This window comes from Microbacterium terricola, from assembly GCF_027943945.1.
Taxonomy (GTDB): Bacteria; Actinomycetota; Actinomycetes; order Actinomycetales; family Microbacteriaceae; genus Microbacterium; species Microbacterium terricola.
This window is the reverse complement of the sequence record NZ_AP027141.1, coordinates 1-457,380: the sequence shown is the minus strand read 5'-3', so window position 1 is coordinate 457,380 and position 457,380 is coordinate 1. Positions and strand designations below refer to the sequence as shown.

Here is a 457,380-nt window from a genome sequence, read left to right as displayed (position 1 = left end):
TGGCTGCCGGTCACACATACCGACTCACCCTCACGGGCGACTCCGGCGACTACGCCATCGGGGTGTTCCGGCTGTCGAGCACGGCCGGCTGCACGACTGCCCTTCCGACGGCGTGGGATGCTGCCGCCACCACGATCACGTTCGCCCAGCCCGCCACCGTCGCGTGCCGATCGATCCCGGCCGCCGCGAACAATGTCGTCCGCGTCACCGCCACCACTGAGGCGAGCGCGACGACCGCGCGAGTGGTCAACGGAAACGGCAATGCGCTGTGCAACACGCGTGCGACCCTCAGTTCCTCGCCGGCGCCCGTCGACTGCACGCTCAGCGGCGGGAGCCCGTGGCGCGTCCTCGTCTACAACGACCGCTACAGCAGCCCGGACGATCCGCTGACGGCAGACCTCTGGGCGGCGACGTACAACAGCACCGCGGGCTGCGTCGCCGGCGCCCTCGGCGCCTGGGGCGATCAGCTCCCGATCTCCGCCGAGCGGAACACCGCTCATGGCGCGGAGTGCTTCCTCGTGACCACTGCGCAGGCCGGCGCCTACGCCCTGCGCATCGTCGACCAGAGCGATCGGTGGACGGCATCGGTGCAGCTGTACGACGCGACCGGGGTTCCGGCCGCGACCGTTTCGGCCGACTTCTCCGGGGTGAGCACCGCCACCGACCTCAAGCCCAATCACGTCTACCGGCTGATCGTCACAGGCGACCCCGATGGTTGGGACGGCGCATACACGGCCGGGATGCTTCGCATCGCCGCCACGGCCGGCTGCACGACTCTGCCCTCCACGGCGTGGAATGCGGCTGCCGCCACGACGGACTTCACCACCGGCGACGAACTCAACTGCACCATGTTCACCGCGTCATCGTCGGCCGCCGTGCGGGTCACGCACGACGCGTCCGCCGATCACGTCATCGAAACGGTGCTGAACTCGTCCGGCGCGACCGTCTGCACCCTCAACGCGTGGTGGACGACGTCCGTCGCCCAGGACTGCACGCTGTCCGGAGCGAGCCCGTGGCGCCTGATCACCTCGCTGGGCCCCCAGGCGACCGAGCGGGCGAGCGTGACCGCAGACATCTGGGTGAGCGACTACGCGTCGACGACCGGCTGCACGGCCGGAAGCCTCGCCGCGTGGGGTGCTGACCTGCCCGTGGTCGGCTCGCGCTCGACCACGCGGCCAGCCGACTGCCACCTCCTCACGACGGCCCAGGCGGGCCCCTACCTCCTTCGCGCCGCGAACGATGCCAACGAGCAGTGGACGGCCGAGGCCGGCCTGTACGAGGCGAACGGCAACCTCGCCGTGCAGACCGTGTCGAGCAGCTGGGGCTCCTTCGCGACGGCGAACCTCAAGGCGAATACGACCTACCGGCTGATCGTCCGCGGCGACACCGACGGCTGGCCCGGCGACTATGCGGTCGGCCTCTACCGCCTCGCCGCGACGAGCGGCTGCGCGTCGAGCGTCGACGACACGGTCTCGCTCGTCTCACCGCGCGCCGCCCACCAGCGCACGTCCGAGGAGGCAGTGGACTGTCACGCGTCGAGTCTCGCCCGCAACAGTCACGTGCGGGTGGACGTGCTGCGCGCCACGAACGACCCGCTGGCGTGGCAGATCGTCGACGCCACCGGGGCCTACCAGTGCAGCGGCAGCGCGCCGACGCACGGTGCGGACTGCAACCTGACCGGCCCGACGCCGTACCGCGTGCTCGTGACGGGGCAGGGCACTGACCCGTACGAGATCGGGCTGCGCAGGGTGACCGACGGGGTCGGCTGCCCTCTCATCTCCAATGTGGCCTCCGGCATCCCTCCGCAGAGCGGAACCCTCACCCGCGCACTCGACGTGCGCTGCTACCGCTTCCCCGGCGGCGCCGGCGACGAGATCGGCCTGCAGGCGGTCAACCGCGACCTCGAGAACGTGGACTACCGCGTCGACCTCTACGACCCCGAGGGTGCGGCGCTCGGCCAGGCCCCGTGGGACGGCGCTCAGGGATTTGAGCTGCAGATGTCGGGCGAATACCTCGCCGTCGTCTCACTCGGCTCGCAGACACCCGGCGCGTTCCGATTCAGCACGACTTGCTTCAACCCCGCCTGCGGCACCGACGCGCTGACGGTCGTCTCGACCAGCCCGTCACGAGTAGGCGCGTCCGCGGAGGTCACGGTCAACGTGCGCGGCAAGGCACTGGGCGCCGACACCACCATTGAGCTCACGAGCGGGTCGCAGACGATCGTCGGCACCGTGATGTCGGTCAGCGACGACGGTCGCGAACTCGGGGTGCACTTCGATCTGACCGGACGAGCCGGCTCGTGGGGGCTGCGGGCGACCGCGCCGGACGGGCAGACGTCCTCGGTCGCCAACGCGGTCTCGATCGGCGCGGTTCAGTTGCCGAAGATCACCACCTCGGTGAACGCGCTGGGACGGTTCGTGGCCGGGCGTCCGCAGACGGTGTCGATCACGGTCGAGAACTCCGGCAACGTCGACGCCCTCGGCGTTCCGATCTTCATCGAAGGCCTACCGGCCGGCTCCACCATCAAGCCGCTGTTCGACATCTACGGGGCGGTCGCCCCGGACGCCCCGGTGACCGTGCGGGACTTCGTCGCGGAGAACATGGTCTACTCCGAAGAGGACGGCGTCGCGATGCCGCTCATGGTCTCGCGTCTGCCCGGTGGCGGGAAGGCTCAATTCGCGTTCGAGGTCACGATCGGTCAAGCCGTCGACTACGCGTTCGCCGTGCGAGCGGGCGAGTGCTTCTTCTTCGAGACCGCGACCGTTTCGACCACGAACCGCTCACTCAAGGGCGTCGACGCGTTCGGCATCAGCTTCGGTGGATGGGGTGCCGGCGGGTGCACGGATGCGCTCGTCGATCTCGCCACCGGATTCATTCCGGGCAGCGATTGCCAGGGTCTCGCCATCGACACCGGCCTCGCCATCTCGCGCAACATCGTGCAGGGAGCGCCGCCGTTCTCGGCCGCCTCCACCTCGGACATGTTCTGGTCGGCAGTCGGCACCGCCGCCTGCGTGGGCTCGTTCACCCCTGCGGCGCCGATCCTCAAGGGGATCATGGGGGTGAAGAATCTGTTCAACGCCGGCAAGCAGTGCTGGCCGAAGGACTCCGACAACCCCGTTCAGTCGGTCGCCTCACTCGACCCGAACGAGATCGCCGGCCCGGCCGGCGGTGGGGAGCAGCGCGCGATCCGCGGTGAGGGGACGTTCCGGTACGCGATCTTCTTCGAGAACTCGAAGGATGCGACCGCTCCGGCCCAAGAGGTGCGCATCACGAATCAGCTCGATCCCGCCGTGTTCGACCTGAGCACCGTGCGCTTCGCCGGCATCCACTTCGGCAGCCGCACCTACACGCCGCCGGCCGACTCCCCCGCGCTCGACGACACGATGGATCTCGAACGGGCGGATGGCCTGCAGCTCGATGTCACCGCGTCGGCGACAGCATCCGGTCTCCTCACCTGGCACCTCGCCTCGTCCGATCCCTTCACGGGCGTGCTGCCACAGGATCCCTTCGTCGGATTCCTCCCCCCGAACACGAACGGCACCGAGGGGCAGGGCGTCGTCTACTACGACGTCGCGCTGAAGAGCGCGGTCGGCAACGGCGCGACCGTCACGAACGTCGCCGACATCGTGTTCGACCTCAACGACGCGATACGCACCAACACGTGGTCGAACCTGATCGACCGCGACACCCCGACGGCATCGCTCACGGCGCCAGCCACCTCTTCGACGCCGGCATTCCCGGTCACGTGGACCGTCGCCGACGCGACGTCTGGCGTCGATCACGCCGACATCTACGTGTCGACCGACGGCGGCGCATACGAGTTGTGGAAGACGGCGACCGCGTCGGGATCCGACACCTTCGCCGGTTCGATCGGGCACGTCTACGGCTTCTCGGTGACGGCGCGGGACTTCGCCGGCAACACGAGCCTGCTGCCGCCCACACCGCACGCCACGACGTCTGTGCAGACCCTGAGCGGGCCGACCCCCACGGTCGCAGGCAGCGCTTCGGTGGGGTCGACCCTCACCGCGACAGCGGGCGTCTGGACGACGGGCGCGACGCTGGCCTATCAGTGGCTGCGCGACGGGGCCCCGATCGCGGGCGCGACAAAGGCGACCTACAAGGTGGCGAAGGCCGATCGCGGCACCAGGCTCGTCGTGCGCGTCACCGGCTCGAAGGGCGGCGAGACGCTCGTCAAGACGTCGGCGGCGACCACACGGATTCCGACCGTCGGCGCGGTGACTGTGAGCGGCACGGTGCGGTACGGCGCGACGCTGACGGCGAAGGCCGGCACCTGGACGGCCGGGACGACCTTCACCTACTCGTGGCTGCGCAACGGCAGCGCGATCAAGGGCGCCACGAAGGCGACCTACAAGCTCGGCTCGGCCGACCGCGGCAAGCAGATCTCGGTGAAGGTGACGGGCAAGAAATCGGGCTACACCACTGTCTCGGCCACCTCGGCCAAGACGGCGAAGGTCGCGACCGTCGGCACGGTGAAGATCGCCGGCACCGCCGTCGTCGGCCGGACCCTCGGCGTGTCGAAAGGCACGTGGACGTCGGGAACGACGTTCGCCTACTCCTGGCTGCGCAACGGCGTCGCGATCAAGGGCGCTACGAAGGCGACGTACAAGCTCGTCACCGCCGACCGTGGCAAGCAGATCACGGTCAAGGTGACCGGCAGGAAATCGGGCTACGCGACGGTGACGGTGACCTCGTCCAAGACCGCGAAGGTCCGGTGACGCGCGGCGACACGATGTTCGCCACGTGATGAAGAATCTCTCATCTTGAGTCGTACCTTTCTTCGATTGAATGTCGGTGGCCCCTCGTACATTTGAACTATGACCAATCCGCTCGATGCACTCGGCACGACGGTCGCCGCCGCGGCCGCCCTGTGGTCGGGCGAGCCGATCGAGGGCATGGCGGGTGGCCGGCTCGTGGCGCTCAATGAAGAGCTGGCCAGAGCGCGTCGCCTGCTCGACGGCGCGCACGCGCAGGTCGCGGCCGAGATCCAGCGGCAGTCCCGCCCCGAGCTCGGGCCCGAGGGCTTGGCGAAGATCCAGGGCTATCGCAACCCGACCGCGCTGATCGCCGCGACCAACGGCACGACGGCGGGCGAGGCAGCGCGGCTCGTGCAGGTGGGTGAAGCGACGGCGCCGCGCATGCTGCTCTCCGGCGAGTGCGCACCCGCTCGGCACCCTCACGTCGCCGCAGCGCTCGAGAAGGGCGAGATCAGCACACCCGCGTCTGCCGCGATCATCTCGATGCTCGACAAGGTCGCCATCCGCGCGGGCCGCGAGGCCATCGCACACGCAGAGCAGACGCTCGTCGCCCAGGCACCCGGACTCACGATGGACCAGCTGAGCAAGCTCATCCTCCGCGCCGAGGCTTGGCTCGACCCCGACGGAGTCCTCCCCCGCGAAGACGAACTGCGCGCCGACCGCTCCCTGCGAATCCGCGAAGACCGCAACGGCGCCGTGATCCTCACCGGCACGTTCGACCCCGAGCACGCCGCGCCGATCAAGACCGCTATCGAGGCGATCGTGACGGCTCAGCTGCGGGCCGCGCAGGAGCAGCCTGACGATCCGGATGCTGTGCGCCGCACCATTCCGCAGATGCAGGCCGATGCGCTCGCACTGCTCTGCTCTCACGCCCTCGACTGCGACCACACCGATCTTCCGCTCGGCGGGGCGACAGTGATCGTCCGTGTCTCCCTGGATGACCTGGAGAACGGGACGGGCCACGCCACGATCGACGGCCTGGCCGCCCCGGTAACGGTCTCGACCGCTCGTCGGATGGCCGCCTCGGGCGGCATCATCCCGTGCGTGCTCGGCTCGCAGAGCGAGATCCTCGACTGGGGCCGCGAGAAGCGGCTGTTCACCCGGGCTCAGCGTCTCGCCCTCGCCGAACGAGATGACGGATGCGCGATGTGCGGAGCCCCGCCGGGCCATACCAGGGCCCACCACGTGACGTGGTGGTCGAGAGGCGGCGGCACCGACCTCGACGAGGGCCTGCTCGTGTGCGACCCCTGTCACCATCGCATCCACGACAACGGGTGGGAGATCCGCATCGCGGGCAAGGGCGTGATGGCGACTGTCTGGTTCATCCCGCCGGCCTACGTCGACCCTGACCGCACCCCGCGCCGCGGTGTCCGCCGCCGCTTCGACCTCGCGGTCTGACCCGCCCCCGACTCGTTGAGCGACCCACCCCCGGCCCGTTGAGCGAGCGAAGCGAGACGAAACGGCACACCCCCGCCCGGCCCGTTGAGCGAGCGAAGCGAGACGAAACGACCCACCCCCGGCCCGTTGAGCGAGCGAAGCGAGACGAAACGACCCACCCCCCGGCTCGTTGAGCGAGCAACGCGAGACGAAACGACTCGCCCCCCGGCTCGTTGAGCGAGCGAAGCGAGACGAAACGGGTCGAGTGACTACCGTATGAACCGTGTCCGCCCCTCCCTCCACGCTGCGCCTCGACGAGGCCGACGCGCTCGCCTCGGCGTGGGTGCAGCATGTCGCCGATGCGCACGGCATCCGCACGCTGCTCATCAAGGGCGCCGCGCTCGCGCACTACGGGCTGCGCGAGCCCCGCACGTCGGCTGACGTCGACGTGCTGGTCGAGCCCGCGCGCTTCGAGGAGTTCTGCGAGGCGATCTCCGCGGCCGCATGGACTGAGCGCCCCGGCGGCCTCATCGGCGAGCTCACCACCCTGCACTCCCGCACGTTCCTCCGCGAGGGCTGGCCGTGCGACCTCGACGTGCACAGCTTCTTCCCCGGGTTCCTCAACGACCCGGCCGACGTGTTCGACGCGCTCTGGGCGACCCGACGGCGGCTCGACTTCGCGCACCGCCCCTGCAGCATCCCGAGCAAAGCGGGGTGCGCGCTCATCCTGGCGCTGCATTCGGTCCGCAGCACCACGACCCAGGTGCGCCATGCCGACGAGCTCGAGCGACTCCTGCTGACACCCTTCACCGACGAGGACCGAGCCGCCATCGCCCGCCTCGCTCACGACACCGGATGCGTCACCAGCCTCGCGTCCGTGCTACCCCGACTCCATATCGACGTCACGCCCGGTCCCGCCGAGCTGCAGTCCGTCCGCCGCCGCGAGTGGGACGACAAGCTCGCCGCTGCCGCGTCGCCGGCCAATGCCTGGGTGGTCGCACTCGGCCGCGTGCCGTGGCGCCGCAAGCCGCTCGTCGCCTGGCGCGCGATCTGGCCGACCAGCGAGGACCTTCTGATCGCCCACCCGGAGGTACCCGACCGCTTCTTCCCGAAGCTTCTTGCGCGAATCTTGCGCTGGGGTCGCGGGCTGCGATCGCTGCCTCGAGCGGCCGGCGCGATCTGGCACAATCGGTCTCACTGACGGGCCGGCTTGGGGCGGGCCCTCACCTCTCACAAAGGGTTTCCCATGTCGCAGGACACAGCCGCAGCACGCACCGCGGTCGTCATCGATGACGATCCAGACGTGCGGCACCTGCTCGTCGAGATCCTCACCAGCGCCGGCTTCACCGTCGTCGCGGCCGACAACGGCCTCGACGGCGTCGCAGCCGTCAACGAGCACCAGCCCGTGCTCACGACGATCGACGTCAACATGCCGGGCATCGACGGATACGAGGCCACCCGGCGCATCCGCGAGACGAGCGATGCGTACATCGTCATCATCACCGCGCTGAACGAAGAGGCCGACGCGGTCCTCGGCTTCGGCGTCGGCGCCGACGACGTCGTGGTCAAGCCCTTCCGCGCTCGCGAACTGCGCGCCCGTCTGCTCGCGATGCTGCGCCGGCCCCGCTTCCCGGTCCCGGTGCCTACCGAGCCCGCACCGGCCCCCGCGCCGCAGCCCGCAGCATCCGATGTCGACACCGCCGTCCGCCTGGCCGGTCTCACCCTCGACCGCGAGACCCGTGCGGTCACAGTCGACGACAGTGAGGTCGCGCTGACGCGCACCGAGTTCGACCTGCTCGCGACCATCCTCGAGTCGGGTCGCCGCGTGCGCAGCAAGGCCGACCTCGTGCTCACGCTGCACGACGAGACCTACCTCGACCCGGCCCGCGTGAGCGAGGCCGACGAGCGCGCCATCGAGGCCCACATGACCAACCTGCGCCGCAAGCTCGGCGAGAGCGCGGCCAGCCCGCGGTTCATCGAGACGGTGCGCGGCGTCGGCTACCGCACCATCGCGGCCGGAATCGCCCTCGCGGAGTCGTAGCTAAGCTTGCGGCATGGCGGTCGAACGGGTGACAGAGGCGTCACCTCGGGCCGACCAGCCGATGCGCCGCGCCGGCGACGCCCGCACCCGCTCGATCTGGCAGTGGCAGCTGATCCTCGCGGTCAGCGTCATCACGATCCTCGTCACGGTCACCCTGCTCACGCCTGAGTACTTCACACGCCCGCAGTTCATCGTCGGCGCGATCCTCCTCGTCCTCATCTCCTGCGCGACCCTCGCCGTTCCGTGGCACCTGTTCGACAGCCGCATCGTCGTCATCGTGCCCGCCCTCGACATCCTCGCCATCGGCCTGATGGCCTCGGGAAACGAGGGGCGGATGGCGCTGCTCTGGGTCTTCCCGATCGCCTGGCTGGCCACGTACTACTCGCTGCCCTGGCTGCTCGGCGGGCTCGGCGGCGTCGGCGTTGTGCTCGTGATCGACGCGCTCCTCGCCGGGCTCTCGCCGACCTACACGCTGCGGATCATGGTCGTCCTGCTGTCGCTGGGATTCCTCGGCGTCACCATCAACACCGGCTCGCGCCGCACCAGGGCCTTCAGCGGCCTGCTGCGCAGGCAGTACTCGCAGCTTGGCCGCACCCTCGCCCGCGCCGAACTGCAGGAGCGCCGCGCGGCGGTGCTCTTCAACTCGGTCGACACCGCGCTCGCACGCGTCGACCGCCGTGGCGTACTGCTGGGCGCCAACGAGGCGTACCGCCGTCTCTACGCGATCGACCGGCTCGGCTACGCGCGCCCCACCGGCGCCGTCGAGTACAACACCCACCGCGGCACGGCACTGCCGGCCCACGACACCACGATCGCCCGCGCCACGAGGGGCGAGGTGTTCGAGAACGTGCGCGTGTGGCTGTTCGACACCGGAGGCACATGGCATGCGCTCGACGTGTCGACCCGCATCGTGCCGGCGACCCTCGGCGAGTCCGAATCGACGCTGCTGACCCTCCGCGACGTCACGGCCGCGCTCGACGCCGAGGTCGAGAAGAAGACGATGACCAGCATCGTCTCGCACGAGATGCGCAACCCGCTCACCGCGATCGTCGGGCACGTCGACCTGCTCCTGGACCGCGAAGACCTGCCGGCCGATGTGCTCGACAAACTCGCCGTCATCGAGAACGCCGGCCAGCGAATGCAGCGCCTCATCACGACGGCGCTCGAGTCGGACAAGCCCGCGTCCGTCCCGCACCGGACCGTCGACCTGAGGCGGGTGGCGGCAGCATCCGTCGACGCGTTCCGTCCCTCCGCCCACGCGGCGCAGGTGGCGCTCACGGACGACGCCGACGAGCGACTCCTCGTCGAGGGCGACGCGTTCCGGCTGCGGCAGGTCCTCGACAACCTCGTCGGCAACGCGGTGAAGTACACCCCGCGCGGCGGACACGTCGAGGTCACCGGTCGCCGCGTCGGCGACGACGTCGAGCTGGCCATCACCGACAGCGGCATCGGGATGTCCGCCGAAGACCTCGGGCACCTGTTCGAGCCCTACTTCCGCAGCCAGACGGCGCAGGACAGCGGCATCCCCGGCACCGGGCTCGGCCTGGTCATCGCGCACGACATCCTCACGCAGCACGGCGGATCGCTCGAGATCACCAGCACGCTCGGCCGCGGCACCACCGCCACCCTGCGCCTCGCGGCGCGCGCAGAAGGGATCTCCGCATGATCAACTCAGGACTCGGAGTGGTGCTCGTCGCCCTGACGACCCTCTGCACCGCGGTCATCATCGGGCTCGGGTTCCTGCCGCGCCCGAGCCGCGCGAGCGCGATCTGGTCGCTGGCCTTCGCGATCGCGATGATCTCGTCGTACGCCTGGGTGGCCGCGAACGCCGCCGACTCGGCCGTGCTGCGCGCGGCGAGCGCCGGCACCGAGCTGGGCTCCACGGCCTTCGTGTGGGTCGGCCTGCGCGCGCGCCGCAACGCCTCGCGGCTGTACTGGCCCGTGGCGCTGACCTTCACGATCGGAGGCGCCACCCTTCTGGCCGCGACGGCCACCACCGACTACTACGCCTTCGTCTTCCGCGTGGTGTTCGCCCTCGGTGCGGTGTTCGCAGCGCTGATCGTCACCGAGCTCGTCGCCCTCGGCGCCACCCTGCGCGACGAGGCCCTGCCACTCGCCCTCGGCTCGGCCGCCTTCCTCATCTTCGCCGTCGTCGGCATCATCGACGGGGCCATCCAGCTCATCAACACCGGGACGCTCGCGGCGCGCGACGGCCTCACGCTGCTGCGCGACCTCAACCTGATGGGCTCGATCGTCTACCTCGTGGCGGCACTGATCACCCTCCTGCTCCTCACACGACTGGGCGCGGTCGACACCGCGATCCGCCACACCGAAGCCTCGTCGTTCCGTGCGGTGGCGAACGACCGACTGCAGCGCGCCGAGACGGCCGGCGACGAGTGGTGGTGCGTGCTCGACATCCGGCTCGACGACCCCGTCGACCTCCGCGAGGCGTCGAGCACCGCGGCGTTCCTGCGCATCGCCGAGAAGTTCCGCGCCGACGTGCGCTCCGCGCTGCCACCGGACGCCGACATCGAGGCCCGCGGCGACACCGGCTTCGTCGCGCTGCTGCCCCGGCCGGAGGGCGCCGTGCGCCAGTTGCTCTCGCAGCTGCTCGAGCAGGTCGCGAAGGGCGAGCCCGATCAGCCGATCGCCGTCCGGCTGTCGGCGAGCATCGGCTGGGCGGACGTCGACGCCGTCGGCTACGACCTCGACGCCCTGCTGGCCGCCGCCGAAGAGGCCAATACGGACGCGCAGCGTGCCGGCGGAGACCGCTGGGAACGCGCTTCCGTGACCGTGTGAGTCACTGAGGATTCGCGCGATTCACGCGCAAGTTCACCGCAAGACGCGCAAGCAACCGATATACCACACCTACTCTCGCAGTAAGCACCGCTCGACCTATCCGAGAGCGTCACCCGAAGACCTCAGGGACAGCGGTGCGAATGAAAGCGAGCTGGGGAGCACGCGTCAATTGGGGTGAGCCGGGGGGCATCAGGCTCGCTTTTGGGGACCATTGGGGACAACAGCGATGCCCGAGCAACGCGTGGAGCGATTCGTCGCGCCGACAGACGAACGCCGACCGGCGCTGAGTCGACGCCAGATTCTGCAGGCCGGCGTCTGGGCGGCACCCGTTCTGGTGCTGGCCACTGCCGCGCCCGCGGCCGCCGCCTCGCAGAGCATCCCGTGGGAGTTCGCTTCCAGCAGCCTGGCCTGGACCTTCGGCAGCAACGGCCTTCCGAACGGCGTCTCCTCGACCGCAGCGGTGCGGACGTCGCCCACGGCGACCGGGGCGCTGAGCGGCGTCACCCTCACCGCCGTGTTCCGGAAGTCGCAGATCGGCAGCACACCCCCCGACCCGACCTCGCTCACCGGCGCCGGCTGGACCTACGTGTCCAAGTCGGTGGGCACCGACACCGTCACCTACACATTCCTCTACGCGCCGAGCATCGGGAAGGGCGCGACCTCGAACGTGCTGGGCTACCAGCTCGCCGTCGGCTCGTCGATCGTGAGCCAGCCCATCGTCGAGGTCGCGTACACCGCGAACGCGTCGAAGGCGACGCCCGTGAGCGTCAGCACGCGCGCCGTGACTCCGGCCACAGCCTCGGGCGTCTCGTTCTGGTCGTTCAACACGGGGACGCTCGGCGGATCCAGCCGGCAGAACACGTACCTGGCTCTCCAGATGCAGGTCGGCACCCAGTACAGCAACCTCTGGCCCGTCACCCAGATGCCGGTGACGTTCACGACGGAGGTCATCCTCCCGGCCGCGTACATCGTCGACACGGATCCGACGGGCGTCACGCAGAACACGGACTGGAGGTACGTGTCGCGCCGCACCGAGGGCTCGAACATCATCCTCACGTTCGCGTTCGTCAAGTCCGACAAGACCACTCCGCGGCCGCTCCAGGCGACCAATGCCAACGGCGTCGCCCAGGTCGCCGACCGCGTGACCGACACCGGTTCGGTCAACTTCCACGTCCGCCTGAGCTCGGCCGCGAGCGGCAAGCCGGTCTCGGTGAACTTCGTCGCCACGCCGATCCAGCCCTTCCCCGCCGACGGCAAGTCCATCAGCGCCAGCAGGACCTTCAACTAGCGCAGAGCGCCGCTCACCGCGCCTCGACCAGATCCGCCGCGGCGAGCGCGGTCAGGAACGCGGCGACATCGCCCGCGATGCCTGCCACGCTGATCTCCGCGCGCCCGGCGATCCGGACGGCGACCTCATCGAGGCCCGCCTCTCCCTCGGCGAGCGCGAGCCAGATCTCCGCGGCCGAGCCCTCCATCGCCGCCGGCTGCGCGTCCGGCCGCGTGAGCGCGAGCGCCACGACCCGGTCCTCTTCCCCGGTCCACGCGACGTCCTCCCGGATGCGCCAGCGTGCCTCCCGGAATTCGAGGACGGATGCTGTCACCAGCTCGTCGACGGCGGCGGACACCGCCGCGGCGGCGTCCTTATCCTCAGGAGTCCCGTAGGCATCGACAGCCGCCGCCACGAGCTCGTCGAGGGAGGCACCCGTCGCAGCGCGCCACAGCTCCGGGGCGACCCCGGCGAGCACCCGCACCGTCCCGTCGCCGTCCTCGTCGACCTGCAGCACCGCGATGCGGTCGGGGTCGTCGAGCTCCACCCAGTCCCGCACGCGGCCGCGGTAGTAGCCCACCCCCACCCCCGCTGGTTGAGTAGGCCGCGAAGCGGCCGTATCGAAACCACTAGCGGGAACCCGCGCAGCGCCCGTATCGAAACCACCCGCACTCCCCACAACCGCGACGAGCCCCTCCGCCTCGCGATACGACACGCGCCGGACGCCCCCGACCGCGGCGACCACTCCCGCCATCGTCCGCAGCGGCGTCGCCATGTCCGCGAGGTAGCTCGACTGCTCGACGAGCTCAGCGAGCGCGTCGCCGAGGTCGACCTCCTCGATGAGCGGCTCGCCCTCGGCGTCGTCCCGGCGGTCCAGCAGCACGATCGCCGCGAGGCGCAGCTCTCCCGCCGGCAGCGCGCGCATCCCGGCCTCCGACGGCGCTCGCTGCACCTTCGGCTCCCCCGCACGCTCGATGACCGACAGCGGCTTGCGATAGGGCCACACCCGCCCGTCGGCGTCCACCGCCACTGTCTCGTCCGACACGTACCCGAAGCTGCGGCCGAGCATCCGCGCCGCGGTGGTCTTGCCCCGACCGGACGGCCCCACCAGCGCCACCACTGTGCCGTCGTCTCGCGCCAGGCCGGCGGCGTGCAGCATCCACAGCTCGCCGCGGCGCGCCTCGATCGCCGCGAGCGTCACCCGCTGCGAGAGGTCCTCCAGCATCCGCGCCTCGGACACATCCGGAAGCGGGGTGACGACAGCATCCTCCGAGCCCTCGTCGGCGACCGCCGCATCAGCCCATGCGGCCGCCACGAGAGCCCGCTGCGGCTCGGCGAGCGCGCCGATGTCGATCCGCACCGTGGCGCCCAGCGCGGCCACAGCAAGACTCAAGGACACAGGCGGTAGTGTACGGGGGTACTTGGGGAGAGGTTTGCCGTGGAACTGCGGGACTACCTGCGCATTCTGCGCGCGCACTGGCTGGGCATCGTGCTGCTCACCGTGCTGGGCGCGGCGATCGCCTACGGCTGGAGCTCGCTGCAGCCGCGGGTCTACACGGCGTCGGCCAGCGGCTACGTCGCCAGCACGACGGCGGGCACCGACACCGGCTCGTCCCTCGTCGGCGACCAGCTGGCACGCGCGAAGGTGACGTCGTACGTCGACATCGGCTCGTGGCGCTCGGTCGCGGAGTACGCGATCGACGACCTCGGCCTGGACACGACGCCGGAGGCGCTGGTCACCCGCGTCGACGTCAGCAACCCGCTCGACACCGTCATCATCCAGGTGAAGGCGTCCGCCGGCAGCCCGGAGGAGGCCCGTGACCTCGCCGAGTCGTGGACCCGCGGCATGCTCGCGGAGATCGACCAGATCGAGGGCGACGGCTCGGCCGGCTCCGCGGCGATCACGCTCATCCCCGGCGACTCCGCACGTCTGCCGTCGAGCCCCTCCTCGCCGAACACCCGCCTCGACATCGCGCTCGGCGCGCTCATCGGCCTCGCCCTCGGCATCGGCTACGCCGTCATCCGCCACGTGCTCGACCGCCGCGTGCGCAACCCGCGCGACATCGAGCGCGAGACCGGCACGGCCGTCGTCGGCAGCCTGCCCCTGGAGAAGGAGCTCAGCCAGGAGCGCCGGCTGCTCACCTTCGACGGTCCCGCGCAGAACCAGAACTCCTCCGCGGGCACCGAGGCCCTCCGCGAGCTGCGCACCAACCTGCAGTTCATGGACGTCGACAACCCGCCGCGCATCATCGTCGTCTCCAGCCCGCTCCCCGGCGACGGCAAGTCGACGACGTCGGCGAACCTGGCCCTCAGCCTCGCGGCCGCCGGCCAGCGCGTCGTGCTGGTCGACGCCGACCTGCGCCGCCCCGTCGTCTCGAGCCTGTTCGGCCTCCCCGAGGGCGCCGGACTCACGGACGTGCTCGCCGGCCGCGCCAAGCTGGCCGACGTGCTGCAGCCCGTCGGCGCCACCGGCAACCTGTCCGTGCTCAGCGCGGGCCGCATCCCGCCGAACCCGAGCGAGGTGCTCGGCTCGCAGCGCATGCGCGAGCTGCTGCGCACCTTCGGCGCCGGCGCGACCGTGATCATCGATTCGCCGCCCACGATCCCCGTGACGGATGCTGCGGTGCTCTCCACGTCGGCAGACGGCGTGCTGCTGGTGGTCTCGGCCGGACGCACCACCTACGAGATGCTGCAGAAGGCACTGGACAACATCGCCAAGGCCAACGGCCGGGTGCTCGGCGTCGTCCTGAACAAGGTGCCCAAGCGCGGCGCGGGCGCCGCGTACTACGGCTATCAGTACAACGGCCGGTACTACTCCGACCGGCAGCCGCTCACCCGCCGCGCCTGGCGCAAGGAGCAGGAGCGCGAGCAGGAGCGCGAACAGCAGGGCCAGCAGCAGCGCGAGACCGCCGGCTCCGCGCCGGGCGGCCGGTGAGAGAGCGCACAGCAGCCGCGCATAGGGTGGTTCGGTGAGCGAACCCGTCCTCCCGAAGCCGGTGCGCATCGCAGGAATCGTCTTCGCGAGCCTGCTCGGTGCCGCGATCATCGGCAGCATCGCGGCGCTCGCGTGGATCGGCACCCGCGGTGCCGCGGCCTACGGCCACCTCCGCGCCGCGGAGACGACCGTGCACGCCGTGATCGACGATCTCAGCGATCCGACGAGCGCCGCCGGCCTGATCGACGACCTCGCCGCCGACACGGGCGCTGCGCACGACCTGACCTCCGACCCGATCTGGGCTGCCGCCGAGCGCGTGCCGTGGCTGGGTCCGCAGCTCGAGGCCGTCTCGACGATCGCTGCGGCCGCCGACGACATCGCGACGACCGCGCTGCCGCCCCTGGCCGACGTGGCCTCCTCGTTCTCGCTCGACGACTTCCGCCCGGCGGGCGGCGCCATCGACACGGCGCTGTTCGAATCCATCGCGGAACCCGCCCGGATCGGGGCCGACAGCGTCGCGGCGGCGGCAGCATCCGTCGGGCATCTCGACGGCAACCTGCTGCTGGGTCCGGTGCGCGACGCCGTCGACGAGGTGTCCGGCCTCCTCGACTCGTCCGCGACGGCCACCGACGCCCTCGCCCGGGCCACCGAGCTGCTGCCGCCGATGCTCGGGGCCGACGGCCCCCGCGACTACCTGATCATCTTCCAGAACAACGCCGAGTGGCGCTCGCTCGGCGGGCTGGTTGGCGCGATGGCACTGATCCACACGTCCGACGGCACCATGGAGATGACGGCGCAGGCATCCGCGTCCGGCGACTTCCCCAAATACTCCGAGGCCGTCATCCCGCTCAGCGACGAGGTGACGAAGATCTACGGCACGCGCCCGGCACAGTGGATGCACAATGTGACCCAGCTGCCTGACTTCTCACTGTCGGGCCAGATCGCGCGCGAGATGTGGCTCCGCGAGATGGGCACCGAGGTGGACGGCGTCATTGCGATGGACCCGGTGGCGCTCTCCTATCTGCTCGAGGCCACGGGTCCGATCACCCTGACCTCCGGCGACGTACTCACCGCCGACAACGCGGTGCAGCTGCTGCTCAATGACGTGTACAAGCGCTACCCGGAGCCGGCCGACCAGGACGAGTTCTTCGCGCTCGCCGCCGCCAGCGTGTTCGACGCGCTCTCGACCGGGGCAGCCGATCCCGCGACACTCGTGCAGGCCCTCGGCCGTGCCGGCGACGAGCGGCGCCTGCTCATCTGGAGCGCGATCGCCGACGACCAGGACGTCCTCACCGGCACGACCCTCGCCGGCGGACTGCCGGAGACCACCCGCCAGACCGCGCGCATGGGCGTCTACCTCAACGACGGCACCGGCTCGAAGATGGACTACTACGTCACGGCCGACACGACCCTCGGCTGGGAGAGCTGCACGCTCGACGCGGACGGCCGCGCCACCGGCCAGACCACGCTCACCCTGACGCTGACGAACACGGCACCGGAGGATGCGGCGACCTCCCTGCCCGACTACATCACCGGCGCCGGTGCCTACGTGCAGCCGGAGGGCACCGCCCGCACCGTCGCGTACATCTACCTCCCTGAGGGATACGACCTGACCACCGCGACGGTCACCGGCTCGAACGGCTTCGGCGGCGGCTTCCACGACGGACGCCAGGTGCTGACCTTCAGCTCCGACCTCCCGCCCGGCGAATCCGTCACCGCCGTCATCGGGGTGCAGGCCCCCGAGCCCGCTGCGGCCGCCGTGATCGCCGAGATCACCCCCACGATCGACGCCGAGGTTCCCAGCACGGTGAAATCCTCGTGCGACCCGGGGTAAACTGGCGTGTTGCAGGCCTCCGCCCGGAGTCCGCGGGGGGTCACACCATGAATCGTCAGCTCGCCAGAGCCGTCGTCATCGGCACGGTCGTCGGCCTTGCCGCGGTGTCCGCACCCGCCGCCGCGAACGCCTCGCTGCGCTACCCGCCGTCGGGCTCCTGCTCGGTCGACACGACCACGACCACCGCCGGCGGCTCCGTCGAGTTCAGCTGCGTCGGCGACACGTTCGGCCCGGACGACACCGTCACCGTCACGCTGACGGGCGAGAACGGCGAGGACGCGAGCTTCGCCTTCGTGCACTTCGCCGTGTCCACCGGCAGCACCACGCGCACCGCCACCGCCGACGGCGCCCTCGAGCCGGTCACCGTGACGCTGCCCGCCGAGGCCAGCGGCGTCTACAACATCGAGGCCATCTCGTCGTCGTCCGCGGGCGGCACCGCCAGCGTCACCGTCGGCACGTCCGACGACCCCCTCGCCGGCACCGGCGGCGACAGCGCCGCCCTCCTCGGCGTCTGGATCGGCGGCGGAGCGCTCGTGCTGGCCGGCGTCGCCATCATCGCGCTGACGGCAGCACGCCGCGCGCGCCGCGATCGCAGCTGACCAGCCTGACCCACGCAGGACGACTCAGCCCACCGGGCGATAGAGTCCCCCTGTGTCCTCGTCGAGCGCGTCCGTCCCTCCCGGCCGGGGCGCTCCGCGCCGCAGACTCCCCCGGGGCGCCGTCATCGCTCTCGTCATCGTCGGAGTCGTCGTGGTCGTCGCCGGCCTCACCGTCGCGGCTGTGGCCGCGGTGAGCTCGTTCCACCGCCTCTTCGCGCAGGCGCCGGGAGTGGGCACGAAGATCGTCGTCGTCGAGGGCTCACGAGCGGCGATCGCCGCGGCCGACGAGTCCGCCACGGCGGAGGAGCGCGACGCCGCCGCCTACCTGGCGGCACAGCCGACCGCAGCCTGGCTCACCCCCGAGCGCGATCCGATCGGCGAGGTGGGCGACACCGTCGGCGACCTCGCCGCGCAGGCCCGCGCGCAGAACGCCGCGCTCGCGATCGTCATCTACGGCCTCCCCGGCCGCGACTGCGGCAACCACTCCGCCGGCGGCCTCGACGAGGACGACTACGGCACGTGGACCGCCGAGATCGGCGAGGCGCTCACCCTCGCCCGCGACCTGCAGCGCATCGTCGTGCTCGAGCCGGACAGCCTCGCGCTCGCACCCGAGTGCGGCAACCTCGACGACCGCACCCGCCAGCTCACCGCCGCCGTCGCCGCGCTCTCGCCCAGCGAGCCGTGGATCTACCTCGACGGGGGCCACTCCACCTGGCACAGCGCCGCCGACATGGCCGACATCATCGCCCAGACGGGCTTGATCGACCAGGTGCGCGGCTTCGCCACCAACGTCTCGAACTACAACAGCGCCGGCGACGAGTTCGTCTACGCGCACGCGCTCGCCGCGGCGCTCGGTGCGGGGCATGCGCTCATCGACACGTCACGCAGCGGCGCCGGCAGCGACGGAGAGTGGTGCAACCCGCCTGGACGCCTCGTCGGCGAGCCGGGCGGCACGTTCGGCGACGACGTCGTCGACACCAACCTGTGGATCAAGGCGCCGGGCGAGAGCGACGGCCCCTGCAACGGCGGCCCCGCCGCCGGCCGATGGTGGCCCGACGCGGCTGTGGACCTGACGCGTGACGCACGGTGACCGCACCATGCCCTGTGTAGCATGGGCACCGATATACCAGCCCCTTCGGAGACCCACCCTATGACTGACTTCACTGCGCAGCTCAGGACGGCGGTGATCGTCGAGGACGACCCCGACATCCGGCACCTGCTCGTGGAAGTGCTCGAGGCGATGGGGTTCTCCACGGTGTCCGTCGGCAACGGCATCGACGGCGTACGCGCCGTCGCGCAGTACCAGCCGCTGATCACGACCCTCGACGTCAACATGCCCGGCATCGACGGCTTCGAGGCGGCCCGCCGCATCCGTGCGCAGAGCGACACCTACATCATCATGCTCACCGGGCTCGAGGATGAGGCCGACGTCGTGCTGGGCCTCGGCGCCGGCGCCGACGAGTACATCAACAAGCCGTTCCGCCCGCGCGAGCTGCGCGCGCGGATCGACGCTCTGCTCCGGCGCCCCCGCCTCGGCGCGGCGGCTGCCCCCGCGGCACCCCGTCAGGACCAGGTCGGCCCGTCGTTCCCCGGCGTCCGCACCGCCACCGCCGGCATCCCGCTCGTGCGCGCCCCCGAGCCGCTCGCTCCGGAGCCGCTCCCGATGCCCGACGCGGCCGATGTCGCCGCGCCCGCCGCGGCGGGTACGACCGCACCGGATGCCGCCGCCGCCGGCGGCAACGGCTCGGCCATCACCCTCGGCCCGCACACGCTGACGCACCGCGACCTCGTGCTCGACCCCGAGAGCCGTGTCGTGCTCATGGCGCGCGCCGAGCTCGATCTCACCCGCACGGAGTTCGACCTGCTCGCGACGCTGATGGAGTCCAAGCGCCGGGTGCGCAGCAAGGCCGACCTCACGCTCGTGCTGCGGGGCGAGTCGTACGTGACCAGCTACTTCGTCGGCGAGGCCGACAAGCGCGCCATCGAGGCGCACATGACGAACCTGCGCCGCAAGCTCGGCGACAACCCGGCGAACCCGCGCTACATCGAGACCGTCCGCGGCGTCGGGTACCGGCTCACCTCGGAGTTCGTCCAGAGCGCCTGACGATCAGCATCCGTCCGTCTGCCTGCGCGCAGACAGACGAATGCCTCGGCCGTCCCCCAAGATACGGCCGAGGCATTCTCTGACGCGGTTCCCCCCGAGCGTCAGACCTTGTAGCCCTGGTAGCGGCGCAGCAGACGGAAGAGCATCGCGATCGTCTGCAGGATGGTGACCGCACCGACGATCGGCCAGCCGATCCACAGGATCGTCGACTGCACCACGGGGCCGAGCAGCGACCAGACGAACGCCACCGCGGCGATGACGACCGCGAGGATGACGAACGGCATCCAGTGCGCCGATCCGCCGCCCTTCTCCGCCTTCGCCTGCAGCGCCCAGTTGTCGACCTTCTTGCGCGAGAGGAATCGGGTCCACGAGCGCACGAAGTGGCTGAGCCGGATCCACATGAACACCTCGGCGGGCACGATGGTGGCCGCGAACAGCACGTCGCGCGTCTGGCGGTTCTTCATCGTGAACGCGATGCGCAGGTTCAGCAGCACGGCGGCGATCGACGGGATGAGCCACCACGGCGAGAACACGAACGCGTTGATCGACAGCGAGCCGGCGAGCAGGGTGATGAACGCGAACCGCACGAAGAGGTTGACGAGCATGTCGAGATTCTCGAGCCAGCGCAGCCGCAGGTTCGGGTGGAACGGCTGGCCCTTCGTGTCGCCGCGCTGGCCGGGCCACATCAGCTCGATGGCGCCGTAGGTCCACTTGACCTGCTGCGCGTCGTAGCCGCGGAAGGTCGTCATGCCGCCGACGTCGGCGCGGGCGAACGGGCTGATCTTCGTGAGATAGCCGGCGCTCTTGATCTGGAGCGACAGGAGGGAGTCCTCGACCTCGCTGTCCTTCACCCACGGCGTCGACTGGTGGTTCGCGGTCATGACCTCGCGCAGGGCGGTGGTCGAGAAGATCGAGAACTGCCCGCCGAGCACCGCCATGTTGCGGCCGCGGAGGAGGTTCTGCATGTTGAACGCCGCGAACTGCGTGCGCTGGCCGGCGATGAGGAACTTGCCGATGAAGCCCTTGATGGGGCGGTCATCGATCGAGTAGATCGCCGAGATGCCGCCGATGCGGGTGTCGGAGACCGCCTCGGACTCGAGGTACTCGACGGCCCGCGGGCCGGCGATGGTGTCGCCGTCGACGCCGAGCAGGTAGTCGTAGCCCTCGACGAGCGCGTAGCCGTAGTTGAGCGCGCCGACCTTCTTGTCGGGGTTCTTGCCGATGTCGTGGACGAACACCTCGGTGAACTGCTCGCCCAGCTCGGTGGAGATCTCGTGCGGGCCGCTGAAGTCCGAGGCGATCCGCACGGTGGCGTCGGAGGTGTTGTTGACGACGACGTGGATCACGTCGGGCACGCGGGTCTGGTCGAGCAGCGACTGGATGACCGCCGCGATCGACTCCTCCTCGTTGTAGGCCGGGATGACGCAGCCGATCGTGGAGCGGTGGCCTGTCGTGTTCTCGAGCACCGACGAGAAGTCGTCGGCGAAGCCGGGGACGGCCGGCTCGAGCTGGTCGGCCGATTCGGAGGCGGGAGGCGTTGACACGGGGAGGGATCCTGACTTCGGGTAGTGCTGCGGTGTGTTCCGCTGAGACCATCCTGCGACGCCGACCTGCGGGAAGGCTCCGGTTCGCGTCAGGGGAACCTCAAGGAACGGTGAAGGATCAGCCTTCGTTCTCGGGCGCGAAGATCGCGATCGGCAGGTCCTGGTAGATCGTGATCTGCTCGAAGGACGCGTCGTCGTCCGCCGCCTGCTCGACCCACACCGTCAGGGCGAACTGCAGGGTGATGCCGACGGTGTCGTCCGGCAGCTCGCGGATCGCGGTCTCAGGCACGAGGAGGCCGCCCTGGTAGCTGTTGAGGAGCAGGCCGCGCTTCGAGCGCAGCGTGTCGGTGGGGACCAGGGTGCGCGGGTCGGCCGTGAACCGGAACGGCGTGGACACCTGGCCTGAGGTCTGCGCGGTCTGCGACGTGATCGCGATCTGCGAGATGTAGACGCGGCGCTTCTGGGTGAGGACGGCCTTCTCGTCGACGCGGTGGTCGTAGACGTTGACCGCGAAGCCGAGCGTCTTCTCCGCGGTGGGAGTCCACTCGTGGGTCCGCTTCGGGTCGGCGGCCCACGCGTCCAGCCGCAGCTCGAGCCCGTCGGCGACGTCGGACGACAGCGCGACCGAGCCGTCATAGCTGAACTGCGAGTCGAAGGCGATCTCGTCGGACGCGGTGGACGTCGGGGTGGGCGCGGGTTCGGCCGCAGCGGCCTGCACGCCGTCGATGAACTCGCCGACCTGTGCGCAGCCGGCGGTCGGCAGCGCCATCGCCAGGACGAGGGCCGCACCGACGGCGGCGCGCGCACGGCGCGAGGAACGGGAGGAAGAGGATGCGGGGGTCACGGACGGCAGTGTAAGCAGGCCGTCGAAGGCGATTCGGGCCGATCCGGGATGCCTTGACGGTTTCTTCAGACGATCTTGAGACGACCCTGAGGTCAGCCGGCGGCGATCGCCACCGTGAGCGTGTCGGTCGCGGTCTGCTTGGCGTACTCCTTCGACTTCGGCGCGGTCTGCACCAGGAAGTCGTACGTGAACTGGACCGTCACGTAGGTCGCCTCGGCGGGCACCGTGCCGACGTTGAACGTCTGCGAGTAGCTGTACGGATCCAGCACGAGGTACCCGGGATTGACGGTGGCGGAATCCGTCTGGGGCGGCAGCGCGTCGAAGGTCTCGGTCGCGTTGGCCGGCACCGCGACCATGGTCGCCTTCTGCAGGTACACCTTCTGCCCGTCGTCCGGGGTCACGGTCGTGACGAGCGACAGACTGATCGGCTTCACCGCGTTGGCCGTCCACCGGTCCATGGACAGTTCCGACCAGTAGTTGACGGATGCGGCGACCGCTCCCGCGGTCAGCTCGCGCTCCGTGCTGCCGCCGGAGAGGTCGTTCGATACCGGGGGCGCGACGGTCTCGGTCGCACTGGGCGTCGGAGAGCCGGCCGGGTTCGTCCACGGCGCAGGACCGCACCCCGTGAGCGCCGCGGCGCCGACCGCGACGGCCGTCGCGAGCGCGAGAGTGCGGGCGTGACGCTGTCGCATGGTGCCTCCTGGATCCGCTCGCCAGTCTAGAGGGCGGGTCCTGGGAGGTCGCATGACGATCGTTTACAAGATCGCAACGCGCAAGATTTGCGCAACACGTCGCCGAACCCCGATACTGGCAGAGAAGCAGTGTCCCCCCGACGTCGGTTCCGGTCAATCCGGATGCGCCAGGCAGCGGCCGGGCCGCAGCCATGGACTCACCAACGAAAGCAGGATGCCATGAAGAACTCGCTCAAGGCCTTCGCGGCGGCGACTCTGCTCGCAGCCGCCCTCGTCGCCACGCCCATGGTCGCGAACGCCGCCACCGACGAGGGCTACCCGCCGTCCTCCACTGTCAACGGCAGTGTCACCGTCGCTCCCGGCGGAACCGTGACGGTTCCCTTCACCGGCTTCGAGCCGAACGAGGGCGTCTCCTTCACCCTGACCGGCGAGAACGCGTCCGGCGCAACCCTCGCGTTCGTCAAGTTCGCGGTCGTGACCGCCGACCTCGGCACCAAGGACGCAGACGCGAGCGGTGCGGTCAGCGCGACCGTCACGCTCCCCTCGAACGCCTCGGGCGACTACACGCTGCAGGCAACCGGCGAGGTCTCCGGTGCCGCTGACCCGGTCATCCTGAGCACGGGCGTCGCCACGGGCGAGCTCGGCGCAACCGGCGTCGACGGCAACGCGCTCCTCGGCCTGTGGATCGGCGGCGGCGCCCTGGTCCTCGCAGGTGCGAGCATCGCGGTCGCCGGCACGGTGCGCCGCCAGCGCCAGCGAGCCTCGATCTGATCTGATCTGAACTCACCGAAAAGCCCCGGTCGACGACCGGGGCTTTTCGCTGTCTGCGGGGCGCTCCTGGCGAACGCGGGCGTTCAGGCCGCCGGAGCGGCCGCATCCATCGACACGGACGCGCTGACCAGAATGGGCAGGTGATCGCTCAGGCCCTGCGGCAGCGTCGTGATGCCGTCGATCCGGAACCCGTACGAGGTCGCGAAGTCGTAGTGCCCGCGGAAGAAGCGGTAGCGCGTGTACGTGCGGGCGTCGCTGAGGCTCAGCTCGTAGCCGTGCGCGCGCACCTTCTCGCTGAGCTTCTCCTTGAAGACGGGGTAGTTGTAGTCGCCGACCATGAGGGCGGGCAGCCCGTCGCCGAGCGTCGCGAGCTCGTCGAGCGCCGCCCGGATCTGATGCCGGCGGAGTGAGTTGAGCGCGGTGAGCGGCGCCGCGTGGAACGACGCCACGATGACGTCGCGGTTCTCGTCGATGTCGTGCAGGCGCACGCCCAGCAGGCGCTCCTCCGCGGGCTTGAGCACCCGGTCGTGCAGCGACTTCTTCAGCGCGAGCGAACGCACCTCGACGGCGCGGTACAGGTTCTCGCGGTAGTAGACGGCGAGCCCGAGCCTGTTGCGCTGAGTGGCCTCGGCCAGCCGCAGGCCGCCGATGTGCTCGGGGATGTCCGACGTGTCGTACTCCTGCAGGCACAGCACGTCGGCCCCGTGGAGCTCGACGAGATGGGCGAGCTCGCCCGCGGCACGGTGCTTGCGGAGGTTGTAGGAGATGACCTTCATCGTGGCTCCAGCCTAGGACGACGAGCGTGGCCACTCGAGAACTCTCGCCGAATACATAGCGGGCAGGGGCGGATGCGGCGGCTACTCGTCGCCGGTCAGCGCGCGCCGTGCCCTCGTCTGCTCGGCGCGCCCGGCCAGCTGGTCGTCGGCCGGGTAGCCGACCTCGGTGAGGGTCAGTCCGCGCGCCGCGAGGACCTTGATCTCGGGCACCCGATCGAGTCCGTCACGGATGTCGGCGAGATCGTCGACGTCGAGCCTGCCCTCCCCGACCGCGACGCAGCCGCCGACCAGCGCCCTGACCATGCTGTGGCAGAACGCGTCGGCGCGCACGGCCGCGATCAGCACCCCGGTGCTCTCGTCGCGTCGCCACCCGAAATCGAGCAGCGTGCGGATCGTCGTCGCCTCCTCGCGCGGCTTGCAGTAGGCGGCGAAGTCGTGCAGCCCGATGAGGGAGCGGGCGGCAGCATCCATCGCCGTCACGTCGAGCTCGGCGCGCACGTTCGTGGTGCGATGCCGCTCGAGCGGGTCGTAGCCGGCGATGCGATCGGCGACCCGGTACTCGTAGCGGCGCCACACCGCCGAGAAGCGGGCGTCGAACCCCGCGGGCGCGATCGACGAGCGGTGGATCGCGACGTCGGAGTAGGCGCCGAGGACGCCGGTCGCCCGCCGGGCGAGGGCCGCGACCGGGTCGGGCTCAGCGCCGGGCCGGCCCGACCGCTGCATCACCCTGGCCGACTGCTCCTCGTCGAGATCGAGGTGCGCGGTCTGGCCGGCGGCGTGCACGCCCGCGTCGGTGCGCCCGGCGACCACGAGTCTCGGGTCGCCGCCGAGGACGCGGGCCAGCGCGTCCTCGAGGGTGCCCTGCACGGTGCGCAGTCCCGGCTGCCTGGCCCACCCGCGGAAGTGCGTGCCGTCGTAGGCGAGGTCGAGGCGGATGCGCACTCCCCCAGCGTACCCAGCCCCCTGGCGGCGATCAGCCCAGCACGGGCCGCCCGTACGGCAGCCGCGAGCCCACCGAGGTCATCGCGAGCCGCGCCTGCCGCACGCGGTTCTCGCTCTCGCGCACGATCTCGCGGGCGACGACCGGATGCTGACGCACCACGTCGTCGAGCAGCCGCACCGGCAGCGCGACCACGTCGACCTCGCTGGTGGCGACCGCCTGCGACACGGTCTGGGTGCGTGAGAGCGCCGTCAGCCCCACCGCGTCGTCGCGGCCGAGCGCGGCCACCTGGACGAAGCCGTTGTCGTCCGTCGGGATGCCGAGCACCACGGTCCCCTTCAGGATGAACCGGGTCTCGGTGGGCACGCTGCCCGGGAGCAGGAGGGACTCTCCCGAGCAGTACCGCTCGAGCCATGCGGCGCCGCTCAGCGCCTCCACCTCGTCCGGACGCAGGCTGAGCAGCGGGGCGATCTGGCGCAGTGCGGCGGCGAGGTGCTCGTCGGTGCGCCACTCGTCCGTCGCATCGGCATCGAGGTGCAGCTCCGCCCGCCGCGCGGCGTACCAGACGCGGGTGAGGAACGTGTCGACCACCACGTCGTGGTCGCCCGGGTTCGCCAGCGGCAGCGACACCGCGTAGCGGGAACCGGTCAGGCTCGACGCGGTCGGCGTGGCCTTCGGCGACAGCAGCGGGATGTCGCGCGCCACCTGCACGAGCAGCTCGCGCACCCGACCGGGCGGGTCGTCGGTGCCGAACAGCAGCTCGGCGGTCGCGGCGTACGGCTCGGGGCTGCGCGACAGGTTCGTGAACGACGCCCCGGCGAGCTCTGCGGTGGGCATGACCACGATGCCGTTGCCGGTCTCGAGGTGCACGGCGCGCCAGTTCACCTCCACGATCTGCCCGCGGGTGCCGTCGACCTCGAGCCAGTCGCCCAGCTCGAACGGCGCCTCGAAGACGAGGAACAGCCCGGACACGATGGAGCCGACCGCCGACTGCAGCGCGAAGCCGATGACGATCGAGGTCACCCCGAGCGCCGCGAAGACACCGGCGATGTCGGCGTCCCACACCCACCAGAACACCGCGGCGATGCCCACGATGATGAAGACGAACCGGATCAGGTCGCTGAAGATGGTCGGGAACCTGTCGCGCCACGACCCCTTCTCCGCCCGGTGGAAGACGAGGTGGTTGACGGCGTTGATCGTCACGACGATCACGAGGAGCCCGAAGATCGTCCAGATCACCCGGGGCCACGTGCCGGTGCCCTGCCAGGCGCCCGGCTGGCTGATCAGCACCAGGACGCCCGCGACCGGCACGAGGTAGTTGCGCACCGTGAGCACGATCGGGGCTGCTCGGCTGCCGCGGCGGACCATCGCGTTCGAGAGCTCGGTGAGCCCGATGAGCATGAGCGGCAGGCCGACCGACACGATCACGGCCGGCCAGAACCAGGGCTGCGAGACGATGTCGGCCATCACGCCTCCACGGTGGCCGGGGTCTCGACCCGCCAGACCCGCTGGGTGCCGGACTGGGTGTCGATCTCACCCGCCGGCGTCATCGACACCGACTCCGGCAGGCGGTCGGCGACGCGCTGCGTGAGGTAGATCCCCGGTTCATCCGAGTCGCCCTGCACCCGGAACGCGAGGTTCACCGCATCCCCCCACATGTCGTAGACGACCCTGGCGCGTCCGATCAGTCCGCTCGTGACCCGCCCGGAGTCGAGCCCCGCGCGCAGGCCCAGGTCGACCCCCTGCTGGGTCGAGTACCGCTCGAGGATGGTCGACAGCTCGATCGCGAAGTCCACCGCCCTCCGCGCGTTGTCGACCCGCGGAGTCGCGAGGCCGCAGCTGGCCAGGTAGCTCTGCCTGGTGGTGCGCACCCGCTCGACGCCGTGGCGCTCCGCGGCCTCATCGAAGGTGCGGATCAGATCGTTCAGCCGCGCCACCGCGTCTTCGGACGTCAGCGTCAGCGCCAGCTCCTCGAAGCCGACGATGTCCGCGAAGACCACCGTGACGTCCTCGCTGTCCTGCGTGATCGCGTCGTCGCCGTGCCGGTACCTGCTGGCCATCCCCTCCGGCATGAACGACAGGATGAGCTGCTCGTTCGCCTTCTCCTGCTCGAGGATGAGGTCGCTCTTGACCTGCAGACTCCGGCTCATGTCGTTGAACGCCTTGGCGACGTCGGCCAGCTCGTCGCTCGACCCTGCGTCGACCTGGACGCCCTCCTCCCCCGCGCCGATGCGCTGCGCGGCCGCCTTGAGCCGGCGCAGGGGCCGCACGAAGATCTGCGCCAGCACGAGCGAGAGCAGGCAGACGAAGATGATCATGCCGGCGGTCGAGAGGATCAGATTGCGGGTGAAGTCCTCGACCGGCACGAGCGCCTCGGCGCTGGTCTCCTGGGCGACGATCGCCCAGTCCAGCCCGTCCACGCCCAGGGGCGCGTACGCGGCGAGACTGTCGCGGCCGAGGTAGTCGCGGATGAGCACCGTGCCGCTCTTGCCCTTGAAGGCGCCGTCGACGGCCTCGCCGGTCACCGTCTGCTGCAGCAGGGTGCTGCCGTTGCGCACGCCGAGCGCCGCGGCGGCCGGGGCCAGGCCGGCGGCGACGGATGCGGTCGCGTACTGCTCGGGGTCGGCGACCAGCATCCGCGAGATCGAGCGCATGGTGGTGTCCCGGCCGACCAGGAAGGTCTCGCCGGTGGCGCCCAGCCCGTTCAGCTGCCAGTCGCCCCCGACGGTCATGACCTCGTTGATGCGGTCGATCGGGAGCTCGATCGCGAGCGCGCCCACCACCGTGTCGTCCACCGCGATCGGCGTCACCGCCCAGCCGGCGGGCGTGCCGAGGCTGGGGTTGTACGGCGCGAAGTCGGCGAGCACCACGTCGCCGACGATGTTCCGGCTCATCGTGTCGCGGTAGGCCGTCGCGAGGTTCGACATCCGGTACGGGCCGTCGAGCAGGTTGGTGCCCAGGTCGACGCCCTTGTATGCCGTGTAGATGACGTTGCCGTCGGTGTCGAGCATGAGGACGTCCTCGAAGTCCTGCAGCTCTGTCATCGCCCGGTAGTACGGGTGGTAGCGCTCGTGGGCCGCCGACCAGGCGCTGCCGTCGCCCGCGTCATCGGAGAGGATGGCGTCCTCCCACGTCTCATACGGGATGACGTAGTGCGACTGCAGGTACTCCGCCGCCGCGCCGCGCGGCGCGAACGTCCCGCCATCGATGGTCTCGCCGGTCGCCTCGGACAGCTCGCTGGCGAAGGTCTCGCGGTAGTACGCGGCGAGGGCCGACTGGTCGGCGGCGGACAGCGACGACTCGTCCAGGTCGCGGAAGGCCTCGGTGAAGGCGACGACGGCGTGCTGGCTGGTCTCGTTCAGCGCGCCGAGTCGCACGGCGTTCTCGATCGAGGCGAACAGCTGCGCGACCTCGCGGGTGCGGTTCTCGCGGATCTCGACGAGCCGCTCGTACGCGATCGCGCGCAGTGCCTGCGTGCCGTTCACGTAGCCGATGACGCCGACCACGATGCTCGACAGCACACTCACCGACAGCAGCATGATCAGCAGGATCGAGTAGATCGACAGCCCGGCGCGGCGGCGAGGGCGCACGGGACGCACCCCGATCGGCGTGCTCGACTCGGACATCGTCCGCCCCCCACATGCCGGCACCGCCTTCGGCACCGCCCCTGAACCCGGGTCCCCGCCCGAGTGCGCTCAGAATAGACCCGCGACCGGGCTCGCCGGTAGAGGGGCAGGGGCCGCCGGTGGGTCCGCCGGTGGGTCAGAGGTGGCGCACCAGCACCTGGGAGCGCTCGGTGGCGGTGAATCCGAGGCCCTCGTAGAGCGAGTTGGCACCGGTGGGGCTGGCGGTGTCGACGTCGAGCACCGCCCTCTCCAGGCCTGCGGCCGCGATGGCGCGCAGGCTGGCGGAGATGACTGCGGGCGCCCGCCGCAGCCCGCGGTGGTCGCGCACGACGCCGATGAGGTCGATGTACGCGTGCGACGCACCGAGAGCCGCCCAGTCGTCCTCGTTCACCGACGCGAGGCAGAATGCGACCACCCGCTCGCCGTCCAGCGCGAGCATCGACAGGTCAGGGCGCAGGAACGGTCCGTCGACGAACTTCGACCAGCGCTCGCGGTTGGCGTGCAGACTGCCCCAGTGGTCGCGGAAGGCGTCGTTGCGGGCCTCGCGGACGGCTTCCGACCGCTGCGGCGTGTACGCGATGATCGTGACCGACCCCGCATCCACCTCCGGCGCGGGAACGGCGCTGTCGCGCTCCATGCTCGTGAACCACCGTTCGCAGGCGAGGCCCCGGCTCTCCGCGAGCACGACGGCACCGGCATCCGCTTCCTCGACGTGCATGTGGATCTCGCCAGGCAGGTCCGTGGCGGCCTCGGCGTACTGCTGCCGCGCGCGGGCCTCCTCCCAGTCGAGGAGCACCGCGCCGATGCCGCGGCGCCGCCAGTCGGGATGCACGGTGCCCTCGAGGTGGATCTGGATGCGCGACTCGCGCGACGGGTGGGTGACCGCCGCGCCGACGGCGACGGCGCGGCCGTCCGCGGCGAACCCGATGAGGGTGTCGCGCGCCGGGTCGATGTGGCTGAGCTCGAACTGGTCGGCGATGTCCTCGCGGGGCGTCGTCCAGGTCGGGTGGTCGACCTTGTCAGCCGCGGATATGACGCTGAGCAGGGCGTCGATGTCATCTGGGGTGGCTGGCCGCCACAGGGCGACGTCGGGGTGCTCCGGCAGCGGCGGGATCTGGATGTCTGCGCTCACCCGCACCACCCTACCGACGCAGCGAGGCCCGCACCCCCGGAAGGGTGCGGGCCTCGCTGGCACAGAGGATCCGGTGTTACGCGGACTTCTCCTCGGCAGGGGTCTCGACGACTGCGTCCTCGGCAGCAGCCTCGGCCGCGGCGCCCTCCTCGGGCGACTCGGCGCCGGCGGCGCTCTCGTCAGCGGGTGCCTCCTCGACGGGGGCCTCCTCGACGGGGGCCTCCTCGGCCGGAGCGGCCTTCGCAGCGGCGGCCTTCTTGGCCGACGGCTTCTTGGTCACGGGCTCGAGGACGAGCTCGATGACCGCCATGGGGGCGTTGTCGCCCTTGCGGTTGCCGACCTTCGTGATGCGGGTGTAGCCGCCCTCACGGTCGGCGACCAGCGGCGCGATCTCGGTGAACAGAACGTGCACGACGTCCTTGTCACCGATGATCCCGAGCACGCGACGACGCGCGTGCAGGTCGCCGCGCTTGGCGAACGTGATGAGGCGCTCGGCGAGCGGACGCAGGCGCTTGGCCTTGGTCTCGGTCGTCTTGATCGACTTGTGGGTGAACAGCGCTGCGGCGAGGTTCGCAAGCAGCAGGCGCTCGTGGGCCGGGCCGCCTCCGAGGCGGGGACCCTTCGTGGGCTTAGGCATTCTCAGTTACTCCAGGTGGGGAAAGTCGATCGGGGATCAGACGGTCTCGTCGTCGTAGCCGCCGTAGAAGTGCGCGCCGTCGAACCCGGGGACCGAGTCCTTCAGCGACAGACCGAGCGAGACGAGCTTGTCGCGCACCTCGTCGACCGACTTCTGGCCGAAGTTGCGGATGTTCATCAGCTGGGTCTCCGACAGTGCGACGAGCTCGGACACCGTGTTGATGCCCTCGCGCTTGAGGCAGTTGTACGAGCGGACCGAGAGGTCGAGGTCCTCGATGGGCATCGACAGCTCGTTCGAGAGGACGGTCTCGACCGGCGCGGGGCCGATCTCGATGCCCTCGGCCTCGACGTTGAGCTCACGCGCCAGACCGAACAGCTCGGTCAGGGTGCGGCCGGCCGACGCGACGGCGTCGCGCGGGTCGATCGCGGGCTTGGTCTCGACGTCCAGCACCAGCTTGTCGAAGTCGGTGCGCTCACCGGCACGAGTCGCCTCGACGCGGTAGCTGACCTTGAGCACGGGCGAGTAGATCGAGTCGATCGGGATCTGACCGGCCTCGGCGTACTCGTTGCGGTTCTGGGTCGCCGACACGTAGCCGCGGCCGCGCTCGATGGTGAGCTCCAGCTCGAACTTCGCGGTGTCGTTGAGCGTCGCGATGACCAGCTCGGGGTTGTGCACCTCGACACCGGCGGGGGCCGAGATGTCGGCGGCGGTGACCTCACCGGAACCCGTCTTGCGCAGGTATGCGGTGATGGGCTCGTCGCGCTCGCTCGAGACGACGAGCTGCTTGACGTTCAGGATGATCTCGGTGACATCTTCCTTGACACCGGGGATGGTGCTGAACTCGTGCAGCACGCCATCGATGCGGATGCTGGTGACAGCAGCGCCGGGGATCGACGACAGGAGGCTGCGGCGAAGCGCGTTGCCGATCGTGTAACCGAAGCCGGGCTCCAGCGGCTCGATGATGAAACGGCTGCGGAACTCCCCGACCTTTTCCTCGGTCAGAGTGGGACGCTGTGCAATGAGCACTATGTGTTCCTTTCGATCACGTGCCCGCTATATGACACGTGCGGTGGGTGAGGTGTTGAGTTTTCAAAGATGCGGATGCGGGGAGCCCGGCGAAACGGCCGGGTCCCCCGCATCCCGGAAATCAGACGCGACGGCGCTTCGGCGGACGGCAGCCGTTGTGAGCCTGGGGCGTCACGTCGCTGATCGAGCCGACCTCGAGGCCGGCGGCCTGCAGCGAGCGGATCGCGGTCTCGCGACCCGAGCCCGGGCCCTTCACGAAGACGTCGACCTTCTTGACGCCGTGCTCCTGCGCCTGGCGGGCTGCCGACTCGGCGGCCATACCAGCGGCGTAGGGCGTCGACTTGCGCGAGCCCTTGAAGCCCACGCCACCCGACGAGGCCCAGCTGATGACAGCGCCCGTGGGGTCGGTGATCGAAACGATGGTGTTGTTGAACGTCGACTTGATGTGGGCGTGACCCAGCGCGATGTTCTTCTTCTCCTTGCGGCGCGGCTTGCGCGCGGCGGACTTGGCCTGTGCCATGAGTTCTCTCTCCTAAATCGGTGAGCGCAGGCGGCGGCCTAGCGCGCCTTCTTCTTGCCGGCGACGGTGCGCTTGGGACCCTTGCGGGTACGCGCGTTGGTCTTCGTGCGCTGACCGCGCACGGGCAGGCCGCGACGGTGGCGCAGACCCTCGTACGAGCCGATCTCGACCTTGCGGCGGATGTCGGCGGCGACCTCGCGGCGAAGGTCACCCTCCACCTTGTAGTTGCCCTCGATGTAGTCGCGGAGCGCGATGAGCTGGTCATCGGTGAGGTCCTTGACGCGGATGCTCTCGTCGATCTCCGTCGCGGTGAGGATCTCGGTCGAGCGGGTACGGCCAACGCCGTAGATGTAGGTCAGTGCGATCACCACGCGCTTATCGCGCGGGATGTCAACGCCGGCAAGACGTGCCATGCGACTCTCCTGGAGTGTTGTTGGAGGTGTGGTGCAGGATCGGTGCCCGGGCCTCCGCCCCGAGGTGTCCCCCTTGCGGGTTCTGATCCTGCAGTGGACCCGCCAGGTGGCGGGAAGTCTGGTGTCAGCCCTGGCGCTGCTTGTGGCGCGGGTTCGACTTGCAGATGACCATCACGCGGCCGTGGCGGCGGATGACCTTGCAGTGGTCGCAGATGGGCTTGACGGAGGGATTGACCTTCATGATTTTCCTGTTTCGCTGTCTTCGTTCCCGAGCGCGCGAACAGCGCGGGACGTTACTTCTCGACCGGGTGGAGAGAGGGTTAGCGGTAGCGGTAGACGATGCGCCCGCGCGTGAGGTCGTAGGGGCTGAGCTCCACGACGACACGGTCCTCGGGGATGATGCGGATGTAGTTCTGCCGCATCTTGCCCGAGATCGTGGCGAGCACCTTGTGTCCGTTGGTCAGCTCAACGCGGAACATCGCGTTGGGCAGAGCCTCGGCGATCACACCTTCGATCTCGATGACACCGTCTTTTTTCGCCATAGACTCGCTAACACTTCTGCAGATCCGGTCGGTCTGCGGTGGATGGTTTCTCGGTGCCAGACGACACGCCAATATAGGCGCAAGGCACCAAAGATCAATCATACGTGCTATATCGCACCCGGGCAACTCGGCGCCGGCTCGGCCCGCCTTTGAGCCGTGTCCCCAGCGCCGAGTCCATTCCTTTGCGGCCGAATCCACTCACGAGAGCGGCCGAATTCCCTGGGCTGGACCACGACGAGGTGGATTCGTGTGGAGTCGCGCGCACCTCGTCAGAGCGCTGGAGCACGTACTGGGGCGGGGAGCGATCGCTGCCGGATGGGTGGGCGGATTCCGTAGAGCGCGAGCTGCTGACCAAGTGCAGCGACCGAGCTGAGGTGCTTCATCCCCCACCGGGCGAGAATGCGGCCGGTCGCGGCACGGATGCTGTCTTCGCGCTGCTTCTCGGCTCGAAGGACGTCGAGCGCGTCCGCGCCGTGCGTCATCTCCCGATCGAAGTACTTGCCTTCGCCGTCGAATTCGCCCCATGCGCCGACATCGTCCAGGCCGAAGTCCAGGTAGTGCGTAGATGTTTCCAGCGCGATCCGAACCTGCAGCCGAGGCGCAGCGAACCCGAGGAGGTGCAGGTAGAGGCGGCTCACGCTCTCTCCTGGGCCCTGCGCTCGGCCATCCGCGAAGTCGAGCACCCAGCGCGCCTGCACGACCCCGCGTTGCCCTCGTTGGAGGGCCGGCGACGCGCGCACTTGCGCTGTGAAGGCCTGGGCGCCCGTGTCGTCGTACGACAGGCTCCCGTCGTCCCACGCCCATTTCCGAAGCGCGGCGTCAGCCAGCGCGACAGCCGTCTCGGGGCGCACCCGACCGATGAGGTCCCCCACAGTGCGTGGGAGATCGGTGACGGCCACGCCCGCGATGTGCACCACGTCGCCGGCGCCGAGCGCGACCGCGTGGCGCGCGACGAATGGCGTCGTTCGCAGGGGCGTCGACGGCCCGACGGTCGCCCCCGGCGTTGGCGGTGTGAGCGACGGCGGACGTACCCGCCCGTCCGATCGCGGATCGATCACGTGCACCTGGCGTGGAGCTAGACGGAACAGCGGCAGGCCGTGCGCGGCAGCGGCACACGTGTGCGAGAGCACAGCCCCGGAAGTGGCCCCGATGGCCTTCCATGCCGCAAGGGCCTGTGTCAGATGCCGCTGCTCCCGATGCCATGCTCGCCACACATCGCCGGAGACGTACCATCCACGGCGCACCGGAACGAGCAGTCCGGCGTCGACCGCCGATCGACGCCCCGCTCGAGTGAGTCCGCCCTGTTGCAGCGCCGCGACCGACACCACGTGTCCGCTGATCTCCTGGAGGTCCACTCCCCCGACGATGGCGCACTGCGCACGCCGCTGGAGCGACTCGCTCGACCGTCGTCGCATGCCCCCAAGAGCATCCGCCCTGGGGAGGAACGGCGCAGCATCCTCCGCTCCGTCATCCAGCAGCGCGAATCCAGCCGTTCGTCACCGAATCCGGGCCGAATGGACGCCCGAAGCCCTGGAGTCGACGAGTAGCCGATGGATTCGACAGAAGAACGGATGCCGGGGCAACGCCCCGCGGGCGGGCTACTTCAGCGCGTCGACCAGGTCGGCCTGCGGGTCGCCCGTGAGGGTGACGAACTCGCCGTTCAGGAGCACCGTGGGGGTGCCGATGCCCGAGGCGCCCGGCTTCACCGGGGTCTTCTCGGTCATCTCGGCGACGAAGTCCGCGTAGGTCTGGTCGTTGACGCAATCGTCGATGCCGGTGACTCCGGCCTGAGACGCGATGTCGAGGATCTGCTCGTCGGTGAGGCCCTCGGTGGACTCCTCCGGCTGGTTCTCGAACATCAGCTGCGTGAACGCCAGCGCCGACTCCGGCTTCGCCTCGGCCACGCAGTAGGCGGCGTTGGCCGCGCGCGTCGAGAACGCCGTGCCCATGGAGGCGCGGTCGAGGATCGAGATGGGGTGGATGTTCAGGGTGATCGAGCCGTCGTCGACGAGGCCCTCGATGGTCTCGCCGTAAAGGTCCTCGAACTGACCGCAGATCGGGCACATGAAGTCGATGTAGGTGTCGAGCTCGTTCGAGCCGCTGCCGACCGCGATGGCGCCGGTCTCCTGGTTGATGCCCGCGCTGTCCGGCACCTCGCCGGGCGCGGTCGCCTGGTTGTTCATCACGACGACGAGCGCGGCCACGCCCACCAGCACCACCACGACGGCGATGCTGATCCAGATCGCGAACCAGTTCGTCTTGCGCGCAGCCGTTGCCATCTTCATCCTCACGAGATCTGTCGGGGGGTCACACCGAAGGGGGCGAGGCCTGCGGCTCCGCCGTCGGGCGCGGTCAGCACCCAGATACCACCATCATGCACGGCGACACTGTGCTCCCAGTGGGAGCCTGCGGTGCCGTCGACCGTCGAGACGGTCCAGCCGTCGTCCTCGACGAAGGTCTCGTCCGAGCCGATGACGACCATCGGCTCGATCGCGACCGCGAGGCCCGGACGGACCTCGGGGCCCGGGTCGGACACCCGGTAGTTGAACACCGACGGCGACTCGTGCATCTTGCGGCCGATGCCGTGGCCGACGTACTCGCGCAGGATGCCGTAGGGCGCCCCGTCGGGCTGGTTCGCCTCGATGTGGCCCTGGATCGCCGCGCCGATCTCGGCGAGGTGACTGGCGGTCGCGAGCGCGGCGATGCCGGCCCACAGCGACCCCTCCGTCACCTGGGAGAGCCGCTCGCGCTCGGCGACGAGCTCCGGCCGGTCGGGGTCCGGCACGACGATGGTGATCGCCGAGTCGCCGTTCCAGCCGCGGAACTCCGCACCCGCGTCGATCGACACGATGTCGCCCGGCTGCAGCACCCGGTCGGTGGGGATGCCGTGCACGACCTCCTGGTTGACCGAGGTGCAGACCGTGTAGCGGTACCCGCGCACCATCTGGAAGTTCGAGACCGCTCCGCGACCGCGGATGACAGCGGATGCTGCCGCGTCGAGCTCGAGGGTCGTGACACCGGGTGCCACCAGCCCGCGGACCTCGGCGAGGGCCGCAGCCGTGATCAGGCCCGGCTCGACCATCGACCGCAGCTGGGCCGGAGTCTTGTAGATCGAACGGCGCAGCACGGGCTCAGGCGGCGGCCGTGCGGATCAGACCGCGCGCGCCGAGTGCGGCCACGATGCGCTCGGTGATCTCGTCGAGCGAGCCCACGCCGTCGATCACGTCGACGATGCCGCGCTCGCGGTAGACGTCGAGGATCGGGGCGGTCTCGCGCTCGTAGATGGCGAGGCGGTTGGCGATGACGTCCTCGGTGTCGTCGGTGCGACCCTGCTCGAATGCACGGCGGGTGAGCCGGTCGATCGACTCGCCGCGCGGCACCGACAGTTCGATGACCGCGTCGAGCTGCTCGCCCCGACCCGACAGGAATGCGTCGAGGTCGGAGACCTGGGCGAGGTTGCGCGGGTACCCGTCGAGGAGGAAGCCCTCGGCGGCGTCGTCCTGCGACAGGCGCTCGCTGACGACCTCGCTGGTGACGGCATCCGGCACCAGGTCACCGGCCTCGATGATGGCCTTGACCTTCTCGCCGAGCTCGGTGCCCCCGGAGATGGCGGCACGGAACATGTCGCCGGTCGAGATCGCCGGCACGCCGACGACCTCGGCGATGCGCACGCCCTGCGTCCCCTTGCCGGAGCCCTGCGGCCCGACGATCAGGAGACGCGCGCCGTCCTGAGCCTGGGCGCCGTCCTGAGCCTGGCTCATCGGAGCAGCCCCTCGTAGTGACGCTGCTGGAGCTGGGCGTCGATCTGCTTCACCGTCTCGAGGCCGACGCCGACGATGATGAGGATCGATGCGCCACCGAACGGGAAGTTCTGGTTGGCACCGACCGTCGCCAGCGCGATGAGCGGCAGCAGCGCGATCAGACCGAGGTAGAGCGAGCCGGGCAGCGTGATGCGGGTGAGCACGTAGTCGAGGTACTCAGCGGTGGGACGACCGGCGCGGATGCCGGGGATGAACCCGCCGTACTTCTTCATGTTGTCGGCGACCTCGACCGGGTTGAACGTGATCGCGACGTAGAAGTAGGTGAAGCCGACGATGAGCAGGAAGTACACCGCCATGTAGAGCGGGCTGTCGCCCGTCGTGAAGTACTGCGCGATCCACGCGACCCACGCCGAGGCCTCTTCACCGGCCTGCGGCTGGTTGAACTGCGCGATCAGCACCGGGATGTACAGCAGCGACGAGGCGAAGATGACGGGCACGACGCCGGCCATGTTGACCTTGATCGGGATGTACGTGTTGGTGCCGCCGTACGTGCGGCGTCCCACCATCCGCTTCGCGTACTGCACCGGGATGCGGCGCTGCGACTGTTCGACGAACACCACGAGCGCGACGACGATGATGCCGACGGCGAGCACCAGGAGGAAGACCTCGGGGCCCTTGGCGGTCCAGATCGCCCACATCGAGGCGGGGAAGGCCGCGGCGATGGAGGTGAAGATCAGCAGGGACATGCCGTTGCCGATGCCGCGCTCGGTGACGAGCTCGGCGAACCACATGATGAGGCCGGTGCCGGCGGTCATCGTGATGATCATCAGCAGCTGCGCCCACCACACGTCGTTGGTCAGCAGCGCCTCGCACTCGGCGATGCCGGTGGTGCCGAAGAGCTGACCGCTGCGGGCCACCGTCACCAGCGTCGTCGACTGCAGCAGTGCGAGCGCGATCGTCAGGTAGCGGGTGTACTGCGTGAGCCTGGCCTGGCCCGCCTGGCCCTCCTTGTAGAGGGTCTCGAAGTGCGGGATGACCACGCGCAGCAGCTGCACGATGATCGTCGCCGTGATGTACGGCATGACGCCGAGGGCGAAGATCGACAGCTGCAGGAGCGCGCCGCCCGAGAACAGGTTCACGAGCGACAGCAGGCCCTCTGTGCCTGAGCTCTGCCGCAGGCATTCCTGCACGTTGGGGAAGTTCACGAACGGCGCCGGGACGTGCGCGCCGAAGCGATAGATGGCGATGATCGCCAGGGTGAATGCGATCTTCCGACGCAGATCGGGTGTACGGAAGACCCGCGCGATGGCGCTGAACAAGAGGATGCCTCCAGAAGGGATGCCGGTCGCTCGGGGCGAACCAACCTCCAGGGTAGCCCAGTGGGGGCCGGAGCAATGCTCCGGCCCCCACTGATGCCTTTACTTGACGGAACCGCCCGCGGCGACGATCTTCTGCTCAGCAGAGCCGGAGACCTTGTCGACGGCCACGGTGAGCTTCACCGCGATGTCGCCGTTGCCGAGGACCTTGACCTTCTCGTTCTTGCGCACCGCACCCTTGGCGACCAGGTCGCTGACGGTGACGTCTCCACCCTTGGGGTAGAGCTCGGCGAGCTTCTCGAGGTTCACGACCTGGTACTCGACGCGGAACGGGTTCTTGAACCCGCGCAGCTTGGGGGTGCGCATGTGCAGCGGCATCTGCCCACCCTCGAAGCCGGCCTTGACCTGGTAGCGGGCCTTCTGGCCCTTGGTGCCACGGCCGGCCGTCTTGCCCTTCGAGCCCTCACCGCGACCGACACGGGTCTTCGCGGTGTTGGCGCCGGGGACCGGACGCAGGTGGTGGACCTTGAGCACGCCGGGGCGCGTGGCCGCGGCGTCCTTCTTCGGGGCAGCCTTCTTCGCCGGAGCCTTGGCAGCGGCCTTGGCCGGTGCCTTCTTCTCGGCGGCGGGCTTGGCGGCGGCCTTCGCAGGAGCCTTGGCGGCAGCCGGCTTCTTAGCCGGAGCCTTCTTCTCGACGACCTCTGCGGTCGCCTTCTCGGCCTTCTCAGCCATCAGTCGATCTCCTCAACCTTGACGAGGTGCGCGACGGTCTTGACGTAGCCGCGCGTCTGCGCGTCGTCCGGACGGACGACCGAGTCGCCGATCCGCTTCAGACCGAGCGAACGCAGCGTGTCACGCTGGTTCTGCTTCTCGCTCACCTTGGACTTGACCTGGGTCACCTTCAGACGGGCAGCCATCAGGCACCTACCTTCTGTGCACGAGCGGCCTCGGCAGCCTCTGCCTCAGCGCGGACGAGACGAGCAGGGGCGACCTGGTCGAACTCGAGGCCACGGCGCGCGGCGACCGCACGCGGCTCCTCGAGCTGCTTCAGGGCCTCCACCGTCGCGTGGACGATGTTGATCGTGTTCGACGAGCCGAGCGACTTCGACAGGACGTCGTGGATGCCGGCGCACTCGAGCACCGCACGCACCGGACCACCGGCGATGACACCGGTACCGGCTGCGGCGGGGCGCAGGAGCACCACACCGGCAGCGGCCTCACCCTGCACCGGGTGCGGGATGGTCGAGCCGACACGGGGCACGCGGAAGAAATTGCGCTTGGCCTCTTCGACACCCTTCGAGATGGCCAGGGGCACCTCACGGGCCTTGCCGTAGCCGACCCCGACCACACCGTTGCCGTCGCCGACGACGACGAGCGCGGTGAAGCTGAAGCGACGACCACCCTTGACGACCTTCGACACGCGGTTGATCGTCACGACGCGCTCGAGGAACTGGCTCTCGTTGCGGTCGCGCGAGTTGCGCTCGCGGTTCGGGTTGCGCTCGCGGCCACCGCGGCGGGGCTCGCGCTCACGCTCGGCAGGCGCCTCAGCGGCAGCGGCGGTCTGACCCTCGGGAGCGGTCTGCTCGGTGGTCACTTCGTTCTCCTTGATTTCACTCACAGGTTCAGGCCTCCCTCGCGAGCGCCGTCGGCGATCGCCGCGACACGGCCCGCGTAGCGGTTGCCACCGCGGTCGAACACGACGTCCGAGACGCCGGCTGCCTTGGCACGCTCGGCGACGAGCTCGCCGACCTTGCGGGCCTTGGCGGTCTTGTCACCGTCGAACGCACGCAGGTCGTTCTCGAGCGTCGAAGCGGAGGCGACCGTGTGACCCTTGGCGTCGTCGACGACCTGCACGAACACGTGACGTGCCGAGCGGGTGACGACGAGGCGCGGGCGCAGCTCGGTGCCGACGACCTTCTTGCGAAGGCGGGCGTGGCGACGCGAGCGCGCCTGAGACTTTGTCTTGACAGCCATGGTTACTTACCACTCTTTCCGGCCTTGCGACGCACGACCTCGCCGGCGTAACGCACACCCTTGCCCTTGTACGGCTCGGGCTTACGGATCTTGCGGATGTTCGCAGCCGCCTCGCCGACGGCCTGCTTGTCGATGCCGCTGACGGTGACCTTGTTGTTGCCCTCGACCGTGAACGTGATGCCGGCGGGCGGGTCGACCAGGACCGGGTGCGAGAAGCCGAGCGCGAACTCGATCGCGCTGCCCTTCTGCGCGACGCGGTAGCCCGTGCCGACGACCTCGAGGCCCTTGGTGTAGCCCTGGGTCACGCCGATGATGTTGTTGCTGATCAGGGTGCGGGTCAGACCGTGGAGCGAGCGCGACTCGCGCTCGTCGTCGGGACGGGTCACGACGACCTGGCCCTCTTCGATCTTGACCTCGATGGGGCTGGCGACGGTGAGCGCGAGCTCGCCCTTCGGGCCCTTGACGGCGACATCCTGGCCGTCGACCGAAACGGTCACGTCCGCGGGGATGCCGATGGGAAGACGTCCAATACGCGACATGTCAGATCACCACACGTAGGCGAGGACTTCCCCACCCACGCCCTTCGCGTCGGCCTGGCGGTCCGTGAGGAGACCAGACGAGGTGGACAGGATGGCGACGCCGAGGCCACCGAGGACGGTGGGGAGCTCGGTCGACTTGGCGTAGACACGCAGGCCGGGCTTGGAGACGCGCTTGATGCCGGCGATCGAACGCTCACGGTTGGGACCGTACTTGAGCGTCAGGGTGAGGGTCTGGCCGACACGGGCGTCGGAGACCTCCCACGCGGCGATGTAGCCCTCCTGCTTGAGGATCTCGGCGATGTGCGTCTTGAGCTTCGAGTTCGGCAGCGACACGGAGTCGTGGTGTGCCGAGTTCGCGTTGCGCAGACGGGTCAGCATGTCTGCGACCGGGTCTGTCATTGTCATGATCTGTTTCCTTTGTTCATGAGGTTTCGTCTGCCGTTACACGACAGACGACCTTCGATGATGGGTGTTAGGCCTGAGCGTCCGCGTTGCGGAACGGGAAGCCGAGGTGACGCAGCAGCGCACGACCCTCGTCGTCCGTCTTGGCCGTCGTCACCACGGTGATGTCGAAGCCGCGCACGCGATCGATCTTGTCCTGGTCGATCTCGTGGAACACCGACTGCTCCTGGAGACCGAAGGTGTAGTTGCCGTGGCCGTCGAACTGAGCGTCCGACAGACCGCGGAAGTCGCGGATGCGGGGCAGCGCGAGGTTCACGAGACGGTCGACGAACTCCCACGCGCGGTCACCACGGAGGGTGACGTGCGCGCCGATGGCCTGACCCTCGCGCAGCTTGAACTGCGCGATGGACTTGCGGGCCTTCGTGACGATCGGCTTCTGGCCGGTGATCTTGGTGAGGTCGTCGACCGCACCATCGATCACCTTGCTGTCGCGAGCTGCCTCACCGACACCGGTGTTGACGACGATCTTGACCAGTCCGGGGATCTGCATGACGTTCGGGTAGCCGAACTCCTCCTGCAGGGCCTTCTTGATCTCGTTGTTGTACTTCTGCTTGAGGCGGGGCTGGGTCTTGCCAGCCTCCACAGCAGTGGCGTTGCTCATGTTCAGAGGTCCTTGCCGCTCTTCTTCGCGTAGCGCACGCGGACCGTGCGCTTGACGCCGTCCTTCGTCTGCTCCTCGACGCGACGGCCGACACGGGTCGGCTTCTTGGTCGAGGGGTCGACGAGCGCGACGTTCGAGATGTGGATCGGGGCTTCCATCGTCTCGATGCCGCCCGTCTTGGTGCCGCGCTGGGACTGGCCGACGCGGTTGTGCTTGGTGACGTAGTTCACACCTTCGACGATGACGCGGTTCTGCTCGACGAGGACCTCGAGGACCTTGCCCTGCTTACCGCGGTCTCCGCCGCGCTCGGGCTTGGCGCCCGAGATGACCTGAACCAGGTCACCCTTCTTGATCTTCGCCATGATCAGATGACCTCCGGTGCCAGCGAGACGATCTTCATGAACTTCTTGTCGCGAAGCTCACGGCCGACCGGTCCGAAGATGCGGGTGCCGCGGGGCTCCCCGTCGTTCTTCAGGATCACGGCGGCGTTCTCGTCGAACTTGATGTACGAGCCGTCGGGACGACGGGTCTCCTTGACGGTGCGGACGATGACCGCCTTGACGACGTCGCCCTTCTTGACGTTGCCACCGGGGATCGCGTCCTTGACGGTCGCGACGATGACATCGCCCAGGCCGGCGTAACGCCGGTTGGAGCCGCCGAGCACACGGATCGTGAGCAGCTGCTTGGCGCCGGTGTTATCGGCGACCTTCACGCGGGATTCGGTCTGAATCACTTCTTACTCCTTGGGTTCCAAGCAGGCCGAGGCCTACTTGGCCTTCTCGAGGATCTCGACCAGGCGCCAGCGCTTCGTGGCGCTGAGCGGACGGGTCTCGTTGATGAGGACGAGGTCGCCGATGCCGGCAGTGTTGCCCTCGTCGTGCGCCTTGACCTTCGACGTGCGACGGATGACCTTGCCGTAGAGGGGGTGCTTAACGCGGTCCTCGACCTCGACGACGATCGTCTTGTCCATCTTGTCGCTGACCACGTAGCCACGACGGGCCTTGCGGTAGCCACGGGCGTCGGCGTCGCGCACGTCGTGCGCAGCCGACTCGTGACCGGCGGCCTGCGCCGGCGCCTCGACGACGGCCTCGGCCGCCTTCTTGGCGGGCGCCTTCTTGGCGGGCGCCTTCTTCTCAGTGGTCTCAGCCATTACTCGGCCTCTTCCTTCACGGCCTCGTCAGCGGCATCCGCCTTCTTGGCCTTCGTCTTCTTCGCCTTCGTCGCGGTCTCGACGGGCGCGGGCGTGGCACGGATGCCGAGCTCGCGCTCACGGATCACGGTGTAGAGCCGCGCGATGTCGCGCTTGACCGCACGGATGCGGCCGTGGCTCTCGAGCTGACCGGTGGCCGACTGGAAGCGCAGGTTGAACAGCTCTTCCTTGGCCTTGCGGAGCTCCTCGACGAGGCGCTGGTCTTCGAACGTGTCGAGCTCGCTCGGGGCGAGCTGCTTGGTGCCGATCGCCATTATGCGTCGCCCTCCTCGCGCTTGATGATGCGTGCCTTCAGGGGCAGCTTGTGGATGGCACGGGTCAGGGCCTCGCGAGCGAGCTCCTCGTTGACACCGGCGACCTCGAAGAGGACGCGACCCGGCTTGACGTTCGCAACCCACCACTCGGGCGAACCCTTACCGGAACCCATGCGGGTCTCGGCAGGCTTCTTGGTGAGCGGACGGTCGGGGTAGATGTTGATCCACACCTTGCCGCCACGCTTGATGTGACGCGTCATCGCGATACGAGCGGACTCGATCTGACGGTTGGTCACGTAAGCGGGCGTGAGCGCCTGGATGCCGAACTCGCCGAACGACACCTTGGTGCCGCCGGTGGCCTGACCCGAGCGACCGGGGTGGTGCTGCTTGCGGTACTTGACCTTACGGGGGATAAGCATTATGCCGATGCTCCTTCTGCGACGGGGGCCTCGTTGCGGGGGCCACGACGCGGACGGTCGTTGCGGGCGGGCTTCTGGTTGGCCTGCTCGCGAGCGAGCTCCTTGTTGGTCAGGTCGCCCTTGTAGATCCAGACCTTCACGCCGATGCGGCCGAAGGTGGTCTTCGCCTCGTAGAAGCCGTAGTCGATGTTCGCGCGCAGCGTGTGCAGCGGCACACGACCCTCGCGGTAGAACTCCGAGCGGCTCATCTCGGCGCCGCCGAGGCGGCCGGAGACCTGGATGCGGACACCCTTGGCGCCGGCGCGCTGCGCGCCCTGCAGACCCTTGCGCATCGCGCGGCGGAAAGCCACGCGGGCGGAGAGCTGCTCGGCGATGCCCTGGGCGACCAGCTGAGCGTCGGCCTCGGGGTTCTTGACCTCGAGGATGTTCAGCTGGATCTGCTTGCCGGTGAGCTTCTCGAGGTCGGCGCGGATGCGCTCGGCCTCGGCGCCGCGGCGGCCGATGACGATACCGGGGCGAGCAGTGTGGATGTCGACGCGGACGCGGTCACGCGTGCGCTCGATCTCGATGTTGCTCACACCGGCGCGGTCGAGGTTCGACTGCAGCAGCTTGCGGATCTTGATGTCCTCGGCGACGTAGTCGGCGTAACGCTGGCCCGGCTTCGTCGAGTCGGAGAACCAGCGCGACACGTGGTCCGTGGTGATGCCGAGGCGGAAGCCGTACGGGTTTACCTTCTGGCCCATTACTTGCTCGCCTTCTTGGTCTGGACGGGAGCCGCGTCAGCGGCCTCCGGGGTCGACAGCACGACCGTGATGTGGCTCGTGCGCTTCTTGATCTGGAAAGCGCGACCCTGGGCGCGGGGCTGGAAACGCTTGAGCGTCGTCCCCTCGTCCACGTACGCGTTCTTCACGTACAGGTCAGACTCGTCGAGGTACTCGCCGTCCTTGTCTGCAGCGACGCGAGCGTTCGCGATCGCCGAGTGGACGAGCTTGTAGATCGGCTCACTGGCCGACTGCTGCGCGAACTTCAGGATCGCGAGTGCCTCTTCGGCCTGCTTGCCCTTGATGAGCGCAACGACACGACGAGCCTTCTGAGGGGTCACGCGGATGTGTCGCACACGTGCGATGGACTCCACCATTTCTCTCTCCTCCTCAGTCGCCTTAGCGGCGACGGCCCTTCTTGTCGTCCTTCACGTGGCCGCGGAAGGTGCGGGTGGGCGCGAACTCGCCCAGCTTGTGGCCGACCATGGTCTCGGTCACGAACACAGGGATGTGCTTGCGACCGTCGTGCACGGCGATCGTGTGGCCCAGCATGGCCGGGATGATCATCGAGCGACGCGACCAGGTCTTGATGACGTTCTTGGTACCCGCCTCGTTCTGCGAAACAACCTTGCGAAGCAGGTGCTCGTCGACGAAGGGGCCCTTTTTGAGACTGCGTGGCATCTTCTGTTCCTACCTACTTGCGCTTCTTGCCGGCGTTGCGGCGACGGACGATGTACTTGTCACTTTCCTTGTTGGCGTGACGCGTACGGCCTTCCTTCTGGCCCCACGGGCTCACCGGGTGACGTCCACCGGACGTCTTGCCCTCACCACCACCGTGGGGGTGGTCGACCGGGTTCATCGCGACACCGCGGACGGTCGGGCGGATGCCCTTCCAGCGGTTGCGGCCGGCCTTGCCCCAGTTGATGTTGGACTGCTCGGCGTTGCCCACCTCGCCGATGGTCGCGCGGCAGCGCGCATCGACGTTGCGGATCTCGCCCGAAGGCAGACGCAGCTGGGCGTACGGGCCGTCCTTCGCGACCAGACGCACCGAGGCGCCGGCCGAGCGGGCGATCTTGGCGCCGCCACCGGGACGGAGCTCGATCGCGTGGATCACGGTACCGGTCGGGATGTTGCGCAGCGGCAGGTTGTTGCCCGGCTTGATGTCCGCGCCGGCACCCGACTCGACGATGTCACCCTGCGACAGCTTGTTCGGCGCGATGATGTAGCGCTTCTCGCCGTCCGCGTAGTGCAGCAGCGCGATGCGCGCGGTGCGGTTGGGGTCGTACTCGATGTGGGCGACCTTGGCGTTGACGCCGTCCTTGTCATGGCGACGGAAGTCGATGACGCGGTACTGACGCTTGTGGCCACCACCGATGTGGCGGGTGGTGATGCGGCCCTGGTTGTTGCGACCACCGGTCTTGGACAGCGGGCGGAGGAGCGACTTCTCTGGCGTCGATCGGGTGATCTCGGCGAAGTCGGCCACCGACGAGCCGCGGCGACCCGGGGTCGTGGGCTTGTACTTGCGAATAGCCATATCTCTAGTCCTCTATCCCGACCGTCAGCCGACTGCCGTGAAGATGTCGATGGTGCCCGACTTCAGGGTCACGATGGCGCGCTTGGTGTCCTTGCGCTTGCCGGTGCCGAAGCGGGTGCGGCGGGCCTTGCCGACGCGGTTGATCGTGTTGACCGCACCGACCTTGACGCCGAAGATCTTCTCGATGGCGAGCTTGATCTCGGTCTTGGTCGCGCGGGGGTCCACGAGGAACGTGTACTTGCCCTCGTCGATGAGCCCGTAGCTCTTCTCGGAGACGACCGGCTTGAGGATGATGTCGCGCGGGTCCTTGTTCACGGCGGTCATGCCGAGACCTCCTCGGTGGTGGCGGTCTTCGCTGCGACGAACGCGTCGAAGGCGGCCTTGGTGAAGACGATGTCGTCGGAGACGAGCACGTCGTAAGCGTTCAGCTGGCCGAAGGTGAGCACGTGGACGTACGCGAGGTTGCGGACGCTCTTGATCGTGATCTCGTCGTCGCGGTCGATAACGACCAGGACGTTCTTGACGGCGCCGAGGCCCGACAGCACAGCGGCAGCGGCCTTGGTCGAGGGAGCGCCCTCGATGCCGAAGGTCTCGACGACGTGCAGACGCTCGCCCCGAGCGCGGTCGCTGAGCGAGCCCAGGAGGGCCGCGGCGATCATCTTCTTGGGGGTGCGCTGCGCGTAGTCGCGCGGCTTCGGACCGTGGACGATGCCACCGCCGGTCATGTGCGGGGCGCGGATCGAGCCCTGACGGGCGTTACCGGTGCCCTTCTGCTTGAACGGCTTGCGGCCGGCGCCCGAGACCTCACCGCGACGCTTGGTCGAGTGGGTGCCCTGGCGAGCCGCCGCGCGCTGCGCGACGACGACCTGGTGGATCAGCGGGATGTTCGTCTTGACGTCGAACAGGGCGGCGGGCAGGTCGACCGAGCCGGCCTTCTTGCCACCTGCGCTGTGGACGTCGAGCGCGAGAGTCTGGTCAGCCATTGGGACTAGGCCCCCTTCACTGCGTTGCGGACGTAGACGATGCGGCCGCGCGCGCCGGGGACGGCGCCCTTGACGAGCAGCAGACCCTTCTCGGCGTCGACGGCGTGCACCGTGAGGTTGAGGACGGTCACGCGCTCGCCACCCATACGGCCGGCCATGCGCATGCCCTTGAAGACGCGGCTCGGGGTCGACGATGCGCCGATCGAACCGGGCTTGCGGTGGTTGCGGTGTGCACCGTGCGAAGCCGAGACGCCCTTGAAGTTGTGACGCTTCATGACACCGGCGAAGCCCTTGCCCTTGCTCGTGCCGACGACGTCGACGAGCTGGCCGGCCTCGAACGTGGCGTCGACCGTGAGCTCCTGACCGAGTGAGTAGTCAGCAGCATCCGCGGTGCGCACCTCGGTGAGGTGACGACGCGGGGTCACGCCGGCGGCCTCGAAGTGGGCCGTGAGGGGCTGGTTGACCTTGCGCGGGTCGATCTGGCCGTAGCCGATCTGGACGGCGTTGTAGCCGTCCTTCTCCGGCGTGCGCACCTGGGTGACGACGTTCGGAGCGATCTCGATGACGGTGACAGGAACGAGCTTGCCGTTCTCGTTCCACACCTGGGTCATGCCGAGCTTGGTGCCCAGCAGTCCCTTGGAAACCTTGGAGTTGATGTCAGCCATGTCGAACCTCAGAGCTTGATCTCGATGTTGACATCGGCCGGGAGGTCGAGACGCATCAGCGAGTCGACGGCCTTGGGCGTCGGGTCGATGATGTCGATCAGACGCTTGTGGGTGCGCATCTCGAAGTGCTCGCGGCTGTCCTTGTACTTGTGGGGCGACCGGATGACGCACACGACGTTCTTCTCGGTCGGAAGGGGCACGGGGCCCACCACGGTCGCGCCGGCACGGGTCACCGTGTCGACGATCTTGCGCGCCGACGAGTCGAGACCGGCGTGGTCGTACGACTTCAGTCGAATGCGGATCTTCTGTCCCGCCATTGCTCACTCTCTTTCCGCGTCATACCTCGCGGGCATTGGACGCATTCGGCGCTTGCGCGCCTGGGCACTTCTCCGCCAGGGGGCGGGATGCTGCACCACTGTTCTTGTGTCAAACCGGGCGCCTTGCAGCATCCGGCTCCGTCACCGGCCGCACGCGCACGTGCGATCCCTTGCGGGAGATGGTGTTGGAAGTGTGTGTTCTGCTGCCCGCGGCCTAGGTCGTCGCGCTGGTGCGCTGCCTATGCACTGCCCTGGCAGTGATCCGTGATCGGCCGCGTTCGCACGCGAAGCCGCCACAGAATGTGGAACCTGACTAGTCTACGTGTCGCCCGGGCGTGTCGCAAACTCGGGCGTGTCGCTCCCAGGCGGTTCGCAGGCCGCAAGGCGGTGTGAGGGCAGGAGCTTGGGGTCCCCCGCCCTCACCCGCGGTCAGTGGGCCGCCACGCCGTCGCGACGGCGACGGTGGACGGCGAGCACGGCGGCGATGCCGGCCAGCAGCGAGAGGATGCCGAGGGCGGTCGGCCAGGCGGGCGGTACGGCCCCTGTCGCCGACAGCTCGTCCAGCACGACGACCGCGTCGTCGGCGTCACGGCCTGGATCGTCGGGGTGGCCGAACGTGTGATAGTCGACGACGGCGATGTTCGTGATGACACCGGATGCTGCCGCAGGGTGCACCGTCACGCCCAGGGTGATCGTGGGGGCCGCGGACGCGCCGTCCTCCACCGTGGTCGGCTGCAGCGGCCCGGTGAGCACGCATCTGAGCGTGCCACCGTAGCCCGCACCGTCCTGGCCGGTGACCGCGCAGGTGTCCCACGAGGGGAACGTCTCGGGGTCCCCCTGGCCGGCCCACGTGACCGAGGTCACCCGCAGCTCGGCCGGGATGGCGTCGGTGACGACCACGCCCTCCGCGGCGCTGTCGTCACTGACGTTGCGCACGTCGATGTCGTAGGTGAAGCTGTCGCCCGCGCCCGTCTCAGGGACGCTCGCCGTCTTCTCGATCCGCACGTCGGTGTGCCGCGCCCCCGCGCAGTCGGGGGTCGCGTCCGGGTAGGTGACCGCGAAGCTGACCTCGGGGTTCACGGTGAAGGTGACCGTCGACGCGCTGCGCCAGGCGAAGTCGATCTCGCTCGGGTCGAGGATCAGCCCGTTGAAGACGAACAGGCTCTGCTCGGCCGGGGTCATCACCAGCCCGGTCGCCGGGTTGATGTAGCCGCCGCCGGGCGCGAGATCGCCCGCCCGGATCGCGCGCCATCCGGGGTAGTCGATGCTGATGCCCGACGGTGAGTACGCCGTGCCCGGCCACCGGATCTCGTGCGTCCAGGTCGCGGTGCCGCCTGGCTCCTGCTGCGCGACGGATGCGGGCACCGTCGCCGGGGAGGCGTCGTCCGGCGTCCACAGCATGTCGATCGGCTCGTCCACGAGCAGGGCGGACTTCGCGACCGTCCACCCGAGCAGCGGTGCGTCGTTGACGCAGCGGGTGTAGAGGACAGCGGTGATCTCCCTGGTGTCGATCTCGAGCTCGTCGCAGTCGTTGTCGGGGTTGCCATCGCTCGCAGCCGCGACGCAGGCCTCGTTGACGAGCGACTCGAGCGGCGCCGGCGGCGTCGGCGCCGGCTCGTCGCCGATCAGGGCGGGCGGCTCGTCCGCGGCGGCGCGGGGGAGGAACTCGACCGTGATGACGATCTCGACGCTCGCGCCCGCGGCGAGGATCGGGGTGCTCACGCGCACCGTGTTGTCGGCGTCGACCAACTCCGCGTTGTCGTTGACCCACCCGGGCGGAAGTGTCAGCGCGGTGACCTCCAGACGGTCGCTCACCGCGTCGGTGACGACGACATCCGCCACGGGACGAGGCCCGTCGTTGGTCACCGTGAGCACGTAGTCGAACGTGTCGCCCGGCTCGACCGACCCGGAGGCCGGCAGATTCGATGCGGTCTTCTCGATCCCGACGTCGTCCACCTCGACAGTCGTGCACGCGTCGTCGTCGTCGGTGGCGATGCCGTTCGTGACCACGGCCTCGTTGATGATCGCGATGCCGTCCGCTGTGCCCTCGCCGCACGCGTCGGGGGTGAGGACGGCGGTCTCCGTGAGCGTCACCACGGCGGTGACGCGGTAGGTGTGGGTGCGCCCGCTCGCGAGCGACCGCTCGGCGAGCACATCGTCGGCCGGCCACACCGCGCCGTCGATGCGCCAGTCGGTGATCGTGGTGCCGGCAGGGGCGGACGGCCGCGTGTCGGTCAGCGTGTAGAAGACGGTCACGCCGCTGTCGTTGGCCACGACGATGTCGTACGCGATGGTCGAGGTGCCGTCGGGGTTGGTGACGGTCGCGACGGGCGACTTCTGGATCGTCGGCGCACCGGGCTCCGCGCAGCCGGAGTCGTCGTCCTCGCCGCCCGGGAAGGTCACCGTCACGACGTTGTAGAACGCGCCGCCGTCGTCCTCGTCGCAGGTGAGCTCGGCGCCCTCGGTGGGCGCGAAGGCGGCGATGACCCGGTAGACGAACGCGTCGGAGCCGCCAGGCTCGATCGGCGTGTCGTCGACGGGCACCGGCAGCCCTGCCCAGTCCGCGTCGACCACGGTGAACCCGGTGCCGAGGTCGGGGACGTCCTCGAGCGTGTAGACCGTGCCGACCGTGCCGGGGTTGCTGACGGTGACGGTGTAATCGACCTGCCAGGTGCCGTCGGAGAGCTGGACGGCCGTCCCGTCGGTCTTCTCCACCGTGAGCTCGGGGGTGTCGATCTGGGCGCAGTCGTCATCGGTGTCGACGATCCGCCCGCTGGTCACGGTGGCGGCGTTCACCAGTCCGCCACCCTCGTCGCAGGCGCCGATCGGCACGGCGTCGGAGTCCGGCTGGAGCTCACCGGTCACCGTGTACGTGAACGTGGCGCCGGCTGGCAGCACCCCCGACCAGATCTCCCAGGGGGATGCGGTGGCCTCAGCATCCGTCGGATCCTCGGTGGCGTCGTCCGCGGCGGCCGCGGTCCACGATCCGACGAGGGTCCACCCATCGGGCAGCACGGGCAGGGTGTCGACGAGGTCGGCCTGGAGTGCGACCCCCGTCCCCTCGGGCGACGTGTTGGTCACGGCGATCTCGTACGACACCGTCCAGCTGCCGTCGTCCGCGTTCCACACCGGGACGCCCGCGGTCTTGGTCACCTCGGGGAACGCCGGCTCCTCGCACGCGTACACCGTGACGTCGTCGGCATCCGCCGTCGACAGGGTCACCGAGTTGAGGAACCCGCCGGCGGCGGGAGTCGTCGTGTCGCGCTCGCACTCCCACGTGTCACCGGTCTCCGTGCCGGCGAGGATGTCGGCGACCACCGTCACCGTGTAGACGTGCTCACCCTCCGCCGGCGTGACTCCGGCGTCCGTCGCCAGCGTCTCGGTGAGCGTGTCGAAGTCGTGCTCGATGCCGTCGGGGCCCGTCCAGGTAGAGGCGGTCAGGTCCGGGACGAGGCCGCCGCCGAAATCGAGGGTGTCGCTCAGGTCGTAGAAGAACGTCGATGCCGCGGAGCCGTTGGTCACCGTGATGTCGTAGACGATCGTCCACGTGCCGTCCGCGTTCTGGACGGGCTCGCGCGCCTCCTTGCTGATGCTGCCCTCGGCCGGCACGGCGCTGTTGAGGATCGTGCACACAGCGGTGTCCCCCGCCTGGAGGAGCAGGTCGCCCGAGCCCAGCACCACCGTCTGCGACGGGGCGCGGTCGACCGCGCACGAGAACGACGTGCCGTTCACGTAGCCGTCCGCGCCGCCGGTCTCGGACAGGGAGTAGTGGCCGGGCAGCACAGGCGTCGCGGCGAATCCCGCACCCCCGGAGACCGCCGTCTGGGTGCCCGGGTACGGGGTGATGCCGTCGGTCGTCCCGCCCGACTCGAGCGAGGTGAGGGCGGTCCACGAGGCGCCGAGCGTCCAGCGCGGGTCGCCGACGGGGACGGTCGTCGTGACACCGTCGACCAGGACCCGCTTCACGAGCTGCAGCGCGGGCTTCGGGTCGTTGATCGCCTCGCACTTGCTCCAGCCGCCCGTGGCGACGGTGACGCCGCCGTTGCGCCCGTCGTACTGGTTGCTCGCCCAGATCGGCTCGGTCCCGTCGAATCCGGTGGCCTGCACGCATGTCCAGGATCCCGTGGCTCCGGCCGCCTGGTTGGCCGCCCATTGCGCCTGCAGCGACGGCGTCCACCGCTGGACGTAGCCCTGCGCTGCGGCCGTGTCGGCGCTCTCGGCGAGGGGGTAGACGACGCCGGCGGTCACCGGGGCGGTGGCTCCTGTCGTGCCGGACGGCCCCGCCAGCGCCCCGCTCGGGGCGATCGCGTCGAGGGTCCAGTCCGTCGCGGGGGTGCCGCCGCCGGTGACCGACTTCACCAGCGTCAGACGGGTCTCGCAGGTGACGGTGTTCGTGATGGTGACCACGTTGATGCCCTGCTGCGTGGTCAGGGAGAGCGTGGTCCTGCCGTCGGTGAGGGCAGGCGAGTAGGCGGCCGTGTTCGTGCACAGCACGGGGAGCCCGCGCACGGACTCCGAGACGGTGACGGTCGAGCCGACCGCGAGCCCGGGGTAGATCTGCCCGAAGTTCCATGGGCCGATCGGCGAGATGCCCGCGTTTCCGCCGAGCTGCAGATCGGCGGCGACCTGAAGCGCGGTCGGTTCCACGTTCGGCTCGGTGACCTCTTCGAAGGCGCCGTCGCCGTTCGTGTCGATGCGCCAGACCTTGTCGACCTGCAGTCGAGCGGTCTGATCGAGCGCCTGGTTGATCACCGTGCACGAGACGGTGGCCGTGCTGATCGGGTCGACGACGAAGCCGGGGGCCGACCCGCTGACGACGTTGGTGATGTCCAGCGGTGTGTCCGGCGCGGAGCTGGCGGTGCAGCGCGCGTAGTCGCCCGCGGTGTGCGCACCCTCGGCGACGCTCCACGGTCGCAGTGTGTACAGGGGCGACGGGGTCTCCGTCACGCTCAGGCGCCGCTGCGCCTCGGTGGTGCCGGCGAACTGCGAGCGGAAGCCGAGGACGCCGGTCGGGCCGGTCTGCCCGGACGCGGTGGTCGCGAACTCGGTCCCCGCCTGATCGATCCGGACGGTCGCTCCCGGCGCGGTCGCGGTGAACGGCCAGTTGGCGCGCTCCGCCCGATCGGCGAACGTCCCGCCGGCCGGGATGCCCTGCTTGATCACGTTGACCGTGCCCTGGCAGTTCGCCTGGGCGAGTGCCTTCATCTGGGCCGCGAGCTCGGCCCAGCCCACCTGGTAGTAGTCGCTGCCTGCGGCGGGCCCCGAGATGGCCTGCAGGTTGAGGGCCGCGTCGCCGGCGGCGCCGTTGCCGACGCCCACGGTGATCACCTTGACGCTCTGCGCCTTGAGGGCGTTCGCCGAGGCGACGGCGTTCTCGACCTCGATGAAGCGGGTGAACGCCCCGCCGCCGACGGCGCCGCCCGGGGAGTACCGGGTGGGCATGCCGTCCGTGATGACGATCACGCCGTCGAGGTTCGGGGCGAGCCCGATGAGCTTGAACAGGCCGTCATCCCAGTTCGTGTACTGGGTGGAGGGCAGACCGGCGGTGGTGAGGTTCTGCGCCTTGGCGCGGATCAGCGCGGCCGCGTCGGCGGTCGCGACGCTCTGCAGGCCGAGATTGGCGTTCTTGCCGTATGCGGGGAACCCGGGGATCGTCGGGTTCGTGTTCGGGTTCGGCGCGGGCGAGAGCGTGCCGAAGGTGTGCAGCGCGACCTGCGAAGGTGTGCCGGTGAGGGCGTCGATGACCGCCGTCGCCGAGTCGCGGACAGCCTGCTGGCCGCCGGTGACGCCGTTCACCGAACCGGAGAGATCCACCAGCAGCGCGATGTTGAGCCCGCACTGCGGGGGGATGGCCGGGTTGGTGCGGGCATTGACCCATGTGCCGCCGGAGAACCGCAGGTTGTCGGCGCCGGGGGTGTACGTCGGGAAGTTGCCGTCGGGCAGAGCGAACGTGCGCTGCGCGGTCGTCCGGGTCGGCCCGACCTGGCCGGTGTAGAACGAGTACGGCTGGGTCGCACCGACCGTTGTGCCGTTGGTGGAGGTCGTGAACGTGGAGAGGATGCGGTAGCCGCTCGGCGCCGCGATCTCCCGCACGACGTACCCCGCAGTGGACGATCCCGCGCCCGATCCGCGGGTCGGCACCGTGACCCAGCAGCGGCCCTCCGCGTCGAGCGCCGTGTCGGTGGTGCATGTGGCGACGGGAGTGGCGTTCGTGACGTCCGTGAGGCTGGATGCTTCGTACACCCCGAACTGCGCGCCGCCCAGCGCTGCGATCGTGGTGCCCCCGTTGCGGTCGCCGCCCTTGCGGATGGTGATGGTGACCTGACCGGCAGCGGGCGCGGGCCCTGCGCCCGTTCCGTTGGCGCCGACGTCGTTCACAGCGAGCGGGGTGATCCCTCGCGCCCGCGGCGATCGTGGCGCGGTCGTCGGCGCCGGGTCACCGGCATCGGCGGACGGCGACGGCTCGGGCTCGGCGGTGGGCGTGTCGGACGGAAGGGCCGACGGTGCCGGTGAGGCCTCGTCGGCGATCGACGGCGTCGGTGAGGCCGCGGGGTCCTCGTCGGGTTCGGAGGCGGCAGACTCGTCGGAGTCCGCCGCCTCCTCCTCAGCCGATGATGAATCCGAGGTCGGCGCAGTCTCCTCTGCTCTCGCCGGCGAGATGCCGGTGAGGATCAGCGCGCCGCTGAGCAGCGCCACGAGACCGCCGGCGAACCGGCGTCGTGACGCGGCGCTGTGGGCGCGCTGCTGTCGCAGCGACCGACGCATCCCCACGCGCCGGTGACCCTGTGCATCCGAACCGTTCTGCATTCCGCCAACCTCGTCGACATCCGACGGAAGGCCCCCCAAGGGCTCCCCCAAAACGACACCCCTCCGGTACGTATGCCTCCCCAGGCTCCGGTGCGGGTCTCGCTGACTGGACGGTATTCCTCCGGCGGCCCCGGGTCAAGGGACACGGGGAAAAAACGAACGGGGCCGGGCCAGAAGGCCCGACCCCGTCCGGATCGCGTTGAAGCGGGTGTTACTTGAGGATCTTCGTGACCGTGCCGGCGCCGACGGTGCGGCCACCCTCACGGATCGCGTAGCCGAGGCCCTCTTCCATGGCGATGGGCTGGATCAGCTCGACCGTCATGTCGGTGGTGTCGCCGGGCATGACCATCTCGGTGCCCTCGGGCAGCGTGATGACGCCGGTGACGTCGGTGGTGCGGAAGTAGAACTGCGGGCGGTAGTTCGTGAAGAACGGGTTGTGGCGGCCGCCCTCCTCCTTGGACAGGATGTACGCCGTGCCCTCGAAGTTGGTGTGCGGGGTGACCGAACCGGGCTTCACGACGACCTGGCCGCGCTCGACGTCGTCACGCTTGGTGCCGCGCAGGAGCAGACCACAGTTCTCGCCGGCCCATGCCTCGTCGAGCTGCTTGTGGAACATCTCGATACCGGTGACGATCGTCTTCTGCGTCGGGCGCAGACCCACGATCTCGACCTCGGAGTTGATGGCCAGGGTGCCACGCTCGGCGCGGCCCGTGACGACGGTGCCACGACCGGTGATCGTGAAGACGTCCTCGATCGGCATGAGGAACGGCTTGTCCTTGTCACGCACGGGGTCGGGGATGTTCTCGTCCACGGCCTCCATGAGGTCGAGGATCGCCTGGGTCCACTGCGCGTCGCCCTCGAGAGCCTTGAGGCCCGAGACGCGGACGACGGGAGCGTTGTCGCCGTCGAAGTCCTGCGACGCGAGCAGCTCGCGGACCTCGAGCTCGACGAGCTCCAGGATCTCCTCGTCGTCGACCATGTCCGACTTGTTCAGCGCGACCAGCAGGTAGGGGACGCCGACCTGCTTGGCGAGCAGCACGTGCTCACGCGTCTGAGCCATCGGGCCGTCGGTGGCGGCGACCACGAGGATCGCGCCGTCCATCTGAGCGGCACCGGTGATCATGTTCTTGATGTAGTCGGCGTGACCGGGGGCGTCGACGTGCGCGTAGTGACGCTTCGGGGTCTCGTACTCGACGTGCGAGATGTTGATCGTGATGCCGCGCTGGCGCTCCTCGGGAGCGGAGTCGATCGACGCGAAGTCGCGCTGCACGTTGGTGGCCGACGGGTACTTGTCGGCGAGCACCTTCGAGATCGCTGCGGTGAGCGTGGTCTTGCCGTGGTCGACGTGACCGATCGTTCCGATGTTGACGTGCGGCTTGGTCCGCTCGAACTTGGCCTTGGCCACTGGGTCCTCCTCAGGACGAGATGCACCCGGTCGCTGGTTTGCGACCGGATTTCTACAGGGTTGTTTCTAGCTTAGATGTATGAAGTTGTGAGATTCGCGGGATGCCTCCCAGGGAGGCACCCCGCAGAGGGCTACTCGCCCTTGGTCTTCTGGACGATCTCGTCCATGACGTTGCGCGGGACCTCGGCGTAGCTGTCGAACTCCATGGAGTAGACGGCGCGGCCGGAGGTCTTCGAGCGGAGGTCGCCGATGTAGCCGAACATCTCGGACAGCGGCACGTTCGCCCGCACGACCTTGACGCCCGCAGCATCCTCCATGGACTGGATCTGGCCACGACGCGAGTTCAGGTCGCCGATGACGTCGCCCATGTACTCCTCGGGCGTACGCACCTCGACGGCCATGATCGGCTCGAGGATGACCGGGTTCGCGCGGCGGACGGCCTCCTTGAAGCCCATCGAGCCGGCGATCTTGAACGCCATCTCCGAGGAGTCGACGTCGTGCGATGCGCCATCGAGCAGGATCGCCTTGACGCCCACCATGGGGTAGCCGGCGAGCACGCCGACGTTCATGGCGTCCTGGAAGCCCTGGTCGGTCGGGCTGATGTACTCGCGCGGGATGCGGCCACCGGTGACCTTGTTCTCGAACTCGTACGTCTTGTCGGCCGTGACCTCGAGAGGCTCGATCGTGAACTGGATCTTGGCGAACTGACCCGATCCACCGGTCTGCTTCTTGTGCGTGTAGTCGTGCTTCTCGACCGACTTGCGGATCGTCTCGCGGTACGCGACCTGGGGCTTGCCCACGTTGGCCTCGACCTTGAACTCGCGCTTCATGCGGTCCACGAGGATGTCGAGGTGCAGCTCGCCCATGCCCTTGATGACGGTCTGACCGGTCTCGGAGTTCTGCTCGACGCGGAACGTCGGGTCCTCCTCGGCGAGCTTCTGGATCGCGAGACCCAGCTTCTCCTGGTCGGCCTTCGTCTTGGGCTCGATCGCGACCTCGATGACCGGCTCCGGGAACGTCATCGACTCGAGGACGACCTGGTTCTGGCTGTCGGAGAGGGTGTCACCGGTGGTGGTGTCCTTCAGGCCGATGACCGCGTAGATGTGACCGGCGGTGACCGAGTCGACCGGCATCTCCTTGTTGGCGTGCATCTGGAAGATCTTCCCGATGCGCTCCTTCTTGCCCTTGGTCGCGTTGACGACCTGGGCGCCCGAGTCGAGGTGACCCGAGTAGACGCGGATGTAGGTCAGGCGACCGAAGAAGGGGTGCGTGACGATCTTGAACGCGAGCGCCGCGAACGGCTCGTCGCGGTCGGCGTGACGCTCGATGATGGTCTCTTCGTTCTTCGGGTCGCGCGCCTCGATGGCGGGCACGTCGAGCGGCGACGGGAGGTAGTCCACGACCGCGTCGAGCATGGGCTGCACGCCGCGGTTCTTGAACGCCGAGCCGCACAGGACCGGGTAGAGCTCCGAGTTGATCGTGAGCTTGCGGATCGCGCCCTTGATCTCAGCGACTGTGAGGGGCTCGCCGCCGAAGTGCTTCTCGAGAAGCTCCTCGTCGGACTCGGCGACCGTCTCGAGGAGGATCTCGCGGTACTCCGCTGCCTTGTCGGCGAGCTCGGCCGGGATCTCCTGGATCTCGTACTTGGCGCCCATGGTCACGTCGCCCTTGGCGTCGCCGGGCCAGACCAGCGCGCGCATCTCGACGAGGTCGACGACGCCGACGAAGTCGCTCTCGGAGCCGATGGGCAGCTGCAGCACGAGCGGCTTGGCCTTCAGGCGGTTCACGATCGTGTCGACCGTGAAGTAGAAGTCGGCGCCCAGCTTGTCCATCTTGTTGACGAAGCAGATGCGGGGGACGTCGTACTTGTCGGCCTGACGCCACACGGTCTCGGACTGGGGCTCGACGCCCTCCTTGCCGTCGAAGACGGCGACGGCGCCGTCGAGGACGCGGAGCGAGCGCTCGACCTCGACCGTGAAGTCGACGTGACCGGGCGTGTCGATGATGTTGATCTGGTTCTTGTCCCAGAAGCACGTGACAGCGGCAGAGGTGATCGTGATGCCACGCTCCTGCTCCTGCTCCATCCAGTCGGTGGTGGCAGCGCCGTCGTGGGTCTCGCCGATCTTGTGGTTGACGCCCGTGTAGAACAGGATGCGCTCGGTCGTCGTCGTCTTGCCGGCATCGATGTGCGCCATGATGCCGATGTTGCGGACCTTGTTGAGGTCGGTGAGCACTTCTTGTGCCACGGGGTGTCCTTACTTGTGGTGGGGAATGTCGTGGGGTGTCCGGTTCCGGTCTGCGAGGAGACCGGAACCGGACGACCGGATGCTGGTTACCAGCGGTAGTGCGCGAAGGCGCGGTTCGACTCGGCCATCTTGTGGGTGTCTTCGCGGCGCTTCACCGCGGCACCCAGGCCGTTCGAGGCATCCAGGATCTCGTTCTGGAGGCGCTCGGTCATGGTCTTCTCACGACGGCCCTTGGCGTAGCTGACGAGCCAGCGCAGCGCGAGGGTGTTGGCGCGGTGAGGCTTGACCTCGACCGGCACCTGGTAGGTCGAGCCACCGACGCGACGGCTCTTGACCTCGAGGGTCGGACGCACGTTGTCGAGCGCCTTCTTGAGCGTGGCGACGGCGTCCTGGCCGTTCTTGGCCTCGACGCCCTGGAGGGCGGTGTACACGATCGACTCGGCGAGCGACTTCTTGCCGTCGACGAGGATCTTGTTCACGAGCTGGCTGACGATCGGTGCGCCGTAGACCGGGTCGTTGACGACGGGGCGCTTCGGGGCGGGTCCCTTACGAGGCATGGTCCTTAACCCTTCTTCGCGCCGTAGCGGCTGCGAGCCTGCTTGCGGTTCTTGACGGCCTGGGTGTCCAGGGCGCCGCGGACGATCTTGTAGCGGACACCCGGGAGGTCCTTCACACGACCGCCGCGCACGAGCACCAGCGAGTGCTCCTGGAGGTTGTGGCCCTCACCGGGGATGTACGCGGTGACCTCGGTGCCGTTGCGGAGCTTGACACGGGCGACCTTGCGCATCGCCGAGTTCGGCTTCTTGGGGGTGGTCGTGTAGACGCGGGTGCAGACGCCGGCCTGCTGCGGGTTCGCCTTCAGCGCGGGAGCCTTGGTCTTGGTGACCTTCGGCGCACGCCCCTTGCGAACCAACTGCTGAATGGTTGGCACGTTCTCTCCTTGTAGTGCTGCACGGTGACAGCGATGGTGTTTTCACCACAGACCCACCTGCGCGGCGAATGACCGCCGTGCTCGCGTGGTGGATATGCCGTGGGGGCGGCCTGTTCACAGGACCGATCCCTGAGATGTGGCGCGGCACCCCCTGAGCTCCGCCGAGGCACAGCACAGGGCGCGCGTGAGCGCACACCCGATCAATGATACGCGCGCGGGTGGGGGGTGGTCAAACGCGGGCCGTCAGCGCGCGGTCGCCGCCGCCTGCTGCCAGCGCATCGTGCTCATCACGAGGTCGCCGATGTCGAGCAGCTGGCGTGCCGCCTCATCCCCTTCGGCCGTCGGCGGGGTGAGCACGGTGTACTGGAACCTGAGCGCCCGGCGGGCGGGCGCGTCCTCGTGGACGGGCACGAAGTAGGTCGCCTCGCGCACCCTGACCTCGCGCTCGTCGCCGAACCAGTCCTCCCTGCGCCAGACCCACATCGGCGTCTCGGTGAAGTCCGCCTGTTCGACGGGGAGGCCGCGGCTCAGCCGCACGAGCGCGGCGTCCCAGTCCACCCCGACCGGCAGCACGACCGGCGAGATCATCAGCGCGGCGGGCAGCCGGACGCCGTCGGCGACGGGCGGCAGGTAGATCTCGAAGACCCGCAGCTCCCGGATCGCCCGACGGTACTGGGTGAGCAGCGCGCGCATCTGCAGCGCGATGTCCGCGCGGCCGGCGTCGCGGATGGCCCCGAAGACCGCCTGGGTCGCATCCTCCGCGAGCAGCGCCTCCGCCGGGATGCGCTGCCAGCCGGGAGGGCACAGGAGCGTGAACGGCGTCGGGCCAGGACGGACTCCCTCAGCAGCGCCCATCAGCGCGCCCACAGCGTCCACGGGGCGCTGCCGGCCGCGGACGCGGCCTGCTCCTCGGTGATCGCCCCGCGTGCGACCAGCGCGCGCAGGGCGAGCGGGAACGCGCTGCTCAGCCGGGTGCGCTCGTCGGCGCTGAGGCCGCGCTCGGCGGTGCTCCACCAGTCCTCGAGGGCCACGTCGACAGCGCGCTGATCGTCGGGGGCGAGCGAGCCCGCACCGGTCGCCGCGCGCTCGGACCGCCGGAGGCGCAGCCACAGCACCAGCGCGCCGATGCCGGATGCGGCGAGCAGGACGAGTCCGATGACGGGCGCGGCGGGCTCGTCGGCGTTGATCTCGTCGAGTCGGAAGATGAGGATCGAGGCCAGCACGACAAGCCACACGATCCCGATGAACGCGTACAGGCGCGACGTGACGTTGACGATGGAGGCCGGCTCGGTCGGCCGGTGGAACCGCGAGAGGTACCAGAGGATGCCGAGCGAGACCGCCGCGGTCAGGCCCGACAGCAGGGCTCCGTCCTGCACGTCGAAGGCCGCGCCGCGGATGCCGGGCAGCTCGAGCACGAGGGCGGGTGCGATGAAGGCGAGCACGAGCGCGACCACCATCGCCGCGCGGTGGACGCCGGTCGCGATCGGCGCGGGTCCTGCGGCCGTGTGTGCCCGGTCGCGGTGGAGTTCGCCGACGGCCTGGCGCTGCGCGATGGCGTGCGCCCGCTCGGCGTCGGGGACGACCGCCAGGAGGGTGGCGCGCGCCGCCGCGCGCACGGCAGTGCGGGCATCCGCGTATCCGCCCGCGGGCAGCCGGCTCTCGATGCGCGCTGCGGTGTCGTCCACGGTCATGAGATGCGCTCCGGGTCGAGGGTGCGGAAGAGTTCGTCGAGGTCGGCGAGCCGGCTGCTGAGCGCGTTCGCGTCGTGGTCGACGGAGACGAGATACCCGACCCATCCGTCGCGGATCCCCAGCCATTCCGCCTTCGGCAGGAGCGTCGGCTCGGCGTCCTCGTCCGGGAGCACGGCACTCAGCGTGAGCCGCCGGACCGCACGGTCGAAGGCGTCGGCGTGCGCCGGCTCGATGACGGGTTCGACGACGGTGAAGCCCAGCTCGGGGAGCAGCTCGGCCGGGTCGATCCCGTCGTCCGCGCGCGCCTCCACATAGGCATCCGCGAAGCCGGTCGGCACCCCGTCGGCCGGATAGTGCCAGAAGCGGGCGCCGACGTGCTCGGCGGGGAACAGCGCGATCGACCGCGCGTGCTCCTCGATCGCGGCCGCCAGCTCGGCTTCGCCCGGACGGCCTCGGGAGGCCTCGGCCGCGACCCACGACGCCCACTCCCCCGCGTCCGCCCAGTCGGTGCCGAGGTAGTCCAGCGGCACGGGGATCCAGGTGGCCGGGTCGTAGGGGATCCGGATGCGCGTCGCGGTCATCCGTCTAGTATCCGTGGATCTTGTCGGAGACGACGTCGATCCCGGCGTCCACCACGTCGGAGGGTCCTGGCACGCCGAACAGCCCCACCGTGTTGTCGTAGGTGGCCGACCCGAGCGCCCAGACGTTGACGCCCTGCATGAACCGGCCCGGCGCCACGTGCTCGGCGGCGAATCGCGCCGAGCGCTCGCCGATCGTGCCCGCACCCGGCCACACGGCACGCAGCCGCTCGGACATCGTGATGGCCATGCCGTCCATGCGGGAGCCGCCGGAGCGGATCGAGTTCCAGGCCGTCCGGCCCCAGCTGCGCTCCACCCCTGCGAGGAAGTCCGCGGCGAGTCCGGGCGCCGCCGCCTCGCGGGCGGCACGGTTGCCGGCGAAGCGGCCGGCTCCCGTGACGCTGCTCAGATCGCGCACGAGCAGGTTGCGACCGGCGTTGACGGTGCCGCGCGTGGCCGCTCCGGCACCTGCGCCGATGCGCAGCGACGCCCCGATGGTGGCGCCGCCCTTCATCGCCTTCGCGAACGAGCCGGCGAAGGGGATGAGTCCGATCGCATCGAAGGCGATGTCGCCCCAGCTCGCCCGCCGCGAGCCCGCGGCCATCATGGTCAGGTGCGCCACGAGCGCGACGACGGCGGCGACGGTCGCGATGACCAGGAGCACGGCGGCGATCGGGCCGGTGACGATGAGCGCGGCGATCACGACGATGGCGCCGACGATGCCGGCGACGGTGGCGATCGTGTCGAGCGCGTCCTCCCACCAGGAGTCGTTGATCCCCGACGCCGAGATGGCCGACTCGATGCCGTCGACCGCGTCGTCGTACGCGGCATCCCATGCGGCGTAGCCCGACTCGAATTCGTTCCAGAGCCCGTCGAGCTTCGTCTGGGCGCTGGACGCGGTCGACGATGCCGCGTGCAGGGCGCGGTCGGCCTGACGGCGGTCGGCCTCGGTGGGCTCGTCCTCCCAGATCCAGGTGGTGTCGAGGTCGTCGACGTCGCGTTCGGCCGCGCGCTCGGCGGCGCGCGCGTCTTCCAGCTCGTCGTGCGCGGCGTGGATGCGCGGCACGTAGGGGTCGACGGTGGAGGTCTGCGCGCGGCGGAGCGCCTGGGCGTACGCCACCAGGACAGGGCCGGTCCGCGTGTACCGCTTCGCGACCTTCTCGAGGTCGTCCTGCAGCTCGCCGGCCGACTCGCGGATCTTGTCGAGCGCCTGGGCCTTGTACTTCTCCGACCGGGACAGCTTGCCGAGCTCGACGGCCGTGTCGGTCATCTGCTCGCCGATGTCGGAGTAGTGGCGGCCGGCGGCCTCGATGCCCGCGGGGTCGCCGGCGATCGCGTCCAGCCGGTAGTGATCGTCGGGCGAGTACAGCACGCCGTAGGGATTGCTCATCCCTCGCCCCCCTGCGCCATCTCCTGGTCCTTTGCGGTGAACTCGTCGATCACCGAGGTGATGTGGTCGTGGATGTTGTGCAGCGACTCGACGATGACCTCGCGGTTGCCGTCCCAACCGGACTCGAACGAGCCGACCTTGTCGCGGAGTCCCGAACGGTCCATCGGGCGGCCGACGGCGCGCTGCACGTCGTCCGAGGTGTCGCCGAGCGACTCGAACTCGGTGATGAACGTGCCCAGGCTCGTGTTGGTGGTGCGAAGGTCGTCGAGGTCGAGGTCGACTCCGTCTCCTGCCATGTCCGCCTCCTTGAGATCGCGCGAGTCATCGCGGCGGCCTGAGGCCGCCACGGGGAGGAGATGGCGGCGCCGTCAGCGCCGCCACCTCCTCACAGACGTGCTGGTCAGCTGCCGGCGAGCGCCTGGTCGGTGTCCTTGATCGCCTGCATCATCTTGCGCAGCGACTCGCCCATGTCGGAGATGCCCTCGATGGCCTTCTCCAGTCCGGTCGTCAGCTCGTTGTAGCCCTCGCCGAACTTGCCCGACGCGTGCTGCGTCTTGAAGTCGTCACCCAGCAGACGGTCGACATCGCTCTTGAGGCGACGGAGCACATCGCCGATCTCCTCGCGACCGGAGTCGAGCTTGCCGGCCATGGCTTCCATCTCGCCGTAAGACGCCTTGAAATCCGCCATCGATCAGTCCTTTCGTCCGTGAGCCGGCCAGAACGCCGGGGTTCCCAGGCTAACCGGCGGTCCGAACGGCCTCCAACCACCTGGGGATAAATCAATTACCGATCCGTGCGCGGCAGCTGCACGGTGACGATCCGGCCGTTCTCGACGAACAGGCCGCGGCCGACAGGGAACTCGTGGCGCTGCACCTTGGGGAACGGCACCTTGAAGAGGGAGTCGCCGTCGTACGAGTCGGGGCGCAGCGCGATGCCGTGACGGCCCGCCTTCAGCTCGCCGACCAGACCGTAGCCGCCGCTGAGCTGCGACACGTCGCCGTCGGCGATCAGGAGGTGATCGCTGCGGTTGATCGCCTGGAAGAGCTCCTTGAGGGGGCGCTCCGCGTCGGTGTCGCCGAACTCCACGATGTTCTCCACCACGATGACGATCCGCTTGCCGCCCGCCTCGTCGGCGACGATGTCCTTGAGGCTCTTCGCGAGCGCCCGCACGTCCTCGATGCCGGAGGCGGCGACCTGCCACGGACGGAAGTCACGCAGCGCCGCACGCCTGCCGCCCACGTGGAACAGCTCGATCTCGGGATCGAAGCGCTCCATCGCCGCGACGATGCCGCGCAGTGCGGTCGTCTTCCCGCTCTGCGGCGGGCCCGCGACGACGAACGTGCCGATCGGCTCGAAGCCCTTCGGGCCCAGCGTGTCGTCACCGACGCCGAGCACCGGCAGATCGTCGACGCGGTCCGGCAGCTCCGCGGGCACCAGCTCGACGGGCAGCGAGCCGATCTCCCTGGCCTCCACGGCACCCGCGGCACGCAGCGCGGCGGCGAACTGCTCGGTCGCCAGCGTCTGCTCGGCCACGTTGGTCGTGCCGCCGATGACGGCGACCTGCGCCTCGAAGCCGTCGACGATCGCCCTGCCGGGCGCGCTGCGCTCGCTGAGCACATCCTTGGCGACGCCGAGGATCGAGTACGCACCTTCATCGGACATCCGAAGGACGATGCGCTTGGTCACGTTCGCGCTGACCGCGGTGGGCACGGCGCCGTAGCGATCGGCGGTCGCGACGACGTGCACGCCGAGTGGTCGCCCCTCGCCCAGCATCCGCATGAAGATCGCGTAGTACGCGGCCCGCGCGGACGTGGTCTCCCAGTCCTGCTTGAACACGCCGAAGCCGTCGATCAGCACGATGATCCTCGGCTCGGACAGCTCGCCGGTGATCTGCCGGTACTCGCCGAGGGTCGCGGCGCTGACCGCCGAGTAGCGCTTCGAGCGGTCGTCGAGGATGCCGCGGAGCGTGCGCAGGAGCCGCTGGACGCGCTCGACGTCGTCGCCCGAGACCACCGAGCCGACGTGGGGCAGCACTTCGAGCGAGCGCAGCGCGCCCGTGCCGAAGTCGATCGCGTAGACGACGGTGCGGCCGAGGTCGGGGCGTGCTCCCGCGCCGATCGCGATGGTGCGCAGCGCGGCGGACTTGCCCGCACCGCTCGTGCCGTAGACGAGCATGTGCCCGTCGGTGTCCGGCTCGAAGAAGACGGCGTCCTGCAGCTGGCGCTCGGGGATGTCGGCGAGCCCGATCGGGATGCGGCTGTCGCCGCCGTCCAGCGGGAGGGCGCGCAGATCGATCGTGCCGGCGAGGTCGTCGAGCCACGGACGACGCGGCGCGGGGATGCCGGCCTCCGCGGTCGCCCGGACCAGGGTGGCGACGAGCCGCTTCTGATCGTTGGGGCCGAGGTCGTCGTCGTGGGTGTCGGACTCGGACTCCTCCGCCGACTCCCACTGCACGAGCGAGCCGAAGCGCAGCTCGGCGACCCTGACCTGGGCGCGGTCGGGCTCGTCGGCGGTCCATCCGCCGGCATAGCCCGACTGGAAGGGCACCAGCCGGCCGGGTCCGGTCTTGGCGATGCCGCGGCCGGGCAGCGACGGGTCGAAGCCCGCGGCCAGCGGCTCGCCGACGACGTCGGTCGAGTCGGCCTCGTCGGCCATCCGCAGGGCCACCCGCAGGTTGGTGTTCGCGCGCAGGTTGTCCTTGATGACGCCGGCGGGCCGCTGCGTGGCCATGATCAGGTGGATGCCGAGTGAGCGACCGCGCTGGGCGATGTCGACGACACCGTCGACGAACTCGGGGACCTCGCCGACGAGCGCGGCGAACTCGTCGATCACGAGGACGAGCGCGGGCGGCGTCTCGGGATCCTGACGCTTCTCCAGCTCGAGCAGGTCCTTCGCCTTCTTGCGGTGGAACAGGTGCTCACGGTGATGCAGCTCGGCACGCAGGCTGGTCAGCGCGCGGCGCACCAGGTGCGGGCTCAGGTCGGTGACCAGCCCGACGCAGTGCGGCAGCTCGACGCAGTCGGCGAAGGCGGATCCGCCCTTGTAGTCCACGAACAGGAAGGTCACACGGTCCGGGCTGTACTCGGCGGCCATGCCCAGCACCCACGCCTGCAGGAACTCCGACTTGCCCGAGCCGGTGGTCCCGCCGACGAGGGCGTGCGGCCCCTGACCGCGGAGGTCGAGCGACATCGCGTCCGGGCTCCCCTGCCCGACGAATGCCTTGAGCGTGGAGGCGCGCTTCAGCCGGGGGCGGGGGCCGGGGGTGCGGTCGATCACCGAGTTCGTCTGCCGCCAGCGCTCGATCACCGCGCCGGGCTCCTCCGCCATGTCGGTGCCGACCAGGCGCAGCAGCGACACCGAACCAGGCAGATCGGACGAGTCGGCCGCGACCGAGCTGGAGTCCACCACCGGAGCCATCCGCTTCGCGAACAGGTCGGCGTACTCGCGCGAGACGCCCTCCACCACGACGCCCTCTGCGCGCTCGCCCGCGCGCACCCAGCCCACCGTCGCGTCGTCCAGCCCGCCGGTGACGTCGATGAACGTGCGGCAGGCGGCCGGGAGGGACTCGACCGTCGGCGCGACGAAGACCGTGTACACACCGGCATCCGGACCGCGCTCGATGACCTGCGTGAGCCGTGGCCGGTCGACCGGGGCGTCATTGCTGACGAACAGCACGAGCGACACGTCCTCGACGGCGCCCTTGTCGGACGACGCCATCTCGCCCACGCGACGGCCGAGGGCCATCGACGTGTCGCCCTCGCCGAGCGGCCCTCGGCGGGTCGCGGAGGCGGAGAGCCGCGCGAGGATCATCTCCTCGAGCGCGTTCAGCAGGGCCGTGCCGGCGGACTGACTGTCGGCGAGCGCCATCTCGGCGAAGGGCGAGCGGGGGCTGGTCGTGTGCGGCAGCCACTTCATCCACTCGATGTCGCCCGTCCAGCCGGGATCGATGATCGCGGCGGTGACCACCTCGTTGGGTGCGTGCAGGCCGAACAGCTGCACGCCGATGCCGCGGACGACGTCGGCGGCGAGGTCCTTGGGACCCGCGATGCCGATCGCCCCCGCCGAGGGCAGGAGCTCGACGAGGGGCACGCCCTCGATCGTGGCGAACCGGTCGCGCAGCGCGTTCACCCGGTGCGCGTACTCGGCGATGCCGCGCTGATCGGTGGCCTCCTGGATCGTGCCCCGACTCGCACTCGCGCCCACGCCGAGGCGGAGCCCCAGGAAGTTCCAGTGCTCGGGGCGGCGCGTCCACAGGAGCGGGCCGAGCGCCATGGCGTTCTCGTACACCGTCGCGGTCGCCGGCGCCTCTGCCCTGCGTCGGTCGCGCTCGAGGACCTCCTCGCTGAGCAGCCGGTCCTCCAGCTCGTCGATCTGCGTCTCGAAGGTCTCGATCTCGAGCTTGAGCTTCTTGCCCTGCTGCGTGCGCTGGCCGATGAAGTTGCCGAACATCATCAGCGGCGCCATCAGCACGATCAGCAGCGAGCTGGCCCGCTGCGTGAAGCCGAACATCGCGAACCCGAGCAGCACCGGAGCCATGATCATCGGCCACGGGAAGATGCGAGGATCCGCCTCGTTCGGGATGAGCGGATGCCGGTGCTCACGTCCGGGGTAGCGCACCTCGACGCGGGGGGAGCGGTTGAACATCAGCGCCCCGCCGCGCTCGAGCACCCGCGCATCGTCGCCCGCGACGCCGGCGACCATGGCGAACGAGACCTCGGTGGCGCCGATCGTGATGATCTGGCCAGGCAGCACGCGCACGCGCTGCACGAGCCCGCCGTCCACGAGCAGCCCGTTCGCGGAGTTCAGATCGACCAGCTCGATGCCGTTGTCGACGTCGATCCTGGCGTGACGCTTCGAGACCAGGGGGTCATCGAGGACCACGCTCGCCGGGGACACCCGGCCGATCACCGACGCGCCGTGCGGGAGCGGGATCGTGCGCCCGGCTTCAGGGCCGTTGTGGATGCGCAGGAGCGCGGCGGTGGCCGCGCTGCCGCTCTCCGGCGCGGCGACCGCGGGTACGACCGCCGCGTCGAATCCGGAGCCGATCGGCGCCTGGGCGATCAATGCCGTCGGATCCAGCTGCATCGACTGCCCGGTCGGGGTGGTCACCACGAGGGTCGGGACGCTCCCCCGGTCGATGTGCACGCCGTCCGCCAGCGCATGAGCGACGTCCTGCACGGTCGCGGTCGCATCGGCGGTCACGACGACGTCGACGACGGCGTCCGCGCCGCGGCGCAGTCCCAGCTTGAGCTTCACTCGCCGTCACCCTTCGCCGCCGTGAACGAGCGTCCACCCACCTGCACCACCCAGCCCTCCGGCACGCGCACCCGCTCGCCGGGCGTCGCCTCGACGACCTCGCCACCGGGGGACAGCAGCTGCGTGCCGTTGCGCGAGCCGCGATCGATCACCCAGAGCCCTTCCGCGTCCTGCCCGAACGCGAGATGAGTCTTCGACATCAGGCGCTGGGGATCGGCCAGCGGGATCGCGAGCGCGCCCTCTTCGCCGGCACCGGGCACGGGGTCGCGCCCGATCAGACCGAACGCGCCGATGCGGGCCGTCGTGCCGTCGTCGAACCGCAGGACGCCCTTCACCCTGCGGCGCGCGCGGACCGGAGGCACGTCCGCGTCGGGCACCGCGGTCGCGACGTCCGGCGCATCGGCGACAGAGCTCGCGGACCGCGCGACGCCCGGCGAGGACGGGATGGCCGACGTCGGCGCGGACGCGGGCGCCCCGATCAGGTCGGGCTCGGGCAGGTGGTCGATCGGGGGCGCGACGGCGAGCTCCGCCGCCAGGGCCCACTGCGCACCGGTCTCGCCCGCGCCCACCACGCCGGCCCGGGAGCGCTCCGCTGGTACCCGGAGCGACGCGTCGGCGGGAGCGCCCGAGGCCATCGACGCGAGCTGCTCGTCGAGGCCCTCTGGGCGATCGCGCAGGGCGCGCCTGGCGCGGCGGAGCGCGGTGGCGTCGAACGGATCGAGCCCCGCACGCGCGTCGATGAGCCAGCATCCGACCATCCGATCGAGGATGCTGCGACCGCGGCCCTGCGGATCCCACAGGCTCGACGACAGCAGCACCACGGGGCCGACGACGGGGACGAGCCCGCTGGCCGCCAGCGTCAGCGCACGCAGGCAGACCCGCCAGAAGCCAGGCCGTCCGTAGCTGAGGGCGCTCACCGACCGCAGCCGCAGCGCCGCCTTCCCCACCGTCACGCCACGACGACCGTGGGCGAGCAGCTGACCGACCGCGAAGAGCACGAGGGCTGCGGCGCCGCTCGCGACGAGGATCACCGTCAGTGCCGACGACTCCCCCTCGGCGGCGGCGAGCACCGCGCCGATGACGATGGGCGTCGCGAGCACCGCGGCGACGGTGAGGTCGATCGCGAAGGCAAGCGAGCGGATGCCAGGGGCGGCGGCGACGAGCCCGAGATGGCGCGCCTCGTCGACCTCGGTGGCTGGCTCGGTCATCGTCATCCTCAGGTCAGGGTCAGCAGCAGCACGAGCGCCGTCGCAGCGATCAGCGCCACGACCGCGACGGCCACGCCGATCGACACCGCGCGGCGGCGCGAACGGGCACGCCCGGCGCGCTCCACACTCTCATGGTCGGCGCGACCGGCGGAAACCGACGGCTCCGGACGCACCGGCGCCCGGCTCGCGATCACGGGCTCGGCCGTGCGGGGCGGCAGCGGGGCGCGCAGCGCCTCCGCATCGGGCACGTGGCCGGGGCGGGTGGGGGTGACCGCTCCGTCCGTCGCGGGGGCCGACGCGTCCGTCGTGCCGCGGCCCGTCGGCTGCGGCGTGATGGTGGTGACGGGGCTCTGCGACCGTGGCGGCGGCTCTCCGGTGCGGCGGAGCTCGGTCTCGTCGAGCGAGTCCGTCGTCCCCGGCACCCCCACGCCCGCGCGCTGGGCGGGGGCGGTGGTGGCGGCCGCGGGGGGTGCGATGCGGATGCCCTCGCGCAGCGCGGTCAGCTCGAAGTCCTCGTCGGGCGGCGCGGCCGGACCGCTCCGGCGCAGCGCGGTCTTCTCGAGGTCGTCGTCGTCCTCCTCGTCGACGGGCGGCGCAGCGCGACGCCGCGCCGCGTCGGCGGGCGGAGCCGGACGGCGGACCCTGACCGTCTCGTCGGCGGGCGGCGGTGCGCCGCGACGGACGCGGACCGTCTCGTCGTCGGGGTCGCCCTGGTCGCGGGTCATGCCTCGTTCTTGACCAGCTTGACCTCGGCGTCGCCGAGGAGGAACTTCTCCCCCGCCTCGGTCTCGACGCCCGGAGGGGCCTCGACGTCCGTGCCCATGAAGGTGGCGAACAGCACGCCGTTGGTGGAGTCGAGGTCGGTCACGTACCAGCGATCGCCGCGGAGGACGAGACGCGCATGCGTCTTCGAGACGGTGTCGTCGTCGATCGAGACGAGCTGCGCCTGCGGATGCTGGCGGTCGCGCAGGGGCCTGCGGCCCAGGATGACGACGTCGGCGGTGATCGCGATCGCCGGGCCGTTGGGCGGCACGAGGGACCAGGCCGCCGTGCGACGGCGCGCGACGATCGTCTCGTCGTCGTCGCCGTCCTCCGGGATGTGGGGATCGGCGTGCAGGGCGGAGACGGAGCTCTGCGCCGACCGCGGGGCACCGGCCACCGGCGCGCCGGCGATCGCCGAGACGGAGCCGGACGACTCGTCGAAGGCGTCGGGGTCGGCGCGACGCGACCGCGCGGGCGCCCAGGGTTCGACGACCTCGGGCTCGGCCTCCTCGGCTTCGGGGACGGCCGACACCGGCGGGGGCGCGTCAGCGGGCCGCGCGGTCGAGCGGCGCAGGATCGGCACCGCGGCGATCGGCTCCGGCGCGTCGGTCGGCGCGGCAGTGACATCAGAGGTCGCACCGGCGGCGCCCAGGTCGTAGCCCGCCCAGGTCTGCGCCGGGGCGGCCGCGGCGGGCGGCTCCGGTGCGGGGGGCTCCGGTGCCGGGGGCTCCGGTGCGGAAGGCGCCGGCGCGGCGTGCGGGGCGGGGGCGAACGGATCGGGGGCGAACGGATCGGGCCGGTCGGCCAGCTCGGTCGGGCCGTCGTCGGGGATGACCCGCGCGGCGCGGCGTCCGCCCGGGATCGGATCGTCGATCCCCTCGAGGTCGTCGTCCTCGTCGACCGCGCCCGCCGGATAGCCTGCGCGCGACGGAGCCGGCGCCCACACGTCCGCAGCGGGCTGCGGCATCGGCGGCCGCGGCGGGATCACGACGGGGAGGGTCGGGGGCGCTGACGCGGCCGGGGTGCGACTCGCGGACGCACCGGGCGCCGCGGCGCGGGGCACGCCGCGGCGGGGACCAGCTGCCGGCTCGGTGCCGATCCACACCGCGGGTCCGAAGCCGACCACGGAGGCCCAGATCGGGAACAGCAGCGCGGCGAGGACCGTCATGCCCGCGCCGAAGCCGAAGGACAGGTTGATGCGGTGGCACGCGACGATCAGCACGATCCACAGCGCGAGGGCGCCGGCGACGGGGATCAGCGCGAGGAGGACCAGCCAGCCCGAGAAGGCGCCGAGCTGGAGCAGGACGATCGTGTTGAGCACGGGCACCCACGCCTTCCAGCGCTCCTCTCCGGCCTTGGCGAACACGGCGGAGAGAGCCAGGGCTACCCACACGTAGAGGATCACGCCGATGACGATGCTCGTCAGCCACACGGCGACGATCGTCGAGGCGTCGATGGAGGTGCTCATGCGGTGCGCGCCGTCCGTGCGGGACGACGCTTCCCCCTCTCCGAGAGGCGTTTCCTCTGGCCGGACGGCCCGAGGTGTCGGACGAATGACCTCAACGATACGGCCGCCGCGAACCGGCGCCACGGATCGGACGCGCGTCGCAGTGCGCGTCGCTCCTCGTCGACGGTGCGCCAGAACGCGCGTGCCTCCTCCGCGCTGACGGCGTCGCGCGAGAAGACCGCCCGATCGGCGCCGGCGGCGAGCACGTCGCCCGCTGCGGTCGCGAAGGCCGCGGCGAGTTCGCTGCGCGTCGCGGACGGCGGTGCCTCGCGGCCCGCGTCGACGGCCGCATCCACGTACTCGTCCCAGCCGCCGGCGACCCGTGCGGCCGGTGCGGGCTGGCGGCGACGTGAGCGCCGGCGGCCGGCCTTCGCGCCGATGATGATGAGGAAGGGGCCGAACGCGAGCGCCAGCAGCGCGAGGGCGATGCCCGCGATGCGCAGGATCGGCCACAGCCAGGCCAGATCGAGCCCGGCGTCCGCGTCCTGCTCGTCGTTCGGCTGCGGGTCGTCCTGGAGCGGGGCGGGCGGGACGACCTCCTCGATCGCATCCGGCCGCACCTCCGTGGCGTTCTCCGGGTCGCGCTGCTCGGTGCGATCCAGGCTCGGCGACTGGGAGTACTGCGGCGTGACGTCGATCGGCACCCACGATCCGTCGGTGCCGCGCACCTCGGTCCAGGCGGCGAGGTCCTGCGCGCGGCAGACACCGCCCTCGCAGGTGCGCAGTCCGGGATCGTCCGCGCTGAGGCGCACCCCCACCACGACACGTGCGGGGAACCCGAGCGTGCGCGCGATCAGCGCGGTCGCGACGGCGAACTGCTCGTCGTCGCCGATCGCGGCCACGTAGTTGTCGGACGACTGGGCCCGCGGATCGGCCTCGCGGTCGAGGAGGCGCTCGAACATCCGGTCGATGCGTGCGAGCGAGTGACCTGATGCGCTGGGCTGGAATTCGTAGCCGCCGAGGGACTCGGCCCACACCGGCGCCTCCTCGCCCTCGGACAGCGAATGGCTGAGATACCCGCGGGAGCGCAGCAGCGCGACCAGTTCGGCGAGCGCGGCCCCGTCCGTGCCCGTGGCGTGGGCGGCGACCCAGGCGCGCAGGTTCTCCGGCAGCGTCACGTCGTCCGGGATCCCGCCGGGCGCCGTCAAGGACGCGAGGTCCTCCTGCGCGGGCTCGACTCCGGTCAGCCGGAAGGCGTCGCCGCTGCGCAGGCCGCCTGCAGCCGTCTGCACCCCGGCCTGCGCCGTCGCGCTGTAGTAGAAGTCGTCGCGCAGCGACGCGGCCCTGGGCCCGGTGAACGTCGCGGAGGAGAGCCGGCCGACCGACGGCATCCAGATCCCGTCGAGGGTGTCGACCGTGATCTGCACGTCGACCTGCTCGCCCGCGCCCGCGTCGAGCGACGAGGGCACGCGGACGAAGCGGGACTGCTCGATCGCGTCGCTGCCGCCGGCGCGGAAGATCTCCCCGTCGTAGCTGTCGAGGGTCGCCACGCGCACCCGCTCGGGCGGCGTCCCGTTCGCGACGACGGTGAAGAGGATCTCCCCCGCCCGCTCGTCGGTGAACATCCCGCGGTAGGCGCTGAGCGGGCTGACCTCGGCGGACAGATCGATCTCCGGGCCGACGCCGGAGCGCAGCACCTCCCGGTCGGCGCCGCGCGCGGCGTAGGGAACGACGATCGCGGCGATCGCCACCGCCAGCGCGATCATCCCCGCACCCAGGGCCCCGCGCCGGCGGTCGGTGCGCGACGGCCGCCGCGAGATGCGCACGCCGCTGGAGACCGCTGCGCGCTGCAGGGCGCGCACCCGTTCGTCCCGGCTGCGCCAGGCGAGCCAGAGCAGGCACGTGAGCAGCCCGACGATCGCGATCGCGGTCTCGACGGGTGCCCGCAGGGTGATCTGGCCGATCACGAGGGACGCACTCACGGTGGTCCGTCCGAAGAACAGGCCGAAGGCGATCATCGACAGGCCCACGGGGGCGGCGACGTATGCCCACCGGTCGCGGCGCCACGACAGGAGCAGGGCGGCGCACGTGCCGACGAGGAAGATCACCAGGGCGGGGACCAGCAGGTTGCGGTAACTGCCGACCGGCAGGTCGACGGTGAGCATGTCCTTCCAGGCCAGCACGGCGCCCGCGGCGACGTCGCCCAGGCCCTGTACGAGATCGGCCGGGCCGCCGAGCCGCGACGGCACCGCGAGCGGGATGCCGAGCACGAAGAAGGCCACGGTCACGACGAGCAGCACCCGCCAGATCGCCCAGCGGCGCCACCACGCGAAGGCGGCGATCGCGACGGCGACGATCGTCGCGACGCCGACCAGCAGCACGAACCACCACGACCGGTATATCGGCCAGGCGGCGACCGCCGCAGTCAGCACGGTCAGGGCGACGAACAGCGAGCCCGCGACGACGCGGGGCACGAGCAGGACGCGCTCGGGCTCGGGCGCGACGGGTGGCAGGGCGGCGCTCACGAGGTCGCTCCGCGCAGCAGGAGCCCGGCCAGGTCCTCGAGCACGCCGACCGTGAGCACGCTCATGCCCGAGATCGCCTGCATCCGGGGGTGGGCGCGCTCATCGCAGATCACGCCGACCACCGCGGTGTCGGCGGGGAACCCGAGCGCGGCCTGCCGCAGGCGGGTGAGCGTCACCGTCGAACCCACGACGACGAACGCGATGGACAGCCGCTCGTTGGCCTCGGCGGCGAGGCGGCAGATGTCCTCGATGGGCATGGTCGACTCGTACTGCTCGACGCCGCTGAACCCGTCGAGCATGGTCCGGGGGGATGCTGCCGGCACATGCTGGATCGCGCGGAGGCGGCCGCGGACCACACGGGGGATCTCGGAGCCCGTGACGATGTCGATGTCGCGCGCGTCGCGCACGGCCCGCAGCCCGAGCGAGGCGGCGCAGCTGACGGCGAGCTCGAACTCGTCGGCGTCGGCGTACTCGGACTGCGCGGAGCCCAGCACGATCGCCATCCGGGAACGGCGCGACTCCTCGTACTGCCGCACCATGAGCTGGCCGGTCTTGGCCGTGGACTTCCAGTGCACCTGGCGCTGGGAGTCGCCTGGCGCGTACTCGCGGATCGCGTGGAACGACATGTCGGCGTCGACCAGCCGCCTGGTCGGGTTGCCCTCCAGGTCGCGGATGAGCCCTGCGCTGGTGGTGGGCACCGCGACCGTGCGCGGGTGCACGTACAGCTGGTGCACGTCGTCGAAGGCGTGCTCGCGGCGCAGCAGCCCGATCGGGTCGCTGCGGACCGTCGTGGCCGGGCCGACGGTGATGACGCCGCGGCGGAGGTTCGGGATGTCGAGCGGCTGCGCGATGGTGTGGCCGGGGCGCAGCAGCGGCACGCCGAACTCGACCAGCCCCGCGCCCACCGGGATGTCGAGGCGGCCGGGGAGGGCGACCCGGTCGCCGTCGTTGCGGACCACGATCTCGCCGGTCACACCCTCGCCGGCGGTGATGCGCTCGTGCGCGACCGTGAGGTCCACCTCGTACGCGCGTGAGCCGAACAGGAACGGGATGCTCATCAGCAGGAGCAGCACTGCGATGGCACCGCCGACCATCCACTCCACCCAGCCGAACACGATGCCCGTCAGCAGGCCGGCCGTCGCGACGACCGCGATCAGCGCACCGGCCGGGCGCACGGTGTCCGACGCCCACTGCGCGGCCGCCGCGATGGCGGCCCGCACGGCGCGGGAGGCCTGCGTCCACCACACGACCGCACGCACCAGCCGGCGACCTCGCGTGGAGGTCACCTGGGTGCGGGTGGTCGCGCCCGCACCGCTCGAGCCGGCGGCGCCGGTCGATGCGGATGTGCGGGTGAGGCGGGACTCGGTCAGGCTCATTCGGCCTCGCGTCTGCTGGGCGGCGCGACGTCGAGCAGAACCTGGCCGACGACTGCCTCGGGGGTGACGCCGTCGAACTCGGCCTCCGGGTGCAGAATGAGCCGGTGCGAGAGCACGGGCACCGCGAGGGTCTTCACGTCGTCGGGTGTCGCATACGTGCGTCCCTGCGAGGCGGCGCGGGTGCGCGTCGCCCTGGTCAGGGCGAGCGCGCCGCGGATGCTGACGCCCAGCCGCACCTCGTCGGCCGACCGGGTGGCATCGACGAGCCGCGCGATGTAGTCGAGGACGAGCGCGTCGACGTAGACGCCGGCCGCGAGGTCCGCCATGCCGGCGAGCGCCTGGGGGGTGATGATCGGGACGAGATCGGCCGTCGCGACGGCGGCTCCGTCGAGGATGCGGACCGTCGCGGCGTGATCGGGGTACCCGATCGAGGTGCGCAGCATGAACCGGTCGAGCTGCGCCTCGGGCAGGCGGTACGTGCCGGCCTGCTCCACCGGGTTCTGGGTGGCGAGGACCAGGAACGGGTCGCCTGCGGGGCGGGTGACGCCGTCGATGGTGACGCGGCCCTCCTCCATCACCTCGAGCAGCGCGGACTGGGTCTTCGGGCTCGCCCGGTTGATCTCGTCCGCGAGGACGATGTTCGCGAAGATCGGCCCTGCGTGGAACTCGAACGTGCCCGTCTTCTGGTCGTACACGGTGATGCCCGTGATATCGCCGGGCAGCAGGTCGGGCGTGAACTGGATGCGCGTGTTCGTGCCCTGCACCGACTGCCCGAGCGCGCGGGCGAGCGAGGTCTTGCCCGTGCCGGGCACGTCCTCGAGCAGCACGTGCCCGTCGCTGAGCATCGCGGTCAGCACGAGGTCGACGACGTGACGCTTGCCGAGCACGGCGCGCTCGACGTTGTCGGCGATCTGGCCGAACGTCTGCGCGAACCAGGTGGCCTGCTCCTGGGTGATGGTCATGCGATGGTGTCCTCTGCGTGTCGGGGGGCGGTCACGGGGCGGGCTCTGCGGGCGCGGGGTTGTTGGGGTCGCAGTCCGCCGACAGGGTCTGGCGGTCGGTCGCGGCCAGGTTCCAGCCGGTGTTCGCCCAGCTGACCGTGACGCCGATGCCGGTCACGGTCACGGCGCCCACGGGCACGGTCCACGTGCCAGCCTCGTGCGGCACGACGGCACCGGCGGCATCGAGGTACTGGAGGGTCGAGGGGTCGAAGCTCACGGTCGCCTGGTTGCCCGTCGAACTCTGGATCAGCTCGAGCGCGTCGCCACCGCGGCACACTCCGGCCCGCCAGCTGGCCTGCACCTGATAGGGCGCGCTGCCTGCCGCCGGGACGACGGCCGCCCACGGGGTCGCGGTGCCCCAGACGCGGTGGACGTACCGCACGTCGATCCTGGGGTCGCTGCCGAAGACGTTCGACGGGATGCTGCCTTGGAACTCCACGCGGTTGTTGCGGGGCGGGCGCTCGGGCGAGGTGGGCTCGTCGGCGATGACCCACTCGGCCCGGCCGCTGTACACGTTCGGCGTGGGGCGCACCACGAACGTCCAGCCCTGCGGCGCGTCCCTGCTCTGCTCCGCGCGCTGCGAGTCGCGCACCTCGACGTGCCCGAAGGAGCGTCCGTCGACCCACGACTCCGCGCAGGCGACGAAGGCGTACTCCTCGCCGTCCGCGAGCGGCCCGAAGGTGACCGACCGCTCTCCTTCGGCGCCGACGACGCAGGCACGCCCGTCCTGGACGATGCCGAACCGGAGGGTCGACCCGTCTCCGTTGGGGGTGGCGCTCGCCGTCGCGGAGATGGTCGAGGTGCCGTCGCCGTTGGATGACGAGCTCAGCGCCAGTCGCAGGTCGAGCGGCGTGCCGACGCCGTTGCCCCACGCGATGGCCGTCTCGCCGGTCTGGCTGCCGGGCAGGCCGGGCGGGAATTCGAAGCGCGAGGCCGGCGTCACCGCGATGCGGGTCGAGGAGTTGCTGCCGACCCGGAACGACGGCACGTCCACCCTGGTCTGCCCGCGCGACACGGCGACCCGCACGGTCTCGCCGCTCTCGCTCGCGATCTCGAGGCTGCCGGTCTGGCCGGCGTCGACGCCGTCGATGGTCAGCGCGACGACGCCGCCTGCTCCGTCAGCGGTCACCACGGGCGTGACCGTGATCGGGCCGGGCTTGGCGGGCGGGTTGTACGCCCACGCCACGGTGCGGACGCTGCCCTTGGACTCGCCGACGTCGTTGACCGCCACCGCGGTGAACTCGCGCTGCTCGCCGTTGGGCGAGTCGATCGCCGGGCAGACCCCCGCGGCGGTGCATTCGGCGACGACCTCCGCCCCCTCGCGGACGATGAAGCCGGTCAGCCCGGGATAGGCCTGCGACGCCTGACCCGGTGCGACACGCAGGGTCAGCGATCCATCCGCGTAGGCCGTCTGGGCGATGCTCGCCGGAGCCTTCGGGTAGCCCTGCAGGTCGAGCAGGATGCGCCCGTTGCGCTCCGCGTTGGTGCTGCGCCCCTGCGCGTCGCGCACGGAGAAGGTCGCGGAGCAGGTCGCGCCCGGCGCCTCGCCCGTCCAGGATGCCGTCACGGCGGCCGCGGAGGCGACCTCGAAGCTCACCCCGACGCACGCGCCGGACGGCTCGACGCCCACGACCTCGAGCGGGGTGCGCGGCAGCGGATTTATCTCGCCCGATGCCCCGACGACGGTGATCGAGCACGACGAGCCAGACGCCTGCGAGCACTGCTCGGTCACGGAACCGCCCTTGGGGAGGGTCGACGGCGCCGCCCCGACCCGCAGGATGAGCCGCACCGGGCTGACCGCGGTGTGGCTCGTCACCGACACCATCGCGACGTCCTCCGCCCCCGGAACCGCGTCATCGTGCCCGGTGACCGTGAGGACCGAGCCGTCCAGCGTCGCGTCGAAGGACGACTCCCCGCCGTCGACGGCGTAGGCGATGTCATCCCAGTCCTCGCGTCCGAGCTGCCAGGACGTCATCGAGCGCAGGTCGAACGTGGTGGTCTCGCCGGGGCCGACTGTCAGCGACGCCGCTTTCAGCTCCGGCTGCGGGTCGAGGGCGACGACCTCGATCGGAACGGAGAGGTAGGTCCAGTCCTTCTCCCCCACGACCCGTACGGGGACCTGGCAGGCGTCCGCCCACGGCGCACCCTCACCGGCGTCGTAGCGCACGGTGGTGCCGCCGTCCGGCTTGCACACGGCGGCCTCGCGGGCGCCGGATGCGCGCACCGCCGAGCCGACCTGGATGTCGGCGCTGCTCGGGCGGGCGACCAGATCGGCCATGTCGAACGTGACCGACTCGAGCTCGGCGACCTCCACCGGGGTGGTCTGCCGGAGCGAGAGGGTGAGGTCGTCGTCGCCGGGCACCCGCAGGAACGCGTAGGTCGTGACGTCACCGGAGACTCCCGTTCCCGTGACGGCGAACGGGATGATGCGGGTCGTCTCGGGGAGCGCTCCGCTGATGTCCCACCCGGCGACATCGACGCCCGGCGGGTCTCCCCAGAGCGACACCTCGAGGCTGTCGGTCTCACCACCGGACCACGACACCTTGCCCTGGAGGACGTCGACTCCGGAGGGGAAGTCCTCGCGCGACTCGGAGGTCAGCAGCGTGTCGGCGACGATCGGGTAGTCGGGCACGCTCTCGCGCACCACCCGCACGACGATCAGGCCGCGACCGGTGTTGCCCGACCCGGATTCGACGTCGTACAGGAACGACATCGTGGTCGGCTCCGTGCCCGCCGCGATCACCACGGTGTCCTCGCTCGCGGAGACGATCCGGTCATCGAGCCGCTGGTACTCGGGATTGGGCTCGCCCTCGGCGAGCGTCGCGGGCGTGTCGGGGCGGACGCTGGTGAGTCTGAGCTTGTTCTCGGTCGGGTCGACGTCGTTGGCGAGCGGGCTCACCCGCACCTCGTTGTCCTGGCCGGCCTGCACCTGCACGTAGTCGGTGAAGGTCACGGGGCTGGGATTCGAGTCGGCGTCGAGGACGCCGATGCGCACCGTGCCGACGCCGGTCTTGCCGAACGCGTCGACGACCCGGTAGCGGAAGCTCACCTGGCCGCTCTGGCCCGGCACGCTCGTGTAGCTGATCGACTCGCCGTCCGCCGCGATCGTCGCCGCCCCCTGCTCGGGCTGCTTCTCGATGCGCGACAGGCTCACGACGTCGCCGTCCGGGTCCATGCCGAACCCGTCGAACTCGATGACGGTGGACTGGCCGCTGAGCACGCGCCCCTCGAGCGTCTCGGGCAGTGGCGCACGGTTGGCGTCGTCGGCGAGCACCTGCAGCCGTACCGTCGCGGTCGCCGCGAGGGTCGGAGCGCCGATCGTGTAGACCGAGTAGACGACGTCGTAGTCGCCCGGCTCGGTGGGCGCGAGGTACCGCACGACGTCGCCGGAGGCGAACGCCAGGGCATCGGGGCTGGAGGAGGTCACCGCGGCGGGGTTGAGCGCAGGCTTGCCCCCGGAGGGCGCGATGTCGTTGTCGAGCACCGGGATGTCGATCTGCGACCCGGCGCGCACGACGACCCGGTCGTCGACCGCGATCGGGGCGAGCTCCGGAGCCTCCGGCAGGAGGTAGACCGTGGCCTCTCCCGCGACCTGCGACCCCCGGTCGGAGGTGCCGTCGCTGACGGTGTAGCTCACGGTCCCGAGCCGGCCTGATGCACCGGTCTCGGTCGAGCCGGAGACGCGCAGATGGTTCTGGCCGACCGCATCCACCGACAGTGTGGCGCCGTCATCCGCGCGCGCGGTGACGTCGCTGAGCAGCAGCACGCGCCCGGTCGGATTGGACACCGCCGTGAACACGTCGAGGGTCGCGTCCTCCTGCGGGCGCACGAAGGCGATGACCGGCGAGGTGGCCAGCTGCGCCGAGGCGTCGCTCGGCAGCAGGGTGATGCGTGCGGTGCCGGTCTGCTCGTCTGCGACGCCGCGCACCGTGAAGCCGACCCGATACGTGCCGGGCGTCGTCGCACTGAAGTCGAACGAGGTCGTCCCGCTCACCACCGTCGCGGTCGCCTCGGCATCGTCGAGCACACGAGCGGCCTCGAGCGTGACCTGCCCCGCCGTGCCGGTGACATGGTCGGCGACGTCGACAGTGAGCTCCGAGTCGATCGAGTCCACGACGGCGAAGGACTGCACGGTGAGCTCCGGCTCGGCGCTCACGCGGATCGTCAGCATCTTCGTCGTCGTGTCGCCGGTCGTGTCGGCGATCGTGACCGCCAGCTCGATGAGCTCCTCGCCGCCGCTGCCGTCGTCGCTGTGCTGATACACGACCTCGCCGGTGGGCGTCGCGGCGGCCGTGCCGACGTCGGTGGTGTTCTGCACGGACAGGAGCAGCAGCGGGTCGCCGTCCGGGTCGACCCACCCGGGGAGCACGGGCACCGTGACGGTGCCGCCACGCTCGACCTCGGGCTTCGGCCACTCGAGCTGGCACGCTTCGACGCCGCACCACTCGGGGGCGCTGCCTGCCGCATCCGGCGAGACGGTCAGCGTCACCGTCGCCGGCTCGGACAGCAGGCCGTCCGCGGCGGTGCCGTCGGTGACCGTGTACGAGAACGTCGCCGAGCCGGTGGCGCCCGGCTCCACACGCACCGCGAGGCGCTGGCTGTCGTCTGTGAGCGTGACCGTGCCGAAGCCGGGGTCCAGACCGGTCACCGAGGTCGGATCGATGCTCAGCACATCGAGATTCGGATCGTGGTCGTTCATGAGCACCGGCAGGGTCACGAGGCTGCCCTCGCGGACGCCGAAGTCGTCGGCGACCGCGATCGGCGGCTTCGGGTCGATCTGCACGTCGAGCTGCTCCTCGCTCGGCTCCGTGTCGGGGTTCGTCTGGTCGTCCAGCGTCCAGTCCAGGCTGGATTCGACGAGCGCGCCGTCCGGCACGGTCCACACCCAGCCGCTGCGCGTCTCGTTGAGGATGATCGCATCGTCGCTGGCCACGAACGCGGGGCGGCGCTCGTCGCCGAGCGCGCGCCCGCCGTAGCCGAGGTCGATCTGGCCGCCGGACGCGCTCCAGAGCACGCCGTCGCCCTCGCCGGGCGGCAGCCAGGCGGCATAGGTCTCGCCGTCGAAGACGACCGGCTTGGCCGGCTCGCCGATGACCGTCGTCCCCGCCCCCACCACGGTCGTGATGTCCTCGCCGTCGGTGGAGATCCGCACCAGCCCGGTCTCGGTCGCGAAGTACACGACGTCGCCGTCCGGATCGGGCTCCCCCGCCACCACCGTGCCTGCCGTGCCCGCCGTGCCCGCGGCGGCGCCCGCGCCGTCCGATCCGCGCACCCAGACGTCGCCGTCCTCCGCGTCGACGAGCACCCAGTCGTCTCCGGCCGCGCTGATGACGGGCGTCGTCAGCTCGGCGTCGGCCAGCTCGTCACGACCCTTCACCTCACTGGCGGCGATGTCGTAGCGCAGCACCGAGCCGTCAGCGCTGGAGTAGGCGAACAGCATGCCGCGGCGGTCGACGGCGATGGCATCGGCGGTGTACTGAGGAGCATCCTCGCCGTCGGCGTCGGCGAACGGGTCGATCTGCGCGGGGCCAGGGCTCGACAGTCGCCCGACGTGCACGGCGCCGGTGTCGGTGCGGTAGGCGACGAAGTCACCGCTGGTGACCACCTCCGTCGTGCCGCCAGGCGTGCTCTCGGACGCTTTCAGCGCCTCCTGGTCGAGATCCACCGGCAGCGCCTGATCGATCGGGGTGAGCTTGCTGTAGCTGTCGGAGAGCAGGAAGGCGTCGTTCGCCGACTGCACGACACCGGAGGGGTTGCTGATGCTGCGGACGGTGTCGAGTTCGCCGACCGTCGTGTTCACCCGCGCGTAGCGGCTGCCCTCGCCGGTCTGCATCGCCCACACCGAGGTGTCGAGCTTCGGCGTCTCCTGAGCGTCGAGCCCCGGCCACACCACGCTGATGCCGACCACCAGCGCGATCGCCGCGACCCCCGCGCCGAGGCCGATCGCCGTGCGCCTGCGCACTACAGGACCCCCGTCAGCAGCAGCGTCACGACCGTGGCGACCGCGGCGACGGCGACCGCCACCACGGACCCCACGATCCAGGCGACCGTGCGGCTGCCGGTGGGCTCGGGGCCGGTGAGCTGACTGTCTTCGTCACGTGCGAGACCGGCGACGCCGCTGTCATGCGTCTTGCGGCGCGACACCCGGTCGAGCGTGCTGCGCGCCGGTCCGCGAAGGGTGCTGTCGCCGAACTCGACGGGACGGGATGCCGCCGACCACTCGTCCTCCGGCACCTCCAGCGTCGTCGGCGTGATGCCGAGCTCCGTCTGCACCTCGCGCAGCGCCTCGGCGAAGGCGCGCGCGCTCTCGTAGCGCCTCGTGGGGTCGCGGTTCATCGCACGGCCGAGCACGGCCTGCAGCGAGCCCGGCACGTCGGCCCGGGGGATCTCGGTGTAGCTCGCCCGCTCGATCCGCCGTCGCAGCTGCTCCCTGCTGTTCTGACTGCGGTCGCGCTTCTCGAACGGGCTGTGCCCGGCCAGGAGCGAGTAGACCGTCGCGCCGAGGCTCCACACCTCGCTGGCCACGGTGCCGGCGGTCTGCTCGGAGACGACCTCGGGCGCGCTCCACGGGATCGACATGGCGAGCACCCCGTCCGACCCCGCCTGCACGAGCGAGGACGAGATGCCGAAGTCGGCGAGCACCGGGGCGCCGAAGGTGGTGATGAGGATGTTGCTCGGCTTCACGTCGCGGTGCGCGAGTCCTGCGCGGTGCGCCGACTCGAGCGCGCCGGCCATCTTCACGCCGATGGTGAGCACCTCGGCGACGGGGATGCGTTCGATCCGGTAGCGCTGCGCCAGCGAACCGGGGCAGAACTCCATCACTATGTACGGCCGGCCCTCGGCGGAGATGCCGGCCTGGTAGACGGTCACGATCGAGGGGTGCGCGGACAGGTGCGCGAGCACATCGGCCTCGGCGTTGAACATGCGGCGGAGGTCGGGATCGCGCACGTCGCTCGGCAGCACCTTCACCGCGACATTGCGCCGCGGCATGTCCTGCTCATAGAGGAAGACGTCGGCGAAGCCGCCGGAGCCGAGCGGACGGATATAGGCGAGCCCGGGCAGGATGGGGGGAGCAGACGGCAGGCGTGTTGCCACCCGATACCTCCCCAGGAAGTCTCACCGCCGGGTGTCGGCGGGCCCCAGCGCCGTTGGACGGCCAGCCCGGCCATGCTAACAAACCTGTCAGGGATGCGGCGGCGCCGGCGGCTCGTTCGGGTCGAAGGGCGCATCGAGCGAGCGGGTGAGCTCCTCGAGCATCGCCGCGATCTGCGGCTCGACGTACTCGGTGATCGCCGCCTGGATGCGCAGGCGATGGTGCAGCAGGATGGTGCAGACCTCGCGGCCGACCATGTTGGCGTAGTCGTCGGCGAGGCCGACCTCCTGACGCAGGGCGGCCTTCGCGTCGTCGCTCAGCGGCGGCAGCGCGGGGACCGCGGCCTCCGCTTCCTCGGCCAGGCCGGAGATGGTGAACAGGAAGGGCGCTCCCGGCATCGGCTCAGGGTCGAGCGGCAGCCCCTCGAACTCCGGGTCCAGTCCCTCGGCCGGGCGGTAGCTCCTCGCGCGGTTGCGGGCGGACTGCTGGTCGAGCTCGGACTGCAGCATCGGGAGGTTCAGCGCGGTGTACTCGGCGACGGAGTGGTCGACGATCGTCTTGATGCGGGTGGAGAGCCCGTGCTGCACACCGTGCGGGATGTCGGACCCCAGGCCGGCGGCCGAGAGCACGGGCGAGCCGAAGCAGCGGCGGCAGGGGGCGACCCTACCGCGGTGCGTGGCGGGCTCCCAGCGGGGCAGCCAGCGCAGCCAGGCGTCCACCGCCTGGCTGACCTGCGTCTCGAGCGAGCGCTCCACGTGTCAACGGTAGCCGTATCCGCCGGGGAATCAGGGCTTTCGCGCCCTGCCGGGCGACCGAGTCGGTCCGGCCGGAGGGGCGACTCACTCCTCGTCGCGCTCCCAGGGCCAGCGCGGCCGGCGGGCGCGCGTGCGCACGAGAGCGATGCCCGCCCACGCGGCGACGAGAGCGGCACCGGCGATGATCGCGCCGAAACCGGTGGTGGCGATGCGACCGGCGGCAGCCGTCGCTGCGGCGGGATCGGCGCCGACGACCAGCGCCGTGACCCACAGCGCGCCCACGTAGCCGAGCGCGACGGCCAGCGCGACGACGGGCGCTGCCCAGAAGGACGGATGCGGCACCCGCACAGCGCTCCAGAGCCCGCCGGCGAAGACCAGCGCGGCCGTCGTCGTGGCGACGACGCCGGGCAGCTGCCCGAGCCCCGGCACGGAGATGACGTCCTCATCGAGCGCGAGCGACAGCATCCCCAGTCCGAAGATCACGAGCGCCACGAAACCGACCGTCGCGAATGCGACCGCGACGAGCGGGCGGACCCGGCCGCCTGCGGACTCGGGCGCCTCGGACACCTACTGCTGGACGAGCTGCGGGCCCGCCTCGAGCGTGCGCTCGTATTCGCGGCGCGCCTCGATGTTCAGCTCGGTCACGCGCTTGCCGCGTGCGGCGACCCACGCGCCGAACCAGATGGTCAGCTCGCGGCCGATCACGAGCGCAGCGATCGCGAGGGGCGCCAGCAGCTGCTCCTCGACGAGATCGGCGCCCTGCGCGGCGGTCAGCGTCCAGAACGGCGCCTGGAACAGCTGGCCGAGCAGGTGCCCGCCGTAGCTGGCGAACCCGACCAGCAGGCCGAAGATGACCCAAGCGCCCCAGCGACCGCGATTGATGATCGCGCCGAGCAGCCAGAACGCGAGGAAGAACACGACCACCGGCACCCAGAAGGCGGCTGTGCCGAGCACCTCGACGAGGGAGTCGACGGCGTTGGCCTGGTCGACCGAGCCGTCGATCGCGGCGAAGCCGAACCACGCGGCCAGGTACAGCACGCCGAACGCGATCGCGGCGAGCAGGCCGATCGCACCGGCCGCCGCACGGTTGCCGCGGGGACGGGGCGCCTCCGGCGCCTGGACGAAGATCGGCTGCGGGGCGGGTGCGGCATAGGCGGGCGCCTCTGCGTACGCCTCACCGGGCGTCGCGTAGGCGGCCGTGGCCGCGGCGTAGTCGCCCGCGGGGGTCGTCGCGCCGTACGCGACCGTGTCGTCGGCGGCGGGCTCGTAGGCGGGCTCCGTGTAGGCGGGCTCCGTGTAGGCGGGCTCGGCAGAGGCGGGCTCGGCAGCGACCGGCGCTGCGGCTGCCGTCTCGACGGGAGCGGCGGCGGCCGGCTCGTCTGCGACGGGTTCGACGGCGACCGGCTCAGCGGCCGAAGGCTCGGCGACGGCGGGCTCGGCGTCTGCGACGGCGGGCTCGACAGGGGCGTCCGGGGTTGCGGCCTCGTCGGCCGGGGTGTCCACAGCATCGCGACCGGCGGCCTCGGCGTCGGCCAGGCCCTCGTGGGCGCGCCCGACGACGTCGTCCACCTCGGTGGGCTCTTCGACGGGTTCGCCGTACCTCGATGTGGGATCACTCATCGGATGCACTCCTCACGCAGGGCTCGTCCCCGCCACAGCGAGAGTAACGCGAAGAGGGACGCGAACCGGGGAGGCATGCCGCGCTGTTTCGGCGCCGCCTTCCCCTCGCGGCACGGCGTCGCGGTTATCGTGGCGGCATGGCTCAGAGACGGCAGGTGGCGCGACTGATCACGATCGCCGGGGCGGCGGCATCCGCTCTCCTGGTGTTGACGACGCTGACGGCCTGCGCGACGGGAACGCCCACCCCGTCGTCGAGCAGCCCGGCGAGCGCCGCCGCACCGAGCGCCTCGCCGAGCGCCACCGCCGAGTCCCCTGCCCCGAGTGCGACCCCGACGCCGGAGGCGACGTCCGCCGCGCTGCCGACCGACTGCCGCGCGATCCTCAGCGCGGACGTGCTCGACCAGCTCGAGGACGTGCCGCTGAACGACCCCGCGTTCGCCCCGAACGGCGTGCAGCCCGATGGATCGCTGATCTGCGTGTGGGGCGAGCCCAGTGCCGACACGACCCGGATGGCGACCACCATCAGCCGCATGTGGCGCGGACCCGCGCTCGACCTCATGAACGAGCTCGCCGACGACGGCTTCACCTGCTACTCGCCCGATGAGGGCACCCGCTGCGAGAAGACCTGGATGAACGAGGTCTACCCGGTCACCGACGGCAGGACGGTCTACTGGCGCGACGACGTGATGATCGACACGCAGTACTCGAACATGGCGATCACCGGCTACACCGCGGCGATCGCGGAGAGCATCTTCGGCGATTGATGACCCGGGGTCAGCCCCACACGAACGCCGCGAGCCGCGAGCCGTAGTCCTCCGGATGCCACGACGTCTCGACGCTCGAGAGCCACAGGCCGGCGCGGATCGTGTGCTCCTCGATGACGTCGCCCTCGGTGCGTGAGCACTCGAGGCCGCCGTCGGCCTGCGTGCACGCGAAGCCCTGCCCCCGCAGGGCCGCATCCGCGACCGTGATCGCGTCGGCGCCCACCTGGGCGAGGGTGCTGGTGACGGTGCCCTTGTCCGCGTTCCACGTGCAGGTGCGCTCCACGACGGGTGCGAGCGCATCCGTGAGCGCGGCCACCCCGGTCGCCGGCGGGGCCGTGGTCTGCGCGAGCAGCGCCTGAGGGGTCCACACCAGCTCGACCCACAGGTCGTCCGGGTACAAGTCACGGCAGTCGAGGCCGCCGCCGGCGTCGACCACGCCACCCGTGGCCTCGGTCGCGGGCGACGCCTCCGCGCGGGCCGTCGCGCTGCGGAGGGAGTCGCCGACCCAGGCGACCGCGACGGGCATCATCGGCAGCGAGAGCCACAGCAGCGCCGCCACGATGGCAGCGCAGAGCAGGCTGGCGGGGAACGCCAGCCATGTGTTGCGACCGCCGATACGCGCCACGCGACCTCCTGCCATCCACGCTAGGCGCGGTGCGGGCTCCGCGCCGGATGGGCGGCGGGGTGAGTTGCACGACGAAGGGCCCCGGCGTGAACCGGGGCCCTTCATGCGAGCGGATGCGTCAGCATCCGCCTCGACTCAGTTGTAGGTGCTGAAGTCGTCCGTCGAGAAGCTGTCGAAATCGACGTAGCTCAGGTCGGCGTCGCTGTACGCGCCGTCCGAGGCGAAGATGCGGTTGGGGTACCGCTCGCTCTTGGCCTCCTCCGTCGCCTCGACGGCGACGTTGCGGTACTTCGCAAGTCCCGTTCCGGCGGGGATGAGCTTTCCGATGATGACGTTCTCCTTGAGGCCGACGAGCGGGTCGCTCTTGCCCTCCATGGCGGCCTGCGTGAGAACGCGGGTCGTCTCCTGGAACGATGCGGCCGACAGCCACGACTCCGTCGCGAGCGACGCCTTCGTGATACCCATGAGCTCCGGGCGACCCGACGCGGGGCGCTTGCCCTCTGCAACGGCCTCGCGGTTCATGTACTGGTAGCGCTTGAAGTCCACCAGCTCGCCCGGGAGCAGCGTCGTCTCACCGTGATCGACCACGGTGACCTTCCGCAGCATCTGGCGCACGATGACCTCGATGTGCTTGTCGTGGATCGGCACACCCTGCGAGCGGTACACGCCCTGGACGCCGTTCACGAGGTACTTCTGCACCTCGCGGGCACCCATGACACGCATGACCTCCTTGGGGTCGAGCGTGCCCACCAGGATCGGCTGGCCGACCGTGACGTGCTGGCCGTCCTCGACCAGCAGCGTCGCGCGCTTGAGCACGGGGTAGACGTGCGGCTCGTCGCCGTTGTCGGGCGTGAGGATGACCTTCTTCGCCTTGTCGGTCTCGTCGATCGTGATGCGACCGTCCGACTCGGCGATCGGCGACGCACCCTTGGGGGTGCGGGCCTCGAAGAGCTCCTGCACGCGGGGAAGACCCTGCGTGATGTCGTCCGCCGAAGCCGAACCACCGGTGTGGAAGGTGCGCATCGTCAGCTGCGTGCCGGGCTCACCGATCGACTGGGCCGCGATGATGCCGACGGCCTCGCCGATGTCGACGATCTTGCCGGTCGCGAGCGAACGGCCGTAGCACTGCGCGCAGACGCCAACCGCCGAGTCGCAGGTGAGCACGGAGCGCACCTTGATCGACTCGATGCCGTCCTCGACGAGCTTGTTGATGAGCACGTCGCCCACGTCGTCGCCGGCGGAGGCGAGAACCTCGCCCTTGGCGTCGACGACGTCGGCCGCGAGGGTACGGGCGAACACCGAGTTCTCGACGTTGGCGTCCTTGACCAGCACGCCGTCGGCGCCGGGCGCCGAGATCGTGAAGTCGAGGCCCTTGGTCGTGCCGCAGTCCTCCTCGCGGATGATGACATCCTGCGAGACGTCCACGAGACGACGGGTCAGGTAACCCGAGTCCGCGGTGCGGAGAGCGGTGTCGGCCAGACCCTTGCGGGCACCGTGCGTCGCGATGAAGTACTCCGCCACCGACAGACCCTCGCGGTACGAGGAGATGATCGGACGGGGGATGATCTCACCCTTGGGGTTGTTCACCAGGCCGCGCATACCGGCGATGTTGCGGATCTGCAGCCAGTTACCACGAGCACCCGACGACACCATCCGGTTGATGGTGTTGTCCTCGGGGAAGTTGTCGCGCATCGCCTTCTGGACGGCGTCGGTCGCCTCGGTCCAGATCTTGATGAGCTCCTGGCGACGCTCGGCGTCGGTCGTGAGGCCCTTCTCGAACTGGGCCTGGACCTTCGCGGCCTGCTTCTCGTAGCCCGCCACGATCTCGCCCTTGTTGGGGGGCGTGAGGATGTCGGACAGCGCGACGGTCACACCCGAGCGCGTGGCCCAGTAGAAGCCGGCGTCCTTGATGCGGTCCAGCGACGCGGCGACCTCGACCTTGGGGTACTCCTCGGCGAGCTTGTTGACGATCTGCGACAGCTTGCCCTTGTCTGCCTGCTCGCGCACGAACGGGTAGCCCTTGGGGAGCGTGTCGTTGAAGATCGCCTGGCCCAGCGACGAGTCCACGAGGCCGTGGCGCTCGTAGCCCTCGGGCGCTTCGCCCTCGAGGAACGTGAGGCCGGGCACGCGGATGCGGACCTTGGCCTGCAGGTCGAGGGTGCCCTCGTCCTTGGCCAGGATCGCCTCGCCCACCGAGCCGAACACGCGACCCTCACCGGCAGCGCCCACCTTGACCGTGGTCAGGTGGTGCAGGCCGATGATCATGTCCTGCGAGGGCAGGGTGACCGGGCGGCCGTCGGACGGCTTCAGGATGTTGTTCGACGCGAGCATCAGGATGCGGGCCTCGGCCTGAGCCTCGACCGACAGCGGCAGGTGCACGGCCATCTGGTCGCCGTCGAAGTCCGCGTTGAAGGCGGCGCAGACGAGCGGGTGCAGCTGGATGGCCTTGCCCTCGACGAGCTGAGGCTCGAAGGCCTGGATGCCGAGGCGGTGCAGCGTGGGCGCACGGTTGAGCAGCACGGGGCGCTCGCGGATGATCTCCTCGAGCACGTCCCAGACCTCGGGACGCGTGCGCTCGACGGCGCGCTTGGCGGCCTTGATGTTCTGCGAGTGACCGAGGTCGATCAGGCGCTTGATCACGAACGGCTTGAACAGCTCGAGCGCCATCTGCTTGGGCAGACCGCACTGGTGCAGCTTGAGCTGGGGTCCGACGATGATGACCGAACGGCCCGAGTAGTCCACGCGCTTGCCGAGCAGGTTCTGGCGGAACCGGCCCTGCTTGCCCTTGAGCATGTCGGAGAGCGACTTGAGCGCACGGTTGCCCGTGCCCGTGACGGGACGACCGCGGCGGCCGTTGTCGAACAGCGCGTCGACGGCCTCCTGCAGCATGCGCTTCTCGTTGTTGACGATGATCTCGGGGGCACCGAGGTCGATCAGGCGACGGAGGCGGTTGTTGCGGTTGATCACGCGGCGGTACAGGTCGTTCAGGTCGGAGGTCGCGAAGCGGCCACCGTCCAGCTGGACCATCGGACGCAGCTCCGGCGGGATCACCGGGACGACGTCGAGCACCATCGAGGCCGGGCTCATGCCGGTCTGCAGGAACGAGTTGACGACCTTGAGGCGCTTGATCGCGCGGATCTTGCGCTGGCCCTTGCCCTCCGAGATCTGCAGGTGCAGGCTCTCGGCCTCGGCGGCCAGGTCGAACGCCTCCAGGCGACGCTTGATCGACTCGGCGCCCATGTGGGCCTCGAAGTACTGACCGAAGCGGTCCTGCAGCTCGTGGAAGATCTCGTCCTCGCCCTTCAGCGAGCCGACCTCGAGCGTGCGGAACTCCTCCCACACGCGCTCGAGACGGGTGACCTGGTCGTCCGCGTTCTTGCGGATCGAGGCCATCTCCTTCTCGGCGGCGTCCTTGACCTTCTTCTTCTGGTCGGCCTTGGCGCCCTCTTCCTCCAGAGCGGCGAGCTCGTCCTCCAGCTTCTGCAGGCGGGCGGCGATCTTGGAGTCACGACGGTCCGCGAGCGTCTTCAGCTCGAGGCGGATGTTGTTCTCCTGCGTGGCCAGGTCGCGGTGACGCGCATCGTCGTCGACCGAGATGACCATGTAGGCGGCGAAGTAGATGACCTTCTCGAGGTCCTTCGGCGCCATGTCCAGCAGGTACCCGAGGCGCGAGGGCACGCCCTTGAAGTACCAGATGTGGGTGACCGGCGCGGCGAGCTCGATGTGGCCCATGCGCTCACGACGGACGGAGGACTTGGTGACCTCCACGCCGCAGCGCTCGCAGACGATGCCCTTGAAGCGGACGCGCTTGTACTTGCCGCAGGCGCACTCCCAGTCGCGGGAGGGTCCGAAGATCTGCTCGCCGAAGAGGCCGTCCTTCTCGGGCTTGAGCGTGCGGTAGTTGATCGTCTCGGGCTTCTTGACCTCACCGTACGACCAACGACGGATGTCGTCGGCAGTGGCCAGGCCGATGCGAAGCTGATCGAAAGTAGTTGATTCGAGCACTAGTTCTCCTGTGTCGGAATTCTGTTCGTTGCCTGGCGGCTTAGATCTCGTCGATCGACGAGGACTCGAAGCGGCTGGAGATGTTGATGCCCAGCTCTTCCGCAGCGCGGAAGGCGTCATCATCGGTGTCGCGGAGGTTGACCGGCGTGCCGTCTGCCGAGAGGACCTCGACGTTCAGGCAGAGCGACTGCATCTCCTTCATGAGCACCTTGAACGACTCGGGGATGCCCGGCTCCTGGATGTTCTCGCCCTTGACGATCGCCTCGTACACCTTGACGCGGCCGAGGATGTCGTCGGACTTGATCGTGAGGAGCTCCTGGAGCGCGTACGCGGCGCCATAGGCCTCGAGGGCCCACACCTCCATCTCACCGAAGCGCTGACCGCCGAACTGCGCCTTACCACCGAGCGGCTGCTGGGTGATCATCGAGTACGGACCCGTCGAGCGTGCGTGGATCTTGTCGTCCACGAGGTGGTGCAGCTTCAGGATGTACATGTAGCCGACCGAGATCGGGGCGGGGAACGGCTCGCCGGAGCGACCGTCGAACAGCAGCGTCTTGCCGGTGCTGTCGATGAGGCGCTCACCGTCGCGGGTCGGGAGCGTCGAGTCGAGCAGACCCGCGATCTCACTCTCGAACGCGCCGTCGAACACGGGGGTCGCGACCTTCGTGCCCGGGGCGGCCTCGCGGGCGGCGTCGGGCAGGCTCGCGGCCCACTCCGGCGTCCCTTCGACCTTCCAGCCCTGCTGGGCGATCCAGCCGAGGTGCAGCTCGAGCACCTGGCCGAAGTTCATTCGACCGGGGATGCCGAGCGGGTTCAGGATGACCTGGACCGGCGTGCCGTCGGCGAGGAAGGGCATGTCCTCGATCGGGAGGATCTTGGCGATGACACCCTTGTTGCCGTGGCGGCCGGCGAGCTTGTCGCCCTCGGTGATCTTGCGCTTCTGGGCGATGTAGACCACGACGCGGCGGTTGACGCCGGAGCCGAGCTCGTCGTCGCCGTCCTCGGCGTTGAACTCCTTGACCGCGATGATCGTGCCCTGCTCGCCGTGAGGAACCTTGAGCGAGGTGTCGCGGACTTCGCGGCTCTTCTCGTTGAAGATCGCGCGGAGCAGACGCTCCTCGGCCGACAGCTCGGTCTCGCCCTTCGGCGTGACCTTGCCGACCAGGATGTCGCCGGGACGCACCTCGGCGCCGATGCGGATGATGCCGCGCTCGTCGAGGTCCTTCAGCAGGTCGGGCGCGACGTTGGGGAGGTCACGGGTGATCTCCTCCTTGCCGAGCTTCGTGTCGCGGGCGTCGACCTCGTACTCCTCGATGTGGATCGACGAGAGGGTGTCGTCCTTCACCAGGTCCTGGCTCAGGATGATGGCGTCCTCGAAGTTGTGACCCTCCCAGGTCATGAAGGCGACCAGGAGGTTCTTGCCGAGGGCCAGCTCGCCGTTCTCGGTGGCGGGGCCGTCTGCGATGACCTCGCCGACCTCGACACGCTCGCCGGCGGAGACGACGACGCGCTGGTTGTAGCTCGTGCCCTGGTTGGAGCGGTCGAACTTGCGCAGGTAGTACTCCTGCGTGCCGCCCTCGTCGAGCTGCACGGTGACCACGTCTGCGGAGACCTCGGCGACCACACCGGCCTTGTCGGCGGTGACGACGTCACCGGCGTCGACGGCTGCGTAGCCCTCCATGCCGGTGCCGACGACGGGCGACTCGCTGCGCAGCAGCGGGACAGCCTGACGCTGCATGTTCGCACCCATGAGGGCGCGGTTCGCGTCGTCGTGCTCGAGGAACGGGATGAGCGAGGTCGCGACCGACACCATCTGGCGCGGCGAGACGTCCATGTAGCCGATCTCGTCAGCGTGGAAGAGGTCGACCTCGCCACCCTGACCGCGGCGGGCCAGCACGCGCTCCTGCGCGAAGTGGCCGTCGGCCTTCAGCTCGGCGCCGGCCTGGGCGACGATGTAGTCGCTCTCCTCGGATGCCGTGAGGTAGTCGATCTGGTCGGTGACCTTGCCCTTGACGACCTTGCGGTACGGCGTCTCGATGAAGCCGAACGCGTTGATGCGCGCGAACGACGCGAGCGAGCCGATCAGACCGATGTTCGGGCCTTCCGGCGTCTCGATCGGGCACATGCGGCCGTAGTGCGAGGGGTGGACGTCACGGACCTCGACGCCTGCGCGCTCACGCGACAGACCGCCGGGGCCGAGCGCCGACAGGCGGCGCTTGTGGGTCAGACCCGCGAGCGGGTTGTTCTGGTCCATGAACTGCGACAGCTGCGACGTTCCGAAGAACTCCTTGATCGCGGCGACGACGGGACGCACGTTGATCAGGGTCTGCGGCGTGATCGCCTCGATGTCCTGCGTGGTCATGCGCTCGCGGACGACGCGCTCCATGCGCGACAGACCGGTGCGGACCTGGTTCTGGATGAGCTCGCCGACCGCGCGGATGCGACGGTTGCCGAAGTTGTCGATGTCGTCGACGTCGAGACGGATCTCGGCGGGCTTGCCCGCGCGGAGGCCGTCGAACGAGACGTCGCCGCGGTGCAGGCGCACCAGGTACTTGATCGTCGCGACGACGTCCTCGACGGTGAGCACCGAGGCCGACAGCGGGGCGTCGAGGCCGAGCTTCTGGTTGATCTTGTAGCGACCGACCTTCGCCAGGTCGTAGCGCTTGGCGTTGAAGTAGAAGTTGTCCAGCAGCGCGCGGGCAGCCTCAGCGGCGACCTGCTCGCCCGGACGGAGCTTGCGGTAGATGTCGCGGAGCGCGTCCTCCTTGGTGAGGATCGTGTCCTTGGCCAGCGTCTCCTCGATCGAGTCGAAGCCGGCGAACTCGGCGAGGATGTCCTCGCTCGACAGGCCGAGGGCCTTCAGGAAGACCGTGACCGACTGCTTGCGCTTGCGGTCGATGCGCACGCCCACCTGGTCGCGCTTGTCGATCTCGAACTCGAGCCATGCACCACGGCTCGGGATGACGCGAGCGGAGACGATGTCCTTGTCGCTCGTCTTGTCGGGCGTCTTGTCGAAGTAGACGCCGGGCGAGCGGACGAGCTGCGAGACGACGACACGCTCGGTGCCGTTGATGATGAACGTGCCCTTGTCGGTCTGGAGCGGGAAGTCGCCCATGAAGACCGTCTGGGTCTTGATCTCACCGGTCTGGTGGTTCATGAACTCGGCCTCGACGTACAGCGGCGCGGCGTAGGTCTTGCCGCGCTCCTTGCACTCCTCGATCGAGTACTTCTCCGGCTCGAGGTACGGGTTCGTGAACGAGAGCTGCATCGTCTCGCTCAGGTCCTCGATCGGCGAGATCTCCTCGAAGATCTCCTCGAGGCCGCTGATCTCCGGGACGTCGTTGCGGCCGGCGGCCTTGGCGTCGGCGATGCGGGCCTTCCAGGCCTCGTTGCCGACGAGCCAGTCGAACGACTCCGTCTGCAGCGCCAGAAGGTCAGGGACCGTCAGCGTGTCGGAGATCTTGGCGAACGAGAGGCGGGAAGCTCCGCGTCCGTTCTTGGGGGTGGTGGTGGATGCGTTGCGCGCAGCAGCCAAGGGGATTACCTCCGTGGGCCCAGAAGGGCTCGTTTCCTTGTCGTCAGGGGTGGAGTGCTCTCGTCCCCGAAACCTGCAGGCCACACCCGTTCGCACGGGGGCACGCAGACACAGCCGACCACCATATGAGGGCAGGGGGAATCCAAGAGCGCAACCACCAACTATACGCGTCGCGACGCGCCTTGTCCAGCGGATCCTTGACGCTTTTCTGATGCTGCGGTATAACCACGCACATGGGTGGGGATTCTCGACCCGTGATCCGCACACCTGATCAGCGGCTCAGGGTCTTCGTCAGTTCGACCCTGCGCGAGCTCGCCGACGAGCGCAGCGCCGTCCGGCGCGCCATCGAGCGGATGCACCTCGCCCCCGTCATGTTCGAACTCGGCGCGCGACCCCACCCGCCGCGCGCGCTCTACCGCTCGTACCTCGACCAGAGCGACGTGTTCGTCGGCATCTACTGGGAGTCCTACGGGTGGGTCGCACCGGACGAGGAGATCTCGGGCCTCGAGGACGAGTACGACCTCGCGCCCGCGTCCATGCCGAAGCTCATCTACATCAAGCGGTCCCGCAACCGGGAGGAGCGCCTCACCGCGCTCATCGGCCGCATCCAGTCCGACGACACCGCCGCCTACCTCCCCTTCGACGACGCCGAGGAGCTCGAGAGCCGCGTCGCCGACGACCTCGCCAGCCTCCTCGCCGAGCGGTTCGACGAATCCCGTGCCGGCGAGGTGCCCTCCGTCGGGCCGGACGCGGCCGCAGCGCTCATCGCCAGAGTGCCCGCCCCGTACACGACGACGATCGGCCGGGAGGACGACCTGGCCAGGGTGCGGCAGCTGCTCGCCGAGGGGACGGACCGGGTGGTCAGCCTGATCGGCCCCGGCGGGATCGGCAAGAGCCGGCTCGCGATCGAGGTGGCGCACGCATCCGAGGATCTCTTCCCCGACGGCACGTACTTCGTCCTCCTCGAGGGCGTCCTCGAGCCGGGTCTCCTGCTCCCGACGATCGCCTACACGCTGGGCATCCGCGACAACGGCGAGGCGGGGCTCGAGGACCGCATCTCCGTCGCCCTGGCCGGACGGCGCGTGCTCATCGTCCTCGACAACTTCGAGCAGATCGTGGATGCGGCTCCCGTCCTCGTCCGGCTGTTCACCGTCGCGCCGCTCGCGAGCTTCCTGGTGACCAGTCGCGTCGTGCTGCGCATCCGCGGGGAGCGGGTCTACGAGGTCGAGACCCTCCCCGCTCCCGACGACCGCGGACCGGCGAGCGTCGACCTCGTGCGGCGCTCCGCCGCGGTGCGCCTGTTCGTCGATCGCGCGCAGGCGGCCAAGCCGGAGTTCGCCCTCACGGCGGAGAACGCCACGGTCATCGCAGACATCTGCCGGCGGCTCGACGGACTCCCCCTCGCGATCGAGCTCGCCGCAGCGAAGATGCGCCTGCTCACCCCGGCCGGCATCGCCGAGCGCCTCGAGCGCATCCTGCCGATGCTCACGGCATCCGCACGCGATCTGCCCGACCGGCATCGGACCATGCGGGCCACCATCGAGTGGAGCGTGGGCCTGCTCGAGCCGCAGCGTCGCGAGCAGCTCGAGGACCTCGGCGTGTTCGCGACCCGGTTCACGCTCGACGCGGTCGACGCCGTCGGTCGCGGCCGCTCCTGGGAGGGGCAGGGCCTCGACGGGCTCTCCGACCTCATCGACGCATCGCTCGTGCGGCAGGTCGAGGTCGCGGGCCGCCCCACCTTCTCGCTCCTCGCGATCATGCGCGAGTACGCGGTCGAGCGGCTGAAGGAGCGCGGCGAGGCCGACGTCATGCGCGGCGCGCACGCGGACTACTACGTCGAGCTCGTGCAGCGGGTCGCCCCGGCGCTCCGCGGACTCGGGCAGGTCGACGCGGTGTCGCAGCTGGGCCTCGAGCTCTCGAATCTCCGGGCGGCCGCCCGGCATCTCGTGTACACGGACCGGCTCGACGACGCCGGCGACTTCGCGTGGAGCCTGCTGGCCTACTGGTGGATCTCCGGCTTCTTCTCCGAGGTGCGGCTGTGGATGCTGGAGCTCCTCGAGAAGCAGCAGCCCATCTCGCAGCACACCAGGGCCGCGGCCTGGTTCCTCACCCTGTGGGGCGAGATGTGGCAGCGGCCGTCCGAGCAGGTCGTCGCGGGCCTCGGCGAGTGCGCGCGCCTGTTCACCGAGAGCGGCGATGCGCATGCGGCGGCCATGGCACTGGCCGCGCGCGGCTCGACCCGGATGCAGTTCCCCGACCTGGACGCCGCGAAGGCGGAGGCGGAGCTGAGCGAGGCCGCGGCGGTGCTGAAGGATCTCGGCGATGACTGGACGGAATGCATGACGGTGGTGGGTCTCGGCCTCCTGTCGGTGGTGAAGGGCGCCATCCCCGACGCGCTGGAGCGCTTCGCGGAGGCGGCCGCGATCGCGGAGGCGGGCCAGAACATGTTCACGCGGATCGTGGCGGGCAACAACCGGGCCAGGGTGCTGATCCTGCTCGGCGACGTGGACGGGGCCGAGGAGGAGTTCCTGCTGACGCTGGGGCTCTCCACCCGGCTGCACTACATCGAGGGGATCGCGTACAGCCTCGAAGGCATCTGCGGCGTCGCCTCGGCGCGGCAGGACCCCTGGCGGGCCGGCGCCCTGCTGACCGTGGCGGCCACGATCAGGCAGACGACCGGCATCTTCGACGTCTCCGGCTTCGACGTGCACCTCCCGCTGCTCGCGGCGCTGCGCGAGGCCGACCCGGATGGGGTCGCCGCGGGCGAGCTGGACGGCGCGCAGATGAGCGTCCCCGACGCCATCGCCCTCACCCTGCCCACCGTCGATGAAGCCGCGCGAACGGCGTTGGCCACATGGTGACGCCGGACACGCATCAGGTCATCCGCACGCCGGATCAGCGGCTCCGGGTCTTCGTCAGCTCGACCCTGAGGGAGCTCGCCGACGAGCGCGCCGCCGTCCGGCGGGCGGTCGAGCGGATGCATCTCGCACCGGTGATGTTCGAACTGGGCGCGCGTCCGCATCCTCCCCGCGCCCTCTACCGCTCGTACCTGGCGCAGAGCGACGTCTTCGTCGGCATCTACTGGAACAGCTACGGCTGGGTCGCCCCCGACGAGCAGATCTCGGGGCTCGAGGACGAGTACGACCTCGCCCCGGCGTCGATGCCCAAGCTCATCTACATCAAGCGCAGCGACGCCCGCGAGGAGAGGCTCGCCCAGCTGATCGGGCGCATCCAGTCGGACGACGTCGCCGCCTACCTCCCGTTCGACTCGGCGGAGGACCTCGAGGGCCGCATCGCGGACGACCTGGCGACTCTCCTCGCCGAGCGCTTCGACGACTCGCGGCGCAGCGCCGAGCCGGATGAGGCGTCGGGCTCCACCCTGGCCGCGCGGGTGCCCGTCCCGTACACGACCACGATCGGCCGTGAGCACGACATCGCGCGCGTGCGCCAGCTGCTCGCGGCGGGCGAGCACCGCGTGCTGAGCCTGATCGGACCCGGCGGCATCGGCAAGAGCCGGCTGGCCATCGAGGTCGCATACGCGAGCGCGGACCTCTTCCCCGACGGCGTCTACTTCGTGCCGCTGGAGGGGGTCCTCGAGTCCAGCCTGCTGCTGCCCACCGTGGCCTACAGCCTCGGCATCCGCGACAACGGCGAAGCCGCCCTCGAGGAGCGCATCTCGCGGGCACTCGCCGGCCGCCGCGTGCTGCTCGTGCTCGACAACTTCGAGCAGATCGTGGACGCCGCGCCCGTGCTCGTGCGGCTGTACACCGTCGCCCCCGACGCCGTGTTCCTCGTGACCAGCCGCATCGTGCTGCGCATCCGGGGCGAGCAGGTCTACGACGTCGCCGCGCTCACCACGCCCGCCGGCGACGGCCTCGCCGGAAGGGAGCGGGCGGCGCGCTCGTCGGCGGTGGCCCTGTTCGTCGACCGCGCGGAGGCGATCAAGCCAGGCTTCGCGCTCACCGACGACAACGCGGCGGACATCGTCGACATCTGCCGGCGGCTCGAGGGACTGCCGCTGGCGATCGAGCTGGCCGCGGCCAAGGTGCGGCTGCTCGGCACCCGGGGGATCGCGGAGCGCCTGCAGCGCACCCTGCCGCTGCTGACGGCGGCCGTCCGCGACCTGCCGGAGCGGCACCGCACCATGCGCGCGACCATCGAGTGGAGCCTCAGCCTGCTCAGCGCCGAGCATCGCGCCCTGCTGGAGGATCTGGGCGTGTTCGCGCGCCGGTTCACGATCGAGGCGGTCGAGGCCCTCGGCGCGGGCCGGGCCTGGGACGGCGACGCCATCGACGGGATCGCGGCGCTGGTCGACGGCTCCCTGGTCAAGCAGGAGGACATCGGCGGGCGCCCGGTGCTCTCGCTCCTCGCGATCGTCCGCGAGTACGCCGTCGGCCGGCTGAAGGAGGGCGGTGACGCCGACGTCATGCGCGCCGCGCACGCCGACCACTACCTCGCGCTGGTCACCCGGCTGGCTCCCGCCCTGCGCGGTCACGGGCAGGCCGAGGCGGTCGCCGAGCTCGGGCTCGAGCTGCCGAACCTGCGCGCCGCCGCCCGTCACCTCGTCTTCACCGATCGGCTCGACGACGCCGGCGACTTCGCGTGGAGCATGCTCATCTACTGGTGGATCGCCGGCTTCTTCGCCGAGGTGCGTGTGTGGATGCTGGAGCTCCTCGAGAAGGAGGGCCCCATCTCGCAGCACACCAGGGCGGTCGCCTGGTTCTTCACCCTCTGGGGCGAGCTGTGGCAGCATCCGTCGCAGCAGGTGATCGCGGGACTCGGCGAGTGCGTGCGGCTGTTCCGCGAGAGCGGCGACGACGACGCGTCGGCGATGGCGCTGGCGGCGCGGGCGACGGCCAGGGTGCAGTACCCCGACGGCGACGTCGGGCTCGCGGTCGACGAGCTGACCGAGGCGGTCGGGAAGCTGCACGACCTCGGCAACGGGTGGGGCGAGGCGATCACCGAGGTCTCGCGCGGGCGCCTGGCCTGGCTGCGCGGCGACACCGACCAGGCGCTCGCCCACTTCGACCACGCCACGGCGGTCGCCGAGGGCGGCGACGACCTGTTCACCCAGTCGATGGCGGGCAACCAGCGGGCGCGGCTGCAGCTCATGCGCGGAGAGACGGATGCGGCGGCCGACGGCTTCTCACGCACCCTGGTGCTGTCTGTGCGGCTGCATCACGACGAGGGCATCGCCTACGGACTCGAGGGGCTGTCCGCCGTGGCCGCGGCGCGTGCGGAGTCGTGGCGCGCCGGCGCCCTGTCGACGGCGGCCACCACCATCCGGCACCGGATCGGCTTCTTCGACGTCGAGGCCTTCACCGTGCACACCCCGCACCTCGAGACGCTGCGGGAGAGCGACCCGGAGGCGCTCGCCGCCGGCGAGCGCGCGGGAGAGGACATGACCGTGGCGGAGGCGATCGCCGTCGCCCTGCCGGAGGACCAGCTCGCCGGGATCGCCGACGCGCTCGCGCACTGGTGAGGTGGCGGCCCGCCGGTACGGTTCGTGGGGCAGTTCGTGCCGCTGCGCGAGCCGCGGGCGACCACGACTGACACCGGAACGGGGTCAGGAGGCTGCCCGGGCGTGCCGGAAGCGGATGCGGGTCCCCGGCCTGGCCTGCGCGATCAGGTCGAGGGCGGATGCGGTGGCCACGGCGATCACCGGGTAGCCGCCGGTGACCGGTCCATCGGCGAGCAGGATCGTCGGGCGCCCGCTCGGCGGCACCTGCAGCGCGCCGGGCACCATGCCCTCGCTGGGGAGCTCGCCGGTGCGGGCACGCGGCAGCTCCGGGCCGTCCAGCCGGACGCCGACTCGATCAGCCTGGGCCGAAACCTGCCAGGTGTGCTCGAACAGCATCCGGGTCGCATCGCCCGCGAACCAGTCCGCGCGGGGACCGGGCAGCAGGTCCAGCTCCAGCTCGTCGTCGTGCGGCGCCCCCCACGGCTCGACCTCGGGGGCGGGGATGGCGGCGACCGCGTCGGCGCGCAGGGTCTGCTCGTCGCCCGCCCTGAGCGGGGCGGGTCCCCGGCCGGCGAGCAGATCGGTGGCGCGCGAGCCGAGCACCGCGCCCGCGTCGAGCCCGCCGCGGACGGCGAGGTAGGCGCGGGCGCCGTGCGCGAACCAGTCCAGGTGCAGCTCGGATCCGGCGGGCCAGCGGTGGGCCGTGTACGGGTCGATCGGGCGACCGCCCAGGCGGATCGGGCCCCACGCGCCGGCGACCGCGATCCACAGGTCGCGGGCGGCGCGGGCGCGGAATCCGCCCAGGGTGACCTCGACCGCGGCGGCCCCCTCGGGGTTGCCGACCAGGCGGTTCGCCGCGCGCAGCGCACTGCGGTCGAGGGCCCCGGAGGGCGCCACGCCGAGCGAGGCCGCACCCGGTCGCCCGAGATCCTGGACCGTGGCGAGCAGCCCGGGCTCGACCACGGTGAACGCGCCCGCGGGTGCGGGGCCAGGGGTCGCGGCGACTGCCGGTGAGCCCGCGGCGGGCGCCGGGGCGGCCGTCCGCTCGACGAACCGCACCCGTGCGCCCGGCCGCAGCAGGGCGGGGGCGTCGGCCGCCGGATCGAACAGCGGCGCGGAGGTCGTGCCGATCAGCCGCCAGCCGCCGGGCGTCGCGCGCGGATACGCCCCGGTGAACGCGCCGGCGAGCCCGACGGCGCCGGCGGGGACCCGCGTCCGCGGGCTGTCGAGCCGGGGCACGTCGAACGCCCATTCCTCGCTCACGAGGTAGCCGAATCCGGGCGCGAACCCCGTGAAGGCGACCGTCCACTCCGCCTCGCGGTGCGCCCTGACGAGCGCTTCGGGCGACACTCCGAGCAGCTCGGCCGTCTCCGCGAGGTCGGGGCCGTCGTAGGTGATGTCGAGCGCGACCGGCTCGGGCTCCGCGTGGCGGGGGGCGGCAGCATCCCCGTCCGCCATCCGCTGCACCCAGGCCCTGGCGGCCGACAGCGGCAGGCGGCGTGGGTCGATGTGCACGAGCACCGTGCGCGCGGCGGGCACGAGGTCGACGACGCCGTCGGGGCGGCTGTCGTCGAGGCGCGTGTGCAGCGCGAGGACGTCGGGGAGTCCGTCGACCTCGGCGAGCAGCGCGCGCTCGCCCATCGGCAGGATGCGCGTCACCACGGCGCGGCGACCCCGATCCCGGCGGACTCGAGCGCGGCGCGCACGGCGCGGGCCATCGCGACGGCGGCGGGAGTGTCGCCGTGCAGGCACAGCGACGTCGCGCCCGCGGCGATCACGCTGCCGTCGGCGGCGGCGACCTCTCCGGTGCGCGCGAGCCGCACCGCGCGATCGGCGACCTCGGCGGGGTCGTGCAGCAGGGCACCCGGCTCGTCGCGGGGCACGAGGGAGCCGTCCGCACGGTAGCCGCGGTCGAGGAACGCCTCGCGGACGAACGGAAGCCCCGCCTGCGCGCAGATCCGGGCGATGGCGCCGTCCATCCCGAGCACCGGCACCGGACGCCCTACCCGGTCGGACAGGGCGACGACCGCGGCCGCCACGGCCCGCGCCGCCTGCGTGTCGGCGATCACCGCGTGGTACAGCGCGCCGTGGGGCTTGACGTAGCGGATGTCGGCGCCCGCGGCGGCGAGCGCCGTGAGCTGCTCGTCCACCTGGGCGCGCAGGGTCTCCGGCTCCACCGCGAGGGCGCGCCGCCCGAAGCCCGGTCGGTCGAGGTACGAGGGGTGCGCGCCGACCGCCACCCCGGACCGCTCGGCGAGGGCGACCGCTGCGCGCATCGCGGCGGCGTCGCCGGCATGCCCGCCGCAGGCGACCGACGCGCTCGAGATCAGCGCGAACATCGCGGCATCGTCGGCCGTCGCCACCCCGTCGACGGTCTCGCCGAGGTCGGCGTTGAGGTCGATGACGGCGGCCATGCCGCGAGGGTACCGCGGCGAACCGCACCGGATACCCTCGAGCCATGGCGCGCGCACGGTACGAGGACGTCCCCGCGCAGACCCGGCTCGGCGACGGGACCATCGCGCAGGTCGTGCGCAGCCAGTTCGCGAACGGCTGGGAGCTCGTCGTCGACGGCACCCCGCAGTCGCACGTCGACCTGGACGATCCGACCCACCTGCACTTCGAGTACGTCGCCCGGATGGGTGCGGTGATCGACCAGCTGCGCCTGCCGGGACAGCCGCTGACGGCCGTTCATCTGGGTGCGGGCGCGATGACGATCCCCCGGTACGTCGAGGCCACCCGGCCGGGCTCGCGCCAGCAGGTCATCGAGCTCGAGCAGCCGCTGGTCGACCTGGTCCGTGCGCACCTGCCGCTGCCGAGGGCGGCGGCGATCCGGGTCCGCAACGGCGACGCCCGCGCGGGTCTCGCACGCCTTCCCGCGGCCATGAGCGGCGCGGTCGACCTGCTCGTCAGCGACGTGTACTCCGGCGCGCAGACTCCCGCCCACCTGACCACCGTGGAGTTCTACCGCGAGGCCGCCGCCCTCCTCGCACCCGAGGGGGTGCTGCTGGTGAACGTCGCCGACGGTGCGGGGCTCGCCTTCGCCCGGCGCCAGGTGGCGACCCTGCAGCGGGTGCTCGCGCACGTGATCGTGCTCGCCGAGGTGCAGACCCTCAAGGGCCGCCGCTTCGGCAACCTCGTCGTGGCCGCGTCGGCCGCTCCGCTGCCGACGCAGTGGCTGCCGCGGCTGATGGCGGCGGGGCCCCACCCCGCGAAGGTCGCCCAGGGCGCCGAGATCGACGACTTCGTGCGGGGCGCGACGGTGGCGACGGATGCCGACGCCACCCCCTCGCCGAAGCCCTCGTCGTCGCTCTTCGAGCGCTGACCCGCGCCGTCCCGACCCGTCACGACCCGCCCCGACCCGTTTACGGACGGGACACGCCGCATCGCCGGGAGGGCACGCGGCGTGTTCCGTCCGTAAACGGATGGGGGCCGATGCACACTGGAAGGGCAGCACGCGGGGAGAGGAGTCGACGCCATGAGCTACATCCACGGGTATGACCCCGACACCCTTCACGAGCAGGTGGACACCCGCCAGTGCAAGGACCGCCTCGACGAGATCGGCGAGGAGCGCAGCCTGCCGGCCCTGCTCGAGCGGGTGTGGCTGCTGAAGGTGCTCGACCGCTCGGAGGACGCCCTGGTGCTGTCCGAGCAGTCGGTACGGGTGGCTCGCATGGCGGGCACGCGCAAGGACCTGCTCCGTGCGCGCATCCTGCACGCGTCGGTGCTGCAGGTGCGCGGAGCCTATGCGGCCGCGGACCAGGAGCTGACCACCTGCGCACTCGAGGCTGAGGGCCAGGGATGGAGCGCGATCGCCGCGTTCGCCTTCCAGCACCGCGGCAAGGTGCACTTCGCCGCGGGCGACTACGACCAGGCCCGCGCCGACTTCAAGCGGGCGCTGTTCCTGCGGCAGGAGGCCGGGGCCGACGACCGGGCGCTCACCGCCACCCTCGAAGCCATCGATGCCGCCGACCGCCGTCGGGCACGGGCCTCCGTCGCCAGCTGAGCGACTGTCGCAGGTTTGTTCTAACGTCGACCCATGTCGGAATTGCAACGGGTGCGCCGCTGGGCCGAGGCGCTGATCACCACCCATCTCGACGCGTCGTGGACCTTCGGGTTCGACAACGCCAAGCGGCGTGCCGGGCTGTGCGACTACACGCGCAAGCGCATCAGCGTCTCGCGCTATCTCGCCGCGCGCTACGACGATGACGCCAACCATCAGACGCTCCTGCACGAGGTCGCGCATGCCCTGGCCGGGGCGAACGCGGGGCACGGGCAGCGCTGGAAGGCGATCGCCCGCGACCTCGGCTACGTCGGCGGCACGACGCACCACGGCGAGACGGCGACCGAGCTGGCGCCATGGGTGGGGGTGTGCCCGGCCGGGCACGTCGCCTACCGCCACCGCAAGGTGTCGCGGCCGACCTCGTGCGCGAAGTGCGCCTCGCGGTTCGACCAGCGCTTCCTGTTCGCCTGGAGTCGCCGCGAGATCAGCACGGCGACCCGCCTCGCGGCGATGACTCCGCGGTAGGCGTCCTCAGCTCGCGACGAACACCCCGTCGCGGAGCACCGGCACGGTGTCGACCGCATCGACGGATGCTGCCGCCAGCACCTCGTCGCGCAGCCCGCGGCCGAGCAGCTCCTGTCCGGAGCCGCTCGCGGTGAGCAGGTGGCGCACCGCGCCGCGCAGCGCACGGAAGCTCTCCGCGGCGGCGGCGGCCTCCGGTGCGGTGTGGTCGATGCCGAGGGCGCCGAGCGCGTCGATGATCGCTCCGGCGCCGAGCTGGTCCTCCACCGCGAACCGCAGGGGCCCCGCGGGGCCGCGCGCCGCGAGCTCGCCGGCCGCGATGACGGCGATGCTGGTGCGCGCGCCGCGGCGCTCCTGCTCGGCCATCACGGCGCGGGCGACGGCGGCGGCATTGCGGAGGCACCCCAGCAGGACGGTCGCCCCGGGGTCGGCGGCCGCGGCGACCGCGGCCCCGTTGAGCGAGACCGCGTGAGCCGCCGCATCGAGGGGCACGTCGCCGCCGGCGGCGACGGCATCCGTCACGGTCGTGGAGAAGCGCAGCACATCGACCACGACCACCACGTCGGCCGGTGCGAGGCGGGCGAGGCCGTCGACGCCCCACTCGAGGCGCACCTGGTAGGTCGACTGGCTGAACGGCCGGCTGGACGGCGGGGCGGTGTCGGGCGACGAAGGCACCGAGCAAGCCTAAGCGCGACAGGGCGGCGCGCACACGCGGGTGCGACACTGGAGCATGCGGATCCTGCTGAAGCTCGTCATCGACTGCGATGCGGACGCCGCATGGCGCGCACTGCACTCCCCCCGCGCCCTCGCCGAGGTCTACGGGCCCCTGCTCGAACTGGCGCCGCTCGACCCGGACGGGCTGCCCACCGCGCTCGAGCCCGGCGCCGACGTGCCCGTGCAGCTCGCCGTCGGGGGGATGCGGGTGGGGCGCCAGCTGATCCACGTGAGCCACCGCTTCGCGGACGAGCAGCACGGCAAGGTGCGCATCCTGCGCGACAGTGGCATCCCGCTGACCGGGCCGCTCGCCGGCCTGGACGTGTGGGACCACCAGATGGCCGTCTCCCCCGCGCCGCGAGACCCGTCGAAGACGCTGTGGCGCGAGCGCCTCGTGATCGGCGGCACCGCCGCTCCCCTGCTCTGGCCGGGGCTCTGGGGTGTCTGGCAGTGGCGCGGCTCACGCATCGCGGCGCTCGCGCCGACCTGGGCGCACGACCCGGAGGCCGGCGCCGGCTCAGCCCCCGACAGCTGACCCGGCGCCGGCGGGCACTACTCGGCGAGCGCCTCCACCGGCGCCACCCGGGTCGCCAGCCTCGTCGGGACGACCGCGGCGACCAGCGTGAGCACGGCCGTCGCGGCGACGACGACGAGCACGGGGACCAGCGGGATCGCGGGGGCGACGAGCGTCGGCGCCATCCAGGCCGGCGGAATGGGCACAGACCCGAGCACGGACTGCGCGGCGATCCAGCCGTAGAGGACGCCGAGCACGAGCCCGAAGGCGAGCGCCGTGACCGTGAGGTGCGCAGCCTCGAGCAGCACCATCCGTCGCACCTGGGCGGACGACAGGCCGAGGGCCCGCAGCATCCCGAGCTCCCTGCGCCGCTGCACGACGCCGATGGTGAGGAGGTTCACCAGGCCCACCGCCGCGATCACCGCGCTCACGGCGACGAGGGCCATCATGACGGCGGAGAACGAGTCGAGCATCTGCGCGAAGGCGGGGTCCACCTCTCCCCCGCTGGACACGGCGGCGAGCGCCTTCACGGATTCCGACGCGACGGCGAACATCGTCACGAGGGCGACGCCCATCACCACGCCGATGGCCATGCGGCTGGAGCGCTCCGGGTACCGGAGGGCGTTCTCGGCGGCGAGCCGGGCGACCGTCGAGCGGCCGAACAGGCGACCCGTGAGCCGCAGCAGCGGGGGCATGACGACGGCGGCCGACATCGTGAGGGCCGTGAAGGAGAAGAGTCCGCCGAAGAACGCCACCACGACGCCGAGCGGGCTGACGAGGCCGAGGGCGAGCCCGCCGGCGAGCAGCGCGAGCCCGATCACCGCGAACACGATGGCGACGGTGTGGCGACCACGACGGCCGGCCACCTCGGTGCGGCTCGGTTCGACGGTGCCCCCGAGCGCCTGCAGCGGCGTCACGGTGAGGACGCGGCGCGAACCGGCCCACGCGGCGGCCCAGGTGGTGAGCACCACGGCGACGGCGGGGAACAGCAGCGCGGGCTGAGCGACCGTGTACGCCACGTCCTGCCCGACCATCCGGTCGACGACCGCCACGAGGGCCATGCCCGCGAGCGTGCCGACGACCAGGCCCGTGAAGGCGCCGATCGCGCCGACCACGAGTCCCTGCCTGGCCACCTCCGCGCGCTGCGACCGGGCCGAGGCGCCGATGAGCCGGAGGAGGGCGATGCGCCTGGTGCGCCCCGCGACGATGGTCGAGAACGTGTTGGCGGTCACGATCGCGGCGACGTAGACGGCGACCGCGAGCAGCAGCATCCCGAGGATCGCGACGATCGCCGCCAGCGTCTCGGACGTGCCGAAGACCGGGATGCCGCGCAGCATCGCGCCGATGTAGCCGGTGACGGTGATGAGGAGCACCCCGAACGCGGTGGAGATGGCGGCGACCAGGATGCTGGCGCCCATGCCGCGCTCGCGCAGCCAGGCGAGCGAGTCCCACGACCGCGTCCCGGATCGGTCGTCCGTGGATGCCCCCGCAGCGGGGAGCGAGACGGCGGTCACGACAGCACCTCGGCGGCGGGCTCGGCGGGCTCGGCGGCAGCCGTGCCCAGCTCGGACGCGAGCATGTACGCGGAGATCTCCTCGGCGCTCTGGCGCGGCTTGTCGGCCACCACCCGCCCGTCGCCCAGGAACACGACCCGGTCGGCGTGGCTGGCCGCGATCGGGTCGTGCGTGACCATCGCGATGGACTGCCCGTGCTCGCGGGTGGCCGCCTGGAGGAGGGCGAGCACCTCGCGGCCGCTGCGGGAGTCGAGGTTGCCCGTGGGCTCGTCGGCGAAGACCAGGTCGGGGCTCGTGGCCAGCGCCCGGGCGATCGCGACGCGCTGCTGCTGTCCGCCGCTGAGCTCGTGCGGGCGGTGCCGCAGCCGGTCGGCGAGGCCGAGCGTGGCGACGAGCCCGTCGATGCGGGCGCGCTCGAGCGCGGAGGGCCGGCGCCCGTCGAGGTCGAACGGCAGCAGGATGTTGCCGATCGCGTCGAGGGTGGGCACCAGGTTGAACGCCTGGAAGACGAAGCCGACGCGGCGGCGGCGCAGGATCGTGAGCTCGAGGTCGCTGAGGTCGGTGATGTCGGTGTCGCCGATCCACGCCCGGCCGGTGGTGGGCGCGTCGAGCCCGGCCATGATGTGCATGAGTGTGGACTTGCCCGAGCCGGACGGCCCCATGATGGCGGTGAACTCGCCGCGGCGGATGCCGACGGACACCTGGTCGAGGGCGCGCACGGCTCCCGTTCCGGTGCCGTAGGTCTTGGTGAGCTGCTGCACCCGGGCGGCGAGCCCCAGGTCTGTCGATGTGAGTTCCATGTCTTCGACGCTACGGACGCGGCGTGCGGCGGTCGTCGGCCGGGCGGACGATCCGCGTACATCGCAGGGATGACACTGCCCTGTCGGACGGGCGACCCCGAGGACTACGCTCGGCGCCAGCATCCCATCGTCGAAGGAGATCCGATGCCCGCGACTCCCCTGCCCGCCAGCGGCGACGCACCCACCGCGAAGACCTGCGACGCCAGCGGCATGGCCATGATCCACCGGGTCTTCCGCCGCGGCTTCGGCGAGGCGCCGGACCTCGTCCGCGGGGTGGCGCCGGGCGACACCGCGCACGCCGCGGTGGTGGCCGATCAGCTTCGGCTGCTGGCGACCGGGCTGCACGCCCATCACGAGGGCGAGGACGAGCGGCTCTGGGCCCCGCTCGAGGAGCGCGCCCCGGGGTGCGCCGCCCACGTCGAGCGCATGAAGGAGCAGCATCAGGCGATCCTCGCGCCGCTCAGCGACCTCGACGCGGCGATCGCCCCGTGGGCGGCGACGGCGACGGACGCCGCCGACGTGCTCGCCGCGCTGGCGGGCATCAACGCCGCGCTCGCCGTGCATCTGCCCGACGAGGAGCAGAACATCGTGCCCGTGATGGAGACGGTCATCACGCAGAAGGAGGCGGAATGGTTCGCCGAGCACGGCCGCAAGGCGACGCCGAAGGGACAGACCTGGAACAGCCTCGGCATGATCCTGGCCGCGCAGCCGGACGGCGGCGAGTCCTTCCTGCACGATGAGCTGCCGGCGCCGGTGCGGATGCTGTGGCGCTGGGTCGGCGCGCCGCGCTACGCCAAGCACCGCGCCGCCCTCGAAGGGCGCTGAGCCTCCCGTCGTCGCGTGCTCAGGCGAGGCCGTGCTCGAACGCGAACACGACCAGCTGCACGCGGTCGCGCAGGCCCAGCTTCGTGAGGATCCGGCTGATGTGCGTCTTCACGGTGGCCTCGGAGAGGAACTCGCGCGCCGCGATCTCGGCGTTGGACAGCCCGCGCGCCGCGAGCGCGAAGATCTCCCGCTCGCGCTCGGTGAGGTCGCCGTAGGCGGGGGGCACGGTGCGCGGCGTCGCCTCCGCGAAGTGGGCGAACAGCTCCCTGGTGGCGGAGGCGGCGATGACCGCGGAGCCGGCATGCACCGTGCGGATGGCCGCGAGGAGGAACTCCGGGTCGGCGTCCTTGAGCAGGAACCCGCTGGCCCCCTGCCGGATCGCCCGGGCGGCCGCTTCGTCGAGGTCGAAGGTCGTGAGCATGACCACGCGCGGCGGCTCGGGGTCGCCCAGGAGCTCGGCAGTCGCCGCCAGCCCGTCCATCACGGGCATGCGGATGTCCATCAGCACGACGTCGGGGCGGGTGGCGCGGATCACGGTGAGCGCCTCGGCGCCGTCCGAGGCCTCGGCCACCACCTCCAGGTCGGGCTGCGAGTCAACGAGCATCCGGATGCCTGCACGGAACAGGGCCTGGTCGTCAACCAGGGCGACCCGGATGGTGCCGCGTGCGGGCGCGCTGTGCGGGCTCGACGCGTCGGCGGCGCTCATCGGATCGCCCCGGCGATCGGGATGGTGGCGCGGACGACGAAGGCGTCGTCGTGGGCGCCGGCCTCCAGCGTCCCGCCGGCCAGCTGAGCGCGCTCGCGCATCCCGATGAGTCCATGACCGCCACGGGGTCCATCGGTCGCCGCGCGGTCCCCGATCCCGTTGCGCACCGACAGCTCGACCCGGTCGGGCAGCCACGACAGCGTCACGTCCACCGCGGCGCCGTCGCCGTGGCGCAGGGCGTTGGTGAGCGCCTCCTGCAGGATCCGGTACGCGGCCAGCTGCACCGCCGCAGGAGGATCGCCGGCGGGCGCCGGATCGACGTCGACGCGCAGGTCGACCCCGGCCGCCCGCACCTGCGCGTAGAGCGCCTCGAGGTCGGCGAGAGTGGGCTGGGGGCCCTCGGACTGCGCGTGGCGCAGCTGCGTGAGCAGCAGTCGCACGTCGGCGAGCGCCGCCCTGGCCGTGGTGGAGATCGTCGCCAGCGCGTCGGCGGCGACGGCGGGATCGGCTGCGGCGGCGTACCGCGCACCATCGGCCTGCGCGATCACCACCGCCAGCGAATGGGCGACGACGTCGTGCATGTCGCGGGCGATCCGCACGCGCTCCTGCTCGGCCACCGTCTCGGCCTCGGCCTGGACCTGCGCCGCGCGCGTCTCGCGGGTGCGCATCCCCGCCCGCACGAGCGCGCCGGCCGTCCACGACAGCAGGAGCGCGAAGAGCGCGGCGATGAGCGTCGCCGCGGCGGCGGGCACGGCGTCCCACGACAAGCCGGTCACCGACACGCGCCAGCGCAGCAGGTAGAGGGTGATCACGATCGCGCCGACGATCGCCGACGCGAAGCCCGCCCAGAACACCGTGCGCGTGCCGTACGCGGCGGTCGCGAACAGCACCGCGAAGATCGCGAGGTTGCTCGCGATCGGGTCGAGGCCGATCAGCATCTGCGCGATCGCCCCGGCCCAGGCGATCCCGAGCGAGAGCGGCGGCGACAGCCGGCGCACGGCGAGCGCCGCCGCCATCATGAGGGCGATCAGCAGGTCGGTCCGCGAGCCCGTGGCCGCGCCGGCGAGCAGCCCGGCCGCGCAGAAGAACACCACGGCCACCACGAGATCGATGACGAGCTGGTACGTCTTCAGGGGGCGGAACACTCCTTCACGCTACGCGGACGCCGCTGCCCACGGCATCCGCCGCGCGATGTATCTCAGCGGGGCGCGGCGCGGGACGCCCTCGCCAGCTCTCTGGCGACGTCCGCCGCGTCGGCGGCGACCATCCCCGAGGTGACCCGCACGTGCGGGGCGACGTGGTCGCCGACCACGAAGGGCGCACCGGCCGCCACGGCGATGCCCGCGGTGGCCAGGTGCACGGCTGCCGCTCGCTCGTCGGCGACCGGCAGCCAGAGGTTCAGTCCGTCAGGGTGGGGCACCTGCACGCCCTCGCGCCGCAGCGCGCTCACCAGCGCCTCCTCCCGATCGCGGTACGCGAGCCGCGCCACGCGGACGGCCGCGACCGCGCCACGGTCGGTGAGCATGTCCAGCAGCACCGTCTGCAGCAGCCGGGAAGTCCAGCCGGGCCCGAGCATCCGGCGCGCCACGATCCGCTCGACGATGCGGGCGGGCCCGCCGAGCGCCGCGATGCGCAGGTCCGGCCCGTGCGATTTCGAGAAGCTGCGCACGTGCACCACCTGGTCGGGCAGCCAGCGCCCCAGGGTGACATCGGGTGCCATCGAGATGAGGCCGGAATGGTCGTCTTCGATCACGACGACGCGGTCGCCGTCGCGCGCAGCCCCGATCACCCCCGCCAGGCGGCGGGCGCGCTCGGCCGACATGGACGCTCCGGTCGGGTTGTGGGCGCGCGGCTGCAGGATCACGGCGGTCGGGCGCTCGCTCAGGGCGTGCGCGAGGGAGCCGGGCAGCACCCCCTCGTCGTCGAGCCTGAGTGGAACGGCCTCGGCCCCGAGCGCATCGATCAGGTCGAAGAAGTAGGGGAAGCCGGGGGACTCCACGGCGACGCGGTCGCCGAAGCGCACCACCTGCTCGAGCGTGCGGGAGATGCCGTCCAGTGCGCCGTCCACCACGGTGATCGCCCCGGCGCGGGAGGGCCAGGTGCGCTCGAGCAGGGCCGCGAGCTCCGGCAGCACAGGGAGGTCGTGGTACCGGCCGGTGTCTGCCCGCAGCGACACGTGCGAGAAGGCCGTCTTCAGCGACGGCAGCAGGGCCGGGTCGGGCGTGCCGAGCGACAGATCGAGGCGCCACTCGCCCGCATGGGCCGACAGGCCGTTCACCCGCCGGGTGAGCCAGTCCCGCCGCATCCCGCGCACGAAGGTGCCCGCCCGCCCGCGCGAGACGATCATGCCGGTCCGAGCCAGCGCCTGCCAGGCGGCGCTCACCGTCGCGGGGCTCACCATCAGCTCCGCCGCCAGGTCGCGGACGGTCGGCAGGCGATCTCCCGAGACGAGCACGCCCTCGGTGATCAGCCGGGCGATGACGCCCGCGATGCCCTGCGGAGAGCGGTCGCGGATCTCGTCGCCGAGCCTCATGCCTCACACCTGCCATCTACCGCCGGGACGGCGAACCATTTACGCTCGCGTCACAGGACGAAACCGAAGAGAAATGTTCAACCCGAAAGATAACAGAACGGGGTCGACCTGCCGGCGCACCCGATGACGCCGGCGATCCCGCCCCGGACGGTTCCCACCAGGAGGCGACGATGACGACGGTACGCGCAGCGATCACGCAGACGACATGGACGGGCGACAAGGCGTCCATGCTCGACAAGCACGAGCAGTTCGCCCGGGATGCGGCGGCGCAGGGCGCGCAGGTGCTCTGCTTCCAGGAGCTGTTCTACGGCCCCTACTTCGGCATCACCCAGGACAAGAAGTACTACCGCTACGCCGAGCCCGCCGACGGCCCGATCGTGCAGCGCTTCGCCGCCCTCGCGAAGGAGCTCGGCACGGTCATGGTGCTGCCGATCTACGAGGAGCAGCAGACCGGCGTGTACTACAACACGTCCGTGCTGGTCGACGCCGACGGGTCCGTGAAGGGCGTGTACCGCAAGAACCACATCCCGCACGTGGAGAAGTTCTGGGAGAAGTTCTACTTCCGCCCGGGCAACCTCGGGTACCCGGTGTTCGAGACGGCGGTCGGCCGGATCGGCATGTACATCTGCTACGACCGCCACTTCCCCGAGGGATGGCGCGAGCTCGGCCTGAACGGCGCGCACATGGTCTTCAACCCCAACGCGACCAAGCCGGGGCTGTCGAACCGGCTGTGGGAGATCGAGCAGCCGGCGGCCGCCGTGGCGAACGGCTACTTCGTCCTCGCGCCCAACCGGGTCGGCCGCGAGGACAACGAGTACGGCGACGAGGCGGTCACCTTCTACGGCAAGAGCCAGGTCGTCGATCCCCGCGGCAACTACGTGGGGGCGCTCGGCTCTGGCGAGCACGAGGAGCTGCTGGTGCGCGACCTCGACATGGACCTGGTGCAGGCGATGCGGGACGACTGGCAGTTCTACCGCGATCGCCGGCCCGACTCGTACGGAGGGATCGTCGCACCATGAGCACCACCCTCATCACCGGCGGGACCGTCGTGTCGGCCACCGGCCGCTCGCTCGCCGACGTCCTCATCGACGGCGAGCGGATCGCCGCCGTGCTCACGCCCGGCTCCGAGCTGCTCGGCACCGATGTCGCGGCATCCGTCGACACCGTCATCGATGCGACGGGCAAGTACGTGATCCCCGGCGGCATCGACGCGCACACGCACATGGAGCTGCCCTTCGGCGGCACCGCCGCGATCGACACGTTCGAGACGGGCACCCGCGCGGCGGCGTGGGGCGGCACCACCTCGATCATCGACTTCGCCGTGCAGCGGTACGGCGAGCGCATCCAGGACGGACTCGCCGCCTGGCACGACAAGGCCGCGAGCAACTGCGCGATCGACTACGGCTTCCATCAGATCATCGGCGGCGTGGATGCCGACGCCCTCGCCGCGATGCCGGGGCTCATCGACGAGGGCATCACGAGCTTCAAGCTCTTCATGGCGTATCCGGGCGTCTTCTACTCCGATGACGCGCAGGTGCTCAAGGCGATGCAGGTGAGCCGGGACACCGGCCTGCTGACGATGATGCATGCCGAGAACGGTCCCGTCATCGACGTGCTCGCCGCGCAGCTGATCGAGGAGGGCAAGACCGACCCGTACTTCCACGGCATCGCCCGCGCCTGGCAGATGGAGGAGGAGGCGACGCACCGCGCGATCATGCTCGCCCATCTGACCGGGGCACCCCTGTACGTCGTGCACGTCAGCGCCAAGCAGGCCGTCGAGCAGCTCGCCTGGGCCCGCGACCGCGGCCAGAACGTGTTCGGCGAGACGTGCCCGCAGTATCTGTACCTCTCCCTGGAGGAGCAGCTGGGCGCGTCGAGCGAGGAGTGGGGAGCGTTCGAGGGCGCCAAGTGGGTCTGCTCGACGCCGCTGCGCTCCCGCGCGGAGGGGCACCAGGACCACATGTGGCAGGCGCTGCGCACCAACGACCTGCAGATGGTCTCGACCGACCACTGCCCCTTCTGCATGAAGGACCAGAAGGAGCTCGGCCGGGGCGACTTCCGGGCCATCCCGAACGGCATCGGCTCGATCGAGCACCGGATGGACCTCATGTACCAGGGTGTCGTGACCGGGAAGATCACGCTGGAGCGCTGGGTGGAGCTGACGTCGACGACCCCCGCGCGGATGTTCGGGCTCTACGGCCGCAAGGGCGTCATCCAGCCGGGCGCCGACGGCGACATCGTGATCTACGACCCGAACGGGCACACCTCGATCGGGTACGGCAAGACCCACCACATGAACATGGACCACTCCGCGTGGGAGGGCTTCGAGATCGACGGCCACGTCGACACGGTCCTGTCGCGCGGGAAGGTCATCGTCGACGACGGCCGGTACCTCGGCTCGAAGGGCGACGGCCGCTACCTCAAGCGCGGCCTGAGCCAGTACCTCGTGTGACCGCCATGGACCGTTTCGTCTCGCTTCGCTCGCTCAACGACCGGGCACTTCCGCTCGATGAGCGAGGAGCGAAGCGACGAGACGAAACGTCGTGAGCTAGGAGAATTATGGACTTCGGCGTCGTCCTGCAGACCAATCCGCCCGCAGCGCGCACGGTGCAGCTCGCCGTGCTCGCCGAGGCCCACGGGTTCAGTCACGTGTGGACCTTCGACTCGCACCTGCTGTGGCAGGAGCCGTACGTCATCCACTCGGCGATCCTGAACGCCACCAGGCGGGTCACGGTCGGCCCCTTCGTGACCAACCCGGCCACCCGCGACTGGACGGTCACGGCGTCGGTGTTCGCGACGCTCAACGAGATGTACGGCAACCGCACGATCTGCGGCATCGGGCGCGGCGACTCGGCGGTGCGCGTCACCAACGGGAAGCCCGTCTCGATGGCCGAGCTGCGTGAGTCGATCCACGTCATCCGCGAGCTCGCCAACTCGCGACCCGTCGACTACAAGGGGGCGACGCTGCAGTTCCCGTGGAGCCGCGGCTCGTCGCTCGACGTCTGGGTCGCCGCGTACGGCCCGCTCGCCCTGAAGCTCGCCGGAGAGGTCGGCGACGGGTTCATCCTGCAGCTGGCCGACGTCGACATCGCGGCCTGGATGATCCGAACCGTGAAGGATGCCGCTGCCGCCGTCGGCCGCGACCCCGAATCCCTGGCGTTCTGCGTGGCGGCGCCGATGTACATCGGCACGGATGTCGCGCACATGCGCGACCAGTGCCGCTGGTTCGGCGGGATGGTGGGCAACCACGTCGCCGACATCGTGGCGAAGTACGGCCCTTCGACGGACCCAGGGGGCGGCGCGGGCGTGCCGCAGGCGCTCACGGACTACATCGCGGGGCGCGAGGGGTACGACTACAACTCGCACGGGCGCGCCGAGAACGACCACGTCGACTTCGTGCCGGACGAGATCGTCGACCGCTTCTGCATCCTGGGCACCGGCGAGGAGCACATCGCCAAGCTCGAGCAGCTGCGCGCGATCGGCGTCACCCAGTTCGCGGGCTACCTCCAGCACGACAACAAGGAGGAGACGCTGCGCGTGTACGGCGAGACCGTCATCCCCGCGCTCTCCGAGCACATCACGGCCAAGTCATGACCCTTCCCCTGGCGCAGGCCGATGTCGCAGAGGCGCTGACACCGCCGCGCCGCCCTCGGCGCGGCGGTGCCGGCTGGATCTCGCTGGCGTGGGGCGTCGTCGGGGTGCTCACCGTCATCGCCCTCTGGGAGCTCTACAAGCTGGTGGGGCCCGCCGAGGGCCTCGTGATCGGCGGCACCGAGGGCGACACCGGCTCGGGCGTCATGATCCTCCCCCGCACCCATGAGCGGGCCATGCCGCACGTGTGGGACATGGGCGCCCGCCTGTTCGCCCCGACCAGCGGCGGCGACACCCCGCCGCTGTGGATGTCGGTCGCGTCGGCCGCCCTGGTCACCCTCGGCATCGCCGCCGTCGGCTGGATCATCGGCGTCGCGGTGGGCGCGGTGCTCGGCGCCGTCATGCAGCGCTGGCGACTGGTCGAGTGGGGGCTGCTCCCCTGGATCGTCGTCAGCCAGATCGTGCCGCTGATCGCCTTCGCGCCGGTGGTCAACGCGATCGGCAATCAGATCGACCGCGACGCCTTCCCGTGGCCGCAGTGGCTCTCGGTCGCCCTCATCGCGTCGTACCTCGCGTTCTTCCCCGTCGCCGTGGGCATGCTGCGCGGGCTCGGGTCGCCCGACAGCATCCATCTCGACCTCATGCGCACCTACGCCGCGGGGTACTGGACCACCCTGCTGCGTCTGCGGCTGCCCGCCGCGGTGCCGCATCTGCTGCCCGCGCTGCGCCTGGCGGCCGCGAACGCGGTCGTCGGGGCGGTCGTCGCTGAGGTGTCCATCGGCATGCGCGGCGGCATCGGACGGATGCTGATCCAGCTCGCCGGACAGGCCTCCAGCGATCCGGCGGCGCCGTGGGGACCGATGTTCGGCTCGATCGTGCTGGGCCTCATCGCCGCGGGCACCGTGGTGCTGCTCGGTGCAGGACTGAAGAACTACCGCAGAGGAGAGGCCACGTGACCCTTCGACAGGCTCAGGGAGCGGATGGCGACGAGCCCATCGGACCCGCGACCGCCGTGCGGGCGAGCGGAGTCGGCAAGGTCTTCGCTACGGAGAAGGGCGACGTCACCGCGCTGACCGAGGTGGACCTCGAGGTCGCCGCGGGTGAGTTCGTCTCCCTGATCGGACCGTCCGGATGCGGGAAGTCGACCCTCCTGCGTCTGATCGCCGATCTCGACACGGCCACGACCGGCGGCCTCGAGATCTTCGGCAAGCCCGCCCGCACCGCGCGGGTCGACCAGGACTACGGGATCGCGTTCCAGCAGGCGGGCCTGCTGCCGTGGCGCACCGTGGAGGCGAACATCGCGCTGCCGCTCGAGCTGCGCAAGACCACGAAGACCGAGCGCGACGCGCGCGTCGCCGAGCTCGTCGAGCTCGTCGGCCTCGCGGACTTCGCCGACCGGTACCCCGACCAGCTCTCCGGAGGGATGCAGCAGCGCGTCGCCATCGCGCGCGCCCTGGCGTCCCGCCCCCGTCTCCTGCTGATGGACGAGCCCTTCGGCGCCCTCGACGAGATGACGCGCGAGTACCTGCAGTCCGAGCTCGCCCGGATCGCCGCCGAGACGGGCGCGGCGGTCGTGTTCGTGACGCACTCGATCCCGGAGGCGGTGTTCCTGTCGGACCGCGTCGTGGTGATGAGCCCTCGTCCTGGCCGCATCACCCGGATCATCCCCACGGACCTCGGACCGGTGCGCGACGAGGCGCTCCGCGAGACGCCCGCATACTTCGAGCGCGTCACCGCGGTGCGCGAGGCGCTGCACGGTGCACCCGTGTCGAGGGCGAGCGAGCGATGAGCGCGGCGGTCGGGCAGACCAGGCGACCACCGGCCTGGCTGCAGGTCGGGGCGCCGGTCATCGTCGGCCTGCTCGGCCTGGTCATCTGGATCATCTACGTCGACGTGCTGGGCGCGGCACCGCGGATGCTCCCCAGCCCCATCGCGATCGCGCAGGAGTTCGTGCTGCGGTGGAACATCATCGCCGAGGACATGGGCGTCACCGCACTCAACGCCCTCATCGGGCTGGTGGTCGGGTCGGTCGCCGCCATCGCGCTGGCCGCACTCGCCGCATCCCTCCGTCCCATCGACGGGATGCTGGCGCCGCTCGTCGCCGCGGTCGCCGTCATCCCGATCGTCGCCGTCACGCCGATCCTCAACACGATGTTCGGCGCGTCGAGCCAGTTCGGCCGCCAGGCCGTCGCGGCGATCGCGGCCTTCATCCCGGTGTTCGTCAACGTGCTCAGGGGCCTCCGCCAGACCCGCGCCGTGCACCGCGACCTGTTCCGCGCATCTGCCGCCACCCGCGGGCAGACCTTCCGCTCGCTGACGCTGCCGACCGCGCTCCCGTACCTGATGACCGGTCTGCGCATCGCCGCGTCGCTCGCGGTCATCTCCGCCCTCGTCGCCGAGTACTTCGGGGGTCCTGCCGACGGCGTGGGGACCGCAATCGCGACCTACGCGAAGTCCGGGCGCGCCGCCCTCGCGTGGGCGTACGTCCTCGGCGGCATCCTCATCGGCCTCACCTTTTTCCTCGTCACCTCGCTCCTCGAGCGGATCGCGACGAGGCGCCACGCCGGCACCTGACCTCGTCGAGCACCGGCACCCTGCACCATCCGCACGACCCGAATGAAAGGAACAGCAATGAGACACAGCATCCGTCGCGGCGTTCTGGCCGCATCCACCGTCGCCATCGCCTCACTCGCCCTCGCGGGCTGCTCGGGTTCCACCCAGCAGGAGGAGCCGCCCTCCCAGGCCGAGTTCGACCCGATCACGTCGATCCGACTGCAGCTGCAGTGGCTGCCGCAGACCCAGTTCGCCGGGTACTACATCGCGCAGGAGAAGGGCTTCTTCGAGGAGGAGGGCTTCGACGATGTCGAGATCATCCCCTCCGGCGGCGACATCGTGCCGCAGGACGCCCTCGTCGCCGGCGATGCGGACTTCGCCGTCGCGTGGGTGCCGAAGGTGCTCGGCACGCTCGAAGGGGCGGGCGTCGAGCTCACCGACATCGCCCAGGTGTTCCAGAAGTCGGGCACCCTGCAGGTGTCGTGGGCCGGCGACGGCATCGAGTCGGTCGCCGACTTCGAGGGCAAGCGCATCGGCTCGTGGGGCTTCGGCAACGAGTGGGAGATCTTCGCCGCGATGGCGGCCGAGGGACTCGACTCGACGACCGTGTCGATCACGACGCAGGGCTTCGACATGAACGCCCTGCTCGACGGCGACGTCGACGCGGCGCAGGCGATGACCTACAACGAGTGGGCGCAGATCCTCGAGGTGGTCAACCCCGACACCGGCGAGCTGTACCAGCCGGACGACTTCGACGTCGTCTCGTACGAGGAGACCGACGGCGCCATGCTGCAGGACGCCATCTGGGCCGACACCGAGCGTCTCTCGGATCCCGCCTACGCCGACGCCGCGGTGCGCTTCCTGAAGGCGATCACCAAGGGCTGGCTGTTCGCCCGCGACAACCCGGAGGAGTCGGCCGAGATCGTCTACGACATCGCGTCCAACGCCGAGGCGGCCTTCCCGGTCGGGCCGACGCACCAGCTGTGGCAGATGAACGAGGTCAACAAGCTCATCTGGACCGGCGCCGACTTCGGCGTCGTCGACGCCGCGGCCTGGGACCAGACGGTCGCCGGGGCGCTGTCGGCGAAGAACCAGGACGGCCTCAACCTCATCACCACCGAGCCGGCCGAGTCCGCGTACTCCAACGCGTACATCCAGCAGGCGCTCACCGAGCTCGCGGACGAGGGCGTCGACGTCGCCGGCGACTACACGCCGATCGACGTGACGCTCACCGAGGGCGGCCAGTAGGCCACCGGTCGCCGGGCGGGCGGGGTCCGACTCGCCCGCCCGGGGACCCCTCACGCACCACCCACGAAAGGACGATGATGACCGACGACCTCGACGCCCGCGCCCGCGAGCTGGACCGCGCGCACGTCTTCCACTCCTGGTCCGCGCAGGCGCACCTCGACCTGCCGGTCATCGCCGGCGGCGAGGGCACCACGGTGTGGGATCACGCAGGCAACCGGATGCTGGACTTCTCCAGCCAGCTGGTCAACGTCAACATCGGGCACCAGCATCCCGCCGTCGTCGCCGCCATCCAGGCGCAGGCCGCCGAGCTCGCCACGATCGGCCCCGCGACGGCCAACCTGGTCCGCGGGGAGGCCGCCGCACGCATCGTGGCGAAGGCGCCGGACGGCTTCAGCCGCGTGTTCTTCACCAACGGCGGAGCCGACGCCAACGAGAACGCGATCCGGCTCGCGCGTCTGCACACCGGCCGCGACAAGATCCTCTCGCGCTACCGGTCGTACCACGGCAACACCGGCGCGGCGATCGTCGCGACCGGCGACTGGCGGCGCATCCCGAACGAGTACGCGCGCGGCCACGTGCACTTCTTCGGCCCGTACCTCTACCGCTCCGAGTTCTGGGCGACGACGCCCGAGGAGGAGTGCGCGCGGGCACTGCACCACCTGGAGCGCATGGTGCAGGCGGAGGGACCGAGCGGCATCGCGGCGATCCTGCTCGAGACGATCCCCGGCACCGCGGGCATCATGATCCCCCCGCCCGGCTACCTCGCCGGCGTGCGCGAGATCTGCGACAGATACGGGATGCTGCTGATCCTCGACGAGGTGATGTCCGGCTTCGGGCGCACCGGACGCTGGTTCGCGTTCGAGGGCCATGACGTGCGGCCCGACCTCATCACCTTCGCCAAGGGCGTCAACTCCGGCTACGTGCCGGTCGGCGGCGTCATCATCTCCGACGAGATCGCCGCGACCTTCGACGACCGGGTGTTCCCCGGTGGCCTGACCTACTCCGGGCACCCGCTTGCCGCCGCATCCATCGTCGCCTCGATCGATGCCATGGAGTCGGAGGGGATCGTCGAGAACGCCCGTCGCATCGGCGCCGAGGCGATCGGTCCGGGGCTCGCCGCGCTGGCCGAGAAGCACCCGCTGATCGGCGAGGTGCGCGGCGAGGGGGTGTTCTGGGCGCTCGAGCTGGTCGCCGATCGGACGACCCGCGAGCCGGTCGGCGCCGCCGTGATGGGGCGACTCAAGGCGGAACTGGTCTCGCGCGGCCTGCTGCCGTTCCTCGCCGACAACCGGCTGCACGTCGTGCCGCCGTGCGTGGTCACCGAAGGGGAGGTCGCACGCGCGATGGCGATCTACGATGAGGCTCTGACGAGCGTCGAAGGAGACGAACGATGACCACGATTCTCGACCACTGGGTCGGCGGCGCACCCTGGACGGGCGCGTCCGAGCGCACCAGCCCGGTCTACAACCCCGCCCTCGGCACCGTGCAGAAGGAGCTGCGGCTCGCCACGGCCGCGGACATCGACGAGGCTGTCGGCGTCGCCTCCGCGGCGTGGGCGCAGTGGCGCGACGCGTCGATCGCGAAGCGGCAGGGCGTGATGTTCGCGTTCCGCGAGCTGCTGAACGCGCGCAAGCAGGAGCTGGCCGAGATCCTGACGTCGGAGCACGGCAAGGTCCTCTCCGATGCGCTGGGCGAGATCGCCCGCGGCATGGAGGTCGTCGAGTTCGCCTGCGGCGTCGGGCATCTCACGAAGGGCGCCTACTCGGAGAACGTCTCCACCGACGTCGACGTGTACACGCTGCGGCAGCCGCTCGGGGTGGTGGGCATCATCAGCCCGTTCAACTTCCCGGCGATGGTGCCGCTGTGGTTCTTCTCCATCGCGCTGGCCGCCGGCAACGCCGTGATCCTCAAGCCCAGCGAGAAGGACCCGTCCGCCGCGAACTGGCTGGCGGCGCTGCTGACCGAAGCCGGGCTCCCCCACGGCGTCCTCAACGTCGTGCACGGCGACAAGGAGGCCGTGGACGCGCTGCTCCATCACCCGGATGTCGCCGCGATCTCGTTCGTCGGGTCCACCCCGATCGCCAAGTACGTCTACGAGACGGCGACGGGTGCCGGCAAGCGGGTGCAGGCGCTCGGCGGGGCGAAGAACCACATGCTGGTGCTGCCCGACGCCGACCTCGACCTCGCCGCCGACGCGGCGGTGAACGCGGGCTTCGGCTCGGCCGGCGAGCGGTGCATGGCGATCTCGGTCGTGCTCGCGGTCGACACCGTGGCCGACGAGCTGGTGGCGAAGATCTCCGAGCGGATGGCGACGCTGCGCACCGGCGACGGCACCCGCGGCTGCGACATGGGCCCGCTCATCACCCGGCAGCATCGCGACAAGGTCGCCTCGTACATCGATGTGGCCGCGGCGGACGGCGCCGCGGTGGTCGTGGACGGGCGCGGGGTCGAGGTCGATGGCGAGGCGGACGGCTTCTGGCTCGGCCCGACCCTCATCGACAAGGTTCCGACTTCGTCGTCGGTGTACCGTGACGAGATCTTCGGCCCTGTGCTGTCGGTCGTGCGGGTCGCCGGCTACGAGGAGGGGCTGGGCATCATCAACGGGAGCCCCTACGGCAACGGCACGGCGATCTTCACGAACGACGGCGGTGCCGCCCGGCGCTTCCAGCGCGAGGCGCGCGTCGGCATGATCGGCATCAACGTGCCGATCCCCGTGCCGGTGGCCTACCACTCGTTCGGCGGGTGGAAGGCGTCGCTGTTCGGCGACGCGAAGGCCTACGGCCCGCACGGGTTCGAGTTCTTCACCGCCGAGAAGGCGATCACCAGCCGCTGGCTCGACCCTTCGCACGGCGGCCTGAACCTGGGCTTCCCCCAGCACACTTGACGCGAGCCGGGTCAATGCGAGCGAAGCCCGCGTTGACGCGGCTCGGGTCAAGGTTGAGCGAGCGAAGCGAGTCGAAACCTGGCGCCCGCGCCACCATCGCGCGCAGTTCCCCGCATCCGACGCAGGTATGACCGCGGGGGATGCCGGGAAGTGCGTCGGAAAAGCGCGTGAGGACCGCGCCGCTGTCAGGCGGGGAGCGCGATCGGGCGGTTCTCGTAGAAGGTCTGCAGCACCACGGTCGTGCGGGTGTTGACCGATGCCGCATGACGGATGTCGCGGATCAGCGTCTCGAGGTGGCGCGGCGTCGCGACCCGCACGAACAGGATGTAACTCGCGTCGCCCGCGATCGAGTGGCACGCCTCGATCTCGGAGAGGTGCTCGAGCAGCTCGGGCGCGTTGTCGGGCTGGCCGGGGTCGAGGGGCGTGATCTCGACGAACGCCGACAGCGGCTTGCCGACGGCCTCCGCGTCGACCACCGCGCGGTATCCCGTGATCACCCCGCGGGTCTCGAGCCGGCGGAGCCGCGCCTGCGTGGCCGAGGTGCCGAGGCCCACCGCCTGCGAGATGTCGGCCAGCGTGGCCCGTCCGTCAGCCGACACGACCTGCACGATCCGTGCGTCGATGTCGTCGTCGATGTGGGCGCGCGGGTCAGTCATACGGCGATCCTATCGGAAACCGGAAACTTTCCGGCAGTACATCGGGAGCCCGTAGGGATTCCGTTAGAATCACGGAATGGCAATGACTCAGGACACCCGCGCCGAGGACGTCACGGTTGATGACACCGCGCTGGAACTCACCGCCGCCTGGCTCGCGCTGAAGGAAGCGACGATCGCCCTGCAGGGGCTGCAGGCCAAGGACGGCTCGGTCGCGGACGCCGCGGACCACGCCGCAGCGCACGAGCTCGTGGCGACGATCACCCGCTCGATCGACGAGCTGCGGCCGCGGTTCCCGCACGATGACGCGTACCTCGCCGCATCCGTCGTCGACTTCGAGCGCTGGGCGTCCGCCGACTTCGGCATCCCCGACTTCCTCGACTCGCTGCTCGCGTTCCAGCCGCAGCAGCACCGGGTCGACGGCATCCGCCACCTCGTGATCTTCCCGATGTACACCCAGAACGGCTCGTCGAACCGCTTCGTCGAGGCGCTGCTCGTGCAGGCGATCTGGCCGGAGTTCATCGCGAGGCTCGAGACCGAGTACACGAACCGCCTCTTCGTGTCGCTCCGCCTGATCGACTTCACGCCGGGCTACGACACCAACAGCGCCGTGCTCTTCCCCGAGACCGTCGCGATGCGTGAGATCCCGCCGTTCACCTGGGGCGCGATCTTCCAGGACCGCGAGGCGGCGCGCTACCGACGCGTGGTGCGGGCAGCATCCGAGATCACGAAGCTCGACCTGCCGGAGGCGGCGGCGCGGATGCTGGACGACCAGGCCCTCGCCGAGAAGACCTTCGTGATGTGGGATCTCATCCACGACCGCACCCACATGCGCGGCGATCTGCCGTTCGACCCCTTCATGATCAAGCAGCGGATGCCGTACTTCCTGTACTCGCTGGAGGAGCTGCGCTGCGACCTGACCGCGTTCCGCGAGTGCGTCGCCATCACCGCCCGTCTGCGGGCCCGGGCCGAGTCCGGACCGGAGCTCGACGCCGCCGAGGCCGAGATGCTCGAGCACGCCGTCCTCGTGCAGTACGCCGTGATCTTCGACCGGATCTTCCGCTTCGCCATCACCGGCTCGCGGGTGCGCAACTACGACGGACTCGGCGGCCAGCTGCTGTTCGCGTGGCTGCACCAGCGCGGCGTCCTGCACTGGACCGACACCGCGCTCGCGTTCGACTGGGAATCCGTCCCCGCCGCGGTCGTCGCGCTCGGCGACGCGATCGACGAGCTCTACTGGCGCTCGATCGACCGCCCCAAGACGGCGCACTGGCTCGCGGCGTACGACCTCGTGCGCGGCACCCTGACGCCGAACCCCGCCTCCCTCTGGGCGCGCGGGCTGCCCGACGACGTGCTCGCCGGCCTGCCCAAGGGCTACACGGATGCCGTCATGGACGACGAGTTCCCGCTGTCGATGTTCTTCGAGGCGCTGGAGAAGAAGATGCGTCCGGTGATCGAGTCGACCGTCGGCATCCGCGGGGACGATGACTGACCTCAGCGGGGCGACCGGGAAGCTGGTCGTCGTCGCGGGCGGCACGAGCGCGGCCGGCCAGGCGGTGACCAGGGCGCTGCTGTCGGCCGGCGCACGCGTCGTGGTCGTCGGCAGCGATGCGGGGCGCCTCGCGACCCTTCGACAGGATGCGGCTCCGGCAGCGGAGCTGCTGAGCACCGAGCTGTGCGATCTCACCGACGAAGCCGCCGTGGCGGAGCTGGCCGGGCGCATCCACGCCGTGCACGGATCCGTCGACGGACTCATCCACCTCGTCGGGGGCTGGCGCGGAGGCGGCGGACTCGCCGGGCAGACCGACGAGGACTTCCGCTTCCTGGAGCGGTCGCTGACCGCCCTCCGCCACGTCAGCCGCGCGTTCCTCGAGGACCTGTCCGCGTCGCCCGCGGGGCGGCTCGCGATCGTCTCGTCGACGGCCGTCGCCCGCCCGCTCGCCGGCGGCGCGAACTACGCCGCGGTGAAGGCGGCGAGCGAGGCGTGGGCGCGCGCGGTCGCCCAGGGCTTCGCCAAGGCGGCTCGTGACGCGGGGACCCCGCTCGCGGCGGCATCCGTGATCTTCCGCGTCACCACCCTCTCGGGCCTCGAGGACACCCTCGCGGGCGCGGTCGTCGACCTGTGGCGGGGCGACCCCGGCGCGCTCAACGACACGGTGATCGACCTCTCCGAGTCAGCTCGCGCTCAGCCCTGACGCTCGACGGATTCCGGCCTCGACCCGACCTCGGCCTCGTCTGCGGCCTCGCTCTCGCCTTCCGCCAGCGCGTCCGGGGCCTCCCGGTACTCGACGGTAAGCCTGCGGTAGCTGCGGGTCGTGAACGCGAGCGAGCCGATCAGGACCATCGCGATGCCGCTGAACAGGAAGATCAGGGCGATGCCGCGGGCCTCGCCCTCACCGAGCAGCCAGCCCCAGGTGTCCTGCCCCGCCGTCGAGTCCACGTACGGGATGATCCAGAACTCGGCCATCGGGGCGATCAGGAAGGCCGTGATGGGCGCGGCCGCCGACTCGAACGCCGCCGCGAAGCCGAATACGCGGCCCTGCGTGCGGAACGGCACGATCTTCTGGATCACCGTCTGCTCGGCCGCCTCGACCGCCGGGACGATGGCCATGTAGACCCAGATGCCGACCGCGTAGAGCCACCCCCACTCGCGGATCGTGAACAGGGCGCCGAGCACGCCCATCCCGATCACGAGGAGCAGCATCGTGCGGATCGGGTTCTTGCCGAGGCCGCGGGCCGAGATGACGATGCCGCCGACGATGAAGCCGGTCGACGTGATGCCGAGGATGATGCCCCACCACTGCACGGAGAACAGCGTCAGCCCGTACGGGTCCATCAGCGCCATGTAGACGCCGCCGATCAGGTTGTTGAAGGTCGAGAAGATGATGAGGGCGAACAGGCCGGGGGCGAGCCGGATCGCTCGGATGCTGCCACGGATGTCGACGACCGGCTGACGCCCGCCCTCGACCCGCGGCTTGTCTTCCGGAATGCGCAGGACGGTCAGGTGCAGGAGCGCCACGAGCGTGAAGGCGATCGCGATGACGAGGGTCCACCCCATCCCGAGGAAGCCGATCGCCAGGCCGCTGAAGACGCTCGTGACCATGAACGCGATGCCCTGCACGGTGCCGACCATGCCGTTCGCGTTGGCGTGCCGGTCGACCGGCACGAGGAGGGTCACCGTCGTCGAGAGGGCGATATTGCGCATGTTCTCGACGACCGCGCCGAACAGGATGATTCCCGCGAACAGCCAGAACCAGGGGCCGCGGATGTCGAGGAGATCGGACTCGGGCCTGGTGAGGTACAGCGCGCCGGCCGCCAGGAACGACACCAGCGTGACGACGCTGGACAGCACCATGACCCGATGCTTGCGGTGGCGGTCGACGAGCGTGCCGAACACCATCGAGAACAGCGCCACGAGCAGCATGTACGCGCCGCCGATGACCCCCGTCGCGAGCACCGACTCGGTCTCGATGTAGACCCAGAACGTCAGCGCGAACCACAGGAAGCTCGTGGTGACGTTCGCGATCATCGTGTTGACGAGGACCTGGACGAACGTGCGCATGCCTCCTGGGGGCGACTCCTGGATGACTGACGCCTCGGTCATCTGAGAACGGTAACCGGGGGCGCCGACATCCGGAAGGCACCCGGAGGGAAACTAGGCTGGAACATCGTGAGCACCCTCCACGACCGCGCCGTGCGCGGCTTCGCCTCAGACAACTACTCCGGCGTGCACCCCGAGGTGCTGGCCGCGATCGCCGCGGCCAACGACGGCCACCAGATCGCCTACGGCGAGGACGCGTACACCGCCCGCCTGCAGGAGGTCTTCGCCGGCCACTTCGGCGAGGGCGTGCAGGCGTTCCCCGTCTTCAACGGCACCGGCGCGAACGTCACGGGACTGCAGTCGATGCTTCCGCGCTGGGGTGCGGTGGTGGCGGCGTCCACGGCCCACATCAACGTGGACGAGGGCGGCGCCCCCGAGCGCGTCGCCGGGATCAAGATCCTGAACGTGCCGACCGACGACGGCAAGCTCACCCCCGAGCTGATCGACCGGGAGGCCTGGGGGTGGGGCGATGAGCACCGCGCGCAGCCGCTGGTCGTCTCGATCACCCAGTCCACCGAGCTCGGCACCCTGTACACGCCGGACGAGATCCGCGCGATCGCCGACCACATCCATCCGCTGGGCATGCGCCTGCACATGGACGGTGCGCGCATCTCCAACGCGGCAGCCGCGCTCGACCTGCCGCTGCGGGCCTTCACCCGGGATGCCGGCGTCGACGTGCTGAGCTTCGGCGGCACGAAGAACGGCGCGATGCTCGGCGAGGCCGTCGTCGTGCTCGACCCTGCCGCCTCCGACGGGCTGCTCTTCCTCCGCAAGCTGAACATGCAGCTGTCCTCGAAGATGCGGTTCGTCTCGGCGCAGCTGATCGCGCTGCTCGAGGGCGACCTGTACCTGCGCAACGCGCGGCACTCCAACGCGATGGCGCAGCGCCTCCGCGGCGAGGTCGAGGCAGGACTCGCCGACCGCAGCATCCGCGGCGTCGCATTCACCCAGCCGACCCAGGCGAACGGCGTGTTCGCGACCGTGCCGGACGGCGTGGCCGACGCGCTGCGCGAGTCGTTCCGCTTCTACGACTGGGATGCGGCGCGCAACGAGGTGCGGTGGATGTGCTCGTTCGACACGCAGCCCGCAGACGTGGACGCGTTCGTCGCCGAGCTGGCCAGGCTCACCACGGCCTGAGGGCACGAGGACCGGCGGCCGTAACCGGGGCCGGTGGTTCTCCCCCAAGAACCACCGGCCCCTCGGACGGGCGACGAACCCCCCGGGACGGCCGTCCTCGTGGAACGACGCGGTGCCGAGCCCCAGTGCGGCAGGCCGCCACGGCTCCGACCGGATGACTCCGGAGGTGTCGTTCCATGGATCAAGAGCAGCCACCGGGGCTCCAGATACATCGCGGGCGGAAAAACCTCAGAATCCGTCGCCGTGGCACTGGAAGGGCGCCAGGATGCCGGTGCGTCCGGCCGCCGCGGCGAGCGCCGTCGCGGGAGACAGGCCCGCGGAGAGCCCTCCGTGCAGCGCGCCGAGCAGCTCGCAGGCGTCGTCGTCCGCGACCACGACGGGGGCCGCGACGACGCAGCGCGCCCCGGCGTGCAGCCAGGCCCTCGTCATGCCCACCGCCTCCTCGCCCCAGCGCACCGCCGAGCGTCCGACCTCGCAGGCCGAGAGCACGACGACGTCCGGCACCCGCGGCATACGGTCGATGTCATAGCCGAACAGCACGCCGTCGGCGAGCTCCAGGCCCGAGAACAGCGGGTTGTCCACCGCATGCCTGCCGTGCGCGGCGACGTGCAGGACGCCGACCTCGCCCCCGAGCGCCGCGACGGCATCGACCGTGACATGCGCGCCGTCGAGGACGCGCGGCGATGTCCAGGCGGATGCTGCCGCCCCGACCTCCTCGTCACCGCGGGCGACCCGTGGCCCTGCCGCGAAGCCCGCGCTCGTCGGCGCCGCCTGCAGCATCGTCCGCCCGCCTGCCCACCGCGAGGCCGATCCCGCGAGCGTGAAGCCACGCCCGGCGAGGCCGGGGAGCATGCCCCACGGGAGCCCGGCGAGCACGCCGGGAACCGTCAGCACGACTCTGGTGGTACCGGATCGGGCGAGAGGCGCGTCGAGCAGCGCAGCCGACAGCCGCGCGAGCCGCGCCGCCAGCCCGCGCCGGACGACCTCGGCCATGGGCCCTGACCGCACGGACGCCGACACGTCGAGGTCGGAGCGCAGCCCCGCGAGGTCGGCACGCGCCGCGGCCCAGCCGGGCAGGTCGACGAGGGTCGCGCCTGCGCGGGTGACGACCAGGCAGCTGAGCCCTTCCGGGCTGAAGACGTACGCCAGCAGCGCGGTGTCCTCGTCGAGTCCGCCGCCGAAGGCCGCGAGGTCCACGCGCTCCGAGACGTCGGCCGTGCCGGTGGCGATCCACTGGCGGCGGCGGAGCCGGTCGCTCAGCTCGATCGCGCGCGGATCCGCCATCCAGTCGGCACCGGCCAGGTCGGCCCGGAGGATGCGCAGCTCGGCGAGGTCCGCCGCCGCCTCGGCGTCGGGCGGCGGGCGCAGGGGCACGACCTGCAGGCTGAGGTGCCTGGCGCGCTCCGACCACTCGAAGACCGCGTCAGGACGCCCCGACCGCACAGCGGCGCCGAGTCCGGCCAGGATGAGGCCGTTGCCGTGCATCGCGAGCGAGGTCTGCATGTCGAGGCTGCCGAACGACGAGCGCCAGTCGGCGAGCTCGTCCAGGCCGGCCGCGGCATGACGCCGGGCCTCCGCGTCCCGCCGGCGGGCGGCGGCGCGCGCCGCGCGCACCTCCTGCGCCAGCAGCCGCACCTCCAGCGACGCGGTCTCGGGGAGCCGCGGCAGCGGGCCGGATGCGACGGCGTGCGTCGCCCGCCACAGCTCGCGCGACAGTCGCAGCGCGACGGCGTCGTTGCGCAGCCCGCCGCGGTGCAGCGCGCGGGCGACGCGGTCGACGTCGGCATCGGCGGGTCGGCGCCGCGGGTCGACGACCTGACGCCCTGCCCGGTCGATCGACCCTCCGGCGAATCCCGCGCGCAGCGCGATCGCCTCCGCGCGCGCTGACCCGAGACGGTTGCCCGCCGCCGCGAACCGCCGCGCCGCCGACCGCGCGGTGCGACCGGACCGCGTGGTGTCGTGGCGCAGCAGCGAGCGCGCGAGCTGGAGTTCCGCCTCGGCGCGGGCGCCCGGCATCCGTGCACGTCCGAACACGAGCGCGGCACCCTGCAGGAGGCGCTCCGCATCGGTGACCAGCCCCGCATCGCGCAGCACCTCGGCCATGTCGACGTCGCCGATGGCGGCGTTCGCCGGGGACGCATGCGCGATCGCGGGGCGCGCCGCGGTCATCTCGCGCATCGCCCGCAGCAGGTCGCCGCCGAGCAGCGACACGTAGCCGAGGTTGTGCTGGGCCTCGGCCATTTCGACGTCGCTGCCTTCCGCGGCGTAGGCCGCCGCGGCGTGCTCGAGGTCGACCGCGCTGCCCGCGAGGTCGCCGCGCTGCATCAGTAGGACCGACCTGTTCATCCGCAGATTGGCGACCGCGACGGGGTCGTCGGGGATGGTGTCGATCGCCCGGCCGAACCACTCGAGCGCCTCGTCGAGCCGGCCGCGGTTCCACAGCAGGCTGCCCAGCTGGCCCGCGACGACGCCGAACGCGTGGGCGCCGAGCGCCGGCTCCTCGAGTGCCCGCCGCACCAGCCGCTCGCCCTCGGCCGCTTCGCCCATCTGGCCGAGCACGTACGCGAGGGTGCCGGCGATCCGGGCCGTGACATCGGGGCTCGCCGAGAGCGCGGCGGCCTGCTCGAGGACGCGGCGCGCCTCGGGGTACCGCCGCTGATTGGTCAGCCGCAGGCCGCGCTGTCGCAGCTCTTCCGCCGGGGAGGTCACCCTCACAGCATGCCGTGTCGTGAGCGCCGCCGCGCGCCGTCGCCCGAGCGGGCCGCCCGATCAGGCCTCGTCGTCGGCGAGGACGGCCGTCACCGCCTTCGCCGCGCGGGTCACCGCCTTCCCCGCCTCCTCCGTCGCCGGCAGCGCCTGCAGACGAGCCGCGACGAGCCCCGCGACGAGCGGTGCGGCGAACGAGGTGCCGCTCCACACGCCGAAGCCGCCGCGGAAGTCCTCCGGGCCGATCGTGAGCCGGTGCCGGTCGTACTCGTCGTCGCGCGCGGAGGCCTGGATGCCGCCGTCGAAGGCCGGCAGCGTGCTGACGATCGACGCGCCACGGGCGTAGCGGCGCACCCACGGACCGACGTTGGAGAACAGCGCGGTCGAGCGGCCGCTCGGATTCAGCGCGCCGACGGAGATGTGCTCGGCGAAGTCGTCGGGCTCGAGCCCGTTGTCCGAGCCCGGCCACGGCCACAGCGACGCCGGGAAGGTCGGGCGGTCGGTGGCGTCGTTGCCCGCGGAGACGACGACCACCGTGCCCTGCTCGCGGATGACCGACAGCAGCCGGTACAGGTCACGGGAGTACAGACCGTCCTCGGGCGTCTCGTGGTAATACCCGAGCGAGAGGTTCAGCACGTCGACGGGGCGCCCGCCCTCCGCTCCGGTGCGGTACCGGTGGACGAGGACGCCCACCTCCTCGACCACGCGGAGCAGATTCGACTCCTCGACGACGCCGAGGGCGTCGGCGACCCGGATGGCGAGGATGTCGGCATCCGGCGCCGCCTGGCGGACGATCCCCGCGATGAACGTGCCGTGACCGGCCACCGGGTCGAGCTCGCCGTCGAGCGGGCCGAACAGGTCGGGGAACACCTCGGGGTTCGCGTCGTCGTGGTGGCCGATCGGCTGGCCGTCGAGCTCGACGTGCCGATCGACGATGTCGTCGGGCAGCCACGTGTGCTCCCCGGCCCCGGTGTCGAGCACGGCCACGACCGCGCGGCGGGTGCGGCCCTCGTCGAGCGCCGCACGCGGCAGCGGGGGCCCGACCCAGGCGACGGGCTGGCGGCCGCCGAGGCCCGCCTCGCCGTACTCGCCGACGGGATTGGACCGGGTGTACGGGTTCGACCGGGTGTACGGGTTCGACCGCGTGTAGGGATTGGACCGCGTGTACGGGTTCGACCGCGTGTAGGGGTTGATGCCGATCGGGTCGACCGTGAGGACGTGGTCGAGCCCGATCCCGTCGACGCCGGCGACCCGCAGGGTGCGGCCCACGTCCACGGCGCCGTTCGCATCGCGCACCGGCTCGCGGACGGCCGCGAGGGCGTCACGACGCACCTGCTGCAGCACCCGCCACGCATCCGGCAGGGCGGGCGAGACGCCTTCGCGGTCGCCGTCCGTGGTCGTCAACTCGATCCGGATCACGACGGGAGCGCCTGGCAGCCGCGCACCGGGCACCTCATCGTCGTCGCCGATCTCAGTGCCGTCCAGGAGGACGCGCGTGACGCCCCAGCCGAACTGGTCGGCAGCCGCGCGGACGCGCCCGACGTTGTCGCCGATCAGCTCGCCCTTCTCGCCGCCGGAGACGAGCAGCCGATGCGGGACGTACACGGTCGGGAAGGCCTCGATCCCCTCGAGCGGCTCGGCTGCGGGGTCGAGCAGCGTGCCCTCCACGATCGATCCGCGCGCCCGGTCCCGCCACGACCAGCCCTTCGGCTGGGGGCTGCCGGGTTCGATTGCGTCCTGCGCCATGTGTGCTCTCCTCCGTCATCGTCGCGCGCGCGACTCTTCCATCCTGTGGTGCAGCGGCCTCGTGCCGTCAGACTTCGAAACGCGGTGTCACGAGCTCGATCGGCCCGTCACCGCCGGATGCCGGCGTCTCGAGGACGACCCGCAGCCGGGAGACGCCCGCAGGCACCTCGTCGAACGCGAACCGGCCGTCGATCGCCTGGACGGCCGACTCCCCGGCATCCTGGATCAGCTGGACGGACGTGGCGACCCCGTCGATCCAGCCGTCGATGCGCCGTGCCCCGGATTCGGCGGGGGTCACGTGGATGAGCACGCTCGTCGTGCCGTCGCTGAACTGCAGGGTCAGCATGTCGGCGTCGCCGCGCACCGCGCCGACGGCATCGCTCTCCACGAGCGTGAGCAGCGCATACTCCCTGGTCAGATCAGCGGTCGCGACCGCGGCGACCATGCGGTCGACGAGGTCGGCCGGCTCAGGGTCGACATTCCGCCAGGTGCGTCGCAGCGCCTGGAACAGGGCGGCATCCGCCGCGGGTTCGTCAGAGATCACGGGTCTCTCCTCTCCATCCGTCCGCCTCCAGGGCGGTGCGCAGCTTGCTGAGGCAGCGCTGTCGGGTCGGGCCGATCGATCCGACCGGCATGGCCAGATCGAGTGCGATGCGCGCGTAGTCGGGACGCTCTTCGAACGCCACGATCCGCAGCAGCCGGCGGCAGCGCTCGTCGAGGACGCCGACCGCGCCCCAGAGGCGCCGATCCCGGTCGCGATGCTGTGCGCGGTCCTCCGCCGAGTCCTCGACCGGCAGGTGCGGCTCGAGGTCGGGCGTCTCGGTGGGACGGACGCGCTGGTGCGCGCGTCCCACCCGCCAGGCCTCCCTGCGGGCGGTGGTCGTCAGCCACCCGGCGACAGCGCGCTCGTCGGCGATCGAGTCGTGCCTGCGCACGAGCGTCAGCCACGTCGACTGGACGACGTCCTCGGCGAGCATGGTGTCCAGGCCGTAGGCCCGCACGACGTGCCACAGCACGGGTGTCATCAGGCGCACCAGGTCGTCCATGGCCCGCGCATCGCCGCCCTGCCAGCGGTGGAAGTCCTCCGCGGCACGCTCCCAGATGCTCGGCGCAGCGTCAGCGACCCCGTCGTCCTCCGAGGGGTCGCGGAGGTGCGGGGAGTCGGGTTCGGTCATAGCGCCCATTCTGGCCACACTGACAGGAGACGGCGAGGGCGTCCCTGATACATCCGGGCCGGGGCCGATCCGAGCTCAGGAGCCGGCGAGCCAGTCGCGGTACGCGTCGAAGGCGTACGGACGCCCCAGGAACGCCTGCACGAGGTCGGCCGCGTCGCGCCGGCCACCCTGCTCGAGGATCTCCCGCCGGTACCGGCGGGCGACCTCGGGGTCCATCAGATCGCCCCCGAAGGCCGACAGCAGATCGCGGGCGATCACGAGGCTCCACTGGTACGTGTAGTAGCAGGCGCCGTAGCCGGTGAGGTGCCCGAACCCGGCGTAGGGATGCAGTCCCGGCAGCGGCCGCACGGGGCTCGACGCGGCATACAGGCGCTCGGTCGCCGCCTGCAGATCGGCGGGACGATCCACGTGCAGGTGGTAGCTGACGTTGGCGTGGCCGAGCTGCCTGCGCACCTCGAGCGCACGGCCGAACCCGTCGGCCACGCGCATGCGCGCGACCAGGTCGGCCGGGATGGGGTCGCCGTCCGCGTTGGCGGTGAACGAGGCGAGGACCCCCGCGTCCCACGCCCACTCCTCGAGCAGCTGGCTGGGCGCCTCGACGAAGTCCCACTCGGTCGCGACACCCGCGAAGCGGACGAAGCGCTGCGCGCCGCCGAGGATGTCGTGGACGAGGTGCCCGAACTCGTGGAAGAACGTGACGACCTCGTCGTGCGTCATGAGACCGCGCGCGAAGTTGCACAGCAGCACGGCCTCGGGGAGGCTCCGACCGACGATGCCGGGCGCGAGCGGGAAGCAGGCGGCGTGGGTGAACTTGCCCTCGCGCGGATGCATGTCGAGATGGATGCGGCCGAGCCGCTCCCCCGCGCGCACCACATCGTACGAGTGCACGTCCTCATGCCAGGTGGGCACCCCGACCGGCACGTACTCGACGTCGAGCAGCCGCCCGGTGGTCTCGAGCACGCCGGGCAGCACCCGGTCGAACGAGAAGTAGGAGCGCACCTCGAGGGCGTCGACATCGTGGTTCTCGGCCTTGAGGGCGCTGGCGAGGTACCAGAAGTCGGCGAGGGTCACCGCCTCCGCGTCGGGGTCGTCGACGCGCAGCCGCTCGAGCAGCAGCGGGTACTCGGCCGCGGCGGCGTCGCGCGAGGCCTCGTCGAGCCGGTCGAGGAACGCGGGGATGGCGGCGCCGGAGCCGATCATGCGCGGCTCGGTCTCGAAGTCGGCCCAGTCGGTGTAGCCGAGCAGGCGCGCCCGCTCCTCCCGGACGGCGAGGAGCTCGGCCAGCACCGGCTCGTTCTCCGGCCACGCGAGATCGTTGTAGGCGGCGACGAGCGCGGTGCGCGTGCCGCGATCGGTGGCGTACTCGCGCACCGGCATGAGGTCCGGGTAGTCGGTGGTCAGCACGACGAGGCCGTCGTCGCCGGCGGGATGCTCGGCGAGGAAGTCGTCGGGGAGCCCGGCGAGCGCGGCAGGCTCGACCCTGATCTCACGGCGTCCGTCGCGGATGCTGCGCGAGAACGCGAGACCGAGCTCCGTGTCGCGGTCGGTCAGCTCGCGCACGCGCTCGCGCGCGGCGTCGTCGAGAGCGACACCGCCCCGCCGGAAATCGCGCTGCACGAAGGCGAGCAGCCGCTGCTCCTCGGCGTCGAGATCGCCGGTGTCGGCGCCGTCGAAGGCCGCCCACAGCCCGCGGTCGAGCAGACGGGCGGCGGCGAGCGCCTCGAGCGCCTGCACCTGGGATTCCGCCGCGCCGCGGACGGACTCGTCGGGGTGCGACTCGCTGAGGACGTACGCCTCGCTGGTGGCCTCGTGCAGGGCGATCTCGGCGTCGTTCCAGAGCGCGAGGCGCTCACGGACGGGCAGCCCGGTCTCCGCGGCGAGCCGTTCGTCCACCCCCCGCACGCGTGCGATGCGCTCGGTCGCGCGGTCGGTGGCGAACGAGAGCCAGCCGTCGAGGTCGGTCGGGAAGGCGAGAGGTTCGAGCGCGGTCACGCCACGAGCATAGGGCTCGGGCCGCGCCGGCGCCTCAGTCCTGCGCGGCCGAATCCTCGGCGTCGTCGGACGGCGCGGTGTCGTCCGCGGCGTCGTCCGCCCCGGTCGCCTCGTCCTCGAGCGGAGCCTCCGGGCGGATCATCTCGCGCACCTCGGCCATGAAGCTCGTGAGCTGCTGCTGCTGCCAGCGGAGCTGGCGCGTGCGGTCCTCCGCGTCGCGCAGCACCGACTGCGAGTGGGCGGTGACGGTGTCGATGATCTTCTGCGCCTTCACGTGCGCACGGTCGAGGTGCTCGCGCGCACGGAGGTTCGCGTCGGCCTCGGTCTGCTGGGCCTGTGCCCGCATGAGCTTCTCGAAGTCCTCCGCCTTCGCCGCGACCCGCTGGGCGTGCTCGAGCGAGGCGGTGACCTGCTCGTTGGCGTCCTGCGTGATGCGCTCCGCGTGCGCGACGGCCTGGTTGTGCAGCACGAGGAACTCCTGCTGGGCGTCGTCCTGGCGGCGCGTCAGCGACTCCTCGAACTCGAGGGCGCGCACGCGCAGCTCGCGGACGGCATCCTCTGCCTCGGAGCGCGCGCGCTCGGTCTCGCGGGCCACCATCGAGCGCAGCGCGGCCGCACCCTTCTCGGCCTCGGTGCGGATGGCCGCCGCCTCCTGCTCGGCCTGCGACACCTTCTCGGCGGCGTGAGCCGCCTCCCGCTCGATCTGGGCCTGGTGCGCCGTCGTCTCGGTGTCGATGCGCAGGCGCGCCTGCTGGGCGTCGTTCTCCGCCTGCGCGATGATCGCCGCGGCCTCGGCCTGCGTCTCCTTGCGACGGTTGAGGATCTCTTCGCGGGCGGCGTCGAGCAGACGCTCGGCCTGAACGGTGGCGTTGCGGATGAGGAGGCTCGCCTGGTCCTCCGCGACGCGGAGGATCTCCTCGAACCGCTCCTTGTTCGCGGACTCGCCGGACGCGCCGACGAGCTCGTCGCTGAGCGCCTGCACCTTCTGGTCGGCGTCCGCGGCGCGCGCGACGGCGGCGGCGAGCTCGGCCTCGAGCCGCTCCACGTTCTCGTTGCCCGCCGATTCGGCCTGCCGGGTGCGCGCCTCCAGGCGCTCGGCCGCCTTGCGGCTGCGGGTGGCGGCCTCCGCGGCGCGGTGGTTCTCGTCCTGCAGCTCCGCGATGCGCTCGGCGTCGGCGCGCTGGCGCTGCTGCAGACCCGCGATCGCCGCGTCCACCTCGTCGCGGTCGTAGCCGCGGAAGGCGGTCGCGAACGAGGTCCCTGCGGCCGCGGCGACTCCCGCGCCGATGAGCTCGTCGAACGGCGAGCGGCCGTCGGATTCGGACGTGCGTGACGGCACCTGCTGATCAGTCATCTGATTCTCCGGAGGGGGATGCGGCGCGGGGGACGCCGAAGGGGATCGTCCTATTATCAGTCCCCGCGACGCCGGATCAAGACGCAGTCGGCGCCGTGATCGCCGGGCGGTCGGGCGCGCCTGTCAGCGCAGCGCTCCGACGCTGGCGAGCGCGAGACGGATGAGCGTGCCCCTGCCGCCTTCCATCTCAGCGGCGAGGGCGTCGGATGCTGCCTCCTCCGGCTTCAGCCAGGTCACCTCGAGCGCGTCCTGACGCGGCTCGCAGGTACCCGTGACGGGGACGACGAAGGCGAGCGAGACCGCGTGCTGACGGTCGTCGTGGAAGGCGCTCACCCCGGGGATCGGGAAGTACTCGGCGACCGTGAACGGCACGGGCGCGGACGGCAGCAGCGGGAACGCCATCGGCCCGAGGTCGTTCTCGAGGTGGCGGAACAGCGCGTCGCGGACGGTCTCGCCGTAGCGGACGCGTCCTGACACGATCGTGCGGCTGATCTCGCCGATGGGGGTGGCCCGCAGCAGGATCCCGACCTCGATCACCTGCCCCATGCCGTCGGTGCGCACCGGCACGGCCTCGACGTACAGGACAGGCAGACGGCGGCGCGCCTCGGCCAGCTCGATGTCGGTGAGCCACCCGGGGTTGGCGGCGTTGCCGGGCGCCGGATGCCCGAACGACCCGTCGCCGACCGGGTGCCCAGACCTGCCGCCGGTCGCGCCGATGCCGCCGAGCGGATCGCGAGGGGTTCCCTCGTCGTCGCGCTCGTTCGGATCGGGATCGGGGGTGCGAACCGGCATGCCTCCTGTATACCCCAGGCGACTTCGCGGGTGTCGGGGCCGCCTGAAAAGATGAACCCTATGACGGACGTCCCCGCCCTCGATCCCGACGCCGTGCTGTGGTCCGAGCCGCTCGACGCGCGCCGCGACGCGCCGCTCCTGGTGCTGCTGCACGGCTACGGCTCCCACGAGCACGACCTCGGCGGCCTCATCCCGCACCTGCCAGATGCGTTCGCGTTCGCCGCCGTGCGCGCGCCGCTCGCCCCGCGCTGGCCGACGCCCGGCTACGCCTGGTACGCCATCGAGAATCTCGACGCGCACGATCCCGACCTGGTCAGCTCGGCAGCATCCCGATTCGTCGAATGGGTGGATGCCGTGGCCCCGGGCCGCACGATCGGCCTGCTCGGCTTCTCGCAGGGCGCGGTCGTCGCCCTGCAGGCCCTGCGCCTGCGACCGGAGCGGTTCGCGTTCGTCGTCAATCTCGCGGGCTACGCCACGCCGGGCGAGCTGGCCGGCGACGAGCAGCTCGCCGTACTGAGGCCGCCGGTGTTCTGGGGGCGAGGGTCGCGCGACGAGGTCATCCCCGCGCAGCTCGTGGTGCACACGACGCACTGGCTGCCTGCGCACAGCGAGCTGAGCGGCCGCGTCTATCCCGAGCTGGCGCACAGCGTCTCCGAGCAGGAGCTCGCCGATGTGCGCACCTTCCTCGAGAAGCAGCTGGCCGCGCTCGGGCAGTGAGAGGCCCCGCTCAGGGTAGGGGTGTATCGTGGCGGGGTTCTCGTCCCCGAGTGTGAGGAATGAAATGACGGAGATCGTCGCGTCCGCGCTGTGACCCCGCGCTGATCCGTCCTTCGTCGCCCCCTCGGGCCGCGTGCGAACTGCGACGCGTCTGCGCATCCATTCCGCGCTGACCCGTCGCCCCCGCCGTCATCCCACCCGGATTCCGGCCTGCCCGGTGTCAGCGCATGCCTGACATCGGGAGGCCTCGTGCCCACGCAGAACCACACCTTCACCCTCGACCGGCTCAGCTTCGCCTGGCCGGACGGATCACCCGCCCTCTCCGACGTGTCCGGCTCGTTCGGCACCGGCAGCACGGGACTCGTCGGCCGCAACGGCTCCGGCAAGTCCACCCTGCTGCGGCTCGTCGCCGGAGAGCTCACCCCGGCATCCGGGCGCATCGATCGCGCAGCCGAGGCGGCGTACCTGCCGCAGCGGCTGACCCTCGACGTCGACCGCCCTGTCGCCGACCTGCTCGGCGTCGCGGGGGCGCTCGCGGCCGTGCGCGCCATCGCCGCCGGCGACGTCGCGGAGCGGCACTTCGACGCGGTCGGCGACGACTGGGACGTCGAGGCGCGCGCGCAGGCGGCCCTCGCCGAGGCCGGTCTCGCGCCCGAGATGCTCGACCGTCGCGTCGGCGAGCTCTCCGGCGGCGAAGCCGTCCTCACGGCGATCGCCGGCATCCGCCTGCGCCGGGCTCCGCTCACCCTGCTCGACGAGCCGACCAACAACCTCGACCGCCCGGCGCGTGCGCGGCTGTACGACATGGTCAGGGGGTGGCCGGGGACGCTCGTCGTCGTCAGCCACGACGTCACCCTGCTCGAGCTCATGGACGACACCGCCGAGCTGTACGCCGGCGGGCTGTCGGTCTTCCGCGGTCCGTACTCGGCGTGGCGCGCGTGGCTCGACGCCGAGCAGGACGCGGCACGGCAGGCCGAGCGCGCAGCCGCCCAGGTCGCGCGGCGCGAGAAGCGCGACCGGATCGCCGCGCAGACCACGCTGGCGCACCGAGCGGCGACGGGCCGCCGGGCGCAGGAGGAGAAGCGCGTGCCGGGGATCGTCGCCGGCAACCGGAAGAGCGCCGCGCAGGTCTCGGCGGGCAAGCTCCGCAGGGAGACCCTCGAGAAGGAGGCGGCGGCCCGAGCCGCCCTTGACGCCGCCGAACGCCGGGTGCGCGACGACGACCGCGTGCTGATCGATCTGCCCGACCCGGCGGTCGCCGCCGGGCGCCGGATCGCCACGATCGGCGACGGCGCCCGCGAGTGGATCGTGCGGGGTCCTGAGCGGGTCGCGCTCGTCGGGGCGAACGGCGTCGGCAAGACGACGCTGCTGCTCCGACTGCTCGGCACGGACCCGGGCACAGCTCTCGCCCGCACCACCTCCGCCCATGCCCACACCGACCAGATCGGCTACCTGTCCCAGCGGATCGACACCCTCGAGGACGGCCGCTCCGCGCTCGAGAACGTGCGAGCTGCCGCACCAGGGGTGGGTGACGTCGAGCTGCGCAACCGGCTCGCCCGGTTCCTCATCCGCGGTGACGCGGCGACCCGGCCGGTTGCCGCCCTCTCCGGCGGAGAGCGCTTCCGGGTCGCGCTCGCCCGGCTCCTGCTCACCGATCCGCCGCCGCAGCTGCTGCTCCTCGACGAGCCGACGAACAACCTCGACCTCGACACGATCGACCAGCTCGTCGATGCGCTGTGGGCCTACCGTGGCGCGGTGCTCGTGGTCAGCCACGACGATGCGTTCCTCGACCGGCTCGGGGTGGATCTCCGCCTCGAGCTGCACCGAGACGGCTCGCTCGCCGATGTTCCCGGCACGTGACCGCCCACGTGTCGGGGGCATCCGGGAGGATGGGGGGATGAGCAGTGTGCTCGATCGGTTCGGTCCCGCGACGCAGGACTGGTTCCGCGGCGCCTTCACCGCACCGACGAGCGCCCAGACCGGCGCCTGGGAGGCGATCTCCGCCGGCCGCCACGCGCTGGTGGTGGCGCCGACCGGGTCGGGCAAGACGCTGTCGGCGTTCCTCTGGGCGATCGACCGGGTCTTCCATGAGAAGGATGCCGCTGTTCCCGCGCTCCCCGCCCGGGGGCGCGGCCGCGCGCCGAAGGCCCCCGCATCCCTCACGCGCGTCCTCTACATCTCACCGCTGAAGGCGCTCGGCGTCGACGTGGAGCGCAACCTGCGCTCGCCCCTGGTCGGCATCGGGCAGTCGGCCAGGCGGCTCGGCGTCGCGCTGCCCGAGGTCACCGTCGGCGTCCGCTCGGGCGACACGACCTCGAGCGACCGGCGCAAGCTCGTGACGGCGCCGCCCGACATCCTCATCACGACGCCAGAGTCGCTGTACCTCATGCTCACCAGCCAGGCGGGCGAGACGCTCCGCGAGGTGAGCACCGTCATCATCGACGAGGTGCACGCCGTCGCCGCGACGAAGCGCGGCGCCCACCTGGCGGTGAGCCTGGAGCGTCTCGACGCCCTGCGACGGTCGCACGACCCCGACGTGGCCCCCGCCCAGCGGATCGGACTCTCGGCGACGGTGCGCCCGATCGACGAGGTCGCGCGGTTCCTGGGCGGTGCGGCCCCCGTCGAGATCGTGGCGCCCAAGGCGTCGAAGACGTTCGACCTGAGCGTCGTCGTCCCTGTCGACGACATGCTCAACCCGCCACCTCCGCCGAGCCCGTACACGAGCGACGCAGCCGACGAGCCGACGGCCGCAGCGGAGGACTGGTTCTCTCCGGACGGCTCGAGCGGGCGCGCGAACGGCATCGGCGAGACCGAGATGACCGGGTCCGTCTGGCCGCACGTCGAAGAGGCGATCGTCGACCGCATCCTGCAGCATCGGTCGACCATCGTGTTCTCGAACTCGCGGCGCCTCGCCGAGCGACTCACGGCGCGACTGAACGAGATCTACAGCGAGCGGCTGGGACTCGATCTGCCCGAGCCGTCGGTCCCGGCGGCGAAGATGGCGCAGGCGGGCGTGACCGCGGGCGCCGACGCCGTGCTCGCCAAGGCCCACCACGGGTCGGTGTCGAAGGAGCAGCGGGCGCAGGTCGAGGAAGAGCTCAAGTCGGGCGTGCTGCGCTGCGTGGTCGCCACCAGCAGTCTCGAGCTCGGCATCGACATGGGCGCGGTCGACCTGGTGATCCAGGTCGAGGCGCCCCCGAGCGCCGCGTCCGGTCTGCAGCGCATCGGCCGTGCGGGCCACCAGGTCGGCGAGGTGAGCAGGGCCGCCCTCTTCCCCAAGCACCGCAGCGACGTGCTGCACACCGCGATCGTGACCGAGCGGATGCTGGGCGGCAAGATCGAGGCGATCTCCGTGCCGCAGAATCCGCTCGACATCCTGGCGCAGCAGACCGTGGCGGCGGCCGCGCTCGCCCCGATCGATGTCGAGGGGTGGTTCGAGACGGTCAAGCGCTCCGCGCCGTTCCGCAGCCTCCCCCGATCGGCCTACGAGGCGACCCTCGATCTGCTCGCCGGCCGGTTCCCCTCCGACGAGTTCGCCGAGCTGCGTCCTCGGCTGGTGTGGGATCGCGATCACGGCACCCTCACCGGGCGTCCGGGCGCGCAGCGCATCGCCGTCACGAGCGGCGGCACGATCCCCGATCGGGGACTGTTCGGCGTCTTCGTCGCCGGCGAGAGCCAGAACGCGCGGGTGGGCGAGCTCGACGAGGAGATGGTCTACGAGTCGCGCGTGAACGACGTGTTCACCCTCGGCACCACCAGCTGGCGGATCGTCGAGATCACCCACGACCGCGTCAACGTGCTCCCGGCGTTCGGGCAGCCGGGCAAGGTGCCGTTCTGGCACGGCGACGGCATCGGCCGCCCGGCCGAGCTCGGTGAGGCACTCGGGCGGTTCTCGCGCGAAGTGTCAGCGGCCTCCGCCGACAAGGCCGAGGAGCGCCTCCGGGAGGCGGGCCTCGACGCGTACGCCAGAGCCAACCTGCTCGCGTACCTGGCCGAGCAGCGCGAGGCCACCGGCACCCTCCCGACCGACAAGACGCTCACCGTCGAGCGCGGTCGGGACGAGGTCGGCGACTGGCGCATCATCCTGCATTCCCCGTACGGCATGAAGGTGCACGGGCCCTGGGCGCTTGCGGTCAACGCGCGCATCAGGGAGCGGCTGGGCGTCGACGGGTCGGCCGTCGCGAGCGACGACGGCATCATCGCCCGCGTGCCGGACGCGACCGCCGAGCCGCCGGGGGCCGAGCTGTTCGTCTTCGATCCGGATGAGCTCGACACGATCGTGACCGCCGAGGTCGGGGGCTCCGCCCTGTTCGCCTCGCGCTTCCGGGAGTGCGCCGCCCGGGCCCTGCTCATGCCGCGCACCAATCCGCAGCGACGCACCCCGCTCTGGCAGCAGCGCCAGCGCTCGGCGCAGCTGCTCGAGGTCGCGCGCCGCTATCCGACGTTCCCGATCATCCTGGAGACCCTGCGCGAGGTGCTGCAGGACGTCTACGACGTGCCCGCCCTGCTGCGCATCGCCCGCGCGATCGGCGAGCGACGCATCCGGCTCGTCGAGACCGAGCCCGCGCAGCCGTCGCCGTACGCCCGCGACCTGCTGTTCGGCTACGTGGGCGCCTTCATGTACGAGGGCGACTCGCCGCTGGCCGAGCGCAGGGCGGCCGCCCTCTCCGTCGATCCCGCGCTGCTGAGCGAGCTGCTCGGCAAGATAGAGATGCGCGAGCTCCTCGACCCCGAGGTCATCGCCCAGTTCGAGCGCGAGGCGCAGCGCCTCGACCCCGACCGGCGTGCGCGCGGGCTCGAGGGCGTCGCCGATCTGCTGCGGATGCTCGGCCCGCTCGACGCCGACGAGGTCGCCGCGCGGCTGCAGCCCGAGGGCGACGCCGCAGGCGAGCTCCCCGCCCTCGGCGAGGCGGCCCGTGCGGCGGAGCTGCTCGACGCCCTGGTCGACGCCCGCCGGGCGATCCCGGTCACCGTCGCGGGCGTCCGCCGCATCGCCGCGATCGAGGACGCCGGGCGCCTGCGCGACGCGCTCGGCGTCGCCCTTCCCGTCGGCATCCCGCACGCGTTCCTCGAGCCGGTCGCCGATCCCCTCGGCGACCTCGTCGCGCGGCATGCCCGCACGCACGGGCCGTTCCGCACCGACGCCGTGGCCGCGCGCCTCGGCGTGGGCGTCGCGGTCGCGCGCCTCACCCTGCAGCGGCTCGAGGCCCAGGGCAGGCTCACGAGCGGCTTCTTCCTCCCGGATGCGGGGCTCGCCGCATCGCCCACCGCCGGGGATGAGCCCGAGTGGTGCGACACCGAGGTGCTGCGGCGGCTGCGGATGCGCTCGCTCGCGGCGATCCGCGGCAGCGTCGAGCCCGTCTCGCAGGAGGCGTTCGCCCGGTTCCTGCCCGCCTGGCAGCACCTCACCCGTCCGCTCGACGGGATCGACGGGGTGGCCGCCGTGATCGAGCAGCTCGCCGGCGTACCCATCCCCGCCAGCGCGTGGGAGTCGCTCGTGCTGCCGTCGCGCGTCCGCGACTACACGCCGGCGATGCTCGACGAGCTCACGGCGACCGGCGAGGTCATCTGGTCCGGCCACGGCACCCTGCCCGGTCGCGACGGCTGGATCGCCCTGCATCCCGCCGACGCCGCCCCCCTCACCCTCAATCCGCCCGACGACGCGCTCGGCCCTGGGTCGCTCGAGGCGCAGCTGCTCGCGGCCCTCGAGGGCGGGGGCGCGTACTTCGCCGCCCAGCTGCGTCAGGCGACCGGGGCCGAGAACGAGCAGTCGGTCATCGAGGCGCTGTGGAACCTCACCTGGGCGGGCCGGATCACGAACGACACGTTCGCGCCGGTGCGGATGCTGCTGGGCGGCGGGTCGCAGGCGCACCGGTCGGCACGCAAGACGCCGCGCGCCCGCATGTACCGTGGGGCGACGCTCCCCCGCACCACGGCGATCGCGCCGCCTCGCCCACCCGCGATCGGGGGTCGCTGGTCGCTGCTGCCCGCTCCGGAGGCCGATCCGGCAGTTCGGGCGACCGCATCCGCGAGCCTGCTGCTCGACCGCTACGGGGTGGTGACCCGCGGCTCGGTGCAGTCGGAGGGGATGCCCGGCGGCTTCGCCCAGGCGTACCGGGTGCTCGCGGGCTTCGAGGAGGCCGGCCATTGCCGCCGTGGCTACGTGATCGAGAAGCTCGGCGCCGCGCAGTTCGCCGCGTCGGCGACCGTCGACCGGCTGCGCGAGTACGCCGGGTCGGCCGACGGGCCGGCCCCGCTCAACGCGCTGACCCTGGCGGCGACCGACCCGGCGAACCCGTACGGCGCCGCCCTCGCCTGGCCGCCGCTCGAGGGCATCACGCACCGGCCGGGTCGCAAGGCCGGTGGGCTGGTGGTGCTGGTCGACGGCATCCTGACCCTCTATCTCGAGCGGGGCGGCAAGACGGTGCTCGCATTCACCGAGGAGGAGACGCGTCTCGCCGCGGCCGCGGCGAGCCTCGCGAGCACGGCGCGCGACCGTCGCCTCGACACCCTCACCATCGAGCAGGTGAACGGCGCGTTCGTCTACGGCACCGGGGTCGGTCGGGCGCTGCGCGACGCCGGCTTCGTGGAGTCTCCGCGCGGACTGACGCTGCGGAAGGCCACCGCGCGTGCCTGAGGGCGACACCGTCTACCGCACCGCCCGCCGGCTCGACGAGGCACTGACCGGTGCCGAGGTCACCCGGTTCGAACTGCGCGTGCCCCGAGCGGCGACGGCCGACCTCACCGGCGAGAGAGTCGGCGGCTCGGTCTCGCGCGGCAAGCACCTGCTGCTGCGCGTGGGCGAGTGGACGCTGCACTCGCACCTCAAGATGGAGGGCGAGTGGCGGGTGTTCGCCCGCGGCGCACGGTGGAGCAAGCCCGCATTCACGGCCAGGGCGATCGTCGGCACCGCGGCGCGCGAGGCCGTGGGGTTCGAGCTGGCCGAGGTGAAGCTCGTGCCCACGCGCGACGAGGAGGAGCTCGTCGGCTATCTCGGCCCAGACCCGCTGGCCGACGACTGGGATCCCGCGCTCGCCGCCGCCCGCCTGCAGGCGGATCCTCGGCCGGTGCATGTCGCGATCCAGGATCAGCGGAACATCGCCGGCTTCGGCAACGAGTACGCGAACGAGATCCTCTTCGTCCGGGGCGTGCTGCCGACGACGCCGGCGACGGAGGTGGATGCCGCGGCCCTCGTCGACCTCGGCGCCCGCATGATCAGGGCCAACCGCGACCGCACGCCGCGCACGTTCACGGGCGACGCGCGGCCCGGGCGCGCGACCTGGGTCTACGGGCGCGAGCACCGGCCCTGCCGTCGCTGCGGCACCCTCGTCCGCCGCAGCGAACTCGGCGCCGACCCGACGAAGCTGCGCAACGTCTTCTGGTGCCCCGCCTGCCAGCGCTGATCGGCCATCTCACCCACGACGGGGGATGCCGGTGCCGCGCCGCGCCTGCCACGATTCCGGTGGTTTCGCGAAAGGGCACCGATGTCACGCACGCGCTGGGTTCCGATCAGGGTGGCCGCGATCGTCCTCACCGGCATCGCGATGGTCTCGGCCGTCGCGGGGTGCAGCCTCATCGACGGAAGCCGCCTGCCGACGGCGTCGCCGACGGCCAGCCCGACGCGCACGTTCGCGTCACCGACGCCGACGCGCACGCTGCCGAGCCTGCCGACGCGGACTCCCCATCCCACGGAGGAGCCCACGGAGGAGCCGACGAGCGAGCCGACGGAGGAGCCCAGTGCAGCGCCCACGGCGGAGCCGACGAGCGGGCCCAGCGCGGAGCCCACAGAGGAGCCCTCGGCAGAGCCGACGCCTGAGCCCACCGAGAGCAGCTCGGCCACCGCCAGCCCGACGCCGACGCCGACTCCGACTCCGACCGCGAGCGCGACGCCGAGCCCCACGCCCACCGAGGCAGCCCCCGCGACGGAGACCGGCACGCCCGGCTGGCTGCCCTGGGTGGTGGGGCTCGGCCTCGCGGGGCTCGTCGCCGGAGTCATCTACCTGATCGCGCGACGCCCGCGCCGCTCCAACCCCCCGCCCGCCTGACCCCGCGCGCTGAACGGGTCAGTGCCCGATGTACCTGCCGGGGCGGTGGTTCATCGCGAGCACCAGGCTGAGCAGCACGGCGCCGGCGGCGCTCATCAGGACGTTGGGCCACGGCACCACGAACAGCGCGCCGGCGATGATCAGCACGTCGAAGACCAGCTGCGTCCACCCCGCCCGGAAGCCGGTGCGCTCCTGCACGACCAGCGCGATGATGTTGACGCCGCCGAGGCTCGCCCGGTGCCGGAAGAGGATGAGCAGCCCGACGCCGGCGAGCAGATTGCCGCCGAGCGTGCCGTAGATCGGGTCGATGGCCGCGATGTCGAAGAGGGCGTGGTTGACCACCGAGAAGCCCGACACCAGGGCGATCGAGATCGCCGTCCGGATCGTGAAGTCCCACCCCTTCTGCCAGATCGCGAGCGCGGCGAACGGCAGGTTCACCAGCGCGAAGATGAGCCAGAACGGCCACGTCGTCGCGTAGTCGACCAGCAGCGCGAGGCCCGCCGTGCCGCCCGTGACCGCCTGGCTCGCCTGCAGCAGATACAGGCCCAGCGAGGCCGCGAACGTGCCGGTCAGGATGCCGAGGATGTCCTCGGGGATGCTGTGCGCCATCGTCTGCGAATCGAACACGAGCGTCGGGCCCGAGGCGGTGTCATCGGGGTCGAAGCCGGGGTCGGGCGCGTGAGTCACATGCGGCACCCTACCTGCCGGTGCGACCGGGAATGAATCCGGCCGCGGCGAGGTTATTGATGTACTCGGCACGGAAAAGTGCCGTTGGAGGGATCCGTGGGCAAGAACTACATCGACATCGAGAACGACCGGGGCGAGACGCTGCGCTACCGCAAGCACGTCAACGGACGCGGTCTCGTCGCGCACGGCGCCAAGGTGCACCCGAGCGCGGTCGTCGAACTGGGCGCCTATGTCGAGCCGGGCGTGCACATCGCCGCCGGCGCACACGTCGGCCGCGGGGTCTGGGTCGAGTCCGATGCGGACATCGGCACCAACGCCGAGATCGCGCCGCACGCCCACATCGGCGCCGGCGCCGCGATCGGCGCGAGCGCGAAGATCGGCATCCGCACCCACGTCGGCAACGGCGCGCGGGTCGCCACCGGCTCCCTGATCGGCGACGACGAGACGATCGCCGACGGCGAGCGCGTCGCGACCGACCGCAGGGGCCTCCGCCTGGCCGCCTGACCGCCCGGGCATCCCCACCTCCTTCGGGCACGTGGCCCGAGCACAACGGCGGAGATCCTCGGCGACACGCCGGAGAGGGATGCAGCGGCACGGCGTGTCCGGCCGCATCCCCGCAGCTGTGCACGCTGGGCGCGGGCGCGCCCGACCTCGCACCGACCGCCGTCGGACCCCGCCGCTAGCCTCGGCGGATGGCGAGGGGCACCGGCGGTCCGAGAGCGGCCCTGGTGCTGCTCATCGTCGCCGCGGTCGCGCTCGGCGCGGGCTGGTGGTCCGGCACGCAGAGCCTGGCTGACCGAGCCACAGGAGCCCCGACGCGGCCGGCCGACGCGTTCGCGCTGACCGTGGCGTCGGTGTGGGACGGCGACACCCTGCGCGCCACGCTCGACCGGCCGAACGCCGTCGTCGAGTCCGCCGGCGAGCTGAAGGTGCGGCTGATCGGCATCGACACCCCCGAGCGCTCGCCCGTGGAGGAATGCGGGGCGCTCGACGCCCGAGACGCCCTCCTCGCCCTGGCGCCCGTGGGCAGTACCGTATGGGCGGCGCCCGACGCCGATCCGCGCGACCGCTACGACCGGTGGCTCTTCTACCTGTGGACCGACGACGGCCGCTTCATCAACGAGCGGCTCACCGCATCCGGTGACGCCGAGCCGCTGTCCTTCGAGCCGAACACCACCTACGCGGGCCTGCTCGCCGCGTCGGCTCGTGGCGCGCGGGAGGCCGGACTCGGCCAGTGGGGCGCGTGCGACTGACCGGGCTCAGGCGAACAGGAAGAGCACGAAGCCGATCAGCGGCAGCGTGCCCTGCACGAGCGCGGGGCGCAGGTAGCGGGTCCCGCCGGAGACCAGCACGAGCGCTGCGGCGGCCATCGAGCCCAGGCTGTAGAGCACGAGCGTGCGCCCCGCCACGTCGGCGATCGTCGACGGCTCCCCCGCCCAGAACAGCGCGATGCCGATGATCGCGCCGATCGCGAGGAAGAGGTTGTAGAACCCCTGGTTGTACGCCATCGGCTTGATCGTGTCGGCGGCAGCCTGATCGGCCACGCCGAAGCGCTTCCACACCCGGGGCTGCGTCCACTGGACGCTCTCCATCAGGAAGATGTACACGTGCAGCAGCGCCGCGAGGGCGCCGGAGACCGTTGCGATGATCGCGACCATGAGCGAACCCTAGCGCCCGGCTACGCTGGCGGCATGGCGAAGAGCGGCGGTTCACGCGGGCGCCCGGCGCGCCAGGCGAACGGGAAGGGGCGGGCGGCAGCATCCCGCACACCCAAGCCGGCGCCGCGCGCGAAGCCGAAGCCTCCGGCGCCGGAGCCCGTCGTCGAGCCGGCGGTCGGCCCGCTCGTCCTCGGCGCGATCCCCGGCGCCACCCCGGGCAAGTGGATCGACACCTGGAAGTCGCGCCACCCGGACGCGCCGCTCGAGCTGCATCCCCTCGAGGTCCAGGAGCAGCGGACCGCCCTCGCCGAGGGCATCGTCGACGCGGCGCTCGTCCGCCTCCCGATCGAGCGCGACGGCCTGCACGTCATCCCCCTCTACGACGAGCTGCCCGTCGTCGTCGTGGGGTCCGAGTCGCACCTGACCGCCGCCGACGAGCTCGATCTCGCCGACCTGGCCGGCGAGATCGTCGTCACGCCACGCGACGACGTGCTCGCCGTGACCGTGCCGGGCGCCCTCGCTCCCCGCTTCGCCGCACCCGCCGACACCGCCGAGGCGATCGCGACCGTCGCCGCCGGCGTGGGAGTGGTACTCGTGCCGATGTCGCTCGCGCGACTGCACCACCGCAAGGACGTCGCCGTGCGTCCGCTGCGCGACGGCCCGACCTCCACGGTCGCGCTGGCCTGGGTGTCCGAGCGCACCACACCCGCGGTCGACGCGTTCGTCGGCATCGTCCGTGGCCGCACCGCGAACTCCTCGCGCGGCTGATCGGCGGTCCGCGCATCGCGCGCGGGCCGGAGCGCCGCCTAGAATCTCGCCATGACGTCCGCACCGCTCCTCTATGTGTGCGTGCGGCCGCAGCAGGGGGCCGCCGCGGCGGAGTACGAGTCGTTCCGGGCGGCCACCCGCCTCGATCCGCAGCGACTGCATCAGCTCGACCTGGTGCGCGATCCGCTTCCCGACGACGTGTTCGACCGCTACGCCGGGTTCGTCGTCGGCGGCAGCCCGTTCAACGCCACGGACCCCGCGTCATCGAAGACCACGGCGCAGCTCGCCCTCGAAGCCGGGCTCGAGCGCATCGCGGCGGCTGCGGCCGGCGGCGAGGGACCCGCGGCGCTGTTCACCTGCTACGGCATCGGCGTCGTCGGACGGATGCTGGGCGGCGACGTGAGCCGCGCCTACCCCGAGGACACCGGGCCCGCCACGATCGAGGTCACGGCCGCGGGGCGCTCCGACCCCCTCTTCGGGGGGCTCGCCGACCGGTTCACCGCCCTGACCGCGCACAAGGAGGGCAGCGTCGCCGTGCCCCCTGGCGGCACGCTGCTCGCCACCAACGCGGACTGCCCCGTGCAGGCCTACCGTGTGGGCGACCGGCTGTACGCGACCCAGTTCCACCCTGAGCCGACGACGCAGGCCTTCACCGAGCGGATGGCGATCTACCGCAACGACGGGTACTTCGCCGCCGAGGACTACGAGGTGATCTCCCAGCGGGTGCTGGCGGCATCCGTCACCGAGCCGGTGCGCCTGCTCCGCGCGTTCGCCCGCCGGTTCGCCGACGCCTGACCCACCGGCGGCAGCGGGCCGCCGTCATTCGGTCGCCGGGCTCACCAGCCGCGCCGCGGCCAGCACGAGCGTCGGCAGCAGGATGATCGAGGCGGCCACGATGGCGGCGACGCCGATCGGGATGCTGGCGGGCTCACCGGTGAGCCGTCCCACCGCGATCCAGCTCAGCCCCCAGGCCATCGCCAGTGCGGGCGCGAGCCGCCAGTGACTGGCCCAGGCGAGGGCGAGCCCGATCAGGGCGACGACGGTCAGCACCAGGCACCCGATGAGGTCGGACTGCGCCCCCCACTCTTCGGGGGCGATCACGGTCAGCCAGGCGGTGGTGTTCGCGACGGTCGCCAGGGCCACCCAGCCCAGGTGGAGCCCGGTGACGCCGTCGATGAGGGCAGCGTCGATGATGCCCTCATCGCCGACGCGGCCGAGCACCACGATCCGGAAGAGGGTGCACAGCGCGACCAGCAGCAGCACGATGCCGACGACCGTCCACGGCAGCGTCGAGAACTGGGCGAGGAGCAGCCACAGCCCATTGAGCAGGCAGGTCACCGCCACCCACCAGCCGACCGCGCGCTGACGGGGACTCGTGCGCTGACCGGGCAGCGCCTGCCAGATCGCATACGCGATGAGGCCGAGGTAGATCACGGTCCAGATCGAGAACGCCGGGCGGGCGGGCGCGAGCACCGTGGCATCCGCGTCGAGCGCCCCGCCCTGCAGGTCCTGCACCGAGGTGCCGCCGAACAGACCGGCCCCGACCATGGCCGCGAGGATCATGGCGCAGGTGGCGACGATCACGGTGACCTGCCGGGCGATGTCGGAGGCTCTCATGCCGCCACCTTACGAAACCGGGGCCGTGCACGTCGGGGGGCTTGACAGCGCGGCTAGGCCCCCGCAGGCGGGTGCACGAGCAGCTCGATCCGCTCGTCCAGGTACGCTGCGAGCGGCACGTGGCCGCCGGCAGCGCTCCACCGCACGCTCGGCACACCGGAGACGACGCGCAGCGGATCGGATTCCCCGTCGACGGCGTCGAGCGACAGCATCCGCCATCCGATGTGCACGGGACGACCCTCCGGGAAGCCACCGCGATGCGCGGCGGCGGCGAGCTCCGCGCGACGCCGCTGCGACTCGGCCGCGAAGCCGCGGCGCACCTCCTCCCGCGCCACCACGATCTCGCCGGTGGCGAGCACGGCATCGTCGGTGAGCAGCAGCACGCCGAGGTGCCAGGCGGTGCCCCGTGGCACGATCCGCGGCGCCCGCGCGAGACCGAGCACCCGCCGCGGCGACACCAGCTCGCCGAGCGCCTCGCGGTGCGCGCCGTCGAGGCGCGCTCTGGCCCCGTCCAGCAGGGCGGCGAGGGGCTCGTTCACCCCGTCAGGCTACCGACCGCGCGCGAGGTATGTTGGTGCCCGTGGGGACCATCTACTACGGCGGCACGGCATCGCCCATCCATGTCGAAGACCGTGCCCTGGCGCACCTCAAGGTCGTCATCGCGACCAAGCTGCGCCGCAACGAGAGCTTCACCGTGTCGTGGCGGCACCTCGACGACGAGCCCCGCGGCCGCAGCACGATCTGGATCCACCCGTCGATCCCGCTGCGCTTCGTCTTCGACGACCCTGAGCCCGCGGATCTCAGCCGCGACTGGATCGAGGAACTGGCGAACTCGGCGAACTCGTCGGGCGGCATCCTTCTGGTCGACGAGCACATCGTGACCGGGCCGATCCCCGTCCTCGACGACGCCGACGCGTAACGCTCAGCCCTCTTCGGGCGCCTTGTCCTCGGCCGGTTCCGGCGTGATGGTCAGCCCGTTCGGACCGCTCGCGGCCTGCATCAGATCCTCGATCCAGGCGCGGTTGATCCACGCCTGACGGCTGCCGAAGAAGTGGAACTGGAGCGGCACCCCCGGGTGCATCCAGAAGCTGCGACGACCGCTGCCGTCGCCCATCTCGACGTCGAACATGAACGGCTCGGCACGGCGCAGCTTGTTCATCACGACGATGCGCAGATGCGCGAGGGTGCGGTCGTCGATGTCGACGGAATTCGACATGGTGTCGTAGATGAATCTCCCCATGGCGCAGATCCTAGTCGGCACCCTGAGGCCGGATGCGGCAGCGCGGCGCTCAGTCGAAGCCCGGGTCGGTGGTGAGCTCGATCGACGGCCACACCTCCAGTCCGAGCCCGTCCAGGCGGGTCAGGATGTCACGGCGGATCTCGTCCTGCTCATCGATCGACCAGCGCCCCGGCTCGACGTGGTAGATGACCTCGAGGTATAGGCGATGGCCGAGCTTGGCCGCCCGGACGACCGGTGCCGACAGGCCACGGGCATCCGTCACCGCGACGACAGCGGCGTCCACCTGCGCGGCGGTGCCTGCGGGCGGGGCGCCCTCCAGGAGCTCGCCGACCCCGTGTCGCACCAGCGAGATCGGCAGGGGCGCGACGAGCACGCACGACGCCAGCACGAGCACCGGGTCGACGTACGGGAGCAGCGAGGTGACCGACGCCGCCGACAGGATCGCCGCAACACCGGCGCCGGCGGCGACGACCGCCGCACGGATCGCGCTGCCGCGCCAGTCCAGCGCCTCCGCGTGCACGAGGTCGCTCGAGGTGCGCCCCAGCCACCACGCCACGATCCCCGAGCCGACGGCGAGCACGACGCCGTAGCCGGCGACGACGCCCACGGCGATGTCCTGGCCGCCGTCCGCGATGACGATCACCGCATCCCCTGCGGCGATCACCAGGGTCGCGAGTGCGGCGACGCCCTGCACCGCGACGACGAGGGGCACGAGCGCGGGCCATCCGAACGGGTTCCTGCGCGTCGGATCCTGAAGCGCTTTGCGCGACGCACCGAGCGCCATCCACGTCGTGACCATGCCGATGATCCCGAAAGCCCCGTCGAACACGAGCACCCGGATCCCCAGGACGAGTCCGAGTGCGAGCGCCCCCAGCGAGAGCACCGCATTCGCGATCAGGGAGACGCGCAGTGCGCGCGCTTCGTCCGCAACGGTCGCCATCGGTCAGCCCGCGAACGGCCAGATGAGCGGCACATACATGACGGCGACCGCGACGAACAGCACCGCGAGGGGAAGGCCGAGCTTCCAGTAGTCGCCGAAGCGGTAGCCGCCCGGCTCCATCACCATGAGGTTCGCGGGCGTCGCGATCGGGGTGAAGAACGCGGCGGCGCCGGCGACGGTCAGCGCCATCATGAACGGCTGGACGGACAGGTCCATGGTCGTGGCGACCGACACCGCGATGGGTGCGATCACCAGCACCGTGGCGGCGTTGCTGATCAGCTGGCCGAGCACGAGGGTGAGCAGCACCAGCACGAGCAGCACGGCGTACGGGTTCGCGTCGCCCATCAGGGCGAGCAGGCGTCCGGCGACAAGGTCGGCCGTGCCGGTCTGGGTGACGGCGGTCGACAGCGGGATCATCCCCGCGATGAGCACGATCGTGGTCCACGAGATCGAGTGGTACGCCTGCGTGGTGGTGACGGTGCGCGTGACGACGAGCGCGCCTGCCGCGAGCAGGGCCGCGACCGCGGGCGGCACCAGCCCGGTGGCGAGCAGGACCACCATCGCGAGGAGGATCCAGAGCGCCCGCCGCGCACCCTTCCCGAGGGGCACCGCGCGGCGCAGCTGCTCCGGCGCATCCACGGCCAGCACGCTGTCGCCCTGGGTGTGCCGCGACAGATCGTCCCACGTGCCCTGCAGCAGCAGCGCGTCGCCCGCCTGCACGACGATGCGCTGCCCCTTGAGCTGATCCTCGCCGCGGCGCGCGGCGAGGACGACGAGCTGGCCGTCCGGCGTGGCCATGCCAGGCGACACGATCGTGCCGATCAGTGGCGAACGAGGCGGGATCACGACCTCGGTGACCCCGTTCACCGGGCCCAGCAGCGTGCCGGTGTCCAGGCTCAGGTCGTATTGCCCTCGCAGCAGCCGGGCGTGACGGACGAGGTCGGTCGGCATGAGCGCGCCGTTGCGGCTCGGCAGCAGCCGCCGCCCGAACAGCACGATGATCAGCAGCGACCCGAGCACCAGGGGCACGCCGACCAGCGCGAACTCCGCGTAGCCGAACGCCCGACCGCCGCTCTGCTCGGCGAACTCCGACACGATGATGTTCACCGGCGTACCCGTCAGCAGCAGCATCGACCCGGCATGCCCGGCGAAGGCGAGCGGCATGAGCAGCTGGGATGTCGGGATCCCGGCGCGCGCGGCCACGACGACCACCAGCGGCAGCAGCGCCGCGACCGCGCCGTTGATGCTGATCACGGCGGTCACGACCGCCGACAGCAGGCAGATCACGATGAGCAGCACGACGCGCTTCGTCCCGGCGCGCGCGATCACCTTCTGCCCTGCCCAGGCCGTCACGCCGGTGGCATCGAGCGACTCGCTCACGACGAACAGCGCCGCGATGAACAGCACGGTCGGATCGCCGAAGCCCGCGAGGGCCTGCGGCAGCGTCAGCACGCCGGTGAAGAAGAGAGCGAGTGAGACGCCGAGCGCGACGATGCCGAGGGGCAGGCGGTTGCTCACGAACGCGATGATCGCCAGGGCGAGGATCGACAGCGTTGCGACGATGGGGTCCACAGGGGTCAGCGTACTCAGCGACGGTCGGTACCCTGGCTGGGGACATTCAGAGGGCAGGACATGGTCGATCGATACACCGTCGCCACCGACGGCGCATGCAAGGGCAACCCGGGTCCGACCGGATGGGCGTGGGTCGGCGAGGACGGCCATTGGGCGGCCGGCTCGCTCGTGCTCGGCACGAACAACATCGGCGAGCTGCTCGGCCTGCTCTACGCGATCCGCGACCACGCCGACGTCGAGCAGCTGCACGTGCAGGCCGACTCGAAGTACGCCATCGACACCTACGAGAAGTGGATGGACGGGCACCGCCGGCGCGGCTGGAAGACCGCCGCGAAGGCGCCGGTGAAGAACCAGGACATCCTCGAGCAGCTCATCGAGGTGCGCGATGCCCGGCGCGCGGCCGGCCTGCCGGACGTCGAGCTCGAGCACGTGCGGGGGCACCGCGGCCACCGGCTCAACGAGTGGGCCGACGAGCGAGCGGTGCGCGCAGCCGTTCATGCCGCCGGAGGGACCGAGAGCGCCTGGTCGTCCCTCGGGGCCCAGGACAAGATCGACGTCAGCGTCGATCCGGTCAAGAAGCGCTGACCACGACGGGCGCGGACGCGCGGGCGGGCATCGCGGCCAGGACGATCCCGGCGAGCGCGAGGGTGCCGCCGGCGACCTTGAGCGGCTCGAGCGGCTCTCCGAGCACGACGGCGAAGGCGTACCCGAGCACGGGAACAGCGGCGGCGGCCGTGCCGGAGAAGGCCGCAGGCACCCGCTCGGCGCCGTAGTTGTACAGCGCCATCGTGGGGCCGGTCACCACGAGGGCGAGGATGAGGATGCTGACCCACCCCGTCGTGCCCGTGGGCCACGCGGCCGTGCCGGCGACCAGCTCGACAGCCACCCAGGGCGTCAGCAGGAGGGCGCCCCAGATCGCCGTGGCGGTCGCGAGGACCAGGGGGTCCGGCGCCGCGCCGCCCGCAGTTCGCTGCGCGCCGCCCTGCGGCGGGGCAAGCCGCCGCAGCAGCACGGTGTACAGGGCGTACGAGGCGAGCCCGGCGACCAGGAGCACCGCGCCGAGCCCGAACTGCGCCGCGCGGGCGGAGGCCAGCACGATGCCGCAGGTGGTGAGCGCCAGCCCTGCCGCGACCCGTCCGGTGACCCTCTCCCGCAGCATCCCCCAGGCGAGCAGGGCCGTGAGCACGGGGAGCGAGGCCGACATCAGCGCCGCCGTGCCCGCGGATGACAGGGCGAGACCCAGGTTGCTGGGCAGGTAGAAGAGCGCGACGCCGGTCAGCGCGAGCAGCACCGTCCGGGGGCGGCGCAGCGCCGCACCGAGGGCACACAGCCCGCGGTCGGGGGCGCGGCGGACGATCACCATCGCCACCAGGAGCGGCACCGCGAGGAGCAGCCGCAGCTCGGAGAGGACCGCAGGAGATGCGGTTACCAGCACGAGCGCGCTCAGGCCGTACGCGGTCGACCACAGCACGACCGAGACCACCACCGCCGCCACCGGCGCACCCGCGCGAGATCGATCCACCTCACGAGTGTGGGGGTGCGGCTGATCGTGACCGGCAGCGGGCGCAACACCGCGCAATGCGACGCTCGCCACCTCGGTGAATTGCATCATTCAACCCAAAGTGCAATACTGCACTCCGTGTCAGATAGTGCATCTTCGTTGCGCGAGCGTCGGGTCGCCGAGACCGCGCAGTCGCTGCGCGCCGAGGCACGTCGCCTGACCGCCGAGCAGGGGTTCTCCGGCTTCACGATCGAGGAGCTCTGCGAGCACGTGGGCGTCTCCCGCCGCACGTTCTTCAACTACTACGCGAGCAAGGAGAACGCCGTCCTCGGGATCGCGGTGCGCACCGACACCGTCGAGCTCGACGAGGCGTTCGTCGCCGGCACGGGGCACCTGCTCGACGACCTGGCCGAGCTCCTGCTCGCCCGCTGGGATCTCTTCGCCCCCACGAGGGCCGAAGGGGCGGAGCTGGGCCGCGTGTTCGACCGCGAGCCCCGCCTGTTCGCCCATTTCGTGGCCCTGGCCGCCGAGAGCGAGCGCGACGACACCGCGCTCGCACTGCGTCGCCCCGACTGCGCAGGCGACGCCCTGCGCGCGGCGACCGCGGTGCACCTGCTCGGCGCACTGCTCCGCCCGACCGTCGCGCAGTACTTCGCCGACGGCGACACCGACATCCACGGCCTGCTGCGACAGCGCCTGACGGTCGCCCGCGACCTCCTCTCCTCCTGACTCTCTCCTCGGGGGACTCTCCCCTGATCTCCCAGCCCGACCCGAACGGACCCGCATGACCACGCTTTCCCCCGCGCCCCTGCTGCTGACCAAGCGGCGAATCTGGATCATCTTCAGCGCCCTCATCGCCGGGATGCTGCTGTCCAGCCTCGACCAGACGATCGTCTCGACCGCGATGCCGACGATCGTCGGCCAGCTCGGCGGCGTCGACCACCAGGTCTGGATCACCACCGCCTACCTCCTGGCCACCACGATCGTCATGCCCATCTACGGCAAGTTCGGCGACGTGCTCGGCCGCCGACGGCTGTTCCTCGTCGCGATCGCGCTGTTCACGCTCGCCTCGGTCGGCTGCGCGTTCGCCGGGGACTTCTGGATGTTCGTCGTGTTCCGCGCCGTCCAGGGCCTGGGCGCCGGTGGCCTGATGATCCTGTCGCAGGCGATCATCGCCGACATCGTGCCCGCGTCGGAGCGCGGCAAGTACCTCGGCCCGCTCGGCGCGATCTTCGGCCTGTCCGCGGTCGCCGGCCCCCTCCTGGGCGGCTTCTTCGTCGATCACCTCACCTGGCAGTGGGCGTTCTACATCAACATCCCCGTGGGCATCGCCGCATTCGTGATCGCCCTGTTCGCCCTGACGCTGCCCGACAAGAAGGCGACCAAGCGGATCGACATCCTCGGCGTCCTGTTCCTCTCGGCCGCGACGACCTGCCTCATCTTCTTCACCGACTTTGGCGGCGACTCCGAGTTCGGGTGGGACTCGCTCGCGACCTGGGCGTGGGGCATCGGCTTCCTCATCGCCGTGGCGGGCTTCATCTTCACCGAGGCGAAGGCGGAGGACCCGATCATCCCGCTGGGCCTGTTCCGCAACCCGGTGTTCGTCAATGCGACCGCCATCGGCCTCACGCTCGGCCTCGGCATGTTCGCCGCGATCGGGTTCGTCCCCACGTTCCTGCAGATGTCCTCCGGCACGTCGGCGGCAGCATCCGGCCTTCTGATGATCCCGATGATGGTGGGCCTGATGGGCACCTCGATCGCCTCGGGACTGCTCATCACCAAGACCGGCCGCTACAAGATCTTCCCGATCATCGGCACCCTCGTCACGGCGGTCGCGATGGTCGCGATGACGACGCTCACCGCGGCGACCCCGATCTGGCTGATCTGCGTGTTCCTGTTCGTGTTCGGCGCGGGCCTCGGCCTCATCATGCAGGTCGTCGTGCTCGTCGTGCAGAACGCGGTACCGGCGTCCGAGATCGGCACCGCCACCAGCACGAACAACTACTTCCGCGAGGTGGGGGCGGCGCTCGGCACCGCCGTATTCGGCACGATCTTCACCACGCGCCTGACGCAGAACCTGCAGGACGTGTTCCTCGGGGCGGGCATCCCGGCGGCGGATGCGGCGAACGCGACGTCGTCGCTGGACCCGCAGACGCTGAGCCAGCTGCCTGATTCGCTGCGCGACGGCGTCGTGAACGCCTACGCCGATGCCCTCGCTCCGGTGTTCTGGTACCTGCTGCCCTTCATCGGGCTCGCGTTCCTGCTCTCGCTCTTCCTCAAGCAGATCCCGCTGTCCGACGTCGCCGGTCTGGTGGCCCGTGGCGAGGCGATCGGCGGCGAGGAGGCGGAGCTGCTCGAGGCGCAGCAGCGCGACGAGGCCCGCACCCTGGCCACCCCACCCGTCCGCTGACCTCGGTTTGCGGCAGGCCCGCCCAGCCTGCTGCCAGTCTGGCCTCGCCGAGATCACGTGATCTCGGCGAGGCCACACGTTGTGGGCGTCAATGACGGGTGTTCTCACCGAGATCACGTGATCTCGGTGCCCGTCAGAGCTTGGCGTCCTGCTTGGGGACGACGACCTCGCGGATGATCAGCAGGATCGTCGCCATCACGGGGAGCGCGATGAGCACGCCGAGGACCCCGAGGAGAGTTCCGCCGACCAGCGCGCCGATCAGGACGAGCGCCGCGGGGATCGCGATGGCCTTGTTCATGACCCTGGGACTGACGACGTACGACTCCAGCTGGATGTACACGAGGTACCCGATGGCGAACCCGAGCGCCTGCGCGGGGCTCGACAGCAGCGCGACCAGGGAGCCGAGCACGAGGAAGATGACCGACCCGAACAGCGGGATGAGGGTGATGACGAACGCGATCGCCGCCATGAGCACCGGGTAAGGGAGCCCGATCAGCAGGTGCAGTCCGAGCACCACGCCGGCGTTGATCGACGACAGCACGACCGATCCGAGCAGTGAGCTGCCCACCGACGCCGTCACGCGCTCGGTCATGTCGGCCAGCCGGACCCGGGAGCGTGCGGGCGCCAGCGCGTAGAGAGCGAGCTTCATCGCCTCGAGCGACGCGAGGAAGTACAGCGTCAGGGCGACCACGACGAACCCGGCCGAGATGCCGCTGATGATGCCCACGCCGACGGCGAGCGCACCGCCGCCGATCGCCGCGATGGTCTCGGGGCGGGCCAGCGCGGCCGTCAGTTCGTCGAGACCGTGCGAGATCGCGGTCTGCGCATCAGCCGACATTGAGGTGAACCAGTCGGCCGACTCGATCCCGGCGATCGCCTCCGGCAGCGAGCCGATGAAGGCGGCGGTCTCGGCGATGACGCGGGGCAGGACGTAGACCGCGAGCAGGAGCACCACGACGGCGAACACGGCGAAGACGAGGCCGATCGCGCCGCCGCGCTTGAGTCCGCGGCGCTCGAGTCTGCGCACCACCGGATCCAGGCCGAGTGCGATGAACAGCGCCATGAAGATGTACGCCAGGATCGTCGTGATCGATGCGATGGCCGAGCCGAGCACGATGCCGCCGAGCACGCCCAGCGTCGCGATGAACGCGATGACGAGCGGGCGCTCGATCGCCGCGAGCACCCCGATCCGCCCGGGCACCGGCTTCCCCTCGGCCAGGCGCCGCAACGCGGCCGGCCGCGCCGGTCGCAGGCGTGCGCGCGGGTGACTCATGCGCCGAAGGTACCGGGGTCCGTCGTCTGCGGGGTCATCCTGCATGGGCGATATCGGCTTCCTTGAGCAGCCCGAGCTCCCGTGCCCGCGCGATCGCGGCGTCGCGGCCGGCGGCATCGAGCTTGCGGTAGATGTGCGCCATATGGGTCTTGACCGTGTTGACCGAGACGAAGCACCGGGCGGCGAGCTCGGCGTTCGTGAGCCGACTCGGCAGGAAGGCGAGCAGCTCGAGCTCGCGCGCCGTGAGCGGGTCGGGCAGGTCGCCGGCCGGCGCGCGCAGCGCACGGTAGCGCGCGACCACCTCGCGGCCGAACCCGGCGGGGTCTTCGGGCAGCCCCTCGACGAGCGCGATGACGGCACGGCCCGCGCGGAGGAACGGCTGCACGAGGTGCTCCGCCGCTGCATGCTCGAGGGCGGCGGCGAGCAGCGATCGCGCCGCGACACGGTCGCCGGCCACGGCGGCAGCCCACGCGCGGAGGACCTCGGTCTCGACCGCGTGGGCGGGTGAGAGCGGGACGGGCGCGGGCGCTGCGTCGAGCACCGCCTCAGCCGCGGCATGGTCGCCCTGCACGAGGAGCCACGCGACGTCCTCGAAGGCGGCGGCCGACCAGAAGGGGTGCGGTGCGGGCGGCGCGCTCCGGCCCGCCTCTCGCCGCCGCCGCTGCTCGACCGCCTGCAGGATGTCGCGGACGAGCGGCGACGGCGGCCCCGCAGGAGGGATCGCCGCGATGTCGGTGCCGTCGGCGTCGATCAGGCGTGACGCGGCGTGCGCGATCCAGAGGAGCTGGGTGCGGTTGTTCGCCGATGCGCGCAGCGCGCCCTCGTGCAGGGCCAGTGCGCCAGATTCGGGCAGCCCCCGTTGGATCGCGACGACCGCCTTGGCGAGAAAGGCGTCGGCCGGTGCGGGATGCGCCAGCAGTCCCGTCTCGCGGGCGAGATCGAGCGCCTCGTCGACGCTCGCTGTCGCGGCATTCAGTCGACCGGCCAGGGCATGGCAGATCGCCAGGCTGCCCAGACCATGGATGCGATACGGCGCGTAGCTCGCCCCCGCGCTGGCGAGTCCGTCGGAAAGCCATCGCTCCGCCTCGATGAGATCGCCGAGGAAGAGGTTCGCGCGGCCGATCGACAGGACTGCGACGGTGCGGATCTGGGCCGGTGATGTGATCTGCAGCAGGTCCGGGACATCGACGTCGCCCGCCGCGTCCGCCGCCGCGAGCATCGCGAGACCGTCGTCGCGGTAGCGCTCCGCGGGGACGTGGAACTGCACACCGGTGGCGCAGTACGCCCGCGCGACGAGCTGGGTGCCGATCGGAACGTCGGGGCGGCCGATGACGCTGCGCAGCAGAGCATCGGCGATCGAGTCGCGGCCGGACATCCCCTCGACCATGCCCCGCAGCACGACAGCATCGGGATGTTGCTCCAGCACGTCCGACGGCACGGTCCCCAGCCAGCGCGCCACCGTGGCGGTCTCGCCTCGTTCGTAGACGTCACGGCCGCGCGCGAGGATCGCGTCGATCGCCTCGGTCCACAGCCGTGCGGCGAGCAGGCACTCGATGGCGTCGCCGATCGCACCCTGATCGCGATGCCAGGCGGCGGCCGCCCGCAGCAGCGTGCCTTCGACCGCAGGTGCCGCCGCGCGCAGCCGGATGCGCAGGACATCGCGGAAGAGGTGGTGGAAGCGGAAGCGGCGCTCGACGCCGTGCACGGGCACGACGAACAGCGACTCGCACTCCAACTCCTCCAGGAAGGCGGCGCCGTCGTCGACCCCGGTCAGGTGCTCGACGAGCTCCGGCGACATCTCCTCCAGCACGGAGAGCTCGAGGAGCGCACGCCGCCGCGCCGGGTCCTCTGCTTCGAGAACCTCCTCACCGAGGTAGTCGATCGCGAGGCGTTCCCCCTCGGCGAGCGCCTCGCCGTCCTCGCCCGCCTGGGGGTGGACCCGGAGGCGGAGGCCGGCGAGCTGGAGACCCGCAGCCCACCCTTCGGTCCGCCGGACGGCGGCAGCCGCGGTCGACGGCTCCACCGCCCTGCGCGACACCCGCTCGAGGAAGTGCACAGCATCCGCATCGTCGAAGGCGAGCTGCGCGGCGCGGATCTCGACGAGGCCGTGCCGGAGGCGGTGCCGGCTCCAGCCGAGCCGCAGGTCGACCCGCGTCGAGAAGACGAAGTGCACGTTGGGCGGCAGCATGTCGACGAGGCGCCACAGGTCGGTGATGATGTCGCGGTTCGTGACCCGGTGGAGGTCATCGAAGATGACGACGATCCGCGACGGCACCTCGGCGAACGCGGCGGCGAGCGCCTCGATCATCGGGGCGCCGAGGCCCGCGCCGGGCGTACCGAGGGGGGCGTCCAGCGCGGCGAAGGCCCCGTCGAGCTCGCCCAGTTCGGAGACGAGCCGACGCGCGAGGTGGACGGCGTCGTTGTCCGCCGACGTGAGTTCGAGCCAGGCGAACTCGGTCGGCGCCAGGTGGGCTGCCCACTGCGCGAGCAGGACCGTCTTGCCCGAGCCGGCCGGGGCGACGACCAGGGTGAGGGGAGCTTCCGCGCCGATGTCCAGGAGCGCCCGCAGCGGGGGCCTGTCCACCGCGTGCGGCGGAATGGCGGGCGTCACCGTCATAGGTCCGGCTTTCTCCAGAAGGCATCCGAATCATCCCACAGGGATGACGGAAGATCGACGGTCGAGGTATTTGGATGACATAGACGCCGCGGTACGCCGCCCCGCGGCGGGGAGGTCGCCGCGTGAGTGCACACACGATCGAGATCATCGTGCGCGACCGTCTCGGGCCGACCATCGTCGCCGCACTGGACGGCTTCGAGGTGACAGGCAACGCCGGCGGCGGATCCCGCATCGTCGGCGTGGTGCCTGATCAGGCGAAGCTGCTGGGGATCCTCGACATGTTCGACGGGCTGCATGTCGAGGTGGTGTCGGTCAACCGCATCGACGAGGGGCAGGTGTCATCCGCAGGGGGTGACGCCACGCATCCGCTCCGCCCTTAGCGTCGTCTCACCGGCGCGGTCTGAGCGCCCTTGAAAGAATGGGAAACGACATGGATCTGTGGTCGTGGGTGGCGTGGTTCTTCTGGGTCTTCGTCTTCATCTCCTACCTGATGGTGCTCTTCTCGATCATCGGCGACATCTTCCGCGACACGTCGCTGAACGGGTGGCTGAAGGCGGTGTGGATCATCTTCCTGATCTTCGTTCCGTTCCTGACGGCGCTGGTCTACCTGATCGCGCGTGGCACGGGCATGTCGCAGCGCTCCGCCGCTCAGGCGCACGACGCACGGCGCGCGCAGGACGAGTACATCCGCGAGACCGCGGGCCGCTCGTCAAGCCCGGTCGACGACATCGCCAAGGCCAAGGCGCTCCTCGACAGCGGCGCCATCGCCCCTGCGGAGTACGAGGCGCTCAAGGCCAAGGCACTCGCCGGATAGGCTCCACCTCATGGAGCCCGTCCTCGGGGCCAACCTGATCTGGGCGGCCGCCTTCCTCGTCGACTTGACGATCAAGGTGGCCGCCCTCATCATCATCCCCCGCCATCGCAAGCCGACCGCGGCGATGTCGTGGCTGCTCGCGATCTTCCTGATCCCGTTCGTCGGCATCCTGCTGTTCCTGCTGATCGGCAACATCACGCTCCCGAAGCGGCGGATGCAGGAGCAGGCCCGCATCGACGGCATCATCAAGGGTCGCGCCGCCGCACTCCCTCCTGCGACGGATGCCGGCTGGCCGCGCTGGCTGGCGCGCACCGTCCAGCAGAACACGCTGCTGACCGGCCTGCCGGCCGCCGAGGGCAACACCGCGACGCTGATCGACGGCTACCAGGACTCGATCTCCGCGATGGCGGACGCGATCGACGGTGCAGCGCGCTTCGTGCACGTCGAGTTCTACATCGTGTCGTGGGACGCCACGACACGCGGCTTCTTCGAGGCGATGGAGCGTGCCGTCGCACGGGGAGTCAGTGTGCGCCTGCTCGCCGACCACATCGCCTCGCGCAAGGTGGCCCGTGCCGACGAGACATTCGCCGAGCTCGACCGCATCGGGGTGCAGTGGTCGTGGATGCTGCCGGTGATGCCGTTCAAGGGCAAGTACCAGCGCCCCGACCTGCGCAACCACCGCAAGATCGTCGTCGTCGACGGCCAGACGGCCTTCCTCGGCTCGCAGAACCTGATCGACCGCTCGTACAACTCGGAGAAGAACATCCGGCGCGGTCTGAAGTGGCAGGAGCTCGTGGCGCGCCTGGAGGGCCCCGTCGTGGCCTCCGTGAACGCGGTCTTCCTGTCGGACTGGCTCATCGAGACGGGCGATGACCTCACCGCCACGGCGCACGTGCCCGCGGCCGAGGTCGCCGTCCCCGCCTCCGGGGCGGATCTCGCCTGCCAGGTGGTGCCGTCGGGTCCGGGGTACACGACCGAGAACAACCTGCGGCTGTTCCTGTCGCTGATCTACGGCGCCACCGAGCGCGTGATCATCACGAGCCCGTACTTCGTCCCTGACGAGGCGATGGTCTACGCCATCACCTCCGCCTGCCAGCGGGGTCTGGAAGTCCAGTTGTTCGTCTCGGAGATCGGCGACCAGGGCCTGGTCTACCACGCCCAGCGCTCGTACTACGACGCGCTCCTCGCGGCGGGAGTGCGGATCTTCCTCTACCCGGCGCCGTTCATCCTGCACGCCAAGCACTTCTCGATCGACGACGACATCGCGGTGATCGGGTCCAGCAACATGGACATCCGCTCCTTCAGCCTCAACATGGAGGTGTCGCTGCTGGTCCGCGGACGCAGCTTCGTCGAGGCGATGCGTGCGGTCGAGCAGGATTACCGCGACGCCGGGCGCGAGCTCACCATCGAGGAATGGCGAAATGAGCCCCGCTCGGCCACCGTTCTCGACGGCCTCGCGAGGCTCACCTCCGCCCTCAATTGATGCGGCTCAGTCCGCGTCCTCGAACTCGGGGCCGTGCACGGTCAGCGCGTAGATCACGAGGATGTCGACGGCGAGGATCGCCAGCGACAGCCACGGCTGCACGGAGAGCAGCGACAGCTGCCCGAGTGCGTTGAGTCCGACGAGGATGATCGCCACGACCCGTGCCCAGGTCGCACCCGCGAAGACGGCGAAGGCCGTCAGCACGAGCAGCGTGCCCGAGATGATGTGCCACCATCCCCAGCCGGCCACGTCGATCCGGAACAGCGTGCCCGCATCCGAGAGCAGGTAGGCGTCGTTCGGTCCGATGACCGCGACGAGCCCGAAGACCAGGTCCAGGATTCCCGCGATCAGCAGCAGAACTCCAGCGAAAACGGCCCACCCGCTCCAACGTCTCCCAGTGGTGTCAGTCATTTAACAGTCCCTCCTCAGCGATGTGCACCGACCACCCGCTGCGCAGCGCGCCCGGGTCGGCGTCGATCTCGACGCTAGAGAGGCGCCGCGCCGAGGTAGTCACTCCACAGGGGTGATTCCGGTCTCCGCGCCGCGCGAGGCACGCCCCCGCCGCACGGCGAACGTGAGCAGCCGGATGCCCGCGCCGAGGAGCACGAGGTTGAGGATCATCTGCCAGGTCACGAACAGTCGCGCGGTCTCGGTGACCGCGCTGATGTCGCCGAATCCGACGGTCGCGAAAATCGTGACCGCGAAGTAGAGGGTGTCGATCCGCGACAGCGACGGCTCGGAGAAGCTCGCCGGAGCTGTCGTCGCCATCAGGAAGTAGCCTGCGGCGAACAGCAGGAGGTACAGCGGCGCGACGATCGCGAGCGCCTCGATCGCGCGCACGCCGGGATAGCGGGCGCGCACGATCGCGCTGATCTGCCAGGCGCTGACGGCGATCAGGATCAGCGGGACGGACACCGCCACGAGCAGCTCGGGGATGCGGAGTCCGTCGAGCGGGAGGAGGAAGTACAGCGCGACCAGCACAAAGGCCGACACGAGCGCCCTGATCAGTCCGCGGACGATGAGCGCGCGGGATGCGGTCGGCTCGGCCATTGCACTCCCTGGGGTCAAGTGATCGTCTCGCGACGCTTCTCACCCTAGATGTCGCCGCTCCCCGTGCGTCACCCATCCGGAGTGATGTCGAACCCGCACCCGGCAGAGCCCTCGCCGTCAACCCCCTGTCGACCCGATCCCCCGCGGGTAGATTCGCGACAGCAACGGCAGAAGAAGGAGAGACCACATGGCCGATCAGCCGCACGACCCCCGCTCGGCACATCCGGAGGGCGGTTTCCCCGATCAGTCGCAGGAGCAGCCGGGCATCACCGACGAGACCACCCCGCGGCCCGATCACGGCGAGGACAGCTATCGGGGCTCCGGGCGGCTGGAGGGCCGGCGCGCCCTCATCACGGGAGGCGACTCGGGCATCGGGCGCGCCGCGGCGATCGCCTTCGCCCGGGAGGGCGCGGACGTCGCGATCGCGCACCTGCCGGACGAGCAGGAGGATGCGGACTCCACCGTCGCGCTCATCGAGGCCGCTGGCCGGAAGGGCCTCCGCCTCCCCGGCGACGTGCGCGACGAGGACTTCGCGACTGGGATCGTCGATCGGACCCGCGCCGCCCTCGGCGGACTCGACATCCTCGTCCTCAACGCGGCCTATCAGAAGGACCGCGAGGGCATCGCGTCGATCTCCACGGAGGAGCTCGACCGGGTGTTCCGCACCAACCTGTACGGCCTCCTCTTCACCGCGCGCGCCGCCGTGCCGCACCTGCAGCCGGGCGCCGCGATCATCGTGACCTCGTCCATCCAGGCCTACAGCCCTTCGCCCGGACTGCTCGACTACGCGATGACGAAGGCCGCGCAGGTCGCCTTCGTGAAGGCGATGGCCGAAGAGCTCGGGCCGAAGGGCATCAGGGTCAACGCGGTGGCACCCGGGCCGATCTGGACCCCGCTCATCCCCGCGACCGGCTGGGATGCCGAGCGCCTCGCGACGTTCGGGACCGACACCCCCATCGGCCGCCCCGGTCAGCCGGCCGAGCTGGCCGGCGCCTACGTGTACCTGGCCTCGGCGGAGTCGTCGTACGTCTCGGGCACGGTGCTCGGAGTGACCGGCGGCAAACCCCTGTGATGCGACCGCCGCGAGCCCGCGCCGTCACCCGCACGACCGCTGCCGCGCTGACCATGCTGCTCGCGGCCGGTCTCACCGGATGCGGCCTGACGATCCCGACCGACCCCGACGGGACACTCGGCCGCATCACGGACGGGATGCTGCGCGCCGGCGCGTCGCCGAGCGCCGGCCTCGTGACGGTGGAGGGCGATGAGGTGTCGGGCCCGCTCGCCGACCTCGTCGAGGGCTTCGCCCGCGAGCACGGCGCCGAGGTGACCTGGATCGTGGACAGCGAGGAGGACCTCGTCGACGACCTCGCCGACGGAGAGCTCGACCTCGCGGTCGGCGGCATGACCGACGCCACCCCGTGGACCACCCTCGTGTCCGTCACGCGCGGATATCCCGGCATCCCCGGCGCGGACGGCGCGCCCGTTGTGATGCTGCTCCCCCTCGGCGAGAACGCGCTGCAGAGCGCACTGGAGACCTACCTCGACCAGGAGGTCGGCGGATGAAGACGCTGGGGCGCACTGATCTGCCGGTCGCGCAGCAGGAGGCTCTGCGCAAGGCCATCCGGTGGGAATGGTTCACGATCGGCTACACCTCCGTCACGATCGTCCTGATCGCGTTCGTGGTCGGCGGATCGCAGGCGATGAAGACCGCCTGGATCGAGGACATGCTCTCCCTCATCCCGCAGGTCGCGTTCCTGGTGTCGCTGCTGTTCATCCGCAAGCGGCCGACGCGCGCGTTCCCCTACGGGCTGCATCGGGCGATGGCCGTGGGTCATCTCGTCGCCGGGGTCGCGCTGCTCGCGGTCGGCGGCAACCTGGCGTTCGAGGCGGTGTCGGGGCTGCTCAGCGGGGATCACCCGGCGATCGGCACCGTGCGGATCTTCGGCCAGACGATCTGGCTCGGCTGGCTCATGGTCGCCGTGATGACCGTCGTCATCATCGGGCCGTTCTTCTACGGGCACGCGAAGGCGAAGCTCGCACCTGTCCTGCACAACAAGGTCCTGTACACCGACGCCGACATGGCGAAAGCCGACTGGACCACCACCGTCGCCTCGATCGTCGGGGTGCTCGGGATCGGCATCGGCTGGTGGTGGCTCGACGGCGCCGCCGCCCTGTTCATCTCGCTGGGGATCGTGTGGGACGGCATCCGCAACTCGGGCTCGGCCGTCCTCGACCTCATCGATCAGCGCGCGCGCACGCACGACGACAAGAAGGTGCAGCCGCTGATCTCCGACATCGTGCGGGCGCTCGAGCGTCAGCCGTGGGTGGCGGAAGCGGCGGTGCGGATGCGCGACATGGGACAGGTGTTCCACGTCGAGGCGTTCGTCGTTCCGCGCCGCCGCAAGGTCTCGGTCGCCCAGATCGAGACCGCACGCGAGGCCATCACCGAGATGGATTGGAAGATGCAGGACGTGGCGGTGATCGCCGTCTCGTCGCTGCCGGACGAGACGGAACGCGGGTGATCTATCGCACTCGCGTCCGGCTCAGGAAGGGTCGAGCTGGCGGGTGTGCAGGGCGGAGCTCAGGTTCACGCCGTTGAGCTCGAGGTAGAGCTGACCCTCGGTGATCGACAGCGTCATCGTGCTCCGCCGCTCCAGCGCGGACACCGCCGCGTCGACGAAGCCGGGGTCGAAGCTGCGGAGGGCGATGGTCTCGGACCGGTGGATGCGCTTGCCCGCCCAGGGAGCCATCACCTTCGCAGGATCCCGGTGCGTGTAGACCACGGTGCGATCGGCCAGCTTGCTGCCATGGTGCAGGCGTGCGGCATCGGGCGCGCCGACCTCGATCCAGGCGGTGAGGCGTCCGGTCAGGTCCCGCACAAGCACCGCGGGCTCGTCGGTCGCCGAGATGCCCTCGCTGAAGGCGATCCCCTCCTCGTACTCGAGGCAGTAGGCGAGGACCCGCGTCATCATGAAGGCGTCGGTCTCCGACGGATGGCGGGCCACGCGGAGCGAGAGCTCGTCGTAGACGCCCCGGTCGACATCGGCGAGCTGCACCGTGAACGTGTGGATCATCGCGCCGATAGCCATAACGTCCGAGCCTACGCCGCTGAAGCGCGCCGGGTAGCACCGCCCATCGAGCACCGTCAACCCCCTCGGGACGCCATGTCCCGGCGCATAGCGTCGGTCACAGCATCCGGTCGGATGCTGGAGAGAGGAACACGATGGCCGACACCACACGTCCGGGCAACAAGCGTCGCGCTGCCCGCGGAGGCAGCGGAGCGAAGCTCACTCAGGAGCAGAACAAGGAGAGCGGCTTCCGCGCCTCCCAGCAGCTCAGCGACAACCTGCAGAGCATCCTGGTCGACCTGCTCGAGCTGCAGCTGCAGGGGAAGCAGGCGCACTGGAACGTCGTCGGCACGAACTTCCGCGACACCCACCGACAGCTCGACGACATCATCGACGCCGCGCGAACCCTCAGCGACGTCATCGCCGAGCGGATGCGGGCGCTGCACGCCCTGCCCGACGGCCGCAGCGACACGATCGCCCAGACCACCACCCTCCCGGAGTTCCCGCAGGGCGAGATCGACACGACCGAGACGATCGACCTCGTCACCGAGCGCCTCGAATCGGTCATCGCGACCACGCGCGAGGTGCACGACGCGGTCGACGAGGAGGATCCGACCTCGGCGGACATCCTGCACGACGTTCTCGAGCAGCTCGAGCAGTTCGCCTGGATGGTGAGCGCGGAGAACCGCACCCCCGCGAAGAAGAAGTGACCGCCGCCGCCCCTGCCGACGTCCCGACCCTGCGTCTGCGTCTGCAGGGCGGCGTCGCCGCGACCACCGAGCACGCGGCCGCCACCGCCGCACAGGTCATCGGCTTCGGAACCCACGTGGACGCCACGATCGGGTGGGCCGTCAGCATCGGCCATCAGGTGCCGGTCCCCGGCAAGGGGAAGACCACGGCGCTCTGGGAGCTGCTGGCCACGACCGCGGCGCTCGACGTCGCGGCGGCGCGCATCCTGGAGCCCCACCTCGACGCCCTGGCGATCCTGGCGCAGGCCCGCGCGGAGGGTGATGACCCCCGCGACGCCCTGACCGCCATCGGCGCGGACGGGCATGCCTCGTGGGGCGTGTTCGCCGCCGAGGGTCCGGGCGGTCGGGTCGAGGCCGCCCGTGCCCCTGACGGCGGCTGGACGCTCACCGGCGTGAAGCCGTGGTGCTCGCTCGCGACCTACCTCAGCCACGCGCTCGTCACCGCCTGGGACGGCGACCGGCGCCGCCTGTTCGCGGTCGCCCTGCGCCAGCCGGCAGTGGTCGCCCGCAGCGGCCCGTGGCACGCGCGCGGGCTCTCGCACATCGTCAGCGCGCCGGTCGAGTTCGAGGGCGCGGCCGCGGTGCCGATCGGCGGGCCGGACTGGTATCTCACCCGGCCGGGCTTCGCGTGGGGCGGGATGGGCGTCGCGGCGGTCTGGTGGGGCGGCGCGATGCCCCTCGTCGACGCGCTCGCCGCCGCGACGGCGCGGGCCGAACCCGACCAGCTCTCGCTGGCGTTCCTGGGCGAGGCCGACACGCTGATGTGGGCGACGCGGGCGAGCCTCGCCGAGAGCGCCCACGCGGTCGACGGCGGGATGGATGCTGCCGCAGCCAAGGTGCTCGCCGAGCGCGTACGCGCCACGGCGGCCGCGGCGGCGGAGCGGGTGCTCACGATCGCGGAGCACGCCCTCGGCCCCGCTCCCCTGACCGCCGAGGAGAAGCACGCCCGCCGCGTCGCCGACCTGCGGCTGTACCTCCGCCAGCACCACGGCGAGCGCGACCTGGCCCGTCTCGGCCGGCTCCTGGGCAGCCGATGAGCATCGCCTTCGACCACCGTGACCCCGGCACCGACGAGCAGCGCTGGGCGGACGCCGCGCCATGGGCTGCCGCACCCGAGCTCACACTGACTGCCGACCGGCTGGTGGTGCTCGCCGCGCACCCCGACGACGAGACCCTGGGCGCGGGTGGACTCATCACCGTGGCGGCGCAGCGCGGCGTCCCGGTCGAGGTGGTCTGCGCGAGCGACGGCGAGGCGGCGGGAGCGGGCGGCACGAGGGATCCGCAGCTGGCCATGACGCGCCGCGCCGAGACCGCGCGGGCCGTCGCCCTGCTCGCCCCGGACGCACGGGTCACGTTCCTCGGGCTTCCCGACGGCGGGCTGCGGGAGAACGCCGACGCGCTGCGGCGCGCCGTCGCGGCGACGCTGCAGTCCGGCGCCGGCTCGACGCTGGTCGTGGCGCCGTGGGTGGGCGACGGTCATCGCGACCACCGTGTGCTCGGCGACATCGCCGCCGGGTTCCGCAGTGCGGCGGTCGAGGTGCTCGGGTACCCGGTCTGGCTGTGGCACTGGGGCGAGCCGGCCGAGGTCGACACCACCGGCTGGCGCGTCCTGCCGCTGAGCGCGGCCACGGCAGCCGTCAAGGCGAGGGCCATCGCCTGCCACGCCACCCAGCTGACCCCTCCCCCGGCGTCGCCGGGCGAACCGCCGATGCTGTCGTCGTCGATGCTGCGGCACTTCCAGCGGCCGCTCGAGGTGTTCGTGACCTCCGCCGACGAGCGAGCGGATGCTGTCGGCATCGCCTATTTCCACGATCTCTACGCCCGCCACGAAGACCCATGGGGCTACGACTCGCGGTGGTACGAGCAGCGCAAACGCGAGATCGTGATGGCGTCACTGCCGCGGCCGCGGTTCCGTCGCGCGCTCGACGTCGCATGCTCGACGGGTGCGCTGACCGCGGCGCTGCGGGACCGCGCGGATCGTGTCGTCGCGACCGACGCCGTGCCGACCGCGCTGGACCGGGCGCGCGCCCGTATCGGCGACGACCCGCGGGTGTCGTTCCAGAACCTCACCGTCCCCGCCGAGTGGCCCGACGGCTCGTTCGATCTCATCGTGCTCTCGGAGGTCGGCTACTACCTCTCGCGGCCCGAGCTCGAGCGCGTCATCGACCGGATCGACGGCGCTCTCACCGACGATGGCATGCTCGTCGCCTGCCACTGGCGGCACCCCATCTCCGGGGCGCCGCTGGGCGGCGACGAGGTGCACGACGCGATCAGGGCGCGCCGCACATGGGAGACCGCCGCCAGCCACCTCGAACCCGACTTCCGGCTCGACGTGCTCGCCCGCCCCGGGTCGCCGTCGGTCGCCGCGCGGGAGGGCCTCACGCCATGAGATCCGACCGCATCCTGGCCGCGGCCATCGTCATCCCCGCGCACGACGAGGAGGACCTCATCCACGCGTGCCTCACATCGGTGGAGCTCGCCGCGCTGGCGGCCCGTCACGTGACCGGACGCGTGACGACCGTGCTCGTCCTGGACTCCTGCTCCGACGCGACCGCCCAGCTGGCGGCCGACTTCCCGGTGGAGGTGGTCACGATCGACGCGGGCCGGGTCGGTGCAGCACGTGCCGCCGGGGTCGACGCCGCGCTGCGGGCCAATCGCGACGTTCCGCCCTCCCGGCTGTGGATCGCGCACACGGACGCCGACTCCGCGGTGCCGCCGCACTGGCTCACGCATCAGCTGCGACTCGCGAAACGCGGCGCCGACGTGGTGGTGGGGACGGTGCGACCCGACTTCCGCGACCTCGACGAGACCCAGACCGAGGCATGGTGGGCGACGCACACGCCCGGAGTCGCCAACGGGCACGTGCACGGGGCGAACCTCGGCACGCGCGCGAGCACGCTGATCGGCGCGGGCGGCTTCGAGGACGTGCGCGAGCACGAGGACGTCTGGCTCGTCGAGGAGATGCGCGCCCGCGGTGCGAGGCTCGTCGCCTCCGACGCTGCGTGGGTGCGCACCAGCGGTCGCCAGCAGGGCCGCACGGTCGGCGGCTATGCGCGCTATCTCCGCGAGGACCTCATCGCGGCTGCCGCCGCGGCGACTCAGCGCGCGACGGCTCCGGTGTCGGTCGCCTGACGCGTCCTGCGCCGTTCGCTCACGATCAGCACGATGAGCAGGACGGCGCCGGTCGCGATCACGAGGAAGGTGCTCAGCGCGGGGAGGAGGCCGAAGACCCCTCCGGTCGGGAACTCGGCGTGCAGGAACAGCGTCGGGTCGGTGCTCGCGTGCAGGAGGATCGGGCCCCACAGGGTGCCGGTGACGCGCAGCGCGAGGTACATGCACAGGCCGAAGCCGAAGGTGTACACGACTTGGAGCGCGGTGACGCCCTGTCCCTGGTCCGAGGTGAAGCGGTTGCCGGCGTGCAGCGCCGCGAAGATGCCGGCCGAGGCGAGCGCGACGGCGATCTCGCCGTGGCCGGCCTTGCGCATGAGGTTCACCACGAACCCGCGGGTGAGCACCTCCTCGGCGAAGCCGACGAACAGCCCGGTGAGCAGCCAGGTCGCGACCAGCACGAAACCCGCCTCGCCGTAGTCGATGCTCAGAAGGGACGAGACGTTGATCGCCAGCACGACGACGATGGCGATCCACATCCATCGACGCCCGCGCACCGGCTGCGGCCCGAAGAGCTCCTTGACCCAGCCGAGCGAGGCGGCGAACGCCACGAGCACGGCGCTGCCGAACACGATGGGCAGCATCGTGCCGATGAGCACATCCGCCGCGCTCCCCTCGTCGCCGCGCGCAGCACCTCCCTCGGGGAAGGCCAGCCCGAGCAGGAACCCGAACAGCTCATACAGGCCGTAGTAGACGACGGCGAGCAGCAGCGCCCGCCAGATGCCGCCGCGCTCCCAGAACCCCTGCCACCCCGACGCCTGCTCAGCCACGAATGCCCCGTCCGCGGGACGGTCCGAGCGACGTCCCCTCCTGACACGCTAGCGGTGGTGACGCTGCCGCCCGTAGCGACCGCATCCGTCCAGCGCAAGGCCATGGGCGGATCCCCGTAGGCGCGCGAAGATCGGATCATGAGGTCGATCTTCTACGCGGGCGCCGAATTCGTGACAGGTGATGAGATCGCCGCCGCTCTGATCGACTGCGGGAGAGCGCTCGCCGAAGCCCAGCTCGCCGCGAACGTCGAGATCCCTGTGCTCGAGGCCGACGGCAGCCGCAGCGCAGCGACCTTCCTGGTCGGTCCGTCCAGTCAGATCGCCGTCAAGGCGTACAGCCGCTCCTTGGACGAACTCGTCGACAGCGCGGCCGTCGAGCGGATGCGGCTCATCGTGCGCCGGGTCAGACCGACCGCGGCGGCACCGACCACCGAGCGCCTCGGCGAGGACGGCGACACCGACTGGTCATTTCTGTCCTGACTTCTTCGTGGTGGCGGGATCGAGGTGCTCGGGCACGAGCATGATCCCCCCGCTGGAGTTCGCGGAGTTGGCGAGCTCCTCGATCCACTCACGGCTGAGCTGCGGGGGCTCCGGCTCGTCGAAGACGAACCGGAGCGGAATCGACGGGTGCAGCCAGATGGTGCTGCGCCCCCGAGGCTGATCCTCAGGATGCCGCCATGACAGCGTGAACTTCTCCCCCCTGCGCAGCTTCGTCGCGATGACGACCTTGAGATGCGCAAGGGCGCGGTCTTCGATGTGGATCGGCGTGGCGTCGCCGCCGTAGTACATGATGCCCACGGGCGGGATCGTAGACAGATCCGGCGACGGATGTCCAGACCTCGGGTACCTTTCACGTAGCTAGCTCGCGTGTCCGGCGGCGTCAACCCCCATTCCTGTCCGCACCGGCCAGGCGCACCATGGAACGAGGCAGAGGCACTTCGACGTCGAGGAGCACCATGAGAGCGTCATCCGACACGGACGACACCGAGGTCGGCCCCGGCCACGCGCGCCGGGCCGGCAGGGGAACCCGCCCGATTCCGATCCCGCATCTTCCGCCCCCCGGTATCGGCGGACTTCGCTCGGCGTCAGCCAATGCTCCGTCGAGGATCCCGGGCGGCCCCGCGACGGGATCCGAGCGGAACTGAGGGCCGCGACGGCGGCGGCCCGCCGGGCGGGCGCCCCGTCGGCGGGTCATCGGTCGACGTCGACGATGGCACGAGTCAGCTCGGACGGGATGTCCCTGGCGAGGAAGCCGACCCCGACCCGGTCGGTCAGCCGATCGCCCGCGCGGGCGTGAGCCCAGCTTCCCCACACCGCCGCGCGGATCGGATCGAGCCCCCGGGCGAGAAAGCCGGTGATGGCACCCGCGAGCACGTCACCGCTTCCGGAGGTGCCGAGGCCCGCAGCACCCGGCGGCACCCGCCACGATCGGCCGTCGGCGGCGGCGACGATCCCGTAGCAGTGCACGACGGCGTCGTACTGCTGAGCGACCTCGACGAGGTCGTCAGGGGTGTTGGTCGACACGTCGCGGCCGAGCAGGATCGCGGCCTCCTCGAGGTTGGCGTTCAGCACGAGGTGCCGGGGAAGCAGCGCACGGTCGACCGTGGGCAGCACGCCGATGCCGAAGGCATCGAGCACGAGGGGCCCGCGCCGAGCCGCGGCGACCGAGAGCAGGGTGGCCCTGGTGCCGTAGGCATCGTCGAATCCGGGCCCCAACAGCACGGCGTCCGCCTCCGACAGCTCCTCCTCGACGTCGGCCTGCAGCGGTTCTCCCGCACGCGGGGGCAGCGACAGCAACGCGGCCTCGGGCAGCGCCGGTCCCAGCGGCCCGACGAGCGGGTCAGGCACGACGAGGGCGAGGCGGCCGGCGCCCACGCGCAATGTCGCCTCCCCGGCGAGCAGCGCGGCACCCGGCGAGCGCCGCGAGCCGCCGACGACGATCACCCGCCCGCGGGACTTCTTCGAGTCGCCGGGGTCGGGCAGCCCCCACGTCCGCAGCAGCCGGCGGTCGACCGCCTCACTCGGGCTGGACATCGGGGTGACCGGGGTGGACTGTCACGTCGGCGCCTTCCCGCACGAGATGGTCGACCACCGAGAAGTCGACCAGCTCCCAGCCGACACCGCGTCGCACGACGTGCGTGACGGAGGCGTTGAGGACCGTGTTCGCCGCGGCGAAGTCGAGCAGCTCGGCCTCCTCCATCGGCACCATCAGGTAGAGGAAGAGCATCACGATCGCATCATGGGCGACCACCATCGCGGTGCCCTCTGACACGTCCGCGGCGTCGCGCAGGAACGACCTCAGCCGCAGGGCGACGTCGGCCCATGACTCCCCGCCGGGGGGACGGTGGTAGAACTTGCCGAGCTGTCTGCGGCGCTCTGCTTCCTCGGGGTGGAGTCGCGCGACGCCATGGGCCGTCAGCAGATCGAGGATGCCGAGCTCACGGTCGCGCAGTCGCTCGTCCACGATGACGCGCGCGGATCCGGCGCCCTCGCCCAGCGCGCCGGCGAGTGTCTGCCGCGCCCGCAGGTAGGGAGACACCCAGAAGACGTCGATCGCGGAGCGGTGGCCGGCCAGCCACGTGCCGAGGGCTTGAGCCTGCTCGACGCCAGTCGGGGAGAGCTCCACGTCCGCGTCGCGGACATCCAGCGGGATGCGCTCGAGTCCTTCGTGTTCGGCGCGGGTGGCCGCCTCGTTGCCGAGGCTTTCGCCATGCCGCACGAGCCAGAGTTCGTTCACCGCCATGCGAGCAGGCTATGAGCCGCCGACCGCGGCGCGGTAGCGGCTTGACATCGGCCGGGCTCGTCGCGCGGTGCAGCGAAAGGCGCATCTGGTCTTGACACCACTGTCATGGTTATATCGGTGTCATGTCTCTCGAGATGGATGCTGCTCCCCCGTCGATCCGCCTGGTCGCCGCCTTCGTGAACAGTGTGGAGTGGCAGGAGGATGAGGACACCTGGCGCAGCCCCGCCGACCTCGGCCGCTGGTTCGTCGCGCACGCGCAGACGGATGCGGGTCAGCTGACAGCGGACGATCTCCGGCTGGCCCAGCAGATCCGCGAGGGCCTCCGCGAGGTGCTGCTCGCCCACGCCGGACACGAGCCGCTTGCTGCCGCGCTCGACGGCCTGAACGAGGGCCTGCGGTCGGTGCCGGTGCGGCTGTCCTTCGCTCCGGACGGCGCACCCGCGCTGACGGGCATGCCCGGTGCCGCAGCCGGCTTCGGTGTGATCGTCCAGGCCATCGAGACGGCGAGGGCCGACGGCAGCTGGTCGCGACTGAAGGCCTGCGCCCGCGACACCTGCCGCTGGGCGTACTGGGACGACTCGCGCAACGGCTCCGCGCGCTGGTGCTCGATGGCGGGGTGCGGCAACTACGTCAAGATGCGGCGACGCAACAGCCCCGGCTCGGCGCGGGACGAGGCGATCCCCGCGGCCGGTTCGGGAACGCGGGCTCCGCGGCTGCTCGACGTGGCTGCGCGATCCGGCGTGTCGATGAAGACGGTGTCCAACGTCGTCACAGGCAGGATCCGGGTCGCCGAAGCGACCCGGATCCGTGTGCAGGCGGCGATCGATGAGCTCGGCTACCGCCCGAATCAGGCTGCACGCGAGCTGCGCGCCGAGCGGGTCAGCTGATCTTCCGCCGGTAGATCGCCATCGCCCCGAAGTACGCAACAACGAGGATGCCGAGGCACCAGGCCAGTGCCACCCAGATGTCGTCTCCGACCGGCTGCCCTGAGAAGATGTCGCGGATCGAGTTGACGATCGAGGTCACCGGCTGGTTCTCAGCGAACCACTGCACCGGTGCGGGCATCGTCTCGGTCGGCACGAACGCGGAGCTGATGAACGGCAGGAAGATGAGCGGGTATGAGAACGCGCTCGCGCCGTCCACGGTCTTGGCCGACAGTCCGGCGATGACCGCGATCCAGGTCAGCGCCAGGGTGAACAGCACCAGCATGCCGGTGACGGCGAGCCAGCCCCACACGCCGGCTCCCGTGCGGAAACCCATCAGCAGAGCGACGCCCACGACGATCACGATCGAGGCCAGGTTGGCCACGAGCGAGGTCAGCACGTGCGCCCAGAGCGACGCCGACCGTGCGATCGGCATGGACTGGAAGCGCTCGAAGATGCCGCCCTGCAGATCGAGGAACAGCCGGTATGCGGTGTACGCGATGCCCGACGCGATCGTGATGAGCAGGATGCCCGGCAGCATGTAGTCGATGTACGACAGCGCGCCCGTGTCGATCGCGCCGCCGAAGACGAAGACGAACAGCAGCATGAGCGCGACCGGCGTGACGGCCGTCGTGATGATCGTGTCGGGGCTGCGCAGGATGTGACGCAGCGAGCGGCTGGTCAAGACGGCGGTGTCGCCGAAGAAGTGCGTGGTCATCGTCGTTCCTCACTGTCCGTGCCGGCTGGTGCCGCGCTGTCGCCGACGAGCGCGAGGAACACGTCCTCGAGGCTCGGCTGCTTCTCGATGTACTCGACCTTGGCGGCCGGCAGGAGCTTCTTGAGCTCTGCCAGGGTGCCGTTGACGAGGATGCGTCCCTCATGGAGGATCGCGATGCGGTCGGCGAGCTGTTCTGCCTCGTCGAGGTACTGCGTGGTGAGCAGCACGGTCGTGCCGGTCCTCGCGAGCTGCTTCACGGTCTGCCAGACCTCGATGCGCGCCTGCGGGTCGAGGCCCGTCGTCGGCTCGTCGAGGAAGATCACCGGCGGGTTGCCGATGAGGCTCATCGCGATGTCGAGCCGCCGGCGCATGCCACCGGAGTAGGTGGCGGCCTTCCGACCGCCGGCCTCGGTCAGGGCGAACCGCGCGAGCAGGTCGTCCGCGATCTGGCCGGGGTTCTTGAGGTGGCGCAGCTGCGCGACGAGGACCAGATTCTCCCGGCCGCTGAGCACCTCATCGACGGCGGCGAACTGTCCCGTGAGGCTGATCGCCTCCCGCACCTCCTGCGCGTGCGTGGCCACATCGTGGCCGTGCACGGTCGCCGCCCCTGCGTCAGCCTTGAGCAGCGTCGACAGGATCCGCACGACGGTCGTCTTGCCCGCACCGTTCGAGCCGAGCAGGGCGAAGATCGTGCCGGGGGCGACCTCGAAGTCGACCCCGCGCAGCACGTGCAGGTCCTTGAACGACTTCTCGAGTCCTGCCACGCGGATGGCAGCATCCGTGGTGGAAGTCATCGCTCCTCCTCGGTCTTGAGCCCCCGGATGGTGTCCGTGAGGCGCGTGCGCTCCTTGTCGATCCAGCGCTTGCCGGCGTACGCCGCGGCGAACGCCTCGGCGAAGTCGACCGGGTCGTCGCCGACGATCTCGTCGACCGGCGTCTTGTCGGCGGCGGCACGCTCCCACAGGTCGGCGAAGTCGTTCAGCATCGTGATCATGACGCCGGGGTCACCATCGGTGATGCCGCCGTTGTACATGAAGTACCGCTCGAAGGCCGACGCGGCGGTCTTGTACGGTTCGGGCAGCGCCGCGATGCGGGCCTTGTACTGCCGATACGCCTTCTTGTCGTCGAGTGATCCCGTGAGGAATTCGATCCACTTTGCGGCCATGGCTACTTCTCTCCTTCGTCGATGTGATCTGTGTGTTCGTGGTGGAGCTTCTCCATGCGCTCGGCGATGAAGCTCCACGTCTCCCAGAACTCGCCGAGCTGTTCCCGGCCCTGGGCGTTGAGCGAGTACACCTTGCGCGGCGGGCCCTTCTCCGACGGCACCTTCTCGACGTCGACGAACCCGCGCTGCTCGATGCGGACCAGCAGGGCGTAGACGGTGCCCTCGACGATCTCGGCGAAGCCCTCGTCTCGCAGCCGCGCCGTGATCTCGTATCCGTACGCCGGCTCGGCCGCCAGGATCGTGAGGACGATGCCTTCGAGCGTGCCCTTGAGCATCTCGGTCATCTGATTGCCCATGTCCACCTCCCATCTACTCTGTGTTGCTGACTACCAGTAGACGGTAACACTAAGTACCAGTACTTGGCAACACTGATTACCGGGACTTTCAACGAGTGACGAATCGGATGCTGTCAACCCCGGGAGAGATCTCGCCCCGGCCGGTGAGATGGAGGTAACGCATTTCCACCTACCCGAGGAGCAGCACATGGTGCAGATCATCGAGACCATCGACGTCGACGTCCCCGTCCGCGTCGCCTACAACCAGTGGACGCAGTTCGAGAGCTTCCCGAAGTTCCTGGACGAGGTCGAGTCGCTCACCCAGATCGACGACACGCACACCCACTGGAAGGTGAAGGTCGGCGGAGCGGAGCGCGAGTTCGACGCCGAGATCACCGAGCAGCACCCGGATGAGCGCGTCGCCTGGCGGAGCACGCAGGGCGAGGCGGCGCACGCAGGGGTCGTGACGTTCCACAAGCTCGACGAGGACTCGAGCCGCGTCACCGTCCAGCTCGACTGGGAGCCGGAGGGTCTGCTGGAGAAAGCGGGCGCCCTCGTCGGCGCCGGCTCGCACGCGGTCAAGAAGGACCTCAAGAACTTCAAGGAGTTCATCGAGAGCCGCGGCGCCGAGACCGGTGCGTGGCGAGGTGACGTCTCGGCCTGACCGCAAACACCGCACCCGCGCCGATCGGCGCGGGTGCGGTGTGGGGAACGAGACCTCAGGGCCGGAGCACCACCTTGATGCAGCCGTCCTCCTTCTTCTGGAACGTCTCGTAGAGGCCGGGGGCATCGGTGAGCGGTGCGTGATGCGTGACGAGGTCCATCACGCCGAGCGGATCGGCGGGCTCCTCCACGAGGGGCAGCAGGTCGTCGACCCACCGCTTGACGTTGCACTGTCCCATCCGCAGCGAGATCTGCTTGTCGAACATCGTCTTCATCGGGAGGATGTCGGCTTCGCCCGCGTAGACGCCACTCAGCGACACGGTGCCGCCTCGGCGGACGAGGTCGATGGAGGCGTACACGGCGGCGAGCCGGTCGACGCCGGCGGTGTCCATGAGCTTCTGCGCGATCGCATCGGGGAGCAGGCCGATCGCGTCCTGAGCGAGCTTGATGCCGGGGTTGCCGTGTGCCTCGAGGCCGACGGCGTCGATGACCGAGTCGGGTCCGCGACCCTCGGTGAGATCCCGCAGCTCCGCGACGACGGTGTCGGTGAGGTCGAAGGTCTCGATGCCGTGCCGTGCGGCCATCTCACGTCGCGGCGCCTCCGGATCCACCGCCAGCACCCGGTACCCGCGGTGGACGGCGGCGCGCGCCGCGAACTGGCCCACGGGGCCGAGCCCCATCACGGCCACCGTGCCGCCGTCGGGCACGTTCGCGTACTCCACGCCCTGCCACCCCGTCGGCAGGATGTCGCTGAGGAAGAGGTACCGGTCGTCGGGGAGGTCCGAGCCGACCTTGATGTGGTTGTGGTCGGCCAGCGGCACCCGGAGGTACTCGGCCTGACCGCCGGGCACCTGGCCGTACAGCTTGGTGTAGCCGAAGAGCGCCGCCCCACTGCCGTACTCGGTGACCTGCGTCGTCTCGCACTGCGACTGCAGACCGTGCCGGCACATGAAGCAGCTCCCGCACGCGATGTTGAACGGCACCACCACGCGGTCCCCCACTGCCAGCTGCGAAACCGCCGAACCGACCTCCACCACGACGCCCATCGGCTCGTGGCCGAGGATGTCGCCGGCATCGAGGTACGGGCCGAAGATCTCGTACAGATGCAGGTCGGATCCGCAGATCGCGGTCGAGGTGATCTTCACGATCGCGTCGGTCGGCGCCTGGATCACCGGATCCGGCACCTCCTCGACGGTGACCTTCCGCTTGCCCTGCCAGGTGAGGGCCTTCATCGGCTCGCCCCCTCGTCGTCCTGAGGTTCGGCGTACGGGTTACCCGGGCGCACCTCGGCGTCCGGGGCGATGTCGATGCGGGTGACGCCATCGTGCTCCGAGACCTCGATGCGCGGATCCGCATCGCTCTCCACCGCCCCGGGCGCAGCCAGCAGCTGGTCGCGCCGCTTCTCCTCGGGAGTCATCTGCTCAGGGCCGGTCGGATCCGTGGTGTTCTCATCCATGGCCTGAACGTATGCGCGGACGCGGCTCCCGTCGGCCCCGTGGCGTGCAGCCGCGGGATCTGCTAGCGGGCAGCCGTGCCGGGGCGTGCCATGTGGCGCAGGCAGCGACCCCGCCGCCGCGCCCGCGCGCACAATTACAGCCCACGCGAGGGCAATGTCAACCCCCCTGGGCAGACTGGGGGTCAGCTCGAATACGCGGCTATGGTTTCAGAGCCCCACACCCCAGGGGCACTCACCGACAGAAAGCGAGCTCGACATGGGCTTCCTCGGATTCCTTCTTCTCGGCCTGATCGCCGGCGCGATCGCCAAGCTCATCCTCCCCGGCAAGCAGGGCGGCGGCTGGCTGATCACGCTCCTCCTCGGCGTCGTCGGCGCGCTGCTCGGCGGATGGCTCGGCAGCGTCCTCTTCAACGCACCGCTCGAGGAGTTCTTCTCGATCCAGACGTGGCTGCTCGCCATCGGCGGTTCGATCATCGTGCTGCTGATCTACGGCTTCTTCGCCAACCGCAGCTCGCGCAAGGCCTGACCCGCATCATCCGGAATCCCCGCACGCCCTCGGGCGTGCGGGGATTCCGCGTTCTCCGGTTCAGGTCGCGCGATGCCCCGCCGTGCGAGGAAGGCGCCGGTCGATGGTCAGGAGGATGAGCACCACCCCCAGGGCGGCGATCACCCAGCCCTGCCTGTGCAGGCCTGCGTCGGTCGGCACCGCCCCGAAGGTGACCGAGATGACCCCGGCCGACAGCATCGCCCCGATGTAGCCGAAGCTGCGCAGCAGCCCCGCGGCGGTGCCGAGCTGCCCGGCCGGGGTGAGCACGTACGTCGCGACCTGGGTGGCCACGGCGGTCAGGCCCTGCGCCAGGCCGTAGACGACGGCGGTGAGCAGCAGCATCGGCACCAGCCAGGCGGTCGCCGACTGGAGGAGCAGCAGCATCCCTCCCGCCAGGACGACCGCGCAGGCTCCCCCGATGAGGGGGCCGCGCACCCAGCCGCGGACCGACACGAGCCGGGCGACGAGGATGCTGACGAGCGACAGCGGCAGCATGATCACGCCGACGGCTGCGGCATCGAGCCCGGCCGCGTCGCCCATCCACTGGCTCAATCCGTACAGCGCGGTGAACACGGCGACACCCGAGAGCAGCTGGCGTGCGAAGATCCGCGCCAGGGCGGGCTGCGCGGCGAGCAGTCGCACGTCGATGAACGGCGACGACACCCGCCGCTCCCACAGCACGAACAGCAGCCCGCCGAGCACGACCGCGCCGAGCAGCCACCAGCGCGGGTGGGCCAGGTCGCCGAGGAACACGAGCAGCCCGGCCATCACACCGGCGAACACGGCCATGCCGGCCGCATCGAGCGTCACCAGCATCCGCGCGGGGGAGCTGCGCTCGATCGGTCCGTCGCGCTCGATCCAGCGCCCCACCGCGACGAGGGTGACCAGCGCGAGCGGGACGTTCACAGCGAACAGCGACCGCCAGCCCAGCAGGCTGGTGAGCAGGCCGCCGAGAGGCAGCCCGATCACGAGCGACACCTGAGCGGCGATCGACAGCAGGCCGATCACGCGGGTCGGCGTGCCGCCTCCCGCCCTGTCGGCGCGGGCACGGACCAGCGCCATCGAGGTGGGGAAGGCGGCCGAGGTGCCGACGCCGATCAGCGCGCGAGCGAGCAGCAGCCACGCGAACGAGGGGGCGAGTGCGCCCGCGACGCCGCCGGCCACGACCAGCACCAGTCCGGCCGCGAACACCCTGCGCTGACCGAACACGAGTCCGAGGCGACCGACGGCCGGCTGGGCGATCGCGCTGCACAGGTACAGCACCGACACCAGCGTGGCCGCGGCCCCGGGGGAGACCGCGAACTCGCGCGCGATGCCGGTGAGGCCGGTCGCGAGCAGCGAGCTGTTGATCGGGTTGAGCGACGAGGCGAGGAGCAGCGGCGCGGTGAAGCGCCAGCCGAACGGGCCGCCGCCGTCCCCGCTGCGCGCCGTCATCGCCCGGCGGGATGGACCAGGTTGAGGGGGCGGGTCCCCGCGCGCAGGCGACGCACCTGCTCGATGATCACAGCATCCACGCGGTCGTCCATTGCGTCGGTGTCGCCGCCGACGTGCGGCGTGATCAGCACGCCCGGCAGCGTCCAGAGCGGATGCTGCGGCGGAAGCGGTTCGGGATCGGTGACGTCGAGGGCGGCGCGCAGCCGACCGGTCCGCAGCTGCGCGACGAGGGCGTCGGTGTCGACGACCTCTCCGCGGGAGACGTTGACGAGCAGCGCTTCGTCGCGCATCGCCGCGAGGAACGGAGCGTCGACGAGGCGCCGCGTCTCCTCGACGAGCGGCACGGCGACGACCACGATGTCGGCGCGGGGCAGCAGCTCGGGCAGGCTCTCCGTCCCGTGGACGCCGTGGCGCGCGGTGCGGGCCACGAGGTCGAGGTCGACGCCGAACGGCGCGACGCGGGCGATGATCTCGGTCCCCACACCGCCCACGCCGATCAGCAGCATCCGCTTGCCGGCGAGACCCGGGCGGCGTCGGTGGTCCCAGATCCCGCCCGCGGCATCGCGGACGGCATCGGGGATGCCGCGCTGCGCGGCCAGGATCAGGCCGAGCGCGAGCTCGGCGGTCGACCCCTCATGGACGTCGGTGGCGTTGCAGTAGGCGATGCCGGACGGGAGGTGCTCGCCGACGCCGTCGTGCCCGAGCGTCTGGCTCTGCACCACCGCGATCGGCAGGCCGTCGAGCTGCCGGAGCTGTACAGGGGGGATCATGTACGGCAGCACCAGCAGCTCGACGGGGTCCGTCGGCGCCCCTGGGTCGCCCGGCCGCCACACCGAGACGCTCGCATCGCCGAACCTGTCGGCGAGCCGATCGCGCATCTCCGCGGACGGCAGGACGACCGAGATCACTCGGCGCGCTCTGCGTCCACGAACCTCTCCTCGGCCACCTGCGACGGCGCATACTCGCGTCGGACGCCGAAGGTGAGCAGGAGTCCGACGAGCGCCATGGCGGCGAGGTAGAGCATCAGGAAGCTCCAGTCGCTGACGTCGACGAGCGCGCCCAGTGCCGCGGGGCCGATCGACGAGCCGACGGCCTGAGCGACGGCGAAGATCCCGGTGTAGACGCCGATCAGCCGCTGCGACGGGGCCAGGTTCCACAGCATGACCGTCGCGTTGACGGCGAAGCCGGTCCATCCGGCCGCGGCGATCAGCACGCCGACAAGCGTGGCCGTCGGGGAGGTGTTGAAGAAGAACGCGACGAGCGCCCCGAGCGCGAAGATCACGACCCCGATCCGCATCACGAGGCGGCGTCCGATGCGGTCGGACAGGATCGCCACCGGGATGACGAAGATGAGGAACGCGGCGCTCGCGGGCAGCGTGAGGCCGCCGGCGTCGCCGCGCGAGAGGCCGAGCTGCTCCACCCCGTACAGGGTGAGCAGCGCACGGATGGCCGCCCACGCGCCCCACGCCACGATGATCGCCACGATCATGAAGAGCCGGCTGCGGTCGCGGTCGGTGAAGATGTCCTTGAACACGGCGAAGAAGCCGGTGCGCTCGACTCCGAGCTCGGCGTCCTCATCGACGACGGCGCGGTACGCCGCGGTCCGCGGCTCGCGCAGCGAGATCAGCAGGATCGCGAAGCACGCGACCATGACGGCCGCGGCGATGACATAGGCGAGTTCGACGCTCTCGTCGACCACGAACAGGCTGAGCAGAGCCGAGACGACGATGGTCAGGCCGGACGCGAATCGGCCGAAGGCGTTGGCCTTGCTGCGGTGCTCGGGCACCTGCTGGTCGGCGAGGAGCGACTCGGTGATCGGCTTGAAGGAGTTGGCCGTGAGCGAGAAGAGCACGATGACCGCGATGAGGATGGGGAAGCTCGGCGCCAGCGGGATCAGCATGAACAGCGCCGCGGCGACGGGGACGCCGAGCACGATGAACGGCGTGCGGCGGCCCCAGCGGCTGCGGGTGCGGTCGCTGAGGAAGCCCATCAGCGGCTGCACGAAGATGCCGATGATGTTGTCGAGGCCCATGATGAGGCCGATGAGCGCGACACTCGTCGTGTAGCCGGCCAGCGTCACCGGCGTCTGCGAATCGTGGAAGTTCCAGACGGATTCCTGGGCGAACACGCCCAGCGCGACGAGCAGGGCGAGACGCAGCTGGAAGCGCCGGTTGGTGGGCCGTGCGGCACGGGGGGTATTCACATCGACTCCATTGTCGTCAGTGGTGCGCGGGGCGCGGGTGGTGAGTAGCGAGCACGTTACCATTTGATATTGCAAATAGTAAACGGGTGATTCGTCGCCCACCTCACAGAGAAGTGCAGGGACCGATGAGCGATACGCGCGACCTCACCCCATCCGACCTCTCCTACCTTCGCGGAATCGACAGCCCGACCGTCGCCAACGCGCTCGAGCGGCTGCAGCTGCGCGATCGCAGCGACGGGTACATCGGCGGGTCGGTGCAGTGCGCGTTCCCGGAGCTCGGCACCATGGTCGGCACGGCCCTCACCGTCACCGTCGACAACGCCGTGGGCCGGCCCGCGCGGCAGGACGGCTACTGGCAGCTCTGGGAGGCGCTCGAGCAGATCGAGGGACCCGTCGTCATCGTGATGAAGGATGCCAGCGGCACGCCGCATCGGGTCGCCTACGCGGGCGAGATCATGGTCACCCTCGCGAGCCGGCTCGGCGCGATCGGCATCGTCACCGACGGCGCCCTCCGCGACGTGGCGGAGGTGCGCGCGCGGGGCTTCCACTACTTCATGCGGTACCCGGTCGTCTCGCACGCGAACTTCGAGCTGTCCAAGGTGGGCGACCCCGTGCACCTCGACGGTCAGGTCGTGCACACCGGCGATATCCTCCACGGCGACGCGAACGGCATCGTCATCGTTCCGCGCGTGGGCCTGGCCGATCTCCCCGGCGCGGTCGCGGCGATCCAGGCGTCCGAACGACGCGACCTCGACTTCATCGACGGCCCCGACTTCACCCTCGAGGGCTATAAGCAGGTCCGCGGCTACGGCAGGTAGGACCGCTACAGGCTCTGGATCGCCGACCGCGCGTGCCCGCGCATGGTGCGCTCCGCAGCATCCTCGTCGCCGGCGGCGAGCGCGTCGAGGATCGCCCGGTGGTCCGCGATCCGCCGCTCGATCCAGCTCGGATCCTTCGCGTCTTCGGCGGCACGACTGAGCCGGTGATCGGCGCCGTAGATCGCGTAGCTGTCGATGAGGCTGCGCAGCGCGGTGTTCGCCGCCGCCTGCGCGATCTCGGCGTCGAAGCGCTGTGCCATCTCGAACTGCTCCGCCAGCGTGAGCGAGGCGCGCGCGGCCACGAGCTCGTCGATGTATCCGCGCATGCGCTCGATCGCCTCGGGCGTGATCTTGCGGGCGGCGAACCGCGCCTCCGCCCCGCGCAGCATGATCTCCACCTCCATCAGCTCGCGGAGGGTCTCGGTCGGGTGGTCGGCGATCCGCAGCCGGCGGGCACCGACGCGCTCGACGAGACCCTCGTGCTCGAGCTTGCCGAGCGCCTCCCGCACCGGGGTCGGGCTCACGTCCAGCGCCGCGGCCAACTGCCGCTCGGTGACGCGACTGCCCGGCTCCAGCCGCCCGTCGGCGATGCTGGCGCGCACGGACCGGTACACCTGCTCGGACAGCGACCCGGCCCGGGCGACCTGGGGCAGCGCCTCGTGGAGGCTCACGGTCGCTCGTTTCCGCTCAGCATGACCCCACGGTACCGGCCGGAGTGCGGGATCGGCTTCGGGGCGCGCTTGACACAATTTGCTATAGCAAATAGATTCCCGGCAGAGAGGAAGCACCTTTGATGACTTCACACGATGACGTGGCAGCGGATGCTGTGCGCCCGGCGGATCGATCGGTCCGGATCATCTTCCCCATCGGGATGCTGGGCGGCGGCGTGACCCCCGAGGGCGTGGCCCGCGGCATCGCCCTCGGCGCCGATGCGATCGCGGTCGACGGCGGCTCCACCGATTCCGGACCGCACTATCTCGGAGCGGGGATCGCGAAGACCTCGCGCGGCTCGCTGAAGAGCGACCTGCGCACGCTGCTGATCGCCGGCCGGGGTGCCGGCATCCCGGTGGTCGTGACGACATGCGGCACGTCGGGCACCGACGCGGGCGTCGACTGGGTGGCCGGCATCGCGGAGGAGATCGCCGCGGAGGAGCAGCTCTCCTTCCGGGTCGCGAAGATCTACAGCGAGCTGACCCGCGAGAGCGTGCTCGGCGCGCTGGCCGCCGGCCGGGTGTCGCCGCTCGAGCCGGCGGGCACGCTGACCGCGGAGACGGTCGCGCGCTGCGAGCACATCGTGGGCCTGATGGGCCACGAGCCGATCTCCGCAGCACTCGCCGCCGGCGCGGATCTCGTCCTCACCGGCCGCGCGTCCGACACGGCCTCCGTGGCCGGCATCGCGCTCGGCCGCGGCATCGCCGCCGGTCCGACGTGGCATGCCGCGAAGACCGTCGAATGCGGCAGCCAGTGCACCACCGACCCGCTCGGCGGCGGGGTGCTGGTCGAGATCGACGACGGCGGCTTCAGCATCCACCCCCTCGATGACACCTCCGCGGCCACGCCGATGACCGTCGCCGCGCACATGCTCTACGAGAACGCCGACCCGTACCGGCTGCGCGAGCCTGGGGGAACCCTCGACACCAGCACCGCCGTCTACACCGCGGTCGACGAGCGGGTCACCCGCGTCGAGGGCTCGGTCTTCGAGCACGCGGAGCAGACGACGATCAAGCTCGAGGGCGCAGCCATCGGGGGCTACGAGACCGTGTCGCTCGTCGGCATCCGCGACCCGCACGTCCTCGCGCACATGGACGCGTGGCTGCGGCGCTTCTCAGGCGAACTCGCCCGCCGCGTCGGCGCGCACCTCGGGCTCCAGGCGCACGAGTACGACGCTGAGCTGCGGGCCTTCGGCCACAACGCCGTGCTGGGCGCCCTCGAGCCGGGCGGCGAGCCGCCCCGCGAGGTGGGGGTGCTGTTCAAGGCCCGCGCCGCCGATCAGGCGACGGCGACCGCGATCGCGAAGATCGCCAACCCCCTCATGCTGCATCTGCCGCTCGAAGGCATGACGCACCTGCCGAGCTTCGCCTTCGCCACCTCCCCCGCGGAGATCGAGCGCGGCGCGAGCTACGAGTTCGTCCTGCAGCACACCGTCGACGTCGACGACGAGAGCGAACTGTTCCGCACCGAGTACCAGGAGGTGGGCAGCCGTGGCTGACCAGACCCTCGACGAGATCGCCGACCTCGTCCGCGCCAAGAACGCGGGCCCGTTCTGGATGACCCTCGACGTGTTCCTGCCCACGGACGCCGCCTTCGACCGGGTCTGCGCCTCGGACGTCGTCGACCCCGAGGTGGTCGCCGCGCTGTACCGGGCCAACGCGGCCGACGTGCGGGTGTTCCCGATGCGAGCGCTGCGAGCGATCAAGATCTCGTTCCCGCGTCCCGCGACCCAAGGCAGCTTCGCCGACCGCGACATGCACTCGGGCCAGCAGCACGTGCTGCTCGCCCGCATCGCCGTCCCCGGCGACGAGGCGTAGGGAACGGGGCAGCTGCGCGGTCGACGGAGACGGGCCAATGACGATGCACGCTCCCGCACCCGCGGCGTGCGAGGATGAGGAGGATCTGGAGGTCGCGTGGGCAAGCTCATCTATGGTGCACCGATGTGGTACGTCGAGTTCGACGATCGGGCGTTGGCGCATCTGCGCGTCGTGATGCTCGCGAAGCTCCGTCGCTCGGAGAGCTTCTCGTTCTCCTGGAAGTACGAGACGGGCCACGGCAGCGGGCGCAGCTCCTTCTGGGTGCACCCGTCGATTCCGATGCAGTTCGAGTTCTACGGCGGCCGCGAGCCCGTGCTCAACCGGCTGTGGGTCGACGCCCTCATGCTGACGGCGAACAGCCCCGGCGGCCTGGAGCTGGTCCCCGAGCCGACCAGCCGACCCGCGGCAGACGCCTGACCGCGGCCGATTCCCACACGACGAGCAAGGGCGAACGATGGCGAGTATCAACAGACTGACCGTTGACGGCAAGGACTACTTCCTGCCTGATCCCGTCGACGGGCTCCGCGAGCAGATCCTCGAGGCCATCCGCCTGAACGGCGGGTACGTCAACATCCCGCCGCTGCGCTCCGGCCCCGGTATCGACATCCTCTTCTCGCCCGGCACCGCCGTCACGTGGACGCGCATCGACATCGGCGGCGAAGAGCCGGAATCAGACGATGAGGAACCCCTGGGCGACCTCTGACCCTCGCTCCAGCAGACGGTCGATGTCGGCCTTCGGCCGCGGCCGGCAGATGAAGTAGCCCTGCGCCCTGTCGCAGCGGAGTTCCACGACCCGTGCGAGGTGTGCGGGTGTCTCGATGCCCTCGGCGACGATCCGGACACCGCGCTCGCGGGCGACGGTCATGACCTCGCGGACTGCCGCATCCGTATGGGCATCGCCGTCGCGGATGAGCGAGCCGTCCAGCTTCACCTCGCTGAGGGGCAGGCTCTCCAGCTGCTCCAGCGAGGCATGGCCGGTGCCGAAGTCGTCGAGCGACAGCCCGACGCCGTGCGTGCGGATGGCGCGGAGCAGGTCGATGACCGCACGCGAGCCGACCAGCGGCAGCGACTCCGTGATCTCCAGGATGAGCGCGCTCGAGTCCAGCTCGCGCCGGCGCAGCTCGCCCTCGAGGTGGGTCAGGAACGCCGGCTCGGCGATCTGCAGCGGCGAGACGTTGACGGCGACCTGGATGTCGCTGCCCGCGGCACGCCAGCCGGCCGCGGCATCCAGCGCCTCTCCGAGCATGAGGGCGCCGAGCGTGTGGATCTGACCGGTCTGCTCCGCGACGGAGATGAACGTCTCCGGGGAGATCGTGCCGATGACCGGATGCTGCCACCGGCACAGCACCTCGACAGCGACGGGGCGGCCGGTGTCGAGGGAGATCTGCGGCTGGTAGGCCGCGAAGACATCCCGCTCACGGATGGCGTCGGCGAGGTCGGCGGCAAGGTCATCGATGTCTATCACCCGGCCAGTCAGCCCGTTCCGCCTGCTCGACACAACCGTCAGCGGCGCATCCGCAAAAGGAGTAGTGTCCGCTCCCGCGGGAATGCCGCCCCGCGTCCTCTACTATCCAGAGGGGGGCGCCTACCGGGCGCGCATCCCCCACAGCGGCAGGAGCACCCGTGACATCTGTCGGCATACACCCGGCTCTTCAGCGCAACAATGTCACGGTGACCGGCGATGCAGCCGGCCCGACGATCGTGTTCGCCCACGGTTTCGGCTGCAGTCAGCTCTCCTGGCGTCACGTGGCGCCGGCCTTCGAGGCGGACCATCGGGTCGTGCTGTTCGACCACGTCGGCGCCGGAGAATCGGACCTGACCGCGTACGACCGTGGCAAGTACGACTCGCTGCACGGATACGCATCCGATGTCCTCGACATCCTCGACGCACTCGATGCGACGGACGTGATCTTCGTCGGCCACTCGGTCAGCGCGATGATCGGCGTCCTCGCGGCGAACCGTCGCCCCGACCTGTTCTCGCACCTCGTCCTGGTCGGCCCGTCGCCGCGCTACGTCGACGAGGGCGAGTACCGCGGCGGGTTCTCGAAGGCCGACATCGACGGACTCCTCGACGCGCTAGATGCGAATTACCTCGGCTGGTCGACGCAGATGGCGCCGGTCATCATGGGCAACCCGGAGCGGCCCGACCTGGGCGAGGACCTCACGCAGAGCTTCTGCCGCACCGACCCCACGATCGCGCGGCACTTCGCTCACGTCACGTTCCTGTCCGACAACCGCCGCGACCTCGCAGGCGTCTCGGTGCCGACCCATGTCATCCAGTGCACGGAGGACGTGATCGCACCCGACCAGGTGGGTGCATACGTGCACGGGGCCATCGCCGGCAGCACCCTCACCACCATCCCGACCCGCGGCCACATCCCGCTGCTCTCCGGCCCGGACATCCTCATCGAGGCGATCCGCCGTGGACTGCAGTGACCACTGATCCCTACGAGACCCGCTACCACCGGGCCCCGTGCGGACTGCTGACGACCACGACGGAGGGCATCGTGGTCGAGGCCAACGACACACTGCTGGCGTGGCTCGGGCGCACGAAGAGCGATGTGCGCGGGGTCAGCCTCGCCTCGCTGCTCGACCCGAGCAGCCGCATCTTCCTGGAGACCCGGCACAGCCAGGTCCTGCTCCTGCAGGGGCGCGCGGAGCAGGTCGCGCTGACGATGGTCGCCACGGACGGCACCGCCATCCCGATCCTGATGAACTCCGCCGTGGTCGACACCGGCGAGACCCCGCTCGTTCACAGCGCCGTCTTCAACGCGACGGAACGGTTGGCCTATGAGCAGGACCTGCTCAGGGCGCGACGATCGGCGGAGCTGTCCGGCCAGCGCCTGCAGATCATGCACGACATCTCGACGGCGTTCGGCGTGAGCACGAGCGACGTGGAGGTCGGCGACGCCGTCGTGCGCGTCGCCCGCGAGGCGTTCGCCGCCACCGCGGCATCCGTCCTGCTGATCGACGACGACGGGGTGCTCCAGCCCGTCTCCGGAACCAACCCGCTCTGGGGCGTGGTCGCCCCGATCCCGTCCATCCGCGCCACCGACCGCGAGATCGTCATCACCGCCGACGACGCCGACGTCACGTTCCCCGAGCTCGCCGCCGGGCTGCGCGACGCGCGCCTCGAGGCGATGTCGGTCACCCCCCTCTCCGCGGAGGACCGCACGATCGGCCTGCTGGTCTGCTTCTTCGGACGCACACGGGAGTTCGACCGCGGCTTCCTCGAGCTGCAGCAGGCACTCGGCCGGCAGGCGGCACAGACGCTGGTGCGTGTGCGCCTGCAGCGCGATCTCGAGCACATGGCCCGGTACGACCAGCTCACCGGAATCGCGAACCGCTCGTCCATCACCGAGACCTTGGAGGCGTCTCTGGATGCTGCGGCCCAGGCGGGCGAGCCGCTCACGGTCATCTTCGTCGACGTCGACGACTTCAAGAGCGTCAACGACGCCTTCGGTCACGCGACGGGCGACGAGGTGCTCCGCACCCTCGCCGAGCGCTTCCGTGACGGAGTCAGAACGGGCGACTCGGTCGGACGGATCGGCGGGGACGAGTTCGTCGCGATCTGCCCGGCCGCCGACACGGTCGCGGCCACGACGATCGCGCAGCGCATCCTGCAACTTGCCCGCGAGCCGATCGCGACCGCCCACGGTGCGCTCGAACTGTCGATCAGCGTCGGCGCGTCGGTGTACTCGCCCGACGCCGGATCGCCGCCGACGGCAGACGCCCTGCTCAACCGTGCCGACGACGCGATGTACTCGTCCAAAGCGGCCGGCAAGGACCAGGCGCTCGTCCGCTGACGACCCCGGATGCTCGGCCGCAGGGAGGCCTCAGTGCAGCTGGAGAGACCGCTCGGGCGACGCCTCGCGGTCTCGGGTGCACGCCGCCTCCACCGCCTGCAGGGCCTCCCGGAGGGTGTCGTGGACGCTGACGTCGCACCGGTCCCGGACCCACTGCACGCGGACGCGATGCTCCTTGCACTCGATGAACGCGATGACGCGTCGGGGATCGGTCTTGGCGAGGGCGGTGTCGCACGCCACCCAGCCGCCATCACCCACCCAGAGCAACTCGGTTGCCGGACGAAGGGGTCGATCTGCGATCAGGGACACCGGAATCTCCTCGGTCGGTGCTCCGCGCTCGCGGAGGTGCAGAGTCATCATGCGCGCCGACGGCACTCTCACGCATGGGCTTGACGAGACGACCCGAGGTCGCTACTCATCGAGCGCACGGCGCAGGTACTTCGGCGCCTGGACGCGCCAGGCTTCCGTCACGAGCTCGGCGAGGTGGTCGTCGTCGATGCCGGCCATGCGGAACGCGACCTTCGGCTCGTTCCACGCGGTCGTCGTGCGCAGGAACACGTCGGGCGCCATGTCGACCAGGGCGAGGGCGTCGATGCGCTCGGCGACCTTCACACCGACGACGAGTTCTGCGGCGACGATCGCACGGATGTCGGCAGGGATGCTGGGCCAGGGATGACACTCCCAGGCGTACAGCTTGCCGCGGACGAACCACGCGGCGCCGCCGGTGGTCGAGCGCTCCTCGCTACCGGGAAGCCCGGCCGCGATGCGGCGGAGGTCATCGAGAGTGGCCACGAGGCGAGGCTAATCCTCGCTCCCGACACCGGGTCCCGCGCACGGCACCCTGAGGTGGCAGTTGTGGTCGCTCACCGTGCGGGATGCGGCACGAACTGCCACCACATCCCACTCCGGCGGGCCTACCGTTCCCGGCGCTGGGCGCGCGCCCGTGCCGCGTCGTGGGCGGCGCGGAGGAGCTCGACGACCATGTCGGCCGTCCGGTGCCCCGGGTTGACGACGCAGACCCACCCCGCGGCGCCGTACGCCGGATGCGGGGCGAACGCATCCGCCTCCGCCGGATCGACCGGGGTGGCGGTCAGCTCCGCCGCGCGCCCGCGATCGACCTGGATGTTCACGCGGAAGCGGCCAGGGGGCTCGAGGTCCGAGCGCTCGTCGTCGGGGTAGTCCTTGGTGATGATCGTCCCGTACGGCTGGGTGCGCTCGGGCATCACCCCATCGGGGGCGAAGTAGAAGAAGGCGTCTCCCCACGCCAGCTCGGGGAACACGCTGCCCACCTCCGGAATGACGACCAGTGCCCCGTCGAAACCGCGGACGATCTCGACGATCTCATCCATCTCCATGGCTCGATCGTGGCACTGAAGCGTCGTGTGCGCCTCAGGTCAGGAGAAGAGGCGGGCGATCGCGGTCTGCCATCGGACGAGGACGCGCGGCTGCCCGTGCTCGTGGCCGCGGTGCGTGTGCGCGGCGCGCCGGGTACGACTCTGGAAGGAGCGGTTCGGGTGCCCCTGTCCGTCGTTGCGCTCCGCGGCTTCGCTGTGGTCCGGCATTCCCGGCAGCCGATGCATCCCGTCGTGCAGTCGATCCGCGATGGTGGGCTCGGTCATGGCGTCGTCCTTTCGTATGATGTATCTCTTTTTCGTACGCTGTACGAATAATATAATCGTACGAGATACGACATGGCAGCCCCCCACGAGAACTCGCTGATCTGGCTGCGCCCGGAACCCTCCGGTCGCAAGCCGCGGTACTCGCGCGAGCAGATCGCCCGGACGGCCCTGGCGATCGCCGATGCGGAGGGCTTCGAGGCCGCCACCATGAAGCGGATCGCCGCCGAGCTCGGGTCGGCGACGATGACGCTCTACTACTACGTGCGGACCAAGGGCGACATCATCGCGCTCATGCACGACGCCATCCTCGAGGAGGTCCTCGTGCCCGCCGGCGCGCTCCCCCACGACTGGCGGGAAGCGACGGCCGAGATCTCGCGGCGCAGCCGGAGAGCCCTCATCGCCCACCCGTGGGCGCTGGCATCGCTGAACGATGCGCAGTTCGGCCCGAACGCGATCCGGCACTATGAGCAGTCCCTCGCTGCCCTCCGGCAGACGAATCTCACCGCCCCGCAGAAGGTCACGCTCACGGCCATCGTCGACGACTACGTGGTCGGAAGCGCGCTGCACACCGTCGAGTCCCTGCACCGCGCCCGCGCGGCGCGGGACAACCCCGCGTCCGTCGCGGACGCCATCGCCTTCGGCGGCGCACTTCTGAGCAGCGGGGAGTTCCCCGAGATGGCGGCGCTCTCCGCGGGCATGAGCGCGCCGGCAGACGACGGGCCCGCGGACGATCGCCCCGCGGACGGCCCCGCGATGGATGCGGACTCGCTCAGCATCCAGTTCGAAGCCGGCCTCGCCGCCCTCCTGGACGGACTCAGCCGCAGCATGGAGGTGACGCAGCAGGGCGGGGCGGCCTGACGCCGCGCAGCGAGGGCGGCCTCGACGACGCCCGATAGGCCGACGCTCTCAGCGCCGACGACCGCTCCACCGCGCCGGCTCCGGCGCGGCTGCGGCTGTCCGCTCGTCGCGCTCGGTGATGAGGGCCGCCGCTCGCAGACGAGCGAGCACTTCCCGCCGCACCCTGCGTACGCGCGCGCCGTCCCGCCGCATCGCCTCCGGGCCCGCAGCCCACCACCACCGGTCGAGCTCGTCGAAGACCTCGGCCGCATCCTGCGGGTCCACGAGGTCGCCGGTGAGCCGGGCAAGGCCCGTCTGACGTCCTGAGCGGTCAGCGCGGAGGGCGTGGACCCACAGGATGATCGCTGCGACTCCGGCGCACACGAGCATCGTGAGGCCGGAGGTCGCCGGCAGCGCCCGGTACGGCTCGACCTCGCCCCACCGGAACGTCAGCGCGCCGGCCGCCGCCAGCAGCCACAGCATCCCGAAGATGAAGTGGATGACCGCAGGCACCCGCGACCCCCAGAGGGATCCGTTCGCGCGACGCGGCTCGAGCCACCACAGCAGCGACACCGAGATGACCGCGAGCAGTCCGGCAGGCAGCAGCGCATCCTGCAGGGTGACCGGACTGTTGCGCGGTGTGGCGATCAGCGCCACGGCGACGGCGCCCAGGAAGAGCGCCACACCGAGGAGCGCTCGATGCACCCCGGTCGACGTCTTCACGCTGGCCGCGGTCGGGTCCCGCCGTTCGTTCGCCGAACGCACGGCCGCCGCCCGCACCCGGTCGTGCTCGGCGCGCATCCGCGGATCGGTGGCGAACACAGCGACCCGCCAGGCGTCCTCGATCGCCGATCCGGCATCCCGGTAGTCGGCGTCGAAGAGGATGACGTCGATGCGGCCGAGCGTGCGCTCGTCCAGACCCGTCACCGACCCGTGTCCGGCTCCCGCCATCATGACCTCCGTCCGCACCGCTTCGGCACCGCGCTGTCCGCGCGCCTATGTCGGATCCGCGTTCATCTCCCAGTTCTTCGGCGAGCGCCACAGCGCGCTCGTCGTGAGGGACCGGATCATCTCCATCTCCTTCGGCAGCCGGGTGTACAGCTTCATGAAGAGCTCCTCCACATCCAGCAGCTCGGCCGTCCAGTCGCGGCGATTCACCGCCATGCACGCGAAGAACTCCTCTTCCGAGAAGTCGAGGCCGTCCCAGGTCAGATCCTCGTAGCGCGGCATCCACCCGAGGGGGCTCTCGATGGCGAGCGCGCGTCCGCGTGCACGCGCGACGATCCACTGGAGGATGCGCATGTTCTCGCCGAACCCCGGCCAGAGGAACTGTCCGTCCTCGTCGCGACGGAACCAGTTCACCTGGAAGATGCGCGGCGGGTTCCGCACCTTTCGACCCAGGGCGAGCCAGTGGTTGATGTAGTCGCCCAGGTGATACCCGGAGAACGGCAGCATCGCGAACGGATCGCGGCGCACGACGCCCTGCTTCCCGAAGGCCGCAGCGGTGGTCTCCGATCCCATGGTGGCCGCCATGTAGACGCCGAACGCCCAGTTGAAGCTCTGCGCAACGAGCGGGATGGTGCCGGCGCGGCGGCCTCCGAAGACGAACGCGCGGATGGGCACGCCCTCGGGGTCGTCCCACGCCTCGTCCAGAGCGGGGTTCAGGCGCGCGGGTGAGGTGAACCGCGAGTTGGGGTGCGCGGCCTTCGTCTCGGATTCGGGAGTCCAGTCGTTGCCCTGCCAGTCGACGGCGTGTGCGGGCTTGGGTCCGTCCATTCCCTCCCACCAGACATCGCCGTCATCGGTGAGCGCGACGTTCGTGAAGATCGTGTCGGAGCGGATCGACTCCATCGCGTTCGGGTTCGTCGCATATGACGTACCCGGCGCGACGCCGAAGTATCCCGCCTCCGGGTTGATCGCGTAGAGCGTGCCGTCCGCGCCCGGCTTGATCCAGGCGATGTCGTCGCCGACCGTCGTCACCTTCCAGCCCTCGTCCGCGAAGACCGGAGGCGGGACGAGCATCGCGAAGTTCGTCTTCCCGCAGGCGCTCGGGAAGGCCGCGGCCACGTACGTCTTCTCCCCTTCGGGGTCGGTCACCCCGAGGATGAGCATGTGCTCGGCGAGCCATCCGTCGTCACGGGCCATCGTGGAGGCGATGCGCAGCGCCAGACACTTCTTGCCGAGGAGGGCGTTGCCGCCGTAGCCCGACCCGTACGACCAGATCTCGAGCGTCTCGGGAAAGTGCACGATGTACTTCTCGTCCGGATTGCACGGCCACGCGACGTCCTGCTCCCCGTCGCCGAGAGGCGCCCCGACGCTGTGCATGCACGGCACGAACTCGCCGTCGGCGCCGAGCACGTCGGCGGCCGGTCGCCCCATCCGGGTCATGATCTTCATGCTCACGACGGCGTAGGGCGAATCCGTGATCTGCACGCCGATCTGGGCGATCGGAGAGCCGAGCGGCCCCATGCTGAACGGGACCACATACATCGTGCGGCCCGCCATCGACCCTGCGAACAGCCCGCGCAGCGTCCGCATCATCTCCCTCGGCTCCATCCAGTTGTTCGTCGGGCCGGCGTCCTCTTCGCTGCGCGCGCAGATGAAGGTGCGCTCCTCCACTCGGGCGACGTCGCTCGCGTCACTGCGCGCCAGGAAGCTGCGGGGACGCTTCTCCGGATCGAGCCGGATGAACGTGCCCGCCTCGACGAGCTGCTCGCACAGTGCGTCGTATTCCTCGTCCGAGCCATCGCACCAATGGACGTCGGTGGGAGTGCAGAGATCTGCCATTTCTGCCACCCAGGCGACGAGCCGTGGGTGGTGGATCCAGTCCGGAGTGCTCATGATCCGAGCATGCTCCGCGCGAGCGCCGGATACCACCGGTGTCCTCACGTGGCCGGGGGCCGACGACCTACTGGCCGCCTTCTGCGTCCGAGAGCGAAGTCGGAGACCCGGGAGTGGACGCCAGGCGGTTCGGCCCCGGCGGATCGACGATTCTCCTCACTCCGGCGAGGACCAGCGCCGCGAGCATCGACATGAAGCCCGCCGTCGAGATGATCCACCCCGCAGACAGTTGCGCGGCCCTCTTCGCGCTCTCGTCCCACGTGTCGTCGTAGCCAGGACTCAGATCGGCTGCGCCGATGAGCAGCAGCAGAAGTCCGAGCCCCAGCCCGAAGACGGCGAGCACCTTGAGGACGGTCAACTCGACGAGAGGCGAACCCTTGACGGAACCCACCGGTTCTGTATCCGACATGGGGTGAGCGTAGCGAACCCACGCGCTTCACCCTCGGATGCGGTCGCCCTCAGGCCCCGCATCGCCTATCACGCGTGCCAGCTGCGCGTCGAGCGCCCGCCATCCGCCGAGTTCGAACGAGAGGATGACGGACAACGGCGACGCCAGGACGACGATCAGGCATGCCCACAACGGGACGCCGGCGGCCGCGAGCGCGATCGCGAGCACCGGCAGCGCCGCCGCAGCGAGCTGCACGACACCGTCGCGCGGTGATCCGGACAGCAGCCATGCCTGCAGGCCGTAGCGGACGACCATGAAGATGACCACGGGAAGGGCGATGGATGCGGCCACGGTCGTGTCGTCGACGTCGTACTCCGGATCGTAGGCGTAGCCGACGAGGTGCAGGCCCGCTCCCACCGCGGCGATCGCGGCGAACAGCAGGATGTGCGCATACCCCCACGGGATGGCCTTCTCCCGCCGGGCGGCGAGGACGGATGCGTGGGGCAGGAGGAAGTACGTCCACCACAGAGCGAACGACATCGCGATCCCCACCCCGACCACCACGATGACGTCGACCGTCCACCCTTGGATGCGGGAGATCTCGGCGGACGACGAGAGGGTGCCGAAGACCGTCTCGCCCAGCGCGATGATCGTCAGCAGTGCGAACCGCTCGGCGAGGTGATGGGGATGCCACGGGGTGGAACCGCCGTCGCGCCCTGCCCGGTTGCGTTCGGCGACGATCGGCCCGAGCGCCTCGACTCCGAAGAGGACGACCGCCGCCGCCAGCCCCGCCGCGGCGGTCACGGGGAGCAGTGCGATCAGCACCCAGCCCGCCTGTGCGACGCCGACGAACACCGCGTACGTCACCGCCAGCGGCAGGTACTCGCGGTTGGCGCGTGCCGCCCGCATCCACTGCACGACGAGCGCACCGCGGATGATGACGTAGCCGGCGACCATCACGCCGTTGTCGAGAAGGGCGCCGGCTTCGATGGACGCGAACAGGGGCGGCAGCCCGATCGCGAGCACGATGACGCCGGTCATCTGCACCATGGTCAGCACGCGGAACAGCCAGTCGTCGTTGTCGAAGGCCGACGCGAACCAGCTCACGCTGATCCATGCCCACACCACCGCGAACATGGCGAAGAGGAACGCGACAGTCGCTGCTCCGGCGTGGCCGTCCGCGATTCCGTGGGCGAGCTCGGTCCCCGCCACAGCGAACGAGGCGACGAACGTCAGGTCGAAGAGAAGCTCGAGCGGCGTCGCCGCGCGGCCCCCTTCATCTGTCGGTCGCGGACGCAGCCGCCGCAGCCCGTGCCGGTACCCTCCGCCGACGATGCTCACGGCTCAGTCCCGTGCGAGCTTCACCGCACTGACGATGCGGGCGATCGCCCAGCCGATGGCGGACACGAGCGGCACGCTGGCGATGATCAGCGCAACCGGGTTGGGGCGGAACTTCAACCCGTCCGGCCCGCCCACGTACGCCCCGATCGGCAGGGCATAGCCACCTCCGCCCCCGCCGCTCCCTTCGCCTTCGCCTTCCGGGACGGGTCCGCGACCCGGCCACTTGCCCGAGCCGCCCCCGCCACCGAACCCGAAGATCACGAGAGCCGCCGGGATGACTTCCCGCCCGCCGATCGTGGTGCTCTCGCCGAACACGAGCTTCGCGCCCCAGGACGGCACGGACGTCGTCAGGTTCTCGAGTGGATTCGCCATCAGCTGATCGCGGCGACCGCCGCACGGATCGCGGCGAGCGTCGCCTCCGGCTGCGACACCATCGACACGTGGGAAGCGTCGACTTCGGTCACCGTCGCGTTCGCCCGCTCGGCCATGCGGCGCTGCGTGTCGATCGGGATGACCAGGTCGTCGGTGCCGAGCACCGCCCAGCTGGGGATCTTCTTCCACGCCGGCGCCCCCGACGGGGTGACGTTGGCGACGAACGACGCCGGCCGCTGCGTCGCGACGATCGTCCATCGGTCCGCTTCCGGCAGGTCCTGGGCGAACGCCGTGTGCACGGTGTCCGGCTTCAGGAAGGCCTCGGCCGCCCCTTCGGGGGCCCCCGGATATCCCGCGACATCGAGGACTGTCGTCGGGTCGGCGACCGCGAGTGCCGACCCCGAGCCCTCGAGGATCCCCACGACGGTCTCCCCCTCGTCGGGGATGAAGGCGTCGACGTAGACGAGCGCCTTGACGTCGCCGCCCTGAGCACCCGCGTTGGTGATCACGGCACCCCCGTACGAGTGCCCGACGAGCACGACGGGACCGCTGGTGCGCTGCGCGAGGAACGACGCGATGTAGGCCGAGTCCCCCGTCAGGCCGCGCAGCTCGTTCGGCGGCGCGAGCACCGTGTACCCCTCCGCCTGCAGCGGCACGCTGACAGCGTTCCAGCTGGACGCGTCCGCCCAGGCACCGTGGACGAGGACAATGGTCGGCTTGCTTTCTGGCATTCGACTTCCCTTCAAAATGGCGTCGCTGAAGGCGACGAGTTGTGGTGGGGTCGCGTCCTGTGGAGCGCCAGACGCTGACACACAAGATAGGGCGGTCGCGGGACCGACGCCAGAGTCATCGTGAGAGCGGTGCCACGGAAGGCTTGTCGGCCTTCCTGCTCATGCCCTCACGGGGTGCGGATGTCGTGGAGCACGACGGTGACGAAGCCGAGCTCACCGCGGTAGCCGTCGATCCACTGGCGCCGGTGCGACCGGGCGGCAGCGAGCGCCTGCTCGCGTTCGGCGTCGTTCGAGGCTTCGCGCTCGGCCCACGCGACGAGCGATCCTGTCCACGACCACTCGTAGTCGTCCCACTCCTGCGCGCTGCTCATGTGGGCATACCCCGCCTCGAAGCCGTGCTGCTCCAGGATCGGCAGCAGCTGCGAGAGCGTGGGGAGATCCTCCGGGCGCGCATCGAGAGCCTCCTGTGCGGCGCGCGACGGCTGGGGGTGCTCCCAGATCATCTCCCCGAGCAGGGCCCGCCCTCCCGGGCGCAGGTGGCGGCGGATCGCGACGAGCGTGCCGGACAGTCCGCCGAAGGCGTGGCTCGCACCGACGCACAGGACCGCGTCGTGGGGCACGCCGTCGGCGGGAGACCAGGCCGCCGCATCCGCCTCGATCCAGCTGAGGCGGTCGGCTACCCCGCGCCGGCGGGCACGCGCATCGCGGTCGGGGTGAAGTGCGGTGTCCACCCCGACCGCGGTCAGGTCGGGTCGGCTGTCGAGCAGTTCGAGGAGCCACGCGCCCGAGCCGCAGCCGAGGTCGACGACGCGACCGGATCCGGCGGGGTCGAGCCGCGCGAGCAGCCGACGAGCGCTGCTGACGTCGACCGGCGCGGCGATCGGGTGGTCGGTGTGTGCGATGCGGCTGATCTCGTCGCGGTTCATGTCTTCATTCTGGGCGGGGTATCGGCGATGCTGTCGAGCGTCACCCCAGAGCCAGCACGCTGCCGGCGGCGAGCACCACCCATGCGAGGTAGGCGAGGAGGCAGAACCGGTCCGGCCATCCGATCCGGATCGCAGGCGAGCCGCCCTGCCCGTGGGCGGGGGCAGCGGCGATGAGGAACCACACCAGTCCGGCAAACGGAACAGCGGATGCGATCGCCAGCGCCCACCCGAGCGTGGTCGCCACACCGAGACCCGCGAGCAGCGCCGCGGGCGGGAAGCCGGCGAGGCACAGACCACCCATGACCGTGTGGGCCCTTCCGACCGGTGTGGCTTGGGCGCGTGACGTCATGATCGGGTCGGCGTCGAGGAACGCGGCGCCGAGCGCACCCAGTGCCACGGCCGCGAGGCCGAGGGTCCACGCGCCGCCGAACGGCCACAGGGCGACGCACGTCGCGGCGGGGCTGATGGCCATCGTGACGAACGCGAGCCGCATGACCCACCCGTACCGCCCGAGGGAGTACTCGCTGATCATCCGCCAGGACGGGTCGAACTCGGGCTCGAGGACGTGAAGGAGCGCGACCAGCCCGATCGTGATCCCGCCGGCGACGAGCGCCACGACGGCGGCGATGGCTGCGACGCTCATCGTCCGCCAGCCGTACCCACATCGACCACGACGACCTCCTGTGTGGGGCAAATGGAAAAACCCCTGATCAACAGGGGTTTTTCTGGCGGTGACGGTGGGATTTGAACCCACGGTAGGGGGTTACCCTACACAACTTTTCGAGAGTTGCACCTTCGGCCGCTCGGACACGTCACCGCGGACGAGTTTACGTCACGCCACGCGAACCCGCCAATCGGCGCGGATCAGGGCCCACCGCATCCGGAATCAGACGACCGCGGGCCCGTACAGCCGGGCGATGTCCTTCGATCCCTCCCAGCCCTCGCCGGTGCCGCCCTGCGGCCACCCGGCGGGCGAATCCTGCCACTCCTCCTGTCGCCCCCACGGCAGCACGTCGATGAGCGAGAAGGTGTGCGTGAGCTGCTCGGTGCCCCGGCCGTTCGTGTGCCAGGTGCGGTAGACCTTGTCGCCGTCGCGGAGGAACACGTTCATCGCGAAGCCGCCTCCCGGTGGGGCGTCCATGTCCGTGCCGAACGGGCTGTCGGCGGTCGAGAACCACTCCATGCGGTTGCCGACCTTCTCCTTGTAGGCGAGGGCCTCGTCGATCGGACCCTGCGTCACGATGACGAATCGCGCGTCGTACGGCTCGAGGAACTCCAGCCTCGTGAACTGCGCGGTGAAGCCGGTGCACCCGGGGCAGTGCCATTCCTTGCCCTCGAACCACATGTGGTTGTAGACGATGAGCTGCGACCTGCCCTCGAAGATGTCAGCGAGGCGCACCGGTCCGTCCCTGCCGACGAGGGTGTACTCGGGCAGCTCGACCATCGGCAGCCGGCGTCGCTGAGCGGCGATCGCATCCAGCTCCCGCGTCGCCGCCTTCCCGCGGACGCGCAGGGCGGCGAGCTCGCGGCGCCAGGTCTCCTCGTCGACGACAGGCGGAAGTGCGGTGACCTCGGTCATGATTGCTCCTCACGGCGTGGTATGTTCACAGCGTACACATCGAGGAGTTCCCGTCAAGAGGATGCTGTGACGACCGAGCCCGGCAGGCCCTACCACCACGGCAATCTGCGCGAGGCGCTCATCGCCACGGGCCTCACCGCGACGCGCGAGAGCGGATCGCGCGCCATCGTGCTGCGCGACATCGCCCGCCGCGTCGGAGTCTCGCCGAACGCCGTCTACCGGCACTTCGCTGACCGCGACGCCCTGCTGGCCGCGGTCGCCCTCCGCATCCAGGAGGGCATGGTCGAGCGGATGCTGTCGCTCACCACCGCGCCCGCTCCTGGCATGACCACGGCACGCACGCGCCTCCACGCGGTCGGCGTCGGCTACATCTCATTCGCCCTCGCCGAGCCCGGCTGGTTCGAGGTGGCCTTCGCCGCGCCGGACGCGCTCATCGACGAGCTGCCCGCCCCCGGCGAGCTCCCGCCGCCACTCGCCTCCCTGTCATCCGCGCTCGACGCGCTGGTCGCCTCCGGAGAGCTCGCCCCCGCGGCACGCCCCGGCGCCGAGTGGCCGTGCTGGTCCGCCGTGCACGGGTTCGCTCTGCTCGCCCTGCACGGTCCCTTGCAGGGGCTGTCCGTCGAGGAGGTCCAGGCCGCAGCGGCACGCACCGTCGACACCGTCATCGCCGGGCTGCTCCGCGACGACCCCCGCCCCGCCGGCACGCCATAGGTTGAGAGCATGGGCACCCCGATGACCGGTCAGCAGCGGCTCGTCGTGGCGATCGCGGCGCTCGCGTCCGGGGTGGCGTTCCTCGACGGCTCGGTCGTCAACGTCGCGCTCCCCGCGATCACCGCCGAGATCGGCGGCGGGCTCATCGCGCAGCAGTGGACGGTCGACGGCTACCTGCTCACCCTCAGCGCGCTCATCCTGCTGGCGGGCTCCGTCAGCGACGCGTACGGCCGGCTCCTCGTGCTGCGGATCGGCCTGATCGGGTTCGGCGTCGCCTCCCTCGCCGTCGCCCTCGCGCCGACGCCCCTCATCCTCGTCATCGCCCGGCTCCTCCAGGGTGCGGCGGGCGCGTTCCTCGTGCCGAGCTCGCTCGCGCTCATCACCTCCGCGATCACCGGCGAGCGCCAGGCGCGGGCAATCGGCGCCTGGACCGCGCTCACGACCAGCGCGATGGTCGCAGGTCCCCTCCTCGGCGGCCTGTTCGTCGACTTCCTGTCGTGGCGCTTCGTCTTCCTCATCAACGTCGTGCCGATCGCGGTCGCGCTGTGGCTCATCACGCGGCTCGATCACCCCGACGAGCGCAGCCCGGACGCGCACATCGACATCCTCGGCGCGGCATTGTGCACGGTGGGCCTCGGCGGCGCGGTCTTCGCCCTCATCGAGCAGCCGAACTACGGGTGGTCGTCGCCGGTGATCTGGGTGCCGCTGCTCCTCGGGCTCGCGATGTTCGCCGCGTTCCTGTGGCGCCAGCGCACGGTCCGCACTCCGCTCCTGCCGCTGGACCTGTTCCGGGCCCGCAACTACGCGATGGGCAACCTCGCGACCCTCGCGATCTACGCCGCGCTGTCGCTGAACGGCTTCGTCGTCGCGATCTACCTGCAGGAGGAGGCGGGGCTCCCCGCCACCCTCGCGGGGCTCGCGAGCCTGCCGACAACGCTCCTTGTCATCGCGCTGAGCTCGCGCGCGGGTGCGCTCTCGTCGAGGTACGGCCCGCGCCTGTTCATGACGGTGGGCCCGCTGATCATGGCGATCGGCGCACTGCTGCTGCTGAGCGTGTCGGACGACTTCGACTACTGGACGCAGGTGCTCCCGAGCATGCTCGTGTTCGGCGTCGGTCTCGGTGCCACCGTCTCACCCCTCACCGCCGCCATCCTCGGCTCGGCCGATCCTGCCCACAGCGGCATCGCCTCCGCGGTGAACAACGCGGTCGCCCGCGTCGCCGGGCTGCTGGCGATCGCGATGCTCGCCCCGATCATCGGCGGGATGCTGGACCTCACCGGGTTCCACCGCGCCGCCGTGACGACGGCCGTCTTCCTGACGGCGGGAGCTGTCGTCTCCTTCCTCGGCATCCGCAACAGCCCGATCCCGAATCCCTCTGGTCGCGGCATCCGTCCCCTGCCAGACTGAGCGCATGAGCGTGATCGAGAACTCCAAAGTCACCATCGTCGGCGCCGGGAGCGTGGGGTCGAGCGCCGCGTACGCCGCCCTGATCAGGGGGTCGGCACGCCACGTCGCCCTCTACGACATCGCCACCGAGAAGGCCGAGGCCGAGGTGCTCGACCTCTCGCACGGCACCCAGTTCACCGGGTCGAGCGACATCATCGGCGGGAGCGACCTCTCGGTGGTCGAGGGCTCGCACGTCGTCGTCATCACGGCCGGCGCGAAGCAGAACCCCGGCCAGACGCGCATCGAGCTCGCCGGGGTCAACGCCCGCATCATGAAGTCGATGATGCCGCAGCTGCTCGAGGCGGCGCCGAACGCCATCTACGTCATCGTCACCAACCCGTGCGACGTGCTCACGGTGCTCGCTCAGGAGGCGACCGGCCTGCCGCCCGAGCGCATCTTCGCCTCCGGCACGGTGCTCGACACCTCCCGTCTGCGCTGGCTGCTCGGCAAGCGTGCCGGCGTCTCAACCTCGAGCGTGCACGCCTACATCGTCGGCGAGCACGGCGACACCGAGTTCCCGCTGTGGTCGAAGGCGTCGATCGGCACGGTCCCGATCCTCGACTGGGTGCCCTCAGACGGCTCGCCGAAGTTCACCGCCGACGAGCTCGACCAGGTCGCGGTCGACGTGCGCGACGCCGCCTACAAGGTCATCCAGGGCAAGGGCGCGACGAACTATGCGATCGGCCTGTCGAGCGCGCGCATCGTCGAGGCGATCCTCGGCGACGAGAACGCCGTCCTGCCCGTCGCACCGGTGCTGCAGGACTTCCACGGCATCTCCGGGGTCGCGCTCTCGGTGCCGTCGATCGTCAACGCCGCCGGCGCGACGCCGATCATGGAGACGACTTTCTCGGCGAACGAGCTGGGGCTGCTCCGCCGTTCGGCCGACGCGCTGCGCGACGTCGCCGCCTCGCTGCGCGACTGAACCTGACTTCCTCCGCCGCGGCGGAGGGTGGCGGACGCGTCGATGTCGGATGCGGCGGCTAGCCTGATTCCATGGCCACCCGTCGTCCTACTGCCGCGCCCTATCGGTGCACCGAATGCGGGTGGACGACCCTCAAGTGGGTCGGCCGCTGCGCCGAATGCCAGCAGTGGGGCACCGTCGTCGAAGCCGCCGAGCCGACCGGGCTCTCGCGCGCGGTGACGCCCGTGGCGCCGGGTGCAGGGCGCGCGGCCCGGCCGATCACCGCCGTCGACACGACCGACGCGCCGCGGCGCACCAGCGGCGTCGGCGAGTTCGACCGCGTGCTGGGCGGCGGCATCGTGCCGGGTGCGGCGATCCTCCTCAGCGGCGAGCCGGGCGTCGGCAAGTCGACGCTGCTGCTCGAAGTCGCCGCGCAGTCCGCCCGCGCTGGGCGCCGCGTGCTGTACGCGAGCGCCGAGGAGTCCACGGCCCAGGTGCGCCTGCGCGCCGAGCGCACCGGAGCCCTGCACGACGAGCTCTACATCGCCGCCGAGACCGACCTCGCCACGATCCTCGGCCATGTCGACGAGGTCCGGCCCGAGCTGCTCATCGTCGACTCGGTGCAGACGGTCTCCTCCGCGCTCTCCGACGGCGTCGCCGGCCACCCGAGCCAGGTGCGCGAAGTCGCGTCCACACTCGTCCGCGTCGCCAAAGAGCGCGGCCTGCCCGTGATCATCGTCGGCCACGTCACGAAAGACGGCTCGATCGCGGGCCCTCGCGTGCTCGAGCACCTGGTCGACGTGGTCTGCCACTTCGAGGGCGACCGGCAGACGTCGCTCCGTTTCGTGCGGGCGCTGAAGAACCGCTTCGGGCCGACCGACGAGGTGGGCTGCTTCGACATGACGGGTGCCGGCATCGCCGAAGTGCCCGATCCGAGCGCCCTGTTCCTCGGGCATGGCGCCCCCGAGCCCGGCACCTGCGTGGCGATCGCGCTCGAGGGCCGGCGCGCACTGCCGGTCGAGGTGCAGGCGCTGACCATCGCGACCGCCGCGCCGAATCCGCGACGGGTCGTGAACGGCGTCGACGGCGCCCGGGTGGCGATGGTGCTCGCGGTGCTCGAGAAGCGGGCGAACATCATCACCTCGAACCTCGACGTGTACGTGTCCACCGTCGGGGGCGTCCGCTTCACCGAACCCGCCGCCGACCTCGCGATCGCGATCGCGGTGGCCGGCTCTGTGCGCAACCAGGCGACCCCGAAGACGCTCGCCGCAGTCGGCGAGCTCAGCCTCGCCGGCGAGGTGCGGCCCGTGACGCAGGCGGCGCAGCGGCGCAGTGAGGCCGCCCGCCTCGGCTACTCCGACGTGATCGACAACCGCTCCGGCTCGCTGGGCGGCGCGCTCAACGACGTGCGACTGCGGGTGCGCGACCGTCCGGGCGACGCGGCGCCCGGCTTCTGACCGCGGTCAGGCGTCCAGCGCCGCGATGATGTCGGCCGGCGTCGCCTGCATGGGGTGCGGGCCAGCGATGTCGAAGAACACCGTGGTGATCTCCTCGCCGTGCACGCCGAGGAAGGCGCGCAGGGCCGCCGGCGGCTGCAGGGCGACCGCCTGCGGAAGCGTCGCGGGCTTGTGCGCCGCGTCGCTGAACAGCAGCAGGGCGACCTGGCCCTGCGCGTCGCGGTAGGTCCACACCTCGCCGACGTCGAGCGGGTTGTCGCGGTCGCCCGGGTTCATCAGCGGCACCACGGTCGGGCCGTGGCGCAGCGCGAACGCGACCGCCGCGATGTCCTGGGTCTGCAGGGCGTCGCTCAGTGCGGTGTTGCGGAACTCGGGCGGCTCCTTCTTGCTGCGCTTCTTTCCGGATGCCACCCGTCCAGCCTAGCCGCGGCCGGCCGGGCGCTGCTCAGCTCAGGAACCCGCGCAGCAGGGCCTCCGACCCCGCAAGATGCTCGCGGACGGCGGCCTCGGCAGCATCCCCCCGCCCGGCGAGGATCGCCGTCACCATCTGCTCGTGCTGGCCGTTCGAGTGCTCGATGTTGCCCGGCAGCAGCGGGAACGTATCGAGCCACAGGTTGACCTTCGCCCGGTTCTCGGCGACGAGGGTGACGAGCGAGGGGATGCCGGCGAGCTCCGCGATCGTCAGGTGCAGCAGCGTGTCGGCCCGGCGGTAGTCGGCCTCGCCCGCCGCGCAGGCTGCTTCGTGCCGCGCCCACAGCTCGGCGCGCGACGCGGCGTCGAGCGTGCGGGCGGCCGCCGCCCGCGCCGCCCCGGATTCCAGCACACGCCGGAGGCCGAGCACGTCCTCGATCTCGTCGGCCGGCACGGTGCCGGGGTCGGCGGGGCGCGGCAGCGGGTCGGCGACGAACGTGCCGCCGTAGCGCCCGCGGCGCCGCTCCAGATACCCCGCGACGGCGAGCTCGCGGATCGCTTCGCGCACCGTGTCGCGGCTCACCGCGTAGAGCGCGGCCAGCTCGCGCTCTGAAGGCAGCGACTCCCCCGGGGCGACGACGCCGAGCCGCACGGTCTGCACGAGCCGGGCGACGGTGTCCTCGAGCGCGTTGCCCTCGCGCACGGGTCGGTAGACCGACCGGTGCACTTCGCGCAGCGGGGCGTCGCTCATGGGGTCCTCTCCCGTCGCCGGTCTGTGTCTGTGACGTCCAACCGTGCACAACGCAGGCAGAATCGCGCTGGGCGGCCCGTTCCGACCCCCCAGCGCACCGATCTGCCTGAGTTACGAACCACGGCGGGCGCTCACAGGGGGGTCACATACGCGTTCGTGATGCCGCCGTCGACGACGAACGCGGTCGCGGTGATGAACGAGGCGTCGTCCGAGGCCAGGAACGCCACCGCGGCGGCCATCTCCTCCGGCTCCGCGAACCGCCCGACCGGCACGTGGACCAGGCGGCGCTGCGCGCGCTCGGGGTCCTTCGCGAACAGCTCCTGCAGCAGCGGCGTGTTGACCGGGCCGGGGCAGAGCGCGTTCACGCGGATGCCCTGACGTGCGAACTGCACGCCCAGCTCCCGCGTCATCGCCAGGACGCCGCCCTTGGAGGCGGTGTACGAGATCTGCGAAGTCGCCGAGCCGAGCAGCGCGACGAACGACGCGGTGTTGACGATCGAGCCGCGGCCGGCCGGGACCATGTGGCGCAGGGCTGCACGCGAGCAGAGGTAGACGCTCTTCAGGTTGACGTCCTGCACGCGGTCCCACGCGGGCAGCTCGGTGGTCTCGATCGAGTCGTCGTCGGCGGGCGAGATGCCGGCGTTGTTGAACGCGATGTCGAGGTGCCCGAACTGGTCGGCGACGCCGTCGAACAGCGCGTCGACGGAGCCCTCATCGGCGACGTCGACGTGCCGGTAGAGGCCGCCGACCTCGCTCGCCGCCGCCTCGCCCGAGGTCGGGTCGAGGTCGGCGATCACGACGATCGCCCCCTCCGCGGCGAACCGCTTGGCCGTGGCCAAGCCGATGCCGCTCGCGCCGCCCGTGATGATGGCCACCCGGTCCTTGAGTCGCTGGGTCAGATCCATCGCGTTCCTTTCATGTGGCTGGCTCCCCCCACCCGTTTACGGACGCGACACGCCGCGTCCCGCCGCGCCGAAGCGGCGTGTCGCGTCCGTAAACGGAATGGGATGTCATTGGGCGTCCGTCGCGTAGAAGACGTTCTTGGTCTCGGTGAAGTGCTCGGCAGCGTCCGGACCGAGCTCGCGGCCCAGGCCCGACGCCTTCATCCCGCCGAACGGGGTCGCGTACCGCACGGACGAGTGCGAGTTCACCGACAGCACGCCGCTGCGCACGCCGCGCGAGACGCGCACGGCGCGGCCCAGGTTCTCGGTCCACAGGGAGCCCGCGAGGCCGTAGGGGGTGTCGTTGGCCAGGCGCACCGCATCCGCCTCGTCATCGAACGGCAGCACGGCCACCACGGGGCCGAACACCTCGTCCTGCGCGATGCGGTCGCCCGGCTCGGCGAGCACCACCGCCGGCGCGAACCAGAAGCCCGCACCCTCGGGTGCCGCGCCACGGAACGCCACATCGGCGCCGTCGAGGAAGGACGACACCGTGTCGCGGTGAGCCGCCGAGATGAGCGGACCCATCTGCGTGGACGCGAGCGCCGGATCCCCCACCCGCCAGCCCGCCACCGCGGGCTCGAGAAGCTCGAGGAAGCGGTCGAAGACGCTCCGCTGCACGAGCAGTCGGCTGCGCGCGCAGCAGTCCTGCCCCGCGTTGTCGAACACCGAACCGGGAACGGCGGCAGCGGCCCGCTCGAGGTCCGCGTCGTCGAAGACGATGTTGGCGCTCTTGCCGCCGAGCTCGAGGGTGACGGGCTTCAGCATCCGAGCGCATCCGGCGGCGACGTCGACACCCACCTCGGTCGAGCCGGTGAAGACGACCTTGTGGACATCGGGATGCGTCACGAACCGCTGACCGACGACCGACCCGGAGCCGGTGACCACCGCGAACAGGCCATCGGGCAGCCCGGCTTCGAGCGCCAGCTCACCCAGCCGCACGGCGGTCAGCGGGGTGAGCTCCGCCGGCTTGAGCACGACGGCGTTTCCGGCGGCGAGCGCGGGCCCGAATGCCCACGACGCGATCGTCATCGGGAAGTTCCACGGCACGATGACCCCGACCACCCCGTAGGGCTCGTGGTACGTCACGTCGAGCCCGCCCGCGACCGGGATCTGACGCCCGCTCAGCCGCTCAGGGGCGCCCGCGGAGAAGTTCAGCACCTGCGCGACGTGGGCCGCCTCCCAGCGAGCCGACTCGATCGGGTGCCCGGAGTTCAGCACCTCGAGCTGGGCGAGCTCCTCCCCGTGCGCCTCCACGACGCGCGCGAACGCGCGCAGCGCGTCGGCCCGGGCGACCGGGGCGAGTTCCGCCCACGCCCGCTGGGCGACCACGGCTCGCGCGACCGTGTCGTCGACCTCCTCGACCGTCGCGCGCGGCACCTCGCGGAAGCCCTGGCCGGTCGACGGATTGATCAGCGTGAAGAGGCCGCCCGGCGCCGTCATGCGTGCACGCCCTGGGTGCGCTCGTGCGCGAACGCCGCCGCCTCCGCGACCAGGCCGGCGAACAGCCGGCGGTCGGCGGCGTTCTCCTCCGGGTGCCACTGCACGCCCACGAGGTAGCCCTCGCCGTCGGACTCGAATGCCTGCACCAGCCCGTCGTCGGTGCGCGCGGTCGCGACGAGCCCTTCGCCCAGCCGGTCGATGCCCTGATGGTGGTAGCTGTGCACGTCGAAGTCCCCCGGCCCGATCAGGCCGGCGAGCCGGGAGCCCTCGTCGATCTCGACGGTGTTGGTCGCGAACACGCCGCCGCCGATGCGGAACCGATCGGTGCCGAGCGCCTCGGGCAGATGCTGGTGCAGCGTGCCGCCCTTCGCCACGTTCACGAGCTGCAGGCCGCGGCAGATCGCGAGCACCGGCATCCTGCGCTCCTCCGCGCCCGCGAACAAGGCGAGCTCCCAGGCGTCGCGGTCGGGCCGGGCCGGGTCGGTGAGCGGGTGGCGCTCTGCACTGTAGAGCTCGGGCTGCACGTCGAGGCCGCCGGTGAGGATGAGGCCGTCGAGCCCGGCGAGCACCGCCGCCGCGGCGTCGTCGGGTGCCGGCTGCGGGGGCAGCAGGACGGCGATGCCACCCGATGCGGTCACCGCGTCGAAGTACTGCTGCGGCAGGAACGCGGCGCGCACGTCCCACACACCCTGCTTCGCCTGCTCCAGATAGGTGGTCAGGCCGATCACCGGTCGGCGGTCGGCGAACCGGCTCGTTGAGCGAGCGAAGCGAGACGAAACGTCGCCGCCGTCCTTCGTGTCAGAGCCGTTCAAAGCCGCGCACCCTCTCCCAGTCGGTGACGGCGGCGTCGTAGGCCTCGACCTCGATGCGCGCCTGGTTCAGATAGTGCTCGACCACGTCGTCGCCGAACGCGGCCCGCGCGATCGCCGACTGGGCGAACAGCTCGGCCGCCTCACGCAGGGTGGTCGGCAGGGTGTCGACCCCGGCGTCGTAGGCGTTGCCGGTGAGCGGCTCGGGCAGCGGCAGCTCGTTCTCGATGCCGTAGAGGCCGCCGGCGATGATCGCCGAGATGCCGAGGTACGGGTTGACGTCGCCGCCGGGCACCCGGTTCTCCACCCGCAGCCCCGCGCCGTGCCCGACGACGCGCAGCGCACACGTGCGGTTGTCGACGCCCCAGGCCACCCCGGTCGGCGCGAACGACCCCTTCGCATAGCGCTTGTAGGAGTTGATGGTCGGCGCGTACAGCAGCGTGAATTCGCGCAGGGTCGCCAGCACGCCTGCGATCCAGTGGCCCATCAGCGGGCTGAACCCGTGCTCGCCGTCACCGGCCATCACCGTGTCGCCGTCCTCCGAGCGCACCGAGAGGTGGATGTGGCAGCTGTTCCCCTCGCGCTCGTTGAACTTCGCCATGAACGTCAGCGCCTTGCCGTGCTGCTCGGCGATCTCCTTCGCACCGTTCTTGTAGATCGTGTGCTGGTCCGCGGTCGCGAGCACCTCGTCGTAGCGGAACGCGATCTCCTGCTGGCCGAGGTTGCACTCGCCCTTGACGCCCTCGCAGTAGAGCCCGGCGCCCTCCATGCCGAGCCGGATGTCGCGCAGCAGCGGCTCGAGCCGCGTGGTGGCGAGCAGGTTGTAGTCGACGTTGTAGTCGGTGGAGGGCGTGAGATCGCGGTACCCCTTGCGCCACGCATCCCGATAGGAGTCGTCGAAGACGATGAACTCCAGCTCGGTGCCCGAGTAGGCGACCAGTCCCCGCTCGGCGAGGCGCTCGCGCTGACGATTCAGGATGCTGCGCGGCGCCGGCACGACGGGCTCGCCGTCCTCCCACTGCAGGTCGGCCATCACCAGCGCGCTGCCGGGGATCCACGGCACGCGCCGCAGCGTCGAGAGGTCGGGGCGCAGCACCATGTCGCCGTAGCCCTTCGCCCAGCTCGACATCGCGTACCCGTCGACGGTGTTCATGTCGACGTCGACCGACAGGAGGTAGTCGCACGCTTCCGCGCCGTGCGGCAGCACCTCCTCCTGGAAGAGCCGGGCGGACACCCGCTTGCCCGACAGGCGCCCCTGCGCGTCGCCGAACGCGACGATCACCGTGTCGATCTCGCCGGCCGCGATGGCCGCGTCCAGCTCGGCCGTGCCGAGCGGCGCCGATGCCGTCATGTCTCCTCCTCAGGGGCCGGAACGAACCGTCGCAGTCGGATGCCGCCCGCCGTCCCGCCGCGCGCGTCACACAGATTTCACATCTAAAGGTAGACAACAAGTACCTTTCAACGCCATTCTCTATCCCAAGACGCGGCTGACCCCGCCGCAGCGACCTTTGCCCGACGAAGCGAGGATCTCTCATGTCCGAATCCAAGACCGTGAGCGGCGTGACGTACACGCATGCCGGGGCCGACTACTTCGAGAAACGTCAGCTCAAGCGCAGCGCGGGAGTATGGGGGCTGTGGGGCCTCGGCATCGCCGCCGTCGTCTCGGGCGACTTCTCCGGATGGAACGTGGGCCTCGGCACCACCGGCTGGGGTGCGATGCTCATCGGCACGCTGCTGATCACGGTGATGTTCTTCACCATGATCTTCTCGATCGGCGAGATGTCGGCGGCGATGCCCCATACCGGCGGCGCCTACTCCTTCTCGCGCGCGGCGCTGGGCCCCTGGGGCGGCTTCGTCACCGGATTCGCGGAGACGATCGAGTACGTCGTCACGACGGCCGTCATCGTGTGGTTCTCCGGCGTGTATGCGGATTCCGCGCTCTCGGCACTGACGGGCGTCTCGCTGCCGAACTGGCTGTGGTGGATCATCCTCTACGTCGTCTTCATCGGACTGAACTCGATGGGCGCCTCGATCGGATTCCGCTTCGCCCTGGTCGTCGCGCTCATCTCCATCGGCGTCATCCTCTTCTTCGCCATCTCCGCCCTCGTCACGGGTTCCGTCGACTTCTCGCGCCTGTTCGACATCGCCCCGACGGAGGGCAACACCGAGTTCCTGCCGTTCGGCGGCATCGGCATCCTGTTCGCCCTGCCCTTCGCCATCTGGTTCTTCCTCGGCATCGAGGAGCTGCCGCTCGCGGCGGAGGAGTCGCACACCCCGGCCAAGGACATCCCGAAGGCGGGTGTCTGGGGCGTCGTGACGCTGACGATCACCGGCCTGCTCGTGCTGTTCCTCAACCCCGCCGTCACCGGCACGGCCGCGATCACGGTGTCACCGGGAGACGGCGATGAGCCGCTCCTCGCCGGCTTCCGCGTCTTCATGCCCGAGAGCGCCGCAGCGGTCCTCGCCTTGTTCGCTCTCGTGGGCCTCCTCGCCTCGCTGCAGGGGATCATGTTCGCCTACGGGCGCAACATGTACTCGCTCTCCCGTGCGGGCTACTACCCGAAGTTCCTCTCGCTGACGAGCGCGCGGTACCAGACGCCGTGGGTGGCTCTCCTCGTCGGCGGTGTCATCGGCTACCTGATCCTGACGTTCGTGCTGATCGTGCTGCCGTCGCTGGACGCGGACGCCGCGGGCTCGGCGACGGGCGTCATCCTCTTCATCGCGGTCTTCGGCGCCGTCATCTCGTACATGATGCAGATGGTGTCGTTCATCGTCCTGCGCAGGAAGTTCCCGGACGCCCGCCGCCCGTACCGGTCGCCCACGGGGGTCTGGGGCGCTGCCGTCGCGTTCGTGCTCGCGTTCGGCGCGTTCCTCGGCATCGTGCTGAACAGCGTGTTCGCCACCGCGGTGATCACGTTCCTGGTGGTCTTCGTCCTCGGGATCCTGTTCTTCGCCCTCTGGGGACGCACCCGCCTCGTGCTCTCGCCGGAGGAGGAGTACGCGCTCTCGGGCGGCGCGCACGGCGACCCGCAGTCGGAGGGCTACGACGCCATGGAGGGCGAGGTGTTCGGCGACAAGCCCGCTCAGTAGAGCAGGAAGGTCGTCGCCTCCAGCGAGAGGATGCCGCCGATCTCGACCGACAGGTTGTAGGTGGCTCCTCCGCCGGAGGCGGTCGGCCTGCTGTCGCTGTCGCAGGTCGACACCGACGATCGGGTGCGGTCCCACTCCAGGGGGGTCGCGCTCTCGACGGTCTGATCGGCCTTCAGCAGCACGATCATGTCGCTGGGCTCGCCCTGGCAGTCGGTGGAGCGCCACCATGTGTCGTCGCCGCTCGTGATGGTGAACACCTGCGTGCTGGTGCCCACGTTCATCGTGCAGTCCTCACCCGTGTTGGTGAGCTTGATCGACAGCTTCGGGTGCTGTCCGCTCGCGTAGCTCTCCTTGTCGGTGACGGCCACGACGTCGATGTCGCTCGCCAGGCACGGCGCGGCGGATGCGGTGGCCCCCGGGGTCGCGGACGCCGACGCGCTCGCGCCGGCGTCGGGGGTGGCACCGGTGGCGGTCGTGGACTCGGGCACAGGCAGCTCATCGGCGCCCGCCTGCTCGGCGACGGTCTCGGAGGTGCTCGTGGTGTCGCTGCCCGCGTCGTCGGCGCTGCCCCGCCACGGCTGGGCGACCACGAGCCAGACGACCCCCGCGATCACGAGCAGCAGGGCGAGCAGCGTCACCAGACGCCGTCGTCGATAGACCGCGGGAGAGTGCCGCCTGCGGCCGGTGGTGCCCGTCATGCCCCCAGGGTAAGCACGCCTGGTCGATGCGCCCGGGCGGCGCGCGGCGTCAGAGCTGCTTGAGCATCCGCGTGTTGCCGAGGGTGTTCGGCTTCACGTGCGCGAGATCGAGGAACTCGGCGATGCCCTCGTCGGGGCTGCGCAGCAGCTGCGAGTACACGTCGGGGTCGACGACCTGCTCCCCGATCGGGTGGAAACCGCGCCGTGTGAAGAAGTCGACCTCGAAGGTCAGGCAGAACAGCCTGCGCAGACCGAGCACCCGCGCCTGCTCCTCCAGCCCGTCGACGATCGCGTGCCCGACACCCCTGTGCAGCCAGTCGTCCGCGACGATCAGCGTGCGCACCTCCCCGAGGTCCTCCCACATCACGTGGAGGGCCCCGCATCCGACGAGCACGCCGCCCTCGTCCTCCGCGACGAGGAACTGCTGCACCGCCTCGTAGAGCACGACGATGTCCTTGCCGAGCAGGATGCGGCGCTGCACGTAGGGCTCGAGCAGCGCGAGGATGCCGCGCACGTCGGCCGTGCGAGCGGGGCGGACGGTGAACGTGCTCATCGGCTCCAGCCTACGGCCCCGGCGACGGGCGGGTCGGTGAGCGAGCGCAGCGAGACGAAACGCGCCGGGGACGCAGAAGAGCGGATGCCGCCCCTCGCAAGGAGGTGCAGCATCCGCTCTTCGTGCGTGTGGCGTTACGCCGCCCCGGCAGCGAGGTCGGGCGTGGCGCTGATCTCGCCGCCGGCGACGACACCGACCGCGACCTTCTCGCCACGGGGGCCGTTCTCGAAGACGAACTCGCCGCCTTCGACGTCGACCTTCACGTGGTCGCCCGGGTTCAGCACGCCGTGGAGGATCTTCTCACTGAGCTGGTCCTCGACCTCGCGCTGCATGGCGCGGCGCAGCGGACGGGCACCGAGCGTCGGGTCGAAGCCGATCTCGATGAGCTTGTCCTTCGCGGCGTCGCTGAGCTCCACCGTCATGTCGCGGTCGAGCAGGCGCTCGCTGAGACGCTTGGTGAACAGGCCCACGATCTGGCGCAGCTCGTCCTTGTCCAGCTGCGGGAAGACGATGACGTCGTCGACGCGGTTGAGGAACTCGGGCTTGAAGTGCCGCTTGAGCTCCTCGTCGACCTTGCCCTTCATCCGGTCGTAGCTGGTCTGCGCGTTGCCCTCGACCTGGAACCCGACCGGGCCGCCGGCGATCGCCGAGGAGCCCAGGTTGGTCGTCATGATGATGACGGTGTTCTTGAAGTCGATGACGCGGCCCTGACCGTCGGTCAGGCGACCCTCTTCGAGGATCTGCAGCAGCGAGTTGAAGATGTCCGGGTGCGCCTTCTCGATCTCGTCGAACAGCACGACCGAGAACGGCTTGCGGCGCACCTTCTCGGTGAGCTGGCCGCCCTCTTCGAATCCGACGAATCCGGGAGGGGCGCCGAACAGGCGCGAGACCGTGTGCTTCTCGCCGAACTCCGACATGTCGAGGGAGATCAGCGCACCCTCGTCGTCGAACAGGAACTCGGCGAGCGCCTTGGCGAGCTCGGTCTTTCCGACGCCGGTGGGGCCGGCGAAGATGAACGAGCCGGACGGGCGCTTCGGGTCCTTCAGACCGGCACGCTGACGGCGGATCGTGCGCGAGAGCGCCGCGATCGCCTCCTCCTGGCCGACGACGCGCTGGTGCAGCGCCTTCTCCATGAAGACGAGGCGGCTGGACTCCTCCTCGGTGAGCTTGAACACCGGGATGCCGGTGGCCTGGGCGAGCACCTCGGCGATCAGGCCCTCGTCGACCACCGCGTGGGTGGCGACGTCGCCCGACTTCCACTGCTTCTCCAGGCGCAGGCGCTCGGCGAGCAGCGACTTCTCCTCGTCGCGCAGCGACGCGGCCTTCTCGAAGTCCTGCTCCTCGCTGGCGCGCTCCTTCTGCGTGCGCACGTCGGCGATCTTCTCGTCGAACTCGCGCAGCTCGGGCGGGCTCGACAGGATCGACAGGCGCAGGCGTGCGCCGGCCTCGTCGATCAGGTCGATCGCCTTGTCGGGCAGGAAGCGGTCGCTGATGTAGCGGTCGGCCAGGTTCGCCGCCGCGACGATCGCACCATCGGTGATCTGCACCTTGTGGTGCGCCTCGTAGCGGTCGCGGAGACCCTTGAGGATGTTGATGGCGTGGGGCAGGCTCGGCTCGGCGACCTGGATCGGCTGGAAGCGGCGCTCGAGCGCAGCATCCTTCTCGAAGTGCTTGCGGTACTCGTCGAGGGTCGTCGCGCCGATCGTCTGCAGCTCGCCGCGGGCGAGCAGCGGCTTCAGGATCGAGGCGGCGTCGATCGCGCCCTCCGCGGCACCGGCACCCACGAGGGTGTGGATCTCGTCGATGAAGACGATGATGTCGCCGCGGGTGCGGATCTCTTTGGTGACCTTCTTCAGGCGCTCCTCGAAGTCACCGCGGTAGCGGGATCCGGCGATGAGCGAGCCGAGGTCGAGCGAGTAGAGCTGCTTGTCCTTGAGCGTCTCGGGCACGTCGCCCTTGACGATGGCCTGGGCCAGTCCCTCGACGACGGCGGTCTTGCCGACGCCGGGCTCGCCGATCAGCACGGGGTTGTTCTTCGAGCGACGCGAGAGGATCTGCATGACCCGCTCGATCTCCTTCTCGCGCCCGATGACCGGGTCGAGCTTGTTGTCGCGCGCCGCCTGGGTGAGGTTGCGGCCGAACTGGTCGAGCACCTGCGAGCCGCCCTGCGCACCCGCGGGGGCCTCGTTGGCGGCGCCGGAGACGGCCGCGGGCTCCTTGCCCTGGTACCCGCTGAGCAGCTGGATGACCTGCTGGCGCACCTTGTTGAGGTCTGCGCCGAGCTTGACGAGCACCTGGGCGGCAACGCCCTCGCCCTCGCGGATGAGGCCGAGCAGGATGTGCTCCGTGCCGATGTAGTTGTGGCCGAGCTGCAGCGCCTCGCGCAGCGACAGCTCGAGCACCTTCTTGGCGCGCGGCGTGAACGGGATGTGCCCCGTCGGCTGCTGCTGGCCCTGGCCGATGATGTCCTGCACCTGCTCGCGCACGGCGTCGAGCGAGATGCCCAGGCTCTCGAGCGCCTTCGCGGCGACGCCCTCGCCCTCGTGGATCAGGCCGAGCAGGATGTGCTCGGTCCCGATGTAGTTGTGGTTGAGCATCTTCGCCTCTTCTTGGGCGAGCACAACCACACGACGGGCTCGGTCGGTGAATCTCTCGAACATCTTCACTCCTCGAGGCGCACCGGGGGCGCCTTACAAACGAGGGTAACGACCGGCCCGCGCCGGTATGCCCGTGTTCGCCAGGGGCATACGCAGGGGTTGACGGCGGAGCGCCGCATCCATATCGTTTGTCGATAATAACGATTACCGATATGGAGGATGCCGTGAGCATCGGATCTGCGAACCTCGGCGAGGCGCTGCTGTGGATCGGCGTGTACGTGGCCGGCTTCCTCCTGTTGACGGCTTTGGCCGTCTGGATCGCCCGACGGCGCGGCAGCCGGACGATCGTCATCGACGCGACGCTCGCGGTGGCGCAGGTCTGGCTCGCCCTCATGGGGCTCGCGCTGGTCTTCGTCGTGGTGCGGGGGGTCACCTCCGATGAGATCTGGTTCGCCGAGCTGCCGGCGACGTTGAACTGGCCGACGCAGCCGGCCTGCGGCGAAGCGCCGGCGGGTGGCGCACCCACCCTCCTCTGCGCATCCGTGGACTCGGTCGGCGCGACGATCGCCCACCTCGGCATCGGCACCCGGATCGTGCTCGCCCTGGGAGATCTGCTCGGCCTGGTCGTCGCGGCCGTCCCGGCGGTGCTCGTGATCATCGTCTGCCGCCAGATGCTGAAGGGCGCACCCTTCGCGCAGCTCGCCGCCCGCGCGTTCTTCGTCGCAGCGATCGTCGTCCTGGTCGCGGGCATCGGCGCGGAGCTGACCACCTCGATCGGGCGTTCCCTCGCCGCGTCCGCCGCGCTTCCGCCACCGGGCGGTGGCGAGCTGACCGCGACGGGGACCTTCCGGCTCACGGCGCCGCTCTGGCCGGTCGGCGCCGCACTCGTGCTCGGCGCGCTCGGGGCGATCTTCCGGCACGGCGCGGTGCTCCAGCGCGAGACGGAAGGACTCGTCTGATGAGCGGCTTCTCGTGGTTCCACCTCGCCATCGCGGCGGGCGTCGTCCTCCTCCTAGTCGGCGTGATCGTCCTGTTCGCGCGAGCGGGGCTCCGCCGCGGGCGTGCGGCGGGGTCCGACAGCTCTTCGCCGGTGGTCAGCGTCACGCTCAGCCTCGCGGCGATCTGGGCGGGGTTCGCCGTCATCGGCGCTGCCATCGCCGTGCTGACCACGCTGCTCCAGCCGCAGGTGCAGATCACGGTGCCCGTGCAGGAGTTCTGGCCCGCGCTGCCTGAGGGCACCGTGGTCGAAGGCACCCCGGCCACCCGGGTCGGCGGCGGCTTCACCTCGGCCGGTCTGCTCGTCGACGGGCTGAGCACCGGCGCCCGCGTGTGCTGGGCGATCTCGCAGGCGCTCGGCTGGCTCGTACCAGGCGCGATCGCGGGGCTGATCGCGGTGGCGTGCTTCCAGCTGCTCGCGGGGCGGGCGTTCGCGCCGGTCGTCGCGCGGATGGCGATGGTGACGGCCGTCGTGGTGATGGTGGGCGGCATCGCCGCCCAGGTGCTCGGCGACATCGCGGGGTCCATGGCCGCTGCGGAAGTCCTGCAGTGGACCAGTGCGGAGTACGAGGAGGTCGCCGGCATCGAGGACGTCCTGCAGGCGTGGTGGCCGCAGCCGGGCTTCGGCATCACCTTCCCGTTCTGGCCGATCGCCGCGGGCCTCGCATTCGCGGCGCTGGCAGCGGTCTTCCGCTACGGATCCGCTCTGCAGCGCGACACGGAGGGCCTCGTGTGACTCCCGCAGACGACGATGAGGCCACCGGCGTCCACTGCCGGCTCGACGAGCTGCTCGCCGAGCGCGGGATGACACTCGCCCACCTCTCGGAGCTGGTCGGGGTGTCCGTCGTGAACCTGTCGGTGCTCAAGAACGATCGCGCCCGCGCGATCCGGTACTCGACCCTCTCGGCGATCTGCCGCGCCCTCGACTGCGAGATCGGCGACCTGCTGGTCCGCGCCGACCGGTAGCCGCAGCATCCCGCCCCGGGTCAGCGCTCGCCGAGGATCGGCACGCGGACGTTGTCGAACTCGTCGCCGAGCATCACCAGGAACGCGTCGTCGTCCTCCTCGAGCTCGGGGGCATCGGAGACGAGCGCGCGCGGGCCGATGTCCATCGTGCAGACCTGATCGTCCGGCACCTCTGCGAACGTCGCCGTCAGCTCCGCGGCTCCGGTCGCCTCGATCTTCTCCAGCACAGGTACGCACGTCGACGAGCCCCAGCTGAGGATCACGATCAGGTCGTCCGCCCAGCCTGCGCTCGGGAGGTTGTCGGTCATCCCGCCTGGGCCGGCGAGCGCCGCGTCGCCCTCGAGCTCGTCGCTGGACTCGATGGCTCCGGATACGGCGATCGTGACGTCCTTCCCGACGTCGAGACTCTCGGGCGTCGTGATGAGCGTGACGCGCGCCGCCATGTCGGCCGTGCAGGCATCGGCCTCCGCGTCGATCAGGGCGACCCGCACGATCTGCCCCTCCGCCGAGACGCCGTCCACGGTGGGCACGCACGTCGACGAGCCCCACGTCACGAGGCCGATCATCCGGCCGTCGTCGAGCCAGGCGGCGTCCAGCTCGGCGCTCTCGCCGACGCCCTCGGACGGCGCGACGAGCCCGGTTCCCGATCCCGACCCCGGCACGCCGGTGGCGCACGCGCTCACCAGCGCGATGATCGAGAGGACGAGGGATGCTGCCGCCACACGCTTCATGACCACGATCCTGCCGGGTGCGCCCGCGAAGCGCCTCACAACCCGGTCACAACCCGATAACGGCGGGTACCCGCATCCGCGCTACTGGAGAGCAGAGGTGAGGCGGGCGAGATTGTCGAGCACCGTCGAGCGCAGCGGCTGCTTCTCCCACTCCTCCAGGGTCAGCTCGCGCGAGAGCGACCGGTAGGTGTCTTCGACCTCGCGCATCTCGGCGATGAACTCCCCGCCGCGCACGAGCATCGAGATCTCGAGGTTGAGGCCGAAAGAGCGCATGTCCATGTTGCTCGACCCGATGATCGCCACCTCATCGTCGATCGTCATCGACTTGGAGTGCAGGATGTACGGCCTGCGGTACATCCAGATCTTCACGCCCGCCCGCAGGAGCGCCTCGTAGTAGCTGCGCTGCGCGTGGTAGACGAGGGCCTGATCGCCCTCCTCGGAGACGAACAGCTCGACGGCGACCCCGCGCTGGCAGGCGGTGGTGACCGCAAGGAGCAGGGCCTCGTCCGGCACGAAGTAGGGGCTGACGATGTTGATCTTGTGCTGGGCGGCGTAGAGCAGGCCGGAGAAGAGCTTGAGGTTGTTCTGGAACTCGAACCCCGGGCCCGACGGCACGATCTGGCAGTCCAGGTCGCCCGGGCCGGGGTGCACCTCGCTCAGGTAGTCCTGATCGGTGAGCGCCTCGTTGGTCTCGCTGTACCAGTCGGAGAGGAACACGGCGTTGATGGACGAGACGACCGGTCCCTCGATCCGCGCCATCAGGTCGACCCAGTGCAGCCCGCGCTTGATGTTCTTGCGCAGGTTGTACGTGGAGTCGGTGACGTTCTGCGAGCCCGTGAACGCGACGCGCCCGTCGACGACGAGGAGCTTGCGGTGGTTGCGCAGGTCGGGGCGCTGGTACTTGCCCTTGAGGGGCTGCACCGGCAGCATCAGCTGCCACTGCGCGCCCATCGCGTCGAGCCGCGCCAGCGTCTTCTTGTAGAACGGCTTGTTGCGGTTCGCCCAGTGGTCGAGCAGCACGCGCACCGTCACGCCGCGGGCAGTGACCTCCTCCATCGCACGGAAGAAGTTGTCGGTCGATTCGTCGGACTGGAAGATGTAGAACTCGACGTGCACGTACTTCTGGGCGGCGCGGATCGCGTCGGCCATCGCGTCCAGGCTCTTCTGGTAGTCGGGGATGAGGTGCGCGGCGTTGTCACCGGCCAGCGGCATCGCTCCGAGATTCCGGTTGAGGGTCACCAGCGACGTGAACCAGCCGGGCGCGTGCGGGCGCAGGGTGCCGAAGTCGAGGTCGCGGCTCGCCGCACGGATGTAGCCGTTGATCTGCTCCTGCGTCTTGCGGCGCTTGCGCGGCAGCCGCGGGGTGCCGATGAGCAGGAAGAGCAGCACGCCGATGAGCGGGATGAAGTAGATCGCGAGCAGCCAGGCCATGGCCGCCGTCGGGCGCCGGTTGCGGGGGACGACGATGATCGCGGCGACGCGGATCACCAGGTCGACGACGAACACGGTGATCAGCCACCACGACGCGTCGAACGTGATGTTGATCACTCGCGCTCCCCTCTGCGCGCCCCGAAGGCGTGAGGCCAGCGTAGTGCCGTGCGCCGACGGCCCTGTCGGGGCGCGCCCCGCCTGGGCGGGCGGGGAGGACGCGTCAGTGGTCGGATGCGGCCGGCGCGGCGGGAGGGAGGCCGCGGCGGGCGCGCTCCTCGGCCTCGATCCGTGCGTATTCGCGGCGCTCGGTGCGGTCGGCGCGGACGATGCCGCGCAGCACGAAGAAGAAGATCGCGCTCACGACGAGAGTGGGGAGGAGCGACCAGGCGACCGCGGCCCAGTAGGTGTCCATGGCTCCATCCTACGTGGCGCTGGTTCCTCCCCAGCCAGCCGATCCCGACCGGCTCTGCACGGTGTGCGCTGCGCGGCCCCACGCGCTCGACGCCACCGGCATGGTCGGTGCATGACCCGCATCGTCACCGCCGCGAACCCCGCGCAGTTCCTCGCCCTCGTGCCGCATCTGCTCGGATGCATCCCCCGCCGGAGCCTCGTGCTGGTGCCGTTCAGCGGCAGTCGCACGCTCGGCGCCCTGAGACTCGACCTGCCCGAGACCGACGACCCTGGTGAGCTCGACAGCCTCTCGGCGACGTTCATCGGCATGGTGTGCCGCGTGGAGGGAGCGGATGCTGTCGCCGCCATCGTCTACACCGACGAGGTGTTCGCCCCTGACTCGTCGATGCCGCATGCCCGGCTGCTCGCGGCGCTCGAGCTGCGGGCAGACGAGTGCGGTGTCCGCGTGGTCGACCTGCTCTGCGTCGCGGCGGACGGCTGGGGGTCCCGCCGCGACCCGCAGTGCCCGGACGAGGGCCGGTCTCTCGACCTGATCGCGGTGGAGGGGGTCGACGACCGACCGCCCGCATCCGGCGATCAGGAGAGCGGGGCCACGCTGCCCGCCGGCGATGACGCGGCGTCAGCGCGCGTCGCCGCCGCGCTCGACGAGCTCGGCGCGGCAGTGACCCTGCTCTGCCGTCCGGCCGCTGCGGGCGAACGGGCGACGCGCGAGCCGACCGCCGGCGCCGCCGAGGAGTCGGGCGACCCCGCCGAGCCGGGCGATCCCGCCCGCGTGAATCCACAGGCGCTGGCCGCCGTGTGCGCGCTGGATGATGTGCCGACGCTCTTCGAGGACGCACTCCGGTGGGACGCCGACGATCTCGACGCGTTCCCTGCTGCGCTGCTCATCTGGTGCCTCGCGCGTCCCGCGCTGCGCGACATCGCGCTGTCGCAGTGGGCGGGCGGCTTCGACGCGGGCGAGGAGGCGCTCGCCGCGCAGCTGCGGTGGGAGTCCGGGGCCGAGTACCCCGAGCGACTCGCCATGCGCATGTGGGGCGAAGGCGAGCGGCCAGATGCGCAGCGCCTCCGCGGCGCGCTGACGCTCGCGCGCGCCCTCGCCGTCGCCGCTCCCCGCGAACTGCGCCCCGGTGCGCTCGCCACCTGTGCCTGGCTCGCGTGGGCGCTCGGACGCTCCAGTCACGCGGCGCGCTACGCCCAGTGGGCGGGCGAGATCGACCCCGCGCACGGTCTGGCCGAGATCGTGTCGTCGTTCGTGGCCGCCGGGCATCTGCCCGACTGGGCCTTCACTTCACGAGGGGGAAGAGGATCGTCTCGCGGATCCCGAGGCCGGTGATGGCCATGAGCAGGCGGTCGATCCCCATGCCCATGCCGCCGGTCGGGGGCATGCCGTGCTCGAGGGCGCGCAGGAACTCCTCGTCGATGCGCATGGCCTCGACGTCGCCGCGGGCGGCGAGCTTCGCCTGCTCGACGAACCGCTCGCGCTGGATCACCGGGTCGACGAGCTCCGAGTATCCGGTGGCGAGTTCGAATCCGCGGACGTACAGGTCCCACTTCTCCACAACCCCGGCGATCGAGCGGTGCTCGCGCACCAGCGGGCTGGTGTCCAGGGGGAAGTCCATGACGAAGGTCGGCCGGGTGAGGCCGGGCTTGACGAAGTGCTCCCAGAGCTCTTCGACGTACTTGCCGTGGGTCGCGTGCGGCGGCGCATCGACACCCACCTCGGCCGCGAACGCGGCGAGCTCGTCGAGCGACGTCTCGGGCGTGACCTCGCGGCCGGACGCCTCCGACAGCGACCCGTACATCGAGAGGCGGTCCCATTCGCCGCCCAGGTCGTAGACGGTGCCGTCGGCCCACGTCACGGTCGTGGAGCCCGTCACCGCGATCGCGGCCTTCTGGATGAGCTCCTGCGTGAGGTCGGCGATGCCGTTGTAGTCCGAATACGCCTGGTACGCCTCGAGCATCGCGAACTCGGGGCTGTGGGTCGAGTCCGCGCCCTCGTTGCGGAAGTTGCGGTTGATCTCGTACACCCGGTCGATGCCGCCGACGACGGCGCGCTTCAGGTACAGCTCGGGCGCGATGCGCAGGAACAGCTCGGCGTCGAACGCGTTCGAGTGCGTGACGAACGGACGGGCCGACGCTCCACCGTGCTGCACCTGCAGCATCGGGGTCTCGACCTCGAGGAAGCCGTGCTCGGTGAACGTGTCGCGCAGGCTCCGGTTGACGGCGGCGCGGGCGACCACGGTCTCCCTGGCGCGGTCGCGCACGATGAGATCGAGGAAGCGGCTGCGCACGCGGCTCTCCTCGCTCAGCTCGGCGTACACGTTCGGCAGCGGCAGCACGGCCTTCGCCGCGATCGCCCAGTCAGAGACCATGATCGACAGCTCGCCGCGACGACTGGAGATCACCTCGCCGCTCACGAACACGTGGTCGCCGAGGTCGACGAGCTCCTTCCACGCCTGCAGCGACTCGTCGCCGACGTTCGCGAGCGAGACCATCGCCTGGATGCGGCTGCCGTCTCCCGCCTGCAGCGACGCGAAGCAGAGCTTGCCGGTGTTGCGGCTGAACACGATCCGGCCCGCGACACCCGCGGTCACACCCGTCTCAGCGCCCGCCTCCAGCTCGCCGTACTCCGCGCGCAGCGCGGGGATGGTGGTCGTGATCGGCAGGCTGACCGGGTACGCGCCGCCGGCGGCATCCGCACGCTCGGCGATCAGCCGCTCGCGCTTGGCCAGACGCACGGCCTTCTGCTCGAAGACGTCGGCGAGCTCGGCGTCGCTCGGGTCGGTCGGGTCCGCGACGGCGGTCGGGTCGGTGGCGCCGGACGCGGGCGCGGTCGTATCGGTCATGCGGCGGGGCTCCTCGGAAGTCCCGTCAATCCTACCGGCGGCCGTCTGAGCGCCACCTGCCCGGTCAGCGCAGGTAGATCTCCGCGTTGTCGATGAAGCGGTGGCCGGCCACACTCGCCGCGATGAGGGCGACGGCCGGACCGCCGTGCCCCTCGTCGACGGGCAGGAACGTGACCGGATCGACGACGCTGAGGTACTCCAGCGTGATGCGCGGCTCGCCCATCAGCGAGGACTGGGCGGCGGCGATGCAGGCGTCTACGCCTCGGTCGGCGTTGGATGCTGCCGCCTCCAGCGCGGCGGGCAGCTTCGCCGCCGCGGCGAGGTCGCGGGGCTCCAGCATCCCGACCCTGGTCGAGACCGGCAGTCCGTCGTCGCCGCGCACCGTCTCGACCGTCTCGACGGCGACGTCGAAGAACAGGTCGCGGATCATGCGCTTCACCAGGAAGACCCGCTGCCGATCACGCAGCCCGTAGACGGCGACGTCGGGCGCGACCAGGTGCAGCAGCTTCGCCTCGACCGTGAGCAGACCGTCGAAGTAGAAGGGACGCATCCGGCCCTCGTAACGCAGGCCCAGATCGCCGGCCGTCACCTTCGTGGTCGCCGAGCCGTCGGGCAGGAGCTCGGCGGTGTCGGGCGCGAACACGATGTCGACGCCGAGCGAGTCCAGCAGCGCGAGGTCGTCGTCCGGCGTCCGCGGGTAGGCCTCGAACTCCGCGGGCGTGCGGAATCGCAGCGGGTTGACGAAGATCGACACCACGACGATGTCGGCGATCTCCCTGGCGGTGTGGATGAGGTCGATGTGCCCGTCGTGCAGCGAGCCGATCGTCGAGACGAGGGCGACGCGCGGGGCGGCTCCGTCGGCCTGGGCGTCGGCTCTGGCCTCGGCCAGTCGGGTGCGCAGCGCCTCCGTGGTGCGGATCATTCGTTGATCGTATCGGCGGGCGGAGGCTGTTCCGCGCCTCCTGCGGCGCTCAACGCGTGGTCGATGGTCGAGTGCACCAGCGACGAGAGGTACAGCCCGGGGTTCTCGACGCCCGCCGCCCGCAGCAGGTCGGCCGACTGCTGGACGATCGACCGAGAGAACTCCGTCGCGGTGGCGATGCCCTCCGCGTAGGCGGCCCGTTGCGTCTCGGCCACCACCACCGGCTCGCAGCCGAGCTCGACCGCCAGCGCCTGTGCGATGGGCAGCACGGGCGCGGGCGCGGTCACGGCGGCATACGAGTGCTCGAGGGAGCGCAGGTCCATCGACGTGCCCGTGAAGGCGATCGCCGGGTGGACGGCGAGCGGGATGGCGCCCTTGGCCACGGCGGGTGCCAGCACGCCCGCACCGTGCGCGGCGTCGGTGTGCAGCACGAGCTGGCCGGGCTGCCATGCGCCGACGTCGGCCAGGCCGGCGACCAGGCCGGCCAGCTCGTCGCGGGGCACGGCGACGACGACGAGCTCGGCGCGCCGGGCGACCTCGACGGCGTCCAGCAGCGGCACACCCGGCAGCAGCGCCTCGACGCGGGCGTCGTCCGAACCGTGGGTGATCCCGACGAGGGCGTGCCCCGCCCCGGCGAGCGCGAGCGCGATGACCGGTCCGACCCGGCCGGCGCCGATGACCCCCACTCCCAGCCGTCCGTCGCGGGTCATTCCTGCTCCCCCGCCCAGCGGTGGCTGCGGTCGCTGCGCGCCGCGGCGACCGCAGCGGCCTCGGCATCGGCGAAGAGATCGAGCGCCGCATCCCGGTCGATGATGCCGAGCGCACCGTCGACCGGTCCGAGCACCGTGTGCGCGCGGAGATTCCCGACGTTCAGCGCGCGGTCGATCGGACCCTGCGTCAACGCGAAGCTCTGCACGCGGGCGAGCGGGAGGATCGCCAGCCGTCGCCAGATGGCGCCGCGCCGCAGCAGCAGCGTGTCGCCGGCGAGCAGGAACCCGTTGCGCCGCCACGACAGCAGCCGCAGCAGCCGGGCACGCCGGGGGGTGTTGGTGTACGGGTCGTCCTCAGCGGGCCCGAGCAGTCCGTGTGCGAACACCGCCGGCCACTCGGTCTCGTGCAGGCCGGGCAGCAGCAGGCGCAGGACGCGCTCCGCATCGTCGCGCGTGCCCACCGGCAGGACCGTGGCGAACTGGTCGGCCTGCCCGTCGGTCGCGCTGCGACCCGAGAGGCGGTTCACATGCACCGACCACCAGCCCTTCGGACGCCACAGGATCGACTGTCGCACTTCGACACCGTGGACGCGCCCGGGCGGGAGGATCTCGGTGATGGTCGTGAACAGTCCGAAGGTGATGCGCACTCCGCTGGGAGTCGGCGCGATGGAGTAGCGCAGCGACCGCGTGATGCTGCGCACCCAGTAGAAGATGAAGCCGATCACGGTCGGCACCATGCCGAACAGCAGCCACGGAGTACCGACGATCGCGCCGACGACGATCGCGCCGATGCCGAACAGCAGTCCGATCGTCGCCCCGCTGAGCAGGTGCGAGCCGATCAGCCGGCCGACCGGGATGTGCACCACGGACTCGGGCTCGGCGACGGGTTCCTCGGCGCCCGCGATGATCCCCGTGAGCCCGGCCGTCACCACCGAGGCCGCGGCCTGTCCCCTGCTGACGGCCGCTGCGCGCTTCTCCTGCGCCTCGGCGAGCTGTCGCCCGGAGGCCAGGCGCAGGATGTCGGTGCGCACCTCTTCCGCGTTCGTGGTCGACAGGTACTCGAGCTTGACGTTCGCGTCGAGACCGGCGCCGACCACCTCGAGCTTCGCCATGCCGAACAGCCGCGCGACCATCGGCCGGGTGAGGTTCACGCCCTGCACGCGGTCCAGCGGTGCCCGGCGGTGGGTGCGGAACAGCACGCCGCTGCGCACCTCGACTTCGTCCCCGGTGATCCGGAAGGTGTGGAATCGCCACGACAGGTAGAAGATCCCGACCAGGATGAGCACGATCGCGAGCACCGCCAGCAGGGCGATCACGATCAGGTTGTTCGCGAGGATGAAGTCGATCGGGTCGCCCGAGTAGTCCTCGTACTCCTCGAGGCCCGCGCCGGGCGCGAGCGTCGGGATGAACCACTCGATCAGCCGGTCGCGGAGGTTCGAGATCACGACACCGGCCACGATCACGAGCGCGAGTCCGCCGCGGAACAGCGGCGTCAGCGGGTGGAGGCGGTGCCACTCGCCGTCACTGAGCGGCGAGCGCACGCTCGCCGCAGGCCCCGCCGGCGCGGCGTCCGAGACGCCGTGCGGCGGGGTGGGCTGGATGCTGCTCACAGCCCCGTCCGGCGGGTCTCGGCGACGGCGATGAGGGTGTCGCGCAGCTGCTCTGCCGCGTCCTGGGTGAGCCCGGGGATGACGACGCCCGTCGAGGCGGCGGCCGTCACGAGCTTCAGCTGTGCGATGCCGAACCCGCGGTCCAGCGGACCGTGCGTGATGTCGACCAGCTGCATGCGCCCGTACGGCACGGCGACGACGCGCTGCCAGAGGATCCCCCTGCGGAAGACGAGGTCGTCCTGGCGCAGGCGGTAGCCGATCGCCCGCACCTGGCGAGGCAGGATCGCGATGGTCCACAGCAGCACGACGGCGGCGATCCCGCCGGGGATCCACGCCCATGTCTGGTGCAGGAACAGCGTCAGCACCAGCACCACCACGGTCAGCAGGATGAACATCAGGCCCAGCGAGATCAGCTGCACCCACAGGTAGCTGCGCGAGATCTGGTGCCAGCTGCCGTCGAGCGCGAGACGATGCGGTGAACGAGGCTCGATGAGCCGGTCGTACGTGCCCGCGTCGAGTGTCGCGTCCGCCTCAGTGGTGGGAGGGGGTGACACCGGCGTCGGGAAGTCCGGGGTCGGAGCCTCCGGGCTGTTCGTCATCGTCGTCCTTCCGGATGGTGCACAGATGCTCGGCGAGGAGTCCCGCCGCCACCAGCACCGCGCCGCACACGACGGTCGCGATGAGGGGTCCCAACGAGCCTAGCGACGGCACGACGGGTCGGGTCAGCAGGAAGCCGAGGAGGCCGAGGCCGACTCCGCCGAGAGCGGCGCCGAGGATGCTGGAGGCCTTCGCCAGCATCGCCACCCGCACCGCGCGGAACGGGTTCACCCGCGCGGTCGAGGTGCCGCGCGTCGCCTGGCGGATCGGCCACGCCATCGCCACCACGAAGACGCCGAGCACGATCAGCAGGATGGGCAGGGTGACCGCCGGCGTGAAGGTCGCGCGGCCGCTCGCGGTCAGCGCGTAGTCGAGCAGGTAGCCGATCACGGCCCCCGCAGCGGCCGCGCTGAGCAGGACGACCGCGCCGGTGCGCTTCATCGGCGCTCCCCGAGGCGGGCCAGCAGGGCGTCGACACGACCCGCGCCCGGCAGGACCGCGTCCGGGTCGACGGTCAGCCACGGTGCCAGCACGAAGTCCCGCTCCGCCGCGCGCGGGTGGGGCAGTGCCAGCAGGGGGTCGGTGCTGCGCGCGTCGCCGTAGGCGATCAGGTCGAGGTCCAGGGTGCGATCCCCCCAGCGCTCCCGGCGGACCCGCCCGTGACGGTCCTCGATGGCGTGCAGGTACCCGAGCAGCACGCTCGGGGCGAGCCGCGTGGTGAGGATCGCGACGGCGTTCAGGTACGCGGGGGCGGCAGCATCCGGTCCCTCCAGCGTCACCGCGACCGACTCGACGGGCTCCGACGCGCGGACGCCGTCGACGAGCGGCAGCCGGGCGAGATCGGTGAGCGCATCGGCGAGCGTCTGCGCGCGATCGCCGAGGTTCGCGCCCAGCGCGACGACGGCCTCGACCGGCGGGCGGTCGGTCGTCGCGCGCTCCCCGTCGATGCCCTGCGCGAGCCTGCGGTTCATGCGCCGGCCCTCGGCCGCGTGATGGTCACCGCGACGTCGGCGAACTCGTGCGCGATGGGCGCCTGCGGCTTGTGCACGGTGACCTGCACGGCCCGCACGCCGGCGAAGGCGAGCACGGCGTCGGCGATGCGCGTCGCGAGCGTCTCGATGAGGTTGACCGGCTCGCCCTCGATGATCGCCGCCACCGCGTCGGCGACCTCCCCATAGTGGACGGTGTCGGCGACGTCGTCGCTGGATGCTGCCGGCGCGGCGTCGACGGAGAGGACCAGATCTACGGTGAATTGCTGGCCGTTCTCGCGCTCGTGCGCGAACACGCCGTGCCGGCCGAACGCGCGCAGCCCCGTGAGGCTGATCTCGTCGCCGGTCGCCCACGCCTGCTGAGCCGCTCCCGCTTCCTGAGCCGCTCCCGCTCCCTGAGCCGCTCCCGCTCCCTGAGCCTGTCGAAGGGTCACTGCGCTTCCTCCCATGCCGCGGAGACCCGCAGCGCGTCTCGCGTTCCCGCGACGTCGTGCACGCGCACCGCCCAGGCCCCGGCCTGCGCCGCCAGCACGCTCGTCACCGCGGTCGCGAGGTCGCGGCGATGCAGCGAGAGCGCGGGGTCGTCGAGCAGCTCGGCGATGAACCGCTTGCGGCTCGTGCCGACGAGCACGCGGTTGCCGAGCTCGACGATCCGCGGCAGCGCGCGAAGGACGGCCCAGTTCTGCGCGCCCCGCTTGCCGAAGCCGATGCCCGGGTCCACGATCACGCGGTCGACGGCGATGCCGGCGGATGCTGCCGCCTCCACCCGCGCGGACAGCTCCGCGATCACCTCGCCGGCGACGTCGCCGTACTCGGCGCGGGCGTACATGTCGCTCGACGGCCCCCGCCAGTGCTGCAGCACCATGTCGGCGTCGGTACCGGCGACGGCCGCCAGCATCTCGGGGTCGGCCATCCCGCCCGAGACGTCGTTGACGATGCGGGCGCCCGCGGCCACCGCGGCCACGGCGGTCGACGCGTTCATGGTGTCGACGCTGATGCGCGCCCCCGCCCCGGCGAGCGCGGCGATGACCGGAACGACCCGGTCCTGCTCGACGCCCGGAGGGACGCGTTCAGCGCCCGGCCTGGTCGACTCGCCACCGACGTCGAGGATGTCGGCGCCGGCCGCGCGCAGGGCGAGCCCGTGGGCGATCGCGTCGTCGACCGAGAGGAACCGACCGCCGTCGCTGAACGAGTCGGGCGTCACGTTCACGATGCCCATCACGAGGGCGCTCATCGGTTCGCGGTCCCCGGAGCGCTGCCGGAGCCCAGCAGCGCGATCAGCTCGGCGCGCGCCGCGACCTCCGCCAGCGCGCCGCGCGCGGCGATGGTCACGGTCGAGGAGTCGGACTGCTGCCCGCTGCGCATCGTGACGCATTCGTGGGTCGCGTCGAGCACCACGAGCACGCCCCGCGCGTCGAGGGCGCCCGCGATCACGTCGGCGATCTGCTCACCGAGGCGCTCCTGCACCTGCGGGCGGGCGGACAGGATGTCGACGACCTTCGGAAGTGCGCCGAGCCCGACGACCTGCTCGCCCGGCAGGTACGCGATGTGGGCGTGCCCGCGGAACGGCAGCAGGTGATGCTCGCAGACGGAGCGGAAGCGGATGCCCCGCAGCATCACCGCCCCCGACGGCAGGGTCTCGGGGGCCGGGCCGCGCGCGACCGAGATCGTGTGCGACAGGGGGGCAGCGGCATCCTCCCCCACGCCGGAGAAGAACTCGGCGTACGCGTCGGCGACCCGCTGCGGGGTCAGCCGCAGTCCTGGCCGATCGGGGTCCTCACCGATCGCCTCCAGCAGTTCGCGCACCAGTTCGGCGACGCGCTCACGATCGACGGCCACGGGCCGAGCCTACGCGGTCGCGGGGCGCGCCTGTCCGGACGGCCGGCGCGCGGGCGCCGTGGACGGCGCGGTCCGCTCCTCGGACTCGACAGTCACGGCGACGCCCGCGGGCTCCGGGCGACGCGGCACGTCCACGGGCGGCTGAGCCGACACCGGGCGCTGCTCGCTCGAGAGCCACTGGGGGCGGGGCGGGAGCTTCTTGACGTCCTTGAAGAGGTCGGCCAGCTCGACGTGGTCGAGGGTCTCCTTCTCGAGCAGCTCGAGCGCCAGCTTGTCGAGCACCTCGCGGTTGGCGTTGATGACCTCGTACGCCTCGTTGTGCGCCTGCTCGATGAGGGCGCGCACCTGCACGTCGACCCGCTCGGCGACGGTCTCGGAGTACTCCCGGCCGTGGCCCATGTCGCGGCCCATGAAGACCTCGCCGCTGGACTGGCCGAGCTTGACCGGACCGACGTCCATCGTCATGCCGTACTCGGTGACCATCTTGCGGGCGATGCTGGTCGCCTTCTCGATGTCGTTGCTCGCGCCCGTCGTCGGATCGTGGAAGACGATCTCCTCGGCGACGCGCCCGCCCATGGCGTAGGCGAGCTGATCCTGCAGCTCGTTGCGGGTGACGGAGTACTTGTCGTCGAGGGGGAGCACCATCGTGTAGCCGAGGGCGCGACCGCGCGGGAGGATCGTGACCTTGGTGACCGGGTCGGTGTGGTTCATCGCCGCCGCCGCGAGCGCGTGACCGCCCTCGTGGTACGCGGTGATGAGCTTCTCCTTGTCCTTCATCACCCTGGTGCGCCGCTGCGGACCGGCGATGACGCGGTCGATCGCCTCATCGAGCGCGCGGTTGTCGATCAGCTGCGCGTTCGAGCGCGCCGTCAGCAGCGCGGCCTCGTTCAGCACGTTGGCGAGGTCGGCACCGGTGAAGCCGGGCGTCTTGCGCGCGACGACCTCGAGGTCGACGCCGTCGGCGAGCGGCTTGCCGCGGCCGTGCACCTCGAGGATCCGCTGGCGGCCCTTCAGGTCGGGGGCGTCCACGCCGATCTGGCGGTCGAAGCGACCGGGGCGCAGCAGCGCGGGGTCGAGGATGTCGGGGCGGTTGGTGGCCGCGATGACGATGACGTTCGCCTTGGGGTCGAAGCCGTCCATCTCGACGAGCATCTGGTTGAGGGTCTGCTCGCGCTCGTCGTGACCGCCGCCCATGCCGGCGCCGCGGTGGCGGCCGACGGCGTCGATCTCGTCGATGAAGATGATGGCCGGGCTGGACTCCTTGGCCTGGTTGAAGAGGTCGCGCACGCGGCTGGCGCCGACGCCGACGAACATCTCCACGAAGTCAGAGCCCGAGATCGAGTAGAACGGCACGCCGGCCTCACCGGCGACGGCGCGGGCGAGGAGCGTCTTGCCCGTGCCGGGAGGGCCGTACAGCAGCACGCCCTTCGGGATGCGGGCGCCGACGGCCTGGAACTTGGCGGGGTCCTTGAGGAAGTCCTTGATCTCCTCGAGCTCCTCGATGGCCTCGTCGGAGCCGGCGACATCGCCGAACGTGACGGTCGGGGTCTCCTTCGTCACGAGCTTGGCGCGGGACTTGCCGAACTGCATCACCTTGCTGCCGCCGCCCTGGGCGGACGACATCAGGAACCAGAACAGCAGGCCGAGGAGCAGGATCGGCAGCAGGAGCGAGAAGATGCTGCCCAGCCAGCTGGGCTGCGGGACGGCGTCGTCGAAGCCGTCCTCGGGGTCGGAGGCGTTCACGGCCTCGACGACCTCTTCGCCGCGGGCCGCGACGTAGTAGAACTGCACCTTGGACGAGCCCTCGAACTCCTCCGACAGCGTCAGATCGACCCGCTGGTCGCCGTCGGTGATCGTCGCCTCGGTGACGGTGTCGCCGCTGAGCAGCTCGAGCCCCTGCTGGGTCGTGATCTGCTTCGTGCCGCCCAGTGTCGAGATCAGCGAGAAGCCCACAATGAGGAACAGTCCGATGATCAGGACATAGAAGAGCGGATTGCGGGTGATCTTCTTGAAGTCCATGGTGCGTTCAGGGTATCGCGCGGATCATATGGCGAATCTGGGGATTCGCCCATGGCGTACGCGCCGCCCTGCTCAGCCTCAGGAGTAGACGTGGGGGGCGAGGATCGCGACGTCGCGCAGGTTGCGGTACCGCTCGGCGTAGTCGAGGCCGTAGCCGACGACGAACTCGTTGGGGATGTCGAACCCGACGTAGCGGCAGTCGACCTCGACCTTGGCGGCGTCGGGCTTGCGCAGCAGCGCGAACACCTCGACCGAGGCTGCGCCGCGGGAGGCGAAGTTCTCCAGCAGCCAGCTCAGCGTGAGTCCGGAGTCGATGATGTCCTCGACGATGAGCACGTGCTTGTCGTGCAGGTCGGTGTCGAGGTCCTTGCGGATCTGGACGACACCGCTCGACTTCGTTCCCGCGCCGTACGAGGAGACCGCCATCCAGTCCATCGGCGCGGTCGTGGGCAGCGCCCGCGAGAAATCGGCCATCACCATGATCGCGCCCTTGAGCACGCCGACCAGCAGCAGATCCTTGCCCTCGTAGTCGGCGGCGACCTGCGCGGCGATCTCGTCGAGCCTGGCTCGGATCTCCTCCTCGGTGACCAGAACCTGCGTGATCTCAGTGAGGACGTCCGCCGCGCGCATGTGCCGAGTCTAGGTCCGTTCCACCCCTGCCGCCCCACCCCCACCGCCTCTAGGCTGAGCCGCGACGGGCGCCGCTGCCCGTCGCGAAGACGGAGGAGCCTCACCATGGCCGGAATCGACGACATCCTGGACTCGCTGCCGATCGACCAGATCGCCTCGAAGCTCGGGGTCGACCCGGCCGTCGCGAAGAAGGCGGTGCAGGAGGGCGGGGCGACCATCCTCGGCGGCCTGCAGCGCAATGCGGCCACGCCGGAGGGCGCGGCGGCGATCCGGAAGGCCGCGGGCGCCCATGCCGGTCAGGACGCCGCGGTGGATCTCGACGCGGTCGACACGGAGGACGGCGAGAAGATCCTCGGCCACGTCTTCGGAGACAAGCACAAGGAAGTCGCGCAGAAGCTCACCGACGAGCCGCAGACGGCGGGCGTCGACTTCGGCGCCCTGCTGCCGATGCTCGCACCCATCGTGATGGGGCTGATCGCGAAGAGGGGCGGCGCGGCGAGCGGGAGCGAGCACGGTGCGGAGAAGGATGCCGGCGGCATCGGCGACGTCATCGGCGGCCTCCTCGGCGGAGCCTCGGGTTCCGCCGGTGGGTTCGATGTCGGTGGGCTGCTGGGCGGGCTGTTCGGCGGGAAGAAGTAGTCGTCAGCCGGCGTCGCCGCGCACGGTCGGCGGGCTGACGATCGTGACCTCGATCGTCTCGGCCAGTTCGGGTGCGCTCTTCACCCACGTCAGCTCGAGGTACCACTCGCCGCCGTCGATGGTCGTGCGGAAGCCGTCGGCGATGCGCCGCCCGTCCTCGGTCTCGCGGACCCTGGACTCGGCCCAGCCGTCGTCGGCCAGCATCCGGGAGATCCGCGCTGCGGCGTCGGCGGACGCGCCGTCCTCGCTGACGAGGTTGATCGCACGGTAGACCTGCCAGTGGGCGGGGTCGCTCGGCAGCTCCTCGGCTGATTCGGTCTCGCCGTACCGCGCCTCCGACTCGGTGATGACGACCTCGTCGATCAGGTCGTCGGGGATCTCCTGCGTGACCTCTTCGACGAGGCGCTCTGCCTCGGCCTGGTACTCGTCGAGACGGCTGTCAGCCGACATGGTGCATCCTCCGAGGGTCAGAGCCAGCAGCGCCACCGCTGCGGCCGAGAGAAGTCTGTGCATGGAGTCAGTCGATCTGCCGGTAGTGCGGGACGTAGTCGTCGCGGTCGATTCCGTCGATGGTGACGGGTCCGGCCATGGTGACGATGGTCTCATCCTCGGCGAAGACTTCGGCCTCGCCACCCGTGATGACGGCCACCATGTTGTCGAATGCGGTGGACCCCGGCGTGTAGAGCGAGTTGTGCGCATCGATCGCGCTCGGCGTCCCGTTGCCCGGCACGTTGTAGTCCTCGATGTCGGTGCTGTCGAGGTCCGCCCCGTCGATGCGGCCCGTCTCCAGCCGCGTCACCCCGTCGGCGTGGAGGGTGGTCTGCCCGTGCAGGGCGTGGAAGTCGCCTTCGCGTCCCTGGATGAGGCCGACGACGAGGTCGTTGCGGCTCATCATCGCGTAGTGCGGCGCATCGGAGGTGTTCGGGAAGTCGGCGACCGAGTGCACTCCGTCTCCCATGCCGGCGGCGGCGACATAGAGCACGCGATCGGCGTCGAGGCCCGCTTTCTCCGCCAGACCGACCGTCGCGCCGCCGTAGCTGTGGCCGAGCACCGTCAGATCGGCCCCGGAGGAGGCGCGCACGCCCGCCGTGAACGCGGCCAGGCGAGGGGCGAGGTCGTGCGAGTACGAGGTGCTCATCGCAGACGGGATGTCCTGCGGGAACTCGCCCCCGGCCCACTGGAAGACCGCGGAGGACGGGCCCGCGGCCCGGTACAGGTCGGCGGCGTGGCCGTCGCTGAAGTCGGTGAGGTTCGCTCCGGTGCCGGGCACGGAGATCGCCACTGATGTCACCCAGCCCGGGATGTCGCCGGTCGCGGGATCGATCGGCCCGTGGTAGGTCGCGATGGCCCGCCTGGCCGGATCGAACACGACCACTCGCGCACCCGTGCCTGACCGCAGCGTGCCGTCCTGGTCGGTCCAGCTCACCCGCTGCGTGAGCAGGTCGCGATAGGCGTCGATGAGCTTCTGCTGCTCGGCGATGAGGCCGTCGTAGGCCGCGTCCACCCCGTGCTGGTCGTAGTACGCGTCGTCGTGAGCGGCGTCGCGGAGCTTCTCGAGCCGGGCGATCTCGGCCTGCCGCGCGAGGATCTCGCGCGCGATGCTGATCCGGTTCGCGGACACCCTGGCCATGATCGGGAGACCGTCGAGATTGCCGATCGTGTGCGGATCGGCGGCGATGAGCGCCTGCTGGTCGTCGCGGGAGAGGCTGTCCCAGACCTGACGCACGAGCAGCGGATCGCCGAGGCCCGCGATCTGAGCGGCGGTGAGATCGTCGGTGTCGCCCGCCCAGAGCGCGGCGGCTGCGTGGACGGCGCTCCGGCCCAGGCCGCCGTTCCGAGTGATCTCGGCGATGAGCGGGATCGCCGAGAGCCGGGCGGCCGTCCGTCGATCGAGGTCGTCGCGGTCGGTGGTCAGGCCGTTGTAGTGGGCGCGGGAGTCCCGGTAGTCCTCGATCGCGTCGCCCCACCTCCGCAGGTGGGACGGGTCGTCGAAGTAGGCCCAGGAGGGCAGCACGTCGTCCCACGACAGCGCCCACCCCACGAGCGCGTCCGACGCGGCGTTGAGCGCTTCTGCCCGGCGCGCCCAGATGTCGTCGTAGTCGGCCTGCGCGCGGGCGAGCGCGAGACGTGCGCGCTGCGCGAGGTCGTCGAGGCCGTCCGCGTACTCGTCGAGGATGCCCGCGGCGGCGGATGCCGCATCCGCCGCCCGTGTGAAGCGGTCGGACAGCAGGGTGATCCGCGGTCGCAGCGCCGCGACGCTCTGGGCCGTCACCGGCGACAGTGCCGTGAGCGCGCCGACAGCGGCCGCACTCCGGTCGCGCTCCGCGGCAGCCCTGGTGCGGAAGAAGGCGGCGAAGTCCCGCACCGCGTCGACGCTTCCGCGCGCGGGGTCTTCGCCGATCCCGGGCAGGCTCATCCCGTTCCTCCGGCGAGGGCGGCGTCGGTGCGGCGCAGCTCTTCGTGCACGGTCGTCGCATCGGCGGCGAGCTGCCGGCCGGCGCCGCCGAGCGAGGTCATCGTCGCTCGGACGACAGTGTCGACGCCGGCGAGCGCGGATTCCACGATCGAGGAGCCGAGCACCGAGAACGCGGGGCAGAAGCCGTCAGCCACCGCGTCGCCGGCCTGCGTGAGGCACGAGATCGCGGCGGTGAAGTCGGAGTCCGCGTATTCGATGTCTGCCATGACGCTCCCACCCTACGATGCCGTGCGACAGCGCAGAGAGGATCTGTCCACAGCTCAGCGGGCCGTGAACTCGATCCGTCCGCCGAGCCGCCGGGCGGCGCAGCCGGGCAGATCGATGGGCCCCTGGCCCGTCCAGTCGGTGACCAGCCGAGCCACCTCCAGCGTCTGCGCGCGCGTGAGGCTCTCGCCGAACTCCGCGTCGACGACGTGGCGGATGATCCGATGCCGGAGAGCCGCCGGGTTCGCGGCGAGCGCCGCCACCGAGACCGAGATGCCGGCCTCGGCGTGCTCCACGATGTCCTCGATCGTCTCGTCGATCATCTCGGCGAACGCCTCGGCGTCCTCGCGCAGCGACGCGGCCGTGCGGGCGAGCGCTTCGGCGATCCCCGGACCGAGCTCCGTCTCCAGCACCGGCATCACGGTGTCGCGCACACGCACGCGGGCGAAGCGCGGGTCGGCGTTGTGCGGGTCGTCCCATGGGTCGAGTCCCTCGGCGGCGCACGCGGCCCGTGTGGTGGCGCGGCGCACGTCGAGAAGCGGGCGCAGCAGCGCGATCCCCCGCAGCTCGGACTCGCGGGCCATGCCCTGCAGACTCGCGGCCCCCGAGCCCCTGGCGAGTCCGAGCAGCACCGTCTCCGCCTGATCGTCGAGGGTGTGTGCGAGCAGCACGGCGCGCGCACCCAGCTCACCCGCCGCATCCGTCAGCGCGCGATAGCGCGCCGCGCGCGCCGCGGCCTCCGGACCTCCTGCGTGCTCGACAGCCACGGAGACGATCCGCGCCTCCAGCCCGAGCGCCTCGGCGCACCTCGCGGCGCGGGCCGCGACCTCGCCGGACCCCTCCTGCAGGCCGTGGTCGACCGTGACCGCGACGACACGGCGCCCGCGCGCCTCGAACGCGACCGCGGCCGCGAGGGCGAGCGAGTCGGCACCGCCGGACAGGGCGACCACCACGGCGTCGCCGTCGGCGAGAGGCGCGAGCACGCGGCGCACGGCGAGGCGCACTTCGGCGACGGCGGGGTCGAGCCCTGGGCGATGGGTCACCGCTCCACGGTATCGGGCGCCGCGACTAGGCTTTGAAGCGGCAATCCACAGACTTCCGAAGGAGCACCACCATGGGCGCGTACGACGCCGTCATCGAGATCCCGCGCGGCAGCCGGGTCAAGTACGAGGTCGACCACGGCACCGGTCGCGTGTTCCTCGACCGCATCCTCTACACGGCCTTCGGCTACCCGACCAACTACGGGTTCTTCGAGAACACCCTCGGCGAGGACGGCGACCCGCTCGACGTGCTCGTGCTGCTCGACTTCGACCTGCACCCCGGCGTGCTCGCGAGCGTCCGTCCGGTCGGTGTGCTCAAGATGAGCGACGAGGCGGGCGGTGACGACAAGGTCGTCGCCGTGCTCGGCAAGGACCCGCGCTGGGCGCACATCCAGGACGTCGCCGACATCCCGGAGTTCACCCGCAAGGAGATCGAGCACTTCTTCGAGCACTACAAGGACCTCGAGCCGAACAAGTGGGTCAAGGTCGACGAGTGGGCGAATGCGGCAGAGGCCGAGCGCCTCGTCGCCGAGGCGTTCACCCGCTTCGAGGAGCACGAGGGCGAGACCCGCACGCAGGGTGAGGGCACCGCGCCGAACACTCTCTGATCCCCCACGACAGGCTCGGGGACCGGGTCATCGAAGGACGGATGCTGCGGCATCCGTCCTTCGTCGTTGCTAGACCGAGATGCCCCGCGCCGCCATGAACGGGACCGGGTTGACCGGATAGCCGTTGACGTAGGTCTCGAAGTGCACGTGGCAGCCGAACGAGTTGCCGGTGTTGCCTTCGGCGGCGATGAGCTGCCCCGCGCGCACCTGCTGGCCGTTGCGGACGTAGATGCCGCCGTTGCGGATGTGCCCGTAGCCGGTGCCGATGCCGTTGCCGTGGCTGATCTTGATGTAGTTGCCGTAGCCGCCGTTGTAGCCCGCGTAGACCACGGTGCCCGCGTGGGCGGCGTAGATGGCCGCGCCGCACCCGGCTGCGAGGTCGACGCCGTAGTGGAACCCGCTCGAGCAGTAGCTGTTGCCGCACTGCACGGTGCGCGCGCCGTAGCCCGATGTGCGCCAGCCCGACGAGGGCCGTGCCCAGCCGGAGCCGACAGTCGCGCCGCCGTTGCCGCCGCCGCCGCCACCACCACCGCCGCCGCCGCCGCCGGAGTTCTGCGCCTGCTCGGCGGCTTCGCGGGCCTTGCGCTCAGCCTCTTCCTTGGCCTTGCGGGCGGCCTCCTCGCGGGCCTTGCGCCGCGCGACGACGCCCGCCTTCCAGCGGGAGACCGTCTTGGTGGTGGTGTCCTGCAGCGCGGCGAGCTGCGCCTCGAGCACGATGAGATTGGACTGCTGGGCCTCGAGAGCGGCGGCGGCGGCGTCGGCGGCCCGCTGCGAGGCGACCATCTTGTCCTCGGCGACCTGCTGCAGGCGGTCACGCTCGTCGCGGGCGACGGCGGCCTGGTCGCTGAGGCTCTGCGCCGAGTCGCGCGCGGTCACGGCTTCCGCGTAGACCGCGCGGTTGCGGTCCATGAGCTTGTCCATCGTGCCGAGGCGTCCGAGCAGGTCGTCGGCGGATGCCGCGGAGCCGGCGAAGAACAGCTCGAGCGAGGTGTCGTCGCCGCCGTTGCGGTAGAGCTGCGAGGCGACCGCGCCGGCCTTGTTCGCCGAGTCCACGGCCTTCTCGGACTGCTCGTCCGCCTGCTTCTGGAGCTCTTCTGCGCGATGGGCGGCGTCGAAGTAGTCCTGCTGCGCCTGATAGAACTCGTCGGCTGCCTGCTGCGCCAGCGCGGCGGTGCGCTCGACCTCGCCCTGCAGGCTGGCGATGAGGCCCTGGATGCGCGAGACCTGACCGGCCTTCGACGCCTCGTTGGCCTTGGCCCGCTCGACGTCATCCCAGGTGGGATAGTCGGCGGCCGCAGCGGTGGAGACGATCGGGGCTGCCACGGTGCCGAGTGCGAGGATGCCGAGCGCGCCGATGCCGAGGGCACCGCGCCTGGTCACCGCGGGCCAGAGCAGGCGACGCTCCCGAGCCGTCGGCGCGCAGCCGCACTCGTCGACCGTCTGCTCTGACTCCACCGGGGTCTCCATCCCGTAGACAACATCAATCACATTAGCAACTTGAGTCACAGGCATGGGGGATGCTGTACGCCTATTTTGCGCTCATCGGGCACGATGCGCACCCGCCCATTCCATAACGGGATGCGCGCGAGCCTGGTCCGGCGCGCCCTCGATTCGCGATTCCGTGAGGGATTGCGTATGCTTGACCCTCGGTAAGCGTGAGCCCCTGGGTTCACCCGGCCCCATCGTTTAGCGGCCTAGGACGCCGCCCTTTCACGGCGGTAGCACGGGTTCGAATCCCGTTGGGGTCACTCCACACACAACTAAAAACGCATGGCCCTGTAGCGCAGTTGGTTAGCGTGCCGCCCTGTCACGGCGGAGGTCGCGGGTTCAAGTCCCGTCAGGGTCGCTCTGAGCGACGGGCCCTTTTTCGAGAGGGCCTTTCGTCTAGATCGCGGCATTGCGTCGGAGTTCTCCGAAACGGATGCTGCGGGGCTCTGTAGCTCAGTTGGTAGAGCGCACGACTGAAAATCGTGAGGTCACGGGATCGACGCCCGTCGGAGCCACTGAAACCCTCGTGTGGCTTCTACACACGGGGGTTTCTTCATTTCACGGAAGCAGACCGTCTTCCCGGCCGCCGTCGCCGACCGCGCTTCGCCGGGGTTTGACAAGCCCGCGCACGACAGGGATCATGCGGACATGGCCCGACATCCCCGCCCCCGCCGATCGTCCGACGCACCGTGCTGAATCTGCCGGGTTGCGGCCTGATCACGATCGACGGGCAGCAGGTGATCGTCGATGCGAACAGCCAGGTTCTCGAGTGGCTCAACAGCGTGCGCGCCGAGATCATCGGTCGCCCCTTCGATCGCTTCCTGACGCTGCGCATGCCGCTCGCGGACGCCGGGGACGTCCGCCCGACCGATGCGACGCTCCACGGCATCTCGGGTGTGGTCCGGCCCGTGGTCGTCGGACTCCTCGACGAGGACGAGTCGGGCACGCAGCGGATCGCGGTCTACGACGTCTCGACGCGATCCGCCTTCAACCTCGGTTTCCGTGGCGCGGAAGCCAAGACGGAGCGTGGTCGGCAGCGACTGCAGATCCTGCTGAATTCGGCTGTCGGCTTCGGCAATGTGCGCGCGGAGGTGGATGCGGCCGAGCTCCTCGTGGACGTCGCCCAGCGCGCGTTCGCCGCGACGTTCGTCAGCGTTCACCTGCAGCAGCCGGACGGAGTGGTGCAGGTCGCGGGGACGAATCCGCTCGCCGCTCACTGGCCTGCCGGCGTTCGCCCGGCGGGGGCCGTGACGCTGGTGGGCGGAAAGGTCCTGGTGGTGCGGGAGCCTCAGGACGCGGAGGCTTACGCGCCCGGCGTCGGGATGAGCGAGGTGTACCGGGCCGCGGGGATCCACGCGGCGATCGCCTCGCCGCTGCGCTCGCACGGCGAGTCCGTCGGCGCGATGATCTGCTACTTCGACCACCCGCGCGAGTTCGACGAAGAGGCCGTCCCGCTCGCGGAGGCGCTCACGAATCAGGCCGCGCAGGCCGTCGCCCGCATCCGCCTCGAGGAGACCCTGCGCCGCGCGGCGATGCACGATGAGGTCACGGGACTGCCCAACCGGCGCCTCGTCGAGGAGGACGTCACGCGGACGCTGCTCACCCACTACACGGCGTTGAGCGTGATCTTCATCGACCTGGACGGGTTCAAGCCCGTCAACGACATGCTCGGCCACGCCGCGGGCGACGCGCTGCTGCGGGACGTCGCGCACCGGATCCGCGGCGTCATCCGCGACACCGATGTGCTCGGCCGGTTCGGAGGAGACGAGTTCATCGCCGTGGCCGCGGTCGAGAGTCCGGGGGATGCCGCGGTGCTCGCCGACCGCATCCGGGTCGCGATCGCGGCGCCGTACGACGACCTCCCGCTCGGGCTGCCGATCACGGCCAGCGTGGGCGTCGTCACCGTCGGCAACGACGGGGCACCCGTGATGGATCAGCTGATCCGCGCGGCGGACCACGCCATGTACGAGGCGAAGATGGCCGGCGGCGACCGGGTCACCGTCGGCAGCACCGGAGCCGACTGACGCCGCGCCCGCACTTCACTCGCCGAGCGTCACCTCGACCTGGATCTCGCTCGCCAGCTGCTCGAGCGTCGTCTGCAGCCCGCCGAGATCGACGGAGGCCGGCACCCGCGCCACGACCGTCGCCTCGAAGAGGCGACCGCCCGACATCGCCGCATCCCTCGTCCTGGTCTCCATGTGGTCGATGCTGACGTCGTGCGACCGCAGGGCGGCCGAGATCTCGCGGACGATGCCCGGATGGTCGTTGCCGAGCACCGAGAGCGTCACCTGACGCCGCGGTTCGACGGCGCCGGCCGCAGCAGCCCGGACCGCCACGGTGAGCAGCCCGTCGAGGTCGGCGAGCGCAGCGCGCAGCTCGTCACTGCGGGCATCGGGCACCGCCACCTCGATGACGCCGGCGAAGGTGCCGGCGAGCTCGGCGAGCTGGCTCCGCTCCCAGTTGCCGCCGTGTGCGTCCACGATCTCTGCGACCGCGGCCACGAGGCCGGCGCGGTCGTCGCCGATGACGGTCAGGATGAGTGTGCTCACGAGGAAGAGCGTAGCGAGGTACCCGCGTGCAACAATGTGCCCGTGAAACCACGTATCACGTGGATGGACACGCTCCGGGGAAGCGCGATCCTGCTCCTCCTGCTCTGGCACGCATCCTCCATCCCCCGGCAGTTCGGCTTCACCCTGCCCGGATGGCTGTTCCTGCTGAACGAGATCTTCCTCCCCTGGCGGATGCCCACGCTGATGTTCCTGTCCGGTGTGCTGCTCGCGGGGTCGCTCAAGAAGCCCACGCGGGAGTACTACATCGGCAAGGCCCGCAACATCCTCTGGCCGTACCTCTTATGGGCGGCCGCCTTCCTGGCCTTCTATCCTGAGCCCGGCGGGGCGCTGTCGAACCCGGTCTCCTGGTTCGGCGCCGGCTACCTGTGGTTCCTCTGCTACCTGTTCATCTACTACGCCGTCGCGCCGCTCGTCGTGAGATTTCCCGGCTGGATCGTACTGCCCACGCTGGCGATCGCGGCGCTCCTGATGCCCTGGACCTCACCTCAGAAGGTCCTGTTCTTCGCTGTCTTCTACTTCGGCGGGCACTACCTCAAGGGCGCCATCGCCTGGGCCACGAACGCCCCTCGCCTCTGGCTCTGGCTGGGTCTGGGGATCTCCGTCGGCTTCACGATCGTGTCGCTGATCCTGTCGGCGCAGCACCTGACCCACTTCTTCCAGTTCGCGATCGTCGCGGTGCCTTTCGTGTTCGTCCAGATCCTGACGAGCGCTCGGATCGTGCACGACCTCGATGCCCGCTGGTCCGCGACCGGCGTCGTGCGCTTCGTCTCGTGGGTGGGCCGCAACTCGATCGTGTTCTATCTGAGCCACTGGCCGGCGATCCTCGGGGCGTGTGCGCTGTCGTCGCTGCTCACCGATGATCCCGGCCTGTGGATCGTCGCGGTCTGCTTCGCCGCCGCACTGGCCACGGGCTGCCTGCTCGCCCGCTTCAACACGACTCCGGCTCTGTCGTGGCTCTTCCGCGCGCCGCGTTTCGCCTCTCCCGCGCGTCCCGCAGCCACGGCTGGGTCCCCGGTCTAGTCCTCCCGCAGGGGGAGTCGTTCGTAACACGCAGTTTACGAACGACCGTCGCGCGCATCCCGAGAGCGCGCTACAGTGAACCCCAACGCAACGCGAAACGAGTGGGGTCGTCGCGTGGGCTAGGGATGTCCAGCGTTGAATTGGGGGGTAGGCGGATTCGTCCGTCTGCACATCGCATGTTGCTGGGGGGCACAGTGCGGATGCAAATGATTGTGCGTGGGGACGCACAATGAGCGCGGTCGAAGAGGTCGCGCCCACGCTGCAGTTGCCGGGGTTCAACCTGGCCGCGATTCGACGCGATGCGGCCAGCGCGCCGCGTGCGTCGGCAGCATTGGTGAGTCGCCAGCAGTGGGAGCGCCGATATCGCGCACTCCTGCGCGTGACCGACACAGCGATCGCGTTGACGTCCTGCGTCCTCGCGACGGTGCTCTCACTGCTGGCCACCGCACCGCATATCCTGACCGGCGACCCATGGCTGCTGGTGCGGGTCCCGCTGACCACTGCCGTGGTCTGGCTCATCGCACTGTCGCTGTTCAACACCCGCGAGCCGGCGATCATGGGCACCGGTGTCGCGGAGTACAAGCGGGTCGCCCATGCGACCGGACTCGCCTTCGGGTCGCTCGCGATCGTCTATGTGATCTTCCAGTGGGAAGGCATCCGCACGCAGCTCTTCTTCGCGCTGCCGGCGGGGATCGTGGCGCTCATCCTCTCGCGGTGGGCATGCCGCAAGTTCCTGATCTGGCAGCGCGAGTTCGGCCGCTACACCTCACGGACCGTGGTCGTCGGCTCCCGAGACGACGTCGAGTACGCGATCCGCACGCTCGGACCTGGTCAGCGGCTCGGCTACGACGTGGTCGGCGCGACCGTCCTGGACGACGAGAGCGCAAGCCTGACCGTGGACGCGCGCACCTACCCCGTCGTGCACGGCCCCGATGCCGCCGCGCGGGCTGCCTTCTCGCTGCACGCCGACACGATCCTCGTGGCGAGTCAGCCTGCGGCCGACCCCAACTACATCAAGCGGCTGGCATGGGAGCTGGAGGGCACCGCATCCGAGCTGGTCATCTGCAGCCGGATCGCGGACGTCGCCGGCCCGCGCATGTCGCTGCGACCGGTCGACGGCATGCCGCTCGTCCACGTGAAGATCCCCACGTTCGAGGGCGGCGCCCATGTCATCAAGCGCGGCCTCGACATCGTCACCGCGTTCGCGGCCCTCACACTGCTCACCCCGGTCGCCCTGGTGATCGCCGTCGCGATCCGTCTCGACAGCCCTGGCCGGGTCTTCTTCCAGCAGGCCCGCGTCGGCCGCGACGGTCGCGTCTTCAACATGCTGAAGTTCCGCTCCATGCGCCTGAACGCCGAAGCGGAGCTGGGCGACCTCGCCGACTCCAACGAGGGCTCGGGCCCCCTGTTCAAGCTGAAGGACGACCCGCGCGTGACCAAGGTCGGGCGGGTGCTGCGGCGCTTCTCGCTCGACGAGCTCCCGCAGTTCTGGAACGTGCTCCGCGGCGACATGAGTGTCGTCGGCCCGCGCCCGCCGCTGCCGTCCGAGGTGCAGTCGTACGACGGCACTGTCTACCGCCGGCTCTACATCAAGCCGGGCATCACCGGCCCGTGGCAGGTGGGTGGTCGCAGCGACCTCACCTGGGAGGAGAGCGTCCGGCTCGACCTCCGGTACGTGGAGAACTGGTCGGTGATGAGCGACCTCGTGCTGATGTGGCGCACCGCGAAGGCCATGGTCAAGCCCGCGGGGGCCTACTGATGGCTCTCGACCACCCCGTGCGGGCTGAGGTCCGCACGGCCGACTCGCGTCGGCCGCCTCGCGCGGTCGACGCGCAGCGGCGCCCGACCACCGCAGAGCTCGAGCAGATCCTCGCGCCCGCCGCGACGCTGAGCATCGCGATGATCGGCACCCGCGGCGTGCCCGCCGCATACGGCGGATTCGAGACGGCCGTGGAAGAGGTGGGTCGGCGGCTCGTCGAGCGAGGCCACCGGGTCACCGTGTACTCGCGAGGCGGCGAGAGCCGCGATCGCCAGTACCTCGGGATGGACATCGTCCACCTGCCCGCCCTGCCGCAAAAGCAGCTCGAGACCCTCTCGCACACGGGACTGTCGGCGGCCCACGCCGTGCTGCACCGCCGGCCGGACGCGGCGTTCGTCTTCAACGCCGCGAACGCACCGTTCCTCCCCCTGCTCCGCGCCCGCGGCATCCCCGTCGCGCTGCACATGGACGGGCTGGAGTGGAAGCGCGACAAGTGGGGCGCCCGAGGCAGGGCGTACTACCGCTGGGCGGAGGAGCACGGCGTCCGTCACGCCGATGCGCTGATCGCAGACGCCCCCGGCATCGCCGACTACTACACCGCCGAGTTCGGCGTGCCCACCGAGCTCATCCGCTACGGGGCGCCGATCCTGCAGGACACGCCGGCGGACGCGGTCCGCGCGCTCGACCTCGAGCCGGGCGGCTACCACCTCGTGGTCGCGCGCTTCGAGCCCGAGAACCACGTGCGGGAGATCGTCGAGGGCTACCGGGCGAGCCACGCGACCATGCCGCTCGTCGTCGTCGGGTCCGCCCCGTACGCGGCCGAGTACACACGTCGCATCCACGAACTCGGCGACGCCGACCCGCGGGTCCGCCTGCTCGGGGGCATCTACGATCAGGACGTGCTCGACGCGCTCTACTTCCACGCGCACACGTACGTGCACGGCCACTCGGTCGGCGGGACGAACCCGTCTCTGCTGCGCGCGATGGGCGCGGGCACCGCCGTCATCGCCTACGACGTCGACTTCAACCGAGAGACCCTGGACGAGCAGGGCTGGTTCTTCGGCGACGCGAGTGATGCGGAGCGCCACTTCAACTCGGTGGAGCAGGAGACGCCGTTGGTGGCCTCTCTCGGTGAGGCGTCGCGCCGTCGCGCGGCCAGCGTGTTCCGGTGGGAGCACGTCGCCGCGGACTACGAGGCGCTGGCCGTGCTGCTCGCGAGCGGGGAGCGCCGCAGGGACCGCGGGCGCGCCTCCACGCGCCGACGATCGGACACGGCGCGGTGACGCCCCGGGCGGCCGCCCGTGCACCGGGATCCCGCGGATGGCTGGTGGACAGGATGTACGTGCGGCTGAAGCGGTACGACCCTTCCAGGTATTGGGCGATGCGGGCGCATGTCATCGATCCCGACTCGCCGCTCCCCCGGATCGTCCGCCTGTTCTACCTCTACCGGATCAAGCGCTCGGATGCGTTCAATCTCGCGTCCATGGGCACGGACCTCGGGGTCGGCGCCGCGTTCGCCACCCCACCCCATCTCGTCCACGGACTCAACGGCATCGTCGTCACCCCGCGCGCACGGATCGGCGTGCACTGCACGATCAACCAGCAGGTGACGATCGGCGACGGTTTCGACGGAGGGGCGCCGACGATCGGCGACCACTGCTTCATCGGTGCCGGCGCCAAGATCATCGGCGGTGTGACGATCGGCGACCACGTGCGGATCGGGGCCAACGCGGTCGTCGTGCACGACATCCCGTCATGGTCGACCGCCGTCGGGGTTCCGGCTGTCGCGCGTCCGCGTCGAGAGCGTGCAGACTCCGGCTCCTCCTCCATCGATACGGTGGGCGGCGAGGCATGAGATCGATGGAGAGCACCTCCCCGCCTCGCGAGGAGCCGACGATGGACGACGAATCAGCCGTGACCGACGCCGGCGTCGCCCACAGGCTCAGCACGCGTCGCGGCATGCTCGCCTCGGTCGGGGGCAGCGCCATCGCCCGGCTCATGGTGATGCCGGTGAGCGCGCTGCTCGGCATCGTGGTCACCCGCCTCATCCTCGACCACTACGGCGAGGCCACCTACGCGCAGTACATGCTCCTCGTCGGCATCGCGGCGCTCCTGCCCTTCGCCGACCTGGGCCTGTCCGCCGCGATCCTCAACGCCGCGGCCGCGGCCGACGATCCCCGAACCGACCTCCATCTGCGCGGAGTGCTCGTCTCCTGCATGCGGCTGCTGGCATGCTGCGCATTGGTGCTCATCTCGGTCGGCGTCGCGATCTACGCGCTCGGCTACTGGGATGTGCTGCTCGGCGACGGGCTGAGCCTCGAGTCGGGTGCGCTCGCCGCAACGCTGTGTCTGACGGTGCTCGGGCTGAACCTCCTCGTCTCCTTCGGTCAGCGCATCCTCATCGCGCTCGGCCTGAACACGCTCGTCGTCCTGCTCAGCGGGCTCCAGACTCCCGTGGTGCTCCTGGTGCTGTGGCTGTCGATCTCCGCCGGCGCCGACGGCGGCTACATCGCGGTCGCCTCGTACACGGGGACGTTCTTCGTCAGCATCATCGCCCTGATCGTCGCCGCGCGACGGATCAAGCCGGCGATCGGGATCGCCTTCCGCCAGAGCATCACACCCGGCGTACGCGGCGAGCGCGTGTTCAACGTCGCGTGGCCGATGATGGTGCAGATGATCGCGCTGCCGCTCGCGATGTCGTCGGACCGTCTGGTGCTCAGCCACCTCGGCTCGCTGGAGGACCTGACCGAGTACAGCCTCGCCATGCAGATGTTCAGCCCTGCGCTGGGCGTCATCACGACGGCCGGGGTGGCGCTGTGGCCGGTGTTCGCCCGTGCGCGCGCCTCCGGCACGGCCACCCCGTACTCGCCGCACGCGATGGCCGCGGTGTTCGGCGGGCTCGCGATCGTCGGCAGCGCCCTCATCTTCGCGCTGTCCGGCTGGCTCGCCGAGCTCGCATCGGGCGGACGGATCACCCTCGGGTGGCAGGTGCTCGTCGCGGGCAGCGTGTTCATCGTGATCCAGGCGGTCAAGCAGCCGTACGGCATGTACCTGACCGACGCGAAGGGGCTCGTCTTCCAGGCGATCTGCGCCCTCGCCCTCCTTCCGCTGAACCTCGGCCTGACCATCGCGCTCACGCCCGCGCTCGGCGCGCCCGGACCGCTGGTCGGGTCGATCATCGCGGTGATCGCCTGCCAGCTCGTGCCCAACTTCCTCCTCGTCCGGCACCGTTCGCGGCGTGCGCCGTCGATCGCCGGCCCCCTCGAGTCAGGAGACGGCGATCAGTAGCGTCATCTCAGAAGCGACGCCGGTGCGCACCCAGTCCGTCAGACTCGCGCAGGTCGGCGACTACTCCGTGTCCAACTGGGGCGACCAGCTCTATCCGGGCGTCACCGGTCATCTCCTGCACCGCATCGGCCTCCAGGCGCACGTCGACCACTTCGCGCCCCTCACCGGCACCACGCTCGCCGGCGAGCCCATCCGGCCGCTGCGCGAGATCCGGCAGTCGGGGGCGGCCGCTGTGCTCGTCGGCGGAGGCGACCTGGTCCGCTTCGACACGACCACGGTCGCGCTCGATCACATGGCCGTCCCTCAGGAGCAGCGGCACGGCCGCCTGCTGCGGCTGCGTGCCGCCCTGTTCGCGCGGCGCCACTTCCTCGCCGGACCTGGCGTGTGGCTCCCCCGCGACGACTGGGTGCCCGGTGCGCCGACGGTCCTGGTGTCGGTGGGCGCTCGGCGGATGGCGCATGATGTGCAGGCGCGCGCGGCCGTGAGCAGAGCGGCTGCCGTGTGGGTGCGGACCTCGCACGCCGCCAGCCAGTTCGAGGCGGCCGGAGTCGATCCCGATCGCATCGTGCTCGCACCCGACATGATCTTCGCGCATCCCGCATTGTCCGACCCCGACGCCGCCGCCGAACGCGGGCGTCGGGTCGTGCATGATCGTCTCGGCGTCGACGAGCCGCTGGTGGTGTTCCATGCCGCGGCGTTCCACGGCTGGCCGGAAGCCCGCGTGGAGGCGGCGCTGCGGTCGCTCGCGGGCCTTCCCGTCGCTGTGCTGTCGCTCGGCGCCTACTCGGGAGAAGACCGCTCCCTGGCCGCGGCCGCCGAGCGCGCGGACGTCGGGGCGCTCATCGGGCTCGATGCGGACGAGATCATCTCCGTCCTCGCCGCGGCCGGTGTCGTCTTCACGACGAGCATGCATGCCGCGATCGTCGCGGGCTCGTTCGGCACTCCGGTCCTCACCCCCGGTGTGGCGAAGACGGCGGAGGCGTTCGCGGCCTGCCCTGTCCCTCCACGCATCGAGGGCGTCAGCGATGAAGGCCTCGCCGAGACCGTCCGTCGGCGACGAGGTCAGCGCGTCCCCCACGATCCCGCACCGAACGCCGCCGCGGCCGCTGCCGCTCTTAGCGCGACCCTGACCCTTGCCGGCGTGCTGTGAGCGTGTCGGAGTCGACGATCATGAGTGCGGCGGATGCGGTGCCGCACAGCTCGGGCGCGCAGTCGGGCTGGACGGTGCTCGCCGCGCACCCGGGGGCGGAGCTGTTCGGCTCCGACCGGATGCTGCGGGAATCGGTCGCCGGCCTGCGCGAGGCCGGGGCACGCGTGGTGGTCGCCGTCCCGAGCGCCGGGCCGCTCATCGACGAGCTGATCGCCCTCGGCGCCGAGGTGGTGATCGCACCGACGCTGGTCCTGCGCAAGGCGCTGCTGCGGCCGTCCGGCTGGCTGCGCCTCATCCGGGAGACCTTTCGGGGGCTGGGATCGGCATGGCGGATCGCCCGTCGGGTGCGGCCTGATGTGCTCTACGTGAGCACGATCACCATCCCGCTCTGGCCCGTGGTCGCCCGCCTGCGCGGCATCCCCGCCGTCAGCCACGTGCACGAGGCGGAGGCCTCGGCGAGCAGGATCGTGAATCGGCTGCTCTACCTGCCGCACCTCCTCTCCGACGGGGTCCTGGTCAACAGCCGGTTCAGCCAGGCGACCATCCGCCGCGCACTCCCGCGACTCGCGGCGCGCTCCGAGGTCGTGCTGAACGGCGTGGCGGGGCCCCACCGACCCGATCTGCCGCGGACGACGCCCGAGGGCGCGCTGCGTGTCCTCTACATGGGCCGCCTCTCGCCCCGCAAAGGTCCCGATCTCGTGATCTCGGCTGCCGCCCTGCTCGCCGGAGAGGGCATCGCGGTCGACGTCACCCTGGTGGGCGACGTGTTCCCGGGCTACGAGTGGTTCCGTGACGAGCTGCACGCGCAGGCATCGGCGACCCCCGACCAAGTCTCGGTGACCTTCGCCGGATTCCAGCCGGATGTGTGGAGCTATGTGGCGGCGACCGACGTGGTCGTCGTCCCCTCCCGGATCGACGAGCCGTTCGGCAACACCGCCGTCGAGGCGGTGCTCGGGCTGCGGCCGGTCGTCGTCGCAGACACCAGCGGCCTTCGCGAAGCCGCCGGCAGCTACCCGACCGCCTGGCTGGTGCCCGTCGACCAGCCGTCCGCCATCTCAGCGGAGCTCAAGGCCATCGCCGAATCCTGGGCGGACGTGCGCGCGGAGCTGGCCGGCAGCCGTGCCGAGGCGCTGCGCCGCCACGCACCCGAGTCGTATCGGGCGACCGTCCGGCATCACATCGAGCGTGCGGCGCCCTCGCGCTCCGAGGTCGGCGCGGCCGCGGTGCGGCGGGGGAGCAGGCGATAGGTGCGCAGGCCACGACCCTTGGCGACGTCGTTCGGCAGGTGCTCGACGCCGCGGAGGAAAGCCCGCCCCTCCTCCTGCGCAGCATCCCAGGAGTACGTGCTCGCCACCTTGCGACTCGCGTGGACGACCGCGGCGACGTCGACGACCCCCATGCGCAGGCCCGCGTGCTCCATCAGATAGGCCCACCGGAAGTCGAGCCCCCATCCCCAGCGCAGATCGGCGGGGAACGGCAGGAGGAGTCGCGCAGCGTCGGCACGCACGAGTGTGACGGGTCCGATCTCCACGAACCTGGTGGTCCGCGCGACGCTCAGCAGACGTCGCTTCGCGACGATCCAGTTGGCGTTGCTGAACCTCGTCTGCGCAGGCTGCGCGAGCGCCAGGTCCAGCCGTTCGCAGACCTCGATCGCCACATCGAGGAACCCACGGGGCAGGACGATGTCGTCGTCGATGATCACCAGCCAGTCCACGGCGGGCAGGTCATGGACGAGCACGTTGAGGTTCTGGAACTTCCCCGCGGTGAGATGATCGGCCCCGGTGTCGGCCCGCAGCTCATCGGGGATGTCGCCCATCGCGCCGAGGTTCACGATCACCTCATGGCCGGATGCGCGCAGCTCGGCGACCGCCGTGCCGATGGGCTCGGCGTCCCGGTAGATCCCGACGACGCCCACCCGCCGTCGTGGTCCCGTGCGGAGCATCCGGAAGCTCCGGGCGAACGCCCCGTCCACCGCTTCGGCCGCTCTCCGGCCCGCCCGCCTGAACCCGTAACCGCTCGTGCGCATGTGTCCCCCATCCACATAGCCCCGGTCCGAGGATATCGGTCGAGACCCCCGATCACCCAGCGCAGGGGGCACTCCGGCAGGCGACCCCCTAGAATGCGGGCAGGAGAATTGTTCTCCGGGGGCCGTCGAGGCGGACAGGATGCTTGGGGGTGTCTGTCATGGAGCATGACGTCGACCGTGCGTGGCGCTCGGGCGGACGCGGAGCCGGGGCGCACTGAGTGAGCCTCAACGACTACTTCCTCGCCCTGCGCAAGCAGTGGCTGGTCATCGTCGCGCTGACCATCCTCGGTGCGCTGCTCGGCTACGCGTACGCGCAGACGCAGCCTGAGGTCTACCGGGCGCAGGCGGCCGTCGTGGTCATCCCTGCCCGCGGAGACAGCACCGCGGAGCTCGTGCAGGGATCGAGCTACGTGCAGAGCCTGGTGCGCACCTACGCGCTCGTCGCGACCTCGCCCGTGGTGCTCGATCCGGTGATCGACAGGCTCGGCCTCTCGATCACTCCGCGCGCCCTCGCCAATCAGGTCGTCGTCGAGACGCCCCTCGACTCCGCCGTCCTGACCATCGCCGTCACGGGCGGGTCTCCCGCGGGGATCACCGCCATCGCGGACGAGATCGCGGTGGAGCTCGCGGATGCCGTGGAGGCGCTCTCGCCGCAGACGAGCGCATCCGGCCCCGCGGTGCGCATCGAGACCATCAGCCCGGCCACCCAGCCCCGGGTGGCCATCGCGCCGAACACCCGGCTCCTCATCGTCGCGGGGGCGCTCGGCGGTCTGGTGATCGGCCTCGTCTACGCATGGCTGCGGCGACTCCTCGCGACCCGCCTGCAGTCACGGGACGACGTCGCCTCGGTGACGGAGACGCCGGTGCTCGGCGAGGTCACCAGCGTCGCCCACGGATCGACGCTGCCCGATGCCGTCCGTCGCGCCGAGACCGGCCTGGCCGCGGAATCCGTCCGCGGCGTGGCGGCGGGCCTGCGGTTCGCGAACGTCGACGGTGACACCGGCGTCATCCTCGTCACCTCGGCCACCTCCGGTGAGGGCAAGTCGTCGGTAGCCCTCTCGACCGCCCTGATCCTCGCTGAGCAGGGTCAGCGGATCCTCCTCATCGACGCAGACCTCCGACGCGGCTCGATCGCCGAGATGACCGGGCTGGAAGGCGGTGTCGGGGTCACCACCATCCTGGTCGGCGACATCGAGCTGGCCGATGCGATCCAGCACTGGGGCACGAGCAACCTCAGCGTGCTGACCAGCGGGACCATCCCTCCCAACCCGGGGCAGCTGCTCACCTCCGACCATCTCCGACAGCTGGTCACGGCGGCTCGCGATCGATTCGACATCGTGGTCATCGACAGCCCGCCGGTGCTCGCCGTGAGCGACCCGCTCTGGCTCGCACCGGTGGCCGACGGCATCCTCGTCGTCGCGCGCTATCGCTTCACGAAGCGGCAATCGCTGCGCCGCACGCTCGACGAGCTGGAATCGACGCGCACCCGGATCCTCGGCATCGTGCTCAACGCCGTCAAGCGCATCGACTCGAGCCCCTACTACGACAAGGCGCACCAGCCGTCCACGTCGTGGCGCTGGAGCCGGAAGTCCAAGCGGCGCGAGTGATGCCGGGCCGCACCGACACTGCTGGTGACACAGGGTTCCTCACCAGGCAGTGGACCGCGGAACCGGTGCTGGCGGTGGCGCTGTGCGTGCTCGTCGGGATCAGGCTGACCCTGCCCTACAACGCGCCCCTCGGCGGGATGGCAGGGCTGCTGCTCCTGCCGCTCTGGCTGCCGCTGCTGCGTCGCTTCCGCCTGTTCGTGGCGCTCGCCGTCCTGCTCGTCGCGGCGACCGTCTCCGGCCTGCTCCTGACCTGGTGGCTGTCCGCCGAGCGCGTGGCCGCCCCCTCGAGCATGATCGAGCGGAGCGCGCTGGCCCTCTGCCTCCTGGGAGCGGTCGGCGCCCTCCTGTGGGCTCGCACGATCGTCGGCCTGTCCACGGTCGCGATCGCCTTCGGCGCCGGGATGACCCTGGGGATCGCCGGCGACCTCAGCGGCACCGTGAGCTGGCGATTCACGTTCTCCATCCCGCTGACCGTGCTGGCGCTGGCCATCGCCGCCCGGCGCGGCGGCTTCGTCCCCCAGTTCGTCGTCATCGTCGCGCTCGCGGTCATCGGGGCCGCGAACGGCGCGCGATCGAACACCGCGATGCTGTTCCTCGCGGCGGTCGTCCTGATCTGGCAGCGCCTCGGGCGTGCGGCCGGAACCTCGCGGCGGCGGGCAGGCAACATCATCGGCGTCCTCCTGTTCGGCCTCGCGGTCTTCTTCATCGCGCAGGCGGCGATCCTCGAGGGGTTCTTCGGTGAGGCGACCCGAGAGCGCACGCAGTCCCAGATCGACGAATCCGGCTCACTGCTCCTGGGCGGCAGACCCGAGATCGCCGCATCCGACGCCCTGATCCGCCTGCACCCGCTCGGGATGGGCTCGGGGATCATCGCGTCACCCGCGGACGTCACCGCGGCCAAGTCCGCCATGTCGTCGATCGGCTACGACCCCCACAACAACTACGTCGAGCGATTCATGTTCGGCGGCGGCGTGGAGGTCCACTCGATGCTCGGCGACTTCTGGCTGTGGTTCGGCGTCGCGGGGCTGGCGGTGTGCATCACGATCGCGGTGATCGCCGGCCTCGGACTGGAGCGGGCGCTGCGCGACGGCGTGTGCACGGCGCTGGCGGTGTACCTGGCCACCCGACTGGTGTGGGACCTGGCGTTCAGCCCTGCCGTGTCGGCGATGAAGACGCTTCCGCTCGCGCTCGTCGTGCTCGCCGTCCCTGTGGCGGCCGTCATCGCGCGGCGTTCGTCGCCTCCCCCGCCGTCCCCGCGACGAGCAGCCGCGGGGGAGGCTCGAAGAGGTATCTGAGCGGCGGGCGAGCCGACACGCGATACAGGCCGAGCGCGAGCACGATCGCGGCGAGGGCCACCGCCGGCGGCAGGGCAGGGGCCAGCACTCGTGCGACGTCGTTGACGGGGGGCCATGCGAGCCCGGCGCTGATCAGGATCACGATCGGCGTGTGCGCCAGGTAGACGGGCAGGGTGCGGGACCCCAGGCGGACGATCGCGGCGACCCGCTGCAGCACCTGGCTGAGGGCGACGCCGGCGAGGACGCCGAGACACGCCAGTGCGGGGTACACCCCGGGGATGCGACTCGCATCGAAGACCGTGACGACGAACGCCACCGCGAGCCAGCCGGTCACGACGAGACCGCGCAGGAGCCAGCCGCTCCGGGAGGCGTACTGGAAGAGGGCGCGCTTGAAGGTCATCCCGGCGAGGAAGAAGACGTAGTACTTGCAGACGCCGGTCCAGCTCGGCGACGGGAGGGGGATGACGTCCGTGAAGGCGACGACGGAGAGCACCGCGGCGACGGACATCGTGATCATCACGGGGACGGACCGCAACGCGCGATTGAGGAGGAAGAACACCGCAAGCGCCCAGATGAACCACAGCTCGAATCGCGGCACGAGGGGCGAGATCGCCGTCTCGAACAGCTCTCGGCGCAGGTTGATGCCGACGCCGTGCACCGCCAGCCCGATCAGGTACGGCCCGAGACCCAGGACCTCCCACAGCAGGAAGACCCACACGAAGAGCCGCAGCTTGGCGTTCCACAGCCGCGCCAGCGGCACGGCCGCCCATTTCGCGGCGAACAGCCCCGAGAGGGTGAAGAAGAGCGGCATCCGCATCGTGGCGAGGAAGTCGTTCAGCCACAGCCAGCCCGAGATGTCGCCGACGATTCCCGCGAGCCAGCGCGCGGAGTGGAAGAGCACGACGAGGGCGATCGCCAGCCCCTTGCCGGCATCGACCCAATCGATGCGTCCCTGATGGGGCGGCATTTCGGCCCGCCAGAACATTCCGGAGACGATGACCCCCCATCATCGGTGCGGCACCCCTGCTTCGCCGCGATTCCTGCCAATCCTGCCCAGATGAAAAGTGTCTCATACCACAGAGGAGCACGAGGGGCGTGTGTTTTGATGGGGCATTCCGCCGTGTTCCTCCCTACCCGAAGGCGAACGTCGACATGAAGCCCCCCCATGCCCATACGCGCACCCGCGCCCGCACCCGCCTCCTGGCCGCGCTCGTCGCGTCTGCGCTGATCGCCACAGGATCAGTCGTCACCGCGACGAGCGCATCGGCGGCCTCGCAGGCGGCCGACAGCTTCGCGCGCACCGTCTCGCAGGGATGGGGGTCCTCCACCTCCGGCCACCCGTGGACGACGACGTCGCCCACGGTCACGCGCGTGGACTCCGGGTCTGCGGCCGTCACCCAGAAGCCGGGAGCGGCCACCGTGCAGTCGCTGCGCACCGTCTCCGCGACGGACGCCACCGTCTCGGCGACCGTCTGGCCCGAGCAGGCGACGACGGCCGGCAACGGATCGACCGTGTCGCTAGGCCTGCGCTCGGACGGCAAGTACTCGTACCAGGCTCGCGTGCGCTTCGGGAAGACCGGAGTGAACCTCTGGCTCAGCCGCTATGACGGCGCGAGCAGCAAGGAAGTCGTCCTCCAGTCGATCAAGCCGATCAAGGATCTGCCCGCGGGCAAGCACGTGCGCGCGGAGTTCTCGCTCACGGGGACGTCGCCCGTTCAGCTGCGCGCGCGCATCTGGATCGAAGGGTCGGCTCAGCCCGCCCAGTGGCAGGCGTCGTACGACGACGCGAGCGCCCAGCGGATCACGCGGGCAGGCTACCCGTCGATCGCGACCTACCTCTCTGGCACGTCCCCCGCCAACACGGTCCGCGTCGACGACGTGAGCGTGGCAGATGCGGCGTCCACCCCGGCTCCGGCGCCGACGTCGACGCCGACCGCCTCTCCCACTCCGACGGCCTCGCCCACACCGACGAAGACCCCGACTCCCACGCCGACGACACCGGGCACGAGCTCCGCGGTCGGCAGCCTGCCGGTCGGCAAGGCCACCTATGCCGTGCCGGCGGGAGCGATCCACGTCGTGCCCAAGGGCACCGAGACCGGATCGGGCACCGCCGCGGATCCCTACGGCAGCGCCGCGTACGCGGTGTCGAAGGCGCCGTCCGGATCGACCATCGTCCTCCACGGCGGCACGTACCGGGAGTACGTGTACGTCGGATTCAACAAGGCCCTGACGATCCAGGCGTATCCGGGCGAAGCGGTCTGGTTCGACGGCAGTTCACCCGTCACCGGCTGGACGAAGTCGGGCAGCACCTGGGTCAAGACGGGCTGGACCCACCTCTTCGACCACAAGGTCTCGTTCACGGCCGGTCAGGACGACACCGACCGATTCGTCGACGACACCAACCCGCTGGCGGGCTATCCCGACCAGGTGTGGGTGAACGACACGGCGCTCCGCCAGGTCGCCTCCGCCGGCGCTGTCACGGCCGGGACCTTCTACGTCGATGAGGCCGGCAAGCGCCTCGTGATCGGCTCCGACCCCACGGGCAAGAGCGTGGAGGCGAGCACGACGGCGCGCGCGTTCAAGATCCAGGGCAAGCACACCACTCTCCGGGGATTCGGCGTCCAGCGGTACGCGACGACGGTCTCCATGATGGGCACGGTCACCGCCGAGGTCGATGACATCACCCTGGAGAACATGGTCGTGCGCGACAACGCGACGATCGGCGTGTTCGGATGGAACGACGACAAGAACTTCCGCCGCGTGACGCTGTCGGGCAACGGGCTCATGGGCCTCGGCGTGAACAACGCCGTCCGCGTCAACCTGACCGACTCGATCATCGCGGGGAACAACGAGCAGCAGTTCAAGCCGGCTCCGGCATCCGGGGGCGTGAAGATCACCAACGCCAACACCGCCCGCATCGAGGGCAACATCGTCACCGACAACATCGGCGCCGGTGTCTGGTTCGACGTGAGCTCCTACGACCTCCACGTGACAGGGAACACGGTCACCGGCAATACGACCACGGGCATCCAGGTCGAGATCAGCGAGAAGGCGATCATCGCCGACAACTACCTCTCGAAGAACGTCCTCGGCATGAAGATCATCAACAGCGGCAATGTCCAGATCTGGAACAACACGATCAACACGGGCATGCGTGCGCTCAGCTTCGCCCAGGACGAGCGGCGCCAGCCGACCTCGGCGCTGAAGGCGAGCATCCCGTGGGTGCTGGACACCGTCACCGTCCGCAACAACGTGATCTCCTATGGCACCGACTCCAGCACGTGCCCCATGCTCGCGCAGGACTCCGAGCTGAAGCTGAGCGGCGCGGGTCTCGGGGTGTCGATGGACAGCAACGTCTACTACCGACGCGACTCGTCCACTCCCGCCAACATGGCCTGCTGGGCGAACGGCGCGGCCGGCACCAAGAGCGTGAAGACACTCGCCGAGCTGGGTGACCTGACCGGCAACGACAAGAGCTCCGCGTTGTGGACGGGCGATCCGATCGTGTCGTCCTCGACCCTGGCGGTGCGCAGCGATGTCATCGCCGCGCCGCGCGCCGTCCTGGCTGCGCTGCCGTCCAGCGTGGCCACCTCCATCGGCGTCGCCACCGGCACCAAGCGGCTCGGTCCCTTCACGCAGCCGCTGAAATAAGGGACGCCCGCAGCAACGCGCATCGCCCCCCGCCGCCTACGATGAGATCGTGGCTTCGGGGGGCGATGCAGCGGCGGTGGTGTTCTATCCGGCCGAGCGCGACCTCGTCGCGTGGGGTGACCGGCACGCACGCGGAGCAGCCCCCGACCGCTGGCCGTACGGTCTGGATCGGCTCGGCACGCACTTCCCCGGGCTCACGGCGACGAACTTCTCGCCGGACTCATCGGTCGGGCTCGCCTCGCGCCGCCTGATCACCGCGATCTCGCCGACGCGTCGCCCGTCCGGCCCTATCGGGATCACCTGGGACGAGAACGCCGGCGCCCTGCTCGCGATCACCCCGGGCCTGCGTGCACGCTTCTCCGGCGTCGTGTGGCTCACCGACAGTGTCGCTCGAGCCGGCGAACGCCCCTTCCGAGCCATGCGCCGCGCCCTGCGGCGCATGGATGCAGTGTGGGTGCTGTCCACCGCCCAGGTCGAGCCGCTGTCCCGCTTCCTCGGCCCCGGCGCACCTCCGGTCCACTACGTGCGGTTCGGCGTCGACCCGGACTTCTTCGCGCACCAGTCCTATCCCGACCGCCCGCTCGTGGTCAGCGTCGGCGGCGATCGGGACCGCGACCCGCAGACACTGCTGGAGGCGCTGGCGATCGTGCGCGACGCGCGCCCGGATGTCGAGATCGTCGTCCAGAGCAAGAGCGGAGCGACGCCGCCGCCCGGGATCACCGTCGTCCCGTATCTCACGCATGCGGAACTGCGGGATCTCTACGCGCGGGCATCGGTGGCGGTAATCGCCACCCGACCCAACCTGCACGTGTCGGGAATGACCGTCGGCCTCGAGGTGATGGCGACGGGACGACCACTCGTGATCACCCGCACCCCGGGGATGGACGACTACTTCGGCGGCACACGTGCTGCCCGTCTCGTCGAGGTCGGCGACGCGACCGCTCTCGCAGGGGAGACTCTCGCTCTGCTGGCGGATCCGGAATCCGCCGCAGCGTCCGGTCGGGCCGCCCGCGAGCACGTCGAAGCGGGTTTCACGACCGAGCACCTCGCCAGGCGGATCGCCGACGTCATCGCGGCAGGATGACCTCGCCGCCGCCGTACATCCACTCCTGAGCCCGCAGCCGGCCGTCTGCGGCGGGCAGATCGGCCTGCACGTCGCCCGGTGTCCGCGAGCTGGTCAACGCCGCCAGGAGGGCATCCCCGAGGCCTGCCGGAAGGTCCTCTTCCGGCAGCACCCAGTGCCCGTGGGCGGAGAGCCAGTCGGCGATCCCCGTCTCGGAGCTCGTCACGACCAGACATCCGTTCGCCAGACCCTCGACGATGGGCAGACCCACCTGCTCGCGCCACAGCGGGCGTCGTCGCGACGGCAGCACCAGCACCTTCGCGGACCGCAGGTGTCCCAGGATCGCTGCGCGGGACGGCTCGATCACCGTCCGGACGCGCGGCTCGCCCTGCGCGAGCGACGAGGCGGTCGCTGAGCCGGCGCCGCGCCCGAGCACCAGCAGTCGCGCGTCGGGCAGGCGGTCGCGCACGTGCGGCCACGCCGACACGACGTCGGGGAAGCCCTTCCGCTCCGACAGGTCACCGAGGAAGAGGATGATCTGCTCGCGGGATCCGTCCGCGTCTGCGGCCGGCGACGGGAGCGCCTCGATCAGCGCGCTCGCGGGTCGACCCCGCGACCGGGCGAAAGCCCGTGCGTAAACGCGCTGCGCGTCCGATGTTCCATACGCGATCCGGTCGAGCGACCGCCACAGCAGCGGCGTGGTGAGGTGTCGCAGTCGGTGACGCCATCGCGCCTTGAGCGGCAGGTTGCGCAGCAGGGTCTCCGGCTCGAGGTTCTCGATGGCGTAGGTCACCACGAGGGGCCTCGGCCGCCGCCGGACCAGCGCCCGCAGGCGCGCCGCTCCCGCGAACGCCACTGCAGGCAGAGAGGAGTCCCCCGAGAGCGGCTCGTTCACCTCGATCACATCGATGTCCCGCCCGAGCGCGAACGCGATGGACGCGAGCAGGCTGCGGCGCCGGAGATCGACCGTGCGCGCCACCGCCTCGTCGAAGTCGTAGCGGGCGCGGCGATAGAGGATGACGGGCCGCGGCACCGTTGCCGCGGCCCGCTCGAGATGCGCCGTCCGGACTACTTCGTAGAGCTGAACGACCTGCATCTCCGCTGCGATCGGACTCATCCTCCGCGCGCGGGCCTTGTGATGGTGTTCACGGTGCGGTCACGATCTCCAGGTTGTCGAACGACAGGGCCGCCGGGACGTTGGCCGTGGCGCTCGGAAGGTAGCCGTACACACCTGCCGAACCCGCGACCTGCAGACCGGCGGTCGCGTCGGAGCGCTCGAGCTGCCACCCGGTCGGCTCCGTGTCGGACGTGTTCCAGAACCTCGCGGAGATCGTGGTCGTCGTCGTCGTCTTGGTGTCGATCCGGAACCGGTAGGTCTGGCCGGCCACCACCGTGAATCCGGGGTTGCTCACCGCCGCGCCCACTGACGTGCTGTCCCCGCGGATGAGGTTCAGCTTGACCGTCCCGTCGGCCGCGACGCGGACCCGCACGAGGTACTGCGTCGTCCCGACCCGCCGGGCGATGAGGCCGATGTACATGCCCTCGTTCACCTTGTCGACCGTGAAGGTGCCCCGCAGGGTCGTCGACGTGCTGTCGATGACGGGGGTGTCCGCGAACAGCGAGGTTCCCGCGCCCACGGAGAGCGTCCCGACGCCACCGGCGACGGCGAACCTGCTCGCCGCTCCGCGCACCGTCCAGGCCCCGCCGCTGTCCGACGTCCCCCAGGCACCGCTCGCGGTGCGTGCGAAGGTGTCGGCGAAGAGAGCACCCGTCGCAGGCGGAGCGACCGTCACGGAGTGCGTCGCGGTCGCGGTCGCCCCGTCATCATCCGTGACGGTGAGGGTGATCGTGTACGTGCCACCCGCCGCGTACGAGTAGGACGCCGTCTCACCGGTGGCCGTGCCGGCGGCCGGATCGCCGAACTGCCAGGCATACGAGGCGATCGTGCCGTCCGAGTCATCGGAATCGGCTGCGTCGACGGCCACGGTCAGCCCCGTCGGGGTTGCCGTGAACGCCGCCGTCGGCGACGCGTTGGTGGGAGTCGCCGCGACCGTCACGTCGTGCGTGATGGTGTCGGTCGCTCCGTCGTCATCCGTGACGGTGAGGCGCACGGTGTACGTCCCCGCCGCCGTGTACGTGTGCGAGGCGGTCGCGCCGGTGGCGGTGCTGCCGGCAGGATCTCCGAACTGCCACGCGTAGGACGCGATGCTTCCATCCGAGTCGGTCGAGGCCGACCCGTTCACGTCGACCTTCAGACCTGTGACCGTCGGCGTGAACGCCGCAGTCGGGTCCTCGTTGCCGGCCGGAGGGGCGACGCCATCCGGATCCATCGCGACGATGCGATCGAACGAGACCGTCACCGGGTCGTTCGTCGCCGCCGCCGGAAGGAAGCCGAAGACGCCGATGCGACCAGCCGCCTGAAGGACCGCGGTGGCATCCGTCGCCTCGCGCTGCCAGGTCGTCGGCTCGGTCGCGCTGGCTGCCCACACCTTCGCCTTGAGAGCGGTGGGCGACGTGCCCGCCACTTCGAACGCGACGTTGTACTTCTGACCGGTCTGCACGGTGAACGGCAGCAGCAGAGACGATCCGATGGCGACGGAGTTGTTGCGCAGCACGTACATGCGCGCGCTGCCGTCGGCGCCGATGCGGATACGGAGGACGTAGTAGTCCGCGCCGACCTGACGCCCGATGACGGCGACATATGTCCCCTCGGCGAGCTTGTCCACGGAGAACGTCGCGTCCACGCGCACCCGATCGGTGCTGACCGAAGTCGCGTCGGCGTAGATCGTCGCAGCCTTCGGGATGATCAGGTTGCCGCTGCCGTTGCTGACGCTGTACCGCGTCGCGGTCGTCCGCAGCCCCCACGCCCCGCCGATGTCGGCAGTGCCCCAGCCGGACGCAGCCGTGCGCGAGAACTCGTCGCGGAACAGCGGCGTCGAGGTCGAGGGCTCCTCGACGGTGACACTCGCCGTCTCGGTGTCGGTCGAACCGTCATCGTCGGTCACGGTCAGGGTGATCGTGTGCGCACCCGGCTCCGTGTACAGATGCGTCGCGGTCTTCCCTGTGGCCGTCCCGCCGTCGCCGAACGCCCACGCGTACGAGGCGATCGTGCCGTCGGAGTCTGTGGAGGCCGATGCGTCGACCGCCACCGACATGCCGGTCACCGTCGGAGTGAACGCGGCGACCGGCGGAGAGTTCGCGGGCTCGCTGACGACGACATCGAGCGTCGTCGACGCGGTCGCGCCGTCATCATCCGTCACGGTCAGGATCACCGAGTAGGGACCGGCCGCATCGTAGGTGTGGCTGGCCAGCTGCCCGGAACCCGTGTCGCCGTCGCCGAAGTCCCACGCGAACGAGGTGATGGAGCCGTCCGAGTCCGTCGAGCCGGATGCGGAGAACGTCGCTGCCAGGTTCACCGCGCTCCAGTTCGCCTGCGCCACCGGCGCCGCGTTCGCCACGACGGTGATCGGCACCTGCGAGGTGTTCGTCGCACCGTCGTCGTCGGTCACCGTCAGCGAGACGGTGTAGTCGCCGCCCGCGGTGTAGTGGTGCGTCGGGTTGGGCGCGGTCGAGGTGCCGCCGTCACCGAACTGCCACGAGTACGACGCGATCGTGCCGTCCGGATCCGAGGATCCCGCACTCTGGAACGAGGCGTCGAGGTGATCGAGCGAGTAGGTGAACTGCGCGGTGGGCGGGATGTTGGGCGTTGAGCCCGTCGTCCCAGCCCCGTAGTGCTGAGTCACCTCGGTCGAGGTGAGCACGCGACTGTAGACCGCGGTCTCGTCGTAGCGCCCGGTGAGGAACGGCGACGATGAGCCCCATGTCGTGTCGCCGCCGACCCGCCAGTAGCCGCTGTAGGGCTGGGCGGCAGTCTGCGGATGGGTGCCGACCAGCACGCCGTCGACGTACATCGACATGCCGTCAGGCCCCTGGGAGGCCACGAGGTAGTGCCACTGCCCGTTGTTGTAGGCGTTCGGCGAGGTGATGGTGTTGGTCTGGCCCGTCCAGGTTCCGAACACGAGCTGGCCGTTGTCCTGCATGTACACATGCCGGTCGTAGTTCGACGACGTGCCGGACTGGGCGTCGCCGAACCCGATGACCTTGCCGCCCTGCGTGGAGGTCGTCTGGAACCACGTCTCGAGGGTGAACGTGCCCGGCGTGCCGAACTGCGCCGTCGAGTACACGTTCGACGAGCCGCTCAGCGCGATGGCGCGGTTGGTGGTGCCCGCGATCGCACCGGTCACGTTGCGGGTGAAGCTGCCCGCGATCGCGCCGGCGTTGCCCGAGATGCTGCTGTCGGCCACGGCCGACCCCGAGGTCTCGCCGTACCGCCAGTAGAGGTCGGGCTGGGCGTTGTAGACCAGGGCGCCGTAGGCGTCGGCGGGAGCGACCGGCACGTCGAGCGTGCGGCCCGAGTCGCGGAAGTGCTTCTGCACTTCGGCGACCGTGAGGACGTCCCCGTAGACCGCGACGTCGTCGATCGCGCCGTTCAGGTAGTTCGTCGACGGCTGGTTCGGCCATCCGCCGAGGTTGTCGCCACCCACACGCCAGTAGCCGCTGTAACCCTGCGCCGATGTGACATCGGTGCGCTGTGCGACGCGCTTGCCGTCGAGGTACAGCTTCATGCCGCCGGAGCTCAGGCTCGCGACGATGTGGTGCCACTGGTTGTCGTTGTAGCCGGCGCTGGAGTTGACCGTGCGCACGTCGCCCGGGTAGACCCCGAACCAGATCCGGCCGGCGTTGTCCATGTAGACGTGACGGTCGTAACTGCCGGAGTTGCCGGTGGACGAGCCGCCGAATCCGACGATCTTGCCGCCCGATGTCGTGTTCGTCTTGACCCAGGCTTCGACGGTGAACGTGTTCGGCCCGGCGATGGCATCCGTCATCGAGCCGAATGCTCCGCCCGAGAACGACTTCGCGGTGTCGGCGTCCGGCAGGATCGCACCCGCCGTGGAGGCGACGGTGCCGTTGATGGTGAGGTCGGAGATGCCGGCCCAGTCGCCCGCCGTGGCGAGGTCGCTGTCGGAGAGGCGCCAGAAGTGCTCGGCGTCGTCGTTGAGGACGTCCGAGGCGTAGTCGCTGAGGACGGCGTTGGACACCGTCAGCGTCACCCAGCTCGACTTCGCGACGTTGCCGTACGGGTCGGAGGCCACGACGCGGTACCGGTGCGAGCTGCCTGGCGCGAGCCCGGTGTCGGTGACGGTCTCGGTCAGCGGCTTCCAGAACACCGTCGAGATGGTCTTCTGCGAGATCGGCGCGGACGCCTCGGAGTCGCGGTAGACGCGGTATGTCAGCGTCGTGTCGTCGCGGTCCCAGTTGGTCTGGTAGCGCACCCGCACCTGGCCGGCGGCGAAGGACTTCGCGGAGAAGTTCCACGCGTCGCCCGAGTCGCGCGGGCCCTGCAGGTTCGGGGCGATCGAGCGCACCGCGTAGCGGACCAGGCCCTGCTGGCGGGTGCCGTTCACGCTCGGGAACTCACCGCCGTAGATGACGTACTGTGAGTTTCCGGTGACGGTCCACACGGCCTGGCTGGTGCCGGTGAAGGTACCGGGGGTCGTCTGCGGGAACCAGTTCAGCAGTTCGGGCCGCGGCGTACCGGGGTGGTCCGGGTAGCCGTAGATGTCGCCGGTGTTCGTTCCGCGAACATCCGCCGTCCATGCGGTCGAGTGGTAGAAGCTCCAGGGGTCGGTCTGCGGGAATCCGCCGCTGTTGCCGCAGTAGTGCTTGTGGCTCGCCGAATAGGCGATGCCGTTGACGACCGCGATGTCGTACGTGTCGCCGTGGCAGTCCTCGATCCAGACGATCGAACCGCTCGTCCAGCTCACGGCGAACGATCCCTCGACGTTTCCGGTGCCGCCGTAGTGCCACCCGGAGCCGTAGAAGTTGGTGCCGTCGGTGGCGAGGCTCATGAAGCCCGCGGCGTCGCCGCCGTTGCGCACCTGGGTGTTGGCGGGCAGAGGCAGCCCGCTGCCCGACGTGGCATCGGCGAGGTACAGCCCGAAGCCGGGCGTATCGGCGCCGCCGACGGACGTGAAGTTGCCGGACAGGGCCACCCTGTCACCTGGCCCGTTGGCGACGATGCTCTGCACCTGGCCGTTGTCGACCGGCACCGCGAACGGGAGCAGGGCGGTGCCGGCGAGGTTCAGCTTGACGACGCGCTGCCGCGGGTTGCTCGACACGGAGGTGAAGTACCCGCCGACGAACACACCGCTGGAGGTCGCATAGACGGCCTTGCCGATGTTGTTGAGGGCGGCGGTGCCCGCGACGAGGTTGCCGCTGGGAATGTCGAGCACGGCGAAGCGAAGGCGGCTCTGGCCGTTCACCTGCGTGAAGGATCCGGTGACGTAGAGCTTGGTGCCGTCGGGTGAGGCAGCAAGCTCGTTGATCCGGTTGTTGAAGCTCGGCGCGAACGACGCGATGAGCGCGCCGGTCGTCAGGTTGTACGCGAGGATGTTGCCTCGCGCGCTCAGGCTGGTGCCCGGCGCGGCGCCTGCCGGCCTCGCATTCGAGAACTGGCCGGCCACGTAGACCGTGTTGCCGACGATCACCTGCGACCAGACGACACCGCTGTCGATCTGGACGGTCGGCAGCGAGTCAGCCGACACCGTCTCAGGCAGCGGTGCCGCGGCAGCCGCCACCGGCGGATCCTCCGCCGCGACGGCCGCAGTAGGCGGCACAACGAGCCACAGTCCGGCCGCTACGGCGCCCGCAACCAACATGGAAAGAGCCTTGCGGCTCGCAGAAATCGTCCCCACGACTGCATCCCCCAATATGCGTCCGCATTCCGCGACCGATCGCGTTGTGCAGACGTCCCCAGTAATCCCCCCCAAGGGATTGGGGCACATGCTACGGCATGACGGACGACGCGCGCGACTACTTTTCGGAAATGGGCGCCGCGGCGCTCACTCGATGTCGCCCTCGAAGGCGATCAGCGGATCGGAGACGGACAGGTCGACCTCGATCCGGACATCGGTGCGCTGGTCCTCCGGCAGCTCGAAGACGAAGACGCCCTTCGCCCTCTTGCCCGGCGCCACCTCGGACGGGAACGCCTGGCCCGCCGGCTTCGAGACGGGGCTCGCCTGCAGCCCCGACTCCCCCTGGTACAGGGTCACCACCGCGGTGGTGAGATCGATGGGCTCGTCCGTCCTGTTGCGCACGACGACGGTGACGCGGACGGCCGGCCCGCTCACCTCGCCGGGCAGCACGGCCTCGCCCATGACGCTCTCGATCGAGCTCACGGCGACCGTCGGCCCCTCGTCCACGCGGACCGGCGAGTCCAGGTCCGCCGGCGGCAGCGTCTCCCGCGCATCGGGCGAACCGGGCTCGGCAGTCTCGGACGGCTCGGGCTCCGCGGTGCCGGTCGACGGGCTCGGTGAGCTCGCCCCGGTCGGCGAGGCGCTCGGCTCCGCGTCTCCGGCGGAGGGCGACGCGCTGCCGCTGGGGCTGTCCGTGGGTGCGGCCGACACCTCGCCGCGACCGAATCCGATCGCGATGCCGACACCGATGACGAGGGCCACCGCCGCCGCGCCGGCGATGATCGCCCAGCGCGGCACGCGTCGAGGATTCTCGTTGAGCACCTTCTCCAGGTCGTCCCTGTCGCGGCCGAAAGCCTCGTCGTCCTTCGTCATGTGCTCGTCCCCCAAGAACGCCCCTGCGATGTGGGACAGATCCTAACGGCTCACCGCCGCATCGACCCCGTCCTTCGTCGATCCGCTTCCGTCCGCGATGCGGCGCGCATCGCGGGTTCCCCGGACGAACGCCCGCCACGGCGCCAGCGAGGTGAGCAGCTGGGCACGGCCTCCGCGCAGGATGATCTCGCGAGCGGATGCTGTCACGCCCGCGCGCCAGCGGCGGACGCCGTCGGCATCGAGGTGGCGGGTGGCGAACAGCATCCGATTCCGGATGTTGAAGTAGTAATAGGTCTCCGACTTGCTGCGGCCGCTCTGCCCGCGGGTGCGGTGCGTGGCGCCCTCGTCGTGCACGGCGAGGGCCTCGTCCACCATCACGAGCCGGCCGCCGGCGTGGACGACGCGTCGCGAGAAGTCGACGTCCTCCCAGTACAGGAAGTACTCCTCGTCGAAGCCCCCGGTGGCCCGCCACAGCTCGGCGGTGATCCACAGGCAGGCGCCGGTCAGCCACTCCCACGCGGCTTCGCCCGGATGCTGCGGCCGTTTGCCCCATCCGCGCGTGCGGCCGTCCTCGAGGTAGAGGTCGGAGCCGGCGAACCAGATCTGCCCTGACGGCGTCCGGATGCGCGGAGCGCACAGCGCCAGCGGGTCGGCGTCGGCTGCCGCGCGGAGCCTGCGCACCGCATCCGCGCCGATGCGGGCGTCGGGGTTGAGCACCAGGCACGCGGTGGCGCCCTGCGCGAGCGCGGCCTCGACCCCGCGGTTGACCCCGCCGCCGAATCCGGTATTGGTGTCGGGCTCGACGACCGTCCAGTGCTCGCGACCGGCCAGGGCACGCACACTGTCGCGTTCGGCCTCCGTGGTGGGGTTGTCGACGACCACGACGATGTCGGGTCCGGCGTCGGCTGCGGTTCCGGTGAGGTTCACGGCGAGCAGCGCGCTGGAGCCGTAGTTGACGACGACGACCGCCCAGGGGCCCCTCTCGCGGCCGGCGTCAGCCGACACGACGCATCTCTCGGAACCACTTGACCGACGCCGCGCACAGGAAGAGAGCGTTTGCGGCGAACAGGACCGAGTAGACGACGAGGAAGAGGGGTGACGCGCCCCACAGCAGGAACGCCAGGCACAGCACCCCGAAGTCGGTCGGCAGCAGCATCAGGGAGCGCCCGAGCGTCCCGCCCCCGCGCGCATGGGTCGACGCGACACCGCGCGCGCCCTTCAGAAGGTCGTTGAGGATCATCCCGAAGAACGTCACCGTCGCGACGATCGAATAGCCGATCGGGACGAGCAGCCAGAGCTCGTCGACGTCGCCCGCGAAGCGGTACAGCCCGATCAGCACCGCGAGATGGAGGGCGGCGATCTTGATGGCATCGACGAAGTGGTCGAGCCATTCGCCGGCCACGGAGCCCCCGCCGCGGAGCCGGGCGACCTGCCCGTCCGCGGAATCCCACGCGTAGCCCAGCACGAGCAGGGCGGCGATCACGATTCCCGACCACCAGCTCGGCGGCACGGTGGCGATCAGGGCGATCCCGGCGAACGTGTGCGCCGCGCTGACGAGCGTCACCTGGTTCGGTGTCAGACCGAACCGGTAGGCGACGGCGGCCAGCACGCGGCCGATGCGACGGTTGACGTACACCGAGTACGCGGGCGCGCCACGGGCATGCCCCTTCTGGGCAGCCCGCAGGCGGGTGAGGGTCTCGGCGAGCGAGGGCCGTGCTGAATCGACGGACGTCATCGTGGTGGTCCTTCCTGCAGGTCGCCGTACTGGATGCGCACGTGGCCGGCCGCGCCCTCGAGGCCCCCGATGCCGCGCATGATGTCGCGGCGACCGGTCGCGTCGAGGCGCACCGATCGCACGACCGCGCCGGCCGCGGTGCGCGCGGCACCGGCGCCGATCCGCGCGGTGCCGGCCAGAGTCGCTCGCGCACGGAAGGCCGCCCGCCGCGCACGCGTGGGGGCCATCACGATCCCGACGCGGACGCCGGCCGCCGCCATGCCGCGCATGCGCGCGAGCGCGTGCGCCCTGGTCTGGCGCGCGGCGGGCAGATGGTCGCGGACCAGCGCATCGGCGCACCACACCATGTGCGCTCCGGCGCGGTGGAGCTGACTGGTGAACAGCGAGTCCTCCCCGCCCGTGCGGCCGAACCGCGGGTCGAAGCGGATGCCGGCGGCCCGGACGAACGCGAGGTCGAGCAGGAGGTTGTTCGTCGCGGCCCGCTCGATGGGCGAACCGGTGGGCACGTCCGCCCTGTGGCGCCGCGCGAAGAAGCCCCCCGCCTCGATCCAGGGATCCAAGCCGCCGTCCACGACCGTCACGACCGGACCGGAGACGACGTGCGCGGAGAACGCCCCTCGCGTCTCGAGCAGCCGCGTCAGCCACGAGTCCGCGGCCGGCGACTCGTCGTCGTCGATGAAGACCAGCACGTCGCGACCGTCGCTCTCGGCGAGCACCCTGTTGCGGGCCGCGGCCACCCCTGGCTCCGGCTCGTGCACCCAGGCGAACGTCGGATCGACCTCGGCGACGACCGCGCGCGCGGACGCGTCGGGGTCGTTGTCGACGACCAGCACGTCGACGCGGGCGGCTGCGCCCGCATCCGTCGCATGTGCGATGACCGGGCCGAGGGCATGGAGGAGCCGCCGCAGGTCGGACGGACGCCGGTAGGTCGGCACCCCGATCACCACCGTGGGCGCCTGATCGTGCTCGGAGCGACTCATCGCCCGCGCGCCACTCGGAGCTTCATCAGCACCCACCGTGGATGCAGGACGCTGGCGGCGACGATGTTGCCCGCGAAGGCGACCGGCCGACGGTTCAGCCAGGCCAGTCCCGCCTGCCGGTAGCGCAGCGCGCCCGTGTCCTTGCGGTACCACCGCCACCGGGTGCGCCGATCCGGCTGGTTGGCCTCCTGCCATTCGGCGAACGAGACGAATGCCTCGCCGTCGAGCTGTGCGCGGTTGCGGTAGACGATGTACCGCGTCATCAGTCGCTGGCGGGAGATGTGCGAGAACGACATCGAGGAGTCGTGGATGCGGTACAGCACGTGCGGCTGAGCGATGGTCCGCACCTCCCAGCCCGCGGCGTAGACCAGCCGGTTGACGATCTCCAGATCCTGGGCGGCATCGAACGCCGCGTCGTAGAGTCCGGCGGCGATGACGGCGTCGCGCCGGTACATGATCGCGGGATGCGGGATCAGGATCTCGCGGCCGGCCGAGCGCAGCTCGTCGAACTCCGCCTTCGACCGGGGGCCGACCGACACGCGGCCCGCGATCCTCCCGCTCGGGCCCAGATACCGCCCCTCTCCCGACACGGCCCCCAGGGCCGGCTCGCCCCTCAGGGCGGCGAGCTGCGCCGAGAACCGGCCGGCCAGCACCAGGTCGTCGTGCTCGGCCACGGCGACGAACGCCGGGCAGTCGCCGTGGCGCACCGCGGTGTTCAGCGCGCGCGACACCCCGGTCGGCGTCTCGTTGCGGATCACCGTGATCCGGTCGTCGCGCTCCGCCGCAGCGCGCACGATGACCGCGCTGCCGTCCGTCGAGCCGTCATCGACGATGACCAGCTCCGCATCGTGCGGCATATCCGCCAGCACGCTGTCGATGGCCGCGCCGACATACCTCGCCGCGTTGTGCACCGGCATCACCACGCGCAGTTCCGATCCGTTCGGCTCGCCGTCGGATCGGTCTTCCCGTTGCGTCGTCAAACTCGCGCCACCCCCGTAGCTCGTTCGAGACCGGCGCACCCCCAGCGCGCCGCACCCTCTCAGTATGGCCTGCACGAACGGAAACTCGTGAGTAGGATGCAGAACACTGCCGGATGCTGGGGTGCGCCGGCGAGCACATCCACATCGATTCGGGGGATCAGTGGACCGTCCCGACCTGCCCGCGCCGCGCTCGCGGCGCCGCGTGCTGATCAGCGCCTACGCGTGCGGACCCGTGTCCGAGCCGGAGGCGAGCGCCGGCTGGCAGATCGCGGTCGCCGCGGCGGAGACCAGCGACGTATGGGTCATCACGCGACCGCGCTTCCGCTCGGCGATCGACGCCGCACTGGCCGAGCAGCCGGCGCTGCGCGAGCACCTGCACCCGCACTACCTCGACCTGGCGCCCCGTCTCGTGGCCCGCAAGCGCCGCGGGTGGGATCTGTACTGGTACTACGCCCTCTGGCAGCGCGCCCTCGGCCGCCGGGCGCGCGAACTGCACCGCCTGCACGGCTTCGACGTCGCGCATCACGCGACGTTCGCGAACGACTGGATGCCGTGCGGTCTCACCGCGCTCGACGACGTGCCGCTCGTGTGGGGCCCGGTGGGCGGATCCAGCCGCGTTCCGGTCGGGCGGCTCCGGCGCTGGCTGGGGACGCGGGGCACCGTCACGGAGCTGGTGCGCGGCCCGCTCACGGGTCTCGCACGACGCCTGTGGGGTCGCCCGGCGGCGCGGCGCGCGGCACTGATCGTGGCGCAGAACCCTGACGTGGCGGCGGCCTTCGCCCGCGACGCGGCCGCGGTCGTCGTCGAGCCGAATGCGTGCATCGACGACCTGCCGCAGCGCGACGCCTCAGCGGTGCGCGCCCAGCACGCGGTCTTCGCCGGGCGCCTGGTCGCCTGGAAGGGCGCGGCGGTCGCGATCGACGCCATCGCGACGCCCGCCGCCGCCGGCTGGACCCTGACGATCTACGGCGACGGCTACGAGCGGGCGCGTCTCGAGCGGCAGGCGCACCGCCTCGGACTGGGCGAGCGGGTGGAGTTCGCCGGGCATCGGCCCCGCGACGAGGTGCTGGAGGGCATCTCCCGCGCCGCCGTCTTCCTCTTCCCGTCGATGCATGACCAGGCAGGGTGGGTGGTCGCGGAGGCCAGCACGATGGGGTGCCCTGTGGTGTGCCTGCCGCTCGGCGGCCCGCCTGTGCTCGCCGAGCCGAACGGCTTCGTGCCCGCGCTCGGGCCCGACCTGCCGGCGCGGCTCGCGCGCGAGCTCAGCACGGCCGCGGCCGCGGGAGCGACGCCGACCGCGCGCTGGAGCGCAGCGCGCCTGCCCGGCCTGGTGGACGACTGGTACCGCCGGGCCGGCGCGAGTGCGGCGCCGACGCGCAGGGTGCGGGTCCTCGAGTCGTTCGGGACGCCCAAGCCGACGACCAACCCGTACATCACGCAGCTGCACCGCAGCCTCGTGGACGCGCCCGACGTCGAGGTGCAGACGTTCACCTACCGAGGCGCGCTGACCGGCCGGTACGACGTCGTGCACACGCACTGGCCCGAGCTGATGGGCGGCGGGCACCGCGGCGTCGGACGAGCAGCCCGGCGCACCCTGGCCCTGCTGACGATCGCGCGGTGGCGACTGCTCGCCACGCCGGTGGTGCGGACAAGGCACAACCTCGAGCGACCGTCGGACCTCTCCCGCACCGACCGGCGGATCCTCGACGGCGTGGATGCGGCGACCACCCTCGACATCGCGCTCAACGACCACACGCCGCCGCGCGATGGCATCGGCCAGGTCGTGATCCCGCACGGCCACTACCGGGAGTGGTTCGCGCCCCTCCCCGCACGCGCGCCGGTGCCCGGCCGGGTCGCCTACGTCGGGCTGATCCGCCGGTACAAGGGCGTCGAGGATCTGATCGGGGCCTTCGCCGGGTGGGAGAGGCCGGGCATCAGTCTGCACGTCGCCGGAAAGCCGTCCACGCCCGAGCTCATCGAGCAGCTGCGTGCGGACGCGCGCGGGGACGACCGCGTCACCTTCGATCCACGGTTCCTCGAGGAGCCGGACTTCGTCGCGGCCATCACCTCGGCCGAGCTGATCGTGCTGCCTTACCGGCACATGCACAACAGCGGGACGGCACTGGCGGCCCTGTCGCTCGACCGCCCGGTCCTCGTGCCGGACAATGACGTCAACCGCGCCCTCGCTGCGGAGTGCGGGCCCGGCTGGGTCCACCTCTTCTCGGGCGCGCTGTCCGCGGGGGATCTGGAGCGGGCCTGGGTCGCCGCGCGCGACCGGGATGAGCGGCCCGACCTCTCGCACCGGGAGTGGGGCGATGCGGGGGCGCTGCACGCCGCGGCATTCCGGGCCGCGCCCCGTCGCAGAAAAAGAGATGCACACTCGTGACCGTTCGCGAGTAGCATGGGCGCACCGCATCCCTGGGGAGGAATGCGGTGGGCAGCAGCTGGGGGGCTTGCGCTATGACCGTACGAATCGGCTACGCCGCGGGGGCGTTCGATCTGTTCCACGTGGGACACCTGAACATCCTTCGTCACGCCAAGGCGAACTGCGACATCCTCGTCGCCGGTGTCGTCAGCGACGAGATGCTCCGCGCGGTGAAGGGAGTCGATCCCTTCGTTCCGACCGCCGAGCGGGCGGAGATCGTCCGCGGCGTCCGGTACGTCGACCACGTCTACATCGAGACGGTGCCCGACAAGCTCGACGTCTGGCGGCAGGTGGGATTCACCCACTTCTTCAAGGGTGACGACTGGCGCGGGACCGATAAGGGCATCCACCTCGAGCAGGAGTTCGCCCAGGTCGGCGTGGAGGTCGTGTACTTCCCCTACACCGCGCACACGTCGAGCAGCCAGCTCCGGCGAGCGCTGGAGGTGGTGACGGCGGAGACGCTGCACGACTTCAGCGAGCGCACAGAGTCGGCCTGACCGGAACCGGCACGATCGTCGGCCCCGCGCCCGTGACCGCCGACTCGCCGACACCCGACCTGTTCGTGGGGCAGATGGTCGCCCTGATCCCGCGACAGGGAACGCAGGACGGCCGCGGCGGGGCGCCGGACGGTCCGCGCATCTTCCCGCGCAACATCGCGCTGCCGGCCGATGACGACGACGAGAGGACGGTGCGGCCGAAGACGTACTCGGTCATCACCGACGGCGCAGGACACGGGATCCTCACGGTCCGTCAGACCGAGATCGCGGTCGACATCCTGCCCCTCGATCTCGCCACGCCCCCGGAGGCGACGGTGTTCCGCGTCGTCGCCGTCGCCGGACGCGCGATCCGCGTGACCGGCGTCGTCGAGTAGTCGGCCTCGATCCGGCGGCGTCGAGACTGATCGGATCCACAGCCTCGGCCGGGTGCCGCCGGGTAGTCTGATCTCACTCCGCGCCCGCCGACGATACGCGAGCTCCACCCATGGATCTGTCCATCATCGTTCCGACCTTCAACGAAGGTCCGAACGTCGACGAGCTGCTCCGGCGCATCGGCGTCGCACTGGACGGCCGCTCGTTCGAGGTGATCTTCGTCGACGACTCGACCGACGACACCCCGGAGATCGTCGCTGCGGCGGCCGCGGCATCCGCCTTCCCGGTTCGGCTCATCCACCGTGACGACCCGGTGTCGGGGCTGGGCGGCGCCGTGGTCGCCGGCTTCCACGCCGCGCAGGCGCGCTGGTGCCTCGTGATGGACGGCGACCTGCAGCATCCACCCGAGGACATCCCCCGGCTGCTCACCCGCGCGGCAGCAGGCGACGTGGACGTGGTCATCGCGTCCCGGTATGCGGCAGGCGGCAACTCGAAGGGTCTCGCGAACGCGACGCGCACGAACGTGTCACGGGCGTCCACCCTGCTGACGAAGGCCATGTTCCCCCGCAAGCTCGCCGGCTGCTCCGACCCCATGACGGGTTTCTTCCTGATCGATCGGGATGCTGTCGACACGGCCACGCTGCGTCCGCGCGGGTTCAAGATCCTCCTCGAGATCCTCGCGCGCCGCCAGATGCGCACCGCCGAGGTGCCCTTCGAGTTCGCGCCACGGCACGCGGGCCGCTCGAAGGCGTCGCTGCGACAGGGCATCCGGTTCCTCACGCAGCTGACGATGCTGCGGTTCGGGCGCATGTCGGCTTTCGCGCTCGTCGGCGGTGCGGGCGCGGTCGTCAATCTGCTCATCCTGGGCGTGCTCACCAGCTGGGGGCTCGGCTACATCGCCGCGGCGATCATCGCCAGCGAAGTGACGATCGTGGGCAACTTCCTCCTGCTGGAGTACCTCGTCTTCGCCGACATGCGCGAGGAGTCCGGGCGCATGCGGACGCGCTTCGCGAAGTCGTTCGCCTTCAACAACGCCGAGGCGCTCATCCGCATCCCGGTCATGTCGGTGCTCGTCGAAGGCGGCCACCTGCCGGTCGTCCTGGCGGCCGCGCTGACGCTGATCGCCGCGTTCGTCGTCCGGTTCGTGTTCCACGCGATCGTCGTCTACGGGCCGAAGCGCCCCGCGCCGGAGGCCGAGGTGGTGCCCGCGACCGCACCGGGCGAGGCGACCAGGCACCCGCTCGCCGTGGCAGTGGAGGAATAGGCGCACAGCCTCCGCCCAATCTGCATGCGGGAGAATAGGAGGCATGACCTCCCCCTCCTCCCTCACGATGTTCGGCGCCGACTGGTGCCGCGACTGCATCCGCACCAAGCGCCAGCTCGACGACTTCGGTGTCACCTACACCTACGTCGACCTCGTCGCCGACCCCGCCGCGGCGGACGTCGCCCGAGAGATCAGCGGCCGCACGAACATCCCCGTCGTGGTGTACCCGGACTCCAGCCACCACGTCGAGCCGTCGAACGCGGACGTCGAGACCAAGCTGCGCGAGCTGTCGCTGATCTGAGGCACGGGCTGGCTACGCTGAGCGGATGACCTCGAACGCTGCCGTTCCCCCCGCGCCCGCAGCCTCCGCTTCGCCCACCCGCCTCCGCGCCCGCACCGTCTGGGGCTACGCCGCCGGATCGCTCGGCACGGGCGGGTTCGCGACCCTGCCCGGCCTCGTCCTGACCTACTACCTCACCGACTCGCTCGGGGTGGCCGCGCTGGCCGCCGGCATCGTCATCGCGGTGGCCAAGGTGTGGGACGTCATCATCGACCCGGTCATCGGCGCGCTCACCGACCGTGACCTCGCGCGGCACGGCAGCCGCCGTCGCCTCATGCTCATCGGCGCGCTGGCGCTGCCCGTGCTGTTCGCGCTGACCTTCGCGGTCCCGCCGTCGCTCGGTCCGGTCGTCGGTGCCATCTGGGTGCTGATCGCGTTCACGGCGACCGCCACCGCCTTCAGCCTGTTCCAGGTGCCCTACATCGCGCTGCCGGCGGAGCTCACCCCCGACTACGACGAGCGCACCCGGCTGCTCACCTGGCGCGTGGTCGTGCTGACCGTCGCGATCCTGCTGTTCGGCGCCGGCGGCCCCGCGCTGCGCCGGGTGACCGGCGACCCGGTGACCGGCTATCTCGTGATGGGCATCGTCGCTGGGCTGGTCATCGCGATCGGGATGCTGGTGGCCGTCGCCGTCGCGAAGCCCGCGACTCCGGCCGCCCAGGCGGACGCCGCCGAGCCGCGACCGTCCGCCGGCCTCAAGGAGCACTACACCGAAGGGCTCGCGGCGCTGCGCCGCAGCATCCCGTTCCGCGCCCTGCTCGGCACGTTCGTGCTCCAGGCGCTCGCGACCGGGCTGATGCTCGCCGGCGCGCAGTACGTCGCGACCTGGGTGCTGCACTCCGAAGCGGCGATCGAGCTGCTCTTCATCGCGCTGATCGCCCCCGCCCTCCTCGCCGCGCCCGCCTGGGGTGCGCTCGCGCGCCGCATCGGCAAGGAGCGGGCCTTCGCCATCGCGAGTGTCGTCTTCGCGCTCGCCTCCCTGTCGATCGCGGGTGCCCTCTGGGTGCCGGGCGAGTGGATCTACCTGCCGGTCGGCATCGCGGGCATCGCGTACGCCGGCATGCAGTCGCTGCCGATGGCGATGCTGCCCGACGTCATCTCGCACGACGAACGGGTCAGCGGCCCCGGCCGGGCCGGCGCGTTCAGCGGGGTGTGGACCGCGGGCGAGACCATCGGCTTCGCACTCGGCGCGACGGTGCTCTCGATCATCCTCGCCTCGACCGGATACATCTCCTCCACCGCGGCGGAGGAGGTCGTGCAGCCGGACGCGGCGGTCGCCGGCATCGTGATCAGCTTCAGCGTCGCTCCGGCCCTGCTCATCGCGGCGAGCCTCGCGACCCTGGCGCGCTACCGACTGCGTCGCGTCGACATCTCGGCCTGACACTTAGGCTTGTGCCACCCGCCCGAAGGAGAGCGTCGTGACCGACACCCCCACCATCGCGCCTGCGCCCGCCGCCGCGAACCCCCTCGACACCGAGGTGCGCGCCGCGCTCGACGCCGCGATCGCCGACCTCACCGCCGGCTCCCGCACCTGGACGCACCTGACCCTTGGTCAGCGTGCGCGGCTGCTCCAGCGCCTGCACCGCACCGTGTCGGCCGTCGCCGAGGAGTGGGCCGACACCGCCGCGACCTCGAAGGGCCTGCGGCCGGGGCACCCGCTGCGCGGCGAGGAGTGGCTCGCCGGGCCCTACGCGACGCTCGTCTCCCTCGACGCGTACCGCGACAGCCTGCGCGCGCTCGCCAAGGGCACGAGCCCGGCGGCGAAGGTGCGGACAGATGCGGCGCCCGGCGGCCGCACGCGACTCCACGTGTTCCCGCTGTCCCCCGTCGACGGGGTGCTGCTGTCCGGGTACACCGGCGAGATCTGGCTGGAGCCGGGCGTCACCGCCGAGGCCGCCCGCCGGGAGGCGGGGCTCGGCCAGCTCACCCCGGGTGACCCAGGGGGCGTCGGACTCGTGCTCGGCGCGGGCAACGTCACCTCCATCCCCGTGCTCGACGTCATGTACGAGCTGCTCGCCCACAACCGGGTCGCGCTGCTGAAGGTCAACCCCACGCAGGACGCACTGGTGCCGGTGTTCGAGCGCGCACTGGCGCCGCTCATCGAGCTCGGCCTGGTGCGCATCGTGACCGGCGGCGGCGACGTCGGCGCGTACCTCACGCAGCACCCGGGCATCGCGCACGTGCACATCACCGGCGCCGCCCCGACCTTCGACGCGATCGTCTGGGGCCCGTCGGGGCCGGCGGCCGGCGCGGAGGAGCGATCGACCCGGAAGCCGGTCCTCGACAAGCCCATCACCGCGGAGCTCGGCGGGGTCTCGCCGATCATCGTGGTGCCCGGTGTCTGGAGCGACGCCGATCTGCGGTTCCACGCGGAGCACATCGCGACGATGCGCCTGCAGAACAGCGGGCACAACTGCATCGCCGGGCAGGTCGTGCTGGTGAGCGCGGAGTGGCCGCAGCGCGCCGCCTTCCTCGCCGCACTGAAGACCGCTTACGCCGCCGTGCCGGAGCGGCCGGTCTGGTACCCCCGCAGCGCCGAGAAGCTCGCGGCCGCGACCGCGCAGCATCCCGACGCGACCTGGATCGCCGACGGCACCAGGGCGATCGTCGAGGTGGGCCTGGGCTCGGAGGGCGCCGCCGACCTGGAGCGCACCGAGTACTTCTCCCCCGTCCTCGGCGTGGTCGAGCTGCCGGGGCGCGGGCAGGCGTTCCTCGACACCGCCGTGGCGCACGCGAACGACCGGCTCGCCGGCACGCTCGGCGCGAACGTGCTGATCGACCCCGCGACGCAGAAGTCGCTCGGGGCGGGCTTCGAGCGCGCTCTGGCCGACCTCCGCTACGGCAACATCGCCGTCAACACCTGGACCGCCTTCGGCTTCCTCACCCCGACCATGACGTGGGGCGGGTTCCCCGGCGCCACGATCGACCGGGTCGAGAGCGGCATCGGCGTGGTCCACAACGCGCTGCTGATCGACCGCGTGGAGCGCTCGATCGCGCGGGGGCCGTTCCGCCCGTTCCCGCGCTCGGTCACGGTCCTCGGCCGTGGCCGGTTCTCGGTGCTGCCGAAGCCGCCGTGGTTCGCGACCTCGCGCACCGGCGCCGTCGTGAGCGAGGGCTTCACCCGCTTCCGCATGGACGGCAACTGGATCCGCCTCGCCGGCACGCTGCTGCAGGCCTTCCGGGCCTAGCCCGGCGCCGCCTCAGGCGCCTTGCGCCACGCAGCGGTCAGGCGTGCGCGAAGCGGTCGGCGGCGGCGCGGAGCGCGCGGGCGATGCCCGGCTCGGTGGCCGAGTGGCCGGCGTCATCCACCACGACGAACTCGGCCTCCGGCCATGCCCGGTGCAGGTCCCACGCGGTCATGATCGGCGTGCACAGGTCGTAGCGTCCCTGCACGATCACCCCCGGGATGTCGCGGAGCGCCCCGGCGTCGGCGATCAGCTGGTCCTCGCGGAACCACCCGCCGTGCACGAAGTAGTGGTTCTCGATACGGGCGAAGGCGGTGGCGGCAGCATCCTCCGTCATCGATTCCACCAGCGCGGGATCCGGACGGAGGGTGAGCGACGAGGCCTCCCACGTGGTCCAGGCGAGGGCGGCCGGCACGTGCACCGCGGGGTCGGGGTCGAACAGCCGGCGGTGGTACGCCTCGATCAGGTGCTGGCGCTCGAGCACCGGGATCGGCGCGATGAAGTCCTCCCACTGGTCGGGCAGCAGCGCCGACGCCCCACCCTCGTAGAACCACTCCAGCTCGTGCGCGCGCAGGGTGAAGACGCCGCGCACGATGAGCTCGGTGACGACCTCGGGGTGCGATTCGGCATAGGCGAGCGCGAGCGCGCTGCCCCACGATCCGCCGAACACCTGCCACCGCTCGATGCCGAGGTTGCGGCGCAGCAGCTCGATGTCGCCGACGAGGTGCCACGTCGTGTTGTGCCGGAGGTCGGCGTCCGGGTGGCTGGCATGCGGGGTGGAGCGTCCGCATCCGCGCTGGTCGAACAGCACGATCCGGTAGACGGCGGGATCGAAGAAGCGCCGCTGCCAGGGCGATGTGCCGCTGCCGGGTCCCCCGTGCAGGAACACCACCGGCTTGCCGTCGGGGTTGCCGCTCTGCTCCCAGTACAGGCGGTTGCCGTCGCCCGCGAGCAGCTCGCCGGTCTCGTACGGCTCGATCTCGGGGTAGAGGATCTCGTCGAGGTGCGCGGGGCCGTTCACAGATCGCTCCCCGACACGGAGAACGTGTCGCAGGCCTCCGGGCCGTTGTCGTAGCCCACGTCGAACCAGCGCTGCCGCTGCTCGCTCGAGCCGTGCGTCCAGCTCTCCGGGTTCACGACCCCGCCGGACTCCTCCTGGATGTGGTCGTCGCCCACCGTCGCCGCAGCGTTCAGCGCGTCCGCGACCTGCTGCGGCGTGGGCTCCTTCAGGAAGGCGACGCCATCCTCGTCCACCTGCTTCGACGAGTCGGCGACCCATGCGCCGGCGAAGCAGTCCGCCTGCAGCTCGGTGCGCACCCCGTCGCTGTCCGGTCCGGTGCCCCGGTCCTGGTGCTCGTCCATGATCCCGGTGATCTGCTGCACGTGGTGGCCGTATTCGTGCGCGAGCACGTACAGCTGGGCGAGTGGCCCTGCGGTGGCGTCGAACTGCTCGCGCAGCACGCCGAAGAAGGTCGGGTCGACGTAGACGGTCTCCTCGGGCGGGCAGTAGAACGGGCCGGTCGCGTTCGAGGCCGTGCCGCACTGCGTCGAGGTGGACCCGTCGACGATGATCAGCTGCGGCTCGCGATAGTCCTGGATCTGGCCCGCCCAGTACTGGTCGATATTGAGGGATGCTGCCGCCAGCCGGCAGTCGTCGCGCGCGTTCGCGTCGGCTCCGGTGTCGCACTGGGCGACCTCGGTCTCGCCGGAGGAGCCTTCGGTGCCGCCGCCGAGGCCGAGCAGTCCGGTGAAGTCCTGGCCGGTGACCAGGCTCAGCACCAGCACGGCGATCGCGCCGACGCCGGCCACACCGCCGCCGATCGCCACCCCCCGGCCGCGCCGCCGGGCCCTGTTGCCGCCGACGTTCGCGTTGTCATTGAACGTCATTCCGCCACGGTACCCTTCCCGGGCCTCGAGGACCGGGATATCGGGGATCGCACGGCATGCCCGCGCATCGTGGGCCGGGCCTAAACTCGTGCCATGTCGTCTCAGCCGATCACCGTGACCGTGACGGGGGCCGGTGGGCAGATCGGGTACGCACTGCTGTTCCGGATCGCCGCGGGCGACATGCTGGGTTCCGCGCAGCCCGTGCGGCTGCGACTCCTGGAGATCCCGCAGGGGGTGCGCGGCGCCGAGGGCGCCGCCCTCGAGCTGCAGGACTGCGCGTTCGACCTCTTGCACGACGTCGAGGTCACGGACGATCCGCACGTCGCGTTCGCGGGCGCGAGCATCGCCCTGCTCGTCGGCGCGCGGCCGCGCGGCCCCGGCATGGAGCGGGGCGACCTGCTGGCCGCGAACGCGGGGATCTTCGGCCCGCAGGGCGCGGCCATCGGCGAGGTCGCGGCATCCGACGTGCGTGCGGTCGTCGTGGGCAACCCCGCCAACACGAACGCGGCGATCGCGGCGGCATCCGCGGCCGGGGTTCCGGCCGAGCGCTTCAGCGCGCTCACCCGCCTCGATCACAATCGCGCGGTGGGCCAGCTCGCGAGCGTCCTCGACGTCTCTCCCGGCGAGGTCTCCGGGGTGACCGTCTGGGGCAACCACTCCGCCACCCAGTTCCCCGACATCGCCCATGCGCGCGTCGCGGGCCGGCCGGCGCTCGACGCGGTCGCGGATGCGGTGGGCGGCGCCGACGCCGCGCGCATCTGGCTGGACGAGGAGTTCGTCCCCCGGGTGGCACGGCGCGGCGCCGAGATCATCGAGGTGCGGGGCTCGTCGTCGGTCGCCTCCGCGGCGAATGCCGTCATCGAGCACGTCCGCGACGAGCGAGCCGGCACGGCCTGGACCTCCGCCGCCGTCGCCTCGCACGGCGAGTACGGCGTGCCCGAGGGCCTGGTGTGCTCCTTCCCGGTGCGCTCCGACGGTTCGGGCTATCGCGTGATCGAGGGCCTCGACCTCGACGATCGCGGACGCGCGCGGTTCACCGCATCCGTCGACGAGCTCGTCGCCGAGCGTGACGCCGTCCGGGCTATCGGGAAGCTCTGACGTGGACGTGCTCCTCGTGGTGGTGATCGGCGTGATCGCCGTCGCCGTCACCACCGCCCTCGCGCAGAAGCTCGGGGTGGCGGGGCCCCTCATGCTCATGGGGCTGGGCATCGCGGTGTCGGTGCTGCCGTTCGTCCCGCCGGTGGAGGTGGAGCCCGAGCTGATCCTGGTCGGCGTGCTCCCGCCCCTGCTCTACTCGGCCGCGGTGAACCTGCCCGCGATCGAGTTCCGCCGCGATTTCGGTCCGATCTCGGGTCTCGCCGTGGTCCTGGTGGTCGGCAGCTCCCTGCTCCTCGGCGTCTTCTTCTTCCTCGCGATCCCGGAGGTCGGGTTCCCCCTCGGCGTCGCCCTCGGCGCCATCCTCAGTCCGACGGATGCTGTCGCCACCTCCATCGTGCGACGCCTCGGCATCACGCCCCGCGTGGTCACGATGCTCGAGGGCGAGAGCCTGCTCAACGACGCCACCGCCCTCGTGCTGCTGCGCACGGCGATCGCCGCGATCGCCGGCGGCTTCTCCCTCTGGGGCGCGGTCGGCAGCTTCGCCGTCGGCATCGTCGTGGCGGTCGTCGTGGGCGCCGTGCTGGGCTGGATCACGCTGCGACTGCGCGCCTGGGTGCACAACTCCGCGGCGAACACCGCGATCGGGTTCACCGTTCCGTTCCTGGCCTACCTGCCCACCGAGCACCTGGGCGGGTCCGGGCTCGTCGCCGCGGTCGTCGCGGGGCTCGTCACCGGGCAGGGCGCCGCCCGATGGTTCACCCCTGAGCAGAGGCTGAGCGATCAGCTCAACTGGCGCACGATCGAGCTCGTGCTGGAAGGCGCCGTCTTCCTCATGATGGGGCTCGAGCTGAAGGAGCTGGTCAGGCAGAACGTGGACGACGGCTACAGCGTGTTCGATGCGAGCTGGCTCGCACTGGCCGCGCTGGCGATCATCCTGCTCATCCGCGCCGTGTACGTGTCGATCCTCATCTGGATCCAGACTCGGCGTGCCCGCGGCCGTCAGCGGGAGCGTCTCGACGCCCTCAGCGATCGCATCGACGAGTTCGAGGCGACGGCGATCCCCCCGCTCGAGTCGGCTCAGGGCGGCGGTCCGCGCCGGGGAGCGCGCGGCGGTCCGGGCGGGCCGACGGCCGAGCAGGCCAGGCGCAGGATGAGCAACCTGCGCGGCCGGGTCGCGCGCAGCATCGCCGATCTGGACTACTACCAGGCGGCGCCGCTCGGCTGGAAGCACGGCGCCGTGATCGTCTGGGCCGGCATGCGCGGCGTGGTCACCCTTGCCGCGGCGCAGACGCTCGACCGCGACATCGACGGGCGCGCGCTGCTCATCCTGATCGCGTTCTTCGTCGCGGCCGGCAGCCTGCTGCTGCAGGGGCTGACCCTCCCCTGGCTGGTCCGGCGGCTGCAGATTCCGCGCACCGATGCCGACAGGGCCAGCCACGACGAGCAGCAGCGACTCGCCGAAGAGCTGCGGGATGCGGCGACCGCCGTGCTCTCGGACCCCGATCTGCGCCGCGCGGACGGCGAGCCGTTCTCCGCCGACATGATGACCAAGATGGCGCAGCGTGCCGCCGCTCCGCCGAGCGACGACGCGAGCTCCCTCGCCGTCGAGATGATGGAGCTGCGCCTCGCGACGCTCGAGGCGATGCGCGGCCGGCTCAACGAGATCTCGTCCGGCGGGACCTACAGCACCGCCGCGCTGCGGCACGCCCTGGCCGACCTCGACGCCGACCAGCTCGCCCTCGAACGCCGACTGCACGAGGACGGTTGAAACCGGCTCCGGACTGCGACAATGTACGCATGACCGACGTGACGAGCCCCATCGATCTGCCGCACGCGGCCGCGGAGTGCCCGAAGTGCTTCACCGAGCTGCAGCGGGACCGCGACTGGTGGCAGGCTCGGCCGGCCGGCTCACGGTTGGTCGGGCTCGTGATCTCGCGCGACGACATGCCGTCGGTCGTGGAGCAGCGCCGCGACCTCGCCCGGTTCGGGGTGCCGATCGAAGGCTTCCGCCACCCCGCGCCCGAGACCCTCGAGTCGTGGGAGGAGCGCCTGGTGCGGCTGTTCGGCCGGCTCACGCTCGGTGACGTGCTGGTCGTCGCGACGGTGCACGCCCTCGGCCGCGACACCGACGAGGAGACGCGCACCCTCGCCGAGCTGCGCCGCCGCGGCGTCATGGTGAAGGTGCTCAACCACGGCGAGCGGCATCTGCACGACGCGACGGTCTAGGGCTCGATCGCGAAGTTGTCGGAGAAGCGGCCGGCGGGATCCACGCGGCGCTTGACCGCGCGCAGCCGTGCCAGGGTGTCCGGCGGGAAGGCCTCGCCGATCCGCTCGGGGCGATCGGAGCTCTCGAAGCTCAGATAGAGCCCGCGCGACTGGCCGGCGATCGGCTCCCAGGCAGCGGCGAGCCGATCGGCCCGCGCACCGATGGCGGCGATCGAGAAGTTCGCCGCGCGGTGCGCGTACGCGGTGGCATCCTCGGGGACATCGGCGACTGCTCCCCCGACCGACCGGATCTGGAAGAACGACGACGCGCCGGTCTCCAGCATCCGCTCCGCCGCCGCGGCGATCTCCGGAGTGATGTGGTCGACCAGCGCGGAGCGCGACGCGGGCTCGCCCGCTCCGTGCTGCGGCCCGATGTCGGCGTTGGCCATCAGACGGGGGTAGGTGGTCAGCTGCACCGACTGGTCGGCGAGCGGAGCGAGCTGCGCGAACGGCTGCAGGCGCTCGATGATCGCGTCGGGGTCGCCCGCGTCGACGACCGCCATCACGTGCGCGAGGCGGGGCTGGCCCGGCCGGCGGGCGCCGAGGATAAGGAAGCTCGTGAGGTCTCGCGGCGCGGCCTCCATCACGGCGCCCCAGCCGGTGAGGAAGCCGTCGAGGTCGCTCGCATCGAAGACCAGCTGCGCGAAGCCGATCTCGCCGACGTCGTCGACCTCGAAGTCGAAGCTCGTCACCACGCCCATGTTGGCGCCGGCGCCGCGCACGGCCCAGAACAGCTCGGGGTCGCTCGACGCATCGACCCTGGTCACGGTTCCGTCGGCGAGCACGATCTCGGCCCCCACGAGGTGGTCGATGGTGAGCCCGTGCTCGCGCGCGAGCCAGCCGATGCCGCCGGCCGTGGCCAGCCCGCCGACGCCGACCGCACCGTAGTCGCCCGAGCTCAGCGCCCAGCCGTGCTCGCCGAGCACCGCGGCGACCTCCATCCAGCGCGCCCCAGGGCCGACGCGGACCAGTCGGCGACCCTCGTCCCGCACCTCGATCGCGTTCAGGTGGCGCAGGTCGATCACGATGCCGCCGTCGTTCGTGCTGCGTCCGGAGATGCCGTGGCCGCCGCTGCGGACCGCGAGGGGCAGGTCGGGGTGCCGACCGGCGAACCGGATCGCCTCGGCCACCTGCGCGGTCGACTTCGGCTGCAGCACGATGCCCGGGGCGCCGCCGCGCATATAGGTCGAGCTGACGTCCGCGTAGTCGAAGTCGCCCGGTTCGACGACCCGCAGGCCGGCGGGCACGTCGTCATAGGCGATGCCCTCGCGCCGCCGCGCCAGGGCGATCGCAGAGCGGCCCGACGCCTCGACGATGCCGGTGGCCGCACGCTCGTGCGCGACCCGCTCGCGGACGGCGGGCGCGACCTCCTGGCCGAACTGCCCCAGCACCCGCGGGTCGTCGCTGGCGACGATGAAGGTGGACATGCCGTCCTCGAGCGCGAGGGCGGCGAGCTGCTCGGCCCACGCCTCCACATCGCCCTGCGCGGCGCCGACGTTGAGCAGGCGGCGCACCTCACGGGGATCGCGGCCGACCGAGGCGGCGGCGTCGTCGATCGCGGCATTGCCCCTGGCGAGGTCGCCGGGCTTCATGTACCCCAGCGACGGCAGCCACCCGTCGCCCTTCCGGCCGGTGAGCGCCAGCATCCGCGGCTTGTAGGCGCCGATCAGGATCGGGATGCTGTGCGCCGGCCTCGGGCCGCGCTTCGCGCCGTGCACGCGATGGTGGGTGCCGTCGGTGAACACGCCGCCGCGGGCACTGGTGTCCCACAGCTCACGGATGAGGTCGATCGCCTCCCCGAGCGCGGTGACCGCCTGCCCGGGGGTGAGCCGGGGCGCACCCATCGCCTCGATCGCATCCCAGAATCCGCCTGCGCCGAGGCCGAGCTCGAAGCGTCCATCCGAGAGCAGATCGAGGCTGGCCGCCGCGCGGGCGATCACTGCGGGCGGGCGCAGCGGCACATTGAGCACGTTCGGGGAGATCCGGATGCGCTCGGTGCGCGCCGCGACGTACGACATCAGCGTCCACGTGTCGAGGAACGCGGGCTGGTACGGGTGGTCCTGGAAGGTGACGAGGTCGAGACCGGCGTCCTCCGCCACTTGAGTGAGCACCACCGGGTTCTGCGGCTGGGCCGCCGCCGGGGTGATGAACGCGCCGAACTCGAGCCGGTGACCGTAATCCATGTGTGCGAACCTCCCTGTCGGGCAACCGCGGGCGGGCCGCGCTCATTCCACGGCGGAGCGGGTCAGCTGCGCCAGCACCCCACCAGGTGATCGTCGACCATGCCGGCCGACTGCATCAGCGCGTACATCGTGGTGGGCCCGACGAAACGGAACCCGCGGCGGCGGAGCGCCTTGCTCATCGCGGTGGACTCCGGCGTCACGGCGGGAACCTCGGCGAACGAGAGGGGGCGTGCGCGGCCGGGCGCCGGCGCGAACGACCAGAGCAGCTGATCGAGCTCGCCGTCCTCCGTCTCGAGCATCAGTCGCGCGTTCGAGATGGTCGCCTCGATCTTGGCGCGGTTGCGGATGATTCCGGCATCGCCCATCAGCCGCTCGACGTCGTCAGGCCCGAACGCCGCGATCACGGCAGGATCGAAGCCCGCGAAGACCTCACGGAAGTGCGGACGCTTGCGCAGGATGGTGATCCAGCTCAGACCGGCCTGGAACCCCTCCAGGCTGAGCTTCTCGAAGAGCGCCCGGTCGCCGTGGAGCGGGACGCCCCATTCTTCGTCGTGGTAGCGGATGTACTCCGGGTCCTCGCCCACCCAGCCGCAGCGCGCGCGACCGTCTGCTCCGGCTCGGGTATCCACACTTCACCCTAGGCCGTGGGCTACTTCTTCTTGAGCGCCTTCTCGGAAGTGGGCAGCTCGCCGGAGGCGGCCAGATCGGCGAAGTACGCACGGGCCTCGTCCTGGCGGGCGCGCTCGGCACCGGACGCGATCGGAGCGCGCACATGCTCGGGCGCGAAGCCGAACGCGTCGACGAGGTCCTGCGCGTGCGGGCGCAGCCGCGCGCACAGCCGGTCGATGTACCGCGAGACGGAGGCCGCCCGCTGCGTGGAGAGGCGCCCGTTGATGAGGTACCAGGCGAGGTGCTTCTCGATCAGCGAGAGCCCGAAGAGGTCGCGCAGCCAGGTGAGCACGTGTGCGGTGTCCTCATCCTCCAGCCGGTTGATGCCGTCGGTGAACGCCTCCCACTGCAGCAGCTCGGCGTGGGCGCGGGCCGCCTCGATCAGCTGGGTCTGGTTCTCGTTGAACACCGCGGCCGCCTCGGCGGGCGACATCCGCGCGGCGGGGCGCAGCGCGCCGGCCACGTCGGCGACCATCTGCTGCACGCGCCCCGACAGCAGCTCGTGCTGCTGCTCGGCGCGCAGGCCGAGCTCGACCGAGCGCGCGGTGGAGCCGAAGTCGGTCACCGTCTGGCCGAGCTGGCGGAGGCCGGCACCGTGGAAGAGCTTGCCCGCCGTCTGCCCGACCGCGTACTTGGCGAGGGCCGCAGCATCCGCTCCCTTGAACTGCCGCGCGAAGTCGCTGAGCAGGCGCTTGCCGACCAGCTGGAGCAGCACGTTGTTGTCGCCCTCGAAGGTCACGTACACATCGAGGTCCTGGTGCAGACCGACGAGGCGGTTCTCGGCGAGGAAGCCGGAGCCGCCGCATGCCTCGCGGGCCTCCTGGATCGTGTCGAGTGCGTTCCAGGTCGACAGCGGCTTGAGCGCCGCGGCGAGGGTCTCGAGGTCCTCGCGCTCCGCCGGGGTGTCGGCGGTGCCGCTGAACACGCCGTCGAACTTCTTCAGCAGCTCGTCGTGCGCGAAGAACTGTGCGTAGTCCTGTGCCAGGCGGGGCAGGAGCCGGCGCTGGTGCTTGCCGTAGTCCAGCAGCACGACCTCGTCGGTGCCGGCGCCGGAGTCGAACTGGCGGCGCTGGTTGGCGTAGGTGATCGCGATGTAGAGGGCGAGGGCGGTGCCCGTGGTGGCGGCACCGTCGAGCGACACGCGACCCTGCACGAGGGCGCCGAGCATCGTGAAGAAGCGGCGGCCCGGGCTGGCGATCTCGCTCGAATAGGTGCCGTCCGCGGCGACATCGCCGTAGCGGTTGAGCAGGTTCTCGCGCGGGATGCGCACGTGGTCGAAGTGCAGCCTGCCGTTGTCGATGCCGTTGAGACCGCCCTTGACGCCGTCGTCCTCGCCGCCGATACCAGGCAGGAACGCGCCCTCCTCGTCGCGCAGCGGCACGAAGAAGCAGTGCACCCCGTAGTTCACGCCGCCGGTGATCAGCTGGGCGAAGACGGTGGCGGCCTTGCCGTGCAGCGCCGCGTTGCCGAGGTAGTCCTTCCACGCGCCGCGGAACGGCGTGTGGATGACGAACTCCTCGGTCTCCGGGTCGTACGTGGCGGTGGTGCCGATGGCGGCGACGTCGGAGCCGTGGCCGGTCTCGGTCATCGCGAAGGCGCCGGGCAGCGCGAGCGAGATCACGTCGGGCAGCCACGCGTCGTGGTGCTTCTTGGTGCCGAGCTGGTAGATCGCGGAGCCGAACAGTCCCCACTGCACGCCCGACTTGATCTGCAGGCTGGGGTCGGCCAGGACGAGCTCCTGGAAGCCGGCGAGGTTGGCACCGTTGTTGTCGAGGCCGCCGTACTCCTTCGGGAAGGAGCGGCGTGAGCCCCCGGCCTCGACGAGCAGGTGCAGCTGCGTGAGGACCCGCTCCCGGTGCTCGGGCATCGGCATGCCGTCGACGCGCCAGAACGCGGGGTCCTTGATCATCTCGCGGGCCTCGAGCCGGGTGTCGGCCCAGGTGCCGAGGAGGGCGCGGGTGACGGCTGCGACATCGATGCGGGCCTCGGATGCCTCCTCCGCCGTGTGGGCGGCGGTCGGGGCGCCGCCGGCGGGGGTGCGCTTGCTGGTGGCGGGCTTGTTCGGACGGACGGCGGCGTCGGTCATGGACTCACCTTTCGGGCGATGAAGGGGGATAAGTCACTTCTGACGGTAGGACTCCTCCAACACAGGGCCAAGCCGGTTGAGGGTTGTCCACAAACGGCCGCGTTCACGTCGCCCGGGCGTGTTGTGCGGTCCCCACACCCGCGGGGTTGCGCGGCGACGGCCGGACATGCACACGATGGATCATGACGACGAGCGCGCGCGACCGGGTGAGACTCCGCCGGTGGGGCGAGGACGACTTCCCGCTGCTCGAGCGCGCCAACACGCCGCTGATGACGGCGCACCTGGGCGGGCCGGAGTCGACGGAGGAGCTGCACGAGCGCCAGGCGCGGTACCTGCGCCTGAACGCCTCGGGCGAGGCGCGCATGTTCCGCATCGAGATCGACGGAGTGCCGGCGGGCGGCATCGGCCGATGGCAGGTCGAGCACGACGGAGTCCCCGCCTGGGAGGCCGGCTGGCACGTCGAACCGGGGTGGCAGGGGCAGGGCATCGCGGCCGAGGCGCTGCGGCAGCTCATCGCGGACGCCGTCGCCGACGGCGGCCGCGGCCTTCTCGTCGCCTACCCGGGCGTGGACAATCCACCGTCGAACGCGCTGTGCCGCCGGGCCGGCTTCGAGCACCGCGGGTCGGGCACGGAGCCATGGCGCGGCGGCGAGCTCACCTTCAACATCTGGACCCTCGACCTGTCGCCCCTCGACCTGTCGGGGCGCGTTCCCGACGTCGACGAGCGCTTCCGCGGAGACCGCCTCGACGAGACGCGCTGGTGGCCGTTCTACACGCCGCACTGGTCGTCACAGGAGCGCACGGCCGCGCGATACGACGTCGACGGCGGCCTGACACTGCGCATCGACGACGGCACCGCGCCGTGGGCGCCGGAGTGGGACGGCGCGGTGCAAACTTCGCATCTGCAGACCGGGCAGTTCTCCGGCGGACTCGGCAGCGGCATCGGCCAGCACCGGTTCCGCGAGGGTCTCGTCGTGCGCGAGGAGCAGCCGGAGCGCCGGCTCTGGCTGCCGCACTTCGGCGTCATCGAGGTGCGCATGGCGGCGATCCGCCATCCCGACGCCATGGTCGCGTTCTGGCCCATCGGCTACGAGGACGCGCCGGATCGGTCGGGCGAGATCTGCATCGCCGAGATCTTCGGCGCGGAGATCGATGACGACGGCGCCGGCTGGGTGGGCGTCGGCGTGAAGCCCCAGAACGACCCGCGGCTGCAGATGGACTTCGAGAAGATCCGCGTCGACGCCGACCTGACGCAGCCGCACGACTACGCCGTCGAGTGGACCGCGGACCGGCTGCGCTTCTTCATCGACGGGCGCTGGGTCAAGACCGTCGTCCAGAGCATCGACTATCCGGTGCAGCTGATGCTCGACGTGTACGAGCTGCCGCGGTCGGACGGGGCACGCGACACCTCTGCCCTGCCGCACGAGTTCCGGGTCGAGCGGGTGCGCACCTTCCCGGCGTGAGGTTCGGCTGCGCCGGGAAGCGCGGCGCTACAGGGTCAGGCCGTGGCCGAACCGGAACAGCGGGTCGGTGGTGTCGAACGGCACGTCCGGACGGGATGCTTCGACCGCCGCCATCGAGCGCGGGAGGTCGAAGGGGAGTCGCCCGCGCGCCGGCGCCGCACCGCTGAGCACGTCGAGGAGCGCCGCGGGGTGGGCGCCCCAGGTGCCGACGACCGCGTCCGCGCTCGCGACGATCGGCGCGAGGATCGCGGGCCGATCGAGGAACACGTCGACCACCGTGGGCACGGCGGCGGCGATCTCGGCGACGTGGGCCAGGGTCTCGGCCGGGAAGTCCAGCGAGCCGGCGTGGAAGAAGTTCTCGAACATCGAGGCCCGCTGCTCGTACGGGGCCTGCAGCCGGACGATCGCGAGATCCGCCTCGGCCGGGGTCTCGACGACCTCGCCGTACGCCGCCGCGATCTCGGGGGCGATCCCCTCGACGTAGAGCTTGATGCCCGCGGCGAACGGCAGCGATCCGCCGTTGCTGAGCACGGCGACCGACGCGCGCTGCGCCTCGAGTCCGGCCGCGCGGAATTCGGCGGACCCGACGATGGCGTCCGCCGCCTCGGCGTCGACGAAGGGGTTCTCGAACAGGCCGAGCGCGAACTTCTCGCGGAGCAGGCGCCGTGCCGAGACGTCCAGTCGCTCCTGGTCGACCAGGCCCGACTCGACCAGCTCGATCAGCAGTGCGGGGTCGTCCTCGCCGCCGAACTGGTCGGCACCGGCATCCAGGATCTTCTGCATCCGCTCCGCCGGCGTCAGGTGCTCGACGCCCCAGGCCCGTGCCGCGAAGTCGGTGCCGAGGATCGGCTGGTCGGTGACGAGTCCCCAGTCGGTGCAGACGATGCCGTCGAAGCCGTAGCGCTCGCGCAGCAGGCCGGTGAGCACGCCCTTGTTGAAGCCGAACCCGACCTCTTCGTACTCGGTGCCGACCGGCATGCCGTAGTAGGGCATGATCTGCCGGCCACCGGCGGCGAACACGGCCTCGAAGGGCTTCAGATGCAGGTCGAACTGCCCGCCGGGGTAGACCTGCTCGCGGCCGTAGTCGAAGTGGGGGTCCTCGCCGTCCTTCTGCGGGCCGCCGCCCGGGAAGTGCTTGGTCATCGTCGAGACCGAACCGGGTCCGAAGGCCTCGCCCTGGAAGCCGCGGACGTAGGCGGCGCCGAGCTCGCCCGACAGGTCGGGGTCTTCGCCGAAGGTCTGCAGCTGCCGCGCCCAGCGCGGCTCGCTCGCGAGGTCGACCTGCGGGTGCAGCGCGACGCGGATGCCGACCGCCGTGTACTCGCGGCGGGCGATCTCGGCGAACCGCTCGACCAGGGCGGGGTCGTGGGTGGCGGCGAGCCCCAGCGGCTCCGGCCACTGCGAGAAGGGACCGGCCATGATCGACGCGCCGGGGTTCTCATTGAAGCCGTGGCGCGGGTCGGTCGAGATCGACACCGGGATCCCGAGGCGCGTGGACGCGGCAAGCTCCTGGAGCTTGTTGTGCCAGCGCGCGATGTCACCCGCGGTCGGAGCGACCCCGAGCAGGTTGAAGTGGGTCATGTGCCGCGCCTCGACGTACTCGCGGTTCGAGGCGATGCCGAAGAACGGGTCCCCGTCGCTGAGCTCGCCGCCCTCGCCCATGGCGATCATCGTCTGGAAGAAGAGACCGGCCTTCTCCTCGAGCGTCATCTGGCTCAGAAGGATCTCGACGCGTTCCTCGATCGGGAGGGAGGCGTCGCGGTAGCGGGTGTCGACGGCGGTGTCGGTGGCATCGTTGCTCATGCGCACAGCCTAAACCGAATGGCGCTAGGTTTTCAACCGGCCCGGACGACCGCGAGCACCGCCTCCCCGTAGGCCTCGCGCTTCTTGGCGCCGATGCCGGTGATGCCGTCGAGGTCGGCGAGGCTGGCCGGCCGGCGCTCCGCGAGGGCGCGCAGCGTCGCATCGCCGAAGACGATGTACGCGGGCATGCCCTGCTCCTTCGCCGTCTCGGCGCGCCACGTTCGGAGGGCCTCGAACAGCGGCTGGTCTGCCGCATCCATCGAGGCGGATGCGGTCGCCTTCCGCACGCGGGATCCTCCGCCGGAGCGCCCCAGCACGTCGCGGCGCAGCGGCACGGGCTCTTCGCCGCGGAGCACGCCGGCGCCCGCATCGCCGAGCGCGAGCGTGCCGTACTCGCCGCGGGCGACGAGGATGCCGCGGGCCAGCAGCTGCCGGACCACCGAGCGCCAGTCCTGGTCGGAGAGGTCGGAGCCGAGCCCGTAGGTGGCCAGCTTGTCGTGACCGAGCTGGCGGATGCGGTCGGTCGACGCGCCGCGCAGGATGTCGATGAGCTGCCCCGCGCCGTAGGCCTGGCCGCGCTCGCGCTGGAGGCGCACGATGGTGGAGAGCAGCTTCTGCGCGGGGACGAGGCCGTCCCACGTCTCGGGCGGCGTCAGGCACGTGTCGCAGTTGCCGCAGGGCTCGGCCGCCTGGCCGAAGTAGCCGAGCAGGTTCTGCCGGCGGCACGCCACCGTCTCGCACAGGGCGAGCATCGCGTCGAGGTGCTGGCCGAGCCGGGTCTTGTAGGTGCGGTCGCCGGGGCTCTGATCGATCATGCGGCGCTGCTGCACGACGTCGCCCAGCCCATAGACCATCCAGGCGATCGACGGCTCGCCGTCGCGACCCGCGCGGCCGGTCTCCTGGTAGTAGCCCTCGACCGACTTGGGCAGGTCGATGTGCGCGACGAAGCGCACGTCGGGCTTGTCGATGCCCATCCCGAACGCGATGGTGGCGACCATGATCACCCCGTCCTCGCGGAGGAAGCGGGCCTGGTTCCGCGAGCGGACCCCCGCGTCGAGGCCCGCGTGGTACGGCAGCGCGTCGAGCCCCTGCGCGCTCAGGTACTCGGCCATCTGCTCGACCGACTTGCGGCTGAGGGCGTACACGATGCCGGCGGAGCCCGCGGGCATCGTGCGGATGAAGCCCACCAGCTGACGGCGCGGGTCGACCTTGGGCTCGATGCGGTACTGGATGTTGGGACGGTCGAAGCTCGCCACGAAGTGCTGCGCGGCGGGCAGGTCGAGACGCTGGGTGATCTCGGTGTGGGTGGCGTGGGTGGCGGTGGCGGTGAGGGCCATGCGCGGCACACCAGAGAACCGCTCGGCCAGGTCGCCGAGCATGAGGTAGTCGGGACGGAAGTCGTGGCCCCACTGCGACACGCAGTGGGCCTCGTCGATCGCGATGACGCTGAGCCGGCCCCGCTGCAGGAGGGCGGTGGTCTGCGGGCTCGACAGCCGCTCGGGCGCGACGTAGATCAGATCGAGCCGGCCCGCCAAGTAGGCCTGCTCGACCGCCTGACGCTCGGCCGGCGCCTGGGTGGAGTTGAGGTACGCGGCGCGCACGCCGTTGGCGATGAGCGCATCGACCTGGTCGTGCATGAGGGCGATGAGCGGCGAGACGACGAGCCCGGTGCCGGGGCGCACGAGCGCGGGCACCTGGTAGGTGACGCTCTTGCCGCCGCCCGTGGGCATGAGCACGACCGCGTCGCCGCCGGCGACGACGTGCTCGACGATCGCGGCCTGATCGCCCCGGAACGCGTCGTAGCCGAACACCTCTTTGAGCACCGTACGCGGGTCGGTGCCGGTGAAGTCACGGCCCTCCGGCTCGGGGGCGGCGGCGCGCGCCTCGGCGACCTCGGGAGTCGCGCTGCGGGTGGCCCGCGCGATGGCGGCTCCGTACCCGTCGAACTCCGGCGGCGGGGGCGCGTCGAGGTCGTCCGGTGGCGCGATCTCGTCGGGATCCCAGACGAGATCGGCATACGGGTCGGAAGTCACCACCTCACGATAGCCGCGGCCGCTGACACCGGACTGCGGCGCCCGCTCACCCGCCGCCGAGGGCGGATGCGAGATCGGTGTGCGAGAAGTCCTCGCCCACGTAGAGCACCGGCTCACGACGTTCCTTGGCGAGCGCGTATGTGAAGCAGTCCCCGAGATTCAGCCGAGCCGGATGGCCGGACCCGCGTCCGAAGTCGCGGTAGGCCTGACGAGCCAGCGCGGCCTGCGTCGCCGTCAGCGGGACGACGTCGAAGCCCACCGCGGCGACGAGGTCGTCGAACCGCGCGATCTTGACCGGGTCTCGCGAACCATCCGCCACGATCGATGCCTCGGTGAGCGTGGCCGAAGAGATCGCCGGTGCCGTCGTGGCCTGGAGCGCCGCCAGGAGGTCGTGCGCACCGGGTTCACCCTGGATGATCGCGATGAGCGCGGAGCTGTCCACGATCACCGCGGCAGTCCCGTCGCACCGTCGTAGAGGGCCTCGACGGCTGCCCCCAGGTCGACGCCGCGGTAGGCCTCCTGAGCTGCGGCAGCGGCCGCGGCGATGCGGGCGGCGCGTGCCTCGTGAGCGGCGCTGGCGTCGAGCTCGGCCAACCGCGCCCGCACCGCTGCTTCGACGGCGGAGGTCTGACTCACGCCGAGTCGTTCGGCGAGTGCACGCACGGCCGCGTGCACCTCCTCGTTCTTGATATTGAGGCTCATGGCGCCATTCTACCTTCTCTTTCCACCCGTCTACCATTCGGTGTCCGTGGCCGCTCATAACCTGGGCGCACATTCCAGAAGGGGGATCCACATCGGCCTTCCGCTGCCGTCGATGTCGCTGGTCCTGAACGGCGCCGCACGGCTGGTCCTGCTGATCCCCGGTACGCAGGGTCGAGACGCGCGCAGCCCCGCCCCGGCGAGTGGGACGCGCGGAGGTGAGGCTCTACAGCCGGACCACCTCGGTGACCCGCACGACGGCGGCGCCCTCTTCCACGGAGGCGGCGAGGTCGACCTCGGCGCGGATGCGCCAGTCGTGGTCGCCGGCAGGGTCGTCGATCGTCTGCTCGACGCGCCAGATGCCGTCGGCGGCCGTCGAGTCGTCGATGACGCACAGCCGCGGCGAGCGGGCGGGGCCGCCGGTGAGGATCTCGTCGTGGTCGTCGTAGTAGCGGTCCATCGCCTCCGACCACTCGACGCCCGGGTCGAGCTCGGCGAGCGCGTCGTCGTCCTGCAGCGCGGCGAGCCGCACACGGCGGAACAGCTCGTTGCGCACGAGCACCGTGAACGCCCGCCGATTGGTCAGCACCGACGGGGGCGCGGGCGGGACGACCGGCGCCTCCGGATCGGCCACCGGGTTCACCAGTGTCGCCCACTCGTCGACCAGGCTCGAATCCACCTGGCGGACGAGCTCGCCGAGCCACTCGATCACGTCCATCAGCTCGTCGGTGCGGGCATCGGCCGGCACCGTCTGGCGGATCGCGCGGTACGCGTCGCTGAGGTAGCGCAGCACGAGCCCCTCGCTCCGGCCGAGCTGGTAGAGCGCGACGAACTCACCGAACGACAGTGCGCGCTCGAACATGTCGCGCACCACCGACTTGGGCGACAGCTCGAAGTCGCGCACCCACGGCTGGCTCGACGCGAACACCTCGAACGACTGGACCAGCAGCTCGGCCAGCGGCTTGGGGTAGCTGACCTCCTCGAGCAGCGCCATCCGCTCGTCGTACTCGATGCCGTCGCGCTTCATCGCCCCGACCGCCTCGCCGCGAGCGCGGTACTCCTGCTGCGAGAGGATCGCACGCGGGTCGTCCAGGGTCGCCTCGATGATGCTCACGACATCGAGCGCGTAATGGCCGGAGCCGATCGATCCGCCTGGTGCTTCCGCGCCAGGGCCCCGCCCGAGTTCGACGTCGCGGTCGAGCAGCTCGATGGCGGCGAGCGCGAACGGCGACAGCGGCTGGTTCAGCGCGAAGTTCGGCTGCAGGTCGACGGTGAGACGGATGCTGCCGCCCTCGCTCGTCACGATGCCCGCGTCGCGCAGCGTGCGGAAGATCGCGATGGCCCGGCGGGCGAGCGCGTAGCGGCGGGCGCGCGGCTCGTGGTTGTCGAACACGAGCGACCGCACGTTGGCGAGCACGTCACCGCCGCGTCCGATCACGTTGATCAGCATGGCGGCGCTCAGCTGCAGCTGGGGCGTGAGGGGCTCCGGCACGGCGTCGATGAGGCGCTCGTACGAGCCCTCGCCCCAGTTCACGACGCCGGTCGGCGCCTTCTTGCGGACGATCTTCTTGCGCTTCGCGGGGTCATCGCCGGCCTTGGCGAGCGCGGCGGTGTTCTCGATCTCCCACTCCGGCGCCATCACCACGACGGTGCCGGCGGTGTCGTAGCCGGCCCGTCCCGCCCTGCCCGCCACCTGGTGGAACTCCCGGGCACTGAGCTGCCGCATCCGCGTGCCGTCGTACTTCGACAGCGCCGTGATGACGACGGTGCGGATGGGGACGTTGATGCCGACGCCGAGGGTGTCCGTCCCGCAGATGACGCGCAGGAGCCCGCGCTGTGCGAGCGTCTCGACCAGGCGGCGGTAGCGAGGCAGCATGCCGGCGTGATGCACGCCGATGCCGGCGCGGACGAGACGCGAGAGCGTCTTGCCGAAGCTCGTGGTGAACCGGAACCCGCCGATCGCCTCGGCGATCTCGTCGCGCTGCTCGCGCGTGGTGATCTTGACGCTCGCGAGCGCCTGGGCGCGCTCGAGCGCCGCAGCCTGCGCGAAGTGCACCAGGTAGACCGGTGCCTGCCGCTCGTCGAGCAGCATGGTCAGCACCTCATGCACCGGGCGCCGCTCGTAGGAGAAGTGCAGCGGCACGGGTCGCTCGACTCCGGTGACCAGCGCCGTCTCGCGACCCGTGCGCCGGCGCAGGTCGGCCGCGATGTCGCTCACGTCCCCGAGCGTCGCCGACATGAGCAGGAACTGCGCCCGCGGGAGCAGCAGCAGCGGGACCTGCCACGCCCAGCCTCGGTCCGGATCGCCGTAGAAGTGGAACTCGTCCATCACGACCTGGTCGACATCCGCGTCCACCCCCTGGCGCAGCGCGACGTTCGCGAGGATCTCGGCGGTGCAGCAGATGATCGGCGCGTCGGGGTTGACCGACGAGTCGCCGGTGACCATCCCGACGCTCTCCGCGCCGAAGATCTCGACCAGCGCGAAGAACTTCTCGCTCACCAGCGCCTTGATCGGGGCGGTGTAATAGGTGCGACCGCCGCGGGCGAGGGATGCCGCGTGCGCCGCGATCGCGACGAGCGACTTGCCGGTGCCGGTCGGGGTGGACAGGATCACGTTCGCACCGGAGACCAGCTCGATCGCCGCCTCGTCCTGGGCAGGGTAGAGGCTCAGTCCGCGGCTCTCCGCCCAGGCGACGAAGGCGTCGTAGACGTCGTCCGGTGCGGAGGCGGCGCGTACGGCGGTCAGGAGGTCCACCTGTCGAGTCTGCCCGACCGGGGCTGCGGGCACTTACTCCTCGGCCTCGTCGGCCGCGATGAGCTGCTTCGCCTCCACGACGCGGCGGGCGGCAGCATCCACCTTCTCCGCGAAGCCAGGGTCGTCCTCCGCCCGCGCGAGCACCGCGTCGTACATCTCGGGGAAGACCTTCGGGTCGGCCGACACGAGCACCAGATCCACGCCCGCACCGATCGCGGCGACGGCGCGGACCGCCGGCTTCCACTTCTGCACCTGCGCGGTCGCCGAGAGATCGTCGGTGGTCACCACCCCGTCGAAGCCGACCTCGCCCCGCAGGAGGTCGGTGACGACCGTGTGTGAGAAGACGGCGGGACGCTCGGGGTCGATCTTCTCGTAGACGGCGGTGCCGACCATCACCACCGATGGCCCCGCGGAGATGAGGCTGCGGTAGACCCCCACGTCCGCGGAGCCCGCGGTCACCACGTGATCGACGACGTTCGCGGTGTAGTCGGTGTTGCCCTCGACGCGGCCGAGGCCGGGGAAGTGCTTGAACGTGGGCAGGATGCCGGCCTCGCGCATCCCCTCGGCGAATGCGCCGGCCTTCGCGGCGACCGCCGTGCCGTCGTATCCGTACTCACGCCACAGCGCGCCGATCGGCGCGTTCTGCCCGGCCTCCTCGGGCGAGCTGACGATGTCGGCGACCGGGGCGAGGTTCATGGTGACACCGGCTTTGCGCAGCTGCGCACCCCAGCGCGCGGCGTCGGATCGCAGGCGCGCGACACCCGACTCCGCCTGGGTGCGGGCGGCGGGGATGCCGTCGAACCCGGCACCGGAGAGCACCTGCACGGCGCCGCCCTCCTGATCAGTGGCGATCCAGAGCGGCAGCTCGGACGCCGCGGCGGCCTTCATGAAGCGGGCGGTGACCCGCGCCGTGGCGGCTGTGCCCTTGGACGAGCGGCCGTGCAGGAACACCGCGCCGGCGTGACGCTCGCTCACGGCGTGCAGTGTGGTCGCCGCGGCCTTGCCGACGGGCGAGCCGACCATGAACAGCTGCCCGACCCGCTCTTCGAGCGAGAGCGTCGCGATCGGATCGACCGGCGTCGGGGTGGGAGTCGGCGTCACAGTCGGGACAGGCGAGGCGGGGGCGTCGGCCGGCCGAGGGGCGTCGGCGACGGACGGGGCGAGACCAGGCGACGCCGACGCCGCGATGCCGATCAGGACCATCGCCGCCAGGGCGGTGAGCAGGATCGGACGCGAACGCATCCTTCCATTGTCGTGGCGGAACACTGGCAGCCCGCCGTACGTTGGAGACAGCGAGCAGAGGAGCGACCGTGAGCGACAGCATCCCGTCGGAGATCACCGAAGAGCCCGTGGTGGTGCGCGCGGACGAACGGTACGAACTGCGCCTGGGCGAGCTGCTGGCCGGCTTCAGCGAGTTCTCGATCGACGCGCGTGGTCGCCTCGTGTTCATCCACACCGAGATCGACCCGGCCTTCGAAGGCCGCGGGTACGGATCGAAGCTCGTGTCCGCGGCGATGGCCGACGTCGCCGCGCGGGGTGAGACGGTCGTGCCGCGCTGCCCCTTCGTGTCGCGGTACCTGTCACGGCACGACGTGGACGGTCTGCAGGTGGACTGGCCGATCAGGCGGGCTGCCGGGGAATGACACGACTGGATGCGGAGGCCGACACCGCGGTCGAGTCTGCGGCCGAGTGCGACGGTCCGCGCGCCCTGCTGCTCGCCTCGCGCGAGGTGCCGCTCGGCGGCGTCCGCGCGATGGAGGTGCACCGCGCGCTGCCGCAGCGCGACCTGCCGCTCGTCGGGGCGTGGTGCTTCCTGGACCGGTTCGGGCCGCAGGTGACCACGATGCGGGTCGAACCGCATCCGCACATCGGCCTGCAGACGGTGACCTGGCCGCTGGTCGGAGAGGTGCGCCACCGCGACACCATCGGCAGCGACGTGATGGTGCGGCGCGGCACCCTGAACCTGATGACCAGCGGCGCCGGCATCGCGCACTCCGAGTACTCGGTCGGCGAGGGGCCGGTCGCCATCGACGCGCTGCAGCTGTGGGTGGCCCTGCCCGAGACGCGGCGGCACGGGGCGCCCGACTTCGAGCAGCACGCGGACCTGCCGACGCTGGCCCTCGCTCCGATCGACGGTGCGGCTGCCGAGGCCACCGTCGTGCTCGGGGAGCTGGGCGGGGTCGCCTCGCCCGCGACCGTGCACACGCCGATCGTGGGCGCCGAGGTGCGGCTGGAAGCCGGCTCACGCGTGCGCGTGCCGCTGCATCCGGAATGGGAGTACGCGGTCGTGGGCGTCGAGGGCGTCGTGCACGTGCAGGTGGAGCCGGATGCCGCCACCGCGGTCACCCGCAACGCGCTCCTGTACCTCGGCGTCCGGCGTGAGGTCATCGAACTGACCGCGGACGAGTCCGCGACGGTGTTCCTGCTGGGCGGCGAGCCGTTCGAGGACGACATCGTCATGTGGTGGAACTTCGTCGGACGCTCCCACGAGGAGATCGTCCAGGCGCGCGAGGCGTGGGAGGCGGACCCGTCGACGGACTCAGCGACCGCGCGCTTCGGGCATGTGGTCGGCCACGGCGCGGAGCGCATCCCCGCGCCGCCCCTGCCCGGGGTGCGCCTGACCCGTCGGCGCCGTCGCGTCTGAGCCTCCCGCGGACGGCGACCCACGGCGGCGCCGGTACGCTGGGCGCGTGTCCCCCCGATTCCGTCTGTCGACCCGCGAGCTCCTCGTGTGCGCCGCGATCGGGGTCGCCACGGGCCTTCTCGGCGGCATCGCCGGCGCCTCGACCACGTGGGTGCTCGCCGTCGCTCCGGTGGTCTACGGGCTCGTGCTGGGTGTGCATGTCCTGCCGGGCATCATCGCTCAGGAGACGCTGCGACTGCCGTTCGTGGCCATCACCACCCACGTGATCGCGGCCCTCGTCTCCAGCGCCGTCACCCTGGGCGCCTTCACCTGGCAGTTCCTCGGCACGGCGCTGCTCTTCGGCGGCATCCAGGAGGCCGTGGCCGCCGTCACGCGGTATCGCTCGTGGGCGGCGGGGCGCTACTTCATCTCCGGCGCGATCATCGGCCTGGTCGTCGCGGCAGCAGTGTACTTCGCTGCGCACCTGAAGACCTTCCCGCTCTGGGCCCAGATCGTGTACCTCGCGCTGTCGATGCTGGGCCCGCTCGCGTGGACGGCGGTCGCACTGTGGGTGGGTGCGGGCCTGCGTCGCGCGGGCGTCGCGCGGCCGCGCCTGCGGCGCTGATCTCGGCCGGGCGGGCATCTCCCGCGTTTCGCGGTCCGACGCGCGACGGGTAGGTTAGGTGTGCCTTAGTTCACTTGTCCGGAGAATCCCCATGGCCGCCATCGAGCGCGAACCGTCTGCTGCGCTCGCGGCGCCGGCCGCCGACCCGCTCGCACGCGCGACGGATCTGTCGATCACGCACGAGGGCGCGGTGGCGGCCGCCCCCTCCTCCCTCTCGTTTGACATCACGGCCGGCGAGGTCGTGCTGCTGCTCGGCCCCAGCGGCTCGGGCAAGTCGACGCTCACACTCGCCATGAACGGCCTCATCCCGCACGACCTGCCCGCCGACATCACCGGGTCGGTCCGGATCGACGGCCTCGACACCGCGACCACCTCGGTCGCGGAGCTCAGCACGCGGGTGGCGATGGTGTTCCAGGACCCCGACGCGCAGCTGGTCACGGGCACGCTCCTCGACGAGGTGGCCTTCGGCCCCGAGAACCTGCGCATGCCGGTGGACGAGGTGCTCGCCCGCGCCGAGTCCGCGCTGCGGCGGGTGGGGCTGTGGGACCGCCGTGCCGAGAACCCCGACCGTCTCTCCGGCGGCGGCCGCCAGCGGCTCGCGATCGCGTGCGCCCTCGCGATGGGCTCCCCGCTCCTCGTGCTCGACGAGCCGACGGCGAACCTCGACCCGCAGGGGATCGAGGAGGTCTATGCCGCGCTCGCCGACCTCATCGCGGCAGGCGACCACGCCATCCTGCTCGTCGAGCACAACCTCGACGCCGCGATCGGCTTCGTGGATCGCGTGATCGTCCTCGACCACGAGGGGCGGCTCGCCGCAGACGGGTCGGTCGACGCGGTGCTGCGGCAGCGCGCAGACGAGCTGCACGCGATCGGCGTGTGGCTGCCGGTGTCGACCCTGGCGGCCCTCCGGCTGCGTGCCGCGGGATACGCGCTCGACCCCCTCCCCCTGACTCCCGCCGAGCTGCACGCCGCCCTCGAGGCGGCCCCGGCCCCGGCCCCTGCCCCGGGTCCTGCCCCTGCCCCTGCCCCGGCCCCTGCCCCTGCCCCTGCCCCTGCCTCTGGTCGCGAGACAAGGAGAAGTGCGCACGAGGAGGACGGGGCGACAGCATCCGATCCTCCGCACGCTCCATCTCCTTATCTCGCGATGGTGGAGGGAGGGGATGCTGCGGCCACCCCTGCCGTCGGAGGCGCCGCGATCGCTCCGCTCATCGAGGTGCGAGGGCTGACCCTGCGGCGCGGGCGCGCCGAGGTGCTGCACGACATCGACCTCGACGTGCATCGCGGCGAGTTCGTCGCGGTGGTCGGCGCCAACGGGGCAGGCAAGACAAGCCTCATCCACGCGATCGCGGGCGTCGTCACTCCGCCGCGCGGCACCGTGCGCATCGACACGGGCTCTGGTCACGGAATCGATGTCGCCCGCGCCGATGCGCGCACCCTCACCGCTCGCATCGGGTTCGTCTTCCAGAATCCCGAGCACCAGTTCATCGCCCACACGGTGTTCGACGAGGTCGCGCACGGCCTGCGCCGCCGCCACCTGTCGGAGGACGAGGTGCGGGAGCGCACCACGGCCCTGCTCGAGCGCTTCGGTCTCGCCGACAAGGCAGGCAGCCACCCGTTCCTGCTCTCGGGCGGCCAGAAGCGCCGCCTGTCGGTCGGAACCGCCCTCGTGACCGGCGCACCGATCCTCGTGCTCGACGAGCCCACGTTCGGGCAGGACAGGGCGCGCGCCGACGAGCTGCTCGGGCTCCTGCGCGAACTGAACGACGACGGCACGACCATCGTCGTCGTGACGCACGACATGCAGCTCGTCACCGAGTACTCCGACCGCACCGTGGTGCTGTCGGACGGCCGCGTCGTCGCTGCCGGAGAGACCGCGGAGATCTTCGCCGACACCGCCCTCATCGAGCGCGCGGGGCTCCGGCTTCCGCCGCTGCGCCAGGCCCTGCAGGGTCTGGCCGGCCACCCCGACCTGGCCGGTATCGTCCGGCTCGCCGACCTGCCGGGCGGTGGTCGCGCGTGACGGCCATCCACGCACCCGCCACGACGTTCGACCCGTACGCGGCGCGCGGCGCGGCCTCGCCGGTCCGGTTCCTCTACCGGCTCAATCCCCTGGCCAAGCTCGGCGCGCCGCTGCCGGCGATGGTGCTCCTGATCTTCGTCAGGGATGCCGCCACCCCTGCGATCTTCCTGCTCGCCAGCTGCCTTCTCCTGCTCGTGGGCGTCTCGCTCACCCGGCGGGTCGCCGGCATCCTCCTCGCCCTCCCGGTCGGGATCCTGGCGATCGGCACCGGCTTCGCGGTCTGGACGGATGCGGCACTCGTGGATGACACCCCCGTCGTCCTCCAGCTCGGCGGGTGGACCCTCTACGCCGGAGCCGTGGCGATCGGCTTCGCGACCGCGCTGCGACTCGCCGCGATCCTCGCGCTCACGCTGATCGCGGGCCTGTCCACGACCGGCCCCGATCTCGTGCGCTCGACCGTCCAGCAGCTGCGCGTGCCATACCGCATCGGCTACACCGCGCTCGCGGCGTTCCGGTTCGTGCCGCGGTTCGGCCACGAGCTCGACGTCATCCGCCAGGCGCACCGCGTGCGCGGCGCTCACGGCGGCCGCGGCCCGTTCTCGGCGGTGGCCCGCTGGTCGGGGTACATCGTGCCGCTGCTGGCCGGTGCCATCCGTCACGCCGAGCGGGTCGCGCTCGCGATGGATGCGCGTGCGTTCGGCGCGTACCCCGATCGCACCGAGCGGCACCTCGTCCCGTGGCGCGTCCGCGACACGGTCTTCGCGGTCGCGTTCGTCGCCGCATCCGCCCTCGTCTTCTGGCTCACATTCCCGTGGGGAATCGCCTGACCCGTCCCCTCCGAAGGAGAACCCCGTGGCCCAGAACAGCCGCATGATCAAGCCAGAGACTCAGGGCCTGGTGCATCTCACCGTGCTGCGCACGGCGCAGATCTCGCCGCACTTCATGCGCGTGACGCTCGGCGGCGCGGAGGTCGAGCGGTTCCGCCCGATGGGCTGGGACCAGTGGTTCCGGATCTTCCTGCCGCTCGGCGGCGATGCGGGCCTCGAGCGGATCCCCGCGAAGGCGAACAAGATCTTCGGCTATCTCAAGTACCTGCGCATCCCGGAGGGCATGCGCCCGGTGATGCGGAACTACTCCGTGCGCGCCTACCGCGCCGCGTCGGGCGATCAGGGTGCCGAGATCGACGTGGACTTCGTCATCCACGGAACGGTCGAAGGGGGAGACGCCGGCCCGGCCTCGCGCTGGGCGCAGACCTGCCGGGCGGGCGAGAGCGTCGTCATCATCGACGAGGGGCTGATGTTCAACCCCGAGCGCGGCACCGATCAGGTGCTGCTCGTGACGGACGAGTCCGGCCTCCCGGCCGTCGCCAACGTGTGCGCGTCCCTGCCGGGGAACGCCCGGGGCATCGCGCTGGTCGAGGTTCCGTCGGCCGACGACATCCTCGAGTTCACGCATCCCGTGGGCATCGACGTGCGCTGGCTCGTCCGCGACCACGAAGCGAAGGCGGGCGCCCTCGCACTGGACGCGCTCGTCTCCCTCCGGGCGGACGAGCTGCCCGCCCAGCCGTTCCACGCGTTCATCGTCGGCGAGCAGTCGCTTCCCGCCGAGGCGCGTCGCCACCTCGCGAACGAGCGTGGCATCGACAAGAACCGGATCAGCTTCTCGGGCTACTGGCGCACCGGTGCGGCGTCGCCGACGCCGAAGTCGCAGATCGCGAACAGCGAGGCCCGCGCATGAACCGCATCGCCACGTCGTACCTCCTCACCTGCGCCGCGATCGGCGTGGCGGGAGGCGCGCTGCTCTGGGGCGCCACGGCCCTGTCGTCGGTGCTGTTCGCCGTCGTGCCGTTCTTCTCGGTCGCCCTCGCGGGTCTGTGGCTGCTGCCGGCGACGGTCGCTCTTCGGCTGCTCGAGCGCCCGCTGGCCGGCATCCTGGTCGGCGTGATCTCGGGGCTCATCGCGTTCCCGTCGCTCGCGGCCGCCGTCTGGTGGGCGTTCTTCGCCGAACTCGCGTTCCTCGTCGTGCTCTACCGGTCGTGGCGGACCTGGCAGTACTACGCGGGCGCCGTCTTCGTCGGCGTCCTCTATCCGATCCTGGCCGCGACCTCGTTCAACCTCTGGACCATGCCGGTCTGGGCGCAGATCGCCTTCTTCGCGCTCACGATCGTCGGCTGCATCTTCGGCGTCTGGCTCGGCATCGTCATCGCCGATCGCCTCCGCGCTGCCGGGGTGGCCCGCCTCGCCCGTCGCCGCGGGCTGGCGAGCCGGGGACTCGGACGCGGCGACGGGCCAGCCGGCCAGCACTGACCCGCTCCCTGGCTCGCTCGCCGAAACACCTGTTCTGGCGAGCACAGGGCCCCGCGCGCCCCCGCCGAAACACCTGTTCTGGCGAGCACAGGACGTTCCGGGGTCAAAACAGCCTGCCTCCGCCGGAACAGGTGTTCTGGCGGAGGCAGGCTGGCAGTGACCGAGGGCGAACGGCGACCTATCGCTTGCCGGCGATCTGGCGTCCGACGATCTCGCGCATGATCTCGTTCGTGCCGCCGTAGATGCGGTGCACACGCGCGTCGAGGAACGCACGCGCGATCGGGTACTCGGTGATGTAGCCGTAGCCGCCGTGCAGTTGCACGCAGGTGTCGAGGATCTCCCACTCGCGGTCGGTGGTCCAGAACTTCACCTTCGCGGCCTCTTCGGCGGTGAGCTTGCCGTCCTTGTACGCGAGCAGAGCCCGGTCGAGGTACGCCCACATCACGTCGACGGTCGTCGCGACGTCGGCGAGCTTGAAGCGGGTGTTCTGGAAGTCGATGACCCGCTCGCCGAACGCCTCACGGCTCTTGGTGTAGTCGACCGTCCAGGCGAGGGCGGCCTGCGACGCGGATGCGGCGGCGATGCCGATCGACAGACGCTCCAGCGGCAGGTTCATCATGAGCTGGATGAAGCCCTGACCCTCCTTGCCGCTGATGAGGTTCTCCTCGGGCACGAACACGTCGCTGAACGACAGCTCGGCGGTGTCGTGGCCGTGCGAGCCCATCTTGTGCAGCTTCTTGCCGTGGTCGAAGCCCTCCATGCCGTTCTCGAGGATGAGGAGGCTGAAGGCGTCGGGGCGGTTGCCCTCGCCGGTCTTGACGAAGGTCACCACGATGTCCGCGGTCTTGCCGCTGGAGATGAACGTCTTCGCCCCGTTGACGAGGTAGCCGCCGTCGACCTTCTTGGCGGTGGTCTTGATGCCGCGCAGGTCGCTGCCGGCACCCGGCTCGGTCATCGCGAGCGCCCCGAGGATCTCACCGGTGGCCATGCCGGGCAGCCACTTCTCCTTCTGCGCCTGCGTGCCCATGTGGACGATGTACGGCACGGCCAGGTCATCCTGGATGCCGAATGCGCCGGCGAGCGATCCCGCTCCTGCGCCGATGACCTCTTCGTTCACGATCGTGCGGAAGCGGTAGTCCTGCAGCATGCCGGCGCCGCCGAACTCCTCCGGGACGGACAGGCCGATCAGACCGGACTCGCCGGCGGCGAGCATCGTCTCGCGGTCGATCTCGCCGTCCGCGTCCCACTGCTCGCGCTTCTCATTCGTCGCGTAGCGCTTGATGAACTCCTTGACGACCTCGCGGAAAGCCTCGTGGTCCTCGTCGTAGATGTCGCGTTCCATCGCGGCTCCCTCTCCTCGTCGAGTGCAGATGTTGGGATTGCATCCCACGTCTTATGGTACTCAGTTTCAGGATGCGGGGCAGTGCTCAACCGAGATAGTCGGGGGCGGCCGGGAGCCCGAAGAACTCCTCGAGCGTGTGCCATCCACCCTCGTGGTACTCGGCGGCGAGGTCGGTGCCGATGTAGCGGAGATGCCACGGCTCCGGCAGATACCCGGTGATGCCGGTGCGATCGGCCTCGTAGCGCACGATCCAGCCGTATTCCCAGGCGTGCGCCGCGACCCACTCCCCCTGGGGCGTGCCCGCGAGGTCGTCGAGCGTTCCGCACCCGCCGTTGCACGCGACGACGTCGAGAGTCAGGCCGGACTGATGCTCGCTGTAGCCGGGTCGGGCGCTGACGAGGTCGGCGTGCTCCGCACCCCGGGCGGAGACCTGGCCGGCGTACGTTGCGGTCTGGGTGGCGAAAGAGCGGTAGCCGCTCTCCATCGCCAGCTCGCCCACGCTCCGCGCGGCCGTCACCATCGCGGTGAGGGCGGTGCCCGCATCCGCCCGCAGGAATCCGCCGGCGAGGTTGCGCACGCCGCTGACCGCGGTGAGATCGGCCGGCCGGTGGTCGAGCGGGTCGTAGGGACGTGTCTTGTTGACGACCAGCCAGATGCGCTCAGGGTCGCCCAGCGAGATGCAGTCGGCCTTGCCGCCGGCGACCGCGTCGCGGAACGCTGCGGCCCCGCCCGCGGCTTCGATCACTGCCGCATCGTCGCCTGCGTCGAGCGCGTCCCGCACACCCGGCTGCTCGCAGATGTCGGCCCCCGGCTCGGCCTGCCCTGACTGCGGAGCCGCCTCGATACGCGGCGCGGGCAGCACCCGCACCGTCGCCGGCTGGGCGAGATCCGGCCCCACCGGCGCAGCAGTCGAGGTGGTCCACGGAGTGAGCTGCAGGCCGGCCTCCACAGGTCCGCCGGTGAGTGCCATCGTGACGGCGGCCGAGCCGCCGACCAGCAGGATGCCGACGACCATCAGTCCGGCAGCGCGCGCGGCACGCACCCCGCGACGCATCCGCCGATGCCGCGGGGCGACGCTTCGTCGGGCCGACTCCGTCACCGGGCCATTCTCGCGCCGGGCGGGCGCCATGTCGCCCGGCTCGCCGCATCCGACCGCCGGTTTCGAATGAGGCAGCCATCATCTTGACTCATCCTCGTATCTTTGTTCTACTGTGTGTCATGAGGTGGCAGGGACAGCAGCTGGATGCGACGGATGCTGCCGCCCTGCCCGGCCTGGAGAGCTACGGCGGATTCGTGCGGTCGGTCACGACCCCTGAGTTCGCGGGGATGACCTTCCACGAGGTGATGGCCAAGAGTGCGCTCAACCATGTGCCCTCGGTCTCGGCGATGCCGTTCGACTGGACGGTGAACCCCTACCGAGGCTGCTCTCATGCGTGCTCGTACTGCCTGGCGCCCGACACTCTCGTCCTGAAGTCCGACGGGCGACAGGTGCCGATCTCGTCCCTCACCCCTGGCGACCAGATCATCGGAACACAGGAGAGCGGGGCGTACCGGCGCTATGTGCCGACGACGGTGAGGGCCGCCTGGCGAACACGCAAACGCGCGTACCGCGTCACGCTTGCCGACGGGACCGAACTCGTCGCGAGCGGTGACCACCGGTTCCTCACGGAGCGCGGCTGGAAGTACGTCATCGGCGCATCGGGCGGGGTTCCTCAGCGCCCCCACCTGACACTGAACAACCGGCTGCTCGGGTTCGGTGCCGGGAGTGCGGTCAGTGTCGCGTCCGAGACCACGGACTATCAGTCCGGCTACCTGTCGGGGATGATCCGCGGCGACAGGATGATCCTCCACAAGGCCTACGCCGACGGCCGTCGCACGCGACGGATCCACCGCTTCCGGCTCGCACTCGCAGACGAGGAGGCGCTCGACCGGACCCGTCAGTATCTGGCATCCTCCGGTGTCGTCACCCACACCCGCCCCTTCAGCGCTGCGACGCCGCATCGACGCGAGATGACCGCGATCCACACAGCGCGCGCCAGCGACGTCACCACGATCGAGGCGATCATCGCCGAACCGGTTGCCCGGACGACCGACTGGCACGCAGGATTCCTGGGCGGAATCTTCGACGCGGAAGGGTCCTGCTCCCGCGGCATCCTGCGCATCTCGAACAAGGACGAGGACATCATCAGACTCACCTGCGAGGCGCTCGACGCGTGCGGTGTCACGTATGTGGTCGAGCCCCCGCGTCCGAACGGCGTGCGGGCGATCCGCGTCACCGGCGGGCTCCCGGCGCGCCAGCGGGTCTTCACGTTCGGCGACCCGGCGATCACCCGGAAACGCCTGATCGCGGGCACCGCCGTCAAGACGGCGGTCGACCTCCGTATCGTCACGATCGAGGATCTCGGCGTCGAGATCGACATGGTCGACATCACAACCGGTACGGGCGACTTCATCGCGAACGGGGTGATCAGCCACAACTGCTTCGCCCGCGGCACGCACGAGTACCTCGAGCTCGACGCGGGGCACGACTTCGACTCGCAGATCGTCGTGAAGGTCAACGTCGCAGACGTGCTGCGGCGCGAACTCGCCAAGCCGGCGTGGCGCAGGGAGACCGTCGCGCTCGGCACGAACACCGACCCCTACCAGCGCGCGGAGGGCCGTTATCGGCTCATGCCGGAGATCATCGGCGCACTCACCGACTCGGGCACGCCGTTCTCGCTGCTGACGAAGGGCACTCTGCTGCGGCGCGATCTGCCGCTGCTGCAGGAGGCGTCAGCATCCGTCGAGGTGTCGCTCGCGATGTCGATCGCGGTCTTCGATGACACCCTGCAGAAGCTCGTGGAGCCGGGCACGCCGAGCGCGGCGGCACGACTCGAGACGGTGCGGGCCGCCACGGCGGCGGGGTTCCGCGTGACGGTCTTCCTGATGCCGATCCTGCCGCACCTGACCGATTCGATCGCGGCGCTCGACCACGCACTGTCACGGATCAAGGATGCCGGCGCCGCACGCGTCGTGTTCGGCGCCCTGCATCTGCGCCCGGGAGCGAAGCAGTGGTTCCTGCAGTGGCTCGAGCGAGAGCATCCCGAACTGGTGTCGAGCTACCGCGGCCTGTACCCCGGCGTCACCGCGACCGCACCCAAGGCGTACCGGGTGTGGCTCGCGAAGCGGGTGCGACCGCTGCTGCGGGTCTACCGCCTCAACGGCGAGGCGGAGGACGACGCTCCCCCACGCGCGACGGCAGCGGGGGCCGCGGCGCGCGCGGCCGTCGTCACGACCACGAGGGGGCGGCGCGCGGGTGTCGCCTTCGCGGCCGATCCGGGCCGACTGTTCTGACGCGGCGCCCTGACGGGTTCCGCCGGCGACCGATCTCGGCCACCATGACGGGATGGCGAAGATCATGCTCGCGGCGATGCCCTTCACCGGCCACGTGACACCGCTGCTCGCGGTCGCGCAGGGCCTCGTCGCCCGCGGGCACGACGTGCGGTTCTACACCGGCGGGGCATTCCGCACCCGGGTGGAGGCCACCGGCGCCCGATTCGTCGGCTGGCGCGCTGCGCCGGACTTCGACGAGGGCGACCTGGCGGCGACGTTCCCGCGACTGGTCGGCAAGCGAGGACTCGGCCAGGTCTTCATCAACATCCAGGACTGCATGATCGGCACGGCGCCTGCGCAGGTCGACGACCTCGCCGCCGCGTGGGAGGACGAACCCTGGGACGTCATCGCCGGAGACGAGCTGTCGATCGGCACCGCCTTCTTCGCAGAGCGCAGCGGCTGCCCGTGGGCCACCGTCGCGGTGCTGCCGCTCCATCTCCCCGGCCCGCAGGGGCCGCCGGGTGGGATGGGCCTCGCCCCTGGTCGCAATCCGGTCACGCGGGCGCGCGACGCGATGCTGCGCGCGGCGATGCCGCTCCTGTCGCGGCCGCTGATGAAACCGCTGGTCCGCGCGCGCGAGTCCGCAGGACTGCCCTCGGCCACCCGGTCGTTCGATGCCGCGATCCTCTCGCCGCAGCTCGTCGTCGCGAGCGGCGCGCCCCTGCTCGACTTCGCGCGCAGCGACCGGCCCGCGCACCTGCAGTTCGTGGGCGAGCTGCACGCCCGCATCACCGCAGAGGACGACCTGCCGCCCTGGTGGGACGACCTCGACGATCGCACGGTGGTCCATGTGACCCAGGGCACGCTGAACACCACCCCGTCCGACCTGATCCGACCTGCCCTCGAGGCGCTCGCGCACCGTGATCTGCTCGTCGTCGTGTCGACGGGTGCTCGCGGGCGCGACGAGCTGCCGTTCCCCGTGCCGGCGAATGCCAGGGTCGCGGGCTTCCTGCCCTACGCGGCCCTGCTGCCGCGGGTGGACCTGATGATCAGCAACGGCGGCTGGGGCGGCACACTCGCGGCGCTGGCCCACAGCATCCCGCTCGTCATCGCCGGCGGCGATCTCGACAAGCCGGAGATCGCCGCGCGGGTGGCCTGGGCGGGCGCGGGGGTCAATCTGCGCACCGGAACACCGACCGTCGCCAAGATCGCAGCGGGGTTCGACCGCGTCACGGACGGAGCCGGGTACCGTGAATCGGCCGCGCGCGTGGGCGCTCAGCTGAGATCGCTGGGCGGCGCCACGCGCGCGGCCGAACTCGTCGAGACGCTCCTGTGAGCGCCTCTCGGACTACTGGGGCTGACGGATCGCCTCGATGAGGTCGTCGCCGGGGCGGACGTCCTCGAAGGGTGCGTCGATCTCCGCGCGCTCGAGCATCTCGGTCATCCGGCGGCGCCGCTGACGGGTGATGAGCGTCACGACGCGACCACTGGCGCCCGCACGGCCCGTGCGGCCGGAGCGGTGCAGGTACGTCTTGTACTCGTCCGGCGCGTCGGCCTGGATCACCAGGTCGATGTCGTCGACGTGGATGCCGCGGGCGGCGACGTCCGTGGCCACGAGAACGCTGACGCGGCCCGAGGTGAGGCGCTCCAGGTTGCGCGTGCGCTTGGCCTGGTTGAGGTCGCCGTGCAGCGCGACCGCGTTGATCCCGACGTCGTCGAACTGCTCGGCGAGCATCTCGGCGTAGGCGCGGGTGCGGGCGAAGACGAGGGTCTTGCCGTCGCGGTCGACGAGCGAGTCGAGGATCTCGGCCTTGTCGCGGTGGTCGATCACGAGCACCCGGTGCTCGATCGTGCTGGAGGCCTGGTCCTCACCGGCGACCTCGTGCACGGCCGGCTCGACGAGGAACTCGTCGACGAGCGCCGACACCTCGCGGTCGAGCGTCGCCGAGAAGAGCAGCTTCTGCGAGCCCTCCGCGGTGAAGCGCAGGATGCGCTGCACGGGCTCGAGGAACCCGAGCTCGCACATGTGGTCGGCCTCGTCGAGCACCGCGATCTGCACGCCCGAGAGGTCGAGCTTGCCCTGGTTCACGAGGTCCTCGATGCGGCCGGGCGTGCCGATGATGATGTCGACGCCCTTCTTCAGCGCACCGACCTGACGACCCTGGGGGACGCCACCGTAGATCTGCGTGGTGAACAGGCCGACGCTGCGGGCGATCGGCTGGATCGTGCGGTCGATCTGCAACGCGAGCTCTCGCGTCGGCGCGAGGATGAGCGCCTTGGGGGCACGGCCGAACTCGCGACGCTGACCGGCCTGCGAGCGCAGCACGCTCTCGACGAGCGGGGCACCGAACGCGATGGTCTTGCCGGAGCCGGTGCGCCCGCGGGCGAGCACGTCGCGGCCCGCGAGGATCTCGGGGATCGTGGCGGCCTGGATCGGGAAGGGGGATGCTGCGCCCAGCTCGTTCAGGACGCGGACGATGTTGTCGCCGAGACCCAGATCGCCGAAGCCGACGCCCTGGACGTCGGTCGCCTGGATGGCCTCGGCCTGCAGGCGCTCGTGCACGACGTCGACGTGCTGCTCGTGCGCGGCCGAGCGCTTCGGAGCCGTGTTCCAGTCAGAGCGCGTCGGACGGTCGTTGCCGCGGGGGGCACGGTCGTTGAACGAGCGGGCCGGACGGTCGCTGCCGTACTCGCGGCGCGGAGCGCGGTCGTTGTCGCGACGCGGACGGTCATCGAACGAACGGGCCGGACGGTCATTGTCGCGACGCGGACGGTCATCGAACGAACGGGCCGGACGGTCGTTGGACGGACGCGCCGGACGGTCGCTGCCGTACTCACGGCGCGGACGGTCATCGAACGAACGGGACGGACGGTCGTTGCCGTACTCGCGGCGCGGAGCGCGGTCGTTGTCGCGACGCGGACGGTCGTCGAACGAACGGGCCGGACGGTCGTTGCCGTACTCGCGACGGGGACGATCGTCGAACGACCGCGCCGGACGGTCGTTGCCGTACTCACGACGCGGTCGGTCTGCATCGCGACCGAACTGCGGGGATCCGTCTCGACCCGCCGGGCGGCGGTCGTTCGAGCGCGGCGCGCCGCCTGAGCGGCCCGCGGCTGTGCCGCGGTCGTCGCGGCGGGGACGGTCATCGTACGAACGCGCGGGACGGTCATCGCGAGCCGGACGGTCACCGTACGAACGAGCGGGCCGGTCGCTGTACGAACGCGCGGGACGGTCATCACGAGCCGGCCGGTCAGCGTACGAACGGGTGCCGCGCTCGTCGCGGCTGTGCGTGCGGATGGTGCGGGCCTCGTCGCGACCGGCGCGCTCCTGCGCGGTCCAGCGACGCTTGGGCGCAGCATCCGTCGTCTCCTCGGCACGGAAGCCGCGGTGCTTGGGGCTCTTGCTGCCTGCCTTGGCCGGTCCGGCCTGGCGGAAGCGATCGGTGCCGGCCTTCTTGGCGTAGCGGGGCTCGAAGTTCTGGGCGCGGCCTGCGGCCGGCTTCTTGCTCTTGGGCATGGTGGTGTCCTTCTGGGTTGTCTCGTGCGAGAACAGCACTCCTCAGAACGCGCGCGTGCGCGGCCGCTCTTGCGGCACGGAGTAACCCGGACTGTCGTCGGCCGGGGGCCATTCAGATGATGGTCGTCGGAGCGGATTCGCTCCCACCATCGGCCCCTTGGACTCACAAACCCATCCGTGCAGCATGCACGGTGTCCAGAGCCGACCGATCAAGCCTAGCGGACGCGCCTGTGAAGTCGCCCGACCACCCGATCTGAGACGATGACCGCACCGGCGACACTGACAGAGCGAGGAGCACCCATGCGTCGAGGCATCGCCGTGACCGCCGCCATCATCATGGCGGGCGGGATGCTGGTCGCCTGCGCGACCGCGCGCCCCATGCCCGAACCGCCAGGTGCCCTGCCCGCGCCCACCGAGACCGTCACGGCGGGCGCCGAGTACGGAACGGGGATGAGCGGCCCTGGGCCGTTCGTGATCCGGTACGACGGGACTGAGCTGCACCTCGCCCCGGTCACGTACTGCTACGGCAACGCGTGTGTGGACGGCGTCGACGAGGATCCGCCGTCGGTGGGCTCTCCCGACGAGCTGCTCGTGTTCGTCCCGGTCGCCGGGTTCGACTCGCTGCACGTCGGACAGGTCGAAGGCGATGACTACTGCACGGGCCGCTCGGTGGAGGCCGAGGTCGTCGATCTCGGCGATGGCTGGTGGTCGGTGCGGCCGCGTGGCGAGGCCGCCGACTACCGCGTCGACCTGTTCGCCGGGGGCGAGGGTTCGGGTGACATGGCGGCGACTCTGCGGTGGTCCACTCCGGCGGACGCGCCGCTCCCCGAACCCGTCGCGAGTCTCGCGCTCATCGCCGACCATGACGGCGAGCCCGACTCGTACGGCCTCGAATTGACCGTCGGCAACCTGGCAGCGCCTCCCGAGGAGTACGCGGCGACGATCACCGTGACGGCCGCGAACGGCGCGTCGACGACGATCGAGGCCGAGCCGGTGACCGACTGCCTGCCGCCGGGATCCCTGTCCTTCGACGGGCCGGACGACGAGGCGCTGGCCGCATCACGGCTCGGCGACTTCCCCTTCACGTACGAGGTCACCCTGACCCTGGACGGCGAGACGCACCACGCGTTGGCGGTGTTCCCCGACGACGTCGACGTGGAGCACGGCGTCGCCGTGCCGCTGGAGTTCGCCCCGGCGCTGCCCTGACGGCCGTGCGGCTGCTGCCGCCCGGCGTCAGGAGTCGCGGTGCTCGTCGTCGCGGTGCTCGTCGTCGCGGTGCTCGTCGTGCTCGGCGGCCTCCTCGTCGGCCTCCCCGTGCTCGTCGGCCCCGGCGATCTCCTCGTCTGAAGCTTCCTCCTCCGAGGGCTCCTCGCCTGAAGCCTCCTCATCCGAGGGCTCCTCAACCGCAGGCTCGGCGTCGCCGGCCGGCTCGTCGACGGCAGACTCAGCGTCCACAGGCGCCGGAACAGAATCGGAGACCTCGACGTCGGGTCCCTCCTCGATCGGCGCCTCAAGCTCCGCGGATTCGTCGACCGCAGGCTCCTCGATCGGCGGCTCCAGCTCCGTCGGCTCCTCGACCGCAGACTCGTCGACCTCGGACTCCTCGACCGCAGGCTCCTCGACCTCGGACTCCTCGACCGGAGACTCAGCGTCCACCGGCGCCGGAGCGGAATCGGAGACCTCGATGTCGGGTCCCTCGTCGATCGCCGGCGTCTCGACGTCCGTCACGCCGGAAGCGGCATCCGCCTCGGCCTGCTCGCGCAGGCGACGCTCACGTCGCGACTCGAACACCTCGGCCGCCTCCGCGGCCCCCGCCGCACCGGCGAGGGCGAGCGCGGGCTCCCCGACGCCACCGGCCTTGGCGGCACGGCGGGCCGCGCGACGCTCCTTGGCGCCCTCGACGAGGTTGTAGAGGGTCGGCAGCACGAGCAGCGTCAGGAAGGTCGACGAGATCAGACCGCCGATCACGACGATCGCGAGCGGCTGCGAGATGAATCCGCCGTGACCGGTGATGCCCAGCGCCATGGGCGTGAGCGCGAAGATCGTGGCCAGCGCCGTCATGAGGATCGGGCGGAGACGTCGCGACCCGCCGGCGATCGTGGCGTCGTGCGCTGTGAGGCCCTTCTCGCGGTACTGGTTGACCAGGTCGACGAGGACGATGGCGTTCGTCACCACGATGCCGATGAGCATCAGCACGCCGATCAGCGACGCGACGCCCAGGGGAACCCCGGTGGCGATCTGCAGCAGGATGGCTCCGGTCGCCGCGAACGGCACCGAGACGAGCAGCAGCAGCGGCTGGCGCAGCGACTTGAAGGTCGCGACCATCACGATGTAGACGATCAGGATCGCCGCGAGCATCGCGAGCCCGAGCTGGGAGAACGCGTCACCCTGCTGGGTGACCACGCCGCCGAGCTCTGCATCTGCCGCGTCGGGGAGATCCACGTCCTCGAGCGCGGTCGTGACCGAAGCCGACGCGGTGGCGAGGTCGTCACCGGAGGGCGTCACCGTCACGGTCGCTGTGCGCTGTCCGCGCTGCGTCGAGATCGAGGTGGGGCCGTTGCTCTCCTCGATGGTGGCGACGTCCTGGAGCTCGACCGGCCCGGTGGCGGTCGGCACGGTGAGCTCCTTGAGCTCGTCGATCGTCGCCGGCGTCTGCGATGCGGCGAGGTAGACCGTCAGCGTGGTGTCGTCGATCTCGACCGTGCCGATCGACTGCGGCTGCATCGTCTGGGAGACGAGGGCGCCGACGGCGACCTCCGACAGCCCGAGCTCGGCGGCGTCCTCGCGGTCGACGACCACGGCGATGTAGGGAAGCGAGGCCGAGAGGTTGCTGCTTACCTGGCTGACCCCGTCGATGCCGTCCATCGCGTCGACGACGGCGTCCGACGCGTCCTGCAGCGTCGACTGGTCGGGTGCCGTCACGTCGATCTCGATGTCGCTCGAGCCGAACCCGCCGCCACCGCCGGCCACGGTGATCGTGCCGGCGTCGTCGAGGTCCGCCATCGCCTGGGTGACCTCTTCGCGCAGCGCGACCTGGTCGGCGTCGGCGTCGGTCGTGATCGAGTACGTGATGCCGCCACCGCCGCCGGTGAAGGCATCGCGGATCGCGGAACCGCTCGAGCCGATCGAGACCTGCACGGTCTCGATGCCGTCGATGCCGTCGAGCACGTCCTCGACCTCGGCGGCCGCAGCATCCTGCGCGTCGAGGCTCGCCGCGGGGCCGATGTCCTGCGTCATGGTGAAGGTGTTCTGACCCGAGTCGCCGAGGAAGTTGGTCTTCATGAACGGCGCGGCGGCGACCGTGCCGGCCAGCACGAGCACGGCCAGCAGCAGGGTGACCCACGAGTGCCGCAGCGTCCAGCGCAGGATCGGCAGGTATCCCTTCTGCAGGCGCGACGGCGGCGCCTCGGGCGCCTCGGGGTCGACCTGCTTGCCGTCGGCGTCGAGCAGCGGCTTGCCGGGGCGGAGGAACCAGTAGGCGAGCACCGGGACGATCGTCAGTGCGACGAACAGCGACGCCGCCATCGCGATGGTGACGGTCATCGCGAACGGCCGGAACAGCTCGCCGGTCAGGTCGCCGACGAACGCGATCGGCAGGAACACCGCGACCGTCGTGATCGTCGACGCCGTGATGGCGGAGGCCACCTCGCGCACGGCCAGCTTGATCGCGGTCATCTTGTCGGCGTCGCCGACGTAGTGCCGCTTGATGTTCTCGATCACGACGATCGAGTCGTCGACGACGCGGCCGATCGCGATGGTGAGGGCGCCGAGCGTCAGGATGTTGAGCGAGTAGCCGAATGCCTGGATGCCGATGAAGGTGATCAGCACGCTGGTCGGGATCGAGATCGCGGTGACGAGCGTCGAGCGGACCGACCAGAGGAAGAGCAGGATGACGAGCACCGCGAAGGCCAGGCCGAGCAGGCCCTCCTGTGCGAGCGCCTCGATCGACTGCTGGATGTAGGGCGCCTGGTCGAAGATGACCGTGAACTCCGCGTCGCCGCCGAGGTCGTCCTCGAGCTCCGGCAGCACGTCGAGCACGCCCTGCGAGACGTCGACGGTGTTGGCGGCAGGCAGCTTCGTGACGGCGATCGTCAGGGCGGGCTCGCCGTTCACCCGCGAGATCGAGGTGACCGGATCCTGCGCGATCTCGACCTCTGCGACATCCGAGATCGTCACGGCGCCCGCGGCGAACTGCGCGGCGTCGGAGGGGACGAGCGGGAGCGCCGCGATCTCGTCGACCGACGTGATCTTCGCGCCCGTCTGCACGGTGAGGCTCTCGTCGCCCTCGGTGATCTCGCCGCCGGGGAACAGCACGCCGTTCTGATCGAGCGCGTCGGTGATCGCCTGCTGGGTGTAGCCGGCCTCGGCGAGCTCATCCTGATCGGGCGTGATCGTGACCCGCTGGCCCACGCCGCCGACGATCTGCGCCGCGTTCACGCCGTCGACATCCTCGAGATCGGGGATGACGGTGGACTCCAGCGTCGCCTGCACCGCCTCGGCGTCGTCATAGCCGGTGACGGCGATCTGGATGACGGGAAGGTCGTCGATGCTCACCGAGATGACGTTCGGCTCGACGCTGTCGGGCAGCTGGCTCTTGATCCGGTTGATCGCCTGCGTCATCTTCTGCTCGGCGGTCGCGAGATCGGTGCCGTAGGTGAAGGAGGCCTGCACGACCGACGCGTTGGTCGTGCTCGTCGCACTGGTCGACTCGAGCCCGGGGACTCCCTGGATCGCGGTCTCGATCGGCGTGGACACGTCGTTGGCGACGACCTCCGGCGAGGCGCCGGGGTAGGTCGTCACGACCGACAGCTGCGGGAACTCGATCGACGGGATCAGCTCCTGCTTGAGGCTCGTCAGCGCGATTCCGCCGAAGACGGCGGCGACGATCGTGATCAGCGCGATGAGCGCGCGATTCTTCAGGCTCAGAACGGCGAGATTCGACACGGGTGCCTTTGCGAGAAGGGGAGGCCGGAGACGGATGCCGCGGCGCGCCGATACGCGGATGTATCGGGGCTTCAGTATCCCATGCCGGTCACCGCCGCCAGCCCGAGCCCGCCGAGGATGCCGAGCCCCGCGGCGGTGACCGAGAGCAGAGCGGTGCCGAGCAGGTTCGCCCAGGCGAGCCGGGCCCGTCCGCGCCGCGCGAGCAGGACCGTATCGACCGAGACGGCGCTGAAGGTGGTGAACCCGCCGAGGAGCCCGGCGCCGAGCACGATCGTCCATGCGCCGAGGGTGTCGGCGCCGATTCCGGTGAGCAGCCCCAGCAGGAACGACCCCGTCACGTTCACCACGAGGATGCCCCACGGGAACGGCCCGGACCGCCGCCGCATCACCCACGCATCCAGCAGGGCGCGCGCGCCGGCTCCCAGACCCCCGGCGACCACCAGTCCCGCGAACGTCCAGCCCGTCACGTCGTCGGCTCCGCGACATCGCCGGGTCGGGCGCCGGACAGCCGGTCGCCGATCCAGAGCCCGGCGGCGGCCGCCGCCGCCCCGCCGGCGAGCGAGCACGCGACGAGCAGGAGGGCCCACAGCATCCAGGGCTCGTATCCGTCGAGGGTGACGGCGCTGCCTACCGCCACGGTGTGCACGGCGAACGCGCTGTAGGTGGTGAAGCCGCCGAGCACGCCGGTGCCGAGGAAGGCCCGCGTGAGGGGACGGCGGTCGCCCAGCCAGCCGACCACGATCCCGAGCAGGCCGGACCCGGCCACGTTGATCGCCAGAGTGGCGAGCACCACCGACGCGAGGTCGCCCGGCCAGGGGGTCAGCGCGGCCCGCAGCGCGACCCCCAGCATCCCGCCCAGCACGACGACGCCGAGCACGGCGGGGCGGATCAGGGGGCGCACGCCCCCAACCTACGGCCCCTGGATGAGCGAGCGGATCGCCGACTCGGGCGACACACCCAGGTCGAGCAGCTTGCCGCGGCCATACAGGGCGAAGACGCGCGGATCGATGTAGCTGCCTCGTGCGACCGCGACGGTGTTGCCGAGCGCATCGGCCGTCGCCCGCACGGCCAGCTGCTCCGCACGCTTGCGGTCGGACTTCGTGTCGACCGTGCCGATGCGGGCGAGCGCCTCCGCGGCGAGGATCGTGCCCCGGAGCGTGCGGAAGTCCTTCGCGGTGAAGGTGCCGCCGGTGAGCGAGCGCACATAGGCGTTCACGTCGGCGGGCGTGAGTGGGACCCGCCGCCGTCCGCTCTCGTACGCCAGCAGCCGTGAACGCGGGCGACCGGCGGACAGCTGCTCGATGGTGGCAGCCAGATCCGCGTCGTCGATCTCGATGAAGGCGCGACGCCCGCTCTTGGCAGGGAACGAGAGCGTGATCTCCTGGCCGTTCACCCGCGCATCGCGGCGCTGGAGGGTGGTCAGGCCGCGGCTGCCGTGCCGCTCGAGGTACCGGGCGGACCCGATGCGCGGCGCGGCGGAGTCGAGCATCCGGAACGCGGCGCCGAGCACATGCTCTCGATCGAGCCGCTCCCGGTGCAGCGCGGTGGTGACGCGTCCCCGCGCGTGCGGCAGCGCGGCGGCGAGCGCGAGCGACCGTCCGAACTTGCCCGAGTCGCGGCGCGCGCGCCAGTCAGGGTGATAGAGGTACTGACGGCGCCCGGCCTCGTCCGTCCCGACGGCCTGGATGTGCCCGTTGGCCGCAGCGGAGATCCAGACGTCCTCCCAGGCCGGTGGGATCACGAGCGCCCGGATCCGCTCACGGTCGTCTTCTCCCGCACCGTCGCCGTCGGCGTCGACGTAGCGGAAACCGGCGCCGGCGCGCACGCGCCGGAAGCCGGGGTCGGAGTCCGGGTGCACCCGGCGCAGGCGCACCACGTGCGTCAGTGATTTCTGAGCATGTCGATGAGCTCGGCCTTGCGCTTGCCCGAATAGCCGGACATGCCGAGCTCCTTCGCACGGGCACGCAGGTCGCCGACGGTCCAGTCGTCGTAGTCGCCGGCGCGGCCGCCGCGACGGGACACCGCCTTCTGGCCGTCGCGGGCGACGGCGTTGGAGATGCGCGCGGCCTTCTCCTTCGATGCGCCGTCCTTGCGGAGCTCCTCATACATGTCGGGATTCTTGAGGCTGTTGGATCCTCGTCCTGCAGGCATGGTGCTCTCCCTTCGCTCCCGGCGAGGCTATCGACGCCGATCGAGGCGCCTGAGGGGCTTGACAGGGTGGACCGCCTGGTTTAGCGGGAGCGTTCCCATCCGCTAGCACCGCGCCCCGCGTCGGTCAACCCCTTTCCGCGTGCGATCGGGTTCTGCCACGGTCGGAGCATGAACCTTGCGCTCATCATCATCATCATCGTTGCGGTCATCCTCGCCATCACCGGCGGCCTCGTGGAGGGTCTGCAGTTCCTCCTCTGGGTGGCTCTGATCGTCGGAGTCATCGCGCTGATCGCGTTCCTCTTCCGAGTTCTCTCCGGACGCAACCGAGCCTGACCCCCAGCAGGCGCGGCCGGCCGCACCCCGGGCCGGGTCCCGCTCCCTCCAGGAGCACGGATGCCGCGGCTCGACGTCACACGTCGAGCCGCGGCATCCTTCTTTTCCGTGGGACGAGCGGTTCCGCTACAGGTGCGCCTCCGCGTACACGCGCAGCGCGTCGCGGACGAACTCGGCACCGGCTGTGCCGCCGTAGTTCGCGCCGAAGCGCGGATCTGCGACGTACATCTCGCCGAGTCCGATGACATAGCCCTTCACGTCGCCGCCGGGCGCGGCGGCCGGAGTGCCGGGCACCCCGGTGAGCCACTCCACGTGACGGCGGGCGAGCTGCTGCGCCTCGTCGCTGTCGGGGGCGACGCCGCCCTCGGCTGCGGCGATCCAGTCGCCCGTGAGCGCGGCGAGGCGCTCCTTCCACTCGGCCTTCTCGCTCGCACTCTTCGAGCTCCACCACGCGTCGCCCTTCGCGTACGCGTCGCGGCCCCAGCGCTGCTCGACCTCGTCCTTGTACTGGGTGTGGTCGAAGCCGTCGAACATGTCCTTAGCCATGAGTCGTTCACCTCCTCTCAGTGCTTCGATGGTGATCTCGACCGACGCGATCTGCCGCGCCAGTCTCTGCTGCTCCTGCCGCAGCCACGCCAGGTGGCTCGCCAGGGCACTCTCCTCGGACGATTCGCGTTCGAGGACATCGGCGATCTGCGGCAGCCCGAGACCGAGCTCCCGCAGCAGGAGGATCCGCTGCAGCCGCACGAGAGCGGCCTGGTCGTAGTACCGGTAGCCGTTGCGCCCGATGCTCGACGGCGCGAGCAGCCCGATGTCGTCGTAGTGCCGCAGGGTGCGGCTCGTGGTGCCCGCCAGCCGCGCGATCTGCTGGATCGACCACTCGGTCTCGTCAGCGACGGTGTCCATGTGACCCCTCCTTCCTGTTCAGACACCACGCTAGAACTTTCCGCAGCGTCAATGTCAAGCCGGATTCCTGTGAACTTCGGGGGCTCGCTTGACACAGACGCGATATATCGTGTTAGCCTGCCTTCAACGCGATATATCGCGATACGACCACCTCAGGAGAAACACATGACTATCGAGAAGTGGCTCATCCACCCTGGCGAGACCCGCGTCATCGACATCGAGGACGCACGGATGCTGAAGGTCGGCCTCATCGGCGGCCAGATCGACGTGATCGCCCACGACGAGCCGGGCATCCGCATCGAGGTGCACGCCGTCACCATCAAGGACCTGCGCATCGAGGTCTCCGGAGACCTCGTCGAGATCGACCACCCGCAGCTGCGCTGGGACAACTTCCTCGAGGTGTTCCGCAACTTCGGCACCAGCGGCCCGAAGGCCGAGATCAGCGTCGCGGTCCCCCGCTCGATCGCCCTCACCCTCGGCGTCGTCTCGGCGAGCGCGCTCGTCGCCGGCCTCGACCGCGACGTCCGGCTCAACACCGTCTCGGGCGACATCATCGTCGACGGACTCGGCGGCGACCTCAGCGTCAACGCCGTCTCCGGCGACGTGCAGGCGCGCGGGGTGTCCGGCGCTGCCACGGCGAACTCCGTCTCGGGCGACGTCGCCATCGCCGGCGCGCTGACGAAGGCGAACATCGACACCGTCTCGGGCGACATGCTCGTGGACGCGACCGGCTCGATCCACGCAGTGAACCTCAACACCGTGAGCGGAAAGGCCACCATCCGCATCGACGAGGGCGTGCCGGCGAACTACGTCGCGCGCAGCGTCAGCGGGCGCGTGCAGATCGACGGTGTCGTCCGCTCCTCGACCGGACTGACGAACTGGGTCGGCTCGGTGGGCGAGCTCAGCGGCTCGTTCGCGGATGTGCGGGTCAACTCCGTCTCCGGCTCCGTCACCGTGCTCCGCCGCGCGGTGACGAGCACCCCGGAGCCGTCGGGTTCCGTGGAGGCCGACACCGCAGAGCAGGAGTGGTGATGACCCCCGTCTTCTCGCACGGCGATCTGCGCCTGTACCTGCTCAACCTGCTCGACGAGGGGCCCCGGCACGGCTACGACATCATCCACGCCCTCTCGGACCGCACCGGGGGCACCTACACCCCGAGCGCGGGCACGATCTATCCACGGCTGGCCAAGCTCGAGGAAGAGGGCATGGTGACGAAGACCGTGGACGGCCGCAAGACGATCTACGAGATCACCGACGCCGGCCGCGCAGAGGTGGCCTCACGTGCCGCCGACCTCGAGGGCATCGAGGCGGGGCTCGCCGACAGCGTGCGGCTCATCGCGGATGAGGTGCGCGCGGGCGTGCGTGAGGCGATGAAGAGCCTTCGCGCCGACCTCGCGGCAGCCGCGCAGGCCGACCGCACCCACACCACCCAGGCTCCGCCCGCCGACGACGCCCGCACCCGCTCGCGCGAGGAACTGCATCGGCTGGAGACCGTCGTCAACGGGTTCCGCGGTCAGGTGCGCACCGACATCCGCACCTACGTCGCCCGCGGCGGCGAGCTGACCGCATCCATCGTGGACGACGTCGCGACCCGGCTCGACGAGGCCGCGCGCGAGCTCACCCGCGCCCTCCGCGGCGGCTGACCCTCTCCACCCCGTTTACGGACGGGACACGCCGCTTGCCCGCCTGGGGAAGCGGCGTGTCCCGTCCGTAAACGGATCGGGGGTCAGTCGGTGGGCCAGATGTCCTCGTCGTCGGCGACGGGCTCGCCGAGCGGGACCACCAGGATCGACCGGTGCTGGCGGTGCGCCAGACGCGCGGCGACGGAGCCGGTGAAGAACTCGCGGATCGATTCCCCGATGCCGCGCTTGCGGGTGCCGACGACGATCAGCTTCGCGTCGGTCTGCTCGGCGAGGTGCTTGATCGCGAGGGCGGGGTCGCCGACGAGCTGACGCACCGTCCAGTCCACGCCGTGCCCCTCGAGGAGGGCGGCGGCCTCGGCGGTCACCAGGGCCAGGTCGCTCTCGCCGGCGGCGATGTTCATGTCGATCGGCGCGGAGTGGACGTAGCCGTCCGGGTCTTCGTAGGTGACGAAGCGCGTCACGTCGACGTGCACCACGAGGAGCGGGGCCGAGAGGAGCTTCGCGTAGCGCGCCGCCTCCTTGACCACCCGAGAGGGAAGTCCGGGCACGGTGCCGACGATGACAGCGCCGCGCGGCGCATCGGCGTCCTGGGACGTGTTCTCCGCAGCTTCGTCGCTCATGAGTCGCCCGTCCTTCCGGCAGTTCGCCCGTGGCGGAGCCGCCAGGGGCTGAAGGCTCCGTGTTATCCTGAATGCTACTCTTACCGGCCCTGGAGCCGGATCGACGTCAGCGGGCTCGCATCCACAGCCCGCACTCCGAAATGAGGGGGTCTCGCATGGGGCGTGGCCGTCAAAAGGCGAAGCACACCAAGATCGCCCGCGAACTCAAGTACGACACCTACAGCGTCAACTACTCGGCTCTGGAGCGCGAACTCGGTCACCCCGAGACGGGCGAGCCCGAGTACGTCGACAAGTGGGCGGATCAGTACACCGACGAGTACGAGGACGAGAAGGCCTGACCGGCCTCTCCTAGCCGACCGTCGTCGGCTTCTGCTGCGCGCGCCGACGTGCCCGGCGGGCGCGCCACCAGGTCCAGAACCTGTCGAGCTGGCGCTTCAGCCAGCCGGCCACGCGTCGCGCCCAGTGGAACTCGGTGCCCAGCACCGCGAGCCCGAGGAAGACGACGAGCCAGCCGGGGCCCGGCAGCGGAACGAGCACCAGGCCGACGAGCGCGAGCGTGCCTCCGAACATGCCCACGGCGATGCGGTAGCCGTGCTCGAGCCGCGGATGACCGCCCAGCCAGACGCGTACGCGGCGCAGCAGCCGCCGGATCGGGCGGTCGGAGCGTTCGGCGTCGGCGATCTCGGCGCGGACCGTGCTCTCGAGCGTGGCGTCGTCGGTCGTCATGGCGTGACCGTATCGCGATATATCGTGAGTTGGCTGTGAGCCGGCGGATGCCGGTCGCCGACGACGACTAGGACTCCTGCGAGTCCTCGACCCAGGCGAGATACTCCTCCGAGACCGTGCCGGTCACGTAGCGGCCGTCGAAGCAGCTCATGTCGAGGTCGTCGACGTCCGAGCCCTCCAGGATCGCCGCCTTCAGGTCTTCCACTTCTTGGTAGACCATGTAGTCCGCGCCGAGCTCCGCGGCGATCTCGGGGATCGTCCTCCCGTGCGCGACGAGCTCGTGGCGCGACGGCATGTTGATGCCGTAGACGTGCGGGAACCGCACGGGCGGAGCGGCCGACGCGAACGTCACCGTCTTGGCCCCAGCATCCCGCGCCATCTGGATGATCTCCTTGCTCGTCGTGCCGCGCACGATCGAGTCGTCGATGAGCAGGACGTTCTTGCCCTTGAACTCGCTCGACATGGCGTTGAGCTTCTGTCGCACGCTCTTCTTGCGGACCGCCTGGCCGGGCATGATGAACGTCCGGCCGATGTAGCGGTTCTTGTAGAAGCCCTCGCGGTACTCGATTCCGAGCTTGCGGGCGACCTGCATCGCTGCGGGGCGCGACGAGTCGGGGATCGGCATGACGACGTCGATCGCACCCATCGGGGTGTACTTCGCGATCGTGTCGGCGAGCCGGTCGCCCATGCGCAGGCGCGCCTCGTACACCGAGATGCCGTTCATCTCCGAGTCCGGGCGGGCGAGGTAGACGTATTCGAACGAGCAGGGCACGAGCTTCGCGTCCTTCGCGCACTGCTTGGTGTGCAGGCGGCCCTCGAGGTCGATGAAGACCGCTTCGCCGGGCATGACGTCGCGGACGACCTCGAACCCGCCGTTCTCGAGCACCAGCGACTCGGAGGCGACGATCCACTCGTAGCCGCCGCTCGCGGACGGCCGGGTGCCGAGGATCAGGGGGCGGATGCCGAAGGGGTCGCGGAACGCGAGCAGGCCGTAGCCGGCGATCAGCGAGATCGCCGCGTACGAGCCCTCGACGCGCTCGTGCACGCGCGAGACCGCGGCGAAGACCTGCTCCGGGTCGAGCTCCAGGCCCGAGATCGATGCCTGCAGCTCGTTGGCGAGCACGTTCACGAGCAGCTCGGTGTCGCTGCTGGTGTTCAGGTGGCGCCGGTCCTTGTGGAAGAGCTCGTCGGTGAGCTCACGCGTGTTCGTGAGGTTGCCGTTGTGCACGAGCACGATGCCGTACGGCGCGTTGACGTAGAACGGCTGCGCCTCCTCCTCGCTCGAGGCGGTGCCCTTCGTGGCGTAGCGGACGTGGCCGAGCCCGATGTTGCCGAGCAGGGCCCGCATGTCGCGCGTGCGGAACGCCTCGCGCACCTGCCCCTTCGCCTTGAAGAGGTGGAAGACGCCGTTGCGCTCGGCGGTGGAGATGCCGGTGGAGTCCTGACCGCGGTGCTGCAGCAGCAGCAGCGCGTCGTAGATCTCCTGGTTCACGAGGCCGCTGCCGACCATTCCGACGATGCCGCACATGTGGTGTTACTTCGCTCCGTTGTGGGTGGTGTCCGCGTATGCGCCGACCAGGCGGACGGCTCCGCCGTCGACGCCCTTGGCGCCCTGCTCGAAGTGGCCGTCCGGCAGGGCATCAGCGCGGACGACGCCGACCTGCCATGCCGCGATGCCATCCTGCGCGAGAGCGGATGCTGCGGCATCCGCCTTCTCCGGGGAGACCACGGCGAGGAACCCGATGCCGAGATTCCAGGTGCCCTCGGTGGCGGTCAGCTCGAGGTCGCCGAGGTCGGCGAGCACGCGGAAGACCGGCGGCGGCGACCAGGTGGTGCGGTCGACGTCGACCCAGGTGCCGCGGGGCAGCACCCGCGCGAGGTTGGCCGCGATGCCTCCGCCGGTGACGTGGCTGAGGGCGTGCACGCCGTCGCGGTCGCCGTCGGCGAGCTCGGTGATCAGGCGCAGCAGCGGCGACGTGTACAGGCGGGTCGGCTCGAGCAGCGCCTCACCCCAGGTGGTGCCGAAGTCTGCGGCGGTGTCGCCGTACGAGACGCCCGCTCCGGAGACGATGTGGCGCACGAGCGAGTAGCCGTTGGAGTGCAGACCGCTCGAGGCGAGCGCGAGGACGACGTCGCCCGGCTGCACGCGGTCGGCGCCGAGGATCCGCGAGGCTTCGACGACGCCCGTCGCGGCGCCGGCCACGTCGTAGTCGTTGAGACCGAGCAGTCCGGGGTGTTCGGCGGTCTCGCCGCCCACGAGCGCCGTGCCGGTGGCCGAGCAGCCGGCCGCGATGCCGCGCACGATGTCGGCGATGCGCTCGGGGTAGACCTTGCCGCACGCGATGTAGTCGGTCATGAACAGGGGCTTGGCCCCGACCACGACGATGTCGTCGACGACCATGCCGACGAGGTCCTGCCCGATGGTGTCGTGCTTGTCGATGGCCTGCGCGATCGCGACCTTCGTGCCGACGCCGTCGGTGCTGGTCGCCAGGAGCGGGTGTCGGTACGCGCGCAGCGCCGACGCGTCGAAGAGCCCGGCGAAACCGCCCACCCCGCCGAGGACCTCTGGACCGTGGGTGCGACGCACGGCGGACTTCATGAGTTCGACGGCCAGATCGCCGGCCGCCGTATCGACGCCGGCCTCCGTATACGGATTCGCCGAGGCGTCGCGGGAGGATGCTGCCACGTCTCCAGCCTACCTGTGCCGGAGACTCCCGATCCTCGCCTGCGGACCCCGCCCTACAATGGCGGCATGGGTGGCGCTGCGACTCCGGAGTGGCTGATCCGCGAGGACGCGGGTCAGCCCGTTCTGGTGGCCCTGTACCTGCGCCAGGTGCTCGGCATCCGCTCTCCCGACGAGCTGCCGCAGCTGCGCGGGGTGCCCGCCGCCGCCGCTGTGCGCGACGAAGACGAGCAGGCGCTGCTCGAACGGCAGTGGCGCGAGTACTGGGCGATGACGGTCGAGCCGCAGGCGCATCCGTCACCTGTCCCGCTGATGCTCGTGGACGGATTCGAGACGCTGGTCGCACTGTCGTCCGAGGGCGCGGACGAGCTCGCCGCGGCCGTCGAGCCGTTCGGGCCGGAGGCGCTGGCGTTCGCGGACGCTGCACACAAGCGCTACCGCAGGGACATCGGAGCGAGCTCGGGCAGCGCCTACCGTGCCTACGCGAGCGCGATCGCCGAGCACGAGCGCCAGGTCGGGCGGCGGGCGCACTCGTTCGAGCTGAACGTGCAGGTGCTGCCGCTGACGCAGCGCGGCGTCTGGTGGATCGGATCGCTCACGATCGCGGTCACCGACGGCCTGCGCGGGGATGTGGCCGCGTTCGACTCGGCCATCAACCCGATCATCGCCGAGCTGGCCTAGCCGGCACTCCGCGCCGGTCAGCCCTCGGAGCGGTCAGTCCTCGGAGCTGTCCGTCCCCTGAGCGGGGTCGATGTGGATGCGATCGTGCTGGACGACGACCTCGCGCGTGTGCCGGGCCGCCCGGCGATCGAGCCAGACCGCGAGGAGTCCCATGACCGCGAGGCCGGCCGGCACGCAGTACAGCGCGAGGAAGCCGAACACCTGCAGCGTGGAGTACTGCATCCCGGTGCCGGGCGAGGCTGCCTCGGTGCCGTCGAACGCGAACGTGAGGATCATCGCGACGACGAGTCCGAGGGCCGCGCCGAGCAGCAGGAACACCGACAGCTTCGGCGCGCGGCGCACGCGTACGGTCTCGGAGTTCTGCGGGGTCACCTCTCTATTGTCTCACCCCGCGCTGAAGGCGTCGTCGGCCGCAGCCACCGGTTCCGCCGCCGCTGCCGCATGCCGCGCGGCGAGGTAGCCGAAGACGGCGGCGGGCCCGATCGTGGAGCCGGGGCCGGGGTAGGTGCGGCCCATCACGCTCGCGGTCGTGTTGCCGGCGGCGTACAGCCCGGCGATCACCTCGCCCGCGTCGTCGAGGACGCGCCCGTGCTCATCGGTGAGAAGGCCGCCCTTCGTGCCGAGATCGCCCGGCACGAGCTGGATGGCGCGGAAGGGACCCTTCTCGATCGGCCCGAGGTTCGGGTTGGGCTTGACGCGCGGGTCGCTGTAGTAGCGGTCGTAGGCGGTGCGCCCGCGGCCGAAGTCCTCATCGACGCCGGTCGCAGCGAACCCGTTGAAGCGAGCGACGGTGGCGCGGAAGATGTCGCGGTCCAGTCCGATGCGCTCGGCGAGCGCGTCGAGCGTGGGCGCCTCGACGATGATGCCCTGCTCCTTCATCGCCTTGCCTCCCATCAGCGCGCCCGCGAACATGTAGCGCTGCTTGTGCCGGCGGTCGGTGATCAGCCACGACGGGTTCGCGGGCACGGTCTCGTTGCGCTCGTGCAGGTGGTGCCCGAAGTCGATGTAGCTCTCCGACTCGTTCAGGTACCTGGCGCCGGTCTGGTCGACGACGATGCTGAACGGGTCGCTGCGCTCGTTGAGCACGAACAGCGCCTGCTTGCCGGGGATCGGCACGGACGCCCCCCACCAGGCGTCGTCCATCAGCGCGAGCGCGCCGCCCGCCTCCGCACCGGCCGCGATCGCCGTGCCGAGGTCTCCCTCCGCGGCAGAGGTGAAGCCGGAGATGCCGTGGTGCTCTTCGCGCCAGGCGGTGTGGTGGGCGAAGCCGCCCGCGCCCAGGATCACGCCGCGGCGGGCGCGCACCCGGAGGTCGCCGTGGGCCGTGGCCACGACGGCGCCGACCACGGTGCCGTCCGCATCCTTCACGAGCCTTGTGAGCGGAGCGTCGAGCAGCAGCTCGGTGCCCTGGTTCTTCACGATGAGGCCGAGGCTGAGCATGAGCCCGCCGCCCATCCCGACGAGCTTGCGCCCTGTCAGCAGTCCGGCCAGGGTGCGGAAGACGAACTGCGCGCCGCGGACGAAGCCGGATGCGGTCGACCAGGCGCGTGAGAGCAGCCACACGTCGTCGTTCTTCAGCGGAACCGGGATGGCGTCGCCGATGCGGCTGGTCTTCTGCCAGTCGCCGAGCTTGTGGGCGTCGATCGGGACGACCTCGATGGAGCGGCCGATCTTGCCGCCTGGACGATCGGGATAGTAGTCCGGGTAGTCCTTGCCGACCGACCATCGCACGCCGAGGCGCTCGGTCAGCTCGACGAACGGCGCGACGTTGTCGACGAATGCCTCGCGACGCGCCTGCGAGGATGCGGGGCCGACACCGTCGACGGGGCCGATCGCGGCCTCCAGGTAGGTCAGTGCCTCCGCGCGCGAATCGGCGATGCCGCGCCGTCGCATCACCGGGTTGTCGGGCAGCCACAGTCCCCCGCCCGATCGCATCGTGGTGCCGCCCCAGCGTCCGGTGCTCTCGACGATCAGCGTCTCGAGCCCCGCATCGGCGGCGGTGATGGCCGCGACCATTCCCGCTGCGCCCGTGCCGGCGATGAGCACGTCGACCTCGCGATCCCACTCTTCGGTCATGGTTCCTCCTCGAACCGTCACACCGGACAACTTTGTCCGGTTGTACGCTACTCCGATGACGGCCGAGCGCAAGAGAAATCGCGGACCGAGCGCGGGCCCCGAGAATCGGCGCGCCCTGATCGCTGCCGCGCGCGTGGTCTTCGCGGAGGACGGCTACCGCGCGCCGCTCAGCAGGATCGCGAAGCGCGCCGGCGTCGGACAGGGCTCGCTGTACCGGCACTTCCCCGACCGCAAGTCGCTGGCGCTGGCCGTGTTCGACGAGAACCTCACCGAACTCGAGCTCGTCGTCGCCGACCAGGCCCGTACGCTCGACGACCTGCTCGGCCGGGTCATCGAGCAGACCGTCGAGCACTCGGCACTGCTCGAGTTCGCGATGCTCGAGCGCGACGACCGCGAGGTGGGCGGCATGGACGAGCGGTTCCGGGCGATCGTCGACGTCGCCGTCCAGCACGAGCAGGCGACCGGGCGGCTGGCCGCGGGCGTCACGACCGCGGACGTCACCCTGTCGGTCTCGCTGATCGCCGCCCTGGTCTCGCGCAGCCCCGCGGACGAGCGACGGGACCTCGCGCTGCGCTCCTGGCGTCTGCTGCAGACGGGGCTCGGCAGCCGCTGACAGCCGGGGTCCCTGCCGCGGAGCCGCGGACGATCTCGCCCGCCTGCCGCGGAGTGCGCGAAAGTCCGCAGATTGCGACAGGTGAGTGTGACTGGCGGACTGCGCGCCGCGGTCAGGGCCGCAGAGGCAGCAGCTCGGACACGTCGGCGCGGATGCCGGAAGCGTGGATGCGGCCGGCGGCGACAGCATCCCTCCACTGCTGCTCGCCCGTGGCGAGGGCGATCCAGGTCGCCGCATCGGTCTCGATCACGTTCGGCGGGGTCCCGCGGGTGTGCCGGGGCCCCTCGAGCACCTGCACGGCCCCGAACGGCGGCACCCGCACCTCGACGGTGTGGCCGGGCGCCTTCTCCTCGAGCAGCTGCAGCAGGTAGCGCACCGCGGTCGCCAGGTCGGTGCGGGCAGGTGCGGATGCTGCCGCCACCGCGGCGAGCGCGGTGCGCCCGTCTTCGGTGGTGATCCTGCGGGGCATGGCTCCCACGGTACCCGTGCGCACAACTCAGGCAGATGACGGTCGCAGCCGCCGCGAGCCCGGGGAGACCGCGGTTCTGCCTGAGTTGTGGACTCCCGAGCGGCAGCAACCCCCGCCGGTAGGCTGGGCGGGTGAGAATCCTCGTCCTCGGCTCCGGCGCGCGCGAGCACGCCATCATCCTCGCCCTCCGCTCGGAAGACGCCGACCACGAGGTGTTCGCGGCACCGGGCAACGCCGGCATCGCACAGGACGCCGCCATCGTCGACGTCGACGCGAACGATCCTGCCGCGGTCACCGCCTTCGCCGACGCCGAGGCGATCGACCTGGTCGTGATCGGCCCGGAAGCCCCCCTCATCGCCGGCGTCGCCGACGCGCTGCGGGAGCGCGGCGTGCCTGTCTTCGGCCCCGGCAAGGCGGCCGCACAGCTCGAGGGATCGAAGGCCTTCGCCAAGCGGGTCATGGACGCCGCCGGCGTGCCGACCGGCCGCGCCGTGCGCGCTCGCACCCGCGCCGAGGTCGAGGCGGCGCTCGACGACCTGGGCTCGCCCCACGTCGTCAAGGCAGACGGTCTCGCCGCAGGCAAGGGCGTCATCGTCACCGACGACCGCGCGGCCGCGCTCGCGCACGCCGACGCCTATCTCGGCAGCGGCCCCGTGCTGGTCGAGGAGTTCCTCGCCGGGCCGGAGGTGTCGCTGTTCTTCCTCAGCGACGGCGACCACGTGCTGCCGCTAAGCCCGGCGCAGGACTTCAAGCGCCTCGGCGACGGCGACAGCGGACCCAACACCGGCGGCATGGGGGCCTACTCCCCGCTGCCCTGGCTTACTGAGCGCTTCGGCGGCGAGGCCGAGTTCGTCCGCCAGGTCACCCGTGACGTCGCCGAGCCGGTGATCCGCCAGCTCGACGCCGAGGGGACGCCCTTCATCGGCCTCCTGTACGCCGGGCTCATCCTCACCGACGCGGGCGTCAAGGTCATCGAGTTCAACGCCCGGTTCGGCGACCCCGAGACGCAGGTCGTGCTGCCCCGCCTCGTCGACCCGCTCTCCGAGCTGCTGCTGGCTGCCGCATCGGGCACCCTCGAGGACCACGCGGCGCCCGCCTTCGCCGACGCCGTCGCCGTCACGGTGGTGGTCGCGAGCGAGGGCTACCCCGCCGCTCCGATCACCGGACGCCCGATCTCCGGACTGGATGCTGCCGCCGCCGTCCCCGGTGCCCACCTCGCCCACGCGGCCACGGCCGAGGCCGACGGCGGGCTCATCGCCACCGGCGGGCGCGTGCTGAACGTCGTCGGCACCGGCACCACGTTCGCGCAGGCCCGCGACCGGGCCTACCGCGCCCTCGCCGAGATCTCGCTCGAGGGGGCTCAGCACCGCACCGACATCGCCGCTCGCGTCGTCGAGCGCTGACGCGAAGCACGGCACACCCCCCAGATTTCTGGTCTTGCCCGCGCCCTCGGCGCCGGGCGATCATGAGCACCACGCGGCGACGGTCTCACGTCGCGGCCCGCCGCCATCGGTGGCGGCGCTCTGACATACGGGGGGTACGGATGTCTGTTTCTGCGCGCACGACGGAGTTCGATCGACGCGGGCTGTTCCTCGGGGCAGGTGCGATCGCGGCCGGTGCCGCGATCGCCCTCGGCGAGGCGTCGCCGGTGGCGGCCGCCGAGACCGCCCCCGATGGGCGGGGCGCCGGCACCGACGCCGCACCGGACGCGACGCCGGTCACCGCGACCATCGCGTCCGCACCGGTGACAGGACGCGTCTACCGCCACGCCACGATGTTCGATTTCTTCTCGGAGTACGCCTCCGCTCAACCCGCGTGGGGCGGGTACGGGGTCTACTCCAGCCCCTCCAGTTACCTCTGGACGAGCATCGAGATTCCCGCCGGAGCGCTCATCCGTGACATCGAGTGGTACGTGTACAACACGTCTGGGACGAACTACCCGCTGTGGGCGCGTCTCTGGGTGCCCGGCAGTGGGACGTTGAACACTCCCGTCCTGGATCTCACGGCAACCTCCGGCAGCGACGTTCGGGCGTTCCGCGGCACCGTGCCGTCGAGCAACTACGGCCCGTTCCCGCCAGGTGTGAAGCTCATGCTCGGCGTCGGCACGTCGGGGTCTTTCAACCTTCAGGTCAACGGCGCGCGGGTCGGATTCTCGCGGGGCGCCGGCGAGGTCGGGATGCTGTCCGCTCCCGAGCGCATCCTCGACACCCGATCGGGAAACAGGATCGGCAGCGGCAGCACCCGCACGGTGAAGGTTCCCGCGGCGGTCGCTCCGACGGGCACGTCGGCGGTGCTGCTCAAGGTGACCGCGCTCTCGGCGACCGGGAGCGGAGCGCTCACCATCTACCCGTCCGGCGTGACGCGCCCCGGCAGCACCTCGCTCAACTTCACGACCTCGACCATCGGAACGACCGTCCTCGTCCGTGTGCCGTCGGACCGGAAGCTCAAGGTCTACACGAGCAAGACCGTGCACGTCCTCCTGGACGCCATCGCGACCATCGGCTGACAGCGCTCAACGGATCTGACCCGCAGCATCCGCCTCATCAACGATCGGGATCGCCCCGGTGAACTGACCGGCCCGCTCCTCACCCTCGGCCGATCCGGTGAAGAGGCCGCCGTGCCCGTCCGCCTCGCGGAGGCGCCGCGGCTCGTGCGCGGGCTCGGCGACGAGCTGCACGCGCGAGAGCGGCAGCGCCGACTTCTCGCGATGCAGCCACTCCACGAACTCCTCGCGGATGAAGCAGCGCAGGTCGAACAGCGTCGGGGCATCGACCGCGGTCACGAGGATCCGCACGCGCACCGCTCCGCCCACCGCATCCGTCACCTGCAGCACGTTCGTGCGGCCGTCCCAGAGGTCGGTGCGCGCGAGGATGCGATCGAGCTCCGCGCGCATCTGCGACGGGCTGGCCCGCCAGTCCAGATCGAACTCGACCGACCCGAGCAGCTCGCTCGAGCGCCGCGTCCAGTTCTCGAACGGCGTCGAGGTGAAGTAGGTCGACGGCAGCACCAGGCGGCGGTCGTCCCAGATGTGCACGACGACGTAGGTGAGGGTGATCTCCTCGATCCGGCCCCACTCGTCCTCGACCACGACGACGTCGTCGACGCGGATGGCGTCGCTGAAGGCGAGCTGGATGCCGGCGAACACGCTCGCCAGAGTCGACTGCGCGGCGAGGCCGGCGACGATGCCGGCGACGCCGGCGGATGCCAGGATGCTGGTGCCCAGCGCCGCGATGGCGGGGAAGGTGATCAGGATCGCCCCGAGGGCGATGATCGCCACGACGACGATGAGCAGCCGCCTGATCAGGGTGAGCTGTGTCTGACGGCGCCGCGCCACCCTGTTGTCGCGCAGGTCGAGCGGCAGCCGGGCCATCGCGACCCCGATGCCGAACGCGAGGACTGCGGCCACGAACCACGCGGAGACCGCGATCGTCACGATGACGAGGGTGTGCACCACGACCGCGCTCCACTCCTGCGCAGGCCAGGTCACCGCGTAGACGACCCAGAGCCCGATCACGAGCAGCACCCCGCGGAACGGGCGGCGCACCGTCGCCGACAGGGTCTTCGGCCAGTCCCTGCGGCGGGCGATGCGACGCAGCACCGCCGAGACGATGAGGGCGATGACGCTTGCGGCGATGAGGGCGACGACCACGGCGATCGCGACGCCGAGCCAGGATCTCAGTTCGAACACGGATTCCTCCTGTCGTGCTGACGGCCTCCCACCCTAGCGATGGCGATCAGGCCGACTCTGACCGGGCACTCAGGCGGTGTGATTGGCTGGAGGCATGGCAGAGCAGACCTCCCGCGAGCGCAGTGCGGACACCGGCCGATTCGCGCGCGAGGGGGGTCGCAACCGGTTCACGGCGCGCACTGCGGTGGTCCGCGGCGTCGAGCAGATCGCCCCGGCGCTGGTGCGCGTGACCTTCGGCGGTGTCGACTTCGCCGACTTCGTCAGCGCGGGCCCGGCCGACCACATCCGCATCTTCTTCCCCGATCCGGAGACCCGGGTGCTCGTCGCGCCGACGCCGGTGGGGCCGGGCGAGGACGGCATCATCCGCCCGGACGGCCCATCGATCGCGCGCGACTTCACCCCGATCCCCCGCCCGGTGGGCGGCGGTGTCGAGGTCGATGTCGACTTCTTCGTGCACCCCGATCCGGGTCCGGCCTCCGCGTGGGCGACGACCGCCCGCATCGGCGACGAACTGGTCATCGTCGGTCCGCGCGGCTCACGGCGTGCCCCGCAGGACATCGACGGCCTGGTGCTGCTGGTCGACGAGACCTCACTGCCGTCGGCGCATCGCTGGGTGCGCGATGTGCCCGCCGGCACCGTGGTGGATGTCATCGCGACCGTGGGCGGCGACGGCGCGTGGGTCGCGGGCTATCTGGGCGAGGTCGACGACGTCGAGATCCGCGTGCACCTCGTGCGGCGCGATGCGGGCGCACAGGGCGCGCTGGATGCCCTGGCGTCGCTCGAGCCGATCGGCGACGGCACCTTCGTCTGGGCGGCGGGCGAAGCATCCGCGCTCGTCCCGGTGCGGCGTCACCTGCGCCGCGAGCTCGCCCTTCCGGCCGGTCAGGCGCAGGTCAGCGGCTACTGGCGGCACGGCGTCGTGGCCTTCGACCACCACGCCCCGATCGACCCGACCGACCCGGACGAGTAGCCCGTCCGGGTCGGGGCTCGCCGCGACTACCGGCGCGCGACTAGGTGCGCGGGGCGCTCCATGAACGCCACCGCGACGACACCCAGCAGCAGGACGGATGCGGGCAGCAGCATGCTCTGCGCCATCGCGCTCGAGAAGCCGTCGACCACGAAGTCCGGGAGCGCGCCGGTGCCGAAGCTCGCGCTCGCGTCGGATGCGCCGGGCAGGTTCGCCTCGAGGCGGCCCTGCATGAAGGCGGCGATCGCGGCCGAGCCGAGCACCGAGCCGATGGTGCGGGTCGTGTTGTAGATGCCCGAGCCCGCGCCGGCCTGGCGGGGCTGGAGGTTGCGCGTCGCGGTGGTCGCGAGCGGGCCCCACATGCCCGACTGCCCGACGCCCATGAGGGCCGAGGGCAGCAGGAACATCCAGATCGGGGTGTCGGCGTTCATCAGGCTGGCGTACCAGAACAGCGCGATCGAGGTGAGCAGCAGCCCGGGCAGCAGCAGCACGCGCGGGTCGACGCGGTCGAGCAGCTTGCCGGCGAACGGGGCGAGGACGCCCGCGAGGACGGCCATCGGGATGAGCAGCAGCGCCGCCTCGGTCGGAGTGAGGCCGCGGGCCAGCTGGTAGAAGAACATCATCGGCAGAGACATCGCGGTCACCGTGAAGCCGACGGTCGAGATGCCGATGTTCGCGATCGAGAAGTTGCGGTCGCGGAACAGCTCGAGCGGCACGAGCGGCTCGCTCTTGGTCTTCGCCTGCTGCCAGATGAACAGCGCGAGCACGGCCACGCCGCCGATGATCATGCCCCACACCCACGGAGCCCAGTCGTACTTCTCGCCCTCCTGCAGACCGAACACGATGAGGAACAGGGCGACGGCGCTGAGGAAGACGCCGAGGATGTCGAACCGGTGCTCGTGGGTCTCGAGCTTGGGCACGAGGATCCAGGCGAGCACGAAGCCGATGATGCCGACGGGGATGTTGATGAAGAAGATCCACTCCCACCCGAAGCCGTCCACGAGCAGGCCGCCGGCGAGCGGGCCGACGAGCATCGCGACACCGGAAGTCGCACCCCAGAGGCCCATGGCGGCGCCTCGCTGGTTCGGCGGGAAGGTGCGCGTGATGACCGCCATCGTCTGCGGGGTCATGAGCGAGGCGCCGAGGCCCTGCACGGCGCGGAAGGCGATCAGGACGCCGAGGGTCGGCGACAGCCCGCAGGCCAGTGAGGCGAGCGTGAAGATCGCGAGCCCGACGAGGTACATGTTCTTCGGGCCGAAGCGGTCGCCCAGGCGTCCGGTGATCAGCAGCGGCACGGCGTAGGCGAGCAGGTAGGCACTGGTCACCCACACGACGTTGTCGAGGTTGTTCGTGTCGGGGTCGAGCGCCGCCTTGATGGCGGGGTTCGCGACCGAGACGATCGTGGTGTCGACCAGGATCATGAAGAACCCGATGACGAGGGCCCACAGGGCGGGCCAGGCGCTGCGGGCGGGGGTCGATGCAGAGGCCGGCGACGGAGCGGATGCGGGGGCCGCAGCATCCGTCCGCGTCGGGCCGGTCGGGGGCAGGTCGGTCATGAGGTCACGCTCTCTCGATAGGCAGTGAGTCGGGCCATGGTGTCGGCGGGCAGCTCGTGCACGCCCCACGGCAGGTCGGGGTCGGGAAGGCGGCGCAGGACGCCGTCCATCCACGCGAGGTCCGCGACGAGGATGGCGTCCTCGCGTTCGAGCTCGATGAGGAACTGGAAGGGAACGCCGCGCGCGGCGGCTCCCTCGAGGCCGGTGCGCAGCTCGGCGCGGTAGCGGGCAAGCGCGTGGCGACGCTGCGTGAGGAGGTCGATCGCCTCTTCGCGGGGCAGCTCGTGCGCCTCGGCGAGCGCCACGCGGAACTCCAGGATGCGGTCGATGCACGGCAGCTCACGGCGCACCCAGACCTCGGCCGCTGCCGCGCCGGCCGGCGTGATCGCGTAGGTCGTGCGCTCAGGGCGATTGCCGTCGCGGTCGACGCCGACCTCGGCGATGAGGCCGGCCCGCTCGAGCCGGCCGACCGTGTGGTACATCGTGCCGTTGGTGGGGTTGACGAGGCGGTCGTCACGGCGCTGGCGGATCAGCCGCATCATCTCGTACGGGTGCATGTCGCGCTCGCGCAGCAGTCCGAGGACGACGACCGCGAGCGGCGTCAGCGCCGTGGCTCCATCCTTCATCTGTTGCTCCATCCCGATTAGTCCACATGGACTATACCTCAGTGCGGGAGGGGCAGGGCCCGCTCGGGCGGGGTATCTTGACCGGCATGGCGGACGACGCACCAGCGGTCGACGACGGCGAGCGGGGGTCGCGGCTGCTCGCACACGAGATCTTCGACCCTGTCGCCGCGGAGTACCTCCCGCGCGAGGGGGTCGACATCGGGCCGATGTTCGGGAGCGAAGGCCTCCGGATCCGCGGCAAGGTGTTCGCCTTCGTCGGATACCGGGGCGCCCTCGTCGTGAAGGTCCCCGCGGCGCGGGCGGACGAGCTCGTCGCGGCCGGCGAGGTCGAGCGCATGGTGATCCGCGATCGGACGCTGCGCGAGTGGATCGTCGTCGGCCCGGACCGCGCGGTCGCATGGCCGCCGCTGACCGCCGAGGCGTTCGCCTACGTCGACGCGATCACCCCCTGAGCCCGGCGCGCCCGCGCCCGCCCTCGGCTCAGGCCGAGCGGATGCGGCGGCGGACCGTGAGCGCAGCGAGGCCGGCGACAAGGGCGAGCGTGCCGAGCGCTGCCGCGCCGCCGAGCTCCGCAGACGTCACGGTCGACCCGGTCGCGGCCAGCGGTACGATCGTGAGCTCGGTCCAGCCGACCAGCTCCCCCTGCGTGTCGGTCACGACCACCCGGTGCGCGCCGACCGGCGCGGTGCGAGGGATGGTGACGGCGAACGAGCCCGTCGCATCGGCGGTCGGTGTCGCGATCAGCTGCGGCGTGGAGTGCAGCCAGACCCGCAGCGCCTGACCGGCGTGGTCGGCGCCGAGGCTGAACGTGATGGTCTCGCCCGGGTTCGCCGAGGCCGGGCCGGCGAGGCCGCCGCGCGTCGCATCGGTGAGCTCATCCGGGTCGATCGCACCCGGGCCGTCCGAGGCGCCCAGGTCCGGGTCGGGCGTGCCCGTCTCCGGCTCGTCGGTTCCGGGCTCGCCGGTGCCCGGCTCACCCGGATCGACCGGCTCACCCGGATCGACCGGCTCGCCCGGGTCCACCGGCTCCTCCGGGTCGACCGGCTCACCCGGCAGCTCGGCGCAGTCGATCGATCCGCGCCGCAGCGAGAACCCGTCGGTATCGGCGTCGTCGGCGTAGAACGTCGCCTTGCGCCCGTCGACGCATGACGACTGCGGCGCGATGGCGAAGCCCTCGTTCGCGATGTTCGCCATGCCCGCAGGGCGGGCGTAGAGGGTCGTCACCGCGAAGGCGCCGTCGGTGTCGACCTCGTACGTCGCTGTCTGGCCGTCGCAGGCCTCGTCGCATGCGACCCACAGCGCGGCGCGCTCCGGGTCGAACTGCACGTCGGCGACCAGGGCGAAGTCGGTGGCGATCGTCGCGATCCGCGCGGTCGAACCGTCGCCGGCCAGGGCGTAGGCGTACACCGACGCGGTTCCCTCGACCCCGATGAAGAAGAGGCCGCCCCCGTGCGCCGGGAGCGAGGCCGGGTCGTAGGCGGCGCCCGAGCGCTCGTCGACGAAGCCCTCGGAGACCAGGAAGGAATCGGGGATCCAGGTGATCCCCTCGAGCCCCTGATTGGCTCCGAGACCGGGGAAGTCGGCCGCGAGGTTCCACTCGGCGGTGGCCGTGAGCTCCGCCCCGGTGCCCGACACGTCGAAGCGCAGCACGGACGGACGACTCACTCCGCTCGCCGCGTTGTTGCGCTCGCTCGAGACGTAGACGCCGCCGGTGGCACCCGCATCCGTCACGGTCACGCCTTCAGAGTCGACCGTGCCGGCCCCGCCCGGGTAGCGCAACGTCCTGCCGCCGACCCATCCGGTGGCCTGCGCCCAGCCGTCGCCGGCCGGCACCAGCTTGTGCAGGATGCCCCCGCCGTTGTCGACGGCCCACAGCACGTCGCCGTCGACGTCGACACCGCTCAGGTCGCCGCCGAAGGTCGCCTCCTCGTCGAGCACCTCGACGGAGGCGCCGCCCGGCCAGGCCTGCGGCACCAGCACGCCGGCGCACACGTTCTCGGCGCCGGGGGTGCTCACCGCGGTGACCGCGAACTCGCCGGTCCCGTCGGGGCAGCGGCCGTAGGTGACTGCCGCATGCGCGGCCCACGTGTACTCGTCCACGACGGCGCCGTCCGAGAGCAGCCGCACGGTGTCGCCACCGCCCAGTCCGAAGTCGAAGTCGCCCTCGGCTCCGACGAGCTCGTCGAGCACCAGGAAGCTACCGGCGGCGAGGGTCGTCCCGGCCGGCACGGTGAACGTGTGCGACGGGTCGCTGTCGGTGACGACGAGGCCGTCGAGGTCCACCGTGACATCGCCCACGTTGACGAGCTCGATCCAGTCGCCGGGAGTGCCGCCGCTGGACTCCACCTCGTTGATGCGCACCGGCAGTCTGCAGTCGTTCGCGGTGCCCTTGGTCGAGGTCGTGGTGGTGGTGATCGCGCCGGTGCCGTCGGGGCAGCGGCCATAGGTGACGTCGGCGTGCGACGTCCAGCTGTAGCTCGCGATCACGGTCGTCGCGTCCGAGGCGAACACCGAGGCGCTGTCGGCGCCGCCGAGGCCGAAGTCGAAGCCGGGCTGCGTTCCGGAGACCCCGTCGATGACGAGGAACCCGCCGGCGGGGATGCTGCTGCCGGCCGGCAGCGGGTAGAACGCGTGGGTCGGATCGCCGTCACGGAAGAGCGCGCCCGACAGGTCGACGGTGGCCGTGCCGGTGTTGAAGAGCTCGACCCAGTCGGTGTCGTCGCCGTTGGACTCGACCTCGTTGATCACGATCCCGGTTATCGGCGCCGTCGTCGAGGTGGGCGTGGGTGACGGAGACGCACTGGGCGAGCCGGTCGGCGACGCGCTCGGCTGCGGCTCGACCGCCGGGCAGTCGTTCGCTGCACCCTTGGTCGGCGCATCGGTGAGCACGAACTCGCCGACGCCGTCGGGGCACCGGCCCCACGTCGCCGCGGCGTGCGCGGTCCACGAGTACTCGTCGACCAGCGTCTGCCCGCCCGGCAGGTAGACCCGCGCCTTGTCGGCGCCGCCCAGGCCGAAGCCGCCTGTCGTGTCGACAGTGACCGCGACGAACTCGCCCGGAGCGACGACGGCGCCCGGCGCGACGGCGAGCGTGCGGCCGTCGTTGTCGTCCTTGAGGATGTAGCCGCCGATGTCGATGGACGTGGCCGACGTGTTGGTGAGCTCGACCCAGTCGGCCTCGCTGCCGCTCGATTCGACCTCGTTGATGACGATGCCGCCGGCCGGCTCTGCGGCGAGCGCGAGAGCGGGCACGGCGAGGGCGGGCGCGACGCCGATGGTCAGTGCCAGGAGGAGCGAGAGCGGGCGCCGGGCGCGCGGGCTCGAGTGGGGGGCCATGGGATCCTTCGTCGGGAACGGGGGTCCGCGCCACCCTGACAGCGGCCCTCGAACATGAGGTGAACACGAGGGGAAGATTTCGCTCCACGGGCGGACACGCCCTGGGTGGGAAGATGGTCCCGTGACCTCCCCCATCGACCTGCCCGGCTGGCGACACGTCTACTCCGGCAAGGTGCGCGACCTCTACGCCCCGTCCGACGCCGCCGGGTCGGATGCCGCGGACACCGCGCTGCTGGTGGTCGCCAGCGACCGCGTGTCGGCCTTCGATCACGTGCTCAGCCCCGGCATCCCCGACAAGGGCGTGCTGCTCACGACACTCAGCCTGTGGTGGTTCGCCCGGCTCGCCGGCGGCGACGGCGGACGCACCATCCCGAACCACCTCGTCGACGGCCCGATCCCGGATGCTGTCCGCGGCCGCGCGATGCGGGTGCGCCGTCTCGACATGCAGCCGATCGAGTGCGTCGTGCGCGGCTACCTCACCGGCTCCGGGTGGGCCGAGTACACCGCGAACGGAACCGTGTGCGGCATCGCCCTGCCCGGGGGCCTCGCCAACGGCGACCGCCTGCCCGCCCCGATCTTCACCCCCGCGTTCAAGGCGCCCATGGGCGAGCACGACGAGAACATCTCGTTCGAGCAGGCCGTGGAGCTGGTCGGCGCCGAGACGGCGGCCGAGCTGCGCGACCTGTCGCTGGAGATCTACACCCGCGCTGCGGCGACCGCCGAGGAGCACGGGCTGATCCTCGCCGACACCAAGTTCGAGTTCGGCCGGGATGCGGACGGCGTGCTCACCCTCGGCGACGAGGTGCTGACCAGCGACTCGTCGCGCTACTGGGATGCCGCCGCCTGGCGCGCGGGGACCACCCCCGCGGAGCGGATGGCGAGCTTCGACAAGCAGATCGTCCGCGACTGGCTCGCCGCAGAGTGGGACAAGCAGGGCACCCCGCCCGAGCTGCCCGCCGAGATCGTCGAGCGCACCGCCGCCCGCTACCGCGAGCTGCTCGACCTGCTCACCCGCGACTGACCCGCCCCACCATCTGAGGAGCCCGCCATGCCCACCTGGACCCTGCACGGCGACGGCCGCACCGTCGCGCCCGGCGCCGTCGTCAAGCCCGACGAGAGACTGAACGCGGGGGCGACGATCGCCATCGGGCTGCAGCACGTGGTCGCCATGTTCGGCGCGACGTTCCTGGTGCCCTCGATCACCGGCTTCCCCGTCTCGACCACCCTGCTGTTCTCCGGCGTCGGGACGATGCTGTTCCTCCTGATCACACGGAACAAGCTGCCGAGCTACCTCGGGTCCTCCTTCGCGTTCATCGCACCGGTCACCGCAGCGACCGCATCCGCAGGAATGGGCTCGGCGCTGGCCGGCATCGTCGCCGTCGGCGTGCTGCTGGCGATCGTCGGACTCGTCGTCCAGTTCGCCGGACTCGGCTGGGTCAACAAGCTCATGCCGCCGGTCGTATCCGGCACGATCGTCGCCCTCATCGGATTCAACCTCGCACCCGTGGCCTGGCAGAACTTCCAGCTCGGTGCCGTGACGGCGACGATCACGCTCGCCTCGGTCGTCCTGTTCAGCGTGCTCTTCCGCGGCTTCCTCGGACGGATCTCGATCTTCCTGGGCGTCATCGTCGGCTACGTCGTCGCCCTCATCCGAGGCGAGGTCGACTTCACCGCCGTCAACAAGCTCATGGAGGACGGACAGTGGATCGGCCTGCCGCCCTTCCAGTTCCCCGACTTCGTCTCGCCCGGCACATGGTCGACCATCGCGATGTTCCTCCCCGTCGTGCTCGTGCTGATCGCCGAGAACGTCGGGCACGTCCGCGGCGTCGCGACGATGACCGACTCGTCGGTGAATGCGCAGACCGGACGCGCGCTCCTCGCCGACGGCATCGCCACCACCATCGCCGGCGCCTTCGGGGGCTCGGGCACGACGACCTATGGCGAGAACATCGGCGTCATGGCGGCCACCCGCGTGTACTCGACCGCCGTGTACTGGGTCGCGGGCATCTTCGCGACCCTCCTGGCGTTCTCGCCGGTCGTCGGCGCGCTGTTCAACTCCATCCCGGCCGGAGTGCTCGGGGGCGTCACCACCGCGCTGTACGGACTCATCGGCATCATCGGCATCAAGATCTGGGTCGACAACCAGGTCGACCTGTCGCGCCCGGTGAACCAGTACACCGGCGCCGTGGCGCTCGTGATCGCGATCGCAGGCTTCGTCATCAAGGCACCGGGCATCGAGCTGGGCGGCATCGTCCTCGGCACGTTCGCAGCCCTGGTCATCTACCACCTCGGCAATCTCATCGCGCGGTGGCGCAAGACGGGCGCCGACGACGGCGGCCCGATCGTGCCCATCGGCCAGCTCGGCGGCGACGCTCCGCGCGACTGAGACGGTCGCCGACGGGAATGAGCGGCGGAGGCGGGAGGTTCTCATTCATATGAATGCACAGCATCCCGCCGCCGAGCGCATCGACGCCGCCACCGCGATGGGCGCCGTCACTCTGCTCGTCGGCGACCTCGACGCGATGACCCGCTACTACCGGGATGTCGTCACCCTCGAGGTGCTCGATGCTGCCGGCGACGCGGTCACCCTCGGACGCGCCGGCCGGCCGATCGTGATCCTGCGGCACGAGCCGGCGCTGCGTCATGCGGCCCCCGGGTCGGCCGGCCTGTTCCACACCGCGATCCTGTTCGAGAGCCAGGGCGCACTCGCGGCCGCGCTGTACTCGGTCGCGCGGCACGCGCCGGGCACCTTCACCGGCAGCGCGGACCACCTGGTGAGCCAGGCGTTCTACTTCACCGACCCCGAGGGCAACGGGATCGAACTGTACTGGGACAGGGACCGCACCTCCTGGTCGTGGACGCACGGCCAGATCGAGATGGACACCCTGTATCTCGACCCGAACGCGTTCCTCGACGAGCACCTCACCGAGGAGGCGGCAATCGGCGCGACCGCTCATGACGCGGCGACCGTCGGGCACGTGCATCTCTCGGTGGGAGACGTGGCGACGGCCCGCGCGTTCTACGTCGACGCGCTCGGGTTCGACACCACGGCCGCCCTCGGCAATCAGGCGCTGTTCGTCAGCGCCGGCGGGTACCACCACCACATGGCGATGAACGTGTGGAACTCGCGAGGCGCCGGCCCTCGGATGCCGGCGCTGGGCCTCGGTCGCGTCGACCTGGCACTGCCGTCCGCCGACGCCCTCGGCGCCTTGGGCGAGCGACTCCGCCACCACGGCGTCGCCGTGCAGGACGACGGGCGGACCGTCGCCTTCGCCGACCCCTGGAACAACGCGATCCTCGCGACCGCCTGACCGCCTGACCGCCGCCTAGGCCGATTCGCGGACGACGAGCTCGGTGTTGAGGATCGTGACGTGCTGGGGGTCGCGGCCGGCGAGCAGGTCGAGCAGGATGTCGGCCATCATCTCGCCCTGAGCGAAGGACGGCTGGCGCATCGTGGTCAGCTCGGGCAGCACACTCCTGGCCACCGGCGAATCGTCGAACCCGACGATCGCGACATCGTGCGGCACGCGGAGGCCCTCGGCGGCGAGCACGCTCAGCGCGCCGCGTGCCATCAGGTCGCTGGCGATGAAGAGTGCGTCTGGCGCCTCGCCTTTGTCGAGGATCCGGCGCATCGCCGCCGCACCGCCGTCGGTGGTGAACCCGCCGTCCTCGACGGCGGCCTCCTGCAGCCCGGCCTCGGCGAGTGCGTCACGGAACCCCTCCAGGCGGTCGACGCCCGCGGGCATCGTGAGCGGGCCGGTGATCGTCGCGATGCGACGGTGCCCCCTGTCGATGAGGTACTGCGTGGCGTCTCGGCCACCCGCGACGTTGTCGACATCGACGTAGTGGTCGCGGTCCCGCTCCCGCACGGGGCGACCGCCGTAGACCACGGGCACCGCCGCGGCGATCCGGTCGATGAAGGTGTCGCTGGTGTGGTGCGAGACGATGATCGCACCGTCGACGCTGCCGTTGGCGAGATAGGTGGAGGTTTTGTCGCCGGGGTCATCGCTGGCGATGAACAGGTTCAGCACGAAGTCCGATTTGTTGATCCGCGCGTTGATGCCGGAGACGATCGCCGCGAAGAACGGGTCGCCGAAGAACCGGCTCGTGTCCTCGGGGACCACCAGGGCGATGGCATGGGTCTGCCTGCTCGCGAGCGAACGAGCGGCGCGGTTGGGCACGTAGTGCAGCTCGGCGATGGCGCGGCGCACCGCCTCCAGCGCCGCAGGGCTGACCGACGTCGAGCCGTTCACCACGCGCGACACCGTCGAACGCGACACTCCTGCCGCCGCCGCGACCTCTTCGATCGTGGCTGCTGCGCGGGTGGCGTCGATGCTCATCTGGTGCCCTTCGGGGTTACGGCACGAAGGTCAGGATCCGGTTGCGTGTGCGAGATCCAGCGCGCGGGCGCCGATGATGCGAGCGTACTCCCGGCCGCTGTCCTTGACCGTACGCTCCTGGGTGTCGTAGTCCACCCGCACGATGCCGAACCGCTTCTCGTAGCCCCAGGCCCACTCGAAGTTGTCGAGGAACGACCAGTAGAAGTAACCGCGCACGTCGACGCCCGCGTCGGCCGCATCGAGGATGGCACCGAGGTGCTCCCGCAGGAAGTCGACCCGCTCGGCGTCGTGCACGCGCTTGTCGCCGTCCTCGACGACGAGCTCGTCGTCGTATGACGCGCCGTTCTCGGTGACGTACAGCGCGGTGCCGACGGGCGCCGCGTATTCGTCCCAGACACGGCGGAGCACGCGGGTGAGCCCCTCGGGCTGCACCTCCCAGTTCATGTTCGTCTGGCGCAGCCCCCGGTCGACGCTGTGGATGCCGTCGCCCGCCGGGTACGGCGACCCGCCCGGGCGATCGGTCGGCGCATCGCCGGATTCGAGCGGATGCTGCGGCACCGTGCCGCTGACGAGCTCGCCGTGGTAGTAGTTCACGCCCAGGCTGTCGAGCGGCTGCGCGATGGTCTCCAGGTCACCCGGCCGGATGGCCGCCTCGAGAGCCTCCACGGCCTCGGCGTCGACCTCACGGATGTCCTCGACGGTGTCGGCCGGGTAGGCCGCCAGGAAGATCGGGTCGAGGAACCAGCGATTGAACTGCCCGTCGATGCGGCGGGCGGCGTCGACGTCGCGGGAGTCGGACGGGTCGGCGGGGTCGGGCACCGTGAGGTTGAGCGTGATGCCGAGGTTGAGCGACTCGTCACGGGCACGCAGCTCGCGCACCGTCTGCCCGTGGCCGAGCAGCAGGTGGTGGGCCGCGAGCAGTCCTTCGGTCTTGCTGTAGTGGCCGGGAGCATGGATGCCGGCGGTGTAGCTGAGGAACGACGAGCACCACGGCTCGTTGAGCGTCGTCCACACCTTCACGCGGTCACCGAGGGCATCGTGCAGGTCGAGCGCGTACTCGGTGAACAGGTCGCTGGTCTCGCGGACGGTCCAGCCGCCCTTGTCCTGCAGTGCCTGCGGCAGATCCCAGTGGTACAGGGTCAGCCAGGGCAGGATGTCGGCGTCGAGCAGCTCGTCGACCAGGCGGCTGTAGAAGTCGACGCCCTTCGGGTTGAGCGGACCGCCGTCCGGACGCACCCGCGACCAGGAGGTCGAGAACCGGTACGTCTGCAGGCCCATCCGCTTCATCAGCGCGACGTCGTCCCGGTACAGGTTGTAGTGGTCGCACGCGACATCACCGTTGTCGCCGTGGATGACGGCACCGGGCACGCGCGAGAAAGCGTCCCAGATGGATGCGCGGCGACCGTCGTCGAACGCGGCACCCTCGATCTGGAAGGCGGCCGTGGCCGCTCCGAACAGGAAGCTCTCGGGGAAGGTGCGGGTGTCTGCACTCATGAGCGCGGAGTCCTCTCGTGTGAATGCCGTCGATCAGCCCTTGACGGCGCCGGCCATGATTCCGCTGACCAGCTGCTTGCCCGCGAACACGAACAGAAGCAGCAACGGGATCGTAGCCAGGATGACACCGGCGAGCACCACCGAGTAGTCGACGAAGTAGTTGGACTGCAGCAGTGACAACGCCACCGGCAGAGTGGGGTTCTGGCGATCGAGCACGATGAACGGCCAGAAGAAGTTGTTCCACGCACCCACGAACGTGAACAGGAACAGCATCGCTGCGGCCGGGCGCGCGGCGGTGACGCCGACGGTCCAGAAGGTGCGCAGCATCGAGGCGCCGTCCACGCGCGCGGCCTCGATGAGCTCGTCCGGCACGGCCTGGCGCAGGTACTGCGTCATCCAGAACACGCCGAAGGCGCTCGTCAGCGCCGGGATGACGATCGCGCCGATCTGGCCGGTCCAGCCCAGCTCCGAGAACAGGATGTACAGGGGAACGACACCGAGCTGCTGCGGCACGGCCATGGTCGCCACGACGAATACGAGCAGTGCGGGTCCGCCGCGGAAGCGCAGCTTCGCGAAGGCCCAGCCGGCCAGGGTGGAGGTGATCACGACGGACGCGGCGATGAGGAACGAGCTGTAGATCGAGTTCCACAGCGCGGGCCAGAAGTTGACCGCCTCGTTGTTCATGACGGCGGTGACGTTGGCGATGAAGTTCTGGCCGGGGATCCAGGCGAAGTCATTGCGCAGCGTCGTGGAGTCGCCCGCACCGATCACGAACGACCAGTACAGCGGGAAGACCGCGGAGATGAAGACGACACCGAGCGTCGCGTATACCCAAAACCCGGGTCGGGATCCGCGGATGCGGGTGGTGCGTGCACCGCGGCGGCGCTGTCGGGCGTTGGGGATGCTCTCCTCGACGATCGCGAGGGGAGTGGGTGTGCCGAGAGTGCTCATCGCTGTGCCTCCTTGACCTGCTTCTGGGCGGCTCTTGCCTGTGCACGGATCTGTCGTCTGCTCGCGGCGCCGCGACGGCCCTCGTCTCGGACGAGCCCGCGCGTGACGAGCAGGTTGATGAGGCCGATCCCGAGGATGAGAAGGAAGAGGATCCACGCCATCGCGGCGGCGCGGCCGAAGTTCCACTGACCCCAGCCGATGTCATAGAGGTAGAGCGTGATGGTGAGCCACTGCTGGGCTGCGCCGCCACGGCCGAACTGGTCGAACACGCGCGGCTCGTCGAAGATCTGCAGGCCACCGATGGTCGACGTGATGATGACGAAGATGAGCGTGGGCTTGAGAGAAGGCATCGTGATGGCGAAGAACTGGCGGATGGGACCGGCGCCGTCCACGGTTGCTGCCTCGTAGTAATCGCGGTTCACGGCCTGCATGGCCGCGAGGAGGATGAGGGCGTTGTAGCCCATCCAGCGGTAGTTGACCATGGTGGCGATGGCGACGTGGCTCCAGAAGGGCTCGACGTGCCAGGGGATGGCGGTGAGTCCGAGGCCTTCGAGCCAGGTGTTGATCAGGCCGGACTGGTCGGCGAAGATCGCGTTGAAGATGAGGCCGACCGCGACGGGCGCCACGACGAAGGGCACCAGCACGCTCATGCGCCAGAACGTCTTGGCGCGGATGTTGCGGTCGAGCACGGCCGCGATGAACGTCGCCAGGATCAGCTGCGGAACGCTGGAGAGCAGGAAGATGCTGAAGGTGTTGCGCAGCGCCGTCCAGAAGTGGGGCTGCGTGAGGATCCAGACGTACTGGTCGATTCCGATGAAGGTGCCCTCGTTGCGGACCAGGTCCCAGTCCATGAACGAGATGACGGCCGTGTAGGCGATCGGGAAGAGCCCGACGATCGCGAACATGATGAAGAACGGCGAGATGTACAGGTAGGGCGAGAGCTTGAGGTCCCACCGGCTGAGCCGGTGCGAGAACGAGATCACCCGCGGCTGGCGGAGCGGCTCTGGTGAATCGGCGCGGGTCGCCTGTCGCGAATCGGTGGCAGTCACGATCGTCCTTCGGTGCGGGGGCGTGTGTCGGGGTGCGGGCCGGTGACGGCCCGCACCCCGAGCGGGATCAGAAGGCCGAAACCTCGGTCACCCAGTTGTTCCAGCTGGTCTCCTTGTCTTCGAGACCATCGAAGACGCGGGTGACGGCGTTCTGCAGCGCGTCGTGGAACTGGAAGTACTTCGGACCCTTGTAGGTCGCGACCTCGATGGCGTTGGCACGGTTGATGCCGATCTCGCCGGTCGGAGCGTCGTTGAAGTACGGGTTGGTGAAGCCGGTGACGTCAGCGCTCTCCTGCGCCTCGATCTGGCTCGGGAAGGTGCCCGCGTTGACGAAGGCCTTGGCCTGCGTCTCCGGGTCGGTCAGCCAGTCGGCGAGCTTCTGCGCAGCCTCGACGTTCTTGCCGTTGGCGGGGACGACGAGGTACGAGCCGCCCCAGTTGCCGCCACCCTCGGGGAAGGCGTCAGCGACGTCCCAGCCGGTCACGTCCGGAGCCTCACCGGCGATGATGCCGTGCATCCACGGCGGGCACAGCATCGCAGCGAACTCTCCGCCGGCCATCGACGCGTACCAGTCCTCGCTCCACTGGCCTGCGTAGGCCGCGATCGGGACGGCCTTGTCGACCACCGTGTCGTAGGCGGCGCGGATGTCGGGGTTCTCCGTCGCCACGATCGAGTTGTCGGTCTCCTCGTAGGCGATGTCGAGCTGGTTGACGACACCCTGCAGCACCGAGTTCGCCGAGTCGATGAACGGCTTGCCGGTCTTCTCGACGTAGTCGGCACCGACCTCGAAGAACGCGTCCCAGGTCGGGAAGAGCTCAGCGACCTCGGCACGGTCGGAGGGCAGGCCGGCTGCCTCGAACAGGTCGCCGCGGTAGCAGATGCCCTGCGGGCCCACGTCGGTGCCGTACGCGACGAGGTTGCCGTTCGCGTCGGTCGCGGCCTGTTCCTTCCAGTCGAGCCAGCGGCCCTTGAGGTCTTCGGGCACGGGTGCGACGAGGTCGGAGTACTGCATCATCTCGGTGAACCAGTCGACCTCGACGGCCTCGACATCGGCCAGGCCGCTCTTGCCGAGCTTCTGGAAGAAGTTGGCGCGGGCGTCGTTCGAGGTGGCCGCCTTGTTCTGGACGACCTCGATGCCGGTCTCGGCGGTGAACTCCGCGAGCAGGTCGTCGGTGTAGCCGAAGTCGTTGAAGGTGGCGAGGGTCAGGCTGACGTCGCTGTCGACTTCGTCGTCTGGCTCGGCCGTGGTGCCGGTGTTGGAACAGCCGGCGAGCACGAGTGCTGTGGTCGTTGCAGCGGCCGCGATCAGGGCGGTCCGTCGCAGTGCGCGTGAGTTCACGTTCACTCCTTTGTGGTGTGTGGGTGGTGCGGGTACGTGATTCTCACTCCTCGACTGCACGGGTGCGCAGACCGTGGGAGCGCTCTCACGATTCGAGAGGCCACGCTACGGGAGCGCTCCCACGAAAGTCAAGGGAGCGCTCCCACGGTTTGGTCACGGTTCGATCACAGGACCGGATCGACACCTTCGAGGACCGCGGCGGGGCCGCGCAGCACCACGCCGTAGACTGGGCTCAGCCCACCTTCCAGCGACATCCGGCGTTTCGACTCCTCGCTGCGCTCGTCGCTCAACGACCGATAGCGGCGGCCCACGGCCGCCCGGAGGATACGTATGCCCACCATCGTCGTCGACGTCATGCCCAAGGCTGAACTGCTCGACCCGCAGGGGAAGGCCGTCACCGGCGCCCTCGCCCGACTCGGGATCGACGCCTTCGACGGCGTCCGCATCGGCAAGCGGTTCGAGCTCACCGTCGAAGGCGAGGTCGGCGACGACCTGCTCGCGACGGTCCGCAAGGTCGCCGACGAGGTCCTCTCGAACTCGGTGATCGAGGACGTGGTCGGCATCGAGGTCGTGGAGTGACGGTCCGCATCGGGGTCATCACCTTCCCCGGCTCGCTCGACGATGTCGACGCGATGCGCGCCGTGCGCATCGCGGGCGGCGAGCCGGTCGCCCTGTGGCACGGCTCGCACGACCTCGACGGCGTCGACGCGCTCGTGCTGCCCGGCGGCTTCAGCTACGGTGACTACCTGCGTGCCGGCGCGATCGCGGCGCTCGCGCCGATCATGACCGAGGTGAAGGATGCGGCGGCGGCCGGCATGCCGGTGCTCGGCATCTGCAACGGCTTCCAGATGCTCGTCGAGGCGCACCTGCTCCCCGGCGGCCTCATCCGCAACGCGCACCAGCAGTTCATCCGCCGCGACCAGCGTCTGCGCGTGGAGAACAATGACACGGCGTGGACGAGCGACTTCGCCACCGGCGCCGAGATCGTCATCCCGCTGAAGAACGCCGATGGCGGCTACATCGCCAGCGACGACGAGCTCGACCGCCTCGAGGGAGAGGGCCTGGTGGCGTTCCGCTACCTGGGCGTGAACCCGAACGGGTCGCTGCGCGACATCGCCGGCATCACCAACGAGCGCGGCAACGTGGTGGGTCTCATGCCCCACCCGGAGCACGCCACCGAGGAGGGCTTCGGCCCCGACACACCCGCCGCGATGCGGTCGGGTGTCGACGGCATCCCGTTCTTCACGTCGGCGATCGCCGCCGTGGTCGGCTCCGCGGCCTGACCCGCAGCCCGCGGCACCGCCGCGAGGTTCAGACGGTCCCGGCCGGCGGCCACACGCCGATGATCACGGCCATGATCACGACCGTCACGAGCTCGTGCGCGATGTTCATCACGGTCAGCGACGTCGGCCGGCCCTCGAACGCGTCGTGGGTGATGAAGCGCGCCGCCGTGAACCCCGCCCACAGCGTCACCGCCGTGACGATGGCGCCCCAGAAGTAGCCGCCTCCTCCGTAGAAGTGCCAGGCGATCGAGGTCGCGCCCGCGAGCACCCACGCCGTGATGAAGCTGACCAGCACGGTCGTCACGATCGGCCAGAAGGCGGTCGCGGCCGGCCGGTTCATGTCGACCTTCGCCAGTTCGGCCCACCGGGTGCCGAAGACCTTCGGCGTGTACCAGATCGATCCGACCACCATGCTCGAGAGCGTCGCCAGCAGCACCGCCCAGTAGTTGATCTCAGGAATCATCGTCGCCTCCCGTGTCCGTTGCCGCGAGAGTACTCCTCCGGCGCCCTTCGGCGCCGGAGGACACCGCTGGCTATCGTCGAAGGATGAGCGACAGCATCCGTCCCCTCGTGATCAGCCTCCCCGACGAGCGCCTCAGCGGCGACGTCGGACCGCTGCCCGACGGCGTCGAGCTGCTGATCTGGCCGATGGACGGCCCGGCTCCGCGGGACGAGATCGACCTCGTCGTGCCGCCCTACATGTCGACCGCCGAGGTCCTGCCGCGCCTCGCCGACGTGCGCACCCGCCTCGTGCAGTCGCAGTCGATCGGCTACGACGGCATCGAGCGGGTCCTGCCTCCGGGTGTGGTGTTCGCGAACGCCGCGAGCGTGCACGAGACCTCCACCGCCGAGCTCGCCGTCGGACTCGCGATCGCCGCGCAGCGGCGCCTGCCCGACTTCGTCCGCGCGCAGGGCGAGGAGCGGTGGGCGCCCGCGTTCGCCCAGAGTCTCGCCGACCGACGCGTGCTGCTGCTCGGCTACGGCGGGGTCGGCAAGGCGGTCGCCGCACGGCTCGCGGCGTTCGAGGTGGAGCTGACCGCCGTGGCGCGCACCGCGCGCGACGAGGACGGGATGCGGGTGCACGCCGTCGACGAGCTGCCCGCGCTGCTGCCGCGCGCGGAGATCGTGATCGTGACCCTGCCGGGCACCGCCGCGACCAGGCACATCGTGGACGACGCCTTCCTGGCGGCGCTGCCGGACGGCGCCCTGGTGATCAACGTCGGACGCGGGCCGCTCATCGACACGGACGCGCTCGTGGACCATGTGCGGCGGGGCCGGCTGCGCGCGGCGCTCGACGTGGTCGACCCCGAGCCGCTGCCCGCCGGCCACCCGCTGTGGTCGCTCCCTGGCGTACTCATCTCGCCGCATGTGGGCGGCGCCACGAGCGCGATGCGGCCGCGGATCGCGCGGCTCGTGCATCGCCAGATCGAGCGGATGCTGGCGGGCGAGCCGCCGCTGAACGTGGTGCTCGAGTCGTAACGTCATCCCGCCGAAACACGCGTGCGCGCGCCGCGAAATGTGGCACCCCTAGCGTCGCAGTGATCCCACTGCCTCACTGAAGGAGCCAACCCGAATGGCAACGCACAGCATCCCCCGGCGCCGCGGAGGTCTCGCCCTCTCCGCCGCCATCCTCCTCGCCTCGACCCTCGCCTTCGCCGGCTGCGCCGCCGGCGCGTCCGAGCCCGGCGGGTCCGACCCAGACTCCGGCGACGCCTCGTTCGGCGAGATCAGCGTCCAGTACTCCTGGATCAAGAACGAGGAGTTCGCCGGAGAGTTCTACGCGTACGAGAACGGCTACTACGACGAGGCCGGATTCTCCGATGTCATCGGCATCTCCGGCCCCGACACCGGCGTCGCCAAGCTGCTCTCCGGCACGGTGCAGGTCGCCCTCAGCGACGCCGCTTCCGTCGGCGCGGCCGTGGCGGAGCAGGACGCCCCGCTCAAGATCGTCGGCGCCACGTTCCAGAAGAACCCGTTCACGATCCTCTCGCTCGCCGACGGCGGCGACATCACCACCCCGCAGGACCTCATCGGCAAGACGATCGGCGTGCAGGACTCCAACGCCTCGGTGTTCGCCGCCCTGCTGAACGCGAACGGCATCGACCCCGCGGACGTCACGGTCGTGCCGGTCGACTTCGACCCGACGCCGCTGATGAACGGTGACGTCGACGGCTTCATGGCGTACCTCACGAACGAGGCGCTCACCGTGGAGCTCGCCGGCTACGACGTCACCAACCTCGCGTACGCCGAGAACGGCGTACCCTACGTCGCCGAGACCTTCGCGGTGACCGACCAGTATCTGGCCGAGAACAAAGACCTGCTGAAGGCGTTCCTCACCGCCGAGATCAAGGGCTGGAGCCACATCTTCACCGAGTCGGAGGACGACAGCGTCGCGCTCATCTCGAAGTACTACAACCAGGCCGCCGAGGAGAGCGAAGACGGACTGGAGGCGGTGTTCGGCGCCCTCGACCCGGTCAAGACCGGCATGGGGCTCGCGGCGCAGAAGGACCTCATCTCCACCGCCGAGACCGAGGAGAACGGCCTGTTCACGATCTCGGACGAGCTCAAAGAGCAGACGGTCGCGTCGCTCGCCGCTGCCGGCTGGGAGGTGTCGGTCGACGACCTGTTCGATACGACGATCATCGACGAGATCTACGCCGAGAACCCCGAGCTCAAGGACTACCTGCCCTAACCCATGAGCAACACGAACCCCTCGGATGCCGGTGCCCTGCAGGGCACCGGCATCCGGATCGACGGCCTCAGCAAGACGTTCCCGACCGGCCGCGGCGCCGGCGTCACCGCCCTGGAGGACACCCATCTGCACACCGAGAAGGGGTCGTTCCTGGCCCTGCTCGGCCCGTCCGGATGCGGCAAGTCCACCATCCTGCGGATCCTCGCCGACCTCGAGACGCCCAGCAGCGGCGACGTGCTGGTCGACGGGCGCACCCCGCATCAGCTGCGCACCGACAGTGAGCTCGGCATCGCGTTCCAGGATCACGCCCTGCTGCCGTGGCGCAGCGTCGTGTCCAACATCCGCCTGCCGTTCGAGGTCGCCGGGCGCCCAGCCGACAAGGCCTACATCGACGAGCTCATCGCCCTGGTGGGGCTGCGCGGGTTCGAGAAGGCGAAGCCCGCACAGCTGTCCGGCGGCATGCGCCAGCGGGTGTCGATCGCACGGGCGCTCGCGCTCAAGCCCTCCGTCCTGCTGCTCGACGAGCCGTTCGGCGCGCTCGACGACATGACCCGACAGAACCTCAACATGGAGCTGCTGCGCATCTGGACCGACAAGCCCGCCACGACCCTCCTGGTCACCCACGGCATCAGCGAGGCGATCTTCCTGTCCGACCGGGTGGCGGTGATGTCGCCGCGCCCCGGCCGCATCAAGGAGATCATCGAGGTCGACCTCCCGCATCCGCGGACCCCCGACCTGCAGCGCACACCCGAGTTCCACGCCCTCGTCGATCGTGCGTCCGAGCTGCTGTTCGGCGCGGACGGCCGCGCCGCCGCGGAGTCCTGATGTCACGGCGCAGGGGCATGCCAGGGTGGCTCGCCGGCATCGTCGGGGCCGTCGCGCTGATCGCGGCGTGGTGGCTGTTCGCGGTGACGGTGTTCCGGCCACCGGCCGGCACGACCTTCACGCCGGTGCCAACCCCCGGCACCGTCGTCGCGACCATCTGGAGCGACGGACTGGCCGCGTACTGGAGCGTGTTCCAGGTCACGATCACCGAGGCCGCACTCGGCTTCTTCTGGGGCAACCTCGCGGCCCTGCTGCTGGCGAGCACAGTCCTGCTCCTGCCGCGGCTCGAGCAGATCGTCACCCAGGTCGCGGTGGTCAGCTACTGTCTGCCCGTCGTCGCCGTGGGCGGCATCTCGATCGTGATCCTCGGCGGCGCCAAGCGCCCGGGCGATCCGAGCGCGACCGCGATCTTCCTCGCCGCCCTCGCGGTGTTCTTCACGACGGTCGTCGGCGCCCTGCTGGGCTTCAAGGCGGCGGATCGCGCGAGTCTCGACCTTGTGCACGTCTACGGAGGATCGCGCTTCGTCCAGCTGCGGAAGGTGCGGCTCATCGCGGCGACGCCGTCGATCCTCAATGCACTGCAGATCGCCGTGCCGAGCGCCTTCCTGGGTGCAGTGCTCGGGGAGTACATGGGCGGCATCGACCGCGGAGTCGGGATCGCGCTGATCAAGCTGCAGGGCGATCTCGACTCGGCCCGGGTCTGGGCGGTGTTCCTGCTGTGCGCGGTCGTCGCGCTCATCGGGTACGGCGTGCTCGGGCTGATCTCGCGGCTGGTCGCGCCCTGGGTCACGGGAAGGTCCACATCATGAAGGCCCTGCCGTGGAAGCCCGTGCTGCGCGCTGTCGCCAACACCGCCATCACGCTCGCCATCGTGATCCTGCTCTGGCAGGCGCTGATCTCGTTCACATCGGTCTCCCCCTACGTGGCGAAGGGACCGGCAGAGGTCTGGGCCTTCCTGTTCACGGCGGAGGATGCCGCTGCCAACCGTGCGGAGCTGGCCCCGCTGCTCGCGCAGACGCTGCAGGACGCCGCGCTCGGCTTCGTCGTCGGGATCGTCATCGCGATCGTGCTCGCGGTGCTGTTCTCGCTCTCGCGGGCCGTCGAAGCAGGGGTCATGCCCCTCGCGCTGCTGCTGAGGTCGGTGCCGCTGGTCGCGATCGCGCCCGTCATCATCCTCATCACCGGGCGCGGCACGCCTGCATCGGTGGCGGTGATCGGCTCGATCGTCGTGCTGTTCCCCGCTCTCGCGGCGATCATGTTCGGTCTCAGCCGGGCGAGCGCGGAGAGCCTGGCCGTCGTGCACGTCTACGGAGGTACGCGGCTCACCGCCCTCCGCAAGGTCAACCTCCCTGGCGCGCTGCCGTCGCTCTTCGCAGCCGCGCGCGTGTCGGTGCCCGCCGCGGTGACCGGCGCACTGCTCGCGGAGTGGCTCTCGACCGGCCAGGGCATCGGCGGCATGATCCAGAAGTTCACCGCGTCGGCGCGATTCGAAGAGCTGTGGGCGTCCGTCGCCATCATCACGATCGTGACGCTGCTCCTCTACAACATCGTCCAGATCGCCGAGTCGGTGGTGCTCAGCCGGATGGGGATGACCGGGTCGCTCACCTGAGCGGCCCGGTCACCGCATCCGGCCGGCACGCCCCGGCTCAGCAGTGGATGGCGACGTTGAACCAGTAGTCCTCCGCGCCGCCGGCGTTGTTCACGGAGTAGATGTACGAGCTGGTGCCCGACGTGTACACACTCATGGTGTGGCCGGTCAGATCGCTGCTTGCCACGCCCGAGCACGTGCTGATGTCGCGATCCCACACGAGCGTGTACGTACCGGTCCCCGTCTTGGTCGCCGACACCAGCCGGCCGGACTGGTCGATCACCGTTCCGCTCGACGAGATGTAGGCCTGCAGCTGCGGGACGTAGTAGCCGACGACGTCGATGAGGACCTCGGTGGGTCCGCCCGTGTTCGACAGGGCGAGGTCGGTTCCGGCGCCGCTGCGCAGCTTCACGTTCGCCTGCTGGACGGTCCCGCCGGTCGTCGACTTCGGGTACCACAGCACCGCGCCGGACGGCTCAGGTGTGGCGGGCGCCCAGGCCTTGATCCGCCCCGCACCGGAGGGGTGGTAGGCAAGGATGTTCACGACCGCCGACACGGCGCCGGTTGGGACGCCGCATCCGCCCGAGGTGCCACCCTGCGGCGAGAACCCGAACGTGCCGCCGACGTAGTAGGTGCGGGTCTGCTCGTCACCGAACGGGCTCCCCGGTCGGGAGTCCGCGATCCGGCACTGGGTGATCGGAACGTAGAGCAGCTCGGGACTGGTGGTGATCGCCATCGGCGTCACGTCATCCGGCTCGGCGAGCGCGTCCCGGTTCGGTGGCGGCGGTGTGCCCACGGCGCTGGCCGGCACGGATGCCGGCGCGGTCGCGGGACTCGCGGCGGCGCCGGCCGCGAAGGAGGCGACGACGAGCAGCGCGGCTGCCCCCGCCGTGGCGAACGTGGTGCTGAGACGAGACATGCGAACCTCCGGAGATGTGCCGGTGTCCGTACCCGCCGATTGCAGGCACGGCGAAAGGGATGGCGTCGCCCCCCGTCCCCACGCCGCGCGTCACTGGCGCCGATGATCCTCCCCGGCACACCGCGGCGCAAGGGTGCGCCGAGCGCGCGGGAGCGCCGTGCGGGTGATGCGCGCTAGACGGTGAAAAGCGCGTGCGTGTCCGGCACGAGCGCACGACCACCCAGGGCGGCCAGCTCCATCAGGACCGCCGTGCCCACGACCACACCGCCGAGTTCGGCGACGACCTGGTGCCCCGCGGCCAGGGTGCCGCCCGTGGCGAGGACGTCATCGAGCAGCAGCACCCTGGTGCCCTGGGCGATGTCGTCGTGCGCCTCGATCGTCGCGGTGCCGTACTCGAGCGCGTAGGAGACGGATGCGGCCGGTCGCGGCAGCTTCCCGGCCTTGCGGATCGGGACCAGGCCCACGTTCGCGACGGTGGCGACCGCGCCCGCGATCAGGAAGCCGCGCGCCTCGATCCCGGCGACGACGTCGAACTGCCCGGCGAACGGGGCGATCAGCCCGTCGATGCAGGCGCGCAGCGCCACGGCGTCGGCCAGCAGCGGCGTGATGTCGCGGAACAGCACGCCAGGTTCCGGATAGTCCGGGACCGTGCGGATGAGCGACTCGGCGCGGGTGAGGGCATCGGCGTTGGGCACGCTGCAACCCTATGCCCGCTCGGAGAGCGAACCCGGACTGCAAGCGCTTGCAGTAGGCTGACGGACATGGCACTTCCCTCGACGACCCCACTCGCCCCGATCGGCGAGAACCGCCCAGGCTCCGAGTGGTGGCGCACCGCCGTCATCTACCAGATCTACCCCCGCTCGTTCGCCGACAGCACGGGCGACGGCATCGGCGACCTGCCCGGCGTGACCGCCCACCTCGACGACCTCCGCGATCTCGGAGTCGACGCGATCTGGCTGAGCCCCTTCTACACGTCGCCCCAGAACGACGCCGGCTACGACGTCGCCGACTACTGCGACATCGACCCGCTCTTCGGCACCCTGGCCGACTTCGACGAAATGCTCGCGCAGGCGCATGCGCGCAGCATCCGGGTCATCGTCGACCTGGTGCCGAACCACAGCTCCGACCAGCACGAGTGGTTCCAGCAGGCCCTCGCGGCCGCGCCCGGCAGCCCCGAGCGCGCCCGCTACATGTTCCGCGACGGCAAGGGCCGCCACGGCGAACTGCCGCCCAACAACTGGGAGTCCGTGTTCGGCGGCCCCGCCTGGACCCGCGTCGCCGACGGCCAGTGGTACCTGCACCTGTTCGACACCTCGCAGCCCGACTTCGACTGGGCGAACCCCGAGGTGCACGAGGAGTTCCGCCGCATCCTGCGGTTCTGGCTCGACCGCGGAGTCGACGGCTTCCGCGTCGATGTGGCGCATGGGCTGGTGAAGACCGACGGCCTGCCCGACCACTTCCCTTCGGTCGACGGCGACTCGATGGGCGGCGACGACGAGGACGTTCCCTACTGGGGCCAGGAGGGTGTCCACGAGATCTACCGTGAGTGGAACCGCGTGCTCGCCGAGTACGACGGCGACCGCGCGCTGTGCGCGGAGGCGTGGCTGCCGACGGTCGACAAGACCGCGCTGTGGGTCCGCGAGGACGAGATGCACCAGGCCTTCAACTTCTCCTACCTGGTGACGGATTGGGATGCTGCGGCCCTCCGCGAGGTGATCTCCGAGTCGCTGCGGGCATACCCGGCCGTCGGGGCGCCCTCGACCTGGGTGCTGTCCAACCACGACGTGGTGCGGCACGCGTCGCGCCTCGCGCTGACCGCGGAGAACCCCCAGGGCCACGGCATCGGACCGGACTCGCCCGGCCAGCCCATCCCCGAGGTCGGTCTGCGCCGTGCGCGCGCCGCGACGGCACTGATGCTCGCGCTGCCCGGGTCCGCGTATCTCTACCAGGGTGAGGAGCTCGGCCTGCCCGAGGTCATCCACCTGCCCGACGAGGTGCGCCAGGATCCGACCTGGTTCCGCACCGACGGCGAGCGCTACGGCCGCGACGGCTGCCGGGTGCCGCTGCCCTGGTCGTCCGACGCGCCGGCGTACGGCTTCAGCCCGAGCGGCGAGTCCTGGCTGCCCCAGCCTGCCGAATGGGCGACGCTCGCCCGCGACGTCGAGGCCCGCGATCCGGAGTCGACCCTGTCGCTGTACCGCACCCTGATCGCGGCGCGCCGCGACCGCGGGCTCGGGGCGGGAACGCTCGAGTGGCTGCCTGGCTACGGTGACGACGTCCTCGCATTCCGGAACGGGAATGTCACGGTGCTCGCCAACATCGGCGACACCGCGGTGCCTCTCCCTGCCGGCGACGTGCTGGTGGCGAGCGAGCCCGTGACGGGTGCCGAGCTGCCCGCCGACACGACCGTCTGGCTGCGGTAGCGCGCGAGATGGTCGGGATCGCCGAGGTGGCGCGCGCGGCCGGCGTCTCGACGGCGACGGTCTCGCGCGCCCTCAGCGGCCGCGGCCAGGTGTCCGACGCGGCGCGGGCGAAGGTCCAGGCCGCGGTGGATGCGCTCGGCTACGTGATGTCGGCCTCGGCGTCGTCGCTGGCGTCCGGGCGCACCCGCAACATCGGAGTGCTCGTGCCGCTGCTGGACAAGTGGTTCTATGCCACGGTGCTCAGCGGAATCGCGGACGTGCTCTCGCGCCACGGCTACGACATCGCCCTGTACAACCTGACCGACGACCCTGCGCAGCGCGCGGGCGTGTTCGACACATCGCTGCGCCGCAGCCGGATCGACGGGCTGATCACCCTCACGGTCGAGCTCTCCGATCCGGAGCGCGACGGCATCCTGGCTCTCGGGATGCCGGTCGTGGCGGTCGGGGCGCCGAACCACGGCATCCCGGCCCTCACCGTCGACGACCGGGCGGTCGCTCACGCGGCGACGTCGCACCTGATCGCACTCGGCCACCGCGAGATCGCCCACATCGGCTCGGGGCGGGCGGGCGGCGAGGTGCCCGCACGGCGTCGCGAGGGCTACGAGCAGGCGCTCCACCAAGCGGGCATCGCCCCGCGGGCAGAGCTGTTCGCCCACGCCGACTTCACGATCGAGGCCGGGCACGCGGCCGCCCTCGAGCTCCTCCGCCGCACGGACCGGCCGACCGCGCTGTTCGCGGCATCCGACGAGATGGCCTTCGGCGCCCTCTTCGCCGCCCGCGAGCTCGCCCTCGATGTGCCGGGCGACGTCTCGGTGGTCGGCGTGGACGGTCACGGCATGAGCGGCTTCTTCGGCCTCACCACGGTCGACCAGTTCCCCCAGGCGCAGGGCGAGCGCGCCGCCCACGCGGTGCTCGCCGCACTCGGCCTGGAGGCTCCCGCCGGGGCGCCTGAACTGCCGTTCGAGCTGGTGCTGCGCACCTCGACGGCACCGCCGGCCTGAACCAGGATGCCGTGGTGAACGCCACGGATAGGCTCGATCGCATGACGCTCGACCTCGAAGCCCTGTACATCGATCTGCACCGGCACCCGGAGCTGTCGTTCCAGGAGACGCGCACCGCCGGCGTGATCGCGCGCGCTCTCGCCGATCTCGGCATCGAGTTCGAGGAGGGCATCGGGCGCACCGGCATCGCCGCCGTGATCCGCAACCCGTCGACGGACGAAGCAGCGGGCGATGGCCCCGTCGTCTGGCTGCGCGCCGACACCGACGCCCTGCCCGTGCCGGAGCAGACCGGCCTGCCCTACGCGAGCACCGCCCGCGGCGTCGACCCTTCGGGCACCGACGTCCCCGTCATGCACGCGTGCGGCCACGACATGCACGTCACCGCGATGCTCGGCGCACTCGAGGCCCTGAACGCCTCGCGCGACGAATGGTCGGGCACGATCGTCGCCGTCTTCCAGCCTGCTGAGGAGTACGGCGCCGGCGCCCAGGCGATGATCGCCGACGGTGTGCTCGAGCGGTTCCCGACGCCGGACGTGGTGCTCGGCCAGCACATCACCCCCCTGCCGGCGGGCACCATCGGCGTGCGGCCGGGAACGCAGATGGCCGCCAGCGACGGCCTGACCGTGACGCTGTTCGGCCGCGGCGGGCACGGGTCGCGCCCGCACTCCACGATCGACCCGATCGTGATGGCCGCGGCGACCGTCATGCGGCTGCAGACCGTGGTCTCCCGCGAGGTCGACCCGCGCGACGTCGCCGTCGTCACCGTCGGCTCGATCCACGCAGGCCTGAAGAACAACATCATCCCGGCCGAGGCGAAGCTCGAGCTGAGCCTGCGCTACCCCGACGAAGAGGCGCGCGGCCGTGTGCTCGCGAAGGTCGAGCGGATCGTCCGGGCCGAGGCGGCGGCATCGGGTGCCGAGCAGGAGCCCACGATCGTCACCGATCACACCCTGCCGCCGACCATCAACGACCACGCCGCGACCGCCCGGCTCACCGCCGCCTTCACCCGCGCCTACGGCGAGGGCGCGGTCGTGGACCCCGGCATGTTCACGGGGAGCGAGGACGTCTCGTGGTTCGCTCGTGAGGCCGGCGCACCGCTCGTGTACTGGTTCTGGGGCGGGGTGGACCCGCAGGCCTACGCGGACGCCGCCGCCGCCGGCACGCTCGAGCGCGACATCCCGACCAACCACTCGCCGTTCTTCGCTCCCGTCCTGCATCCCACCATCGAGCGCGGGGTCGAGAACCTCGTGATCGCGGCGCGGGAGTTCCTCGGCTGATCCCGCCGGCGCGACGAGAGCCGCGCGAGATTGCATCGCGTCGCGGACAGGCGTAGTGTCGCCCGCCGTGACCAACGACAGTCGCGAGCCGGGCGACGAGACGACGCCCATCGCCAAGCGCATCCTCATCGGCGATCCGCTGACGAGCGAGATGCTCGATGACCAGCTGCTGCCCAAGAAGATGGCGCTGCCGATCTTCGCCTCGGATGCGCTGAGCTCGGTGGCGTACGCGCCGCAGGAGCTGCTCATGATCCTGCTGATCGGCGGCACCGCGTTCCTCGCGTTCAGCCCGGGCGTCGCCGCCGCCGTCGTGGCCCTGCTCATCGTCGTCGTGCTGAGCTACCGGCAGCTCGTCAAGGCGTATCCCTCCGGCGGCGGCGACTACGAGGTGGCCCGCACCAACATCGGCGAGAAGGCCGGCGTTGTGGTCGCGGCGGCCCTGCTCGTCGACTACGTGCTCACGGTGGCCGTGTCGGTCGCCTCCGGCGTGGACAACATCATCTCGGCGATCCCCGGTCTCGACCCCCTGCGCGTCGAGCTCGCGGTCGGCTTCGTCATCCTGATCATCATCGTCAACCTCCGCGGCGTGCGAGAGGCGTCCCAGGCGTTCGCCATCCCGACCTATGTCTTCATCGGCTCGGTGGCGCTCATGATCGTCACCGGACTCGTGCGATGGATGCTGGGCGACCCGCCCGTCGCCGAGAGCGCGCAGTACGCCGTCCAGGCCGAGGACCTCACCCAGGCCGCGGTCATCCTGCTCATCCTCCGTGCGTTCTCGAGCGGCTGCTCGGCCCTGACCGGCGTGGAGGCCGTCGCCAACGGCGTGCCCGCGTTCCGCAAGCCGAAGGTGCGCAACGCGCAGACCACCCTCGTGCTGATGGGCTCCATCGCGATCCTGCTCTTCGCAGGGCTCACCCTCCTCGCGCTCGTCTCCAACGTGCACTACGCCGAGAACCCATGCCACCTGATCGGGTTCGACTGCGAGGGCACGCCCCAGCCGTCGCTGATGGCCCAGGTCGCCGCGGCGACGTTCGGAATGAACTCGATCCTGTTCTTCCTCGTGCAAGCCGCGACCGCCTGCGTGCTGCTGCTCGCGGCCAACACGGCGTTCAACGGATTCCCGCTGCTCGGCTCGGTGCTCGCCCGCGACGGCTACGCGCCGAAGGCCCTGAACACCCGCGGCGACCGTCTCGTGTACTCGAACGGCATGATCATCCTCGGCGCCGTCGCGATCCTCGTGCTGATCGTGTTCCAGGCGCGGCTGACCACCCTGATCCAGCTGTACATCATCGGCGTGTTCGTCTCGTTCTCGCTCGGTCAGATAGGCATGGTGCGGCATTGGCGCAAGGAGCTGCGGCTGCTGTCGAAGAAGGCGGTGCGCGAGCGCCGCGAGGCGAACGTCGGCCTCTTCATCAACTCGCTGGGCGCCGCCTTCACCCTCGCCGTCCTCCTGATCGTGAGCGTGACGAAGTTCACGCACGGCGCGTGGCTCGTGTTCGTCATGATCCCCGTGCTCTCGTTCCTCATGATCGGCGTGAATCGCTACTACCGCGACGTCGAGCATGAGATCGAGCTGACCGACGACGTGCACTACGGCTCGTCGGGCGATCTCGCGCTGATCCTCGTCAGCCGGGTGCAGAAGCCCGTCGCCAAGGCGGTCGACTACGCCCTCGCGGCCAAGCACGACAAGACCCTCGCCGTGCACATCGCCGTCTCCAAGGAGGAGACCCTCGAGGTGCAGACCGAGTGGGACCTGCACAAGATGCCGATCCCGCTCGTCGTCATCGAGTCGCCGTACCGTCACTACGCCGCCCCGCTGGCCGCGTTCATCCGCAAGTACCGCGAGACGCACGGCTCGTCGGTCGTGACGGTCTACCTGCCGCAGTACATCGTGGGGCACTGGTGGGAGTCACTGCTGCACAACCGGCGTGCGCGCCGCATCGCCCAGCAGCTCATGCTCGTGCACGGCGTGACGATCACGCTCGTGCCCTGGCTGCTGGATTCCTCGGAGCTCATCTACGGCCGGCGTTCGCGGCCGCTGCCGGGCGACGACCGGCTCGGCCGCTACGAGCCCGCCTACGGTCTCGTCCAGCACCTCGGCAACGAAGAGAAGCAGGACTGATCGGATGCTGCTGACCCGCGTGGGAGCGGACGATCTCGCTGCGGTGACTCAGTTCCTGCAGGACGCCGACCTCACGCTCAGCGGACTGGACGCCCCCACGGTCCGCCTCTGGCTCGAGCGGAACGGGGACGGTCGGATCGTCGGCACCACCGGCTACGAACTGAGCGACGACCGCGCTCACGCCCTCATCCGCAGTGTCGCCGTCGCGACGTCTGCGCGATCGACCGGCCGGGGCTCCCGCCTCGCCACGTTCGCGCTCACGCAGGCGGCCGCGGAGGGCGCGCGGACGGCGTGGCTGTTCAGCCGCCGCTCTGGCGGGTTCTGGCAGGGGCTCGGGTTCCGTCCGGCCAACCGCGACGACCTGGCGGGAGTGCTCGCCGAGACCCACCAGGTCGCGCTCTTCCGGCAGACCGGCCAGCTCGACGGCGAGGTCGCCTGGTCGCGCCCCCTCGACGGCCCCTGACCCACGCCGCACCCATCCGCCGTAGCCTGGAAGGGTGAGTACTTCCCTGCTCGACCCCGCCGCGCTGCGCGCCGACTTCGCGATCCTCGACGAGCACGTCAACGGCCGGCCGCTCGTGTACCTCGACTCGGGCGCCACGAGCCAGAAGCCGCGCGCCGTCATCGACGCCGAGGTCGCATTCCTCACCCGTACGAACTCCGCCGTGCACCGCGGGGCGCACACCCTCGCCGCCGAGGCGACCGAGCTGTTCGAGGATGCCCGCGCCACCGTCGCCGGTTTCGTCGGCGCTGAGCCCGAGCAGCTCGTGTGGACCAGCGGCGCCACGACGGCGCTCAACCTCGTCGCCTATGCCGTCGGCAACGCGTCCCTCGGCCGCGGCGCGCCCGCGTCTGCCCGCTTCGCCCTCGGCGACGGTGACGAGATCGTCGTCACCGAGAGCGAGCACCACGCCAACCTCATCCCCTGGCAGGAGCTGGCGGCGCGCACCGGCGCGGTGCTGCGCCACATCCCGATCCACGACGACGGCACCCTCGACCTGGATGCCGCCGCCGCCGTCATCACAGAGCGCACCCGCATCCTCGCCTTCCCGCACGTCTCCAACGTCCTCGGCATCGTCAACCCCGTCGCCGAGCTGGTCGCCCTGGCCCGCCGCGTCGGCGCGCTGACCGTGATGGACGCCTGCCAGTCGGCGCCGCACCTGCCCCTCGACCTGCCGGGACTCGGGGTGGACCTGGCCGCCTTCAGCGGCCACAAGATGCTGGGCCCGTACGGCATCGGCGGGCTCTACGGCCGCGCCGACGTGCTCGACGCCCTGCCCCCGTTCCTCACCGGCGGGTCGATGATCACGACCGTGACGCTCGACGCGGCGGAGTACCTGCCCGCCCCCCAGAAGTTCGAGGCGGGCACGCAGCCGGTGTCGCAAGCCATCGGGCTGGCCGCCGCCGTCCGCTACCTGGACGGGATCGGCATGGACGCGGTGCACGCGCACGAGCAGCACATCGAGCGGCGCATGCGCGAGGGGCTGCGCGCGATCGAGGGCGTGCGTCTGCTGGGCGACCCTTCGACAGGCTCAGGACAGCGTCCGAGCGGACAGGTCGACCGGGTGGCGCTCAGCGCGTTCGACGTGGCGGGAGTGCACGCCCACGACGTCGGGCAGTTCCTCGACGCACGCGGCGTCGCCGTGCGCGTCGGCCATCACTGCGCCAAGCCGCTGCACGCGCGTCTGGGCCTGACCGCTTCGGTGCGCGCGAGCGCTTCGGTGTTCACCACCGAGAGCGACGTGGACGTCTTCCTCGAGGCCGTGTCGGGCGTGCGCGCATTCTTCGGGGCGACCTCGTGAGCGGACTCGACGGGCTGTACCAGGAACTCATCCTCGACCACTCGAAGGCGCGCGACGGGTTCGGTCTGGCTGCCGAGGAGGGCCGCAGCGCCACCTCGCACCAGCACAACCCGATCTGCGGCGATGACATCACGCTGCGCGTCCGGCTCGGCGAGGGCGACAGCATCCGCGATGTGACGTGGGAGGGCGCGGGCTGCTCGATCTCGCAGGCCTCCGCGTCGATGCTCACCGGCCTCGTGGACGGTGTGGATCGGGATGCGGCGACCACCCTCATCGATCACTTCCGCGAGGCGCTCCGGTCGCGCGGCAAGGTCCTGCTCGACGAGGACGAGTTCGGCGACGCCGCCGCACTCAGCGGGGTCTCGAAGTTCACCGCGCGCGTGAAGTGCGCGATGCTCGCCTGGGTCGCCCTCGAAGACGCGCTCGCGCGCGCCTGAACGGGCTCAGTCCTCGTAGCCGATCAGCCAGCGCACGCCGAACCGGTCGATCACCTGGCCGTCGTGTGCTCCCCACGGACGCACCTGCAGCGGATCGACGACTTCACCGCCCTCGGCGAGCGCAGCGAACCACTTCTCGAGGGTCGCGGGCTCGGCGGTGCCGAGCAGCGCGAACATCACGCCTTCCAGCCGCAGCGGCCGGTCATCGCCCGACGCGTCCGCGCCGAACAGCGACACCGTCCCCTCGAGGATGCCGTGCGCGATCGCATCGGCGGGACCGTCGGTCCGGCCGAAGTCGGAGAGGGTGTGCAGCGTGAGCTCACCGCCGAACACCTCGCGGTAGCGGGTGAGGGCGGCGCGCGCGGTGCCGTCGAAGTGCAGGTACGGGACGAGTCCGGTCATGGCCTGAGCATATGACCGGACTCCGACCTCGTCCTAGGCTCTACGGCCGCGAGGCGCGGCGGGGCTGACGGGCGCCGCCGGTCGACGGGCGCGCGTCGGACGACCACACGGGGCGCGAGCCGGACGACGCCGACCGCGAGCCGGACTGGCCGTGGCGCTGTCCGCCCTGGCCGGAGCGACCTGCGCCGCGAGCCGTCGATGCGGCCTCGCCGCGACCCGAGCCGCCACGGCCCGACTCGCCGCGACCGGACTCGCTGCGGGCAGCGCCGCCGCGACCCTGGCCGGCACCGCGACCGCCGGAGCGACCGCCGCCGGAGCGGGACTGACCCGAGCCGCCGGAACGGCCCTGGCCCGAGCCGCCTGCGCCGCCACCGCGGTTCGGGGGCGAGACGGGAGCGACCGGGCGCACGTGCGCGGCACGCTCGCCGACGAGGGCGTCGACGGCGGGGTGATCCGCGTCGACCTGCTCGAGCTCGACCGAGATGCCGGCCTTGCGCAGCAGGTCCTTCACGTCGCGGCGCTGCGAGTCGAGGGCGACCGTGACCACGGTGCCCTCGGCGCCGGCGCGGGCCGTGCGGCCCGAGCGGTGCAGGTACGCCTTGTGCTCCATCGGCGGGTCGACGTGCACGACCAGCTCGACCTCGTCGACGTGCACGCCGCGGGCGGCGACGTCGGTGGCGACGAGCACGCGGACGCCGCCGGCGTCCGGTGCCGCGCTGAAGGCGGCGAGGTTGCGCTCGCGCGCACCCTGCGACAGGTTGCCGTGCAGGTCGACCGAGGGGATGCCCGCGGCCGTCAGCGTCTTCGCGAGCTTCTTGGCCTGGTGCTTGGTGCGGGTGAACAGGATGCGGCGGCCCTGACCGGCCGCGAGCGTGCGGACGAGGTCGTTCTTCGCCCCGTCGCCGACCATGAAGACACGGTGGGTCATGGCGGCGGCCGGCACCGAGGACTCGTCGACCTCGTGGCTGACCTCGTCGCGGAGGAAGCGGCGGACGAGCGTGTCGACCCCGCGGTCGAGGGTGGCGCTGAACAGCATCCGCTGTCCGCCCTGCGGCGTCGCCGTGAGGATGCGCGTGACGCCGGGCAGGAAGCCGAGGTCGGCCATGTGGTCGGCCTCGTCGAGCACGGTGATCTCGACGCGGTCCAGGCGCACGACGCCCTGCTTCATGAGGTCTTCGAGGCGGCCGGGGCAGGCCACGACGATGTCGACGCCGGCGCGCATCGCCTGCTCCTGCGGCTTCTGGCTGACGCCGCCGAAGATGGTGGTGACCTTCAGGCCCGCCGCGTCGGCGAGGGGCGAGATGGTCGCGGCGATCTGGGTGGCGAGCTCACGGGTCGGAGCCAGCACGAGACCGCGCACGTAGCCGGCGCGGCGCTGAGCGGCGTTCGCACCGCTCAGGCGGGCGACGAGAGGCAGCGCGAACGCGATGGTCTTGCCGCTGCCGGTGCGGCCGCGGCCGAGCACGTCACGACCCGCGAGCGAGTCGGGCAGTGTGTCCGCCTGGATGGGGAACGCTTCGGTCTTGCCGTCTGCGGCGAGGACCTGGGCGAGGGATGCGGGCACCCCGAGTTCGAGGAAAGTAGACATGGGGAAAGTAAGGCTTTCGGGAAGGCGCGAACAAGGGGTTCGCACGAGGTGGGGCGACGGCGCGGATTCGCGCATCGTTTCGCCGCTCGAGAAGAGGCCCAGCGGTGCAAGACCGGGGCAGCGTGTCGACGACGCAGGCGCTCGGGAGCGCCGTTCCGACCCTAGCACGCGCCGATCGGGGCAGTCTGTGAGCGCGTCTAGACTGGATCCGTCCGGCACCCCACGATTTCTGGAGCTCAGCCGCGTGACTTCTCCCACCTCGAACGCCGTCGCCGATACCGTCGACAACGCCATCGCCACCCCCGAGAAGGAGCAGCCGTACGGCGCTCTCGGTCTCAAGAGCGACGAGTACGCCCAGATCCGCGAGATCCTCGGCCGGCGCCCCACCAGCGGCGAGCTGGCGATGTACTCGGTCATGTGGAGCGAGCACTGCTCCTACAAGTCGAGCAAGATCTACCTGCGCCAGTTCGGCCAGAAGGTCAGCGACGAGATGAAGACCCGGCTCATGGTCGGCATGGGACAGAACGCCGGCGTGGTCGACATCGGCGAGGGCTGGGCGGTCACCTTCAAGGTCGAGTCGCACAACCACCCCAGCTACATCGAGCCGTTCCAGGGCGCCGCGACGGGTGTCGGTGGCATCGTCCGCGACATCATCTCGATGGGCGCGCGCCCCGTGGCCGTGATGGACCAGCTGCGCTTCGGCGCCATCGACAACCCCGACACCGCGCGCGTCGTGCACGGTGTCGTCTCGGGCATCTCCTCGTACGGCAACTGCCTCGGTCTGCCCAACATCGGCGGCGAGACCGTGTTCGACGCGGTGTACCAGGGCAACCCGCTGGTCAACGCCCTCGCCGTCGGAGTGCTCCGCCACGAGGACCTGAAGCTCGCGAACGCGACCGGCGCAGGCAACAAGGTCGTGCTGTTCGGCGCCCGCACCGGCGGCGACGGCATCGGCGGGGCCTCGATCCTCGCCTCCGACACGTTCGCCGACGGCGGCCCGACCAAGCGCCCCGCCGTGCAGGTGGGCGACCCGTTCGCCGAGAAGGTGCTCATCGAGTGCTGCCTCGAGCTGTACCGCGACGAGCTCGTCGAGGCCATCCAGGACCTCGGCGCCGCCGGCATCTCGTGCGCGACGAGCGAGCTGGCCGCGAACGGCGGATCGGGCATGCGGGTCGACCTCGAGAACGTGCTGCTGCGCGACCCCTCGCTCACGCCCGAGGAGATCCTCATGAGCGAGAGCCAGGAGCGCATGATGGCGGTCGTGGCTCCCGAGAAGCTCGACGCCTTCCTGGCCGTGGTCGGCAAGTGGGATGTCGAGACCAGCGTGCTGGGCGAGGTGACCGGCGACGGGCGCCTGCGCATCTACTGGCATGGCGAGGAGATCGTCAACGTCGACCCGTCCACCGTGGCCGTCGACGGCCCGGTCTACGAGCGCCCGGTCGCCTACCCGACCTGGATCGACGCCCTGCGCGAGGACTCGGCTTCCGCCCTGCCGCGCACCGACGACCCCGACACCCTGCGCCGGCAGTTCCTGCAGCTGGTCGCGAGCCCCAACCTCGCCGACACGTCCTGGATCACCAACCAGTACGACTACTACGTGATGGGCAACACCGCCCTGAGCTTCCCCGACGACGCCGGCATGATCCGCGTCGACGAGCAGACCGGCCTCGGCTTCGCGATCGCCACCGACTGCAACGGCCGCTACTGCCAGCTCGACCCGTACCAGGGGGCGCAGCTCGCCCTGGCCGAGGCGTACCGCAACGTCGCCGTCACCGGCGCCGTGCCCACCGCGGTCACCGACTGCCTCAACTTCGGCAGCCCGGAGAACCCCGAAGTCATGTGGCAGTTCTCGCAGGCCGTCGAAGGCCTCGCCGACGGCTGCCTCGAGATCGGCATCCCCGTCACCGGCGGCAACGTGTCGTTCTACAACCAGACCGGCGACCAGCCGATCTTCCCGACGCCGGTCGTCGGCGTCATGGGCATCATCGACGACGTCGCGCGACGCATCCCGAGCGGATGGCAGGATGCCGGCGAGAACATCTACCTCCTCGGCGTGACCGCCACCGAGCTGAGCGGCTCGCAGTGGGCGGGCACGATCCACGGGCACCTCGGCGGACGCCCGCCGGCCGTCGACCTCGGCAACGAGAAGCGTCTGGCCGAGCTGCTGCACGCGGGCTCGCTGCAGTCGCTCATCTCCAGCGCACACGACGTGTCGGACGGCGGCCTCGCGCAGACCCTGGCCGAGGGCGTGCTGCGCTTCGGCGTGGGCGCGCGCGTCTGGCTGAACGAGATCATCGAGCGCGACGGAGTGGATGCGGCGACCGCCCTCTTCTCAGAGTCCACCGGCCGCGTCATCGTGACGGTGCCGCGCGAGGACGACGTGAAGTTCCGCGGCCTGTGCGACGGCCGCGGCTACCCCGTGCTGCGCATCGGCGTCACCGACTCCGCAGCGGACGGCGACCCGGCAGCGCTCGAGGTGCAGGGCCTGTTCACCGTCTCGGCCGCCGAGCTGCGCGAGGTGTCGCACGCCACGCTGCCCGCCGCCTTCGGCGCGACGGTGTCCGAAGCCGTCACAGTAGACTGACCGGCATGTCAGACGACGAGTACGCCGACTACAGCGCGGCCAGGCAGAAGCGGGTCAAGGTCGTCGCCTGGGTCGTGATCGTGAGCCTGATCCTCGTCGGCGGCGGCGCGACGGTTCTGGCACTTCTCTTCGGCTGAGCCCACCCTCCCCGCCCAGCCACATCCCTGCCCTCCCTCCCTGTCGCGATATAAGGAAATGGCGCGGCGGGAGGCCCGGTTTCGGGCGAAGCCGCCTCCCTTCGCGACATCTCCTTGTCTCGCAGGGGTCGGCGCGCGGTTAGCATGACAGGGTGCAGGAGGTCTTCGACTTCATCGGCCACTACTGGTGGCTGGCATTTCCCCTCTTCGGGGTGATGGCCTCGGTCGGCGGCGCCTGGGAGCGGTCGGCCCGCCGTCGCCACAAGCGCCGGCTCGAAGTGCTGCACGCGAAGGCGGAGCTGAAGGCGGCGCAGGCTGCGGCGCGGGGCAAGACCGGCCCGATCACCACCACGCCGGCGCCGATCCCGCAGCGGCTGGGAACGGCGCCCACCCCGACCCAGCTGCAGCAGCTGTTCTCCGCGCACGACGCCGTCACGGCGCGATGGCTCGAGTACGAGCTCGACGTCGCGAAGCTGATCGCCTTCCCGGCGATGAGCGACGGGCGCCAGCCGCTGACCGCCGCGTTCCTCCGGGCCAAGAAGGTCGCCGACCGGCTGCGACCGGCCGCCGCGAACATCAAGCTGACGCGCGAGCAGCTCGCCGAGTACCGCAATGCCGTCACCGACTTCGAGGTGGCCTTCGATGTCGCGGAGCGCGATGCGCGCCGCATCAAGGACTCCGGCTTCACCGAGATCGAGCGCAAGCGCCTGGACACCGCGAAGCAGCTCATCACCGTCGCGATCGACGAGGCAGCCACGCCCGCCGAGCGTCAGCTGGCGTATCGCCGGGTGCGCCAGGAGCTCGACGGCCTCATCTCGCTGTCGGACGAGGCGATCGAGGTGCTCGAGAACAAGGTCGCCCTCGAGCTGCCCGCCGCGCGGACAGAACCTCGGGCGAGCACACTGCCACCGAGCGCGCCCGCACAGCCGGCACCCTCGGCGCCGCAGACCTGGCCGGTGCCGTCGCGGTCGGGCGACACCCCGCCGGGCCGGGTGGTGCGTCCGAAGCCGCAGAGCTGACCGCTCAGCGGGGCGTCGGCTGGTGGGTGTCGATCCACGCGTCGATCTGCTCGAACCAGGCGAACAGCCACTCCGCCTGAGCGTCGCGGTCCTCCGGGATCTCGGCATGCGGCACCCGCCATGCCCGCATCGTCAGGCGCTTGTCCATCGGCAGTTCCCGCCAGATGTCACCGAGGCTGAGCAGCTTGTCGAGCCCGGTGTGGCCGATGAAGACCATGTCGGGCTCGCTCGGCGCGGCGAGCGCGGCGTACACCCCACCCGGCTGCGGCGGCATGACGTGCCGCAGCCTCTCCGCCCGGGCGGCGAGCTCGCCTCTGCCGGACTGCCGCAGTCGCTCGATCCGGCTGCGCCGACGGTTGGCCGACACCTGCCCGCCCTCCGGGAAGATCACCAGCGCGTCGTCGCGGTCCAGTCCCTCGGCGAGCTGGGCGATCCTGTCCTCGACCCCCTGGCCGCCGCCTCCGGGCTTCCCCCCGAATCCGGTCGGGGTGATGAACTGCATCGGGAGTCGGTTCAGCAGGGTGTCGACGGCCGGGTCCCACTGCAGCGTGTCCTTGAGGACGATGCGTGGCTCGCGCCCCACCTGGTTCAAGAGGGTGTGGATCAGGATGAAGGAGTCGCCGGGGCCGCCATGGCGGCTCGCCACGACGAGCGGGGCCCCTGGGCCCAGCAGGGCGGTGAAGGCCGCGCGGGCGGAAGCAGCATCCTCGTCATCCGAACCCGCCGTGACGATCTCGAGCCGCAGCACCCCGCCGAACACCCAGAACAGCACGCGGAGCGCCCAGGCCCCCAGCCGGTAATGCGCCCGCATGAACGCAGGGGAGCGCAGCTTCCAGCCGAACCCCGAGGCGATCCAGAGCGCGAACAGCGCGACGACCAGCACCGAGTCCCACAGCAGGTAGACGGTGATGAGGAACACGACCCGCGGGAGACGGAATCGCCCGGGGACGAGGGAGGTCAGCACCAGCGCGACGACCAGCCAGAGCGGCTCGAGCACGAGCACGCCGAGGGTGAGGACGATCACGAGCGGCGCGATGACGATGCGGCGCAGCCACCGCGGCGGCAGCCTCACGAGGCCTCCTCCAGGTACGCCGTCGACGCCTCGTAGGCACGGTCGATGCGGCGCTGGACACTGCCGGTGCGGCGGTACGACATGAGCGACTCGTCTCCCTCGAGCGGGCCGCCGCTGGGGAGCACGTGCAGCTGCACACCCGGCGGCAGGTGGGACACATCCCAGGCGAAGCGGTGCCGGCGCGCGATCTCGAAGGCGACCTTCGCCGTCTCGACGGGGGTGCGCGGGGGCGTGAGCGGCACCTCGACGCGGCCGACCTGCAGGACGTAGATCGTGCGCGCACCGGCCGCGACGGCGTGGTCGATGGGGATGGAGTTCACGATGCCGCCGTCGAGGTAGTGGTCGCCCGCCACCTCCGCGGCCGGGAACAGCCCAGGGACCGCGGCCGACGCGATGACCGCGTCGATGAGCGGGCCCGAGTCGAACACGTGCTCGGCAGCGCGCTCGATCGACGCCGCGACCACGGCCAGGCGCACCGGCAGATCCTCGAATCGGGCGAACCCCGCCAGCTGCCGCTCGAGCAGCGCCCGCAGCGGCTCGGCCGAGTTGAGGTGCGTCCGCGTGCGCACGAGCCGCCTCGTCTGGGCGAAGAACCCGTCGCCGTAGACCGCCGCCGCCTCGGGCGATGCCCACGACGCCGTCAGCGGGCCGATGACCGCAGGCGTCGGATCGGCGGCGACCTGGGCGCCGTTGATGGCGCCGATCGACGTCCCGACGATGAGATCGGGGCGGATCCCGCGCTCGAGCAGGGCGCGCAGCATCCCGACTTCCACGGCACCGCGCACACCACCGCCGCCCAGCACGAAGGCGACGTCGGGAGCGCTCATGGTCTGATCTTGGCACCGAGGGGCCTTGACAGTGTGCAGATCGTCGTTGCATGGTTAGTTGGTCAAGTAAGTAACCAGGCAACACGGAGGCGATGTGATCGACGAAGGCCGGGCGCTCTTCCTGCAGATCGCGGAGAGCGTCGAGGACTCGATCATCGACGGCACCCTGCCAGAAGAGGCGCAGGCGCCCTCGACGAACGAGCTCGCGGCGTTCTACCGGATCAACCCGGCCACCGCAGCGAAGGGGATCACGATGCTCGTCGACAAGGGAGTGCTCTACAAGCGCCGCGGGATCGGCATGTTCGTGGCACCCGGCGCGCGCGATCTGCTGCGCACCGAACGGCGCACCGCCTTCGCCGACCGATTCGTCGACCCGCTGCTGGCCGAGGCCCGCAAGCTCGGGCTCGACGCAGACGATCTGACCCTGCTCATCCGCGACCGTGCCGCGACGCACGGTCCGGCCACCACGGAAGGAACGACCCGATGACCGCAGTGATCGAGGTGAACGGCCTCACCAAGCGCTATCGCGAGACGCTCGCCGTCGACGACGTGAGCTTCACCATCGAGGAGAACACGATCTACGGACTGCTCGGCCGCAACGGCGCGGGCAAGACGACGGTGATGTCGATCCTGACGGCGCAGAACTTCGCGACCAGCGGTGACGTCCGGGTGTTCGGCCACCATCCCTACGAGAACGCGAAGGTCCTCTCGCGCATGTGCTTCGTGCGCGAGAGCCAGAAGTACCCGGACGACGCGCTGCCCCTGCACGCGTTCCGGTCGGCGCGCCTGTTCTTCCCGAACTGGAACCAGGAGCTCGCCGATCAGCTGATCGACGAGTTCCAGCTGCCGATGAAGAAGCGGATCAAGAAGCTCTCCCGCGGCCAGCTCTCGGCCGTCGGCGTCATCATCGGCCTCGCTGCCCGGGCGGAGATCACGTTCTTCGACGAGCCGTATCTCGGACTGGATGCCGTCGCCCGCCAGATCTTCTACGACCGCCTGCTCGAGGACTACACCGTCCACCCGCGAACCGTGATCCTCTCGAGCCACCTGATCGACGAGGTCGCCAACCTCATCGAGAAGGTCATCGTGATCGACCGCGGGCGCATCCTGATGGACGAGGACACCGACGCCGTGCGCGACCGGGCCGCGAACATCGTGGGGGATGCGGCAGCGGTCGACGCCTTCGTCGCCGGACGCGAGGTCATCCACCGCGAGAGCCTCGGCCACGTGGCATCGGTGACGGTGCGGGGAACCCTGACCCCGGTCGACCGGGCGGCGCTCAGCGCGGCCGGCCTCGATGTCGCACCGGTGTCGCTGCAGCAGCTGATCGTCCGAACCACCCAGCACGCGTCGGACGCGGCGTCCGACGTCGACGAAGGAGCACTCCGATGAGCCGCACACTCAACGTCGTCCGCATGCAGTTCGTGAACCGGCAGACCTACATCTGGGTGCCGCTGCTGGTGCTCGGCGGATCGTTCGTCCTCAGCCTGCTGATCTACGCGATGATCCCGTACGACGGGCCGAAGTACGGCGGCGGATCCCAGGCGCCGCTGTGGTACTTCTTCGCCGTCGGCGTCCAGTCCCTGACCCTCACGTTCCCGTTCTCGCAGGCGATGAGCGTCACCCGGCGCGAGTTCTACCTCGGCACGCTGCTCACGGCCGGAGTGACCTCGTTCCTGCTCTCGGCGATCTTCGTCGTCGGAGGCCTGGTCGAGAAGGCGACCAACGGCTGGGGCATGAACGGCTACTTCTTCTACCTGGACTGGATGTGGGCAGCAGGGCCGGCGGGCGCGTTCGTGGTCTACTTCGTGATCGCGATGCTGTTCTTCGTCACCGGGTTCTGGTGCGCCACGATCTACAAGCGGTTCGGACCGCTCTGGCTGACGACCGTGCTGGTGGTGCTCGGCCTCGGCTTCGTCGGCCTGCTCTGGCTCGTCGGCCGTCTGAACGCCTGGGAAGAGGTCTTCGTCTGGTTCGGAGAGACCGGCGCGCTCGGCCTGGCGCTGTGGGGCATCCTCGCCGGCGCGGTGCTCGCCGCCGTGTCGTTCCTGACGCTCCGCCGCGCAGTGCCGTAGCGGTTCGCCGCGGGCGCGGTCGCCGCGGGCGTCAGCCGGCGGCGGCCTCGGTGTGGTGGCGGATGACCTCGGCGACGACGAAGTTGAACCACTTCTCCGCGAAGGCGGGGTCGAGGTCGGCCTCGACGGCCAGCCGGCGCAGCCGCTCGAGCTGCTGCTCCTCGCGGGCGGGGTCGGAGGCGGGCATGCCGTGCTCCGCTTTGAGCACCCCGACCTGCTTCGTGGCGCGGAATCGCTCGGCCAGCACGAAGATGAGCGCGGCGTCGATGTTGTCGATGGTGCTCCGCAGCCGGAGCAGCGTCTGCGTCGGGTCCGTGTCGGTCATGACTCCTCCTCGCTTCGAGACTACCCACCCCTAGAGTGAGTCCCATGACCGATGCGACCGACTCGTCTGCGCCGCTGCGCGCCGATCCCGCCGCGGGCACAGACGCCGCCGCCATCAGCGACGGCGGCGCCGGAGACGGCGCCCTCGCGCCGATCCCGGCTCCGCCGGCGAAGTGGCGATCGCTGAGCAACCCCTTCGCGGTGGGGTTCCTCCTCACCCTCGGCGGCCTCGCCGCACTCCTGCTCGGGCTGGCGTTCTCGAACCTGGTGACCGTCGTCATCTACATCGTGTTCGCGATGTTCGCCGCGCTCGGCCTCGACCCGGTCATCAAGTGGTTCGAGCGGCACAACGTCAAGCGCGGCTGGGGCGTCGTGATCGTCTTCTTCGTCCTGCTGCTCGTGCTGATCGGGCTGCTCTGGCTCGTCATCCCGACGCTGGTGACGCAGGTCGGCGAGTTCTTCAAAGACCTGCCCGCGACGTTCGCCGCCTTCCAGCAGTCCGACTTCTTCCACTGGCTGGAGGGCATCTTCGGTGAGGGGCTGTCTACCCTCGTCACCGATGTGCAGACTTTCCTCACCAACCCCGCGAACATCGCGGCGATCGGCGGGGGCGCGCTCAAGGTCGGCGCGAGCATCGCCACCGGCATCTCCGGCCTGCTGATCGTCATCGTCCTGACGCTGTACTTCGTGCTGTCGCTGTCGTCGATCAAGGATTCGCTGATCCGCTTCGCTCCCGCCCGCAACCGCATCAAGGTGCGCTCGATGACCAATGAGATCACCGACTCAGTCGGCGACTACCTGATGGGGATGGTGATCCTGGCGTTCTTCAACTCGGTGATCGCCTTCTTCCTGCATCTGGTGCTCGGCCTGCCGTTCCCGCTGCTGATGGGTGTCCTGGCGTTCTCGATCACGATCATCCCGCTGGTCGGACCCGTCCTGTACTGGATCTTCGCGTCGGTGCTCGCGCTGTTCAGCGACCCGGTCGCCGCGCTCATCTTCGCGATCTGCTACCTCGTCTACATCCAGATCGAGGCCTACGTCATCACTCCGAAGGTGATGAGCAAGGCGATCGAGATCCCCGGCTCGCTGGTGGTCATCGGCGCCCTCATCGGCGGCACGCTGCTCGGGCTGCTCGGTGCGCTGGTCGCGGTTCCGGTGACGGCGTCGATCCTGCTGATCATCAAGCAGGTGCTGATCCCCCGTCAGGACGCCAAGATCTAGCGATCCGGTCCAGCGGCGCGCGCCGGAACCGGCGTCAGACCAGCGGCAGCAGGCAGGTCGGCGAGCCGGCCGTGACACGGCGCCGCGCCCGCGCGGGAACGCCGGTGCGCTGATCGAGCGTGAGGGCGGCCACCTCGTCGGAGAGCTGCCCGGCGACCAGGAGCGTGTCGCGCACCACCACGTGGTGGCGGGGCCAGTCCACCCCGGACTCAACGAGGGCGACCGGCTCCAGAGACTCGCCGCCGCCGCGCACGCGCAGGGTGGCGAGTGTGTTGCTGCCGCGCACCCCGGCGTAGAGGAACTCTCCATCGCGGGATGCTGCGAGCTCCGCCGCGAGGTCCACTCCGGCGATCGTCGCCGGAGACAGCTGCGCCCCGCCCACGATCCGCCACGTGCCCTCGGCCGTGGGGGCGAGGGCGAACACCTCGCAGCTGAGCTCGGTGACCACGTACAGGTGCCCGCTCGGGTGCCACACCGTGTGACGCGGACCGCTCCCGCGCGGCAGCGCCAGCTGCTGCACGAGCCGCAGCCCGGAGGCGCCGGCGCGCCAGAACCGCACGAGGTCCAGGCCCATGTCGGTCGTCGCGATCAGACCGCCTGGCAGGAACACGCTCTGGTGCGACCGAGACGGACGCGCATCGGGGTCGGCGCCGGCGGCCGGCGGCTCGGGCACCTCGTGGTCGGGCACCAGGTGGGCGAACTCAGCCCCGGCGGCTTCGCGCAGGGCACGAGCGGCGGCCGCGAGGTCGATGTCGCCGGCCGGAGCGGACCCGCCGAACCCAAGTACGACCGAATCCGTCCCGTACGGGTCGACCGCCGTGGCCGCGGGCTCCGGTGCCGAGGGGCGGCCCACCGCATCCAGACTCATCCGCACGATGCGGCCATCGCCCCAGCACGCCGCGATGAGCGAGCCGCCGTCGGGCGCGACGGTGACGTGGCAGACGAGCTCGCCGGCCGCCACGGGCGCACCGTGGGCGGCGAACGACGACTCCCCGGTGCGACGGAAAGCCTGCACGGTGCCCGCGCCCTCCAGGGCGGCATAGACGACGTCGAGGGAGGGGTGGCGCGCGAGCCACGAGGGCGAGCCGTCGGTGACCGCGGCGTCCGCCACGAGGGAGAGCGGGCCGCCGGCCAGGGCGTCGTCCGCGGCGCCGGCGTGCAGCATCCCGATGCCGGAGGCGTTGCCTTTCATGTCGGCGGTGTAGCCGCCGAGGAGGAATCTCACGCGCGCATCAGTCGACGAGGTCGTGGCGGACGATGACGGCGTCGCGCGATGCGCCCACGCCGATCACCGAGATGCGGGTGCCGCTCATGGCCTCCAGCGCCAGGACGTAGTCCTGCGCCTCCAGCGGCAGCTCCTCGAAGGTGCGCGCGCTGGAGATGTCGTCCTTCCAGCCGGGGAAGTACTCCAGGATCGGCGTGGCGTGGTGGAAGTCGGACTGGTTGACCGGCACCTCTTCGAACCGCTCGCCGTCGACGTCGTAGGCGACGCACACCGGGATCTGGTCGAGCCCGGTGAGGATGTCGAGCTTGGTGAGCACGAGGTCGGTGATGCCGTTGATGCGGGTCGCGTAGCGCGTGATCGGCGCGTCGTACCAGCCGACGCGGCGGGGGCGCCCCGTCGTGGTGCCGAACTCGAAGCCGCGCGAACGGAGCCACTCGCCCTGCTCGTCGAACAGCTCGGTCGGGAACGGCCCCGACCCCACCCGGGTCGTGTAGGCCTTCACGATGCCGACGATGCGGTCGAGGCGGTTGGGGCCGACGCCGGCACCGGTGGCCGCGCCGCCCGCCGTCGCGGACGATGAGGTGACGAACGGGTAGGTGCCGTGGTCGACGTCGAGCATCGTGGCCTGGCCGCCCTCGAACACGACCACGTCGCCGGCGTCGAGCGCTTGGTTCAGCAGCAGTCCGGTGTCGGCGACCAGGGGCCGCAGGCGCTCGGTGTACGACAGCAGGTCATCGACGATCTCGTCGGTCGTGATCGCGCGGCGGTTGAAGATCTTCACGAGCAGGTGGTTCTTCTGGTCGAGGGCGCCCTCGACCTTCTGGCGCAGGATGTTCTCGTCGAAGAGGTCCTGCACGCGGATGCCGACGCGGTTGATCTTGTCGGCGTACGCCGGGCCGATACCGCGACCGGTGGTGCCGATCATCCGCTTGCCGAGGAAGCGCTCGGTCACCTTGTCGAGGGTGCGGTGGTACTGCGTGATGATGTGCGCGTTCGCGCTGATCCGCAGCCGTGACGTGTCGAGGCCGCGCGCGTGCAGCGCGGTGAGTTCGGCGAAGAGCACTTCGAGGTCGACGACGACGCCGTTGCCGATGACGGCGTTGACGCCCGGCGACAGGATGCCGCTGGGCAGCAGATGCAGGGCGTACTTCTCGTCGCCGATGACGACGGTGTGCCCGGCGTTGTTGCCGCCGTTGAACTTCACCACCCAGTCGGTGCGCTCACCGAGGAGGTCGGTGGCCTTCCCCTTGCCCTCGTCGCCCCACTGGACGCCGACGATCACGATGCCTGGCATGGAATTCCCCTTCACGGTGGGCGACCGGCCCGCGCACGGCTGGCCCCGACCAGTCTATCGAGGGGCACGTCCTCGCCCGGGGCCGCGTCATCGTCGTACGAGGGAATGTCTGCGGCGCTCAGCGCATTGCTCCATGTGACGGTCGATTCCGTCGAACCCCCCACCCCTCCCGAAAATGGTCCCACCATGCCCGATTCCTACGATCACGCCCGCTGGCAGGCGCAGCGCAAGGCCGCCGTCACGGCACCGACGGGCAACCTGGCGCTCGTCGAGACCCGCTGGACGAGCGAGCCGGTCGACATCGCGGCGGAGTACGCGGCGGCGCCTCCGTCAGTCGCCGTGACGAGCATCCAGCGCAAGGACCTCGCGACGGGCGGCACCCAGTACGGCCTGCGGGTATGGGACGCGTCGTCCCCCGCCATCCGCTCGTTCGACCGCATCGACACCTACGAGTACGACCCCGCCTGGGTCGTCACCGGCCGGTTCCTGCCCGTCGCCGAGGATCGCACGGTGCCCTTCGAGCACATCCGCGACAACGGCGGCACGCGCGACCTGGTGGTGCCGGGTGACATCGTCGTAACGGTGGCGGGCCGCGAGCACACGCTCGCCGCCTTCGACGACGGCGGCACGCTGCTGCTCGTCTTCGCCGACGAGACGAACGGCGCAGAGACCTACGGCGCCGGCCGCTTCCTGCATGTGCAGCGCGCGGCCGACGCGACCCCCGGCGAGCCCGGCGACGTCGTGCTCGACTTCAACCGCGCCTTCGTGCCGCCCTGCGGCTTCTCGGCACAGTACAACTGCCCCCTGCCTCCCGCCGCGAACAGGTTCCCCCTGCCGATTCGCGCCGGGGAGAAGAACGTCGTCTTCCGCGACGGCTTCGACATCTACGCGGCCTGATCCGCCGCATCCGAACAGCACCCCCTGGAGCACCCCCACATGAAGAGATCCCTCGCGGCCATCGCCGCGGTCGCCGCGGCAGCCGTTGTGCTGGCCGGCTGCGCCTCGAACTCCGGCACGACGGACACCGCCGCCGCTGACGACGCCACCATCGTGATCGGCTCGCTCTACGAGCCGCAGAACCTCAGCAACACGCAGGGCGGTGGCCAGGGCGTCACCGAGGCGTTCAACGGCAACGTCTACGAGGGCCTCTACAAGCTCACCGACGACGGCGAGGTCGAGCCGCTGCTGGCCGAAGGCGCCGACGTGAGCGAAGACGGCCTCACCTACACGATCACGCTGCGCGACGGCGTGACGTTCCACTCCGGCAAGGAGCTCACCTCCGCCGACGTCAAGGCGAGCGTCGAGGCGGTCACGGCCGAAGACTCCCAGTCGGCCCGCAAGTCGGCCTTCGGCGTCATCAGCAAGATCGAGACGCCGGACGACGCGACGGTCGTGTTCACCCTGTCGCAGCGCTCCATCTCGTTCCTGTACAACCTCAGCTACATCTGGGTGATCAACTCCGAGGCGGGTGACCTGACCCAGGCAGAGGACGGCACCGGCCCGTACACGCTCGACGAGTGGAAGCAGGGCAGCAGCCTCACGCTGACCCGCTGGGACGACTACTGGGGCGACGCCGCGAAGAACGCCGAGGTCGTCTTCACGTACTTCACCGACGCGACGGCCGAGAACAACGCGCTGCTCACCGGCGAGGTCGACATCATCACGAGCGTGCAGAGCCCCGACTCCCTCGCGCAGTTCGAGAGCAACGACGACTTCGTCGTGAGCGACGGGACCTCCACGACCAAGGAGCTGCTCGTCTTCAACGACCGCGTGGCCCCGTTCGACGACGCGCTGGTCCGCAAGGCGCTCTACTCGGCCATCGACACCGAGAAGCTCCTCTCGTCCATCTGGGGCGACTACGGCACGCTGATCGGCTCGATGGTCCCGCCCACCGACCCCTGGTACGAGGACCTCACCCAGGTGAACCCGTACGATCCCGACCTGGCCCGCGAGGAGCTGGCTGAGGCCGGCTACGCCGACGGTTTCACGTTCACGCTCGACACCCCCAGCTACGACCCGCACCCGGCCGTCGCCGAGTTCGTGCAGGCGCAGCTGGCTGAGGTCGGCGTGACCGTCGAGATCAACACGATCAGCGCAGACGAGTGGTACACGAAGGTCTTCCAGGAGCTCGACTACGAGGCGACGCTGCAGGAGCACGTGAACGACCGCGACGTCGTCTGGTACGGAAACCCCGACTTCTACTGGGGCTACGACAACGCCGACGTGCAGAAGTGGGTCGCAGACGCCGAGGCCGCCACGACCACCGACGAGCAGACCGCGCTCCTCAAGAAGGTCAACGAGCAGATCGCGGAAGACGCCGCGAGCGTCTGGCTGTACCTGTACCCGCAGATCGTCGTCGCGTCCAGCGACGTCAGCGGCTACGGGGTCAATGGCCTCAACTCGCAGTTCTTCGCGTACGACATCGTCAAGTCCTGAGAAGGCGGCGGGTGCCGGGGACGTACAGTCGTTCCCGGCACCCGCCGTTTTCCTGTGAGACACATATGCTCCCCTACCTGCTGCGCCGTTCCGCCTTCCTCGTGATCTCCCTCGTGGTCGCGATGATCGCGATCTTCGTCCTCCTGCGACTGCTCCCCGGCGACCCCGCGAACGCACTGCTGTCCATCGACGCGACCAAGGAGCAGATCGCGGCCGCGCGCGCCCAGGTGGGCTCGGATCAGCCGTTGGTGCAGCAGTTCGCGACCTGGGCGGGCCAGCTGCTCAGCGGTGACCTCGGTGACTCGTACATCAGCTCACGCCCCGTCGGCCCGGAGGTGGGGTCGCGACTGGGCGTGACCCTTCCCCTCGCCTTCCTCTCGTTCACCCTCGCTCTGCTGCTCGCGCTGATCATCGGCATCACGGCCGCCGTCAAGGCCGACCGCTGGTACGGCATCGCCCTGTCCGGCTTCTCGCAGCTCGGCGTCGCGGTGCCGGTCTTCTGGGTCGGCGTGATCGTGGTGTGGGTGTTCGCACTCCAGCTCGGCGTGCTCCCCTCCGGCGGATTCCCCCGCGACGACTGGGAGGACCCCGCCGACGCCCTGCGCTCACTCGCGCTGCCGATCCTCACGATCGCGATCGTCATGAGCGCCTCGATCAGCCGATACGTGCGCTCGGCGACGCTCGACGTGCTGGGCAGCGATTACATCCGGACGGCCCGCGCGGGCGGCGCCGGCCTCACCGAGGCGCTGCTGCGTCACGGCGTGCGCAACGGCGCGGTCCCCGTCATCGCGATCCTGGGCATCGAGCTGTCGACGACCCTGCTCGGTGCCGTGGTGGTCGAGAGCGTCTTCACCCTCCCCGGACTCGGCAGCATGCTGCTCACCGGCATCGAACAGCACGACTACGCGAACATCCAGGGGGTGCTCGTGATCAGCACTCTGTTCGTGCTCATCGTCGGCTTCATCGCCGACATCGTGCAGCGCGTGATCGATCCGCGCCTGCGCACGAGCGTCTCGGGGAATCGATGAGCGCCCCCGTACGGAACCAACCCGAGACCGCTGCCGAGCAGCTGGTCGAGGTCGCGGCACCGTCGCGTCGCCGCGGTCACGCGACTCTCGTCATCGGCGTGATCCTCACCAGCATCGTGGTCGTCACCGCCCTCGTCTCGCTCTTCTGGCTCCCGTATCCGCTCTCCGACATCAGCGGCGGCCGCCTCGAGGGGCCGGGAAGCGCGCACCTGCTGGGCACCGATCGTCTGGGCCGCGACCTGATGTCGCAGTTGATGGCCGGCGCGCGGATCGCCCTCACCGTCGGCGCGGGGGCGGTGCTGCTGGCCGGCACGCTCGGCACGCTCGTCGGACTCGCTGCTGCGCTCGCCAAGCCGTGGGTCGACGACACCGTCTCGGCGACGCTCGACGTCATCATCGCCTTCCCGGTCCTGCTGCTCGCCATGCTGGTCGTCGCCGTGCAGGGTGCCTCACTCGGCTCGGCGATCCTCGCCATCGGGCTCGCGATGTCGGCCGTCATCGCCCGGCTCACCCGGATCCTCTCCCGGCGAGTGCTGCAGGAGCAGTTCGTGACCGCTGCCCGCACGAGCGGCACCCGGCTGCCCGGCATCGTCGGCCGCCACATCCTCCCGAACATCGCGCCCACCCTCGCGGTGAGTCTCGCACTGCAGTTCGGCGTCGCCGTGCTCGCCGAGGCGAGCCTCTCGTACCTCGGGCTCGGCGCGCCCCCGCCCAACGCCTCATGGGGACGGATGCTGCAGGAGGCGCAGGGAACGGTGCTCACGGCGCCGGTGGGCGCCCTCGCCCCCGGCATCGCGATCATCGCGCTGGTGCTCGGTGTGAACTTCCTGGCGGACGGGCTCCGCGAGTTCGCCGACCCGACGAGACGAGGGTCTCGATGAGCATCCTCGAAGTGTCCGGGCTGTCCGTGCGCAGCGCCACGTCCACACCGGTCCGCGACGTCTCGTTCACCCTGCCCGCCGGCGAGCGCCTCGGCATCATCGGCGAGTCCGGCTCAGGCAAGTCGCTGACCTCGCTGGCCGCGATGGGCCTGCTTCCCGACGGGCTCACCGCATCCGGATCGATCCGCCTCGACGGCCAGGAGGTCGTCGGCGCCGCCGACGCCTCTCTCCGAAAGCTGCGCGGTCCAGTGGCGCAGATCGTGTTCCAGGAGCCGCTCACCGCGCTGGATCCGCTGATGCGGGTCGGCCGGCAGATCGCCGAGCCGCTGCGCCGTCACCTTCGACTGCGCGGACGCGCGTTGGCCGACGCGGTGGCCGCGGCGCTCGCAGAAGTCGCCCTGCCCGACCCGCGCGTCGCGCGCGCCTTCCCCCACGAGCTCTCCGGCGGTCAGCGCCAGCGCGTCGCGATCGCCGTCGCCCTGGCGGCGCAGCCCCGTCTGCTGATCGCCGATGAGCCGACCACCGCGCTCGACGTCACCGTGCAGGATGGCGTCCTCACTCTGCTCGAGCGGCTCGTCCGCGAGCGGGGGATGACCCTGCTGTTCATCAGCCACGACCTGGCCGTGGTCGCGCGGATGGTGCAGCGCATCATCGTCATGCGCGACGGCGTCGTGGTCGAGGAGGGCGAGGTCCTGGGCGTCCTGCGTGAGCCCCAGCATCCGTACACGGCCTCGCTCGTGGCGAGTGCACGCGCACTCGACGCCGCGCTCGATGCGGCCGGCCACGGCGAGGGAGGAACCGCATGAGCATTCTCGAACTGCGCTCGGCCGGATTCTCGTACGGACCGCAGACCGTCCTGGACGACATCTCGCTGTCGATCGGCGAAGGCGAGAGCCTGGGGCTGGTCGGCGAGTCGGGAGCGGGCAAGTCGACGATCCTGCGGCTCCTGCTCGGCCTCGCCGCGCCGCAGCAGGGTGAGGTGCTGTTCGACGGGGCTCCCCTGAACCTGCGCGACCGCGCCCTCGTGCGCCGCTTCCGTACTGCGGTCCAGCCGGTGTTCCAGGACCCGTACTCGTCGCTGGATCCACGTCAGCGCATCGACCGCTCCGTCGGTGAGCCGCTGCGGTCCCTGAGGATCGCGAAGGGGCCGGCAGCACGCACCCGCGTCGCGGAGGCCCTCGCCTCCGTCGGCCTCGCACCCGACACGATGACCCGGTACCCGCACGAGTTCTCCGGTGGACAGCGTCAGCGCATCGCGATCGCCCGCGCGATCGTCTCCCGCCCGCGCGTGCTGCTGGCCGACGAGCCGGTGAGCGCACTGGATGTCACCACCCGCGTGCAGGTCATCGACCTGCTGGCGCGGCTGCGGGAGGAGAACGGCCTCACCCTCGTCATGGTCTCGCATGATCTGGGGGCCGTCGCCGCGGTCTGCGGGCACACCGTGGTGCTCCGCTCGGGCCGGGTCGTCGAGTCCGGGCCGACGCGGTCGCTGCTCACCGCGCCGACGACCGATTACGCCCGCACGCTCGTGGAGTCGGTGCCCCGCCTGCCGCGCTGAACCCGCGGCTCGTCCTCGCTAGGGTGACGGACATGGCGCGCCGCACGAGCATCGACATCATCTGGCCGTTCGTGAGGATCGCGACAACGGGCCTGGTCGTAGCGGCGGTCGTCGCTCAGCTGGTCCGCACCGTCGAACGCGCACTGGTCGCCGAGACCGCGCACGCCGGGCACCTCCCCACCGTCATCACCAACTTCCTCAGCTACTTCACGATCCAGTCGAACATCGCCGCAGCCGTCGTCCTGGCGATCGCGGCGTTCTGGGCGTGGGGACGCGGACGGGATGCGGATGCCGAACCACACGGACTCGCGATCGCCCTCGTCTGCGTCAGCACTTACATGATCGTGACCGGCATCGTCTACAACACGCTGCTTCGCGGCGTCGCGCTCGATCAGGGCGTGACAGTGCCCTGGTCGAACGAGGTGCTCCACGTCGTCGTGCCCGTCATCCTGCTGATCGACGTGCTCGTCGCGCCCCGACGGCGGGCGGTCCGGTGGTCCGCGGTCGGCATCGTCGCCGTCTACCCGATCGCATGGGCCGTGTACACGCTGATCCGCGCCCCCTTCATCGTCGCGCCGGCGACCGGGAACCCGTACTGGTACCCGTACCCGTTCCTCGACCCCCATCTCGTCACCGGCGGATACCTCGGTGTCGCGGGGTACATCGCGGGAATCGCGATCGCGATCGTCGGCGTCGGGTTCCTCGTCGTCGCAGCGGGCCGATGGCGCGCGGGGCCGTTGGCCGCGCCGCCCGCCGCCGCCGCCGACGATGACGATGAGGTGATGAACGGGTAGGAGCCGTGGTCGACGTCGAGCCGGCGCTCACTCGGTGCGACGACGACGGCGGACGACGAGCACCGCGACGAGCCCGCCGACGATCAGCAGCGCCGCCACCCCTCCGGCGATCCACACTCCGCGAGCATCGAAGCCGGTGGAGGGCAGCGGTGCGTCGAAGGTGTTCGTCACGAGGATCTCGACAGGAACGCTGCCGATGACGGTGGTCGCCGTCGTACCTGTCAGCGGAACACCGTTGATCGTGATCGTGGTCCGGTCGGCACCTCCCGTGTCGACCTCGGTGATCGAGCACTCCGCGCCGGTGGGCAGTCGTGTCACCAGCGGCCCGATCGGCCCGCCGACCTCGTACCTTCCGTCGCGCAGCAGCAGGCCAGGAGCGGGATGCGACGGATCGATCAGCACACACCGCACATCGAAGGTGAACGAGCGATCACCGAACTCACCGGCACCCCCTCCGTCGACCACCTTCCGCACCGTGATCGGAGGATCGAGGAACTGGTTGAGGATCGCCACCGAGGTCTGGTCGTCGGCATCCACGTTCGGGAGCGGATCGAGGTCCGCGATCGTCCCGACGAGCGGATCGCCGGTGACAGCGGCCTGGGTCACCGTCACCGTGGTCGCCGCCGCACCCATGGTGTCGGTCTCCGCGATGGTGCAGTCGGCCGCCTCGGGCAGCTGCGTCCACGTCACGGTCTCCCCATCTGCGATGGTGCGCACCATCGGCTCGGCGGCGGTGACGTCCTGTCCGTTCCAGGTGCACGCGAGGGTGACCTCGAAGGGGCCGTAGGCGACCGGCTCGCCATCGATGTCGAGGGCGCCGCCGTTGTCGACCGTCTTGGAGACCGACACCTGCGCGAGGTTGAAGGTGTTCTCGACGGTGAGCGCGGGCTGCACCTGGTCGTCCTCGCTGAGGATCGTCGGGTCGGTGGTGACGACGAAGGTGTAGCCGCCATCCTCGTCCAGCGTCACCGGGTCACCGTTCTCGTCCTGGATCGCCGTGGAGTTCGCGCCGCCGGCATCGGTCTCCGTGAGCGTGCACTCGGCGCCGGTGGGCAGGTGCGTCCAGTCGGCGACCGGCTCGCCCGCGTTGACGACCCGGTCGGCTCCATCGGGGATGTCGACCACCTCGCCGTCCCGCAGGCATGCCAGGTTCAGGCCGAAGTCGTCGGTGCCGTACTTCTCGACTCCGTCTCCGGCGAAGGTCTTGGTGACTTCGAGCGACCCGGTGAGGTACCAGTTCGTCGCCGTCACCGTCACCAGCGCACCCTCCGCGGGGATGACGACATCGCCGACGGTGGTGTCCTCGCCGTCGTTCGGCTCGATCACCACGGTGTCCGCGCCCTGGAGGTCGTCCTCGACCACGGTGCACTCCGACCCCGCGACGACCTCGGTGAGTGCCGTGGTGAACCCGTTCGCGGCGCTCAGGGCGACCTGCCGGTCGAGCACCGTCTCGCCTTCCAGGGTGCAGGTGACACTGAAGACGAACGCCTGGTCGAGTCCGAACTGATCGGCACCGGCGCCGGCGAACTCCTTGACCAGGACCACCGCCGTCGTGTCGTAGAGGTTGGTGTACGTGACGGTGTTGATGACCGCGGTGCTGTCGGGCTGCAGCTCCGGGATCACCACGGTGCGCGTGGCCTGATCGATCTGCGGCGCGAGGTCGCCAGTGGCGCCGGGCACATCGGCCTCGGTGATCGTGCTGTCGGCGCCGCGTTCGCCGGTCTCCGTGACCGTGCACTCGGACCGAGCGGGGATCTCGGTGATCGTCTCCGTCTCGTTCGCATCCAGGAAGAACGTCTCGTCGACCGGCGTGCCGTCTTGGAAGGTGCACACCACATGGAACTCGAACTGCGTCGGGATGAACGGCGAGTCCGACTCGACGAGCTTGCCCACCTCGAGCGACGCCCACTCGTACGTGTTCTCGATCGCGACCTCGGTCGGCGCATCGGGGTCGTCCACGACGATGCTCTGCGCAGGGAGATAGGTCACGCTCGTCTGACCGAAGTCGTCCTCTTCGATCTCGCAGACGGAGTCGACCGGGATGTCGTCGACGATCGTCGGTGTGCCGTCGCCGGCGATCGTGATGGCCCCGTCGTCGGCGAGGGGCACGTCCGCGCCCTGCCACGTGCAGGTGACTGTCGCCGTGAACGAGTCGGGCGTCGGGAAGCCGTCCGGAGCGTCGAACGCCTTCACGACCGACAGCGAACCGTTCTCGAACACGTTCGTGACGGTCACCTCGACCGGGTCGTCATCCGGCCCGCCGATCATGACCGGATCAGGGCTGATCCGCACCTCGCCGGTGGCGAACCCCGGGTCATCCTCGGACACGGTGCACTCCGCCCCGGTCGGCAGCCCCTCGTAGACCACCGAACCCGCCCCCACGATCGTGCGATCCGCTCCCGGAGCGGGAATCACCACCGGAACATCCGGCACCCCGTTGACCTCACGCGTGCACGACAGCGAGATCGCGTACTCATCCGTGGTCGCCGGATCCAGCGCATTCGCCGGCGCCCCCTCGAGGACCTTCGTCACCCGGAGGGAGCCCACCGTGAACGTGTTCGTGATCTCCGCCTCCACGACCCCGGACTCGTCATCACCGACGACCACCGTCACATCCGGACTCGTCGCGTTCGCCCCGCCGTTCTCCGTCTCCGTGACCACGCACTCCGCACCCGTCGGCAGATCATCGACCTGCCACTCGGGGCTGTCCGCACTGACCGTCGAGGACCCCTCGAACACCGGGTCAGGGGTCGCCCCCTCCAGCGTGCACGTCATCTCCACCGTGAAGTCCGCGGTTCCCCAGCCACCCGGGTCCACGATGGTCTTGGTCACCAGCACGGAACCGGTCGTGTAGACGTTGGTCACCGCCACCGTCGTCAGCGCCGTCGTCTCCCCCTCGTCGTACGCCAGCACTGTGAAGTCCACCGAGGCGGCGGTCTCCTCATCGCCGGCGACACCGTCCTCGGTCACCACGATCGTCGTCGATGCGGCTCCGCCCGGATCGACCTCCTCGACCGTGCACTCCGCTCCGGCCGGCAGATCTCCGAACTCCTCGGTCCACCCGTCGGCCTCCGAGAGGGTGAACTCCTCGTCGAGCACTGACTGTCCGAGGAAGGTGCACTGCGCGGTGAAGTCGTACGTGTCTTCGTACGCAATCGGCGCCCGCACACCGCCGTCGTCGATCGACTTCGTGATCTCGAACCCGCCGGGCACGTAGGTGTTCGTCGCCGCGATCGTCGCCTCGCCCGGGTCGTCTGCAGCCGGCGCGTTGACGATGTTGTCGGCGTACTCGAACCGCAGCGCCTGGACGGCACCCGAGGTGCCGTCCTCCGCGCCCGCGGGGTCGTAGGTGACGATCGCCCCCTGCGAGTTCGGGTCGCCGGCGTCTTCGGTCAGTGTGCACTCCGCGTACAGAGGCAGGGTGACCTGTCCCCACTCCCCGGTGCCGGCGTTGTAGGCCAGCGGCGTGCCATCCGACGCCACACGGACCTGGCTCATGTCCGCCCCACCTGGTCCGACCAGGCTGACCGGTTCACCGCCCGAGGTGCACGCCAGCGTGAAGGCGTAGTCGTCGGGCGCGTCGACACCCCAGGCGGGGTCCAGTCCCTCGACGGCCTTCTCGAACTGCAGCTGGCCGGTCGCCAGGGCGACACCGGCCTTGCGCGGCTCGACGACCGGGCTCTGGACCTGGCCCAGGGGCGTCTGCCCGACCGAGCCGGCGGCCGCGCCGTTCCACGCGATCGGATCGACGCCGTTCGGGTCCTGCTCGATCTGCTCGCTGGACCAGGCCGTCTGCGACTGGAAGGTCACCTGGACGGTGGCATTCGGCTGGAGCTCGAGCCCCTCGTCGTACGTGACCGAGAATCTCAGGGCGCGGATGTCGGCGAGCACCTCGGCCGGCAGCGCGTTCGAGTAGGGCTGCCACATGCTGGGTCGCTGGTTGACGACCTCGTCGGTGCACGCGGCGAGCGCGGCCGAGATCCCGCCCGTGAGGTATTGGATCTCCGCTTCGTTGCATGCCTGATTCGGCACGACGGTGGAGTACCAGACGCTCGGGGTGGCGCCGTTGAGCTGACCCGAGGTCACGAGGTTGCCGAGATACGTCGGCTGCCAGCGCGATCCGCGCTGCCCTGGCAGTGTCACACCGGTGTCCCCGACGCCCGGCAGCACGTCGATGGCGGCGATCGTCGACACCGGCACATTGCCCGCGTTGGTCAGCTGCAGGCGCCACTGCTCGACGCCCCCGGGGCGCGTGAGCGGCACACACGGCGTGAGGTAGTAGCCATCGCCGACGTTGGGCTCATCGCAGAACCGCTCGGGGTCGGAGACGTTGACCCCGAGCACGCCGAGGTCGTCATAGTTCGCGTCACCCGGTGCGGCGCCCTCCACGCCGGCGCCGACGCCTTTCACCGACTTCACCGTGGAGATCGGGCCGACCGCTCGGGGCGTCGCCTGGGTCGTCGACGCGCAGGCCGGTACGTCGGTGGTGGGTGTCGTGGCATCGCCGTGCGTCGTGAACTCGCAGGTGTCGAAGTAGCGGTCCGAGCTCACCGACACCGCGTTGCCGACCTCGACCCCGGGCGAGACCGGTTCGGGCGTCTGCCGGAAGACGAGGCTCGCCGTCACGACGAGCTCCGCACCCGGTTCGAACACGAAGTCGTCGGGCAGCTCGAAGGTGATCAGCCCGTCAGCATCCATGCCGCCCGCGAAGGGATCGATGGGCGTGCCGTCCAGAGTGCCCGTGTAGATCGGTGTGTCGTCGTCGACCGCGCGAGCCGGCTCCACGAGCATCGGACCATCGCCGTCGGTCTCGACCTGGTCGGTCACCGTGAGACCCGTGATCGGCCAGTCGCCGGTGTTGACCACCGTGATCTCGTAGGGGATCTCCTCCCCCGGGTAGAAGGTGTCCTGGTTGGTCCCCGCCGCTTCGCGACCGTGGACCTTGCTCACCGAGACGGAATTCGCGACATGGGTGAGGGTGGTCGTGTCGGATTCGGTCGCGGTCTCCGTGAACGGCGAGGTGCCCTCGTCGTTCCATGAGCTCTCGACGACGGTGACCACGTCGTCGGTCATGACACCGGCGACATCCTCGCCGGGGGCGGCATCGAGGCCCGGACGGGTCGTGGGCACGAGCGTGTCGACGCCGTCGTCCGTCCCGTCGTACACGAGGAATTCGCGTCGGTCGGCGACGAACGTGGTGGTGATCAGCGGGTCGCTCGGGCGCTCCCAGTGCACTTCGCCCGAGGTGCGGAACGTGAACCGGACCCCCTGGATGTCGGGGAACGGGACGTCGATCGATCCCGCCAGCGCGGCAGCCGAGATGACGCCCCCGGCTGTGTCGGCGGTGACCCACGCTCCCTCGGTCCAGCAGGCGGTCAGATCGGTGTCGCCGCCGCACGCGTACGCGAGGGTGTCGCCGTCGAGGCCGACGTCCGCGCCACTGAGAAGATCGACGCGCACCTGCTGGATGGGGTTGGGCAGGTCGATGTCCGCGAACGCGGAGAAGACGAAGGCGTTGAAGAACGTCGGCGACGCATCGGTCATCGTCATCCGCGTCGAAGGGATCGTGCCGGTCGGCTGCCCGGTCAGCTCGACCGTGTAGCCCTCGGCCGGGTCGAGCTCGGAACGGGTCTCCGGGTCGATCGTCTTGCTGGTCTCGACACCGTAGGTGCCCGTCACGATCGAGATGTCATCGGATGCGGTGTCCGACGTCGTCTCGGTGATCGGTCCGACCGCGTCTGCGCCCGGACGGGACTCGTCGACGACCGCGTGGTTGATCAGCGGGGTGACGGTCGCCGACGCGGCCGTATCGGGATCGGAACGCAGGGTCGGGCGCATCTGGTACTCGAGCCGGATGTCGCTGGTCGCTCCCGAGACGATCAGCGACGAGTAGGTGCCGTCGCCGTTCAGACCGCCAGAGTGGGTGACCGTGACGCCGACCACGTCGGCCAGGGACGAGGGGTTCGACAGGATCGGATCGTCGAGCGGTACCGACTGGGCAGGTCCGTCGGCGAAGCTCAGGATGACACGCGACAGACTCGCGTCGGCGCCCTCGGGGACAGTCACGGAGACGACTCGGAACAGATTGAACTGGTCGTAGATGCCTTCGGTGATGTCCGGGTCGGGATCCCTGACCGTCATGGAGCCGACGCGCGCGACCGAGGTGTTCGTCGCGCGCAGCAGCGCGGTCATCCCCGGGTAGTCGCTGGCGGGTGTGCCCACCGGCGGCAGCGGGAGCTCCTCGCTGTCGAGGCTGTCGTCCCACGGGTTGTCCGCGTTCTCGTCGTAGTCCACGAATCGCTTGTCGAGCGTGACGTCCATGGCCTCGTCGAGGATCGTCATGTCGTCCTCGGCGCGGCTGTTGTACGTGTCGTCCGTGCCGACACCTTCGGCCTGCACCGTGTTGTCCACGATTCCCGGAGTGCCGGAGTTGTACTCGTACTCGTGGTTCGCGCCGAGGACCGGCTGGGCCGGGTTGGACCGGAGGTAGTAGCGCAGTGCGTAGCGAAGGATGATGGTGCGATCGAGGCCGTCGGTCTCGGCGACGCCCGACCCGACGGCCGGGTCGGTCGCGATGTTGGTGATGACGTCCGCACGGTCGGGCCGTTCGCTGAACACGAAGCGCACGGCGATCGTGTCGTCGCGCTCCTGCGCGGAGAGTCGGTACTCCGGGTATCCGCCGCGGCTCGGGTTGGCGGCCGTGAATCCGTCGTCAAAGTACTCCCACTGCCCCGAGGCGGCGCTGAGCCGCTGCGCGTACACCTGGTCGAAGAGGATGCCGGGGTCCGTCGCCGGCGTGATCTCCTGGATCAGGCGAAGATCGAACGCATCGAACGCCGAGTCGGTGAGCTCCGTGGTCTCCGGGTTCTCGATGTCGGTGATCGTCATCGTGTCCAGCGGGATGCCCTGTGTGCCCCACTGCAGCGTGACCGGCGTCGTGTCGCCGGAGAGCGCGACCACGCCGGAGGTCGGGGTCCAGGACTTGGAGATCATGTCCGGGCCTTCGCCGTCGATCGGAATCACGTCGATGCCGTCGGTGTCGGTGTCCGTCTGGGGGCCCTGCCCCGTCTCGGGGTTGTCCACCGTCGCCGAGGCGTCGTTGTCGATCGCGAGCACGTCTTCGCTGTTGACCGGCCCCGACCCGTCGCGGAGCTCGTCGCGCAGTTCGACGTTGAAGTAGGCGAGAACGGTGAAGCCCGGGGGGAGCAGGGTGCCGGCCGGGTCTGGCGTGTAGACGAACTGCACACCGCAGATGTCGTCCTTGTCGCCGCCGGGGATGACGTAGCTCCACGTATCGCCCGGTGCGACCGGCATGCCGGGGAACGGGACCCAATCCCCCGCCGCACAGCTGTAGTACGAAGCGGTCATCGTCGCGTTCGTGGGCACCTCGACCGGACCGATCGAAGTCAGGTCGAAGTGATTCCAGAACGGGCTGATGCCCCCATCCGGGTCGATCGGGTCCTGGACGACCAGTTCGTCGGCGCCGGTGGTCGAGTCCTCCCGGACCGAACCGGTCAGCTGGACCAGGGTCGAGGCGCCCGGAGCATTGTAGAGATCGTCCTTGACGATGCTCTTGTCGACGACCGGATACACACGGGCGGGGTTGCGGGTGATCGTATCGCTGTCGGTGTCGGTCGCTCCGACTCCGTCAGCGTCGACGACGCTCGCATCCGTCGTATTCGTCGCCTGGGTCGGGGTGCCCTCCTCGACGGGCTGCGACTCGACGACGAACGGCACCACGGCGGTCGCACCGGGTTCGATCGGGCCCGTGAAGGTGATCGAGAAGCCGACGACATCGTCGGGACGCGACGTCGTGGGCAGGGTGTCGAGGTCGTCGCTCTCCAGGGTCTCCTCCGTCGGCGCCGACGCGTAGTAGTAGGTGATCTGGACGTGGTCGGCGTCAGAGGGCCACACGATGGCGTCCTCATCGAACCCCTGGAAGGCGAACCCCTGCTCGTGCAGATCATCGCCCCCCGCGCCCGGATCGGCGATGGTCATCTCGGTGACGTCCTTGCCACCGTTGACCGCCTCGATCGTCGCCGTCGTGGTCTCGCCCGGGAGCAGCGCAGCATCCGCGAAGCTCTTGTCGACGGTGACGGAGGGGGGCACGTTGGTGATGACGACCGAATCGGATGCCGTGTCGCTCTGCGTCCGGTCGTCGACCGTCACGGTCGCCTCGGCCACGTTGTCGACGGTGACGCTCTCGTTCGTGTCGAGGTCCTCGACGAGCTCGTTCGTCTCTGTCCCGATGCCGATCGATGCGTAGTCGCCGGGACCCGTCGCGGGCGGCAGTTGATCGCCGTTCTGGGCGGTGAAGGTGAAGGAGATGCTCGTGACGGTGGTCGGGTCGTCGAAGTCGGTGAGCAGCACACTGTCGGTCGGGGCGAAGTAAGGGCCGATCGTGTGCGTGCCGGTGCCGTCCACATACGACACGGTGACCTGGTCCGCCCCGGCGGGGTAGGCGATGCCATCGATCGAGGTCAGATCGAGGTACTCCATGCCGGTGCTGCCCGCGGCCGGGTCGGTGATCGTGATCGACTCGACCGGGCGGTTCGAGGTGTTGCCGCCCCCGATCGTGAAGTCGACCGGGCGGCCCGCCTCGGCCGGGATCGGGCGACCGGTGCCGCCCATGTTGTCCTCGGCCGACTTCGTCGCATCGGCGGCGAGCTGCTCGGGCACGTCGATGACGAGCACGGCATCGTCGCTTGCGGACAGGTCGCGCGTGGTGAAGCTCGCGGTGTTGGTGACCTCGCCGAGCTCTTGGGCCTGCTCCCACGTGATCGTCTCGGGGATCTCGGCCGTCACGGCGATGGTCACCGAATTGCCGCCGCGCATGCCGGCACCCTGATCGTTCGTGAAGGAGAACGCGACGTCGACGGTGTCGCCGTCAGAGTTGTCGTCGTAGAGGTTGTCGGGGTCTGCGACCGTGACGTCCTGGAGTATCAGGGGAGCGGGGATGTCATCGACCACCCGGGCGTCGACGCAGACTCCGGCCGTCGGGGCGACGCAGGCGAGGACGATGTCATAGGTGACGGTGTCGCCGGGCGCGTAGCTCGCGACGTCGCCGTCCGGTGTCGCACCGGCGGTCTTGGTGATCGAGATCGCGGAGTCCGCGTCGGAGTCGGAGCCCTCCGCATAGGCGGGCAGCGACGTGCTCCCGAGCGCGAACACGACGGCGAGCGTGGCCGCCATCCATCGCGCAGGAGTGAGGTGCGTCCTGCGCGTGCGACTCGTCGAACCGTCATCTCCTCGCGCCACTTGCCGCCTCCGCTGTCACCGAGAATGAGGGGCGCTCTTCCTTCCCCCCTTTGTCAGGTTAGCCACACCCGTAACATCGGCGGGAGTAACTTTTGGGCAACATGCCACAGTCGCCCGTCCTCTGCGCGCCGTTGAGGTCCCACACCACGACCCCGCCACGGACCGCGCAGGGCCGCGGGAGACCGGCTCAGTAGACTGGGATCATGTCGAAGGTCCTCCAGTCCCTGCCCGTCGGCGAACGCGTCGGCATCGCCTTCTCCGGAGGCCTCGACACGTCGGTCGCCGTGGCGTGGATGCGCGACAAGGGCGCCATCCCCTGCACGTACACGGGTGACCTCGGCCAGCCGGACGAGCCCGACGTCGAGGCCGTTCCCGGCCGCGCACTCGAGTACGGCGCCGAGATCTCGCGCCTGATCGACTGCAAGGCCGCCCTCGTCGAAGAGGGCCTTGTCGCGCTTCAATGCGGCGCGTTCCACATCCGCTCCGGCGGCAAGACCTACTTCAACACGACGCCGATCGGGCGGGCCGTCACCGGCACCCTGCTCGTGCGCGCGATGAAGGAGGACGGCGTCGACATCTGGGGCGACGGCTCGACCTACAAGGGCAACGACATCGAGCGGTTCTACCGCTACGGCCTGCTCGCCAACCCCGCGCTGCGCATCTACAAGCCGTGGCTCGACGCCGACTTCGTCACCGAGCTGGGCGGGCGCCAGGAGATGAGCGAGTGGCTCGTCGCCCACGGCTTCCCGTACCGCGACTCGGCGGAGAAGGCGTACTCGACCGACGCGAACATCTGGGGTGCGACGCACGAGGCGAAGACCCTCGAGAACCTCGACGTCTCGCTCGAGACCGTCGAGCCCATCATGGGCGTCCGCTTCTGGGATCCCGCCGTCGAGATCGAGACCGAGGACGTCACGGTGACCTTCGAGGCCGGTCGCCCCGTGGCGCTCAACGGCGTCGCATTCACCGATGCGGTCGAGCTGGTGCTCGAGGCGAACCGCATCGGCGGCCGGCACGGCCTCGGCATGAGCGACCAGATCGAGAACCGCATCATCGAGGCGAAGTCGCGCGGCATCTACGAGGCGCCGGGCATGGCACTGCTGTTCATCGCCTACGAGCGCCTGGTCAACGGCATCCTCAATGAAGACACCCTGGCGACCTACCACGAGCAGGGTCGCCGGCTCGGCCGCCTGATGTACGAAGGCCGCTGGCTCGAGCCGCAGTCGCTCATGCTGCGCGAGTCGATCCAGAAGTGGGTGGGCTCGACGATCAACGGCTCGGTCACGCTGCGTCTGCGCCGCGGCGACGACTACACGATCCTCGACACCACCAGCCCGAACCTCTCGTACGGTCCGGACAAGCTGTCGATGGAGCGCGTCGGCGACGCCGCGTTCGGCCCGACCGATCGCATCGGCCAACTGACGATGCGCAACCTCGACATCGCCGACTCCCGCTCGCGGCTCGAGCAGTACGCGGCCGCCGGACTGATCGGCGGCGCCACCGGCGCCCTGGTCGGCCGGCTCGAGAGCGGCGCGGCGGAGGGCATCACGGCGCACGCCGAGGGCTACAGCGCCGAGCGCGAAGAGCTCGCCGAGGCGACGGATGCGGCGAACGAGTCGTCGGCGTTCGACCTCGGCACCGACTGACGCACCGGGTAAAAGCGAGCGCGATTCGGGCTTGCGCGCAGGTGCGCGTTACGATTCGTGACAGCCCACCCGACCCGAAAGGGTGGAACTGAGACTCGCCGTGTCCGCCACGGCGTGCCGAGAACGGATAAGCACTTCAATGTCGAAGACCGCCACCGCGCCGACCCCGCTCGCCGACGGCGAGACCGAGCCGGTCAAGAAGCGCTCGATCGGCCGCATCGTCGGCATCAGCCTCTTCAGCCTGATCGCCGGTGTCATCGTGATCGCCCTCATCGGTGCAGGCACCGTCGCCTTCACGATCCAGCGCTCGTTCCCACAGCTCGACGGCACGATCGCCGCCGCGGGCCTGGCCGACGAGGTGACCGTCCAGCGCGACGTGCTCGGCATCCCCACCATCACCGCCGGGAGCACGCACGACCTCTTCTTCGCGCAGGGCTTCGTGCATGCGCAGGACCGCTTCTGGGAGATGGACTTCCGCCGGCACGTCACCAGCGGTCGCCTGTCGGAGCTGTTCGGCGAATCGCAGCTCAGCACCGACAGCTTCCTCCGCACGCTCGGCTGGCGTGAGATCGCCGAGCAGGAGGTGGAAGCGCTCGACGAGACGACCCGCAGCTACTACGACGCGTACGCAGAAGGCGTGAACGCCTACCTGGCCGACCACGACGGCGCCGATGCCTCGTTCGAGTACGCGGTGCTGGGGCTGCAGAACGCCGACTACGAGATCGAGCCGTGGACGCCCGCCGACTCAGTCGCCTGGCTGAAGGCGATGGCCTGGGACCTCCGCTCCAACGTCGAGACCGAGTCGGAGCGCGCGATCGCCGCGCAGAGCTACACCGCCGACCAGCTCACCGAGCTGTACCCGACCTACCCGTTCGACAAGAACCCCGTGATCGTGCCGACGATCTCCGATCTGGCGCAGCCGGCGAGCGCGACGGCCGCACCGGACGACGCGCAGGTGGCGACAGCATCCATCTCCTGGACCGAGGTGGGCAGCGTCATCGAGGCGGTCGGCGCTCTCGTGGGGGATGCCGGCGAGGGCATCGGATCGAACTCGTGGGTGGTCTCGGGCGACCTCACCGACAGTGGGCTGCCCCTGCTGGCCAACGACCCGCACCTCGGCGCGGCGCTGCCGAGCGTCTGGCACCAGGTCGGCCTGAAGTGCCGCACGGTGGCGACGGACTGCCCGTTCGACGTGGCCGGCTTCAGCTTCTCGGGCATGCCCGGTGTCGTCATCGGCCACAACGCGCACATCGCCTGGGGCTTCACCAACCTCACCACCGATGTCACCGACCTGTACGTCGAGAAGGTGCAGGGCGACCAGTACTGGCGCGATGGCGAGCTCGTGCCTCTCGATGTGCGCACCGAGACGCTGAAGGTCGCGGGCGGCGACGACGTCGAGCTGGAGATCCGCTCGACCGTGCACGGTCCGATCGTGTCGGGCCTCACCGCCGACTTCGATGCGATCGCGGGCGACCCGAAGGTCGGGACCGAGGGCGTCGAGGCTGAGCCTGCGCGGACTCCCGAGGGAGAGGATGCGGTCAGCCTCCAGTGGACCGCACTGCAGGTCGGTACGACGGCCGAGGCGATCTTCGCGCTGAACACGGCGCAGGACTTCACCGGGTTCCGGGCGGCGGCGCAGCTGTTCGACGTGCCGGCGCAGAACCTGATCTACGCCGACATCGAGGGCAACATCGGCTACCAGACGCCGGGTCGGCTGCCGATCCGCGGCGTCGGCGACGGGTCGATGCCTCAGCCGGGTTGGCTGTCGGACTACGACTGGCGGGGGTACATCGCGTTCGACGAGCTGCCGGTGTCGTACAACCCCGACTCGGGCTACATCGTCACCGCCAACAACGCGATCGTCGGCGACGACTACGAGCATTTCCTCACGCGCGACTGGGACTACGGCTGGCGCGCGGCCCGCATCGTCGATCTGATCGAGCGCAAGGCGGCGATGGGCAAGCTCACCGCCGACGACATGCGCGACATCCAGGCCGACAACGAGTTCTGGATGGGCAAGCGGCTGATCGCCGCCTACGCCGACCTGCGCACCGACGACGCCGGCACCGACGCCGCGCTCGACCTGCTGCAGGCGTGGGATGCGCAGAACGATGCGGACTCGGCCGCTGCCGCGTACGCCAACGTGCTGTGGGACGAGCTGGTGCAGAACCTGTTCGTGCGCGGGCGCGAGACGCCGGCGCCGCTCGTCGGCCAAGGCCGTCTGTTCCTCGTGGTGGACGCGCTGATGGGCGACCCGTCGTCGCCGTGGTGGACGAACGCCGGCATCGACGTCGAGGACATGGACGGGATGCTGGCCGCCAGCGCCGAGGGAGCGTACGACCGGCTGGTCGACCTGCAGGGCGAGGCGCCGGCGAACTGGAGCTGGGGATCGCTGCACGCGCTGAATCTCGCCAGCGACACGTTCGGCGCGAGCGGGATCGCTCCGATCGAGTGGCTGTTCAACCGCGGGCCGTTCGAGGTGGGCGGCGGATCGTCCGTCGCGAACGCGACCGGGTGGGACATCGGGAGCGACTTCTCGACCATCACGGTGCCGTCGATGCGCATGGTCGTCGACCTCTCGGACCTCGACGCGTCACGGTGGAACCACCTGACCGGCACGAGCGGGCACACCTTCCACCCGAACTACGTCGACCAGACCGCGTCGTGGCAGAAGGCGGAGCTGACGCCCTGGGCGTTCTCCCCCGAGGCCGTCGCCGCCGCGACCACGAACACCCTGACCCTCACCCCCGCGGAGTAGCGGCCCGACGTTTCGTCTCGCTGCGCTCGCTCAACGAGCCGCGCGCTTTCGCAGCCGCGCCAGTTCGCAGCATCCGCTCCACTGATCGGTGGCGCAGATGCAGGGAACTGGCGCAGAGCGCGGCCTCAGCCGCCGGCGGCGGGGGGTGTGCGGCGGGAGTCCGCGAGCTCGTCGACGACCAGCGACCGCTCGTCGATGGTGCCGTTGCGGTAGGCCTGCCGGCCCACCATGTGCGCCGACAGCGGCGCGGTCGCGAACTGGATCATCACGACCGGCACCAGGAACGCCACGACCTGCCACGAACGCATCGACAGCGCGATCGCGAGGCAGATCAGCACGAGCCCGAGCACCTGCGGCTTGGTCGCGGCGTGCAGGCGGGTCGGCACGTCGCGGAACCGCAGCAGCCCGATCGCGGCGGTGAGGCACAGTAGCGCGCCCACGAGGATCAAGACGCCCACCGCGACGTCGATGACAGCATCCGGGTTCATCGCTCGGTGTCCTTCCTGGCCACGAAACGCGCGATCGAGATCGAGCCGAACACGCCGACCGCCGCGATGATCAGCAGCACCGGCAGCGTGCGCGTGTGGTGGTTGATCGCCATCTCGGCGCCGAGCACGCACATGACGAGCGTCAGCAGCACGTCCGAGGCGACCGCGCGGTCGAGGATCGACGGCCCGACCACGATCTTGATGACCGTGAGCAGCGCGGCCACCGAGAACACGACGTAGATCGCCGGCAGCAGGAAGCTCATCGTGCACCCCCGCCCTGCATCGCGGCCACCTGCGCGCGCGAGCCGACCGCCATCACGATGCGCCGCTCCCACTGCAGCACGCTGCGGCGCTGGCGCTCGACGTCGCGCTGATCGCGCACCCCGATGACGTGCAGGAACAGCACGCGACGGTCGCGGTCAGCGTCGACGATGAGCGAGCCGGGGATGAGGGATGCGGTGACCGCCACGTGGGTCATGATCAGGTCGTCGTCGGTCACGAGGGGCACCGCGATGATCGCCGTGCCCGGCTGGCGCCGCCAGTCGAGCACCTGCCAGGCGACCAGCATCGAGCCGTGCACGACCGACCCGAGGAACGACAGCACGAACAGGAGTCCGCGCCAGAGGTTGACCCGGCCGGACAGCTCCACCGGCGGCAGCCGGAAGATCCGGGTGACGAACAGGGCCACCACGATCCCGGTCAGAAGCGAGAGCCACGTGAACTGAGCCCACAGCAGCATCCACAGCGCGATGAGCCAGATGACGAACGGCAGCTGGCGCCACGCCTGGGTGGCGACGGTGCGGGGGGTGTGGCGGAAGTCGGGGGTCACTCTGCCGCCTCCTGATCCAGCTGCACCAGCGTCACCGGCTGCAGGATCGTGTCGCCGATCCGCGCGCACACGTCGTAGAGCGGCCCGGCGAAGACGGTGAGCGCGATGGTCAGCGTCACCATGCCGGCGGTCGCCGAGGTCATGATGCGCGGGATGACCCGGCGGTCCGACTCGTCGCCCGCCGCCGGCGCATCGCCCAGGTACGAGATGCGCGCCTCGGTCTCGGCCGAGTCGTCCTCCTCGCGCCAGAACGACAGGTTCCACGCGCGCATGAGGGCGTAGAGGGTGAGCAGCGAAGTGACGATGCCGCCGACGAGCATCACGATCATGATCGGGGTGCCGACCTCGGCCGCCGCGTCGAAGAGCGCGAACTTGCCGATGAAGCCGGAGAAGGGGGGCAGCCCGCCCAGGTTGATCGCGGGGATGAAGTAGAGCACGGCGATGATCGGGGCGGCGCGCATCAGGCCCTTCACCCGCAGGATCGAGGTCGAGCCCGCCCGTCGCTCGATGAGACCGACGGCGAGGAACAGGGTGGTCTGCACGACGATGTGGTGGACCATGTAGTAGATGGTCGCGCCGATCGCCTCGGGGGTGGCGACGGCGATTCCGAACACCATGTAGCCGACGTGGCTGACCAGGGTGAACGACAGGATGCGTTTCAGCTCCGCCTGCGCGACGGCGCCGAGCACGCCGACGATCATGGTGGCCAGGGCGATCACCATCAGCAGGATGTTGACGTCGCTGTCGCTGAACAGCTGCGTCTCCGTGCGGATCAGCGCGTACACGCCGACCTTCGTCAGCAAGCCCGCGAAGACCGCGGTCACCGGCGCAGGAGCGGTCGGGTACGAGTCGGGCAGCCAGAACGACAGCGGGAACACGGCCGCCTTGATGCTGAACGCGAGCAGCAGGAGCAGGTGCAGCACGAGCTGGATGTCCTGCGGCAGCTCGACCATGCGCTCCGCGATCTGCGCCATGTTCACCGTGCCGAGCGCGCCGTAGATCACCGCGATCGCGGCCAGGAACAGGATCGACGAGACGAGCGAGACGACGATGTAGACGACGCCGGTGCGGATGCGCGACTCGGTGCTGCCGAGCGTGATGAGCACGTACGACGCGACCAGCAGGATCTCGAAGCCGACGTAGAGGTTGAACAGGTCGCCCGCGATGAACGCGGTGAAGATGCCGGCGCCGAGGATGAGGTACGACGGGTGGAAGATCGACACCGGGGTCTCGTCGTCGCCGTCTGCCGCGCCCTGGCCGACCGAGAAGAGCAGCACCGCGAGCAGCACGACGCTCGAGACGACGACCAGCAGTGCCGAGAGCCGGTCGACGTAGAGCACGATGCCGAACGGCACCGGCCAGCCTCCGACCGAGACGGCGATCGGCGCGTCCGCGGCATCGACGGCGACGAGCAGGATGCTGGCGATCACCGTCACGAGCGTCAGCGTCGTGACCGAGACCACCACCTGCGTGCGCCGGTGCCGCCCGGCGATCAGCGCGATGGCGGCGCCGAGCAGGGGCAGGGTGACCAGAAGCGGGACGAGCGAGTTCATGCGTCCTCACCCCCGCGCGGCCGGTCGGCCTCGTCGACGGGCGCGTCGTCGCGGACACCCGGGACGTCGCGACTGCTCAGCACGGTGATGGGGGCGGTGTCGACCCCCACGAAGTCACTCGTCGCGTCGTCGTCCTCGTCCTCGATGCCGGTCTCGTCGTCCATGGACTCCTCGGCCTGGGTCGCCCGCGCGCGCACGGCGGCGTCGGCCTCGTCGTCCTCGACGGTGTCGGCCTGGCCGAGCTGCCACGAGCGGTAGATCAGGGCGAGCAGGAACGCCGACACGGCGAACGTGATGACGATGGCGGTGAGTGTCAGCGCCTGCGGCAGCGGGTCGCTCATGTCGGCGGGGTCGGCTGAGCCGAAGAAGGGGGCCACGCCCGGCGCGCCCATCACGATCAGCAGCAGCAGGTTCGCCGCGTTGCCGAGGAGCAGGAAGCCGATCAGCACCCGGGTGAGGCTGCGCTCGAGCATCGCGTAGACGCCGCACGCGAACAGCACGGCCATGATGACGATGAGGATGGCGGATGCCTGCATCAGACGCCCACCCCCGCCCGGGGTCCGGTCTCGCGCAGCTCGTGCGCCTGACGGTCGACCTCGGCCCCGAGGCTGCGCAGCACGTCGAGCACGAGGCCGATCACGACGAGGTACACGCCGATGTCGAAGAGGGTGGACGTGACGAACTCGACGTGGCCGATGACCGGGAGGTCCGCCTCGATGAAGACGCTCGTCAGCGGCGCCTGTCCGAAGAAGATGGGCACGACGGCGGTCGCCACGGCGAGCGCCATGCCCGCCCCCAGCAGCCGGCCGGCGTCGGTCGGCGCGGCGGCGCCGAGCTCGTAGGGGCCGCCCGCGACGTAGCGCATCACGAGCGCCATGCCCGCGACCAGTCCGCCCGCGAACCCGCCGCCCGGCAGGTTGTGGCCGGCGAACAGCAGATAGAGCGAGACGACGATGATGGTGTGGAAGAGGATCCGCACGACGACCTCGAGCATGATCGAGCGGTTCGCCGGATCGACGCGCTGACCGCCGACGAGCCAGGCCATCCGCCGGCTGCCGCCCTCACCGCGCGGCCGGATCCCGTCCGCAGTCTCGATGAGGGGCCGGCGGTCGCGCGGCAGCTCGCTCGGCAGCGCGTTCAATGTCGAGAGGGTGTCGGCGCGATGCGTCACGAACACGAGCGACGCGACTCCCGTCGCGGCGAGGATGAGCACGGACAGCTCGCCCATCGTGTCCCACCCGCGCAGGTCGACGAGGGCGACATTGACCACGTTCTTGCCGTGCCCGATCTCGTAGGCGAGGTCGGCGAACGAGCCCGAGATCGGCGCCGCCTCGCGCGCGGCGGTGGCCACGATCGCGACCATCGCCATGGTGAGCCCGACCGCCCCGGCGAGCACGGCACGGGCCACCGGCCACACCGACGCGTTGTGCTCGCCCATGCGGGCGGGGATGCGCCGCAGCACGAGCGCGAACGCAACCAGGGTGACGGTCTCGACGAGGATCTGCGTCAGCGCGAGGTCGGGCGCACCGCTGGTCGCGAAGAGGATGACCATGCCGAGGCCGGTGACCGACACCAGCACGACGCCGGTGTAGCGCTTGCGCGCCCGCACCGCGATGAGGCCGGCGACGATCATGATCGGCGCGACCACCAGCTGCATCGGCGTGTGGAAGGCGGCGAGATCGGCCCGCCAGTCCGAGCCGGCGAGCAGGGCGGTGCCCTCCGCAGCGACGAACACCACGAAGATCGTGCCCACGTAGACCGGCAGCGAGCCGCGCTGGGTGAAGCTCGTCGTGATGACCGACAGTCGCGCGATGCCGCGCAGTGCCGCGTTGTACACGTCGGCGGCCGTGAACGGCAGGAGGCGGCGGCTCCAGGTCGCCTTCGCGGTGAGGCCGAACAGAGCCGCGCCGATGACAAGGGTGGCGATCGAGATCCACAGTGCGGGTTCGAAGCCGTGCCAGAGGGCGAGGTGCGAGACATGCTCCGGTGCGGCCACGCCCGCGCTGGCCGCAGGTGCCGTGTCGGCGTAGGTGGCCAGTGCGGCGTCGAGCGGTGCGGTCGCGAAGCCGGCGATCACGCCGAGTGAGGAGAGCAGCACCGGGGAGACGAAGAACGAGAACGGCGGGTCGGGCCAGGCGGTCGGCGGAAGGGCTGCGCCGGCAGCATCCTTCTTCGTCCAGAACGCGCCCCAGACGAAGCGGATGCCGTATGCCGCTGTCAGCATCGACCCGAGCGTGACCGCGATCACCGCGACGATCGCCCAAGCGGCACCGCCGGACGCCTCGTGGAGGAGGGCGGTCAGCGCCCCCTCCTTCGCCACGAATCCGAGCGTCGGGATGACCCCGGCCATCGAGGCGACCGCGAGCGCCGAGAACACGGCGAGGGTCGGCGCCTGCCGGCCCACGCCGCTGAGCTCTCCGATGTCACGGGTGGAGAGCTGACGGTCGATGATGCCGACGACGAGGAACAGCGCCGACTTGAAGAGGGCGTGGCTGATGAGCAGGGCGATGCCGGCGAGGGCGGCATCGCGGGTGCCGTAGCCGAGCACCACGGTGAGCAGACCCAGCTGGCTGACGGTGCCGAACGCCAGGATGCGCTTGAGGTCGGTCTCGCGCAGTGCCTGCACCCCGCCGAGCAGCATCGTGAATGCGCCGAGCCCGATCACGATCGGCCGCCACACCGGCGACTCGGCGTAGGCGGGTGCGAACAGGGCGATGAGGTAGATGCCCGCCTTGACCATGGCGGCCGCGTGCAGGTACGCGCTCACCGGAGTGGGCGCGGCCATCGCGCCGGGCAGCCAGAAGTGGAACGGGAAGATCGCGGACTTGCTGAGCGCGCCGACGAGGATCAGCACCAGGGCCGCGTCGACGACGGCGCCGGTCGGCGTCTCGGCGAGGATCGTCGACAGGCTCGAGGTGCCGGCCTGCACCACGAGCAGCACCACGCCGATGAGCATGACCAGGCCGCCGAGCGTCGTGACCTGCAGGGCCTGCAGAGCGGCGCGGCGACTCGCGGCACGGCGGTTGTAGTAGCCGATGAGCAGGTACGACAGGACGCTCGTGAGCTCCCAGAACATCACCAGCACGACGATGTCGTCGGTGAGCACCAGCCCGTACATCGCGCCGGCGAAGGCGAGCAGCACCGCCGAGAACTGGCCGAGGCCCTCGTCCTTCCCGCGGAAGTACGAGCGGCAGTAGATCATCACCAGCGCGCCGACGCCCGTGACGATCAGCGCCATCACCCAGGCGAGCGTGTCCATCCGCATCGACAGCTGGATGCCGAGCGGGCGGATCCAGTCGTACGCCTCGAACGGGATGCTGCCGCTCAGCACGGCCGGGGTGAGCCAGGCGGTGTGCACGAACGCCGCGATCGGGACGAGGGCCGCGACGTAGAACGCGCGCGCGCCTATCCGGCGGACCAGCGACGGGAGCGCGACCGGAACGACCGCGAACACGCCGAGCAGGATGAGCATGCGCGGCCTCCTCGGGGGTCGCGGCCAAAGGCACAGGCGTTCGGGGTGTCCGTCCAGTCTACGGGGAGCCCGGCCCGGGTCGGCCCTGGATCAGCCCGCGGCCCCCGCCCGCGCGGTGGTATTCCCCGCGCGGAATGCGCACGTCAGCAGCAGTGACGCCGGCTCGCCGCCGTCGAGCATCGCGGCGACTGCGCGTCCGGCGGCACGTCCCTTCTCGACGGCCGGCTGCACCAGCGTGGTCAGCTCGTACGGGGCCAGTCCGTCGACGACGATCCCGTCGAACCCGGTGACGCTGACATCCTCGGGCACCCGCAGCCCGGCCTCCTCCGCGGCCCGGATCACTCCGGCGGCGAGCAGGTCGCTCTGGGCGAGCACGGCGGTGGGATGCGGGCCCGCCGCGGCGAAGACAGCCCGCCCTGCCGCGACGCCCTCGTCGATGGAGCTGGCCGCTGCGGCGTACGCGGGCGCCTGCGGGTACACGTCGCGGGCACCATCGAGGCGGTCTCGGGTGACGTCGATGTCGATGTCGTCGGCTCCGGTGATCCACCCAGGCGCCCAGCCCGCGCGCAGCGGCAGCGTGACCAGCGCCACTCGCTCGTGGCCGAGCTCACGCAGGTGCGCGGCGGCGCGGCTCTGGGCCGCGCGGTTGTCGAGGTCGATCCGCGGGATCCCCTCGCCAGCATCCCCCTCGATCACGACGACCGGGATGCCGCGGGCGCGGACCACGTCGAGCGATTCGCGCAGCATCCCGCTGCATCCGACGAGCACTGCCGCATCGAGCGGCGCGGTGGTGAGGGTGGGCGCGCCGTCGGTGTCATCGCGGTCGCGCAGGAGCAGCAGGCCGGCGCCGAGCGGCGCGACGCCGTCGGTCAGCCCGTCCATCATGAGGATCTTCACCGGATCCTGGAACGTGCGGCCCAGGTGCTCCTCGAACACCACCCCGACGATGCCCGACCGGCCGCGGCGCAGTGACGCCGCCCGCGGGTCGGGGCCGGTGTAGCCGAGTTCCGCGGCGGCCGCGAGCACGCGGCTGCGTGTCTCGTCCGACACGGGTGTCTTGCCGCTGAAGACGACCGAGGCGGTCGACGGCGACACGCCCGCGGTGCGGGCGACGTCGCTGATGGTGGCGCGGCGCGTGCTCATGATCCTCCGATCGTAGACTGCCCCGCGCTTCCGCGTGTTCTCGGGCATCGAATCGATTCGGTAGGCTGTCGGCGTGGATACCGTCCTGACCCGCTCCCAGCTCGTGCGCTGGCGCACCGCCATCTTCACGATCTTCGCCGTCGTCGGTCTCGGCTTCGCCTCATGGGCGTCGCGTCTCCCGGCGGTGAAGAAGGAGCTCGGCACCGACGACTTCGGCATCGGCGTGCTGCTGTTCATCTCGGGCGCCGCGGCGATCGTCGGGCTCACGCTCGCGAACATCATCGTCGTGCGGTGGGGCGCCCGGCGGGGCATGATCGCCACGCTGCTGTCGTTCGGCGGCGGTGTGATCGTCATCGGGTTCGGCGTCGAGATCACCCACTCGTACGCGCTGACGGCGGTCGGCCTGGCCTTCCTGGGTCTCGGCATGAGCGCCACCGACGTGATGATGAACGTCGAGGCCGCTGCGGTGGAGCAGTCGTTCGGCCGCACCCTCATGCCCCTGTTCCACGCGTTCTTCAGTATCGGCACCGTGGTCGGTGCCGGTGTGGGCATCGCGATGTCGGCCTGGAACGTCGGCGTCGCCGCGCACCTCTGGGCTGCGGCGGCGCTCGTCCTCGGTGCGGGGCTGCTGTCGATCGCGTGGGTGCCGACCCGCGAGAGCGTGGGCGACGAGGCCCCCGATGCCTCACGGCGCGACCGGTTCAAGGCCGCCCTCGCCGTCTGGCGCGACCCGCGCACCTGGGCGATCGGCGCGATCATGCTCGGCATGGCCTTCGCCGAGGGCAGCGCGAACGACTGGCTCACGATCGCCGTGGTCGACGGCCACGGCGAGACCGAGGCGATGGGGGCCGTGGCCCTCACCGTGTTCTCGGTCGCGATGACCGTCTTCCGCATCCTGGGCGGACCGCTGGTCGACCGGATCGGCCGGGTGTGGACGCTGCGCATCCTCTCGGTCGCCGCGGGCGTGGGCCTGATCATGTTCATCCTCGCGCCGTCGCTCCCGATCGCGTTCGTCGGCGTCGCCCTGTGGGGTGCCGGCGCGTCACTCGGGTTCCCACTGGGCATGTCGGCCGCCGCCGACGACCCGGCGAAGGCCGCAGCATCCGTCTCCGCCGCGGCGACGATCGGCTACGTCGCCTTCCTGTGCGGACCGCCGGTGCTCGGCTGGATCAGCCAGCAGATCGGCATCCTGTCGACGCTGTGGATCATCGTCGCGCTCATCGCGATGTCGGGCCTCGCGTCCGGAGCGGCCAAGCCCATCGCCGGCTCGAAGGTCGGCGCGGGCCACCACCACTAAACTCATCCAGTGCGCCTCGTCATCGCCCGCTGCTCCGTCGATTACACGGGCCGCCTCAACGCCCATCTGCCCCTGGCCACGCGCCTGCTGGTGCACAAGGGCGACGGGTCGCTGCTCGTGCACTCGGACGGCGGGTCGTACAAGCCGCTGAACTGGATGAGCCCGCCGTGCACCCTGACGGTGGAGAGCCCGGATGCCGACTCCGCTGCGGCCGGCGTGCTCGAGCACTGGCGGGTCACGCACGCCAAGACCGGCGACGCCCTGCTCGTGCGCATCTACGAGGTGCTGCATGATTCGTCGCACGAGCTGGGCATCGACCCCGGTCTGCAGAAGGACGGCGTCGAAGCAGACCTGCAGCGGCTGCTCGCCGAGCAGGTCGGCCTGATCGGCGAAGGACTGTCGCTCGTGCGGCGCGAGTTCCCCACGGCGATCGGGCCGGTGGACCTGCTCCTGCGCGACCCGGCCGGCGGCACGATCGCCGTCGAGGTCAAGCGCCGCGGCGACATCGACGGGGTGGAGCAGCTCACCCGCTACCTCGAGCTCCTCGGCCGCGACCCGCACCTCGCACCGGTCACCGGCGTCTTCGCCGCGCAGGAGATCAAGCCGCAGGCGAAGGTGCTCGCCGCGGATCGCGGCATCCGCTGCGTGACCCTCGACTACGAGGACATGAAGGGCACCGAGTCCGGCGCCCCCCGCCTCTTCTGACCCGCCCCAATAGGCTGTCCCCATGGCGACGAGATCTCCCTGGACCTGCGTGCTGTGGGATGTCGACGGCACGCTCGTGGACGCGTCCGAGGGGATCCTGCGCCGGCTGACGATCGCCCTGGAGCACTTCGGGCGGCGGCCGCCGACTCGCGCCGAGCTGGTGCACTGGATCGGGCCGCCGATGTTCGAGTCGTTCCAGGCGAACGTGGGCATGACGCCCGATCAGGCCACGGAGGCCGTCGCGTTCTACCGCACGCTCGGCAAGGCCGACGGGTACACCACCGGCGCCCGGCTGTTCGAGGGCGTAGCCGAGCTCGTCGCCGACCTGGACGCGGCCGGAGTGCCGCAGGCGACGGCGAGCTCGAAGCCCGAAGTGCAGGTGCGCGTCCTGATGGACCACTTCGACCTCGCGCCGCACCTCGCCGTCATCGTCGGCGCGACTCCCGATGAGCGCACCCTGAGCGCGAAATCCGACATCATCGCCGAGGCGCTGCGGCAGCTGGCGGCCCGTGGGGTCGACGTCAGCCGCCCCGTGCTCGTGGGCGATCGCCATCACGACGTCGACGGCGGCGCCGTGCACGGCGTGCCGGTGATCTTCGTGCGCTGGGGTTTCAGCTGGCCGCACGAGGCGGATGGCGCCCAGGCCGCCGTGGAGACCGTCGACGAGCTGCGCGCCCTCCTGCTGCGAGAGGATGCGGATGGCTGAAGCCTGGCCGGTCGTTCTGGCGTGGGTGGTGCCCGCGCTGGTGGTGTTCGCGTCCGCTGCGGTCGCGATCACCCTGATCGTGTGGGGCATCCGCCAGGCGCGGCGCGGGCGGAAGGCGCGGGGGCGGGCCGAGGCCGCGCGGACCGAAGCCGGGGCCGCGCTGGTGCGGCTCGACGACGCGGTGGAGGAGCTCGACATCGAGGTGGGCCTGTCCGGCGCACTGCACGACGGGACGGCGCCGCCGGCGCTCCGGCGCGCGCGCCTCACCGCACAGCACGTGCGCGATGACGGCTTCGAGCGGTTCCGGGCGATCTCCGAGGAGGGGGTCCACCCCGCCCAGGTGCGCGACGGCGCGCGCCACATCCAGGCCAAAGCCATCGAGGCGCTCGCGGCTGTGACCCGCGCCCAGGCCGAGCACGGCACCTGGGTGCGCGCGCACATCACGGCGGGCGAGCAGGTCGCCGCCGCACGCCGGCGACTGGCCGCGGCGCGCGAATCGCTGGGCGACCCCGCGGCGCTCGTGGCCGAGCTCTCGCAGCGGTTCGCCGACGACGAGTGGCGCGGCGCGGCACGCGCAGCGCACGGTGCGGTCACCGCGGCCGCGAGCGCTCAGGAGCATCTCGACCGCGCAGCGGAGCTCGCCGCCGATCCCGCCGCCAACGCGCTGCCCGAGCTCGCGGCCGGAGAGCGCGCGCTCCGCCAGGTCGAGGCCGAGGCCCGGGCGCTCGAGGAGAGCCACCGCCTCGTGCTGCAGGCCGCGCAGGCGCTGCCGGACGAGTTCTCCGCCGCCCGTGCCGCGCACGCGCAGGCCACCGCCCTGCTGCCGGGGCTCGCCCCCGCAGCCGCCGAGCGGCTCACCGCCGAGCTGCGCGGGGTGGATGCGCGCCTGGCCGAACTGGAACCCGATGCCGAGCGCCGGCCGACCAGGACGGTCGACGCCATCGCCCGGTTGCGCGGCTCCCTCGATCTCGCGGTCGGCGACGCGCGCACCGCCCAGCAGCGGCTGCGCGGCGCGCGCACGGCACTGCCCGGCACCCTCGCGGCCGCGCGCCACACCATCGCCGAGGCCGAAGCATCCGTCTCCGACGGTGGTGCCGACGCCGACGCCCGCGCCCGCCTCGCCTCCGCGCAGCGCGAGCTCGCCGCCGCCCGTCAGGGGCAGGACCCGGTCGCCGCACTCGATGCCGCACGACGGGCGATCCGCGATGCCGAGGACGCCAAGGCCCTCGGCGACTACGCGCGGCTTGCGGGCCCATGACCTTCGCTCGGCGGATACCGGCCACCCTCGGCTTCGTCGCGGTCGTGCTCGCCGTCGGGGTGATCTGGCAGGGACTGTGGTCGCCCTTCGTCGACACCGACACGTTCGACGTCGTCGCCTACGGGCTGCCCGCTTTCCTCGAGGGACGCTGGTGGACCCCGATCACGGGCACGTTCTTCGTCGACCACCCGTGGGTGTACGTCTTCTCGATCTCGGGGTTCGCCGGCATGGCGTACCTCGAGTGGCGTCGCGGATCACTCGTCGCCCTCGCCTATTACTGGGTCGGGCAGCTGTTCGCGATCTTCGCGAGTGCGCTGTTCCTCTGGCTGGCGACCCTGCTGCCGTGGGTGTGGCCGTGGGCGCACACCGAGGCCGCCGCGCTCGACGTCGGCGTCTCGGGCGGCACGATGGCGTGCATCGCCGCCGCGATCGGCCTGTTCGTGCAGCCGTGGCGCGTGCGAGCGTGGCTCGTGCTTCTCGGCTTCGTCTTCGTGGCGCTCCTGTTCTGGGGCGCGCTGGCCGACCTCGTGCACGCCATGGCCGTCGTCCTGGTGCTGTTCGTCGACCGCTCGCTGCGCGTCCAGCGCACCACCGTGCGCGAGCAGCGGGCGATCGCCTACTTCGCCCTGCTCCTGCTGCTCGCGATCGACATCATCACCTCGGTGGTGCCCACCGACGGCATGGTCGGGCCGACCGAGGCGTTCGACGGACCCTACATCGATGTCGTGATCGAGCTGATCGCCGTCGTCCTGATCGCCCGCGGTCTCCGCCGCGGCCGCCGCTGGGCCTGGGGCTGGACGATCGCCCTCGCCGCGGCGAACGTCGTCGTCGGCGCCCTGCTGCTCGGGCTCCTCATCGCCCTCGGCGAAGACCTCGAGACGGCGATCGGCGAGGTCAGCGCGACCATCGCGACGGCGGCGCTGTGGATGCTGCTGCTGGTGTACCTGGTCGTCGTGCGCCGCGCCTTCCGGGCACGGAGGAAGTCGACGCTCGGCCTCCCGCCGTCGCCGACGATCGCCGACGCCCAGGCCGAGCTCCGCGCCACGGGAGGCGGGACGCTCTCCTGGATGACGACGTGGGATGAGATGCAGTACGCGCGCACCACGGTCGGCATCGTGGCGTACCAGCGCAGGGTGGGCGTGGCGCTGGCCCTCGCGGATCCGCTCGGGCCGGCAGCATCCCGATCCCGCTCGGTGGGCGAGTTCATCGACAGAGCCGAGCGCGCAGGGCTGATCCCCTGCTTCTTCAGCGCCGGTGAAGCGACGCGCGCCGCTGTGCCGTCCGGGTGGCGGAGCCTGATCGTCGCGGACGACACGATCGTCGACCTGCCAGGGCTCGCGTTCACGGGCAAACGGTGGAACGCGGTCCGCACCTCCATGAACCGCGCGGGCCGCGAGGAGATGACGTTCCGGATGACGCGGTTCGCCGAGGAGCCGTGGGGCGTGCAGCAGCAGCTGCGGGCGATCTCGGAGATGTGGGTGGGCGACAAGGGGCTGCCCGAGATGGGCTTCACGCTCGGCACGCTCGATCAGGCCGCCGACCCGGAGGTCCGCGTCGCGCTGGCGATCTCCCCGCGCGGCGACGTCGACGGGTTCCTGTCGTGGCTGCCGATCTACGGCGAGGCCGGCGAGGTCCGCGGCTGGACGCTCGATCTGATGCGCCGGCGCGATGGGGGCTTCGGTCCGGTGATGGAGTACCTGATCGGGTCGTCGGCGCGGCACTTCTCCGAGGAGGGAGCCGCGATCCTCTCCCTGTCGGGCGCACCCCTCACCCACGACTACCCGCCGGATGCGGGAGCGATCGCCGCCCTGTCGACCCGACTCGCCGATGCGCTCGAGCCGGTGTACGGGTTCTCGTCGCTGCACCGCTTCAAGTCGAAGTTCCACCCGCGCTACGAGACGATGTACCTGCTCTACCGCGACGAGAGCGACCTTGCTCGCATCGGCGCGGCCCTCACGAGGGCGTTCCTGCCGGACGCGACGCTGCGTCAGTTCGCCGGGGCGGGAGTGGGGATGCTGCGCCCCGCCCACGACTGACAGCGCCCCTACGAAGCACGGGCGCTGCAGATGCTCGCCTCACCCGAGGGTGAGGCGAGCATCACGCGTTACAGCGGGCGAATGTTCTCTGCCTGCAGGCCCTTGGGGCCCTGCGCGATCTCGAACTCAACGCGCTGGTTCTCTTCGAGCGAGCGGTAGCCGCTCGACTCGATGGCGGTGTAGTGCGCGAAGACGTCAGCGCCGCCCTCGTCGGGAGCGATGAAGCCGAAGCCCTTCTCCGCGTTGAACCACTTGACCGTGCCCTGGGTGCTCATTCCGTGCCGTTCTTTGATGTGCTCGTCCCGACTGCGACGAGTCGAGATCCACGCTAACGGGCGGCGCCTGGGTCGCGCACGTCGAGTTGGGGATGTGACAGAAACGTTGCAGAGCCATCGAACGCCCGGGCTGAGCGATGCTCGAAGCCCGGGCGTCGACGGATCCCCCCGGATACGCCACGCTAAGCGTGACAGGAAAACGATACTGATATATCGGACACAGGGCGAGACCACACCCGGAGTTATCCACAGGTGAACCTGGGAATCCGCCTGGCGGGTGCCGTTTACACTGATTTCGACATGACGACGAAGCTTGCTCCCCTCGACCCCCAGGGCACGGTTCTCGGCGACGAAGTGTACGAACGGCTGGCCGCAGCGATCCTCGACGGGACACTCCCCGCCGGCGAGCGCCTGCGCGATCAGGATCTGGCCGCGATGCTCGGCGTCTCGCGCACGCCGGTGCGCGAGGCCCTCCAGCGCCTCGTGCGCGCGGGGCTGGTCGAGGTCGCACCCCATCGCTACACGCGCGTGCGCGAGCGCAGCCCCAAGCGCCGCGCCGACACCCACGACTTCATCGTCCTGTTCATGGGCAACGTCGTGCGGCTGTCGGTCGAACGCGCGAGCGACGACGAGATCGCCGAGCTCCTCGCGCGCGCCGACGACATCGTCGACGCGTCACGCGCGAGCGACGTGGACCGGCTGCTGCTCGCCAGCGGCGCATTCCTGGATGCGGCGACCGCCGCCACCGACAACGAGGCCTTCAAGCGGGTGCTGGCCGAGGCCCAGGTGGCCATCCGGCACAACCTGGACGGCTGGCATCCCTTCATCGAGTGCCCGATCGAACGCACCGCGGCGTACGAGGAGCTACGTGAGGCGATCGCCGCGCGGGATGGCGCCGCGGCCGAGGCCCGCATCCGCGCGGTGCACGGGTTCAGTTGACCGCTGCCGCTCGGTAGCGTGTGGTCGTGGGCCACATCGAACTGCGCGATCTCGACGAAGACGACCTCGACGCGGTCTTCGAGATGATGCGCGACCCCGATGCGGTCGCGATGGCGGCCTTCACCGCCGACGACCCGGACGACCGGGCGGCCTTCGACGCCTGGATCGAGGGCGAGCGCTCGAGTGCAGGCGTCTGGCTGCAGGTCGTGACCGAGAACGGCGGCTTCGCCGGCACCGCCGCGAGCTTCACCGTCGACGGCGACCGCGAGGTGACCGTGTGGATCGCCCGCAACGCGTGGCGCCGCGGAGTCGCGACCGCCGCGCTGCGGCTTCTCGTCGCGCACGAGCCGGAGCGCCCGCTCTACGCCAGGGTGGCCGCGCCCAACGCGGCGGCGATCGCGGTGCTTGAACGGGAGGGCTTCACCGAGGTCTCGCGGGGCCCGGAGTTCGCACCCGGCCTCGGGCGCGACGTCGACGAGCTCGTGTTCGCTCTCATGCCCGCCCTCGACGGGCACTGACGCGCCCTTCCTGTCCTCGCGGCCGCCGTTGACGCCCTCCGACGCCGTGCGACAAGCTGGGCCGCATGGCTCCCCGCGTCTCCCGGATCGTCACCGCCGCCGTCGTCTTCACGGTCGTGGGGCTCGCCGCGGTCGGGATCGCGGCGTCGCAGGCCTTCCAAGAAGGTGTCCGTGCCGACGCGGCCGGCGACGCCGGCGTGATGCCCGCATCTGTGTTCGTGCTGGGGGTCGCGGGAGTTCTCCTCCTGGGCATCGCATGGTTCCGATTCATCGCGCTCATCACGGTGCTGCGCGGCGACGAGTAGCGAAGGAGACGCCATGGGCGAGACGAGCGAACCGGATCTGATCTCCGCGGCCGAGTTCCACCGGGCGCCGGGCGTCGCGGACTGGCGGGTGACGGCCACGGGCCCGCAGTCCGTCTTCACCGCGAGTTCGCTCACCGAGGCGGCGGCTCTCATCGCCCCGATCGTCGCCGCGGCTGAACAGTTCGGCGTTCTGCCCGACGTCGACGTGCGACCCGAGGGGATCGTGGTGCGGGTGCCGTACCGCAACCCTGAGGGCATCCCCGCGGCCGCACCGGCCTTCGCGGCCGCGGTGTCTCAGGCCGCCGCAGAGCTACAGCTGGTCGCCGATCCCTCGCGCCCGCAGTCGATCGGCATCTACGTCGCCCAGCACTCGCAGGCCGACGCACGACCGTTCTTCACCGCCGCATTGGGATACGAGCCGTTCGGCGACACGGATGCTGTCGACCCGCTGCGCTGCGGACCGCAACTGGCCTTCAACCCGATCACCGGCGACATCCCGGCGCGCGGGCGCACGCACTTCGACGTGTTCGTCCCCGCGGATCAGGCGAAGGCGCGGGTGGATGCCGCACTCGCCGCCGGCGGCAGGCTCGTCGACGATTCGTACGCCCCCGCGTGGTGGTCGCTGGCGTCACCCGACAATCACGGCGTCGACATCGCGTCCTGGACCGACACCTACGACTGACGGTTGCGGGCTTGACCGGCCTCGCGGCGCGGGTCCGTTCAGCTTGGTCAGCGGATGGCGCCGCTCGGTTGCGTGCTGGCCCCGCGGGCTCAGGTGTCGGTGCGGGATGCGTCGACCGCTGACGCCCACACCCACGTCCGGTGCCGTGTGCCGGCGATTTCGAAGGTGATGCCGACTGCTCGCGGGGTCCATTGAACGGCACGCGCGCGGACCTGGATGGGTGTTCTTCCGAAGCGCACCCAGACCAGTACCTCACGCGGATCTGGATCTACCGTCTTGGGAAGCTGGTCGAGCTGGAGTTCCTGCAACGTGAGGGAATCCAGCGGGCCGGAGGCAGCGACTCGTTCGACGATCCGTTGGTCCATTCGCGCGTCTACCTGCGTGGCGTATCGGCGGTTCGTGCCCACCTCGCCCGATCCTCATCTCGGCGCCGACAGCTGCCCACCTGTCCCGTCGTGGCCGATCACTCGTATGCGGCCACGAGCGCCCATCGGCCTTCGATCCCCTCAACGTCGACGACGGCTGTTCGAGCGTCTCGCTCGCTGCGAACCGTGAACCGCCAGGCCTGCCAGAGCCCGCCGTCCTCACGCGTGGGTTCATCGATCACTCGCCACCGGTCACCTCGCCAGAACATCCGCACGGGTCGGCCACCACCGCACCAGACTTGAATATCCTCACGAATTGAGACGAGCATCACGCAACCTCCATTAGAACGAGTATTCGATACTAAGACGATTGGTGGTCTAGTTGTAAGTACCAACGTGGGGCCCGACGCAGCTCGCGGCTTGTCATCGCGCAAGAGGCGCCGAAGCGAGTGTCGCTTATGGCTCCTCCACCGGGCTGATGATCGCGCGGGGCTTGTGGGCGAGGTCGCGCTCGGCGCTGGTTGGCGGTCGAGTTCCCGCGCTCCGCTCACCGCGACGCCTGCGGCCGCTACCCGGTTGGCGATGCGCTCGTGGAGGCGAAGTGGTTGCTAGTGCGAGCGCCCGGTCAGCGACCCCAATACGGTCGGTGGTTGTCTCCGGAACTGTTACCCGCTTTCGCGACCAGGCAATGGCGCACCGGCCAAGAAGGCCTCGTACTCCGCGCGGACGTCCTCCTCGATGATGGGCTTCTGGTGGCGGTAACGGCCATCAGACCGGTCGCGCTTCGGTCCCGATATCCAATAGCCCTCGTCGGACTCGACATCGTAGAAGTTGGCATCGAAGTTCGCGTTCGCGGTGCCGGTCACGCGTCGAAGCGTGCGCCCGTGAAAGTAAGCCGTGCGCCAGGATTTCGTGAATCTCACCCGGCTAATCCACGATGGCCCCGCATCAGTGTCGTACCCAGTCTTGAGGTGGACGAACATGATCCTGTCGGGCATGCGGCAATCGTAGAGAGGGAGGTCGACCCGGCGACAGAGCGCCGTAAACCCGCCGGCAATCGCGAACCCCAGGTGGACGAAGGCGAGCGGCGGTCAAGGACGTCTGTTGACTCGATCATCCCCGGATCTGAGAGCACGACGCGGTCGGGGTCCAAACACTCATCACTGAAGGACCGAGACCGTCCAGTCCATACGCTGAGGAACGCTCGACTCGTTGCCGTTCATCGGCTCACTCACTCCGCCCTCGGCGCGTGCCGCGCCATAACGCGCGCCACCGCCCACCCCATGGTGATGGCCAGCGCGGTTCACCGCGTGCCTCGTCAGTGAGCCCGTCCATGGGGAGTGTCGCACCGTTCGATTCGAGCCACGCGGCTACGCGACACACGAGCAGTCTGACGTCGTTCAGCATCCCGGGATCGGTCGCCGCTCGCGCGGAGAGCTCCCGCGCCAGGGTTGGGGTCCACACCGCGCCAGCGAGCGCGCCCATGTCGTTCCAGCCGCGTGCCTGTCGGTGTGTCAGGGACTGCACAACGATCGCCCGACACCGGGTCGACTGCTCATTAGAGAGCGACGCCCTCGAGAGGCGGTGAAGCACCCGCTCAGCCAGGTAGCCGGAGCCGTGGCAGCGGGGCGCGGACTCCAGGTAGACGATGCCCTGCTCGACGGCGCTCGGCCCGCCGCGCAGGATTCTCGCCGGCAGGTCGGTGAGGGGCTCATGGAATGCGCGATACGCGTCTCGCCATTCGTCAAGCGTCGCCAGGTAGGCGTCCGACTTCTGCCCGCGACGGCCAAGGTGCCCTTCGCGGATGAGGCGATTCTGCTCACGGCTGGCCGCCTGGAGTCGGTCGGCTCGTTCGAGAAGCGCGGGGTCAATGGGCACCAGCGAACAATACTCGCCGGTCGCGCCACACCCCCAGCCTGTGACTCACGGGTCTCACTCGAACGCTGAGCGACCGCCACTCGCACGACTTACCCACCCGTCCGTTATCGATTGCACACCTCGGATTCGCCGAACTGCGCCAAGGGTCGAGGGTGTCAGCGGGCAGTAACTTCGACGGTCACTTCGCGCGTGAGCCCTTCCGCCACGACGCGCACCACTCCATCGCCCAGGGTGGCGTCTGCAGGGATTGTGATGTCCTGCCTGAACGTGCCGTCTGTCAGTGCGGCCGTTTCCAGCTTTGTCTCAGTCCCCGACTCGACCCACACGAGCGACACTTCGTCCCAAGGTTCCTCAGCGGGGTCGTTCGGCGTGTCATTGCACCGCCCCCAAAGGGACCCCTCGATCGTGACCGTGTCGCCGGCATTGGCTTCCGTCGGGGTGGCGGTGAGCCTGGGTTCTCCCTCTGACGTTCGTGCTCACAGAGTTTCCTGGCGTGCACTTGCGAGCCGGTGTGCTGCACGACTTCCACTTCCCGACCTGTGGCTGCGACGCCTGCGACGACGACGTCTTTCACAGACAGGATCCGAAGAAGCGCCGGTTCCCTCCAGGGGAGGAGACGGTGACGCGCATCCGCTGAAGGTGAGGAGGCCGAAGAGTGCTGTACCCGCCGCAAAGCATCACTTCAGCTGTGCGACTCACACCCCGCGACGCACTTTCCGCGATCCGCGGCCACGTCCAGGTCGCGCTCAACGACGATGTCGAATGTGCGGCTCGCCCAACCGATGAGCGCTTCGGCGACGGTGTGGAGCGGCGCGAACCGCTCCAAATTGCTCGTGCGCGAGTACGCATCTTGCGACGGCGACTCCTCACCCCACCGGTGCCCATAGTCGATCGGCTCGCCCCCTTCATCGCGGTAGACCGTATCCGGGATTGCTGGCCGCGCGTATTGAGTCACAACCGCAAAGGTATGCGACTAGCTCGCGCCCTCACGCGGACCAGCTTGCGCTGATCGATCGGTGGTGTCTGTCGCCTGTCAGCCGTACTCTCTGCGATATGGCGCATCACGGCCCCTCGGAACCCCTGCCGGCGACTATTTATCACTACACAAGTGGTCTGGCTCTGGTTCAGATTCTTGAGACCCGAAAGATATGGGCAACCCACGCTAGATATCTCAACGATCGCCAGGAGTTCGCTTTCGGTCGTGCGGCGGTGTCCAATGCCCTGTTGGCTGCCGCCGACCGAGTCGCGGTACGACCACCGTCCGATGATCTCGACGATTCGCCACGACAGGTTGCAGAGTATCTTCGCGGGCTCGCGGTGACCGACGGCCTCGCCGCACCCTTCGTGGCCTGCTTTTGCACGGAGCCAGACCTTCTCAGTCAGTGGCGGTCGTACGGTGCGAGCGGATACAGCATCGGGTTTGACGCGGGAGTGCTCGCCGACATCCCCGCCCCACAGCGGCAAGTCCTCCTTGGCGACGGCTACTGGGATGAATTGCCCGGGGTAGGGAATCACCCGCCGCCTGTCTTGATGCCCGTCCGCTACGGAGAGGAGGGTATTCAGAGGGTGGCGGCCGAGGTTGAGGAGGTCTACGGCGCGTTGCCAGCCGTGCCACATGCATCCAATTCGACGGAGGTGCCACTTTTCGCGCAGAGTTCGCTCGCCGCGGTGAAGCATGGGGCATTCGAGGAGGAACAGGAGTGGCGACTCGTCTTGCAATCCCAGCACATGCGCGCCGAGTACCGCACTGATCGCCGCTCGACCCTCGTGCCGTACTACTCGCTTTCGTTCCCGCGCGAAGCAGTGCGGGAGATTTGGATAGGACCGGACATGCACGAGGGCGCTGAGGCCTCGTTAAAGCGGTTTCTCGCAGATCATTTCCACAATCAGAACATCGACGTCCGATTGTCCGACGCGCCATACCGCCAGTAGCGGGCAGCCCCGCGCGGAGCCACGGTCCAGCGGGCGCGGGACAGCCTGTTCGAGTCCCATTGCCCACTTCATGGGGCTGAATGGGTTACAGTGCCATACTCTTGCCCAGTCTTTTCAACGGAATCGGGTGCAGTGCGAAAGCAGGGAACTCGCAGACAACGCCGCTTGCGTCTCATTCTCATAGCCGTCGTTGCTACGTGCGTGGTGATCTTTGTTGGAGTGATCGCGCTCGACATCTACACCGACAGGTCCAACGCATACGTCGGCCTGATTCCGATCTTGTCCGTCCTGCCGGCATCGGTGGTTGTGCAGAGACTTCAACCGAAATACGACTATCTCGACCCTGAGCTACGCGCGCGCGACGGCGAGACGGCTACCGCGAGCGGTGCGGCTGCTCCCGGGGTGCCTCGCTGGCTGATGATCGCGATAATCGGGCTGGGCGGCGTGCTTCTGCTCGTCCTCGTTGGCCTAAGCACACTTCTCGCGCTAGCGGAATGGGTCTAGCTAACCCCGCGCCGCCAGGGTAACGAACAGGCCCGGCGGACGTCCGCAATGAGGCCGTTGCAGTAGCCAACCACGGGTGACTCATCGCCGCGAGGGCGAGCGCTCTCACGCCTAGTGCACGCTGACCGCGCGGCCCTCGTCCATCGCCCGTTTACGGACCGGCGCGCGGGCGGCGACTCGGGTACGAGGCGATTGGTCGCTCCCTAGTTACGCTCCGGGGGTGGAGATCGACGACCTGGACCGCCGCAGGAGGTTCAAACGAGCGCGGGCAGCAACGGCCGTTCTGACCGTCGCGTCACTTTCGGTGTTCCTCTCGAGTTGCGCTCTGGATGCCCTCATCTGGGGCTTTGACGGCGCCGAAGTGATCAAGACGACAAGTCAATTCGCCCGCGCCGCTGCAGCCGGCGACGCTTCAGCCTTCATCTGTGCGGGTCAGGACCCGCCCCTGGGAGAACCACGGGACTGGGAAGGGGTCACGCCCGAAGAACCCGAGCAGTTCGTTTCCGAGTACTGGCCCGATCAAGTTCCACGTGACCCCGACTGGAGCATCAACGTCTACGTTCCGGTGGAACGTCAAACCGAAGGAGCCGTGACCCCGGGCGACGTCTTCTACCAGGAGACAGACAACGGGCTATGCGTGGTCGACGTGGTCTGGGTAACGGTCATCGAAGGGCAGTGATGATGTATCGCGCGCTTACCGACCGGCGAGCGTGCGGGGTCGAGCGTGTCAGACTCGTGACCTGCTGCGCGAACTCCACCGCCTGATAATGCGCTCGCGCTCAGCAACGGAAGCGCCCCAAGGGCGATGAGACCTCTCTGTCATAGGTGTCGACGCTCGTGACTCCGTCGAACCAGAGGACATCGTCCTCGGCCTCCAGATCGTCGACGACGCCGATCAGACTGGCTTCGAACTCGTCGCCGTCGTCCCACCGTTCCTTCCACCAGATCACAAGCTCCTCACTCGTATCGATGGAGGTCACGAGGTGTTCTGTGCTGAATCCCACGTTGGGTTGAAAGAGGACGATCTCCTTCGAGGAGTGCCCAGGCTCCGCCTTCGCGGACCAGACAGTGGTCAGGTCGTCGAACCCGAGGTCCGCGTCTTCATCACCGGCGTACTTGATCAACACCTCGGTGATCTCGTAGTGACACTGTGCGGGAACGGTGAGCATGTTGTCGCCGCCATCGACGGCGACGTACGCCGATGTCACCGCGCTGCACCCGGCTAGGAGGACGACAGAGAGTCCCAGAACGGCCACCTTCGCTGATCTCATTGGCGTCGGCCGCATCCGCGCCTTCAGCCCCATCGTTGCAATTCCGGTGCTGGTCGGCATCCCGTGTCAAGGTCGCGCTGGATCATGACGTCACGCTATCGGCGCAGACGCGAGGCGCTACGTAACGATTCGAGCATGGCGATCGCGCGACTGAAGGTGCCGCAAACGGGCGACCAGGTACGGACAGTGTCGGCTATCCGCAACTACGAAGTGGCGCGCTACATTCAGCCCATGCATAGAGACGCGCCCGAGGCTCCACGCCTCGGTGAGTGGTGGATCACCACGCGCCTGCGGGAGAAGCCAGGCGTCAAGAGGTTCTGGGTGCTCGTCATCGTTGGAGTCGTCTCCGCCGCGAGCCTTGTAGTGGTGTTCGCCCTCTCCTCGGGGTTCCCTCGTTCACTGTGGGGCTTACTCATCTTCACGGTCATGGCTCCGATCACATGTCTGGGAACGGCCGTCGCGGGGTATGGCGCGAGTGGCGCGTGGTGGAGCCTTCGGCGCACGCCGATCCGGGAGCTCCCGGCCGGTGCCGTTCTCTCCGTTCTCGTCGGCACGATCCTCGGTGCGGCGGTCATTGTCAGCGGGTGGTTCCTGGTACTCACTCCCACCGTGTGGGGGTGGTGGGAGTGGATCTTTCATGTTGGGTCGCCGCTGCTCGGGGCTGCATACATGCTGAAGTCGGCGGAGTCACCGTTGCCCATGCGGCCCGCGCTCTGAGACCGAATGCGGAGCTTCGGGCCGGAATCTCTTCCTTGCATGGCTGGCGAGCCGCCTCCAGCTACGCGCCACGTGAGACGTGACTGAGTGCGCGGCGCACTTTCAGCGAAAGGTAGCGAACAGCGGGCCGAGTTGGCCATCGTGATTCCACGCGTTGACGCGGAACGCGGCCGCGGTCAGAATCGCCTCACTATGGCCGCGAGGCGTATGGATGGGGTGGCAGTCGCTGTAGCGACACCTGGAACTACGGCGTTCTCATGCCGAGTGGGTACGACGATCATCTGACGAATGGGGTGCGGTTCTGATGAAGGGCGGGTACCTTGCGAATGCTGTGTATCGATTGAGCGGATCGATCGCGCTTGCGGCGGTCCTCGGGGGGCTCGTGGCGGGGTGCGCGGTCGTAGAGCGTGATCAACCACTCCAGCCGACGCCCATGGGCATCGACCAGGCGATTGAGGACGGCTTCGAGGACTGGGCTACCAAATACCCCGAGATTGATGGGGCCTACGCGAAGAGCGGCAAGCTGATCATCACCGTTGGAACCCGCGACGACCGGCTTGAGGGAATCAGGAAGTATGTAAGCGGGGAGTCCGGCTTGCCGGAGGTATTCGTCGATGTTCGATACTTCGACGGTGACCTCGAGACGCAGTAGCGCCGTGCAGATGCGGCCTCAATGGTCCGCCAGACCGCTACGGCATCACTCCGTCTGGGGGCAGGAAATGCGTTGGGGAACATGTCCAGACGCCCCCGAGAAGGATCGCCCACGCCTGGTGCGATCGGCACGCGCAGGAGTCCGGAGCGTCCACCAGAACATCTTGTAGGCGGCACCCGCACGGTACGGATATCGATGTGCCGGTGGGTGCGTCCGCATCGCCCCCCGCAGCGGATCCCCGGTTAAGTCGCGGCCCGAACAAGGACCGGGGGCTAGGGAATCTGACCGCGGTTATGGGCGTTGTGTCTCGTTGTGAATCCCGCGCCCGTCGACGTCGTCGTGATCGGTGCGGGTCAGGCCGGACTGTCGGCTGCCTACCACCTCGTGCGACGTGGGTTTGTGTCGAGTGAACGCGCGACCGCAGCAGATCAGACCTACGTCGTGCTCGACGCCAACGGCGGTCCTGGAGGAGCGTGGCAGCACCGATGGGCCTCGCTGAAGATGGCCACAGTCAACGGCATCCACGAGCTGCCCGGGTTCGCGGTGCCGCCAGCCGATGCACAAGCGGCGAGCCGTGACGCGCTGCCGCCGTACTTCGCCGCATACGAGAGGAAGTTCGGCCTCGACGTGCGGCGCCCGGTGCGTGTCGCTGCCGTCCGCCGGCACGGCGACGACCGACTTGTCGTCGAAACCGATGCCGGCGTGTGGGCAGCGCGGTACGTCATCAACGCAACGGGCACCTGGACCCGACCGTTCTGGCCGCACTATCCCGGCCAGAGTCGCTTCCACGGGCGCCAACTGCATGTCGCGGATTTCGTCTCGGCCGAGCAGTTCGCCGGCAAGCGGGTGGTCATCGTCGGCGCCGGCGTATCGGCGGTTCAGTTGCTCGACGAGATCTCGCATGTCGCCGAAACGTTCTGGGTGACGCGACGCGAGCCGGACTGGTCGGACAAGGCGTTCGACATTCCTGCCCGGGTTGCCGCGATCGCGGGCGTCGAGGATCGTGTGCGTCGCGGGCTCCCGCCCGGAAGCGTCATCTCCGTCACCGGAATGCACTGGACGCCGTGGGCCCGCGCAGCGCAGGCCCGCGGCGTGCTTGTGCGGCATCCGATGTTCACATCGATTGAGGAGAACGGCGTGCGGATGCCGGACGGGTCACTCGTCCAGGCGGACGTCATCCTGTGGGCGACCGGGTTCCGTCCAGCGCTGGACCATCTGGCGCCCCTGCATCTGCGCACACCGGAAGGCGGAATCCGGGTGGCGAACACGCGTGCGACCGACGAACCGCGGCTCTTCCTCATCGGATACGGGCCCTCGCAGTCCACCATCGGCGCGAACCGTGCCGGTCGTGAAGCCGTGCGTGCAATCGTCGCCGATCGGGAGCCCCTCGCGGCCTGAGGCCAAACGGAGCCCACCGCCCGAGCGCTGAGGGACGGTGTAGTCAACCCGCTGCGACTGTGTGACCGTACCAATCACTTCGGACGTGTCCTGGCAGTCAGCCCGTCGCGCTGAACGACCCCAATTCGGGCGGTGGTTGTCTCCGGAACTGTTACCCGCTTTCGCGACCAGGCACGGGCGCACCGGCCAAGAAGGCCTCGTACTCCACGCGGACGTCCGGAATCGGGAACTATGTAAGCGGGGAGTCCGGCCTGCCGGAGGCATCCGTCGATGTTCGATACTTCGACGGAGACCTCGAGACGCAGTAGCGCCGCGCAGATGCGGCCTCCCCGATCGCGTGGAATGTCTGCAGCTGCGAGATTGCTTCAACAGGTGTGAACAACGACGTGAGCACTGCCCTGCACCGAAGTCAGCTCATTGACTTGACGACGACCGGTCGCCGCAGCGGGCTACCGCGCCGCATTGAGATCTTCCTGCACGAGGAGGACGGCGTGCTGTTCATCACCGGGATGCCGCGTCGAGACCGCACAAGGGACTGGATACACAACATCACCGCAGACCCCAACGTCATCGTGCATTTGAAGAAGGGCATCGAGGCCGACGTTCCCGCCACGGCGCGGGTGGTCACCGATCCCCACGAAGCACGGCCACTCATCGAGGCCGCCGCACGCCGATGGCGCAGAGACGATGTCGACGACATGATCGCGCACAGCCCGCTCATCGTACTGACCGCGGGTACCGCGCCCGTCGCCTGACGGCACCCCCGGTCACGGGCCGTGGTTCCCGGCGCGAGTGCGCACTGGCGATGACGGCCTGTTCACTCGGCGCAGACACACAGACACGCCCAGACAAAGAGGAAGCCCCGACCGTTACCACGCGGCCGGGGCGAGACGAATGAGAGTTCGCCTATCCCCTGTAGCGTACCGCGCACATCTGGGAATCCCCTCGACGCCGGTGAGGTCTGGCCAGACACAACCGCACTCGTTCATCCACCGTCATTCGGCCAGGTAGCCGGTGCGCGGGTCGACCTCAGACAGGAAAGCACGAATCGCGGAGCGGACCTCATCATCCGTGAGCGCTCCGGCACCCGGTCCTCCCACCGAGAACCCGTAGCTCGCGTTCGGGCCGCTGACCCAAGTGTGGTGAATCGAGGAGTGGGCACGCCGGGGCAGGATGGGTGCATGGCGAGTCGGAGTTCACTGGGCAGCGAGATTGTCTGGTTGGTTATCTGCTGCGCCATCCTCGTCCTGTTCATCCCCACGGCGGTACGCACGATGGCGGCCACGAGCGACTGGACCACTGGATCCATCGACGTCGCAGCTGGAGATCTCGATCTGCCAACGTGGCTCACATTCGGCGTCAACTGCCTCCTCGTGCTGCTCGCCGCGTTCGTCGCCGTCCTGACCGCGGCGCTCATCGTCCGCCGCGTGCGAAGCTCCAACCAGCGAGACGCCGATCAGGACAGGTAGCTCCCGCCAGAACGAAGAGACGACCCGTCTGACTACACGTCCCGGGCCCGATCTTTCCGCGCCGCCGACGCGTGAGCCACCGACCGCTGACGGATGCGAGTCGTCCCGCCTCCCGCAGCACGGGTCAGCGCGTGCGCGTCACTCGGTCGTCGCCGGTGAACCTTCCGTCGGGGGTCACACCAGAAGTGCCGATCGTCACGGTGATCGGCGAACTGTCGGCGGTGACTTCACCGGGTCCGGCTCGGCCTGAACACCGAGGTATGCCGCGACTTCGGATTGTTTGACGAATGGCAGCCCGGCCAGCAGTTCGTTCGTGCGGTCCCCATTCCGCTCGTGCAGGTTGGCGCGATATGCGTCGAGGCATCCTCCCGGGAAGAATGCGGCACCGCTGGGGGTGATGACCATGACGACCTGGACGAGTCCCTCGGGTTCGGCGGATGTCGCGACCCAGATGTGAGAACCGGTCTGCTGCCCCCATTCGATACCTGGCCACCGCTCCCCGAACATCCCTGCTTGGACCGTCCTACCTTCGGTATCAGTGATCGTGACGAGGTTCCTCTCATCGAGAACGCGCTCGCCCTCGATACTTTCCACTTCGTACCAGGCGTCCGTGTTCGCGAGGAAATCCTCCACCGAGACCGAGAGCTCGTCGTTCGGCCCGCACTCGGCGAACGCGGCGCCGAGTTCCGCGGCGGTCGCGTTCGCCGACGGGGCGACCACGTCGATCGCCGGTGTTGCGCACCCCGCAAGAACCAGCGCGAGCAGGGACGTCGCGAGAGCTGCTGCGGGTTTCTTCACCGGCGCCATGACCCTTCCCTCCTCAGCCCGGACGTTGTCGACTCAACCGCGTAGCCTCCCAAGGAGTTGCCGACGCGCGCCCAGACCCACTTCTCAGGTGGGTTGCGCTTCGGCATGAGGCAACCATATGACGGGCGCACAGACCGGGCGCGGTGGCGTGATTCGAACGGCCGGCGCCGATAGAAAACGCCGGATCGCGCATCACCGCCATCCACGATGGAATCGCGTTCGCGCGAGGACCTCGCTCCGAAACGACGAAACCGGCGGGAGATCAGATCTCCCACCGGTTTCGGTTCAAATCAACGAACAGTTGGCCGTTCATAAAATGACACGGTCCGCTGTGCGCGAGGGGGGAGTTGAACCCCCACGCCCTTTCGGGCACTGGCACCTGAAGCCAGCGCGTCTGCCTATTCCGCCACTCGCGCGAGACACAGCATCCGAGAATCCTGCGAACTCAACTTCCCGAGGATATCACGCGCCTTCCACCGTGCAGAATCGAGGGAACCGCCGTGCGCGCCGAACCCGATGCGGGCCGCGCACAGCCCAGCCAACTAGCATGTAGCCACTGGTCTGCCTGCCTGAGGAGTCGTGTGGGACTACTTGACAGCTTCGAGAAGGGACTCGAGCGCGCCGTCAACAGCGCGTTCGCGAAAACCTTCCGCAGCGGGATCCAGCCCGTCGAGATCGCGTCCGCCCTGCGGAGCGAGCTCGACAAGAAGGCTGCCGTCGTCACGCGCGACCGCATCCTCGCTCCGAACACGTTCGTCGTGCGCATGGCGCCGGCCGACTACGCCAACATGAGCAGCCTCGGCGCCGCCCTCGGCGACGAGCTCGACACCCTGGTGCAGAAGCACGCCAAGGCCCAGGGATACACGTTCGCCGGCCCGGTCGGCATCTCGCTCGAGTCGGACGACAGCCTCTCGACCGGCACCCTGCGCGTCGACTCGCAGACCGCCAAGGGAACCGTGTCGTGGCGCGGGGTCGTCGACGTCGAGGGCAAGCGCCATCAGCTCACGAAATCGCGGACGGTCATCGGCCGCGGCACGGACGCCGACATCACGATCTCGGATGCGGGGACCAGCCGCAAGCACGTCGAGATCCTGTGGGACGGCGAGCGCGCCATGGTCCGCGACCTCGGGTCGACGAACGGCACCATGCTGAACGGCCGCAAGGTGGCCGAGGCGGCGCTGCCGACGGATTCGACCGTCACGATCGGCCGCACCGATATCGTCTTCCGCGTGATCGCCCAGTCCGCACCGCCGAAGCCGGCCATGCCCGCCGACGACGCCACACGCATCTTCAACCTCGGCGAGGGAGGCCTCCCCTCGTGAACGAGCTGCCGCTTCTGCTACTGCGCATCGGGTTCCTGGTGCTGCTGTGGGTGTTCGTGTTCGTCGTCGTGTACTCGCTGCGCGCCGACCTCTTCGGCGTGCGCGTGCGCAAGCTGCCGGAGCCCGCGCCCGCGGCGGCTGCGCCGTCACCGGTCAAGGCGCCGACCGCTTCGGCGAGCGCGCCCACCGAAGCCGTGGTGCCGATCCGTGCGACCGCACCCGTCGCCGGGGGTCCCGCGACCACTGACACGGCCTCGCGCATCGTCATCACGAGCGGCCCCAAGGCCGGGCTCGAGCTCCCTCTCGGGTCCGAGCCGCTGACGATCGGACGCTCGAGCGAATCGGGCCTGGTCATCCGCGACGACTACACCTCCAGCCACCACGCCCGCCTCGTGCTGTGGGGCGAGCAGTGGATGCTGCAGGACCTCGGCTCGACCAACGGCACCTGGCACGACGGCACCCGCGTGAGCACACCGGTTCCGGTCGCCGTCGGCGCCCCGATCAAGGTGGGCGCGACCACGTTCGAGCTGCGGAAGTAACGGCCTGCCACCGATGGTCTTCCAGGGCTCGAGCGCCGCGATCTCGCACACCGGCAAGGTGCGCTCCAACAACCAGGACTCCGGCTATGCCGGCTCGAACCTGTTCGCCGTCGCGGACGGCATGGGCGGGCATGCCGGCGGCGACGTCGCCTCGAGCATCGCGGTGCACCGCCTGGAGGCGCTCGACCAGCCCTTCGCGACCACATCCGAGGCCGAGGCGGCCCTGCGCGAGACGATCGCCGACACCGCCGCCGACCTGATCGACACGGTGCGCAGCCGCCCCGAGCTCGCCGGCATGGGCACCACGGTGAGCGCTCTGCTCATGGTCGACGACTACGCGGTCATCGCGCACATCGGCGACTCCCGCATCTACCTGTACCGCGACGAGGCGCTCACCCAGATCACGACCGACCACACCTTCGTGCAGCGGCTCGTCGACTCGGGCCGCATCACCCCGGAAGAGGCGCGCTACCACCCTCGCCGCTCCGTGCTCATGCGCGTGCTCGGCGACATGGACGCCAACCCCGAGCTCGACAGCTTCATCATGCCGACGCAGCCGGGCGACCGCTGGCTGCTCTGCTCCGACGGACTGTCGGGCGTCGTCGACGACCCGCACACCGCCAAGGCGATGGGCCAGGGGCACGCACCCGGCCGCACCGCCGACGCGCTGCTCAAGCAGGCGCTCGACGGCGGCGCGCCCGACAACGTCACGATCGTCATCGTCGACGTGGGCGGACAGCATCCGGTGTTCTCGGGCACGCCCACGATCGTCGGCTCCGCGTCGAACCCCTCCGGCATCGAGGTTCCCGCGGCCCGTCCGGGACGCACGAGCTGGCTGCATCCCGCACGTCAGGCGGCGAACGAGCCGAGCCACTTCGAGCCGGCCGCCGAGTTCCTCGAGGAGCTCATCGAGGAGGATCGCCGCCGGGCCCGCCGCCGCCGCATCGGCTGGATCGTCGGCTTCGTCGTCGTGCTCGGGATGCTGGCGGCCGCCCTCGTGATCGGCTACCAGTGGACCCAGACCCGGTACTTCGTCGGGGCGGACGAAGACACGGTCGTGATCTACCAGGGCATCCAGCAGAACATCGGTCCGATCACGCTCTCGACGCCGTATGAGGACACCGGCATCGAGCTCGACACGCTCCCGGCGTATGAGCGCACCGCGGTGGAGCGCACGATCAGCGCCACATCGATCGCCGACGCCCGCGCGATCGTCGACCGGCTCAACCCGGCAGGAACCATCGAATGACCACCTCGACCGATCAGCTGAGCACCGACACCGCCGTGTTGCGGGCGCTGCGCAAGATCCGGGTGCCGCAGAAGCAGCGCAACCGCGAGCTCGCGCTGCTGATCTTCACGTTCCTCATCAACGGCTCCGCCGTCGCCCTCGTGCAGCTCGGCGCGATCGGTGAGATCGACGTCACCTTCCTCTTCTACTGCGGCGCTCTCACCGCCCTGGTCCTCGCGCTGCACATCGCCCTGCGGCTCGTCGCGCGCGACGCTGATCCGTTCGTCGTGCCCATCGCGACGCTGCTGACCGGCCTCGGCATCGCGATGATCTACCGCCTCGACATCGCCGAGAAGGCCCACGGCTGGGACGCCTTCTCGACCAAGCAGCTGCTCTGGTCCGCGATCGCGATCATCGCTGCCCTGGTCGTGGTCATCGTGCTGCGCAACTACCGCGTCCTGTTCCGGTACACCTACCTGTTCGGGCTGGCCGCGATCGTGCTGCTGCTCCTGCCCATGGTTCCGGGTCTCGGCACCGACGCGAATGCCGACGTCTGGATCGCGATCGGCCCCTTCTCGTTCCAGCCGGGCGAGCTCGCCAAGATCTGCCTCGCCATCTTCTTCGCCGGCTACCTCGTCCGCACGCGCGAGAGCCTCACCTCGGTCGGCCGCCGCTTCCTCGGATTCACCTGGCCGCGCCCGCGCGAGTTCGGCCCGCTGCTGGTGATCTGGGCGATCTCGCTCGGCATCATCGTGATGCAGCGCGACCTCGGCACGGGCCTGCTGATCTTCGGCATGTTCGTCGCCATGCTCTACGTGGCGACCGGCAAGACCAGCTGGGTGCTCATCGGCGTCATCCTCGCCGCCGCGGGCGCCCTGCTCGCGTCGCAGCTGCTGCCCTACGTGCACTCGCGCTTCCAGAACTGGCTCGACGCGTTCAACCCAGAGGTCATCGACGGCACCCCCGGCAGCTACCAGCTGGTGCAGGGGATCTTCGGCCTCGCTCACGGCGGTTTCATCGGCACGGGCCTCGGCCAGGGCCGCCCGTACATCACCCCGGTGGCCGAGAGCGACTACATCTTCCCCAGTCTCGGCGAGGAGCTCGGCATCATCGGCGTCTTCGCGATCCTCGCGCTCTACATGGTCTTCGTCGCCCGCGGCATCCGCATCGGCGTCGCCGGCCAGGACGACTTCGGCAAGCTGCTCGCCACGGGCCTGTCGTTCACCATCGGCCTGCAGGTGTTCATCATGGTCGGCGGCGTCACCCGCGTCATCCCGCTCACCGGTCTCACCACTCCCTTCCTCGCGGCGGGCGGATCGTCGCTGGTGGCGAACTGGATCATCGTCGCCCTGCTCCTCCGGATCTCGGATGCGGTCCGCAGCCGTCCCAGGGTGGTGATCGGCTGATGACCCGAGAGCTCAAACGCCTCAGCATCGTGCTGCTGGTCCTCTTCCTCGCGCTATTCGCCTCCACGAGCTGGATCCAGGTGCTGAACGCCGAGGCCCTCGCCGAGAACCCGCGCAACACCCGGGCGCTCTACGACTCGTACGAGGTGCAGCGGGGCTCCATCATCGCCAGCGGCGCCTCGATCGCCTCGTCCGTTGCCTCCGACGACGTCTTCAGCTGGCAGCGCGTGTACACGGATTCCGAGATGTGGGCGCACGTGACCGGGTTCATCAACCCCGCCCTCGGCACATCCAGCGGCATCGAGCAGGCGATGAACCAGGAGCTCTCCGGCACCGCCGGCTCGCAGTTCTTCTCCCGCATCGACCGCATCCTCACCGGACAGGACCCGCGCGGATCGAACGTCGCGCTGAGCCTGGACGCCGACGTCCAGCGCGCCGCGTTCGAGGCGCTGGGCGACCAGCAGGGCGCGATCGTCGCGATCGAGCCGTCCACCGGCCGCATCCTCGCCATGGTGTCGAGCCCCAGCTACGACGCCAACACCCTCGCGTCGCACAATGCCGCCGAGGTCAACACGGCGTACGACGAGCTCGTGGCCGCCGCGAACGACCCGCTCTTCGACCGGTCGATCGGCGGCGACATGAACCCGCCCGGCTCGACCTTCAAGCTCGTCGTCGCGTCCGCGGCGCTCGCGAGCGGGCAGTGGGAGCCCGACTCGAAGCTCCCGAACCCGGCGTCGTACGAGCTGCCGCAGTCGAGCAGTGTCATCTTCAACTCGACCGGCGGCCGCTGCGGGTCGGGCAGCACCGTGACGATCGCGGACGCGCTGCGGCTCAGCTGCAATATCCCGTTCGCGGAGCTCGCGGTCGAGCTCGGCGATGACGCCATCCGCGCCGAGGCCGAGAAGTACGGTTTCAACTCCTCGTTCACGCTTCCCCTCGTCTCGACCCCCTCGGTCTACCCGCGTGGCCTCGACGACGCGCAGACCGCGCTGAGCGGCTTCGGGCAGGGGCAGGTGCTGGCGACACCGCTGCAGATGGCCATGGTCTCCGCCGGCATCGCGAACGGCGGCGTCGTGATGAACCCCCGCATGGTCGACCAGGTGATCGGCCCCGACCTGTCGGTGCAGCAGACGTTCGAGGACTCGGAGTACAACCGTGCACTCGAGCCGGACATCGCGGCGCAGATGGTCGCGATGATGGTCGCCAATGTCAGTGACGGCGCGGCGTCGGGTGCAACAATAGACGGAGTCGACGTGGCCGGTAAGACCGGCACCGCGGAGAACGAAGGCGATGAGCCGTACACGCTGTGGTTCACCGGTTTCGCCCCCGCGGACGACCCGGACGTCGCCGTGGCGGTGGTCGTCGAAGACGGCGGAGGACAGGGTCAGTCGGGCAGCGGCAACACGATCGCGGCGCCCATCGCGAAGAAGGTCATGGAGGCGGTGCTGAGCAAATGAGGCCGACGCAGGGAGTGACCTTCGGAGGACGCTACGAGCTCGATTCTCGGATCGCGATCGGCGGCATGGGCGAGGTCTGGGAGGCCACCGATCACGTGATCGGGCGCACTGTCGCGATCAAGATCCTCAAAGACGAGTACATGGGCGATCCGGGCTTCCTCGAGCGCTTCCGCGCCGAGGCCCGCCACGCCGCGCTCGTCAACCACGAGGGCATCGCGAGCGTCTTCGACTACGGCGAGGAGGCCGGGTCGGCGTTCCTCGTGATGGAGCTCGTGCCGGGTGAGGCGCTGTCGACCATCCTCGAGCGCGAAGGGTCGCTGTCGACCGACAAGACCCTCGACGTCGTCGCCCAGACGGCGGCCGCTCTCCAGGCTGCGCACGCAGCCGGGCTCGTGCACCGTGACATCAAGCCGGGCAACCTGCTGATCACCCCGGACGGCCGGGTGAAGATCACCGACTTCGGCATCGCCCGCATCGCCGACCAGGTGCCGCTCACCGCGACCGGCCAGGTCATGGGCACCGTCCAGTACCTCTCGCCCGAGCAGGCGTCGGGGCATGCCGCGTCGCCCGCCACCGACACCTACTCGCTGGGCATCGTCGCCTACGAAAGCCTCGCCGGCAAGCGCCCGTTCACGGGCGAGTCGCAGGTCGCCATCGCGATGGCTCAGATCAACGAGCAGCCGCCGCCACTGCCGCCCACGGTCGCGGCTCCGGTGCAGAACCTCGTCATGGCGATGATCGCGAAGAAGCCCGAGGAGCGTCCCAGCTCTGCGGCCGTCGTCGCGCGCGCAGCGACGGCGCTGCGCCGGGGCGATCTCGCCGCAGCGATCGCGGTCGTTCCCGCCATCGCGGGCACCGGCGCCGGCGCGGATGACGTCACCCGGCTGCTCTCCACCGGCGATGACGCCACGACGCAGCTCATGCCCGGCGTCCTCCCGGATGACGAGGAGCCGCTGGAGGAGAAGAAGAAGCGCAGCCCGTGGACGTGGCCGCTCATCGCCCTCATCGTGCTGCTGCTGCTCGTGCTCAGTGGAACGCTCTGGGCGATGTTCGCGAATCAGACGCCCGAGCCCGAGCCGTCGTCCTCGTCGAGCGCGCCGTCCAAGTCGCCCAGCGCCAGCCCGAGCGCGACGCCGACCCCGTCCGATGACCGCATCGACATCGATGCGCTCGAGCTGATCGGCATGAACTGCGACGACGCCGCCCAGGCCGTGCGCGACGCCGGCGTCGACAGCGTCGCCTGCGAGGCGGGCGACCCGGCCGCGACCGCGGACGACGAGGGCACGGTCTACCGCATCTCGCGCCAGGGCCTGGTCGAGCCCACCGAGGAGCTGACGCTCACGTACTACGACAGCCAGGTCGCGATGCCCGAGCCGGGTGCGCCCACGCTCAGCGCGACCGAGGTCGTGGCCGGTGAGACGCTGGATGTGTCGTGGGGCCGCTACGACTGTCCCGCCGGCGGTGGGTCAGTGAGCTCGTACAACTTCACCGCGACGAACGCGACTTTCGAGAACGGCGCCACCTCGTCGGCGTTCGAGCCGGGCGACCGCGACGCCACGCTGACGGTCCCCGCGGAAGCCACCGGTGTCGTCACCGTCAGCTACACCGTGTCGTGCGTCGGCGGCGAGGGCGGCGACCGCGACTCCGGCCTCTCCGACGAGGCCCAGGCCCGCATCACGGCCCCGGCCGCCGACGATGCCGGAACCGGCGACGGCTCCGGTGACGGGTCCGGTGACGGCTCAGGCGACGGCACCGACGGCTGAGGTCGTCACAGCCGACGCGGTCACTCAGACCGCGTCGGTTAGGCTGAAGGCCGTTCCACCCAGGGAGTGATCGTGACAGCTGAGCCGCGCGTGCTTGCGGGACGCTATCGCGTCGACGAGCCGATCGGGCGAGGCGGCATGGCCAGCGTCTTCCGCGGATTCGACCTGACCCTCGGACGCGACGTCGCCATCAAGATCCTCGACCGCGAGCTCTCGGCCGACAGCACGTTCCGCACCCGCTTCCGGCTCGAGGCGCAGGCGGCATCCCGCATGTCGCACCCCACGATCGTGCGCGTCTACGACGCCGGCGAAGACAGCGAGACCACCCAGGACGGCGTCGTCCGTCCGGTGCCGTTCATCGTGATGGAGCTGGTGCGCGGTCGGCTGCTCAAGGACATCATCGCCGCGGGTCCCGTGCCCGTGGGCGAAGCGACCCGCTACGTCGACGGCATCCTGGAAGCGCTCGAGTACTCTCATCGCGCCGGTGTCGTTCACCGCGACATCAAGCCGGGCAACGTCATGGTCACGGAGGCCGGGCAGGTCAAGGTGATGGACTTCGGCATCGCCCGGGCGGTCTCCGACTCGTCGTCCACGGTCGCTGAGACGACCGCCATCCTCGGCACGGCCGCGTACTTCTCGCCCGAGCAGGCCAAGGGCGAGCCGGTGGATGCCCGCGCCGACCTGTACTCGGCCGGCGTCGTGCTCTACGAGCTGCTCGCCGGGCGGCCGCCGTTCCGCGGCGAGACACCGGTGGCTGTCGCCTACCAGCACGTCAGCGAGGCACCCGTGCCGCCGTCCGAGGTGAACGCCTCCGTGCCGCGTTCGCTCGACGCGGTGGCGCTGCGCGCGATGGCGAAGGACCCGTTCCAGCGCTACCAGGACGCCGCCTCATTCCGCGAGGATCTCGACCGCACGGTCGACGGCAAGTCTCCGTCGAAGCGGAAGCTCTCCACGCTGACCAGCGAGCTCTATGGGCCCAACCCGCGGCAGGCGGCCGAGACGGCGCGGTCGCTGAGGCAGCTGAGCACCGACACGACGATGACCCGCACGCAGGCCGGCCCGCCGGTCGCGTGGATCTGGGGCGGCTTGGCCGTGCTCGCGGTCCTCCTGATCGCCGTGCTCCTGTGGGTGCTGTCGATCCAGCCGCGCGACGAGGTCCCCTCCAGCGCCCGCGTCGTGCCGGACGTCTCCGGAATGACGTACGAGCGCGCCGCGGAGGAGCTCGAGAAGCAGGACCTGGTGCCGTTCCGCGAGGACGAGGCCAGCGATGACGTGCCGGCCGACAGCGTGATCCGCACCGACCCGGTCGCGGAGGCGACAGTCAGCCCGGGCCAGGAGGTCATCGTCTACGTCTCCCGTGGCGTCGAGACCACGACGGTCCCGACGCTCGAGGGCCTGAAGCGCGACGCCGCCCTCGCCGCGCTGCGCGACGCAGGGCTCTCGCCCGGCAGCATCACCGCGCGCAACGATCCGGGGCTCGCCGCCGACACGGTCATCTCGGCCGATCCGGCCGGCGGCACCGAGGTGCCGCCCGACACGGTGGTGAACCTCGTCGTCGCCTCCGGCCAGGTGACGATCAACGACGTGCGCGGCTACACCCTCGATGCGGCGACGCGAGAGCTCGAGGCGGACGACATCGGCCTGACCGTCGAGCCCATCGCCGACGACTCGTGCACGGCGACAGAGCCGGCCATCGTGACGCAGCAGTCGCTGGCACCGGGCGACGTGCCCGTGCACTCCACGATCCAGCTCACCTACTGCACGGGTACCTAGCCCTCAGCGCCGCGGGCGCAACCGGGCACCACGAGCGGCAGCATCCGCGAATCCGATCTCGCCGAGCCAGTTGCCGAGCAGACGATGCCCGCCCTCGGTGAGCACGCTCTCCGGGTGGAACTGCACGCCGGTGATCGGGGCGGTGCGGTGCCGCACGCCCATGATCACGCCGGTGTCGGTGCGGCTCGTGACGATCAGCTCGGCGGGCAGCGAGTCGGGGACGATGGCCAGCGAGTGGTACCGCGTCGCCGTGAACGGGTCGGGCAGCCCGGCATAGAGGGCGTCGCCGTCGTGGTGCACGAGTGACGTCATGCCGTGCATGAGCTCGCTGGCCTCGTCGACGCGGGCGCCGAACGCCTCCCCGATCGCCTGGTGTCCCAGGCACACGCCGAGGAGCGGGATCCCGGCTGCCGCAGCGGCGCGGACGACAGCGATCGACGCGCCTGCGCGGGCAGGGGTGCCCGGTCCGGGCGAGACGAGCACGCCGCGGTGACCGGCGATGAGGGATGCTGCGCCGTCCGGGTCGACGGCGTCGGCCTCGACGACTTCGGTGTCGGCGCCCAGCTCGTGCAGATAGCCGATCAGCGTGTGCACGAAGCTGTCGTGGTTGTCGACGACCAGGACGGCCGGTGTCACTGGACGATGACCTCTTGGGGATTGACGAGCGTGCTGATCCACGGGAACGCGTAGAAGAACAGCCCGTAGAGGACCGCCGCCGCGAGGATCAGCAGGATGAACAGCCGCACCCACCAGGGCCCGGGGAGGATCCGCCACAGTGCGCCGTACATCAGGTGGTGACCCCTTCCGTGAGGGAAGCTGGCTTGCCATCGGAGCGCGGGGTGAACGACTCGAACAGGCTGTAGCCGACGATGCGCTCGGTCATGGCGTACATCGGGCTGCAGCTGGTCATGGTGAGGTAGCCCTCCGTGGCCTCGACGTTCATCTGCTGGGGCACGGGCAGGAGCACGTCGACCTCATTTGGGCGGACGTACTCGAGCGTGCGGAAGCGGTAGGTGTACCAGCCCGCCTTTGTCTCGATCACGATGGCGTCGCCGACGTGCAGCTCCGCGATCTGGTTGAACGGCTTGCCCCAGGTGGTGCGGTGCGCGGCGACGGCGACGTTGCCGACGTCGCCGGGCATGTCGGTGCCCGGGTAGTGTCCGATGCCGATCGCGTCGAGCGTGCGCGCACGGGTGATGCCGCCGGCCATCTCGACCGCGTAGTCCTTGCCGAAGCGGGGGATGCGCATGATGGCGAAGCGCTCGGCATCGTCCGGCTGGTCCATCTTCACGGGGACCACGACCGCCGGCTCGGTGGCGTCGGGAGCAGGAGTGGGGGATGCCGTGGGCGGCGCATACTCCTGGGCCCACTGCTGCGACAGCGCCTGGCCGGTCGCGTTGCGCTCGGCACCGTAGATCGCGTCGCCGATCCACATCTGCCACGCGACGTAGAGGAGCACCACGACGCCGGCCGTGATGAGGAGCTCGCCGAAGACTCCGAGCACCGAGACCCGTCGGCGCGGACGGCGGGCGCGCAGCGCGGTCGACTCAGTCACATCGGGAGTCTAGCCAGCGCATGCTGGGGCTCGGCTGGCAGTTAGACTGACCGCATGGCACGACCCGGCAAAGATGACGACGCGACCGTCGAGCACACCGAAGGCGAGGCCGCACCCAACCCGGTGTGGTTCAAGCCGATCATGATCGGGCTGATGCTCGTGGGGCTCGTATGGGTGCTCGTCTTCTACTTGAGCAACACGCAGTTCCCGATTCCCGGCATCGGTGCCTGGAATCTCGTCATCGGCTTCGGCATCGCCTTCGTCGGCTTCCTGATGACCACCCGCTGGCGATAATCACACCGGTGTAATTCATCCCCATGTGTGGATGAACCTGTGGATAACTCTCAGACGTACAGCAGCGGCGGGATCACCAGGAGCGCGAGCATCCCGATGGTGAGTGCCGTCAGCAGCGCGATCTGCAGCCCCCGCTGGCGCAGCGCACGAGTGCGCGCGTAGATCAGTCCGACCAGGGCGCCCGCCAGCAGGCCGCCGATGTGCGCCTGCCAGGAGACGTTGAATCCGGGCAGGAACCCGATCACCAGGTTGATGCCGAGGACGATCAGGATGCCGCGGATGTTGGCGCCGATGTGCCTGCCGATCACCAGCAGGGCGCCCAGCATCCCGAACACCGCGCCGGATGCGCCCACGACCCACGTGCCCGGCGCGATGAGCGCGACGCCCACCGAGCCGCCGAGGCCCGAGATCAGGTAGAGCGCCAGGTAGCGCCCGTGTCCGAGGAGCGGTTCGAGGCTCTGCCCGATCATGTAGACCGCGAGCATGTTGAGGGCGACGTGGATGAAGCTGCCGTGCACGAGCAGCACGGTGAGCAGACGCCACGGCTCGAACGGCACGACGGATCCGGGGAAGAGGAACGCGCTGTTGAACGCCAGTGCGCTCTGGACACCGAGTGCCGGGATCAGTTGCAGCAGGTAGACCAGCAGCGTCAGGCCGATGATCCCGTACGTGACCACGGGGCGCGAGTCGGCAGCGATCGCGCGGGGGCGCGACCACCGCCGCTCGGCCTTGCGCTGCGCGGTGGTCGCAGACTTGCGCTGCTCACCCATGCACTCGGGGCAGATGACGCCCACCGCCGCCTGCGTCTGGCATTCGGGACAGATCGTGCGCAGGCACCGCTGGCAGAGCACGAAGCTCGGCCGGTCCGGATGCCGGTAGCAGAAGTTGTCTCGGTTGCTTCGGAAGGCGTCGGTGGACACGGACGGACGCGCTGCTAGACCGCGACGACGTCGATGGACTGCAGCACGACGGGCTCGATCGGGCGGTCGCCCGCGCCGGTCGGCACGGCGCTGATCGCGTCGACGACCGCACGTGATGCGTCGTCGGCGACCTCGCCGAAGATGGTGTGCTTGCCGTTCAGCCACGGCGTCGGATCCGTGGTGATGAAGAACTGCGATCCGTTGGTGCCCTCGGCCTTGCCGGTGATCGCGTTGCGGCGGAGACCGGCGTTCGCCATGGCGAGCAGGTAGGGCGAGCCGAACTGCAGCTCGGGGTGGATCTCGTCGTTGAAGGTGTAGCCGGGGCCGCCGACGCCCTGACCGAGCGGGTCGCCGCCCTGGATCATGAAGTTGGGGATGATGCGGTGGAAGACGACGTCCTGGTACAGCGGGCCCTCGCCGGGCTTGCCGGTCTTCGGGTCGGTCCACGGCAGCGAACCGTCGGCCAGGCCGACGAAGTTCTGCACCGTGCGCGGGGCGTGATCGCCGAACAGGTTGACCACGATGTCGCCGTGGTTGGTGTGGATGGTGGCAACGGCAGTGTGCTGGGGCATGCTCTCATTCTCTCAGAGTTCTGTCGATCCCCCCTTGAGTGCGTGGTGCCGTCTGGCAAGATGGGGTTTCCAACGTCCCCATCGACAGGGAGGGCACCCATGAGCCTCAGCCGTAAGCGCCAGAAGGAACTCCACAAGCTGCAGCAGCACGCGAACAAGCTGTGGGAGTCGCAGCAGGTTCTGGTCGGCGAGGCCGCGGACGTCGCCCGTGAAGCGAGCAGGCAGCTCGGACACTACGGACGCGAGCAGGTCGTGCCGCAGGTGCAGCACTCGTACGAGAAGTACGCGGCCCCGTATGTCGACAAGAGCGTCAAGTTCTCTCGTCACGTGCTCGCTGACCGGGTCGTGCCGGCGACCGGCGCCGTGGTCGGCTCCGCACTGTCCGTCTGGGACGCGGCGAACGACACCCGCGCGCACCTGTCCTCCGGACGCGGGCTGCCGTCGCTCGACGGCTCGTCGTACGCCAAGCTCGCCGACAAGTACGGCAAGGACGTCACGAATCGTCTCGCGGCGAAGCTCGGCACGGCGCCGAAGAAGAAGAGCATCGGCCCCGGCGGAGTCATCGCGATCATCCTCGGCATCGCCGCTGCGGTCGGCGTGCTGTACGCCGCCTGGCAGACCCTGCGTGCCGACGACGAGCTCTGGGTCGCGGACGACCCGCTGCGCGCACCCGACGCGTGACCCTCATCCTCTGGTGACGGACGCACCGCCCGCTGAAGGGCTCGAACGTGTCCGGGCCGCGGCATCCGCTCGCGGGCTGGACGTCGAGATCCGGGAGCGACCCGCGGCGAGGAGCCTGGTCGAGGCTGCCGCGCTGCTCGGCCTGCCGACCGCGGGCATCGTGAAGACGCTCGTGGTCAAACGCAGCGACGACACGTATCTGTTCGCGCTGGTCCCGGGCGACCGTGCGATCTCCTGGCCGAAGCTGCGCGCCGTGGTCGGGGTGAACAAGCTGCAGCTGCCCGACCCGGAGCGCGCCCTCGCCGCGACGGGATACGAGCGAGGAACGATCGTGCCGATCGGCAGCAGCACCGACTGGCCCGTGTTCGCAGACGAGCGCATCGTGGGCGAACGGATCGCCATGGGGGCCGGTGCGCACGGGTACAGCCTGTTCGTCGACGCCGACGCGCTGATCGCCGCTTACGGCGCGACGGTGGCCGACATCTCGCAGGCCGCCGACTGACGTCTCAGTCGAGCCCGGCCATCTCAAGCCCGATGTCGACGAGCTTCACGCGCTGCAGTTCCGGCACTTCGGCCAGAGGGAACCACTCGGCCCGGTCGGTCGAGCCGTCCTTCTCGTTGCGGAGCGCCCCGCCCGTGACGCGCGCTCGATAGACGATCCGCAGGGTGTGGAGGGGGCCCGTTGCGCCGGGCGTGAGCCGTCGCCCCTCGGGGATCACGCGGGAGTGGATGCCGAGCAGCTCGCCGAGTGCGACGCGATAGCCGGTCTCCTCCCGCACCTCGCGTCGTGTCGCGTTCTCCGGGTCCTCACCCGGTTCGAGACCGCCGCCGGGGAGCGTCCATGCCGCCCGGCGTCCCTCGTTCCAGTGGGCGAGCAGGATGTTCCGCTCATCGTCGACGATGACCGCGTATGCCGCGACGCGCAGGTCCATGCGTGCGACTCTATCGACCACGACCGACGGAAGCGTCGATCTCCGCGGGAACGCCGACGGCCGCAGCATCCGACCGTCGTCCGCCGCGCGCCAGAACAGGTGTTCCGGCGGAGGCAGGAGAGGGGATGCTGCATTTCTCCTGTGCTCGCCAGAACACCTGTTCTGGATGGAGTGTCAGACGGACAGCAGCCCGGCTGATGCGGGGACGCCGCGCCGCGAGGCACGGCGCACTCGATGGCGGCCGATCGCGATGATCCCGGCCCCGATCCCGACGAAAGCGGCGAAGATCCCGCCGATGTACATCAGGGCGGATCCCCATCCGCCCGGTCCGTGGGGGTCGAGGAACGGGTAGGGGTACCACCACGCCGTCGCGCCGGACGGATCGGCCACGAGCTCACCGCGGACCATCGTGTAGGTCACCCAGAGGAGCGGATAGCCGACGAGCACGGCGAGGCTCCACCACGGCAGCGCGCGACGCCGGCTCGCGAAGAGCAGGTCCGCGAGGAAGTACAGCGGGAGCACGACGTGCAGCACTTCGATCGCATACGTGTCCAGCATGGCGATGCCCGCCGAGTCGCCCAGTGCCACGGCGGACGGCACACCGCGCAGCAGCACGTTGTAGACCACGCCCAGAAGCAGGACCGGTGCGGTGACGATCGCCATCCCCAGCGCGATCGCGAGCGGCTCCCGGTCGGACCAGGGATGCAGCCGTGACCAGACGGCCGCCGCAGTGAGCGCCACGACGCTCAGGAGCGTCGAGACGATCGTGAACAGGCTGAAGTAGTTGGCGAGCACGACCGAGAGGTCCTGCCCCTGACGCGTGGCTCGATCGACGTTGACGATGTAGCCCGCCGCGACACCGGACAATCCCACGGCCGCGGCCGCGAGTCTCCACCATGACCATTGCATGACATCCTCCAGACGAACAACGGTGTTCGATGTGTGTGAGGCAGGTGTAGTCCTGCACGTACATCGCGCGCCGAGATGCTGTTCTCTGCGAATCAGTCGAAGATGCTGATGGGAGCGGATATTTGTCGGCGATCTACAGTCTGTCCACCGATTGGGGGACGCAATCAACAAACCGCCGATATCGGCTCCGGGAAAGCAAGAAGAGCCGGCCCGAGGGCCGACTCTTCAGATGTGGAGCCTAGGAGATTCGAACTCCTGACATCCTGCTTGCAAAGCAGGCGCTCTACCAACTGAGCTAAGGCCCCTGAGGGAATTTCTGTGTGGGGCTACCAGGACTTGAACCTGGGACCTCTTCATTATCAGTGAAGCGCTCTAACCGCCTGAGCTATAGCCCCGTCCGTGACGGCGGTGTACGCCGTCAACCTCCAAGACTTTACCTGACGGGCGACGTTCTCGCGAATCGAGAGCGTGCCCGAGGAGTCTTGGACGACGGTCAGTTCGAGGTGAAGCCGACCAGCAGGCCGCCGGTGATCTTGACCGCGAGGTTGTAGATGCCGGCGACGACCGCACCCAGCACCGTGATGACGACCAGGTTGAGGATCGCCACGACCGCTGCGAACGCCATGACCTGAGGCAGCCCGATGAACGCGGTGATCGAGCCGCCGTCGGTGAAGCTCTGGAAGAACTCGTCGACCTTGCCGATGAGGCCCGTCGTCTGCACGAGCATGTAGACCAGGAAGAACGTCACCACGGTCACGACCGCCTGGGCGATAGCGGCCAGGAACGACAGCTTCACGGCCGACCAGAAGTCGATGTAGACCAGGCGCAGGCGGACCTGCTTGGCGGTGGTCTTGTGGCTGGACTTCTTGGCGAGCTTGTCGGCTACGGTGCTCATGCGTCAGTACTCTCTTCGGGGGTCTCGGAGGGGGCTTCGACCTCTGCGGGCGCTGCGGCCTCGTCGGCCGTCTGGGCCAGTCCTCGCTCGACGTTGCGCGCGATGGCGATGATGCGATCTTCGCCGTCGGGGCGGGCGAACACGACACCCATGGTGTCGCGACCCTTGGCGGGGACCTCGGCCACGGCAGAGCGTACCACCTTGCCGCTGGCAAGAACCACCAGGACCTCGTCGTCCTCCGCGGCGATCAGACCGCCCGCGAGGACGCCGCGATCGTCGTTCAGCTTCGCCACCTTGATGCCGAGGCCGCCGCGGCCCTGCACCCGGTATTCGCCGACCGAGGTGCGCTTCGCGTACCCGCCGTCGGTGACCACGAACACGAATCCGTCGCCCGTCGCGACCGATGCCGAGAGCAGGCTGTCGTCGGCGCGGAACGACATGCCCTTCACGCCGCCGGTCGAGCGGCCCATCGGACGCAGCGCCTCGTCGGTCGCGGAGAACCGCAGTGACATGCCCTTCCGGCTGATCAGGAGGATGTCGTCGCCCTCGTCGACGAGCAGCGCGCTGACGAGTTCGTCGTTGTCGTCCTCTTCACCACGCAGCTTGATGGCGATGATGCCGCCCTGGCGGTTCGAGTCGTACTCGGTCAGGCGCGTCTTCTTGACCAGGCCGTTGCGGGTGGCCAGGACCAGGTAGGTCGCGTCGGTGTACGTGCGGATCGCGAGGACCTGGGCGATCTCCTCGTCCGGCTGCAGCGCGAGGAGGTTCGCGACGTGCTGACCCTTGGCGTCGCGCCCGGCCTCGGGCACTTCGTAGCCCTTCGAGCGGTAGACGCGGCCCTTCGTGGTGAAGAACAGCAGCCAGTGGTGCGTCGTCGTGACGAAGAAGTGCTCGACCACGTCGTCGGCGCGCAGCTGCGCGCCCTTGACGCCCTTGCCGCCGCGGTGCTGCGAGCGGTAGTTGTCGCTGCGAGTGCGCTTGATGTAGCCGCCACGGGTGACCGTGACCACGACCTCCTCCTCCGGGATGAGGTCCTCGATCGACATGTCGCCGTCGAACCCATGCAGGATGTGGGTGCGTCGCTCGTCGCCGAACTTGTCCACGATGCCGGTGAGCTCATCGCGGATGATCGAGCGCTGACGGGTCGGGTCGGCCAGGATCGCCTGGAAGTCGGCGATCTGGGTCTCGAGCTCGGTGGCCTCGTCGAGGATCTTCTGGCGCTCGAGGGCGGCCAGACGGCGCAGCTGCATCGACAGGATGGCGTCAGCCTGGTCGTTGTCGATGTCGAGGAGGGCCTTCAGGCCTTCGCGGGCTTCGTCGACCGTCGGCGAGCGGCGGATCAGCGCGATGACCTCGTCGAGCGCGTCGAGCGCCTTGAGGTAGGCGCGCAGGATGTGCATCCGCTCCTCCGCCTTGCGCAGGCGGTAGCGGGTGCGCCGGACGATGACCTCGACCTGGTGCTCGACCCAGTGCGAGATGAAGCCGTCGAGCGCGAGAGTGCGGGGCACGCCGTCGACGATCGCGAGCATGTTCGCGCCGAAGTTCTCCTGCAGCTGGGTGTGCTTGTACAGGTTGTTCAGCACGACCTTCGCGACAGCATCCCGCTTCAGGACGATGACGAGGCGCTGGCCGGTGCGATCGCTGGTCTCGTCGCGGATGTCGGCGATGCCGGTGAGCTTGCCGTCGCGGGCGAGGTCGCGGATCTTCGCCGCGACGTTGTCGGGGTTCACCTGGTACGGCAGCTCGGTGACGACCAGGCAGGTGCGGTTCTGGATCTCTTCGACGCTGACGATCGCGCGCATCGTGATCGAGCCACGCCCGGTGCGCTGGGCGTCGCGGATGCCGCGGGTGCCGAGGATCTGCGCGCCGGTCGGGAAGTCGGGCCCGGGGATGCGCTCCATGAGCGCCTCGAGCAGCTCTTCGCGGGTGGCCTCGGGGTGCTCGAGCGCCCAGAGGGCGCCGTCGGCGACCTCGCGCAGGTTGTGCGGCGGGATGTTGGTGGCCATGCCGACCGCGATGCCGACCGAGCCGTTCACCAGCAGGTTCGGGAACCGCGCGGGCAGGACCGAGGGCTCCTGGGTGCGACCGTCGTAGTTGTCCTCGAAGTCGACGGTCTCCTCGTCGATGTCGCGGACCATCTCGAGCGCCAGCTGCGCCATCTTCGTCTCGGTGTACCGGGGTGCGGCGGCGCCCATGTTTCCCGGTGAGCCGAAGTTGCCCTGGCCGTCGGCCAGCGGGTAGCGCAGCGACCACGGCTGCACGAGGCGGACGAGGGCGTCGTAGATCGCGCTGTCACCGTGCGGGTGGTACTGACCCATGACCTCGCCGACGACGCGGGCGCACTTCGAGTACGCCTTGTCGGGACGGTAGCCGCCGTCGTACATGCCGTAGATGACGCGGCGGTGCACCGGCTTGAGGCCGTCGCGCACGTCGGGCAGGGCGCGCCCGACGATCACGCTCATGGCGTAGTCGAGGTAGCTGCGCTGCATCTCGAGCTGCAGGTCGACCTGGTCGATGTTGCCGTGCTCGTACCCCGGCGTGGCGGTGGGGCGTTCTTGGTCAGTCATGTGTTCGTCTCAGTCGTTCTGGCTGGAGGGGATGCTGTCCCCGAGCGTCGTCGAAGGGTCAGATGTCGAGGAAGCGGACGTCCTTGGCGTTGCGCTGGATGAACCCGCGCCGCGCTTCGACGTCTTCTCCCATGAGCACCGAGAAGATCTCATCGGCCGCCGCCGCGTCGTCGATGGTCACCTGGCGGAGGGTGCGGGTCTGCGGGTCCATCGTGGTCTCCCACAGCTCCTTGGCGTTCATCTCGCCGAGGCCCTTGTAGCGCTGCACGCCGTTGTCCTTCGGGATGCGCTTGCCGGCGGCGAGACCGGCGGCGAGCAGCCCGTCACGCTCGCGGTCGCTGTAGACGTACTCGTGCTCGGAGTTCGACCACTTCAGGCGGTACAGCGGCGGCTGCGCGAGGTAGACGTAGCCCGCCTCGATGAGGCCGCGCATGTAGCGGAACAGCAGGGTGAGCAGCAGGGTCGTGATGTGCTGGCCGTCGACGTCGGCATCGGCCATCAGGACGATCTTGTGGTACCTCGCCTTGTCGACGTTGAAGTCCTCGCCGATGCCTGCGCCGAAGGCCTGGATCATCGCCTGGATCTCGGCGTTGCCCAGCGCGCGGTCGATGCGCGCCTTCTCGACGTTGAGGATCTTGCCGCGCAGCGACAGGATCGCCTGACGCTCGGGGTCGCGGCCGCTCACGGCCGAACCGCCGGCCGAGTCGCCCTCCACCAGGAAGATCTCGCTGATCGAGGGGTCCTTGCTGGTGCAGTCCTTGAGCTTCTCGGGCATGGACGCCGACTCGAACACGCTCTTGCGTCGAGCGGTCTCTCGCGCCTTGCGCGCGGCCATCCGCGCGGTGGCCGCGTCGATCGACTTGCGCACGATGTTCTTCGCCTGCGCCGGGTTGCGGTCGAACCAGTCGCCGAGGCGTTCGCCGACGACGCGCTGCACGAAGGCCTTCGCCTCCGTGTTGCCCAGCTTCGTCTTGGTCTGGCCCTCGAACTGCGGCTCGGAGAGCTTCACTGAGATGACCGCGGTGAGACCTTCGCGCACGTCGTCGCCGGAGAGGTTGTCGTCCTTCTCCTTGAGCAGGTTGTTCGCACGGGCGTACTTGTTCACCAGCGCGGTCAGCGCGGCCCGGAAGCCCTCTTCGTGCGTACCGCCCTCGTGGGTGTTGATCGTGTTCGCGTACGTGAAGACGTTCTCGGTGTAGCCGGTGGTCCACTGCATCGCGACCTCGAGCGAGATCTTGCGGTCGGTGTCCTCCGACTCGAAGTCGATGATCTCGTCGTTGACGTGCTCGGCCTTGCGCACCCGGTTGAGGTACTCGACGTAGTCGACGAGGCCGCGCTCGTAGAGGAAGCTGTCGTGCGGCTGCTGCAGCACGGGCTCGCCCTCGACGTCGAGCTCGTAGGCCGAGTCCGGGCGATCGTCGACCAGGTCGATCCGCAGCCCCTTGTTCAGGAACGCCATCTGCTGGAAGCGGGTGCGAAGGGTGTCGTAGTCGAACTCGACGGTCTCGAAGATGCTGTCGTCGGGCCAGAACGTGATCGTGGTGCCGGTCTCGTCGGTCTCCTCGCCACGCTCGAGCGGCGCCTGCGGCACGCCGCCGTCACGGTACGACTGGCGCCACGCGTGTTCCTGGCGCTTGACCTCGACCTCGAGGCGGGTCGACAACGCGTTCACGACCGACGAGCCGACGCCGTGCAGACCGCCCGACACGGCGTATCCGCCGCCGCCGAACTTGCCGCCGGCGTGCAGCACCGTGAGCACGACCTCGACCGTGGACTTGCCCTCGGTCTTGTGCATGTCGACCGGGATGCCGCGGCCGTTGTCGACGACGCGGACAGCGCCGTCGGGGAGGATCGTCACACCGATCGTGTCGCAGTAGCCGGCCAGCGCCTCGTCGACGGAGTTGTCGACGATCTCGTATACGAGGTGGTGCAGACCGCGCGGGCCGGTCGAGCCGATGTACATGCCCGGCCGCTTGCGCACGGCCTCGAGGCCTTCGAGCACCTGGATCGCGTCTGCGCCGTAGTCGTTGCCTGAGGCCTTGACGGTCGTCGGATCGGTGTCTTCAGGAACGCTTTCGGAGTTCACAGACGTCATAGGTTTCCAGCGCTCCACATCGTTCGGCCCAGGGGTCGATCCAGTCTATCAAGGACCGCCCTCGCTCCGACCGTTCTGCGGCCCTGTGGCGCGATGAAATCCGACCGGATAATCCAGGACGTGTCTCAGCCGTAGGTATCGCGCGGACCGCGGCCTGGAATCGTTCTGGGGCCCCATTTCCACGAGGGGACGTCCGGGCCGATGAAACGGATGCTCTCGACGCCCGCCTCGGGGTACCGGCGGATGATCTCGGAGAGGATCTGCGACCGCATGATCTGGAGCTGCTTCGCCCACGCGGTCGAGTCCGCCTGGACCGTGAGCGTTCCGTCGGTGAAGGCCACCGGCCGGGTGTGCTTGGCGGTGTCGGCGCCGGCGACCTCGCTCCAGGTGCGCACGACATCCTCGCGCGCGAGCGCGGGCTCCCACCCGGCCTCGCGCGTGACCACCGCGAGCACGTCACCCAGCCCGCGCGGGTCTCGACCCGCTGTGAACGGTGCGTTCTCGTCGTCTGCCGTCCGCCGCCGCTTCTTCTTCCGGTAGGCGCGGGCGCTGGGTTCGAGGCCGCGCAGGCGGAGGTAGGTCGCGACCGTCTCGGGAATCACCTCGGCAGGTTCGGATGCAGCCGGCTCCTGCGGCTGACCGGGGTCACTCATCGCCGGGCTCCTGGATCCGGCCGGCCTCGACCCGCACGACACGGGCGCGGAGATCGCCGGGGACGTCGGCTTCGACGGCTGCCGTGACGATCACCTGCTCGAAGTCGCCCACGAGTCCGGCCAGCCGGGCGCGACGATCGGCGTCGAGCTCGGCGAACACATCGTCGAGGATCAGCACGGGATCCCCGAGCTGCGACTCCGCGCGCAGCAGCTGAGCCGATGCGAGCCGGAGCGCGAGCGCCACCGACCACGATTCGCCGTGCGACGCGTAGCCCTTGACCGGCAGGCCGCGCACGCGGAGCCGGAGGTCGTCGCGGTGCGGCCCGACGAGCGTGATGCCGCGATCGAGCTCGGCGGTGCGCTTGTCGGCGAGAGCCACACGGAAGAGCGAGGCGATGTCGGCGGCCGCGGCATCCCGGGTCGTGAGGGTCTCGTCGTCATCTTCCGCGTCGACGCCGCCCACGGTGAGCACCCACTCGGCCTCCGGAGCATGGTCGGCCCCGGCGATCGCGGAGTAGGCGGCGGCGAGCGCGGCGGCCAGGTCGTCGGCGAGGGCCAGCCGGGCACGGATGACCTGGGTGCCGAGATCGACGAGCTTGTCGTCCCACACGTCGAGCGTCGACAGCGCATCGCCGCGCACCCCGCGGGCTCGGGCCGACTTGAGCAGTGCGGTGCGCTGCTTGAGGACCCGGTCGTAGTCGGCGAGGACGCCCGACATGCGCGGTGCGCGCTGGATGAGCAACTGGTCGGCGAAGCGCCGGCGCGCGGACGGATCGCCGCGGACGATCTGCAGGTCTTCCGGCGCGAACAGCACGACCTGCGCGTAGCGCGGCAGTTCGGCGGTCTTGACCGGGGATCCGTTCACGCGAGCCTTGTTGGAGCCCTGCCGGTTGACCTGCGCCTCGAGCAGGACCCGGCGCTCACCGTGCGCGAGTCTCGCGCGCACGATGGCGGCGTCGGCACCGTCGCGGACCATGGGTGCATCGGCGGAGACGCGGTGCGAGCCGAGAGTGGCGAAGAACGCGATGGCCTCGGCGAGATTGGTCTTGCCCTGGCCGTTGCGTCCGACGAAGAGATTCGGGCCGGGGCCGAGCGTGACGTCGGCGACCGCGTAATTGCGGAAGTCCACAAGGCTCAGCTGCTCGACGATCACCGAGTCAGCCTAATCCGAGGCGCCGACCTCGGACCGAGGTCACCTCAGCAGGAGGTTCGGCTGCAGCAGGTACTTGAACGACTCCGCGCCCGCCTTGTCGACCGAGGTCTGCGGGGTGACCAGCACGGGACTGAGCTTGTTCGCGTTGTCCGTCGAGGTGAACGTGATGCGCACGAACTCGCTGCGCACGGCGCTCAGCGACTCGGTCAGGTACTGCGGGTTCAGGCCGAGCGTGACGTCCTCACCGGTGAGGTGGGCGTCCACCGTCTCCGAGGCGCGGGCCTGCTCGGTGCCAGATGCGTCCATCGAGACGCTGTCCGTGCCGAACGTGAAGCGCAGCGGCGCCGAACGGTCGAGCACGAGCGAGACACGACGGACGGCCTCGACCAGATCCGCGGTGTTGACCACGGCGTGGTGCTCGGTCTGCTCGGGGAACAGGCGGCGGACGGGCGGGAAGTTGCCCTTGATGAGCAGCGAGGTCACGGTCTTGTTGCCGGCCGTGAACGCGATGATCTCGCGGTCGCCCGATCCGGAGAACGCGATCGAGATGTCACCCGAGTGTGCGAACGTCTTCCCGACCTCGGTGAGGGTGCGCGCCGGAACGAGTGCCGTGAGCGTCTCCTCGGTTGCTGCCGAGCCGCCGTCCCAGGGGATCTCGCGGAGCGCGACGCGGTAGCGGTCGGTGGCGACGAGGCTCAGCGTGGTGCCGGTGACCTCGAGCTGCACGCCGGTCAGGACAGGAGTGACGTCATCGCGGGACGCGGCGAATGCGACCTGGGCGATCGCGGTGGCGAAGTCCTCGGCAGGGACGAGCCCGGACTGGCCGCTGACCTCGGGGATCGCGGGGTACTCCTGCACGGGCATCGACGCGAGCGTGAAGCGGGCGGAGCCGCAGGTGAGCAGCACGCCGCCGTCTTCGTCGACCTCGATCTGGATCGGGGCGTTCGGCAGACGGCTGGCGATCTCGGAGAGCAGTCGGCCGTGCACGAGGATCGTGCCGGGCTCGTCGACGGTCGCATCGATCGTCGTGCGGGCGGATGCCTCGTAGTCGAAGGCCGAGAGGGACAGACCTGCGTCGGAAGCCTCGATCAGCACGCCGGCGAGGATCGGCTGCGGATTGCGCTGCGGCAGAAGCTTGACGACGAACGACACAGCCTCGCTGAACACATCGCGGTTGACCTGGAACTTCACGGACGCTCCCTTGACATCGGGCCGGGGTCTCCCATGCTAGTGCCCCATTGCCTGCGGCCCCCAAGACCCCCTGCTTCGCCGTAGAGGTGATCGGACTTGTTCTTCATCAAAGGGATATCTGTCATCTTGTTAACAGCTGTGGAAACTGTGGATAAGTCGGCCGATCCCAATCGGGACACCGAAACTACAACGGTGTGAGATGTGGACCGCCTGCGGATGGATGCTGTGAACCCCATCCATGTCATTCGCCGTCCACCACAGCCCATCCACAGGAAGAGCTCGATCCCTCACAGGTTTCGGCAGCATCCGAAAGTTATCCACAGGTTTTCCACACTGTGAAGAACGCGAATCATGAGGCCGGGGGCAGACCTCTGTCAAGGACTGTTCCGCCCGATTTCTCCGGAGCGGCGTCCGGCGGGGTCAGCGGGCGCTGCGGCCGAGCTGAGTCGTGATCTCGGAGACCTGGTTGTAGATCGAGCGACGCTCCTTCATGAGGTCGCTGATCTTCTTGTACGCGTACATCACCGTGGTGTGGTCGCGGTTGCCGAAGAGCTGCCCGATCTTGGGCAGCGACAGGCTGGTGCGCTCGCGGCACAGGTACATGGCGATCTGGCGTGCCGTGGCGACCGCCTGCGAACGGCTCGAGCCGTACAGGTCGTCGACCGAGAGCTTGAAGTACTGCGCGGTCGCCGTGATGATGTCGGTCGGCGAGATGATGTTCGCGTCGTCCTGGTCGACGATGTCGCGCAGGACCGTCTGGGCGAGCGACATGTCGAGCTCGGAGCGGTTGAGGCTCGCGAAAGCCGAGACGCGGATGAGCGCGCCCTCCAGCTCGCGGATGTTCGACGAGACGACTGTCGCGATGTATTCGAGCACCTCGTCGGGGATGTGCAGCCGCTCGGACTGCGCCTTCTTGCGGAGGATGGCGATGCGGGTCTCGAGGTCGGGCGCCTGCACGTCGGTGATCAGGCCCCACTCGAACCGGCTGCGCATGCGGTCTTCGAACCCGGTGAGGTGCTTCGGGGGCACGTCGCTGGTGATGACGACCTGCTTGTCGTGATCGTGCAGGGTGTTGAACGTGTGGAAGAAGGCCTCTTGGGTCTCGGCGCGACCCTGCAGGAACTGGATGTCGTCGATCAGGAGGATGTCGACATCGCGGTAGCGGGCCTGGAACGCCGAGCCGCGGTTGTTGGCGATCGAGTTGATGAAGTCGTTCGTGAACTCCTCACTCGAGACGTAGCGGACGCGGATGCCGGAGTAGAGGCTCATCGCGTAGTCGCCGATGGCGTGCAGCAGGTGTGTCTTGCCGAGGCCCGAGTCGCCGTAGATGAAGAGCGGGTTGTACGCCTTCGCCGGCGCTTCGGCGACGGCGACCGCTGCCGCGTGCGCGAACCGGTTGGACTGCCCGATGACGAAGTTGTCGAAGGTGTACTTGGGGTTCAGCCGGGTGTCGTTGCGCGAGGCGGCCGGCGCGGGGTCCGGCGTCTCCTCGAGCGGCGAACGGGTCTGCGGCGCAGGGTTCGACGTCTCGATCGGCGACTGCACGGGGATCGGCGCCGTCAGATGGACATCGGCCAGTTCGGGATTGACGACGACCCGGAAGCTCGTCGCCGAATCGTGCTCGAGTGTGGGCTCGACGCGGGACAGTGCCTCGAGGATGGGCGTGCGCATCCGCTTGTTGATCTGAGCGGCGGTCAGGTCGTTGGGCACGTCCAGATAGAGGGTGCCGCCCATGACGCCCTGCGGGACGGCCAGACTCAGGAACCCCTGCAGCTGCGGCGTCACGCGCTCATCCACGGAGAGCTCGCGGAGCACCGCCGTCCAGACCGGGACGTCGGGGAGTTCCTGCTGTGACATGGTCCCTCCGGGACGAACAAGGATGCGCCGCAGGCCGACGGAACGGTCACGCGCAGCCTGTGGATAACTGCCGGAGCCACGCTAGTTCGCGGACGCCACC

Annotated in this window: 421 protein-coding genes, 7 tRNA genes and 1 pseudogene (1 of these 429 only partly in view); 186 read left to right on the top strand and 243 right to left on the bottom strand. The window is 70.5% G+C overall.

Annotated features, from left to right (window positions below; translation table 11 throughout):
• The 7 genes from Microterr_RS02150 to Microterr_RS02120 all read left to right on the top strand — a co-directional run.
• A protein-coding gene (locus Microterr_RS02150) for a DUF7619 domain-containing protein (protein ID WP_281974239.1) crosses the window boundary here: on the top strand, positions 1-4,736 show its 3' portion. It extends 499 nt beyond the left edge of the window; 4,736 of the gene's 5,235 nt are visible here — the last part of the coding sequence; the start codon falls outside the window, past its left edge; it ends in the stop codon at positions 4,734-4,736.
• Between the two features lie 99 nt (positions 4,737-4,835).
• Entirely contained in the window at positions 4,836-6,173 is a 1,338-nt protein-coding gene (locus Microterr_RS02145; RefSeq protein ID WP_263796387.1) for an HNH endonuclease, read from the top strand.
• A gap of 262 nt (positions 6,174-6,435) precedes the next feature.
• Positions 6,436-7,353, top strand: a complete 918-nt coding sequence (locus Microterr_RS02140; protein ID WP_263796388.1) for a nucleotidyltransferase family protein — start codon at positions 6,436-6,438, stop codon at positions 7,351-7,353.
• Positions 7,354-7,398: 45 nt separating this feature from the next.
• Positions 7,399-8,193, top strand: coding sequence for a response regulator transcription factor (locus tag Microterr_RS02135; protein WP_263796389.1), 795 nt, complete (start codon positions 7,399-7,401; stop codon positions 8,191-8,193).
• Positions 8,194-8,206: 13 nt separating this feature from the next.
• A complete protein-coding gene (locus Microterr_RS02130; protein ID WP_263796390.1) occupies positions 8,207-9,859 on the top strand; it encodes a sensor histidine kinase in 1,653 nt (550 codons plus the stop codon).
• Positions 9,856-10,992 (top strand): hypothetical protein, encoded by a 1,137-nt coding sequence (locus tag Microterr_RS02125; RefSeq protein ID WP_263796392.1) that lies wholly within the window; start codon positions 9,856-9,858, stop codon positions 10,990-10,992. Before Microterr_RS02130 ends, Microterr_RS02125 begins: the two co-directional genes overlap by 4 nt.
• Positions 10,993-11,218: 226 nt before the next feature.
• Positions 11,219-12,280 carry a hypothetical protein gene (locus Microterr_RS02120; RefSeq protein ID WP_263796393.1) on the top strand — a complete coding sequence of 354 codons (1,062 nt, stop codon included), beginning with the start codon at positions 11,219-11,221 and terminating at the stop codon, positions 12,278-12,280.
• 13 nt (positions 12,281-12,293) lie between these two features.
• Here Microterr_RS02120 and Microterr_RS02115 read toward each other — a convergent pair whose 3' ends face one another.
• Entirely contained in the window at positions 12,294-13,652 is a 1,359-nt protein-coding gene (locus Microterr_RS02115; protein ID WP_263796394.1) for an ATP-binding protein, read from the bottom strand.
• Positions 13,653-13,697: 45 nt separating this feature from the next.
• On the opposite strand from Microterr_RS02115, the gene Microterr_RS02110 reads away from it, so the two are divergent.
• The 5 genes from Microterr_RS02110 to Microterr_RS02090 are packed head-to-tail and all read left to right on the top strand — an operon-like array spanning position 13,698 to position 19,731.
• The gene (locus Microterr_RS02110; protein WP_263796395.1) at positions 13,698-15,194 is read left to right on the top strand and encodes a tyrosine-protein kinase domain-containing protein; all 1,497 of its coding nucleotides are present in this window, start codon (positions 13,698-13,700) and stop codon (positions 15,192-15,194) included.
• A gap of 34 nt (positions 15,195-15,228) precedes the next feature.
• The gene (locus Microterr_RS02105; protein ID WP_263796396.1) at positions 15,229-17,028 is read left to right on the top strand and encodes a DUF4012 domain-containing protein; all 1,800 of its coding nucleotides are present in this window, start codon (positions 15,229-15,231) and stop codon (positions 17,026-17,028) included.
• 47 nt (positions 17,029-17,075) lie between these two features.
• On the top strand, positions 17,076-17,627 hold the full coding sequence (locus Microterr_RS02100; RefSeq protein ID WP_263796397.1) for a cell wall protein: 552 nt from the start codon (positions 17,076-17,078) through the stop codon (positions 17,625-17,627).
• 52 nt (positions 17,628-17,679) lie between these two features.
• A complete protein-coding gene (locus Microterr_RS02095; RefSeq protein ID WP_263796398.1) occupies positions 17,680-18,717 on the top strand; it encodes a glycoside hydrolase family 6 protein in 1,038 nt (345 codons plus the stop codon).
• A 60-nt stretch (positions 18,718-18,777) separates the two neighbouring features.
• Complete coding sequence (locus tag Microterr_RS02090; RefSeq protein WP_263796400.1) at positions 18,778-19,731, top strand: response regulator transcription factor; 954 nt, start codon at positions 18,778-18,780, stop codon at positions 19,729-19,731.
• Between the two features lie 101 nt (positions 19,732-19,832).
• On the opposite strand, the gene Microterr_RS02085 is transcribed toward Microterr_RS02090, so the two are convergent.
• The 3 genes from Microterr_RS02085 to Microterr_RS02075 all read right to left on the bottom strand — a co-directional run bounded on the left by Microterr_RS02085 (position 19,833) and on the right by Microterr_RS02075 (position 22,811).
• Positions 19,833-21,275, bottom strand: coding sequence for a glycosyltransferase family 2 protein (locus Microterr_RS02085; RefSeq protein ID WP_263796401.1), 1,443 nt, complete (start codon positions 21,273-21,275; stop codon positions 19,833-19,835).
• A gap of 118 nt (positions 21,276-21,393) precedes the next feature.
• Positions 21,394-22,119, bottom strand: a complete 726-nt coding sequence (locus tag Microterr_RS02080) for a fructose 1,6-bisphosphatase (protein ID WP_263796402.1) — start codon at positions 22,117-22,119, stop codon at positions 21,394-21,396.
• A 92-nt stretch (positions 22,120-22,211) separates the two neighbouring features.
• Positions 22,212-22,811, bottom strand: coding sequence for a hypothetical protein (locus tag Microterr_RS02075; protein ID WP_263796403.1), 600 nt, complete (start codon positions 22,809-22,811; stop codon positions 22,212-22,214).
• Between the two features lie 219 nt (positions 22,812-23,030).
• Between Microterr_RS02075 and Microterr_RS02070 the strand changes: the two genes are divergently transcribed.
• Positions 23,031-23,582, top strand: coding sequence for a hypothetical protein (locus Microterr_RS02070; RefSeq protein WP_263796404.1), 552 nt, complete (start codon positions 23,031-23,033; stop codon positions 23,580-23,582).
• Positions 23,583-23,665: 83 nt separating this feature from the next.
• Here the strand turns inward: Microterr_RS02070 and Microterr_RS02065 are convergent, their stop codons facing one another.
• From Microterr_RS02065 to Microterr_RS01775, 59 genes are all read right to left on the bottom strand, one after another.
• Complete coding sequence (locus tag Microterr_RS02065) at positions 23,666-24,358, bottom strand: endonuclease/exonuclease/phosphatase family protein (protein ID WP_263796405.1); 693 nt, start codon at positions 24,356-24,358, stop codon at positions 23,666-23,668.
• An 81-nt stretch (positions 24,359-24,439) separates the two neighbouring features.
• Positions 24,440-25,300 carry a tRNA pseudouridine synthase A gene (locus tag Microterr_RS02060; protein ID WP_263796406.1) on the bottom strand — a complete coding sequence of 287 codons (861 nt, stop codon included), beginning with the start codon at positions 25,298-25,300 and terminating at the stop codon, positions 24,440-24,442.
• Positions 25,301-25,331: 31 nt separating this feature from the next.
• Positions 25,332-26,765: a mechanosensitive ion channel domain-containing protein gene (locus tag Microterr_RS02055; protein WP_263798847.1), complete on the bottom strand. Its 1,434-nt coding sequence runs from the start codon at positions 26,763-26,765 to the stop codon at positions 25,332-25,334.
• On the bottom strand, positions 26,765-28,924 hold the full coding sequence (locus tag Microterr_RS02050; RefSeq protein WP_263796408.1) for an adenylate/guanylate cyclase domain-containing protein: 2,160 nt from the start codon (positions 28,922-28,924) through the stop codon (positions 26,765-26,767). The genes Microterr_RS02055 and Microterr_RS02050 overlap by 1 nt, the downstream gene beginning before the upstream one ends.
• 136 nt (positions 28,925-29,060) lie before the next feature.
• The gene (locus tag Microterr_RS02045; RefSeq protein WP_263796409.1) at positions 29,061-30,056 is read right to left on the bottom strand and encodes a GNAT family N-acetyltransferase; all 996 of its coding nucleotides are present in this window, start codon (positions 30,054-30,056) and stop codon (positions 29,061-29,063) included.
• Positions 30,057-30,132: 76 nt separating this feature from the next.
• A complete protein-coding gene (rplQ, locus tag Microterr_RS02040) occupies positions 30,133-30,693 on the bottom strand; it encodes a 50S ribosomal protein L17 (protein ID WP_263796410.1) in 561 nt (186 codons plus the stop codon).
• Between the two features lie 36 nt (positions 30,694-30,729).
• Positions 30,730-31,719 (bottom strand): DNA-directed RNA polymerase subunit alpha, encoded by a 990-nt coding sequence (locus tag Microterr_RS02035; protein WP_263796411.1) that lies wholly within the window; start codon positions 31,717-31,719, stop codon positions 30,730-30,732.
• Between the two features lie 121 nt (positions 31,720-31,840).
• Positions 31,841-32,239 (bottom strand): 30S ribosomal protein S11, encoded by a 399-nt coding sequence (gene rpsK / locus Microterr_RS02030; RefSeq protein ID WP_263796412.1) that lies wholly within the window; start codon positions 32,237-32,239, stop codon positions 31,841-31,843.
• 38 nt (positions 32,240-32,277) lie between these two features.
• Positions 32,278-32,652 (bottom strand): 30S ribosomal protein S13, encoded by a 375-nt coding sequence (rpsM, locus tag Microterr_RS02025; protein ID WP_263796413.1) that lies wholly within the window; start codon positions 32,650-32,652, stop codon positions 32,278-32,280.
• A gap of 124 nt (positions 32,653-32,776) precedes the next feature.
• Complete coding sequence (rpmJ, locus tag Microterr_RS02020) at positions 32,777-32,893, bottom strand: 50S ribosomal protein L36 (protein ID WP_005050492.1); 117 nt, start codon at positions 32,891-32,893, stop codon at positions 32,777-32,779.
• A 79-nt stretch (positions 32,894-32,972) separates the two neighbouring features.
• The gene (infA, locus tag Microterr_RS02015; RefSeq protein WP_263796437.1) at positions 32,973-33,194 is read right to left on the bottom strand and encodes a translation initiation factor IF-1; all 222 of its coding nucleotides are present in this window, start codon (positions 33,192-33,194) and stop codon (positions 32,973-32,975) included.
• A gap of 269 nt (positions 33,195-33,463) precedes the next feature.
• Positions 33,464-34,522 (bottom strand): hypothetical protein, encoded by a 1,059-nt coding sequence (locus tag Microterr_RS02010; protein ID WP_263796438.1) that lies wholly within the window; start codon positions 34,520-34,522, stop codon positions 33,464-33,466.
• Between the two features lie 270 nt (positions 34,523-34,792).
• The gene (locus tag Microterr_RS02005; RefSeq protein ID WP_263796439.1) at positions 34,793-35,473 is read right to left on the bottom strand and encodes a DsbA family protein; all 681 of its coding nucleotides are present in this window, start codon (positions 35,471-35,473) and stop codon (positions 34,793-34,795) included.
• A gap of 8 nt (positions 35,474-35,481) precedes the next feature.
• Positions 35,482-36,321 (bottom strand): type I methionyl aminopeptidase, encoded by an 840-nt coding sequence (gene map, locus Microterr_RS02000; RefSeq protein ID WP_263796440.1) that lies wholly within the window; start codon positions 36,319-36,321, stop codon positions 35,482-35,484.
• A gap of 4 nt (positions 36,322-36,325) precedes the next feature.
• Positions 36,326-36,955 (bottom strand): adenylate kinase, encoded by a 630-nt coding sequence (locus tag Microterr_RS01995; protein ID WP_263796441.1) that lies wholly within the window; start codon positions 36,953-36,955, stop codon positions 36,326-36,328.
• The gene (gene secY, locus Microterr_RS01990) at positions 36,952-38,274 is read right to left on the bottom strand and encodes a preprotein translocase subunit SecY (RefSeq protein WP_263796442.1); all 1,323 of its coding nucleotides are present in this window, start codon (positions 38,272-38,274) and stop codon (positions 36,952-36,954) included. Before secY ends, Microterr_RS01995 begins: the two co-directional genes overlap by 4 nt.
• A gap of 99 nt (positions 38,275-38,373) precedes the next feature.
• Positions 38,374-39,003 (bottom strand): 50S ribosomal protein L15, encoded by a 630-nt coding sequence (rplO, locus tag Microterr_RS01985; protein WP_263796443.1) that lies wholly within the window; start codon positions 39,001-39,003, stop codon positions 38,374-38,376.
• Positions 39,003-39,188 carry a 50S ribosomal protein L30 gene (gene rpmD, locus Microterr_RS01980; RefSeq protein ID WP_023954062.1) on the bottom strand — a complete coding sequence of 62 codons (186 nt, stop codon included), beginning with the start codon at positions 39,186-39,188 and terminating at the stop codon, positions 39,003-39,005. The genes rplO and rpmD overlap by 1 nt, the downstream gene beginning before the upstream one ends.
• Positions 39,188-39,889, bottom strand: a complete 702-nt coding sequence (gene rpsE / locus Microterr_RS01975; protein ID WP_404810171.1) for a 30S ribosomal protein S5 — start codon at positions 39,887-39,889, stop codon at positions 39,188-39,190. Before rpsE ends, rpmD begins: the two co-directional genes overlap by 1 nt.
• On the bottom strand, positions 39,886-40,245 hold the full coding sequence (rplR, locus tag Microterr_RS01970) for a 50S ribosomal protein L18 (protein ID WP_263796449.1): 360 nt from the start codon (positions 40,243-40,245) through the stop codon (positions 39,886-39,888). The genes rpsE and rplR overlap by 4 nt, the downstream gene beginning before the upstream one ends.
• 2 nt (positions 40,246-40,247) lie before the next feature.
• Positions 40,248-40,784, bottom strand: a complete 537-nt coding sequence (gene rplF / locus Microterr_RS01965; protein WP_263796450.1) for a 50S ribosomal protein L6 — start codon at positions 40,782-40,784, stop codon at positions 40,248-40,250.
• A 6-nt stretch (positions 40,785-40,790) separates the two neighbouring features.
• The gene (gene rpsH / locus Microterr_RS01960; RefSeq protein WP_263796451.1) at positions 40,791-41,189 is read right to left on the bottom strand and encodes a 30S ribosomal protein S8; all 399 of its coding nucleotides are present in this window, start codon (positions 41,187-41,189) and stop codon (positions 40,791-40,793) included.
• A 67-nt stretch (positions 41,190-41,256) separates the two neighbouring features.
• A complete protein-coding gene (rplE, locus tag Microterr_RS01955; protein ID WP_263796452.1) occupies positions 41,257-41,847 on the bottom strand; it encodes a 50S ribosomal protein L5 in 591 nt (196 codons plus the stop codon).
• A gap of 2 nt (positions 41,848-41,849) precedes the next feature.
• Positions 41,850-42,209: a 50S ribosomal protein L24 gene (gene rplX, locus Microterr_RS01950; RefSeq protein ID WP_263796453.1), complete on the bottom strand. Its 360-nt coding sequence runs from the start codon at positions 42,207-42,209 to the stop codon at positions 41,850-41,852.
• A 2-nt stretch (positions 42,210-42,211) separates the two neighbouring features.
• Positions 42,212-42,580: a 50S ribosomal protein L14 gene (gene rplN, locus Microterr_RS01945; protein WP_263796454.1), complete on the bottom strand. Its 369-nt coding sequence runs from the start codon at positions 42,578-42,580 to the stop codon at positions 42,212-42,214.
• A 33-nt stretch (positions 42,581-42,613) separates the two neighbouring features.
• Positions 42,614-42,997, bottom strand: coding sequence for a 30S ribosomal protein S17 (rpsQ, locus tag Microterr_RS01940; protein WP_281974238.1), 384 nt, complete (start codon positions 42,995-42,997; stop codon positions 42,614-42,616).
• Entirely contained in the window at positions 42,997-43,311 is a 315-nt protein-coding gene (gene rpmC, locus Microterr_RS01935; protein WP_281974237.1) for a 50S ribosomal protein L29, read from the bottom strand. Before rpmC ends, rpsQ begins: the two co-directional genes overlap by 1 nt.
• A complete protein-coding gene (gene rplP, locus Microterr_RS01930) occupies positions 43,311-43,730 on the bottom strand; it encodes a 50S ribosomal protein L16 (protein WP_018171451.1) in 420 nt (139 codons plus the stop codon). Before rplP ends, rpmC begins: the two co-directional genes overlap by 1 nt.
• A complete protein-coding gene (rpsC, locus tag Microterr_RS01925) occupies positions 43,730-44,473 on the bottom strand; it encodes a 30S ribosomal protein S3 (RefSeq protein WP_263796456.1) in 744 nt (247 codons plus the stop codon). The genes rplP and rpsC overlap by 1 nt, the downstream gene beginning before the upstream one ends.
• Complete coding sequence (gene rplV / locus Microterr_RS01920; RefSeq protein WP_263796458.1) at positions 44,473-44,868, bottom strand: 50S ribosomal protein L22; 396 nt, start codon at positions 44,866-44,868, stop codon at positions 44,473-44,475. Before rplV ends, rpsC begins: the two co-directional genes overlap by 1 nt.
• Positions 44,869-44,890: 22 nt before the next feature.
• Positions 44,891-45,172, bottom strand: a complete 282-nt coding sequence (rpsS, locus tag Microterr_RS01915) for a 30S ribosomal protein S19 (protein WP_147911206.1) — start codon at positions 45,170-45,172, stop codon at positions 44,891-44,893.
• Positions 45,173-45,185: 13 nt separating this feature from the next.
• The gene (rplB, locus tag Microterr_RS01910) at positions 45,186-46,025 is read right to left on the bottom strand and encodes a 50S ribosomal protein L2 (protein ID WP_263796459.1); all 840 of its coding nucleotides are present in this window, start codon (positions 46,023-46,025) and stop codon (positions 45,186-45,188) included.
• Between the two features lie 24 nt (positions 46,026-46,049).
• Complete coding sequence (gene rplW / locus Microterr_RS01905; protein ID WP_263796460.1) at positions 46,050-46,349, bottom strand: 50S ribosomal protein L23; 300 nt, start codon at positions 46,347-46,349, stop codon at positions 46,050-46,052.
• Positions 46,346-47,008, bottom strand: coding sequence for a 50S ribosomal protein L4 (gene rplD, locus Microterr_RS01900; RefSeq protein ID WP_263796461.1), 663 nt, complete (start codon positions 47,006-47,008; stop codon positions 46,346-46,348). Before rplD ends, rplW begins: the two co-directional genes overlap by 4 nt.
• Positions 47,009-47,013: 5 nt before the next feature.
• A complete protein-coding gene (rplC, locus tag Microterr_RS01895) occupies positions 47,014-47,673 on the bottom strand; it encodes a 50S ribosomal protein L3 (protein WP_263796463.1) in 660 nt (219 codons plus the stop codon).
• An 8-nt stretch (positions 47,674-47,681) separates the two neighbouring features.
• Positions 47,682-47,990, bottom strand: coding sequence for a 30S ribosomal protein S10 (gene rpsJ, locus Microterr_RS01890; protein WP_013584016.1), 309 nt, complete (start codon positions 47,988-47,990; stop codon positions 47,682-47,684).
• A gap of 429 nt (positions 47,991-48,419) precedes the next feature.
• On the bottom strand, positions 48,420-54,797 hold the full coding sequence (locus tag Microterr_RS01885) for a hypothetical protein (protein WP_263796464.1): 6,378 nt from the start codon (positions 54,795-54,797) through the stop codon (positions 48,420-48,422).
• 211 nt (positions 54,798-55,008) lie between these two features.
• Positions 55,009-56,202, bottom strand: a complete 1,194-nt coding sequence (tuf, locus tag Microterr_RS01880; RefSeq protein ID WP_263796465.1) for an elongation factor Tu — start codon at positions 56,200-56,202, stop codon at positions 55,009-55,011.
• A gap of 131 nt (positions 56,203-56,333) precedes the next feature.
• Positions 56,334-58,448 (bottom strand): elongation factor G, encoded by a 2,115-nt coding sequence (fusA, locus tag Microterr_RS01875; protein ID WP_263796466.1) that lies wholly within the window; start codon positions 58,446-58,448, stop codon positions 56,334-56,336.
• Between the two features lie 86 nt (positions 58,449-58,534).
• Entirely contained in the window at positions 58,535-59,005 is a 471-nt protein-coding gene (gene rpsG, locus Microterr_RS01870; RefSeq protein ID WP_263796467.1) for a 30S ribosomal protein S7, read from the bottom strand.
• Positions 59,006-59,010: 5 nt separating this feature from the next.
• Positions 59,011-59,379 (bottom strand): 30S ribosomal protein S12, encoded by a 369-nt coding sequence (rpsL, locus tag Microterr_RS01865; RefSeq protein WP_263796468.1) that lies wholly within the window; start codon positions 59,377-59,379, stop codon positions 59,011-59,013.
• 243 nt (positions 59,380-59,622) lie between these two features.
• Positions 59,623-60,234 (bottom strand): hypothetical protein, encoded by a 612-nt coding sequence (locus Microterr_RS01860; RefSeq protein ID WP_263796469.1) that lies wholly within the window; start codon positions 60,232-60,234, stop codon positions 59,623-59,625.
• Positions 60,234-61,070, bottom strand: a complete 837-nt coding sequence (locus tag Microterr_RS01855; RefSeq protein ID WP_263796470.1) for a hypothetical protein — start codon at positions 61,068-61,070, stop codon at positions 60,234-60,236. Before Microterr_RS01855 ends, Microterr_RS01860 begins: the two co-directional genes overlap by 1 nt.
• Entirely contained in the window at positions 61,067-61,651 is a 585-nt protein-coding gene (locus Microterr_RS01850) for a hypothetical protein (RefSeq protein ID WP_263796471.1), read from the bottom strand. Before Microterr_RS01850 ends, Microterr_RS01855 begins: the two co-directional genes overlap by 4 nt.
• A gap of 4 nt (positions 61,652-61,655) precedes the next feature.
• Positions 61,656-63,038, bottom strand: a complete 1,383-nt coding sequence (locus Microterr_RS01845) for a hypothetical protein (protein WP_263796472.1) — start codon at positions 63,036-63,038, stop codon at positions 61,656-61,658.
• The gene (locus Microterr_RS01840; RefSeq protein ID WP_263796473.1) at positions 63,035-63,334 is read right to left on the bottom strand and encodes a hypothetical protein; all 300 of its coding nucleotides are present in this window, start codon (positions 63,332-63,334) and stop codon (positions 63,035-63,037) included. The genes Microterr_RS01845 and Microterr_RS01840 overlap by 4 nt, the downstream gene beginning before the upstream one ends.
• A 104-nt stretch (positions 63,335-63,438) precedes the next feature.
• Positions 63,439-63,726: a WXG100 family type VII secretion target gene (locus tag Microterr_RS01835; RefSeq protein WP_263796474.1), complete on the bottom strand. Its 288-nt coding sequence runs from the start codon at positions 63,724-63,726 to the stop codon at positions 63,439-63,441.
• A 95-nt stretch (positions 63,727-63,821) separates the two neighbouring features.
• Positions 63,822-68,294 (bottom strand): type VII secretion EssC family protein, encoded by a 4,473-nt coding sequence (locus tag Microterr_RS01830; RefSeq protein ID WP_263796476.1) that lies wholly within the window; start codon positions 68,292-68,294, stop codon positions 63,822-63,824.
• On the bottom strand, positions 68,291-69,502 hold the full coding sequence (locus Microterr_RS01825) for an RDD family protein (protein ID WP_263796477.1): 1,212 nt from the start codon (positions 69,500-69,502) through the stop codon (positions 68,291-68,293). Before Microterr_RS01825 ends, Microterr_RS01830 begins: the two co-directional genes overlap by 4 nt.
• 8 nt (positions 69,503-69,510) lie before the next feature.
• Positions 69,511-70,227, bottom strand: coding sequence for a hypothetical protein (locus Microterr_RS01820; RefSeq protein WP_263796478.1), 717 nt, complete (start codon positions 70,225-70,227; stop codon positions 69,511-69,513).
• On the bottom strand, positions 70,224-71,732 hold the full coding sequence (locus Microterr_RS01815; RefSeq protein WP_263796479.1) for a DUF5684 domain-containing protein: 1,509 nt from the start codon (positions 71,730-71,732) through the stop codon (positions 70,224-70,226). Before Microterr_RS01815 ends, Microterr_RS01820 begins: the two co-directional genes overlap by 4 nt.
• A complete protein-coding gene (locus tag Microterr_RS01810) occupies positions 71,729-74,236 on the bottom strand; it encodes a transglutaminase-like domain-containing protein (protein ID WP_263796480.1) in 2,508 nt (835 codons plus the stop codon). Before Microterr_RS01810 ends, Microterr_RS01815 begins: the two co-directional genes overlap by 4 nt.
• The gene (locus Microterr_RS01805) at positions 74,233-75,612 is read right to left on the bottom strand and encodes a DUF58 domain-containing protein (RefSeq protein WP_263796481.1); all 1,380 of its coding nucleotides are present in this window, start codon (positions 75,610-75,612) and stop codon (positions 74,233-74,235) included. The genes Microterr_RS01810 and Microterr_RS01805 overlap by 4 nt, the downstream gene beginning before the upstream one ends.
• The gene (locus tag Microterr_RS01800) at positions 75,609-76,574 is read right to left on the bottom strand and encodes an AAA family ATPase (protein ID WP_263796482.1); all 966 of its coding nucleotides are present in this window, start codon (positions 76,572-76,574) and stop codon (positions 75,609-75,611) included. Before Microterr_RS01800 ends, Microterr_RS01805 begins: the two co-directional genes overlap by 4 nt.
• A 31-nt stretch (positions 76,575-76,605) precedes the next feature.
• Complete coding sequence (locus Microterr_RS01795) at positions 76,606-82,575, bottom strand: Ig-like domain-containing protein (RefSeq protein ID WP_263796483.1); 5,970 nt, start codon at positions 82,573-82,575, stop codon at positions 76,606-76,608.
• Positions 82,575-83,708 carry a serine/threonine-protein kinase gene (locus Microterr_RS01790; protein ID WP_263796484.1) on the bottom strand — a complete coding sequence of 378 codons (1,134 nt, stop codon included), beginning with the start codon at positions 83,706-83,708 and terminating at the stop codon, positions 82,575-82,577. The genes Microterr_RS01795 and Microterr_RS01790 overlap by 1 nt, the downstream gene beginning before the upstream one ends.
• 87 nt (positions 83,709-83,795) lie before the next feature.
• Positions 83,796-84,461, bottom strand: coding sequence for a spermidine/putrescine ABC transporter substrate-binding protein (locus Microterr_RS01785; protein WP_263796485.1), 666 nt, complete (start codon positions 84,459-84,461; stop codon positions 83,796-83,798).
• Positions 84,462-84,545: 84 nt separating this feature from the next.
• Entirely contained in the window at positions 84,546-85,028 is a 483-nt protein-coding gene (locus Microterr_RS01780) for a hypothetical protein (protein WP_263796486.1), read from the bottom strand.
• Positions 85,029-86,081 carry an ABC transporter gene (locus tag Microterr_RS01775; RefSeq protein ID WP_263796488.1) on the bottom strand — a complete coding sequence of 351 codons (1,053 nt, stop codon included), beginning with the start codon at positions 86,079-86,081 and terminating at the stop codon, positions 85,029-85,031.
• Between the two features lie 137 nt (positions 86,082-86,218).
• On the opposite strand from Microterr_RS01775, the gene Microterr_RS01770 reads away from it, so the two are divergent.
• The gene (locus Microterr_RS01770; RefSeq protein WP_263796489.1) at positions 86,219-86,845 is read left to right on the top strand and encodes a hypothetical protein; all 627 of its coding nucleotides are present in this window, start codon (positions 86,219-86,221) and stop codon (positions 86,843-86,845) included.
• A gap of 10 nt (positions 86,846-86,855) precedes the next feature.
• On the opposite strand, the gene Microterr_RS01765 is transcribed toward Microterr_RS01770, so the two are convergent.
• The 3 genes from Microterr_RS01765 to rpoB all read right to left on the bottom strand — a co-directional run bounded on the left by Microterr_RS01765 (position 86,856) and on the right by rpoB (position 95,010).
• Positions 86,856-87,470: a hypothetical protein gene (locus Microterr_RS01765; protein ID WP_263796490.1), complete on the bottom strand. Its 615-nt coding sequence runs from the start codon at positions 87,468-87,470 to the stop codon at positions 86,856-86,858.
• A 135-nt stretch (positions 87,471-87,605) separates the two neighbouring features.
• Positions 87,606-91,475 carry a DNA-directed RNA polymerase subunit beta' gene (rpoC, locus tag Microterr_RS01760; protein WP_263796491.1) on the bottom strand — a complete coding sequence of 1,290 codons (3,870 nt, stop codon included), beginning with the start codon at positions 91,473-91,475 and terminating at the stop codon, positions 87,606-87,608.
• Positions 91,476-91,515: 40 nt separating this feature from the next.
• Entirely contained in the window at positions 91,516-95,010 is a 3,495-nt protein-coding gene (gene rpoB, locus Microterr_RS01755; RefSeq protein ID WP_263796492.1) for a DNA-directed RNA polymerase subunit beta, read from the bottom strand.
• Positions 95,011-95,264: 254 nt separating this feature from the next.
• On the opposite strand from rpoB, the gene Microterr_RS01750 reads away from it, so the two are divergent.
• Together Microterr_RS01750 and Microterr_RS01745 are read left to right on the top strand one after the other, a co-directional pair.
• Positions 95,265-97,871 carry a DUF4062 domain-containing protein gene (locus tag Microterr_RS01750; protein WP_263796493.1) on the top strand — a complete coding sequence of 869 codons (2,607 nt, stop codon included), beginning with the start codon at positions 95,265-95,267 and terminating at the stop codon, positions 97,869-97,871.
• Positions 97,865-100,492 (top strand): DUF4062 domain-containing protein, encoded by a 2,628-nt coding sequence (locus Microterr_RS01745; RefSeq protein ID WP_263796494.1) that lies wholly within the window; start codon positions 97,865-97,867, stop codon positions 100,490-100,492. The genes Microterr_RS01750 and Microterr_RS01745 overlap by 7 nt, the downstream gene beginning before the upstream one ends.
• A gap of 84 nt (positions 100,493-100,576) precedes the next feature.
• On the opposite strand, the gene Microterr_RS01740 is transcribed toward Microterr_RS01745, so the two are convergent.
• Both Microterr_RS01740 and Microterr_RS01735 read right to left on the bottom strand, forming a co-directional pair.
• Positions 100,577-102,133: a 5-oxoprolinase subunit B/C family protein gene (locus tag Microterr_RS01740; protein WP_263796495.1), complete on the bottom strand. Its 1,557-nt coding sequence runs from the start codon at positions 102,131-102,133 to the stop codon at positions 100,577-100,579.
• A complete protein-coding gene (locus tag Microterr_RS01735) occupies positions 102,127-102,885 on the bottom strand; it encodes a 5-oxoprolinase subunit PxpA (protein WP_263796496.1) in 759 nt (252 codons plus the stop codon). Before Microterr_RS01735 ends, Microterr_RS01740 begins: the two co-directional genes overlap by 7 nt.
• A gap of 44 nt (positions 102,886-102,929) precedes the next feature.
• On the opposite strand from Microterr_RS01735, the gene Microterr_RS01730 reads away from it, so the two are divergent.
• The 3 genes from Microterr_RS01730 to Microterr_RS01720 all read left to right on the top strand — a co-directional run bounded on the left by Microterr_RS01730 (position 102,930) and on the right by Microterr_RS01720 (position 104,996).
• Entirely contained in the window at positions 102,930-103,793 is an 864-nt protein-coding gene (locus Microterr_RS01730) for a spermidine synthase (RefSeq protein WP_263796497.1), read from the top strand.
• A 153-nt stretch (positions 103,794-103,946) separates the two neighbouring features.
• Positions 103,947-104,474, top strand: coding sequence for a tetratricopeptide repeat protein (locus Microterr_RS01725; protein ID WP_263796498.1), 528 nt, complete (start codon positions 103,947-103,949; stop codon positions 104,472-104,474).
• A 33-nt stretch (positions 104,475-104,507) separates the two neighbouring features.
• Positions 104,508-104,996: a SprT-like domain-containing protein gene (locus Microterr_RS01720; protein WP_263796499.1), complete on the top strand. Its 489-nt coding sequence runs from the start codon at positions 104,508-104,510 to the stop codon at positions 104,994-104,996.
• 6 nt (positions 104,997-105,002) lie between these two features.
• Here Microterr_RS01720 and Microterr_RS01715 read toward each other — a convergent pair whose 3' ends face one another.
• Positions 105,003-105,668: a 2-phosphosulfolactate phosphatase gene (locus Microterr_RS01715; RefSeq protein WP_263796500.1), complete on the bottom strand. Its 666-nt coding sequence runs from the start codon at positions 105,666-105,668 to the stop codon at positions 105,003-105,005.
• A 55-nt stretch (positions 105,669-105,723) separates the two neighbouring features.
• On the opposite strand from Microterr_RS01715, the gene Microterr_RS01710 reads away from it, so the two are divergent.
• The gene (locus Microterr_RS01710; protein ID WP_263796501.1) at positions 105,724-106,242 is read left to right on the top strand and encodes a hypothetical protein; all 519 of its coding nucleotides are present in this window, start codon (positions 105,724-105,726) and stop codon (positions 106,240-106,242) included.
• 17 nt (positions 106,243-106,259) lie between these two features.
• Here the strand turns inward: Microterr_RS01710 and Microterr_RS01705 are convergent, their stop codons facing one another.
• Together Microterr_RS01705 and Microterr_RS01700 are read right to left on the bottom strand one after the other, a co-directional pair.
• A complete protein-coding gene (locus Microterr_RS01705) occupies positions 106,260-107,639 on the bottom strand; it encodes an ABC transporter permease (protein ID WP_263798848.1) in 1,380 nt (459 codons plus the stop codon).
• Between the two features lie 92 nt (positions 107,640-107,731).
• Positions 107,732-108,535, bottom strand: coding sequence for an ABC transporter ATP-binding protein (locus Microterr_RS01700; RefSeq protein ID WP_263796502.1), 804 nt, complete (start codon positions 108,533-108,535; stop codon positions 107,732-107,734).
• Between the two features lie 144 nt (positions 108,536-108,679).
• Between Microterr_RS01700 and Microterr_RS01695 the strand changes: the two genes are divergently transcribed.
• Positions 108,680-109,360: a hemerythrin domain-containing protein gene (locus Microterr_RS01695; protein ID WP_263796504.1), complete on the top strand. Its 681-nt coding sequence runs from the start codon at positions 108,680-108,682 to the stop codon at positions 109,358-109,360.
• Between the two features lie 19 nt (positions 109,361-109,379).
• Here the strand turns inward: Microterr_RS01695 and Microterr_RS01690 are convergent, their stop codons facing one another.
• From Microterr_RS01690 to Microterr_RS01680, 3 genes are read right to left on the bottom strand one after another with little or no spacing between them, the layout of a single operon-like run.
• On the bottom strand, positions 109,380-110,066 hold the full coding sequence (locus Microterr_RS01690; RefSeq protein ID WP_263796505.1) for a response regulator: 687 nt from the start codon (positions 110,064-110,066) through the stop codon (positions 109,380-109,382).
• Positions 110,063-111,211, bottom strand: a complete 1,149-nt coding sequence (locus tag Microterr_RS01685; protein WP_263796506.1) for a sensor histidine kinase — start codon at positions 111,209-111,211, stop codon at positions 110,063-110,065. The genes Microterr_RS01690 and Microterr_RS01685 overlap by 4 nt, the downstream gene beginning before the upstream one ends.
• 53 nt (positions 111,212-111,264) lie before the next feature.
• On the bottom strand, positions 111,265-112,599 hold the full coding sequence (locus Microterr_RS01680; protein ID WP_263796507.1) for an aminotransferase class I/II-fold pyridoxal phosphate-dependent enzyme: 1,335 nt from the start codon (positions 112,597-112,599) through the stop codon (positions 111,265-111,267).
• Positions 112,600-112,769: 170 nt separating this feature from the next.
• Between Microterr_RS01680 and Microterr_RS01675 the strand changes: the two genes are divergently transcribed.
• The 9 genes from Microterr_RS01675 (at position 112,770) to Microterr_RS01635 (ending at position 122,875) form a co-directional block, all read left to right on the top strand.
• Positions 112,770-113,618, top strand: a complete 849-nt coding sequence (locus Microterr_RS01675; protein WP_263796508.1) for a nitrilase-related carbon-nitrogen hydrolase — start codon at positions 112,770-112,772, stop codon at positions 113,616-113,618.
• On the top strand, positions 113,615-115,051 hold the full coding sequence (gene hydA, locus Microterr_RS01670) for a dihydropyrimidinase (protein WP_263796509.1): 1,437 nt from the start codon (positions 113,615-113,617) through the stop codon (positions 115,049-115,051). Before Microterr_RS01675 ends, hydA begins: the two co-directional genes overlap by 4 nt.
• A 107-nt stretch (positions 115,052-115,158) precedes the next feature.
• Positions 115,159-116,193: a TIGR03842 family LLM class F420-dependent oxidoreductase gene (locus Microterr_RS01665; RefSeq protein WP_263796511.1), complete on the top strand. Its 1,035-nt coding sequence runs from the start codon at positions 115,159-115,161 to the stop codon at positions 116,191-116,193.
• Positions 116,190-117,146, top strand: a complete 957-nt coding sequence (locus tag Microterr_RS01660; RefSeq protein WP_263796513.1) for an ABC transporter permease — start codon at positions 116,190-116,192, stop codon at positions 117,144-117,146. Before Microterr_RS01665 ends, Microterr_RS01660 begins: the two co-directional genes overlap by 4 nt.
• On the top strand, positions 117,143-117,979 hold the full coding sequence (locus Microterr_RS01655) for an ABC transporter ATP-binding protein (RefSeq protein WP_404810172.1): 837 nt from the start codon (positions 117,143-117,145) through the stop codon (positions 117,977-117,979). Before Microterr_RS01660 ends, Microterr_RS01655 begins: the two co-directional genes overlap by 4 nt.
• The gene (locus Microterr_RS01650; RefSeq protein WP_263796514.1) at positions 117,976-118,764 is read left to right on the top strand and encodes an ABC transporter permease; all 789 of its coding nucleotides are present in this window, start codon (positions 117,976-117,978) and stop codon (positions 118,762-118,764) included. The genes Microterr_RS01655 and Microterr_RS01650 overlap by 4 nt, the downstream gene beginning before the upstream one ends.
• Positions 118,765-118,821: 57 nt before the next feature.
• On the top strand, positions 118,822-119,991 hold the full coding sequence (locus tag Microterr_RS01645; RefSeq protein WP_263796516.1) for an ABC transporter substrate-binding protein: 1,170 nt from the start codon (positions 118,822-118,824) through the stop codon (positions 119,989-119,991).
• A gap of 77 nt (positions 119,992-120,068) precedes the next feature.
• The gene (locus tag Microterr_RS01640) at positions 120,069-121,385 is read left to right on the top strand and encodes an aspartate aminotransferase family protein (RefSeq protein WP_263798850.1); all 1,317 of its coding nucleotides are present in this window, start codon (positions 120,069-120,071) and stop codon (positions 121,383-121,385) included.
• Entirely contained in the window at positions 121,382-122,875 is a 1,494-nt protein-coding gene (locus tag Microterr_RS01635) for a CoA-acylating methylmalonate-semialdehyde dehydrogenase (RefSeq protein WP_263796517.1), read from the top strand. Before Microterr_RS01640 ends, Microterr_RS01635 begins: the two co-directional genes overlap by 4 nt.
• Positions 122,876-123,060: 185 nt before the next feature.
• Here the strand turns inward: Microterr_RS01635 and Microterr_RS01630 are convergent, their stop codons facing one another.
• The gene (locus Microterr_RS01630; RefSeq protein ID WP_263796518.1) at positions 123,061-123,531 is read right to left on the bottom strand and encodes an Lrp/AsnC family transcriptional regulator; all 471 of its coding nucleotides are present in this window, start codon (positions 123,529-123,531) and stop codon (positions 123,061-123,063) included.
• A gap of 82 nt (positions 123,532-123,613) precedes the next feature.
• Here Microterr_RS01630 and Microterr_RS01625 point away from each other — a divergent pair, with 82 nt between their 5' ends.
• A complete protein-coding gene (locus Microterr_RS01625) occupies positions 123,614-125,020 on the top strand; it encodes a DUF6421 family protein (protein ID WP_404810207.1) in 1,407 nt (468 codons plus the stop codon).
• The gene (locus Microterr_RS01620; RefSeq protein WP_263796520.1) at positions 125,013-125,723 is read left to right on the top strand and encodes an SDR family NAD(P)-dependent oxidoreductase; all 711 of its coding nucleotides are present in this window, start codon (positions 125,013-125,015) and stop codon (positions 125,721-125,723) included. The genes Microterr_RS01625 and Microterr_RS01620 overlap by 8 nt, the downstream gene beginning before the upstream one ends.
• Here the strand turns inward: Microterr_RS01620 and Microterr_RS01615 are convergent.
• The gene (locus Microterr_RS01615) at positions 125,714-127,132 is read right to left on the bottom strand and encodes an MFS transporter (RefSeq protein WP_281974232.1); all 1,419 of its coding nucleotides are present in this window, start codon (positions 127,130-127,132) and stop codon (positions 125,714-125,716) included. The genes Microterr_RS01620 and Microterr_RS01615 overlap by 10 nt on opposite strands.
• Positions 127,133-127,198: 66 nt before the next feature.
• Here Microterr_RS01615 and Microterr_RS01610 point away from each other — a divergent pair, with 66 nt between their 5' ends.
• Positions 127,199-128,266 (top strand): threonine aldolase family protein, encoded by a 1,068-nt coding sequence (locus Microterr_RS01610; RefSeq protein WP_263796521.1) that lies wholly within the window; start codon positions 127,199-127,201, stop codon positions 128,264-128,266.
• Positions 128,267-128,494: 228 nt separating this feature from the next.
• Here Microterr_RS01610 and Microterr_RS01605 read toward each other — a convergent pair whose 3' ends face one another.
• The 7 genes from Microterr_RS01605 to Microterr_RS01575 all read right to left on the bottom strand — a co-directional run bounded on the left by Microterr_RS01605 (position 128,495) and on the right by Microterr_RS01575 (position 138,031).
• Positions 128,495-130,975, bottom strand: a complete 2,481-nt coding sequence (locus tag Microterr_RS01605; protein ID WP_263796522.1) for a CHAT domain-containing protein — start codon at positions 130,973-130,975, stop codon at positions 128,495-128,497.
• A gap of 60 nt (positions 130,976-131,035) precedes the next feature.
• Positions 131,036-132,718: a S8 family peptidase gene (locus Microterr_RS01600; RefSeq protein ID WP_263796523.1), complete on the bottom strand. Its 1,683-nt coding sequence runs from the start codon at positions 132,716-132,718 to the stop codon at positions 131,036-131,038.
• A gap of 67 nt (positions 132,719-132,785) precedes the next feature.
• Positions 132,786-133,262, bottom strand: coding sequence for a hypothetical protein (locus Microterr_RS01595; protein ID WP_263796524.1), 477 nt, complete (start codon positions 133,260-133,262; stop codon positions 132,786-132,788).
• Positions 133,252-133,893: an RNA polymerase sigma factor gene (locus Microterr_RS01590; protein ID WP_263796525.1), complete on the bottom strand. Its 642-nt coding sequence runs from the start codon at positions 133,891-133,893 to the stop codon at positions 133,252-133,254. Before Microterr_RS01590 ends, Microterr_RS01595 begins: the two co-directional genes overlap by 11 nt.
• Positions 133,894-133,968: 75 nt before the next feature.
• Positions 133,969-135,885: a M3 family metallopeptidase gene (locus tag Microterr_RS01585; RefSeq protein ID WP_263796526.1), complete on the bottom strand. Its 1,917-nt coding sequence runs from the start codon at positions 135,883-135,885 to the stop codon at positions 133,969-133,971.
• 34 nt (positions 135,886-135,919) lie between these two features.
• The gene (locus Microterr_RS01580; RefSeq protein ID WP_263796527.1) at positions 135,920-137,239 is read right to left on the bottom strand and encodes a coiled-coil domain-containing protein; all 1,320 of its coding nucleotides are present in this window, start codon (positions 137,237-137,239) and stop codon (positions 135,920-135,922) included.
• A 123-nt stretch (positions 137,240-137,362) separates the two neighbouring features.
• The gene (locus Microterr_RS01575) at positions 137,363-138,031 is read right to left on the bottom strand and encodes an NUDIX hydrolase family protein (protein ID WP_263796529.1); all 669 of its coding nucleotides are present in this window, start codon (positions 138,029-138,031) and stop codon (positions 137,363-137,365) included.
• A gap of 60 nt (positions 138,032-138,091) precedes the next feature.
• On the opposite strand from Microterr_RS01575, the gene Microterr_RS01570 reads away from it, so the two are divergent.
• From Microterr_RS01570 to Microterr_RS01550, 5 genes are all read left to right on the top strand, one after another.
• Entirely contained in the window at positions 138,092-138,748 is a 657-nt protein-coding gene (locus tag Microterr_RS01570; protein ID WP_263796530.1) for an alpha/beta hydrolase, read from the top strand.
• 249 nt (positions 138,749-138,997) lie between these two features.
• Positions 138,998-140,608 carry an ABC-F family ATP-binding cassette domain-containing protein gene (locus Microterr_RS01565; RefSeq protein WP_263796531.1) on the top strand — a complete coding sequence of 537 codons (1,611 nt, stop codon included), beginning with the start codon at positions 138,998-139,000 and terminating at the stop codon, positions 140,606-140,608.
• A gap of 37 nt (positions 140,609-140,645) precedes the next feature.
• On the top strand, positions 140,646-145,385 hold the full coding sequence (locus Microterr_RS01560) for an ATP-dependent helicase (protein ID WP_263796532.1): 4,740 nt from the start codon (positions 140,646-140,648) through the stop codon (positions 145,383-145,385).
• Positions 145,378-146,151 (top strand): DNA-formamidopyrimidine glycosylase family protein, encoded by a 774-nt coding sequence (locus Microterr_RS01555; RefSeq protein ID WP_263796533.1) that lies wholly within the window; start codon positions 145,378-145,380, stop codon positions 146,149-146,151. Before Microterr_RS01560 ends, Microterr_RS01555 begins: the two co-directional genes overlap by 8 nt.
• Before the next feature lie 81 nt (positions 146,152-146,232).
• The gene (locus Microterr_RS01550; RefSeq protein ID WP_263796534.1) at positions 146,233-146,793 is read left to right on the top strand and encodes a hypothetical protein; all 561 of its coding nucleotides are present in this window, start codon (positions 146,233-146,235) and stop codon (positions 146,791-146,793) included.
• Between the two features lie 18 nt (positions 146,794-146,811).
• On the opposite strand, the gene Microterr_RS01545 is transcribed toward Microterr_RS01550, so the two are convergent.
• Positions 146,812-147,480 (bottom strand): YitT family protein, encoded by a 669-nt coding sequence (locus Microterr_RS01545; protein WP_318528813.1) that lies wholly within the window; start codon positions 147,478-147,480, stop codon positions 146,812-146,814.
• Between the two features lie 96 nt (positions 147,481-147,576).
• Here Microterr_RS01545 and Microterr_RS01540 point away from each other — a divergent pair, with 96 nt between their 5' ends.
• Together Microterr_RS01540 and Microterr_RS01535 are read left to right on the top strand one after the other, a co-directional pair.
• Entirely contained in the window at positions 147,577-147,984 is a 408-nt protein-coding gene (locus Microterr_RS01540; RefSeq protein ID WP_263796535.1) for a transferase, read from the top strand.
• A gap of 188 nt (positions 147,985-148,172) precedes the next feature.
• Positions 148,173-148,733 carry a thermonuclease family protein gene (locus Microterr_RS01535; RefSeq protein ID WP_263796536.1) on the top strand — a complete coding sequence of 187 codons (561 nt, stop codon included), beginning with the start codon at positions 148,173-148,175 and terminating at the stop codon, positions 148,731-148,733.
• Between the two features lie 6 nt (positions 148,734-148,739).
• Here the strand turns inward: Microterr_RS01535 and Microterr_RS01530 are convergent, their stop codons facing one another.
• The gene (locus Microterr_RS01530; RefSeq protein WP_263796537.1) at positions 148,740-149,138 is read right to left on the bottom strand and encodes a DUF1304 domain-containing protein; all 399 of its coding nucleotides are present in this window, start codon (positions 149,136-149,138) and stop codon (positions 148,740-148,742) included.
• Between the two features lie 33 nt (positions 149,139-149,171).
• Between Microterr_RS01530 and Microterr_RS01525 the strand changes: the two genes are divergently transcribed.
• Both Microterr_RS01525 and Microterr_RS01520 read left to right on the top strand, forming a co-directional pair.
• On the top strand, positions 149,172-149,906 hold the full coding sequence (locus tag Microterr_RS01525; RefSeq protein ID WP_263796539.1) for a LysR substrate-binding domain-containing protein: 735 nt from the start codon (positions 149,172-149,174) through the stop codon (positions 149,904-149,906).
• Between the two features lie 51 nt (positions 149,907-149,957).
• Positions 149,958-150,701 carry a glutamine amidotransferase-related protein gene (locus tag Microterr_RS01520; protein ID WP_263796540.1) on the top strand — a complete coding sequence of 248 codons (744 nt, stop codon included), beginning with the start codon at positions 149,958-149,960 and terminating at the stop codon, positions 150,699-150,701.
• 24 nt (positions 150,702-150,725) lie between these two features.
• Here the strand turns inward: Microterr_RS01520 and Microterr_RS01515 are convergent, their stop codons facing one another.
• Together Microterr_RS01515 and Microterr_RS01510 are read right to left on the bottom strand one after the other, a co-directional pair.
• Positions 150,726-151,523 carry a tryptophan-rich sensory protein gene (locus Microterr_RS01515; RefSeq protein WP_263796541.1) on the bottom strand — a complete coding sequence of 266 codons (798 nt, stop codon included), beginning with the start codon at positions 151,521-151,523 and terminating at the stop codon, positions 150,726-150,728.
• Positions 151,524-151,576: 53 nt separating this feature from the next.
• Positions 151,577-152,062, bottom strand: coding sequence for a glutaminase (locus Microterr_RS01510; RefSeq protein ID WP_263796542.1), 486 nt, complete (start codon positions 152,060-152,062; stop codon positions 151,577-151,579).
• Positions 152,063-152,103: 41 nt separating this feature from the next.
• Between Microterr_RS01510 and Microterr_RS01505 the strand changes: the two genes are divergently transcribed.
• Positions 152,104-152,442 carry a DUF7882 family protein gene (locus Microterr_RS01505; protein WP_263796543.1) on the top strand — a complete coding sequence of 113 codons (339 nt, stop codon included), beginning with the start codon at positions 152,104-152,106 and terminating at the stop codon, positions 152,440-152,442.
• Between the two features lie 3 nt (positions 152,443-152,445).
• Here Microterr_RS01505 and Microterr_RS01500 read toward each other — a convergent pair whose 3' ends face one another.
• The 3 genes from Microterr_RS01500 to Microterr_RS01490 are packed head-to-tail and all read right to left on the bottom strand — an operon-like array spanning position 152,446 to position 155,275.
• On the bottom strand, positions 152,446-152,763 hold the full coding sequence (locus tag Microterr_RS01500) for a DUF7882 family protein (RefSeq protein ID WP_263796545.1): 318 nt from the start codon (positions 152,761-152,763) through the stop codon (positions 152,446-152,448).
• A gap of 49 nt (positions 152,764-152,812) precedes the next feature.
• Complete coding sequence (locus Microterr_RS01495) at positions 152,813-153,703, bottom strand: cation efflux transmembrane domain-containing protein (RefSeq protein WP_263796546.1); 891 nt, start codon at positions 153,701-153,703, stop codon at positions 152,813-152,815.
• A 3-nt stretch (positions 153,704-153,706) separates the two neighbouring features.
• Positions 153,707-155,275, bottom strand: a complete 1,569-nt coding sequence (locus tag Microterr_RS01490; protein ID WP_263796548.1) for an SLC13 family permease — start codon at positions 155,273-155,275, stop codon at positions 153,707-153,709.
• A 60-nt stretch (positions 155,276-155,335) separates the two neighbouring features.
• On the opposite strand from Microterr_RS01490, the gene Microterr_RS01485 reads away from it, so the two are divergent.
• The gene (locus Microterr_RS01485) at positions 155,336-155,860 is read left to right on the top strand and encodes a ribonuclease H family protein (RefSeq protein ID WP_263796550.1); all 525 of its coding nucleotides are present in this window, start codon (positions 155,336-155,338) and stop codon (positions 155,858-155,860) included.
• Here the strand turns inward: Microterr_RS01485 and Microterr_RS01480 are convergent.
• The gene (locus Microterr_RS01480) at positions 155,847-156,797 is read right to left on the bottom strand and encodes a DMT family transporter (RefSeq protein WP_263796552.1); all 951 of its coding nucleotides are present in this window, start codon (positions 156,795-156,797) and stop codon (positions 155,847-155,849) included. The two genes, Microterr_RS01485 and Microterr_RS01480, sit on opposite strands and share 14 nt — an antisense overlap.
• Before the next feature lie 117 nt (positions 156,798-156,914).
• Between Microterr_RS01480 and Microterr_RS01475 the strand changes: the two genes are divergently transcribed.
• Both Microterr_RS01475 and Microterr_RS01470 read left to right on the top strand, forming a co-directional pair.
• Positions 156,915-157,505 carry a TetR/AcrR family transcriptional regulator gene (locus Microterr_RS01475; protein ID WP_263796553.1) on the top strand — a complete coding sequence of 197 codons (591 nt, stop codon included), beginning with the start codon at positions 156,915-156,917 and terminating at the stop codon, positions 157,503-157,505.
• Between the two features lie 55 nt (positions 157,506-157,560).
• Entirely contained in the window at positions 157,561-159,186 is a 1,626-nt protein-coding gene (locus tag Microterr_RS01470; protein WP_263796554.1) for an MDR family MFS transporter, read from the top strand.
• Positions 159,187-159,319: 133 nt separating this feature from the next.
• Here the strand turns inward: Microterr_RS01470 and Microterr_RS01465 are convergent, their stop codons facing one another.
• Positions 159,320-160,459, bottom strand: a complete 1,140-nt coding sequence (locus Microterr_RS01465; protein WP_263796555.1) for an AI-2E family transporter — start codon at positions 160,457-160,459, stop codon at positions 159,320-159,322.
• Between the two features lie 34 nt (positions 160,460-160,493).
• Positions 160,494-163,076, bottom strand: coding sequence for a winged helix-turn-helix domain-containing protein (locus Microterr_RS01460; RefSeq protein ID WP_263796556.1), 2,583 nt, complete (start codon positions 163,074-163,076; stop codon positions 160,494-160,496).
• A 122-nt stretch (positions 163,077-163,198) separates the two neighbouring features.
• Here Microterr_RS01460 and Microterr_RS01455 point away from each other — a divergent pair, with 122 nt between their 5' ends.
• The 3 genes from Microterr_RS01455 to cls (Microterr_RS01445) are packed head-to-tail and all read left to right on the top strand — an operon-like array spanning position 163,199 to position 165,373.
• Positions 163,199-163,456 carry a hypothetical protein gene (locus tag Microterr_RS01455; protein ID WP_263796557.1) on the top strand — a complete coding sequence of 86 codons (258 nt, stop codon included), beginning with the start codon at positions 163,199-163,201 and terminating at the stop codon, positions 163,454-163,456.
• Between the two features lie 50 nt (positions 163,457-163,506).
• Positions 163,507-163,890: an SHOCT domain-containing protein gene (locus tag Microterr_RS01450; RefSeq protein ID WP_263796559.1), complete on the top strand. Its 384-nt coding sequence runs from the start codon at positions 163,507-163,509 to the stop codon at positions 163,888-163,890.
• A gap of 10 nt (positions 163,891-163,900) precedes the next feature.
• A complete protein-coding gene (cls, locus tag Microterr_RS01445) occupies positions 163,901-165,373 on the top strand; it encodes a cardiolipin synthase (protein WP_263796560.1) in 1,473 nt (490 codons plus the stop codon).
• Between the two features lie 6 nt (positions 165,374-165,379).
• Here the strand turns inward: cls (Microterr_RS01445) and Microterr_RS01440 are convergent, their stop codons facing one another.
• Together Microterr_RS01440 and Microterr_RS01435 are read right to left on the bottom strand one after the other, a co-directional pair.
• A complete protein-coding gene (locus Microterr_RS01440) occupies positions 165,380-165,784 on the bottom strand; it encodes a DUF7144 family membrane protein (RefSeq protein WP_263796562.1) in 405 nt (134 codons plus the stop codon).
• Between the two features lie 99 nt (positions 165,785-165,883).
• On the bottom strand, positions 165,884-166,423 hold the full coding sequence (locus tag Microterr_RS01435; RefSeq protein ID WP_263796563.1) for a potassium channel family protein: 540 nt from the start codon (positions 166,421-166,423) through the stop codon (positions 165,884-165,886).
• A gap of 187 nt (positions 166,424-166,610) precedes the next feature.
• Here Microterr_RS01435 and Microterr_RS01430 point away from each other — a divergent pair, with 187 nt between their 5' ends.
• Genes Microterr_RS01430 through Microterr_RS01420 form a run of 3 tightly spaced genes read left to right on the top strand, consistent with a single transcriptional unit; the run spans position 166,611 to position 168,945 of the window.
• Complete coding sequence (locus Microterr_RS01430) at positions 166,611-167,495, top strand: SDR family oxidoreductase (protein WP_263796565.1); 885 nt, start codon at positions 166,611-166,613, stop codon at positions 167,493-167,495.
• Positions 167,495-167,986 (top strand): transglycosylase SLT domain-containing protein, encoded by a 492-nt coding sequence (locus tag Microterr_RS01425; protein ID WP_263796566.1) that lies wholly within the window; start codon positions 167,495-167,497, stop codon positions 167,984-167,986. The genes Microterr_RS01430 and Microterr_RS01425 overlap by 1 nt, the downstream gene beginning before the upstream one ends.
• Positions 167,983-168,945: a cation diffusion facilitator family transporter gene (locus Microterr_RS01420; RefSeq protein ID WP_263796568.1), complete on the top strand. Its 963-nt coding sequence runs from the start codon at positions 167,983-167,985 to the stop codon at positions 168,943-168,945. The genes Microterr_RS01425 and Microterr_RS01420 overlap by 4 nt, the downstream gene beginning before the upstream one ends.
• A gap of 21 nt (positions 168,946-168,966) precedes the next feature.
• Here Microterr_RS01420 and Microterr_RS01415 read toward each other — a convergent pair whose 3' ends face one another.
• A complete protein-coding gene (locus Microterr_RS01415; protein WP_263796569.1) occupies positions 168,967-169,512 on the bottom strand; it encodes a YaeQ family protein in 546 nt (181 codons plus the stop codon).
• A gap of 134 nt (positions 169,513-169,646) precedes the next feature.
• On the opposite strand from Microterr_RS01415, the gene Microterr_RS01410 reads away from it, so the two are divergent.
• From Microterr_RS01410 to Microterr_RS01395, 4 genes are read left to right on the top strand one after another with little or no spacing between them, the layout of a single operon-like run.
• Positions 169,647-170,201, top strand: coding sequence for a Dps family protein (locus Microterr_RS01410; protein WP_263796570.1), 555 nt, complete (start codon positions 169,647-169,649; stop codon positions 170,199-170,201).
• On the top strand, positions 170,198-171,277 hold the full coding sequence (locus tag Microterr_RS01405) for an acyl-CoA dehydrogenase (RefSeq protein ID WP_263796571.1): 1,080 nt from the start codon (positions 170,198-170,200) through the stop codon (positions 171,275-171,277). The genes Microterr_RS01410 and Microterr_RS01405 overlap by 4 nt, the downstream gene beginning before the upstream one ends.
• Positions 171,274-172,629, top strand: coding sequence for a bifunctional PIG-L family deacetylase/class I SAM-dependent methyltransferase (locus Microterr_RS01400; RefSeq protein ID WP_263796572.1), 1,356 nt, complete (start codon positions 171,274-171,276; stop codon positions 172,627-172,629). Before Microterr_RS01405 ends, Microterr_RS01400 begins: the two co-directional genes overlap by 4 nt.
• Positions 172,626-173,372 (top strand): glycosyltransferase family 2 protein, encoded by a 747-nt coding sequence (locus Microterr_RS01395; protein ID WP_263796573.1) that lies wholly within the window; start codon positions 172,626-172,628, stop codon positions 173,370-173,372. The genes Microterr_RS01400 and Microterr_RS01395 overlap by 4 nt, the downstream gene beginning before the upstream one ends.
• Here the strand turns inward: Microterr_RS01395 and Microterr_RS01390 are convergent.
• Complete coding sequence (locus tag Microterr_RS01390; protein ID WP_263796574.1) at positions 173,339-174,178, bottom strand: CPBP family intramembrane glutamic endopeptidase; 840 nt, start codon at positions 174,176-174,178, stop codon at positions 173,339-173,341. The two genes, Microterr_RS01395 and Microterr_RS01390, sit on opposite strands and share 34 nt — an antisense overlap.
• 138 nt (positions 174,179-174,316) lie before the next feature.
• Between Microterr_RS01390 and Microterr_RS01385 the strand changes: the two genes are divergently transcribed.
• Positions 174,317-174,658 carry a hypothetical protein gene (locus Microterr_RS01385; protein ID WP_263796575.1) on the top strand — a complete coding sequence of 114 codons (342 nt, stop codon included), beginning with the start codon at positions 174,317-174,319 and terminating at the stop codon, positions 174,656-174,658.
• Here the strand turns inward: Microterr_RS01385 and Microterr_RS01380 are convergent.
• The 3 genes from Microterr_RS01380 to Microterr_RS01370 all read right to left on the bottom strand — a co-directional run bounded on the left by Microterr_RS01380 (position 174,644) and on the right by Microterr_RS01370 (position 176,921).
• Positions 174,644-174,976 carry a DUF7882 family protein gene (locus tag Microterr_RS01380; protein ID WP_263796576.1) on the bottom strand — a complete coding sequence of 111 codons (333 nt, stop codon included), beginning with the start codon at positions 174,974-174,976 and terminating at the stop codon, positions 174,644-174,646. The genes Microterr_RS01385 and Microterr_RS01380 overlap by 15 nt on opposite strands.
• A gap of 393 nt (positions 174,977-175,369) precedes the next feature.
• Entirely contained in the window at positions 175,370-176,212 is an 843-nt protein-coding gene (locus Microterr_RS01375) for an ADP-dependent NAD(P)H-hydrate dehydratase (RefSeq protein ID WP_263796578.1), read from the bottom strand.
• Positions 176,196-176,921, bottom strand: a complete 726-nt coding sequence (locus Microterr_RS01370; RefSeq protein WP_263796579.1) for a histidine phosphatase family protein — start codon at positions 176,919-176,921, stop codon at positions 176,196-176,198. Before Microterr_RS01370 ends, Microterr_RS01375 begins: the two co-directional genes overlap by 17 nt.
• A gap of 122 nt (positions 176,922-177,043) precedes the next feature.
• Here Microterr_RS01370 and Microterr_RS01365 point away from each other — a divergent pair, with 122 nt between their 5' ends.
• Positions 177,044-177,808, top strand: a complete 765-nt coding sequence (locus Microterr_RS01365) for a CGNR zinc finger domain-containing protein (protein WP_318528814.1) — start codon at positions 177,044-177,046, stop codon at positions 177,806-177,808.
• Here Microterr_RS01365 and Microterr_RS01355 read toward each other — a convergent pair.
• The 4 genes from Microterr_RS01355 to Microterr_RS01340 are packed head-to-tail and all read right to left on the bottom strand — an operon-like array spanning position 177,801 to position 180,083.
• Entirely contained in the window at positions 177,801-178,562 is a 762-nt protein-coding gene (locus Microterr_RS01355; RefSeq protein ID WP_263796580.1) for an ABC transporter permease, read from the bottom strand. The two genes, Microterr_RS01365 and Microterr_RS01355, sit on opposite strands and share 8 nt — an antisense overlap.
• The gene (locus Microterr_RS01350; RefSeq protein WP_263796581.1) at positions 178,559-179,356 is read right to left on the bottom strand and encodes an ABC transporter ATP-binding protein; all 798 of its coding nucleotides are present in this window, start codon (positions 179,354-179,356) and stop codon (positions 178,559-178,561) included. The genes Microterr_RS01355 and Microterr_RS01350 overlap by 4 nt, the downstream gene beginning before the upstream one ends.
• A complete protein-coding gene (locus Microterr_RS01345) occupies positions 179,353-179,727 on the bottom strand; it encodes a DUF1048 domain-containing protein (protein WP_263796582.1) in 375 nt (124 codons plus the stop codon). Before Microterr_RS01345 ends, Microterr_RS01350 begins: the two co-directional genes overlap by 4 nt.
• A 2-nt stretch (positions 179,728-179,729) precedes the next feature.
• Positions 179,730-180,083, bottom strand: coding sequence for a PadR family transcriptional regulator (locus tag Microterr_RS01340; protein WP_263796583.1), 354 nt, complete (start codon positions 180,081-180,083; stop codon positions 179,730-179,732).
• A 187-nt stretch (positions 180,084-180,270) separates the two neighbouring features.
• On the opposite strand from Microterr_RS01340, the gene Microterr_RS01335 reads away from it, so the two are divergent.
• Positions 180,271-180,726, top strand: coding sequence for an SRPBCC family protein (locus tag Microterr_RS01335; protein WP_263796584.1), 456 nt, complete (start codon positions 180,271-180,273; stop codon positions 180,724-180,726).
• A gap of 55 nt (positions 180,727-180,781) precedes the next feature.
• Here Microterr_RS01335 and Microterr_RS01330 read toward each other — a convergent pair whose 3' ends face one another.
• Both Microterr_RS01330 and Microterr_RS01325 read right to left on the bottom strand, forming a co-directional pair.
• A complete protein-coding gene (locus Microterr_RS01330; RefSeq protein WP_263796585.1) occupies positions 180,782-181,957 on the bottom strand; it encodes a zinc-dependent alcohol dehydrogenase in 1,176 nt (391 codons plus the stop codon).
• On the bottom strand, positions 181,954-182,181 hold the full coding sequence (locus Microterr_RS01325; protein ID WP_263796587.1) for a hypothetical protein: 228 nt from the start codon (positions 182,179-182,181) through the stop codon (positions 181,954-181,956). Before Microterr_RS01325 ends, Microterr_RS01330 begins: the two co-directional genes overlap by 4 nt.
• 256 nt (positions 182,182-182,437) lie before the next feature.
• Here Microterr_RS01325 and Microterr_RS01320 point away from each other — a divergent pair, with 256 nt between their 5' ends.
• Positions 182,438-182,707: a GlsB/YeaQ/YmgE family stress response membrane protein gene (locus Microterr_RS01320; protein ID WP_263796588.1), complete on the top strand. Its 270-nt coding sequence runs from the start codon at positions 182,438-182,440 to the stop codon at positions 182,705-182,707.
• Positions 182,708-182,767: 60 nt separating this feature from the next.
• On the opposite strand, the gene Microterr_RS01315 is transcribed toward Microterr_RS01320, so the two are convergent.
• Genes Microterr_RS01315 through Microterr_RS01305 form a run of 3 tightly spaced genes read right to left on the bottom strand, consistent with a single transcriptional unit; the run spans position 182,768 to position 186,365 of the window.
• Entirely contained in the window at positions 182,768-184,162 is a 1,395-nt protein-coding gene (locus tag Microterr_RS01315) for an MFS transporter (RefSeq protein WP_263796589.1), read from the bottom strand.
• A complete protein-coding gene (locus tag Microterr_RS01310) occupies positions 184,159-185,070 on the bottom strand; it encodes a 2-hydroxyacid dehydrogenase (protein WP_263796590.1) in 912 nt (303 codons plus the stop codon). Before Microterr_RS01310 ends, Microterr_RS01315 begins: the two co-directional genes overlap by 4 nt.
• A complete protein-coding gene (locus Microterr_RS01305) occupies positions 185,067-186,365 on the bottom strand; it encodes an MFS transporter (protein WP_263796591.1) in 1,299 nt (432 codons plus the stop codon). Before Microterr_RS01305 ends, Microterr_RS01310 begins: the two co-directional genes overlap by 4 nt.
• Before the next feature lie 125 nt (positions 186,366-186,490).
• Between Microterr_RS01305 and Microterr_RS01300 the strand changes: the two genes are divergently transcribed.
• Entirely contained in the window at positions 186,491-187,183 is a 693-nt protein-coding gene (locus Microterr_RS01300) for an RraA family protein (RefSeq protein ID WP_263796592.1), read from the top strand.
• Between the two features lie 5 nt (positions 187,184-187,188).
• Here the strand turns inward: Microterr_RS01300 and Microterr_RS01295 are convergent, their stop codons facing one another.
• Positions 187,189-187,854, bottom strand: a complete 666-nt coding sequence (locus tag Microterr_RS01295) for a GntR family transcriptional regulator (protein ID WP_263796593.1) — start codon at positions 187,852-187,854, stop codon at positions 187,189-187,191.
• A gap of 122 nt (positions 187,855-187,976) precedes the next feature.
• On the opposite strand from Microterr_RS01295, the gene Microterr_RS01290 reads away from it, so the two are divergent.
• The 4 genes from Microterr_RS01290 (at position 187,977) to Microterr_RS01275 (ending at position 190,414) form a co-directional block, all read left to right on the top strand.
• A complete protein-coding gene (locus Microterr_RS01290; RefSeq protein WP_263796594.1) occupies positions 187,977-189,392 on the top strand; it encodes an acyclic terpene utilization AtuA family protein in 1,416 nt (471 codons plus the stop codon).
• A complete protein-coding gene (locus Microterr_RS01285) occupies positions 189,385-189,711 on the top strand; it encodes a DUF4387 domain-containing protein (RefSeq protein ID WP_263796595.1) in 327 nt (108 codons plus the stop codon). The genes Microterr_RS01290 and Microterr_RS01285 overlap by 8 nt, the downstream gene beginning before the upstream one ends.
• 96 nt (positions 189,712-189,807) lie before the next feature.
• The gene (locus tag Microterr_RS01280) at positions 189,808-190,128 is read left to right on the top strand and encodes a DUF7882 family protein (protein ID WP_263796596.1); all 321 of its coding nucleotides are present in this window, start codon (positions 189,808-189,810) and stop codon (positions 190,126-190,128) included.
• A 37-nt stretch (positions 190,129-190,165) separates the two neighbouring features.
• Positions 190,166-190,414: a hypothetical protein gene (locus Microterr_RS01275; protein ID WP_263796597.1), complete on the top strand. Its 249-nt coding sequence runs from the start codon at positions 190,166-190,168 to the stop codon at positions 190,412-190,414.
• On the opposite strand, the gene Microterr_RS01270 is transcribed toward Microterr_RS01275, so the two are convergent.
• Positions 190,382-191,176, bottom strand: coding sequence for an EAL domain-containing protein (locus tag Microterr_RS01270; protein ID WP_263796599.1), 795 nt, complete (start codon positions 191,174-191,176; stop codon positions 190,382-190,384). The genes Microterr_RS01275 and Microterr_RS01270 overlap by 33 nt on opposite strands.
• A 206-nt stretch (positions 191,177-191,382) precedes the next feature.
• On the opposite strand from Microterr_RS01270, the gene Microterr_RS01265 reads away from it, so the two are divergent.
• Positions 191,383-192,147, top strand: coding sequence for an alpha/beta fold hydrolase (locus Microterr_RS01265; protein ID WP_281974228.1), 765 nt, complete (start codon positions 191,383-191,385; stop codon positions 192,145-192,147).
• On the top strand, positions 192,144-193,517 hold the full coding sequence (locus Microterr_RS01260; protein WP_263796600.1) for a sensor domain-containing diguanylate cyclase: 1,374 nt from the start codon (positions 192,144-192,146) through the stop codon (positions 193,515-193,517). The genes Microterr_RS01265 and Microterr_RS01260 overlap by 4 nt, the downstream gene beginning before the upstream one ends.
• A gap of 30 nt (positions 193,518-193,547) precedes the next feature.
• Here Microterr_RS01260 and Microterr_RS01255 read toward each other — a convergent pair whose 3' ends face one another.
• The 4 genes from Microterr_RS01255 to Microterr_RS01240 form a co-directional block, all read right to left on the bottom strand.
• A complete protein-coding gene (locus tag Microterr_RS01255) occupies positions 193,548-193,826 on the bottom strand; it encodes a hypothetical protein (RefSeq protein ID WP_263796601.1) in 279 nt (92 codons plus the stop codon).
• A gap of 102 nt (positions 193,827-193,928) precedes the next feature.
• Complete coding sequence (locus Microterr_RS01250; protein ID WP_263796602.1) at positions 193,929-194,309, bottom strand: MmcQ/YjbR family DNA-binding protein; 381 nt, start codon at positions 194,307-194,309, stop codon at positions 193,929-193,931.
• A gap of 122 nt (positions 194,310-194,431) precedes the next feature.
• Entirely contained in the window at positions 194,432-194,872 is a 441-nt protein-coding gene (locus Microterr_RS01245; RefSeq protein WP_263796603.1) for a DUF6194 family protein, read from the bottom strand.
• Between the two features lie 39 nt (positions 194,873-194,911).
• Positions 194,912-195,136, bottom strand: a complete 225-nt coding sequence (locus Microterr_RS01240; RefSeq protein WP_263796604.1) for a hypothetical protein — start codon at positions 195,134-195,136, stop codon at positions 194,912-194,914.
• 72 nt (positions 195,137-195,208) lie between these two features.
• Between Microterr_RS01240 and Microterr_RS01235 the strand changes: the two genes are divergently transcribed.
• Positions 195,209-195,994 (top strand): TetR/AcrR family transcriptional regulator C-terminal domain-containing protein, encoded by a 786-nt coding sequence (locus Microterr_RS01235; RefSeq protein ID WP_263796605.1) that lies wholly within the window; start codon positions 195,209-195,211, stop codon positions 195,992-195,994.
• Positions 195,995-196,042: 48 nt separating this feature from the next.
• Here Microterr_RS01235 and Microterr_RS01230 read toward each other — a convergent pair whose 3' ends face one another.
• From Microterr_RS01230 to Microterr_RS01185, 10 genes are all read right to left on the bottom strand, one after another.
• Positions 196,043-196,924, bottom strand: coding sequence for a hypothetical protein (locus tag Microterr_RS01230; RefSeq protein ID WP_263796606.1), 882 nt, complete (start codon positions 196,922-196,924; stop codon positions 196,043-196,045).
• A 45-nt stretch (positions 196,925-196,969) separates the two neighbouring features.
• Positions 196,970-198,814, bottom strand: coding sequence for a phosphoenolpyruvate carboxykinase (GTP) (locus Microterr_RS01225; protein ID WP_263796607.1), 1,845 nt, complete (start codon positions 198,812-198,814; stop codon positions 196,970-196,972).
• Positions 198,815-198,881: 67 nt separating this feature from the next.
• Positions 198,882-199,223, bottom strand: coding sequence for a hypothetical protein (locus tag Microterr_RS01220; RefSeq protein WP_263796608.1), 342 nt, complete (start codon positions 199,221-199,223; stop codon positions 198,882-198,884).
• Between the two features lie 27 nt (positions 199,224-199,250).
• A complete protein-coding gene (locus Microterr_RS01215; protein ID WP_263796609.1) occupies positions 199,251-200,543 on the bottom strand; it encodes a low temperature requirement protein A in 1,293 nt (430 codons plus the stop codon).
• Positions 200,544-200,546: 3 nt separating this feature from the next.
• A complete protein-coding gene (locus Microterr_RS01210; protein WP_263796610.1) occupies positions 200,547-200,915 on the bottom strand; it encodes a hypothetical protein in 369 nt (122 codons plus the stop codon).
• A complete protein-coding gene (locus Microterr_RS01205) occupies positions 200,915-201,646 on the bottom strand; it encodes an alpha/beta fold hydrolase (protein ID WP_263796611.1) in 732 nt (243 codons plus the stop codon). The genes Microterr_RS01210 and Microterr_RS01205 overlap by 1 nt, the downstream gene beginning before the upstream one ends.
• Positions 201,647-201,813: 167 nt before the next feature.
• Positions 201,814-202,572, bottom strand: coding sequence for a class I SAM-dependent methyltransferase (locus Microterr_RS01200; RefSeq protein ID WP_263796612.1), 759 nt, complete (start codon positions 202,570-202,572; stop codon positions 201,814-201,816).
• 40 nt (positions 202,573-202,612) lie between these two features.
• A complete protein-coding gene (locus tag Microterr_RS01195) occupies positions 202,613-203,215 on the bottom strand; it encodes a DUF998 domain-containing protein (protein ID WP_263796613.1) in 603 nt (200 codons plus the stop codon).
• Between the two features lie 83 nt (positions 203,216-203,298).
• Positions 203,299-203,389, bottom strand: a tRNA-Ser gene (locus Microterr_RS01190).
• A gap of 69 nt (positions 203,390-203,458) precedes the next feature.
• Positions 203,459-204,151 (bottom strand): DUF899 domain-containing protein, encoded by a 693-nt coding sequence (locus Microterr_RS01185; RefSeq protein WP_281974227.1) that lies wholly within the window; start codon positions 204,149-204,151, stop codon positions 203,459-203,461.
• 66 nt (positions 204,152-204,217) lie between these two features.
• On the opposite strand from Microterr_RS01185, the gene Microterr_RS01180 reads away from it, so the two are divergent.
• The 4 genes from Microterr_RS01180 (at position 204,218) to radA (ending at position 208,666) form a co-directional block, all read left to right on the top strand.
• Positions 204,218-204,862, top strand: a complete 645-nt coding sequence (locus tag Microterr_RS01180; protein WP_263796616.1) for a TetR/AcrR family transcriptional regulator — start codon at positions 204,218-204,220, stop codon at positions 204,860-204,862.
• 9 nt (positions 204,863-204,871) lie between these two features.
• Positions 204,872-206,269, top strand: a complete 1,398-nt coding sequence (locus tag Microterr_RS01175; protein ID WP_263796617.1) for an MFS transporter — start codon at positions 204,872-204,874, stop codon at positions 206,267-206,269.
• A gap of 4 nt (positions 206,270-206,273) precedes the next feature.
• Positions 206,274-207,230, top strand: coding sequence for an L-lactate dehydrogenase (locus tag Microterr_RS01170; protein WP_263796618.1), 957 nt, complete (start codon positions 206,274-206,276; stop codon positions 207,228-207,230).
• Between the two features lie 71 nt (positions 207,231-207,301).
• Complete coding sequence (radA, locus tag Microterr_RS01165) at positions 207,302-208,666, top strand: DNA repair protein RadA (protein WP_263796619.1); 1,365 nt, start codon at positions 207,302-207,304, stop codon at positions 208,664-208,666.
• A gap of 6 nt (positions 208,667-208,672) precedes the next feature.
• Here the strand turns inward: radA and Microterr_RS01160 are convergent, their stop codons facing one another.
• The 6 genes from Microterr_RS01160 to Microterr_RS01135 form a co-directional block, all read right to left on the bottom strand.
• Positions 208,673-209,077 (bottom strand): dehydrogenase, encoded by a 405-nt coding sequence (locus tag Microterr_RS01160; protein ID WP_263796620.1) that lies wholly within the window; start codon positions 209,075-209,077, stop codon positions 208,673-208,675.
• A 34-nt stretch (positions 209,078-209,111) separates the two neighbouring features.
• Entirely contained in the window at positions 209,112-209,828 is a 717-nt protein-coding gene (locus tag Microterr_RS01155; RefSeq protein WP_263796622.1) for a FadR/GntR family transcriptional regulator, read from the bottom strand.
• 131 nt (positions 209,829-209,959) lie between these two features.
• Entirely contained in the window at positions 209,960-210,733 is a 774-nt protein-coding gene (locus tag Microterr_RS01150) for a 3-oxoacyl-ACP reductase (protein ID WP_263796623.1), read from the bottom strand.
• A gap of 105 nt (positions 210,734-210,838) precedes the next feature.
• Complete coding sequence (locus Microterr_RS01145) at positions 210,839-212,212, bottom strand: aldehyde dehydrogenase family protein (RefSeq protein ID WP_263796624.1); 1,374 nt, start codon at positions 212,210-212,212, stop codon at positions 210,839-210,841.
• Complete coding sequence (locus Microterr_RS01140; protein ID WP_263798854.1) at positions 212,209-212,940, bottom strand: gamma-glutamyl-gamma-aminobutyrate hydrolase family protein; 732 nt, start codon at positions 212,938-212,940, stop codon at positions 212,209-212,211. Before Microterr_RS01140 ends, Microterr_RS01145 begins: the two co-directional genes overlap by 4 nt.
• Before the next feature lie 70 nt (positions 212,941-213,010).
• Positions 213,011-214,372, bottom strand: coding sequence for a glutamine synthetase family protein (locus Microterr_RS01135; protein ID WP_263796625.1), 1,362 nt, complete (start codon positions 214,370-214,372; stop codon positions 213,011-213,013).
• A gap of 182 nt (positions 214,373-214,554) precedes the next feature.
• Between Microterr_RS01135 and Microterr_RS01130 the strand changes: the two genes are divergently transcribed.
• Positions 214,555-216,111, top strand: coding sequence for an amino acid permease (locus Microterr_RS01130; RefSeq protein WP_263796627.1), 1,557 nt, complete (start codon positions 214,555-214,557; stop codon positions 216,109-216,111).
• Here the strand turns inward: Microterr_RS01130 and Microterr_RS01125 are convergent.
• From Microterr_RS01125 to Microterr_RS01115, 3 genes are all read right to left on the bottom strand, one after another.
• Positions 216,105-216,809 carry a hypothetical protein gene (locus Microterr_RS01125; protein WP_263796628.1) on the bottom strand — a complete coding sequence of 235 codons (705 nt, stop codon included), beginning with the start codon at positions 216,807-216,809 and terminating at the stop codon, positions 216,105-216,107. The two genes, Microterr_RS01130 and Microterr_RS01125, sit on opposite strands and share 7 nt — an antisense overlap.
• Before the next feature lie 49 nt (positions 216,810-216,858).
• Positions 216,859-217,362, bottom strand: a complete 504-nt coding sequence (locus Microterr_RS01120; RefSeq protein WP_263796629.1) for an amino-acid N-acetyltransferase — start codon at positions 217,360-217,362, stop codon at positions 216,859-216,861.
• A 134-nt stretch (positions 217,363-217,496) separates the two neighbouring features.
• Positions 217,497-220,022 (bottom strand): ATP-dependent Clp protease ATP-binding subunit, encoded by a 2,526-nt coding sequence (locus Microterr_RS01115; protein ID WP_263796630.1) that lies wholly within the window; start codon positions 220,020-220,022, stop codon positions 217,497-217,499.
• A 161-nt stretch (positions 220,023-220,183) separates the two neighbouring features.
• Here Microterr_RS01115 and Microterr_RS01110 point away from each other — a divergent pair, with 161 nt between their 5' ends.
• From Microterr_RS01110 to Microterr_RS01100, 3 genes are read left to right on the top strand one after another with little or no spacing between them, the layout of a single operon-like run.
• A complete protein-coding gene (locus Microterr_RS01110; RefSeq protein WP_263796631.1) occupies positions 220,184-220,918 on the top strand; it encodes a hypothetical protein in 735 nt (244 codons plus the stop codon).
• Positions 220,918-221,691: a hypothetical protein gene (locus Microterr_RS01105; RefSeq protein WP_263796632.1), complete on the top strand. Its 774-nt coding sequence runs from the start codon at positions 220,918-220,920 to the stop codon at positions 221,689-221,691. The genes Microterr_RS01110 and Microterr_RS01105 overlap by 1 nt, the downstream gene beginning before the upstream one ends.
• Positions 221,688-221,921 carry a helix-turn-helix domain-containing protein gene (locus Microterr_RS01100; protein ID WP_263796633.1) on the top strand — a complete coding sequence of 78 codons (234 nt, stop codon included), beginning with the start codon at positions 221,688-221,690 and terminating at the stop codon, positions 221,919-221,921. Before Microterr_RS01105 ends, Microterr_RS01100 begins: the two co-directional genes overlap by 4 nt.
• 20 nt (positions 221,922-221,941) lie before the next feature.
• Here Microterr_RS01100 and Microterr_RS01095 read toward each other — a convergent pair whose 3' ends face one another.
• The 3 genes from Microterr_RS01095 to Microterr_RS01085 all read right to left on the bottom strand — a co-directional run bounded on the left by Microterr_RS01095 (position 221,942) and on the right by Microterr_RS01085 (position 224,495).
• On the bottom strand, positions 221,942-222,652 hold the full coding sequence (locus Microterr_RS01095; RefSeq protein ID WP_263796634.1) for a hypothetical protein: 711 nt from the start codon (positions 222,650-222,652) through the stop codon (positions 221,942-221,944).
• Between the two features lie 81 nt (positions 222,653-222,733).
• Positions 222,734-224,200 carry a cardiolipin synthase gene (gene cls / locus Microterr_RS01090; RefSeq protein ID WP_263796635.1) on the bottom strand — a complete coding sequence of 489 codons (1,467 nt, stop codon included), beginning with the start codon at positions 224,198-224,200 and terminating at the stop codon, positions 222,734-222,736.
• A gap of 103 nt (positions 224,201-224,303) precedes the next feature.
• Entirely contained in the window at positions 224,304-224,495 is a 192-nt protein-coding gene (locus tag Microterr_RS01085) for a hypothetical protein (RefSeq protein WP_263796636.1), read from the bottom strand.
• Positions 224,496-224,606: 111 nt separating this feature from the next.
• Here Microterr_RS01085 and Microterr_RS01080 point away from each other — a divergent pair, with 111 nt between their 5' ends.
• Positions 224,607-225,827: a DUF4192 domain-containing protein gene (locus tag Microterr_RS01080; RefSeq protein ID WP_263796637.1), complete on the top strand. Its 1,221-nt coding sequence runs from the start codon at positions 224,607-224,609 to the stop codon at positions 225,825-225,827.
• Here Microterr_RS01080 and lysS read toward each other — a convergent pair.
• The 12 genes from lysS to hpt all read right to left on the bottom strand — a co-directional run bounded on the left by lysS (position 225,778) and on the right by hpt (position 236,656).
• A complete protein-coding gene (gene lysS, locus Microterr_RS01075) occupies positions 225,778-227,340 on the bottom strand; it encodes a lysine--tRNA ligase (RefSeq protein ID WP_263796638.1) in 1,563 nt (520 codons plus the stop codon). The two genes, Microterr_RS01080 and lysS, sit on opposite strands and share 50 nt — an antisense overlap.
• A 64-nt stretch (positions 227,341-227,404) precedes the next feature.
• On the bottom strand, positions 227,405-228,262 hold the full coding sequence (panC, locus tag Microterr_RS01070; RefSeq protein WP_263796639.1) for a pantoate--beta-alanine ligase: 858 nt from the start codon (positions 228,260-228,262) through the stop codon (positions 227,405-227,407).
• Positions 228,259-228,972: a DUF2520 domain-containing protein gene (locus tag Microterr_RS01065; protein ID WP_263796640.1), complete on the bottom strand. Its 714-nt coding sequence runs from the start codon at positions 228,970-228,972 to the stop codon at positions 228,259-228,261. The genes panC and Microterr_RS01065 overlap by 4 nt, the downstream gene beginning before the upstream one ends.
• Positions 228,969-230,582, bottom strand: coding sequence for a PH domain-containing protein (locus Microterr_RS01060; protein ID WP_263796641.1), 1,614 nt, complete (start codon positions 230,580-230,582; stop codon positions 228,969-228,971). The genes Microterr_RS01065 and Microterr_RS01060 overlap by 4 nt, the downstream gene beginning before the upstream one ends.
• Positions 230,579-231,181: a PH domain-containing protein gene (locus tag Microterr_RS01055; RefSeq protein ID WP_263796642.1), complete on the bottom strand. Its 603-nt coding sequence runs from the start codon at positions 231,179-231,181 to the stop codon at positions 230,579-230,581. Before Microterr_RS01055 ends, Microterr_RS01060 begins: the two co-directional genes overlap by 4 nt.
• On the bottom strand, positions 231,114-231,620 hold the full coding sequence (locus Microterr_RS01050) for a DUF3180 domain-containing protein (RefSeq protein WP_263796645.1): 507 nt from the start codon (positions 231,618-231,620) through the stop codon (positions 231,114-231,116). The genes Microterr_RS01055 and Microterr_RS01050 overlap by 68 nt, the downstream gene beginning before the upstream one ends.
• The gene (folK, locus tag Microterr_RS01045) at positions 231,617-232,150 is read right to left on the bottom strand and encodes a 2-amino-4-hydroxy-6-hydroxymethyldihydropteridine diphosphokinase (protein ID WP_263796646.1); all 534 of its coding nucleotides are present in this window, start codon (positions 232,148-232,150) and stop codon (positions 231,617-231,619) included. Before folK ends, Microterr_RS01050 begins: the two co-directional genes overlap by 4 nt.
• Complete coding sequence (folB, locus tag Microterr_RS01040; RefSeq protein WP_263798855.1) at positions 232,147-232,503, bottom strand: dihydroneopterin aldolase; 357 nt, start codon at positions 232,501-232,503, stop codon at positions 232,147-232,149. Before folB ends, folK begins: the two co-directional genes overlap by 4 nt.
• Positions 232,504-232,598: 95 nt before the next feature.
• Positions 232,599-233,402 carry a dihydropteroate synthase gene (gene folP / locus Microterr_RS01035; RefSeq protein ID WP_263796647.1) on the bottom strand — a complete coding sequence of 268 codons (804 nt, stop codon included), beginning with the start codon at positions 233,400-233,402 and terminating at the stop codon, positions 232,599-232,601.
• On the bottom strand, positions 233,399-234,007 hold the full coding sequence (gene folE / locus Microterr_RS01030; protein ID WP_263796648.1) for a GTP cyclohydrolase I: 609 nt from the start codon (positions 234,005-234,007) through the stop codon (positions 233,399-233,401). Before folE ends, folP begins: the two co-directional genes overlap by 4 nt.
• Before the next feature lie 9 nt (positions 234,008-234,016).
• Positions 234,017-236,026 (bottom strand): ATP-dependent zinc metalloprotease FtsH, encoded by a 2,010-nt coding sequence (gene ftsH / locus Microterr_RS01025; RefSeq protein WP_263796649.1) that lies wholly within the window; start codon positions 236,024-236,026, stop codon positions 234,017-234,019.
• A 78-nt stretch (positions 236,027-236,104) separates the two neighbouring features.
• Complete coding sequence (gene hpt, locus Microterr_RS01020) at positions 236,105-236,656, bottom strand: hypoxanthine phosphoribosyltransferase (RefSeq protein ID WP_263796650.1); 552 nt, start codon at positions 236,654-236,656, stop codon at positions 236,105-236,107.
• Between the two features lie 105 nt (positions 236,657-236,761).
• Here hpt and Microterr_RS01015 point away from each other — a divergent pair, with 105 nt between their 5' ends.
• Positions 236,762-237,295: a DUF937 domain-containing protein gene (locus Microterr_RS01015; RefSeq protein ID WP_263796652.1), complete on the top strand. Its 534-nt coding sequence runs from the start codon at positions 236,762-236,764 to the stop codon at positions 237,293-237,295.
• Between the two features lie 3 nt (positions 237,296-237,298).
• Here the strand turns inward: Microterr_RS01015 and Microterr_RS01010 are convergent, their stop codons facing one another.
• The 4 genes from Microterr_RS01010 to tilS form a co-directional block, all read right to left on the bottom strand.
• Positions 237,299-237,745, bottom strand: coding sequence for a hypothetical protein (locus tag Microterr_RS01010; RefSeq protein ID WP_263796653.1), 447 nt, complete (start codon positions 237,743-237,745; stop codon positions 237,299-237,301).
• A gap of 67 nt (positions 237,746-237,812) precedes the next feature.
• Positions 237,813-239,711 carry an alpha/beta hydrolase family protein gene (locus tag Microterr_RS01005; RefSeq protein WP_263796655.1) on the bottom strand — a complete coding sequence of 633 codons (1,899 nt, stop codon included), beginning with the start codon at positions 239,709-239,711 and terminating at the stop codon, positions 237,813-237,815.
• Positions 239,708-239,977, bottom strand: coding sequence for a hypothetical protein (locus tag Microterr_RS01000; protein ID WP_263796657.1), 270 nt, complete (start codon positions 239,975-239,977; stop codon positions 239,708-239,710). The genes Microterr_RS01005 and Microterr_RS01000 overlap by 4 nt, the downstream gene beginning before the upstream one ends.
• A 54-nt stretch (positions 239,978-240,031) precedes the next feature.
• On the bottom strand, positions 240,032-241,018 hold the full coding sequence (gene tilS / locus Microterr_RS00995; RefSeq protein ID WP_263796659.1) for a tRNA lysidine(34) synthetase TilS: 987 nt from the start codon (positions 241,016-241,018) through the stop codon (positions 240,032-240,034).
• Positions 241,019-241,089: 71 nt separating this feature from the next.
• Between tilS and Microterr_RS00990 the strand changes: the two genes are divergently transcribed.
• Positions 241,090-241,623 (top strand): inorganic diphosphatase, encoded by a 534-nt coding sequence (locus Microterr_RS00990; RefSeq protein WP_263796661.1) that lies wholly within the window; start codon positions 241,090-241,092, stop codon positions 241,621-241,623.
• 69 nt (positions 241,624-241,692) lie between these two features.
• On the opposite strand, the gene Microterr_RS00985 is transcribed toward Microterr_RS00990, so the two are convergent.
• Entirely contained in the window at positions 241,693-243,090 is a 1,398-nt protein-coding gene (locus Microterr_RS00985; protein ID WP_263798856.1) for a M23 family metallopeptidase, read from the bottom strand.
• Between the two features lie 208 nt (positions 243,091-243,298).
• On the opposite strand from Microterr_RS00985, the gene Microterr_RS00980 reads away from it, so the two are divergent.
• From Microterr_RS00980 to Microterr_RS00965, 4 genes are all read left to right on the top strand, one after another.
• Positions 243,299-243,371 (top strand) — tRNA-Glu (locus tag Microterr_RS00980).
• 24 nt (positions 243,372-243,395) lie between these two features.
• Positions 243,396-243,469 (top strand) — tRNA-Asp (locus Microterr_RS00975).
• Between the two features lie 84 nt (positions 243,470-243,553).
• Positions 243,554-243,626 (top strand) — tRNA-Phe (locus tag Microterr_RS00970).
• A 174-nt stretch (positions 243,627-243,800) separates the two neighbouring features.
• The gene (locus tag Microterr_RS00965; RefSeq protein ID WP_263796662.1) at positions 243,801-245,135 is read left to right on the top strand and encodes a sensor domain-containing diguanylate cyclase; all 1,335 of its coding nucleotides are present in this window, start codon (positions 243,801-243,803) and stop codon (positions 245,133-245,135) included.
• Positions 245,136-245,150: 15 nt separating this feature from the next.
• Here the strand turns inward: Microterr_RS00965 and Microterr_RS00960 are convergent, their stop codons facing one another.
• Positions 245,151-245,660, bottom strand: a complete 510-nt coding sequence (locus tag Microterr_RS00960; protein ID WP_263796663.1) for a glycine cleavage system transcriptional repressor — start codon at positions 245,658-245,660, stop codon at positions 245,151-245,153.
• A 42-nt stretch (positions 245,661-245,702) separates the two neighbouring features.
• Between Microterr_RS00960 and Microterr_RS00955 the strand changes: the two genes are divergently transcribed.
• From Microterr_RS00955 to Microterr_RS00925, 7 genes are all read left to right on the top strand, one after another.
• Positions 245,703-246,701, top strand: coding sequence for an acyltransferase family protein (locus Microterr_RS00955; protein WP_263796665.1), 999 nt, complete (start codon positions 245,703-245,705; stop codon positions 246,699-246,701).
• 229 nt (positions 246,702-246,930) lie between these two features.
• Positions 246,931-248,460: a sugar transferase gene (locus Microterr_RS00950; protein WP_263796666.1), complete on the top strand. Its 1,530-nt coding sequence runs from the start codon at positions 246,931-246,933 to the stop codon at positions 248,458-248,460.
• 140 nt (positions 248,461-248,600) lie between these two features.
• The gene (locus Microterr_RS00945) at positions 248,601-249,743 is read left to right on the top strand and encodes a DUF1972 domain-containing protein (RefSeq protein ID WP_263798857.1); all 1,143 of its coding nucleotides are present in this window, start codon (positions 248,601-248,603) and stop codon (positions 249,741-249,743) included.
• A 53-nt stretch (positions 249,744-249,796) separates the two neighbouring features.
• Positions 249,797-250,315, top strand: a complete 519-nt coding sequence (locus Microterr_RS00940; protein ID WP_263798858.1) for a serine O-acetyltransferase — start codon at positions 249,797-249,799, stop codon at positions 250,313-250,315.
• A 41-nt stretch (positions 250,316-250,356) separates the two neighbouring features.
• Positions 250,357-251,748: a lipopolysaccharide biosynthesis protein gene (locus tag Microterr_RS00935; RefSeq protein WP_263796667.1), complete on the top strand. Its 1,392-nt coding sequence runs from the start codon at positions 250,357-250,359 to the stop codon at positions 251,746-251,748.
• 22 nt (positions 251,749-251,770) lie between these two features.
• Positions 251,771-252,898 carry a polysaccharide pyruvyl transferase family protein gene (locus tag Microterr_RS00930; protein ID WP_263796668.1) on the top strand — a complete coding sequence of 376 codons (1,128 nt, stop codon included), beginning with the start codon at positions 251,771-251,773 and terminating at the stop codon, positions 252,896-252,898.
• A gap of 2 nt (positions 252,899-252,900) precedes the next feature.
• On the top strand, positions 252,901-254,145 hold the full coding sequence (locus tag Microterr_RS00925) for a glycosyltransferase (protein ID WP_263796669.1): 1,245 nt from the start codon (positions 252,901-252,903) through the stop codon (positions 254,143-254,145).
• Here Microterr_RS00925 and Microterr_RS00920 read toward each other — a convergent pair.
• Positions 254,073-254,840, bottom strand: a complete 768-nt coding sequence (locus Microterr_RS00920; RefSeq protein WP_263796670.1) for a hypothetical protein — start codon at positions 254,838-254,840, stop codon at positions 254,073-254,075. The two genes, Microterr_RS00925 and Microterr_RS00920, sit on opposite strands and share 73 nt — an antisense overlap.
• 302 nt (positions 254,841-255,142) lie before the next feature.
• Between Microterr_RS00920 and Microterr_RS00915 the strand changes: the two genes are divergently transcribed.
• Both Microterr_RS00915 and Microterr_RS00910 read left to right on the top strand, forming a co-directional pair.
• On the top strand, positions 255,143-256,531 hold the full coding sequence (locus tag Microterr_RS00915; protein WP_263796671.1) for a tyrosine-protein kinase domain-containing protein: 1,389 nt from the start codon (positions 255,143-255,145) through the stop codon (positions 256,529-256,531).
• Positions 256,531-257,826 (top strand): hypothetical protein, encoded by a 1,296-nt coding sequence (locus Microterr_RS00910; RefSeq protein ID WP_263796672.1) that lies wholly within the window; start codon positions 256,531-256,533, stop codon positions 257,824-257,826. The genes Microterr_RS00915 and Microterr_RS00910 overlap by 1 nt, the downstream gene beginning before the upstream one ends.
• Here the strand turns inward: Microterr_RS00910 and Microterr_RS00905 are convergent.
• On the bottom strand, positions 257,750-258,793 hold the full coding sequence (locus Microterr_RS00905) for an acyltransferase family protein (RefSeq protein ID WP_263796674.1): 1,044 nt from the start codon (positions 258,791-258,793) through the stop codon (positions 257,750-257,752). The two genes, Microterr_RS00910 and Microterr_RS00905, sit on opposite strands and share 77 nt — an antisense overlap.
• Before the next feature lie 185 nt (positions 258,794-258,978).
• On the opposite strand from Microterr_RS00905, the gene Microterr_RS00900 reads away from it, so the two are divergent.
• A complete protein-coding gene (locus Microterr_RS00900) occupies positions 258,979-261,477 on the top strand; it encodes a right-handed parallel beta-helix repeat-containing protein (protein ID WP_263796675.1) in 2,499 nt (832 codons plus the stop codon).
• A gap of 49 nt (positions 261,478-261,526) precedes the next feature.
• Positions 261,527-262,561, top strand: a complete 1,035-nt coding sequence (locus Microterr_RS00895) for a glycosyltransferase family 4 protein (RefSeq protein WP_263796676.1) — start codon at positions 261,527-261,529, stop codon at positions 262,559-262,561.
• Here Microterr_RS00895 and Microterr_RS00890 read toward each other — a convergent pair.
• From Microterr_RS00890 to Microterr_RS00860, 7 genes are all read right to left on the bottom strand, one after another.
• The gene (locus tag Microterr_RS00890) at positions 262,545-263,657 is read right to left on the bottom strand and encodes a glycosyltransferase family 4 protein (RefSeq protein WP_263796677.1); all 1,113 of its coding nucleotides are present in this window, start codon (positions 263,655-263,657) and stop codon (positions 262,545-262,547) included. The genes Microterr_RS00895 and Microterr_RS00890 overlap by 17 nt on opposite strands.
• A 28-nt stretch (positions 263,658-263,685) precedes the next feature.
• Positions 263,686-269,259, bottom strand: coding sequence for a PKD domain-containing protein (locus tag Microterr_RS00885; RefSeq protein ID WP_263796678.1), 5,574 nt, complete (start codon positions 269,257-269,259; stop codon positions 263,686-263,688).
• 183 nt (positions 269,260-269,442) lie between these two features.
• Positions 269,443-270,168, bottom strand: a complete 726-nt coding sequence (locus Microterr_RS00880; RefSeq protein ID WP_263796680.1) for a DUF4352 domain-containing protein — start codon at positions 270,166-270,168, stop codon at positions 269,443-269,445.
• 42 nt (positions 270,169-270,210) lie between these two features.
• Positions 270,211-271,173: a glycosyltransferase family 2 protein gene (locus tag Microterr_RS00875; RefSeq protein WP_263796681.1), complete on the bottom strand. Its 963-nt coding sequence runs from the start codon at positions 271,171-271,173 to the stop codon at positions 270,211-270,213.
• Entirely contained in the window at positions 271,163-271,903 is a 741-nt protein-coding gene (locus Microterr_RS00870; RefSeq protein ID WP_263796682.1) for a CDP-alcohol phosphatidyltransferase family protein, read from the bottom strand. Before Microterr_RS00870 ends, Microterr_RS00875 begins: the two co-directional genes overlap by 11 nt.
• Complete coding sequence (locus Microterr_RS00865; RefSeq protein WP_263796683.1) at positions 271,900-272,883, bottom strand: glycosyltransferase family 2 protein; 984 nt, start codon at positions 272,881-272,883, stop codon at positions 271,900-271,902. Before Microterr_RS00865 ends, Microterr_RS00870 begins: the two co-directional genes overlap by 4 nt.
• The gene (locus Microterr_RS00860; protein WP_263798859.1) at positions 272,880-273,800 is read right to left on the bottom strand and encodes a glycosyltransferase family 2 protein; all 921 of its coding nucleotides are present in this window, start codon (positions 273,798-273,800) and stop codon (positions 272,880-272,882) included. The genes Microterr_RS00865 and Microterr_RS00860 overlap by 4 nt, the downstream gene beginning before the upstream one ends.
• Before the next feature lie 223 nt (positions 273,801-274,023).
• Here Microterr_RS00860 and Microterr_RS00855 point away from each other — a divergent pair, with 223 nt between their 5' ends.
• The 7 genes from Microterr_RS00855 (at position 274,024) to Microterr_RS00825 (ending at position 281,949) form a co-directional block, all read left to right on the top strand.
• Positions 274,024-276,249, top strand: a complete 2,226-nt coding sequence (locus Microterr_RS00855) for a glycosyltransferase (RefSeq protein ID WP_263796684.1) — start codon at positions 274,024-274,026, stop codon at positions 276,247-276,249.
• A 74-nt stretch (positions 276,250-276,323) separates the two neighbouring features.
• On the top strand, positions 276,324-276,785 hold the full coding sequence (locus tag Microterr_RS00850; protein ID WP_263796685.1) for an FAD synthase family protein: 462 nt from the start codon (positions 276,324-276,326) through the stop codon (positions 276,783-276,785).
• A 32-nt stretch (positions 276,786-276,817) separates the two neighbouring features.
• Entirely contained in the window at positions 276,818-277,159 is a 342-nt protein-coding gene (locus Microterr_RS00845) for a hypothetical protein (protein WP_263796686.1), read from the top strand.
• 110 nt (positions 277,160-277,269) lie between these two features.
• Entirely contained in the window at positions 277,270-278,421 is a 1,152-nt protein-coding gene (locus Microterr_RS00840) for a glycosyltransferase (RefSeq protein ID WP_263796687.1), read from the top strand.
• A 43-nt stretch (positions 278,422-278,464) separates the two neighbouring features.
• Entirely contained in the window at positions 278,465-278,722 is a 258-nt protein-coding gene (locus Microterr_RS00835; RefSeq protein WP_263796688.1) for a glutaredoxin family protein, read from the top strand.
• Between the two features lie 25 nt (positions 278,723-278,747).
• Positions 278,748-280,142 carry an MFS transporter gene (locus tag Microterr_RS00830; RefSeq protein WP_263796689.1) on the top strand — a complete coding sequence of 465 codons (1,395 nt, stop codon included), beginning with the start codon at positions 278,748-278,750 and terminating at the stop codon, positions 280,140-280,142.
• 37 nt (positions 280,143-280,179) lie between these two features.
• Complete coding sequence (locus tag Microterr_RS00825; protein ID WP_263796691.1) at positions 280,180-281,949, top strand: aldehyde dehydrogenase family protein; 1,770 nt, start codon at positions 280,180-280,182, stop codon at positions 281,947-281,949.
• Between the two features lie 37 nt (positions 281,950-281,986).
• Here the strand turns inward: Microterr_RS00825 and pip are convergent, their stop codons facing one another.
• Together pip and ypfJ are read right to left on the bottom strand one after the other, a co-directional pair.
• The gene (pip, locus tag Microterr_RS00820) at positions 281,987-282,967 is read right to left on the bottom strand and encodes a prolyl aminopeptidase (protein WP_263796692.1); all 981 of its coding nucleotides are present in this window, start codon (positions 282,965-282,967) and stop codon (positions 281,987-281,989) included.
• Entirely contained in the window at positions 282,964-283,833 is an 870-nt protein-coding gene (gene ypfJ / locus Microterr_RS00815) for a KPN_02809 family neutral zinc metallopeptidase (protein ID WP_263796694.1), read from the bottom strand. Before ypfJ ends, pip begins: the two co-directional genes overlap by 4 nt.
• 93 nt (positions 283,834-283,926) lie before the next feature.
• Between ypfJ and Microterr_RS00810 the strand changes: the two genes are divergently transcribed.
• From Microterr_RS00810 to Microterr_RS00800, 3 genes are read left to right on the top strand one after another with little or no spacing between them, the layout of a single operon-like run.
• On the top strand, positions 283,927-284,931 hold the full coding sequence (locus Microterr_RS00810) for a malate dehydrogenase (RefSeq protein ID WP_263796697.1): 1,005 nt from the start codon (positions 283,927-283,929) through the stop codon (positions 284,929-284,931).
• A gap of 1 nt (position 284,932) precedes the next feature.
• Positions 284,933-286,699, top strand: coding sequence for a cation:proton antiporter (locus Microterr_RS00805; RefSeq protein WP_263796698.1), 1,767 nt, complete (start codon positions 284,933-284,935; stop codon positions 286,697-286,699).
• Between the two features lie 29 nt (positions 286,700-286,728).
• Positions 286,729-287,157, top strand: coding sequence for a recombinase family protein (locus Microterr_RS00800; RefSeq protein WP_263796699.1), 429 nt, complete (start codon positions 286,729-286,731; stop codon positions 287,155-287,157).
• Here the strand turns inward: Microterr_RS00800 and Microterr_RS00795 are convergent.
• From Microterr_RS00795 to Microterr_RS00785, 3 genes are all read right to left on the bottom strand, one after another.
• The gene (locus Microterr_RS00795; protein WP_263796700.1) at positions 287,154-289,379 is read right to left on the bottom strand and encodes an LLM class flavin-dependent oxidoreductase; all 2,226 of its coding nucleotides are present in this window, start codon (positions 289,377-289,379) and stop codon (positions 287,154-287,156) included. The genes Microterr_RS00800 and Microterr_RS00795 overlap by 4 nt on opposite strands.
• A 62-nt stretch (positions 289,380-289,441) precedes the next feature.
• Entirely contained in the window at positions 289,442-290,008 is a 567-nt protein-coding gene (locus Microterr_RS00790; RefSeq protein ID WP_263796701.1) for a DNA-3-methyladenine glycosylase I, read from the bottom strand.
• A 20-nt stretch (positions 290,009-290,028) separates the two neighbouring features.
• Positions 290,029-292,134: an acyl-CoA dehydrogenase family protein gene (locus Microterr_RS00785; RefSeq protein WP_263796702.1), complete on the bottom strand. Its 2,106-nt coding sequence runs from the start codon at positions 292,132-292,134 to the stop codon at positions 290,029-290,031.
• 182 nt (positions 292,135-292,316) lie between these two features.
• Between Microterr_RS00785 and Microterr_RS00780 the strand changes: the two genes are divergently transcribed.
• Positions 292,317-293,597 carry a GNAT family N-acetyltransferase gene (locus tag Microterr_RS00780; RefSeq protein WP_263796703.1) on the top strand — a complete coding sequence of 427 codons (1,281 nt, stop codon included), beginning with the start codon at positions 292,317-292,319 and terminating at the stop codon, positions 293,595-293,597.
• Positions 293,598-293,624: 27 nt separating this feature from the next.
• On the opposite strand, the gene Microterr_RS00775 is transcribed toward Microterr_RS00780, so the two are convergent.
• The 6 genes from Microterr_RS00775 to Microterr_RS00750 form a co-directional block, all read right to left on the bottom strand.
• On the bottom strand, positions 293,625-295,400 hold the full coding sequence (locus Microterr_RS00775; RefSeq protein WP_263796704.1) for a glycoside hydrolase family 3 protein: 1,776 nt from the start codon (positions 295,398-295,400) through the stop codon (positions 293,625-293,627).
• Between the two features lie 32 nt (positions 295,401-295,432).
• A complete protein-coding gene (gene recQ / locus Microterr_RS00770) occupies positions 295,433-297,433 on the bottom strand; it encodes a DNA helicase RecQ (RefSeq protein WP_263796705.1) in 2,001 nt (666 codons plus the stop codon).
• Between the two features lie 46 nt (positions 297,434-297,479).
• Positions 297,480-297,881: a type II toxin-antitoxin system VapC family toxin gene (locus Microterr_RS00765; protein WP_263796706.1), complete on the bottom strand. Its 402-nt coding sequence runs from the start codon at positions 297,879-297,881 to the stop codon at positions 297,480-297,482.
• Complete coding sequence (locus tag Microterr_RS00760; RefSeq protein WP_263796707.1) at positions 297,878-298,135, bottom strand: type II toxin-antitoxin system VapB family antitoxin; 258 nt, start codon at positions 298,133-298,135, stop codon at positions 297,878-297,880. Before Microterr_RS00760 ends, Microterr_RS00765 begins: the two co-directional genes overlap by 4 nt.
• Before the next feature lie 223 nt (positions 298,136-298,358).
• On the bottom strand, positions 298,359-300,887 hold the full coding sequence (locus tag Microterr_RS00755) for a DEAD/DEAH box helicase (protein WP_263796708.1): 2,529 nt from the start codon (positions 300,885-300,887) through the stop codon (positions 298,359-298,361).
• 33 nt (positions 300,888-300,920) lie between these two features.
• Positions 300,921-302,129 (bottom strand): glycoside hydrolase family 3 N-terminal domain-containing protein, encoded by a 1,209-nt coding sequence (locus Microterr_RS00750; protein ID WP_263796709.1) that lies wholly within the window; start codon positions 302,127-302,129, stop codon positions 300,921-300,923.
• Positions 302,130-302,197: 68 nt separating this feature from the next.
• Between Microterr_RS00750 and Microterr_RS00745 the strand changes: the two genes are divergently transcribed.
• From Microterr_RS00745 to Microterr_RS00715, 7 genes are all read left to right on the top strand, one after another.
• On the top strand, positions 302,198-302,530 hold the full coding sequence (locus Microterr_RS00745; RefSeq protein WP_263796710.1) for a GNAT family N-acetyltransferase: 333 nt from the start codon (positions 302,198-302,200) through the stop codon (positions 302,528-302,530).
• Positions 302,527-303,531 carry a pirin family protein gene (locus tag Microterr_RS00740; RefSeq protein WP_263796711.1) on the top strand — a complete coding sequence of 335 codons (1,005 nt, stop codon included), beginning with the start codon at positions 302,527-302,529 and terminating at the stop codon, positions 303,529-303,531. The genes Microterr_RS00745 and Microterr_RS00740 overlap by 4 nt, the downstream gene beginning before the upstream one ends.
• Positions 303,532-303,577: 46 nt before the next feature.
• Positions 303,578-304,135: an ECF transporter S component gene (locus Microterr_RS00735; protein ID WP_263796712.1), complete on the top strand. Its 558-nt coding sequence runs from the start codon at positions 303,578-303,580 to the stop codon at positions 304,133-304,135.
• A 91-nt stretch (positions 304,136-304,226) separates the two neighbouring features.
• The gene (locus tag Microterr_RS00730) at positions 304,227-306,155 is read left to right on the top strand and encodes an ABC transporter ATP-binding protein (RefSeq protein ID WP_263796713.1); all 1,929 of its coding nucleotides are present in this window, start codon (positions 304,227-304,229) and stop codon (positions 306,153-306,155) included.
• Positions 306,156-306,160: 5 nt separating this feature from the next.
• Positions 306,161-306,982: an energy-coupling factor transporter transmembrane component T family protein gene (locus Microterr_RS00725; RefSeq protein WP_404810208.1), complete on the top strand. Its 822-nt coding sequence runs from the start codon at positions 306,161-306,163 to the stop codon at positions 306,980-306,982.
• Positions 306,983-307,007: 25 nt separating this feature from the next.
• Positions 307,008-307,892, top strand: coding sequence for a siderophore-interacting protein (locus Microterr_RS00720; RefSeq protein WP_263796716.1), 885 nt, complete (start codon positions 307,008-307,010; stop codon positions 307,890-307,892).
• Positions 307,889-308,461 (top strand): ECF transporter S component, encoded by a 573-nt coding sequence (locus Microterr_RS00715; protein ID WP_263796718.1) that lies wholly within the window; start codon positions 307,889-307,891, stop codon positions 308,459-308,461. The genes Microterr_RS00720 and Microterr_RS00715 overlap by 4 nt, the downstream gene beginning before the upstream one ends.
• Before the next feature lie 178 nt (positions 308,462-308,639).
• Here the strand turns inward: Microterr_RS00715 and Microterr_RS00710 are convergent, their stop codons facing one another.
• Positions 308,640-309,803, bottom strand: coding sequence for an acyl-CoA dehydrogenase family protein (locus Microterr_RS00710; protein ID WP_263796719.1), 1,164 nt, complete (start codon positions 309,801-309,803; stop codon positions 308,640-308,642).
• Positions 309,804-309,888: 85 nt separating this feature from the next.
• Positions 309,889-310,902 carry a M15 family metallopeptidase gene (locus Microterr_RS00705; RefSeq protein ID WP_263796721.1) on the bottom strand — a complete coding sequence of 338 codons (1,014 nt, stop codon included), beginning with the start codon at positions 310,900-310,902 and terminating at the stop codon, positions 309,889-309,891.
• A gap of 119 nt (positions 310,903-311,021) precedes the next feature.
• Between Microterr_RS00705 and Microterr_RS00700 the strand changes: the two genes are divergently transcribed.
• On the top strand, positions 311,022-313,136 hold the full coding sequence (locus Microterr_RS00700; protein ID WP_263796722.1) for an intein-containing Rv2578c family radical SAM protein: 2,115 nt from the start codon (positions 311,022-311,024) through the stop codon (positions 313,134-313,136).
• 52 nt (positions 313,137-313,188) lie between these two features.
• Entirely contained in the window at positions 313,189-314,451 is a 1,263-nt protein-coding gene (locus tag Microterr_RS00695) for a glycosyltransferase (protein WP_263796723.1), read from the top strand.
• A 12-nt stretch (positions 314,452-314,463) separates the two neighbouring features.
• Here Microterr_RS00695 and Microterr_RS00690 read toward each other — a convergent pair whose 3' ends face one another.
• On the bottom strand, positions 314,464-316,632 hold the full coding sequence (locus Microterr_RS00690; RefSeq protein WP_263796724.1) for a DEAD/DEAH box helicase: 2,169 nt from the start codon (positions 316,630-316,632) through the stop codon (positions 314,464-314,466).
• Between the two features lie 300 nt (positions 316,633-316,932).
• Here Microterr_RS00690 and Microterr_RS00685 point away from each other — a divergent pair, with 300 nt between their 5' ends.
• A complete protein-coding gene (locus tag Microterr_RS00685; protein WP_263796725.1) occupies positions 316,933-317,838 on the top strand; it encodes a hypothetical protein in 906 nt (301 codons plus the stop codon).
• Between the two features lie 27 nt (positions 317,839-317,865).
• On the opposite strand, the gene Microterr_RS00680 is transcribed toward Microterr_RS00685, so the two are convergent.
• From Microterr_RS00680 to Microterr_RS00660, 5 genes are all read right to left on the bottom strand, one after another.
• The gene (locus Microterr_RS00680; RefSeq protein WP_425560933.1) at positions 317,866-321,576 is read right to left on the bottom strand and encodes an efflux RND transporter permease subunit; all 3,711 of its coding nucleotides are present in this window, start codon (positions 321,574-321,576) and stop codon (positions 317,866-317,868) included.
• Positions 321,577-321,647: 71 nt separating this feature from the next.
• Entirely contained in the window at positions 321,648-322,043 is a 396-nt protein-coding gene (locus Microterr_RS00675) for a fluoride efflux transporter FluC (protein ID WP_263796726.1), read from the bottom strand.
• Positions 322,040-322,477, bottom strand: a complete 438-nt coding sequence (locus Microterr_RS00670) for a fluoride efflux transporter FluC (RefSeq protein WP_263796727.1) — start codon at positions 322,475-322,477, stop codon at positions 322,040-322,042. The genes Microterr_RS00675 and Microterr_RS00670 overlap by 4 nt, the downstream gene beginning before the upstream one ends.
• A 9-nt stretch (positions 322,478-322,486) precedes the next feature.
• Positions 322,487-323,452, bottom strand: a complete 966-nt coding sequence (locus Microterr_RS00665) for a DNA topoisomerase IB (protein ID WP_263796728.1) — start codon at positions 323,450-323,452, stop codon at positions 322,487-322,489.
• A 5-nt stretch (positions 323,453-323,457) separates the two neighbouring features.
• Positions 323,458-323,727 carry a DUF7218 family protein gene (locus Microterr_RS00660; protein WP_263796729.1) on the bottom strand — a complete coding sequence of 90 codons (270 nt, stop codon included), beginning with the start codon at positions 323,725-323,727 and terminating at the stop codon, positions 323,458-323,460.
• A gap of 168 nt (positions 323,728-323,895) precedes the next feature.
• On the opposite strand from Microterr_RS00660, the gene Microterr_RS00655 reads away from it, so the two are divergent.
• Positions 323,896-324,060, top strand: a complete 165-nt coding sequence (locus Microterr_RS00655) for a hypothetical protein (protein ID WP_263796730.1) — start codon at positions 323,896-323,898, stop codon at positions 324,058-324,060.
• A 126-nt stretch (positions 324,061-324,186) separates the two neighbouring features.
• Here Microterr_RS00655 and Microterr_RS00650 read toward each other — a convergent pair whose 3' ends face one another.
• Positions 324,187-324,966, bottom strand: a complete 780-nt coding sequence (locus Microterr_RS00650; protein WP_263796732.1) for a MerR family transcriptional regulator — start codon at positions 324,964-324,966, stop codon at positions 324,187-324,189.
• Positions 324,967-325,131: 165 nt separating this feature from the next.
• On the opposite strand from Microterr_RS00650, the gene Microterr_RS00645 reads away from it, so the two are divergent.
• Positions 325,132-325,998, top strand: coding sequence for a DUF4097 family beta strand repeat-containing protein (locus tag Microterr_RS00645; protein WP_263796734.1), 867 nt, complete (start codon positions 325,132-325,134; stop codon positions 325,996-325,998).
• Positions 325,998-326,609, top strand: a complete 612-nt coding sequence (locus tag Microterr_RS00640) for a PadR family transcriptional regulator (protein WP_263796736.1) — start codon at positions 325,998-326,000, stop codon at positions 326,607-326,609. Before Microterr_RS00645 ends, Microterr_RS00640 begins: the two co-directional genes overlap by 1 nt.
• A gap of 83 nt (positions 326,610-326,692) precedes the next feature.
• Here Microterr_RS00640 and Microterr_RS00635 read toward each other — a convergent pair whose 3' ends face one another.
• Entirely contained in the window at positions 326,693-327,229 is a 537-nt protein-coding gene (locus tag Microterr_RS00635; RefSeq protein ID WP_263796737.1) for a universal stress protein, read from the bottom strand.
• A 155-nt stretch (positions 327,230-327,384) separates the two neighbouring features.
• Here Microterr_RS00635 and Microterr_RS00630 point away from each other — a divergent pair, with 155 nt between their 5' ends.
• Entirely contained in the window at positions 327,385-327,567 is a 183-nt protein-coding gene (locus tag Microterr_RS00630) for a DUF3073 domain-containing protein (RefSeq protein ID WP_263796738.1), read from the top strand.
• A gap of 10 nt (positions 327,568-327,577) precedes the next feature.
• Here the strand turns inward: Microterr_RS00630 and Microterr_RS00625 are convergent, their stop codons facing one another.
• The 3 genes from Microterr_RS00625 to purM form a co-directional block, all read right to left on the bottom strand.
• Positions 327,578-327,955 carry a TIGR02611 family protein gene (locus tag Microterr_RS00625; protein WP_263796739.1) on the bottom strand — a complete coding sequence of 126 codons (378 nt, stop codon included), beginning with the start codon at positions 327,953-327,955 and terminating at the stop codon, positions 327,578-327,580.
• A 67-nt stretch (positions 327,956-328,022) separates the two neighbouring features.
• Complete coding sequence (purF, locus tag Microterr_RS00620) at positions 328,023-329,483, bottom strand: amidophosphoribosyltransferase (RefSeq protein ID WP_263796740.1); 1,461 nt, start codon at positions 329,481-329,483, stop codon at positions 328,023-328,025.
• Between the two features lie 6 nt (positions 329,484-329,489).
• Positions 329,490-330,641, bottom strand: a complete 1,152-nt coding sequence (gene purM / locus Microterr_RS00615; protein WP_263796741.1) for a phosphoribosylformylglycinamidine cyclo-ligase — start codon at positions 330,639-330,641, stop codon at positions 329,490-329,492.
• Positions 330,642-330,707: 66 nt separating this feature from the next.
• Between purM and Microterr_RS00610 the strand changes: the two genes are divergently transcribed.
• Positions 330,708-331,319, top strand: a complete 612-nt coding sequence (locus tag Microterr_RS00610) for a zinc-binding alcohol dehydrogenase (protein WP_263796742.1) — start codon at positions 330,708-330,710, stop codon at positions 331,317-331,319.
• Positions 331,320-331,352: 33 nt separating this feature from the next.
• On the opposite strand, the gene Microterr_RS00605 is transcribed toward Microterr_RS00610, so the two are convergent.
• The gene (locus Microterr_RS00605; RefSeq protein WP_263796743.1) at positions 331,353-331,691 is read right to left on the bottom strand and encodes a potassium transporter Trk; all 339 of its coding nucleotides are present in this window, start codon (positions 331,689-331,691) and stop codon (positions 331,353-331,355) included.
• A 12-nt stretch (positions 331,692-331,703) separates the two neighbouring features.
• Positions 331,704-333,395, bottom strand: coding sequence for an FAD-binding protein (locus tag Microterr_RS00600; RefSeq protein WP_263796744.1), 1,692 nt, complete (start codon positions 333,393-333,395; stop codon positions 331,704-331,706).
• A 55-nt stretch (positions 333,396-333,450) separates the two neighbouring features.
• On the opposite strand from Microterr_RS00600, the gene Microterr_RS00595 reads away from it, so the two are divergent.
• Positions 333,451-334,008, top strand: a complete 558-nt coding sequence (locus Microterr_RS00595) for a TetR/AcrR family transcriptional regulator (protein WP_263796745.1) — start codon at positions 333,451-333,453, stop codon at positions 334,006-334,008.
• A gap of 112 nt (positions 334,009-334,120) precedes the next feature.
• On the opposite strand, the gene Microterr_RS00590 is transcribed toward Microterr_RS00595, so the two are convergent.
• Complete coding sequence (locus Microterr_RS00590) at positions 334,121-334,477, bottom strand: sterol carrier family protein (protein WP_263796746.1); 357 nt, start codon at positions 334,475-334,477, stop codon at positions 334,121-334,123.
• A 131-nt stretch (positions 334,478-334,608) separates the two neighbouring features.
• Between Microterr_RS00590 and purD the strand changes: the two genes are divergently transcribed.
• Both purD and Microterr_RS00580 read left to right on the top strand, forming a co-directional pair.
• On the top strand, positions 334,609-335,880 hold the full coding sequence (gene purD, locus Microterr_RS00585) for a phosphoribosylamine--glycine ligase (protein ID WP_263796747.1): 1,272 nt from the start codon (positions 334,609-334,611) through the stop codon (positions 335,878-335,880).
• Positions 335,881-336,020: 140 nt separating this feature from the next.
• On the top strand, positions 336,021-336,983 hold the full coding sequence (locus tag Microterr_RS00580; protein WP_263796748.1) for a hypothetical protein: 963 nt from the start codon (positions 336,021-336,023) through the stop codon (positions 336,981-336,983).
• Between the two features lie 6 nt (positions 336,984-336,989).
• Here the strand turns inward: Microterr_RS00580 and Microterr_RS00575 are convergent, their stop codons facing one another.
• Positions 336,990-338,165 carry a mechanosensitive ion channel family protein gene (locus Microterr_RS00575; protein WP_263796749.1) on the bottom strand — a complete coding sequence of 392 codons (1,176 nt, stop codon included), beginning with the start codon at positions 338,163-338,165 and terminating at the stop codon, positions 336,990-336,992.
• A gap of 94 nt (positions 338,166-338,259) precedes the next feature.
• On the opposite strand from Microterr_RS00575, the gene Microterr_RS00570 reads away from it, so the two are divergent.
• Positions 338,260-339,135: a siderophore-interacting protein gene (locus Microterr_RS00570; RefSeq protein WP_263796750.1), complete on the top strand. Its 876-nt coding sequence runs from the start codon at positions 338,260-338,262 to the stop codon at positions 339,133-339,135.
• 26 nt (positions 339,136-339,161) lie between these two features.
• Here the strand turns inward: Microterr_RS00570 and Microterr_RS00565 are convergent, their stop codons facing one another.
• On the bottom strand, positions 339,162-340,688 hold the full coding sequence (locus Microterr_RS00565) for a DHA2 family efflux MFS transporter permease subunit (RefSeq protein ID WP_263796751.1): 1,527 nt from the start codon (positions 340,686-340,688) through the stop codon (positions 339,162-339,164).
• On the bottom strand, positions 340,685-341,314 hold the full coding sequence (locus Microterr_RS00560; protein WP_281974224.1) for a PadR family transcriptional regulator: 630 nt from the start codon (positions 341,312-341,314) through the stop codon (positions 340,685-340,687). Before Microterr_RS00560 ends, Microterr_RS00565 begins: the two co-directional genes overlap by 4 nt.
• Positions 341,315-341,400: 86 nt before the next feature.
• Here Microterr_RS00560 and Microterr_RS00555 point away from each other — a divergent pair, with 86 nt between their 5' ends.
• Complete coding sequence (locus tag Microterr_RS00555; protein WP_263796753.1) at positions 341,401-341,766, top strand: TfoX/Sxy family protein; 366 nt, start codon at positions 341,401-341,403, stop codon at positions 341,764-341,766.
• Between the two features lie 28 nt (positions 341,767-341,794).
• Here Microterr_RS00555 and Microterr_RS00550 read toward each other — a convergent pair whose 3' ends face one another.
• Positions 341,795-344,650, bottom strand: coding sequence for a lamin tail domain-containing protein (locus Microterr_RS00550; RefSeq protein WP_263796754.1), 2,856 nt, complete (start codon positions 344,648-344,650; stop codon positions 341,795-341,797).
• A gap of 121 nt (positions 344,651-344,771) precedes the next feature.
• Between Microterr_RS00550 and Microterr_RS00545 the strand changes: the two genes are divergently transcribed.
• Genes Microterr_RS00545 through Microterr_RS00535 form a run of 3 tightly spaced genes read left to right on the top strand, consistent with a single transcriptional unit; the run spans position 344,772 to position 347,961 of the window.
• A complete protein-coding gene (locus tag Microterr_RS00545) occupies positions 344,772-345,671 on the top strand; it encodes a phosphoribosylaminoimidazolesuccinocarboxamide synthase (RefSeq protein WP_263796755.1) in 900 nt (299 codons plus the stop codon).
• A gap of 27 nt (positions 345,672-345,698) precedes the next feature.
• Entirely contained in the window at positions 345,699-347,036 is a 1,338-nt protein-coding gene (locus Microterr_RS00540; protein ID WP_263796757.1) for a uracil-xanthine permease family protein, read from the top strand.
• 49 nt (positions 347,037-347,085) lie between these two features.
• Complete coding sequence (locus Microterr_RS00535; protein WP_263796758.1) at positions 347,086-347,961, top strand: VOC family protein; 876 nt, start codon at positions 347,086-347,088, stop codon at positions 347,959-347,961.
• A gap of 15 nt (positions 347,962-347,976) precedes the next feature.
• Here Microterr_RS00535 and Microterr_RS00530 read toward each other — a convergent pair whose 3' ends face one another.
• The 6 genes from Microterr_RS00530 to Microterr_RS00505 all read right to left on the bottom strand — a co-directional run bounded on the left by Microterr_RS00530 (position 347,977) and on the right by Microterr_RS00505 (position 354,179).
• The gene (locus tag Microterr_RS00530; RefSeq protein WP_263796759.1) at positions 347,977-348,990 is read right to left on the bottom strand and encodes a LacI family DNA-binding transcriptional regulator; all 1,014 of its coding nucleotides are present in this window, start codon (positions 348,988-348,990) and stop codon (positions 347,977-347,979) included.
• 30 nt (positions 348,991-349,020) lie between these two features.
• Positions 349,021-350,484, bottom strand: a complete 1,464-nt coding sequence (locus Microterr_RS00525) for a glycoside hydrolase family 1 protein (RefSeq protein WP_263796760.1) — start codon at positions 350,482-350,484, stop codon at positions 349,021-349,023.
• A gap of 33 nt (positions 350,485-350,517) precedes the next feature.
• The gene (locus Microterr_RS00520; protein WP_263796761.1) at positions 350,518-351,435 is read right to left on the bottom strand and encodes a carbohydrate ABC transporter permease; all 918 of its coding nucleotides are present in this window, start codon (positions 351,433-351,435) and stop codon (positions 350,518-350,520) included.
• Positions 351,432-352,484 (bottom strand): carbohydrate ABC transporter permease, encoded by a 1,053-nt coding sequence (locus Microterr_RS00515; protein ID WP_263796762.1) that lies wholly within the window; start codon positions 352,482-352,484, stop codon positions 351,432-351,434. Before Microterr_RS00515 ends, Microterr_RS00520 begins: the two co-directional genes overlap by 4 nt.
• 67 nt (positions 352,485-352,551) lie before the next feature.
• The gene (locus tag Microterr_RS00510) at positions 352,552-353,823 is read right to left on the bottom strand and encodes an ABC transporter substrate-binding protein (protein WP_263796763.1); all 1,272 of its coding nucleotides are present in this window, start codon (positions 353,821-353,823) and stop codon (positions 352,552-352,554) included.
• A 164-nt stretch (positions 353,824-353,987) separates the two neighbouring features.
• Entirely contained in the window at positions 353,988-354,179 is a 192-nt protein-coding gene (locus Microterr_RS00505) for a hypothetical protein (protein WP_263796764.1), read from the bottom strand.
• On the opposite strand from Microterr_RS00505, the gene purS reads away from it, so the two are divergent.
• Entirely contained in the window at positions 354,154-354,402 is a 249-nt protein-coding gene (purS, locus tag Microterr_RS00500; protein WP_263796765.1) for a phosphoribosylformylglycinamidine synthase subunit PurS, read from the top strand. The two genes, Microterr_RS00505 and purS, sit on opposite strands and share 26 nt — an antisense overlap.
• Positions 354,399-355,106, top strand: coding sequence for a phosphoribosylformylglycinamidine synthase subunit PurQ (purQ, locus tag Microterr_RS00495; protein WP_263796766.1), 708 nt, complete (start codon positions 354,399-354,401; stop codon positions 355,104-355,106). Before purS ends, purQ begins: the two co-directional genes overlap by 4 nt.
• Before the next feature lie 28 nt (positions 355,107-355,134).
• Here purQ and Microterr_RS00490 read toward each other — a convergent pair whose 3' ends face one another.
• Positions 355,135-355,569 carry a DUF1761 domain-containing protein gene (locus tag Microterr_RS00490; RefSeq protein ID WP_263796767.1) on the bottom strand — a complete coding sequence of 145 codons (435 nt, stop codon included), beginning with the start codon at positions 355,567-355,569 and terminating at the stop codon, positions 355,135-355,137.
• A gap of 83 nt (positions 355,570-355,652) precedes the next feature.
• On the opposite strand from Microterr_RS00490, the gene Microterr_RS00485 reads away from it, so the two are divergent.
• From Microterr_RS00485 to Microterr_RS00465, 5 genes are all read left to right on the top strand, one after another.
• Complete coding sequence (locus Microterr_RS00485) at positions 355,653-356,585, top strand: 2-hydroxyacid dehydrogenase (RefSeq protein ID WP_263796768.1); 933 nt, start codon at positions 355,653-355,655, stop codon at positions 356,583-356,585.
• A 94-nt stretch (positions 356,586-356,679) separates the two neighbouring features.
• Complete coding sequence (locus tag Microterr_RS00480) at positions 356,680-357,798, top strand: ABC transporter substrate-binding protein (RefSeq protein WP_263796769.1); 1,119 nt, start codon at positions 356,680-356,682, stop codon at positions 357,796-357,798.
• Positions 357,799-357,801: 3 nt separating this feature from the next.
• A complete protein-coding gene (locus Microterr_RS00475) occupies positions 357,802-358,623 on the top strand; it encodes an ABC transporter ATP-binding protein (protein ID WP_263796770.1) in 822 nt (273 codons plus the stop codon).
• Positions 358,623-359,432 (top strand): ABC transporter permease, encoded by an 810-nt coding sequence (locus tag Microterr_RS00470; RefSeq protein ID WP_263796771.1) that lies wholly within the window; start codon positions 358,623-358,625, stop codon positions 359,430-359,432. The genes Microterr_RS00475 and Microterr_RS00470 overlap by 1 nt, the downstream gene beginning before the upstream one ends.
• Complete coding sequence (locus tag Microterr_RS00465; RefSeq protein WP_263796772.1) at positions 359,429-360,232, top strand: ABC transporter permease; 804 nt, start codon at positions 359,429-359,431, stop codon at positions 360,230-360,232. The genes Microterr_RS00470 and Microterr_RS00465 overlap by 4 nt, the downstream gene beginning before the upstream one ends.
• A 37-nt stretch (positions 360,233-360,269) precedes the next feature.
• Here Microterr_RS00465 and Microterr_RS00460 read toward each other — a convergent pair whose 3' ends face one another.
• Both Microterr_RS00460 and Microterr_RS00455 read right to left on the bottom strand, forming a co-directional pair.
• Complete coding sequence (locus Microterr_RS00460; protein ID WP_263796773.1) at positions 360,270-361,130, bottom strand: hypothetical protein; 861 nt, start codon at positions 361,128-361,130, stop codon at positions 360,270-360,272.
• Between the two features lie 173 nt (positions 361,131-361,303).
• Positions 361,304-361,825, bottom strand: a complete 522-nt coding sequence (locus Microterr_RS00455) for an adenine phosphoribosyltransferase (RefSeq protein WP_263796774.1) — start codon at positions 361,823-361,825, stop codon at positions 361,304-361,306.
• Positions 361,826-361,891: 66 nt separating this feature from the next.
• Between Microterr_RS00455 and Microterr_RS00450 the strand changes: the two genes are divergently transcribed.
• The 7 genes from Microterr_RS00450 to sufU are packed head-to-tail and all read left to right on the top strand — an operon-like array spanning position 361,892 to position 370,192.
• Positions 361,892-363,553 (top strand): glycoside hydrolase family 13 protein, encoded by a 1,662-nt coding sequence (locus tag Microterr_RS00450; protein ID WP_263796775.1) that lies wholly within the window; start codon positions 361,892-361,894, stop codon positions 363,551-363,553.
• Between the two features lie 8 nt (positions 363,554-363,561).
• Positions 363,562-364,554 carry a LacI family DNA-binding transcriptional regulator gene (locus tag Microterr_RS00445; RefSeq protein ID WP_263796776.1) on the top strand — a complete coding sequence of 331 codons (993 nt, stop codon included), beginning with the start codon at positions 363,562-363,564 and terminating at the stop codon, positions 364,552-364,554.
• A gap of 41 nt (positions 364,555-364,595) precedes the next feature.
• A complete protein-coding gene (locus Microterr_RS00440; protein ID WP_263796777.1) occupies positions 364,596-365,831 on the top strand; it encodes an amidohydrolase in 1,236 nt (411 codons plus the stop codon).
• Between the two features lie 55 nt (positions 365,832-365,886).
• Complete coding sequence (locus tag Microterr_RS00435) at positions 365,887-367,953, top strand: APC family permease (protein ID WP_263796778.1); 2,067 nt, start codon at positions 365,887-365,889, stop codon at positions 367,951-367,953.
• A gap of 4 nt (positions 367,954-367,957) precedes the next feature.
• Positions 367,958-368,416: a GNAT family N-acetyltransferase gene (locus tag Microterr_RS00430; protein WP_263796779.1), complete on the top strand. Its 459-nt coding sequence runs from the start codon at positions 367,958-367,960 to the stop codon at positions 368,414-368,416.
• Between the two features lie 34 nt (positions 368,417-368,450).
• A complete protein-coding gene (locus tag Microterr_RS00425) occupies positions 368,451-369,755 on the top strand; it encodes an aminotransferase class V-fold PLP-dependent enzyme (protein ID WP_263796780.1) in 1,305 nt (434 codons plus the stop codon).
• Positions 369,752-370,192 carry a Fe-S cluster assembly sulfur transfer protein SufU gene (gene sufU / locus Microterr_RS00420; RefSeq protein ID WP_263796781.1) on the top strand — a complete coding sequence of 147 codons (441 nt, stop codon included), beginning with the start codon at positions 369,752-369,754 and terminating at the stop codon, positions 370,190-370,192. The genes Microterr_RS00425 and sufU overlap by 4 nt, the downstream gene beginning before the upstream one ends.
• Before the next feature lie 6 nt (positions 370,193-370,198).
• On the opposite strand, the gene Microterr_RS00415 is transcribed toward sufU, so the two are convergent.
• Together Microterr_RS00415 and Microterr_RS00410 are read right to left on the bottom strand one after the other, a co-directional pair.
• Positions 370,199-370,594 (bottom strand): VOC family protein, encoded by a 396-nt coding sequence (locus Microterr_RS00415; protein ID WP_263796782.1) that lies wholly within the window; start codon positions 370,592-370,594, stop codon positions 370,199-370,201.
• A gap of 40 nt (positions 370,595-370,634) precedes the next feature.
• Entirely contained in the window at positions 370,635-372,182 is a 1,548-nt protein-coding gene (locus Microterr_RS00410; protein ID WP_263796783.1) for a DEAD/DEAH box helicase, read from the bottom strand.
• Between the two features lie 244 nt (positions 372,183-372,426).
• Here Microterr_RS00410 and purL point away from each other — a divergent pair, with 244 nt between their 5' ends.
• The 3 genes from purL (at position 372,427) to Microterr_RS00395 (ending at position 375,922) form a co-directional block, all read left to right on the top strand.
• Positions 372,427-374,766, top strand: coding sequence for a phosphoribosylformylglycinamidine synthase subunit PurL (gene purL, locus Microterr_RS00405; protein WP_263796784.1), 2,340 nt, complete (start codon positions 372,427-372,429; stop codon positions 374,764-374,766).
• A gap of 5 nt (positions 374,767-374,771) precedes the next feature.
• Positions 374,772-374,903: a hypothetical protein gene (locus tag Microterr_RS00400; RefSeq protein ID WP_263796786.1), complete on the top strand. Its 132-nt coding sequence runs from the start codon at positions 374,772-374,774 to the stop codon at positions 374,901-374,903.
• Positions 374,904-375,055: 152 nt separating this feature from the next.
• Positions 375,056-375,922, top strand: coding sequence for a hypothetical protein (locus Microterr_RS00395; RefSeq protein ID WP_263796787.1), 867 nt, complete (start codon positions 375,056-375,058; stop codon positions 375,920-375,922).
• A 4-nt stretch (positions 375,923-375,926) separates the two neighbouring features.
• Here Microterr_RS00395 and Microterr_RS00390 read toward each other — a convergent pair whose 3' ends face one another.
• Positions 375,927-376,994 carry a 1-acyl-sn-glycerol-3-phosphate acyltransferase gene (locus Microterr_RS00390; protein ID WP_263796788.1) on the bottom strand — a complete coding sequence of 356 codons (1,068 nt, stop codon included), beginning with the start codon at positions 376,992-376,994 and terminating at the stop codon, positions 375,927-375,929.
• Positions 376,991-377,821: a patatin-like phospholipase family protein gene (locus Microterr_RS00385; RefSeq protein WP_263796789.1), complete on the bottom strand. Its 831-nt coding sequence runs from the start codon at positions 377,819-377,821 to the stop codon at positions 376,991-376,993. The genes Microterr_RS00390 and Microterr_RS00385 overlap by 4 nt, the downstream gene beginning before the upstream one ends.
• A gap of 94 nt (positions 377,822-377,915) precedes the next feature.
• On the opposite strand from Microterr_RS00385, the gene Microterr_RS00380 reads away from it, so the two are divergent.
• From Microterr_RS00380 to Microterr_RS00370, 3 genes are read left to right on the top strand one after another with little or no spacing between them, the layout of a single operon-like run.
• On the top strand, positions 377,916-378,308 hold the full coding sequence (locus Microterr_RS00380) for a GntR family transcriptional regulator (RefSeq protein ID WP_263796790.1): 393 nt from the start codon (positions 377,916-377,918) through the stop codon (positions 378,306-378,308).
• Positions 378,305-379,213 (top strand): ABC transporter ATP-binding protein, encoded by a 909-nt coding sequence (locus Microterr_RS00375; protein WP_263796792.1) that lies wholly within the window; start codon positions 378,305-378,307, stop codon positions 379,211-379,213. Before Microterr_RS00380 ends, Microterr_RS00375 begins: the two co-directional genes overlap by 4 nt.
• Positions 379,210-379,896, top strand: coding sequence for a hypothetical protein (locus Microterr_RS00370; protein WP_263796793.1), 687 nt, complete (start codon positions 379,210-379,212; stop codon positions 379,894-379,896). The genes Microterr_RS00375 and Microterr_RS00370 overlap by 4 nt, the downstream gene beginning before the upstream one ends.
• Positions 379,897-379,927: 31 nt before the next feature.
• On the opposite strand, the gene Microterr_RS00365 is transcribed toward Microterr_RS00370, so the two are convergent.
• Complete coding sequence (locus tag Microterr_RS00365) at positions 379,928-380,221, bottom strand: chorismate mutase (protein WP_263796795.1); 294 nt, start codon at positions 380,219-380,221, stop codon at positions 379,928-379,930.
• Positions 380,222-380,265: 44 nt separating this feature from the next.
• Between Microterr_RS00365 and Microterr_RS00360 the strand changes: the two genes are divergently transcribed.
• Entirely contained in the window at positions 380,266-381,441 is a 1,176-nt protein-coding gene (locus Microterr_RS00360; RefSeq protein ID WP_263796796.1) for an AI-2E family transporter, read from the top strand.
• 34 nt (positions 381,442-381,475) lie between these two features.
• Here the strand turns inward: Microterr_RS00360 and Microterr_RS00355 are convergent, their stop codons facing one another.
• Both Microterr_RS00355 and Microterr_RS00350 read right to left on the bottom strand, forming a co-directional pair.
• On the bottom strand, positions 381,476-382,666 hold the full coding sequence (locus Microterr_RS00355) for a lactonase family protein (RefSeq protein ID WP_263796797.1): 1,191 nt from the start codon (positions 382,664-382,666) through the stop codon (positions 381,476-381,478).
• A gap of 7 nt (positions 382,667-382,673) precedes the next feature.
• Positions 382,674-383,960 (bottom strand): adenylosuccinate synthase, encoded by a 1,287-nt coding sequence (locus Microterr_RS00350; RefSeq protein ID WP_263796799.1) that lies wholly within the window; start codon positions 383,958-383,960, stop codon positions 382,674-382,676.
• A gap of 186 nt (positions 383,961-384,146) precedes the next feature.
• On the opposite strand from Microterr_RS00350, the gene Microterr_RS00345 reads away from it, so the two are divergent.
• The 7 genes and pseudogenes from Microterr_RS00345 to Microterr_RS00315 all read left to right on the top strand — a co-directional run.
• Complete coding sequence (locus tag Microterr_RS00345) at positions 384,147-384,857, top strand: DUF1684 domain-containing protein (protein ID WP_263796800.1); 711 nt, start codon at positions 384,147-384,149, stop codon at positions 384,855-384,857.
• A 39-nt stretch (positions 384,858-384,896) separates the two neighbouring features.
• Positions 384,897-386,396: an ABC transporter substrate-binding protein gene (locus Microterr_RS00340; RefSeq protein WP_263796801.1), complete on the top strand. Its 1,500-nt coding sequence runs from the start codon at positions 384,897-384,899 to the stop codon at positions 386,394-386,396.
• Between the two features lie 65 nt (positions 386,397-386,461).
• Entirely contained in the window at positions 386,462-387,424 is a 963-nt protein-coding gene (locus tag Microterr_RS00335) for an ABC transporter permease (RefSeq protein WP_263796802.1), read from the top strand.
• On the top strand, positions 387,421-388,305 hold the full coding sequence (locus Microterr_RS00330) for an ABC transporter permease (RefSeq protein ID WP_263796803.1): 885 nt from the start codon (positions 387,421-387,423) through the stop codon (positions 388,303-388,305). The genes Microterr_RS00335 and Microterr_RS00330 overlap by 4 nt, the downstream gene beginning before the upstream one ends.
• On the top strand, positions 388,302-389,111 hold the full coding sequence (locus Microterr_RS00325; RefSeq protein ID WP_263796804.1) for an ABC transporter ATP-binding protein: 810 nt from the start codon (positions 388,302-388,304) through the stop codon (positions 389,109-389,111). Before Microterr_RS00330 ends, Microterr_RS00325 begins: the two co-directional genes overlap by 4 nt.
• Entirely contained in the window at positions 389,108-389,863 is a 756-nt protein-coding gene (locus Microterr_RS00320; RefSeq protein WP_263796805.1) for an ABC transporter ATP-binding protein, read from the top strand. Before Microterr_RS00325 ends, Microterr_RS00320 begins: the two co-directional genes overlap by 4 nt.
• 32 nt (positions 389,864-389,895) lie before the next feature.
• A pseudogene (locus Microterr_RS00315) lies at positions 389,896-390,570 on the top strand (Pr6Pr family membrane protein); the annotation flags it as partial.
• Positions 390,571-390,684: 114 nt separating this feature from the next.
• Here the strand turns inward: Microterr_RS00315 and Microterr_RS00305 are convergent.
• Complete coding sequence (locus Microterr_RS00305) at positions 390,685-399,849, bottom strand: DUF5979 domain-containing protein (protein ID WP_263796806.1); 9,165 nt, start codon at positions 399,847-399,849, stop codon at positions 390,685-390,687.
• A 269-nt stretch (positions 399,850-400,118) separates the two neighbouring features.
• On the opposite strand from Microterr_RS00305, the gene argG reads away from it, so the two are divergent.
• Both argG and Microterr_RS00295 read left to right on the top strand, forming a co-directional pair.
• Positions 400,119-401,561, top strand: coding sequence for an argininosuccinate synthase (gene argG / locus Microterr_RS00300; protein WP_263796807.1), 1,443 nt, complete (start codon positions 400,119-400,121; stop codon positions 401,559-401,561).
• Between the two features lie 139 nt (positions 401,562-401,700).
• On the top strand, positions 401,701-404,319 hold the full coding sequence (locus Microterr_RS00295; RefSeq protein WP_263796809.1) for a penicillin acylase family protein: 2,619 nt from the start codon (positions 401,701-401,703) through the stop codon (positions 404,317-404,319).
• Positions 404,320-404,444: 125 nt separating this feature from the next.
• Here Microterr_RS00295 and mnhG read toward each other — a convergent pair whose 3' ends face one another.
• The 7 genes from mnhG to Microterr_RS00260 all read right to left on the bottom strand — a co-directional run bounded on the left by mnhG (position 404,445) and on the right by Microterr_RS00260 (position 411,804).
• Positions 404,445-404,807 carry a monovalent cation/H(+) antiporter subunit G gene (mnhG, locus tag Microterr_RS00290; protein WP_263796811.1) on the bottom strand — a complete coding sequence of 121 codons (363 nt, stop codon included), beginning with the start codon at positions 404,805-404,807 and terminating at the stop codon, positions 404,445-404,447.
• Positions 404,804-405,070 carry an MrpF/PhaF family protein gene (locus tag Microterr_RS00285; RefSeq protein ID WP_263796812.1) on the bottom strand — a complete coding sequence of 89 codons (267 nt, stop codon included), beginning with the start codon at positions 405,068-405,070 and terminating at the stop codon, positions 404,804-404,806. The genes mnhG and Microterr_RS00285 overlap by 4 nt, the downstream gene beginning before the upstream one ends.
• Positions 405,067-405,636 carry a Na+/H+ antiporter subunit E gene (locus Microterr_RS00280; RefSeq protein WP_263796813.1) on the bottom strand — a complete coding sequence of 190 codons (570 nt, stop codon included), beginning with the start codon at positions 405,634-405,636 and terminating at the stop codon, positions 405,067-405,069. The genes Microterr_RS00285 and Microterr_RS00280 overlap by 4 nt, the downstream gene beginning before the upstream one ends.
• Positions 405,633-407,189, bottom strand: a complete 1,557-nt coding sequence (locus Microterr_RS00275) for a Na+/H+ antiporter subunit D (RefSeq protein ID WP_263796815.1) — start codon at positions 407,187-407,189, stop codon at positions 405,633-405,635. Before Microterr_RS00275 ends, Microterr_RS00280 begins: the two co-directional genes overlap by 4 nt.
• Positions 407,186-407,725, bottom strand: a complete 540-nt coding sequence (locus Microterr_RS00270; RefSeq protein WP_263796816.1) for a Na(+)/H(+) antiporter subunit C — start codon at positions 407,723-407,725, stop codon at positions 407,186-407,188. The genes Microterr_RS00275 and Microterr_RS00270 overlap by 4 nt, the downstream gene beginning before the upstream one ends.
• The gene (locus tag Microterr_RS00265; protein WP_263796817.1) at positions 407,725-410,661 is read right to left on the bottom strand and encodes a Na+/H+ antiporter subunit A; all 2,937 of its coding nucleotides are present in this window, start codon (positions 410,659-410,661) and stop codon (positions 407,725-407,727) included. The genes Microterr_RS00270 and Microterr_RS00265 overlap by 1 nt, the downstream gene beginning before the upstream one ends.
• Positions 410,662-410,751: 90 nt before the next feature.
• On the bottom strand, positions 410,752-411,804 hold the full coding sequence (locus Microterr_RS00260) for a LacI family DNA-binding transcriptional regulator (protein WP_263796818.1): 1,053 nt from the start codon (positions 411,802-411,804) through the stop codon (positions 410,752-410,754).
• 73 nt (positions 411,805-411,877) lie between these two features.
• Between Microterr_RS00260 and Microterr_RS00255 the strand changes: the two genes are divergently transcribed.
• From Microterr_RS00255 to Microterr_RS00235, 5 genes are read left to right on the top strand one after another with little or no spacing between them, the layout of a single operon-like run.
• Entirely contained in the window at positions 411,878-413,101 is a 1,224-nt protein-coding gene (locus tag Microterr_RS00255) for an MFS transporter (protein ID WP_263796820.1), read from the top strand.
• A gap of 9 nt (positions 413,102-413,110) precedes the next feature.
• A complete protein-coding gene (gene nucS, locus Microterr_RS00250; protein ID WP_263796821.1) occupies positions 413,111-413,806 on the top strand; it encodes an endonuclease NucS in 696 nt (231 codons plus the stop codon).
• Between the two features lie 22 nt (positions 413,807-413,828).
• Positions 413,829-414,512, top strand: a complete 684-nt coding sequence (locus Microterr_RS00245) for an HAD hydrolase-like protein (RefSeq protein ID WP_263796822.1) — start codon at positions 413,829-413,831, stop codon at positions 414,510-414,512.
• Complete coding sequence (locus tag Microterr_RS00240) at positions 414,505-415,770, top strand: hypothetical protein (protein ID WP_263796823.1); 1,266 nt, start codon at positions 414,505-414,507, stop codon at positions 415,768-415,770. Before Microterr_RS00245 ends, Microterr_RS00240 begins: the two co-directional genes overlap by 8 nt.
• Positions 415,767-417,806, top strand: coding sequence for a bifunctional lysylphosphatidylglycerol flippase/synthetase MprF (locus tag Microterr_RS00235; RefSeq protein WP_263796824.1), 2,040 nt, complete (start codon positions 415,767-415,769; stop codon positions 417,804-417,806). Before Microterr_RS00240 ends, Microterr_RS00235 begins: the two co-directional genes overlap by 4 nt.
• 68 nt (positions 417,807-417,874) lie before the next feature.
• Here the strand turns inward: Microterr_RS00235 and Microterr_RS00230 are convergent, their stop codons facing one another.
• Positions 417,875-418,081, bottom strand: coding sequence for a cold-shock protein (locus Microterr_RS00230; protein WP_263796825.1), 207 nt, complete (start codon positions 418,079-418,081; stop codon positions 417,875-417,877).
• 300 nt (positions 418,082-418,381) lie between these two features.
• Here Microterr_RS00230 and Microterr_RS00225 point away from each other — a divergent pair, with 300 nt between their 5' ends.
• The 4 genes from Microterr_RS00225 to Microterr_RS00210 all read left to right on the top strand — a co-directional run bounded on the left by Microterr_RS00225 (position 418,382) and on the right by Microterr_RS00210 (position 420,525).
• Positions 418,382-419,020 carry a GntR family transcriptional regulator gene (locus tag Microterr_RS00225; protein ID WP_263796827.1) on the top strand — a complete coding sequence of 213 codons (639 nt, stop codon included), beginning with the start codon at positions 418,382-418,384 and terminating at the stop codon, positions 419,018-419,020.
• A gap of 26 nt (positions 419,021-419,046) precedes the next feature.
• Complete coding sequence (locus Microterr_RS00220; RefSeq protein ID WP_263796828.1) at positions 419,047-419,538, top strand: GNAT family N-acetyltransferase; 492 nt, start codon at positions 419,047-419,049, stop codon at positions 419,536-419,538.
• 65 nt (positions 419,539-419,603) lie between these two features.
• The gene (locus Microterr_RS00215) at positions 419,604-419,843 is read left to right on the top strand and encodes a hypothetical protein (protein WP_263796829.1); all 240 of its coding nucleotides are present in this window, start codon (positions 419,604-419,606) and stop codon (positions 419,841-419,843) included.
• A 13-nt stretch (positions 419,844-419,856) separates the two neighbouring features.
• Positions 419,857-420,525 (top strand): VOC family protein, encoded by a 669-nt coding sequence (locus Microterr_RS00210; RefSeq protein ID WP_263796830.1) that lies wholly within the window; start codon positions 419,857-419,859, stop codon positions 420,523-420,525.
• 89 nt (positions 420,526-420,614) lie between these two features.
• Here the strand turns inward: Microterr_RS00210 and Microterr_RS00205 are convergent, their stop codons facing one another.
• From Microterr_RS00205 to Microterr_RS00195, 3 genes are all read right to left on the bottom strand, one after another.
• Positions 420,615-420,932, bottom strand: coding sequence for a hypothetical protein (locus tag Microterr_RS00205; protein WP_263796831.1), 318 nt, complete (start codon positions 420,930-420,932; stop codon positions 420,615-420,617).
• Between the two features lie 623 nt (positions 420,933-421,555).
• Complete coding sequence (locus Microterr_RS00200; protein ID WP_263796833.1) at positions 421,556-421,888, bottom strand: hypothetical protein; 333 nt, start codon at positions 421,886-421,888, stop codon at positions 421,556-421,558.
• A 229-nt stretch (positions 421,889-422,117) separates the two neighbouring features.
• Positions 422,118-422,768, bottom strand: a complete 651-nt coding sequence (locus Microterr_RS00195; protein ID WP_263796835.1) for a hypothetical protein — start codon at positions 422,766-422,768, stop codon at positions 422,118-422,120.
• 463 nt (positions 422,769-423,231) lie between these two features.
• On the opposite strand from Microterr_RS00195, the gene Microterr_RS15505 reads away from it, so the two are divergent.
• Positions 423,232-423,405 (top strand): DUF6226 family protein, encoded by a 174-nt coding sequence (locus Microterr_RS15505; protein WP_404810209.1) that lies wholly within the window; start codon positions 423,232-423,234, stop codon positions 423,403-423,405.
• 45 nt (positions 423,406-423,450) lie between these two features.
• Here the strand turns inward: Microterr_RS15505 and Microterr_RS00190 are convergent, their stop codons facing one another.
• Positions 423,451-423,723 carry a DUF6226 family protein gene (locus tag Microterr_RS00190; protein ID WP_263796838.1) on the bottom strand — a complete coding sequence of 91 codons (273 nt, stop codon included), beginning with the start codon at positions 423,721-423,723 and terminating at the stop codon, positions 423,451-423,453.
• Between the two features lie 98 nt (positions 423,724-423,821).
• On the opposite strand from Microterr_RS00190, the gene Microterr_RS00185 reads away from it, so the two are divergent.
• From Microterr_RS00185 to Microterr_RS00175, 3 genes are all read left to right on the top strand, one after another.
• Positions 423,822-424,700 carry a DUF2971 domain-containing protein gene (locus Microterr_RS00185; protein WP_263796839.1) on the top strand — a complete coding sequence of 293 codons (879 nt, stop codon included), beginning with the start codon at positions 423,822-423,824 and terminating at the stop codon, positions 424,698-424,700.
• Between the two features lie 219 nt (positions 424,701-424,919).
• Complete coding sequence (locus Microterr_RS00180) at positions 424,920-425,204, top strand: hypothetical protein (RefSeq protein WP_263796840.1); 285 nt, start codon at positions 424,920-424,922, stop codon at positions 425,202-425,204.
• A 220-nt stretch (positions 425,205-425,424) separates the two neighbouring features.
• On the top strand, positions 425,425-425,883 hold the full coding sequence (locus Microterr_RS00175) for a hypothetical protein (protein ID WP_263796841.1): 459 nt from the start codon (positions 425,425-425,427) through the stop codon (positions 425,881-425,883).
• Positions 425,884-425,983: 100 nt separating this feature from the next.
• Here Microterr_RS00175 and Microterr_RS00170 read toward each other — a convergent pair whose 3' ends face one another.
• The gene (locus tag Microterr_RS00170) at positions 425,984-426,535 is read right to left on the bottom strand and encodes a hypothetical protein (protein ID WP_263796843.1); all 552 of its coding nucleotides are present in this window, start codon (positions 426,533-426,535) and stop codon (positions 425,984-425,986) included.
• A 75-nt stretch (positions 426,536-426,610) separates the two neighbouring features.
• Between Microterr_RS00170 and Microterr_RS00165 the strand changes: the two genes are divergently transcribed.
• The 5 genes from Microterr_RS00165 to Microterr_RS00145 all read left to right on the top strand — a co-directional run bounded on the left by Microterr_RS00165 (position 426,611) and on the right by Microterr_RS00145 (position 430,711).
• Positions 426,611-427,192, top strand: a complete 582-nt coding sequence (locus Microterr_RS00165; protein ID WP_263796844.1) for a hypothetical protein — start codon at positions 426,611-426,613, stop codon at positions 427,190-427,192.
• Between the two features lie 433 nt (positions 427,193-427,625).
• Positions 427,626-427,844, top strand: coding sequence for a hypothetical protein (locus Microterr_RS00160; RefSeq protein ID WP_263796846.1), 219 nt, complete (start codon positions 427,626-427,628; stop codon positions 427,842-427,844).
• Between the two features lie 312 nt (positions 427,845-428,156).
• On the top strand, positions 428,157-429,242 hold the full coding sequence (locus Microterr_RS00155; protein ID WP_263796847.1) for an NAD(P)/FAD-dependent oxidoreductase: 1,086 nt from the start codon (positions 428,157-428,159) through the stop codon (positions 429,240-429,242).
• A 386-nt stretch (positions 429,243-429,628) separates the two neighbouring features.
• Positions 429,629-429,997, top strand: coding sequence for a nitroreductase family deazaflavin-dependent oxidoreductase (locus Microterr_RS00150; RefSeq protein ID WP_263796848.1), 369 nt, complete (start codon positions 429,629-429,631; stop codon positions 429,995-429,997).
• Positions 429,998-430,423: 426 nt separating this feature from the next.
• On the top strand, positions 430,424-430,711 hold the full coding sequence (locus tag Microterr_RS00145; RefSeq protein ID WP_263796849.1) for a hypothetical protein: 288 nt from the start codon (positions 430,424-430,426) through the stop codon (positions 430,709-430,711).
• Between the two features lie 195 nt (positions 430,712-430,906).
• Here Microterr_RS00145 and Microterr_RS00140 read toward each other — a convergent pair whose 3' ends face one another.
• Both Microterr_RS00140 and Microterr_RS00135 read right to left on the bottom strand, forming a co-directional pair.
• Complete coding sequence (locus tag Microterr_RS00140) at positions 430,907-431,518, bottom strand: hypothetical protein (RefSeq protein WP_263796852.1); 612 nt, start codon at positions 431,516-431,518, stop codon at positions 430,907-430,909.
• Positions 431,519-431,850: 332 nt separating this feature from the next.
• Positions 431,851-431,934 (bottom strand) — tRNA-Leu (locus Microterr_RS00135).
• Positions 431,935-432,099: 165 nt separating this feature from the next.
• Between Microterr_RS00135 and Microterr_RS00130 the strand changes: the two genes are divergently transcribed.
• From Microterr_RS00130 to pknB, 7 genes are all read left to right on the top strand, one after another.
• A complete protein-coding gene (locus Microterr_RS00130) occupies positions 432,100-432,840 on the top strand; it encodes an FHA domain-containing protein (RefSeq protein WP_263796855.1) in 741 nt (246 codons plus the stop codon).
• Entirely contained in the window at positions 432,837-433,379 is a 543-nt protein-coding gene (locus Microterr_RS00125) for an FHA domain-containing protein FhaB/FipA (protein WP_263796858.1), read from the top strand. Before Microterr_RS00130 ends, Microterr_RS00125 begins: the two co-directional genes overlap by 4 nt.
• Before the next feature lie 13 nt (positions 433,380-433,392).
• Complete coding sequence (locus Microterr_RS00120) at positions 433,393-434,628, top strand: PP2C family protein-serine/threonine phosphatase (protein ID WP_263796859.1); 1,236 nt, start codon at positions 433,393-433,395, stop codon at positions 434,626-434,628.
• Positions 434,625-436,013, top strand: coding sequence for an FtsW/RodA/SpoVE family cell cycle protein (locus tag Microterr_RS00115; protein WP_263796860.1), 1,389 nt, complete (start codon positions 434,625-434,627; stop codon positions 436,011-436,013). Before Microterr_RS00120 ends, Microterr_RS00115 begins: the two co-directional genes overlap by 4 nt.
• Entirely contained in the window at positions 436,013-437,470 is a 1,458-nt protein-coding gene (locus Microterr_RS00110; protein WP_263796861.1) for a peptidoglycan D,D-transpeptidase FtsI family protein, read from the top strand. Before Microterr_RS00115 ends, Microterr_RS00110 begins: the two co-directional genes overlap by 1 nt.
• Positions 437,467-439,233 (top strand): serine/threonine-protein kinase, encoded by a 1,767-nt coding sequence (locus Microterr_RS00105; protein WP_263796862.1) that lies wholly within the window; start codon positions 437,467-437,469, stop codon positions 439,231-439,233. The genes Microterr_RS00110 and Microterr_RS00105 overlap by 4 nt, the downstream gene beginning before the upstream one ends.
• Before the next feature lie 72 nt (positions 439,234-439,305).
• Positions 439,306-441,006, top strand: a complete 1,701-nt coding sequence (gene pknB / locus Microterr_RS00100; RefSeq protein ID WP_263796865.1) for a Stk1 family PASTA domain-containing Ser/Thr kinase — start codon at positions 439,306-439,308, stop codon at positions 441,004-441,006.
• 3 nt (positions 441,007-441,009) lie between these two features.
• Here the strand turns inward: pknB and Microterr_RS00095 are convergent, their stop codons facing one another.
• Genes Microterr_RS00095 through Microterr_RS00085 form a run of 3 tightly spaced genes read right to left on the bottom strand, consistent with a single transcriptional unit; the run spans position 441,010 to position 442,561 of the window.
• Positions 441,010-441,642: a glutamine amidotransferase-related protein gene (locus Microterr_RS00095; protein WP_263796867.1), complete on the bottom strand. Its 633-nt coding sequence runs from the start codon at positions 441,640-441,642 to the stop codon at positions 441,010-441,012.
• On the bottom strand, positions 441,639-441,794 hold the full coding sequence (locus Microterr_RS00090) for a hypothetical protein (protein WP_263796869.1): 156 nt from the start codon (positions 441,792-441,794) through the stop codon (positions 441,639-441,641). The genes Microterr_RS00095 and Microterr_RS00090 overlap by 4 nt, the downstream gene beginning before the upstream one ends.
• Positions 441,794-442,561, bottom strand: a complete 768-nt coding sequence (locus tag Microterr_RS00085) for a class E sortase (protein ID WP_263796871.1) — start codon at positions 442,559-442,561, stop codon at positions 441,794-441,796. The genes Microterr_RS00090 and Microterr_RS00085 overlap by 1 nt, the downstream gene beginning before the upstream one ends.
• A 54-nt stretch (positions 442,562-442,615) precedes the next feature.
• On the opposite strand from Microterr_RS00085, the gene Microterr_RS00080 reads away from it, so the two are divergent.
• Positions 442,616-442,855: a cell division protein CrgA gene (locus Microterr_RS00080; protein ID WP_263796873.1), complete on the top strand. Its 240-nt coding sequence runs from the start codon at positions 442,616-442,618 to the stop codon at positions 442,853-442,855.
• Between the two features lie 50 nt (positions 442,856-442,905).
• On the opposite strand, the gene Microterr_RS00075 is transcribed toward Microterr_RS00080, so the two are convergent.
• Complete coding sequence (locus Microterr_RS00075) at positions 442,906-443,775, bottom strand: rhomboid family intramembrane serine protease (protein ID WP_263796875.1); 870 nt, start codon at positions 443,773-443,775, stop codon at positions 442,906-442,908.
• Between the two features lie 14 nt (positions 443,776-443,789).
• The gene (locus Microterr_RS00070; protein WP_263796876.1) at positions 443,790-444,347 is read right to left on the bottom strand and encodes a peptidylprolyl isomerase; all 558 of its coding nucleotides are present in this window, start codon (positions 444,345-444,347) and stop codon (positions 443,790-443,792) included.
• Between the two features lie 99 nt (positions 444,348-444,446).
• On the opposite strand from Microterr_RS00070, the gene Microterr_RS00065 reads away from it, so the two are divergent.
• Together Microterr_RS00065 and Microterr_RS00060 are read left to right on the top strand one after the other, a co-directional pair.
• On the top strand, positions 444,447-445,028 hold the full coding sequence (locus tag Microterr_RS00065) for a DNA helicase (protein ID WP_263796878.1): 582 nt from the start codon (positions 444,447-444,449) through the stop codon (positions 445,026-445,028).
• Between the two features lie 13 nt (positions 445,029-445,041).
• The gene (locus Microterr_RS00060) at positions 445,042-445,530 is read left to right on the top strand and encodes an aminoacyl-tRNA deacylase (RefSeq protein WP_263796881.1); all 489 of its coding nucleotides are present in this window, start codon (positions 445,042-445,044) and stop codon (positions 445,528-445,530) included.
• A 4-nt stretch (positions 445,531-445,534) separates the two neighbouring features.
• Here Microterr_RS00060 and Microterr_RS00055 read toward each other — a convergent pair whose 3' ends face one another.
• The 11 genes from Microterr_RS00055 to dnaA form a co-directional block, all read right to left on the bottom strand.
• Positions 445,535-445,960: an NUDIX hydrolase gene (locus tag Microterr_RS00055; protein ID WP_263796882.1), complete on the bottom strand. Its 426-nt coding sequence runs from the start codon at positions 445,958-445,960 to the stop codon at positions 445,535-445,537.
• A 174-nt stretch (positions 445,961-446,134) separates the two neighbouring features.
• On the bottom strand, positions 446,135-446,869 hold the full coding sequence (locus Microterr_RS00050) for a Pr6Pr family membrane protein (RefSeq protein WP_263796883.1): 735 nt from the start codon (positions 446,867-446,869) through the stop codon (positions 446,135-446,137).
• 232 nt (positions 446,870-447,101) lie between these two features.
• Positions 447,102-447,174 (bottom strand) — tRNA-Ala (locus Microterr_RS00045).
• A gap of 16 nt (positions 447,175-447,190) precedes the next feature.
• Positions 447,191-447,264 (bottom strand) — tRNA-Ile (locus Microterr_RS00040).
• A gap of 98 nt (positions 447,265-447,362) precedes the next feature.
• Positions 447,363-447,764 (bottom strand): DUF3566 domain-containing protein, encoded by a 402-nt coding sequence (locus Microterr_RS00035; RefSeq protein ID WP_263796884.1) that lies wholly within the window; start codon positions 447,762-447,764, stop codon positions 447,363-447,365.
• Positions 447,761-450,331, bottom strand: coding sequence for a DNA gyrase subunit A (gene gyrA / locus Microterr_RS00030; protein ID WP_263796886.1), 2,571 nt, complete (start codon positions 450,329-450,331; stop codon positions 447,761-447,763). The genes Microterr_RS00035 and gyrA overlap by 4 nt, the downstream gene beginning before the upstream one ends.
• A gap of 58 nt (positions 450,332-450,389) precedes the next feature.
• Positions 450,390-452,426, bottom strand: coding sequence for a DNA topoisomerase (ATP-hydrolyzing) subunit B (gene gyrB / locus Microterr_RS00025; RefSeq protein ID WP_263796887.1), 2,037 nt, complete (start codon positions 452,424-452,426; stop codon positions 450,390-450,392).
• A 125-nt stretch (positions 452,427-452,551) separates the two neighbouring features.
• The gene (locus Microterr_RS00020) at positions 452,552-453,079 is read right to left on the bottom strand and encodes a DciA family protein (protein ID WP_263796888.1); all 528 of its coding nucleotides are present in this window, start codon (positions 453,077-453,079) and stop codon (positions 452,552-452,554) included.
• Positions 453,072-454,232, bottom strand: coding sequence for a DNA replication/repair protein RecF (recF, locus tag Microterr_RS00015; protein WP_263796890.1), 1,161 nt, complete (start codon positions 454,230-454,232; stop codon positions 453,072-453,074). The genes Microterr_RS00020 and recF overlap by 8 nt, the downstream gene beginning before the upstream one ends.
• A 39-nt stretch (positions 454,233-454,271) precedes the next feature.
• Positions 454,272-455,423: a DNA polymerase III subunit beta gene (gene dnaN, locus Microterr_RS00010; RefSeq protein ID WP_263796892.1), complete on the bottom strand. Its 1,152-nt coding sequence runs from the start codon at positions 455,421-455,423 to the stop codon at positions 454,272-454,274.
• 420 nt (positions 455,424-455,843) lie between these two features.
• Positions 455,844-457,280, bottom strand: coding sequence for a chromosomal replication initiator protein DnaA (dnaA, locus tag Microterr_RS00005; RefSeq protein WP_263796895.1), 1,437 nt, complete (start codon positions 457,278-457,280; stop codon positions 455,844-455,846).
• Positions 457,281-457,380 lie beyond the last annotated feature (100 nt).

What these genes read in the sequence shown, in the direction of transcription:
- Microterr_RS02145 (WP_263796387.1), top strand. Translation starts at nt 4,836, where the DNA reads ATGACCAATCCGCTCGATGCACTCGGCACGACGGTCGCCGCCGCGGCC.
- Microterr_RS02135 (WP_263796389.1), top strand. Translation starts at nt 7,399, where the DNA reads ATGTCGCAGGACACAGCCGCAGCACGCACCGCGGTCGTCATCGATGAC.
- Microterr_RS02130 (WP_263796390.1), top strand. Translation starts at nt 8,207, where the DNA reads ATGGCGGTCGAACGGGTGACAGAGGCGTCACCTCGGGCCGACCAGCCG.
- Microterr_RS02125 (WP_263796392.1), top strand. Translation starts at nt 9,856, where the DNA reads ATGATCAACTCAGGACTCGGAGTGGTGCTCGTCGCCCTGACGACCCTC.
- Microterr_RS02120 (WP_263796393.1), top strand. Translation starts at nt 11,219, where the DNA reads ATGCCCGAGCAACGCGTGGAGCGATTCGTCGCGCCGACAGACGAACGC.
- Microterr_RS02100 (WP_263796397.1), top strand. Translation starts at nt 17,076, where the DNA reads ATGAATCGTCAGCTCGCCAGAGCCGTCGTCATCGGCACGGTCGTCGGC.
- Microterr_RS02090 (WP_263796400.1), top strand. Translation starts at nt 18,778, where the DNA reads ATGACTGACTTCACTGCGCAGCTCAGGACGGCGGTGATCGTCGAGGAC.
- Microterr_RS02075 (WP_263796403.1), bottom strand. Translation starts at nt 22,811, where the DNA reads ATGCGACAGCGTCACGCCCGCACTCTCGCGCTCGCGACGGCCGTCGCG.
- Microterr_RS02070 (WP_263796404.1), top strand. Translation starts at nt 23,031, where the DNA reads ATGAAGAACTCGCTCAAGGCCTTCGCGGCGGCGACTCTGCTCGCAGCC.
- Microterr_RS02065 (WP_263796405.1), bottom strand. Translation starts at nt 24,358, where the DNA reads ATGAAGGTCATCTCCTACAACCTCCGCAAGCACCGTGCCGCGGGCGAG.
- Microterr_RS02055 (WP_263798847.1), bottom strand. Translation starts at nt 26,765, where the DNA reads ATGGCCGACATCGTCTCGCAGCCCTGGTTCTGGCCGGCCGTGATCGTG.
- Microterr_RS02050 (WP_263796408.1), bottom strand. Translation starts at nt 28,924, where the DNA reads ATGTCCGAGTCGAGCACGCCGATCGGGGTGCGTCCCGTGCGCCCTCGC.
- rplQ (WP_263796410.1), bottom strand. Translation starts at nt 30,693, where the DNA reads ATGCCTAAGCCCACGAAGGGTCCCCGCCTCGGAGGCGGCCCGGCCCAC.
- rpsK (WP_263796412.1), bottom strand. Translation starts at nt 32,239, where the DNA reads ATGGCACAGGCCAAGTCCGCCGCGCGCAAGCCGCGCCGCAAGGAGAAG.
- rpsM (WP_263796413.1), bottom strand. Translation starts at nt 32,652, where the DNA reads ATGGCACGTCTTGCCGGCGTTGACATCCCGCGCGATAAGCGCGTGGTG.
- rpmJ (WP_005050492.1), bottom strand. Translation starts at nt 32,893, where the DNA reads ATGAAGGTCAATCCCTCCGTCAAGCCCATCTGCGACCACTGCAAGGTC.
- infA (WP_263796437.1), bottom strand. Translation starts at nt 33,194, where the DNA reads ATGGCGAAAAAAGACGGTGTCATCGAGATCGAAGGTGTGATCGCCGAG.
- Microterr_RS02005 (WP_263796439.1), bottom strand. Translation starts at nt 35,473, where the DNA reads ATGGCAACGGCTGCGCGCAAGACGAACTGGTTCGCGATCTGGATCAGC.
- Microterr_RS01995 (WP_263796441.1), bottom strand. Translation starts at nt 36,955, where the DNA reads ATGAGCCAGGCTCAGGACGGCGCCCAGGCTCAGGACGGCGCGCGTCTC.
- rplO (WP_263796443.1), bottom strand. Translation starts at nt 39,003, where the DNA reads ATGGCTGAGAAGGCCGAGAAGGCGACCGCAGAGGTCGTCGAGAAGAAG.
- rpmD (WP_023954062.1), bottom strand. Translation starts at nt 39,188, where the DNA reads ATGGCTGCCCGTCTGAAGGTGACCCAGGTCAAGTCCAAGGTGAGCGAG.
- rplR (WP_263796449.1), bottom strand. Translation starts at nt 40,245, where the DNA reads ATGGCTGTCAAGACAAAGTCTCAGGCGCGCTCGCGTCGCCACGCCCGC.
- rplF (WP_263796450.1), bottom strand. Translation starts at nt 40,784, where the DNA reads ATGTCGCGTATTGGACGTCTTCCCATCGGCATCCCCGCGGACGTGACC.
- rpsH (WP_263796451.1), bottom strand. Translation starts at nt 41,189, where the DNA reads ATGACAATGACAGACCCGGTCGCAGACATGCTGACCCGTCTGCGCAAC.
- rplE (WP_263796452.1), bottom strand. Translation starts at nt 41,847, where the DNA reads ATGAGCAACGCCACTGCTGTGGAGGCTGGCAAGACCCAGCCCCGCCTC.
- rplX (WP_263796453.1), bottom strand. Translation starts at nt 42,209, where the DNA reads ATGGCGAAGATCAAGAAGGGTGACCTGGTTCAGGTCATCTCGGGCGCC.
- rpsQ (WP_281974238.1), bottom strand. Translation starts at nt 42,997, where the DNA reads ATGGCTGAGACCACTGAGAAGAAGGCGCCCGCCAAGAAGGCGCCCGCC.
- rpmC (WP_281974237.1), bottom strand. Translation starts at nt 43,311, where the DNA reads ATGGCGATCGGCACCAAGCAGCTCGCCCCGAGCGAGCTCGACACGTTC.
- rplP (WP_018171451.1), bottom strand. Translation starts at nt 43,730, where the DNA reads ATGCTTATCCCCCGTAAGGTCAAGTACCGCAAGCAGCACCACCCCGGT.
- rpsC (WP_263796456.1), bottom strand. Translation starts at nt 44,473, where the DNA reads ATGGGCCAGAAGGTAAACCCGTACGGCTTCCGCCTCGGCATCACCACG.
- rplV (WP_263796458.1), bottom strand. Translation starts at nt 44,868, where the DNA reads ATGGTGGAGTCCATCGCACGTGTGCGACACATCCGCGTGACCCCTCAG.
- rpsS (WP_147911206.1), bottom strand. Translation starts at nt 45,172, where the DNA reads ATGCCACGCAGTCTCAAAAAGGGCCCCTTCGTCGACGAGCACCTGCTT.
- rplB (WP_263796459.1), bottom strand. Translation starts at nt 46,025, where the DNA reads ATGGCTATTCGCAAGTACAAGCCCACGACCCCGGGTCGCCGCGGCTCG.
- rplW (WP_263796460.1), bottom strand. Translation starts at nt 46,349, where the DNA reads ATGACCGCCGTGAACAAGGACCCGCGCGACATCATCCTCAAGCCGGTC.
- rplD (WP_263796461.1), bottom strand. Translation starts at nt 47,008, where the DNA reads ATGGCTGACCAGACTCTCGCGCTCGACGTCCACAGCGCAGGTGGCAAG.
- rplC (WP_263796463.1), bottom strand. Translation starts at nt 47,673, where the DNA reads ATGGCTGACATCAACTCCAAGGTTTCCAAGGGACTGCTGGGCACCAAG.
- rpsJ (WP_013584016.1), bottom strand. Translation starts at nt 47,990, where the DNA reads ATGGCGGGACAGAAGATCCGCATTCGACTGAAGTCGTACGACCACGCC.
- Microterr_RS01885 (WP_263796464.1), bottom strand. Translation starts at nt 54,797, where the DNA reads ATGCAGAACGGTTCGGATGCACAGGGTCACCGGCGCGTGGGGATGCGT.
- rpsG (WP_263796467.1), bottom strand. Translation starts at nt 59,005, where the DNA reads ATGCCTCGTAAGGGACCCGCCCCGAAGCGCCCCGTCGTCAACGACCCG.
- Microterr_RS01860 (WP_263796469.1), bottom strand. Translation starts at nt 60,234, where the DNA reads ATGGGCGCTGCTGAGGGAGTCCGTCCTGGCCCGACGCCGTTCACGCTC.
- Microterr_RS01855 (WP_263796470.1), bottom strand. Translation starts at nt 61,070, where the DNA reads ATGACCGTGGACGACACCGCAGCGCGCATCGAGAGCCGGCTGCCCGCG.
- Microterr_RS01850 (WP_263796471.1), bottom strand. Translation starts at nt 61,651, where the DNA reads ATGACCGCGACGCGCATCCGGATCCCCTACGACCCGGCCACCTGGATC.
- Microterr_RS01845 (WP_263796472.1), bottom strand. Translation starts at nt 63,038, where the DNA reads ATGAGCAATCCCTACGGCGTGCTGTACTCGCCCGACGATCACTACCGG.
- Microterr_RS01840 (WP_263796473.1), bottom strand. Translation starts at nt 63,334, where the DNA reads ATGGCAGGAGACGGAGTCGACCTCGACCTCGACGACCTTCGCACCACC.
- Microterr_RS01835 (WP_263796474.1), bottom strand. Translation starts at nt 63,726, where the DNA reads ATGGCGGATTTCAAGGCGTCTTACGGCGAGATGGAAGCCATGGCCGGC.
- Microterr_RS01825 (WP_263796477.1), bottom strand. Translation starts at nt 69,502, where the DNA reads ATGACCGAGCCAGCCACCGAGGTCGACGAGGCGCGCCATCTCGGGCTC.
- Microterr_RS01820 (WP_263796478.1), bottom strand. Translation starts at nt 70,227, where the DNA reads ATGACCCGCGACCAGGGCGACCCCGACGACGAGACGGTCCGCGTCCGT.
- Microterr_RS01815 (WP_263796479.1), bottom strand. Translation starts at nt 71,732, where the DNA reads ATGAGCACCTCCATCGACGCCTCGACGATCGTCGCCGTGTGGCTGACG.
- Microterr_RS01805 (WP_263796481.1), bottom strand. Translation starts at nt 75,612, where the DNA reads ATGAGCCTGACCGAGTCCCGCCTCACCCGCACATCCGCATCGACCGGC.
- Microterr_RS01800 (WP_263796482.1), bottom strand. Translation starts at nt 76,574, where the DNA reads ATGACCATCACCCAGGAGCAGGCCACCTGGTTCGCGCAGACGTTCGGC.
- Microterr_RS01775 (WP_263796488.1), bottom strand. Translation starts at nt 86,081, where the DNA reads ATGAGTGATCCCACATCGAGGTACGGCGAACCCGTCGAAGAGCCCACC.
- Microterr_RS01770 (WP_263796489.1), top strand. Translation starts at nt 86,219, where the DNA reads ATGGCTCAGAGACGGCAGGTGGCGCGACTGATCACGATCGCCGGGGCG.
- Microterr_RS01745 (WP_263796494.1), top strand. Translation starts at nt 97,865, where the DNA reads ATGGTGACGCCGGACACGCATCAGGTCATCCGCACGCCGGATCAGCGG.
- Microterr_RS01735 (WP_263796496.1), bottom strand. Translation starts at nt 102,885, where the DNA reads ATGGCCGCCGTCATCGACCTCAACGCCGACCTCGGCGAGACCGTCGAC.
- Microterr_RS01730 (WP_263796497.1), top strand. Translation starts at nt 102,930, where the DNA reads ATGGCGCGCGCACGGTACGAGGACGTCCCCGCGCAGACCCGGCTCGGC.
- Microterr_RS01725 (WP_263796498.1), top strand. Translation starts at nt 103,947, where the DNA reads ATGAGCTACATCCACGGGTATGACCCCGACACCCTTCACGAGCAGGTG.
- Microterr_RS01720 (WP_263796499.1), top strand. Translation starts at nt 104,508, where the DNA reads ATGTCGGAATTGCAACGGGTGCGCCGCTGGGCCGAGGCGCTGATCACC.
- Microterr_RS01710 (WP_263796501.1), top strand. Translation starts at nt 105,724, where the DNA reads ATGCGGATCCTGCTGAAGCTCGTCATCGACTGCGATGCGGACGCCGCA.
- Microterr_RS01705 (WP_263798848.1), bottom strand. Translation starts at nt 107,639, where the DNA reads ATGGGCGCCAGCATCCTGGTCGCCGCCATCTCCACCGCGTTCGGGGTG.
- Microterr_RS01700 (WP_263796502.1), bottom strand. Translation starts at nt 108,535, where the DNA reads ATGGAACTCACATCGACAGACCTGGGGCTCGCCGCCCGGGTGCAGCAG.
- Microterr_RS01695 (WP_263796504.1), top strand. Translation starts at nt 108,680, where the DNA reads ATGCCCGCGACTCCCCTGCCCGCCAGCGGCGACGCACCCACCGCGAAG.
- Microterr_RS01690 (WP_263796505.1), bottom strand. Translation starts at nt 110,066, where the DNA reads ATGAGCGCCGCCGACGCGTCGAGCCCGCACAGCGCGCCCGCACGCGGC.
- Microterr_RS01680 (WP_263796507.1), bottom strand. Translation starts at nt 112,599, where the DNA reads ATGAGGCTCGGCGACGAGATCCGCGACCGCTCTCCGCAGGGCATCGCG.
- Microterr_RS01675 (WP_263796508.1), top strand. Translation starts at nt 112,770, where the DNA reads ATGACGACGGTACGCGCAGCGATCACGCAGACGACATGGACGGGCGAC.
- hydA (WP_263796509.1), top strand. Translation starts at nt 113,615, where the DNA reads ATGAGCACCACCCTCATCACCGGCGGGACCGTCGTGTCGGCCACCGGC.
- Microterr_RS01665 (WP_263796511.1), top strand. Translation starts at nt 115,159, where the DNA reads ATGGACTTCGGCGTCGTCCTGCAGACCAATCCGCCCGCAGCGCGCACG.
- Microterr_RS01660 (WP_263796513.1), top strand. Translation starts at nt 116,190, where the DNA reads ATGACCCTTCCCCTGGCGCAGGCCGATGTCGCAGAGGCGCTGACACCG.
- Microterr_RS01650 (WP_263796514.1), top strand. Translation starts at nt 117,976, where the DNA reads ATGAGCGCGGCGGTCGGGCAGACCAGGCGACCACCGGCCTGGCTGCAG.
- Microterr_RS01645 (WP_263796516.1), top strand. Translation starts at nt 118,822, where the DNA reads ATGAGACACAGCATCCGTCGCGGCGTTCTGGCCGCATCCACCGTCGCC.
- Microterr_RS01640 (WP_263798850.1), top strand. Translation starts at nt 120,069, where the DNA reads ATGACCGACGACCTCGACGCCCGCGCCCGCGAGCTGGACCGCGCGCAC.
- Microterr_RS01635 (WP_263796517.1), top strand. Translation starts at nt 121,382, where the DNA reads ATGACCACGATTCTCGACCACTGGGTCGGCGGCGCACCCTGGACGGGC.
- Microterr_RS01630 (WP_263796518.1), bottom strand. Translation starts at nt 123,531, where the DNA reads ATGACTGACCCGCGCGCCCACATCGACGACGACATCGACGCACGGATC.
- Microterr_RS01625 (WP_404810207.1), top strand. Translation starts at nt 123,614, where the DNA reads ATGACTCAGGACACCCGCGCCGAGGACGTCACGGTTGATGACACCGCG.
- Microterr_RS01620 (WP_263796520.1), top strand. Translation starts at nt 125,013, where the DNA reads ATGACTGACCTCAGCGGGGCGACCGGGAAGCTGGTCGTCGTCGCGGGC.
- Microterr_RS01615 (WP_281974232.1), bottom strand. Translation starts at nt 127,132, where the DNA reads ATGACCGAGGCGTCAGTCATCCAGGAGTCGCCCCCAGGAGGCATGCGC.
- Microterr_RS01600 (WP_263796523.1), bottom strand. Translation starts at nt 132,718, where the DNA reads ATGGCGCAGGACGCAATCGAACCCGGCAGCCCCCAGCCGAAGGGCTGG.
- Microterr_RS01590 (WP_263796525.1), bottom strand. Translation starts at nt 133,893, where the DNA reads ATGACCGAACCCGACTCCCCGCACCTCCGCGACCCCTCGGAGGACGAC.
- Microterr_RS01580 (WP_263796527.1), bottom strand. Translation starts at nt 137,239, where the DNA reads ATGACTGATCAGCAGGTGCCGTCACGCACGTCCGAATCCGACGGCCGC.
- Microterr_RS01575 (WP_263796529.1), bottom strand. Translation starts at nt 138,031, where the DNA reads ATGCCGGTTCGCACCCCCGATCCCGATCCGAACGAGCGCGACGACGAG.
- Microterr_RS01570 (WP_263796530.1), top strand. Translation starts at nt 138,092, where the DNA reads ATGACGGACGTCCCCGCCCTCGATCCCGACGCCGTGCTGTGGTCCGAG.
- Microterr_RS01560 (WP_263796532.1), top strand. Translation starts at nt 140,646, where the DNA reads ATGAGCAGTGTGCTCGATCGGTTCGGTCCCGCGACGCAGGACTGGTTC.
- Microterr_RS01550 (WP_263796534.1), top strand. Translation starts at nt 146,233, where the DNA reads ATGTCACGCACGCGCTGGGTTCCGATCAGGGTGGCCGCGATCGTCCTC.
- Microterr_RS01535 (WP_263796536.1), top strand. Translation starts at nt 148,173, where the DNA reads ATGGCGAGGGGCACCGGCGGTCCGAGAGCGGCCCTGGTGCTGCTCATC.
- Microterr_RS01530 (WP_263796537.1), bottom strand. Translation starts at nt 149,138, where the DNA reads ATGGTCGCGATCATCGCAACGGTCTCCGGCGCCCTCGCGGCGCTGCTG.
- Microterr_RS01525 (WP_263796539.1), top strand. Translation starts at nt 149,172, where the DNA reads ATGGCGAAGAGCGGCGGTTCACGCGGGCGCCCGGCGCGCCAGGCGAAC.
- Microterr_RS01520 (WP_263796540.1), top strand. Translation starts at nt 149,958, where the DNA reads ATGACGTCCGCACCGCTCCTCTATGTGTGCGTGCGGCCGCAGCAGGGG.
- Microterr_RS01515 (WP_263796541.1), bottom strand. Translation starts at nt 151,523, where the DNA reads ATGAGAGCCTCCGACATCGCCCGGCAGGTCACCGTGATCGTCGCCACC.
- Microterr_RS01500 (WP_263796545.1), bottom strand. Translation starts at nt 152,763, where the DNA reads ATGGGGAGATTCATCTACGACACCATGTCGAATTCCGTCGACATCGAC.
- Microterr_RS01495 (WP_263796546.1), bottom strand. Translation starts at nt 153,703, where the DNA reads ATGGCGACCGTTGCGGACGAAGCGCGCGCACTGCGCGTCTCCCTGATC.
- Microterr_RS01485 (WP_263796550.1), top strand. Translation starts at nt 155,336, where the DNA reads ATGGTCGATCGATACACCGTCGCCACCGACGGCGCATGCAAGGGCAAC.
- Microterr_RS01470 (WP_263796554.1), top strand. Translation starts at nt 157,561, where the DNA reads ATGACCACGCTTTCCCCCGCGCCCCTGCTGCTGACCAAGCGGCGAATC.
- Microterr_RS01465 (WP_263796555.1), bottom strand. Translation starts at nt 160,459, where the DNA reads ATGAGTCACCCGCGCGCACGCCTGCGACCGGCGCGGCCGGCCGCGTTG.
- Microterr_RS01460 (WP_263796556.1), bottom strand. Translation starts at nt 163,076, where the DNA reads ATGACGGTGACGCCCGCCATTCCGCCGCACGCGGTGGACAGGCCCCCG.
- Microterr_RS01450 (WP_263796559.1), top strand. Translation starts at nt 163,507, where the DNA reads ATGGATCTGTGGTCGTGGGTGGCGTGGTTCTTCTGGGTCTTCGTCTTC.
- cls (WP_263796560.1), top strand. Translation starts at nt 163,901, where the DNA reads ATGGAGCCCGTCCTCGGGGCCAACCTGATCTGGGCGGCCGCCTTCCTC.
- Microterr_RS01440 (WP_263796562.1), bottom strand. Translation starts at nt 165,784, where the DNA reads ATGACTGACACCACTGGGAGACGTTGGAGCGGGTGGGCCGTTTTCGCT.
- Microterr_RS01435 (WP_263796563.1), bottom strand. Translation starts at nt 166,423, where the DNA reads ATGGCCGAGCCGACCGCATCCCGCGCGCTCATCGTCCGCGGACTGATC.
- Microterr_RS01430 (WP_263796565.1), top strand. Translation starts at nt 166,611, where the DNA reads ATGGCCGATCAGCCGCACGACCCCCGCTCGGCACATCCGGAGGGCGGT.
- Microterr_RS01425 (WP_263796566.1), top strand. Translation starts at nt 167,495, where the DNA reads ATGCGACCGCCGCGAGCCCGCGCCGTCACCCGCACGACCGCTGCCGCG.
- Microterr_RS01420 (WP_263796568.1), top strand. Translation starts at nt 167,983, where the DNA reads ATGAAGACGCTGGGGCGCACTGATCTGCCGGTCGCGCAGCAGGAGGCT.
- Microterr_RS01415 (WP_263796569.1), bottom strand. Translation starts at nt 169,512, where the DNA reads ATGGCTATCGGCGCGATGATCCACACGTTCACGGTGCAGCTCGCCGAT.
- Microterr_RS01410 (WP_263796570.1), top strand. Translation starts at nt 169,647, where the DNA reads ATGGCCGACACCACACGTCCGGGCAACAAGCGTCGCGCTGCCCGCGGA.
- Microterr_RS01400 (WP_263796572.1), top strand. Translation starts at nt 171,274, where the DNA reads ATGAGCATCGCCTTCGACCACCGTGACCCCGGCACCGACGAGCAGCGC.
- Microterr_RS01395 (WP_263796573.1), top strand. Translation starts at nt 172,626, where the DNA reads ATGAGATCCGACCGCATCCTGGCCGCGGCCATCGTCATCCCCGCGCAC.
- Microterr_RS01385 (WP_263796575.1), top strand. Translation starts at nt 174,317, where the DNA reads ATGAGGTCGATCTTCTACGCGGGCGCCGAATTCGTGACAGGTGATGAG.
- Microterr_RS01375 (WP_263796578.1), bottom strand. Translation starts at nt 176,212, where the DNA reads ATGTCCAGCCCGAGTGAGGCGGTCGACCGCCGGCTGCTGCGGACGTGG.
- Microterr_RS01370 (WP_263796579.1), bottom strand. Translation starts at nt 176,921, where the DNA reads ATGGCGGTGAACGAACTCTGGCTCGTGCGGCATGGCGAAAGCCTCGGC.
- Microterr_RS01365 (WP_318528814.1), top strand. Translation starts at nt 177,044, where the DNA reads ATGTCTCTCGAGATGGATGCTGCTCCCCCGTCGATCCGCCTGGTCGCC.
- Microterr_RS01355 (WP_263796580.1), bottom strand. Translation starts at nt 178,562, where the DNA reads ATGACCACGCACTTCTTCGGCGACACCGCCGTCTTGACCAGCCGCTCG.
- Microterr_RS01350 (WP_263796581.1), bottom strand. Translation starts at nt 179,356, where the DNA reads ATGACTTCCACCACGGATGCTGCCATCCGCGTGGCAGGACTCGAGAAG.
- Microterr_RS01345 (WP_263796582.1), bottom strand. Translation starts at nt 179,727, where the DNA reads ATGGCCGCAAAGTGGATCGAATTCCTCACGGGATCACTCGACGACAAG.
- Microterr_RS01340 (WP_263796583.1), bottom strand. Translation starts at nt 180,083, where the DNA reads ATGGGCAATCAGATGACCGAGATGCTCAAGGGCACGCTCGAAGGCATC.
- Microterr_RS01335 (WP_263796584.1), top strand. Translation starts at nt 180,271, where the DNA reads ATGGTGCAGATCATCGAGACCATCGACGTCGACGTCCCCGTCCGCGTC.
- Microterr_RS01330 (WP_263796585.1), bottom strand. Translation starts at nt 181,957, where the DNA reads ATGAAGGCCCTCACCTGGCAGGGCAAGCGGAAGGTCACCGTCGAGGAG.
- Microterr_RS01325 (WP_263796587.1), bottom strand. Translation starts at nt 182,181, where the DNA reads ATGGATGAGAACACCACGGATCCGACCGGCCCTGAGCAGATGACTCCC.
- Microterr_RS01320 (WP_263796588.1), top strand. Translation starts at nt 182,438, where the DNA reads ATGGGCTTCCTCGGATTCCTTCTTCTCGGCCTGATCGCCGGCGCGATC.
- Microterr_RS01315 (WP_263796589.1), bottom strand. Translation starts at nt 184,162, where the DNA reads ATGACGGCGCGCAGCGGGGACGGCGGCGGCCCGTTCGGCTGGCGCTTC.
- Microterr_RS01300 (WP_263796592.1), top strand. Translation starts at nt 186,491, where the DNA reads ATGAGCGATACGCGCGACCTCACCCCATCCGACCTCTCCTACCTTCGC.
- Microterr_RS01290 (WP_263796594.1), top strand. Translation starts at nt 187,977, where the DNA reads ATGACTTCACACGATGACGTGGCAGCGGATGCTGTGCGCCCGGCGGAT.
- Microterr_RS01275 (WP_263796597.1), top strand. Translation starts at nt 190,166, where the DNA reads ATGGCGAGTATCAACAGACTGACCGTTGACGGCAAGGACTACTTCCTG.
- Microterr_RS01245 (WP_263796603.1), bottom strand. Translation starts at nt 194,872, where the DNA reads ATGGAGATGGATGAGATCGTCGAGATCGTCCGCGGTTTCGACGGGGCA.
- Microterr_RS01240 (WP_263796604.1), bottom strand. Translation starts at nt 195,136, where the DNA reads ATGACCGAGCCCACCATCGCGGATCGACTGCACGACGGGATGCATCGG.
- Microterr_RS01235 (WP_263796605.1), top strand. Translation starts at nt 195,209, where the DNA reads ATGGCAGCCCCCCACGAGAACTCGCTGATCTGGCTGCGCCCGGAACCC.
- Microterr_RS01230 (WP_263796606.1), bottom strand. Translation starts at nt 196,924, where the DNA reads ATGGCGGGAGCCGGACACGGGTCGGTGACGGGTCTGGACGAGCGCACG.
- Microterr_RS01225 (WP_263796607.1), bottom strand. Translation starts at nt 198,814, where the DNA reads ATGAGCACTCCGGACTGGATCCACCACCCACGGCTCGTCGCCTGGGTG.
- Microterr_RS01220 (WP_263796608.1), bottom strand. Translation starts at nt 199,223, where the DNA reads ATGTCGGATACAGAACCGGTGGGTTCCGTCAAGGGTTCGCCTCTCGTC.
- Microterr_RS01210 (WP_263796610.1), bottom strand. Translation starts at nt 200,915, where the DNA reads ATGGCGAATCCACTCGAGAACCTGACGACGTCCGTGCCGTCCTGGGGC.
- Microterr_RS01205 (WP_263796611.1), bottom strand. Translation starts at nt 201,646, where the DNA reads ATGCCAGAAAGCAAGCCGACCATTGTCCTCGTCCACGGTGCCTGGGCG.
- Microterr_RS01200 (WP_263796612.1), bottom strand. Translation starts at nt 202,572, where the DNA reads ATGAACCGCGACGAGATCAGCCGCATCGCACACACCGACCACCCGATC.
- Microterr_RS01195 (WP_263796613.1), bottom strand. Translation starts at nt 203,215, where the DNA reads ATGAGCGTCGCAGCCATCGCCGCCGTCGTGGCGCTCGTCGCCGGCGGG.
- Microterr_RS01185 (WP_281974227.1), bottom strand. Translation starts at nt 204,151, where the DNA reads ATGACCGAGGTCACCGCACTTCCGCCTGTCGTCGACGAGGAGACCTGG.
- Microterr_RS01175 (WP_263796617.1), top strand. Translation starts at nt 204,872, where the DNA reads ATGGGCACCCCGATGACCGGTCAGCAGCGGCTCGTCGTGGCGATCGCG.
- Microterr_RS01170 (WP_263796618.1), top strand. Translation starts at nt 206,274, where the DNA reads ATGAGCGTGATCGAGAACTCCAAAGTCACCATCGTCGGCGCCGGGAGC.
- radA (WP_263796619.1), top strand. Translation starts at nt 207,302, where the DNA reads ATGGCCACCCGTCGTCCTACTGCCGCGCCCTATCGGTGCACCGAATGC.
- Microterr_RS01155 (WP_263796622.1), bottom strand. Translation starts at nt 209,828, where the DNA reads ATGAGCGACGCCCCGCTGCGCGAAGTGCACCGGTCGGTCTACCGACCC.
- Microterr_RS01150 (WP_263796623.1), bottom strand. Translation starts at nt 210,733, where the DNA reads ATGGATCTGACCCAGCGACTCAAGGACCGGGTGGCCATCATCACGGGC.
- Microterr_RS01145 (WP_263796624.1), bottom strand. Translation starts at nt 212,212, where the DNA reads ATGACGGCGCCGGGCGGCCTCTTCACGCTGATCAATCCGTCGACCGGC.
- Microterr_RS01135 (WP_263796625.1), bottom strand. Translation starts at nt 214,372, where the DNA reads ATGACGGCATCGGCGCCGCTCGGCACGGCCGAGCTGGACGCGGCCATC.
- Microterr_RS01130 (WP_263796627.1), top strand. Translation starts at nt 214,555, where the DNA reads ATGTCCGAATCCAAGACCGTGAGCGGCGTGACGTACACGCATGCCGGG.
- Microterr_RS01125 (WP_263796628.1), bottom strand. Translation starts at nt 216,809, where the DNA reads ATGACGGGCACCACCGGCCGCAGGCGGCACTCTCCCGCGGTCTATCGA.
- Microterr_RS01120 (WP_263796629.1), bottom strand. Translation starts at nt 217,362, where the DNA reads ATGAGCACGTTCACCGTCCGCCCCGCTCGCACGGCCGACGTGCGCGGC.
- Microterr_RS01115 (WP_263796630.1), bottom strand. Translation starts at nt 220,022, where the DNA reads ATGTTCGAGAGATTCACCGACCGAGCCCGTCGTGTGGTTGTGCTCGCC.
- Microterr_RS01105 (WP_263796632.1), top strand. Translation starts at nt 220,918, where the DNA reads ATGAGCGGCTTCTCGTGGTTCCACCTCGCCATCGCGGCGGGCGTCGTC.
- Microterr_RS01095 (WP_263796634.1), bottom strand. Translation starts at nt 222,652, where the DNA reads ATGAAGCGTGTGGCGGCAGCATCCCTCGTCCTCTCGATCATCGCGCTG.
- Microterr_RS01085 (WP_263796636.1), bottom strand. Translation starts at nt 224,495, where the DNA reads ATGGACACCTACTGGGCCGCGGTCGCCTGGTCGCTCCTCCCCACTCTC.
- Microterr_RS01080 (WP_263796637.1), top strand. Translation starts at nt 224,607, where the DNA reads ATGACCCGCATCGTCACCGCCGCGAACCCCGCGCAGTTCCTCGCCCTC.
- lysS (WP_263796638.1), bottom strand. Translation starts at nt 227,340, where the DNA reads ATGACCGATACGACCGCGCCCGCGTCCGGCGCCACCGACCCGACCGCC.
- panC (WP_263796639.1), bottom strand. Translation starts at nt 228,262, where the DNA reads ATGATCCGCACCACGGAGGCGCTGCGCACCCGACTGGCCGAGGCCAGA.
- Microterr_RS01065 (WP_263796640.1), bottom strand. Translation starts at nt 228,972, where the DNA reads ATGACCCGCGACGGACGGCTGGGAGTGGGGGTCATCGGCGCCGGCCGG.
- Microterr_RS01055 (WP_263796642.1), bottom strand. Translation starts at nt 231,181, where the DNA reads ATGACGAACAGCCCGGAGGCTCCGACCCCGGACTTCCCGACGCCGGTG.
- Microterr_RS01050 (WP_263796645.1), bottom strand. Translation starts at nt 231,620, where the DNA reads ATGAAGCGCACCGGCGCGGTCGTCCTGCTCAGCGCGGCCGCTGCGGGG.
- folK (WP_263796646.1), bottom strand. Translation starts at nt 232,150, where the DNA reads ATGAACCGCAGGCTCGCGCAGGGCATCGACGGGGAGCGCGCGACGACC.
- folP (WP_263796647.1), bottom strand. Translation starts at nt 233,402, where the DNA reads ATGAGCGCCCTCGTGATGGGCATCGTGAACGTGACGCCCGACTCGTTC.
- ftsH (WP_263796649.1), bottom strand. Translation starts at nt 236,026, where the DNA reads ATGGACTTCAAGAAGATCACCCGCAATCCGCTCTTCTATGTCCTGATC.
- hpt (WP_263796650.1), bottom strand. Translation starts at nt 236,656, where the DNA reads ATGCGCGCGGCGGACGTCCTCACTGAGATCACGCAGGTTCTGGTCACC.
- Microterr_RS01015 (WP_263796652.1), top strand. Translation starts at nt 236,762, where the DNA reads ATGGCCGGAATCGACGACATCCTGGACTCGCTGCCGATCGACCAGATC.
- Microterr_RS01010 (WP_263796653.1), bottom strand. Translation starts at nt 237,745, where the DNA reads ATGTCGGCTGACAGCCGTCTCGACGAGTACCAGGCCGAGGCAGAGCGC.
- Microterr_RS01005 (WP_263796655.1), bottom strand. Translation starts at nt 239,711, where the DNA reads ATGAGCCTGCCCGGGATCGGCGAAGACCCCGCGCGCGGAAGCGTCGAC.
- Microterr_RS01000 (WP_263796657.1), bottom strand. Translation starts at nt 239,977, where the DNA reads ATGGCAGACATCGAATACGCGGACTCCGACTTCACCGCCGCGATCTCG.
- Microterr_RS00990 (WP_263796661.1), top strand. Translation starts at nt 241,090, where the DNA reads ATGGGCGCGTACGACGCCGTCATCGAGATCCCGCGCGGCAGCCGGGTC.
- Microterr_RS00985 (WP_263798856.1), bottom strand. Translation starts at nt 243,090, where the DNA reads ATGGAGACCCCGGTGGAGTCAGAGCAGACGGTCGACGAGTGCGGCTGC.
- Microterr_RS00950 (WP_263796666.1), top strand. Translation starts at nt 246,931, where the DNA reads ATGAGCGCGGTCGAAGAGGTCGCGCCCACGCTGCAGTTGCCGGGGTTC.
- Microterr_RS00945 (WP_263798857.1), top strand. Translation starts at nt 248,601, where the DNA reads ATGATCGGCACCCGCGGCGTGCCCGCCGCATACGGCGGATTCGAGACG.
- Microterr_RS00940 (WP_263798858.1), top strand. Translation starts at nt 249,797, where the DNA reads ATGTACGTGCGGCTGAAGCGGTACGACCCTTCCAGGTATTGGGCGATG.
- Microterr_RS00935 (WP_263796667.1), top strand. Translation starts at nt 250,357, where the DNA reads ATGGACGACGAATCAGCCGTGACCGACGCCGGCGTCGCCCACAGGCTC.
- Microterr_RS00920 (WP_263796670.1), bottom strand. Translation starts at nt 254,840, where the DNA reads ATGCTCCGCACGGGACCACGACGGCGGGTGGGCGTCGTCGGGATCTAC.
- Microterr_RS00910 (WP_263796672.1), top strand. Translation starts at nt 256,531, where the DNA reads ATGCCGGGCCGCACCGACACTGCTGGTGACACAGGGTTCCTCACCAGG.
- Microterr_RS00905 (WP_263796674.1), bottom strand. Translation starts at nt 258,793, where the DNA reads ATGCCGCCCCATCAGGGACGCATCGATTGGGTCGATGCCGGCAAGGGG.
- Microterr_RS00900 (WP_263796675.1), top strand. Translation starts at nt 258,979, where the DNA reads ATGAAGCCCCCCCATGCCCATACGCGCACCCGCGCCCGCACCCGCCTC.
- Microterr_RS00890 (WP_263796677.1), bottom strand. Translation starts at nt 263,657, where the DNA reads ATGAGTCCGATCGCAGCGGAGATGCAGGTCGTTCAGCTCTACGAAGTA.
- Microterr_RS00885 (WP_263796678.1), bottom strand. Translation starts at nt 269,259, where the DNA reads ATGTTGGTTGCGGGCGCCGTAGCGGCCGGACTGTGGCTCGTTGTGCCG.
- Microterr_RS00880 (WP_263796680.1), bottom strand. Translation starts at nt 270,168, where the DNA reads ATGACGAAGGACGACGAGGCTTTCGGCCGCGACAGGGACGACCTGGAG.
- Microterr_RS00870 (WP_263796682.1), bottom strand. Translation starts at nt 271,903, where the DNA reads ATGACGTCCGTCGATTCAGCACGGCCCTCGCTCGCCGAGACCCTCACC.
- Microterr_RS00865 (WP_263796683.1), bottom strand. Translation starts at nt 272,883, where the DNA reads ATGAGTCGCTCCGAGCACGATCAGGCGCCCACGGTGGTGATCGGGGTG.
- Microterr_RS00860 (WP_263798859.1), bottom strand. Translation starts at nt 273,800, where the DNA reads ATGCCGGTGCACAACGCGGCGAGGTATGTCGGCGCGGCCATCGACAGC.
- Microterr_RS00850 (WP_263796685.1), top strand. Translation starts at nt 276,324, where the DNA reads ATGACCGTACGAATCGGCTACGCCGCGGGGGCGTTCGATCTGTTCCAC.
- Microterr_RS00840 (WP_263796687.1), top strand. Translation starts at nt 277,270, where the DNA reads ATGGATCTGTCCATCATCGTTCCGACCTTCAACGAAGGTCCGAACGTC.
- Microterr_RS00835 (WP_263796688.1), top strand. Translation starts at nt 278,465, where the DNA reads ATGACCTCCCCCTCCTCCCTCACGATGTTCGGCGCCGACTGGTGCCGC.
- Microterr_RS00830 (WP_263796689.1), top strand. Translation starts at nt 278,748, where the DNA reads ATGACCTCGAACGCTGCCGTTCCCCCCGCGCCCGCAGCCTCCGCTTCG.
- ypfJ (WP_263796694.1), bottom strand. Translation starts at nt 283,833, where the DNA reads ATGACGTTCAATGACAACGCGAACGTCGGCGGCAACAGGGCCCGGCGG.
- Microterr_RS00810 (WP_263796697.1), top strand. Translation starts at nt 283,927, where the DNA reads ATGTCGTCTCAGCCGATCACCGTGACCGTGACGGGGGCCGGTGGGCAG.
- Microterr_RS00800 (WP_263796699.1), top strand. Translation starts at nt 286,729, where the DNA reads ATGACCGACGTGACGAGCCCCATCGATCTGCCGCACGCGGCCGCGGAG.
- Microterr_RS00795 (WP_263796700.1), bottom strand. Translation starts at nt 289,379, where the DNA reads ATGGATTACGGTCACCGGCTCGAGTTCGGCGCGTTCATCACCCCGGCG.
- Microterr_RS00785 (WP_263796702.1), bottom strand. Translation starts at nt 292,134, where the DNA reads ATGACCGACGCCGCCGTCCGTCCGAACAAGCCCGCCACCAGCAAGCGC.
- Microterr_RS00780 (WP_263796703.1), top strand. Translation starts at nt 292,317, where the DNA reads ATGACGACGAGCGCGCGCGACCGGGTGAGACTCCGCCGGTGGGGCGAG.
- Microterr_RS00775 (WP_263796704.1), bottom strand. Translation starts at nt 295,400, where the DNA reads ATGAGCAACGATGCCACCGACACCGCCGTCGACACCCGCTACCGCGAC.
- Microterr_RS00760 (WP_263796707.1), bottom strand. Translation starts at nt 298,135, where the DNA reads ATGAGCCTCAATATCAAGAACGAGGAGGTGCACGCGGCCGTGCGTGCA.
- Microterr_RS00750 (WP_263796709.1), bottom strand. Translation starts at nt 302,129, where the DNA reads ATGCGTTCGCGTCCGATCCTGCTCACCGCCCTGGCGGCGATGGTCCTG.
- Microterr_RS00740 (WP_263796711.1), top strand. Translation starts at nt 302,527, where the DNA reads ATGACACGACTGGATGCGGAGGCCGACACCGCGGTCGAGTCTGCGGCC.
- Microterr_RS00730 (WP_263796713.1), top strand. Translation starts at nt 304,227, where the DNA reads ATGGCCGCCATCGAGCGCGAACCGTCTGCTGCGCTCGCGGCGCCGGCC.
- Microterr_RS00715 (WP_263796718.1), top strand. Translation starts at nt 307,889, where the DNA reads ATGAACCGCATCGCCACGTCGTACCTCCTCACCTGCGCCGCGATCGGC.
- Microterr_RS00710 (WP_263796719.1), bottom strand. Translation starts at nt 309,803, where the DNA reads ATGGAACGCGACATCTACGACGAGGACCACGAGGCTTTCCGCGAGGTC.
- Microterr_RS00700 (WP_263796722.1), top strand. Translation starts at nt 311,022, where the DNA reads ATGAGGTGGCAGGGACAGCAGCTGGATGCGACGGATGCTGCCGCCCTG.
- Microterr_RS00695 (WP_263796723.1), top strand. Translation starts at nt 313,189, where the DNA reads ATGGCGAAGATCATGCTCGCGGCGATGCCCTTCACCGGCCACGTGACA.
- Microterr_RS00690 (WP_263796724.1), bottom strand. Translation starts at nt 316,632, where the DNA reads ATGCCCAAGAGCAAGAAGCCGGCCGCAGGCCGCGCCCAGAACTTCGAG.
- Microterr_RS00685 (WP_263796725.1), top strand. Translation starts at nt 316,933, where the DNA reads ATGCGTCGAGGCATCGCCGTGACCGCCGCCATCATCATGGCGGGCGGG.
- Microterr_RS00660 (WP_263796729.1), bottom strand. Translation starts at nt 323,727, where the DNA reads ATGCCTGCAGGACGAGGATCCAACAGCCTCAAGAATCCCGACATGTAT.
- Microterr_RS00655 (WP_263796730.1), top strand. Translation starts at nt 323,896, where the DNA reads ATGAACCTTGCGCTCATCATCATCATCATCGTTGCGGTCATCCTCGCC.
- Microterr_RS00650 (WP_263796732.1), bottom strand. Translation starts at nt 324,966, where the DNA reads ATGGACACCGTCGCTGACGAGACCGAGTGGTCGATCCAGCAGATCGCG.
- Microterr_RS00645 (WP_263796734.1), top strand. Translation starts at nt 325,132, where the DNA reads ATGACTATCGAGAAGTGGCTCATCCACCCTGGCGAGACCCGCGTCATC.
- Microterr_RS00640 (WP_263796736.1), top strand. Translation starts at nt 325,998, where the DNA reads ATGACCCCCGTCTTCTCGCACGGCGATCTGCGCCTGTACCTGCTCAAC.
- Microterr_RS00635 (WP_263796737.1), bottom strand. Translation starts at nt 327,229, where the DNA reads ATGAGCGACGAAGCTGCGGAGAACACGTCCCAGGACGCCGATGCGCCG.
- Microterr_RS00630 (WP_263796738.1), top strand. Translation starts at nt 327,385, where the DNA reads ATGGGGCGTGGCCGTCAAAAGGCGAAGCACACCAAGATCGCCCGCGAA.
- Microterr_RS00625 (WP_263796739.1), bottom strand. Translation starts at nt 327,955, where the DNA reads ATGACGACCGACGACGCCACGCTCGAGAGCACGGTCCGCGCCGAGATC.
- purF (WP_263796740.1), bottom strand. Translation starts at nt 329,483, where the DNA reads ATGTGCGGCATCGTCGGAATGGTCGGCAGCGGCCTCGTGAACCAGGAG.
- Microterr_RS00610 (WP_263796742.1), top strand. Translation starts at nt 330,708, where the DNA reads ATGGGTGGCGCTGCGACTCCGGAGTGGCTGATCCGCGAGGACGCGGGT.
- Microterr_RS00600 (WP_263796744.1), bottom strand. Translation starts at nt 333,395, where the DNA reads ATGACCGAAGAGTGGGATCGCGAGGTCGACGTGCTCATCGCCGGCACG.
- Microterr_RS00595 (WP_263796745.1), top strand. Translation starts at nt 333,451, where the DNA reads ATGACGGCCGAGCGCAAGAGAAATCGCGGACCGAGCGCGGGCCCCGAG.
- Microterr_RS00590 (WP_263796746.1), bottom strand. Translation starts at nt 334,477, where the DNA reads ATGCCCCGCAGGATCACCACCGAAGACGGGCGCACCGCGCTCGCCGCG.
- Microterr_RS00580 (WP_263796748.1), top strand. Translation starts at nt 336,021, where the DNA reads ATGTCTGTTTCTGCGCGCACGACGGAGTTCGATCGACGCGGGCTGTTC.
- Microterr_RS00570 (WP_263796750.1), top strand. Translation starts at nt 338,260, where the DNA reads ATGGCAGAGCAGACCTCCCGCGAGCGCAGTGCGGACACCGGCCGATTC.
- Microterr_RS00565 (WP_263796751.1), bottom strand. Translation starts at nt 340,688, where the DNA reads ATGACCGACCTGCCCCCGACCGGCCCGACGCGGACGGATGCTGCGGCC.
- Microterr_RS00560 (WP_281974224.1), bottom strand. Translation starts at nt 341,314, where the DNA reads ATGAAGGATGGAGCCACGGCGCTGACGCCGCTCGCGGTCGTCGTCCTC.
- Microterr_RS00555 (WP_263796753.1), top strand. Translation starts at nt 341,401, where the DNA reads ATGGCGGACGACGCACCAGCGGTCGACGACGGCGAGCGGGGGTCGCGG.
- Microterr_RS00550 (WP_263796754.1), bottom strand. Translation starts at nt 344,650, where the DNA reads ATGGCCCCCCACTCGAGCCCGCGCGCCCGGCGCCCGCTCTCGCTCCTC.
- Microterr_RS00540 (WP_263796757.1), top strand. Translation starts at nt 345,699, where the DNA reads ATGCCCACCTGGACCCTGCACGGCGACGGCCGCACCGTCGCGCCCGGC.
- Microterr_RS00535 (WP_263796758.1), top strand. Translation starts at nt 347,086, where the DNA reads ATGAATGCACAGCATCCCGCCGCCGAGCGCATCGACGCCGCCACCGCG.
- Microterr_RS00530 (WP_263796759.1), bottom strand. Translation starts at nt 348,990, where the DNA reads ATGAGCATCGACGCCACCCGCGCAGCAGCCACGATCGAAGAGGTCGCG.
- Microterr_RS00525 (WP_263796760.1), bottom strand. Translation starts at nt 350,484, where the DNA reads ATGAGTGCAGACACCCGCACCTTCCCCGAGAGCTTCCTGTTCGGAGCG.
- Microterr_RS00520 (WP_263796761.1), bottom strand. Translation starts at nt 351,435, where the DNA reads ATGAGCACTCTCGGCACACCCACTCCCCTCGCGATCGTCGAGGAGAGC.
- purS (WP_263796765.1), top strand. Translation starts at nt 354,154, where the DNA reads ATGCCCACCATCGTCGTCGACGTCATGCCCAAGGCTGAACTGCTCGAC.
- Microterr_RS00505 (WP_263796764.1), bottom strand. Translation starts at nt 354,179, where the DNA reads ATGACGTCGACGACGATGGTGGGCATACGTATCCTCCGGGCGGCCGTG.
- Microterr_RS00490 (WP_263796767.1), bottom strand. Translation starts at nt 355,569, where the DNA reads ATGATTCCTGAGATCAACTACTGGGCGGTGCTGCTGGCGACGCTCTCG.
- Microterr_RS00485 (WP_263796768.1), top strand. Translation starts at nt 355,653, where the DNA reads ATGAGCGACAGCATCCGTCCCCTCGTGATCAGCCTCCCCGACGAGCGC.
- Microterr_RS00480 (WP_263796769.1), top strand. Translation starts at nt 356,680, where the DNA reads ATGGCAACGCACAGCATCCCCCGGCGCCGCGGAGGTCTCGCCCTCTCC.
- Microterr_RS00475 (WP_263796770.1), top strand. Translation starts at nt 357,802, where the DNA reads ATGAGCAACACGAACCCCTCGGATGCCGGTGCCCTGCAGGGCACCGGC.
- Microterr_RS00470 (WP_263796771.1), top strand. Translation starts at nt 358,623, where the DNA reads ATGTCACGGCGCAGGGGCATGCCAGGGTGGCTCGCCGGCATCGTCGGG.
- Microterr_RS00465 (WP_263796772.1), top strand. Translation starts at nt 359,429, where the DNA reads ATGAAGGCCCTGCCGTGGAAGCCCGTGCTGCGCGCTGTCGCCAACACC.
- Microterr_RS00460 (WP_263796773.1), bottom strand. Translation starts at nt 361,130, where the DNA reads ATGTCTCGTCTCAGCACCACGTTCGCCACGGCGGGGGCAGCCGCGCTG.
- Microterr_RS00450 (WP_263796775.1), top strand. Translation starts at nt 361,892, where the DNA reads ATGGCACTTCCCTCGACGACCCCACTCGCCCCGATCGGCGAGAACCGC.
- Microterr_RS00445 (WP_263796776.1), top strand. Translation starts at nt 363,562, where the DNA reads ATGGTCGGGATCGCCGAGGTGGCGCGCGCGGCCGGCGTCTCGACGGCG.
- Microterr_RS00440 (WP_263796777.1), top strand. Translation starts at nt 364,596, where the DNA reads ATGACGCTCGACCTCGAAGCCCTGTACATCGATCTGCACCGGCACCCG.
- Microterr_RS00430 (WP_263796779.1), top strand. Translation starts at nt 367,958, where the DNA reads ATGCTGCTGACCCGCGTGGGAGCGGACGATCTCGCTGCGGTGACTCAG.
- Microterr_RS00415 (WP_263796782.1), bottom strand. Translation starts at nt 370,594, where the DNA reads ATGACCGGACTCGTCCCGTACCTGCACTTCGACGGCACCGCGCGCGCC.
- Microterr_RS00410 (WP_263796783.1), bottom strand. Translation starts at nt 372,182, where the DNA reads ATGTCTACTTTCCTCGAACTCGGGGTGCCCGCATCCCTCGCCCAGGTC.
- Microterr_RS00400 (WP_263796786.1), top strand. Translation starts at nt 374,772, where the DNA reads ATGTCAGACGACGAGTACGCCGACTACAGCGCGGCCAGGCAGAAGCGG.
- Microterr_RS00385 (WP_263796789.1), bottom strand. Translation starts at nt 377,821, where the DNA reads ATGAGCGCTCCCGACGTCGCCTTCGTGCTGGGCGGCGGTGGTGTGCGC.
- Microterr_RS00375 (WP_263796792.1), top strand. Translation starts at nt 378,305, where the DNA reads ATGACCGCAGTGATCGAGGTGAACGGCCTCACCAAGCGCTATCGCGAG.
- Microterr_RS00370 (WP_263796793.1), top strand. Translation starts at nt 379,210, where the DNA reads ATGAGCCGCACACTCAACGTCGTCCGCATGCAGTTCGTGAACCGGCAG.
- Microterr_RS00365 (WP_263796795.1), bottom strand. Translation starts at nt 380,221, where the DNA reads ATGACCGACACGGACCCGACGCAGACGCTGCTCCGGCTGCGGAGCACC.
- Microterr_RS00360 (WP_263796796.1), top strand. Translation starts at nt 380,266, where the DNA reads ATGACCGATGCGACCGACTCGTCTGCGCCGCTGCGCGCCGATCCCGCC.
- Microterr_RS00350 (WP_263796799.1), bottom strand. Translation starts at nt 383,960, where the DNA reads ATGCCAGGCATCGTGATCGTCGGCGTCCAGTGGGGCGACGAGGGCAAG.
- Microterr_RS00345 (WP_263796800.1), top strand. Translation starts at nt 384,147, where the DNA reads ATGCCCGATTCCTACGATCACGCCCGCTGGCAGGCGCAGCGCAAGGCC.
- Microterr_RS00340 (WP_263796801.1), top strand. Translation starts at nt 384,897, where the DNA reads ATGAAGAGATCCCTCGCGGCCATCGCCGCGGTCGCCGCGGCAGCCGTT.
- Microterr_RS00335 (WP_263796802.1), top strand. Translation starts at nt 386,462, where the DNA reads ATGCTCCCCTACCTGCTGCGCCGTTCCGCCTTCCTCGTGATCTCCCTC.
- Microterr_RS00330 (WP_263796803.1), top strand. Translation starts at nt 387,421, where the DNA reads ATGAGCGCCCCCGTACGGAACCAACCCGAGACCGCTGCCGAGCAGCTG.
- Microterr_RS00325 (WP_263796804.1), top strand. Translation starts at nt 388,302, where the DNA reads ATGAGCATCCTCGAAGTGTCCGGGCTGTCCGTGCGCAGCGCCACGTCC.
- Microterr_RS00320 (WP_263796805.1), top strand. Translation starts at nt 389,108, where the DNA reads ATGAGCATTCTCGAACTGCGCTCGGCCGGATTCTCGTACGGACCGCAG.
- Microterr_RS00305 (WP_263796806.1), bottom strand. Translation starts at nt 399,849, where the DNA reads ATGGCGGCCACGCTCGCCGTCGTGTTCGCGCTCGGGAGCACGTCGCTG.
- argG (WP_263796807.1), top strand. Translation starts at nt 400,119, where the DNA reads ATGTCGAAGGTCCTCCAGTCCCTGCCCGTCGGCGAACGCGTCGGCATC.
- Microterr_RS00295 (WP_263796809.1), top strand. Translation starts at nt 401,701, where the DNA reads ATGTCGAAGACCGCCACCGCGCCGACCCCGCTCGCCGACGGCGAGACC.
- mnhG (WP_263796811.1), bottom strand. Translation starts at nt 404,807, where the DNA reads ATGAACCCGGATGCTGTCATCGACGTCGCGGTGGGCGTCTTGATCCTC.
- Microterr_RS00285 (WP_263796812.1), bottom strand. Translation starts at nt 405,070, where the DNA reads ATGAGCTTCCTGCTGCCGGCGATCTACGTCGTGTTCTCGGTGGCCGCG.
- Microterr_RS00275 (WP_263796815.1), bottom strand. Translation starts at nt 407,189, where the DNA reads ATGAACTCGCTCGTCCCGCTTCTGGTCACCCTGCCCCTGCTCGGCGCC.
- Microterr_RS00270 (WP_263796816.1), bottom strand. Translation starts at nt 407,725, where the DNA reads ATGCAGGCATCCGCCATCCTCATCGTCATCATGGCCGTGCTGTTCGCG.
- Microterr_RS00265 (WP_263796817.1), bottom strand. Translation starts at nt 410,661, where the DNA reads ATGCTCATCCTGCTCGGCGTGTTCGCGGTCGTTCCGGTCGCGCTCCCG.
- Microterr_RS00260 (WP_263796818.1), bottom strand. Translation starts at nt 411,804, where the DNA reads ATGAGCACGCGCCGCGCCACCATCAGCGACGTCGCCCGCACCGCGGGC.
- Microterr_RS00245 (WP_263796822.1), top strand. Translation starts at nt 413,829, where the DNA reads ATGGCGACGAGATCTCCCTGGACCTGCGTGCTGTGGGATGTCGACGGC.
- Microterr_RS00240 (WP_263796823.1), top strand. Translation starts at nt 414,505, where the DNA reads ATGGCTGAAGCCTGGCCGGTCGTTCTGGCGTGGGTGGTGCCCGCGCTG.
- Microterr_RS00235 (WP_263796824.1), top strand. Translation starts at nt 415,767, where the DNA reads ATGACCTTCGCTCGGCGGATACCGGCCACCCTCGGCTTCGTCGCGGTC.
- Microterr_RS00230 (WP_263796825.1), bottom strand. Translation starts at nt 418,081, where the DNA reads ATGAGCACCCAGGGCACGGTCAAGTGGTTCAACGCGGAGAAGGGCTTC.
- Microterr_RS00225 (WP_263796827.1), top strand. Translation starts at nt 418,382, where the DNA reads ATGACGACGAAGCTTGCTCCCCTCGACCCCCAGGGCACGGTTCTCGGC.
- Microterr_RS00215 (WP_263796829.1), top strand. Translation starts at nt 419,604, where the DNA reads ATGGCTCCCCGCGTCTCCCGGATCGTCACCGCCGCCGTCGTCTTCACG.
- Microterr_RS00210 (WP_263796830.1), top strand. Translation starts at nt 419,857, where the DNA reads ATGGGCGAGACGAGCGAACCGGATCTGATCTCCGCGGCCGAGTTCCAC.
- Microterr_RS00200 (WP_263796833.1), bottom strand. Translation starts at nt 421,888, where the DNA reads ATGCCCGACAGGATCATGTTCGTCCACCTCAAGACTGGGTACGACACT.
- Microterr_RS00185 (WP_263796839.1), top strand. Translation starts at nt 423,822, where the DNA reads ATGGCGCATCACGGCCCCTCGGAACCCCTGCCGGCGACTATTTATCAC.
- Microterr_RS00170 (WP_263796843.1), bottom strand. Translation starts at nt 426,535, where the DNA reads ATGCCGACCAGCACCGGAATTGCAACGATGGGGCTGAAGGCGCGGATG.
- Microterr_RS00165 (WP_263796844.1), top strand. Translation starts at nt 426,611, where the DNA reads ATGGCGATCGCGCGACTGAAGGTGCCGCAAACGGGCGACCAGGTACGG.
- Microterr_RS00160 (WP_263796846.1), top strand. Translation starts at nt 427,626, where the DNA reads ATGGGCATCGACCAGGCGATTGAGGACGGCTTCGAGGACTGGGCTACC.
- Microterr_RS00145 (WP_263796849.1), top strand. Translation starts at nt 430,424, where the DNA reads ATGGCGAGTCGGAGTTCACTGGGCAGCGAGATTGTCTGGTTGGTTATC.
- Microterr_RS00140 (WP_263796852.1), bottom strand. Translation starts at nt 431,518, where the DNA reads ATGGCGCCGGTGAAGAAACCCGCAGCAGCTCTCGCGACGTCCCTGCTC.
- Microterr_RS00120 (WP_263796859.1), top strand. Translation starts at nt 433,393, where the DNA reads ATGGTCTTCCAGGGCTCGAGCGCCGCGATCTCGCACACCGGCAAGGTG.
- Microterr_RS00115 (WP_263796860.1), top strand. Translation starts at nt 434,625, where the DNA reads ATGACCACCTCGACCGATCAGCTGAGCACCGACACCGCCGTGTTGCGG.
- Microterr_RS00110 (WP_263796861.1), top strand. Translation starts at nt 436,013, where the DNA reads ATGACCCGAGAGCTCAAACGCCTCAGCATCGTGCTGCTGGTCCTCTTC.
- Microterr_RS00105 (WP_263796862.1), top strand. Translation starts at nt 437,467, where the DNA reads ATGAGGCCGACGCAGGGAGTGACCTTCGGAGGACGCTACGAGCTCGAT.
- Microterr_RS00090 (WP_263796869.1), bottom strand. Translation starts at nt 441,794, where the DNA reads ATGTACGGCGCACTGTGGCGGATCCTCCCCGGGCCCTGGTGGGTGCGG.
- Microterr_RS00080 (WP_263796873.1), top strand. Translation starts at nt 442,616, where the DNA reads ATGGCACGACCCGGCAAAGATGACGACGCGACCGTCGAGCACACCGAA.
- Microterr_RS00070 (WP_263796876.1), bottom strand. Translation starts at nt 444,347, where the DNA reads ATGCCCCAGCACACTGCCGTTGCCACCATCCACACCAACCACGGCGAC.
- Microterr_RS00065 (WP_263796878.1), top strand. Translation starts at nt 444,447, where the DNA reads ATGAGCCTCAGCCGTAAGCGCCAGAAGGAACTCCACAAGCTGCAGCAG.
- Microterr_RS00055 (WP_263796882.1), bottom strand. Translation starts at nt 445,960, where the DNA reads ATGGACCTGCGCGTCGCGGCATACGCGGTCATCGTCGACGATGAGCGG.
- Microterr_RS00050 (WP_263796883.1), bottom strand. Translation starts at nt 446,869, where the DNA reads ATGCAATGGTCATGGTGGAGACTCGCGGCCGCGGCCGTGGGATTGTCC.
- Microterr_RS00035 (WP_263796884.1), bottom strand. Translation starts at nt 447,764, where the DNA reads ATGAGCACCGTAGCCGACAAGCTCGCCAAGAAGTCCAGCCACAAGACC.
- gyrA (WP_263796886.1), bottom strand. Translation starts at nt 450,331, where the DNA reads ATGACTGACCAAGAACGCCCCACCGCCACGCCGGGGTACGAGCACGGC.
- gyrB (WP_263796887.1), bottom strand. Translation starts at nt 452,426, where the DNA reads ATGACGTCTGTGAACTCCGAAAGCGTTCCTGAAGACACCGATCCGACG.
- Microterr_RS00020 (WP_263796888.1), bottom strand. Translation starts at nt 453,079, where the DNA reads ATGAGTGACCCCGGTCAGCCGCAGGAGCCGGCTGCATCCGAACCTGCC.
- dnaA (WP_263796895.1), bottom strand. Translation starts at nt 457,280, where the DNA reads ATGTCACAGCAGGAACTCCCCGACGTCCCGGTCTGGACGGCGGTGCTC.